The 461373-nt window shown below is 42.2% G+C and carries 534 protein-coding genes, 2 tRNA genes, 1 other RNA gene, 15 pseudogenes, 2 riboswitches and 4 other annotated features (2 of these 558 running past the window's edge); of the genes and pseudogenes, 442 read left to right on the top strand and 110 right to left on the bottom strand.

The annotated features are described in order from the left end of the window. From egsA to MHB62_RS14745, 8 genes are all read left to right on the top strand, one after another. On the top strand, positions 1-745 hold the 3' portion of the coding sequence (gene egsA, locus MHB62_RS14780) for a sn-glycerol-1-phosphate dehydrogenase (protein WP_015251502.1). The gene continues 440 nt to the left of window position 1, outside the view; 745 of the gene's 1185 nt are visible here — the last part of the coding sequence; its start codon lies off the left edge, out of view; its stop codon occupies positions 743-745. A 30-nt stretch (positions 746-775) separates the two neighbouring features. Further along, the gene (locus tag MHB62_RS14775; RefSeq protein ID WP_015251503.1) at positions 776-2077 is read left to right on the top strand and encodes an ABC transporter substrate-binding protein; all 1302 of its coding nucleotides are present in this window, start codon (positions 776-778) and stop codon (positions 2075-2077) included. Between the two features lie 35 nt (positions 2078-2112). Continuing rightward, positions 2113-3054 carry a carbohydrate ABC transporter permease gene (locus MHB62_RS14770; protein WP_003229507.1) on the top strand — a complete coding sequence of 314 codons (942 nt, stop codon included), beginning with the start codon at positions 2113-2115 and terminating at the stop codon, positions 3052-3054. Then, complete coding sequence (araQ, locus tag MHB62_RS14765) at positions 3055-3900, top strand: arabinose ABC transporter permease AraQ (protein WP_015251504.1); 846 nt, start codon at positions 3055-3057, stop codon at positions 3898-3900. An 18-nt stretch (positions 3901-3918) separates the two neighbouring features. Continuing rightward, positions 3919-5421, top strand: a complete 1503-nt coding sequence (gene abfA, locus MHB62_RS14760; RefSeq protein WP_004398747.1) for an alpha-L-arabinofuranosidase AbfA — start codon at positions 3919-3921, stop codon at positions 5419-5421. A 151-nt stretch (positions 5422-5572) separates the two neighbouring features. Then, positions 5573-7369: a carbon starvation protein CstA gene (cstA, locus tag MHB62_RS14755; RefSeq protein WP_014477607.1), complete on the top strand. Its 1797-nt coding sequence runs from the start codon at positions 5573-5575 to the stop codon at positions 7367-7369. After that, the gene (locus MHB62_RS14750) at positions 7312-7500 is read left to right on the top strand and encodes a hypothetical protein (protein WP_080287622.1); all 189 of its coding nucleotides are present in this window, start codon (positions 7312-7314) and stop codon (positions 7498-7500) included. The genes cstA and MHB62_RS14750 overlap by 58 nt, the downstream gene beginning before the upstream one ends. Continuing rightward, positions 7415-7783, top strand: coding sequence for a VOC family protein (locus MHB62_RS14745; RefSeq protein WP_250540598.1), 369 nt, complete (start codon positions 7415-7417; stop codon positions 7781-7783). The genes MHB62_RS14750 and MHB62_RS14745 overlap by 86 nt, the downstream gene beginning before the upstream one ends. Before the next feature lie 38 nt (positions 7784-7821). Here the strand turns inward: MHB62_RS14745 and MHB62_RS14740 are convergent, their stop codons facing one another. The 4 genes from MHB62_RS14740 to sspI all read right to left on the bottom strand — a co-directional run bounded on the left by MHB62_RS14740 (position 7822) and on the right by sspI (position 12058). Then, positions 7822-9156 (bottom strand): (Fe-S)-binding protein, encoded by a 1335-nt coding sequence (locus MHB62_RS14740; protein ID WP_032722326.1) that lies wholly within the window; start codon positions 9154-9156, stop codon positions 7822-7824. Continuing rightward, positions 9153-10565: a glycolate oxidase subunit GlcD gene (gene glcD, locus MHB62_RS14735; protein ID WP_032722325.1), complete on the bottom strand. Its 1413-nt coding sequence runs from the start codon at positions 10563-10565 to the stop codon at positions 9153-9155. Before glcD ends, MHB62_RS14740 begins: the two co-directional genes overlap by 4 nt. 102 nt (positions 10566-10667) lie before the next feature. Further along, a complete protein-coding gene (locus tag MHB62_RS14730) occupies positions 10668-11774 on the bottom strand; it encodes a CdaR family transcriptional regulator (RefSeq protein ID WP_032722324.1) in 1107 nt (368 codons plus the stop codon). Positions 11775-11842: 68 nt separating this feature from the next. After that, on the bottom strand, positions 11843-12058 hold the full coding sequence (gene sspI / locus MHB62_RS14725; protein ID WP_021480275.1) for a small acid-soluble spore protein SspI: 216 nt from the start codon (positions 12056-12058) through the stop codon (positions 11843-11845). Between the two features lie 118 nt (positions 12059-12176). Here sspI and MHB62_RS14720 point away from each other — a divergent pair, with 118 nt between their 5' ends. Next, positions 12177-12923: an RNA methyltransferase gene (locus MHB62_RS14720; protein ID WP_015714484.1), complete on the top strand. Its 747-nt coding sequence runs from the start codon at positions 12177-12179 to the stop codon at positions 12921-12923. A gap of 66 nt (positions 12924-12989) precedes the next feature. Here MHB62_RS14720 and MHB62_RS14715 read toward each other — a convergent pair whose 3' ends face one another. Then, positions 12990-13196: a hypothetical protein gene (locus tag MHB62_RS14715; protein WP_004398812.1), complete on the bottom strand. Its 207-nt coding sequence runs from the start codon at positions 13194-13196 to the stop codon at positions 12990-12992. Positions 13197-13277: 81 nt separating this feature from the next. On the opposite strand from MHB62_RS14715, the gene pheS reads away from it, so the two are divergent. Together pheS and pheT are read left to right on the top strand one after the other, a co-directional pair. Continuing rightward, complete coding sequence (gene pheS / locus MHB62_RS14710; RefSeq protein ID WP_003229529.1) at positions 13278-14312, top strand: phenylalanine--tRNA ligase subunit alpha; 1035 nt, start codon at positions 13278-13280, stop codon at positions 14310-14312. Between the two features lie 15 nt (positions 14313-14327). Further along, a complete protein-coding gene (pheT, locus tag MHB62_RS14705; RefSeq protein WP_032722323.1) occupies positions 14328-16742 on the top strand; it encodes a phenylalanine--tRNA ligase subunit beta in 2415 nt (804 codons plus the stop codon). A gap of 35 nt (positions 16743-16777) precedes the next feature. Here pheT and rnhC read toward each other — a convergent pair whose 3' ends face one another. Then, positions 16778-17716: a ribonuclease HIII gene (gene rnhC, locus MHB62_RS14700; RefSeq protein WP_029318209.1), complete on the bottom strand. Its 939-nt coding sequence runs from the start codon at positions 17714-17716 to the stop codon at positions 16778-16780. Positions 17717-17849: 133 nt separating this feature from the next. On the opposite strand from rnhC, the gene zapA reads away from it, so the two are divergent. The 14 genes from zapA (at position 17850) to MHB62_RS14630 (ending at position 34225) form a co-directional block, all read left to right on the top strand. Further along, a complete protein-coding gene (gene zapA, locus MHB62_RS14695) occupies positions 17850-18107 on the top strand; it encodes a cell division protein ZapA (protein ID WP_003229534.1) in 258 nt (85 codons plus the stop codon). A gap of 6 nt (positions 18108-18113) precedes the next feature. Next, the gene (locus MHB62_RS14690) at positions 18114-18647 is read left to right on the top strand and encodes a CvpA family protein (RefSeq protein WP_014477597.1); all 534 of its coding nucleotides are present in this window, start codon (positions 18114-18116) and stop codon (positions 18645-18647) included. A 73-nt stretch (positions 18648-18720) separates the two neighbouring features. After that, complete coding sequence (gene polX, locus MHB62_RS14685; protein ID WP_029318208.1) at positions 18721-20433, top strand: DNA polymerase/3'-5' exonuclease PolX; 1713 nt, start codon at positions 18721-18723, stop codon at positions 20431-20433. Positions 20434-20453: 20 nt separating this feature from the next. After that, positions 20454-22811, top strand: coding sequence for an endonuclease MutS2 (locus MHB62_RS14680; RefSeq protein WP_003229541.1), 2358 nt, complete (start codon positions 20454-20456; stop codon positions 22809-22811). Positions 22812-22825: 14 nt separating this feature from the next. After that, complete coding sequence (locus MHB62_RS14675) at positions 22826-23230, top strand: DUF350 domain-containing protein (RefSeq protein ID WP_003237674.1); 405 nt, start codon at positions 22826-22828, stop codon at positions 23228-23230. A 188-nt stretch (positions 23231-23418) separates the two neighbouring features. After that, positions 23419-25101, top strand: coding sequence for a long-chain-fatty-acid--CoA ligase LcfA (gene lcfA, locus MHB62_RS14670; protein WP_015251514.1), 1683 nt, complete (start codon positions 23419-23421; stop codon positions 25099-25101). A 104-nt stretch (positions 25102-25205) separates the two neighbouring features. Beyond that, positions 25206-25790, top strand: coding sequence for a fatty acid metabolism transcriptional regulator FadR (fadR, locus tag MHB62_RS14665; protein ID WP_003229547.1), 585 nt, complete (start codon positions 25206-25208; stop codon positions 25788-25790). 14 nt (positions 25791-25804) lie between these two features. Next, positions 25805-26581 (top strand): enoyl-CoA hydratase, encoded by a 777-nt coding sequence (locus tag MHB62_RS14660; protein WP_032722322.1) that lies wholly within the window; start codon positions 25805-25807, stop codon positions 26579-26581. Positions 26582-26595: 14 nt separating this feature from the next. Next, positions 26596-27369: an electron transfer flavoprotein subunit beta gene (gene etfB, locus MHB62_RS14655; protein ID WP_014480500.1), complete on the top strand. Its 774-nt coding sequence runs from the start codon at positions 26596-26598 to the stop codon at positions 27367-27369. Between the two features lie 35 nt (positions 27370-27404). Further along, positions 27405-28382 (top strand): electron transfer flavoprotein subunit alpha, encoded by a 978-nt coding sequence (etfA, locus tag MHB62_RS14650; RefSeq protein ID WP_003229553.1) that lies wholly within the window; start codon positions 27405-27407, stop codon positions 28380-28382. Between the two features lie 214 nt (positions 28383-28596). Continuing rightward, positions 28597-30084 carry an alpha-L-arabinofuranosidase AbfB gene (gene abfB / locus MHB62_RS14645; protein WP_015251517.1) on the top strand — a complete coding sequence of 496 codons (1488 nt, stop codon included), beginning with the start codon at positions 28597-28599 and terminating at the stop codon, positions 30082-30084. Between the two features lie 322 nt (positions 30085-30406). Continuing rightward, positions 30407-30721 carry a thioredoxin gene (gene trxA, locus MHB62_RS14640; protein WP_003222500.1) on the top strand — a complete coding sequence of 105 codons (315 nt, stop codon included), beginning with the start codon at positions 30407-30409 and terminating at the stop codon, positions 30719-30721. Between the two features lie 135 nt (positions 30722-30856). Beyond that, positions 30857-32629: an excinuclease ABC subunit UvrC gene (gene uvrC, locus MHB62_RS14635; protein ID WP_003229562.1), complete on the top strand. Its 1773-nt coding sequence runs from the start codon at positions 30857-30859 to the stop codon at positions 32627-32629. A gap of 64 nt (positions 32630-32693) precedes the next feature. Next, positions 32694-32873, top strand: a riboswitch (Lysine riboswitch). A gap of 125 nt (positions 32874-32998) precedes the next feature. After that, positions 32999-34225: an aspartate kinase gene (locus tag MHB62_RS14630; protein ID WP_003229564.1), complete on the top strand. Its 1227-nt coding sequence runs from the start codon at positions 32999-33001 to the stop codon at positions 34223-34225. Between the two features lie 43 nt (positions 34226-34268). On the opposite strand, the gene MHB62_RS14625 is transcribed toward MHB62_RS14630, so the two are convergent. Further along, positions 34269-34715: a YslB family protein gene (locus MHB62_RS14625; RefSeq protein ID WP_003222508.1), complete on the bottom strand. Its 447-nt coding sequence runs from the start codon at positions 34713-34715 to the stop codon at positions 34269-34271. Between the two features lie 292 nt (positions 34716-35007). Here MHB62_RS14625 and sdhC point away from each other — a divergent pair, with 292 nt between their 5' ends. The 5 genes from sdhC (at position 35008) to MHB62_RS14600 (ending at position 38976) form a co-directional block, all read left to right on the top strand. Continuing rightward, positions 35008-35616, top strand: coding sequence for a succinate dehydrogenase cytochrome B558 (gene sdhC, locus MHB62_RS14620; protein WP_003222512.1), 609 nt, complete (start codon positions 35008-35010; stop codon positions 35614-35616). A 33-nt stretch (positions 35617-35649) separates the two neighbouring features. Further along, entirely contained in the window at positions 35650-37410 is a 1761-nt protein-coding gene (sdhA, locus tag MHB62_RS14615; protein WP_003229567.1) for a succinate dehydrogenase flavoprotein subunit, read from the top strand. Positions 37411-37412: 2 nt separating this feature from the next. Further along, on the top strand, positions 37413-38174 hold the full coding sequence (sdhB, locus tag MHB62_RS14610) for a succinate dehydrogenase iron-sulfur subunit (RefSeq protein WP_003229569.1): 762 nt from the start codon (positions 37413-37415) through the stop codon (positions 38172-38174). A gap of 60 nt (positions 38175-38234) precedes the next feature. After that, a complete protein-coding gene (locus tag MHB62_RS14605) occupies positions 38235-38678 on the top strand; it encodes a thioesterase family protein (protein ID WP_003229571.1) in 444 nt (147 codons plus the stop codon). A 115-nt stretch (positions 38679-38793) separates the two neighbouring features. Further along, positions 38794-38976 carry a LuxR C-terminal-related transcriptional regulator gene (locus tag MHB62_RS14600; protein WP_268419228.1) on the top strand — a complete coding sequence of 61 codons (183 nt, stop codon included), beginning with the start codon at positions 38794-38796 and terminating at the stop codon, positions 38974-38976. Positions 38977-38987: 11 nt separating this feature from the next. Here the strand turns inward: MHB62_RS14600 and MHB62_RS14595 are convergent, their stop codons facing one another. The 3 genes from MHB62_RS14595 to MHB62_RS14585 form a co-directional block, all read right to left on the bottom strand. After that, positions 38988-39464, bottom strand: coding sequence for an ImmA/IrrE family metallo-endopeptidase (locus MHB62_RS14595; RefSeq protein WP_032722320.1), 477 nt, complete (start codon positions 39462-39464; stop codon positions 38988-38990). 138 nt (positions 39465-39602) lie between these two features. Then, positions 39603-40640: a hypothetical protein gene (locus MHB62_RS14590; protein ID WP_032722319.1), complete on the bottom strand. Its 1038-nt coding sequence runs from the start codon at positions 40638-40640 to the stop codon at positions 39603-39605. Positions 40641-40923: 283 nt separating this feature from the next. Beyond that, positions 40924-41313 carry a helix-turn-helix domain-containing protein gene (locus MHB62_RS14585; protein ID WP_064670935.1) on the bottom strand — a complete coding sequence of 130 codons (390 nt, stop codon included), beginning with the start codon at positions 41311-41313 and terminating at the stop codon, positions 40924-40926. Between the two features lie 191 nt (positions 41314-41504). Between MHB62_RS14585 and MHB62_RS14580 the strand changes: the two genes are divergently transcribed. From MHB62_RS14580 to MHB62_RS14275, 62 genes and pseudogenes are all read left to right on the top strand, one after another. Continuing rightward, positions 41505-41732: a helix-turn-helix transcriptional regulator gene (locus tag MHB62_RS14580; RefSeq protein ID WP_064670936.1), complete on the top strand. Its 228-nt coding sequence runs from the start codon at positions 41505-41507 to the stop codon at positions 41730-41732. A gap of 53 nt (positions 41733-41785) precedes the next feature. Further along, the gene (locus MHB62_RS14575) at positions 41786-41923 is read left to right on the top strand and encodes a hypothetical protein (protein WP_176465239.1); all 138 of its coding nucleotides are present in this window, start codon (positions 41786-41788) and stop codon (positions 41921-41923) included. Positions 41924-41969: 46 nt separating this feature from the next. Further along, positions 41970-42698 carry a Rha family transcriptional regulator gene (locus MHB62_RS14570; protein WP_041339346.1) on the top strand — a complete coding sequence of 243 codons (729 nt, stop codon included), beginning with the start codon at positions 41970-41972 and terminating at the stop codon, positions 42696-42698. 56 nt (positions 42699-42754) lie between these two features. Then, complete coding sequence (locus tag MHB62_RS14565; RefSeq protein ID WP_095252455.1) at positions 42755-43324, top strand: helix-turn-helix transcriptional regulator; 570 nt, start codon at positions 42755-42757, stop codon at positions 43322-43324. Further along, positions 43321-43578 (top strand): YqaH family protein, encoded by a 258-nt coding sequence (locus tag MHB62_RS14560; protein WP_095252454.1) that lies wholly within the window; start codon positions 43321-43323, stop codon positions 43576-43578. The genes MHB62_RS14565 and MHB62_RS14560 overlap by 4 nt, the downstream gene beginning before the upstream one ends. Before the next feature lie 129 nt (positions 43579-43707). Further along, entirely contained in the window at positions 43708-43908 is a 201-nt protein-coding gene (locus MHB62_RS14555) for a YqaI family protein (protein ID WP_095252453.1), read from the top strand. Positions 43909-44010: 102 nt separating this feature from the next. Continuing rightward, positions 44011-44202 (top strand): hypothetical protein, encoded by a 192-nt coding sequence (locus MHB62_RS14550; protein WP_041339356.1) that lies wholly within the window; start codon positions 44011-44013, stop codon positions 44200-44202. Beyond that, complete coding sequence (locus MHB62_RS14545) at positions 44199-45116, top strand: hypothetical protein (protein ID WP_041850207.1); 918 nt, start codon at positions 44199-44201, stop codon at positions 45114-45116. Before MHB62_RS14550 ends, MHB62_RS14545 begins: the two co-directional genes overlap by 4 nt. Next, positions 45076-45873, top strand: coding sequence for a PD-(D/E)XK nuclease-like domain-containing protein (locus tag MHB62_RS14540; RefSeq protein ID WP_284674913.1), 798 nt, complete (start codon positions 45076-45078; stop codon positions 45871-45873). Before MHB62_RS14545 ends, MHB62_RS14540 begins: the two co-directional genes overlap by 41 nt. Positions 45874-46068: 195 nt before the next feature. Further along, positions 46069-46761, top strand: a complete 693-nt coding sequence (locus MHB62_RS14535; RefSeq protein WP_041850208.1) for a DnaD domain protein — start codon at positions 46069-46071, stop codon at positions 46759-46761. Beyond that, positions 46646-47593, top strand: a complete 948-nt coding sequence (locus MHB62_RS14530) for an ATP-binding protein (protein ID WP_080332550.1) — start codon at positions 46646-46648, stop codon at positions 47591-47593. Before MHB62_RS14535 ends, MHB62_RS14530 begins: the two co-directional genes overlap by 116 nt. Continuing rightward, the gene (locus tag MHB62_RS14525) at positions 47590-47727 is read left to right on the top strand and encodes a hypothetical protein (protein WP_041850209.1); all 138 of its coding nucleotides are present in this window, start codon (positions 47590-47592) and stop codon (positions 47725-47727) included. Before MHB62_RS14530 ends, MHB62_RS14525 begins: the two co-directional genes overlap by 4 nt. 93 nt (positions 47728-47820) lie before the next feature. After that, entirely contained in the window at positions 47821-48243 is a 423-nt protein-coding gene (locus MHB62_RS14520; protein ID WP_208555914.1) for a YopX family protein, read from the top strand. Beyond that, positions 48240-48539: a hypothetical protein gene (locus tag MHB62_RS14515; RefSeq protein WP_208555913.1), complete on the top strand. Its 300-nt coding sequence runs from the start codon at positions 48240-48242 to the stop codon at positions 48537-48539. The genes MHB62_RS14520 and MHB62_RS14515 overlap by 4 nt, the downstream gene beginning before the upstream one ends. After that, a complete protein-coding gene (locus MHB62_RS14510) occupies positions 48526-48984 on the top strand; it encodes a DUF1064 domain-containing protein (protein ID WP_208555912.1) in 459 nt (152 codons plus the stop codon). The genes MHB62_RS14515 and MHB62_RS14510 overlap by 14 nt, the downstream gene beginning before the upstream one ends. 119 nt (positions 48985-49103) lie before the next feature. After that, the gene (locus MHB62_RS14505; RefSeq protein WP_017696655.1) at positions 49104-49271 is read left to right on the top strand and encodes a hypothetical protein; all 168 of its coding nucleotides are present in this window, start codon (positions 49104-49106) and stop codon (positions 49269-49271) included. 86 nt (positions 49272-49357) lie between these two features. Continuing rightward, positions 49358-49561, top strand: a complete 204-nt coding sequence (locus MHB62_RS14500; RefSeq protein WP_017696654.1) for an XtrA/YqaO family protein — start codon at positions 49358-49360, stop codon at positions 49559-49561. 35 nt (positions 49562-49596) lie between these two features. Then, complete coding sequence (locus tag MHB62_RS14495; protein ID WP_017696653.1) at positions 49597-49881, top strand: hypothetical protein; 285 nt, start codon at positions 49597-49599, stop codon at positions 49879-49881. Next, positions 49878-50282 carry a hypothetical protein gene (locus tag MHB62_RS14490; RefSeq protein ID WP_017696652.1) on the top strand — a complete coding sequence of 135 codons (405 nt, stop codon included), beginning with the start codon at positions 49878-49880 and terminating at the stop codon, positions 50280-50282. Before MHB62_RS14495 ends, MHB62_RS14490 begins: the two co-directional genes overlap by 4 nt. After that, positions 50282-50530 carry a hypothetical protein gene (locus MHB62_RS14485; protein ID WP_010330964.1) on the top strand — a complete coding sequence of 83 codons (249 nt, stop codon included), beginning with the start codon at positions 50282-50284 and terminating at the stop codon, positions 50528-50530. Before MHB62_RS14490 ends, MHB62_RS14485 begins: the two co-directional genes overlap by 1 nt. A 125-nt stretch (positions 50531-50655) precedes the next feature. Then, positions 50656-50787: a hypothetical protein gene (locus MHB62_RS14480; RefSeq protein ID WP_017696651.1), complete on the top strand. Its 132-nt coding sequence runs from the start codon at positions 50656-50658 to the stop codon at positions 50785-50787. After that, positions 50784-50859, top strand: a pseudogene (locus MHB62_RS14475) (hypothetical protein); the annotation flags it as partial. The gene MHB62_RS14480 and the pseudogene MHB62_RS14475, both read left to right, overlap by 4 nt. Next, positions 50844-51233, top strand: a complete 390-nt coding sequence (locus tag MHB62_RS14470) for a hypothetical protein (protein WP_396020690.1) — start codon at positions 50844-50846, stop codon at positions 51231-51233. The pseudogene MHB62_RS14475 and the gene MHB62_RS14470, both read left to right, overlap by 16 nt. Next, entirely contained in the window at positions 51230-51619 is a 390-nt protein-coding gene (locus MHB62_RS14465) for a YopX family protein (protein WP_208555910.1), read from the top strand. Before MHB62_RS14470 ends, MHB62_RS14465 begins: the two co-directional genes overlap by 4 nt. Next, a complete protein-coding gene (locus tag MHB62_RS14460; protein WP_017696649.1) occupies positions 51612-51803 on the top strand; it encodes a hypothetical protein in 192 nt (63 codons plus the stop codon). Before MHB62_RS14465 ends, MHB62_RS14460 begins: the two co-directional genes overlap by 8 nt. After that, the gene (locus MHB62_RS14455) at positions 51800-52051 is read left to right on the top strand and encodes a hypothetical protein (protein WP_041057153.1); all 252 of its coding nucleotides are present in this window, start codon (positions 51800-51802) and stop codon (positions 52049-52051) included. Before MHB62_RS14460 ends, MHB62_RS14455 begins: the two co-directional genes overlap by 4 nt. Before the next feature lie 2 nt (positions 52052-52053). Next, a complete protein-coding gene (locus MHB62_RS14450) occupies positions 52054-52236 on the top strand; it encodes a hypothetical protein (protein WP_017696647.1) in 183 nt (60 codons plus the stop codon). After that, positions 52236-52442: a hypothetical protein gene (locus MHB62_RS14445; protein WP_017696646.1), complete on the top strand. Its 207-nt coding sequence runs from the start codon at positions 52236-52238 to the stop codon at positions 52440-52442. Before MHB62_RS14450 ends, MHB62_RS14445 begins: the two co-directional genes overlap by 1 nt. 98 nt (positions 52443-52540) lie before the next feature. Then, positions 52541-52669: a hypothetical protein gene (locus MHB62_RS14440; RefSeq protein WP_015715375.1), complete on the top strand. Its 129-nt coding sequence runs from the start codon at positions 52541-52543 to the stop codon at positions 52667-52669. 13 nt (positions 52670-52682) lie between these two features. Further along, positions 52683-53198 carry a sigma-70 family RNA polymerase sigma factor gene (locus MHB62_RS14435; RefSeq protein WP_208555908.1) on the top strand — a complete coding sequence of 172 codons (516 nt, stop codon included), beginning with the start codon at positions 52683-52685 and terminating at the stop codon, positions 53196-53198. 126 nt (positions 53199-53324) lie between these two features. Next, positions 53325-53474, top strand: a complete 150-nt coding sequence (locus MHB62_RS14430) for a hypothetical protein (RefSeq protein WP_208555907.1) — start codon at positions 53325-53327, stop codon at positions 53472-53474. A gap of 255 nt (positions 53475-53729) precedes the next feature. Beyond that, entirely contained in the window at positions 53730-53942 is a 213-nt protein-coding gene (locus MHB62_RS14425; protein WP_044445062.1) for a transcriptional regulator, read from the top strand. 142 nt (positions 53943-54084) lie between these two features. Then, positions 54085-54942 carry a hypothetical protein gene (locus tag MHB62_RS14420; RefSeq protein ID WP_269767378.1) on the top strand — a complete coding sequence of 286 codons (858 nt, stop codon included), beginning with the start codon at positions 54085-54087 and terminating at the stop codon, positions 54940-54942. Between the two features lie 167 nt (positions 54943-55109). Continuing rightward, positions 55110-55844: a phage terminase small subunit gene (gene terS / locus MHB62_RS14415; protein ID WP_208555904.1), complete on the top strand. Its 735-nt coding sequence runs from the start codon at positions 55110-55112 to the stop codon at positions 55842-55844. Beyond that, entirely contained in the window at positions 55837-57075 is a 1239-nt protein-coding gene (locus MHB62_RS14410; protein WP_208555903.1) for a PBSX family phage terminase large subunit, read from the top strand. Before terS (MHB62_RS14415) ends, MHB62_RS14410 begins: the two co-directional genes overlap by 8 nt. An 11-nt stretch (positions 57076-57086) precedes the next feature. Continuing rightward, entirely contained in the window at positions 57087-58496 is a 1410-nt protein-coding gene (locus MHB62_RS14405) for a phage portal protein (RefSeq protein WP_172480873.1), read from the top strand. Continuing rightward, positions 58483-58722 (top strand): hypothetical protein, encoded by a 240-nt coding sequence (locus MHB62_RS14400; RefSeq protein WP_032722291.1) that lies wholly within the window; start codon positions 58483-58485, stop codon positions 58720-58722. The genes MHB62_RS14405 and MHB62_RS14400 overlap by 14 nt, the downstream gene beginning before the upstream one ends. A 97-nt stretch (positions 58723-58819) precedes the next feature. Next, positions 58820-59401 (top strand): DUF4355 domain-containing protein, encoded by a 582-nt coding sequence (locus MHB62_RS14395; RefSeq protein ID WP_172480875.1) that lies wholly within the window; start codon positions 58820-58822, stop codon positions 59399-59401. An 11-nt stretch (positions 59402-59412) separates the two neighbouring features. After that, positions 59413-60354 (top strand): phage major capsid protein, encoded by a 942-nt coding sequence (locus tag MHB62_RS14390; RefSeq protein WP_017696635.1) that lies wholly within the window; start codon positions 59413-59415, stop codon positions 60352-60354. Continuing rightward, entirely contained in the window at positions 60354-60512 is a 159-nt protein-coding gene (locus MHB62_RS14385) for a hypothetical protein (protein ID WP_017696634.1), read from the top strand. The genes MHB62_RS14390 and MHB62_RS14385 overlap by 1 nt, the downstream gene beginning before the upstream one ends. An 11-nt stretch (positions 60513-60523) precedes the next feature. Continuing rightward, positions 60524-61402 carry a phage minor head protein gene (locus MHB62_RS14380; RefSeq protein WP_017696633.1) on the top strand — a complete coding sequence of 293 codons (879 nt, stop codon included), beginning with the start codon at positions 60524-60526 and terminating at the stop codon, positions 61400-61402. Between the two features lie 14 nt (positions 61403-61416). Beyond that, positions 61417-61752 carry a phage head-tail connector protein gene (locus MHB62_RS14375; protein ID WP_017696632.1) on the top strand — a complete coding sequence of 112 codons (336 nt, stop codon included), beginning with the start codon at positions 61417-61419 and terminating at the stop codon, positions 61750-61752. Positions 61753-61756: 4 nt separating this feature from the next. Continuing rightward, entirely contained in the window at positions 61757-62260 is a 504-nt protein-coding gene (locus MHB62_RS14370; RefSeq protein ID WP_017696631.1) for a hypothetical protein, read from the top strand. Then, entirely contained in the window at positions 62260-62649 is a 390-nt protein-coding gene (locus MHB62_RS14365) for a hypothetical protein (protein WP_017696630.1), read from the top strand. Before MHB62_RS14370 ends, MHB62_RS14365 begins: the two co-directional genes overlap by 1 nt. Continuing rightward, entirely contained in the window at positions 62606-63076 is a 471-nt protein-coding gene (locus MHB62_RS14360) for an LIC_12616 family protein (protein ID WP_026113688.1), read from the top strand. Before MHB62_RS14365 ends, MHB62_RS14360 begins: the two co-directional genes overlap by 44 nt. A gap of 5 nt (positions 63077-63081) precedes the next feature. Continuing rightward, positions 63082-64113 carry a DUF3383 family protein gene (locus MHB62_RS14355; RefSeq protein WP_017696628.1) on the top strand — a complete coding sequence of 344 codons (1032 nt, stop codon included), beginning with the start codon at positions 63082-63084 and terminating at the stop codon, positions 64111-64113. 14 nt (positions 64114-64127) lie between these two features. Further along, positions 64128-64523: a phage structural protein gene (locus MHB62_RS14350; RefSeq protein WP_015715395.1), complete on the top strand. Its 396-nt coding sequence runs from the start codon at positions 64128-64130 to the stop codon at positions 64521-64523. 7 nt (positions 64524-64530) lie between these two features. Further along, positions 64531-64917: a hypothetical protein gene (locus tag MHB62_RS14345; RefSeq protein ID WP_175404999.1), complete on the top strand. Its 387-nt coding sequence runs from the start codon at positions 64531-64533 to the stop codon at positions 64915-64917. A 158-nt stretch (positions 64918-65075) separates the two neighbouring features. Further along, positions 65076-69734 (top strand): transglycosylase SLT domain-containing protein, encoded by a 4659-nt coding sequence (locus MHB62_RS14340; RefSeq protein ID WP_208555901.1) that lies wholly within the window; start codon positions 65076-65078, stop codon positions 69732-69734. Beyond that, complete coding sequence (locus MHB62_RS14335) at positions 69735-70289, top strand: LysM domain-containing protein (protein WP_032722281.1); 555 nt, start codon at positions 69735-69737, stop codon at positions 70287-70289. It begins immediately after the preceding gene. Positions 70290-70302: 13 nt separating this feature from the next. Further along, complete coding sequence (locus MHB62_RS14330; RefSeq protein ID WP_032722280.1) at positions 70303-70659, top strand: phage baseplate plug protein; 357 nt, start codon at positions 70303-70305, stop codon at positions 70657-70659. Next, a complete protein-coding gene (locus MHB62_RS14325; protein WP_017696622.1) occupies positions 70646-71611 on the top strand; it encodes a phage protein in 966 nt (321 codons plus the stop codon). Before MHB62_RS14330 ends, MHB62_RS14325 begins: the two co-directional genes overlap by 14 nt. Further along, positions 71611-71958, top strand: coding sequence for a Gp138 family membrane-puncturing spike protein (locus MHB62_RS14320; protein ID WP_041339442.1), 348 nt, complete (start codon positions 71611-71613; stop codon positions 71956-71958). Before MHB62_RS14325 ends, MHB62_RS14320 begins: the two co-directional genes overlap by 1 nt. Beyond that, on the top strand, positions 71955-72311 hold the full coding sequence (locus tag MHB62_RS14315) for a DUF2634 domain-containing protein (protein WP_208555900.1): 357 nt from the start codon (positions 71955-71957) through the stop codon (positions 72309-72311). The genes MHB62_RS14320 and MHB62_RS14315 overlap by 4 nt, the downstream gene beginning before the upstream one ends. Continuing rightward, positions 72295-73479, top strand: coding sequence for a baseplate J/gp47 family protein (locus tag MHB62_RS14310; RefSeq protein WP_225722074.1), 1185 nt, complete (start codon positions 72295-72297; stop codon positions 73477-73479). Before MHB62_RS14315 ends, MHB62_RS14310 begins: the two co-directional genes overlap by 17 nt. Then, a complete protein-coding gene (locus MHB62_RS14305) occupies positions 73476-74105 on the top strand; it encodes a hypothetical protein (protein ID WP_015715405.1) in 630 nt (209 codons plus the stop codon). The genes MHB62_RS14310 and MHB62_RS14305 overlap by 4 nt, the downstream gene beginning before the upstream one ends. Before the next feature lie 12 nt (positions 74106-74117). Next, the gene (locus MHB62_RS14300) at positions 74118-75728 is read left to right on the top strand and encodes a pyocin knob domain-containing protein (RefSeq protein WP_252188062.1); all 1611 of its coding nucleotides are present in this window, start codon (positions 74118-74120) and stop codon (positions 75726-75728) included. A 17-nt stretch (positions 75729-75745) separates the two neighbouring features. Continuing rightward, positions 75746-76207, top strand: a complete 462-nt coding sequence (locus MHB62_RS14295; protein WP_160245712.1) for an XkdW family protein — start codon at positions 75746-75748, stop codon at positions 76205-76207. Beyond that, positions 76197-76391 carry an XkdX family protein gene (locus MHB62_RS14290; protein ID WP_095252433.1) on the top strand — a complete coding sequence of 65 codons (195 nt, stop codon included), beginning with the start codon at positions 76197-76199 and terminating at the stop codon, positions 76389-76391. The genes MHB62_RS14295 and MHB62_RS14290 overlap by 11 nt, the downstream gene beginning before the upstream one ends. A gap of 114 nt (positions 76392-76505) precedes the next feature. Beyond that, positions 76506-76733: a hemolysin XhlA family protein gene (locus tag MHB62_RS14285; protein ID WP_372553816.1), complete on the top strand. Its 228-nt coding sequence runs from the start codon at positions 76506-76508 to the stop codon at positions 76731-76733. 15 nt (positions 76734-76748) lie between these two features. Next, a complete protein-coding gene (locus MHB62_RS14280) occupies positions 76749-77012 on the top strand; it encodes a phage holin (protein ID WP_041345414.1) in 264 nt (87 codons plus the stop codon). 53 nt (positions 77013-77065) lie between these two features. Further along, positions 77066-77887, top strand: coding sequence for an N-acetylmuramoyl-L-alanine amidase (locus tag MHB62_RS14275; protein ID WP_163136173.1), 822 nt, complete (start codon positions 77066-77068; stop codon positions 77885-77887). 31 nt (positions 77888-77918) lie between these two features. Here MHB62_RS14275 and MHB62_RS14270 read toward each other — a convergent pair whose 3' ends face one another. Together MHB62_RS14270 and MHB62_RS14265 are read right to left on the bottom strand one after the other, a co-directional pair. Continuing rightward, on the bottom strand, positions 77919-78779 hold the full coding sequence (locus tag MHB62_RS14270) for an Abi family protein (RefSeq protein ID WP_208555899.1): 861 nt from the start codon (positions 78777-78779) through the stop codon (positions 77919-77921). Between the two features lie 237 nt (positions 78780-79016). Then, complete coding sequence (locus MHB62_RS14265) at positions 79017-79355, bottom strand: YolD-like family protein (protein WP_208555898.1); 339 nt, start codon at positions 79353-79355, stop codon at positions 79017-79019. Positions 79356-79487: 132 nt separating this feature from the next. Here MHB62_RS14265 and MHB62_RS14260 point away from each other — a divergent pair, with 132 nt between their 5' ends. The 9 genes and pseudogenes from MHB62_RS14260 to MHB62_RS14220 all read left to right on the top strand — a co-directional run bounded on the left by MHB62_RS14260 (position 79488) and on the right by MHB62_RS14220 (position 86040). Continuing rightward, complete coding sequence (locus MHB62_RS14260; RefSeq protein WP_064670963.1) at positions 79488-81011, top strand: recombinase family protein; 1524 nt, start codon at positions 79488-79490, stop codon at positions 81009-81011. Between the two features lie 31 nt (positions 81012-81042). After that, positions 81043-81129, top strand: a pseudogene (gene gerE / locus MHB62_RS14255) (spore germination transcription factor GerE); the annotation flags it as partial. 243 nt (positions 81130-81372) lie between these two features. Then, a complete protein-coding gene (locus MHB62_RS14250) occupies positions 81373-81813 on the top strand; it encodes a MarR family winged helix-turn-helix transcriptional regulator (RefSeq protein ID WP_003229573.1) in 441 nt (146 codons plus the stop codon). A 7-nt stretch (positions 81814-81820) separates the two neighbouring features. Then, positions 81821-82639 carry a glutamate racemase gene (gene racE / locus MHB62_RS14245; protein WP_010886589.1) on the top strand — a complete coding sequence of 273 codons (819 nt, stop codon included), beginning with the start codon at positions 81821-81823 and terminating at the stop codon, positions 82637-82639. A 114-nt stretch (positions 82640-82753) separates the two neighbouring features. Beyond that, complete coding sequence (gene gerM, locus MHB62_RS14240; RefSeq protein WP_003229578.1) at positions 82754-83854, top strand: spore germination protein GerM; 1101 nt, start codon at positions 82754-82756, stop codon at positions 83852-83854. Between the two features lie 110 nt (positions 83855-83964). Beyond that, on the top strand, positions 83965-84702 hold the full coding sequence (gene rph, locus MHB62_RS14235; RefSeq protein WP_019712911.1) for a ribonuclease PH: 738 nt from the start codon (positions 83965-83967) through the stop codon (positions 84700-84702). A gap of 12 nt (positions 84703-84714) precedes the next feature. Continuing rightward, a complete protein-coding gene (locus MHB62_RS14230; protein WP_010886588.1) occupies positions 84715-85311 on the top strand; it encodes an XTP/dITP diphosphatase in 597 nt (198 codons plus the stop codon). A 15-nt stretch (positions 85312-85326) separates the two neighbouring features. Then, on the top strand, positions 85327-85836 hold the full coding sequence (locus MHB62_RS14225) for a metallophosphoesterase (RefSeq protein ID WP_003229585.1): 510 nt from the start codon (positions 85327-85329) through the stop codon (positions 85834-85836). 130 nt (positions 85837-85966) lie between these two features. Next, positions 85967-86040 (top strand) — tRNA-Arg (locus MHB62_RS14220). A gap of 63 nt (positions 86041-86103) precedes the next feature. Here the strand turns inward: MHB62_RS14220 and MHB62_RS14215 are convergent. The 3 genes from MHB62_RS14215 to cotQ all read right to left on the bottom strand — a co-directional run bounded on the left by MHB62_RS14215 (position 86104) and on the right by cotQ (position 88068). Next, complete coding sequence (locus tag MHB62_RS14215; RefSeq protein WP_003229586.1) at positions 86104-86925, bottom strand: YsnF/AvaK domain-containing protein; 822 nt, start codon at positions 86923-86925, stop codon at positions 86104-86106. A 183-nt stretch (positions 86926-87108) separates the two neighbouring features. Beyond that, complete coding sequence (locus MHB62_RS14210) at positions 87109-87564, bottom strand: GNAT family N-acetyltransferase (protein WP_004399128.1); 456 nt, start codon at positions 87562-87564, stop codon at positions 87109-87111. Positions 87565-87732: 168 nt separating this feature from the next. After that, positions 87733-88068 carry an inner spore coat protein CotQ gene (gene cotQ, locus MHB62_RS14205; RefSeq protein ID WP_004398743.1) on the bottom strand — a complete coding sequence of 112 codons (336 nt, stop codon included), beginning with the start codon at positions 88066-88068 and terminating at the stop codon, positions 87733-87735. A gap of 447 nt (positions 88069-88515) precedes the next feature. After that, positions 88516-88762 (top strand) — a binding site (T-box leader). A gap of 121 nt (positions 88763-88883) precedes the next feature. Between cotQ and ilvB the strand changes: the two genes are divergently transcribed. The 13 genes from ilvB to yihA all read left to right on the top strand — a co-directional run bounded on the left by ilvB (position 88884) and on the right by yihA (position 105974). Then, complete coding sequence (gene ilvB / locus MHB62_RS14200; RefSeq protein ID WP_004398643.1) at positions 88884-90608, top strand: acetolactate synthase large subunit; 1725 nt, start codon at positions 88884-88886, stop codon at positions 90606-90608. After that, on the top strand, positions 90605-91123 hold the full coding sequence (ilvN, locus tag MHB62_RS14195) for an acetolactate synthase small subunit (protein ID WP_004399096.1): 519 nt from the start codon (positions 90605-90607) through the stop codon (positions 91121-91123). The genes ilvB and ilvN overlap by 4 nt, the downstream gene beginning before the upstream one ends. Before the next feature lie 23 nt (positions 91124-91146). Beyond that, positions 91147-92175, top strand: coding sequence for a ketol-acid reductoisomerase (gene ilvC, locus MHB62_RS14190; RefSeq protein ID WP_003222549.1), 1029 nt, complete (start codon positions 91147-91149; stop codon positions 92173-92175). Continuing rightward, positions 92162-93718: a 2-isopropylmalate synthase gene (locus MHB62_RS14185; RefSeq protein WP_009967929.1), complete on the top strand. Its 1557-nt coding sequence runs from the start codon at positions 92162-92164 to the stop codon at positions 93716-93718. Before ilvC ends, MHB62_RS14185 begins: the two co-directional genes overlap by 14 nt. 20 nt (positions 93719-93738) lie before the next feature. Further along, complete coding sequence (gene leuB / locus MHB62_RS14180; RefSeq protein WP_004399139.1) at positions 93739-94836, top strand: 3-isopropylmalate dehydrogenase; 1098 nt, start codon at positions 93739-93741, stop codon at positions 94834-94836. Positions 94837-94885: 49 nt separating this feature from the next. Then, complete coding sequence (leuC, locus tag MHB62_RS14175) at positions 94886-96304, top strand: 3-isopropylmalate dehydratase large subunit (protein WP_003229604.1); 1419 nt, start codon at positions 94886-94888, stop codon at positions 96302-96304. 12 nt (positions 96305-96316) lie between these two features. Beyond that, entirely contained in the window at positions 96317-96916 is a 600-nt protein-coding gene (leuD, locus tag MHB62_RS14170; protein WP_003229606.1) for a 3-isopropylmalate dehydratase small subunit, read from the top strand. 118 nt (positions 96917-97034) lie between these two features. Then, the gene (ddcA, locus tag MHB62_RS14165) at positions 97035-98039 is read left to right on the top strand and encodes a DNA damage checkpoint antagonist DdcA (protein WP_003229609.1); all 1005 of its coding nucleotides are present in this window, start codon (positions 97035-97037) and stop codon (positions 98037-98039) included. A gap of 227 nt (positions 98040-98266) precedes the next feature. Beyond that, positions 98267-99541 carry a trigger factor gene (gene tig / locus MHB62_RS14160; RefSeq protein ID WP_003229611.1) on the top strand — a complete coding sequence of 425 codons (1275 nt, stop codon included), beginning with the start codon at positions 98267-98269 and terminating at the stop codon, positions 99539-99541. Between the two features lie 271 nt (positions 99542-99812). Continuing rightward, the gene (gene clpX, locus MHB62_RS14155) at positions 99813-101075 is read left to right on the top strand and encodes an ATP-dependent protease ATP-binding subunit ClpX (RefSeq protein ID WP_003229613.1); all 1263 of its coding nucleotides are present in this window, start codon (positions 99813-99815) and stop codon (positions 101073-101075) included. A 151-nt stretch (positions 101076-101226) separates the two neighbouring features. Beyond that, entirely contained in the window at positions 101227-102885 is a 1659-nt protein-coding gene (lonB, locus tag MHB62_RS14150; RefSeq protein WP_004398923.1) for an ATP-dependent protease LonB, read from the top strand. Between the two features lie 180 nt (positions 102886-103065). Then, entirely contained in the window at positions 103066-105390 is a 2325-nt protein-coding gene (lon, locus tag MHB62_RS14145; RefSeq protein WP_003229618.1) for an endopeptidase La, read from the top strand. Then, complete coding sequence (gene yihA, locus MHB62_RS14140; protein WP_003229621.1) at positions 105387-105974, top strand: ribosome biogenesis GTP-binding protein YihA/YsxC; 588 nt, start codon at positions 105387-105389, stop codon at positions 105972-105974. The genes lon and yihA overlap by 4 nt, the downstream gene beginning before the upstream one ends. Before the next feature lie 21 nt (positions 105975-105995). Here the strand turns inward: yihA and MHB62_RS14135 are convergent, their stop codons facing one another. Further along, positions 105996-106493, bottom strand: coding sequence for a hypothetical protein (locus MHB62_RS14135; protein WP_003229624.1), 498 nt, complete (start codon positions 106491-106493; stop codon positions 105996-105998). A gap of 229 nt (positions 106494-106722) precedes the next feature. Between MHB62_RS14135 and hemA the strand changes: the two genes are divergently transcribed. The 8 genes from hemA (at position 106723) to cotN (ending at position 115892) form a co-directional block, all read left to right on the top strand. Further along, positions 106723-108090 (top strand): glutamyl-tRNA reductase, encoded by a 1368-nt coding sequence (hemA, locus tag MHB62_RS14130; RefSeq protein WP_004399038.1) that lies wholly within the window; start codon positions 106723-106725, stop codon positions 108088-108090. 7 nt (positions 108091-108097) lie between these two features. Then, positions 108098-108928 (top strand): cytochrome c biogenesis protein, encoded by an 831-nt coding sequence (locus MHB62_RS14125; protein ID WP_003222575.1) that lies wholly within the window; start codon positions 108098-108100, stop codon positions 108926-108928. Positions 108929-108960: 32 nt separating this feature from the next. Beyond that, complete coding sequence (gene hemC / locus MHB62_RS14120; RefSeq protein ID WP_010886587.1) at positions 108961-109905, top strand: hydroxymethylbilane synthase; 945 nt, start codon at positions 108961-108963, stop codon at positions 109903-109905. Continuing rightward, complete coding sequence (gene hemD / locus MHB62_RS14115; RefSeq protein WP_003229629.1) at positions 109895-110683, top strand: uroporphyrinogen-III synthase; 789 nt, start codon at positions 109895-109897, stop codon at positions 110681-110683. The genes hemC and hemD overlap by 11 nt, the downstream gene beginning before the upstream one ends. Continuing rightward, positions 110680-111654 (top strand): porphobilinogen synthase, encoded by a 975-nt coding sequence (gene hemB / locus MHB62_RS14110; protein ID WP_003229631.1) that lies wholly within the window; start codon positions 110680-110682, stop codon positions 111652-111654. Before hemD ends, hemB begins: the two co-directional genes overlap by 4 nt. Positions 111655-111683: 29 nt before the next feature. Then, positions 111684-112976 carry a glutamate-1-semialdehyde 2,1-aminomutase gene (hemL, locus tag MHB62_RS14105; protein WP_003229633.1) on the top strand — a complete coding sequence of 431 codons (1293 nt, stop codon included), beginning with the start codon at positions 111684-111686 and terminating at the stop codon, positions 112974-112976. 130 nt (positions 112977-113106) lie between these two features. After that, on the top strand, positions 113107-114834 hold the full coding sequence (spoVID, locus tag MHB62_RS14100) for a spore coat morphogenetic protein SpoVID (protein ID WP_003246083.1): 1728 nt from the start codon (positions 113107-113109) through the stop codon (positions 114832-114834). 32 nt (positions 114835-114866) lie between these two features. Next, positions 114867-115892 carry a spore coat protein CotN gene (cotN, locus tag MHB62_RS14095; RefSeq protein WP_004399056.1) on the top strand — a complete coding sequence of 342 codons (1026 nt, stop codon included), beginning with the start codon at positions 114867-114869 and terminating at the stop codon, positions 115890-115892. An 18-nt stretch (positions 115893-115910) separates the two neighbouring features. Here cotN and MHB62_RS14090 read toward each other — a convergent pair whose 3' ends face one another. After that, positions 115911-116102 (bottom strand): hypothetical protein, encoded by a 192-nt coding sequence (locus MHB62_RS14090; protein ID WP_003222590.1) that lies wholly within the window; start codon positions 116100-116102, stop codon positions 115911-115913. Between the two features lie 165 nt (positions 116103-116267). Then, positions 116268-116490 (top strand) — a binding site (T-box leader). Positions 116491-116549: 59 nt separating this feature from the next. On the opposite strand from MHB62_RS14090, the gene valS reads away from it, so the two are divergent. The 16 genes from valS (at position 116550) to rpmA (ending at position 130977) form a co-directional block, all read left to right on the top strand. Continuing rightward, positions 116550-119192 (top strand): valine--tRNA ligase, encoded by a 2643-nt coding sequence (valS, locus tag MHB62_RS14085; protein ID WP_004398606.1) that lies wholly within the window; start codon positions 116550-116552, stop codon positions 119190-119192. Between the two features lie 59 nt (positions 119193-119251). Continuing rightward, on the top strand, positions 119252-120544 hold the full coding sequence (locus MHB62_RS14080) for a folylpolyglutamate synthase/dihydrofolate synthase family protein (RefSeq protein WP_003229640.1): 1293 nt from the start codon (positions 119252-119254) through the stop codon (positions 120542-120544). Between the two features lie 141 nt (positions 120545-120685). Beyond that, positions 120686-121432, top strand: coding sequence for an A24 family peptidase (locus tag MHB62_RS14075; protein WP_072592551.1), 747 nt, complete (start codon positions 120686-120688; stop codon positions 121430-121432). A 133-nt stretch (positions 121433-121565) separates the two neighbouring features. Further along, positions 121566-122564 carry a stage II sporulation protein SpoIIB gene (gene spoIIB, locus MHB62_RS14070; RefSeq protein ID WP_015714459.1) on the top strand — a complete coding sequence of 333 codons (999 nt, stop codon included), beginning with the start codon at positions 121566-121568 and terminating at the stop codon, positions 122562-122564. 152 nt (positions 122565-122716) lie between these two features. Next, positions 122717-123286 carry a Maf family nucleotide pyrophosphatase gene (locus tag MHB62_RS14065; RefSeq protein ID WP_004398496.1) on the top strand — a complete coding sequence of 190 codons (570 nt, stop codon included), beginning with the start codon at positions 122717-122719 and terminating at the stop codon, positions 123284-123286. A 36-nt stretch (positions 123287-123322) separates the two neighbouring features. Continuing rightward, on the top strand, positions 123323-124018 hold the full coding sequence (gene radC / locus MHB62_RS14060; protein WP_003246034.1) for a DNA repair protein RadC: 696 nt from the start codon (positions 123323-123325) through the stop codon (positions 124016-124018). Between the two features lie 91 nt (positions 124019-124109). Next, complete coding sequence (gene mreB / locus MHB62_RS14055; RefSeq protein WP_003229650.1) at positions 124110-125123, top strand: cell shape-determining protein MreB; 1014 nt, start codon at positions 124110-124112, stop codon at positions 125121-125123. 30 nt (positions 125124-125153) lie between these two features. Beyond that, positions 125154-126026, top strand: a complete 873-nt coding sequence (mreC, locus tag MHB62_RS14050; RefSeq protein WP_009967915.1) for a rod shape-determining protein MreC — start codon at positions 125154-125156, stop codon at positions 126024-126026. Beyond that, on the top strand, positions 126023-126541 hold the full coding sequence (gene mreD, locus MHB62_RS14045; RefSeq protein WP_004398811.1) for a rod shape-determining protein MreD: 519 nt from the start codon (positions 126023-126025) through the stop codon (positions 126539-126541). The genes mreC and mreD overlap by 4 nt, the downstream gene beginning before the upstream one ends. Before the next feature lie 52 nt (positions 126542-126593). Beyond that, positions 126594-127274: a septum site-determining protein MinC gene (gene minC, locus MHB62_RS14040; protein WP_004398901.1), complete on the top strand. Its 681-nt coding sequence runs from the start codon at positions 126594-126596 to the stop codon at positions 127272-127274. A gap of 1 nt (position 127275) precedes the next feature. Next, positions 127276-128082 (top strand): septum site-determining protein MinD, encoded by an 807-nt coding sequence (minD, locus tag MHB62_RS14035; RefSeq protein ID WP_014664846.1) that lies wholly within the window; start codon positions 127276-127278, stop codon positions 128080-128082. A gap of 148 nt (positions 128083-128230) precedes the next feature. Continuing rightward, on the top strand, positions 128231-129025 hold the full coding sequence (gene spoIVFA, locus MHB62_RS14030; RefSeq protein ID WP_004398684.1) for a stage IV sporulation protein SpoIVFA: 795 nt from the start codon (positions 128231-128233) through the stop codon (positions 129023-129025). Beyond that, positions 129018-129884 (top strand): stage IV sporulation intramembrane metalloprotease SpoIVFB, encoded by an 867-nt coding sequence (gene spoIVFB, locus MHB62_RS14025; RefSeq protein WP_004398649.1) that lies wholly within the window; start codon positions 129018-129020, stop codon positions 129882-129884. Before spoIVFA ends, spoIVFB begins: the two co-directional genes overlap by 8 nt. Positions 129885-129941: 57 nt before the next feature. Continuing rightward, positions 129942-130017: a sequence feature (ribosomal protein L21 leader region), on the top strand. 13 nt (positions 130018-130030) lie between these two features. Then, complete coding sequence (gene rplU / locus MHB62_RS14020) at positions 130031-130339, top strand: 50S ribosomal protein L21 (RefSeq protein ID WP_003229668.1); 309 nt, start codon at positions 130031-130033, stop codon at positions 130337-130339. A 2-nt stretch (positions 130340-130341) separates the two neighbouring features. Beyond that, on the top strand, positions 130342-130680 hold the full coding sequence (locus tag MHB62_RS14015; protein WP_003229669.1) for a ribosomal-processing cysteine protease Prp: 339 nt from the start codon (positions 130342-130344) through the stop codon (positions 130678-130680). A gap of 12 nt (positions 130681-130692) precedes the next feature. Further along, complete coding sequence (gene rpmA / locus MHB62_RS14010) at positions 130693-130977, top strand: 50S ribosomal protein L27 (protein ID WP_003222623.1); 285 nt, start codon at positions 130693-130695, stop codon at positions 130975-130977. 120 nt (positions 130978-131097) lie between these two features. On the opposite strand, the gene MHB62_RS14005 is transcribed toward rpmA, so the two are convergent. Further along, on the bottom strand, positions 131098-131220 hold the full coding sequence (locus tag MHB62_RS14005) for a hypothetical protein (protein ID WP_003229671.1): 123 nt from the start codon (positions 131218-131220) through the stop codon (positions 131098-131100). A 77-nt stretch (positions 131221-131297) separates the two neighbouring features. On the opposite strand from MHB62_RS14005, the gene spo0B reads away from it, so the two are divergent. From spo0B to pheA, 4 genes are read left to right on the top strand one after another with little or no spacing between them, the layout of a single operon-like run. Continuing rightward, positions 131298-131876, top strand: coding sequence for a sporulation initiation phosphotransferase Sop0B (gene spo0B, locus MHB62_RS14000; protein ID WP_004399131.1), 579 nt, complete (start codon positions 131298-131300; stop codon positions 131874-131876). A 33-nt stretch (positions 131877-131909) separates the two neighbouring features. Beyond that, positions 131910-133196, top strand: a complete 1287-nt coding sequence (gene obgE / locus MHB62_RS13995; RefSeq protein WP_032722266.1) for a GTPase ObgE — start codon at positions 131910-131912, stop codon at positions 133194-133196. A gap of 60 nt (positions 133197-133256) precedes the next feature. Next, a complete protein-coding gene (gene thrR, locus MHB62_RS13990) occupies positions 133257-133700 on the top strand; it encodes a transcriptional regulator ThrR (protein ID WP_003222630.1) in 444 nt (147 codons plus the stop codon). 16 nt (positions 133701-133716) lie between these two features. After that, positions 133717-134574: a prephenate dehydratase gene (gene pheA, locus MHB62_RS13985; protein ID WP_032722265.1), complete on the top strand. Its 858-nt coding sequence runs from the start codon at positions 133717-133719 to the stop codon at positions 134572-134574. Between the two features lie 23 nt (positions 134575-134597). Here pheA and MHB62_RS13980 read toward each other — a convergent pair whose 3' ends face one another. Further along, a complete protein-coding gene (locus MHB62_RS13980; RefSeq protein ID WP_004398582.1) occupies positions 134598-135140 on the bottom strand; it encodes a transcription repressor NadR in 543 nt (180 codons plus the stop codon). Beyond that, on the bottom strand, positions 135100-136287 hold the full coding sequence (gene nifS, locus MHB62_RS13975; RefSeq protein ID WP_029727121.1) for a cysteine desulfurase NifS: 1188 nt from the start codon (positions 136285-136287) through the stop codon (positions 135100-135102). The genes MHB62_RS13980 and nifS overlap by 41 nt, the downstream gene beginning before the upstream one ends. Before the next feature lie 102 nt (positions 136288-136389). On the opposite strand from nifS, the gene nadB reads away from it, so the two are divergent. The 6 genes from nadB (at position 136390) to MHB62_RS13945 (ending at position 142750) form a co-directional block, all read left to right on the top strand. Beyond that, the gene (gene nadB, locus MHB62_RS13970; RefSeq protein WP_032722264.1) at positions 136390-137985 is read left to right on the top strand and encodes an L-aspartate oxidase; all 1596 of its coding nucleotides are present in this window, start codon (positions 136390-136392) and stop codon (positions 137983-137985) included. Next, a complete protein-coding gene (gene nadC / locus MHB62_RS13965; protein WP_038429401.1) occupies positions 137939-138808 on the top strand; it encodes a carboxylating nicotinate-nucleotide diphosphorylase in 870 nt (289 codons plus the stop codon). Before nadB ends, nadC begins: the two co-directional genes overlap by 47 nt. Beyond that, positions 138795-139901 (top strand): quinolinate synthase NadA, encoded by a 1107-nt coding sequence (gene nadA / locus MHB62_RS13960; protein ID WP_032722262.1) that lies wholly within the window; start codon positions 138795-138797, stop codon positions 139899-139901. Before nadC ends, nadA begins: the two co-directional genes overlap by 14 nt. 116 nt (positions 139902-140017) lie before the next feature. Next, positions 140018-141181 carry a spore coat assembly protein SafA gene (gene safA / locus MHB62_RS13955; protein WP_032722261.1) on the top strand — a complete coding sequence of 388 codons (1164 nt, stop codon included), beginning with the start codon at positions 140018-140020 and terminating at the stop codon, positions 141179-141181. Between the two features lie 147 nt (positions 141182-141328). Then, positions 141329-141925 carry a spore germination protein SgpA gene (gene sgpA / locus MHB62_RS13950; RefSeq protein WP_003245996.1) on the top strand — a complete coding sequence of 199 codons (597 nt, stop codon included), beginning with the start codon at positions 141329-141331 and terminating at the stop codon, positions 141923-141925. 102 nt (positions 141926-142027) lie between these two features. Further along, the gene (locus MHB62_RS13945; protein WP_004398802.1) at positions 142028-142750 is read left to right on the top strand and encodes a YebC/PmpR family DNA-binding transcriptional regulator; all 723 of its coding nucleotides are present in this window, start codon (positions 142028-142030) and stop codon (positions 142748-142750) included. 40 nt (positions 142751-142790) lie between these two features. Here MHB62_RS13945 and MHB62_RS13940 read toward each other — a convergent pair whose 3' ends face one another. From MHB62_RS13940 to MHB62_RS13930, 3 genes are all read right to left on the bottom strand, one after another. Further along, on the bottom strand, positions 142791-144245 hold the full coding sequence (locus MHB62_RS13940) for a sodium:alanine symporter family protein (protein ID WP_004398698.1): 1455 nt from the start codon (positions 144243-144245) through the stop codon (positions 142791-142793). 163 nt (positions 144246-144408) lie between these two features. Further along, positions 144409-144549 (bottom strand): hypothetical protein, encoded by a 141-nt coding sequence (locus MHB62_RS13935; RefSeq protein ID WP_029727127.1) that lies wholly within the window; start codon positions 144547-144549, stop codon positions 144409-144411. 6 nt (positions 144550-144555) lie between these two features. After that, positions 144556-144924, bottom strand: coding sequence for a DUF5412 family protein (locus tag MHB62_RS13930; RefSeq protein ID WP_021480229.1), 369 nt, complete (start codon positions 144922-144924; stop codon positions 144556-144558). Positions 144925-145086: 162 nt separating this feature from the next. Between MHB62_RS13930 and MHB62_RS13925 the strand changes: the two genes are divergently transcribed. Further along, entirely contained in the window at positions 145087-145209 is a 123-nt protein-coding gene (locus tag MHB62_RS13925; RefSeq protein WP_003229707.1) for a hypothetical protein, read from the top strand. A 45-nt stretch (positions 145210-145254) separates the two neighbouring features. On the opposite strand, the gene MHB62_RS13920 is transcribed toward MHB62_RS13925, so the two are convergent. Further along, positions 145255-145902 carry a phosphotransferase gene (locus tag MHB62_RS13920; protein WP_404978338.1) on the bottom strand — a complete coding sequence of 216 codons (648 nt, stop codon included), beginning with the start codon at positions 145900-145902 and terminating at the stop codon, positions 145255-145257. A 237-nt stretch (positions 145903-146139) separates the two neighbouring features. On the opposite strand from MHB62_RS13920, the gene iolG reads away from it, so the two are divergent. The 9 genes from iolG (at position 146140) to yajC (ending at position 153588) form a co-directional block, all read left to right on the top strand. Continuing rightward, the gene (gene iolG / locus MHB62_RS13915) at positions 146140-147165 is read left to right on the top strand and encodes an inositol 2-dehydrogenase (RefSeq protein WP_015714446.1); all 1026 of its coding nucleotides are present in this window, start codon (positions 146140-146142) and stop codon (positions 147163-147165) included. A 70-nt stretch (positions 147166-147235) separates the two neighbouring features. Continuing rightward, a complete protein-coding gene (locus MHB62_RS13910; RefSeq protein ID WP_003246197.1) occupies positions 147236-148543 on the top strand; it encodes an MFS transporter in 1308 nt (435 codons plus the stop codon). A 47-nt stretch (positions 148544-148590) separates the two neighbouring features. Then, positions 148591-149103: a sporulation cell-cell signaling protein BofC gene (gene bofC / locus MHB62_RS13905; protein ID WP_003229715.1), complete on the top strand. Its 513-nt coding sequence runs from the start codon at positions 148591-148593 to the stop codon at positions 149101-149103. 138 nt (positions 149104-149241) lie between these two features. After that, positions 149242-149847: a Holliday junction branch migration protein RuvA gene (gene ruvA / locus MHB62_RS13900; RefSeq protein WP_003229717.1), complete on the top strand. Its 606-nt coding sequence runs from the start codon at positions 149242-149244 to the stop codon at positions 149845-149847. 10 nt (positions 149848-149857) lie between these two features. Next, a complete protein-coding gene (ruvB, locus tag MHB62_RS13895; RefSeq protein ID WP_003229718.1) occupies positions 149858-150862 on the top strand; it encodes a Holliday junction branch migration DNA helicase RuvB in 1005 nt (334 codons plus the stop codon). Continuing rightward, on the top strand, positions 150855-151055 hold the full coding sequence (locus MHB62_RS13890) for a DUF2905 domain-containing protein (protein WP_015714444.1): 201 nt from the start codon (positions 150855-150857) through the stop codon (positions 151053-151055). The genes ruvB and MHB62_RS13890 overlap by 8 nt, the downstream gene beginning before the upstream one ends. Positions 151056-151084: 29 nt before the next feature. After that, positions 151085-152113, top strand: a complete 1029-nt coding sequence (queA, locus tag MHB62_RS13885; protein WP_003229723.1) for a tRNA preQ1(34) S-adenosylmethionine ribosyltransferase-isomerase QueA — start codon at positions 151085-151087, stop codon at positions 152111-152113. 26 nt (positions 152114-152139) lie between these two features. Then, a complete protein-coding gene (gene tgt, locus MHB62_RS13880; RefSeq protein ID WP_003229725.1) occupies positions 152140-153285 on the top strand; it encodes a tRNA guanosine(34) transglycosylase Tgt in 1146 nt (381 codons plus the stop codon). 36 nt (positions 153286-153321) lie between these two features. Then, complete coding sequence (gene yajC, locus MHB62_RS13875) at positions 153322-153588, top strand: preprotein translocase subunit YajC (protein WP_004398708.1); 267 nt, start codon at positions 153322-153324, stop codon at positions 153586-153588. Positions 153589-153644: 56 nt separating this feature from the next. On the opposite strand, the gene MHB62_RS13870 is transcribed toward yajC, so the two are convergent. Further along, a complete protein-coding gene (locus tag MHB62_RS13870; protein ID WP_004398667.1) occupies positions 153645-154034 on the bottom strand; it encodes a TIGR04086 family membrane protein in 390 nt (129 codons plus the stop codon). A 197-nt stretch (positions 154035-154231) separates the two neighbouring features. On the opposite strand from MHB62_RS13870, the gene MHB62_RS13865 reads away from it, so the two are divergent. Beyond that, positions 154232-154888 (top strand): DUF421 domain-containing protein, encoded by a 657-nt coding sequence (locus MHB62_RS13865; protein WP_032722258.1) that lies wholly within the window; start codon positions 154232-154234, stop codon positions 154886-154888. A gap of 3 nt (positions 154889-154891) precedes the next feature. On the opposite strand, the gene spoVB is transcribed toward MHB62_RS13865, so the two are convergent. Beyond that, a complete protein-coding gene (spoVB, locus tag MHB62_RS13860; protein ID WP_032722257.1) occupies positions 154892-156448 on the bottom strand; it encodes a stage V sporulation protein B in 1557 nt (518 codons plus the stop codon). A 115-nt stretch (positions 156449-156563) separates the two neighbouring features. Here spoVB and comN point away from each other — a divergent pair, with 115 nt between their 5' ends. From comN to dtd, 8 genes are all read left to right on the top strand, one after another. Next, positions 156564-156860 carry a post-transcriptional regulator ComN gene (gene comN, locus MHB62_RS13855; protein WP_003229735.1) on the top strand — a complete coding sequence of 99 codons (297 nt, stop codon included), beginning with the start codon at positions 156564-156566 and terminating at the stop codon, positions 156858-156860. Between the two features lie 38 nt (positions 156861-156898). After that, positions 156899-159112, top strand: coding sequence for a protein translocase subunit SecDF (secDF, locus tag MHB62_RS13850; protein WP_015714442.1), 2214 nt, complete (start codon positions 156899-156901; stop codon positions 159110-159112). Positions 159113-159269: 157 nt separating this feature from the next. Then, a complete protein-coding gene (locus tag MHB62_RS13845) occupies positions 159270-159767 on the top strand; it encodes a cation:proton antiporter regulatory subunit (RefSeq protein WP_003229739.1) in 498 nt (165 codons plus the stop codon). Positions 159768-159842: 75 nt separating this feature from the next. Beyond that, complete coding sequence (locus MHB62_RS13840; RefSeq protein ID WP_003229740.1) at positions 159843-160166, top strand: lipopolysaccharide assembly LapA domain-containing protein; 324 nt, start codon at positions 159843-159845, stop codon at positions 160164-160166. Between the two features lie 66 nt (positions 160167-160232). Next, on the top strand, positions 160233-162593 hold the full coding sequence (gene recJ, locus MHB62_RS13835; protein WP_032722256.1) for a single-stranded-DNA-specific exonuclease RecJ: 2361 nt from the start codon (positions 160233-160235) through the stop codon (positions 162591-162593). A gap of 5 nt (positions 162594-162598) precedes the next feature. Then, positions 162599-163111 carry an adenine phosphoribosyltransferase gene (locus tag MHB62_RS13830; protein WP_003229745.1) on the top strand — a complete coding sequence of 171 codons (513 nt, stop codon included), beginning with the start codon at positions 162599-162601 and terminating at the stop codon, positions 163109-163111. 167 nt (positions 163112-163278) lie between these two features. Beyond that, complete coding sequence (gene relA / locus MHB62_RS13825) at positions 163279-165483, top strand: GTP diphosphokinase (protein ID WP_003229747.1); 2205 nt, start codon at positions 163279-163281, stop codon at positions 165481-165483. Between the two features lie 12 nt (positions 165484-165495). Then, on the top strand, positions 165496-165936 hold the full coding sequence (gene dtd, locus MHB62_RS13820; RefSeq protein ID WP_004398689.1) for a D-aminoacyl-tRNA deacylase: 441 nt from the start codon (positions 165496-165498) through the stop codon (positions 165934-165936). 26 nt (positions 165937-165962) lie between these two features. Here dtd and MHB62_RS13815 read toward each other — a convergent pair whose 3' ends face one another. Then, positions 165963-167519: an SH3 domain-containing protein gene (locus MHB62_RS13815; protein WP_032722255.1), complete on the bottom strand. Its 1557-nt coding sequence runs from the start codon at positions 167517-167519 to the stop codon at positions 165963-165965. A gap of 132 nt (positions 167520-167651) precedes the next feature. On the opposite strand from MHB62_RS13815, the gene MHB62_RS13810 reads away from it, so the two are divergent. From MHB62_RS13810 to MHB62_RS13790, 5 genes are all read left to right on the top strand, one after another. Further along, a complete protein-coding gene (locus MHB62_RS13810) occupies positions 167652-167822 on the top strand; it encodes a YrzK family protein (protein WP_004399157.1) in 171 nt (56 codons plus the stop codon). A 59-nt stretch (positions 167823-167881) separates the two neighbouring features. After that, positions 167882-168114 (top strand) — a binding site (T-box leader). A gap of 89 nt (positions 168115-168203) precedes the next feature. Beyond that, complete coding sequence (gene hisS / locus MHB62_RS13805; RefSeq protein WP_032722254.1) at positions 168204-169478, top strand: histidine--tRNA ligase; 1275 nt, start codon at positions 168204-168206, stop codon at positions 169476-169478. 13 nt (positions 169479-169491) lie between these two features. After that, positions 169492-171270: an aspartate--tRNA ligase gene (aspS, locus tag MHB62_RS13800; RefSeq protein WP_032722253.1), complete on the top strand. Its 1779-nt coding sequence runs from the start codon at positions 169492-169494 to the stop codon at positions 171268-171270. Between the two features lie 60 nt (positions 171271-171330). Continuing rightward, positions 171331-171523, top strand: a non-coding RNA gene (gene ssrS / locus MHB62_RS13795) — 6S RNA. A gap of 82 nt (positions 171524-171605) precedes the next feature. Then, entirely contained in the window at positions 171606-172370 is a 765-nt protein-coding gene (locus tag MHB62_RS13790; RefSeq protein WP_032722252.1) for a ThiF family adenylyltransferase, read from the top strand. A 41-nt stretch (positions 172371-172411) separates the two neighbouring features. Here MHB62_RS13790 and MHB62_RS13785 read toward each other — a convergent pair whose 3' ends face one another. After that, entirely contained in the window at positions 172412-173677 is a 1266-nt protein-coding gene (locus MHB62_RS13785; protein WP_015714437.1) for a replication-associated recombination protein A, read from the bottom strand. A gap of 202 nt (positions 173678-173879) precedes the next feature. On the opposite strand from MHB62_RS13785, the gene cymR reads away from it, so the two are divergent. The 8 genes from cymR (at position 173880) to MHB62_RS13745 (ending at position 180664) form a co-directional block, all read left to right on the top strand. Next, on the top strand, positions 173880-174296 hold the full coding sequence (gene cymR, locus MHB62_RS13780) for a cysteine metabolism transcriptional regulator CymR (protein ID WP_003225879.1): 417 nt from the start codon (positions 173880-173882) through the stop codon (positions 174294-174296). Positions 174297-174314: 18 nt separating this feature from the next. Next, entirely contained in the window at positions 174315-175454 is a 1140-nt protein-coding gene (locus MHB62_RS13775; RefSeq protein WP_032722251.1) for a cysteine desulfurase family protein, read from the top strand. 30 nt (positions 175455-175484) lie between these two features. Further along, positions 175485-176600, top strand: a complete 1116-nt coding sequence (gene mnmA, locus MHB62_RS13770) for a tRNA 2-thiouridine(34) synthase MnmA (RefSeq protein ID WP_004398509.1) — start codon at positions 175485-175487, stop codon at positions 176598-176600. 85 nt (positions 176601-176685) lie between these two features. Beyond that, positions 176686-177306: a tetratricopeptide repeat protein gene (locus MHB62_RS13765; protein WP_202926392.1), complete on the top strand. Its 621-nt coding sequence runs from the start codon at positions 176686-176688 to the stop codon at positions 177304-177306. Between the two features lie 24 nt (positions 177307-177330). Next, positions 177331-179727, top strand: a complete 2397-nt coding sequence (locus MHB62_RS13760; RefSeq protein WP_014477509.1) for an ATP-dependent RecD-like DNA helicase — start codon at positions 177331-177333, stop codon at positions 179725-179727. Positions 179728-179783: 56 nt separating this feature from the next. After that, positions 179784-180308, top strand: a complete 525-nt coding sequence (locus MHB62_RS13755) for a PRC-barrel domain-containing protein (protein ID WP_080287620.1) — start codon at positions 179784-179786, stop codon at positions 180306-180308. 11 nt (positions 180309-180319) lie between these two features. Beyond that, on the top strand, positions 180320-180511 hold the full coding sequence (locus MHB62_RS13750) for a hypothetical protein (protein WP_003225893.1): 192 nt from the start codon (positions 180320-180322) through the stop codon (positions 180509-180511). Positions 180512-180532: 21 nt separating this feature from the next. Continuing rightward, positions 180533-180664, top strand: a complete 132-nt coding sequence (locus tag MHB62_RS13745; protein WP_003229780.1) for a YrzQ family protein — start codon at positions 180533-180535, stop codon at positions 180662-180664. A gap of 34 nt (positions 180665-180698) precedes the next feature. Here MHB62_RS13745 and MHB62_RS13740 read toward each other — a convergent pair whose 3' ends face one another. From MHB62_RS13740 to MHB62_RS13725, 4 genes are read right to left on the bottom strand one after another with little or no spacing between them, the layout of a single operon-like run. Continuing rightward, positions 180699-181355, bottom strand: coding sequence for an amino acid ABC transporter permease (locus tag MHB62_RS13740; protein WP_003229784.1), 657 nt, complete (start codon positions 181353-181355; stop codon positions 180699-180701). Between the two features lie 16 nt (positions 181356-181371). After that, positions 181372-182022 carry an amino acid ABC transporter permease gene (locus tag MHB62_RS13735; protein WP_017696071.1) on the bottom strand — a complete coding sequence of 217 codons (651 nt, stop codon included), beginning with the start codon at positions 182020-182022 and terminating at the stop codon, positions 181372-181374. Positions 182023-182082: 60 nt separating this feature from the next. Next, positions 182083-182904 carry a glutamine ABC transporter substrate-binding protein GlnH gene (gene glnH, locus MHB62_RS13730; protein ID WP_032722249.1) on the bottom strand — a complete coding sequence of 274 codons (822 nt, stop codon included), beginning with the start codon at positions 182902-182904 and terminating at the stop codon, positions 182083-182085. Positions 182905-182925: 21 nt separating this feature from the next. Continuing rightward, positions 182926-183654: an amino acid ABC transporter ATP-binding protein gene (locus MHB62_RS13725; protein ID WP_032722248.1), complete on the bottom strand. Its 729-nt coding sequence runs from the start codon at positions 183652-183654 to the stop codon at positions 182926-182928. A gap of 156 nt (positions 183655-183810) precedes the next feature. Between MHB62_RS13725 and MHB62_RS13720 the strand changes: the two genes are divergently transcribed. The 13 genes from MHB62_RS13720 (at position 183811) to MHB62_RS13660 (ending at position 197093) form a co-directional block, all read left to right on the top strand. Beyond that, on the top strand, positions 183811-184872 hold the full coding sequence (locus MHB62_RS13720) for an AI-2E family transporter (protein ID WP_029727140.1): 1062 nt from the start codon (positions 183811-183813) through the stop codon (positions 184870-184872). Positions 184873-185202: 330 nt separating this feature from the next. Next, the gene (gene alaS / locus MHB62_RS13715) at positions 185203-187839 is read left to right on the top strand and encodes an alanine--tRNA ligase (protein ID WP_032722247.1); all 2637 of its coding nucleotides are present in this window, start codon (positions 185203-185205) and stop codon (positions 187837-187839) included. An 84-nt stretch (positions 187840-187923) separates the two neighbouring features. After that, positions 187924-188190, top strand: a complete 267-nt coding sequence (locus MHB62_RS13710; RefSeq protein ID WP_003225903.1) for an IreB family regulatory phosphoprotein — start codon at positions 187924-187926, stop codon at positions 188188-188190. A gap of 7 nt (positions 188191-188197) precedes the next feature. Beyond that, positions 188198-188614: a Holliday junction resolvase RuvX gene (gene ruvX / locus MHB62_RS13705; protein WP_003229795.1), complete on the top strand. Its 417-nt coding sequence runs from the start codon at positions 188198-188200 to the stop codon at positions 188612-188614. Between the two features lie 17 nt (positions 188615-188631). Next, positions 188632-188913 (top strand): DUF1292 domain-containing protein, encoded by a 282-nt coding sequence (locus MHB62_RS13700; RefSeq protein WP_003246199.1) that lies wholly within the window; start codon positions 188632-188634, stop codon positions 188911-188913. A gap of 130 nt (positions 188914-189043) precedes the next feature. Then, positions 189044-190126, top strand: coding sequence for an endolytic transglycosylase MltG (mltG, locus tag MHB62_RS13695; RefSeq protein ID WP_003229799.1), 1083 nt, complete (start codon positions 189044-189046; stop codon positions 190124-190126). Between the two features lie 151 nt (positions 190127-190277). After that, positions 190278-190931, top strand: a complete 654-nt coding sequence (locus tag MHB62_RS13690) for an O-methyltransferase (RefSeq protein WP_015251578.1) — start codon at positions 190278-190280, stop codon at positions 190929-190931. 5 nt (positions 190932-190936) lie between these two features. Next, a complete protein-coding gene (locus MHB62_RS13685; protein ID WP_004399094.1) occupies positions 190937-191866 on the top strand; it encodes a peptidase U32 family protein in 930 nt (309 codons plus the stop codon). 18 nt (positions 191867-191884) lie between these two features. Further along, complete coding sequence (locus MHB62_RS13680; protein WP_003229802.1) at positions 191885-193153, top strand: U32 family peptidase; 1269 nt, start codon at positions 191885-191887, stop codon at positions 193151-193153. Positions 193154-193159: 6 nt separating this feature from the next. Beyond that, complete coding sequence (gene udk, locus MHB62_RS13675; RefSeq protein WP_003225916.1) at positions 193160-193795, top strand: uridine kinase; 636 nt, start codon at positions 193160-193162, stop codon at positions 193793-193795. Between the two features lie 250 nt (positions 193796-194045). Beyond that, positions 194046-194519 (top strand): transcription elongation factor GreA, encoded by a 474-nt coding sequence (gene greA, locus MHB62_RS13670; RefSeq protein WP_004399078.1) that lies wholly within the window; start codon positions 194046-194048, stop codon positions 194517-194519. A 53-nt stretch (positions 194520-194572) separates the two neighbouring features. Next, positions 194573-196327, top strand: a complete 1755-nt coding sequence (locus tag MHB62_RS13665; RefSeq protein ID WP_032722246.1) for a penicillin-binding protein 2 — start codon at positions 194573-194575, stop codon at positions 196325-196327. A gap of 64 nt (positions 196328-196391) precedes the next feature. Further along, a complete protein-coding gene (locus MHB62_RS13660) occupies positions 196392-197093 on the top strand; it encodes a YrrS family protein (RefSeq protein ID WP_003246156.1) in 702 nt (233 codons plus the stop codon). Positions 197094-197129: 36 nt separating this feature from the next. On the opposite strand, the gene MHB62_RS13655 is transcribed toward MHB62_RS13660, so the two are convergent. Beyond that, positions 197130-197333: a YrzA family protein gene (locus MHB62_RS13655; RefSeq protein WP_014477495.1), complete on the bottom strand. Its 204-nt coding sequence runs from the start codon at positions 197331-197333 to the stop codon at positions 197130-197132. Positions 197334-197525: 192 nt separating this feature from the next. Here MHB62_RS13655 and MHB62_RS13650 point away from each other — a divergent pair, with 192 nt between their 5' ends. From MHB62_RS13650 to MHB62_RS13630, 5 genes are all read left to right on the top strand, one after another. Further along, on the top strand, positions 197526-198167 hold the full coding sequence (locus MHB62_RS13650; RefSeq protein ID WP_003229807.1) for a class I SAM-dependent methyltransferase: 642 nt from the start codon (positions 197526-197528) through the stop codon (positions 198165-198167). Positions 198168-198187: 20 nt separating this feature from the next. After that, positions 198188-198883: a 5'-methylthioadenosine/S-adenosylhomocysteine nucleosidase gene (mtnN, locus tag MHB62_RS13645; RefSeq protein WP_009967881.1), complete on the top strand. Its 696-nt coding sequence runs from the start codon at positions 198188-198190 to the stop codon at positions 198881-198883. A gap of 64 nt (positions 198884-198947) precedes the next feature. Beyond that, positions 198948-199871: an O-acetylserine dependent cystathionine beta-synthase gene (locus MHB62_RS13640; RefSeq protein ID WP_014477492.1), complete on the top strand. Its 924-nt coding sequence runs from the start codon at positions 198948-198950 to the stop codon at positions 199869-199871. 1 nt (position 199872) lies between these two features. Further along, entirely contained in the window at positions 199873-201012 is a 1140-nt protein-coding gene (locus tag MHB62_RS13635; protein WP_017696065.1) for a bifunctional cystathionine gamma-lyase/homocysteine desulfhydrase, read from the top strand. An 82-nt stretch (positions 201013-201094) separates the two neighbouring features. Continuing rightward, complete coding sequence (locus MHB62_RS13630; protein WP_003237358.1) at positions 201095-201325, top strand: YrhC family protein; 231 nt, start codon at positions 201095-201097, stop codon at positions 201323-201325. 35 nt (positions 201326-201360) lie between these two features. Here MHB62_RS13630 and MHB62_RS13625 read toward each other — a convergent pair whose 3' ends face one another. Further along, complete coding sequence (locus tag MHB62_RS13625) at positions 201361-201843, bottom strand: DUF1641 domain-containing protein (RefSeq protein WP_032722245.1); 483 nt, start codon at positions 201841-201843, stop codon at positions 201361-201363. 18 nt (positions 201844-201861) lie between these two features. Beyond that, complete coding sequence (gene fdhF, locus MHB62_RS13620) at positions 201862-204804, bottom strand: formate dehydrogenase subunit alpha (protein WP_010886582.1); 2943 nt, start codon at positions 204802-204804, stop codon at positions 201862-201864. Positions 204805-205119: 315 nt separating this feature from the next. On the opposite strand from fdhF, the gene MHB62_RS13615 reads away from it, so the two are divergent. The 7 genes from MHB62_RS13615 (at position 205120) to cypB (ending at position 212121) form a co-directional block, all read left to right on the top strand. Beyond that, a complete protein-coding gene (locus MHB62_RS13615; protein ID WP_003229814.1) occupies positions 205120-205488 on the top strand; it encodes a DUF2294 domain-containing protein in 369 nt (122 codons plus the stop codon). A gap of 261 nt (positions 205489-205749) precedes the next feature. Then, positions 205750-206550 carry a formate/nitrite transporter family protein gene (locus tag MHB62_RS13610; RefSeq protein WP_003229815.1) on the top strand — a complete coding sequence of 267 codons (801 nt, stop codon included), beginning with the start codon at positions 205750-205752 and terminating at the stop codon, positions 206548-206550. 389 nt (positions 206551-206939) lie between these two features. Next, positions 206940-207089, top strand: a complete 150-nt coding sequence (locus MHB62_RS13605; protein ID WP_004399102.1) for a YrzI family small protein — start codon at positions 206940-206942, stop codon at positions 207087-207089. A gap of 156 nt (positions 207090-207245) precedes the next feature. Beyond that, positions 207246-207404 (top strand): hypothetical protein, encoded by a 159-nt coding sequence (locus MHB62_RS13600; protein WP_003229817.1) that lies wholly within the window; start codon positions 207246-207248, stop codon positions 207402-207404. Positions 207405-207591: 187 nt separating this feature from the next. Then, a complete protein-coding gene (locus MHB62_RS13595; RefSeq protein WP_004398716.1) occupies positions 207592-208134 on the top strand; it encodes a class I SAM-dependent methyltransferase in 543 nt (180 codons plus the stop codon). Positions 208135-208356: 222 nt separating this feature from the next. After that, positions 208357-208941, top strand: a complete 585-nt coding sequence (fatR, locus tag MHB62_RS13590) for a transcriptional regulator FatR (RefSeq protein ID WP_009967878.1) — start codon at positions 208357-208359, stop codon at positions 208939-208941. Between the two features lie 15 nt (positions 208942-208956). Further along, complete coding sequence (gene cypB / locus MHB62_RS13585; protein ID WP_032722244.1) at positions 208957-212121, top strand: bifunctional cytochrome P450/NADPH--P450 reductase CypB; 3165 nt, start codon at positions 208957-208959, stop codon at positions 212119-212121. Between the two features lie 243 nt (positions 212122-212364). Here the strand turns inward: cypB and MHB62_RS13580 are convergent, their stop codons facing one another. From MHB62_RS13580 to MHB62_RS13560, 5 genes are all read right to left on the bottom strand, one after another. Next, positions 212365-212655 (bottom strand): YrhK family protein, encoded by a 291-nt coding sequence (locus tag MHB62_RS13580; RefSeq protein WP_032722242.1) that lies wholly within the window; start codon positions 212653-212655, stop codon positions 212365-212367. A 133-nt stretch (positions 212656-212788) separates the two neighbouring features. Further along, on the bottom strand, positions 212789-214693 hold the full coding sequence (gene oatA, locus MHB62_RS13575) for a peptidoglycan O-acetyltransferase OatA (RefSeq protein ID WP_032722240.1): 1905 nt from the start codon (positions 214691-214693) through the stop codon (positions 212789-212791). 110 nt (positions 214694-214803) lie between these two features. Then, a complete protein-coding gene (gene rsiV / locus MHB62_RS13570) occupies positions 214804-215661 on the bottom strand; it encodes an anti-sigma-V factor RsiV (protein ID WP_003229823.1) in 858 nt (285 codons plus the stop codon). Beyond that, positions 215661-216161 carry an RNA polymerase sigma factor SigV gene (gene sigV / locus MHB62_RS13565; RefSeq protein WP_015251591.1) on the bottom strand — a complete coding sequence of 167 codons (501 nt, stop codon included), beginning with the start codon at positions 216159-216161 and terminating at the stop codon, positions 215661-215663. Before sigV ends, rsiV begins: the two co-directional genes overlap by 1 nt. A 196-nt stretch (positions 216162-216357) precedes the next feature. Beyond that, complete coding sequence (locus tag MHB62_RS13560) at positions 216358-217185, bottom strand: TrmB family transcriptional regulator (RefSeq protein WP_029727150.1); 828 nt, start codon at positions 217183-217185, stop codon at positions 216358-216360. Positions 217186-217337: 152 nt separating this feature from the next. Here MHB62_RS13560 and MHB62_RS13555 point away from each other — a divergent pair, with 152 nt between their 5' ends. Next, on the top strand, positions 217338-217970 hold the full coding sequence (locus MHB62_RS13555) for a LysE family transporter (protein ID WP_032722238.1): 633 nt from the start codon (positions 217338-217340) through the stop codon (positions 217968-217970). A gap of 94 nt (positions 217971-218064) precedes the next feature. Here the strand turns inward: MHB62_RS13555 and MHB62_RS13550 are convergent, their stop codons facing one another. Together MHB62_RS13550 and MHB62_RS13545 are read right to left on the bottom strand one after the other, a co-directional pair. Next, positions 218065-219453: an amino acid permease gene (locus tag MHB62_RS13550; RefSeq protein ID WP_032722237.1), complete on the bottom strand. Its 1389-nt coding sequence runs from the start codon at positions 219451-219453 to the stop codon at positions 218065-218067. Positions 219454-219491: 38 nt separating this feature from the next. Continuing rightward, positions 219492-219631: pseudogene (locus tag MHB62_RS13545) on the bottom strand (hypothetical protein). Positions 219632-220187: 556 nt separating this feature from the next. Between MHB62_RS13545 and levR the strand changes: the two are divergent. The 7 genes from levR to sacC all read left to right on the top strand — a co-directional run bounded on the left by levR (position 220188) and on the right by sacC (position 227978). Next, positions 220188-222995, top strand: coding sequence for a transcriptional regulator LevR (gene levR / locus MHB62_RS13540; protein ID WP_032722236.1), 2808 nt, complete (start codon positions 220188-220190; stop codon positions 222993-222995). Between the two features lie 189 nt (positions 222996-223184). Then, the gene (levD, locus tag MHB62_RS13535) at positions 223185-223625 is read left to right on the top strand and encodes a PTS fructose transporter subunit IIA (RefSeq protein ID WP_014480391.1); all 441 of its coding nucleotides are present in this window, start codon (positions 223185-223187) and stop codon (positions 223623-223625) included. After that, positions 223625-224113, top strand: coding sequence for a PTS fructose transporter subunit IIB (levE, locus tag MHB62_RS13530; protein WP_004399158.1), 489 nt, complete (start codon positions 223625-223627; stop codon positions 224111-224113). Before levD ends, levE begins: the two co-directional genes overlap by 1 nt. 16 nt (positions 224114-224129) lie before the next feature. Further along, positions 224130-224939: a PTS fructose transporter subunit IIC gene (gene levF / locus MHB62_RS13525; protein WP_003229833.1), complete on the top strand. Its 810-nt coding sequence runs from the start codon at positions 224130-224132 to the stop codon at positions 224937-224939. Positions 224940-224960: 21 nt separating this feature from the next. Further along, positions 224961-225788, top strand: coding sequence for a PTS fructose transporter subunit IID (gene levG, locus MHB62_RS13520; RefSeq protein ID WP_003229834.1), 828 nt, complete (start codon positions 224961-224963; stop codon positions 225786-225788). A gap of 80 nt (positions 225789-225868) precedes the next feature. Continuing rightward, positions 225869-226036 carry a hypothetical protein gene (locus tag MHB62_RS13515; RefSeq protein ID WP_231940257.1) on the top strand — a complete coding sequence of 56 codons (168 nt, stop codon included), beginning with the start codon at positions 225869-225871 and terminating at the stop codon, positions 226034-226036. Further along, the gene (sacC, locus tag MHB62_RS13510) at positions 225975-227978 is read left to right on the top strand and encodes a levanase (protein ID WP_243737904.1); all 2004 of its coding nucleotides are present in this window, start codon (positions 225975-225977) and stop codon (positions 227976-227978) included. The genes MHB62_RS13515 and sacC overlap by 62 nt, the downstream gene beginning before the upstream one ends. 43 nt (positions 227979-228021) lie before the next feature. On the opposite strand, the gene yraA is transcribed toward sacC, so the two are convergent. From yraA to MHB62_RS13495, 3 genes are all read right to left on the bottom strand, one after another. Then, positions 228022-228531, bottom strand: a complete 510-nt coding sequence (gene yraA / locus MHB62_RS13505; RefSeq protein ID WP_003229836.1) for a cysteine protease YraA — start codon at positions 228529-228531, stop codon at positions 228022-228024. 132 nt (positions 228532-228663) lie between these two features. Then, positions 228664-229713, bottom strand: coding sequence for a formaldehyde dehydrogenase AdhA (adhA, locus tag MHB62_RS13500; protein ID WP_014480388.1), 1050 nt, complete (start codon positions 229711-229713; stop codon positions 228664-228666). A 130-nt stretch (positions 229714-229843) separates the two neighbouring features. Continuing rightward, complete coding sequence (locus tag MHB62_RS13495; RefSeq protein ID WP_014480387.1) at positions 229844-230038, bottom strand: carboxymuconolactone decarboxylase family protein; 195 nt, start codon at positions 230036-230038, stop codon at positions 229844-229846. 182 nt (positions 230039-230220) lie between these two features. On the opposite strand from MHB62_RS13495, the gene adhR reads away from it, so the two are divergent. Next, positions 230221-230643, top strand: a complete 423-nt coding sequence (gene adhR, locus MHB62_RS13490) for an aldehyde stress transcriptional regulator AdhR (protein WP_015714398.1) — start codon at positions 230221-230223, stop codon at positions 230641-230643. A gap of 255 nt (positions 230644-230898) precedes the next feature. On the opposite strand, the gene MHB62_RS13485 is transcribed toward adhR, so the two are convergent. From MHB62_RS13485 to MHB62_RS13465, 5 genes are read right to left on the bottom strand one after another with little or no spacing between them, the layout of a single operon-like run. Next, on the bottom strand, positions 230899-231198 hold the full coding sequence (locus MHB62_RS13485; RefSeq protein WP_003246006.1) for a spore coat protein: 300 nt from the start codon (positions 231196-231198) through the stop codon (positions 230899-230901). A gap of 15 nt (positions 231199-231213) precedes the next feature. Then, positions 231214-231411, bottom strand: a complete 198-nt coding sequence (locus MHB62_RS13480) for a hypothetical protein (RefSeq protein WP_014480384.1) — start codon at positions 231409-231411, stop codon at positions 231214-231216. Positions 231412-231429: 18 nt separating this feature from the next. After that, positions 231430-232566 (bottom strand): zinc-dependent alcohol dehydrogenase, encoded by a 1137-nt coding sequence (locus MHB62_RS13475; RefSeq protein ID WP_015714396.1) that lies wholly within the window; start codon positions 232564-232566, stop codon positions 231430-231432. An 18-nt stretch (positions 232567-232584) separates the two neighbouring features. After that, positions 232585-232953, bottom strand: coding sequence for a spore coat protein (locus MHB62_RS13470; protein ID WP_009967868.1), 369 nt, complete (start codon positions 232951-232953; stop codon positions 232585-232587). A gap of 17 nt (positions 232954-232970) precedes the next feature. Beyond that, a complete protein-coding gene (locus MHB62_RS13465; RefSeq protein ID WP_014477469.1) occupies positions 232971-233216 on the bottom strand; it encodes a hypothetical protein in 246 nt (81 codons plus the stop codon). Between the two features lie 273 nt (positions 233217-233489). On the opposite strand from MHB62_RS13465, the gene MHB62_RS13460 reads away from it, so the two are divergent. The 4 genes from MHB62_RS13460 (at position 233490) to MHB62_RS13445 (ending at position 235154) form a co-directional block, all read left to right on the top strand. After that, on the top strand, positions 233490-233876 hold the full coding sequence (locus tag MHB62_RS13460) for a VOC family protein (protein WP_015251599.1): 387 nt from the start codon (positions 233490-233492) through the stop codon (positions 233874-233876). A 144-nt stretch (positions 233877-234020) separates the two neighbouring features. Next, entirely contained in the window at positions 234021-234122 is a 102-nt protein-coding gene (locus tag MHB62_RS13455; RefSeq protein ID WP_121572432.1) for a hypothetical protein, read from the top strand. A gap of 263 nt (positions 234123-234385) precedes the next feature. Then, positions 234386-234745: an SH3 domain-containing protein gene (locus MHB62_RS13450; RefSeq protein ID WP_004399021.1), complete on the top strand. Its 360-nt coding sequence runs from the start codon at positions 234386-234388 to the stop codon at positions 234743-234745. Between the two features lie 52 nt (positions 234746-234797). Then, positions 234798-235154, top strand: coding sequence for an SH3 domain-containing protein (locus MHB62_RS13445; protein ID WP_004398671.1), 357 nt, complete (start codon positions 234798-234800; stop codon positions 235152-235154). Positions 235155-235561: 407 nt separating this feature from the next. Here the strand turns inward: MHB62_RS13445 and MHB62_RS13440 are convergent, their stop codons facing one another. Both MHB62_RS13440 and MHB62_RS13435 read right to left on the bottom strand, forming a co-directional pair. Continuing rightward, positions 235562-236377 (bottom strand): alpha/beta hydrolase, encoded by an 816-nt coding sequence (locus MHB62_RS13440; RefSeq protein ID WP_032722231.1) that lies wholly within the window; start codon positions 236375-236377, stop codon positions 235562-235564. Between the two features lie 136 nt (positions 236378-236513). After that, entirely contained in the window at positions 236514-236777 is a 264-nt protein-coding gene (locus tag MHB62_RS13435) for a CD3324 family protein (RefSeq protein ID WP_015714393.1), read from the bottom strand. Between the two features lie 442 nt (positions 236778-237219). Between MHB62_RS13435 and csn the strand changes: the two genes are divergently transcribed. Then, positions 237220-238035 (top strand): chitosanase, encoded by an 816-nt coding sequence (gene csn, locus MHB62_RS13430; protein ID WP_015714392.1) that lies wholly within the window; start codon positions 237220-237222, stop codon positions 238033-238035. Positions 238036-238316: 281 nt separating this feature from the next. Here the strand turns inward: csn and MHB62_RS13425 are convergent, their stop codons facing one another. Further along, positions 238317-239420: a 2-methylaconitate cis-trans isomerase PrpF family protein gene (locus MHB62_RS13425; protein WP_015714391.1), complete on the bottom strand. Its 1104-nt coding sequence runs from the start codon at positions 239418-239420 to the stop codon at positions 238317-238319. 142 nt (positions 239421-239562) lie between these two features. Between MHB62_RS13425 and MHB62_RS13420 the strand changes: the two genes are divergently transcribed. Then, positions 239563-240432, top strand: coding sequence for a LysR family transcriptional regulator (locus MHB62_RS13420; RefSeq protein WP_015714390.1), 870 nt, complete (start codon positions 239563-239565; stop codon positions 240430-240432). Positions 240433-240546: 114 nt separating this feature from the next. After that, positions 240547-241863: a citrate:proton symporter gene (locus MHB62_RS13415; RefSeq protein ID WP_015714389.1), complete on the top strand. Its 1317-nt coding sequence runs from the start codon at positions 240547-240549 to the stop codon at positions 241861-241863. 275 nt (positions 241864-242138) lie between these two features. Here MHB62_RS13415 and MHB62_RS13410 read toward each other — a convergent pair whose 3' ends face one another. After that, positions 242139-243119, bottom strand: a complete 981-nt coding sequence (locus MHB62_RS13410; RefSeq protein ID WP_015714388.1) for an aldo/keto reductase — start codon at positions 243117-243119, stop codon at positions 242139-242141. 135 nt (positions 243120-243254) lie between these two features. Here MHB62_RS13410 and sigZ point away from each other — a divergent pair, with 135 nt between their 5' ends. Together sigZ and MHB62_RS13400 are read left to right on the top strand one after the other, a co-directional pair. Continuing rightward, positions 243255-243785, top strand: a complete 531-nt coding sequence (gene sigZ, locus MHB62_RS13405; RefSeq protein WP_015714387.1) for an RNA polymerase sigma factor SigZ — start codon at positions 243255-243257, stop codon at positions 243783-243785. Between the two features lie 132 nt (positions 243786-243917). Further along, positions 243918-244673, top strand: a complete 756-nt coding sequence (locus MHB62_RS13400) for a metal-binding protein ZinT (protein ID WP_015714386.1) — start codon at positions 243918-243920, stop codon at positions 244671-244673. 64 nt (positions 244674-244737) lie between these two features. Here MHB62_RS13400 and MHB62_RS13395 read toward each other — a convergent pair whose 3' ends face one another. Both MHB62_RS13395 and MHB62_RS13390 read right to left on the bottom strand, forming a co-directional pair. Further along, positions 244738-244866, bottom strand: a complete 129-nt coding sequence (locus tag MHB62_RS13395; RefSeq protein WP_015714385.1) for a hypothetical protein — start codon at positions 244864-244866, stop codon at positions 244738-244740. A 52-nt stretch (positions 244867-244918) separates the two neighbouring features. Next, a pseudogene (locus MHB62_RS13390) lies at positions 244919-245210 on the bottom strand (phospholipid phosphatase); the annotation flags it as partial. Between the two features lie 370 nt (positions 245211-245580). Between MHB62_RS13390 and MHB62_RS13385 the strand changes: the two are divergent. From MHB62_RS13385 to MHB62_RS13350, 8 genes are all read left to right on the top strand, one after another. Continuing rightward, positions 245581-245949: an MmcQ/YjbR family DNA-binding protein gene (locus MHB62_RS13385; protein ID WP_015714383.1), complete on the top strand. Its 369-nt coding sequence runs from the start codon at positions 245581-245583 to the stop codon at positions 245947-245949. Between the two features lie 478 nt (positions 245950-246427). Further along, the gene (locus MHB62_RS13380) at positions 246428-247276 is read left to right on the top strand and encodes a MerR family transcriptional regulator (protein ID WP_015714382.1); all 849 of its coding nucleotides are present in this window, start codon (positions 246428-246430) and stop codon (positions 247274-247276) included. A 547-nt stretch (positions 247277-247823) separates the two neighbouring features. Further along, complete coding sequence (locus tag MHB62_RS13375; protein ID WP_015714381.1) at positions 247824-248393, top strand: flavin reductase family protein; 570 nt, start codon at positions 247824-247826, stop codon at positions 248391-248393. Positions 248394-248796: 403 nt separating this feature from the next. Next, positions 248797-249651, top strand: a complete 855-nt coding sequence (locus MHB62_RS13370) for a transketolase (protein WP_029727162.1) — start codon at positions 248797-248799, stop codon at positions 249649-249651. Next, complete coding sequence (locus MHB62_RS13365; protein WP_015714379.1) at positions 249648-250601, top strand: transketolase family protein; 954 nt, start codon at positions 249648-249650, stop codon at positions 250599-250601. Before MHB62_RS13370 ends, MHB62_RS13365 begins: the two co-directional genes overlap by 4 nt. A gap of 22 nt (positions 250602-250623) precedes the next feature. After that, complete coding sequence (locus MHB62_RS13360; protein WP_015714378.1) at positions 250624-251382, top strand: SDR family NAD(P)-dependent oxidoreductase; 759 nt, start codon at positions 250624-250626, stop codon at positions 251380-251382. Between the two features lie 168 nt (positions 251383-251550). Next, positions 251551-252891 (top strand): MFS transporter, encoded by a 1341-nt coding sequence (locus MHB62_RS13355; RefSeq protein ID WP_015714377.1) that lies wholly within the window; start codon positions 251551-251553, stop codon positions 252889-252891. A gap of 244 nt (positions 252892-253135) precedes the next feature. Continuing rightward, complete coding sequence (locus tag MHB62_RS13350; RefSeq protein WP_015714376.1) at positions 253136-253312, top strand: GapA-binding peptide SR1P; 177 nt, start codon at positions 253136-253138, stop codon at positions 253310-253312. A gap of 99 nt (positions 253313-253411) precedes the next feature. Here MHB62_RS13350 and MHB62_RS13345 read toward each other — a convergent pair whose 3' ends face one another. The 3 genes from MHB62_RS13345 to murI form a co-directional block, all read right to left on the bottom strand. Then, positions 253412-254113 carry a FadR/GntR family transcriptional regulator gene (locus MHB62_RS13345; RefSeq protein ID WP_015714375.1) on the bottom strand — a complete coding sequence of 234 codons (702 nt, stop codon included), beginning with the start codon at positions 254111-254113 and terminating at the stop codon, positions 253412-253414. 466 nt (positions 254114-254579) lie between these two features. After that, on the bottom strand, positions 254580-255287 hold the full coding sequence (locus MHB62_RS13340; protein WP_015483480.1) for a YrpD family protein: 708 nt from the start codon (positions 255285-255287) through the stop codon (positions 254580-254582). Positions 255288-255668: 381 nt separating this feature from the next. Beyond that, the gene (gene murI, locus MHB62_RS13335; RefSeq protein ID WP_015714374.1) at positions 255669-256466 is read right to left on the bottom strand and encodes a glutamate racemase; all 798 of its coding nucleotides are present in this window, start codon (positions 256464-256466) and stop codon (positions 255669-255671) included. A 156-nt stretch (positions 256467-256622) separates the two neighbouring features. Between murI and MHB62_RS13330 the strand changes: the two genes are divergently transcribed. Next, positions 256623-256784, top strand: a complete 162-nt coding sequence (locus MHB62_RS13330) for a hypothetical protein (protein ID WP_015714373.1) — start codon at positions 256623-256625, stop codon at positions 256782-256784. Positions 256785-256791: 7 nt separating this feature from the next. On the opposite strand, the gene MHB62_RS13325 is transcribed toward MHB62_RS13330, so the two are convergent. After that, positions 256792-257835: a nitronate monooxygenase gene (locus tag MHB62_RS13325; RefSeq protein ID WP_015714372.1), complete on the bottom strand. Its 1044-nt coding sequence runs from the start codon at positions 257833-257835 to the stop codon at positions 256792-256794. 392 nt (positions 257836-258227) lie between these two features. On the opposite strand from MHB62_RS13325, the gene aadK reads away from it, so the two are divergent. Beyond that, a complete protein-coding gene (gene aadK, locus MHB62_RS13320; RefSeq protein WP_032722230.1) occupies positions 258228-259082 on the top strand; it encodes an aminoglycoside 6-adenylyltransferase AadK in 855 nt (284 codons plus the stop codon). Between the two features lie 225 nt (positions 259083-259307). Further along, on the top strand, positions 259308-259811 hold the full coding sequence (locus tag MHB62_RS13315) for a DinB family protein (RefSeq protein ID WP_015251612.1): 504 nt from the start codon (positions 259308-259310) through the stop codon (positions 259809-259811). A gap of 229 nt (positions 259812-260040) precedes the next feature. On the opposite strand, the pseudogene MHB62_RS13310 reads toward MHB62_RS13315, so the two are convergent. Then, a pseudogene (locus MHB62_RS13310) lies at positions 260041-260166 on the bottom strand (TetR-like C-terminal domain-containing protein); the annotation flags it as partial. 455 nt (positions 260167-260621) lie between these two features. On the opposite strand from MHB62_RS13310, the gene MHB62_RS13305 reads away from it, so the two are divergent. The 10 genes and pseudogenes from MHB62_RS13305 (at position 260622) to MHB62_RS13260 (ending at position 267886) form a co-directional block, all read left to right on the top strand. Continuing rightward, entirely contained in the window at positions 260622-260993 is a 372-nt protein-coding gene (locus MHB62_RS13305; protein WP_080287627.1) for a DUF2568 domain-containing protein, read from the top strand. Between the two features lie 230 nt (positions 260994-261223). Beyond that, positions 261224-261790, top strand: a complete 567-nt coding sequence (locus MHB62_RS13300; protein WP_014480365.1) for a cysteine hydrolase family protein — start codon at positions 261224-261226, stop codon at positions 261788-261790. A 301-nt stretch (positions 261791-262091) separates the two neighbouring features. After that, positions 262092-262427 (top strand): GNAT family N-acetyltransferase, encoded by a 336-nt coding sequence (locus tag MHB62_RS13295; RefSeq protein WP_240304213.1) that lies wholly within the window; start codon positions 262092-262094, stop codon positions 262425-262427. Between the two features lie 51 nt (positions 262428-262478). Further along, the gene (locus MHB62_RS13290) at positions 262479-263711 is read left to right on the top strand and encodes a cytochrome P450 (RefSeq protein WP_032722227.1); all 1233 of its coding nucleotides are present in this window, start codon (positions 262479-262481) and stop codon (positions 263709-263711) included. A gap of 270 nt (positions 263712-263981) precedes the next feature. Beyond that, positions 263982-264217: pseudogene (locus MHB62_RS13285) on the top strand (barstar family protein). Positions 264218-264548: 331 nt separating this feature from the next. After that, a complete protein-coding gene (azlB, locus tag MHB62_RS13280; protein WP_015251617.1) occupies positions 264549-265022 on the top strand; it encodes an azlBCD operon transcriptional regulator AzlB in 474 nt (157 codons plus the stop codon). A 12-nt stretch (positions 265023-265034) separates the two neighbouring features. After that, the gene (gene azlC / locus MHB62_RS13275) at positions 265035-265799 is read left to right on the top strand and encodes an azaleucine resistance protein AzlC (RefSeq protein WP_015251618.1); all 765 of its coding nucleotides are present in this window, start codon (positions 265035-265037) and stop codon (positions 265797-265799) included. Further along, positions 265796-266128 (top strand): branched-chain amino acid transporter AzlD, encoded by a 333-nt coding sequence (azlD, locus tag MHB62_RS13270; protein WP_003245988.1) that lies wholly within the window; start codon positions 265796-265798, stop codon positions 266126-266128. The genes azlC and azlD overlap by 4 nt, the downstream gene beginning before the upstream one ends. 160 nt (positions 266129-266288) lie before the next feature. After that, a complete protein-coding gene (gene brnQ, locus MHB62_RS13265; RefSeq protein WP_032722226.1) occupies positions 266289-267611 on the top strand; it encodes a branched-chain amino acid transport system II carrier protein in 1323 nt (440 codons plus the stop codon). Beyond that, complete coding sequence (locus tag MHB62_RS13260; RefSeq protein WP_015251620.1) at positions 267569-267886, top strand: hypothetical protein; 318 nt, start codon at positions 267569-267571, stop codon at positions 267884-267886. Before brnQ ends, MHB62_RS13260 begins: the two co-directional genes overlap by 43 nt. Positions 267887-268043: 157 nt before the next feature. Here MHB62_RS13260 and gltR read toward each other — a convergent pair whose 3' ends face one another. After that, positions 268044-268934 carry a glutamate biosynthesis transcriptional regulator GltR gene (gene gltR / locus MHB62_RS13255; RefSeq protein WP_019712544.1) on the bottom strand — a complete coding sequence of 297 codons (891 nt, stop codon included), beginning with the start codon at positions 268932-268934 and terminating at the stop codon, positions 268044-268046. A gap of 332 nt (positions 268935-269266) precedes the next feature. Here gltR and MHB62_RS13250 point away from each other — a divergent pair, with 332 nt between their 5' ends. The 3 genes from MHB62_RS13250 to MHB62_RS13240 all read left to right on the top strand — a co-directional run bounded on the left by MHB62_RS13250 (position 269267) and on the right by MHB62_RS13240 (position 272016). Next, positions 269267-269656 carry a tautomerase family protein gene (locus MHB62_RS13250; protein ID WP_032722222.1) on the top strand — a complete coding sequence of 130 codons (390 nt, stop codon included), beginning with the start codon at positions 269267-269269 and terminating at the stop codon, positions 269654-269656. A 287-nt stretch (positions 269657-269943) separates the two neighbouring features. After that, positions 269944-270891, top strand: coding sequence for a CDF family zinc transporter CzcD (gene czcD / locus MHB62_RS13245; RefSeq protein WP_032722219.1), 948 nt, complete (start codon positions 269944-269946; stop codon positions 270889-270891). Between the two features lie 87 nt (positions 270892-270978). Next, positions 270979-272016 (top strand): NAD(P)/FAD-dependent oxidoreductase, encoded by a 1038-nt coding sequence (locus MHB62_RS13240; protein WP_032722216.1) that lies wholly within the window; start codon positions 270979-270981, stop codon positions 272014-272016. Positions 272017-272136: 120 nt separating this feature from the next. On the opposite strand, the gene czcR is transcribed toward MHB62_RS13240, so the two are convergent. Further along, complete coding sequence (gene czcR / locus MHB62_RS13235; RefSeq protein ID WP_032722214.1) at positions 272137-273003, bottom strand: LysR family transcriptional regulator CzcR; 867 nt, start codon at positions 273001-273003, stop codon at positions 272137-272139. 125 nt (positions 273004-273128) lie between these two features. Here czcR and MHB62_RS13230 point away from each other — a divergent pair, with 125 nt between their 5' ends. The 3 genes from MHB62_RS13230 (at position 273129) to MHB62_RS13220 (ending at position 275841) form a co-directional block, all read left to right on the top strand. Beyond that, the gene (locus tag MHB62_RS13230; protein ID WP_032722211.1) at positions 273129-274094 is read left to right on the top strand and encodes a DMT family transporter; all 966 of its coding nucleotides are present in this window, start codon (positions 273129-273131) and stop codon (positions 274092-274094) included. A gap of 17 nt (positions 274095-274111) precedes the next feature. Beyond that, entirely contained in the window at positions 274112-274255 is a 144-nt protein-coding gene (locus MHB62_RS13225; RefSeq protein ID WP_014477437.1) for a YrzO family protein, read from the top strand. 281 nt (positions 274256-274536) lie between these two features. Further along, a complete protein-coding gene (locus MHB62_RS13220) occupies positions 274537-275841 on the top strand; it encodes a hemolysin family protein (RefSeq protein ID WP_019712547.1) in 1305 nt (434 codons plus the stop codon). A 148-nt stretch (positions 275842-275989) separates the two neighbouring features. Here the strand turns inward: MHB62_RS13220 and bltD are convergent, their stop codons facing one another. Continuing rightward, positions 275990-276448 (bottom strand): spermine/spermidine acetyltransferase, encoded by a 459-nt coding sequence (gene bltD, locus MHB62_RS13215; protein WP_015714357.1) that lies wholly within the window; start codon positions 276446-276448, stop codon positions 275990-275992. Positions 276449-276616: 168 nt separating this feature from the next. Beyond that, entirely contained in the window at positions 276617-277819 is a 1203-nt protein-coding gene (gene blt / locus MHB62_RS13210; RefSeq protein WP_019712548.1) for a multidrug efflux MFS transporter Blt, read from the bottom strand. Positions 277820-277935: 116 nt separating this feature from the next. Here blt and bltR point away from each other — a divergent pair, with 116 nt between their 5' ends. The 15 genes and pseudogenes from bltR (at position 277936) to MHB62_RS13135 (ending at position 286625) form a co-directional block, all read left to right on the top strand. Then, positions 277936-278757 carry a multidrug efflux transcriptional regulator BltR gene (gene bltR, locus MHB62_RS13205; protein WP_014480349.1) on the top strand — a complete coding sequence of 274 codons (822 nt, stop codon included), beginning with the start codon at positions 277936-277938 and terminating at the stop codon, positions 278755-278757. An 81-nt stretch (positions 278758-278838) separates the two neighbouring features. Next, a pseudogene (locus tag MHB62_RS13200) lies at positions 278839-278949 on the top strand (N-acetylmuramoyl-L-alanine amidase); the annotation flags it as partial. Next, a complete protein-coding gene (locus tag MHB62_RS13195; RefSeq protein ID WP_032722385.1) occupies positions 278930-279073 on the top strand; it encodes a hypothetical protein in 144 nt (47 codons plus the stop codon). The pseudogene MHB62_RS13200 and the gene MHB62_RS13195, both read left to right, overlap by 20 nt. Before the next feature lie 225 nt (positions 279074-279298). After that, a complete protein-coding gene (locus MHB62_RS13190) occupies positions 279299-279859 on the top strand; it encodes a cupin domain-containing protein (protein ID WP_015251632.1) in 561 nt (186 codons plus the stop codon). Between the two features lie 383 nt (positions 279860-280242). Further along, positions 280243-280560, top strand: a complete 318-nt coding sequence (locus MHB62_RS13185; RefSeq protein WP_015251633.1) for a hypothetical protein — start codon at positions 280243-280245, stop codon at positions 280558-280560. 21 nt (positions 280561-280581) lie between these two features. Then, entirely contained in the window at positions 280582-280842 is a 261-nt protein-coding gene (locus MHB62_RS13180) for a metal-sensitive transcriptional regulator (protein ID WP_003237170.1), read from the top strand. A gap of 146 nt (positions 280843-280988) precedes the next feature. After that, the gene (locus MHB62_RS13175) at positions 280989-281471 is read left to right on the top strand and encodes a DsrE/DsrF/DrsH-like family protein (protein ID WP_015251635.1); all 483 of its coding nucleotides are present in this window, start codon (positions 280989-280991) and stop codon (positions 281469-281471) included. A 23-nt stretch (positions 281472-281494) separates the two neighbouring features. Continuing rightward, a pseudogene (locus MHB62_RS13170) lies at positions 281495-281591 on the top strand (rhodanese-like domain-containing protein); the annotation flags it as partial. A gap of 65 nt (positions 281592-281656) precedes the next feature. Beyond that, entirely contained in the window at positions 281657-282214 is a 558-nt protein-coding gene (locus MHB62_RS13165; RefSeq protein WP_032722205.1) for a sulfurtransferase TusA family protein, read from the top strand. A gap of 20 nt (positions 282215-282234) precedes the next feature. Further along, a pseudogene (locus tag MHB62_RS13160) lies at positions 282235-282533 on the top strand (DsrE/DsrF/DrsH-like family protein). A 32-nt stretch (positions 282534-282565) separates the two neighbouring features. Next, positions 282566-283700 (top strand): annotated as a pseudogene (locus tag MHB62_RS13155) (MBL fold metallo-hydrolase). A 33-nt stretch (positions 283701-283733) separates the two neighbouring features. Continuing rightward, positions 283734-283961 (top strand): sulfurtransferase TusA family protein, encoded by a 228-nt coding sequence (locus tag MHB62_RS13150; RefSeq protein ID WP_032722201.1) that lies wholly within the window; start codon positions 283734-283736, stop codon positions 283959-283961. A gap of 59 nt (positions 283962-284020) precedes the next feature. After that, positions 284021-284797 carry a sulfite exporter TauE/SafE family protein gene (locus MHB62_RS13145; protein WP_032722199.1) on the top strand — a complete coding sequence of 259 codons (777 nt, stop codon included), beginning with the start codon at positions 284021-284023 and terminating at the stop codon, positions 284795-284797. A 582-nt stretch (positions 284798-285379) separates the two neighbouring features. After that, entirely contained in the window at positions 285380-285856 is a 477-nt protein-coding gene (locus MHB62_RS13140) for an HXXEE domain-containing protein (protein ID WP_004398792.1), read from the top strand. A gap of 244 nt (positions 285857-286100) precedes the next feature. After that, positions 286101-286625 carry an NAD(P)H-dependent oxidoreductase gene (locus MHB62_RS13135; RefSeq protein WP_003246192.1) on the top strand — a complete coding sequence of 175 codons (525 nt, stop codon included), beginning with the start codon at positions 286101-286103 and terminating at the stop codon, positions 286623-286625. A 489-nt stretch (positions 286626-287114) separates the two neighbouring features. On the opposite strand, the gene MHB62_RS13130 is transcribed toward MHB62_RS13135, so the two are convergent. The 3 genes from MHB62_RS13130 to MHB62_RS13120 form a co-directional block, all read right to left on the bottom strand. Beyond that, positions 287115-287672: a GNAT family N-acetyltransferase gene (locus MHB62_RS13130; protein ID WP_019712552.1), complete on the bottom strand. Its 558-nt coding sequence runs from the start codon at positions 287670-287672 to the stop codon at positions 287115-287117. Between the two features lie 343 nt (positions 287673-288015). Continuing rightward, the gene (locus tag MHB62_RS13125) at positions 288016-288264 is read right to left on the bottom strand and encodes a hypothetical protein (RefSeq protein WP_119123070.1); all 249 of its coding nucleotides are present in this window, start codon (positions 288262-288264) and stop codon (positions 288016-288018) included. After that, a complete protein-coding gene (locus tag MHB62_RS13120) occupies positions 288183-289400 on the bottom strand; it encodes a DUF418 domain-containing protein (RefSeq protein ID WP_003229894.1) in 1218 nt (405 codons plus the stop codon). Before MHB62_RS13120 ends, MHB62_RS13125 begins: the two co-directional genes overlap by 82 nt. A gap of 267 nt (positions 289401-289667) precedes the next feature. Here MHB62_RS13120 and yrkP point away from each other — a divergent pair, with 267 nt between their 5' ends. From yrkP to MHB62_RS13095, 5 genes and pseudogenes are all read left to right on the top strand, one after another. After that, positions 289668-290363 carry a two-component response regulator YrkP gene (gene yrkP, locus MHB62_RS13115; protein WP_003229895.1) on the top strand — a complete coding sequence of 232 codons (696 nt, stop codon included), beginning with the start codon at positions 289668-289670 and terminating at the stop codon, positions 290361-290363. Beyond that, on the top strand, positions 290350-291648 hold the full coding sequence (gene yrkQ / locus MHB62_RS13110) for a two-component system sensor histidine kinase YrkQ (protein ID WP_019712554.1): 1299 nt from the start codon (positions 290350-290352) through the stop codon (positions 291646-291648). Before yrkP ends, yrkQ begins: the two co-directional genes overlap by 14 nt. A 45-nt stretch (positions 291649-291693) precedes the next feature. Then, complete coding sequence (gene psiE, locus MHB62_RS13105) at positions 291694-292110, top strand: phosphate-starvation-inducible protein PsiE (RefSeq protein WP_003246154.1); 417 nt, start codon at positions 291694-291696, stop codon at positions 292108-292110. A gap of 544 nt (positions 292111-292654) precedes the next feature. Beyond that, positions 292655-292819 (top strand): hypothetical protein, encoded by a 165-nt coding sequence (locus MHB62_RS13100; RefSeq protein WP_010886576.1) that lies wholly within the window; start codon positions 292655-292657, stop codon positions 292817-292819. Further along, positions 292762-292962 (top strand): annotated as a pseudogene (locus MHB62_RS13095) (recombinase family protein); the annotation flags it as partial. The gene MHB62_RS13100 and the pseudogene MHB62_RS13095, both read left to right, overlap by 58 nt. Here the strand turns inward: MHB62_RS13095 and MHB62_RS13090 are convergent. From MHB62_RS13090 to MHB62_RS13080, 3 genes and pseudogenes are all read right to left on the bottom strand, one after another. Further along, positions 292928-293044, bottom strand: a complete 117-nt coding sequence (locus tag MHB62_RS13090; RefSeq protein ID WP_003229898.1) for a hypothetical protein — start codon at positions 293042-293044, stop codon at positions 292928-292930. The pseudogene MHB62_RS13095 and the gene MHB62_RS13090 overlap by 35 nt on opposite strands. After that, positions 293044-293442, bottom strand: a pseudogene (locus MHB62_RS13085) (sigma-70 family RNA polymerase sigma factor); the annotation flags it as partial. The pseudogene MHB62_RS13085 and the gene MHB62_RS13090, both read right to left, overlap by 1 nt. Next, positions 293442-293960: an ImmA/IrrE family metallo-endopeptidase gene (locus MHB62_RS13080; RefSeq protein ID WP_015714342.1), complete on the bottom strand. Its 519-nt coding sequence runs from the start codon at positions 293958-293960 to the stop codon at positions 293442-293444. The gene MHB62_RS13080 and the pseudogene MHB62_RS13085, both read right to left, overlap by 1 nt. A 268-nt stretch (positions 293961-294228) precedes the next feature. Between MHB62_RS13080 and MHB62_RS13075 the strand changes: the two genes are divergently transcribed. Then, a complete protein-coding gene (locus MHB62_RS13075; RefSeq protein ID WP_004399117.1) occupies positions 294229-294765 on the top strand; it encodes an AAA family ATPase in 537 nt (178 codons plus the stop codon). A 355-nt stretch (positions 294766-295120) separates the two neighbouring features. Continuing rightward, positions 295121-295288, top strand: a complete 168-nt coding sequence (locus tag MHB62_RS13070; protein WP_003229900.1) for a hypothetical protein — start codon at positions 295121-295123, stop codon at positions 295286-295288. A 266-nt stretch (positions 295289-295554) separates the two neighbouring features. Here MHB62_RS13070 and sknR read toward each other — a convergent pair whose 3' ends face one another. Continuing rightward, positions 295555-295905, bottom strand: a complete 351-nt coding sequence (sknR, locus tag MHB62_RS13065) for a transcriptional regulator SknR (RefSeq protein WP_004398704.1) — start codon at positions 295903-295905, stop codon at positions 295555-295557. Positions 295906-296081: 176 nt separating this feature from the next. Here sknR and MHB62_RS13060 point away from each other — a divergent pair, with 176 nt between their 5' ends. The 13 genes from MHB62_RS13060 (at position 296082) to MHB62_RS13000 (ending at position 302153) form a co-directional block, all read left to right on the top strand. After that, entirely contained in the window at positions 296082-296312 is a 231-nt protein-coding gene (locus MHB62_RS13060) for a helix-turn-helix transcriptional regulator (protein WP_004398958.1), read from the top strand. A gap of 29 nt (positions 296313-296341) precedes the next feature. Continuing rightward, on the top strand, positions 296342-296482 hold the full coding sequence (locus tag MHB62_RS13055; protein ID WP_003229902.1) for a hypothetical protein: 141 nt from the start codon (positions 296342-296344) through the stop codon (positions 296480-296482). A gap of 73 nt (positions 296483-296555) precedes the next feature. After that, positions 296556-297125, top strand: coding sequence for a helix-turn-helix transcriptional regulator (locus MHB62_RS13050; RefSeq protein WP_004398626.1), 570 nt, complete (start codon positions 296556-296558; stop codon positions 297123-297125). Continuing rightward, positions 297122-297379 carry a YqaH family protein gene (locus tag MHB62_RS13045; protein WP_003245994.1) on the top strand — a complete coding sequence of 86 codons (258 nt, stop codon included), beginning with the start codon at positions 297122-297124 and terminating at the stop codon, positions 297377-297379. Before MHB62_RS13050 ends, MHB62_RS13045 begins: the two co-directional genes overlap by 4 nt. After that, positions 297376-297549: a hypothetical protein gene (locus tag MHB62_RS13040; protein WP_119123069.1), complete on the top strand. Its 174-nt coding sequence runs from the start codon at positions 297376-297378 to the stop codon at positions 297547-297549. Before MHB62_RS13045 ends, MHB62_RS13040 begins: the two co-directional genes overlap by 4 nt. Next, positions 297509-297703 carry a YqaI family protein gene (locus tag MHB62_RS13035; protein ID WP_003229905.1) on the top strand — a complete coding sequence of 65 codons (195 nt, stop codon included), beginning with the start codon at positions 297509-297511 and terminating at the stop codon, positions 297701-297703. The genes MHB62_RS13040 and MHB62_RS13035 overlap by 41 nt, the downstream gene beginning before the upstream one ends. 105 nt (positions 297704-297808) lie before the next feature. Continuing rightward, on the top strand, positions 297809-298768 hold the full coding sequence (locus tag MHB62_RS13030) for a YqaJ viral recombinase family protein (protein WP_004398673.1): 960 nt from the start codon (positions 297809-297811) through the stop codon (positions 298766-298768). Positions 298769-298770: 2 nt separating this feature from the next. After that, positions 298771-299625 (top strand): recombinase RecT, encoded by an 855-nt coding sequence (locus MHB62_RS13025; protein ID WP_003229907.1) that lies wholly within the window; start codon positions 298771-298773, stop codon positions 299623-299625. A gap of 75 nt (positions 299626-299700) precedes the next feature. Then, positions 299701-300378, top strand: coding sequence for a DnaD domain-containing protein (locus MHB62_RS13020; RefSeq protein ID WP_116362964.1), 678 nt, complete (start codon positions 299701-299703; stop codon positions 300376-300378). Further along, a complete protein-coding gene (locus MHB62_RS13015; RefSeq protein WP_075058863.1) occupies positions 300260-301201 on the top strand; it encodes an ATP-binding protein in 942 nt (313 codons plus the stop codon). The genes MHB62_RS13020 and MHB62_RS13015 overlap by 119 nt, the downstream gene beginning before the upstream one ends. Then, complete coding sequence (locus MHB62_RS13010; RefSeq protein ID WP_003229910.1) at positions 301192-301341, top strand: hypothetical protein; 150 nt, start codon at positions 301192-301194, stop codon at positions 301339-301341. The genes MHB62_RS13015 and MHB62_RS13010 overlap by 10 nt, the downstream gene beginning before the upstream one ends. 95 nt (positions 301342-301436) lie before the next feature. Further along, on the top strand, positions 301437-301865 hold the full coding sequence (locus MHB62_RS13005) for a RusA family crossover junction endodeoxyribonuclease (protein WP_009967809.1): 429 nt from the start codon (positions 301437-301439) through the stop codon (positions 301863-301865). An 81-nt stretch (positions 301866-301946) separates the two neighbouring features. Continuing rightward, positions 301947-302153 (top strand): XtrA/YqaO family protein, encoded by a 207-nt coding sequence (locus tag MHB62_RS13000; RefSeq protein WP_003229912.1) that lies wholly within the window; start codon positions 301947-301949, stop codon positions 302151-302153. A gap of 73 nt (positions 302154-302226) precedes the next feature. Here the strand turns inward: MHB62_RS13000 and MHB62_RS12995 are convergent, their stop codons facing one another. Beyond that, positions 302227-303156, bottom strand: coding sequence for a hypothetical protein (locus MHB62_RS12995; RefSeq protein ID WP_003229913.1), 930 nt, complete (start codon positions 303154-303156; stop codon positions 302227-302229). 197 nt (positions 303157-303353) lie between these two features. Between MHB62_RS12995 and MHB62_RS12990 the strand changes: the two genes are divergently transcribed. The 17 genes from MHB62_RS12990 to MHB62_RS12910 all read left to right on the top strand — a co-directional run bounded on the left by MHB62_RS12990 (position 303354) and on the right by MHB62_RS12910 (position 315656). After that, complete coding sequence (locus tag MHB62_RS12990) at positions 303354-303809, top strand: hypothetical protein (RefSeq protein ID WP_004398775.1); 456 nt, start codon at positions 303354-303356, stop codon at positions 303807-303809. Between the two features lie 143 nt (positions 303810-303952). Then, complete coding sequence (locus MHB62_RS12985) at positions 303953-304417, top strand: hypothetical protein (RefSeq protein WP_004398685.1); 465 nt, start codon at positions 303953-303955, stop codon at positions 304415-304417. A gap of 67 nt (positions 304418-304484) precedes the next feature. Further along, a complete protein-coding gene (gene terS, locus MHB62_RS12980; protein WP_048655095.1) occupies positions 304485-305204 on the top strand; it encodes a phage terminase small subunit in 720 nt (239 codons plus the stop codon). After that, on the top strand, positions 305197-306492 hold the full coding sequence (locus MHB62_RS12975; RefSeq protein ID WP_015714325.1) for a PBSX family phage terminase large subunit: 1296 nt from the start codon (positions 305197-305199) through the stop codon (positions 306490-306492). The genes terS (MHB62_RS12980) and MHB62_RS12975 overlap by 8 nt, the downstream gene beginning before the upstream one ends. 3 nt (positions 306493-306495) lie before the next feature. Continuing rightward, complete coding sequence (locus MHB62_RS12970; RefSeq protein WP_015714324.1) at positions 306496-308028, top strand: phage portal protein; 1533 nt, start codon at positions 306496-306498, stop codon at positions 308026-308028. Then, positions 308025-308942, top strand: a complete 918-nt coding sequence (locus MHB62_RS12965; RefSeq protein WP_004398748.1) for a phage head morphogenesis protein — start codon at positions 308025-308027, stop codon at positions 308940-308942. The genes MHB62_RS12970 and MHB62_RS12965 overlap by 4 nt, the downstream gene beginning before the upstream one ends. A gap of 40 nt (positions 308943-308982) precedes the next feature. After that, positions 308983-309636, top strand: a complete 654-nt coding sequence (locus MHB62_RS12960) for a hypothetical protein (RefSeq protein WP_003229920.1) — start codon at positions 308983-308985, stop codon at positions 309634-309636. Positions 309637-309668: 32 nt separating this feature from the next. Further along, entirely contained in the window at positions 309669-310637 is a 969-nt protein-coding gene (locus MHB62_RS12955) for an XkdF-like putative serine protease domain-containing protein (protein ID WP_003229921.1), read from the top strand. An 18-nt stretch (positions 310638-310655) separates the two neighbouring features. After that, positions 310656-311591, top strand: coding sequence for a phage major capsid protein (locus tag MHB62_RS12950; protein ID WP_003229922.1), 936 nt, complete (start codon positions 310656-310658; stop codon positions 311589-311591). 10 nt (positions 311592-311601) lie between these two features. Next, positions 311602-311913 (top strand): YqbF domain-containing protein, encoded by a 312-nt coding sequence (locus MHB62_RS12945; RefSeq protein WP_003229923.1) that lies wholly within the window; start codon positions 311602-311604, stop codon positions 311911-311913. Positions 311914-311916: 3 nt separating this feature from the next. Next, positions 311917-312312, top strand: a complete 396-nt coding sequence (locus MHB62_RS12940; protein WP_004398566.1) for a DUF3199 family protein — start codon at positions 311917-311919, stop codon at positions 312310-312312. Further along, a complete protein-coding gene (locus tag MHB62_RS12935) occupies positions 312309-312671 on the top strand; it encodes a YqbH/XkdH family protein (protein ID WP_003229925.1) in 363 nt (120 codons plus the stop codon). Before MHB62_RS12940 ends, MHB62_RS12935 begins: the two co-directional genes overlap by 4 nt. Then, positions 312668-313171 carry an HK97 gp10 family phage protein gene (locus MHB62_RS12930; protein WP_003246050.1) on the top strand — a complete coding sequence of 168 codons (504 nt, stop codon included), beginning with the start codon at positions 312668-312670 and terminating at the stop codon, positions 313169-313171. Before MHB62_RS12935 ends, MHB62_RS12930 begins: the two co-directional genes overlap by 4 nt. Positions 313172-313183: 12 nt before the next feature. Further along, complete coding sequence (locus MHB62_RS12925; protein ID WP_003229927.1) at positions 313184-313621, top strand: DUF6838 family protein; 438 nt, start codon at positions 313184-313186, stop codon at positions 313619-313621. Beyond that, positions 313618-313809: a hypothetical protein gene (locus tag MHB62_RS12920; RefSeq protein ID WP_010886574.1), complete on the top strand. Its 192-nt coding sequence runs from the start codon at positions 313618-313620 to the stop codon at positions 313807-313809. The genes MHB62_RS12925 and MHB62_RS12920 overlap by 4 nt, the downstream gene beginning before the upstream one ends. Continuing rightward, positions 313810-315210 carry a phage tail sheath family protein gene (locus MHB62_RS12915; RefSeq protein ID WP_003229929.1) on the top strand — a complete coding sequence of 467 codons (1401 nt, stop codon included), beginning with the start codon at positions 313810-313812 and terminating at the stop codon, positions 315208-315210. A gap of 2 nt (positions 315211-315212) precedes the next feature. Continuing rightward, a complete protein-coding gene (locus MHB62_RS12910) occupies positions 315213-315656 on the top strand; it encodes a phage tail tube protein (RefSeq protein ID WP_003229930.1) in 444 nt (147 codons plus the stop codon). A gap of 253 nt (positions 315657-315909) precedes the next feature. Here the strand turns inward: MHB62_RS12910 and bsrH are convergent, their stop codons facing one another. Continuing rightward, complete coding sequence (bsrH, locus tag MHB62_RS12905) at positions 315910-315999, bottom strand: type I toxin-antitoxin system toxin BsrH (RefSeq protein WP_075058862.1); 90 nt, start codon at positions 315997-315999, stop codon at positions 315910-315912. A gap of 371 nt (positions 316000-316370) precedes the next feature. Continuing rightward, complete coding sequence (gene txpA / locus MHB62_RS12900) at positions 316371-316550, bottom strand: type I toxin-antitoxin system toxin TxpA (protein ID WP_004398662.1); 180 nt, start codon at positions 316548-316550, stop codon at positions 316371-316373. Between the two features lie 145 nt (positions 316551-316695). Between txpA and MHB62_RS12895 the strand changes: the two genes are divergently transcribed. The 18 genes from MHB62_RS12895 to MHB62_RS12810 all read left to right on the top strand — a co-directional run bounded on the left by MHB62_RS12895 (position 316696) and on the right by MHB62_RS12810 (position 331244). Beyond that, positions 316696-317145 carry a phage tail assembly chaperone gene (locus MHB62_RS12895; protein WP_032722171.1) on the top strand — a complete coding sequence of 150 codons (450 nt, stop codon included), beginning with the start codon at positions 316696-316698 and terminating at the stop codon, positions 317143-317145. Positions 317146-317186: 41 nt separating this feature from the next. Then, positions 317187-317324 carry a hypothetical protein gene (locus MHB62_RS12890; RefSeq protein ID WP_021480099.1) on the top strand — a complete coding sequence of 46 codons (138 nt, stop codon included), beginning with the start codon at positions 317187-317189 and terminating at the stop codon, positions 317322-317324. Between the two features lie 2 nt (positions 317325-317326). Next, positions 317327-322084: a phage tail tape measure protein gene (locus tag MHB62_RS12885; RefSeq protein ID WP_032722170.1), complete on the top strand. Its 4758-nt coding sequence runs from the start codon at positions 317327-317329 to the stop codon at positions 322082-322084. Further along, positions 322077-322736 carry a LysM peptidoglycan-binding domain-containing protein gene (locus MHB62_RS12880; RefSeq protein WP_032722169.1) on the top strand — a complete coding sequence of 220 codons (660 nt, stop codon included), beginning with the start codon at positions 322077-322079 and terminating at the stop codon, positions 322734-322736. The genes MHB62_RS12885 and MHB62_RS12880 overlap by 8 nt, the downstream gene beginning before the upstream one ends. A gap of 12 nt (positions 322737-322748) precedes the next feature. After that, positions 322749-323729: a hypothetical protein gene (locus MHB62_RS12875; RefSeq protein WP_032722168.1), complete on the top strand. Its 981-nt coding sequence runs from the start codon at positions 322749-322751 to the stop codon at positions 323727-323729. Continuing rightward, on the top strand, positions 323726-323992 hold the full coding sequence (locus MHB62_RS12870; RefSeq protein ID WP_032722167.1) for a DUF2577 family protein: 267 nt from the start codon (positions 323726-323728) through the stop codon (positions 323990-323992). Before MHB62_RS12875 ends, MHB62_RS12870 begins: the two co-directional genes overlap by 4 nt. A gap of 12 nt (positions 323993-324004) precedes the next feature. Then, the gene (locus MHB62_RS12865; RefSeq protein ID WP_032722166.1) at positions 324005-324430 is read left to right on the top strand and encodes a DUF2634 domain-containing protein; all 426 of its coding nucleotides are present in this window, start codon (positions 324005-324007) and stop codon (positions 324428-324430) included. Further along, positions 324423-325469 (top strand): baseplate J/gp47 family protein, encoded by a 1047-nt coding sequence (locus MHB62_RS12860; protein ID WP_032722165.1) that lies wholly within the window; start codon positions 324423-324425, stop codon positions 325467-325469. Before MHB62_RS12865 ends, MHB62_RS12860 begins: the two co-directional genes overlap by 8 nt. Then, positions 325453-326031, top strand: a complete 579-nt coding sequence (locus tag MHB62_RS12855; RefSeq protein ID WP_032722164.1) for a YmfQ family protein — start codon at positions 325453-325455, stop codon at positions 326029-326031. Before MHB62_RS12860 ends, MHB62_RS12855 begins: the two co-directional genes overlap by 17 nt. After that, positions 326028-326300, top strand: a complete 273-nt coding sequence (locus MHB62_RS12850; RefSeq protein ID WP_032722163.1) for a hypothetical protein — start codon at positions 326028-326030, stop codon at positions 326298-326300. The genes MHB62_RS12855 and MHB62_RS12850 overlap by 4 nt, the downstream gene beginning before the upstream one ends. 3 nt (positions 326301-326303) lie before the next feature. Continuing rightward, positions 326304-327404, top strand: a complete 1101-nt coding sequence (locus MHB62_RS12845; protein ID WP_032722161.1) for a pyocin knob domain-containing protein — start codon at positions 326304-326306, stop codon at positions 327402-327404. Between the two features lie 9 nt (positions 327405-327413). Beyond that, the gene (locus tag MHB62_RS12840) at positions 327414-327749 is read left to right on the top strand and encodes an XkdW family protein (RefSeq protein WP_009967793.1); all 336 of its coding nucleotides are present in this window, start codon (positions 327414-327416) and stop codon (positions 327747-327749) included. Beyond that, positions 327746-327910 carry an XkdX family protein gene (locus MHB62_RS12835; protein WP_003229944.1) on the top strand — a complete coding sequence of 55 codons (165 nt, stop codon included), beginning with the start codon at positions 327746-327748 and terminating at the stop codon, positions 327908-327910. Before MHB62_RS12840 ends, MHB62_RS12835 begins: the two co-directional genes overlap by 4 nt. An 87-nt stretch (positions 327911-327997) precedes the next feature. Continuing rightward, positions 327998-328891: a hypothetical protein gene (locus MHB62_RS12830; RefSeq protein ID WP_032722160.1), complete on the top strand. Its 894-nt coding sequence runs from the start codon at positions 327998-328000 to the stop codon at positions 328889-328891. 45 nt (positions 328892-328936) lie between these two features. Beyond that, complete coding sequence (locus MHB62_RS12825) at positions 328937-329359, top strand: holin family protein (protein WP_017697460.1); 423 nt, start codon at positions 328937-328939, stop codon at positions 329357-329359. Between the two features lie 44 nt (positions 329360-329403). Next, the gene (gene cwlA, locus MHB62_RS12820) at positions 329404-330222 is read left to right on the top strand and encodes an N-acetylmuramoyl-L-alanine amidase CwlA (RefSeq protein WP_017697459.1); all 819 of its coding nucleotides are present in this window, start codon (positions 329404-329406) and stop codon (positions 330220-330222) included. A gap of 164 nt (positions 330223-330386) precedes the next feature. Continuing rightward, complete coding sequence (locus MHB62_RS12815; protein WP_004399085.1) at positions 330387-330866, top strand: hypothetical protein; 480 nt, start codon at positions 330387-330389, stop codon at positions 330864-330866. Between the two features lie 15 nt (positions 330867-330881). Further along, entirely contained in the window at positions 330882-331244 is a 363-nt protein-coding gene (locus MHB62_RS12810) for a hypothetical protein (protein WP_003229947.1), read from the top strand. Here the strand turns inward: MHB62_RS12810 and MHB62_RS12805 are convergent. The 6 genes from MHB62_RS12805 to rapE form a co-directional block, all read right to left on the bottom strand. Beyond that, the gene (locus MHB62_RS12805; protein ID WP_009967791.1) at positions 331241-331387 is read right to left on the bottom strand and encodes a hypothetical protein; all 147 of its coding nucleotides are present in this window, start codon (positions 331385-331387) and stop codon (positions 331241-331243) included. The genes MHB62_RS12810 and MHB62_RS12805 overlap by 4 nt on opposite strands. A gap of 117 nt (positions 331388-331504) precedes the next feature. Then, the gene (gene yqcF, locus MHB62_RS12800) at positions 331505-332083 is read right to left on the bottom strand and encodes a type VII secretion system immunity protein YqcF (RefSeq protein WP_009967790.1); all 579 of its coding nucleotides are present in this window, start codon (positions 332081-332083) and stop codon (positions 331505-331507) included. Positions 332084-332097: 14 nt separating this feature from the next. Continuing rightward, positions 332098-333693 (bottom strand): LXG family T7SS effector endonuclease toxin YqcG, encoded by a 1596-nt coding sequence (gene yqcG / locus MHB62_RS12795; protein ID WP_004399034.1) that lies wholly within the window; start codon positions 333691-333693, stop codon positions 332098-332100. A 369-nt stretch (positions 333694-334062) separates the two neighbouring features. Continuing rightward, on the bottom strand, positions 334063-334221 hold the full coding sequence (locus MHB62_RS12790) for a hypothetical protein (RefSeq protein WP_003245945.1): 159 nt from the start codon (positions 334219-334221) through the stop codon (positions 334063-334065). A 109-nt stretch (positions 334222-334330) separates the two neighbouring features. Next, on the bottom strand, positions 334331-334465 hold the full coding sequence (phrE, locus tag MHB62_RS12785; protein WP_004398770.1) for a phosphatase RapE inhibitor PhrE: 135 nt from the start codon (positions 334463-334465) through the stop codon (positions 334331-334333). Then, a complete protein-coding gene (gene rapE / locus MHB62_RS12780; RefSeq protein WP_004398842.1) occupies positions 334455-335582 on the bottom strand; it encodes a response regulator aspartate phosphatase RapE in 1128 nt (375 codons plus the stop codon). Before rapE ends, phrE begins: the two co-directional genes overlap by 11 nt. 442 nt (positions 335583-336024) lie before the next feature. Here rapE and MHB62_RS12775 point away from each other — a divergent pair, with 442 nt between their 5' ends. The 7 genes and pseudogenes from MHB62_RS12775 to spoIVCA all read left to right on the top strand — a co-directional run bounded on the left by MHB62_RS12775 (position 336025) and on the right by spoIVCA (position 341422). Continuing rightward, positions 336025-336789: a YqcI/YcgG family protein gene (locus MHB62_RS12775; protein ID WP_017696291.1), complete on the top strand. Its 765-nt coding sequence runs from the start codon at positions 336025-336027 to the stop codon at positions 336787-336789. Positions 336790-337160: 371 nt separating this feature from the next. Next, positions 337161-337478: an arsenical resistance operon transcriptional regulator ArsR gene (gene arsR / locus MHB62_RS12770; protein ID WP_029318103.1), complete on the top strand. Its 318-nt coding sequence runs from the start codon at positions 337161-337163 to the stop codon at positions 337476-337478. Positions 337479-337536: 58 nt separating this feature from the next. After that, a complete protein-coding gene (locus tag MHB62_RS12765) occupies positions 337537-337977 on the top strand; it encodes an ArsI/CadI family heavy metal resistance metalloenzyme (protein ID WP_032722151.1) in 441 nt (146 codons plus the stop codon). A 22-nt stretch (positions 337978-337999) separates the two neighbouring features. Then, positions 338000-339040, top strand: coding sequence for an arsenite efflux transporter Acr3 (gene acr3, locus MHB62_RS12760; RefSeq protein WP_032722149.1), 1041 nt, complete (start codon positions 338000-338002; stop codon positions 339038-339040). An 11-nt stretch (positions 339041-339051) separates the two neighbouring features. Beyond that, a complete protein-coding gene (locus MHB62_RS12755) occupies positions 339052-339471 on the top strand; it encodes a thioredoxin-dependent arsenate reductase (protein ID WP_004398596.1) in 420 nt (139 codons plus the stop codon). A 354-nt stretch (positions 339472-339825) separates the two neighbouring features. Then, positions 339826-340004, top strand: a pseudogene (locus MHB62_RS12750) (hypothetical protein). After that, complete coding sequence (gene spoIVCA, locus MHB62_RS12745) at positions 339962-341422, top strand: site-specific DNA recombinase SpoIVCA (RefSeq protein ID WP_223257626.1); 1461 nt, start codon at positions 339962-339964, stop codon at positions 341420-341422. The pseudogene MHB62_RS12750 and the gene spoIVCA overlap by 43 nt, the downstream one beginning before the upstream one ends. 27 nt (positions 341423-341449) lie before the next feature. Here the strand turns inward: spoIVCA and MHB62_RS12740 are convergent. Continuing rightward, a pseudogene (locus MHB62_RS12740) lies at positions 341450-341800 on the bottom strand (sigma-70 family RNA polymerase sigma factor); the annotation flags it as partial. Positions 341801-341995: 195 nt separating this feature from the next. Here MHB62_RS12740 and nucB point away from each other — a divergent pair. After that, positions 341996-342406, top strand: coding sequence for a sporulation-specific Dnase NucB (nucB, locus tag MHB62_RS12735; RefSeq protein WP_009967785.1), 411 nt, complete (start codon positions 341996-341998; stop codon positions 342404-342406). A 32-nt stretch (positions 342407-342438) separates the two neighbouring features. Here nucB and MHB62_RS12730 read toward each other — a convergent pair whose 3' ends face one another. Next, positions 342439-343161, bottom strand: coding sequence for a hypothetical protein (locus MHB62_RS12730; protein WP_010886572.1), 723 nt, complete (start codon positions 343159-343161; stop codon positions 342439-342441). Positions 343162-343412: 251 nt separating this feature from the next. Here MHB62_RS12730 and gnd point away from each other — a divergent pair. After that, positions 343413-344281, top strand: a pseudogene (gene gnd, locus MHB62_RS12725) (phosphogluconate dehydrogenase (NAD(+)-dependent, decarboxylating)). A gap of 18 nt (positions 344282-344299) precedes the next feature. On the opposite strand, the gene MHB62_RS12720 reads toward gnd, so the two are convergent. After that, positions 344300-344926 (bottom strand): TVP38/TMEM64 family protein, encoded by a 627-nt coding sequence (locus tag MHB62_RS12720; RefSeq protein ID WP_015714297.1) that lies wholly within the window; start codon positions 344924-344926, stop codon positions 344300-344302. Positions 344927-345112: 186 nt separating this feature from the next. On the opposite strand from MHB62_RS12720, the gene cwlH reads away from it, so the two are divergent. Both cwlH and MHB62_RS12710 read left to right on the top strand, forming a co-directional pair. Then, the gene (cwlH, locus tag MHB62_RS12715) at positions 345113-345865 is read left to right on the top strand and encodes an N-acetylmuramoyl-L-alanine amidase CwlH (protein ID WP_032722147.1); all 753 of its coding nucleotides are present in this window, start codon (positions 345113-345115) and stop codon (positions 345863-345865) included. A gap of 251 nt (positions 345866-346116) precedes the next feature. Then, positions 346117-346848 (top strand): SGNH/GDSL hydrolase family protein, encoded by a 732-nt coding sequence (locus tag MHB62_RS12710; RefSeq protein ID WP_032722145.1) that lies wholly within the window; start codon positions 346117-346119, stop codon positions 346846-346848. Between the two features lie 305 nt (positions 346849-347153). Here the strand turns inward: MHB62_RS12710 and MHB62_RS12705 are convergent, their stop codons facing one another. After that, positions 347154-347294 (bottom strand): sporulation histidine kinase inhibitor Sda, encoded by a 141-nt coding sequence (locus MHB62_RS12705; RefSeq protein WP_003226124.1) that lies wholly within the window; start codon positions 347292-347294, stop codon positions 347154-347156. 361 nt (positions 347295-347655) lie between these two features. Here MHB62_RS12705 and MHB62_RS12700 point away from each other — a divergent pair, with 361 nt between their 5' ends. Genes MHB62_RS12700 through MHB62_RS12665 form a run of 8 tightly spaced genes read left to right on the top strand, consistent with a single transcriptional unit; the run spans position 347656 to position 352667 of the window. Next, on the top strand, positions 347656-348174 hold the full coding sequence (locus tag MHB62_RS12700) for a YqeG family HAD IIIA-type phosphatase (RefSeq protein ID WP_003226126.1): 519 nt from the start codon (positions 347656-347658) through the stop codon (positions 348172-348174). Positions 348175-348177: 3 nt separating this feature from the next. Further along, positions 348178-349278 carry a ribosome biogenesis GTPase YqeH gene (gene yqeH / locus MHB62_RS12695; RefSeq protein ID WP_003229966.1) on the top strand — a complete coding sequence of 367 codons (1101 nt, stop codon included), beginning with the start codon at positions 348178-348180 and terminating at the stop codon, positions 349276-349278. A 17-nt stretch (positions 349279-349295) separates the two neighbouring features. Beyond that, on the top strand, positions 349296-350138 hold the full coding sequence (aroE, locus tag MHB62_RS12690) for a shikimate dehydrogenase (RefSeq protein WP_003229967.1): 843 nt from the start codon (positions 349296-349298) through the stop codon (positions 350136-350138). Next, positions 350132-350422 carry a ribosome assembly RNA-binding protein YhbY gene (gene yhbY / locus MHB62_RS12685; RefSeq protein WP_003226133.1) on the top strand — a complete coding sequence of 97 codons (291 nt, stop codon included), beginning with the start codon at positions 350132-350134 and terminating at the stop codon, positions 350420-350422. Before aroE ends, yhbY begins: the two co-directional genes overlap by 7 nt. 11 nt (positions 350423-350433) lie before the next feature. Beyond that, complete coding sequence (locus tag MHB62_RS12680) at positions 350434-351003, top strand: nicotinate-nucleotide adenylyltransferase (protein ID WP_004398676.1); 570 nt, start codon at positions 350434-350436, stop codon at positions 351001-351003. Continuing rightward, complete coding sequence (gene yqeK, locus MHB62_RS12675; protein ID WP_004399059.1) at positions 350993-351553, top strand: bis(5'-nucleosyl)-tetraphosphatase (symmetrical) YqeK; 561 nt, start codon at positions 350993-350995, stop codon at positions 351551-351553. Before MHB62_RS12680 ends, yqeK begins: the two co-directional genes overlap by 11 nt. Before the next feature lie 17 nt (positions 351554-351570). Then, positions 351571-351927 (top strand): ribosome silencing factor, encoded by a 357-nt coding sequence (gene rsfS / locus MHB62_RS12670; protein ID WP_014480315.1) that lies wholly within the window; start codon positions 351571-351573, stop codon positions 351925-351927. Further along, the gene (locus tag MHB62_RS12665; protein WP_003229973.1) at positions 351924-352667 is read left to right on the top strand and encodes a class I SAM-dependent methyltransferase; all 744 of its coding nucleotides are present in this window, start codon (positions 351924-351926) and stop codon (positions 352665-352667) included. The genes rsfS and MHB62_RS12665 overlap by 4 nt, the downstream gene beginning before the upstream one ends. A gap of 65 nt (positions 352668-352732) precedes the next feature. On the opposite strand, the gene comER is transcribed toward MHB62_RS12665, so the two are convergent. Continuing rightward, on the bottom strand, positions 352733-353554 hold the full coding sequence (gene comER, locus MHB62_RS12660) for a late competence protein ComER (protein WP_032722142.1): 822 nt from the start codon (positions 353552-353554) through the stop codon (positions 352733-352735). An 83-nt stretch (positions 353555-353637) separates the two neighbouring features. Here comER and comEA point away from each other — a divergent pair, with 83 nt between their 5' ends. The 3 genes from comEA to MHB62_RS12645 all read left to right on the top strand — a co-directional run bounded on the left by comEA (position 353638) and on the right by MHB62_RS12645 (position 357225). Beyond that, positions 353638-354255, top strand: coding sequence for a competence protein ComEA (gene comEA / locus MHB62_RS12655; protein ID WP_032722140.1), 618 nt, complete (start codon positions 353638-353640; stop codon positions 354253-354255). Between the two features lie 66 nt (positions 354256-354321). Continuing rightward, positions 354322-354891 carry a ComE operon protein 2 gene (locus MHB62_RS12650; protein ID WP_003229978.1) on the top strand — a complete coding sequence of 190 codons (570 nt, stop codon included), beginning with the start codon at positions 354322-354324 and terminating at the stop codon, positions 354889-354891. A gap of 3 nt (positions 354892-354894) precedes the next feature. After that, positions 354895-357225, top strand: a complete 2331-nt coding sequence (locus MHB62_RS12645; protein WP_160214965.1) for a DNA internalization-related competence protein ComEC/Rec2 — start codon at positions 354895-354897, stop codon at positions 357223-357225. A gap of 39 nt (positions 357226-357264) precedes the next feature. Here the strand turns inward: MHB62_RS12645 and MHB62_RS12640 are convergent, their stop codons facing one another. Beyond that, the gene (locus MHB62_RS12640) at positions 357265-357399 is read right to left on the bottom strand and encodes a YqzM family protein (RefSeq protein ID WP_003229983.1); all 135 of its coding nucleotides are present in this window, start codon (positions 357397-357399) and stop codon (positions 357265-357267) included. Positions 357400-357439: 40 nt separating this feature from the next. Between MHB62_RS12640 and MHB62_RS12635 the strand changes: the two genes are divergently transcribed. Next, entirely contained in the window at positions 357440-357589 is a 150-nt protein-coding gene (locus tag MHB62_RS12635) for a hypothetical protein (RefSeq protein WP_003229985.1), read from the top strand. Positions 357590-357628: 39 nt separating this feature from the next. Continuing rightward, the gene (holA, locus tag MHB62_RS12630; RefSeq protein WP_003229987.1) at positions 357629-358672 is read left to right on the top strand and encodes a DNA polymerase III subunit delta; all 1044 of its coding nucleotides are present in this window, start codon (positions 357629-357631) and stop codon (positions 358670-358672) included. A 14-nt stretch (positions 358673-358686) separates the two neighbouring features. On the opposite strand, the gene rpsT is transcribed toward holA, so the two are convergent. Continuing rightward, positions 358687-358953: a 30S ribosomal protein S20 gene (gene rpsT, locus MHB62_RS12625; protein ID WP_003229989.1), complete on the bottom strand. Its 267-nt coding sequence runs from the start codon at positions 358951-358953 to the stop codon at positions 358687-358689. Positions 358954-359156: 203 nt separating this feature from the next. Here rpsT and gpr point away from each other — a divergent pair, with 203 nt between their 5' ends. From gpr to mtaB, 12 genes are all read left to right on the top strand, one after another. After that, the gene (gpr, locus tag MHB62_RS12620; RefSeq protein ID WP_003229991.1) at positions 359157-360263 is read left to right on the top strand and encodes a GPR endopeptidase; all 1107 of its coding nucleotides are present in this window, start codon (positions 359157-359159) and stop codon (positions 360261-360263) included. 62 nt (positions 360264-360325) lie between these two features. Next, entirely contained in the window at positions 360326-361531 is a 1206-nt protein-coding gene (spoIIP, locus tag MHB62_RS12615) for a spore autolysin SpoIIP (RefSeq protein ID WP_003229993.1), read from the top strand. Positions 361532-361547: 16 nt separating this feature from the next. Continuing rightward, on the top strand, positions 361548-361886 hold the full coding sequence (locus MHB62_RS12610; RefSeq protein WP_004399162.1) for a YqxA family protein: 339 nt from the start codon (positions 361548-361550) through the stop codon (positions 361884-361886). Positions 361887-362019: 133 nt separating this feature from the next. Beyond that, positions 362020-363858: a translation elongation factor 4 gene (gene lepA, locus MHB62_RS12605; RefSeq protein ID WP_003229999.1), complete on the top strand. Its 1839-nt coding sequence runs from the start codon at positions 362020-362022 to the stop codon at positions 363856-363858. Between the two features lie 52 nt (positions 363859-363910). After that, positions 363911-365050, top strand: a complete 1140-nt coding sequence (gene hemW, locus MHB62_RS12600) for a radical SAM family heme chaperone HemW (protein ID WP_015714284.1) — start codon at positions 363911-363913, stop codon at positions 365048-365050. Between the two features lie 80 nt (positions 365051-365130). After that, complete coding sequence (gene hrcA / locus MHB62_RS12595; RefSeq protein ID WP_003246126.1) at positions 365131-366162, top strand: heat-inducible transcriptional repressor HrcA; 1032 nt, start codon at positions 365131-365133, stop codon at positions 366160-366162. Between the two features lie 71 nt (positions 366163-366233). After that, entirely contained in the window at positions 366234-366797 is a 564-nt protein-coding gene (gene grpE / locus MHB62_RS12590) for a nucleotide exchange factor GrpE (protein ID WP_003230005.1), read from the top strand. 23 nt (positions 366798-366820) lie between these two features. Beyond that, positions 366821-368656: a molecular chaperone DnaK gene (gene dnaK, locus MHB62_RS12585; RefSeq protein ID WP_004398786.1), complete on the top strand. Its 1836-nt coding sequence runs from the start codon at positions 366821-366823 to the stop codon at positions 368654-368656. Between the two features lie 199 nt (positions 368657-368855). Further along, positions 368856-369983, top strand: a complete 1128-nt coding sequence (dnaJ, locus tag MHB62_RS12580; protein WP_003230010.1) for a molecular chaperone DnaJ — start codon at positions 368856-368858, stop codon at positions 369981-369983. A gap of 24 nt (positions 369984-370007) precedes the next feature. Beyond that, positions 370008-370943: a 50S ribosomal protein L11 methyltransferase gene (gene prmA / locus MHB62_RS12575; protein WP_032722135.1), complete on the top strand. Its 936-nt coding sequence runs from the start codon at positions 370008-370010 to the stop codon at positions 370941-370943. A gap of 22 nt (positions 370944-370965) precedes the next feature. Continuing rightward, on the top strand, positions 370966-371736 hold the full coding sequence (locus MHB62_RS12570) for a 16S rRNA (uracil(1498)-N(3))-methyltransferase (protein ID WP_015384126.1): 771 nt from the start codon (positions 370966-370968) through the stop codon (positions 371734-371736). Beyond that, complete coding sequence (mtaB, locus tag MHB62_RS12565) at positions 371736-373091, top strand: tRNA (N(6)-L-threonylcarbamoyladenosine(37)-C(2))-methylthiotransferase MtaB (RefSeq protein ID WP_003230017.1); 1356 nt, start codon at positions 371736-371738, stop codon at positions 373089-373091. Before MHB62_RS12570 ends, mtaB begins: the two co-directional genes overlap by 1 nt. Before the next feature lie 35 nt (positions 373092-373126). Here the strand turns inward: mtaB and MHB62_RS12560 are convergent, their stop codons facing one another. Next, positions 373127-374050: a Na/Pi symporter gene (locus MHB62_RS12560; protein WP_015714282.1), complete on the bottom strand. Its 924-nt coding sequence runs from the start codon at positions 374048-374050 to the stop codon at positions 373127-373129. Between the two features lie 172 nt (positions 374051-374222). Here MHB62_RS12560 and rpsU point away from each other — a divergent pair, with 172 nt between their 5' ends. From rpsU to MHB62_RS12435, 25 genes are all read left to right on the top strand, one after another. Beyond that, positions 374223-374396 (top strand): 30S ribosomal protein S21, encoded by a 174-nt coding sequence (gene rpsU, locus MHB62_RS12555; protein WP_003152957.1) that lies wholly within the window; start codon positions 374223-374225, stop codon positions 374394-374396. 14 nt (positions 374397-374410) lie between these two features. Beyond that, entirely contained in the window at positions 374411-374857 is a 447-nt protein-coding gene (locus tag MHB62_RS12550; protein WP_003230022.1) for a GatB/YqeY domain-containing protein, read from the top strand. Between the two features lie 130 nt (positions 374858-374987). Further along, the gene (locus MHB62_RS12545) at positions 374988-376301 is read left to right on the top strand and encodes a nodulation protein NfeD (protein WP_032722133.1); all 1314 of its coding nucleotides are present in this window, start codon (positions 374988-374990) and stop codon (positions 376299-376301) included. 21 nt (positions 376302-376322) lie between these two features. Next, positions 376323-377318 (top strand): flotillin-like protein FloA, encoded by a 996-nt coding sequence (gene floA / locus MHB62_RS12540; protein ID WP_003230026.1) that lies wholly within the window; start codon positions 376323-376325, stop codon positions 377316-377318. A gap of 24 nt (positions 377319-377342) precedes the next feature. Then, on the top strand, positions 377343-377762 hold the full coding sequence (locus tag MHB62_RS12535; protein WP_032722132.1) for a hypothetical protein: 420 nt from the start codon (positions 377343-377345) through the stop codon (positions 377760-377762). Between the two features lie 56 nt (positions 377763-377818). After that, entirely contained in the window at positions 377819-378100 is a 282-nt protein-coding gene (gene yqfC / locus MHB62_RS12530; protein ID WP_003226191.1) for a sporulation protein YqfC, read from the top strand. 18 nt (positions 378101-378118) lie between these two features. Further along, positions 378119-379315 carry a sporulation protein YqfD gene (yqfD, locus tag MHB62_RS12525; RefSeq protein WP_003230033.1) on the top strand — a complete coding sequence of 399 codons (1197 nt, stop codon included), beginning with the start codon at positions 378119-378121 and terminating at the stop codon, positions 379313-379315. Continuing rightward, complete coding sequence (locus MHB62_RS12520) at positions 379312-380271, top strand: PhoH family protein (protein ID WP_014477373.1); 960 nt, start codon at positions 379312-379314, stop codon at positions 380269-380271. Before yqfD ends, MHB62_RS12520 begins: the two co-directional genes overlap by 4 nt. Before the next feature lie 78 nt (positions 380272-380349). Then, positions 380350-382485 carry a cyclic-di-AMP phosphodiesterase PgpH gene (pgpH, locus tag MHB62_RS12515; RefSeq protein WP_010886570.1) on the top strand — a complete coding sequence of 712 codons (2136 nt, stop codon included), beginning with the start codon at positions 380350-380352 and terminating at the stop codon, positions 382483-382485. Further along, the gene (gene ybeY, locus MHB62_RS12510; protein WP_032722131.1) at positions 382486-382959 is read left to right on the top strand and encodes an rRNA maturation RNase YbeY; all 474 of its coding nucleotides are present in this window, start codon (positions 382486-382488) and stop codon (positions 382957-382959) included. After that, entirely contained in the window at positions 382940-383311 is a 372-nt protein-coding gene (locus tag MHB62_RS12505) for a diacylglycerol kinase family protein (protein ID WP_015384119.1), read from the top strand. Before ybeY ends, MHB62_RS12505 begins: the two co-directional genes overlap by 20 nt. 118 nt (positions 383312-383429) lie before the next feature. Then, the gene (locus MHB62_RS12500; protein WP_032722130.1) at positions 383430-383840 is read left to right on the top strand and encodes a cytidine deaminase; all 411 of its coding nucleotides are present in this window, start codon (positions 383430-383432) and stop codon (positions 383838-383840) included. Next, positions 383821-384726, top strand: a complete 906-nt coding sequence (era, locus tag MHB62_RS12495; protein WP_003230051.1) for a GTPase Era — start codon at positions 383821-383823, stop codon at positions 384724-384726. The genes MHB62_RS12500 and era overlap by 20 nt, the downstream gene beginning before the upstream one ends. 147 nt (positions 384727-384873) lie before the next feature. After that, positions 384874-385017 (top strand): YqzL family protein, encoded by a 144-nt coding sequence (locus MHB62_RS12490; protein ID WP_003230053.1) that lies wholly within the window; start codon positions 384874-384876, stop codon positions 385015-385017. A gap of 36 nt (positions 385018-385053) precedes the next feature. Then, on the top strand, positions 385054-385821 hold the full coding sequence (recO, locus tag MHB62_RS12485) for a DNA repair protein RecO (RefSeq protein WP_014477369.1): 768 nt from the start codon (positions 385054-385056) through the stop codon (positions 385819-385821). Between the two features lie 296 nt (positions 385822-386117). Continuing rightward, entirely contained in the window at positions 386118-387005 is an 888-nt protein-coding gene (gene glyQ, locus MHB62_RS12480; protein WP_003226213.1) for a glycine--tRNA ligase subunit alpha, read from the top strand. After that, positions 386998-389037 carry a glycine--tRNA ligase subunit beta gene (glyS, locus tag MHB62_RS12475; RefSeq protein WP_032722129.1) on the top strand — a complete coding sequence of 680 codons (2040 nt, stop codon included), beginning with the start codon at positions 386998-387000 and terminating at the stop codon, positions 389035-389037. Before glyQ ends, glyS begins: the two co-directional genes overlap by 8 nt. Before the next feature lie 132 nt (positions 389038-389169). Beyond that, the gene (gene ccpN, locus MHB62_RS12470) at positions 389170-389808 is read left to right on the top strand and encodes a transcriptional regulator CcpN (protein ID WP_003237058.1); all 639 of its coding nucleotides are present in this window, start codon (positions 389170-389172) and stop codon (positions 389806-389808) included. 25 nt (positions 389809-389833) lie between these two features. Beyond that, positions 389834-390646 (top strand): pyruvate, water dikinase regulatory protein, encoded by an 813-nt coding sequence (locus MHB62_RS12465; protein WP_032722128.1) that lies wholly within the window; start codon positions 389834-389836, stop codon positions 390644-390646. Between the two features lie 253 nt (positions 390647-390899). Beyond that, positions 390900-391394 carry a YaiI/YqxD family protein gene (locus MHB62_RS12460; protein WP_003230065.1) on the top strand — a complete coding sequence of 165 codons (495 nt, stop codon included), beginning with the start codon at positions 390900-390902 and terminating at the stop codon, positions 391392-391394. A gap of 33 nt (positions 391395-391427) precedes the next feature. Beyond that, entirely contained in the window at positions 391428-393239 is a 1812-nt protein-coding gene (gene dnaG, locus MHB62_RS12455; RefSeq protein ID WP_014480290.1) for a DNA primase, read from the top strand. Between the two features lie 198 nt (positions 393240-393437). Continuing rightward, a complete protein-coding gene (rpoD, locus tag MHB62_RS12450) occupies positions 393438-394553 on the top strand; it encodes an RNA polymerase sigma factor RpoD (RefSeq protein ID WP_003226225.1) in 1116 nt (371 codons plus the stop codon). A gap of 328 nt (positions 394554-394881) precedes the next feature. Beyond that, positions 394882-395244, top strand: a complete 363-nt coding sequence (gene cccA, locus MHB62_RS12445) for a cytochrome c550 (RefSeq protein ID WP_003230068.1) — start codon at positions 394882-394884, stop codon at positions 395242-395244. Positions 395245-395500: 256 nt separating this feature from the next. Beyond that, positions 395501-396151 (top strand): tRNA (adenine(22)-N(1))-methyltransferase TrmK, encoded by a 651-nt coding sequence (gene trmK, locus MHB62_RS12440; RefSeq protein WP_032722127.1) that lies wholly within the window; start codon positions 395501-395503, stop codon positions 396149-396151. After that, positions 396144-397265, top strand: coding sequence for a Nif3-like dinuclear metal center hexameric protein (locus tag MHB62_RS12435; RefSeq protein ID WP_032722126.1), 1122 nt, complete (start codon positions 396144-396146; stop codon positions 397263-397265). The genes trmK and MHB62_RS12435 overlap by 8 nt, the downstream gene beginning before the upstream one ends. 22 nt (positions 397266-397287) lie before the next feature. Here MHB62_RS12435 and MHB62_RS12430 read toward each other — a convergent pair whose 3' ends face one another. Together MHB62_RS12430 and vrrA are read right to left on the bottom strand one after the other, a co-directional pair. Next, a complete protein-coding gene (locus MHB62_RS12430; RefSeq protein WP_003246170.1) occupies positions 397288-398232 on the bottom strand; it encodes a 4-hydroxy-3-methylbut-2-enyl diphosphate reductase in 945 nt (314 codons plus the stop codon). 122 nt (positions 398233-398354) lie between these two features. Further along, positions 398355-399098: a VrrA/YqfQ family protein gene (gene vrrA / locus MHB62_RS12425; protein ID WP_032677119.1), complete on the bottom strand. Its 744-nt coding sequence runs from the start codon at positions 399096-399098 to the stop codon at positions 398355-398357. Between the two features lie 168 nt (positions 399099-399266). On the opposite strand from vrrA, the gene cshB reads away from it, so the two are divergent. Both cshB and MHB62_RS12415 read left to right on the top strand, forming a co-directional pair. Then, complete coding sequence (gene cshB / locus MHB62_RS12420) at positions 399267-400583, top strand: DEAD-box ATP-dependent RNA helicase CshB (protein ID WP_032677120.1); 1317 nt, start codon at positions 399267-399269, stop codon at positions 400581-400583. Between the two features lie 9 nt (positions 400584-400592). Beyond that, positions 400593-401486: a deoxyribonuclease IV gene (locus MHB62_RS12415; RefSeq protein WP_009967756.1), complete on the top strand. Its 894-nt coding sequence runs from the start codon at positions 400593-400595 to the stop codon at positions 401484-401486. 26 nt (positions 401487-401512) lie between these two features. Here the strand turns inward: MHB62_RS12415 and MHB62_RS12410 are convergent, their stop codons facing one another. Further along, complete coding sequence (locus MHB62_RS12410; RefSeq protein WP_003230076.1) at positions 401513-401767, bottom strand: DUF2624 domain-containing protein; 255 nt, start codon at positions 401765-401767, stop codon at positions 401513-401515. 115 nt (positions 401768-401882) lie between these two features. Between MHB62_RS12410 and MHB62_RS12405 the strand changes: the two genes are divergently transcribed. Continuing rightward, positions 401883-402764, top strand: a complete 882-nt coding sequence (locus tag MHB62_RS12405; protein ID WP_003230077.1) for a YitT family protein — start codon at positions 401883-401885, stop codon at positions 402762-402764. A gap of 137 nt (positions 402765-402901) precedes the next feature. Continuing rightward, positions 402902-403339 (top strand): zinc uptake transcriptional repressor Zur, encoded by a 438-nt coding sequence (gene zur, locus MHB62_RS12400; protein WP_003230079.1) that lies wholly within the window; start codon positions 402902-402904, stop codon positions 403337-403339. A gap of 42 nt (positions 403340-403381) precedes the next feature. Here the strand turns inward: zur and MHB62_RS12395 are convergent, their stop codons facing one another. Continuing rightward, positions 403382-403963: a nucleotidase gene (locus MHB62_RS12395; RefSeq protein ID WP_003246215.1), complete on the bottom strand. Its 582-nt coding sequence runs from the start codon at positions 403961-403963 to the stop codon at positions 403382-403384. Between the two features lie 132 nt (positions 403964-404095). Here MHB62_RS12395 and MHB62_RS12390 point away from each other — a divergent pair, with 132 nt between their 5' ends. Further along, positions 404096-404485 (top strand): DUF308 domain-containing protein, encoded by a 390-nt coding sequence (locus MHB62_RS12390; protein ID WP_074794481.1) that lies wholly within the window; start codon positions 404096-404098, stop codon positions 404483-404485. A 25-nt stretch (positions 404486-404510) separates the two neighbouring features. Here MHB62_RS12390 and ispG read toward each other — a convergent pair whose 3' ends face one another. After that, complete coding sequence (gene ispG, locus MHB62_RS12385) at positions 404511-405644, bottom strand: flavodoxin-dependent (E)-4-hydroxy-3-methylbut-2-enyl-diphosphate synthase (RefSeq protein WP_010886567.1); 1134 nt, start codon at positions 405642-405644, stop codon at positions 404511-404513. Positions 405645-405766: 122 nt separating this feature from the next. Then, positions 405767-406066 (bottom strand): LysM domain-containing protein, encoded by a 300-nt coding sequence (locus MHB62_RS12380; protein ID WP_003230087.1) that lies wholly within the window; start codon positions 406064-406066, stop codon positions 405767-405769. 276 nt (positions 406067-406342) lie between these two features. On the opposite strand from MHB62_RS12380, the gene yqgA reads away from it, so the two are divergent. Further along, positions 406343-406771, top strand: a complete 429-nt coding sequence (gene yqgA / locus MHB62_RS12375; protein WP_009967754.1) for a cell wall-binding protein YqgA — start codon at positions 406343-406345, stop codon at positions 406769-406771. Between the two features lie 415 nt (positions 406772-407186). Here the strand turns inward: yqgA and MHB62_RS12370 are convergent, their stop codons facing one another. Then, positions 407187-407954: a DUF1189 domain-containing protein gene (locus MHB62_RS12370; RefSeq protein WP_003230089.1), complete on the bottom strand. Its 768-nt coding sequence runs from the start codon at positions 407952-407954 to the stop codon at positions 407187-407189. A gap of 109 nt (positions 407955-408063) precedes the next feature. Between MHB62_RS12370 and MHB62_RS12365 the strand changes: the two genes are divergently transcribed. The 9 genes from MHB62_RS12365 to pstB (MHB62_RS12325) all read left to right on the top strand — a co-directional run bounded on the left by MHB62_RS12365 (position 408064) and on the right by pstB (MHB62_RS12325) (position 417557). Further along, positions 408064-408546 (top strand): DUF456 domain-containing protein, encoded by a 483-nt coding sequence (locus tag MHB62_RS12365; RefSeq protein ID WP_004398518.1) that lies wholly within the window; start codon positions 408064-408066, stop codon positions 408544-408546. Positions 408547-408724: 178 nt separating this feature from the next. Continuing rightward, complete coding sequence (sodA, locus tag MHB62_RS12360) at positions 408725-409333, top strand: superoxide dismutase SodA (RefSeq protein WP_004398583.1); 609 nt, start codon at positions 408725-408727, stop codon at positions 409331-409333. Positions 409334-409439: 106 nt separating this feature from the next. Further along, positions 409440-410732 (top strand): MFS transporter, encoded by a 1293-nt coding sequence (locus tag MHB62_RS12355; protein WP_003230095.1) that lies wholly within the window; start codon positions 409440-409442, stop codon positions 410730-410732. Between the two features lie 113 nt (positions 410733-410845). Further along, positions 410846-412996, top strand: a complete 2151-nt coding sequence (gene pbpA, locus MHB62_RS12350) for a penicillin-binding protein 2A (protein WP_003230097.1) — start codon at positions 410846-410848, stop codon at positions 412994-412996. Positions 412997-413149: 153 nt separating this feature from the next. Continuing rightward, the gene (locus MHB62_RS12345) at positions 413150-414052 is read left to right on the top strand and encodes a phosphate ABC transporter substrate-binding protein (RefSeq protein ID WP_029726710.1); all 903 of its coding nucleotides are present in this window, start codon (positions 413150-413152) and stop codon (positions 414050-414052) included. A gap of 68 nt (positions 414053-414120) precedes the next feature. Further along, entirely contained in the window at positions 414121-415050 is a 930-nt protein-coding gene (gene pstC, locus MHB62_RS12340; RefSeq protein WP_015714268.1) for a phosphate ABC transporter permease subunit PstC, read from the top strand. Continuing rightward, positions 415050-415934: a phosphate ABC transporter permease PstA gene (gene pstA, locus MHB62_RS12335; RefSeq protein WP_003230103.1), complete on the top strand. Its 885-nt coding sequence runs from the start codon at positions 415050-415052 to the stop codon at positions 415932-415934. The genes pstC and pstA overlap by 1 nt, the downstream gene beginning before the upstream one ends. 20 nt (positions 415935-415954) lie before the next feature. Next, positions 415955-416764 (top strand): phosphate ABC transporter ATP-binding protein PstB, encoded by an 810-nt coding sequence (gene pstB / locus MHB62_RS12330; protein ID WP_009967747.1) that lies wholly within the window; start codon positions 415955-415957, stop codon positions 416762-416764. A 10-nt stretch (positions 416765-416774) separates the two neighbouring features. Beyond that, positions 416775-417557, top strand: coding sequence for a phosphate ABC transporter ATP-binding protein PstB (gene pstB, locus MHB62_RS12325; protein WP_004399074.1), 783 nt, complete (start codon positions 416775-416777; stop codon positions 417555-417557). A 28-nt stretch (positions 417558-417585) separates the two neighbouring features. On the opposite strand, the gene MHB62_RS12320 is transcribed toward pstB (MHB62_RS12325), so the two are convergent. Both MHB62_RS12320 and MHB62_RS12315 read right to left on the bottom strand, forming a co-directional pair. Beyond that, positions 417586-418050 carry an endolytic transglycosylase MltG gene (locus MHB62_RS12320; RefSeq protein ID WP_032722122.1) on the bottom strand — a complete coding sequence of 155 codons (465 nt, stop codon included), beginning with the start codon at positions 418048-418050 and terminating at the stop codon, positions 417586-417588. Next, on the bottom strand, positions 418047-418400 hold the full coding sequence (locus MHB62_RS12315) for a hypothetical protein (RefSeq protein ID WP_003245993.1): 354 nt from the start codon (positions 418398-418400) through the stop codon (positions 418047-418049). Before MHB62_RS12315 ends, MHB62_RS12320 begins: the two co-directional genes overlap by 4 nt. Positions 418401-418579: 179 nt before the next feature. On the opposite strand from MHB62_RS12315, the gene MHB62_RS12310 reads away from it, so the two are divergent. The 12 genes from MHB62_RS12310 (at position 418580) to MHB62_RS12255 (ending at position 428850) form a co-directional block, all read left to right on the top strand. Then, entirely contained in the window at positions 418580-419050 is a 471-nt protein-coding gene (locus MHB62_RS12310) for a hypothetical protein (protein ID WP_009967744.1), read from the top strand. Then, a complete protein-coding gene (locus tag MHB62_RS12305) occupies positions 419047-420126 on the top strand; it encodes a glycosyltransferase family 4 protein (protein ID WP_009967743.1) in 1080 nt (359 codons plus the stop codon). The genes MHB62_RS12310 and MHB62_RS12305 overlap by 4 nt, the downstream gene beginning before the upstream one ends. An 83-nt stretch (positions 420127-420209) precedes the next feature. After that, entirely contained in the window at positions 420210-420359 is a 150-nt protein-coding gene (gene rpmG, locus MHB62_RS12300) for a 50S ribosomal protein L33 (RefSeq protein WP_003153056.1), read from the top strand. An 84-nt stretch (positions 420360-420443) separates the two neighbouring features. After that, positions 420444-421007, top strand: a complete 564-nt coding sequence (locus tag MHB62_RS12295; RefSeq protein ID WP_003230122.1) for a 5-formyltetrahydrofolate cyclo-ligase — start codon at positions 420444-420446, stop codon at positions 421005-421007. Between the two features lie 66 nt (positions 421008-421073). Continuing rightward, positions 421074-421247, top strand: coding sequence for a hypothetical protein (locus tag MHB62_RS12290; RefSeq protein ID WP_003230126.1), 174 nt, complete (start codon positions 421074-421076; stop codon positions 421245-421247). Between the two features lie 89 nt (positions 421248-421336). Next, entirely contained in the window at positions 421337-422860 is a 1524-nt protein-coding gene (yqgP, locus tag MHB62_RS12285) for a rhomboid protease YqgP (RefSeq protein WP_003230128.1), read from the top strand. A 109-nt stretch (positions 422861-422969) separates the two neighbouring features. Further along, complete coding sequence (locus MHB62_RS12280) at positions 422970-423185, top strand: YqgQ family protein (protein ID WP_004399107.1); 216 nt, start codon at positions 422970-422972, stop codon at positions 423183-423185. Positions 423186-423195: 10 nt separating this feature from the next. Continuing rightward, a complete protein-coding gene (glcK, locus tag MHB62_RS12275; protein WP_003230132.1) occupies positions 423196-424161 on the top strand; it encodes a glucose kinase GlcK in 966 nt (321 codons plus the stop codon). Between the two features lie 116 nt (positions 424162-424277). Continuing rightward, positions 424278-426197: an LTA synthase family protein gene (locus MHB62_RS12270; RefSeq protein WP_032722121.1), complete on the top strand. Its 1920-nt coding sequence runs from the start codon at positions 424278-424280 to the stop codon at positions 426195-426197. An 82-nt stretch (positions 426198-426279) separates the two neighbouring features. Next, a complete protein-coding gene (locus MHB62_RS12265) occupies positions 426280-427410 on the top strand; it encodes a M14 family metallocarboxypeptidase (RefSeq protein WP_010886566.1) in 1131 nt (376 codons plus the stop codon). 61 nt (positions 427411-427471) lie between these two features. Then, positions 427472-428533: a lipoprotein gene (locus MHB62_RS12260; RefSeq protein ID WP_003230137.1), complete on the top strand. Its 1062-nt coding sequence runs from the start codon at positions 427472-427474 to the stop codon at positions 428531-428533. Between the two features lie 2 nt (positions 428534-428535). Further along, positions 428536-428850 (top strand): MTH1187 family thiamine-binding protein, encoded by a 315-nt coding sequence (locus tag MHB62_RS12255; protein WP_003230139.1) that lies wholly within the window; start codon positions 428536-428538, stop codon positions 428848-428850. Between the two features lie 31 nt (positions 428851-428881). Here the strand turns inward: MHB62_RS12255 and MHB62_RS12250 are convergent, their stop codons facing one another. After that, positions 428882-429055 (bottom strand): DUF2759 domain-containing protein, encoded by a 174-nt coding sequence (locus MHB62_RS12250; RefSeq protein ID WP_003230141.1) that lies wholly within the window; start codon positions 429053-429055, stop codon positions 428882-428884. A 156-nt stretch (positions 429056-429211) separates the two neighbouring features. On the opposite strand from MHB62_RS12250, the gene MHB62_RS12245 reads away from it, so the two are divergent. Continuing rightward, positions 429212-429847 carry an MBL fold metallo-hydrolase gene (locus MHB62_RS12245; protein WP_009967732.1) on the top strand — a complete coding sequence of 212 codons (636 nt, stop codon included), beginning with the start codon at positions 429212-429214 and terminating at the stop codon, positions 429845-429847. A 39-nt stretch (positions 429848-429886) separates the two neighbouring features. On the opposite strand, the gene MHB62_RS12240 is transcribed toward MHB62_RS12245, so the two are convergent. Beyond that, the gene (locus tag MHB62_RS12240) at positions 429887-430132 is read right to left on the bottom strand and encodes a DUF2626 domain-containing protein (RefSeq protein ID WP_003226300.1); all 246 of its coding nucleotides are present in this window, start codon (positions 430130-430132) and stop codon (positions 429887-429889) included. A gap of 231 nt (positions 430133-430363) precedes the next feature. Between MHB62_RS12240 and mgsR the strand changes: the two genes are divergently transcribed. After that, positions 430364-430744, top strand: a complete 381-nt coding sequence (gene mgsR / locus MHB62_RS12235) for a transcriptional regulator MgsR (RefSeq protein WP_003230147.1) — start codon at positions 430364-430366, stop codon at positions 430742-430744. Between the two features lie 66 nt (positions 430745-430810). On the opposite strand, the gene MHB62_RS12230 is transcribed toward mgsR, so the two are convergent. Then, positions 430811-430881: transfer RNA gene (locus MHB62_RS12230), tRNA-Gln, on the bottom strand. Positions 430882-430967: 86 nt separating this feature from the next. Here MHB62_RS12230 and rsbRD point away from each other — a divergent pair. Further along, positions 430968-431804: an RsbT co-antagonist protein RsbRD gene (rsbRD, locus tag MHB62_RS12225; protein ID WP_003230149.1), complete on the top strand. Its 837-nt coding sequence runs from the start codon at positions 430968-430970 to the stop codon at positions 431802-431804. A gap of 52 nt (positions 431805-431856) precedes the next feature. Here rsbRD and MHB62_RS12220 read toward each other — a convergent pair whose 3' ends face one another. Further along, complete coding sequence (locus MHB62_RS12220) at positions 431857-433185, bottom strand: hemolysin family protein (RefSeq protein ID WP_003230150.1); 1329 nt, start codon at positions 433183-433185, stop codon at positions 431857-431859. A 142-nt stretch (positions 433186-433327) separates the two neighbouring features. Here MHB62_RS12220 and corA point away from each other — a divergent pair, with 142 nt between their 5' ends. The 10 genes from corA (at position 433328) to MHB62_RS12170 (ending at position 438884) form a co-directional block, all read left to right on the top strand. Further along, a complete protein-coding gene (gene corA / locus MHB62_RS12215; RefSeq protein WP_004399136.1) occupies positions 433328-434281 on the top strand; it encodes a magnesium transporter CorA in 954 nt (317 codons plus the stop codon). 1 nt (position 434282) lies between these two features. Next, positions 434283-434480: a CBS domain-containing protein gene (locus MHB62_RS12210; protein WP_014480259.1), complete on the top strand. Its 198-nt coding sequence runs from the start codon at positions 434283-434285 to the stop codon at positions 434478-434480. A 212-nt stretch (positions 434481-434692) separates the two neighbouring features. Next, positions 434693-435763, top strand: coding sequence for a competence protein ComGA (gene comGA / locus MHB62_RS12205; RefSeq protein ID WP_004399124.1), 1071 nt, complete (start codon positions 434693-434695; stop codon positions 435761-435763). Beyond that, positions 435750-436787: a comG operon protein ComGB gene (gene comGB / locus MHB62_RS12200; RefSeq protein WP_029317912.1), complete on the top strand. Its 1038-nt coding sequence runs from the start codon at positions 435750-435752 to the stop codon at positions 436785-436787. The genes comGA and comGB overlap by 14 nt, the downstream gene beginning before the upstream one ends. Positions 436788-436800: 13 nt before the next feature. After that, positions 436801-437097, top strand: a complete 297-nt coding sequence (comGC, locus tag MHB62_RS12195) for a comG operon protein ComGC (protein ID WP_029726719.1) — start codon at positions 436801-436803, stop codon at positions 437095-437097. Beyond that, complete coding sequence (gene comGD / locus MHB62_RS12190; RefSeq protein ID WP_029726720.1) at positions 437087-437518, top strand: comG operon protein ComGD; 432 nt, start codon at positions 437087-437089, stop codon at positions 437516-437518. The genes comGC and comGD overlap by 11 nt, the downstream gene beginning before the upstream one ends. After that, positions 437502-437849, top strand: a complete 348-nt coding sequence (gene comGE / locus MHB62_RS12185; RefSeq protein ID WP_003230165.1) for a ComG operon protein 5 — start codon at positions 437502-437504, stop codon at positions 437847-437849. The genes comGD and comGE overlap by 17 nt, the downstream gene beginning before the upstream one ends. Before the next feature lie 25 nt (positions 437850-437874). Next, entirely contained in the window at positions 437875-438258 is a 384-nt protein-coding gene (gene comGF / locus MHB62_RS12180) for a ComG operon protein ComGF (protein WP_032722118.1), read from the top strand. After that, complete coding sequence (gene comGG, locus MHB62_RS12175; RefSeq protein ID WP_029726722.1) at positions 438259-438633, top strand: ComG operon protein ComGG; 375 nt, start codon at positions 438259-438261, stop codon at positions 438631-438633. It begins immediately after the preceding gene. Positions 438634-438704: 71 nt separating this feature from the next. After that, positions 438705-438884 (top strand): YqzE family protein, encoded by a 180-nt coding sequence (locus tag MHB62_RS12170; protein ID WP_029726723.1) that lies wholly within the window; start codon positions 438705-438707, stop codon positions 438882-438884. Between the two features lie 41 nt (positions 438885-438925). Here the strand turns inward: MHB62_RS12170 and MHB62_RS12165 are convergent, their stop codons facing one another. Then, positions 438926-439252 carry a YqzG/YhdC family protein gene (locus MHB62_RS12165; protein WP_003246051.1) on the bottom strand — a complete coding sequence of 109 codons (327 nt, stop codon included), beginning with the start codon at positions 439250-439252 and terminating at the stop codon, positions 438926-438928. A gap of 271 nt (positions 439253-439523) precedes the next feature. On the opposite strand from MHB62_RS12165, the gene tapA reads away from it, so the two are divergent. From tapA to tasA, 3 genes are all read left to right on the top strand, one after another. Then, positions 439524-440285 (top strand): amyloid fiber anchoring/assembly protein TapA, encoded by a 762-nt coding sequence (gene tapA, locus MHB62_RS12160; RefSeq protein ID WP_029726724.1) that lies wholly within the window; start codon positions 439524-439526, stop codon positions 440283-440285. Then, positions 440269-440841 (top strand): signal peptidase I SipW, encoded by a 573-nt coding sequence (gene sipW, locus MHB62_RS12155; RefSeq protein ID WP_072692741.1) that lies wholly within the window; start codon positions 440269-440271, stop codon positions 440839-440841. The genes tapA and sipW overlap by 17 nt, the downstream gene beginning before the upstream one ends. A 63-nt stretch (positions 440842-440904) precedes the next feature. Next, entirely contained in the window at positions 440905-441690 is a 786-nt protein-coding gene (gene tasA / locus MHB62_RS12150; RefSeq protein ID WP_014664586.1) for a biofilm matrix protein TasA, read from the top strand. Between the two features lie 92 nt (positions 441691-441782). On the opposite strand, the gene sinR is transcribed toward tasA, so the two are convergent. From sinR to MHB62_RS12130, 4 genes are all read right to left on the bottom strand, one after another. Next, on the bottom strand, positions 441783-442118 hold the full coding sequence (sinR, locus tag MHB62_RS12145; protein WP_003226345.1) for a transcriptional regulator SinR: 336 nt from the start codon (positions 442116-442118) through the stop codon (positions 441783-441785). Between the two features lie 33 nt (positions 442119-442151). Then, positions 442152-442325 carry an anti-repressor SinI gene (gene sinI, locus MHB62_RS12140; protein WP_003230187.1) on the bottom strand — a complete coding sequence of 58 codons (174 nt, stop codon included), beginning with the start codon at positions 442323-442325 and terminating at the stop codon, positions 442152-442154. Positions 442326-442507: 182 nt separating this feature from the next. Beyond that, positions 442508-443302 (bottom strand): YqhG family protein, encoded by a 795-nt coding sequence (locus MHB62_RS12135; RefSeq protein ID WP_015714249.1) that lies wholly within the window; start codon positions 443300-443302, stop codon positions 442508-442510. Between the two features lie 20 nt (positions 443303-443322). Next, positions 443323-444996, bottom strand: a complete 1674-nt coding sequence (locus MHB62_RS12130; protein ID WP_029726726.1) for a DEAD/DEAH box helicase — start codon at positions 444994-444996, stop codon at positions 443323-443325. A gap of 168 nt (positions 444997-445164) precedes the next feature. Beyond that, positions 445165-445266, top strand: a riboswitch (glycine riboswitch). A gap of 171 nt (positions 445267-445437) precedes the next feature. On the opposite strand from MHB62_RS12130, the gene gcvT reads away from it, so the two are divergent. From gcvT to gcvPB, 3 genes are read left to right on the top strand one after another with little or no spacing between them, the layout of a single operon-like run. Next, on the top strand, positions 445438-446526 hold the full coding sequence (gene gcvT, locus MHB62_RS12125; RefSeq protein WP_004398598.1) for a glycine cleavage system aminomethyltransferase GcvT: 1089 nt from the start codon (positions 445438-445440) through the stop codon (positions 446524-446526). A gap of 29 nt (positions 446527-446555) precedes the next feature. Next, positions 446556-447902 carry an aminomethyl-transferring glycine dehydrogenase subunit GcvPA gene (gcvPA, locus tag MHB62_RS12120; RefSeq protein WP_032722115.1) on the top strand — a complete coding sequence of 449 codons (1347 nt, stop codon included), beginning with the start codon at positions 446556-446558 and terminating at the stop codon, positions 447900-447902. After that, a complete protein-coding gene (gene gcvPB / locus MHB62_RS12115) occupies positions 447895-449361 on the top strand; it encodes an aminomethyl-transferring glycine dehydrogenase subunit GcvPB (RefSeq protein WP_032722113.1) in 1467 nt (488 codons plus the stop codon). The genes gcvPA and gcvPB overlap by 8 nt, the downstream gene beginning before the upstream one ends. Before the next feature lie 34 nt (positions 449362-449395). On the opposite strand, the gene MHB62_RS12110 is transcribed toward gcvPB, so the two are convergent. Next, the gene (locus tag MHB62_RS12110) at positions 449396-449776 is read right to left on the bottom strand and encodes a rhodanese-like domain-containing protein (protein WP_004398485.1); all 381 of its coding nucleotides are present in this window, start codon (positions 449774-449776) and stop codon (positions 449396-449398) included. A 190-nt stretch (positions 449777-449966) separates the two neighbouring features. Between MHB62_RS12110 and lipM the strand changes: the two genes are divergently transcribed. The 3 genes from lipM to MHB62_RS12095 all read left to right on the top strand — a co-directional run bounded on the left by lipM (position 449967) and on the right by MHB62_RS12095 (position 452332). Further along, entirely contained in the window at positions 449967-450803 is an 837-nt protein-coding gene (gene lipM / locus MHB62_RS12105; RefSeq protein WP_014664579.1) for an octanoyltransferase LipM, read from the top strand. Positions 450804-450902: 99 nt separating this feature from the next. Further along, a complete protein-coding gene (mntR, locus tag MHB62_RS12100; protein ID WP_003236923.1) occupies positions 450903-451331 on the top strand; it encodes a transcriptional regulator MntR in 429 nt (142 codons plus the stop codon). Positions 451332-451456: 125 nt separating this feature from the next. Continuing rightward, complete coding sequence (locus MHB62_RS12095; RefSeq protein ID WP_015251724.1) at positions 451457-452332, top strand: patatin-like phospholipase family protein; 876 nt, start codon at positions 451457-451459, stop codon at positions 452330-452332. Here the strand turns inward: MHB62_RS12095 and MHB62_RS12090 are convergent. Both MHB62_RS12090 and MHB62_RS12085 read right to left on the bottom strand, forming a co-directional pair. After that, positions 452329-452724: an SA1362 family protein gene (locus tag MHB62_RS12090; RefSeq protein WP_003226367.1), complete on the bottom strand. Its 396-nt coding sequence runs from the start codon at positions 452722-452724 to the stop codon at positions 452329-452331. The genes MHB62_RS12095 and MHB62_RS12090 overlap by 4 nt on opposite strands. Positions 452725-452763: 39 nt before the next feature. After that, positions 452764-453720, bottom strand: coding sequence for a DUF1385 domain-containing protein (locus tag MHB62_RS12085; RefSeq protein WP_015384077.1), 957 nt, complete (start codon positions 453718-453720; stop codon positions 452764-452766). Between the two features lie 226 nt (positions 453721-453946). On the opposite strand from MHB62_RS12085, the gene MHB62_RS12080 reads away from it, so the two are divergent. The 12 genes from MHB62_RS12080 to spoIIIAG all read left to right on the top strand — a co-directional run. Continuing rightward, positions 453947-454483, top strand: a complete 537-nt coding sequence (locus MHB62_RS12080) for a YqhR family membrane protein (protein ID WP_003230222.1) — start codon at positions 453947-453949, stop codon at positions 454481-454483. A gap of 86 nt (positions 454484-454569) precedes the next feature. Continuing rightward, positions 454570-455016, top strand: a complete 447-nt coding sequence (gene aroQ / locus MHB62_RS12075; protein WP_003230223.1) for a type II 3-dehydroquinate dehydratase — start codon at positions 454570-454572, stop codon at positions 455014-455016. Continuing rightward, entirely contained in the window at positions 455013-456074 is a 1062-nt protein-coding gene (gene papA, locus MHB62_RS12070; protein WP_032722105.1) for an aminopeptidase PapA, read from the top strand. The genes aroQ and papA overlap by 4 nt, the downstream gene beginning before the upstream one ends. A gap of 24 nt (positions 456075-456098) precedes the next feature. Continuing rightward, complete coding sequence (gene efp, locus MHB62_RS12065) at positions 456099-456656, top strand: elongation factor P (protein WP_003226377.1); 558 nt, start codon at positions 456099-456101, stop codon at positions 456654-456656. Between the two features lie 146 nt (positions 456657-456802). Next, positions 456803-457084 (top strand): YqhV family protein, encoded by a 282-nt coding sequence (locus MHB62_RS12060; protein WP_004398639.1) that lies wholly within the window; start codon positions 456803-456805, stop codon positions 457082-457084. A gap of 75 nt (positions 457085-457159) precedes the next feature. After that, positions 457160-458083: a stage III sporulation protein AA gene (gene spoIIIAA, locus MHB62_RS12055; RefSeq protein WP_032722103.1), complete on the top strand. Its 924-nt coding sequence runs from the start codon at positions 457160-457162 to the stop codon at positions 458081-458083. Continuing rightward, the gene (gene spoIIIAB, locus MHB62_RS12050) at positions 458077-458592 is read left to right on the top strand and encodes a stage III sporulation protein SpoIIIAB (RefSeq protein ID WP_032722102.1); all 516 of its coding nucleotides are present in this window, start codon (positions 458077-458079) and stop codon (positions 458590-458592) included. The genes spoIIIAA and spoIIIAB overlap by 7 nt, the downstream gene beginning before the upstream one ends. A 22-nt stretch (positions 458593-458614) precedes the next feature. Next, complete coding sequence (gene spoIIIAC, locus MHB62_RS12045) at positions 458615-458821, top strand: stage III sporulation protein AC (RefSeq protein WP_003153142.1); 207 nt, start codon at positions 458615-458617, stop codon at positions 458819-458821. Positions 458822-458827: 6 nt separating this feature from the next. Next, complete coding sequence (gene spoIIIAD, locus MHB62_RS12040; RefSeq protein ID WP_003230228.1) at positions 458828-459229, top strand: stage III sporulation protein AD; 402 nt, start codon at positions 458828-458830, stop codon at positions 459227-459229. 18 nt (positions 459230-459247) lie between these two features. Beyond that, a complete protein-coding gene (gene spoIIIAE / locus MHB62_RS12035) occupies positions 459248-460447 on the top strand; it encodes a stage III sporulation protein AE (RefSeq protein WP_017696428.1) in 1200 nt (399 codons plus the stop codon). A gap of 13 nt (positions 460448-460460) precedes the next feature. Beyond that, entirely contained in the window at positions 460461-461081 is a 621-nt protein-coding gene (gene spoIIIAF, locus MHB62_RS12030) for a stage III sporulation protein AF (protein ID WP_024573103.1), read from the top strand. Continuing rightward, positions 461074-461373, top strand: the beginning of a protein-coding gene (gene spoIIIAG, locus MHB62_RS12025; protein ID WP_014477307.1) for a stage III sporulation protein AG. It continues 390 nt past the right edge of the window; only the first 300 of its 690 coding nucleotides appear in the window; the start codon lies at positions 461074-461076; its stop codon lies beyond the right edge, outside the window. The genes spoIIIAF and spoIIIAG overlap by 8 nt, the downstream gene beginning before the upstream one ends.

Raw genomic sequence — 461373 nt, 5'->3', positions numbered from 1 at the left:
AGCCGGTGCGCCGATTATTTTATACGGCACGAAAACAACCATTCAAACGAAGGCCCCATCTGCGCTGTTCGCTGATCTGGATCTATTAAAAGCGGCACCGCAGTCAATGGTGGCGGCTGGCTTTGGTGACATGCTCGGTAAAATCACGTCTTTAGCAGATTGGGAAATATCCCGGCATCTTGCCGGTGAGCCTTATTCGCCTGCAGGAGCTAAGATCGTTCAGGAGGCGCTTGCTGCCTGCATTGAACACACAGAAGACATTGCGATGAAAACGGAAACTGGCATACGGGTTTTGATGGAGTCTTTACTTGTATCGGGGCTTGTCATGCTGGCATTAGATCATTCCCGCCCGGCATCAGGCGGAGAGCATCATATTTCACATTGGATTGAGATGGAATTAATGGAGAAAAAACGGCCGCAGATTCTTCATGGGGCAAAGGTGGGCTGTGCAGCTGTTTTATTAACTGACACATACAGAAAGCTCGCTAAGGATGAGGGATTGAACGAATTTTCACCGAGCCGGCGGCAAGCCATCCAATCGGCTTATCAAACTCTCCCGGAAGGAGAAGTGCTGGCTGATTGGCTGAGATCAGCCGGAGGCCCTGCGTATTTTGACGAAATCGGTGTCGGGCAGGATTCCGTCAAGAATGCCTTCAGACATGCGCACACCTTAAGAGACCGCTGCACCGGATTAAGAATCATTAATGAAAACAAAACGCTGATCAACCATGGTCTATATGAATAGCCCGCACCTCGAATGGAAGGGGTAACGCAGATGAAAAAAATGACTGTCTGTTTTCTTGTGCTCATGATGCTGCTGACATTACTCATTGCCGGGTGTTCAGCAGAAAAATCATCCGGCAAATCGGGTGAAACTGAGCTGACCTTTTGGACATTTAACGGGCTTCATGAGCAGTTCTATGTGGAAATGGTGAAGGAATGGAACAAAAAATATCCTGACCGCAAAATTAAGCTGAATACGGTCGTTTATCCATATGGACAAATGCACGATAACTTATCTATCTCCCTAATAGCGGGAGAAGGCGTTCCTGATATTGCAGATGTCGAATTGGCCCGTTTTTCAAACTTTTTGAAGGGCTCTGACATACCGCTTGCCGACTTGACTCCGCTGATTGAAAAGGACCGCGATAAATTCGTTGAGGCGCGGCTGACCCTGTACAGCAAAAACGGCAAGCTTTACGGACTCGATACGCATGTAGGAACAACGGTCATGTTTTATAACATGGATGTGATGAAAAAAGCCGGCGTCAATCCTGACGATATTAAAACATGGGATGATTACCATAAAGCCGGACAGAAAGTGCGCAAAGTGACCGGGAAGCCGATGGGAACGGTGGAAACAAATGATTCCGCAACGTTCTTATCTATGATTTCACAGCAAAACTCAGGCTATTTTGATAAAAACGGCAAGCTGATCCTCAATAATGACACCAACGTAAAAACACTTCAATATTTAAAAGACATGATCAATGATAAAACGATGATTCCTGCGCCGGGCGGCGGGCATCACAGTGAAGAATACTACGGCTTTATGAACCAAGGAGGAGCTGCTTCAGTCCTCATGCCGATTTGGTATATGGGAAGATTTATCGATTATATGCCTGATCTGAAAGGGAAGATTGCCATCAGACCGCTCCCGGCATGGAAAGAGGGGGGCGACCGCTCGGCAGGCTTGGGCGGTACGGCAACCGTTGTACCGAAGCAATCCAAGCATGTTGAGTTAGCAAAAGAGTTTTTGGCCTTTGCGAAGGGCTCTGAAGAAGGAAATAAAAAACTCTGGAGCGTACTCGGCTTTGACCCGCTTCGCTGGGATGTTTGGAGCTCCAAGGAATTGAAAGAGAAAAACAAATACACGGATTACTTCCAAAACGGAACAGGCATTTTTTCTGTGCTGCTCGATATCAAGGATGAAATCAATCCAATTTATTTACATGAGGATTTTGCCAAGGCTTCAGACCTTGTCAACAGAAGCGTATTGTTCGACGCGCTTAAATCTCAGCAAAAAACGCCTAAACAAGCCTTGGACAGAGCGGCAGGTGAACTGAAACAGAAATAGAATCCCATTCAAAAAGTGAAAGCGGGGAGGTTCTCATGAAACCTGTGAAAACAGGAACGGTTCATCCCGTTCCTTCAGCTGCGAAACAATCAGGCTGGCGAGATCTATTTTATTCAAAAAAAGCGGCGCCCTATCTGTTTACAGCGCCATTCGTTTTATCCTTTCTCGTATTTTTTCTATACCCCATCATTAGTGTCTTCATCATGAGCTTCCAAAGAATTTTGCCGGGAGAGGTGTCCTTTGTCGGATTGTCTAATTATACAGCGCTAAACAACCCGACGTTCTATACCGCCCTTTGGAATACGCTGGAATACACCTTTTGGACGCTGATCGTGCTGATTCCTGTCCCATTGCTTCTGGCCATATTCCTGAATTCAAAGCTGGTCAAATTTAGAAATATATTTAAATCAGCACTATTCATCCCGGCATTGACCTCCACCATTGTCGCGGGGATCATTTTTCGGCTGATCTTCGGAGAAATGGAAACGTCTCTGGCCAATTCCATCCTACTCAAACTCGGCTTTTCACCTCAGAACTGGATGAACAATGAACATACCGGCATGTTTTTGATGGTGCTGCTTGCTTCATGGAGATGGATGGGAATCAACATCCTTTACTTTTTAGCCGGTTTGCAAAATGTGCCGAAAGAGCTGTACGAAGCCGCTGATATAGACGGCGCGAATACAATGAAAAAATTTCTGCACATCACGCTGCCGTTTCTCAAGCCTGTAACCGTATATGTGCTGACCATCAGCATTATCGGCGGCTTCAGGATGTTTGAGGAAAGCTACGTCCTTTGGCAGAATAATTCCCCGGGTAATATTGGTCTGACGCTTGTCGGATATTTGTATCAGCAGGGACTTGCCTACAACGAAATGGGGTACGGAGCAGCCATCGGCATCGTGCTTTTGATTGTGATACTTGTTGTCAGCCTGATTTCATTAAAGCTGTCGGGCTCGTTTAAGGGGGAGGGATAAATGTTGCGGCACAGTCCTCAGTTTAGCGTTTACAGAATCGCACTAACCCTGTTTTTTATTATGCTGAGCCTATTGTATCTTTTTCCAATTTTCTGTTTGCTTTTAGGATCATTAAAGCCCTCATCTGAGCTTTTGCGTGTGGGGCTCAATCTCGACATTGATCCTAAAGTAATGAGTCTTGATAATTATACATTTCTGTTTAATGGCGGCAGCATTTATTTCAAATGGTTTTTTAACAGTCTTGTACTCGGACTTTTTACGACCGTGCTCACTCTGTTTTTTTCTTCTATGATCGGGTACGGGCTTGCGGTTTATGATTTTAAGGGCAGAAATATCATCTTTGTTCTTGTGTTGATTATCATGATGGTTCCGCTGGAAGTGATGATGCTTCCTTTGTTTAAGCTTACTGTCGGACTGCACTTGATCGATTCATATACAGGTGTCATATTGCCGTTTATCGTTTCACCTGTTGCCGTTTTCTTTTTCAGGCAATATGCTCTTGGCCTTCCAAGAGATCTGCTGGACTCTGCAAGGATGGACGGCTGTACGGAATTCGGCATCTTTTTCAGGATTATGGCACCGCTGATGAAACCGGCTTTCGGTGCGATGATTATCCTTCAGTCCTTAAACAGCTGGAACAACTTCTTGTGGCCGCTGATTGTGCTTCGGTCGAAAGAAATGTTTACGCTTCCAATAGGGCTGTCCAGCTTGCTGAGCCCTTATGGAAATAATTACGACATGCTTATATCCGGCTCAGTATTTGCGATTTTGCCGGTGATTATCATTTTCTTGTTTTTCCAAAAGTACTTTATCTCCGGCCTGACGGTAGGGGGAGTCAAAGGTTAATGAAGGAGGAAACGTGTGATGAAAAAAGCGCGAATGATTGTAGACAAAGAATATAAAATCGGTGAAGTAGATAAACGGATTTATGGCTCGTTTATCGAACACATGGGTCGTGCGGTATATGAAGGCATATACGAGCCTGATCACCCTGAAGCGGATGAAGATGGATTTAGAAAAGATGTCCAGTCGCTGATCAAAGAATTACAGGTTCCCATCATCCGCTATCCGGGCGGAAACTTTTTATCCGGATACAACTGGGAGGACGGTGTCGGACCAGTCGAAAACCGCCCGAGACGGCTTGACTTGGCATGGCAAACGACAGAAACCAATGAAGTGGGAACAAATGAATTTTTATCTTGGGCAAAAAAGGTGAACACTGAGGTCAATATGGCCGTCAACCTTGGCACAAGAGGCATAGATGCCGCCCGTAATCTCGTTGAATATTGCAACCATCCGAAAGGCTCTTACTGGAGTGATTTAAGAAGATCGCATGGCTATGAACAGCCGTATGGCATCAAAACATGGTGCTTAGGAAACGAAATGGATGGACCGTGGCAGATCGGCCACAAAACAGCTGATGAATACGGACGGCTTGCCGCAGAGACAGCAAAGGTCATGAAGTGGGTTGACCCATCAATTGAACTCGTTGCCTGCGGCAGCTCAAACAGCGGTATGCCGACCTTTATCGATTGGGAAGCGAAGGTGCTTGAGCATACGTATGAGCATGTCGACTATATCTCTCTTCACACTTACTACGGAAACCGGGATAACAATCTGCCAAACTACTTGGCACGTTCTATGGATTTGGATCATTTTATCAAATCAGTCGCTGCGACCTGTGACTATGTAAAAGCAAAAACACGCAGCAAGAAAACTATCAATCTCTCTCTGGATGAATGGAACGTCTGGTACCACTCAAATGAGGCTGATAAAAAAGTCGAGCCGTGGATCACTGCGCGTCCGATTTTAGAGGATATTTACAATTTTGAAGATGCCTTATTAGTCGGCTCTCTGCTCATTACGATGCTGCAGCACGCAGACCGTGTGAAAATTGCGTGTCTTGCACAGCTTGTTAATGTCATCGCGCCGATCATGACGGAAAAAGGCGGAGAAGCATGGAGACAGCCGATTTTCTATCCATACATGCATGCTTCTGTTTACGGAAGGGGCGAGTCACTGAAACCGCTTATTTCTTCTCCTAAGTACGATTGTTCTGATTTCACTGATGTGCCATATGTTGATGCTGCTGTTGTGTACTCTGAAGAGGAAGAAACACTCACTATTTTTGCGGTAAACAAGGCTGAGGATCAGATGGAGACGGAGATTTCGCTCAGAGGCTTTGAATCCTACCAAATCGCAGAGCACATCGTACTTGAGCATCAGGATATCAAAGCAACAAACCAGCATAACAGAAAAAATGTCGTTCCGCATTCCAACGGATCATCGTCTGTCAGCGAAAACGGCTTAACTGCTCATTTCACGCCGCTTTCCTGGAATGTGATCCGCCTGAAAAAACAGTCATAAGAATAGCAAAGCCGGAGATTTCTCTCCGGCTTGTCTTTCAACTGCCACGAGCCGGCCCATTCCAGCCGGCTTTTTGTATAGGAAAAAATGACCGCTTTTCACCATGAAATTATGATATATTTATGAAAAACAGAAAAGGGGATGGGAGAAAATGAATGCGGTTACAATTGTGATAGCATCAATGTGTATTTTGGCTATTGCCTATCGTTTATACGGAACATTTATGATGGTGAAGGTTCTCAAAGTGAATGATGACAAGCCAACACCTGCTCATGCGCTTGAGGATGGGAAAGACTATGTGCCTACAAATAAATGGGTTTCGTTCGGCCACCACTTTGCCGCGATCGCAGCGGCCGGGCCGCTGGTCGGACCAATTCTGGCGGCGCAGTTTGGCTATTTGCCGGGATTATTGTGGCTGTTAATCGGGGCGGTAATTGGGGGAGCCGTCCATGATATTGTGGTGTTGTTTGCATCGATGCGCAAAAACGGAAAATCGCTGTCGGAAGTGGCGAAGGATGAGCTTGGCCCTGTTGCAGGATTTTGTACAGGACTGTCCATGCTGTTTATCATCACGATCACAATGGCGGGCCTGTCGATGGTTGTCTTGCATGCGCTTGAACGTAATCCATGGGGAACATTTGCGGTGGGGATTACGATTCCGATTGCGATGGGTGTGGGCTTATTTTATAAGAAAACGGGAAATTTAAAGCTCGCTTCAACGGTCGGCTTTCTCTTTTTAATGGCAGGAGTCTTTATCGGTCCATGGGTACAGACTACCGCGCTCGGTGACTTTTTAACGCTAGATACGAAAACGCTTGCAATCGCGCTTCCTGTTTATGCGTTTTTTGCGGCTGCGCTTCCCGTTTGGCTGCTTCTGGCTCCGCGTGATTATTTAAGCAGCTTTATGAAAATCGGTGTTTTTATCGCTTTGATTGTTGGTGTGTTTGTCGTCAATCCGTCCATTCCGTTCCCTGCGTTTACAGAATTCGTAAAAGGCGGAGGGCCGGTGCTGGCAGGACCTGTCTGGCCGTTCATCTCAATAACCATCGCCTGCGGGGCGATCTCTGGGTTCCATGCCTTTGTCGGCTCAGGAACGACACCGAAAATGCTGAATAAATGGAGTGATATGAAGCCGGTTGCGTTTGGCGCAATGCTTGTTGAGTGTCTTGTCGGTATCATGGCGCTGATTGCAGCGACCGCTTTACAGCCTGCTGATTACTTTGCGATTAACAGCACGCCTGAGGTTTTCCGTACGCTTGGCATGAATGTCGTACATTTGCCTGAATTGAGCAGGGAAATCGGTTTGGACTTAGAAGGAAGAACAGGGGGAGCCGTCACACTTGCGGTGGGAATGACTTATATTTTTACCGGAATGCCGTTTTTCAGCCATTTGGCCTCATACTTTTTCCAATTTGTCATTATGTTTGAAGCGGTCTTTATTTTAACAGCGATTGACGCCGGCACACGCGTCGCCCGTTATTTGATCCAGGATTTCTTCGGGGAGGTGTATAAGCCGCTGAAGAAAACAGACTGGATTCCGGGCTCTGTATTTGCCAGCGCGCTTGCCTGTTTGATGTGGGGGTACTTGCTGTATTCAGGAGATATCGGTTCCATTTGGGCGCTGTTCGGCGTTTCTAATCAGCTGATGGCTTCAGTGGGGCTGATTATCGGAGCGACCATCGTGCTGAAAATCGCTGATAAACGCCGGTACATTCTGACTTGCCTTATCCCGCTTGCCTACTTATATGTCACTGTCAATTATGCGGGCTATTGGATGGTGCGCAATGTGTATCTCAATCCTGAAGCAGCAGGATATAGTGTATTGAATGGCGTATTATCTATCATCATGCTGGTGTTAGGCTTCATTATTATCGTGGCGGCTGTGAAAAAATGGGCGCAGATGTGGAAAGATCCGAGCTTAAGGATGGAAGCGTCTATACCGGGCTAGAAGAACTATTGAAAATGCTGAGGGGGGTTGGCAATGAATCTATCAATGAAATATCTTATTCTATACGTATCGGACAGCAAGCGGGCTATTCATTTTTACCGAGATATATTAGGACTGTCGATTCGTGCTGAACACGGAACGTATATCGAATTTGATACAGGGTCTACGATATTGGCGCTTAATACGCGGGAAAGCGCCAGAGACATCACGGCGCTGGACATTCCGGATACATCTGCTTCAAACACATTTGAAATTGGGTTTGTTACTGAAAATGTAGAAGCGGTCATCAAAAGGATGAGAGAACAAGGCGTATCGATTATCGGGGAGCCGAAAGTGAAACCATGGGGGCAGACGGTCGCCTATATCGCTGATCCGGATGGACATTATATCGAAATTTGCAGTCCGATGGAATAACGCACAAAAGCCCAAAACAGTGTCTGTTTTGGGCTTTCTCATGATGTTTTGTGCCCGGCTGCTTCCAATAGCAAATCAGCCAGGTGAACGGCTCTGACTTTACCGCTTAGTCCTTCGCGTTCAATGCCGAGCTTCATCTGCAGCAGGCAGCCGGGATTTGCTGTTACAATGAGGATCGCTTCGGTTGCTTTAACGGCAGCCATTTTGCTGTCCAGTATTCTCATAGACATTTCAGCTTCGACGATGTTGTAAATTCCCGCTGACCCGCAGCAGCTGTCTGCTTTCTCCATTTCTTTGAATTCCGCCCCTTTGATGCTTTTAAGAAGCTGGCGGGGCTCAAGCGACGTATGCATTACATTTCTTAGGTGGCATGAATCTTGGTAGGTAACGACTTGAGGCGTCTCGAGCGCTAAGTCCATTTGATGGAAATCGAGTTCAACCAAAACAGAAGAAAAATCCTTCAGCTTTTGAACAAAAGCGGCGGCCCGCTCCGACCATTCCGGGTCATCCTTCAGCAAATGATCATATTCGGTCAGAAAGGCTCCGCATCCTCCTGCGTTTGTAATGACTGCATCCACGTCTAATGCTTCGAAAGCAGCAATATTTTGTTTCGCGAGCTCTTTCCCTGTGTTTTTTTCACCGCTGTGTCCATGAAGCGCCCCGCAGCAAGCCTGTTCAGGCGGAATGACAATGTCGCAGCCTGCCAGCTGTAAAAGCTTCAATGTGGCGTTATTGGTCGGTAAAAACATTGTATCCATTAAGCAGCCCGAAAAAAAGGTGACCCGTTTTTTCATGGGGCCAATGGAAGGCAGGAAACGCGGGCGATGTTTCATGTCTTTGCTTTTTGGAATATCAGGAAGAACAGCTTCCATCGTCCGCAAATGCTCAGGCAGGACCCGAAGCATGCCTGATTTTCGCACAGCGGTTTGCAGTCCTGAACGCTGATACAAACCGATAAGGCTTACAGCTGAGCGCATGCGGTTTTGATGCGGAAACAGCTCGTGAAAAGCCGTCTTTCGCATGACACGTTCACCAAGAGAGTGTTTTTTATTTTGGTGGATAATATCTCTGGCTTCCTCAAGCAGCTGCCCGTATTTCACGCCAGACGGGCATACAGGCTCACAGGCGCGGCAGCCGAGGCAAAGTGACAGCGACCGTTCGACATCTTCATCCGGTTCAATCATACCGTCGGCTACGGCTTTCATTAAGGCGATGCGCCCACGCGGAGAGTGTGTTTCCTGAAATCCCGATTCGATATAGGTCGGACAGGAAGGAAGACAGAAGCCGCAGCGCATACAATTTAATAACTCTCCTTCATCCATACGCTCTTTAAATTCATTTTGGATCTGTTTCATTTCTTTTTCTGTTGTCATCTTTCCGCCACCACACGTTTTCTGGCATCTTTCGCAAACATTTTGCCGGGATTTAATATGTTCCGGGGGTCAAATGCCGCTTTCAACGCTTTCATCGCATCAATGCCTTCTTTTTTCAGCTTCATTTCCAAGTAAGGCGCTTTCATTTCCCCGACTCCGTGCTCTCCGGTTATCGTCCCGCCAAGTTCAATCGCTTTCTCAAAAATCTCGGCAAAAGCCTGTTCGACACGTTCCATTTCATCCTTATTTCTTATGTCTGTCGTGCATGTCGGGTGAAGGTTCCCGTCTCCCGCATGACCAAAGGTGCAGATGGAAATATCATATTTAGCAGCAATATCATTAATCGCTTTAACCATATTGGCGATTTCTGAGCGAGGAACGGTCGCATCCTCTAAAATCGTCGTCGGTTTGAGGCGGGCTAGGGCAGAAAGTGCAGAACGCCGGGCTTCAGTCAGGGCAAACGCTTCCTCCTCTGTTTGTGCGGTCTGAACGGAAACGGCGTCGCCTTTTTTGCAGATCGCCTCAATCTTTTCCATATCCCGTTCAACAGTTTCAAATGGCCCGTCTTGTTCAATTAACAGAACTGCTTTTGCGCTTGTCGGAAGTCCGATTTTGGCATAATCCTCAATCACCAAAAGTGTAGGCTGGTCGAGAAATTCAAGCGTGGCGGGTATAATTTTTGCGGCAATAATGTCCGATACCGTTTGAGCAGCGGCATCGATGTTTTCATAAAGAGCAAGCAACGTCTTCTTTGTTTCCGGCTTTGGAACAAGTTTGACGATGGCTTCGGTCACAATGCCGAGTGTTCCTTCTGAGCCGACAAAAAGACGTGTGAGATCGTATCCGGCCACATCCTTTGCGAGTTTTCCCCCGGTGCGGATGATGTCACCATTTGCGAGCACAACCTCCAGTCCAATAACATAGTCGCGGGTGACGCCGTATTTTAATCCGCGGAGCCCGCCGGAATTTTCATTGATGTTTCCGCCCATGGTTGATATTTTCATAGAACTCGGGTCAGGCGGATAAAACAAACCTTTGCTTTCAACCGCGCGGATCATATCCAGCGTAATGACGCCCGGCTGAACTGTGGCAGTTAAATTTTCTTCATCAATTTCAAGAATCTGGTTCATGTGCTTAAAGAGAAGCACAAGTCCGCCTTCAGTCGGGCACGTGCCGCCGCACAGGTTTGTCCCTGATCCTCTTGGAACGATCGGCACTCGATGTTCGCTGCAAATTGTTAAAATGCGTGATACTTCATCAGTATTCCTCGGAGCAATCACGGCATCAGGCATAGACTGATACTGAGGCGTCGCATCATATGAATAGACGAGACGGCCGGCATTCGAGTCATCAAAGTTTTCTGGTCCGGAGACCTGAATCAGCTGTTCCTTTACATCCTTGGTGATCATTTCACCCATCCCCCTGTCAAAAAACGCTTCCAATCTATTGTAAGAGAAAAAAAGCAAAGCCTTCCATGGAGAAACATACAAAAAATGAAACTGAAACTCTCTCTATTTTGTATCTTGATCTAAAAAATAGAGGGCGACGTACATCGTGACGATGTCCTCGGTACGGTCAAAACGTAAACCCGTCAGCTGTTCAGCCTTAGACAGACGATAACGCAATGTATTGATGTGTATATGCATGTCTTCAGCGGTTTGTTTCAAAGACAAATCGTGATGAAAGAAAGTCCGTATCGTATTCATAAGTTCCTGATGCTCTAGCGCCTCTCCTAATACTCTTTGCGGAAATTCGTTTCGGGTTCCCGGGCTGATCTCCGTCAGACACATATCAAGCTTCAGATCCTCTTCAAATATGGGCGTTTTTCGCTTAAGGCTGACAGCCAGCGCTTTTTCCGCTTGCTCGTATGAATCTGTCAGGCTGGAGCTTGCGACAGCCCTTCCGGCGCCAGCTGCTGCAAATTGGCTGTTTGCGGTATTGGCAAACGAACAAATGTGAAGGATCTTCCGTAAAAGCCGATCCCTTTGTTCATGCTGCGGCACTTCATGATTAATCAAAATCCGTTCATTTCCCCACCTGATGAACAAATCCGCAGGGTACGAGGATTTCCAGCTGCGTGCCATTTGTTCAATATCATGACGTGACCACTCATACCCCTGAATAAGAATCATTTGGCGCCGGGAAGAAAGGTCAACACCAAGAAGCTGAGCTTTCTCAAGAAAACTGGGAGACCACTCCTTTAATTGCAGCCAATCGATCATAAAGGACTCCAGCATTCTCTCACGCCACTGGGATTGCTCTAAGTGCCGCGATTCCTTAATGAACAGTTCTGTCATTTTTCGAAGCAGTTCTCCGAATGGCTGAATCTCTGCAGGCTCACCTGTCAGCCCGAAGACGGCAATCACATCATGGTCAAAAAATACAGGGAGGTTTATGCCTGCTTTCACTCCTTTTAACCTTGTTTCATCTTCTTTTGTAATAATCACGCTGCGTCTTTCTTTTGCGCAGATAAGCGCTCCCTCATGAAATTGTCCGACACGCTCATCGTTTGTGCCTGCCATAATAAGACCGTCCGTGTTTACAATAATGACTTCACGTTCGTACATTTTTTTAACTTCAGCAATAATTTTTTTCGCTAATAACGGCTGTAAAAACATGGCGTTCCCCCTCATCATGTTTTTATTATATAAGAAAAAAACCGGGCGCTGTCACCCGGTTTCATGTCTTATTCGGCGGGTTTTAATCCGCCTTCAAGCGTTTTCAGCATTTCGTTTTTCTCACTTTCGGATGCGTGCTGCCAAATGACTTCGAATAATACGCCGAGCCCTGGAAGCATTTTTTCTTCACCGCTTTGAATCGCATCTACGATTGTATGCTCAAGCTGCTCCTGATTATTGCCGGTGACATTGGAGATGACGGCATGACGTAAATTAAGATCCATGTAAAACGCTCCTTTTTCTAAAATGTAATACGTATATTCTAACCCTGCACCTGGTTTATTATGTGCTGTTCTTGCGATATAATAACATCATGTTAAAAAAAGGAGCGCCACATAGACAGTGAAACAAATAGAATCGGCAAAAAACCAAAAAGTGAAGGATTGGAAAAAGCTTCACACAAAAAAAGAACGAACAAAAACAAATACATTTCTGATAGAGGGAGAACACCTCGTTGAAGAGGCGTTGAAAAGCCCGGGCATTGTGAAAGAAATCCTTGTAAAGGATGAAACGAAGATTCCTTCAGATCTAGAGACTGGTATCCAGTGCTATATGCTGAGTGAAGATGCGTTTTCAGCTGTGACTGAAACCGAAACGCCGCAGCAGATTGCTGCTGTGTGCCATATGCCTGAAGAAAAGCTGGCAACGGCACGCAAGGTGCTGCTGATTGACGCTGTTCAAGATCCGGGAAACCTTGGCACAATGATTCGAACGGCTGATGCGGCCGGTTTGGATGCGGTTGTACTCGGTGACGGCACGGCGGACGCCTTTAACGGAAAAACACTGCGATCTGCTCAAGGATCTCACTTCCATATTCCTGTTGTGAGAAGAAACCTGCCTTCATATGTGGACGAATTGAAGGCAGAGGGCGTAAAAGTATACGGCACGGCGCTGCAAAACGGAGCGCCTTACCAGGAGATTCCTCAGTCTGAATCCTTTGCGCTCATTGTAGGAAATGAAGGTGCAGGGGTAGATGCTGCATTGCTGGAAAAAACGGATTTGAACCTGTACGTGCCGCTTTACGGACAGGCTGAATCACTAAACGTTGCGGTTGCGGCTGCCATCCTCGTGTATCACTTGCGAGGATAGTGTTGCGCCAAGCGTTGGATTTCTCTATAATAGAACATAATATTTCAAAAACCGTGACAGAGGACCTCAATTTCTGATCAACTGCTTTCCAGGGAGAAAATGCCGCTGACTGAGAGCATTTTTAACGCAGCCGGAAATTGGCTTCACCTCTTGAGTTGTCGCCGGGACCGCGTACACTGCGCGTAAAGGTGAACCGGAATCTGATTCCGTTATGTCAATGAAGCTGACGACAGCATCAGTCTGTCTGAAATAAGGGTGGTACCGCGGCCACAACTCGTCCCTTGTACAAGGGACGGGTTTTTTTTATTTTCCAAAGACATATGACGGTTTGTTTACATAAAAGGAGGATGCAAAATGGAAGAAAAGCTAAAACAGCTGGAACAAGAAGCTTTAGAACAAGTAGAAGCGGCAAGCTCATTGAAGGTTGTCAATGATATTCGGGTGCAATATCTCGGAAAAAAAGGGCCGATTACAGAAGTGCTGCGCGGAATGGGCAAGCTTTCTGCTGAGGAACGTCCAAAAATGGGGGCGCTCGCGAACGAAGTAAGGGAGCGTATTGCCAATGCGATTGCTGACAAAAACGAGAAGCTTGAAGAAGAGGAAATGAAACAGAAGCTTGCAGGACAGACAATTGACGTCACGCTGCCGGGGAACCCTGTTGCAGTCGGCGGCCGCCATCCGCTCACTGTTGTCATTGAAGAAATTGAAGATTTATTTATCGGTATGGGCTACACAGTCGAGGAAGGGCCAGAGGTTGAAACGGATTACTACAACTTCGAATCGCTCAATCTTCCGAAAGAACACCCTGCGCGCGATATGCAGGACAGCTTTTACATCACAGAGGAAACTTTGATGAGAACGCAAACTTCTCCTGTCCAAACACGGACGATGGAAAAGCATAAAGGCAAAGGTCCCGTTAAAATCATTTGCCCGGGTAAAGTATATCGCCGTGATAACGATGATGCGACGCACTCTCACCAATTTATGCAAATTGAAGGGCTTGTCGTTGACAAAAACATCAGCATGAGTGATTTAAAAGGAACGCTTGAACTCGTTGCGAAAAAAATGTTCGGGCAAGACCGTGAAATCAGACTCCGCCCAAGCTTCTTCCCGTTTACTGAGCCTTCAGTAGAAGTGGATGTGACATGCTTTAAATGCGGTGGAAACGGCTGCTCAGTATGTAAAGGAACAGGCTGGATCGAAATCCTCGGCGCCGGCATGGTTCACCCGAATGTGCTTAAAATGGCTGGCTTTGACCCGAAGGAATATCAGGGCTTCGCATTCGGAATGGGTGTTGAGCGCATCGCGATGCTGAAATACGGCATTGATGATATCCGCCACTTCTATACAAACGATGTCAGATTTATTTCGCAGTTTAAACAGGCGTAAGAGGAGGATGCAAGGATGTTTGTTTCTTATAAATGGTTAGAGGATTATGTTGATTTAAAAGGCATGGACCCGGCTGTTCTTGCTGAAAAAATTACAAGAGCCGGTATTGAGGTTGAAGGAATTGAATACAAAGGAGAAGGCATCAAAGGCGTTGTCATCGGCCATGTGCTGGAGCGCGAGCAGCACCCGAATGCTGATAAGCTGAATAAGTGCCTTGTGGATATTGGAGCTGAAGCCCCTGTACAAATCATTTGCGGCGCGCCGAATGTGGATAAGGGACAAAAAGTCGCAGTTGCAACAGTCGGAGCGGTGCTGCCGGGCAATTTCAAAATCAAAAAAGCCAAGCTTCGCGGTGAAGAATCAAACGGCATGATCTGTTCTTTACAGGAGCTTGGGATTGAAAGCAAACTTGTGGCGAAGGAGTATGCGGAAGGCATTTTCGTATTCCCGAATGACGCTGAAACAGGAAGCGATGCTTTAGCGGCTTTACAGCTTGACGATGCGATTCTTGAGCTTGGCTTAACACCAAACCGCGCGGATGCCATGAACATGCTTGGTGTTGCTTATGAGGTTGCGGCAATTTTAGACACTGAGGTAAAGCTTCCGCAAACGGATTACCCGGCTGTTTCAGAACAAGCGTCTGATTACATTGCTGTCAAAATCGAAGATCAAGAAGCGAACCCGCTGTATGCTGCAAAAATCATAAAAAATGTCACGATTGCTCCGTCACCGCTTTGGATGCAAACAAAGCTGATGAATGCAGGCATTCGTCCGCACAACAACGTTGTTGACATCACAAACTTTGTCCTGTTGGAATACGGACAGCCGCTTCACGCGTTTGATTATGACAGATTTGGCTCTAAGGAAGTCGTAGTAAGAAAAGCAGCTGAGAATGAAATGATCGTCACTCTTGATGATCAAGAACGTAAGCTGTCTGCCGATCACCTTGTCATTACAAACGGAACGAAAGCGCAGGCCGTTGCCGGTGTCATGGGAGGAGCAGAGTCAGAGGTTCAGGAAGATACGAAAACGATTTTGCTTGAGGCTGCTTATTTCAACGGGCAGACGGTTCGCAAGGCTTCCAAAGACCTTGGTTTGAGAAGTGAATCAAGCGTAAGATTTGAAAAAGGAATTGATCCGGCGCGCGTACGTCTTGCAGCAGAACGGGCTGCGCAGCTGATCCATCTGTATGCCGGCGGTGAGGTGCTTGCAGGAACAGTTGAGGAAGATCACCTGACAATCGAAGCAAATAACATTCACGTATCTGCTGACAGAGTGAGCAGCGTTCTAGGCATGACGGTCAGCAAGGAAGAACTGATCAGCATTTATAAACGTCTCGGTTTTACGGTCGGTGAAGCGGGTGAACTTCTCGTTGTGACTGTCCCATCACGCCGCGGCGACATTACAATAGAAGAGGATTTAATCGAAGAAGCGGCAAGACTGTACGGCTACGATAACATTCTGTCTACGCTTCCTGAGACAGCGGGAACTACAGGCGGATTAACGCCATATCAGGCAAAACGCCGTAAAGTCAGACGCTTCCTTGAAGGCGCAGGCTTATCACAAGCCATCACTTACTCACTGACAAACGAGAAGAAAGCGGCAGCGTTTGCGATTGAAAAATCACTGAATACTGTGCTTGCGCTTCCAATGAGTGAAGAAAGAAGCATTCTCAGACACAGTCTTGTTCCGAATCTGCTTGATTCTGTTTCTTACAACCTTGCGAGGCAGACTGACTCAGTTGCACTGTACGAAGTTGGCTCCGTTTTCCTGACGAAGGAAGAGGACACAAAACCTGTTGAAACAGAACGCGTAGCAGGAGCTGTTACCGGATTATGGCGCAAACAGCTATGGCAGGGAGAAAAGAAACCAGTTGATTTCTTTGTTGTCAAAGGAATTGTGGAAGGGCTGTTAGACAAACTCAACGTCCTAGAAAGCATTGAATTTGTACAGTCTGAACGCAAACAGCTGCATCCGGGCAGAACAGCGAACATTTTATTGAATGGTTCTCTGATCGGCTTCATCGGCCAAGTCCATCCTTCATTGGAAAAAGAACTGGATATAAAGGAAACATACGTATTTGAGCTCGATCTTCATGCGTTGCTCGCAGCAGAAACAGCACCTCTTGTTTACACGGCGATTCCGAAATATCCGTCTGTGACACGTGATATTGCTCTTGTAACAGATAAAACCGTCACAAGCGGACAGCTCGAGAGCGTCATTAAAGAGGCCGGGGGCAAGCTTCTGAAAGAGGTAACCGTATTTGACGTATACGAAGGAGAGCATATGGAGGAAGGCAAGAAGTCAGTCGCTTTCTCACTCCAGTATGTCAACCCTGAACAAACACTGACTGAAGAAGAAGTGACAAAGGCGCACAGCAAAGTGCTGAAAGCGTTAGAAGACACATATCAAGCTGTTTTAAGAGGCTGATAAAAAAGCTTGCAGAGAAATCTGCAAGCTTTTTTCTATGAACGTTTTTTATCAGCAAGGCGCTGCGCTTTTTGCGTATTGGCGAAATGGAGTTTTGTAAAGGTTCTGAGTGCAGATGCCCCTTTTTTGAGGATCAGCTTGGCGGCCGCTTCATCGACGTGAGGACCTGCCCCTTTTGGAAGCGTCATTCCTGCCTCGCGTGATAGTTTATCCATTTCCATTAAAAACGAATATCTTGCAATGATTGAAGCAGCGGCGACAGCCAGGTGAATACCTTCAGCTTTTGTGCTAAAATAGGTCCGGTCCTTCACAATGTCTCTGCCCTTTAAATGATTGAAGTAGACGCCTGGCTCAGCGAATTGGTCAATCAAAATGGCCTCAGGCTTTATTCCATCCATTTTCCTTAATAAATGGGTGATCGCCTGATTGTGCAGCAATGCTTTCATTTTCCCTTGGCTCATGCCTTTTTCCTGCATGCTGTTATACTTTTCATTTTTTAAAACCAGCAGGCTATATGGAATAGTTTTGATCAGGTTTCGGGCAATCTCGATGATTTGCGGATCTTTTAAATCTTTAGAATCCTTAACACCGAGTTCCTTCATTAAAGGAAGCATGGTTTTGTCGACGTACGCGCATACAACCGTCATTGGGCCAAAGTAATCTCCGGTTCCGACTTCGTCAGAACCGATAACAGACATTCCGGCGATATCTGCCGGAGGGGCATAGCGGGGATCAGCCGGCTTTTTGGCCATTTTCTTCTTTTCCGGCTCTGCTGTTCCCCAGCGCGCGGATTCTGCCGCTGCGTTTTTGCCTTGAAACAAGACCTTGCCGGATTGATATGCTGTAATGGTACAGCCGGGCGGTTTCGCCTGAAAAACGGCTCCCTGCGGAACAGAGGCTGTAAGCGAACCGCTGTACGTCATTTTCATTTGGTCAATAGCAGACAACGATACTTTTATCACTGAATGGGACACGTAATAATCTCCTTTTTTTACACTTTTCACTGTATATACCAGTGTATCATAACAGCGGGAGGCTCGTCTTTCCATTCATTTAATAAACGTGTTATGATAAGAACTAGGATTCTCGCGGAATGGAGGAGAAACGTTGTCTGACGGCAAAAAAACAAAAACAACCGTTGACATTTACGGCCAGCACTTCACGATTGTCGGTGAAGAAAGCAGAGCCCATATGAGGTATGTCGCCGGAATTGTTGATGATAAAATGAGAGAAATCAATGAAAAAAATCCATACCTTGATATAAATAAACTTGCAGTGCTGACAGCGGTAAATGTGGTGCACGATTATGTCAAATTACAAGAGAAATGTGAAAAACTGGAGCGTCAGCTTAAAGAAAAGGATTGAACAACTATGCTAGATATCATCATCTTAATCTTGCTCCTGATGGGGACTTTACTGGGGTTAAAACGCGGTTTTATCCTGCAGTTTATCCGCTTGACGAGCTTTATTTTATCAATTGCCTTTGCGGCTTTATTCTATAAAAACGTGGCACCGCATTTACATTGGATTCCCGCACCCGATTTTTCAGCGGGACAGCCGGCTCTTTCTTTTTTTACGGGGAATTTGGAAGCAGCGTACTATAATGCGATTGCGTTTATCGTTTTATTTATAATTGCTAAAATCTTACTGAGAATCATCGGCTCGTTCCTGAGTATTGTAGCCGGCATTCCGGTGATTAAACAAATCAACCAGATGCTGGGCGCCGTTCTCGGTTTTCTAGAAGTCTATTTATTTACATTTGTGCTGCTGTATGTCGCATCCGTTCTTCCGATAGATGCACTGCAGCAAATGATGGGGCAATCGTCTCTCGCAAATGTGATCATTAACCATACACCATACTTGTCAGGGCTCCTACAAGAGCTGTGGACACAGTACGGGGCATAAAAAAACTTCTCTTGTCCGGAGAAGTTTTTTTCAAGTATGATGGAAACATATGTGAACGTCTGGGGGTTATGATATGCATAAAAAAGATATTATCCGGCTGCTTGAAACCATTGCAGTCTATATGGAACTAAAAGGGGACAACCCGTTTAAAGTATCTGCCTTCCGAAAAGCAGCGGCAGCCTTGGAACAGGATGACCGCAGTTTATCAGAAATGGACGATATGATGTCGCTGTCCGGCATTGGAAAAGGAACGTACAGCGTCATTAAAGAGTATATAGATGAAGGAAAGTCAAGCACGCTCGAATCGCTGCAGAAAGAAGTGCCGGAAGGACTCGTGCCTTTATTGAAGCTGCCGGGGCTCGGCGGCAAAAAAATCGCAAAGCTGTATAAAGAGCTCGGCGTACATGATGCAGAATCTCTGAAGGAAGCCTGTGAACAGCAAAAGGTACAAGATCTTGCGGGCTTCGGCAAAAAATCGGAAGAAAAAATATTACAGGCGCTCGGGGAAGCCGGAAAACAGCCTGAACGGTTCCCGATCGGCTACGCCCTCCGGATCGCGCGGGAAATTGAAGAGCATCTTTCTCAATTTACGCATATCATCAAATTTTCTCGTGCCGGAAGTCTCCGCAGAGCGCGGGAAACGGTGAAGGATCTGGATTATATCATTGCTACAGATCATCCGGCTGAAGTAAGAGAGCAGCTTCTTGAGCTGCCAAACATCAAAAGCGTGATCGCAAGCGGAGATACGAAGGTGTCCGTCATCCTTTCCTTTGAATATGAAACAAGCGTCGATTTCCGTCTTGTGACGGAAGAGCAGTTTCCGACAACACTCCATCATTTTACGGGATCAAAGGATCACAATATTAAGATGCGCCAAATCGCCAAAGAACGCGGCGAGCGGATCAGTGAATACGGCGTTGAGACAGTTGAAACCGGAGAGATCAAAACATTTCCGAGTGAACGTGAATTTTATGCGCACTTCGGCCTGCCGCTGATTCCGCCGGAAATTCGTGAAAGCGGACAGGAAGTGGAAACCTACAGCGACAGCATTGAACTGATAGAGCTCGGGCAAATCAAAGGTGATCTCCACATGCACTCAACGTGGAGCGATGGCGCATTTTCGATCAGAGAGATGGCTGAAGCCTGCATCAAAAAAGGCTATCAATACATGGCGATCACCGATCACTCACAATATTTAAAGGTCGCCAACGGGCTTACTGCAGAAAGACTTAAGCAGCAGGCAAAAGAAATTGACGCGCTGAATGCAGAGTTTGAAAACTTCCGTATTTTGAAAGGCGTTGAGATGGATATCCTGCCTGACGGTACGCTCGATTATGATGACGATGTGCTTGCGGAAATGGATATCGTTATTGCATCGATTCATTCCAGTTTTAATCAGCCGGAACACGTGATTATGAAACGGCTTGAGACGGCACTGACAAACAAGCATGTTGACATTATCGCACACCCGACCGGGCGCCTTATCGGCAGACGGGCCGGTTACGAAATCGATATTGATCAGCTGATTGAGCTTGCGAGGAAAACAAATACGGCGCTTGAACTCAATGCCAACCCTGCGCGCCTTGATCTGCGCACAGAGCATTTAATGAAAGCAAACGAACAAGGGGTTACATTGGTGATTAATACTGATGCCCATAATATTGAGATGTTAGACGATATGAAAACTGGCGTTACTGCCGCGCGCAAAGGATGGACGGAAACGAAAAACGTTCTGAATGCCCGGTCGCTTAAAGACGTAGAGGCATTTCTGAAGCGCAACGATTAAGTAAGGAGGCTCACACAATCGTGCAGCAAAAAGTATTATCAGCTCTTGAATTTCATAAAGTGAAAGAACAGGTTATTGGGCATGCCGCTTCATCGCTCGGAAAAGAAATGCTTCTCGAGCTTAAGCCTTCTGCTTCTATAGACGAAATCAAAAAACAGCTGGATGAAGTAGACGAAGCTTCTGACATTATCCGGCTGAGAGGCCAAGCGCCATTTGGCGGCCTTGTAGATATCAGAGGAGCGTTAAGACGGGCGGAAATCGGCAGCGTTCTCAGTCCTTCTGAATTCACTGAAATCTCAGGCCTGCTTTATGCAGTTAAACAAATGAAACATTTTATCACGCAAATGGCTGAAGACGGTGTCGACATTCCGCTGATCCATCAGCATGCTGAACAGCTTATCACGCTGTCCGATTTAGAGCGGGACATTAATTCCTGCATTGATGATCACGGAGAAGTGCTTGATCATGCATCGGAAACATTAAGAGGAATCCGCACACAGCTCAGAACACTCGAATCAAGAGTCAGAGACCGGTTAGAGTCGATGCTGCGTTCCTCTTCCGCATCGAAAATGCTGTCTGATACGATTGTTACGATTCGGAATGACCGCTTTGTGATCCCGGTCAAACAGGAGTACAGATCCAGCTATGGAGGAATTGTGCACGACACCTCATCCTCTGGTGCGACACTATTCATTGAACCGCAGGCGATTGTAGATATGAACAATTCCCTTCAGCAGGCGAAAGTGAAAGAAAAGCAAGAAATTGAACGGATTTTGCGTGTGCTGACAGAGAAAACGGCAGAGTATACAGAGGAGCTATTTCTAGATTTGCAAGTGCTGCAGACGCTTGACTTTATTTTTGCAAAAGCTAGATATGCAAAAGCGGTTAAAGCGACAAAACCGATTATGAACGACACCGGCTTTATCCGTTTGAAAAAAGCCCGCCATCCATTGCTTCCGCCTGATCAGGTTGTTGCCAATGACATCGAGCTTGGCCGCGATTTTTCAACCATTGTCATCACAGGGCCAAACACCGGGGGGAAAACAGTCACCCTTAAAACGTTAGGCCTGCTAACCTTAATGGCGCAGTCAGGTCTTCATATCCCGGCAGATGAAGGGTCAGAAGCGGCAGTATTTGAGCACGTATTCGCTGATATCGGTGATGAACAGTCGATTGAGCAAAGTTTAAGTACGTTCTCATCCCATATGGTGAATATTGTCGGCATTTTAGAACAGGTCAATGAAAACAGCCTTGTGCTTTTCGATGAACTTGGTGCAGGGACAGATCCGCAGGAGGGGGCGGCCCTCGCCATGAGCATCTTGGATGACGTGCATCGCACCAATGCACGAGTGTTAGCTACGACGCATTATCCGGAATTGAAGGCGTACGGCTATAACAGAGAAGGCGTCATGAATGCCAGCGTTGAATTTGACATCGAAACGCTGTCACCGACCTATAAACTTTTAATTGGTGTGCCGGGTCGAAGCAATGCTTTCGAAATTTCAAAACGCCTCGGGCTCCCGGACCATATCATCGGGCAGGCGAAGTCAGAAATGACGGCCGAGCATAACGAAGTCGATACGATGATTGCGTCGCTGGAACAAAGCAAAAAACGTGCGGAAGAAGAGCTTTCTGAGACAGAATCAATCAGAAAAGAAGCGGAAAAACTGCATAAAGAGCTGCAGCAGCAAATCATCGAGCTTAACAGCAAAAAAGACAAAATGCTTGAAGAGGCAGAACAGCAGGCTGCTGAAAAAGTAAAAGCGGCAATGAAAGAAGCCGAGGACATTATTCATGAATTGCGCACCATAAAAGAAGAACACAAATCCTTCAAGGATCACGAGCTGATTAACGCGAAGAAACGGTTAGAAGGCGCTATGCCTGCTTTTGAAAAGTCCAAGAAACCGGAAAAGCCGAAAACGCAAAAACGCGACTTTAAGCCTGGCGACGAGGTGAAAGTCCTCACTTTCGGGCAAAAAGGAACATTGCTCGAAAAAACAGGCGGCAATGAATGGAACGTTCAAATCGGTATTTTAAAGATGAAAGTAAAAGAAAAAGATCTGGAGTTTATCAAATCAGCTCCGGAGCCAAAAAAAGAAAAAATGATTACAGCGGTCAAAGGAAAGGACTATCACGTATCGCTTGAACTTGATCTTCGCGGCGAACGCTATGAAAATGCCCTCAGCCGGGTTGAAAAATACTTGGATGATGCGGTGTTAGCCGGATATCCAAGAGTGTCAATCATCCACGGAAAAGGAACCGGCGCTTTAAGAAAAGGCGTACAGGATCTTCTGAAAAACCACCGCAGCGTCAAAAGTTCCCGTTTCGGTGAAGCAGGTGAGGGAGGATCAGGCGTTACGGTTGTTGAACTAAAATAAAAGGGAGTATGGCCATGAGTGATTTTTGGGAAAACGAGCTTGTGGAAATCGCGGCATATTACAGTGTCGCGGTTCTCTGCCTCGTCCTCTTTTTGACTGTGTTTGAGCTGGTGACGGCTTATAAAAACTGGGAAGAGATTCAAAAAGGAAATCTTGCGGTGGCAATGGCGACCGGCGGAAAAATTTTGGGAATCGCAAACGTATTTCAGCATTCCATCTCCCAGCACAATTCGCTGCTGCAAATGATCGGCTGGGGCGTTTACGGGTTTGTTATGCTTCTGATCAGCTACTTTATTTTTGAGTTTTTGACTCCGCGGTTTAAAATTGATCAGGAAATCGAAAATGATAACCGGGCTGTCGGCTTTATTTCATTTGTCATTTCTGTCGGGCTTTCTTTTGTGGTGGCAGCCGGAATATAAGGGGACGGAGAATAAATGGAAAAGCTTGCGAAAATACTGCTCGCCGCGGCGGGAATCTTTTTGTTAATTGGTCTTATATATCTGTTCATATTATGAGAAAAAGAAAGATTTACCTTTCTTTTTCTTTTTTTTGCCGTCCATCTGCTATAATGATAAGGTGGATCTCTAAAATCGAAAGGGGAGGTTTTATGCAGTCTCAAAAGCCGTGGCTTGCCGAGTATCCCAACGATATCCCGCATGAGCTTCCGTTGCCGAATAAAACCCTGCAATCCATCCTGACAGACTCCGCCGCACGATTTCCTGATAAAACCGCAATATCGTTTTATGGAAAAAAACTCACCTTTCATGACATTCTGACGGATGCTCTTAAACTTGCAGCTTTTTTGCAGTGCAATGGCCTGCAAAAAGGAGACAGAGTGGCTGTTATGCTGCCCAATTGCCCGCAAACAGTGATTTCTTATTATGGCGTCTTGTTTGCCGGTGGCATCGTGGTGCAGACGAATCCGCTTTATACCGAGCATGAGCTTGAATACCAGCTTAGAGATGCTCAGGTAAGTGTAATCATCACCTTAGATTTGCTTTTCCCGAAGGCAATAAAAATGAAAACGCTATCAATAGTTGACCAGATTTTGATAACCAGCGTAAAAGACTATTTGCCTTTTCCGAAAAATATTCTTTACCCGCTGACGCAAAAACAAAAAGTGCATATCGACTTTGACAAAACAGCTAACATTCACACGTTCGCTTCCAGTATGAAGCAGGAAAAAACTGAACTCCTGACAATCCCGAAGATCGATCCTGAGCATGATATCGCTGTCCTCCAGTATACCGGAGGAACAACCGGAGCTCCAAAAGGGGTCATGCTCACGCACCAAAATATTTTGGCAAATACTGAAATGTGCGCCGCTTGGATGTATGACGTGAAAGAAGGCGCTGAAAAAGTGCTGGGCATCGTTCCATTTTTTCATGTCTACGGACTGACGGCAGTCATGAACTATTCGATTAAACTAGGCTTCGAAATGATTCTTCTTCCTAAGTTTGATCCGCTCGAAACACTGAAAATCATCGACAAACACAAACCGACGCTCTTTCCTGGCGCACCGACAATTTACATTGGCCTTTTGCATCACCCTGAATTGCAGCATTATGATCTGTCATCCATTAAAAGCTGTCTTAGCGGATCAGCCGCGCTCCCCGTGGAGGTAAAGCAGAAATTTGAAAAGGTGACTGGCGGAAAGCTTGTGGAAGGCTATGGTTTGTCTGAGGCATCCCCAGTGACGCACGCCAACTTTATCTGGGGAAAAAACAAGCCGGGCAGTATCGGCTGTCCTTGGCCGAGTACGGACGCTGCGATCTATTCTGAAGAGACGGGTGAGCTTGCCGCTCCGTATGAGCATGGAGAAATCATTGTAAAAGGTCCGCAAGTCATGAAAGGATACTGGAATAAACCAGAGGAAACCGCCGCAGTGCTGAGAGATGGCTGGCTGTTCACCGGGGACATGGGCTATATGGATGAAGAAGGCTTTTTCTATATTGCTGACAGGAAGAAGGATATCATCATTGCCGGCGGTTACAATATTTACCCGCGTGAGGTAGAAGAAGCGCTTTATGAACATGAAGCCATCCAGGAAATTGTTGTCGCAGGCGTTCCCGATTCCTACAGGGGAGAAACAGTAAAAGCATTTGTCGTATTAAAGAAAGGCGCAAAAGCCGATACAGAAGAACTGGACGCTTTTGCGAGATCACGTCTAGCTCCCTATAAGGTGCCCAAAGCCTATGAGTTCAGAAAGGAGTTGCCGAAAACGGCGGTGGGAAAAATTTTAAGAAGGCGTTTACTTGAAGAAGAAACCGAAAATCATCATATCAAATAAAAAAAGAGAACGCCTATGAATAAACTTGACAAACCTGAAAATCCTTCTTATCATGAAATTATGAATGAATAGTCATTCATTTCTATAGGAAGGAACGATGAACATTGAAGCAAAAACGGCCAAAGTATATGCAGATTATTGATGCAGCAGTAGAAGTCATTGCAGAAAACGGCTACCACCAGTCACAGGTATCCAAAATTGCCAAACAAGCCGGGGTAGCGGACGGCACCATCTATCTCTATTTTAAAAACAAAGAAGATATTTTAATTTCTCTTTTCAAAGAAAAAATGGGTCAATTTATTGAGCGGATGGAAGAGGACATTAAAGAAAAAGCAACAGCGAAAGAGAAATTGGCGCTTGTGATTTCAAAGCATTTTTCCCTTTTAGCGGGTGACCATAATCTCGCCATTGTCACGCAGCTTGAGCTCCGCCAATCCAACTTGGAGCTGCGCCAAAAAATCAACGAAATATTAAAAGGCTACTTAAATATTTTGGATGGCATTTTGACGGAAGGTATACAATCAGGCGAAATAAAAGAAGGCCTCGATGTCCGCCTCGCCCGGCAGATGATTTTTGGAACGATTGACGAAACTGTGACAACTTGGGTGATGAATGACCAAAAGTACGATCTCGTTGCGCTTTCAAACAGCGTTTTAGAATTATTGGTATCCGGAATTCACAATAAGTAAAGGAGTTCTGTCCTATGAATGCAATTTCACTTGCGGTTGATCAATTTGTGGCAGTCTTGACGATTCACAATCCGCCGGCAAACGCGCTTTCAAGCCGGATATTAGAAGAGCTGTCTTCCTGTCTTGATCAATGTGAGACAGATGCAGGCGTACGAAGCATTATCATTCACGGCGAGGGAAGATTTTTCTCAGCCGGCGCTGATATTAAAGAATTTACATCGCTTAAAGGCAATGAGGATTCCTCATTGCTCGCTGAGCGCGGCCAGCAGTTAATGGAGAGAATCGAAAGTTTTCCAAAACCGATTATCGCAGCGATTCACGGCGATGCTCTCGGAGGCGGGCTGGAGCTTGCAATGGCCTGTCACATCAGAATCGCGGCAGAAGATGCTAAGCTGGGGCTCCCGGAGCTTAATCTCGGTATCATTCCAGGTTTTGCGGGGACACAGCGCCTTCCGAGATATGTCGGTACAGCCAAAGCACTGGAGCTCATCGGATCAGGAGAACCGATATCCGGAAAAGAAGCGCTTGATCTCGGACTTGTCTCAATTGGAGCGAAAGATGAGGCAGAAGTGATTGAAAAAGCAAAAGCACTTGCCGCTAAGTTTGCAGAGAAAAGCCCGCAAACGCTGGCATCTTTGCTTGAACTTCTTTATTCCAACAAGGTGTATTCCTATGAAGGCAGCTTAAAGCTTGAAGCAAAGCGATTTGGGGAAGCATTTGAGTCAGAGGACGCCAAGGAAGGCATCCAGGCATTTCTCGAAAAAAGAAAGCCTCAGTTCAAAGGCGAATAAAAGGGGATATGATCATGAATCTATTTGTACTGATGAAACGGACGTTTGACACAGAAGAAAAAATCGTCATTGAAACAGGAAAGATTCAGGATGACGGAGCGGAATGGATCATTAATCCATATGATGAGTACGCGATAGAAGAAGCCATCCAGCTGAAGGAAAAGCATGGCGGCACGATCACCGCTGTCACGGTCGGCGGTGAAGAAGCGGAGAAAGAATTGCGTACGGCGCTTGCCATGGGTTGTGACCAAGCTGTTTTAATCAACATAGAAGATGATCTTGAAGAACCCGACCAATATTCCATTTCTCAAGTTTTATACCACTATATGAAGGATCAGGAGTTTGATTTGATTCTCGGCGGAAATGTTGCCATTGACGGAGGATCAGGACAAGTGGCGCCTCGGCTTGCCGAGCTACTGGACATTCCGTGTATCACTACGATCACCAAACTCGAAATCAACGGCACTGATGCAGAAGCAGAAAGGGACGTCGAAGGGGATGTTGAAAAAATCAAAACGACGCTCCCATTGCTTGTCACAGCTCAGCAGGGCTTAAACGAGCCGCGCTATCCATCGCTTCCGGGAATTATGAAGGCTAAGAAAAAGCCGCTTGAAGAGCTTGAACTTGATGATCTTGATCTGGACGAAGAGGATGCTGAACCAAAGCTGAAAACCATTGAACGTTTTCTGCCGCCGAAAAAAGAAGCCGGGAAGCTTCTCCAAGGTGAGCCTGCTGAACAGGCAAAAGAGCTTGTTTCATTGCTCCGCAGCGAAGCTAAAGTCATTTAAAACTTGGACATTCAAAGAAACAGGGGGATGTTAGAATGGGAAAAAAAGTGATCGTGCTTGGAGAAATACGCGATGGGGAATTGCGAAATGTCACCTTTGAAGCAATAGCTGCAGGAAGAACCATTTCAGGAGATGGGGAAGTCATCGGTGTTCTCATCGGTGAAAATGTACAAAGCATTGCACAAGAGCTTATTCATTACGGAGCAGATAAAGTTCTTACCGCTGAGGACCCGAAGCTGAAAACATACACGGCAGACGGGTACAGCCAGGTCATGAGAGGTGTTATCGAGCAAGAAAATCCTGATTCAGTCATCTTCGGGCATACGGCAATGGGCAAGGATCTTTCACCGAAGCTTGCTGCGCGGCTGCAAACAGGCTTAATTTCTGATGCTATAGATGTAAGCGTTACCGGAGGAAATGTTGTGTTCACACGGCCGATTTACTCGGGGAAAGCTTTTGAACGTGTCATTTCAACCGATCCGATGATCTTTGCAACAATTCGCCCCAATAACATTCAAGCTTCAGAAAAAGACACCAGCAGGTCGGGAAGCATCGAAAGCATAAATGTCTCTCTTACTGACCTTCGCACCGTGATTCAAGAGGTCGTGAAAAAAACGGCGGACGGTGTTGATCTCTCCGAAGCGAAAATTATCGTTGCGGGCGGCCGAGGAGTCAAAAGCAAGGAGGGATTTCAGCCTCTGCAGGAGCTTGCAGAGGTGCTAGGGGCCGCAGTCGGGGCTTCTCGCGGGGCATGTGACGCTGATTATTGCGATTACGCTCTTCAAATCGGGCAGACGGGGAAAGTCGTCACTCCGGATTTGTACATTGCATGCGGCATTTCCGGTGCCATCCAGCATTTGGCCGGCATGTCAAACAGCAAGGTGATCGTCGCCATCAATAAAGATCCCGAAGCCGATATCTTTAAAATAGCGGATTACGGCATCGTCGGTGATTTATTTGAAGTTGTCCCGTTATTAACTGAGGAATTCAAACAGTTGAATATACACTCATAAAGGAAATCCCGGACTTTAAAAGTCCGGGTTTTTATATTTGTAAATACATACGCACAAATATAAATGAGATAGAAAATGTCGTTGACATGTACGAACATATATAATATGGTTACTTTAAAAGCGCTTACATTCATGCTGACTCCTCAGGCAAAAGACAGATCACATATTTGACTGTGGTGCTTTTCATATCCGTATGAAAGGAATGATCAGAGGCATGTCTGAACATCAAGCAGTGATTCAAACAGATATCGTAAAAGGAACCATTAACAAAAATATATACGGTCATTTTGCTGAGCATTTAGGAAGAGGGATTTATGAGGGGATCTGGGTCGGAACGGACTCAGATATCCCCAATATCAACGGGATACGAAAGGACGTGCTGGAGGCGCTCAAACAGCTGCACATTCCTGTCCTCAGGTGGCCGGGCGGGTGTTTTGCGGACGAATACCATTGGGCAAACGGTGTCGGTGACCGTAAGACAATGCTGAACACTCACTGGGGCGGTACAATTGAATCAAATGAATTCGGAACGCATGAATTTATGATGCTTTGCGAGCTGCTTGAATGTGAGCCATATATTTGCGGCAATGTCGGAAGCGGAACCGTTCAGGAAATGGCGGAGTGGATTGAGTATATGACATTTGAAGAAGGCACGCCGATGTCAGACTGGAGAAAACAAAATGGAAGAGAAGAGCCTTGGAATCTGAAATATTTCGGCGTGGGTAATGAAAATTGGGGCTGCGGCGGCAACATGCATCCCGAATACTACGCAGATCTGTACCGGCGTTTTCAGACTTATGTCCGCAATTACAGCGGGAATGAAATTTATAAAATTGCAGGCGGAGCAAATGTGGATGATTTTAATTGGACGGACGTGCTTATGAAAAAAGCCGCTGGCCTGATGGACGGGTTGAGTCTTCATTATTACACGATTCCGGGGGATTTCTGGAAGGGCAAAGGATCAGCCACAGAATTCACGGAAGATGAGTGGTTTATTACGATGAAAAAAGCCAAATACATCGATGAATTGATTCAAAAACACGGCACGATCATGGACCGGTACGATCCGGAGCAGCGGGTCGGGCTGATTATTGATGAATGGGGCACTTGGTTTGATCCCGAGCCAGGCACGAATCCCGGTTTCTTATATCAGCAAAACACCATTCGTGATGCACTGGTGGCGGCTTCTCATTTCCACATTTTCCATCAGCATTGCCGCCGGGTGCAAATGGCCAACATCGCCCAAACAGTAAACGTTCTACAAGCGATGATTTTGACTGAGGGCGAGCGGATGCTTTTGACACCGACGTACCATGTATTCAATATGTTTAAGGTGCACCAGGACGCTTCTCTTTTAGCAACAGAGACAATGTCTGCCGACTATGAATGGAAGGGTGAAACGCTTCCGCAAATCAGCATTTCAGCGTCGAAACAAGCTGAAGGTGATATCAATATCACTATTTGCAACATCGATCACCAAAACAAAGCGGAGGCGGAAATCGAGCTGAGAGGCCTACACAAGGCAGCGGACCATTCCGGAGTCATTCTTACGGCAGAAAAAATGAATGCGCATAACACGTTTGACGATCCTCATCATGTCAAACCGGAATCCTTCAGACAATACACGCTCAGCAAAAACAAACTGAAAGTAAAACTCCCGCCAATGTCAGTCGTCTTACTTACGCTGCGTGCTGATTCTTAATCGCGCAAGAGCGCCGGAGCTTCATGCCGGCGCTCTTTTTCAGGTTTTAAAACAGCTCCGGCAGGGCATGGTAAAGTACATGACAGTGAAGAGGAGATGTGATCTTATGCTTCGTACCATTTTAATGATTATTGGGGCAATTGTAGTGATCGGGGCCATTATCAGATTTGTGTTTTAAAAAAAGAGCATATCCCATTCAACCATATAAAAATGAGTAAACCGGCTGTGATCAGGAAAAAATAATTTGTAAGCATTAAAATAGCGTGAACGAATGGGAGATGCTATACTAAAAATCATCATTTCACATTGGAGGAATTCAATAATGGCTATCGTAAAAGCAACTGATCAATCTTTCTCAGCTGAAACAAGCGAAGGCGTCGTACTGGCAGACTTCTGGGCTCCTTGGTGCGGACCTTGTAAAATGATTGCACCTGTTCTTGAAGAATTGGATCAAGAAATGGGAGACAAACTGAAAATCGTAAAAATCGATGTAGACGAAAACCAAGAAACTGCCGGAAAATACGGCGTTATGAGCATCCCGACTCTTCTTGTGTTAAAAGACGGCGAAGTAGTTGAAACTTCAGTCGGCTTCAAACCAAAAGAAGCGCTTCAAGAGCTTGTAAACAAACATCTTTAATTTTCCGCTGCTTACATGCCAGAGCGATTCCGATTGAGGGATCGCTTTTTTTATTCGCCAATTGTGAACCATAGAGAAAAACAAACGTTCGTGTTAAACTGGAAATAAAGGATTAAACATAAGGAAGGGTAACATATGAACAAACAACTGAAAGAAAAACTCGCCCTCCTTCCTGATCAACCGGGTTGTTATCTCATGAAGGACCGGCAGCAGACTGTGATCTACGTAGGGAAAGCAAAAGTGCTGAAAAACAGAGTGCGCTCCTACTTCACCGGTTCTCACGACGCGAAAACCCAAAGGCTTGTGACGGAAATCGAGGATTTTGAATATATCGTGACGTCCTCCAATCTTGAAGCGCTTATTTTAGAAATGAATCTGATCAAAAAGCATGATCCGAAATACAACGTCATGCTCAAAGACGACAAAACCTATCCTTTCATAAAACTCACCCATGAACGCCACCCAAGGCTGATTGTCACACGCAATGTCAAAAAAGACAAAGGGCGCTATTTCGGGCCGTATCCGAATGTACAGGCAGCAAGGGAAACAAAAAAACTGCTCGACCGTCTGTATCCTCTCAGAAAATGCTCCAAGCTCCCGGACAGAGTGTGCCTTTACTATCATCTGGGCCAATGCCTCGCTCCGTGTGTAAAGGATATTTCCGAAGAGACGAACAGAGAGCTGGTTGAAAGCATTACACGTTTCTTAAGGGGCGGCTATAATGAGGTCAAAAAAGAGCTTGAAGAGAAAATGCATGAAGCTGCTGAGAATCTTGAGTTTGAACGAGCAAAAGAGCTTCGTGACCAAATGGCCCATATTGAATCAACGATGGAAAAACAAAAAATGACGATGAACGATCTAGTCGACCGTGATGTGTTCGCGTACGCGTACGATAAGGGCTGGATGTGCGTGCAGGTCTTTTTCATCCGCCAAGGAAAGCTCATTGAACGCGATGTCAGCATGTTCCCGCTTTATCAGGAAGCAGATGAAGAGTTCCTCACGTTCATCGGGCAGTTCTATTCAAAAAACAACCACTTCCTTCCGAAGGAGATTTTAGTTCCGGACAGCGTAGATCAATCTATGATCGAGCAGCTGCTGGAAACAAACGTTCACCAGCCGAAAAAAGGCCCGAAAAAAGAACTGCTCATGCTTGCCCATAAAAATGCGAAAATCGCATTGAAAGAAAAATTCTCTTTAATCGAACGGGACGAGGAGCGTTCAATCGGGGCAGTGCAGAAACTAGGTGAGGCATTAAATATTTATACGCCGCACAGAATTGAAGCGTTTGATAACTCAAATATACAGGGGACAAACCCGGTTTCCGCGATGATTGTGTTTATCGATGGCAAACCATACAAAAAGGAATACCGCAAATATAAAATCAAAACTGTTACAGGGCCGGATGATTACGGTTCTATGAGAGAGGTTGTCAGAAGACGCTATACGAGAGTGCTTCGTGAGAATCTGCCGCTGCCCGATCTGATCATCATTGACGGAGGAAAAGGGCAGATCAACGCAGCAAGGGATGTCATTGAAAATGAACTCGGCTTGGATATCCCGATCGCCGGTTTAGCGAAAGATGAAAAACACAGAACCTCAAATTTACTGATCGGTGATCCGCTGGAGGTGGTGTATCTGGAACGAAACAGCCAGGAATTTTACCTCCTGCAGCGCATTCAGGACGAGGTGCACCGTTTTGCAATCAGTTTTCACAGGCAAATCCGCGGAAAAAGCGCGTTTCAATCCGTTTTGGACGACATCCCGGGTATCGGAGAGAAAAGAAAGAAAATGCTGTTAAAGCATTTCGGTTCCGTTAAAAAAATGAAGGAAGCAAGCCTTGAGGACATCAAAAAAGCCGGTGTTCCCACAGCGGCGGCTCAGCTCCTTTACGACAAATTGCAAAAATAATGTTGTCCTTTTAAATAAGATCTGATAAAATGTGAACTAATTTCATAGTTAGATCGTGTTATATGGTGAAGATAGAGGTGCGAACTTCAAGAGTATGCCTTTGGAGAAAGATGGATTCTGTGAAAAAGGCTGAAAGGGGAGCGTCGCCGAAGCAAATAAAACCCCATCGGTATTATTTGCTGGCCGTGCATTGAATAAATGTAAGGCTGTCAAGAAATCATTTTCTTGGAGGGCTATCTCGTTGTTCATAATCATTTATGATGATTAATTGATAAGCAATGAGAGTATTCCTCTCATTGCTTTTTTTATTGTGGACAAAGCGCTCTTTCTCCTCACCCGCACGAACCAAAATGTAAAGGGTGGTAATACATGGGTCTTATTGTACAAAAATTCGGAGGCACTTCCGTCGGCTCAGTCGAAAAAATTCAAAATGCGGCAAACCGCGCAATTGCAGAAAAACAGAAAGGCCATCAAGTCGTTGTCGTCGTTTCAGCAATGGGAAAATCCACTGACGAATTGGTCAGCCTTGCAAAAGCTATTTCTGACCAGCCGAGCAAACGCGAAATGGATATGCTGCTGGCGACAGGCGAGCAGGTCACGATTTCACTCCTTTCAATGGCATTGCAGGAAAAAGGCTATGACGCTGTGTCTTATACTGGCTGGCAGGCGGGAATCCGTACGGAGGCCATTCACGGAAACGCCAGAATTACAGATATCGACACTTCGGTTTTAGCAGACCAGCTTGAAAAAGGAAAAATTGTCATTGTTGCAGGATTCCAAGGCATGACAGAGGATTGTGAAATTACGACATTGGGCCGGGGCGGTTCAGATACAACAGCAGTTGCTTTGGCTGCCGCTTTAAAAGCTGATAAATGTGACATATACACAGACGTGCCAGGCGTGTTTACAACCGATCCGCGCTATGTGAAATCAGCGAGAAAACTTGAGGGCATCTCATACGATGAAATGCTTGAACTTGCCAATTTAGGCGCCGGTGTTCTTCATCCGAGAGCAGTTGAGTTCGCGAAAAATTACCAAGTGCCGTTAGAAGTGCGTTCAAGTACAGAAACCGAAGCGGGAACATTAATTGAGGAGGAATCATCCATGGAACAGAATTTAATTGTCAGAGGCATTGCATTTGAAGATCAAATCACAAGAGTAACCATTTACGGGCTGACTAGCGGCCTGACAACTTTGTCTACTATTTTTACAACACTTGCCAAAAGAAACATAAACGTGGATATCATTATCCAAACGCAGGCCGAGGACAAGACTGGAATTTCCTTCTCTGTCAAAACAGAAGATGCAGACCAAACCGTTGCGGTGCTTGAAGAGTATAAAGACGCGCTGGAATTTGAGAAAATCGAGACAGAAAGCAAATTGGCTAAAGTATCTATTGTTGGATCCGGCATGGTCTCAAATCCCGGTGTAGCGGCTGAAATGTTTGCTGTACTGGCGCAAAAAAACATTTTAATCAAAATGGTCAGCACATCTGAAATCAAAGTGTCAACAGTCGTAAGCGAAAATGACATGGTGAAAGCAGTCGAGTCGCTTCACGATGCATTTGAGCTTTCAAAACACCCTTCAGCTGTGTAATGACAATCAAAAAGGCGGGACTATGCAGTCACCGCCTTTTTGATTACACTGGGTCTTTCATATCCCATTTCACAGTCAGAACCACTTTATCGGCTCTCTTTTTCACTTGTTCATATGATTCGGCAATCTGATCATTCATCAATTGAATTTGTTCAGCGATAAAACCAGCCTCCAGCTGAAAGCAAGGTTCTTTCTGATGTTTAAGCCGGTTGGAAATGATCGGCCCTTCAAGTTCAAATTCAAGCTCCTGTTTTTTAGCGCTTACGTTGGTGAGGGTTCCCCAGCCCGCTTCTTCAAAGAAGGCCGGAAATTCCTCCCATGATTCAAGAGGAAACTTACGGGCGAGATGTTTTCCTGCCCAATACATCATGGAAGAGTAATCTTGGCCAAGCATATCTGGGAGAACGATCTCTCGTATTAGTTCGTAGGCATAGGCGTTCATTTCAATTTCTTTTAGGTTGTCAATAGATGCTTCAAATTTAGACTTCATATCTGTCTCCCCTCTCTCCTGCGTATATTATAGCTCAAACAGGGGGGAGGATTACAGAATGATCCTGTAATTCTTATGAAAAATTAAGTAAGAAATATATATTGATAAAATAAAATTTTTCAATCAACTAACCAATTCGGAAAATTATAATTTATGTACGCGTTTTCTTGACGCCCTTTTGAGGGAGGAGTAAAATGAAATTGTCAATAAATCTTAATAAAGTGCTTACAATTGAAAGAAGTGGGGGAAGAGATTTAGCACATTTCGCACTTATCAAACAGGGGGTAAAGTAATGTCTGGGAACAGAGAGTTTTATTTTCGAAGATTGCATTCCTTGCTTGGCGTCATACCGGTCGGCATCTTTCTTATTCAGCATTTAGTCGTCAACCAGTTTGCCGCAAGGGGCGCTGAAGCATTCAATAGCGCTGCTCATTTTATGGATAGTCTGCCTTTCAGGTATGCCTTGGAAATTTTTATTATCTTCTTACCATTAATTTATCATGCAGTTTATGGTGTGTACATAGCGTTTACTGCGAAAAATAACGCAGGTCAATACAGCTACATGAGAAACTGGCTATTCGTCCTGCAGCGTGTAACCGGTATCATCACCCTCATTTTCGTCAGCTGGCACGTGTGGGAAACCCGCATTGCCGCACAAATGGGCGCTGAGGTCAATTTCGACATGATGGCGAATATTTTGAGCTCTCCGGCTATGCTTGGTTTTTACATTGTCGGTGTTTTATCAACAATTTTCCACTTCTCGAACGGTTTATGGTCTTTCGCTGTTACATGGGGCATCACGGTAACGCCTCGTTCTCAAAGAATTTCGACATACGTTACGCTGATTATTTTTGTTGCACTGTCATACGTAGGCTTAAAAGCGATTTTCGCATTTGTTTAAGAGTACTAGATTACTAGAGGGAGAGGGGCTATCATGAGTCAATCAAGCATTATCGTAGTCGGCGGGGGTCTTGCCGGCCTCATGGCGACAATTAAAGCAGCGGAATCAGGAATGGCGGTTAAGTTGTTTTCCATCGTTCCTGTCAAACGTTCTCATTCGGTTTGTGCGCAAGGCGGCATAAACGGAGCGGTCAATACAAAAGGGGAAGGTGACTCTCCGTGGGAACATTTTGATGACACGGTATACGGGGGAGACTTTCTTGCCAACCAGCCGCCGGTCAAGGCGATGTGTGAAGCGGCGCCTTCAATCATCCACTTATTAGACCGGATGGGCGTCATGTTTAACCGGACGCCTGAAGGCCTGCTTGATTTCCGCCGATTCGGGGGTACACAGCACCACAGAACTGCTTATGCTGGTGCGACGACGGGACAGCAGCTGCTTTACGCACTGGACGAGCAAGTGCGCAGATACGAAGTTGCGGGTCTGGTCACAAAATACGAAGGCTGGGAATTCCTTGGCGCTGTTTTAGATGATGACAGAACCTGCCGTGGAATTGTTGCACAAAACCTGACAAACATGCAAATTGAATCCTTCCGTTCAGACGCTGTCATTATGGCGACGGGCGGACCGGGAATCATCTTTGGAAAATCAACGAACTCCATGATTAATACAGGATCTGCTGCATCAATCGTTTATCAGCAGGGAGCGTATTATGCAAACGGAGAATTCATTCAAATCCACCCGACAGCCATACCGGGCGATGACAAATTAAGACTGATGAGTGAATCAGCGCGTGGTGAAGGCGGGCGCGTGTGGACATATAAAGACGGCAAACCATGGTATTTCCTGGAGGAAAAATATCCGGCATACGGAAACCTGGTGCCGCGTGATATTGCGACACGCGAAATATTTGATGTGTGTGTGAACCAGAAGCTCGGCATTAACGGTGAAAACATGGTATATCTCGATCTGTCTCATAAAGATCCGAAAGAGCTTGATATTAAGCTTGGCGGCATCATTGAGATTTATGAGAAATTCATGGGAGACGACCCGCGTAAGCTCCCAATGAAAATCTTCCCGGCGGTCCATTATTCTATGGGCGGTTTATGGGTAGATTACGATCAAATGACAAACATCCCTGGACTGTTTGCGGCTGGGGAATGTGATTATTCTATGCACGGCGGCAACCGCTTGGGAGCGAACTCCCTGCTGTCTGCGATTTACGGAGGTATGGTGGCCGGTCCGAATGCGGTGAAATATGTAAACGGCTTAGAATCTTCAGCGGAAGACATGTCTTCATCTTTATTCGACGCTCACGTTAAGAAAGAAGAAGAAAAATGGGCTGATATTATGAGTATGGACGGAACCGAAAATGCCTATGTTCTTCACAAAGAGCTCGGTGAGTGGATGACGGCGAACGTAACGGTTGTCCGCCATAATGACAAGCTTTTGAAAACGGATGACAAAATTCAGGAGTTAATGGAGCGCTTCAAAAAGATCAACATCAATGATACGACAAAATGGAGCAACCAGGGAGCGATGTTCACACGCCAGTTCTCAAACATGCTTCAGCTTGCTAGGGTGATTACCCTTGGCGCATACAACCGTAATGAAAGCCGAGGCGCCCATTATAAACCGGATTATCCTGAACGTAATGATGATGAATGGCTCAAAACAACAATGGCTAAACATGTAAGCCCGTATGAAGCGCCGGAATTTGAGTATCAGGATGTCGATGTATCACTGATAACGCCTCGGAAACGGGATTACTCGAAGAAGAAGGTGGCGAAATAATCATGAGTGAACAAAAAACCATACGATTTATTATCACACGTCAAGATACAGCCGACAGCACGCCTTACGATGAAGAATTTGAGATTCCATACCGCCCGAATCTGAACGTCATTTCCGCTCTGATGGAAATCCGCCGGAATCCGGTTAATGTCAAAGGTGAGAAGACAACCCCTGTCACATGGGATATGAACTGTCTTGAGGAAGTATGCGGCGCATGTTCAATGGTCATAAACGGAAAACCCCGCCAGTCTTGCACGGCGCTTATCGACCAGCTTGAACAGCCGATCCGTTTAAAACCAATGAAAACATTCCCAGTTGTTCGTGATTTGCAGGTTGATCGCAGCAGAATGTTTGATTCATTGAAAAAAGTAAAAGCGTGGATACCGATTGACGGTACGTACGATTTAGGACCGGGGCCGAGAATGCCGGAAAAACGCCGTCAATGGGCATATGAATTATCAAAATGCATGACATGCGGCGTCTGCCTCGAAGCTTGCCCGAATGTGAACAGCAAATCGAAGTTCATGGGGCCTGCACCGATGTCGCAAGTCCGCCTGTTTAACGCGCATCCGACAGGCGCCATGAATAAATCTGAACGATTAGAAGCATTAATGGATGAAGGCGGCCTTGCAGATTGCGGCAACTCGCAAAACTGTGTTCAATCCTGTCCGAAGGGGATTCCGCTTACCACTTCGATTGCAGCCTTGAATAGAGATACAAACTTACAAGCGTTCCGCAATTTCTTCGGAAGCGACAGAGTATAAGAAGAAAAAACCTCTTCCGCATGGGAGAGGTTTTTTTAAACAATAAGGAGATGAAAAAAGATGAAGCTTCCCGCTTATATTGATATGCCGTTTCAAGAATGGAAAACATCCTTTTCTTTTGTTAATGAGGTATCCGTAAGATTTTCCGAGACAGACATGTTTGGGCATATGAATAATGTAACCCCTTTTATATATTTTGAGGAGGCGCGGATTTCTTATTTTAAAAAGCTGAATATGATGAGTGAAAACAAACAGACCATGACAGTCGTGGCAAGCCAGCAATGCGATTATTTGCGCCAAGTCATGCCTTATGAAGAATTGCGCATCTATGTGAAAATAAGCGCAGTCGGCAGTTCATCTCTTACCTTGCACTATCTCGGAGAGAACCTCGAAGGCGAACCCTGCTTCACCGGGGCAGTCGTGATGGTTCAAGTCTCAAAGGAAAGCGGCAAGGCTGTCAGCTGGACGGATGAGGAGAAAGAAACGCTTCTTCATACACGATAAACTAATTATCTTGTAAACGTCACCTCCTGCGCCCTTCTTACATATGATATCTCGACTATATCAAAACCCATTCGTTTCTGATTCGCTCTCACCTTAGCAAGGAGGGTTACAATACTTGAAGGAGAAAGAATTTCAATCGAAGCCGCTGCTAACGAAAAGAGAAAGAGAAGTGTTCGAATTGCTCGTTCAAGATAAGACAACAAAGGAGATTGCAAGCGAGCTATTTATCAGTGAGAAAACCGTTCGAAACCATATTTCAAATGAGATGCATACCGGTCGCAAACTAAGAGCCCTTTAGAGGCTCTTTTTTTATATGATGAGTCGTTTTTTATTGAAGTACATATTGATGCGGGTCATCGCAAATGACTCTGGAACCTTGAAGGCATCGGCAATGACTTGAACTGCGTCGTATAGATTACGGGGGATGTCCATTGCTCGGAGCATGAAAGTAGGTATACAAAAGTGATAAGCAAAATAATTGGCCTGGTACTCTAAATAACGTTTCCACGAAGCGGGCATGATCTTATCATCGTTCATGTGTCTAAAATCATGGCAAACCTCATGAGCAAAATCCAGCCACTGTTCCTGTCGTGTCTTTCGTGAATCTAAAGAAATTGTATACATGCCGTTGAATCGCAGAGCAAAACTCGTTTCCGGATTGTAAACAATTAAGATGTCCAAGGCCTGAGCAATCCTATCAAAATTAATCTCATGTGGCTTTGTAATATTGATCTCCCTGTAAAGCTGTTCAATCCAATCTTCTAAATGGCTGTTAGTGTATCTCAAAGATGAAACCTCCCTTAAATAACCAAAGATGTGACTTTTATCATGAGCTTTATTGTATCTTATCACCTATTTTGTCGAAGGTGAACAAACATATGTTCCTTTTTTAGCGAAAAGAAAAGCCCCCTTTAGGGGCTCAATTTAATTTGAATCTTTTTTCTTAGCTTCTTCAAAACTCAAGATATCAAAATCTAGTCTTTTCTCGCTTCCTAAATCATCATAGGTTTTTGCATCACTTGGAGGAGAAATAATCATTTTCAAACTAGTGATATCTTTTGAATTATCTTTAAGTATCCACCATGCCTGGCCTTCTTTTTTAACTTTTCCTAAGAAGTCTCCGCCTACTTCACCCATTAATCCCATTTCAGATTCAAGCTGTTCTCCTGTATTTGTAACAATAACAGCTTGGTTAGGGTCAAACGTTACGTCCTTAGAAGAAGTGTTTTCGGCCTTCATATCGACAACAATAGCCCGAACCTTATCTTGATCATTAAAATAAAGTGATTTTGCATCATCATCTGGTTGAATTTCGAGAACGTCGACACTGTTAATATAAAGCTTCATGCTGCCCATCGTAACAGGTTTTATAGGAGTGTCTTTACCGTCAATTCCGACTTCGTCGTTATATCCAACGCCGATATCTTTAACGTGGCCCAGTCCTTCAATATCACCTTCGCCAGTTTTTTCAAACTGTTCTTTTAGTGCAGCATCTTGTTTAGCTTGCTCTTTTTCTTTATCAATTTTATCGACGTAAACGGCTTTCACTTTAGGAAGGGCACTTCCTTCAGCTCTGCCTTCATATGTACCATAAATTTTAACCGTATCGTTTAGTTTGAACTTATCAGCGCTTTTATTGCTTACTGTGTAAACTTCAGATCCATCGCTATTTTTACTTACAGTAAACTCAACATTTTTAGAAACTGTATCCCCATCATCATTGACGTTATCGGCATAAGTAACATCGCCTTCAATGACAATTTTTGTCCCTTTCTTAATGCCTGCGCTATTTACTTTTTCATAGGCATATGATTTTGCATCTTTTTTAAACTGGTCTTCAGCACTAAGTGAGCTTGTCTTGCTTGAAGAAGATTTTTCATTACTACTTGAAGAGTCAGAACTACATGCAGCTAAAGAAAAACTAAGAGTCAATGCTCCAATACCTAATAACCATTTTTTCAATTGTAATTTCCCCTTTTATAATGAAGTGCAATCTCTTTCTTTGTATCGTCTAAATAAAGGATTTTTTTACTTTTTCTCTCTAAAATCTGAGTGAAAAACCCTGAATGTTTTACCTCAAAATTTGCGGTTGAATGCAGAAATAACCTCACGGATCACCTCAAAAATTGAGGTTGAAATGGTTTCAACTGAATAGTTTACCTCAAATTTTGAGGCGAAGTGTTCAGCATTAATTAAACTAAACTAAACAATAATAATAAATAAAGATAAAGAGATCCTTATGTAACTATTTTTTGTTTCCGTTTTTTATATCTCCGGGTTGTCTACCTGATTTTAATTGCTCAGCAATAATTCTTTGAGCTGCCTCTAAAATTGAAGCTGTTATCTTTCCATCAGCAGCAGCTACCAGAGTATCAGGATCTTCAAGAATCTTTCTTGCTTGTTCGTTGAAGATTTCATTTTTCATATTCTCTGGCTCATCTCTTAGTAGGTAATCTATAGTCACTCCATAATAATCAGCTATCTTTATTAGAGTAGCGTGGTCCGGTTCGCGTTTCCCTTGTTCATAAGCACCGTAAGTGGAGCGTGCTATACCTAAAGCTTTAGCCACATCTTCTTGCTTCACATGAGGCCCTTGCTTTTTCCTCAATTCGACTAGCCTATGTTTAATCGCCATAATATCACCTACTAACTTTTAAAGGTAAATTCTAAATTCATTATAACTCTACATTTTGTGGAATTAAACGACATGCCACGAAATGAAGAAAATATTACGTGTTTTTTAATAAAAAGGTTTGACATTCTACATATCGTGGTTTAATATGTAGTCATAAGCCACGATATGTAGAACGAAAGGAGGCATCCTAATTGAAATACTGGCTCAGAAAAAAACGTGAAGATGCCAATTTAACGCAAGAACAACTTGCCATCAAAGTTGGCATTGCAAGATCAACTTATGGTGCCATTGAGACTGGCGAAAGGAATGTCAGACCTCATGTCGCAAAAAAGATCGCAAACATTTTAGATTTTGATTGGACTCTTTTTTTTGAAGAAGAATGCCACGAAATGAAGAATGGGGATCTTGAATCTGCTTAATTTCTTGGTTAGTCCAACCGTCCAACACGAATACACTGACGTGAGGTGATCACATGGCGAAACAAACTAAGAAAAAAACAAACATCAAGATGGGCAAAGAATATTACGGAACGATGGACAGAGAAGAGTGTTTCCGTAAAGCTCTTGAGCCGTACTTCACTTCTAAAAAAGAATTAAGGCTTCACGCTTAATTATCTGCTTCACCTTTTTTTGGTGGACAAGCAAGGAGGTAACAGCATGAATCAAATTGTTTTTATTGAAGGCAACCAAGCCGTAACAGACAGCCTAACAGTGGCTGAGGTATTCGGAAAACGACACGCCGATGTAATAAAAAGCATTGAAACACTGAATTGCTCTAAAGATTTTACTGAACGAAATTTTTCGTTGAGTGAATATGAAGATCCAACAGGACGATCATTGAAAAAATATCTGATCAAACGTGATGGACTCGCATTTTTGGTTTTTGGTTATACGGGTGCAAAAGCAGCAGTGTTCAAAGAAAAATACATTGCTGAATTTAACCGGATGGAAGCCGAGCTTCAAAAAATGACTCAACCGTCCTACATGATCGAAGATCCAGTCAGCCGGGCAAAGCGATGGATCAGCGAGCAGGAAGAACGGCAGCAACTTGAACAAGCATTGAAGATTCAGGAACCATTGGTCAACTTTGCACAGAGTTGCATGGCGGCCGAAAAATCATTGCTTGTGAGAGAACTGGCAAAGCTTGCTTCGAAAAACGGCATCATGATTGGTGAAAAGCGACTGTTTCAGAAGCTGCGCGAATGGAAGATGATCATGGCCAACAAGAATGAGCCATACCAGGAATACATCGAGCGAGGTTTCTTTGAGATCGCACAGGGGGTGCGCCAAGTAAACGGGACGCCGAAATCCTGGCTGACAATGCGCATCACTCCGAAGGGACAAGCCTTCATCATCAATAAGCTGAAAAAACAGCAAGCCAGCTAGTTCCTTCATTACTTAAATTTTACCAAATAATTCCCCGTGAAACAGGAGGCGAACATATGTCGAACAACCCGTATAAACTCGATAATTTACCAAAAATTATGAGAGAGGTTAGAAAGACAATGGGATTTACTCAATTTCAATTAGGGCAGTTACTTGGCGGCAAAGATCAACGGTATGTATCAGACGTTGAAAATGGCCTGACCACACTAACGCCTGAACTTTGCATCAAATGGTTTGAGATATGCGGCGCTTATGAGCACATTGACCTTGTACATTACTTGTTCCGGCTTCATCCGAAGGCAACAGCCCCAGTCGATCCGGCGTTGAACGTCAGCCCCAGTAAAGCCCTGATCAATTTTATGAAACAGACAAAGGAATCCCTTGAGGCTGCTGAAAATATCGCGCTCTGGTTGGCGAATGAACGCCCCGGCCGTATTGAGGCGCTACCGATGGCGGATCTTAAAGAGATTCTTGACCTTGGTCCAGCTGTAGACACTCTCTTTTATGCTTTATCTCGAAGTCATGGTCTGAAAATGCAGGAGCTTGCAGACAAATGGACGCGAAAAGCGTTAATGGATCAGGTTGCTATGTCAAAACAAGAGGAAAGGAAGGCAATGCTCGTATGAAACTCAACCAATTTTTGAAGTCAGATGAAGAAGTCGTAAAACGGAAATCAGATTCAGTTGAAAGTTTGGCTGAACTATTACTGGACTCTTTGGAAGAAGGCGACTACGAGGAAGCTTTAGATATCCTTGGCAGTATCAAAGCAAACATTGAGGATCTTAAACGGATTTCAAATAAGGGACGCTTATATGATGCAGCGATAAGGCTGAAACAGCGTGGGATTGATTTATCAGTGGTACGCAGGAGCTTAGGATGATGGTTCACTTTGTTCATAAACCAGCGACAGCGTTGGAGGTCCGAGCGTGGTGTGAAAGAATCCGAAATCATAGCGAACTGCACTTGATTTGGGATGAACGTACAGCAAATTACAGAAAGGAGAATATGAATGATCGAAAATCCAATGATCCTAAACAATTGGCACGACAAGCTGACTGAGCCAGAAACACCAAAGGATTTTTTCGGGGATGAAGTAACGCCTTTCGACGATTACGTGATAGATAGCACTGAGGGTGAGGTCATCTTGAGGGAAAACCTTGAGCGGTACCTAAAGGAGCATCTTGGTTTTGAATTTAAAAATGAGCAATAAAAAAGCCCACTCTGGCAAGTGGACTTAATTAAAGGCTATCTGAAAACTCATATAACTATATTCTACCAGATAGCCTCAAGAAAATCAATGGAGGTTTTATATATGGCTAAAGCAGTAAAAGTGGCATTCAGCGAGCGCGCGGAGGATCAGCAACGTTTAAGACAGGTCGGCGGTTCAATTGTATTCGCCAAAAATGGTAAAGCACAGTTTAGTTTCCCTTCAATGGATCACTATCGGGAATGGCAGCGGCTTGGAACAGAAGCATACAAAAGAAAGGTGGCAGAAGCACAATGAATGGATTATCACAGGTAGATTACTCAGATTACATGCCGGCCCCTCAGCAGGCATCCAGTGTGACTACAGAAGCCATGGTAAGCCGACAGGCGCAAGAAGTACAGGCTGCTATGGTAATTGCAAAGAAATTTCCGCGGGACGTATATGCGGCGTTTGATCGAATCAAAAAAGCATGCGAACGAAGATTGTTAGCTGAGAATGCGGTGTATGAATATCCCCGCGGTGGGACAAAGGTATCTGGTCCGTCAATCCGATTGGCTGAGGCATTGGCGCAGAATTGGGGCAACATTGATTACGGAATTATGGAGCTTGAGCAGAAAGCCGGAGAATCATCTGTCATGGCGTATGCTTGGGACCTCGAAACGAATACACGACAAACCAAAATATTCACTGTGAAGCATGAGAGAAAGGCAAAAGGTACAGTGACAAAGCTCAATGATGCAAGGGATATTTACGAAATGGTTGCCAATCAAGGAGCCCGTCGACTCCGTTCCTGCATACTTGGAGTGATTCCTGGCGATATCGTTGATGCTGCAGTTGATATGTGCCAGAAAACGTTAATAAACGGACATAAAGAACCATTGGAAGATCGGCTCAGAAATGCATTATCAACATTCAAGAAAGAATTTGGGATCACTAAAGAAATGATTGAGGAATACGTCGGAAGTAACGTTGATGCCTTTACAGAACAAGACTTTTTAAAGATTGGCCGCATTTATACATCTTTACGTGATGGTATGGCGAAGAAAGAAGATTACTTCAATACCAAGACGACAGGCCCAACTAAATCAAAGGCTGAGGAAGAATTCAAAAAGCAAAAAGAACAAGCTGACAAGCCTACTGATAGTAAAGAAAAGGCGGGTGATCCTGCTAATGCGGATACCGGCGCTAAACAAGGAGAACTATTATTCTAACGAGATTGATAGATACTACATGTCAAACTCTCAATATAAAAGCTTTCTTCAATGTGAGGCAGCAACAATGGCAAAGATAAACGGAGAATGGACGCCCCCAACATCGGAGGCCCTTCTCTTCGGTCAATACGTTCATGCCTGGCTTGAAGGTGAACAGGCTTTTGATGAATTCAAGATGAATACACCTTCGCTATTTACTCAAAAAGGTCAGCTGTACAAGCAGTATCAGTTAGCTGATCTGATGATTGAGGCAATTCAACAAGACGATCTCTGTATGTTCGTTCTTCAAGGTGACAAGGAAGTCATCGTAACTGCTGAATTGTTCGGTGTTCCGTGGAAAGGAAAGCTGGACGTATACAACCCAGCTGGCGGCCGTTTCTCCGATCTAAAAACTGCACGGTCTTTACGGGAGAAAGTTTGGGACCCCGAAATTGGATATTGTTCTTTTGTTGAGGCTTATGGCTATATCGCGCAAATGGCACTATATGCAGAGCTTGAAAGAAGAATGACAGGGCGAAATGAGTGGCTTGAGCCTCTGATAGTAGGAGTCTCTAAGGAAGATCCGCCCGATAAAGCTGTAATCAATATTGACGAGGCCAGAATGGAAGTTGAGCTTGAGGACATTGAGAAACGAATTGAACGTATTATTCAGGTTAAACACGGTGGAGAAAAGCCAAGACGATGCGAAAAATGCAAGTATTGTCGAGCAACCAATCAACTCAACAGCATCATACATTTTTCGGAGCTGGTTAGTTGATGGAAAGGACAGTGATCAAAGTTCCTATCCCTCATTGTTATGTCTGGCTTGTAAAGACGGTCCGACGAGATATGCGAAAAGACTTGTACACCCGATATGTTACTGACTATCTCAAGAGAAATGAACCTACTTTGAGATTAGTTGAAATAGACTTCAAAGCTTTGACAGCACTGTGCGAAAGGAAGTAGGTGAGCCATGAACTACCTGAAAGAAATGAACGGCTTCATGAATTGGTTAGAAACGAATCCGTTGTCTGCTACAACTCAAGCATTATGGTTTCATCTTTTGCACATCAACAACAAGGCAGGGTGGCGAGAGTGGTTCACCACTTCAAATACCACTCTGCAAGCAAAGATTGAGATTTCCGAAAATACGTTGATCAAACACCGAAAGATGCTGATTGATCTTAAAAGAATTGAATATAAGCCGCAGGGGAGAAAGGCAGGGCAATACAGGCTGATCTCATTTGAAACGCCTGTAACGGAGCAGGAACCATCTGAAAAGCCAGTTCCCGAACCGGCACCACAAGAAACGCAGGAGGTTGATCCAAAAATGAAAAACGCTTTTGAGCTATTCGAAAATAAGGTCGCTCGTTCTATCGGCTCCATTGAGGCGCAAAGAATCGGCTACATGGTGGATGATTACGGCGAAGAGAAGGTCATGGAAGCAATGAAGCAGGCTTTCAGAAATAAAGGCAGCAACGTTGGCCTGAACTACATTGAGGCGATCCTGTCAAACCCGTTCAGCCAAAAGAGAAAGGAGAAACAACAATATGGCAATAAACAAAGCAGTCAGCATAGACACAGCGTTCCAAGCAATGATGAAGGGTCTTCAAGCAAAATCGCGTTCCTGGGAAACAGAACAGGCCGGATCAGAAGAAAAGGTTGAGTATGAGTGTTCCGAGTGCAAGGATCGCGGCGTTGTGATCTATCGGGTTCACAAAGATACTGAGCTGCGGCTGAGAAAAGAACACAAGCCATTGGACAGCCTATCACTTGATGAAATGGTTCTTGAAGATGATTACCTTGCAGGAAAGGTTTGCACGCCGGATAAGGCTCGGGAATGGAAAACGACGTATTCCAAACAATGTGAGTGTGTGAAACAAAAGAAAATAGCGAAGCTCATGGCAGCCAGCGGCATTACAGAAAAGTTCGAAAAACTGCTGTTCGGCAACTTCAAATTAAACGGTAAGCCCCAAATGATCAAAGATGCCTATGAATGTGCGGTCGAATACTTCAAAGACTTTGAAAAGATCAAGGGAGAGCGTGCCAATAGCATTGCTCTGCTGGGACAGCCGGGCAGCGGTAAAACCCATCTGTTAACGGCCATCATGAACAATCTCATTAATAAGAAATCAACTCACTGCCTGTACTTCCCTTACGTTGAGGGCATGAGTGATCTGAAAAATGACTTTGACCAGCTGGAAACAAAGCTGGACGCCATGCGGAAAGTGGATGTGTTGTTCATTGATGACTTATTCAAGCCAGTAAGCGGGAAGCCCCGGGCAACTGAATGGCAAGTCGAACAAATCCAGTCAGTTGTGAATTATCGCTACCTGAACCATAAGCCTCTGCTGATCTCTTCTGAGCTCACAACGGACGAACTACTTGACGTTGACGAGGCGCTGGGCTCTCGGATTCACCAGATGTGCAAGTATTACACAGTGATCATTCAGGGCAACCGGATGGAATTAAACCATAGATTGGGTGATTGGGATTGAAGGAGAAAACGAACGGAATCAGCGGCATTTACATGTTCGGGCCTGCTGAACAAAAGGGCGGCAAGGACCTCACACCGGCTATCCGGGTGCTTGAGGAAAAGATTAGACAAATGGAGCTGATGCGCAGTGCTTAAAGCGGTGATCCTGCTGCCGGCCATCATACTAACGGCGCCAGCAAAAGAAAAGCTGATTCAGCAATGGGAAGAGAATGACGGGAGGTAAGGAAAATGAGAGAAATCAAGTTTCGGGCTTGGAATAAGGAAAAGTCAATTATGGTTTACGAGGACGAGGACAATAGCTCCGCGTATTGGGACGGCGTTTGTTTATCTGACATTGAAATGATCAATGCGAGATTGAAATATAGCAGCACATATATCTGGATGCAATACACCGGATTGAAGGACAGAAACGGGCGGGAGATTTACGAAGGGGATATTTTGCAAATTAGCAATAAAGAAAACAAAGATTATCACATGGAAGTCTTATGGACGGGTCAAGGGTTTGGTTACAAGATCATAAGAAATGAAACAAAACGTTCTGGATATATTGTTGGTCATCATTCAGAAAGAGGGTTGAATTTTTACAACGGGGCGTCAGAAGTTATCGGCAACATTTATGAAGATTCTCAGCTTTTGGAGGCGGCAGAATGAAAGTTTTAGAGAATCAGACGCTTTATCAGTGTGAACATTGTGGAAAACGGCTGATGACAAAGCACGGAGCAAGGCTTCACGAAAGAGAATATTGCCCAGTTGTCAAAGAGGAAGAACAGAAAAAACGTCAGGAATCCTGTGAGCATAAGCACATGGAAATGAGTTACTGCACTATGCCGGGAGAAGGTCATTTGCAAATACCTGACTATGAATGTTGTATTGACTGCGGCATGTCAGAAATGGAGATTGCGCAGCAAAAAAACAAGCTTCAGGAGGCATCGCATGCCAGCAAATAAGTACGGCGCCAGGAAAACACAGGTGGACGGCATAACGTTCGACAGCCGGGCCGAAGCCAAATACTATGAGCAACTGAAATGGCTCAAGGTGAGCAAGCAGATCAAAGATTTTAAGCTGCAACCACGGTTCCTGCTGCAAGAGGCATTCAAAAAGAACGGCAAAACTTTTCGGAAGATTGAATATATTGCAGACTTTGAGGTTCATAACTTGGACGGCAGCATCGAGATCATTGACATCAAAGGCGTGGAAACAAAGGAATTTGCCATCAAACGCAAGTTGTATGAGCGGCATTATGAAACGCCACTCAAGGTGCTGGCTCTGGATAAGTCACTTGGCTTCATCGAGCTGGACGAGCTGAAAAAACTCAAAAGAAAGGCGGGAAAGTCCACTGTTAAACGTGGTAATCGCAGACGATCGGCCGTTGTGGGTACAGGAAGAAGATAAGCTCATGGCCTGTATGACACGTTGCTCTCAGTTTAAGGCATGCGCCAGCCGAATGGGTTCTGATTGCAAGAAGCTCGGCGGCACGGAAATACCCAAAATCAATTCAGGAGGGAAATACCATGGAACAGCAAAGCATCAATCCTTACCTGCCAGGACCGGTTGAAGAATGGAAGATGACGCCGGAACAGCTGGCTGAATACTTGAAAAAACATCCGATCGTTTACCGGGAGGAATTGAAACCATCGCCAACATTCACAATGGCCGGATGGAAACCGGATCACTATTAAACACAAAAAAGCACCGAAGCGTATGCCCCGATGCTCTGATATGAACTGGTACTTCTATCATAGCACATGCACAGGGGGCGCGCTAGGTGAACAAACCACAGGAAATTAATTTAAGCAAAGATATAACAATCCAACAGGCAATCGAGCCGGGCAAAATACAGATTCTTATTTTAGATGGGAACGAGGGCACTGCACATGTCCTTGAAACCCCAGAACACGGAGAAACAATCATTCAAACAATTAAGGGCGGTCTGTCTCGTTTAGATTATAGGATCGGCCACAAATTCTAATAGCAGGGGCTTTCCCCTGCGGGGGAGGAACGGACATGAAAGAGAGAATTGAACGTTTAAAAAAACTGACATACATTCCACAGAAGGAAATTGCTTGGCTTATTGAGCAAGCTGAACTGGCTGTTAAGCAGCGGGAAATCATCGCGGAAAACAAACGCCAGGAGGAAGTAACGGTTCATCAGTTCCGGCAGGCTCAAAAGGACATTCAGCATCTAAGCGGCGATAGGAAGCGATACAAACAGGCATTGGAGAAGATCATTACTAATCTCAATTTTGCGATAACAGTTGCCCAAAATGAATTGGAGGGTGATGTGAAATGAAAATTACAGTAGACAAAAAAGTGAAGAAGTTCTATTTAGCCTTTAGTAATACACGTAAGCCAGAGGATAGCAAATGGAAGCCGGCGGTTGGCCATGAGATTCAAGTTGGAAAATATCGTTTCTGCGCTATTCCATCGTTTGATCATATTAACGTATCAGAGGTAACAACCGGACTACAAGTTCTTAAAATTCCGATGACCTCTAAAATCTATCAGATGACAATCGACAAAGAGGACACGTTGAAATTTTTCGAGAGCGTTGGTAAGGATTTAATCAAAATCATCAATAAGCACAGTACGGCTGTTTTTGATAAATGTCTCATGGAGCAAAGAAAGCACATGTTCAGCAGGCTTGGCGAAATGCCACCGGTTGAGGTTTATGACATGGAGGAGGATGCATAATGATCCCTTTACAAGTTGAGCTTCAGCGGGCAGTCAAAGCCACGAAGGACGAAGCGATGACAGTTGAGCAAGCGGCGGAATATTTGAAAGTGCATCCAGATTACATACCGGTGCTTGTGGCGAAGTCAGACGATCTGAAAATGATCGGTGATGAAACAATCATTGCAAAACGTGATAAGACAAATGGCTGGCTCATTGGGGCGATGGTTTTGGTTTTATTCTTTGCAATTGCAGTCGGCTGGGAATAGGGGGATGACATCATGATCGAATACAGCTGCCCTGAATGTGGTCACAACGAATTAGATATAAAAATCCGCCCAGATGCACGCTGCCCGAAATGCGGCTGCAGCATGGGCGTTGAGGAGGAAATAGCGTGAATGAAATCGATTATAACGATTGGAAAGCTATGATCAAAAAGCTGAACGAGGGTCAGCCGAGTGTTTTGGATTTGGTTAATGATCAAATTGAGTCCTATGAAAAGGAAAAGGAGAACGAAAACAAATGAACACAGCATACAGAGTTTGGGATGGAGAGCAGATGCATTATTGGGATGATCCGGGTATGAGTTTAGAGATTATAGGGACTCATTGGTTTTTACGGCATATGGACAGCAAAGGTCACAAAAATCTCATTGCAGAAAGTCACGAAGAAGGAACGGCTCTCATGTGGGGCACAGGGATAAGATTACCCGGTCAATTAATTGATCCGGAAAAATGTATTTACGCACCCGGAAAAATGATTTATGAAAGTGATCTGATACTTAGATTCGACTATAATCCCGATGTTTACATGAAAGATAAGTTCATCGGAGAAGTGAAAATGATTGAGGGGTCATGGTGCGTCGTTAATGACAAGGAGGAAATATCCGTCTTGTTATTTTCTGAAACTGCTGAGGACGCATTGTTAGGGAATATTCATGAAAACGTTACTGAGAAGGAGGGCGCACAATGAACACAGCATACAGAGTTTGGGACGGCGAGCAGATGCATTATTGGGATGATGAAGGGATAAGTTTGGGAATTATCGGTACTCAGTGGGTTTTGTGGCGTAATGATAGATATGGTTTCCAGAATTGCATTACAGGAAGTCATGAAGAAGGATCGGTATTAATGTGGGGAACAGGGTTGAAGGATAAGAACGAAAAAATGATTTATGAATACGACATCGACATGATAGATAATGAACCGATGATCGTTGTTTATATAGATGGTCGGTTCGGATTGAAATACCCCGAAAATCACACTTATTTTGATGATTGTATAGCTTGGGATGAATGCGACATCAGAGGCGATGTTTATCAAAATCCTGAGTTATTGGAGGTCGCGGAGAATGTATAAAAAAGCTGTGACGTCAGTCAAAGCCGGAACCCTAAAAGAAGCGTGTGAAAGGATACAAGCGGCGCATGATCTAGGATTCGTGGTAGAGGTTTTTCAATTTGAGAAGGCGAAACCGGATGGGGTTTTCACCCCTAACTTGTTTATGATTGATCTGTTTCTACCTGTGAAGGAGGGCGCGGAGTGAGAGAAATAAGAAAATGTTATATAAAGGTAGGGGAACATGCTTACGTCACAGGTAGCGATCTTGAGTATTTCACCGATGACATTATTGTCCATGATGCGGAAGTTTCCTTTAATCGCAACTCAATCATATCGGTACCGATGGACTTGGAGTTTTTCACACGAATAGAAGCAGAAGCGATAAAAGATTTTCTTGTAGGACGAGGGTTTACGGAAGTGGATATTATTAAGGTGGGTGACGATGGAGAATGAAAATGAAGGTATCGTTATCGCCTGAAGAAGTGAAACAAATAATCAAAAGCCATTTAGAAAAGAAATTCGGAAACGTTGGCAATGTAACGTTAGAAGTCAAACGAGAGTTGAGAGGGCATTATACAAACGAACATTATGAAACTATTTTCAAAGGTGCCAAATGCGAAGTGGAGGCTGCGGAGTGATGGGGAATAAGTTTTCAGATATTGAAATGCAGATGATGTTTGATGAAATGAAAAAAATCATGCCATTGCAAATGCAAATGGTTAGTGAGACTTCAAAATTAATATCATTGTACTATGTGGAATATAAAAAGAATCCAAATATTGAGCCTGTGGACGTGGTGCCACTTGCAGTAAAATCAGCATTGAACCAAATGGGATTCAATTAAAACTAAATAAGTCCAAGATGGAAAGCCTGCGGACACTGAACTTACAGCATAAGCGCTGTTTGTTTGGTGTCCGTTTTTTATTTGAGCGGAGGGATGACATGAAACAGGAAAAGAAAAAGCCTAATAAAAACGCGCAGGAGCGTTCTGAACGGTTTTGGCGGCAAATGATGGGGCAAGACAGGCAAACACTCAGAAGAGGCAAAGGCGGCGCTTTTAAGCGTAAATAAGAGGAGGATAAACATGCAGGATTTAATCATTGAATACAAAAGAGCGTTAAAAGAAGCGAGAAAGATGTACCGGGCATTCTCGGAAACACCAGAAATTGAAATGACAGCCGAACAAAAGAACGATAAGAAGATTATTGGCAGCATGATCAGCGATATTGAATTCACTCTCGAATGGCTGCAGAACGGGAGACAACCAGGAGCACACCGGGGAGCTGACAGAAGGGACGTTTATCAAAGAACGATTCTTGCTGATCCTCGTATCATTGATGCAATGCCAGAAGAATATGCGATCAATCAGGAGCCAGAAGGAGAGGTAAGCGATTGGGACAAAGAAAGAATTGCTGATGCCCTTTCTGTCCTTACTGAAAGAGAGAAGGACATTTTCATCATGCATACTGTACAAAACATGTCTTTCGAAGAGATCGCCCAGCTGCTGAAAATAAAAAAAGGAACGGTTCAAAAGAATATTGAACGTTCCCGATTGAAAATGAAAAATAGAGCAGAACACAGCCTATTCTGTTTAGCATGAATAGGTTGTTTTTTTGTCTAAAAACAATATTTTTTGGTAAAAAACCTAAATTTTATCTTTATTTATATTGACGGTGGTAAATATAATTGATATAATTAAAGTATCGAAAGGAGGTGTTGAAAGAGCATGGAAATGGTTGAGCTTATCCTTCGGGACTTGGCTTGGCTGGTTGCAATCCTTACAGGAATCACAACCATGATCAAGAATATCAAGGAAATGAAGGAAAGCAAAAACAAAAAACGACGTTCTCCCTCCAAGAAGAAACGTCGCACATAAGCACAGAGGGGATTATTCCCCTCGCCTTATTATAACATTTTACTGTTACAGTATAACAGTAAAATTCCATGCTCAATCATATGAAAAAATTAGTAGACGCGTCAACGGTAATATTCTTTGTTCTGTTCGTGACAGTGTTTGCAAACTTTGATTATGATCATCTTGGTACTTTGGATATCATTACAATGGTTTTGGCTCTTAGTTGGTTGGTAATCACTATTATAAATATCATCCTAAAATGGAGGAACACGCGGAATGACTAAGTTTGTTTTTGAAAGTATTGACGAGCTGAGAGAGTTCATGGACAAAGAAGTCATAACGACATCTGAAGCCATTGAGATTATCGGATGCAGCCGGCAGAACCTCAAGCAGCTGGTTGATTACAAAACATTGATTCCGATTAAAACAACAAATAGGGATCGTCTATTTTTGAGAAAAGACATTGAAGGCTATAAAAAGAAACGTTGATTGCACCCGCAGCTAAAGGGTGCTTTTTTTGTCTTACGACTGCCACCTATTTATGAAGGGTGCTTTCGTTCGACAAATTTTGCAAATTGTTCCCTTGTCACACTCCTTATCCGATAATGATGTTAAAGGGAGGTTGTGAATATTGACCAAATATAATGAGTTTGAAGAAACTGCAAAAGAAATGGATACTCTAGCTCTATCGGGTTTTTTTGGTGAAGATGTCCGTGAGTTAACCGCAAAACGGGACGAGATGGATATAAACGAATATTTATATCAGACCGTGAAACTTTGGATCGATGATAAAAAATCATATGGCAAGGATAATGTAAAAAGGTATATCGGTATTTTCTTAACTTTTTTTGGTGAAGCTTCTAAAATTGATGCGCAAGAAACAGTAGATATACTCAGTGTTTTTTATCACGGTACTAAAGATAATCCGGGTCTAGAATCATATTCTTCTTACAATGAATTTGCAATTTTATTCACTGACACAAAAAATAAACTAGACCAATTTAAAAATAATAATCTTAGTTATGTAGAAAAAAAAGGACTTGCTTCTGATATTGTGAATGTATATTCAAAAGGAATAGAGATGATTGGTAAGATTTTAACATACTGCATTGCCTTATATAAATTTTCTCAAAACAAAAAATACAATCTATATCAAATTCATAAAATGACTCTGCATAAAAAAATTGAAGAAGTTGAAGGGCATAGACATCTTAAAAGCATCACAACTATAATTAATCGATTTGTCAGAAACTCAGATGCGCATTTGAGTATAGTATTCAAACCTGACTTAAATAAGTTTGTATACAAAAAAACTTCAAACGGAAAGGTGGAAACAGAGTTTATTAACATTGATGAAGTTATTCTTCAATTATTCCCATCAGTTGGATGGGTAACAAAAGCATTTATATTTTCTAACAATCTTTTAGTGCTATTCCATAATGATAAAGCGAAATTTGATCAACTTGCAAAGGAAATAGATGCGATTTAATAAAGAAAAGCCTCCTTCGGGATGCTTTTTTTATATTCTCTGTAAACTGCTTCCGGTAAGTCTCAGGATAGACAATTGGCGGTTAACGGCTTGAGCACGGCGGTGGTTTAGAGGGAATATTTTTTCCAAAACAAACACGAATCAGAAGGGGGCGGCGGTGAATGTAGATGCCCGAAAAGCACATTCAGGCGTATAAGGATTACGTCAAAGGCATGAAATACAAGGACCTTGCCGAAAAGTATGGGGTGTCGGTGAACACCATCAAATCGTGGAAACAGCGGCATGGTTGGGAAAGAAAAAAGGGTGCACCCATTTCAAAAAGTGTGCACACAAAAAAAGGTGGACAGCCCGGCAACAAAAACGCAATAGGAAACAAAGGCGGTGCGGCTCCGGCGGGCAATCAAAACGCTGTGACTCACGGCTTTTTCTCTAAATTCCTGCCAGAAGAAACACTTGAGATCATGGAAGAGATTCAAGAGCGTTCGCCTGCTGACATGATATGGGATCAAATTCAGATTCAATATGCAGCCATTATCCGGGCGCAGCGCATTATGTTCGTGCAGGATAAAGATGATCTTGCGAAAGAGCTGAAAAAGGCGAAATACGTTTATCAACCTCAAGAGGACGAAGATGGCAACGAGTATTTTGAAAAGTCTATTGCTGAAGAAGAGCTTGAAATACAATTTGCTTGGGATCGTCATGCTACATTCCTGAATGCCCAATCACGGGCAATGGGAGAGCTAAGAGGCTTGATTAAACAGTTTGACCAGCTGGCTCACGAAGCAGACGAGCGGCGCCTTAAATTGGAGCAGATGCGCTTGAATATCGAGAAAACAAGAGCAGTTGTTAAAAATGGTGGCGCTGATATAAAAGTTGAGATTGTGAATGATTTAGATGATTAATACTGTTCGCGTGAGTTTAAAAGAGATTGTGGGCGGCGGCTATAAAACCTTCTGGAATTATGAAGGGCGTTATCGAGTGGTAAAGGGCGGCCGTGGTTCTAAAAAATCCACCACAACTGCACTGAACATTATTTACCGCATGATGCAATTCCCTCAAGCAAATACGCTTGTTGTGAGGAAAGTCTTCAAAGATCACAAAGATTCAACGTATGCGCAGCTTAAATGGGCTATTAGACGCCTTAAAGTTGAACACCTATGGGAATGGACTAAAAGCCCGTTAGAGATTCGATACAAGCCGACAGGACAGAAGATTTTGTTCCGTGGTCTAGATGATCCAATGAGTGTAACTTCAATCACAGTTGATGTAGGATTTCTCTGCTGGGCTTGGTTTGAGGAAGCATATCAGATATTAAACGAAGACGATTTTAACAAAGTTGATATGAGTATTCGGGGTGAATTGCCACCCGGATATTTTAAACAAATTACGCTGTCATTTAACCCGTGGAATGAAAAACACTGGTTGAAGCGGCGTTTTTTTGATGTCCAAGATAACAATATTCTGGCTCTCACTACGAATTACAAATGCAACGAATTTCTAGGTGATGATGACAGGCAGCTATTTGACTGGATGAAAAAGAACAATCTACGGCGTTATAAAATTGAAGGTTTGGGCGAATGGGGTATTGCGGAAGGTGCCATCTTTACTAACTGGCGTGAATTTGCCTTTGATCGTTTTGAAATAGCCAAGCGTGAAGGGGTCAAATCGGCTTTCGGTTTGGACTTTGGATTTACAACAGATCCTTCTGCCCTGGCTTGTTCGTTGGTGGATATTAAAAACCGTGAACTTTATATTTTCGATGAAATGTATAAGCCCGGGCTCTTAAATAACGAGATAGCAGAAACCATCACTGATATGGGTTACAGAAAAGAATTGATCATCGCTGATTCAGCCGAACAAAAAAGTATAGCAGAGCTCCGTAAATACGGCCTAAAGAAAATCAAGCCAGCTGAGAAGGGGCCTGACAGTATTAAAGCAGGCATCCAGTTCCTGCAGCAGTTCACCATCTTTATTCATCCGAAATGTTCGAATGCTGCAATGGAATTTAGTAACTATGTGTGGGACAAAAACAAAGACGGCAAGCTTATCAATAAGCCTATCGATGAATATAACCATTTCATTGATGCGCTCCGTTATAGCATGGAGCCAATCAAAAAGCGTGTGCGATTGTAGGAGGTGAAAACATGAACAAGTTTTTAAATTATCTTCGAAATAATGAGATAGACGGTCCAATCATTGAACAGATTATTGAAGAGCATAAGCCGATCAAAGATAAAGCCATAGCTCAGTATGAACGATATATGGCTAGTGTTGCCGGTGTGCCGATCTTACAGCGTGAGGCAGCTCAATTCGAGGATTTTGAAACAGGAAAGGTTCGGCGTATTGACCATCTGGTAAACAATCGCCTGAATAATGCTTTTGATGCTGAGATAGTGGATACAAAGGTTGGGTATATGTTCGGCCATCCGATCTCATACGAGACGGAGAAAGACGGGGAAAACAAAAATACGGCCTTGGCAGAGCAAATCAATAACTTTAACACCATAAATAACATTGCTGATGCTGATAGCGAATGGGGTAAGAAAGCAGCTATTTGTGGATATGGTGCTAGACTTGTGTATATCGCTCCTGACGGCTTGGTAAGAATTGCGAATGTAAATCCATGGGAAGTTGTCATTATTGCTGAGAATGACATCACAGAGCCTTCTTTCGCACTTAGATATTATAAGGTATTTGATTGGGTTAATAATCAAAGCATAGAGCGTGAAAAAGCCACTTTTTACGATGACAAGATGGCCTATTTTTTTGAAAAACAAAAAGGTGGCTGGACTTTATTAGAGAAGAAGCTCCACTTGTTTGATTATTGTCCTTTATTCGGGTTGCCTAACAATGATGAACAGATGGGCGACGTGGAAAAGGTAATTAAACTTATAGATGCATACGATCGCACACTTTCAGATGCATCAAACGAGATTGAACAGCTACGGCTAGCTTATTTGATTTTAAAGGGCGCTGGTATGGATGATGAAGACATCCAAGAACTGAAAAAGACCGGTGTGCTTGAAATGTTTGGGAAAGATGATGATGCCAAATTCCTGACAAAAGACATTAATGACACCATGATCGAAAACCATCTCAACAGGCTTGAAGAAAACATTCTTCGTTTTGCAAAGTCGGTCAATTTCTCTGATGAATCATTCGGCGGGAATGTGACAGGCGTTGCAATGAAATACAAGCTGATGGCCCTTGAAAATAAGTGCATCACGATGGAGAGGAAAACGACTGCTGCCCTTCGGTATCAGTACAAATTGCTTTGCTCAGCATGGGCGAAAAAAGGTCTTGTGTCAGCAGGTGATTATTTAAAGGTATGGTTCTCATTCAAGCGCAATCTGCCGTCAAATCTCTTGGAAGAGGCTCAGACATCCGGACAACTTAAAGGCCAGGTAAGCGAAGAGACACGCCTTTCAACACTCTCTATTGTCGATGATGTGCAATACGAGATTGAGAGAATGAAAGCTGAACAAGATGCTTATGATTTTGAGGATGAAAAGGACAATGATGACATTCGAGGTGTAAGTAATGACGTTCTTTGAAGTTGAGTACACGAGTGATGATTATTATGACTGTTATCCCCATAAGGTAGGAATCTACCCTACATTCGAAAAAGCTATGGAGAAAGCAATTGCGTTGTCAAATGGAGAGAATCCGCCTGCTGAAATAGATATATGGCAATGGGAATTAGCGAAAAATGAATACAATACAACGAGAAACTGGCATAAGAATCGACATGATGATGACTTCAAAGAGGTTGCAAAGTGATCATCTGTATTTGTCCTGAGCATGACTTTAAAAAGGCTTATTTTTCATGCACTCATAACAGGCGCGCACTGTAGAGGGCGAAGGAGGAAGAAACGTAATGCCAACTTTAGAAGAAGTGAAAAAATTTCTCGAAGAAAATAAAGACAATGAAGAAGTAAAAGCATTTGTAGGAGAACTTTCGGCCGTATCAGCAGATAAGGTGAAAGGGTTCCTTGAGACAGAAGAGGGAAAACGATTCATTCAGCCACGGCTGGACTCTTACTTCACAAAAGGTCTTGATACATGGAAGTCAAACAATCTTGAAAGTCTGATTGAAGAGGAGTTGCAAAAACGTAACCCTAGCAAGACACCAGAACAGATTGAATTGGAGAAATTAAGAAGCGAGATTGAACGAGAAAGAGCAGCACGTAATCGTGAAGCGCTAGTCAATAAAGCCTTGAATGTAGCTGATGAAAAGCAGTTGCCTAAAGGAGTTATTGACTATTTTATTGGCGAAGACGAGGAAACAACGCTTGCCAATCTCAGTAAGTTTGAAGAGACATTCAATGCAGCAGTTCAGAATGCCGTAGATATCAAGTTTAAAGAGAGCGGCACTAACTTCGAAAAAGGTGATCCAACACCAGCTGGCGGGGCGGTTGATATTGGGGCACTCGCTAACCAAGCAAATATCAGAAAATAAGGAGGGCTATTATGCCAACATTTAATCCCAAAACAGTATTACTACAAGATGCAGTAACTGGGAAAATCCCAGAAGAACAAGCAGAAATTGTGTTGAAAGAATTTATGCAGACATCTGCAATCACACAGCTTGCTAAATATGAACCGATGACAAAACCGGTAAAGACATTCACGTACTTAGCAGAAGGACCTGGCGCTTACTGGGTTGGTGAAGGTGAACGCATTCAAACAAGCAGCGCCAAATGGCTCACAGCAAAAATGACATCGAAGAAACTTGCGGTTATCATTCCAGTTTCAAAAGAATTCTTACGCTACACAGTTGCTGACTTCTTTACTCAAATGCAATCAGCTATTAGAGAAGCTTTTGCAATCAAGTTTGACCAAGCCGCACTGTTTGGGGTGGGATCGCCTTTTGAGACAGGTGTATCAATCATGGAAAGAGTCAACAAGTCCGGCCAAAAGATCACATCTGGTACTGGCGCGGGTTCAGGGGCAACTGTTTATGACGATCTCGCTGCAGTAATGGCGCTTGTAGAAGATGCAGACAAAGATCCTGATGCATTTACAACTATTAGACGTTTCCGTCAAAAGTTACGCGCTGCAAAAGATAATAACGGGCTGCCACTATTTAACCAAGTGACAGCAGATGCAACACCTCAAGCTCTTGGGTTGCCTATTGGGTTTGTTGACAGCAAATCATGGGATAAAACAAAAGCTGACCTTATTACAGGGGCTTGGGACTATGCGCGTTATGGTATTCTTCAGGACATTGAATATACCATTTCTCAGGATGCAACGTTGACAACAACTGTAGATGAAGCCGGCGAACCTCTAAACTTATTCGAGCGTGACATGTTCGCACTTCGAGCAACTATGGAAGTCGGATTCACTACTCTTGCAGAGGATGCCTTTGCAGCTTTAGTCCCTGCTGTTGATGGAGGTGCCACTGCCTAATGGTTAGGATCAAAAAAGGAAGAGACTCTTTGGAAGTGACTGAACGTGCTTTCGAGGTAGTTTATAAGGGGCTTGGCTATAAGCTGGACAAGGGCACAAGTAAAAAAGAAGCCGAGGACACACAAGAGTCTAACGCCAAAGAAACAGCCGAAGAGTAGGAGGGTAAGCGGTGGATAAAGAACAAACTGAAAAAGAGCTTTTGAAGCCGTTGAACCGTAAAACTAAGGAATTCTTACGGAAACTCAAGCGGCTTTTTCAGCGTGCTTCAAAAGATGTGCTGTCAAAGCTGACTGCGTTATTCGTCAAGCTTGATCAAATCGAAGAACCGACACTTGCTGATGCTAATCGACACGGTGATCTAAACCGTATAAAGCGGGAAATCACATCATTGATTAGTGATCTTTCAGCGAAAGTCAAAGCTATGATTATGGAATTCCTTGAAGAAACCTACGAATCATCTTACAGCTGGCTGATCCTTGGCGTTCTGGCTGCGATAGGGATAAAACTTGCGCGGCCTAAAGCAACAATGAAGCAGCTGAATTTGCCTGCTGAATGGGCTCCTAAAGACGTTCAGTGGGCTATTAAAAGTACACAAATGGACAAAGCCATTGAAACTGACCGCAAAAAGACAATACAGCAGATTAACAAGACAATCGAACGCGGTTTTATTGAGCGGAAACGCTTTGCTCAGGTTGCGAAGGAGCTGCAGACTGATGTCGGCCTGAGTTACAACCGATCAAAGCGCATAGCCAATACAGAAATGCATCGCACAAGGGAAAAAGCAACACTTGACGCTGCTAAAAAAGCTCAGTCGCGGGGCATCAACATGAAAAAAATCTGGCATAACGTTGGTGATGAAAGAGTTCGTGAGACAAAACATGCGGATCATGTCCATTTAGAAGGGCAGGAACGCATGGTCAATCAGTTGTTTGATCTTGGCATCAATAAAAATGGTATTCATGTAACAGCAGAAGCGCCGGGACAAAGCGGTGATCCATCCAATGATATTAATTGCCGATGTTTTGCGACATATGAACCGGTTCTTTGAAAGGAATGAGAAAAATGGACTTGGCAGAATTAAAAGTCAGGTTAGGGATTCCAGCTGAAGACACATCGCAGGATGCCAAACTGCAAATTGATCTGGAAGATGGTATTTCATATGCGATGGCATACTGCAACAATCTCTTTGTTGGTCCAGATAATACTGTGTCTCTTCCTCCAGCCGTAAAAAAGGGGATTGCCCTATTAATTAAGATTGACAGAGAAAGCCCGTCCGGTGTTCTATCTGAATCAATTGGGGGCATGAGTAGATCCTATGCGGCTGATGAAGAAAGGCTCAATCCTGTTCATGAGTTATTCCGACCCTACAGAAAAATACGCTTTAGGGCACTGAGGTGATCTAATGGCACGTAGAAACGTCCGGGTACGAGATAGCAACCGTATTCCAGAAGTCATAAGAAACCTCGGTTCCGTCGGTAAGGTGAAAGTTGGAATCCTGGACAGTGAACGGCAAATGATCGCGGCTGTTCACGAATTTGGCTGCCGTATTGCTGTAACTGATCGCATGCGGAACTACCTTGCTGCAAAAGGGCTGTACCTCAAGAAAGAAACTCAATATATCAACATTCCGGAGCGTTCTTTCATCCGTGCTGGATGGGACGAGAACGAGGAAGAGATCGTTCAAAAGGTAGAGGATCTGGTCAATAGAGCGTTAGAGAATGGCGATTCGATGAATGACATTATGGAAACAGTCGGCCTGCTTGCGAAAGGGCGGCTTCAAGTGTATGCCCGAGACTTGCGGAACCCGGCAAACCATCCATTTACAACCGAAAAGAAAGGCTCTTCAAATCCATTGGTTGATACCGGGGAAATGATTGGCTCTATGGATTATGAGGTTGAAAGCTGATGGGGAATCATTTCATATTTTCTGATCTGATTAAGCGGTACAGCGTTGATTTTACATTGCTTATTCCATCTGAAGAAGGCTCATACGATGATCTCGGCGAATGGGTGCCACCGAAACCGACGAAGTCAGACGAAAGAGGGGCAATAGTTCCTTTGCAGTCTCAATTGGTCTATCAATCTGGCGGCCGGCTTACATCTATGGACAGGCAGCTATTTATCAAGAATGAAATTCCTCTGAAAGCTCAGGTGATTTTTGATGGTGCCACCTTTGATGTTGAAGCGATGACGCCTTATGGGACGTATGCCGATTTCAACAGCTATATCTTAAAGGCGGTGATCAATTCAGATGGACTACAACAGCATAATACAAACAGTCTTGGGACTGATTAGAGAGAAAACAGGCCATGTTGTTATCGTTGCAAATGGTACAGGGAAACAACCTGTCTATCCTTTTTGCACGTATACCGTGACATCCCCGTATTTGCCCCAACATAGAGGCATTGAAGAACAGGGAGTGTTAACGGAAGACATCGAGCTTGTTTTCTCTTTTACATGGGTTTCAAACAGCCATATTGAGGCCATTTCCCTTGCTCAACAAACAGCGGCGTACTTCAAAACAGCTGAAGCGCGTCAAAAACTTCATGATAATGGGCTGGCGTGGGTCAGGAACGACGGTTTCGGTAATCGAGATACATTTATCACGATTGACACAGAACGCCGTCACGGCTTCGATACGCGCTTTAGAACGCGTGTGTCTCATGGAGAAGCAAATGCAGAGGTTTTCGACTCTGTACGAATTGAAAATACAGGAGGGTAATTCATATGCCACTTAGTGACGTTACAGTCAAAATTGACTTAGTGAAACCGTCCAGCCTTAAAGGATTGGGAACACCCCTGATTCTCGCAAAGGTAGACGGCCACAACACATATAAAGAATATGGCTCATTAGAAGCTATTAAGGCAGACTATCCGGAAACGACAGCAGCATACAAAAAGGCTGCGGCTATCTTTGCACAGGGTGACAATGCACCTTCAAAGGTTGCTATCGGTACTTATGGAGGCAGCACAGAAACACCAGAAGAAGGAGCTACTACACAAGGAACATTCTCTATTCGGAATGCGTTTGACGAGTATTTCGATAATGACTGGCACTTCCTGATCCTTGCTGATGCTACAGCGGATGAAAGACTGGAAGCTGCAAAAGCCATGGAAGAGAAGTCATATAAATTTGTAGTCTTACAGGTTACTGACCGTGAAGAAGTTGCTTCTTACAAAGGTAAGGACCGCACAATCGTTTTCTATCACCCCTTAAATGACGAGCATCCAGACGCCGGCCTTGTTGGTTCGGTTGCTTCTCATACAGTGGGATCAGTAACTTGGAAATTTAAAAATATCGTAGGTATCACGCCTCAAGATATTAAAGCGGACGAGCTGAAGAAACTGCACACAGAAGGGGCTATTGCTTATGTAACCAAAGCGGGCCACAACGAGACATCCGAAGGCATTACTGCATCCGGGGAATATATCGACGTGCTGCACGGCAAAGATTGGGTGAAATTGAATATTGAAACCTCTATTCAATCAGCATTCTCAAACAACGGTAAAATCCCGTTCTCGAATGCTGGTTTTTCATTACTGAGTGTACAGGTCACAAACGTTCTGCAAACAGCCTTTGCAAATGGCATCGTTGCCGAAGATGCAGACGGGCAGCCAGTGTATTCAATCAGCACTAAAACCCGTGATCAAATCACAGATGAAAACAGAAAAAATCGTGTATACGACGGCTTGTCCTTTACTTTTGAGCTGGCTGGCGCGGTTCATTCTGCTGAAATCACTGGTGAAATCTCAATTTAAGGAGGATCTAAACAATGGCAGCATACGTTTATGATGCAAATGAAGTCAACACGAACATTGACGGGAAAATCGTAACGGGTTATTCCGAGGGTACAATGGTTTCGTGTTCCAAAGATGAAGAAAAGTTCTCGACGAAAGTCAGTGCCAAGGGTGATGTCAGTGTTGCAACGAAAAACAATCCACTTGGAACAATCACACTGACTCTTTCCATGGGGTCGCCATTCGTGCCGTACCTAAACAAACTGGCAAATACAGCCCAAACTTTCCCGATCTGGGTTACTGGTGGACAGGAAAAAATCGGTGGAACAGAAGCGATGGTCAAAAAGCCTGCTGATGCTGAATTCAGTGACGAGATTGGAGATCGTGAGTTCGAGATTCAAGTCTTTGACTATACAGTATTGGAACAGTAATTAAGCTATGGCAAAAAAGAAGAAATCAAACGCAAAGAAGCAGTCCAATAGGGCTGCTTTTCAATATATGCAAACTAAACAAGCGGAGGGAAAACCTATGTCAAAATTCGGTAAACAAAAGAAAGTAACTATCCAAGGAACTGAGTACACTCTTCAACACCCGGGAACACGTCGTTCAATTGAATTTAACGATGAAGCTATCAATATCAATACAGGGATGTTTTCGTCTGCAAAACTGTATGAACTGTACATGAAAGAAGTAGTTGTTGAACCGAAAGTAAGCTATGACTATTTTGATAAAAAACCTGGTTTCCTTGAGCTGATGAAAGAGGTTCAAACCTTTCTTAGCGCCGAAACCGAAGCCGAAACAGTTCTACAAAAAGAAGGCGAGTGACAACTGGCCTATGTATCGGCTCGTGATGTCTGAGAAGTTTTCCTTCTCAGAGGTCGCGGCGATGGATCTCGACACGCTGCTGGAAGCAAACGCAGCCCTCGACATCCATATTGAGCAAGAAAACAAGAGGAACAAGAAGAAATGAGGGGGTATGAACGTTGTCAGACGCATTGAGAAGTACGCATATTGACGTTGAATTGAACGTTGATACCTCCCCTCTAGAAAGAGCAAATCAGCAAATAGATAGACTCGTTGACCATGTCGGCGATGCTGGCGGCAGTTTTTCACAGATGCGTACACGGATGGCTCAGGTTCAAAGACAACAGCGGAATTTTAGAGACATCCATATGAGTATGATCTTGGACAACTCATCGTTGCAAACTGCCAGCCAAACAATAGAACGGCTAGGACCTCAAATCGACTTAGTTACATCCCGTTTGAGCCAGTTGAATACCCAGGTACAAGAGACAAGCAGACTTATTCAAAGCCTTCCGTCTGAGGTCAATATCAATGTTGATCAAACGTCGATAACAAACGCCAATGAATCCATTGATCAACTCAGGCAGAATTTGAATAACGTCGATATGAGCCGTATCGGTACACCCGCAGCAAACGTTACGCAGCAGAACACGCAAAGCGTTCAGAATAACGTGGCGGCGGTAGCTGTTCCGGCCCCGGACTACCGGGGAATTCGGCAGTATAACCGTGAAATGAACTTTTTACGCGGTTCAACTCAAGGGCTGGAAGAAGACACAATCCGTATGCTGAATGAAATGCGGCAAGCATGGTATAACGAACACCATAATATGTCGGGTTTCCGGAATGAAATGATCCGGGCTCAGTATGGTTTCTTTCAGTTAGGGAACCAGATGGACAGCTGGTCTGGCACCAATCAGCAATTTATGGATGAAGTGTACAGGCTGGGACGTGCTCACAAGCAAGTCACAGACAACATGATGAAAAACAACAAAATGATGCGCATGAGCATGCTGCAGACCGTCGGAACACTAATGGCCCGGTCTACTCAATCTGAGAAGATCGCGGCCAATTATGACCGAATGGGAAACCCGTTATATCAAGTCAATAAAGCGGGGCTTGCCGTATCGAATACGCTTGAGAACATGGCAAAGCAGGGTACTGCTGCGCATTTGGCTTTGAAAATGCTCGGGCCTACTGCCAACATGAAAGAGCTTAACGATATGACAATGATGATCACTCAGGGTTATATGCGTTTTCAAATGGTGGCACTGGGCGCGGCTTTTACAAACTTTTTCATGTTCCAAGGGCTTCATAAAGCAGCAACACAAACAGTTCCCGGCTATTCAAAGGCATGGGAAGAGATGTGCAGTACACTACTGAAAGCCATTCAGCCAGCAATTGAAGTGTTTGCGGCGTTTGCGATGGCGATATACAAGGGCATTACGGCCGTTGCGAAGCTGATCATTCAGTTTAATGAGGCGCACCCTGTACTTTCGAAAATGATCCAAGGATTTATGCTTCTCATCCCTGTTTTAACCCTACTTTTATCGCCACTAGCGATAGGGGTAGGGTTAGTTAATGGGTTCCTTGGAGCTCTCAGCAGTTTGTGGATGTTCATTGGGCCAGTTGTAACCGGGCTGGCTGCTATGTCGGGCACGGTGTATGTCGTTGCGGGGGCCATCGTTCTTCTTGTAACCGGCATTTATTTGCTGTACAAGAATTTCGATAAGCTTCAGGAAAGATTCAAGCCAGCTACAGACGCGATGAAACGCTTTGCTAACATGGGGAAATCGGCGGTTGTCGGTGCATTCCATACAATGATCAAAGAAGCGGAGGGTCTGAAGCCTGCATTCATGAAAGGATTCAAGGACGCACAAAACGTGGCGATCACAGCCATTCATAAAATGCAGGCTGAATCCTTGAAATTATGGGATCGTCTCGGTGAATCGCATCCACAGTTAGTGGCTGGAATTGAGTCGGCCTATAAAACGGCTGTGAAAACCGTGTCAGGCTTCATTCATAATGCCGGAAAGACAGTCTCGGACTTCTTCGGTAAAGGACTGTCAGACGGTCTAAACGGCATTGTAAAAGGGTTCATGGAGCAGTTGAAAGTCGGTCTTTCCAGTTTTAAAGGAATGGTTTCTCTGGTTGCTCCGTTTGTCGCGGCGATCGGACTTGCATTCCTTGGAGTGTCAGGGCCAATCGGTGTGGCTGTTGGTGCTATTTTGAGTGTTGCTGGTGCCTTATATCGCATGCAACAAACAAACCAAAATGTAAGCCAGGCCTTAAAGACAGCATGGACATCGGTACAATCTGTTCTAACGACTGTTTTTCAGGCATTGCAGCCAATCATCAACACACTTCAACAGTCTTTCGGGCAATTGGTCACGCAATTGACACCACAGTTTCAACAGCTGGCCGGACAACTTCAGCAGGCTTTCGTTCAAATAGGTGGCACGCTTGTTTTGTTTGCTGCAGCTATCTCGCAAACGTTCCAGACAATCGGTCCGCAAATCATGCCACTGATTCAGCAATTGCTTTCAGCTTGGATGCAGTTGTCGGGTACTTTATGGACAAGTGTCTTGCAAATAGCAAGCAGCATCCTGCCGTTACTTGTTCAAGGCTTCCAGACGATTTTTCCGGTTATTCTAAGCGTAATTAATGCGGTGCTGCCAATCATTATTCAATTGATAGGCAGTTTCTCAGGAATCCTTGTTTCAATTGTGCAAAATGCCCTACCGATTTTGGTCCAGATGATTCAGCTTGCGTTCCCATTGATCCTGAGCATTGTACAACAAGCTCTTCCGATTGTTTTGCAATTGATTCAGCTTTTAGGTTCATCCATCGGACAAATTGCGGTTCAAGTGCTGCCGTTAATTTTATCAGCGGTGCAGCAAGTGTTCCCGATTATTAAACAGGTCATCATGGCTGTTCTTCCAATCGTGGCTCAATTGCTTACTGTAGCGGCAACAATCATTTTACAATTGGCGCAAGCGGCACTTCCTATTTTGATTCAAGTTGTGCAGCAGGTATTCCCGCAGATCATGCAAATCATACAAGCGGTACTTCCGATTGTTGTTTCTCTTTTGCAATTTCTGGCGAATATCATCACAACTGTGGTCATTCCGGCGATCCGTTTCATCCTAAATATCGTGACTGCTGTATTCCCGGTTGTGCTCTCAATAATTCAAGTTGCACTTAAAAATATCATTGCGATTATACAGGGTGCAATCGGCATTATTATGGGAATAGTGAAGGTTTTCAAAGGCTTATTCACTGGGAATTTCCGCATGATGTGGGACGGAGTGAAGCAAATTTTTTCTAGTGCTGTCGGCATGGTGAAAAAGCTTGTAAGCAATATGGGTTCAGCAATCACTGATAGATGGCTTTATATAAAAAATAAAGTCGCGTTATTGGCGCTTGATTTACGTCAAAAAGTTATGGATCGTTTCAATGATTTAGTCGAAGGGGCCAAGAAACTTCCGGGTAAGATCGGCGATGGAATTAAGAACATGGCTCATAAGGCTGTGTCTGGTGTGACTAGCTTAGCGAACAAACTTGCCGGAGCACTCGGAAAAGGCGTAAATGGTGTAATCGGCGGAGTGAACTGGGTCCTTGATAAGATCGGTTTGAAAGATAAGCATATCCCTAAATGGGAAGTGCCTAAATATGCGCACGGAACCGGCGGCCATCCGGGAGGCCCAGCGATACTGGGAGACGGTAAAGGGGCAAACGCTGGCCCTGAAATGTATCGGACACCTTCGGGACACGTAGGACTCAGCCCTGCAACAGATACACTGATGAACCTCCCGAAAGGCACTGAGGTGTTGTCTGCAAGACAGACAAGAGCTGCTTTAGCGGGAGTTCCGGCTTACGCAAAAGGCACAGAAGGAAATATATTCACAAAAGCATGGAATGGTGTAAAATCCGTTGCCGGCAAAGTGAAAGATGTTGCTCTTGATGTTTTTGATTACATCGGGCACCCATCTAAGCTTTTAACAAAAGTCTTAGAAAAAATGGGTGTCTCTGCACCTTCTATGGCTGGCTCGTTCGGTGATATCGCAAAAGGGGCTTTTAACTTTGTCAAAGATAAGGCCGTTGGTTTTGTTAAAGGCAAGATGTCCAGTTACGCTGAAAGCTTTTCAGGTGGCGGCTCAAAAGCCGTCAAAAAGTGGGTAGCTCAAGCGCTATCAATCAAGGGCCTTGGCTCTGAATATGCTGGCGCACTTGAAACCATTGCTATGAAAGAATCAGGCGGGAATCCTAATGTCGTGAACAATTGGGATTCGAATGCGAAAGCTGGCCATCCATCACAAGGGCTTATGCAGTTCATTCCAAGCACATTCAACGCTCACAAGGAACCGGGGCACGGAAATATTAAAAATCCAGTTGACCAGATCCTTGCTGCTATCAACTATTTGAACAGCAGATACGGCGGTATTTTAAAACACCCTGGGCTCGTTTCTATGGCTCATGGTGGGCCGTATAGAGGTTATGCGACAGGTGGAGTCATTAACAGCCCACAAGTCGCTGCGCTTGGTGAAAACGGCTTTAGGGAGTATGTCATCACAACTGAGCCACGATACAGAAACCAATCACTCGGAATGTATGCTGCACTCGGTCGGGAGCTTGGCGCGGATACTGGTTACACACCAGAAAAGACTGCTACAAGCTCAAACAGTTCATCTGTCAATATCACTTTTAACCCGTCGATCAACGTAAAAGTTGAGGGCGGCAGTGAAGGGGCAGAAACAAAGGTGAAAAAGGCTGTAACTGAAACATTTGACGAAGTTTTCGACATGCTGAAGTCGCTTTATCCACCAGAGGGGGCTTATTAATTGGCGAAGCTCGGAAAGATTAATCTCGTAAACGAAAAGGAATCTGATGGCGCGGATGTGGAGGTCACTTCATATCCCGTTGAAAAAGGGGTTCCGATCACGGACCATGTACAAAGAAAGCCAGAGACGACAACAGTCTCTGGCTATTTATTAGGCAAAACAGCAAATAGTGATTATGAATATCTGAAAAAGCAGGCTTATGCCGGCACTCTTTTGACTTATACCGGGCGTAAGGTTGCTAAAAATGTGATCATCACAAAGATAGATCGCGACACAGGCGATTACACAAACGGTTTTGCTATTTCAATTGAGTTGCAAGAAATCCGTATTGCAAAAAGCCCGTGGGTCAAAAAGAAAGTGAAAACAGCCGGGAAAAAGAAGAAAGCCAGCAAGAAGAAAACAAAAAAATCCGGCAAGTTATACCACAAGGTCAAGAAGGGTGACACTTATTGGGGCTGCGCTCGTAAATACGGCACCACAGTAAATGCTTTGCGTCGGTTGAATCCCTGGCCGGACCGAAGAATTCCGATAGGGGTCAAAATGAGGATTAGATGAAGGAGGGAAAGGCATGGCATCAAGAGATTACATTCCTTTTGACAAAGAGGACATACCACAGCAGTTTGAATTTGATTTAGCAGATGACACGTTCATTTTGCGTATCAATTACAACCAAACAGACGATAGTTTTTCACTTGATTTATATGATCAAGACATGGAACCAATCGTGCTGGGCGAAAAATTGATTTTGAACGTCCCTTTGTGGGAAGACATTGTAAACGAGAAACTGCCTGCGCCTTCCCTTATCCCTATGGATGAATCGAATACAGAAACACGGGTTACATACGAGAATTTTATGCAAACCGTGTTTCTTTATATTGATGATGTCTCGGACGATGCGGAGGGAGAAGACGATGGCGACGAATAAAATGCTGTTTGGGCGCGTCGTTAAGGTCACGATAGATAACGGCAGTTCACAAACCACTTTCGATTATAAAGACTTAGAGATTCATTTTGAGGTCCCGTTTGATGATGACTTTAAACCGAATGAAACAAAGGTTGAAATATACAACCTGAGCAAAGATTCAATCAGCAAAATTAAAAAAGGCAGCACTATCACTGTTCAAGCTGGTTATAAAGACGATTACGGTGTTTTAACTATCGGTAAAGTTACCAAGGTGCTGAATAATTGGGACGGTTTGAATAAGGTAACGGCCATCTATTCAAAAGATGGCGATGATTACACCCATATGAAAGTAACCACTGAAAACGCTGATCCTGCTGAAAAATACTATGTGAAAAAGCGGTACAAGCTCGCAAAACCAGTGGTGACTGTAAAAAAAGATAAGAACGGCCGGACATATAAAACGGTCCGAAATTATGGCACTCGGACAGAGGTCAGATACCGTAAGAGATACATGAAAATCACGTTCAAGGCTGGCACAACCTCAAGGCAAATTGTCGATAAGCTTCTGCGTGTGCTCGGTATAAAAGTGAAAAATATCATTCTGCCTAAAAATAAAGTTTATAAAAAAGGCTATCGTGTCACCGGATTGATTGAAAACAATCTTGAAGAGGTCATTCATGATGCTGGGGCAGTCATGTATTATCGGCGCGGCCGTCCTGTTATTCGGCCACTCAGTCAAGGGGATGACGAACGTTTCAAGCTCGAAGAGGCAACAGGACTTGTGGAAACGCCTGAACAATTTGAGGAAGATGATCTCAAAGGGTATAAGGTGAAGTGCCTATTGCAGCATCGTATCGCAGTTGCTTCAATCATAGAAATAAACAGCAAGACAGCGAAAGGAAAATATCGTGTGAAAGATGGCTCTCATTCCTTTGACGGTAAAGACTTTTTCACAGAATGTAGGGTGATTTAATGAGTAAAGCGACAAAGTTCTTTGACGGATTCGAACAGCGGATAAAACAATCAATCCATACAACGGCGCCAGCACGGGTTGTAAATTACAATGCTGAGAAACACACTGCCGATCTGAAATTGCTGTTTCAAACCAATGATGGTGAGTATCTACATGAATACCCTTTAATCGAGCATGCGCCTGTTTTGAAACACGTCGAAGCTGATATTAAAGTAGGGTCCTGCGTGTTTGTTTCGTTTGCTGAACGTTCACTGGATAACCTGGACGGCAATAAAACCTTTGATCCGGATTCGAGGCGCACACACAGTATAAACGATCCAGTTGTCATAGGAGTGTGGGAAGGATGAAAACTCTCAAGCTTAAAGACGGGGATCTTTGTTTTGAAAATGGTGAGTTACAAATGGTTGAGGGTGATGCTGAGCTGGCTCAATCAGTAGAAATGATCCTTAGAACAAGTTTAGGAGAGTTTGAGCTTGATGAACATGTCGGCCTTGATCGCAGCAACATTTTAAGAAAGCAGTTTGATCAAGAAGAGGCGCAATATGACATTATAAATGCCATTTCTCAAGAAAAGCGTATTGCCAGTGTGGAATCGGTGAACTTCTTAATGGATAAAGAGTCTCGCAGTCTTGCAGTGCATGTGAAAATGACAAAAGAGGATGAAGAAACAATTGAGATAGGGGGTGTTGATCTTGCTTGATGAAACGGGCTTTCAACGGCAAACCTATTCCGAGCTTGTTGATAGTATGGAGGACCGGGCTCGGGAACAATTCGGGGAGGATGTAAACACATCCAGTAAAACGCCATTAGGAATTATTATTCGTATCTTTGCTTGGTTTCTGGCCGGCTTGTGGGATATTGCAGAAAGGGTTTATAACAGCGGCTTTGTCAGTAAGTCTGAGGGCGTGCAGCTCGATCGTCTTGGCAGCAACTCGGGTATCACGCGGGAGCCAGCTGCGGAGTCAGTTGTGACTCTGTCCTTTACTGGAGAACCCGGCATCGTAATTGAAGAACAAACTCAGTTTACTACGGAATCAGGCATCTATTTTGAATTGATTGAAGATGTTGTAATTGAGGCTAATGGGACAGGCTCAGGGACGGCTGTCTCGCTTTCTAAGGGCGTTATAAACAATGTTGCGGCAAATACCATTACCGTGCAGGCAGAGCCCTCAGAGGGCGTGTATTCAGTTACAAATCCGGAACCATCGGCAGGCGGTGCCGACGAGGAAACAGATTCGGAATTCCGGGCACGAATAAAGAAATCAGTTGAGGGCAGTTCAGCATCTACAAACGGAGGTATTATTTCAGCCCTGCTAAGCGTGTCAGGCGTCAGATCGGCGAATATTGTTGCCAACAATACCATGCAGACCGATGCGGACGGCAACCCACCAAAAAGCATTCATGCTTATGTTCTGGGCGGTACAAAAGATGATGTTGCGCAAGCACTGTTTGACAGTGTTGCTGCAGGAATTGAAACGGTCGGGGAGCAAGTTGTCACCATAACTGACGCCAGCGGACTTGACCATGCCGTCAAATTTGATTTTGCAAGGGAAGTCAAAATATATCTGCAGCTGGATTTAAAAACAAATGCTTCCTTCCCTATTGATGGAGTAAGTCAGATCAAAAACAACCTCGTTTATAAAATCGGGGGAATTGATGCAAACGGCTCTTACTATACCGGCTCACAAATGGGCGATGATGTTATATTGTCGCAGTTGTTCAACGCGGTATATCAAGTAGATGGTGTCTCTGATGTAACAATCAGGATGGGAAAAGATGCGACAAACCTTTCACAGTCAAACATTGAAATTGAACCTAAAGAGGTTGCCCAGGTACATTTTGATGAAATCGTGGTGAATCACATATGATTAAAGACTTAATAGGAAAGCTGACCGATGCCTTTTTGAAAGATGAAAAGAGCAATATCGGAAAGCTTTTTTTAATTGTCGATGAACAGCTGACAGCACTTAAAAGCGCGCTAACCACAGCTGAGAACTGGCGGGATATTGATGCGGCAAAAGGAAAGGCTCTGGATCTACTTGGTGACAACGTGTCGCAGGATAGGGGCCGTGCCACTGATGAAATTTACCGTGTGCTTATTCGCGGCAAGGTTGCCAGAAATGTTTCAGATGGCACCACAAACCGGATCATTGAAGCTTTAGCCAAAACACTGAACTGCAAGCCAAGTGAAATACACATTGTCAGCAGCAAGGAAAATAATGAAGATGAACCGGCTGCCATTATCGTAAAAAAGGCACCCATTGAGGCTTTGAGCAAAGTTGGAATGAGTGCAACACAGTTTTCGAATATCGTTCAAAAAACAGTTGCTGCAGGCGTACGGGTGGCTTATGTAGATTTAAACGGCACCTTTCGTTTTTCGTCCTCTGCTAACTCTATAGAAACAAGTCAATATGGATTTTCAACAGACGGGACAGATGGGGGAACACTCGGCGGAATCTTTCAGCCTGAAGATGATTACCCTTTACCGATTTAAGGAGTGATGTTTATGCCTTTTACAAAAGAATTGCCTGAATGGGGGAACGCCGGGCAGCGGCCCCCGCAGTCCTCCATTGATGAAGGATACAAACCAATGGATCATCCCCCTGCGGATTGGTTCAACTGGTATCAGTATACGGCCTATCATGCACTAAAGGAATTGCAAGAGATCGGAGCAACGCAGGATGACGTTTCCATTGCTTTAAAAACAGCAAAAGCTTATACAGATGAATTTGCTGCGCGTAGGGATAACCCCAACCAAGTCACAAAGGCCCAAGTAGGTTTAGGAAACGTAGACAACGTGCAGCAAGCAACTAAAACAGAATTCAACGCACACAATACAGATTCCACACGCCATATCACGGCCACAGAGCGTTCAAATTGGAATGCGAAGGAAACGACTACAGGGGCGCAAAACAAAGCTGATACAGCCGAAAAAAATGCAAAAACGTATACTGATCAACACATTAATGATAAAAGCAACCCTCATGGGGTGACAAAAGATCAAGTCGGGCTCGGTAATGTTACCAATGACAAACAGGCAACCAAAACGGAGTTTGACGCACATAACTATAACCAGATTCGTCATATTTCTGATGCAGAGCGAACCAAGTGGAATGCGGCTCAGTTATCAAAATTAACACAAGACAATGGTTTGATGAAAAACTTGTCAGGCGTGGATTTCAATACTGTTATTGAAACAGGGTTTTATTATATGACTTCAGCTTCAACGGCACTGAATGCCCCTGTGAATAGCAATGGTTATTTATTGGTTTACAACTACGGCACTTATCCATATCAGGAATTCACAGCATATACCAGTGCAACAACCTCAATACCTGATAATCGGCGGAAATTCATAAGAAATAAGGTGAGTGGATCAGAAAACTGGACACCTTGGATGGAGATTGAATATTCCGCAGGAGCCCAAGCAAAGGTCAATACACATGAAAATAAAACAGACATTCATGTAACGAAAGAAGATAAGAACAAGTGGAATAATGGACAACTCTATCCACTGACAACCCAAACAGGTCAACGAATAAAAATAACTAAAGGACAAAACCTTTTTGATTATCCGACTGGCTTTTATTTTGGGGCAGGTGTTCTGAATCATCCAGGGGACGATGATGCTGCCTGGTACTATTACGATATTACAGATGTTCCAGCTGACCTTGCTCCACCTCAAGGGTTAAAAAAAATTGTAGCAACAAGATCCTATGATAACCGTACATGGATTGGAACAAAGCATAAAGAGGGAGAATTCACTGGGTGGCGAGAGGTTGTTACAGACTTAGATTTTATAGATACTCCGTGGTTAAATGTTCCTTACAAAAACGGAGCAACTTCAGGCGATAGACCACTACAGTATCGAAAAGTTGGGAACACTCTGCACCTCAATGGTCACGTACTTACTGAAAGAGAAATAGTTTTTGCTAGTATCCCGTCTTCTAGTGCCCCAAGTAAAGGAGTTGTCAAACTGGTTGCAACTAGCGGCACAACTGGTTACAGCAAGATTATTATATATGCAACTGGTGATATGAAATTAACAGGTGTAATGGCTAAGACTGAGTCAAATGTGAATGGATATTATATTGATTTAGCTGTTCCTCTAACCTAAAGAAAGGAGGGAGAAGTATGAAATTAATATACCCATATGGTGAGGATAAAATCTATTTAGGAAGGCCGGTTGAGTTACACCCCGATAGAGAGTCGGGAAGATATGTTATCCCGGCGAATGCTACTGATATTCCTCCAGAAATAAATGGAGAGGGTATGTGGCGGCCTTTATTCGATGAGGAAAAACAAACATGGGTTGAAACTGCTGATGAAGAATACAAAGAGCAGCTGAAACAAGGCAGTATTCCTGAAACCAATCCTATAGCAGAACAGCTGGCTACACTTGGGCAACAGCTGGCAGACGAAAAACTGGCAAGAAAACAGGCTGAGCTGGCTCAAAATGCTTTAGGCGTACAATTGACTGCGGAAGTGCTAGCAAGAAAAGAAGCAGAAAATTTGAATCAATCTTTAGGTGAGCAAGTTGCATCTTTAAAATTAGATGTTCTCTATTTAAAGGGAGGAATGACAAGTGAATCTTAATTTCTGGGTATTTGCGTTGTTCTACAAATGGGCCACAACAGCCATGGTAAAGCAGGCTATGGCATTTAACGATTGTTCCGTTGATGACTTGAAAGAAGGTGTTCAGGCACAATACATTACACATGACCAATACCAAGAAGTAACAGGTCAACCATACGAGGAAACGACAGGAGCCAGTCAATAAGGCTTTTTTATTTTGCCTCTAAGGAGGTGAAAAACGTGAAATAGATATAAGGGGGGCGTACTAATGTCAGAAGTGACGGAGGTACCAGATGTGCATGCATTACAAAAAGAGATAATGGAAATGAAGGCAGGCCAGAAAACGATTGAACAGCGTGTAAATGTTCTTGAACGCGTTTCTGATAGACAAGACCAGCAAATCATGACATTAAACGAAAAACTCAACAAGATCGAAGAGAATACAACTTGGATCAAACGCACAATAACTGGCGCTATCATTACAGCGATATGCACTGGCGTTATTGGCGGCGCAATCGCTATTTTTTATACTGTTTTGCAAAAATAAGGAGGAAAACACAATATGAAAAACTTTGACAAAGGCACGGTCATTCGGACGGTGCTTCTTTTGATTGCACTTATCAACCAAACAATGCTGATGCTTGGCAAATCACCTTTGGATATTACGGAGGATCAGGTGAATCAGCTTGCGGATGCGCTGTACACTGCGGGCTCTATAGCCTTTACTATTGGCACGACATTTACAGCATGGTTCAAAAACAACTATGTGACTGCAAAAGGCCATCAGCAAAAAGCTGTCCTGAAAAATCACAATCTAACCAAGTGAGCTGCCAGCTGGCGGCTCTTTCTAATTCAAAAACAGAATAGGAGAGATCATTTATGACAATCGCAGTGAAAAAGAACCTTGTATCGGAAGCAAAATACGCTTTAAAATGCCCTAATCACATGGACGCTGAATACATCACCATCCACAACACGTACAATGATGCATCAGCTGCTAATGAGGTCAGCTACATGATTGGAAACACCAGTTCAACGAGCTTTCACTTTGCCGTTGATGACAAAGAGGTAAGGCAGGGCATCCCAACAGATCGCAATGCATGGCACACAGGAGACGGCACAAACGGCACTGGGAACCGTAAGTCTATCGGTGTTGAAATCTGCTACAGCAAGTCAGGAGGGCCTAAATACAGGGCTGCTGAAAAGTTGGCTATCAAGTTTGTTGCTCAGTTGCTTAAAGAACGCGGATGGGGTATTGATCGAGTGCGGAAGCACCAAGATTGGAGCGGAAAGTATTGCCCTCACCGTATTTTAGACGAGGGACGCTGGAATGAGGTTAAAGCGGCTATTGATGCTGAATTAAAAGCACTTGGCGGCAAATCATCCAGCAAGAAAACAACTTCGTCCAAGGCAGTGAAAAAACCAAGCTCAAGCAAAAAGAAATCATCTTTCAATCTGCCTTCAGGCATTTTTAAAGTGAAAAGCCCATTAATGCACAGCGCTGCCGTTGAACAGATTCAAACAGCGTTGGCGGCATTGCATTTCTATCCGGATAAGAAAGCCAAAAACTTTGGTATCGATAGCTATTACGGACCAAAAACAGCTGATGCAGTAAGACGGTTCCAGCTGATGAATGGTTTAAATTCTGATGGCATTTACGGACCGAAAACGAAAACAAAACTTGAACAACTTCTAAAATAAATACAACTAACCCCCTTAAAAAATAAGGGGGTTAGTTTATATGATCTTGCCAGCCGTCATAAAAGCCCATATGTTCATATTTAACTACATCATCATATTCATCCACTAAAACATTGAAAGCATTAAAAAATCGTCTCCATTCAATTTCCGGCAACATATTTTTGAAGATATAAAAAAATGCAGCTAATTTATCTTTGTTTAAACTATTTTTTATCTTTGATGGTAATTTCACTCCACCGGCTGAAAATTTCTTATTGTAAACTCTTGAATAGTGCGCGCAAGTGTTCCTTAATATCGTTATTGATTGAAGATTTTGACTCAAGACACCAGGGTTAATTCCAAATACATTCTTAGCTATTACTTTTTGATCCTCTGTTTTCATATTTTTATAGAATTTAGAAAGCATACCCATTGTAAATAATTCTACAGCAACCCATAAAGGCAGTTGACTACCATATTGCTTTTTATGGTGCATCACAAAAAGTTCGCGACTCTTAGTTATTTTATCTTTGAGATAACTCATAAATTCTTGGTGGGCTTCTTCAAACTCAAAATTTTCGGAATTCTGATAACCTAAAGGTTCGTGAGTTTCTGAAAAATAATAAGCTAACTTTGCTCTAAAAGAAACTTCTATGTATTCAACTACTCCCAACAATATGCGTCTAAGTTTTTCATCAAACTCATACATGCGGACAGCTTGACCAAAAGAACTTCCTGGATAAAACTCATCGTTTTTTTTCATAAATAGCATATAGCCAGTTAGTCTATAATAATTAATTCTTTTTAATATAAGTAAGGCTTCATCCGCATCTTCAATATATAATCCGCGTTCTTTTAGTATTTCCAGCTGTTCTTCATGAGTTTTAAAAACTTTAGGTGCCTTTAGTTCCATTTTTTACCACCTTTAAATAAAAAAAAGTCTCACTGGGGTTCGCATTATTCCGGAGAATAAGAGGCGTGTGAGCTCTGTTAAGTACATATTACTACGTAATAAAAAATGCGTCAATAAGAATGCGCAAAAAATGTTTCAAAATCGAGAGGAAAATTGTTTCGTTTATGCAGTGTATTATTGTTTCAAAAAATGCTGTCGGTTTTGCACTAAAAAAGCAGTTGCTTTATTTGATCAATTTTATTTCTCACACGTGTTAATAGATAACAGCGAATCAAATCCAATAAAATTTGTGTCTCCTTTTAAATCCTTCACGTGCAGCCTCTGTTTCACTTCATCTATGTAATGAACATGTCCTGTGACTACTTCAATAAAACCGTCTCTGTATACACTGATGACCAGAACCGAGTTGAATTCCATCGCCTCGCAAATAACACGGGCCATTTCTTCCAGTTGGTATTCATCTAGGATGGGTTTTTCAATTTTTTGGACTTGTTTCTTCCTATTTAATAGCGCTGTCCTTTGCTCAGGCAAAATAAATTTTTGTTCCCATCTCTTATCGTAAATACCCTCGTTCATTCTGATCAACTCCTTGAACAAATTATACAAGAACAAATGTTCGAAAATCAACCGGAAAAGTATAGGAGGTTCGTAATCATTATGCTATAATCACACTAAAATGTACCAAATGCAAAATAATGGGGTGGTTTAGTGTTCTTCAAAGAGACAGAAACACAGGAGATCATCAAATATGAAGATTACCCTTATGCAGTTTACGCACGGGTTTCCTCAGAAAAAGATGAACAGGTGACATCAATAGCCAACCAAATTGATATTTGTCATCATTGGATTGAGAAAAATAATTACGAATGGAAAGATGAAGCAATCCAATTAGATGATGGGATAAGCGGGACAGTGCTGCTTGATCGAAAAGCAATGCAACTCATTTTAGATAAGGCGCAAAAAAGAAAGCTGAAGATGGTTGTTTTTAAATCAATCAGCCGGCTTGCACGTGATCTTAAAGATGCCCTTGAAATTCGAGAGGTTTTATTGGCTCACGGTGTAAGAGTTGTGACGCTTGAAGAGGGCTACGATAGCCTATATGAAGGCAAAAACTCAATGAAATTTGAAATGTTTTCAATGTTTGCAGCCCAATACCCTCAAACAATTTCAGTGGCAGCCAGTGGGGCACTAGCAGCAAAAGCCCGCCGTGGTGAACATTCCGGCCGTGTACCTTTTGGATTTAAGAAAGAAGGTAAATTCCTAGCTATCAATGAAGAAGAAGCAAAAGTCGTACGTTTTATTTTCGATCTTCATAATAATCATGGATATGGACATAAAAGGATCGTTCTCAAGCTTAACGAAGAATTGGCACTTGGAAACATTGTAAAGCCTCAAAAGACTGAGTTTTGGCAGCTGTCTACAGTACAAACGATTTTAAAGAATCCTATTTATTGTGGCGTGTTTATTGCCAATAGACATACTCAAGTCAAAATAGGGGGACGGAAAAAATTTATCCGCAACCCAAAAGAAAAATGGACTGTTTACAAAGACTGGTGTCCTAAGATCATATCAGAAGAAGAGTATGAGAAAGCTAATAACAAAGAACACAAGATGCGTAAAAAGCGTTTTAACCCTCGGAATGAGCTAAGAGGAATGATGAAATGTGGTGTGTGCGGTTGCAATATGGTTGTGCTGCCGTCGTACAAATACAATCAGAAACGTGAGAAGAAAGAGTTTAATTATTTGAAGTGTAGCGCCTACAGACGAGGTGGAACTGCTCTTTGTGTAAACCATGCTCCGATGCAATATAAGGACTTGCGGGCTTTTGTTATTAAAACACTGAAACAAAAGGGCAAGAAGTTAAAACTGGATGTAAAATCTGATTTTGAAGAGCAGAAGAAAAACCGGATCAAGCGAACGAAAATAGAAATTGAAAACGCAGAAAACAAGAAAAAACGTCTAATCGAATTGTACTTGGAAGATCAGTTGATCACTAAGGCGGAATTCCAGGCGAAGCGAAAAGAGCTTGAAGAACAAATTGAAAAACTGAACGATAAGCTGTTCATGCTTGAGCGTGAGGAAGAAGAAACAATCGACATATCAAATATAAAGAATGCATTCGCGCAGCTGGAAAGAACTGATCAGGATTTATTCGAAGCATTTTCAGCGCTTATTGATAAACTTGTAATATACGAGGATGGAACAGTCGATTTCCATTATAAATTCAAGTGATTATTATTGTTTTAGTTTGCGATAGATATGCATATCAAATGCCATGCAGAAATTGGGTGTGAAAGGGCGTTCGCAAGCCGTTGTTGAGCTTCTTAGAATGGGTGAGCTAGAGCTTTAATCCTTGCCGGTATTCCTTCTTTTGGAAGGAGCCGGTTATTGCTGTTTGTTTGGAACATTCGAAACCATATTTGGAATGCTGTGCAAAACGTAGGCAAGTCATAAATTAAATTTTATTTCTTGATGTTGTTTGACTAAAGTCCTCTATTTCTCTCCTGCGAGTCTTGCATTTTCTTCAAAAAAGAAGGAAAATAGACACGGAACGCTTTTGTGCGTAAGAGATCCTTGAGTGAGGGATGGACAAATGACATCAAAACCTTTGGAGCATGTTGCGGATATTGAAAAGTCACTCCGCCACATTGCCGCGATCATTAAGCAAAAAGGACGAGAAATCCTTAACCAATATGCGATTACGCCGCCGCAATTTGTCGGCTTGCAATGGCTTTATGAATTAGGAGATATGACAATCGGTGAATTATCGGGCAAAATGTATCTGGCATGCAGCACGACAACGGACTTAATCGACCGCATGCAAAAAAATGAGCTTGTTGAGCGGGTCAAGGACCCGGCGGACAGACGTGTTGTCAGGATACATCTGCTGCCTGAAGGAGAACGGATTATCCAAGAGGTCATTACAAAAAGACAGGAATATCTGCGTGATATGTTCGAATCGTTTACAGATGAAGAAATAGCCATCTTCGAAAAATCTTTGATGAAACTGCAGCATGAAATGAAGAGAAAATGAGGCGATTTTGTTGGAACAACCAATAGGAGTCATTGATTCCGGGGTTGGCGGTTTAACCGTTGCGAAGGAAATCATGAGACAGCTACCTAAAGAAAATATTATCTACGTCGGGGATACGAAACGGTGTCCTTACGGGCCGCGCCCTGAAGAAGAGGTGCTTCAATATACGTGGGAGCTGACGAATTATTTACTCGAAAACCACCACATCAAAATGCTCGTGATCGCCTGTAATACAGCAACAGCGATCGCTTTGGATGACATCCAGCGCAGCGTCGGTATACCGGTGGTCGGAGTCATCCAGCCTGGTGCGAGAGCAGCGATAAAAGTGACGGATAATCAGCATATCGGTGTCATCGGCACAGAGAATACGATTAAGAGCAATGCATACGAAGAAGCGCTTTTGGCATTAAACCCTGATTTGAAGGTTGAAAACCTTGCCTGCCCGCTGCTTGTGCCTTTTGTGGAAAGCGGGAAGTTTCTCGACAAAACAGCAGACGAGATTGTTAAAACCTCGCTGTATCCGTTAAAAGACACATCAATTGATTCGCTGATTTTAGGCTGCACCCATTACCCTATTTTAAAAGAAGCCATTCAAAGATATATGGGAGAGCACGTAAACATTATTTCGTCCGGCGATGAAACAGCCCGGGAAGTCAGCACAATTCTCTCTTATAAAGGGCTGCTGAACCAGTCTCCGATTGCCCCGGATCATCAGTTCCTGACAACAGGGGCGCGTGATCAGTTTGCAAAAATCGCAGACGATTGGTTTGGCCATGAAGTCGGGCATGTGGAATGTATCTCACTGCAAGAACCGATTAAAAGATAGTTTTCCCCGCAACGGTATGTTGCGGGTTTTTTTCTGTTTTGCCGGAATTCTTCGGTCTATTTCCTAAAGAGGCTCGTATACATAATAGTACAAACATCCTTAGGAGGGAAAAGTATGCTGAAAAAAGGACCTGCAGTCATTGGTGCCACTTGTCTCACCTCTGCCTTGCTTTTATCCGGATGCGGTTTGTTTCAATCTGATAAGGCAGCCGAGGAAATTGATCCGCCTCAAGACGTTACATTCGTGAACGATGAAGCGGGTGCCAATTCAAATACAACAGCAGCCAAAAAAACAGAAAGTGAAAAAAGCGATACCGCAAAAGCGGATCAAGCCTCATCTACTGTTATGAGGGAGCTTTATCTCATTGATAAAAACGGATATGTTGTTGCGCAAACGCTGCCTCTCCCTAAAAGTGAGAGCACGGCTAAGCAGGCGCTTGAATACCTCGTACAGGGCGGGCCTGTGTCTGAAATTCTTCCGAATGGCTTCAGAGCTGTATTGCCGGCTGACACCACCGTTAACGTTGACATCAAAAAAGATGGAACCGCGATAGCTGATTTCTCTAATGAGTTCAAAAATTATAAGAAAGAAGACGAACAGAAAATCGTTCAATCTGTGACGTGGACACTGACGCAATTTAGTTCGATAGATAAAGTGAAGCTGAGAATAAACGGGCATGAACTGAAGGAGATGCCTGTAGGAGGGACGCCGATCTCAGATGATTTAAGCCGCAAAGACGGCATTAATTTGGAAACAGCCGGTGTAAATGATCTCACTGCTACCCATCCGCTGACAGTCTACTACTTGGCGGAAAACGAAGACAGTGAATACTACGTGCCGGTGACCAAACGAATCGACAATTCGGAAAAAGACGACATCACGGCAGCCATCAATGAATTGGCTAAAGGGCCAAGCAAGGTGAGCGGGCTGTTAACAGACTTCAGTGAAGATGTAAAGCTGGTCAGCAAACCGAAAATCAAAGACGGGCGCGTGACGTTGGATTTCAATCAATCTATATTCGGCAGCGCCGATGAGAAGACGAAAATGATTTCTTCAGAAGTGCTGAACAGCATTGTGCTGACGTTAACGGAGCAGCCGGATGTAAAAAGCGTCTCTGTTAAAGTGAACGGAAAATCAGAGCTGGTAAATGAAAAAGGCGAAAAGCTCACAGAACCGGTCTCCAGACCATCTCAAGTGAATACGGGTAGTTTTTAAATTGGGATTTTTGATATACTAGAAAGAAAGAGGTTAGCGTTCCGGCTGCCTCTTTCTTTATTCAATTCCGGGACAAAAATGGTTTATGTACATACAATCGGAGGTAAAACATGAGACATGACGGAAGACAACACGATGAGCTGCGTCCAATCACATTCGATCTGGATTTTATTAGCCATCCGGAAGGTTCTGTTCTAATAACATCGGGAAATACTAAGGTAATCTGCAACGCGTCTGTTGAGGACCGCGTACCGCCGTTTTTGCGGGGCGGAGGGAAAGGCTGGATTACAGCAGAGTACAGCATGCTGCCGCGGGCAACAAACCAAAGAACAATCAGAGAATCTTCTAAGGGGAAAATTTCCGGCAGAACAATGGAGATCCAACGCCTGATCGGCCGCGCGCTTCGAGCTGTTGTAGATCTGGAAAAGCTCGGTGAACGGACGATTTGGATTGACTGTGATGTCATTCAAGCTGATGGAGGAACTAGAACAGCTTCCATTACAGGCGCATTTCTTGCTATGGCGATTGCGATTGGCAAGATGATCAAAGCAGGAACAATCAAGACAAATCCGATCACTGATTTTCTTGCTGCGATCTCTGTTGGAATTGATAAGGAACAGGGAATTTTGTTAGATTTAAATTATGAAGAAGATTCCTCTGCTGAAGTTGACATGAATGTCATCATGACAGGCAGCGGCCGTTTTGTGGAACTGCAGGGAACCGGGGAAGAGGCGACTTTTTCTAGAGAGGATCTGAACGGTCTTCTGGGTCTTGCGGAAAAAGGAATCCAAGAGCTGATTGACAAGCAAAAAGAAGTGCTGGGTGATTCTCTGCCAGAACTGAAATAAAGACAGAAAGGCTTGATCATCATGAAAGAAGCAATTATTGCGACACATAATCCGGGAAAAGTGAAGGAATTCAAAGAAATTCTTGAGCCAAGAGGCTATGATGTCAAATCTTTAGCTGAAATTGGATTCACAGAAGAAATTGAAGAAACAGGCCATACATTTGAAGAAAATGCCATTATGAAAGCGGAAGCTGTTGCCAAAGCAGTGAACAAAATGGTGATTGCGGATGACTCCGGACTATCCATCGATAATCTTGGCGGCAGACCCGGGGTTTATTCAGCCCGCTATGCAGGGGAACAGAAAGACGACCAGGCAAATATCGAAAAAGTGCTCAGCGAGCTGAAAGGTATCGAAAAAGAACAGCGCACCGCCCGTTTCCGCTGCGCACTGGCCGTGAGTATTCCCGGAGAGGAAACAAAAACAGTCGAAGGCCATGTTGAAGGGTATATTGCTGAAGAACCGAGAGGAGAATATGGCTTTGGCTATGACCCAATTTTTATCGTGAAAGATAAAGATAAGACGATGGCTGAACTGACAAGTGATGAAAAAAATAAAATCAGCCATAGGGCTGACGCGCTTAAAAAGCTGTCTAAGCTTTTGGAGGCATAAGGAGGAAGCTTGTACATGAACGTGCTGATTATCAGTGACAGCCATGGGCTTGAAGAAGAACTCCAAACCATTGCGAAACGGCATGAGGCAGAAGTTGATCTCATGATTCATTGCGGGGACTCTGAGCTTGAGACGAGGCATCCTGCATTGGAGCCTTATGCGGTTGTAAAAGGCAATTGCGATTTTGCCGGCGATTTTAAGGACGAGCTTCTTCTGACTGCCGGCTCAAGAAAAATACTAGTCACACACGGCCACCTTCACGGTATAAAACAGACCTTGTTAAACGTATACTATCGTGCAGAGGAGCTCGGGGCGGATGTTATCTGCTTCGGGCATTCGCACATCGCGGGAAGCGAAGTGCTGCGCGGAAAACTGATGATTAACCCAGGCAGCATCCGGCTTCCGAGGGTGCGCAGGACAGAAAGCTATGCTATACTGACATTAGAAAATGATGCTGCGACAGTCCGTTTTTACGACCAAGCAGGCAATGAAATTGAGGATCTGCAAAATCGAGTCACACTATGAAAATGTCATGAGGAAGAAAATTTTCTTCCTCATGAAAAAAATTCTAAAAAACCGTTGACTTATTATTGCATCCCATATATAATAAATCTTGTCGCTGATAGTTAAAGCGAAAAACAAAAAAACAAAACGTGTCCCAGTAGCTCAGCTGGATAGAGCAACGGCCTTCTAAGCCGTCGGTCGGGAGTTCGAATCTCTCCTGGGACGTACCAAAAGAAAAACCTCAAATCCATTTAGGATTTGAGGTTTTTTGTTGTCGGTCTATGATTTTCATTTGTTATTTAACGGATCATCATCCAAGCCGTCAACTTTTCCTTCTTTATTCAGACGAGGTTCTTCTTTTTTCACAGTTTCAGAAATATGTTCATTTTCTTCAACAGTGCGTTTGCCGACAACCACTTCATCAGTGACAACCGGTTTTTTAGTCACTTCCAGCTTTTCCTCAACGATTGGAACTCTGATCTCTTCCGAATCGTTGACGGGAGCAGCGTCCGTTTTATTTTCATCCACTGGACGGCGTTCGACATAAATTTCATCATGTCTCACCGGAATGTCCATATCTCTTTTTTCTGTTTTCACTTCTTTTCCTATTTCTACTTCGCCGGTTTGAACGTCTTCCTTATCGACCTTCAGCTGTTCTTCCCGGAGCGGCATCGTTTTTTCTTCTTTCGTTGTATAATCCAATTCATTTGTGCTTGAAAAGCCGCCTGAAAGGGCATTGCCGTTATCAATAGGAGCAATTACATCTGCATCTGTATCGACGGCTACCAGAAGTTTTCCGTCATCCAAATCTTCTTGATACTTGTCTATTTCATCAGTTTTAATATCCAAGTCGGATAATGCTTTGCTGTGTGTAGCAGTATCATCCATTGTGAAATAATCTTTCAGTTTATCGAAAAAAGATTCAGATTCGTCCTGATGTGCATCGATAGCTTGATTGACTTCTGTTCCTGTACGTGACTCCAAATAATCTGTATCTCGCCGGCTTGTCACAACAGAAATGTCATCAGAATCATAGCCTTTTGTGAGTAAGCCTTCAATCGCTGCGATGGTTTCCTGCGGAGTTTCATATACACCAACTATGCTTTTCATATCAATCTCCTCCTTTATGAATTTGCATGATATCGTTCATGTCGTTTGTAATTCCCGCTGTTCTTTGAATTAAACAAAATTGAAAACATTGGCGTGTATCATAAAGGTGAAAAATGTGTGAATATAAAAAAAGATAGATAAGACAGACCTTCCCCTGCACTTATCTATCCTTATAAAGCCGTCTCACAATTTCTTCGTCATAAACACACTGTTTGGATCTTCACCGTAGTCTGCAAACGGTTCACAATACTGGAAACCGAAGCTTTCATACAATTTTCTTGCCGGCTCAAATGAAGCCATTGAACCCGTTTCTAAGCTTAACCGCTCATAGCCTCGCTTCTCGGCTTCTTCAATGATGTGCTGGAGAACTTGTTTGGCAACGCCTTTTCTTAAATGTGATGCAGATGTTCGCATTGATTTGATTTCTCCATGCCGGGTGTCCAGTTCTTTTAGCGCTCCGCAGCCAGCTAGTTCATCACCTTCCCATGCGCTCCAAAATGTTATTTCAGGCCCTCTTAGTTTTTCTAGACCTAAGGCATGAATGCTTTCTGGCGGGGACATAAGCGTCATGCTATGTAAATGCTCATTCACCAGTGAAACCACCTGACGTCCAGTTAAATCGTCTATTTTTATATGCAATTTTATTCCTCCTCGAAAACTTACGGATTGTGCAGAATATCGTTCAATTCATCTTAATCATATTCCATCCTGTTTCCAAATATAAAGACAGAAAATGTGACTGTACTTGTGAAGTCGTTTTAAAACAATAAAAGGACCGCAATAGATGTTCGGCCCTTGTGGTATTCTTTAATATCTAAAGCCTCCGTGTACGCCTGGCGCCCCGCTGAATCCGCCGGCATGTATCGCTGGAGCACTTAAGCTGCCGCCATGGCCGCTAAAGCCTGCACCTGAAAATTGCTGTCCGTAAAATCCTGAAGCGTATGGGAATGAGGAGTACATTCCAGAGGGAGTGGTTAACGGGCTGTATGCCTGACTGAACGGCTGTCCGTATCCGTAGCCTCCAAATGGCTGCTGGCTTTGCTGGTAAAAGGGAGGGACAGCAGGATAGTACTGCTGCGGAAAGTTGGGGAAGCTTGGAAAGCCCGCAGGAAATCCTTGCATGTCTGCAAATGATTTATTCATCGTATCACCTTTTCTTTGCAAGATATCATTAATGTATGCCGAGGGAACAAGAGAAGTGCCTATCCGAAATTGAAATGGATTGCAAGATGATCTGTCAGACTCAATCCATATACGAACCATATCGTGTTATAAAATCTTCCATGTTTATATAAAATTAAATAATTCTGGTGTATTCTTGATAGATTAATAAAAAAATTATAAAAACTTTTAACATTTGCAATTCCTTTTGTACCAATAATGAAAGCGTATACAATATAGATTGATTAATCAAAATTGTCTAATAATTTTAAAAAATGCTGTTGACACTGCGTCCAAAGCGGCGTAATATGAGTTCAACAAAAGATAAATGCAAGCTTCACAAGCGAAAATCATCGCAGTATGATTCTAAAAAAATGAAAAACAAACGACCTTCTTGAACAGCTGGAAAGCCGTTCCGAAGGCTGAATATGAAAAGCGCAGATGAGGATAAGTAGCCTTGATAAAGTTTTCCACAGAGAACCGGGTTAGCTGAGAACCGGCGAAGCTTTACAAGGTGAACTCGCCTCAGAGTGCCAGTCTGAAATGACAGTAGGACTTGGCCGGGTGAACTTGATTCACTCGTTACTAAAGCGGATAGAAATATCCATGAGACGGCCGATTAACAGGCCGTAAACAAGGGTGGTACCGCGGAAAGAAAAGCCTTTTCGCCCCTTTTAGCTATCGCAGTTACTGCGCGGCTGATTGTGGGCGGAAGGGCTTTTTTTATTGAATAATCAGCTATCTAGCTAATGAAAAGATGATCTTTAAAGGATGAAAATCCAAAAGGAGGAACTAAAATGGGGACTAATGTACAGGTGGATTCAGCATCTGCCGAATGTACACAGACGATGAGCGGAGCATTAATGCTGATTGAATCATTAAAAAAAGAGAAAGTAGAAATGATCTTCGGTTATCCGGGCGGGGCTGTGCTTCCGATTTACGATAAGCTATACAATTCAGGGTTGGTACATATCCTTCCCCGTCACGAACAAGGAGCAATTCATGCAGCGGAGGGATACGCAAGGGTCTCCGGAAAACCGGGTGTCGTCATTGCCACGTCAGGGCCGGGAGCGACAAACCTTGTTACAGGCCTTGCTGATGCCATGATTGATTCATTGCCGTTAGTCGTCTTTACAGGGCAGGTAGCAACCTCTGTAATCGGGAGCGATGCATTTCAGGAAGCAGACATTTTAGGGATTACGATGCCAGTAACAAAACACAGCTACCAGGTTCGCCAGCCGGAAGATCTGCCGCGCATCATTAAAGAAGCGTTCCATATTGCAACAACTGGAAGACCCGGACCTGTATTGATTGATATTCCGAAAGATGTAGCAACAATTGAAGGAGAATTCAGCTACGATCATGAGATGAATCTCCCGGGATACCAGCCGACAACAGAGCCGAATTATTTGCAGATCCGCAAGCTTGTGGAAGCCGTGAGCAGTGCGAAAAAACCGGTGATCCTGGCGGGTGCGGGCGTACTGCACGGAAAAGCGTCAGAAGAATTAAAAAATTATGCTGAACAGCAGCAAATCCCTGTGGCACACACCCTTTTGGGGCTCGGAGGCTTCCCGGCTGACCATCCGCTTTTCCTAGGGATGGCGGGAATGCACGGTACTTATACAGCCAATATGGCCCTTCATGAATGTGATCTATTAATCAGTATCGGCGCCCGTTTTGATGACCGTGTCACAGGAAACCTGAAACACTTTGCCAGAAACGCAAAGATAGCCCACATCGATATTGATCCAGCTGAAATCGGAAAAATCATGAAAACACAGATTCCTGTAGTCGGAGACAGCAAAATTGTCCTGCAGGAGCTGATCAAACAAGACGGCAAACAAAGCGATTCAAGCGAATGGAAAAAACAGCTCGCAGAATGGAAAGAAGAGTATCCGCTCTGGTATGTAGATAATGAAGAAGAAGGTTTTAAACCTCAGAAATTGATTGAATATATTCATCAATTTACAAAAGGAGAGGCCATTGTCGCAACGGATGTAGGCCAGCATCAAATGTGGTCAGCGCAATTTTATCCGTTCCAAAAAGCAGATAAATGGGTCACGTCAGGCGGACTTGGAACGATGGGATTCGGTCTTCCGGCGGCGATCGGCGCACAGCTGGCCGAAAAAGATGCTACTGTTGTCGCGGTTGTCGGAGACGGCGGATTCCAAATGACGCTTCAAGAACTCGATGTTATTCGCGAATTAAATCTTCCGGTCAAGGTAGTGATTTTAAATAACGCTTGTCTCGGAATGGTCAGACAGTGGCAGGAAATTTTCTATGAAGAACGTTATTCAGAATCTAAATTCGCTTCTCAGCCTGACTTCGTCAAATTGTCCGAAGCATACGGCATTAAAGGCATCAGAATTTCATCAGAAGCGGAAGCAAAGGAAAAGCTGGAAGAGGCATTAACATCAAGAGAACCTGTTGTCATTGACGTGCGGGTTGCCAGCGAAGAAAAAGTATTCCCGATGGTGGCTCCGGGGAAAGGGCTGCATGAAATGGTGGGGGTGAAACCTTGAAAAGAATTATCACATTGACTGTGGTGAACCGCTCCGGGGTGTTAAACCGGATCACCGGTCTATTCACAAAAAGGCATTACAACATTGAAAGCATTACAGTTGGACACACAGAAACAGCCGGCGTTTCCAGAATCACCTTCGTCGTTCATGTTGAAGGTGAAAATGATGTTGAACAGTTAACGAAACAGCTCAACAAACAGATTGATGTGCTGAAAGTCACAGACATCACAAATCAATCGATTGTCCAGAGGGAGCTGGCCTTAATCAAGGTTGTCTCCGCACCTTCAACAAGAACAGAGATTAATGGAATCATAGAACCGTTTAGAGCCTCTGTCGTTGATGTCAGCAGAGACAGCATCGTTGTTCAGGTGACAGGTGAATCTAACAAAATTGAAGCGCTTATTGAGTTATTAAAACCTTATGGCATTAAAGAAATCGCGAGAACAGGTACAACGGCTTTTGCGAGGGGAACCCAGCAAAAGGCGTCATCCAATAAAACAATATCTATTGTATAAAACATAACAAGGGAGAGATTGAAATGGTAAAAGTATATTATAACGGTGATATCAAAGAGAACGTATTGGCTGGAAAAACAGTAGCGGTTATCGGGTACGGTTCGCAAGGCCACGCACATGCCCTGAACCTTAAAGAAAGCGGAGTAGACGTGATCGTCGGTGTTAGACAAGGAAAATCTTTCACTCAAGCCCAAGAAGACGGACATAAAGTATTTTCAGTAAAAGAAGCGGCAGCCCAAGCCGAAATCATCATGGTTCTGCTTCCGGATGAGCAGCAGCAAAAAGTATACGAAGCTGAAATCAAAGATGAATTGACAGCAGGAAAATCATTAGTATTCGCTCATGGATTTAACGTGCATTTCCATCAAATTGTTCCTCCGGCGGATGTAGATGTATTCTTAGTGGCCCCTAAAGGCCCGGGACACTTGGTAAGAAGAACATATGAGCAAGGAGCTGGCGTACCTGCATTGTTCGCAATCTATCAAGATGTGACTGGAGAAGCAAGAGACAAAGCCCTCGCTTATGCTAAAGGAATCGGCGGCGCAAGAGCGGGCGTATTAGAAACGACATTTAAAGAAGAAACAGAAACAGATTTGTTCGGTGAGCAAGCAGTTCTTTGCGGCGGATTAAGCGCGCTTGTCAAAGCCGGATTTGAAACCTTAACTGAAGCAGGTTATCAGCCTGAACTTGCATACTTCGAGTGTCTTCATGAGCTGAAATTAATCGTAGACCTTATGTACGAAGAAGGACTTGCAGGAATGAGATATTCAATCTCTGACACAGCACAGTGGGGAGATTTCGTATCAGGCCCTCGCGTTGTGGACGCTAAAGTAAAAGAATCTATGAAAGAAGTATTAAAAGATATCCAAAACGGTACATTCGCAAAAGAGTGGATCGTCGAAAACCAAGTAAACCGTCCTCGTTTCAACGCTATCAATGCAAGCGAGAACGAACATCAAATCGAAGTAGTGGGAAGAAAGCTTCGTGAAATGATGCCGTTTGTGAAACAAGGCAAGAAGAAGGAAGCGGTGGTCTCCGTTGCGCAAAATTAATTTTTTCGATACGACGCTTCGTGATGGTGAACAGTCCCCTGGAGTGAACTTGAATACACAGGAGAAACTTGCCATAGCTAAGCAGCTCGAAAGACTCGGGGCAGACATCATTGAAGCGGGATTTCCCGCTTCGTCCCGAGGTGACTTTTTAGCTGTTCAGGAAATCGCAAGAACCATTAAAAATTGTTCAGTAACTGGTCTGGCCCGTTGTGTAAAAGGTGATATTGATGCTGCTTGGGAAGCGTTAAAGGATGGCGCTCAACCAAGAATTCATGTATTTATCGCGACATCGGACATTCATTTGAAGCACAAGCTGAAAATGACACGTGAACAAGTCATTGAAAGAGCAGTTGGAATGGTGAAATACGCAAAAGAACGTTTTCCGATTGTGCAATGGTCAGCTGAAGATGCCTGCCGCACTGAACTGCCGTTTCTAGCAGAAATCGTCGAGAAAGTGATTGACGCAGGCGCCAGTGTTATCAATCTTCCGGACACTGTCGGCTACCTGGCCCCGGCGGAATACGGAAATATCTTTAAATATATGAAAGAAAACGTTCCGAACATTCACAAAGCAAAGCTTTCAGCCCACTGTCATGATGATTTGGGAATGGCAGTCGCAAACTCTCTTGCTGCGATTGAAAATGGCGCTGATCAAATCGAATGCGCTGTGAACGGGATCGGTGAAAGAGCCGGAAACGCGGCATTAGAGGAAATTGCCGTAGCCCTCCATACCAGAAAAGATTTCTACCAAGTCGAAACAGGTATTACGCTGAACGAGATTAAGAGAACAAGTGATTTAGTAAGCAAACTGACAGGCATGGCTGTCCCGCGCAACAAAGCGGTTGTTGGAGATAATGCATTTGCTCATGAATCAGGCATCCATCAGGACGGCTTTTTAAAGGAAAAATCGACTTATGAAATTATTTCACCGGAGCTTGTCGGCGTAACCGCAGATGCGCTTGTCCTAGGTAAACATTCCGGACGCCACGCATTTAAAGACCGGCTGACTGCTTTAGGATTCCAATTTGACAGTGAAGAGATTAATAAATTCTTTACGATGTTCAAAGAGTTGACTGAGAAGAAAAAAGAAATCACTGATGAGGATCTTGTTTCTCTTATTTTAGAAGAAAAAGTAACAGATCGCAAGATTGGGTATGAATTTCTTTCTCTGCAAGTACATTACGGAACAAGTCAGGTCCCTACGGCTACTCTATCTTTGAAAAATCAAGAAAACGCACAGCTTATTCAGGAAGCTGCAACTGGAGCTGGAAGCGTGGAAGCAATCTACAATACGCTTGAGCGCTGCATCGATAAGGATGTGGAGCTCTTAGACTACCGCATTCAGTCTAATAGAAAAGGCGAAGATGCATTTGCCCAGGTGTATGTAAGAGTTTTGGTGAACGGAAAAGAATCAGCAGGGCGGGGCATAGCGCAAGACGTATTAGAAGCATCAGCGAAAGCCTATTTGAACGCAGTAAACCGTCAATTGGTTTTCCAGTCGAATATGAGCGGATTGAAAAACCACACAGCTGTCGGATCATAAAAGAAAGGAGAACGGTTAACTTGAAGAAACGTATTGCTCTATTGCCCGGAGACGGGATCGGCCCTGAAGTATTAGAATCAGCGACAGACGTACTGAAAAGTGTTGCCGAACGCTTTAACCATGAATTTGAATTTGAATATGGCCTGATTGGAGGGGCGGCTATTGATGAACATCATAACCCCCTCCCGGAGGAAACCGTTGCTGCTTGTAAAAATGCAGACGCGATATTGCTTGGTGCTGTCGGCGGACCGAAATGGGATCAAAATCCTTCGGAACTGAGACCGGAAAAAGGGCTGCTCAGCATCAGAAAACAGCTTGATTTGTTTGCGAATTTGCGGCCTGTGAAGGTATTTGAAAGCCTTTCTGACGCTTCGCCTTTGAAAAAAGAATATATAGATAATGTTGATTTCGTTATCGTTCGTGAGCTCACAGGCGGCTTGTATTTCGGCCAGCCGAGCAAACGTTATGTAAACACTGAAGGTGAGCAGGAAGCAGTAGATACACTGTTTTATAAGCGAACGGAAATTGAACGAGTGATCAGAGAGGGCTTCAAAATGGCGGCAGCCAGAAAAGGCAAAGTGACCTCTGTAGATAAAGCGAATGTTCTTGAATCAAGCCGGCTGTGGCGTGAAGTGGCTGAGGACGTTGCACAAGAATTTCCTGATGTGAAGCTTGAGCACATGCTTGTGGATAACGCGGCCATGCAGCTAATTTATGCACCGAATCAATTTGATGTCGTGGTGACTGAAAATATGTTCGGTGATATTTTAAGCGATGAAGCGTCCATGCTTACAGGCTCGCTCGGAATGCTCCCGTCAGCCAGCCTATCAAGCTCTGGCCTTCATCTGTTTGAACCTGTTCATGGCTCCGCGCCTGATATTGCCGGTAAAGGGATGGCAAATCCGTTCGCAGCCATATTGTCAGCGGCAATGCTTTTGAGAACATCTTTCGGGCTTGAAGAGGAAGCGAAAGCTGTAGAAGATGCGGTAAACAAAGTCTTGGCTTCTGGAAAAAGAACAAGAGACTTGGCACGGAGTGAAGAGTTCAGCAGCACTCAGGCCATTACAGAGGAAGTTAAGGCAGCAATCATGAGTGAAAATACAATTTCTAATGTGTGACAGCTTACGTTAAGCGGTCTTAGCTCTAGGTAGAGGGAGGAAATAAAAGATGATGCCTCGAACAATCATCGAAAAGATTTGGGATCAGCATATTGTAAAACATGGTGAGGGAAAGCCGGATCTTCTCTATATTGATTTGCACCTCATTCATGAGGTGACGTCTCCTCAGGCATTTGAAGGCTTGAGACAAAAGGGAAGAAAGGTCAGAAGACCCCAAAACACATTTGCGACAATGGACCACAACATCCCGACTGTCAATCGTTTTGAGATAAAGGATGAAGTTGCGAAACGCCAGGTAACGGCGCTTGAAAGAAACTGTGAGGAATTTGGCGTGCGCCTTGCCGATCTTCACAGTGTGGATCAAGGGATTGTCCATGTCGTCGGACCTGAACTAGGCTTAACGCTTCCAGGGAAAACGATTGTGTGCGGTGACAGTCATACATCAACACATGGCGCTTTCGGCGCTCTTGCATTTGGAATCGGGACGAGTGAAGTTGAACATGTCCTTTCCACACAGACACTTTGGCAGCAGCGTCCAAAAACACTTGAAGTGCGCGTAGATGGAACGCTTCAAAAAGGGGTAACGGCAAAGGATGTCATCCTTGCTGTCATCGGCAAATACGGTGTGAAATTCGGCACAGGCTACGTCATTGAATACACTGGGGAAGTATTCAGAAATATGACGATGGATGAACGAATGACTGTTTGTAACATGTCAATTGAAGCAGGAGCAAGAGCAGGTTTGATTGCACCTGACGAGGTGACGTTTGAATATTGCAAAAATCGCAAGTACACGCCAAAAGGCGAAGAATTTGACAAGGCCGTAGAGGAATGGAAGGCGCTGCGCACAGACCCGGGCGCTGTTTACGATAAATCTATCGTCCTTGACGGCAACAAAATTTCCCCTATGGTGACATGGGGCATTAACCCGGGAATGGTTCTTCCTGTCGATTCTGAAGTTCCTGCGCCGGAAAGCTTTTCTGCAGAAGACGATAAAAAAGAAGCGATTCGTGCTTATGAATATATGGGATTGACTCCTCACCAAAAAATTGAAGACATTAAAGTGGAGCACGTATTTATCGGTTCCTGCACAAATTCCCGCATGACTGACCTTCGACAGGCTGCTGACATGATCAAAGGGAAGAAGGTAGCTGACAGCGTAAGGGCCATCGTCGTGCCCGGATCCCAAAGCGTGAAGCTTCAGGCTGAAAAAGAAGGGCTTGACCAGATTTTCTTGGAAGCTGGATTTGAATGGAGAGAGTCAGGCTGCAGCATGTGTTTGAGTATGAATAATGATGTTGTTCCTGAGGGAGAGCGCTGTGCATCAACCTCTAACCGCAACTTCGAGGGCAGACAAGGAAAAGGTGCAAGAACACATCTCGTCAGCCCGGCAATGGCTGCGATGGCTGCCATTCACGGACACTTCGTTGATGTCAGAAAGTTTTATCAGGAAAAAACAGTTGTGTAAGGAGTGCGCGAGATGGAACCTTTGAAATCACATACGGGGAAAGCAGCCGTATTAAATCGGATCAATGTGGATACAGACCAGATTATTCCTAAGCAATTTTTGAAGAGGATTGAAAGAACAGGCTACGGACGTTTTGCATTCTTTGACTGGAGATATGATGCGAATGGTGAACCGAACCCTGAATTTGAATTAAACCAGCCTGTTTATCAAGGAGCTTCCATTTTAATAGCAGGAGAAAACTTCGGCTGCGGGTCATCGCGTGAACACGCTCCGTGGGCACTTGATGATTATGGGTTTAAAATTATCATTGCGCCGTCATTCGCTGATATTTTCCATCAGAACTGCTTTAAAAACGGCATGCTTCCGATCCGCATGCCATATGACAATTGGAAACAGCTTGTCGGCCAGTATGAAAACCAGTCATTGCAAATGACTGTTGACCTTGAAAATCAGCTGATTCATGACAGTGAAGGCAATCAAATTTCATTTGAAGTTGATCCGCATTGGAAAGAGATGCTGATCAACGGATATGATGAAATTTCATTAACGCTGCTGCTGGAAGATGAAATCAAGCAATTTGAATCACAAAGAAGCTCTTGGCTTCAAGCCTGAAAAAGCGGCCGGTATTTGTCCGGCGGCTTTTTTTGCCTGGTGAAACCTTTCATTTCTTGTTTTTGTTCACAGGTGTTGATACACTTGAACAAAATAAATGCCTGAAAGGAATATAGGTATGACGCATGACAAGAAAAACGCAAAAATTATTCCTTTTCCTCATCTGAAAGACCGCCTTGTGGAAAAAGGGATGTCATCACTCAAGGAAAAAAAGTATCAAGAAGCGCTTGAACTGTTTTCAGAAGCGATGAAATATGATGATACTGAATCCGATCTTCACTTAGGGATGGCCATCTGCTTTTTAGAGCTGGGCGAGCTGGAAGAGGCAGAAAGCGTGTGCGAGAAGATGCTCAAAGAAGGTTATGGCCATTATTTTACGGTTTTGCAGGTGTACATGACCATCTTAATTCAGCTCAAAAAGTACGAAGAAGTCAAAAGCACCATTGAAGCCGTTTTGGAAGAAAATCAGCTGCCGGCAGAAAGTGCCGAGCAATTTTATAAGCTGCTGGATTTCAGCCGGAAAATGACCGATCCGGATCGTGAGGACGAGGCTTGGGCCGAAGAATATGAGGATACAATTGACACCGAGAAAGTGCTGGCAAGCCCTGAGGAGCAAATGAATCTCATTCATTCCTTAAAAGACCGTAACGTAGCAAAGTATACAGGATTGCTCAAAACAATCCTCCAAGACCCCTCAGCCCATCCGATTATCAAAACGATGATTGTCATGCTGTTGGCTGAGCATGAGTACAGTAAACCTGTACACATTAGTAAATTTGGCGAGTCGTTGACAATTGAACCGTCAGAGATTGTTCCGCCTGATGCCGCGCCGATTCTTCACCGTGTTCTCAGGGTGCTAGATGAGACACTTGGAAATGAAAATCCAACCTTATATGCAGCAGTAGAAGAATTGTGGAGAAGACATTTGTACGTTTTATATCCGTTCCAGCCGAAATTGCTGTCGGCTGACCTTTGGGCGGCTGCCCTTCATAAAGTCGGTTACGAGATGCACGGGATTGAAATTGAAAGCGAAGAACTTCATATGATGTATGAATTTACAGACAGAGAACTCGATGAAGCTTGCACAATGTTAAAAGATATTGAAGAAATTTCTTATTTGTAAATCGCGCCATATAGTTGAAAGCGCTATGTGTTATGTTATAATATAGTGGTTGTATTTGTGTATAACGGGTTATAAGAAATACGGTTGGACAGGCTTTGCAGTTCATTATTAACATCTATACATAATGATTCTGATCTTTGGCAGCTTTGTTTTTGTTGGACGAAGCCGAATGATTGCTTTAGAATGGAAGACCGACACAACCTGAATAGATTTTTGGAGGGAAACACATGTCTGTAAAATGGGAAAAACAAGAAGGCAACGAAGGCGTTTTAACGGTTGAAGTTGATGCTGAAACGTTTAAAACAGCACTTGATGATGCATTTAAAAAAGTAGTAAAACAAGTTTCAATTCCTGGATTCCGTAAAGGTAAAATTCCTCGCGGATTATTCGAACAGCGCTTTGGCGTAGAAGCTCTTTACCAAGATGCTTTGGATATTCTTCTTCCTGTAGAATACCCTAAAGCGGTTGAAGAAGCTGGAATCGAGCCTGTAGACCGTCCTGAAATCGATGTTGAAAAAATCGAAAAAGGCGAAAGCTTAATCTTCACTGCGAAAGTAACAGTAAAACCTGAAGTGAAGCTTGGCGAATACAAAGGCCTGGGCATTGAAAAAGACGACACAACTGTAACTGACGAAGATGTTCAAAACGAACTAAAAGCCCTTCAAGAGCGTCAAGCTGAGCTTGTTGTAAAAGAAGAAGGCGCCGTTGAAGAAGGAAACACAGTTGTTCTTGATTTCGAAGGATTCGTTGACGGCGAAGCTTTCGAAGGCGGAAAAGCTGAAAACTACTCTCTAGAAGTAGGTTCTGGTTCATTCATCCCTGGCTTCGAAGATCAATTAGTTGGCCTTGAAGCAGGTGCTGAGAAGGATGTTGAAGTGACATTCCCTGAGGAGTACCACGCTGAAGATCTTGCAGGCAAACCAGCTGTGTTTAAAGTGAAAATTCACGAAATCAAAGCGAAAGAGCTTCCTGAGCTTGACGATGAATTCGCAAAAGATATCGATGAAGAAGTGGAAACACTTGCTGAATTAACTGAAAAAACAAAGAAACGTTTAGAAGAAGCAAAAGAAAACGAAGCTGACGCTAAATTGCGTGAAGAGCTTGTTCTGAAAGCTTCTGAAAATGCTGAAATCGATGTGCCTCAAGCAATGGTCGACACTGAGCTTGACCGCATGCTGAAAGAATTCGAACAGCGTCTGCAAATGCAAGGCATGAACCTTGAGCTTTACACTCAATTCTCAGGCCAAGATGAAGCTGCGCTTAAAGAGCAAATGAAAGAAGATGCTGAAAAACGCGTAAAATCTAACCTGACTCTTGAGGCGATTGCGAAAGCGGAAAACCTTGAAGTATCAGATGAGGAAGTTGATGCTGAGCTTACAAAAATGGCTGAAGCATACAACATGCCTGTTGAAAATATTAAACAAGCCATCGGTTCTACTGACGCGATGAAAGAAGATTTAAAAGTTCGCAAAGCAATTGATTTTCTTGTAGAAAACCGTTAATATGGTGCATAATAATAGTACTAATAAAACAGGGCGCGAATCATTCGTGCCTTGTTTTGTACAATTATGAGTTATCTCTTTTTCTTGGGGCAATATAGTTAATGCAGGGCTGTTTTTTGTCATACATATAGAATGTGCAAGTCAGAAACACATTGTTACCGTCTTTTTGGAAAGTATGGTAAAATGCAATACATACTCGTTCGTTTCAAGAATCATTTTCTTTTGCTCTGCCGGTAAAAGAAAAAGTGAGACAAGATTAAGGGGTGAAAGAATGTTTAAATTTAACGAGGAAAAAGGACAATTAAAATGCTCGTTCTGTGGAAAAACACAAGATCAGGTTCGTAAGCTTGTAGCTGGACCTGGTGTATATATATGTGACGAATGTATCGAACTCTGCACTGAAATTGTAGAGGAAGAACTCGGAACAGAAGAAGAAGTAGAATTTAAAGACGTACCAAAGCCTCAGGAAATTCGCGAAATTTTGAATGAATATGTCATCGGCCAAGATCAAGCGAAGAAATCACTTGCTGTTGCTGTGTATAACCACTATAAGCGCATTAACTCCAACAGCAAAGTTGATGATGTTGAGCTTTCAAAAAGTAATATTTCATTAATCGGCCCTACGGGAAGCGGTAAAACCCTTCTGGCGCAAACATTGGCTCGCATTTTAAATGTGCCGTTTGCGATTGCGGACGCTACATCTTTGACTGAAGCTGGATACGTGGGTGAAGATGTAGAGAATATTCTCTTGAAGCTCATCCAAGCTGCTGATTATGATGTGGAAAAAGCCGAAAAAGGCATTATCTATATTGATGAAATCGATAAAGTGGCTAGAAAATCTGAAAACCCGTCTATCACACGTGATGTGTCAGGTGAGGGTGTACAGCAGGCATTGCTTAAAATTCTTGAGGGTACAGTGGCAAGCGTACCGCCTCAAGGTGGACGTAAGCATCCTCATCAAGAATTCATTCAAATTGACACAACAAATATTTTGTTCATTTGCGGCGGAGCTTTCGATGGTATCGAACAAATCATCAAACGCCGTTTAGGCCAAAAAGTGATTGGATTCGGTGCCGACAATAAAGCTGCTGATCTTGAGAAAGAAGATCTTCTTTCAAAAGTGCTTCCAGAAGATTTGCTCCGTTTCGGGTTAATTCCTGAATTTATCGGACGTCTTCCGGTTATTGCAAGCCTTGAAAAGCTTGACGAAGAAGCATTGGTTGCGATCTTAACAAAACCGAAAAACGCTCTTGTTAAGCAATTCAAGAAAATGCTTGAGCTTGACAACGTTGAGCTTGAGTTTGAAGAAGAAGCGCTTTCTGAAATTGCTAAAAAAGCAATTGAACGCAAGACTGGAGCACGCGGACTCCGTTCTATCATTGAAGGCATCATGCTTGATGTGATGTTTGAGCTGCCTTCTCGTGATGACATTGAAAAATGTGTAATCACCGGGGCAACTGTGACACACGGAGAGCCTCCTCGCCTCTTATTAAAAGACGGCACTGAGGTAAGCCAAGATAAAACATCTGCATAAAGATAAGCACAAACCTCCTGAGTGGTAACACTCAGGAGGTTTTTTTGCATGCAACTCTTCCGGAAAAACGTTTATTCCCGTCTTCTATGGGAGATACTAGCAATCAGAGGAATGAATTGGATACATAAATTGTTTTTCAGGAGGGACCACCATGAGTTGGACAGGGATCGCGTTATTTATTCAGCTGTTTTTTGGGATCATCATCGGTTTGTATTTTTGGAATTTGCTTAAAAATCAAAGGACACAAAAGGTCACGATAGATAAAGAATCAAAGAAGGAAATGGAGCAGCTTCGGAAAATGCGCGCTATCAGCTTGTCCGAGCCATTATCTGAGAAGGTCCGCCCCAAAAGCTTTAAAGATATCGTCGGACAGGAAGACGGCATTAAAGCATTAAAGGCGGCTTTATGCGGGCCAAATCCTCAGCATGTGATTGTCTATGGGCCACCGGGAGTTGGGAAAACGGCTGCTGCGCGGCTTGTGTTGGAAGAAGCAAAAAAACATAAACAATCACCGTTTAAAGAGCAGGCTGTCTTTGTGGAACTCGATGCGACAACAGCCCGTTTTGATGAAAGAGGAATTGCCGATCCGCTCATCGGCTCTGTCCATGACCCGATATACCAAGGGGCCGGAGCGATGGGACAGGCTGGGATTCCGCAGCCGAAGCAGGGAGCTGTCACCCATGCCCATGGCGGTGTGCTGTTTATTGATGAAATAGGGGAGCTGCATCCTATTCAAATGAATAAAATGCTGAAGGTGCTTGAGGACAGAAAAGTCTTTTTAGACAGTGCGTATTACAGTGAGGAAAATACACAAATTCCGAATCATATTCATGATATTTTTCAAAATGGGCTGCCGGCTGATTTTCGCTTGATTGGCGCGACCACGAGAATGCCAAACGAAATTCCGCCAGCTATCCGGTCCCGCTGTTTGGAGGTTTTTTTCCGCGAGCTTGAAAAGGACGAGCTGAAAACGGTTGCCAAAACAGCAGCGGATAAAATTGAAAAAAATATCTCCGAAGAAGGACTGGATCTTTTGACCAGCTACACGCGGAACGGGCGGGAAGCCGTCAATATGATTCAAATCGCAGCGGGGATGGCTGTAACGGAGAATCGAAAGGACATTACGATTGAGGATATTGAATGGGTCATTCACTCCAGTCAGCTTACTCCAAAGCACGAGCAAAAAATCGGTGTTGAACCACAGGTTGGCATTGTAAATGGGCTTGCAGTCTATGGGCCTAACAGCGGATCGCTTCTGGAAATCGAAGTAAGTGTAACCGCGGCTCAAGATAAAGGATCAATTAACATCACAGGAATAGCTGAAGAAGAAAGCATCGGCAGCCAATCAAAATCGATCAGGCGAAAAAGCATGGCGAAGGGTTCGGTTGAAAATGTATTAACCGTGCTCCGGACAATGGGAATGAAGCCTTCTGATTATGATATTCACATCAATTTCCCAGGAGGGATTCCGATTGATGGGCCGTCAGCAGGCATTGCGATGGCGGCGGGGATTTTCTCGGCGATACACAAAATTCCTATTGACAATACCGTTGCGATGACGGGCGAAATCAGCCTGAACGGTCTTGTGAAACCCATCGGAGGCGTCATTCCGAAAATAAAAGCGGCCAAGCAGTCCGGTGCGAAAAAGGTGATTATCCCATATGAAAATCAGCAGGCCATCTTAAAGCAGATTGACGGGATCGAGATTATTGCAGTGAAGACGTTCCAAGAAGTGCTTGATGAAATTTTGGTGAATCCGCCAACGGAACAAAAACCGTTTCATATCGAAATCAATAAAGAATCCGTTTAAACCCTATTTTGATAATAGGGTTTTTTTCATGAAGGACATCTTTTCCTTTTTCATATCAGAAAGAAAGGGTATACTACGAGGAGACTGTTTTATAGAAAATGGAACCATGCCGTTTATTGTACAAGGATGAAAAAGTTGTATTATAATGGTTCATACTAAAGTCACGGAGGTGTCAGTCACATGGCAGAAGAATTAAAACGCAGCATCCCGCTCCTCCCTTTAAGAGGTTTATTAGTGTACCCGACGATGGTTTTGCATTTAGATGTAGGACGTGACAAGTCGGTTCAGGCTCTTGAACAGGCAATGATGCATGATCATATGATATTTTTAGCCACTCAGCAGGATATTTCGATAGACGAACCTGGTGAAGACGAGATTTTCACTGTCGGCACCTATACAAAAATTAAGCAAATGCTGAAGCTTCCGAACGGTACGATTCGTGTGTTGGTGGAGGGCCTCAAGCGCGCCCATATCGTCAAATACAATGAACACGAGGATTACACGTCGGTTGACATTCAACTTATTCATGAAGATGATTCAAAAGATACAGAAGACGAAGCATTGATGCGGACTTTGCTAGACCACTTTGATCAGTACATAAAAATTTCTAAAAAAATCTCGGCCGAAACGTACGCTGCGGTTACTGATATCGAAGAGCCGGGGAGAATGGCAGACATCGTTGCTTCTCATCTGCCCCTTAAACTAAAGGATAAGCAGGATATTTTAGAAACGGCTGATGTCAAAGACAGGCTGAACAAGGTCATTGATTTTATTAATAATGAAAAAGAAGTGCTGGAGATTGAGAAAAAAATCGGCCAGCGCGTCAAACGTTCGATGGAGCGTACGCAGAAGGAATACTACTTGCGTGAACAAATGAAGGCGATCCAAAAAGAGCTTGGCGATAAAGAAGGCAAAACTGGCGAAGTTCAGACGCTGACGGAAAAAATCGAAGAAGCAGGCATGCCTGATCATGTGAAAGAAACAGCGCTTAAAGAATTGAACAGATATGAAAAAATTCCGTCAAGTTCTGCGGAAAGCTCTGTGATCCGCAACTATATCGACTGGCTGGTTGCTCTTCCGTGGACGGATGAAACAGATGATAAGCTTGATTTGAAAGAAGCAGGACGTCTCTTGGACGAAGAGCACCACGGGCTTGAAAAAGTAAAAGAACGTATTTTAGAATATTTGGCTGTCCAGAAGCTGACAAAATCCCTGAAAGGCCCGATTCTCTGTTTGGCAGGACCTCCAGGTGTCGGAAAAACGTCTTTAGCCAAATCAATTGCAAAAAGCTTGGGACGCAAATTCGTCAGAATCTCACTCGGAGGAGTTCGGGATGAATCAGAGATACGCGGACACAGACGGACCTATGTCGGAGCAATGCCTGGACGTATTATTCAAGGGATGAAAAAAGCGGGCAAGCTGAATCCGGTCTTCTTATTAGACGAAATTGACAAAATGTCATCTGATTTTAGAGGAGACCCATCATCCGCTATGCTTGAAGTGCTTGATCCAGAGCAAAACAGCAGCTTCAGTGATCACTATATTGAAGAAACCTTTGATTTATCCAAAGTGCTGTTTATCGCAACGGCGAACAATTTGGCCACAATCCCGGGCCCGCTCAGAGACAGAATGGAAATTATTAATATCGCAGGCTACACAGAAATAGAAAAACTTGAAATTGTAAAGGATCACTTGCTTCCAAAGCAAATCAAAGAACACGGGCTGAAGAAAAGCAATCTTCAGCTGCGTGATCAGGCGATTCTTGATATTATTCGTTACTATACGAGAGAAGCGGGTGTAAGAAGCCTTGAACGCCAGCTTGCCGCAATTTGCCGTAAAGCTGCAAAAGCCATTGTTGCTGAAGAGCGAAAACGAATTACGGTTACTGAGAAGAACCTTCAAGATTTTATCGGAAAACGCATTTTCAGATATGGACAAGCTGAAACAGAGGATCAAGTTGGTGTAGTGACAGGGCTTGCGTATACAACCGTTGGCGGAGATACGCTTTCGATTGAAGTATCGCTTTCACCGGGAAAAGGGAAATTAATCCTGACAGGAAAGCTCGGAGATGTTATGAGAGAGTCTGCTCAGGCTGCATTCAGCTATGTGCGATCCAAAACAGAAGAACTTGGCATTGAACCTGACTTTCATGAGAAGTATGATATTCATATACATGTACCAGAGGGTGCGGTGCCAAAAGATGGTCCGTCAGCCGGTATTACGATGGCAACAGCGCTTGTTTCTGCTTTAACGGGACGGGCGGTTTCGCGTGAAGTCGGCATGACTGGGGAAATCACGCTTCGCGGGCGCGTGCTGCCGATCGGCGGCTTAAAGGAAAAAGCGCTTGGCGCACATAGAGCGGGATTAACGACCATTATTGCGCCTAAAGATAATGAAAAAGATATAGAGGATATTCCGGAAAGCGTCAGGGAGGGGCTGACATTTATATTGGCGTCCCACTTAGACGAGGTTTTGGAACATGCCTTAGTAGGAGAGAAGAAATGAAAGTCACAAAGTCAGAAATCGTGATCAGTGCAGTAAAACCGGAACAGTACCCTGAAGGGGGGCTTCCGGAAATCGCATTGGCCGGAAGATCGAACGTAGGAAAATCGTCTTTTATCAATTCATTAATCAATCGCAAAAATCTTGCGAGAACGTCATCAAAGCCGGGAAAAACACAAACGCTTAATTTCTACATTATCAATGATGAGCTGCATTTTGTGGATGTGCCGGGCTACGGTTTTGCCAAAGTGTCAAAGTCTGAGCGTGAAGCATGGGGCAGAATGATTGAAACCTATATCACGACACGCGAGGAATTAAAAGCTGTGGTGCAGATCGTTGATTTGCGGCATGCGCCATCTAATGATGATGTACAGATGTATGAATTTTTAAAGTATTACGGCATTCCTGTTATTGTTATCGCTACAAAGGCGGATAAGATCCCGAAAGGTAAATGGGACAAACACGCGAAGGTTGTCCGACAAACATTAAATATTGATCCGGAAGACGAGCTGATCCTCTTTTCTTCAGAAACGAAAAAGGGAAAAGACGAAGCTTGGGGAGCGATCAAAAAAATGATAAACCGGTAGAGGATCCTCTACCGGTTTTATTTATCGTATAGATTTTTTTCGTTTTATCAATAATAACAATAAACTGATTCCAATAAAGACAAACGGCCAATACTCCTTCAGAAGCGCTGTTGGAATATGCGCAGACTCAAGCCATGCCATAATTTGTTTGAAAAAGTACAAAAACAGGGAAAAACAAATCATCGACACAGCTTCATATACATATTCTTTTTTTTGAACGGTTGAAACGAGAAGTGAGAAGCCGATCATAAAGAGGAGCATTTCAAAATCATCCGGCCACCATACCCATTTCGGCTTGGCAAAAAAGTGTAAACCGATCCCGAAGAGAAGCAAACCGATAAAAAAATGGGGTGTGACGGCTTCTTTTTTTCCTTGATATACAAAGGCTGCGCCTAACAGCATGAGGAGAACAGGCCATTGATCCTGCCCTGAAAACAGTTCGGCTTGGCCGCTTTCTAGCCATGCATATACAGAAGCGGCAAGCAGCAGACAAGGGAATAAAATTGATTTTTGTTTCATGCATATCACCTTCTTGTTTTTTAGAGCTGATGTGTAGTAAATTTCTGCTGTTTTTGGTATTGTCAATAGGAATGCTTCTTTTCCCTGAAGCTTTTTCTAATATAGCATAAGAATTTTAAAATCTGTTCACATTTTGTGAAAGAAACTATGTTATAATTATTATAAATAATGAGTTCTATGTTAGAATGATTATAAATTAAGATTGGGTGTTGGGGGTGTAATTAGAGCGATGCATATACTTGTTGTGGGAGTAGATTATAAATCCGCCCCTATTGAGATACGTGAAAAAGTAAGTTTTCAGCCGAATGAGCTGGCAGAAGCAATGGTGCAGCTGAAAGAAGAGAAAAGCATTCTTGAAAACATCATTGTCTCAACCTGCAACCGCACTGAAATTTATGCGGTAGTCGACCAGCTTCATACCGGCCGTTATTATATAAAAAAGTTTTTAGCTGATTGGTTTCAATTAAGCAAAGAAGAGCTGTCACCGTTCTTAACGTTTTATGAGAGCGATGCCGCTGTTGAGCATTTATTCCGTGTAGCCTGCGGACTTGATTCTATGGTGATTGGCGAAACGCAGATTCTCGGACAGGTACGCGACAGCTTTAAAACAGCTCAGCAAGAAAAAACGATCGGGACTATTTTTAATGAGCTGTTTAAGCAGGCAGTTACAGTGGGCAAACGGACTCACGCCGAAACAGACATTGGCTCAAATGCGGTGTCAGTAAGCTATGCTGCAGTTGAACTTGCCAAAAAAATCTTCGGAAATCTTTCAAGCAAGCACATATTGATTCTCGGTGCGGGAAAAATGGGCGAGCTTGCTGCGGAAAACCTGCACGGACAGGGAATCGGCAAGGTCACTGTCATTAACCGAACATACTTGAAAGCGAAGGAGCTTGCAGACCGTTTTTCAGGTGAAGCGAGAAGCTTGAATCAGCTTGAAAGCGCGCTTGCGGAGGCTGATATTTTAATCAGTTCAACCGGTGCAAGTGAATTTGTCGTGTCCAAAGAGATGATGGAAAACGCGAATAAGCTTCGCAAGGGACGTCCGCTGTTTATGGTCGACATTGCCGTGCCTAGAGATCTTGATCCGGCGCTGAATGATCTTGAAGGTGTTTTTCTTTATGATATCGACGATCTGGAAGGCATTGTAGAAGCGAACATGAAAGAGCGGAGAGAAACAGCTGAAAAAGTTGAACTGTTAATTGAAGAAACCATTGTGGAATTTAAACAATGGATGAATACACTTGGTGTTGTGCCTGTTATTTCTGCATTGCGCGAAAAGGCGCTTGCCATCCAGTCAGAAACGATGGACAGCATTGAGCGTAAGCTGCCTCACTTAAGCACAAGAGAGAAAAAACTGTTGAACAAACACACCAAAAGTATTATTAACCAAATGCTTCGTGATCCGATTTTAAAGGTGAAAGAGCTTGCGGCAGATGCTGATTCTGAAGAAAAGCTCGCGTTGTTTATGCAGATTTTTGATATTGAAGAAGCTGCGGGCCGTCAAATGATGAAAACCGTTGAAAGCAGCCAGAAGGTCCACTCTTTTAAGAAGGCTGAATCAAAAGCGGGCTTTAGCCCACTTGTAAGTGAGTGAAAGCTGAATGATTGATACTGCAATGGCAAGACTTAATGAGGGGACAATCGTCATTTACGCGTTAAGTGTACTCTTTTATTTTATAGATTTTCTTCAACACAACCGGAAGGCTGGAAAAATGGCCTTCTGGTTGCTTTCTATTGTCTGGACTCTGCAAACCGTGTATTTGGCCTATTTTATGTGGGTGACGGGGCGGTTTCCGGTATTAAATGTGACAGAGGCACTTTATTTTTATGCCTGGGTGCTTGTCACGCTGTCACTTGTACTGACAAAGCTTTTACGTGTTGACTTTATCGTGTTTTTTACAAATGTTATAGGATTTTCTATGATCGCCATTCACACATTTTCACCGACAGAGCAGCAGTCAGCTGCTTTTTCCGGGCAGCTTGTATCCGAGCTTTTGGTGATTCATATTACAATGGCGATTCTTTCATACGGCGCTTTTTCCCTTTCTTTCGTTTTTTCTGTGCTATATATGTTTCAATATCATCTGCTGAAAAAGAAAAAGTGGGGAAAATGGCTGTTGAGAATAGAAGATTTATCTAAGCTTGATTATATGGCGTATGTTTTAAATGTCATTGGGGTTCCGATGCTGCTGCTGAGTTTGATTCTCGGCGTCATTTGGGCGTATGTCTCACTAGAAACGCTGTATTGGTTTGACGCCAAAGTGCTTGGTTCGTTTGTCGTCCTGCTGCTGTACAGCTATTATCTTTATATCAGGCTGATTAAGGAGCTGCAAGGAAAGGTCGCTGCACTGTGGAATACGGCTTGTTTTCTGGTGCTGATGATCAATTATTTCCTGCTTGGAAGCCTGTCGCAATTCCATTGGTTCAGTTAAACGATGTCCCAAGCAGATTCGGGAGGAAAGAAATGATGAGAACGATTAAAGTAGGTTCCAGACGGAGCAAACTCGCTATGACTCAAACAAAATGGGTTATTCAAAAACTGAAGGAAATCAATCCTTCGTTTGCTTTTGAAATTAAAGAGATCGTGACAAAGGGCGACCGGATTGTCGATGTTACACTCTCAAAAGTGGGTGGAAAAGGGCTTTTTGTCAAAGAAATTGAACAGGCGCTTTTAAACGAAGAGATTGATATGGCAGTGCACAGCATGAAGGACATGCCTGCTGTTTTGCCTGAAGGCCTTGTGATCGGCTGTATTCCTGAACGGGAGGACCCGCGTGATGCCCTTATTTCAAAGAATCGCGTAAAGCTTTCAGAAATGAAGAAAGGTGCTGTCATTGGCACAAGCAGTTTAAGAAGAAGCGCGCAGCTTTTGATTGAGCGCCCTGACCTTACAATTAAATGGATTAGAGGTAATATAGATACAAGACTTCAAAAGCTGGAAACAGAGGATTATGACGCAATTATTTTAGCGGCTGCCGGCCTTTCCAGAATGGGTTGGAAGCAAGATGTCGTAACCGAATTCCTTGAGCCTGAGCGCTGTTTGCCTGCTGTGGGGCAGGGAGCCCTGGCGATTGAGTGCCGAGAATCGGATGAAGAGCTGTTGGCGTTGTTTTCTCAGTTTACAGATGAATATACAAAACGGACTGTCTTAGCGGAACGTGCTTTTTTAAACGCGATGGAGGGCGGCTGCCAGGTTCCGATCGCGGGCTACTCCGTGTTAAATGGACAGGATGAAATTGAAATGACAGGTCTTGTCGCTTCACCTGACGGCAAAATCATTTTTAAAGAAACCGTCACCGGAAACGATCCGGAGGAAGTAGGAAAGCGCTGTGCCGCTCTTATGGCTGACAAAGGAGCAAAAGATTTAATTGATCGTGTAAAACGGGAGCTTGACGAGGATGGAAAATGATTTTCCGTTGAAAGGAAAAACAGTGCTTGTCACCCGGAATAAGGCACAGGCAGCATCATTTCAGCAAAAAGTGGAGGCGCTTGGCGGTAAAGCGGTTTTAACCTCTTTGATTACGTTTCGCCGCGCTTTGCCGAATGATGTTGCGGAACAGGTAAGAGAGGATCTTGCCGCGCCAGGCTGGCTTGTTTTTACAAGTGTGAACGGGGCAGACTTCTTTTTTTCTTATCTGAAGGAAAATCAGCTTATTCTCCCTGCGCATAAAAAAATTGCAGCCGTCGGTGAAAAAACCGCGCGCCGTTTAAAAATGCATAACGTATCGGTTGATGTGATGCCACAGGAGTATATTGCTGAACAATTGGCTGACGCTCTTAAGCAGCATGCTGAACCGGGGGAGACCATTACCGTGATGAAAGGGAATTTGTCACGTGATGTGATAAAACAAGAGCTTGTCCCGCTCGGTTTTGAAGTAAAGGAATGGGTTCTCTACGAAACGATTCCGGATGAAGAAGGCATTGAGGCATTGAAAGACGCTGCGGGTCAATATTCCTTTGACTATGTAACATTTACGAGTTCATCAACCGTACATACGTTTATGCATGTCTTGGGAGAAGAATTAAAAAAGTGGAAGGCGAATGGGACGGCCTGTATCAGCATTGGGCCTTTAACAAATGATGCCCTTCTGACGTACGGCATCACATCGCATACGCCTGATACATTTACAATAGATGGCATGCTTGAGTTAATGTGCAGCATGTCAAGAGAGGAAGAGAGAATATGAGTCAATCATTTAATAGACACCGCCGCCTGCGGACATCAAAAGCAATGAGAGAAATGGTAAAGGAAACACGTTTGCATCCATCAGATTTTATATATCCGATTTTTGTCGTTGAAGGGCTGGAAGGCAAAAAAGCTGTTCCGTCAATGCCTGATGTTCACCATGTATCATTAGATTTATTGAAGGATGAAGTAGCGGAGCTGGTCAAACTGGGCATTCAATCTGTTATCGTGTTCGGCATCCCGGAAGAAAAAGATGATTGCGGAACACAAGCGTACCATGATCACGGAATTGTCCAAAAAGCCATCACAGAAATTAAAGAACACTTCCCTGAAATGGTTGTTGTCGCTGACACGTGCCTGTGCGAATATACAGACCACGGCCATTGCGGACTTGTCAAAGACGGAGTCATTCTCAATGATGAATCGCTGGAGCTTTTGGCGCAGACAGCTGTCAGCCAAGCGAAAGCAGGTGCGGATATCATTGCGCCATCAAACATGATGGACGGATTTGTTACAGTGATCAGAGAAGCACTTGATAAAGAAGGATTCGTCAATATTCCCATCATGTCTTACGCTGTTAAATATTCAAGTGAGTTTTACGGTCCGTTCCGTGATGCAGCAAACAGCACACCGCAATTCGGAGACCGCAAAACATATCAGATGGACCCTGCCAACCGTATGGAGGCACTCCGCGAAGCACAATCAGATGTTGAGGAAGGCGCGGACTTTTTGATTGTCAAACCTTCGCTTTCTTATATGGATATCATGCGTGACGTAAAAAATGAGTTTACTTTGCCGCTCGTCGCTTATAATGTAAGCGGAGAGTATTCAATGGTGAAGGCTGCAGCGCAGAACGGCTGGATCAAAGAAAAAGAAATTGTGTTGGAAATTTTGACAAGCATGAAGCGCGCGGGTGCCGACCTGATTATTACGTATCATGCGAAAGACGCAGCGAAATGGCTTGCGGAGTAATTTTATTCAGTTGACAGGAGTTGAGGCAGATGAGAAGCTATGAAAAATCAAAAACGGCTTTTAAAGAAGCGCAAAAACTCATGCCGGGCGGTGTGAACAGTCCCGTTCGCGCATTTAAATCGGTAGACATGGACCCGATTTTTATGGAGCGCGGAAAAGGCTCGAAAATCTTTGATATTGACGGGAATGAATATATTGACTACGTCTTGTCATGGGGGCCTTTAATTTTAGGGCATACAAATGACCGCGTCGTAGAAAGCCTCAAAAAAGTGGCTGAATACGGGACAAGCTTTGGTGCTCCGACTGAAGTAGAAAATGAACTGGCTAAGCTCGTCATTGATCGTGTGCCATCTGTAGAAATTGTACGAATGGTAAGCTCCGGAACAGAGGCTACAATGAGTGCCCTCCGTTTGGCAAGGGGCTATACGGGCCGCAACAAGATTTTAAAATTTGAGGGCTGCTACCACGGACACGGCGATTCTCTCTTGATTAAAGCTGGTTCAGGTGTTGCCACTCTCGGTCTGCCTGACAGCCCGGGGGTGCCTGAAGGCATTGCGAAAAACACCATCACCGTTCCGTACAATGATTTAGAAAGTGTAAAGCTTGCTTTCCAGCAATTCGGTGAAGACATTGCGGGAGTCATTGTAGAGCCAGTTGCCGGAAATATGGGTGTTGTTCCGCCGCAAGAAGGTTTCCTTCAGGGTCTGCGTGATATCACTGAGCAGTACGGCTCCCTGCTGATTTTTGATGAAGTGATGACTGGCTTCCGGGTCGATTATAACTGCGCTCAAGGCTACTTCGGCGTAACGCCTGATCTGACTTGTTTAGGAAAAGTAATCGGGGGCGGACTTCCTGTCGGCGCTTATGGCGGAAAGGCAGAAATCATGGAGCAGATCGCTCCAAGCGGTCCGATCTATCAAGCTGGTACATTGTCAGGCAACCCGCTTGCGATGACGGCTGGCTTAGAGACATTGAAACAGCTGACACCTGAATCCTACAAGAATTTCATCAAAAAAGGCGACAGACTGGAAGAAGGAATTTCAAAAGCCGCCGGGGCTCATGGCATTCCGCATACCTTTAACCGTGCAGGTTCGATGATCGGTTTCTTCTTTACAAACGAACCAGTCATCAATTATGAAACAGCGAAATCATCTGATTTGAAGCTGTTCGCAAGCTATTATAAAGGGATGGCAAATGAAGGGGTATTCCTTCCGCCATCACAATTCGAAGGTCTTTTCCTCTCAACGGCCCATACTGATGAAGATATTGAAAACACAATCCAGGCAGCTGAGAAAGTATTTGCTGAGATCAGCCGCAGATAAGAGTGAAAACCGGTATCAAGGACTCCTTGTGCCGGTTTTTTCGTGCTCTCCCACTCATATTTTCTCCAGTTCATACATACACCTTTAGTGACATCTAATTTTAAGGATTAGATGAAAGGAGGATATGAACTTGCCGCAAAATCATCGATTGCAATTTTCTGTAGAAGAATCGATCTGTTTCCAAAAAGGACAGGAAGTTTCTGAACTGCTTTCTATTTCATTAGATCCTGATATTAGGGTTCAGGAAGTAAATGATTATGTATCAATCATAGGATCGCTTGAACTTACAGGTGAGTACAACATAGATCAAAACAAACATACCGAAGAGATTTATACAGATAAGCGGTTTGTTGAACAAGTCAGAAAGAGAGAGGATGGAAGTGCGGAACTGACTCACTGTTTTCCTGTGGATATTACCATTCCGAAAAATAAAGTGAGCCATTTACAGGATGTCTTCGTCTTTATTGACGCATTTGACTATCAATTGACGGATTCGCGCATTTTAACAATTCAAGCTGATTTAGCGATCGAAGGGCTTTTGGACGATACGCAAGACAAAGAGCCGGAGATACCTTTATATGAAGCTCCTGCGGCATTCAGGGAGGAAGAGCTTTCAGAGCCGCCGGCACATAGTGTAGTAGAAGAACCGGGTGCATCATCGGCAGAGGAAGCAGTTCTTCAGCATGAACCGCCAGCCGAACCGCCAGAACTTTTTATCTCGAAAGCGGGGCTCCGTGAAGAACTGGAGACAGAAAAAGCAGAATCTGAGCCGCCTGAATCGGTTGCTTCAGAACCAGAGGCCAGAGAAGATGTGAAAGAGGAAGAAGAGTCAGAAGAGCTTGCTGTGCCGGAAACGGAGGTTCGTGCTGAATCGGAAACAGAAGAATCTGAGCCAGAACCTGATCCTTCAGAAATAGAGATTCAAGAGATCGTTAAAGCAAAAAAAGAAACGGCAGAGCCGGCAGCTGCAATAGCGGATGTTCGTGAAGAAGCAGACTCTCCAGCGGAGACTGAGCTTCGTGAACACGTTGGAGCAGAAGAATCGCCTGCTTTGGAAGCTGAGCTTCATTCAGAGACTGTGATTGCAAAGGAAAAAGAGGAAACAACAGTGTCTCCTAATCATGAATATGCGCTGCGCCAAGAGGCTCAAAATGAAGAAGCAGCTCAATCGGATCAGGCTGATCCTGCGCTTTGCCAAGAAGAGGCGGAACCGGATGAAGCTTTGGAGAGTGTATCAGAGGCCGCTCTCTCCATAGAAGATAGCAGAGAAACAGCTTCAGCTGTATATATGGAGAATGACAATGCCGATTTACATTTCCATTTCAATCAAAAAACAAGCTCGGAGGAGGCATCTCAAGAAGAATTGCCTGAACCGGCATACCGTACCTTCCTGCCTGAACAAGAAGAGGAGGATTCTTTTTATTCAGCGCCTAAGCTGCTGGAGGAGGAAGAACAAGAGGAAGAGAGCTTCGAAATTGAAGTGAGAAAAACACCATCAGCTGAAGAGCCTAAGGAAGAAACACCTTTTCAATCCTTCCAGCTGCCTGAATCTTCTGAGACTGAAAGGAAGGAAACGGATGCTGTTCCTAGGGTTGCTCCTGCTGCTGAAACGAAGGAACCTCAAACAAAGGAAAGTGATAATTCTCTTTATTTAACAAAACTCTTTACAAAAGAAGCGGATGAGTTTTCGAGAATGAAAATTTGTATTGTGCAGCAGGAAGATACGATCGAGCGTTTATGCGAACGGTATGAAATTACATCCCAGCAGCTGATCAGGATGAATTCTTTAGCCTTGGATGATGAATTAAAAGCAGGACAGATTCTCTATATTCCTCAATATAAAAATAGCCATGCGTAAACCGTAAGTGATCGGAAAATGTGGTGAATGAAATGGAAGATACCCAATCGGTTCTTCAGGAATACGGACTGACTGCTCAATTTATTGAGCCTGTCAGTCCTCTTGTTTGGAAAGTGTATACAGACTACGGCATATTTGCCCTGAAAAAATTGAAAGAAGGTCGCGGCAAGCATTTTACAGATCATATGGTGGCGATTGAGGAAAAAGGCTTTCGTTCATTCGTTCCCGTTTACAGAACAAATAGCGGTGAGTTTTTCTCAGCAGGCATACAATACGGAGATATCTACTATTTAATGCCTTGGCTCCAATTTGACCAAGAGGAAGAACGGGATCAAAAACATGCTTATTTATTTAGAGAAACAGCCCGTCTTCACGAGAGAACCGCGCAGGAACTAAAGGTTAGACGTGATGAGATTGAACGTTATTACGGGCAAACGAAAAAAAAGTGGGAACAAGATAAAATTTTCTATGAGCAGTTTGTGGATAGAGCGGAGAAGGAATGGTACCTTTCTCCCTTTGAACTCCAGGCCATAACCTATTTTTCTGAAACCATTTCCGCGGTGAACTTTGCGCTGGAACGGCTGGAGGACTGGTATGAGTCCGCAAAGGAAAAGGACGTTTCAAGGGTTGTAATGAACCACGGCAGCCTGTCTATACACCATTTTCTGTATAATGATGCCGGGACCGGATATTTTACAAACTTCGAAAGAGCATCTGTCGGTCCGCCGCAAAACGACCTGCTCGGCTTTTATACAAAAATGTTCAGAGGCTTTCCGAAAGCTTGTCCGGAATGCGTCGAATGGTTTTATGGATATACGAAATCATTCCCTTTGCGTGAAGCGGAAGTCAGCCTTTTTCTCAGCTATATGGCATATCCGGCAGCCATGTACAAGGTGCTGAACGGTTATCAAACTGGGAAAAGACAGCATGAAAAAGAGGAATGTACACAATTATTAAAGGCTTATTGGCAAATGAAAAACATAGAGCCGTTTGTGATGAAAATTCATCAGATTGAACAAGAGAAAAAATTTCAGGCTGAAAACGAGTCCACGTCTTAATGGCGCGGACTTGTTTGTTTATATCCATTCTAAATGAAGGGCGCAAGCTAAAAAGATTAGGATTGCGAGCAGCAAAACATCAAAGGTTGTCGGAAAGAAAATGGTTCTGATTCCTTGAAAAATCGTAATGGGAATAATCACTTGTGCGGATACAAGCCGAATTTGCCTTACCCATGGCGGCAGCGAATAAGAGCTGAAACGTTTCTTCACGGTGCATCCTCCTCTACGCATTTACAAGCATCATATGTAAACTTGGGCAATAGGTGCCTGCCCATCTGTATAGAAAGCGGTGTTTTTGGAAAAGATGATTGACGAATCAAAAACACTTTTACTATAATAAAGAACATAAATAATGTATACAATGAGCTGATAAATACACCTGCTTAGAACGGGAAGAGTACAAAAAAGGCGCATGCAGAGAGAGAAGCCGTTTGCTGAAAGGCTTCTTATGTTGTCTGATTGGAAGGTCGCCCGGGAGCATAATTTCTTGAAAGAAGAGTAGAGAAATTCGGGAAACACCCGTTATCCGTTATAAGTGCATGAACTGATTGAGTTCATGAAAAAAGGTGGTACCGCGAAAGAGCTTTTCGTCCTTTTACAGGGATGAAGAGCTCTTTTTTCGTTCTCAGCCATTTTTAAACATGCTGGAGGGTTATGATGGAAACGAATGAACAAACAATGCCGACGAAATATGATCCGGCAGCGGTTGAAAAAGACCGATATGATTTTTGGCTAAAAGGCAAATTTTTTGAAGCGGGCAGTGACCAGACAAAAGAGCCATACTCTGTTGTCATCCCGCCGCCAAACGTAACAGGGAGACTTCACCTTGGCCACGCATGGGACACAACGCTGCAAGACATTGTAACAAGAATGAAACGCATGCAGGGCTATGATGTGCTGTGGCTTCCTGGCATGGACCACGCCGGCATCGCGACACAGGCTAAAGTGGAGGCGAAACTTCGTGAAGAAGGCAAATCCCGCTACGATTTAGGCCGTGAAAAATTCCTCGAAGAAACGTGGAAGTGGAAGGAAGAATATGCTGACTTTATTCGCAGCCAGTGGGCGAAATTAGGTCTTGGCCTAGATTATTCCCGTGAACGTTTTACGCTGGATGAAGGCTTGAGCAAAGCGGTAAGGGAAGTATTCGTTAAGCTTTATGAAAAAGGCCTGATCTACAGAGGCGAATATATTATTAACTGGGACCCAGCGACAAAAACAGCCCTATCCGACATTGAGGTGATTTACAAGGATGTTCAAGGCGCATTCTATCATATGAGCTATCCGCTTGCTGACGGTTCAGGCTCAATTGAAATTGCGACGACACGTCCTGAAACAATGCTCGGTGATACAGCTGTTGCCGTTCACCCTGAAGACGAGCGCTATAAACACCTTATCGGAAAAACGGTGATCCTGCCGATTGTAAATCGTGAAATTCCGATTGTCGGTGATGACTATGTTGATATGGAATTTGGTTCAGGTGCCGTGAAAATTACGCCTGCTCATGATCCGAACGACTTCGAGCTTGGCAACCGCCACAATTTAGAACGCATCCTTGTCATGAATGAAGATGGCACGATGAATGAAAATGCGCTCCAATATCAAGGTATGGATCGTTTTGAATGCCGCAAAAAGCTCGTGAAAGATTTACAGGAGGCGGGAGTTCTCTTCAAGATCGAGGATCATATGCACTCTGTCGGCCATAGTGAACGAAGCGGGGCTGTTGTGGAGCCTTATCTTTCTACACAATGGTTTGTGCGCATGCAGCCGCTTGCTGATGCAGCGATTGAGCTGCAAAAAAAAGAAGAAAAGGTCAACTTTGTGCCTGACCGTTTCGAAAAAACGTATTTACACTGGATGGAAAATATCCGCGACTGGTGTATCTCCCGTCAATTGTGGTGGGGCCATCGTATTCCTGCCTGGTATCATAAAGAAACAGGCGAGCTATATGTCGGACTTGAAGCGCCGGAAGACAGCGAAAATTGGGAACAGGATACAGACGTACTGGATACATGGTTCAGTTCTGCGCTATGGCCTTTCTCCACAATGGGCTGGCCTGATGTAACGGCTGAAGACTTTAAACGCTACTATCCGACAGATGTTCTCGTGACAGGGTACGATATCATTTTCTTCTGGGTATCACGCATGATTTTCCAAGGCATTGAATTTACAGGCGAGCGCCCGTTCAAAGATGTTTTAATCCACGGCTTAATCCGTGACGAGCAAGGCCGGAAAATGAGTAAATCTCTTGGCAACGGTGTCGACCCGATGGATGTGATTGACAAGTACGGAGCCGATTCTCTGCGTTATTTCCTTGCGACTGGAAGCTCTCCTGGCCAGGATCTGCGCTTCAGCTATGAAAAAGTGGAATCGACCTGGAATTTTGCCAATAAAATTTGGAACGCCTCCCGTTTTGCATTAATGAATATGGATGGCATGACGTACGATGAGCTTGATCTGTCAGGTGAAAAGTCAGTCGCTGACAAGTGGATTTTAACGCGATTAAATGAAACGATCGAGCACGTGACCCAGCTTGCTGACCGATATGAATTTGGTGAAGTAGGACGCCATTTATATAACTTTATTTGGGATGATTTCTGTGATTGGTATATTGAAATGGCGAAGCTTCCGCTTTATGGAGAAGACGAAGCGGCTAAGAAAACTACCCGTTCCATCCTTGCTTACGTACTTGATCAAACGATGCGTCTGCTCCATCCGTTTATGCCATTCTTAACGGAGGAAATTTGGCAGCACCTTCCTCACCAAGGGGAATCGATTACAGTAAGTCAATGGCCTGCAGTAGTGCCGGAGCATACCGATACTGAAGCGGCAGCTGACATGAAGCTTCTTGTTGAGCTGATCCGTTCTGTGCGCAATATCCGCAGTGAAGTCAATACGCCAATGAGCAAGCAGGTTGAACTGTACATTAAAACAAGCACAGACGAAATAGCGTCCCGCCTCGAAGCGAACCGTTCATATGTTGAACGCTTTACGAATCCGAGCGTGCTTAAAATCGGCACCGATATTGAGGCTGTTGATAAGGCGATGACGGCCGTTGTCTCAGGAGCAGAGGTTATTCTTCCGCTTGAAGGCTTAATCAATATTGATGAAGAAATTGCCCGTCTGCAAAAAGAATTTGATAAACTGACAAAAGAAGTTGAGCGTGTCCAAAAGAAACTTGGAAATGAAGGATTTATGAAAAAAGCGCCTGCACACGTAATTGATGAAGAACGTGAAAAAGAAAAAGATTATGTGGCGAAGCGTGACGCTGTTCAAAAACGAATGGCTGAGCTGAAGGGTTAATGAAAAGCCGGGGCGGTTTCTAGAGAAACCGCCTTGTCTTATAAAAGAGGGGATTATCATTGTTTACTGCATATCAAGATGCGCGCAGCTGGATTCACGGGAGGCTGAAATTCGGGGTGAAGCCCGGACTTGGTCGAATGAAACAGCTGATGGCGCGGTTAGGACATCCTGAAAAAAAAATCCGAGCGTTCCACGTCGCAGGAACAAACGGTAAAGGATCAACTGTCGCTTTTATCCGTTCTATGCTGCAGGAAGCCGGATATACGGTTGGAACATTTACATCGCCTTATATTATTACGTTTAATGAACGGATCAGCGTAAACGGGATACCGATTTCTGATGAGGAATGGACAGCACTCGTCAATCAAATGAAACCGCACGTTGAAGCCCTTGATCAAACGGAATACGGACAGCCGACAGAATTTGAAATTATGACAGCTTGTGCATTTTTATATTTTGCAGAGTTTCATAAGGTCGATTTTGTTATTTTTGAAACAGGTCTGGGCGGTAGATTCGATTCTACTAATGTGGTTGAACCGCTCTTAACTGTGATTACAAGCATCGGACACGATCATATGAACATTTTGGGAAACACCATTGAAGAAATTGCAGGAGAAAAGGCCGGTATTATTAAAGAAGGTATTCCAATCGTTACAGCAGTTACCCAGCCGGAAGCGTTACAGGTCATCCGCCACGAAGCCGAACGGCATGCTGCGCCGTTCCAGTCATTGCATGATGCATGTGTTATTTTCAATGAAGAGGCTCTGCCTGCAGGAGAACAGTTTTCATTCAAAACGGAAGAGAAATGCTATGAAGATATTCGGACATCTCTGATTGGCACCCATCAAAGACAAAATGCTGCTTTGTCCATTTTGGCTGCGGAGTGGCTCAATAAGGAGAATATCGCCCATATCAGTGACGAAGCGTTAAGGAGCGGGCTTGTGAAGGCTGCTTGGCCGGGACGGTTAGAGCTTGTTCAGGAGCATCCTCCGGTATATTTAGACGGTGCGCATAACGAAGAAGGTGTTGAAAAGCTGGCGGAAACGATGAAGCAGCGTTTCGCCAATTCACGCATTTCTGTGGTGTTTAGCGCGTTAAAGGACAAACCGTATCAGAACATGATTAAAAGACTGGAAACCATTGCTCATGCGATTCATTTTGCTTCTTTTGATTTCCCGCGTGCTTCTCTTGCAAAAGATCTCTATGATGCAAGTGAAATCAGCAATAAAAGCTGGAGTGAAGATCCAGACGATGTGATCAAATTCATAGAAAGCAAAAAGGGCTCAAATGAAATTGTGCTGATTACCGGATCTCTTTACTTTATTTCTGACATTCGAAAAAGGTTGAAATAAAAGCATCCGGCTCCGGCAGAATCAAAAAAAAGATTCTGCCGTTTTTTTTTATGTGTAAAATTGAATATTCCCAATTGGAGCTCAGGATGTCCCTTTTGCTACAATCCATACCAGAACTCAATGAGTAAAGGTGTGTTGTCTATGCTATCCATTCTTTTTATCTTCGGACTTATCCTTGGTTCTTTTTACTATACGGCCGGGTGCCGTATCCCCTTACATCTATCTATTATTGCGCCCCGTTCATCATGCCCGTTTTGCCGGCGGACATTAACTCCTGCAGAATTAATTCCCATCCTGTCATTCCTATTTCAAAAAGGTAAATGTAAAAGCTGCGGGCATAGGATTTCTTTTATGTATCCCGCAGCAGAGCTTGTGACAGCGTGTTTATTTGCCGCCGCAGGAATACGCTTTGGCACGTCGCTGGAACTGTTTCCCGCTGTGGTGTTTATCTCTCTTCTCATTATTGTTGCAGTGACAGATATTCATTTTATGCTGATTCCAAATCGTATATTGATTTTCTTTCTTCCCTTTTTGGCGGCCGCGAGATTGATTTCTCCGCTTGATTCCTGGTATGCAGGCCTGTTAGGTGCGGCAGCCGGATTTCTATTTCTGGCTGTAATTGCCGCAATCACCCATGGGGGAGTAGGGGGAGGAGATATTAAATTATTTGCGGTGATTGGCTTTGTGCTTGGTGTGAAAATGCTGGCAGCTGCCTTTTTCTTTTCTGTTTTGATAGGTGCATTATATGGAGCGGCAGCCGTTCTGACTGGTAGACTCGCTAAAAGGCAGCCGCTTCCCTTTGCCCCCGCTATAGCCGCAGGGAGCATTTTAGCCTATTTATACGGTGACTCTATCATTTCTTTTTATATCAAAATGGCATTGGGCTGACTGCTGAAAAATTTGACGAACGTTTTTTGGACAAGGCGACAAAAGTCTTGTTCTTTTTTTCTTTGCCTGTGCTAAAGTGTGTAGCATGAAAAGCCGACAAGAACGGTCAAGCAAATGAAGGGAGGAAGCGGAATTGAAAAAAAGAAAGAATAAAAAAAACAGTAAAGCCGCAGAAAAAGCCCTCAAGGTGACGATTAATGGAAAAGAAGAGACGGTTTACGAACAAGAGACGCCTGAGACAGAGGCGGATAAAAGCATGACATTTTCAAATTGGGAGGAAAAAAGACAGGCAGAACAAGAGGTTGCGGCATCCCAGGAACATCCTGATGAAGATGAATTCAATTGGGATTCAGAGGAAGACAAGGTGTTTAAAGAGGACCCTAAAGTTGTTCCTCCTTATCAAAAGAAAAAAACAAAGTCTTATGCAAAAGGAAAGACCGGGACTGCCAAACCAGTAAAAAGAGTGGCTGCGACGATTGCCTTCGCGGCTGTCATTGGCACTGGATTAGGGCTATTCGCGTTAAGCATATCGGGGAATAAAGAAGCGTCAGCACCGGCCTCTTTAGAGGATTCTCTAGGCAGCCAAACGGCAAAAGCAGGGGATACTTCAACTGATAAACAAACTTCAGGCACAGAAAAACAAGCGGCGCAAACTGAAGGTACATATAAAACATACGCTGTACAAGCCGGAAAATTTTCAAATGAAAAGGGTGCCGAAACGTTAACAGAACAATTGACCGAAAAAGGATATTCCGCCGTGTCACTGTCAAAGGATGACGGGTATACGTATGTTATTGCAGGCTTAGCAAGTGAAAAGGATGTCTCACAGCAGTTAGGACAGGTTTTAATCGACAGTGATTTTGAAGCCTGGGGAGGCAAGGAGCTTTCCTTATCAATAGAGTCAGATATGACAGATTCTTTTAAGGAAACAGCGGAGCTTGCAGCAAAGGCGATTCTCGGCGAAGACATTACAAAAGCGAGTGTAGAGAAAATAGAAAAGTCGCTTGGTGAAACAAAAGCGTCAGAAACAGGAGAGAAAAAAGCGATTTTGCAGGCTTTAAAGGAATTAGAAGATCCAAGTGCTGAAGCCGGGTGGAAGGCTCAGCAGGAGCTGTTAGCCGTCGTAAAATAAGAGATAGTGCCCTGAGCCTTCGTCCTTTAGTGACAGGCTTTTTTTATTTTGTCATGAAAAAGTTATTTTTCTGAAATTGTGACAAGCCTCGTGATTTGGTAGGATAAACGAGTATCTTTTTTTCTTAAGCAAACCCTGAAAGGATGACGAACATGACAAAACCGCTAATACTTGCATCACAATCTCCGCGCAGGAAAGAACTCCTCGATCTTCTCCAGCTGCCCTACTCCATTATTGTCAGTGAAGTAGAAGAAAAATTAAATCGAAACTTTTCACCAGAAGAAAACGTCCAATGGTTGGCAAAACAAAAAGCTAAGGCTGTAGCTGATCTCCACCCGCATGCAATCGTTATCGGTGCTGATACAATGGTATGCCTTGACGGCGAATGCCTTGGCAAACCGCAGGATCAAGAAGAAGCTGCATCTATGCTGCGGAGGCTTTCAGGCCGAAGCCACTCAGTAATAACCGCGGTCAGCATTCAAGCTGAAAATCACAGCGAGACTTTTTATGATAAGACAGAAGTTGCGTTTTGGTCCCTCAGTGAAGAAGAGATTTGGACGTATATTGAAACAAAAGAGCCGATGGATAAAGCAGGTGCATACGGCATCCAAGGAAGAGGCGCGCTTTTTGTAAAGAAAATAGACGGAGATTACTATTCAGTCATGGGCCTTCCTATATCAAAAACAATGAGAGCTCTTCGCCATTTTGATATAAGGGCATGACGGTTCTATAAACGGGAAGGGAAAGAAAAGGAGTGCTTGGTCATACACGATCTGCCATTAAAACTCAAAGATTTCCCAATGAAAGAAAAGCCAAGAGAACGGCTCCTGAAAGTCGGAGCCGAGAACTTAGCGAATCATGAACTTTTGGCTATATTATTGCGGACAGGGACTAAACACGAATCTGTTTTGGACCTGTCAAACCGGCTGCTGCGCTCATTTGACGGGCTGCGCCTGCTCAAGGAAGCATCGGTTGAAGAGCTGTCAAGCATCCCGGGAATCGGTATGGTAAAAGCGATTCAAATACTGGCAGCAGTGGAGCTTGGAAGCCGGATTCATAAATTAGCCAACGAAGAACATTTCGTTATTCGCTCCCCGGAAGACGGCGCTAATCTTGTCATGGAGGATATGCGCTTTTTAACCCAGGAGCATTTTGTCTGTTTATACTTAAATACAAAAAATCAAGTCATCCATAAACGCACCGTATTTATCGGAAGCCTGAATTCATCTATTGTCCACCCGCGAGAGGTGTTTAAAGAAGCGTTTAAACGATCTGCCGCTTCCTTTATCTGTGTTCATAATCATCCTTCTGGAGATCCGACGCCTAGCAGGGAAGATATTGAAGTGACAAGACGGCTGTTTGAATGCGGAAACCTGATTGGCATCGAGCTGCTTGACCATTTGGTGATCGGGGATAAAAAATTTGTGAGTTTAAAGGAAAAAGGATATTTGTAACACTTTTTTTTTCGTCGAATTAAGCTATAATAGAGTTTATGAGTTTTTCCCTTTAGGGTATTTTTGCTTTAAGAAAGGAAGATACATACATATGTTTGGAATTGGTGCTAGAGACCTTGGTATAGATCTTGGAACTGCGAATACGCTTGTTTTTGTAAAAGGAAAAGGAATTGTTGTGAGAGAGCCGTCAGTTGTCGCTTTGCAGACGGATACGAAATCGATTGTCGCTGTCGGAAATGATGCGAAAAATATGATTGGACGGACACCGGGCAACGTGGTGGCTCTGCGCCCGATGAAAGACGGCGTTATCGCTGATTATGAAACAACGGCGACGATGATGAAATATTACATCAATCAGGCCATAAAAAATAAAGGCATGTTTGCCAGAAAACCATATGTAATGGTATGTGTCCCATCAGGCATTACAGCTGTTGAAGAACGCGCTGTTATCGATGCGACAAGACAGGCGGGAGCGCGTGACGCGTATCCGATTGAAGAGCCTTTTGCCGCAGCAATCGGAGCCAATCTGCCAGTTTGGGAACCGACTGGAAGCATGGTTGTTGATATCGGGGGCGGTACGACAGAAGTTGCGATTATTTCCCTCGGAGGCATCGTAACGTCTCAGTCAATCCGTGTAGCCGGTGATGAGATGGATGACGCGATTATCAACTACATCAGAAAAACGTACAATCTGATGATCGGTGACCGTACGGCTGAAGCGATTAAAATGGAAATCGGATCTGCAGAAGCTCCTGAAGAATCCGACAACATGGAAATCCGCGGCCGCGATTTGCTCACAGGTTTGCCGAAAACAATTGAAATTACAGGAAAAGAGATTTCTAACGCTCTACGCGACACTGTATCTACAATTGTCGAAGCAGTGAAGAGCACACTCGAAAAAACACCGCCTGAGCTTGCAGCAGATATCATGGACAGAGGTATAGTGTTAACCGGCGGCGGAGCGCTTTTGCGCAATTTGGACAAAGTCATCAGCGAAGAAACAAAAATGCCGGTCCTTATCGCCGAAGATCCGCTTGATTGTGTAGCGATCGGAACAGGGAAAGCACTGGAGCACATCCATCTTTTCAAAGGGAAAACTAGATAATCGGGAGTTCAATAGAAGAGGTGTAACACGATGCCGAATAAGCGGTTAATGCTATTACTTCTGTGTATTATCATATTGGTGGCTATGATTGGATTTTCGCTGAAGGGCGGCCGCAATACCACCTGGCCTGAGAAAGTGATCGGCGATACGACGGGAGTATTTCAAAATATTTTTCATACGCCTGCCGAATTTTTTGCAGGAATATTTGAGAACATCAATGATTTAAAAAACACATACAAAGAAAACGAGCGTCTAAGAGAAAAACTTGACGGACAGACACAATATGAAGCCAAGCTTCAAGAGCTTGAAGAAGAAAACAAATCCTTGCGTGACGAGCTTGGCCATGTCAAATCGATTAAAGATTACAAGCCGATTTTAGCAACGGTCATCGCCAGAAGCCCTGATAATTGGGCGAAACAGGTCACCATTAACAAGGGGACTCAGCAAAACGTAGCGAAAGATATGGCCGTTACAAACGAAAAAGGCGCATTAATCGGCAAGATCAAAAGCTCCGGACTTAACAATTTTACGTCTGCTGTTCAGCTTTTAAGCGATACTGACCGCAATAACAGAGTCGCGACAAAAATTTCCGGAAAAAAAGGCAGCAAAGGCTACGGCTTGATCGAAGGATATGACAAAGAGAAAAAACGTCTTAAGATGACAATTATTGAGCGTAAGGATAAACAAGACGTGAAAAAAGGCGATCTTATTGAAACATCAGGGACAGGCGGTGTTTTCCCAGAAGGGCTGACAATCGGTGAAGTGACTGATATCGAGTCAGATTCCTATGGATTAACGAAGGTTGCTTATGTAAAACCTGCGGCTGACCTTACAGATTTAAATAATGTGATCGTTGTTAACCGTGACGTGCCGACTGTCGATACAGAGGAGGAAGGATCGTGAAACGTTTCCTTCTCCCTTTCGTTATGATGCTTGTTTTTTCTGCGGAAAGCATTTTTACAGATTTGGTGCATTTTCCTTTCGTTACAGATGACCAAGTGCTCGCCCCGCGTTTTTTGATGCTTGTATTGATATTCATGTCGGCTTTTATCAACCAAAAACACGCGATGATTTACGGATTTATTTTTGGCTTTCTATATGACATGAACTATACAAGTCTATTAGGCGTTTACATGTTTGGTTTTGCAGGGCTATGCTATTTGGCTTCAAAAGCGTTTAAAGTGTTGCATACAAACGCATTTGTAGTGATATTGATAGCAGTTCTGGCTGTCTGTCTGCTCGAATTTTACGTATTCGGCATTCAGTCTTTGATTCATAAAGACATTATGACGTTTAACGGATTTGTGCTTGACCGGTTTATACCGACAATTTTATTAAATATTGCAGCAGCTCTTATTCTTGTTCTGCCATTTAGATTGTTTTTTATGAGTCTAAAGAAAGAATTGAGAGATGAGTAAAAAGGATTTTATCTTTTTTTGACGAAATGAGTATGTTGTTGAGGTGAATATTGTGAAGACCAAAAAGCAGCAATATGTAACAATAAAAGGAACAAAGAATGGACTAACATTGCATCTGGATGATGCGTGTTCTTTTGATGAGCTTCTCGATGGTCTTCAGAATATGCTGTCAATTGAACAATATACCGATGGAAAAGGCCAGAAAATCAGCGTTCATGTTAAGCTGGGAAATCGCTTTTTATATAAGGAGCAAGAGGAACAGCTAACCGAATTGATTGCGTCAAAGAAAGATTTGTTTGTTCATTCTATTGACAGTGAAGTCATTACTAAAAAAGAAGCACAGCAGATAAGAGAGGAAGCCGAAATTATTTCTGTTTCAAAAATTGTCCGTTCAGGCCAAGTGCTGCAGGTAAAAGGCGACTTGCTCCTGATCGGTGACGTGAATCCCGGCGGAACAGTCAGGGCCGGAGGGAACATTTTTGTTCTGGGCTCACTGAAAGGAATTGCGCATGCTGGATTCAATGGAAATAATCAAGCGGTCATCGCCGCCTCTGAAATGCTTCCGACACAATTAAGAATCAATCATGTGTTAAATCGCTCCCCAGACCACATTCAAAAAGGGAACGAAATGGAATGTGCTTATTTAGATACAGATGGAAATATGGTCATTGAACGCCTTCAACATTTGGCTCATTTAAGACCTGATCTAACAAGGCTTGAGGGAGGAATGTGAATTGGGTGAGGCTATCGTAATAACTTCGGGAAAAGGCGGAGTAGGTAAGACAACAACATCTGCGAACCTCGGTACCGCCTTAGCCATTTTAGGGAAGCGTGTATGCTTAGTAGATACTGATATAGGACTGCGCAACCTTGATGTTGTAATGGGTCTTGAAAATAGAATTATTTACGATCTGGTAGACGTTGTAGAGGGCAGATGCAAAATGCATCAGGCGCTCGTAAAAGACAAACGTTTCGATGATCTGCTCTATTTAATGCCCGCTGCTCAAACGAGCGATAAGACAGCTGTTGCTCCTGAACAAATTAAAAACATGGTCCAAGAGCTCAAACAGGAATTTGACTATGTCATCATAGACTGTCCTGCCGGAATCGAGCAAGGGTACAAAAATGCCGTTTCCGGAGCTGATAAAGCGATTGTGGTCACTACGCCTGAAATCTCAGCTGTTCGTGATGCTGACCGTATTATAGGGCTGCTGGAGCAAGAAGAAAATGTTGAATCGCCGCGGCTTGTTGTAAACAGAATCAGAAATCACCTGATGAAAAACGGTGACACGATGGATATCGACGAAATCGTACAGCATCTGTCGATCGATTTGCTCGGAATCGTGGCTGATGATGATGAAGTCATCAAAGCTTCCAACCATGGTGAACCGATTGCGATGGACCCGAAAAACCGCGCTTCTATTGCATATCGCAATATTGCCCGCCGCATCTTAGGTGAATCTGTTCCTTTACAGGTGCTTGAAGAGCAAAACAAAGGAATGATGGCTAAGATTAAGTCATTTTTCGGAGTAAGATCTTAATGTGATAGAATCAAAGAGAAGAATCTGACAAAGCATATGCTGTGTCAGGTTTTTTTGTTTTTGCCTGCTTTGTTCTTGACTAAACCGAATATTTGCCATGGACAAGACATATGATGTACAAACCCAACGAATGCAAAGGATGATGGCAATGAGTCACAGAGCAGATGAAATCAGAAAACGATTAGAGAAAAGAAGAAAGCAGCTTTCCGGCTCAAAACGTTTCTCTACTCAGACAGTTTCTGAAAAGCAGAAACCCCCGTCCTGGGTGATGGTAACGGATCAGGAAAAGCATGGAACACTTCCGGTCTACGAAGATAACATGCCAACATTCAACGGAAAACACCCATTGGTGAAAACAGATTCAATTATCCTGAAATGTCTTCTGTCGGCCTGCCTTGTTCTCGTTTCAGCTATAGCCTATAAAACAAACATTGGACCCGTCAGTCAGATTAAACCCGCCGTAGCCAAAACCTTTGAAACTGAATTTCAATTTGCTTCAGCAAGCCATTGGTTCGAAACCAAATTCGGAAATCCGCTTGCTTTCCTGGCTCCTGAACACAAAAATAAGGAACAGCAGATTGAAGTAGGCAAAGATCTGATCGCGCCTGCATCCGGGAAAGTACAGCAGGATTTTCAGGACAATGGGGAAGGAATTAAAGTCGAAACAAGCAGTGATAAGATTGATAGCGTAAAAGAAGGCTATGTGGTTGAAGTCAGCAAAGACAGCCAAACGGGACTGACGGTTAAGGTGCAGCATGCTGACAACACCTATAGTATCTATGGCGAGCTCAAAGATGTGGATGTTGCTTTATATGATTTTGTGGATAAAGGCAAAAAGCTCGGTTCGATTAAGCTTGATGATCATAATAAAGGGGTCTATTATTTTGCCATGAAAGACGGCGATAAATTTATTGATCCGATTCAGGTGATTTCATTTGAATAAATGGCTCGACCTTATCTTAAAGATCCATGTGCATCCTTTTCTTTGGATTATTGCGGCGCTGGGCTTGCTCACAGGCCATATGAAAGCATTATTATGTCTGCTCCTGATTGTATTGATTCATGAGCTGGGGCATGCTGCTCTGGCTGTGTTTTTTTCTTGGAGAATCAAGCGTGTTTTTTTGCTGCCGTTTGGCGGAACGGTCGAAGTGGAAGAGCACGGGAATCGGCCGTTAAAGGAAGAGTTTGCGGTCATTATTGCCGGACCTCTTCAGCACATCTGGCTTCAGTTTGCCGCCTGGATGCTTGCAGAAGTCTCAGTGATTCATCAGCATACCTTTGAACTCTTCACCTTTTATAATCTTTCTATCTTATTTGTCAATTTACTGCCGATCTGGCCGCTGGATGGAGGAAAACTGTTATTTTTGTTGTTTTCCAAACAGCTGCCTTTTCAAAAGGCTCACCGGCTTAATCTAAAAACGTCGCTCTGCTTCTGCCTGCTGCTCGGGTGCTGGGTTTTATTCGTGATTCCTCTGCAAATCAGCGCATGGGTTTTGTTTGTCTTTCTGGCTGTTTCCTTGTTTGAGGAATATCGGCAAAGGCACTATATCCATGTGAGATTTCTCCTGGAAAGGTATTACGGAAAAAACAGGGAGCTTGAGAAACTTCTGCCGCTGACAGTAAAGGCGGAGGATAAAGTCTATCATGTGATGGCCGAGTTCAAACGTGGCTGTAAGCATCCGATTATTATAGAAAAATCAGGCCAAAAGCTCAGCCAGCTTGACGAGAATGAAGTGCTGCACGCTTACTTTGCCGATAAGCGGACGAATTCTTCCATGGAGGAACTGCTTCTGCCCTACTAAAACTGATTGACAAACGCCTTGTATTTTGGTATATTTTTTAATGTTATGGATGTAGCACCATTGCTACAACCGCTCAGTACAGGTGTTAAGAGCTTTTACAGCCCCCTGGTATCTGGCGAGTCTTAGTCTAATAGGAGGTGCAGAGAATGTACGCAATCATTAAAACAGGCGGTAAACAAATCAAAGTTGAAGAAGGCCAAACTGTTTACATCGAAAAACTTGCTGCTGAAGCAGGTGAAACAGTTACTTTTGAAGACGTTTTGTTTGTTGGCGGAGACAACGTGAAAGTCGGCAACCCTACAGTTGAAGGCGCAACAGTAACGGCTAAAGTTGAAAAACAAGGCCGCGCGAAAAAAATCACTGTTTTCAGATACAAACCAAAGAAAAACGTTCATAAAAAACAAGGTCATCGTCAGCCTTACACTAAAGTGACGATCGAAAAAATCAACGCGTAAGCATGATTCAGGCAACAATCAGGAGGTCTCATGATAAAGGCATATTGTCTTTTGAAATGACGGGCCATGCGAATTTTGCTGAACATGGACAAGATCTTGTTTGTGCCGGAGTGACAGCCGTTGTGTTTGGAGCCGTTAACGCGGTCATTGTGCTCGCGGGCTTCGAGCCGCTTCTTGATATAGGGGAGGACGGGGGTTATTTTTATTTTGAATTCCCTGAATCTCTTGATCCAGAGGCACGCCAAAAAGCTCAGCTGCTGATTGAAGGCATGATTGTTTCGCTGGAGACAATCGAACGGGATTACAAAGACAACTTGCGTGTGACCACAAACATAATATAGGAGGTGAGCTACATGCTTAGATTAGATCTTCAGTTTTTCGCTTCTAAAAAAGGAGTAGGTTCTACAAAGAACGGACGTGACTCTGAGGCTAAACGTTTAGGTGCTAAACGTGCTGACGGTCAATTCGTAACAGGCGGTTCTATCCTTTACCGTCAACGCGGAACAAAAATTTACCCAGGTGAAAACGTGGGCCGCGGCGGAGATGACACTCTATTTGCGAAAATCGACGGAACTGTTAAATTCGAACGTTTCGGCCGTGACCGCAAAAAAGTGAGCGTATATCCTGTAGCTCAATAATGATTCAAAAAACTCCGGTCGATGATGACTGGAGTTTTTTTTGCAATATGCGGAGTAAACACCTAGAATGAAATGCAGAGTATGTGCGAGCAGACCCCGCCAAGAATGAGAATAAACATCTCAAACCCACTGGATATGTTCCCCAAGCAGTAATACATAAAATGTTCTGCCTGGCTGCAAATCAACCAAAGCCAGAAAAAAGGAACATGATATTTCTGGGAAAAACAATTGTTTTTCTAACAAAGCCTTCTCTGTTATAATTCATAATACACACTTATACAGACTCCTAAATAAGAAATTAAATGATTGGGAGTGCGAAAATGAAGGATGTTTCAAAAAATCAAGAAGAAAATATAAGCGACACGGCATTAACAAACGAACTGATTCATCTGCTTGGCCATTCCCGGCATGATTGGATGAATAAGCTGCAGCTGATTAAAGGAAACTTAAGCTTGCAGAAGTATGACCGTGTCTTTGAAATGATTGAAGAAATGGTTATAGACGCAAAGCACGAATCAAAGCTCTCAAACCTGAAAACACCGCATTTGGCGTTTGATTTTCTTACGTTTAATTGGAAAACCCATTATATGACGCTTGAATATGAAGTTCTCGGAGAAATTAAGGATTTGTCGGCTTATGATCAAAAGCTGGCGAAACTGATGAGAAAGCTGTTTCATCTGTTTGATCAAGCAGTCAGCAGAGAGAGTGAAAATCATTTAACGGTTTCGCTTCAAACGGATCATCCTGACAGACAGCTGATTCTGTACCTTGATTTTCACGGCGCCTTTGCCGATCCATCTGCTTTTGATGATATTCGGCAGAATGGATATGAGGACGTTGATATCATGCGTTTTGAAATCACGAGCCACGAATGTCTGATTGAAATTGGGTTGGACTAGCGGAGTTTTTAACGGTTTAGAACGGAGGACATTATGTTTGTAGATCAGGTCAAAGTATATGTAAAAGGCGGCGACGGCGGCAACGGTATGGTTGCGTTTCGCCGTGAAAAATATGTGCCGAAAGGCGGCCCTGCCGGCGGTGATGGAGGAAAGGGAGGAGACGTCGTTTTTGAAGTAGATGAAGGTCTCCGCACCCTGATGGATTTTAGATACAAAAAACACTTTAAAGCGATTCGCGGCGAGCATGGCATGTCCAAAAACCAGCACGGGCGAAATGCTGATGATATGGTCATTAAAGTTCCGCCGGGCACCGTTGTGACAGACGATGATACAAAACAGGTCATCGCTGATTTAACAGAGCACGGACAGCGGGCTGTCATTGCAAGAGGCGGAAGAGGAGGAAGAGGGAATAGCCGCTTTGCTACACCGGCTAATCCCGCGCCTCAGCTTTCAGAAAACGGCGAGCCAGGAAAAGAACGCTACATTGTTCTTGAATTAAAAGTGCTTGCAGATGTCGGACTTGTCGGGTTCCCGAGTGTGGGAAAATCTACTTTGCTGTCTGTTGTCTCATCTGCAAAACCGAAAATTGCGGACTATCACTTTACAACGCTTGTCCCGAATCTCGGCATGGTTGAAACGGATGACGGACGCAGCTTTGTCATGGCTGATTTGCCGGGGCTGATTGAAGGCGCACACCAAGGCGTCGGACTGGGCCACCAGTTTTTGCGCCATATTGAACGGACGAGGGTTATTGTTCACGTCATTGACATGTCAGGCTTAGAAGGCCGCGATCCGTATGAGGATTATCTTACGATTAACCAGGAGCTGAGCGAGTACAATCTGCGTCTCACCGAGCGTCCGCAAATTATCGTTGCAAATAAAATGGACATGCCGGAGGCTGCGGAAAATCTCGAAGCCTTTAAAGAAAAGTTGACGGATGATTATCCGGTATTCCCGATCAGTGCGGTGACAAGAGAAGGTCTGCGTGAGCTTCTGTTTGAGGTTGCCAATCGGCTTGAGAACACACCGGAATTCCCGCTATATGACGAGGAAGAGCTTACACAAAACCGTGTCATGTACACGATGGAAAATGAAGAAGTGCCATTTAACATTACACGCGATCCAGACGGTGTATTTGTGCTTTCAGGAGACAGCCTTGAGCGGTTATTCAAGATGACTGATTTCTCACGTGATGAATCGGTTAAACGGTTTGCAAGACAGATGCGCGGAATGGGTGTTGATGAAGCACTCAGAGAACGCGGAGCCAAGGATGGAGATATAATCAGGCTTCTGGAATTTGAATTTGAATTTATTGATTAATGAATGTTGGCTGAAAAGAGAGCCTGGTGTCAGGCTCTCTATTTTAAAGGGGGGATGCAAATGAAAGAGGAGACATTTTATCTTGTCCGTGAAGATGTATTGCCCGATGCAATGAGAAAAACATTGGAAGTCAAAAAGCTGCTTGATCGAAAAAAAGCAGATTCAGTAGCAGATGCCGTTCAAAAGGTCGATTTAAGCAGAAGTGCGTTTTATAAATACAGGGATGCTGTTTTTCCATTCTACACCATGGTAAAAGAACAAATTATCACACTTTTCTTTCATTTGGAGGATAGGTCAGGTGCGTTATCTCAGCTTCTTCAGGCGGTAGCTGATTCTGGAAGCAACGTTCTTTCCATTCACCAGACCATCCCGCTTCAAGGCAGAGCAAATGTGACACTGTCTATCAGTACGTCGGCAATGGAAGAAGACATTCATACATTAATGAATAAGCTCAGGAAGTTTGATTTTGTAGAAAAGGTTGAAATATTAGGTTCAGGTGCATAAGGGAGAGAAAATCGTCATGAAAGTCGGTTATTTAGGTCCAACAGCTACATTTACACATCTAGCAGTCAGTTCTTGTTTTCAAAACGGCGCCGAACATGTTGCTTACCGCACCATTCCGGAGTGTATAGATGCAGCCGTTGCAGGCGAAGTTGATTTTGCTTTTGTTCCTTTGGAAAATGCATTAGAAGGATCTGTTAATCTAACAATAGACTATTTAATACATGAACAGCCCTTGCCAATCGTGGGTGAAATGACGTTGCCGATTCATCAGCACTTGCTCGTCCATCCCTCTAGAGAGAATGCATGGAAAGAGCTCGACAAAATTTACTCACATTCACACGCGATTGCGCAATGCCATAAATTTCTTCATCGACATTTTCCTTCCGTTCCATATGAATACGCCAATTCTACCGGGGCGGCAGCAAAGTTTGTCAGTGACCATCCCGAGCTGAATATCGGGGTCATTGCCAATGATATGGCAGCTTCTACATACGAATTAAAAATCGTGAAACGGGATATACAGGATTATAGGGACAATCATACAAGATTTGTTATCCTGTCTCCTGATGAAAACATATCTTTTGAAGTGAATTCAAAATTGAGTTCTAGGCCCAAAACGACCTTAATGGTCATGCTGCCGCAGGATGATCAGTCCGGGGCGCTGCATAGAGTGCTGTCTGCATTTTCTTGGAGGAATTTAAACTTGTCAAAAATTGAGTCACGTCCGACTAAAACCGGATTAGGCCATTATTTCTTTATTATTGATATTGAGAAAGCGTTTGATGATGTATTGATTCCAGGGGCCATGCAGGAGCTTGAAGCGCTCGGCTGCAAAGTGAAGCTCCTGGGTGCATACCAGTCTTACCAATTATAAAAAAGCCCTCTAGAGGGCTTTTTTTAGTCTTTAATTAAAATGCCGGCTTCTTCGAGGGCTTGGCAAGCTTGATCGATGCGATGTTCATCAGGTGCTGTCAGTGTATGCAGGTGCACGCCGTCGGTCAGCTGTGATAAGTAGGCAGCATTCGTAGAATTGATTTTTTTAATGAAATGGCTAACTTCCTTCCGGGTGCCTACTTGGATGGCTGCAGTTAAATCTCCATACACGGGATGCTCGATTTTTACGTCTTTTACTGTAACGCCTTCGTCGACGATGAGCTGCAGTTCCTCTTCTGTCCGTTCAGGACCGTGCAGACATGCTATGATTCTTTCTGCCTGCTGGTGCTGCTGAGCGGCTGCATCCATGTATACATATCCTTGGCTTGTGGCGATAATCGGTACATTTTTCGCTTTCAAGAGCGATATATCCTGTACAATAACCTGTCTTGAAACGTTCGCTTTTTTTGCGAGTTCTCCTCCTGTCAGCGGTGATTTAGATTCCTTCAGCCACAGAAGAAGCTGGTCACGCCTGTTGGCGCCCATTAGCTTTAATTCTTCGGTCAATATCAAATTCTCCTTTCTTTTGTTCCCAAAGCACTGTAAACGTATGTAATAACTGTTCCAGCTGTTCAGCTGTTGTATGCCTGCCAAAAGAGATGCGGATAAATTGCAGAGCTTCTTGTTCGGTTTTTCTTAATGCTTTCATTGTTTCAGACGGACCGTGGTAACCTGCAGAACAAGCGCTGCCGGTTGAAATGCAAATATTACTCCGATTACATTCTAACATAACATATTGTCCTTCAAATGAGTGAAAAAAACACCCTATAATATGCGGAAGACATTCTGCTTGCGAAGTGTCTGCCGCAAGGGTTACAGGGAGAGACCGAATACGGATTTGGTCTAGAAAGTATGTTCTTAATGCCTCATTGCGGGATATCTGTTTTTCCATTTCGCTTACGATCAATTCTGCAGCGGCAGTGAAGGCACCGATCCCGGGAACATTTACGGTGCCGGCTCTGAATCCGTATTCGTGAGTAGTCAGAGGATAAACGGGTTTCCAAGGGACATCCGGACGGATATAGACCGCCCCTACTCCTTTTGGACCGTGGATTTTATGGCTGGACATTGAGAGTGCATCTACTCCCAGATTTTTTGTATTGATCGGGATCTTTCCAAACGTTTGAACAGCGTCGCAATGAAGAAGAATGCCCTTATTGTGCAGGTATGAAGACAGGCGGTGAATGGGCTGAATGATCCCGGTTTCAGAATTTGCATGCTGAATAGATACAAGGCCTGTTTCCGGCCGGATATGGGCTAGTAATATTTCCTCGGTAATAAGCCCGTATTCATTCGGTTCAATGACTGTTACATCATATCCCTGCTGTTCCAAAAAAGCAGCGCAATTATGAATGGACTGATGCTCCATGGCAGTCGTAATAAAATGTCTTTTCGTTTTTGGCAGGCCGTTTAGCAATGATTGAATGGCCAGAAAATTGGATTCAGTGCCGCCGCTTGTAAAATAGATGCCGCTTGCTTCTCCGCCAATGATGTTGGCGATTTTTTCACGGCAGTACTCCAGTATGTGCTTTGCTTTTCCTCCTGCATCATGCAGGCTGCTGGCATTTCCGTACATATCCATACTAAGCTTCTGATATACAGTAAGGGCTTCCTCACAAATAGGCGTTGTCGCTGCATAATCTAAATAAATCATCCGGTCTTCCTCCATCCGTTCTCCATAAAAAACTCTTGAGTTTATTTTATCCTTGTGTAAATATAGGTGTCAAGACAGGTGTAAACAACAGGAGGATGGCATATGTCTAAAAAGACGATTGCAGTCATCGGTTCAGGGGCGGCGGCACTTTCCTTAGCTGCAGCTTTCCCGCCCTCATACGAAGTGACTGTTATCACAAAAAAAAGCGTCAAAAACAGCAATTCTGTCTATGCACAAGGCGGGATTGCTGCGGCCTATGCAAAAGATGACTCGATTGAAGCCCATCTGGAGGATACGTTATACGCAGGGTGCGGCCATAATAATCTAGCTATTGCAGCAGACGTATTACATGATGGAAAAATGATGGTTCAAAGCCTATTGGAGCTTGGATTTCCATTCGACCGCAATGAACGAGGCGGTGTTTGTCTTGGAAGAGAAGGGGCCCACTCATACAACCGCATATTTCATGCAGGCGGAGACGCAACAGGCAGGCTGCTTATCGATTATTTGCTCAAACGGATCAACAGCAAAATCAAGTTAATCGAGAATGAAACGGCAGCAGATTTGCTTATAGAGGACGGACGATGTATCGGCGTCATGACAAAAGACAGCAAAGGGCGGCTCAAGGTAAGGCACGCAGACGAAGTTGTGCTGGCTGCCGGCGGCTGTGGAAACCTGTTTCTTCACCATACGAATGATCTCACTGTCACAGGTGACGGTCTTTCTCTGGCTTACCGGGCCGGGGCGGAATTAACGGATTTGGAGTTTACTCAGTTTCACCCGACACTGCTTGTGAAAAATGGTGTTTCCTACGGACTTGTTTCAGAAGCTGTCAGAGGGGAAGGCGGATGTTTAGTAGACGAAAACGGCCGCAGGATTATGGCTGAACGGCATCCTTTAGGTGACCTGGCTCCAAGAGATATTGTCTCACGGGTTATTCACGAAGAAATGGCAAAAGGAAATCGCGTTTATATAGACTTCAGTGCGATTTCTGATTTTGAAACGCGTTTCCCTACCATCACCGCTATTTGTGAAAAAGCAGGGGTTGATATCCACAGCGGAAAAATTCCTGTTGCTCCGGGAATGCATTTCTTAATGGGAGGTGTTTCAGTTAATCGCTGGGGAGAAACGACAGTGCCGGGGCTTTATGCGATTGGCGAGACAGCATGCTCCGGTTTACATGGAGCAAACCGGCTTGCAAGCAATTCTTTATTGGAAGCGCTGGTATTTGGAAAAAGGGCAGCAGAGCATATTATCCAAAAATCGGTTTATAACAGGCAATATCAATCAGGGCTAGAAACCAGTGTCGTCTACGAGGTGCCGGATATAGAGGTGTATGAACTGCAAAGCAAAATGACAAGCCACATGTCTATTCTGCGGGAACAAAGCAGTTTGATTGAGCTTAGCATCTGGCTTCATACGCTGCCTTTTCAGGAAGTAAATGTGAAGGATATCACAATTCGGCAGATGGAGCTTTCTCATCTATGGCAAACTGCAAAGCTGATGACGTTTTCTGCGCTTTTGCGGGAGGAAAGCAGAGGGGCTCACTTCCGAACCGATTTTCCTCATGCTGAGGTGAGCTGGCAAGGAAGACAAATTGTCCATACAAAAAAAGGAACGAAGATCAGAAAAAACGAGGGGATTTGGAACAATGAATCATTTACAGCTGAAAAAATTACTGAATCACTTTTTTCTTGAGGATATTGGGACAGGGGATCTTACATCACAGTCTATTTTTGGAGAACAGAGCTGTGAAGCGGAGATTGTTGCAAAGTCAGAGGGTATTTTTGCAGGAGCAGCGATCATAAAAGAAGGCTTTTCGTTATTGGACGAAAATGTTCAAATCATTTTAAACAAAAAAGATGGGGACATGTTGCATAAAGGTGAAGTGATTGCCGAGTTACACGGTCCCGCACCTGCGCTCCTTTCAGGAGAGCGGGTCGTATTAAATCTTATTCAGAGGCTGTCAGGAATTGCGACAATGACAAGAGAGGCTGTTCGGTGTCTGGATGATGAACAGATTAAAATTTGTGACACGAGAAAAACAACACCGGGGCTCAGAATGCTGGAGAAATATGCTGTCAGAGCCGGCGGCGGGTATAATCATCGATTCGGTTTGTATGACGGCATCATGATTAAAGATAATCATATCGCAGCATGCGGCTCTATTTTAGAGGCGTGCAAAAAAGCCCGTCAGGCCGCGGGGCACATGGTAAATATCGAGGTGGAAATTGAAACGGAGGAACAGCTGCGGGAAGCAATTGCAGCTGGAGCGGATGTTATTATGTTTGACAACTGTCCGCCTGATACGGTCCGTCATTTTGCAAAGCTCACACCGGATCATATAAAAACTGAAGCCTCCGGCGGGATTACGTTAGAATCTTTGCCTGCTTTTAAAGGGACGGGTGTGAATTATATTTCATTAGGATTTTTGACTCATTCCGTCAAAAGTTTAGATATCAGCATGGATGTTACGTTATCAAATGAATCTGTGGAGGAATGCCGTTATGTCAATTCTTGATGTGATCAAACAATCGAATGATATGATGCCCGAAAGTTATAAAGAACTATCGAGAAAGGATATGGAAACGCGCGTTGCCGCCATTAAGAAAAAGTTCGGCAGCAAGCTCTTTATACCAGGCCATCATTATCAAAAGGATGAAGTGATACAATTTGCTGACCAAACAGGCGACTCCCTGCAATTGGCCCAAGTAGCGGAAAAAAACAAAGAAGCGGATTATATCGTATTTTGCGGCGTTCACTTTATGGCAGAAACCGCCGATATGCTGACAAGCGAGCAGCAAACGGTCGTCCTGCCAGATATGAGAGCTGGATGTTCTATGGCTGACATGGCTGACATGCAGCAGACCAATAGGGCATGGAAGAAGCTTCAGCATATATTTGGAGATACGATCATACCTTTAACTTATGTGAACTCCACTGCGGAGATCAAGGCATTCGTCGGAAAGCATGGCGGAGCAACTGTGACTTCTTCGAATGCGAAAAAAGTGCTTGAATGGGCGTTTACACAGAAAAAAAGAATTTTATTTTTGCCTGATCAGCATTTAGGGAGAAATACGGCTTATGATCTGGGCATTGCGCTTGAAGATATGGCTGTGTGGGACCCGATGAAAGATGAATTAGTAGCTGAATCCGGGCATACGAATGTGAAAGTGATTTTGTGGAAAGGGCATTGCTCTGTTCACGAGAAATTCACCACTAAAAATATCCATGATATGAGAGAGCGAGACCCCGACATTCAGATCATTGTGCACCCGGAATGCTCACACGAAGTCGTGACACTAAGCGATGATAATGGATCAACGAAATATATTATCGACACAATCAATCAGGCTCCGACGGGAAGCAAGTGGGCAATCGGGACAGAAATGAATCTTGTTCAGCGGATCATTCACGAGCATCCAGATAAACAAATCGAATCACTCAACCCTGACATGTGCCCTTGCCTGACAATGAACCGAATTGATTTGCCGCATTTGTTGTGGTCGCTGGAACAAATTGAAAAAGGAGAACCTTCAGGCGTCATCAAGGTGCCAAAAGCCATTCAGGAAGATGCACTCCTTGCTCTGAATCGAATGCTTTCGATCACGTAGATCAGAAATATTTTCCCTTCCTTTACTCATAACTTCTTTTGTTCAGGCATATGTTGTGAAGAAACATATTGTAATCACAGCTGAACTGTTCACGTTTTGCATAGGAGGGGAAAACGTTGAAAATCCATATCGTTCAAAAAGGCGATTCGCTCTGGAAAATAGCTGAAAAGTACGGAGTCGATGTTGAGGAAGTGAAAAAACTCAATACACAGCTTAGCAATCCAGACTTAATCATGCCTGGAATGAAAATAAAAGTGCCGTCAGAAGGAGTCCCGGTCAGAAAAGAGCCAAAAGCGGGCAAAAGTCCTGCGGCCGGGAGTGTGAAGCAAGAACATCCATATGCGAAAGAGAAGCCTAAATCCGTTGTCGATGTAGAAGACACAAAGCCGAAAGAAAAGAAGTCCATGCCGTATGTCCCGCCGATGCCTAATTTGCAGGAAAATGTGTACCCTGAAGCTGATGTGAACGATTATTATGATATGAAACAGCTTTTCCAGCCTTGGTCGCCTCCTAAACCGGAGGAGCCGAAAAAACATCATGACGGAAATATGGATCATATGTATCATATGCAAGACCAATTTCCACAACAGGAGGCTATGAGTAATATGGAAAATGCAAATTATCCGAATATGCCTAATATGCCAAAGGCGCCAGAGGTAGGCGGTGTAGAAGAGGAAAACGTTCATCACACAGTTCCGAATATGCCGATGCCGGCTGTTCAGCCTTATTATCATTATCCGGCTCATTTCGTACCGTGTCCGGTGCCTGTTTCGCCAATTCTTCCAGGATCAGGATTATGCTATCCGTACTATCCGGCACAAGCTTATCCAATGCATCCGATGCATGGATACCAGCCAGGCTTTGTATCGCCTCAGTATGACCCGGGTTATGAAAACCAGCATCATGAAAACACCCATCACGGACATTACGGTTCATACGGTGCGCCGCAATACGCATCTCCGGCTTATGGATCTCCGTATGGACATATGCCGTATGGCCCTTATTACGGCACTCCCCAAGTAATGGGAGCATACCAGCCTGCTGCGGCTCATGGTTACATGCCATACAAAGATCATGACGACTGCGGCTGTGACGGTGATCATCAGCCATATTTCTCTGCGCCTGGCCATTCGGGAATGGGGGCTTATGGAAGCCCTAATATGCCATATGGCACAGCTAACCCAAATCCAAACCCATATTCGGCAGGAGTTTCTATGCCAATGACGAACCAGCCTTCTGTAAACCAAATGTTTGGCCGGCCGGAAGAAGAAAATGAGTGATCGTTCGGAACGATGTAAATCGTTCCTTTTTTTATTTTCAAGCTGATCACTGCCAAATGGAGAGAACTGACACGCTTAACATGCCCCCCATACGCACATGATAAAAGCGAGCAAACATGCTCAATTCGTCCACGGGGGGTTTTTCCATTGGGTAAAAAAATGACGATCGCTAGCCTGATTCTAATGACAGCCGGCTTAACAGCATGCGGAGCAAACGATAATGCTATGAATGATACGCGCAATAACGGCAATACCCGTCCAATCGGATATTATACAAATGAAAATGACGCCGATAGACAGGGAGACGGAATCGACCACGATGGTCCTGTTTCTGAATTAATGGAGGATCAGAACGACGGTAACCGAAACACCACGAATGTAAATAACCGTGACCGTGTTACTGCTGACGATCGTGTTCCTTTGGCAACTGACGGAACATATAACAACACGAATAACCGAAACATGAATCGGAATGCAGCGAACAACGGGTATGACAACCAAGAAAACAGAAGACTGGCTGCAAAAATTGCCAACCGTGTGAAACAAGTGAAAAACGTCAATGACACACAAGTTATGGTATCGGATGACCGAGTAGTTATCGCAGTCAAAAGCCACAGAGAGTTCACAAAGTCTGACAGAGATAATGTCGTAAAAGCAGCGCGCAACTATGCAAATGGCCGTGACGTCCAGGTATCAACAGATAAAGGGCTCTTCAGAAAACTTCATAAAATGAACAACCGCTAGGAAGGAAGGGCTGCCGGAAGTGATATTCGGCAGCCTTTTTCTTTGCATCAGCGAACATTTCCCATTAAAGTGTACATAGAAAATGTAAAAGAAGGTGAAAACATGGCAGGCCATTCCAAGTGGAAAAACATTCAAAAAAGAAAAAATGCACAGGATGCAAAGCGCGGGAAAATATTTATGAAGCTGGCAAAAGAAATCTATGTGGCAGCGAAAGAAGGCGGAGCGGATCCAGAAGCAAATTCAGCATTGCGTCTTGTCATCGAAAAAGCAAAAGGCGCCAATATGCCGAATGAAAATATAGATCGGGCCATTAAAAAAGCTGCGGGAGGCCAAGACGGAAGCAGCTATGAAGAAATCACCTATGAAGGCTACGGCCCTTCAGGGATTGCCGTCATGGTTGAATGCGTAACAGATAATAAAAACCGAACGGCGTCAAATGTGCGGACAGCCTTTAATAAAAATGGCGGAAGTCTGGGAGAAAGCGGATGTGTAGCCTTTTTATTTGAACGAAAGGGGTTCATTACGATAGACCGTACTGAACGGCAAATAGAAGAAGATGAGCTCATGCTTGATGTGCTTGAAGCAGGAGGAGAAGAGCTGCGAATTGAAGAAGACCTATATGAGGTTTTCACAGAGCCTGAGCATTTTGAAGAGGTGAAAACAGCCCTCGAATCGAAATATCTAATTTCTTCGGCGGAGGTGACCATGCTTCCCAATACCTATGCAGAAGCCGATGATCAGGCTGTTGAGAAGCTGGAAACATTAATAGACGTCCTTGAAGATGACGATGATGTTCAAGAAGTGTATACAAACTATCGTTCATAAAAAACCGGCACGAGGTCATATCGGGCCGGTTTTAGTATGTTCAGGAGACACGTTCACTTTCATGAGTGTATTCTTTCTCCCAGAAATCAGCGTTTTTGATACCCAGCGCTTTTGGATCAAAGATCGGGTCTAAGCCCTGCTTCTTTTGGCGCTCATAATCCTTTAAAGCAAGGAGCGCCGGCTTGGCAAGCAGCACAATGGCAATGACGTTCAGCCATACCATAATGCCAAGCCCTGCATCCCCTAATGCCCAAGCAAGTGAAGCTGTTTTCACAGTACCATAGAACGTGGCGGCTAAAATAATCAGTTTTAAGCCAAGCATCGCCCATTTGCTTTCTCTGCCTCGTGCTAAATAGGCGATATTTGTTTCTGCGATGTAGTAGTACGCCATAATTGTTGTAAAAGCGAAGAAGAATAAAGCGATGGCAACAAAGCCTGCACCGAATCCGGGAAGAACACTGTCAATTGCCGCTTGTGTGAAACCAGGTCCTGCTTCTACGCCTTTAAGCTGGTGAACGATAAAGGAACCATCTGCAGCCTGGGTATTGTACATGCCGGTAAACAAGATCATGAAAGCTGTAGCGGAACATACAAACAAGGTGTCAATATAAACAGAAAATGCCTGAACCAGTCCCTGCTTGACCGGATGAGAAACCTCTGCAGCAGCTGCCGGATGCGGGCCTGTTCCCTGGCCGGCTTCGTTTGAATAAATGCCACGTTTAACGCCCCAGGAAATCGCCATGCCGATCAAGCCGCCAAAAGCGGAATCCAATGCAAAGGCGCTTTTGAATATTAATGAGATCACAGCAGGCAATTCAGACACATTCATGACAATAATAATCAAAGACAGCAGGATATATCCAATGGCCATAAATGGAACAATCATTTGCGCCGCATTGGCAATTCGTTTGACGCCGCCAAAAATAATGAACCCTAATAATAAAACCAGACCACACCCTGTGACGAAAGGAGAGATGCCGAATGCATTTTGGATCCCAGCCGCAATGGAGTTGGACTGTACGCCCGGCATTAGAAAGGCCATTGCAATAAGGGCAGCAGCGGCAAATAAGACGGCAAACCACTTAATGCCTAAGCCTTTTTCTATATAATAAGCAGGGCCGCCCCGATATTGACCGTCTTGTTTTACTTTGTAAATTTGAGCAAGCGTTGATTCTACAAAGGCACTCGCCGCCCCGATAAAGGCAATTGCCCACATCCAGAACACTGCACCGGGTCCGCCGAATGCAATTGCTGTCGCCACTCCCGCGATGTTTCCAGTGCCCACACGGCCGGACAGCGCAATCGATAACGCTTGGAAAGATGAAACGCCGGCTTCAGAGCTCTTGCCTTTGAACATCTGAACAATCATTTCTTTTAAATGTCGGACTTGTAAAAAACGGGTCATAATTGAAAAGGCGAATCCAATTCCCAATAAAATATAAATGACGGGCGTACTCCATAAGACCGCATTCAAACTAGCAACAAAATCTGCCATCAAGCTTCCCCCTCACTTCAAATTCGAATACATGTATAAAAAGGATTTTGGTCTAATCGAACTATTTCTACAATCGATTTGTCACATTATATGACCTGTAATTATCAATAAGAAGAGGAAGGGAAAAAGAAAAAACGCGGCGTATCGACTACGCTGCGTTTTTCTACAGAGGCAAACTTATGGCAATTGTTATAAAATCCTTCAGCAACAAATAGCCTAGTTCAGTCAAACCGTATATAAAGGATAAAGCAATCACAAAATGATTGAAATGCTTGTCATCATTTGTTCCGTTCATCTTATTCATGTTTCATCACCTCACTGACGCCTGCGGCGGTTCTTCACGGATCCAATGATCATCTTTTCGCCAATCATATGTTTCATCAGTATCAAGATGTAAAGTCTGATTGCCGATTTTCACTGTATTGTGATTGACCCACGTCACTGCTGGGCGGCTGTCCGGGTAATTCCAGTAGATTGTTCTCTTGACAAGTGTTTTTTCATTTACAAGTTCACCTCTGGCTGCATCTAAGCTCAGGGTGTTTTCGGATACATAAGTGTTTAACGTATAGCTGCCGTCCGGCGATTCAACCGATTGGACGAGATTGCCTTTCGGAACGTTTTTTAGTGAAAATAACATCCAATAGATGGCGCCGCCGAAGAAGACCAGCAGGGCAAACATAATAAGCGGGATGTTGCTGCGTGTCTTAATGTGACTCTCTCCCTTTTTTTCTCTCATTTTACTATATATCGGATTCATATGATCTTTACATTTCTTTAAAATTACCTTAATAAAGCAATGATAAGATGAAATAAAGCCAATAAAGGGTGAGGGGAGACAGAAATGGAAAAAACGTATTGTCATTCCGGCGAGAAGGACCCAGAAGCGGTCTACTTAACTGTGAGAGGCTATCGAATTAAGCTGTCGCCTGAACAAATGAAACTGATTTCTGCCGTCAGAAAGTAAAAAATACATGACAAAGGCAGCCGCTTGTGCGGCTGCCTTTTTGATTTAAGAATATTTTCTTTTCCGCTGTGCGAAATGCTTTTGAAACCAATCTTTCTTATATAAAAATGCGATGATCTCCAGCCAAAAACCCGGAATCTTTTTGGGGAATATCGGTTTTTTGTAGAGTGCATGATATGCGGATTTTAAGTCGTCCCACTGCGTGCATGTTTTTGTCTGCTCAAATCTCGCAACATCAATCACCCGCACCGCCCCGGTTTCTGTCAATATCAGATTCCGCAAATGAATATCTGACGGGTTCAGTCCGGCTGCCCGGGCGTCAGAAAGCGCTTCTTCAACCTGCTGAATCATTTCATCACTGATTGCAATGCCTTTCTTCAGACAGTTATAAAAGGTTTCACCTTTAATATATTCCATGAGAATAAATGAATCACCAGTTTCGTAAATGTCAGGATAGAATGCGGACCCGGCTAATTTTTCATAGATCGCTGCTTCTTTGACTGCTGTCGCTTGATATTCCGGAAAAAATACTTTCAGCGCCATTTTTCGACCGCCTTCTGTTAAGGTAAACACATAGGCGCTTCTTCCCTTGCCGATTAGTGTTAATTCCTCGGATTTCTCTTTGACTTTATCAAATCTGCTGTTCTTGCGGTATATGACGGTATGGGCCAGTGCCTCTGCTTTTGTCAGCATTTCATTCACCTTCTTTGCTCTATTTTATGCAGCTGTTTATAGGAAAATCATAAACTGTTCAGGAAAAAGAGCCTAATTCTAGTGTATCTGGTCTTGAAGAAGAAGGCTACTTATAAGCATGAATTGTGATAAAAGAGACATAGAACGTTTAATTTCCATTCTTGAAAAGCGCTTACAAATGGGATAGTATTAATTTTAAATAAAGCGCTTTCGTGAATGATCAAGGGGGAAGAAGCCATGACAAAACAGATTGTGACAGGGATTATCGGTGCAGGCCGCATCGGCAAACTTCATGTTCAAAATATAAGCCGGATTCCTCACATGAAAATAAAAGCAGTCTCTGACATTCAGGCAAGCCGTATAAAAAGCTGGGCCGACAGTCATCAGATTGAATACATAACCTCTGATTATCGTGATTTATTACATGATCCTGATATTGATGCTATTTTTATTTGCTCTCCTACAGCCGTACATGCACAGATGATCAAAGAAGCAGCCGAGGCGAAAAAGCATATATTTTGTGAGAAGCCCGTTAGTTTCTCTCTGGACGAAACGAGTGAAGCGCTTGCGGCTGTCCGGAAACACGGTGTAACACTTCAAGTCGGATTTAACCGCCGCTTTGATCCTCATTTTAAGAAAATCAAAACAATTGTTGAAAATGGTGAAATCGGTACACCTCATTTATTAAAAATCACGTCCCGGGACCCAGAACCCCCGAATATAGATTATGTCCGTACGTCAGGCGGATTGTTTATGGATATGTCGATCCATGATTTTGATATGGCCAGATATATTATGAAAAGCGAAGTGACGGAAGTGTATGCCAAAGGGGCAGCTTTGGTGAATCCTTCTTTTGCGGAGCTGGGTGATATTGATACAGCTGTTATTACACTGACTTTTGAAAACGGTGCCATGGCTGTGATTGATAACAGCCGCCAAGCTGTGTACGGATATGACCAGCGGGTTGAGGTTTTCGGGACGAAAGGCTCTGCAGCGGCTGACAATAGCAGGCCGACAACGGTTGAGGTGTCAACAGCTGATTTTGTGATGAAGGATAAACCGCATTTCTTTTTCCTTGAACGCTATAAGGATTCATATGAGGAGGAGATTCTCCGTTTTGCAGAAGCGATCGGCACAAACCAGGAGACTCCCTGCACCGGCAATGACGGTTTACAGGCCGGAAGGATCGCCAGAGCAGCACAGCAATCGCTTGCTTTTGGCATGCCTGTCAGCATTGAGCACACTGAAAAAATCGCTTTTTAATCTAACAGGATTACAATTCAGCAAGCTTGGGTATATACTCCATTGATACTTTAAGTAGGCGGTGGAGAAAATGAATACAGTACATGCTAAAGGAAATGTTTTGAACAAAATCGGAATTCCTTCTCACATGGTTTGGGGTTATATTGGCGTTGTCATCTTTATGGTTGGAGACGGCCTCGAACAAGGCTGGCTGTCTCCTTTTCTCGTTGATCATGGTCTCAGTATGCAGCAATCCGCATCGTTATTTACCATGTACGGCATTGCTGTCACCATCTCAGCTTGGCTTTCAGGAACGTTTGTCCAAACTTGGGGGCCGAGAAAAACGATGACCGTCGGATTGCTTGCATTTATCCTCGGTTCGGCCGCTTTTATCGGCTGGGCGATTCCTCATATGTATTATCCGGCTCTCTTGGGCAGCTATGCTCTTAGAGGCTTGGGATATCCGCTGTTTGCATACTCTTTTCTCGTATGGGTGTCATACAGCACCTCTCAAAATATTCTCGGAAAAGCCGTCGGATGGTTTTGGTTTATGTTTACGTGCGGCCTTAACGTGCTCGGCCCGTTCTATTCCAGCTATGCAGTTCCGGCCTTTGGAGAAATCAATACGCTTTGGAGCGCTTTACTGTTTGTGGCGGCAGGCGGAATTCTTGCCTTATTTTTTAACAAAGATAAATTCACTCCGATACAAAAACAAGATCAGCCGAAATGGAAAGAATTGTCGAAGGCATTTACAATTATGTTTGAAAACCCTAAGGTAGGCATCGGCGGAGTGGTCAAGACGATTAATGCGATAGGACAATTTGGATTTGCCATCTTTCTTCCTACTTATTTAGCACGATACGGGTATTCGGTTTCGGAATGGCTGCAAATATGGGGGACGCTGTTTTTTGTGAATATTGTGTTTAATATCATTTTCGGTGCAGTCGGAGATAAACTTGGCTGGCGCAATACGGTCATGTGGTTTGGCGGTGTCGGATGCGGTATTTTTACGCTGGCGCTGTATTACACGCCTCAGCTGATCGGGCATCAGTATTGGGTGCTCATGATTATCGCCTGCTGCTACGGCGCGGCTTTAGCAGGGTACGTTCCATTAAGCGCGCTTTTGCCGACGCTTGCACCTGATAATAAAGGTGCTGCCATGTCAGTGTTGAATTTGGGATCTGGTTTATGTGCGTTTATCGCGCCGGGCATCGTGAGTCTTTTCATTGGGCCGCTCGGTGCAGGCGGCGTGATTTGGATCTTTGCGGCATTGTATTTTTTCAGTGCCTTTCTGACGCGATTCTTGACAATTTCTGAGCAAAGCACAGATGTGTATACGGAGGAACGGTTTGTCAGGGAAAATGTGCAGACAAATTTTGATAAAACGGTTAAGCAGTAGCCTCTTTGGTCAAACTAATCATAAACGTGTGCAAAGAGGTGTAGAGGGTGAAACGATTCAGCACGGCGTATCTTTTGCTGGGCATTCTTTGCTCAGCGGCAGTATTTTTAATAGGAGCTCCTTCCCGCGCACTTGGCGCGGAAGTGGAGCACTATGAGCCGCTGCAGGTGCATGTGCAGCTTGAAAAGGTGTATTTGGACGGCGATGTCAGCATTGAGCATAAGCATGAAAAAGTGTTTTCTATGGATGATTTTTGGGCAGCTTATGCCGGGTGGACGCTTGTGGAACAAAAAAAGGGATATGTGCTCTTCCGGAAGCAAATGGACGATATATCTCCGCTCAGCAAGGTCAACGGGTATATCGGTGTATCGGATAATGGAGTGATTTCCACTTTTCATGGGCGGCCTGAGCCAGCTTCCGAACCAATTCAGTCTTTTTTTCAAATTGATTTAGAAAGGCTGGAAAGCCATATGCAAAAAAATCTGCTGAAAGGCATTCCATTTCGGACAAAAGCGGAGTTTGAGGATGTCATCGAACATATGAAGACATACAGCGGGTAACGTCCGCTGATTGAAGACATGTATTCATGTCTTTTTTTTCGTGAAAGAATGAGAGAGAAGCGAACATATGTTAACTTTTCTATAAGACTTTGGCTGTTTTTATGGTACAATGAAGAACAGTCAAAGAGGTGAATTTGCGTGATTGAATTTGTTAAAGGGACGATTGATTATGTATCTCCCCAATATATTGTCATAGAGAACGGCGGCATCGGCTATCAGATTTTCACGCCGAATCCGTTTATATATAAGGAGAGAAGCCAGGAAACGATTTTTACATACCATCATATCAGAGAGGATGCTTTTTCGCTTTACGGTTTTTCAACAAGAGAGGAGAAGGCGCTCTTTACAAAGCTGTTAAACGTGACCGGAATTGGCCCGAAAGGAGCACTTGCCATCTTGGGCTCGGGTGATCCCGGAGCGGTCATCCAAGCAATTGAAAATGAGGATGAAGCTTTTTTGGTCAAGTTTCCTGGAGTAGGAAAGAAAACCGCACGCCAGATTATTCTAGATTTAAAAGGAAAGCTGGCAGATGTTGTGCCTGAAATGATTGAAAATCTGTTTAATCATGAAGAAAGGCTTGAAAAGCAAACAGCGGAAACGGCTCTTGAAGAAGCACTTGAAGCCCTCAGGGTTCTCGGATATGCTGAAAAAGAAATCAAAAAGGTGCTTCCTCACCTTAAAGAAGAAATTGGGCTGACAACAGACCAATATGTGAAAAAAGCATTACAAAAACTATTAAAGTAAGGTGATGTTCATGGATGAACGGCTCGTCTCAAGTGAAGCAGACAACCATGAATCAGTGATAGAGCAAAGCCTGAGGCCGCAAAATCTGGCACAGTATATCGGGCAGCATAAGGTAAAAGAAAATTTGCGCGTGTTTATAGATGCGGCGAAAATGAGACAGGAGACGCTGGATCATGTTCTTCTGTACGGGCCGCCCGGACTCGGAAAAACAACGCTTGCTTCGATTGTTGCTAATGAAATGGGAGTGGAATTGCGGACGACCTCAGGGCCTGCGATTGAAAGGCCTGGTGATTTGGCTGCTATATTAACGGCGCTGGAACCGGGAGATGTATTATTTATTGATGAAATACATAGGCTGCACAGATCGATCGAAGAGGTGCTTTATCCTGCAATGGAAGACTTTTGCCTGGACATTGTGATTGGCAAAGGCCCATCTGCCCGCTCGGTTCGGCTCGACCTTCCGCCTTTTACGCTGGTGGGAGCCACGACGAGAGTGGGGCTTTTGACGGCTCCTTTAAGAGACAGATTCGGCGTAATGTCTCGCCTTGAGTACTATACACAAGAAGAACTGGCGGATATTGTCACAAGAACCGCTGATGTATTCGAGGTTGAGATTGATAAACCGTCGGCTCTTGAAATTGCAAGAAGATCGAGAGGGACGCCCCGCGTGGCGAACCGCCTGCTGAGAAGGGTGCGCGATTTTGCCCAAGTGCTGGGTGACAGCAGGATTACGGAAGACATTTCTCAGAATGCGCTGGAGCGGCTTCAGGTTGACCGCCTCGGTTTGGATCATATTGATCATAAGCTGCTGATGGGCATGATCGAAAAATTCAACGGCGGCCCAGTAGGCCTTGATACGATTTCAGCTACCATCGGCGAGGAATCGCATACGATTGAAGACGTATATGAACCATATCTGCTGCAAATTGGATTTATACAAAGAACGCCGCGTGGAAGGATCGTGACACCGGCCGTTTATCATCATTTCCAAATGGAGGCTCCCCGATATGACTGAATTTCCTAAGATCATTATGATTCTTGGTGCTGTTTTGCTTATTATCGGAGCAGTTTTGCATTTTGTCGGCAAGATGCCGGGAGATATTTTTGTAAAAAAAGGAAATGTTGCGTTTTTCTTCCCGGTTGTCACTTGTATTATTATAAGTGTGGTATTATCAATTTTGCTTAATCTTTTTGGCAGAATGAAATAACAAAAGACTAGAATAAAGGTGAAATCATCATGAAAGTCGATTTATTTGATTTTGAACTACCAGAACGTTTAATTGCACAAGTACCGTTGGAGCAGCGTGATGCTTCAAGGCTGATGGTGCTCGATAAACATACAGGAGAGCTTACTGACAGCTCGTTTAAACACATTATCAGCTTCTTTAACGAAGGCGATTGTCTAGTCCTGAACAATACCCGGGTACTGCCTGCGCGGTTATTCGGCACAAAAGAGGATACCGGCGCGAAAGTGGAACTTCTTTTGTTGAAACAGGAAACCGGTGATAAATGGGAAACACTTGCCAAACCGGCGAAACGGGTGAAAAAAGGAACTGTTGTCACATTTGGAGACGGAAGATTGAAGGCAATCTGCACGGAAGAGCTTGAGCACGGCGGCAGAAAGATGGAATTTCAATATGACGGTATTTTCTACGAGGTGCTTGAATCCCTTGGAGAGATGCCGCTCCCTCCATATATCAAAGAACAGCTTGATGACAAAGAGCGCTACCAGACAGTGTATTCAAAAGAAATCGGCTCTGCTGCTGCGCCTACAGCTGGCCTTCACTTCACGGAAGAAATCTTACAGCAGCTGAAAGACAAAGGCGTGCAAATTGAGTTCATCACACTGCACGTAGGCCTTGGAACGTTTCGCCCTGTGAGTGCCGATGAAGTGGAAGAGCATAATATGCATGCAGAGTTTTATCAAATGTCAGAAGAAACGGCTGCAGCCTTAAACAAAGTAAGAGAAAATGGCGGTCGGATCATTTCTGTCGGCACGACCTCGACACGCACGCTTGAGACGATTGCCGGGGAACATGACGGGCAATTTAAAGCATCAAGCGGCTGGACATCTATTTTTATTTATCCGGGCTATGAATTTAAAGCCATTGACGGAATGATTACAAACTTCCATTTGCCGAAATCGTCATTGATTATGCTGGTCAGCGCGCTTGCTGGAAGAGAAAACATTCTGCGTGCCTATAACCATGCAGTGGAAGAGGAATACCGTTTCTTCAGCTTCGGAGACGCGATGCTGATTATATAATTTGAGAACAGGAGGCCTCATCAAAAGTGGCTGAACAACCAATACGCTATGAATTTATAAAAGAATGCAAACAAACAGGAGCGCGGCTGGGCAAAGTGCATACGCCTCACGGCTCCTTCGAAACGCCGGTTTTTATGCCGGTCGGCACACTGGCGACAGTCAAAACAATGTCGCCTGAAGAGCTGAAAGCAATGGATGCAGGCATCATTTTGAGCAACACTTATCATCTATGGCTTCGTCCGGGCCAAGACATTGTCAAAGAAGCGGGCGGGCTCCATAAATTTATGAACTGGGACCGCGCAATTTTAACAGATTCAGGCGGTTTTCAGGTCTTTTCTTTAAGCAAGTTTCGTAATATAGAGGAAGAGGGTGTCCATTTCCGCAATCATCTAAATGGAGACAAGCTGTTTTTATCTCCGGAAAAAGCGATGGAGATCCAAAACGCACTCGGCTCTGATATTATGATGGCGTTTGACGAATGCCCGCCATACCCGGCGGAGTACGACTACATGAAGAGGTCAGTTGAACGGACAAGCCGTTGGGCGGAACGCTGCCTGAATGCACACAATCGTCAGGATGAACAAGGGCTGTTTGGTATTGTACAAGGCGGAGAATATGAAGATCTGCGGACACAAAGTGCGAAGGACTTGATTTCGCTTGATTTTCCGGGATATGCTATAGGCGGATTGTCTGTAGGTGAACCGAAGGATGTCATGAACCGTGTACTCGAATTCACAACACCGCTCTTGCCGAAGGATAAACCGAGATATCTGATGGGAGTAGGTTCTCCGGACGCACTGATCGACGGAGCGATCCGCGGGGTCGATATGTTTGACTGTGTGCTGCCTACACGGATTGCAAGAAACGGCACAGTGTTTACTGCTGAAGGACGACTCAATATGAAAAATGCGAAATTTGAAAGAGACTTCCGTCCGATTGATGAAGAGTGTGATTGCTATACATGTAAAAACTACACTCGCGCGTACATTAGGCACTTGATTCGCTGCAATGAAACATTCGGCCTTCGATTAACAACTTACCATAACCTTCATTTTCTGTTACACTTAATGGAGCAGGTAAGACAGGCTATTCGCGAGGATCGTCTGGGTGATTTCAGAGAAGAGTTCTTTGAGCGTTACGGCTATAACAAGCCAAATGCGAAAAGCTTCTAAATAAACATAACAGGCTTATAGAAAGGGGTGAAAATGATGACTGGCACTTTAGGTACATTGGTTCCTATTATTTTAATGTTTGCGGTCCTTTACTTCTTGCTGATTCGTCCTCAGCAAAAGCAGCAAAAGGCTGTACGCCAAATGCAAGAGGAACTGAAAAAAGGCGATTCAGTAGTGACAATCGGGGGATTGCACGGTACTGTTGACTCTATCGACGAAAGCAAAGTCGTAATTAAGACTGGTGATAACACACGTCTTACGTTCGACCGCCGCGCGATCAGAGAAGTTTCTGCTGCTGAATAACAGCAGGAGCTATACATAGCAAACAAAAAAGAGCGGGCAAGTGAGCCCGCTCTTTTTTATGTGGAAGACCTGTTTCCCCTCATGTTCACGCCGAAAATCCCGCCCAGCATGCACACCCCTAAAAATCCCAGATGGAAGATCAGCTGTTCTGCTGTAAATGTCTTTCCGAATCCTAAATACTGAAACAATAAGATAATCAGAGAAAAACTTAAGGCGGTCAATGCGCCAATCATCCAGCCTCTTTCCTTGCCTTTCCCGCCTGAAATGAACCCGCCGATAAATAAAGAGAGAAATGAGATAGCGGTGATCAGCCAGTTAAATGATGATTCTTCCAGCGAGGTTGCGGTCAATAAAAGTGAAACCGCCAAACTTGTCAGGAGCATGGCTGAAAATATGGCGATTAAGCCGTAAAGAATGCCTTTTCCAACTTGTTTCGTTTCCTCCATGATTGTCTCCTCTCTGCCTGTATTAAAAGGCTTCTGTTCTTTTTGTTCAAAACCGTCAGACATGCTGATGGCTCGTCTTTGTAAAAATGTATTCCCTTATCCCATGAATTAGACGTAAAAGCTTTGTGAAATGCAATCGGTTTTTCTTACATAAATTGATCATTTTGTTGCAACCTATAATGAGTTGGAGGTGCATAATGGAAGAGCTTCTCACTATTGCGTTTCGCACAGTCGTATTGTATTTTGTGATATTGGTCATTTTTCGTTTCATGGGCAAACGGGAGATCGGAGAGCTTAGTATTTTAGATCTCGTTGTCTTTATCATGATGGCTGAAATTGCCGTTTTAGCCATAGAAAACGTAGACGATCATCTATTTCATACCATTTTGCCAATGCTTGTATTAATGATCATTCAAGTGACTTTGGCATACTTTTCTTTAAAAAACCGAAAAGTCCGCCAGCTTCTTGACGGTAAGCCGACCATAATTATCAAATATGGAAAAATTGACGAAGAAGCCATGAAATCACAGCGATATAATTTTGATGATTTAATGGTTCAGCTCAGAGAAAATAGCATCGACAGAGTAGCTGACGTATCATTTGCTATTTTAGAGCCGTCGGGCAAACTGACTATTGTTAAGAAAGAAAACAGCGGAGAGCATCGGCAGCTCGAAATGCCGCTCATTATAGACGGCTTCATTCAAACAGAAAACCTGTCCAGAATCAGTAAAGATAGAAAATGGCTGCTTGAAAGTTTGCAAAAACACGGATACACAAACCCTTCAGATATTTCATTTTGCTCGTTTACAGACGGAGAATTATTTATTGACGAAAAAGATGGGCACCGCACGTGACTATTATCGGACGATCAGACGTCCGATAATGGGAATGCGGCGAAGCTCATCTTTTTTAATTAAACGGAAAACGAGCAGGAGGATCATATAAATGGCGGCGCTCGCCGCAATCCATCCGGCTAGATTGACAGCCTCAGATGCTCCAAAGCTTATATAATGTTTGATGGCGGAGCTGATGAATCCGCAAATTACAATAACAGCGAAGCTGAGCGCGTACTCCTTGATTTTGATGCTGATCGGCAGCACTTTGCTTACGGTTGCTGCGTGCAATAGCGTGACGAGCACCATGCCTGTCACAATGGCTAATGCCGCGCCCATAATGCCGAGAGAAGGCCTTGTGGCAAGGACAAAAATAAGGCCTGTTTTGACAAGCGCTCCGATTAAGCTGTTCATCATCGCAGCTCCTGCCAAATTAAGCGCCTGCAGCACAGCTTGAAGCGGGCCTTGGAAATAATAAAGCAGAAAAAATGGGGCCATCACTTTTATAAATACAGCTGCGCCTGAAGAACCGTACATCACTCTCATCAGCTCATCCGCAAATACAAATAAAATAACAACTGAAATGCCTCCGCTGAGCAGACAGAGACGCATCGCCTGTTCCAAGCGGTATTCCACCACCTGCAATTTTTTCTGCTCCATTCCTTCACTGATCGCAGGAACAAGCGCGGTCGACAAAGAATATGTAATAAAGCTGGGCAGAGTCAGCAGCGTCATGGCAAAGCCGGTCAGTTCCCCGTATTGCTTTGTTGCGGCAACTGTTGCCACACCGGCGATGGCAAGGCTTTGAGCGACGACGATTGGCTCGAAAAACCAAGAGAGGTTTCCGATAAAGCGGCTCCCGGTTGTTGGAAGGGACACGCTCATTAATTGGGTAAAGGTTTGTTTTCCGTTTTTAATTGACTGGAAAAAATGCTTTCTGATTTTAATTGTCTTTTTATACTTAAAGCAAACGAATAAATAAAGAAGTGATGCCAGCTCCCCTGCCACTGAGGATAGCATTGCCCCCGCTGCAGCATATTCAATTCCGTAAGGGAGAAAAATCGTTGTGCAGACAGCCACGAGTGAAATGCGGACGACCTGTTCAAGGACTTGTGACATAGCAAGCGGGTTCATATTCTGTTTTCCTTGAAAGTATCCCCTCAGCACACTCGATATAGCAATAATCGGCACAACCGGCGTAATGGCCAAGAGCGGATACAGTGTTCGCTTATCTGTCAGCATCGTTTCAGCCATAACCGGGGCGAAAAACAGAAACAGCGGTGTAAAGATGAGGCTGAGCACTCCCGTGATGGTCAGAGACATGACTAAAATATTTTTCGTTTTTTGATGATCTCCGCGCGCACTGGCTTCAGCGACTAGCTTGCTGATCGCGACCGGCAGACCGAATTGAGTTAATGTAGTGGCCAAGAAGAAGGTAGGCGCCGCCATCATGTAAAGCCCGACTCCTTCTTCACCGATAAAACGGGCGATAACCACCCGGTTGACAAACCCGAGCATTCTTGTAACCATTCCTGCTGCGATAAGGATAAGAGTGCCCTTTAAAAACGTCTGTTTCGCCATTTTTACCCCCTGCCTTCTCAAACTACCTGGAATCATATACAATAAAGATATGCGTATATATCGTCCAAGCATGACAAGTCTTCTTGAAAAACAATAAAAAAGGAGCGTGGAATTCGTGGAGAAGCATCCAGCCGATCTATATAAAGACCACGTCAGGCCGTTTCTTTACAGCAAACTGGAAGAGTTTAAGATTCTCGGGTATGATGATGTTGAACTCGAAAGTTTGTGGTCATACTTAACAGATAAGAAGTGGAAAAAGAAAACGGAACTGAACATTTATGAACTGGCGAGTGATATTTTATCAGTGAAAATTGGCGAATTTATGAACTATGCAACTGTTGAGTCATTTAAAACGTCTAATTGGCTGGGCAGTGAAGAGGGCCAGGAAGCATTGGAAGAACTGCTGAGATAGCAGGTTGATTCGCACAGGTTTAAGGGAGGATATACATAATGAAAAAAGGACGCTTGATTGCGTTTTTCCTTTTCGTTCTATTGATCGGCACGGGCTTGGGCTACTTTACGAAGCCTGCCGCTAACAATATTACGTTAGGATTGGATTTGCAAGGCGGATTTGAGGTGCTGTATGATGTACAGCCTGTAAAAAAAGGTGACAAAATCACAAAAGACGTTCTGGTCAGCACTGTAGAGGCATTGAACCGCCGGGCCAATGTTCTCGGTGTCAGCGAACCGAACATCCAAATTGAAGGGAATAACCGGATTCGCGTTCAGCTCGCTGGTGTGACAAACCAAAACAGAGCGCGTGAAATTCTGGCGACTGAAGCCCAGCTTTCTTTCAGAGATACGAATGACAAAGAATTGCTGAATGGCTCTGACCTCGTCGAAAACGGAGCTAAACAAACGTATGACGCCAAAACAAATGAACCGATTGTCAGCATTAAACTGAAAGATGCTGATAAATTCGGCGAAGTGACCAAAAAGGTCATGAAAATGGCGCCAAACAACCAGCTTGTTATTTGGATGGATTACGAAAAAGGGGACTCCTTTAAAAAAGAGGTTCAAAAAGAGCACCCTAAATATGTATCCGCCCCAAATGTAAGTCAGGAATTAAACACAACTGACGTTACAATTGAAGGGCAATTTACGGTTCAAGAAGCAAAAGATTTAGCCAGTATTTTAAACGCAGGCGCACTTCCTGTGAAACTGACTGAAAAATATTCGACATCAGTAGGCGCACAATTCGGCCAGCAGGCTCTCCATGATACGGTGTTTGCCGGTATTGTCGGTATCGCAATTATTTTCTTATTTATGCTTTTCTATTACCGTCTGCCGGGATTAATCGCGGTGATTACGCTATCTGTTTATATCTACATTACACTCCAGATCTTTGACTGGATGAATGCCGTACTCACGCTTCCGGGAATTGCCGCTCTCATTTTAGGTGTCGGGATGGCTGTTGACGCCAACATTATTACCTATGAGCGGATTAAAGAAGAGCTCAAGCTAGGAAAGTCAGTCCGCTCTGCCTTCCGTTCAGGAAACAGACGGTCATTTGCGACGATTTTTGACGCGAATATTACAACCATTATTGCAGCGGTTGTGCTCTTTATCTTTGGGACAAGCTCTGTTAAAGGGTTTGCGACAATGCTGATCCTATCGATTTTGACAAGCTTTATCACTGCCGTTTTCTTATCGAGATTTCTCCTCGCTCTCCTTGTGGAAAGCAGATGGCTTGATCGGAAAAAAGGCTGGTTTGGTGTCAATAAGAAACATATCATGGATATTCAGGATACGGATGAAAATACAGAGCCGCATACGCCATTCCAAAAATGGGATTTCACGAGCAAACGCAAATACTTCTTTATTTTCTCCAGTGCGGTCACGGTTGCCGGGATTATTATCCTGCTTGTGTTCAGGCTGAATCTTGGCATTGACTTTGCAAGCGGTGCACGGATTGAAGTACAAAGCGACCATAAGCTGACGACAGAGCAAGTTGAAAAGGACTTTGAATCTCTTGGTATGGACCCTGATACTGTCGTTCTGTCAGGCGAAAAGAGCAATATCGGTGTTGCCCGTTTTGTCGGGGTGCCAGATAAAGAAACCATAGCAAAAGTAAAAACGTATTTTAAAGACAAATACGGGTCTGAGCCAAATGTCAGCACAGTTTCACCGACAGTCGGTAAGGAGCTGGCAAGAAATGCGCTGTACGCAGTTGCTATAGCTTCTATTGGCATCATTATTTACGTTTCAATCCGATTCGAATACAAAATGGCGATTGCTGCCATCGCCTCATTGCTATATGACGCATTCTTTATCGTCACGTTCTTCAGTATTACAAGGCTTGAGGTAGATGTTACGTTCATCGCGGCCATCTTGACGATAATCGGGTATTCCATTAACGATACAATCGTTACATTTGACAGGGTCCGCGAGCATATGAAAAAGCGTAAGCCGAAAACATTTGCCGATCTGAACCATATTGTAAACCTGAGCCTGCAGCAAACCTTTACACGTTCAATTAACACTGTATTAACCGTTGTGATTGTTGTTGTGACATTGCTGATCTTTGGAGCATCTTCTATTACTAACTTCTCAATTGCTTTATTGGTCGGGCTGTTAACAGGCGTTTATTCTTCTCTATACATTGCCGCACAAATTTGGCTTGCATGGAAAGGAAGAGAACTGAAAAAAGATTCGGCGCAATAAAAAATATCAGGCTGTCCTCTGCAGGGCAGCCTGTTTTTTGAAGTTTCATTGAACTTAAAATAGACATTTGCTATAATGACATACGCTTACATTTAAACATATATATGGTGTTAAAAGTGTTTATGGCTGGTTTTCAGATATGTAGGAGGGTTTATATATGAGGGTTCGCGAATCAGAGCTGCCGGGCATAGGACAAAAAGTTGAAATGATTACTAGAAACCGTGATAAAATTTCAATTATCATTCATCATGACGGACGGAGAGAGCTTTACTATTTTGACGAAAACGACCATGAGGAATGTGTTGCCTCCGTGCAGTTTGATGACGCTGAAGCAAGGCAAATGTCTGCAATTCTTGGCGGAATGGCATATAAACCGAAAGCATTAGAACAGGTCGAGTCAGCCCTTGATGATTTGATTATAGAGTGGTGTAAAGCAGAGGCGGGAGCGCCTGCCATTCATCAGACGATTGGTGATTTGAATGTGGGTCAGGAATATCATGTAACGGTCATTGCAATTGTTAAAAAGAATCAGGATAAACAACTGAATCCGAGCTCTGAAACAGTCATTGACGAAGGCGATACACTTGTGATTTCCGGTGAGGGAACCGGACTGAAGAGGCTGATCCGGGAAAAATTAACAGCAAAGGGAGCTTAACCTAGTGTTAAGCCATGTTTAAAACCAGTCTTGATGGGGAAAGTTACCTCAATAAGAAGTTTGGGGGAAAAGAGAATGAATAAACAATGGACCATTATTTTCGCACTTATTTTCACCTTAATTGTCGCTATTTTCGCAGTCATTAATGTTCGATCCGTAGAAGTTGATTACCTGTTTGGAAGATCAGAATGGCCGCTCATTCTTGTTATTTTGGGCTCAGTTTTAATGGGAGCGCTGATCGTATTTTCTGTCGGCATTTTTCAGGTAATGAAATTGAAGCGGGAAATAAAAACCTTGCGGAAAGAAAATAGAACAGCAATACATAAACAAGAGGATACTCATCTTGCTGATCAGACTGACACACAGGATGCATCAGCCATGATTGAGAAAAAAGACTAGTTTTCGAATATTATTTGAAACCCCTCAGCCTGCTCTAGTATAATAGGGTGGTTGAGGGGTGAATTTATGTTAGCGTCAAAAATGCGATGGGAAATCCAGCGACCAGATCAGGATAAGGTCAAATCACTCACAGAACAATTGCATATAACACCTCTTGTTGCGTCCCTGCTTGTAAAAAGAGGCTTTGATACGGCAGAAAGCGCTAGGCTGTTTTTACATACAAAGGATGCCGATTTTTATGATCCTTTTGAAATGAAAGGCATGAAAGAAGCGGCATATCGAATAAAACAGGCGATTTCACAACAAGAAAAGATTATGATATATGGCGATTATGACGCCGATGGGGTTACAAGTACGTCAGTGATGCTTCACACGCTGCAAAAACTGTCGGCTCAAGTTGATTTTTATATACCTGACCGTTTTAAAGAAGGATATGGACCTAATGAACAGGCGTTTCGTTCGATTAAAGAACGGGGCTTCTCTTTGATCATTACGGTTGATACAGGAATTGCCGCTGTGCATGAAGCGAAGGTGGCAAAGGAACTCGGACTAGATGTCATCATTACCGATCATCATGAACCGGGACCGGAGCTTCCGGATGTCCATGCGATCGTCCACCCGAAGCAGCCTGGCTGCACTTACCCGTTTAAGGAGCTTGCCGGGGTTGGAGTCGCGTTTAAGCTTGCCCACGCTTTATTGGGTGAACTTCCTGATGAACTGCTTGACCTGGCGGCTATCGGCACCATTGCCGATCTAGTCCCGCTGCATGACGAAAACAGATTAATTGCAACACTAGGACTTGAAAGGCTTCGACGGACAAATCGGCTCGGCTTAAAAGAGCTGATTAAGCTGTCAGGCGGAGACATCGGAGAAGCGAACGAAGAAACTGTCGGATTTCAGCTCGCACCAAGGCTGAATGCCGTTGGAAGAATCGAACAGGCGGATCCCGCTGTTCATTTGCTTATGTCAGAGGATTCGTTTGAAGCGGAAGAGCTTGCCGCAGAAATTGACCAGCTGAACAAAGAGCGCCAAAAAATGGTCAGCAAAATGACGGATGAAGCGATTGAAATGGTTGAACAGCAAGGGCTCGATCAAACTGCAATTGTCGTGGCCAAAGCCGGATGGAACCCGGGAGTCGTCGGGATTGTGGCTTCAAAGCTTGTGGACCGTTTCTACCGACCGGCCATTGTTCTTGGCATTGATGAAGAAAAGGGAATCGCTAAAGGTTCGGCCCGAAGCATCAGAGGATTTAATTTATTTGAGAGCCTTTCTGAATGCAGAGATATTCTTCCTCATTTCGGCGGCCATCCAATGGCTGCGGGGATGACGCTGAAAGCCGAAGATGTGCCGGATTTGCGAAGCAGGCTGAATGAAATAGCGGACAATACGCTTACGGAAGAGGATTTTATTCCCGTACAGGAAGTCGACCTTGTCTGCGGCGTCGAAGACATTACAGTTGAAAGCATCGCAGAAATGAACATGCTGTCTCCTTTTGGCATGCTGAACCCGAAACCGCACGTTCTCGTAGAAAACGCAGTATTGGAAGATGTCCGCAAGATAGGGGCAAATAAAACTCATGTCAAAATGACGATCAGAAACGAGTCGTCCCAGCTTGATTGCGTCGGTTTTAATAAAGGCGAGCTTGAAGAAGGCATCGTACCGGGTTCAAGAATTTCCATTGTCGGTGAGATGTCAATCAACGAATGGAACAATCGAAAAAAGCCGCAGCTTATGATAAAGGATGCCGCTGTTTCTGAATGGCAGCTGTTTGATTTAAGGGGAAAACGGACGTGGGAAGACACAGTTTCCGCCCTTCCATCTGCTAAACGGGCCATTGTCTCTTTCAAAGAAGACTCATCAACATTACTTCAAACTGAAGGCCTTCGCCGAGAAGTGCACGTCATCAGTTCTGAAGATCAAGCAAAGGCGTTTGACCTTGATGGTGCATATATTGTATTACTGGATCCGCCGCCTTCGCTGGACATGCTCGCACGTTTGCTGGAAGGCAAGGCGCCTGAGCGGATATATTTTATTTTTCTCAATCATGAGGACCACTTTTTATCAACTTTTCCCGCAAGAGACCACTTTAAATGGTATTATGCGTTCTTGCTGAAAAGAGGCGCTTTTGACGTGAAAAAACACGGTTCAGAGCTTGCAAAACATAAAGGCTGGTCCGTTGAAACAATCAATTTCATGACAAAGGTGTTTTTTGATCTCGGTTTTGTTAAAATAGAGAATGGTGTGCTGTCTGTTGTGAGCGGAGCAAAGAAACGCGACTTAACAGACTCACAAACATATCAGGCGAAACAGCAGCTGATGGAACTGGATCAAAAGCTGAATTATTCTTCTGCTGAAGAGCTGAAGGAATGGCTGAATAAGCTGATGAAACAAGATTCAGAGGCTTATGAAAGTACGAGGAGGACATAAAACAGATGGATTTAAAACAATACGTAACAATTGTACCGGATTACCCGAAAGAGGGCGTGCAATTTAAAGATATTACGACACTGATGGATAAAGGCGATGTATACCGCTATGCCACAGATCAAATTGTTGAATATGCGAAAGAAAAGCAAATTGATTTGGTCGTTGGCCCTGAAGCGCGCGGCTTTATTATCGGCTGTCCCGTTGCTTACGCGCTTGGCGTAGGTTTTGCGCCGGTCCGCAAAGAAGGCAAGTTGCCTCGTGAAGTTATCAAAGTGGATTATGGCTTGGAATATGGAAAAGACGTATTAACGATCCACAAAGATGCGATTAAGCCTGGTCAGCGTGTGCTTATTACAGATGACCTGCTTGCGACAGGCGGCACAATTGAAGCGACAATCAAACTTGTTGAAGAACTTGGCGGCGTTGTTGCTGGTATCGCTTTCTTAATCGAGCTTTCTTACCTTGACGGCAGAAATAAGCTCGAAGATTACGACATCTTAACATTGATGAAATACTAAGGATAACCGCATAACGAAAAAGCACTCCATGTCAGGGTGCTTTTTTCCTATTGTTTTGCATTTATTTTATATAATATTTGGCTATTTGAACTTCTGCTCTTTACATCTTTCGTTTTTTTCTTGATAATAAACTACAATACAGTTTACATTTTAAAAAAGGTGATTCCATGGCGAACGAACAAGTATTGACTGCCGAGCAAGTTATAGATAAAGCGCGCAGCTATCTATCTGATGAGCATATCGCATTTGTCGAAAAAGCATATCTGTACGCTGAAGATGCTCATCGCGAGCAATACCGCAAATCGGGCGAGCCATATATTATTCATCCGATTCAGGTTGCGGGGATTCTCGTTGATCTTGAAATGGACCCTTCCACAATCGCGGGCGGATTTTTGCACGATGTCGTGGAAGATACAGATGTGACGCTCGATGACCTGAAAGAAGCATTTTCCGAAGAAGTGGCAATGCTTGTAGACGGCGTAACGAAACTCGGCAAAATTAAATATAAATCTCAAGAGGAACAGCAGGCGGAAAATCATCGCAAAATGTTTGTCGCTATGGCTCAAGATATCAGGGTCATATTGATCAAGCTGGCGGATCGTCTTCACAATATGCGGACACTGAAACATCTGCCTCAGGAAAAACAGCGGAGAATCTCCAATGAAACGCTGGAAATTTTTGCTCCTTTGGCGCATCGTCTCGGGATTTCAAAAATTAAGTGGGAATTGGAAGATACGGCGCTCCGTTATTTGAACCCTCAGCAATATTACAGAATTGTCAACCTCATGAAGAAGAAACGTGCAGAACGTGAGCTTTATGTCGATGAGGTTGTCAATGAAGTGAAGAAACGTGTCGAAGAAGTAAATATCAAGGCTGACTTCTCGGGACGCCCGAAACATATTTACAGCATTTATCGAAAAATGGTGCTGCAAAATAAGCAATTCAATGAAATTTACGATTTGCTGGCTGTCCGTATTCTCGTGAATAGCATAAAGGATTGCTACGCGGTGCTTGGCATCATTCACACATGCTGGAAACCGATGCCCGGCAGATTCAAAGATTATATCGCAATGCCGAAGCCGAATATGTATCAATCGCTTCATACAACGGTTATTGGGCCTAAAGGCGATCCGCTTGAAGTGCAGATCCGCACCTTTGAAATGCATGAAATAGCGGAATACGGGGTTGCGGCTCACTGGGCTTATAAAGAAGGGAAAGCAGCCAATGAAGGTGCAACCTTTGAGAAAAAGCTTTCTTGGTTCCGTGAAATTTTAGAATTTCAAAATGAATCAACAGATGCAGAAGAATTTATGGAATCGCTCAAAATTGATTTGTTCTCTGACATGGTGTATGTCTTTACGCCAAAAGGAGATGTAATCGAGCTTCCGTCCGGTTCTGTTCCGATTGACTTTTCTTACCGGATTCACTCTGAAATCGGCAATAAAACAATCGGTGCCAAAGTAAACGGAAAAATGGTTACGCTTGACCATAAGCTTCGGACAGGTGATATCGTTGAAATTCTCACTTCTAAGCATTCCTACGGTCCGAGCCAGGATTGGGTAAAGCTTGCCCAAACATCCCAAGCGAAGCATAAGATCCGTCAATTCTTTAAGAAACAGCGGCGTGAAGAAAATGTCGAAAAAGGCCGTGAGCTGGTCGAAAAAGAAATTAAAAACTTGGATTTTGAATTGAAGGATGTTTTAACGCCGGAGAATATTCAAAAGGTTGCTGACAAATTTAATTTTTCAAATGAAGAGGATATGTACGCGGCGGTCGGTTACAACGGCATTACGGCTCTGCAGGTGGCGAACCGCCTAACAGAAAAAGAGAGAAAGCAGCGCGACCAGGAAGAACAGGAAAAGATCGTTCAGGAAGTTACTGGGGAACCTAAGCCGTACCCGCAAGGAAGAAAACGGGAAGCTGGCGTTCGTGTCAAGGGCATCGACAACCTCCTTGTCCGTTTATCAAAATGCTGCAATCCTGTGCCAGGTGATGATATTGTCGGCTTTATCACAAAAGGCAGAGGGGTTTCGGTCCATCGCGAAGACTGTCCGAATGTCAAAACGAATGAAGCCCAAGAGCGGCTGATCCCGGTAGAGTGGGAGCATGAGTCACAGGTTCAAAAGCGCAAGGAATACAATGTTGAGATAGAGATTCTTGGGTATGACCGCCGCGGATTGCTGAACGAGGTGCTGCAGGCAGTGAATGAAACGAAAACAAATATTTCATCTGTCTCTGGCAAATCGGATCGCAATAAAGTGGCAACCATTCATATGGCGATTTTTATTCAGAATATCAATCACTTGCACAAAGTCGTCGAGCGTATTAAACAGATTAGAGATATCTACTCTGTGCGCCGCGTCATGAACTAAAGGGGTTAGAAAATGAGATTAGTTGTTCAGCGAGTAACAGAAGCAAGCGTTACAGTGGACGAAGAGGTCGTCGGCCAAATTGGACAAGGCCTTATGGTGCTGGTCGGCATCACTCACGATGATACAGAAGATGATGCAGCTTATTTAGCCGATAAAGTTGTCAATCTCCGTATTTTCGATGACAGTGAAGGGAAAATGAATCTGTCTCTTGTAGATATAGGAGGAGAGATTTTATCCGTCTCACAGTTTACGCTTTATGGAGATACGAAAAAAGGGCGCCGGCCGAACTACATGAACGCGGCCAAACCTGATAAAGCTTTAGGTCTTTATGAAAAATGGAATGACCTGCTTCGTGAAAAAGGAATCAAAGTGGAGACCGGAACGTTTGGAGCAATGATGGATGTTCAGCTTACAAACTCCGGACCGGTCACGCTCATTATGGATTCAAAATAAAAAAAGCTGCCAAAAGGCAGCTTTTTTTATTGGAAGTATTTCTCTAATCCGCTTTCGATCCCATCTGTTACTTTTTCTTGGTATGAATTGCTATGTACAATGGCTTCTTCCTGCGGATGGCTTACATATCCCAGCTCATACAGCATTGCGGGCTGTCTGTTTTCCCGGAGCACATAATAATCTCCGAATAATACGCCGCGGTCTGGAATGGAAGAACGCTTCACCACTTCTGAGTGGACATCTGATGCGAGTTCCTGATCTTTGGCAGGACTGTAGTAATATGCTGTACTGCCTCTAGTAGAGGTATCCGCATAGCTGTCATAATGAATACTGATAAAGGCGTCAGCGTTGCGGTAGTGAGACGTAGAGACCCGTGACTGCAGGCTGACAAAGGTATCATCCTGGCGTGTCACATATACATCCGCTCCAGCCGATCTAAGTTTGCTGGCGAGCAGTTTTGCCGTTTTGATCGTCAGGTTTTTCTCGAATTTCCCCGAATATCCGATCGTTCCGCTGTCTTTTCCTCCATGTCCCGGGTCAACAATAATCGTTTTATTGTTTAGAGAGCCGTTTCCAGACGGGGAATCAGAGACTGGCGGTTCACCTGCTTCTTCTGCGCTTTTAGACGTTTGGACCACCCAATTGGCTACATAAGCAGTTTGCCCGTTATCAAGCTTTATTTCATACCAGCTTCCCTTTGAACCGGTAATGGTGTATGAATCTCCTTTGGCAGCACGCTCAACGATCGAAGCTGATGTTGACGCATCACTTCTTAGATTCGTTCCTCCGTACATGATATAGGCTTTTTTAGCGGAGGATGAACTGCCGGCATTTGCTGAATCATCAGCTGGAACAGAACTAGTCAAAATGTAATGGCTTGCAACCCAGCCTTTTAGCCCATTCACCTCAATGTGAGCCCAGCCATTTTTCTCGTTGAGAACCGTCAGTTTCGTTCCGCGATCAAGTTTTGTTATAATTGCCGCGTCATGTGAGGCGGAGGCTCTTACATTTAGCGAAGAAACACCGACTGTGCCCGTCGTTGACGCACCAGAATCCTCGGTTTGGTCACTCTCATCAGACGCTGAACTGCTGCCTCCTGATGTGACATATTCAGATGATACCCATCCGGTGGCACTTTGATAGGATATCTTGATCCAGCCCGAATCTTTATCAATGACAGATGCTTGGCTGCCTTGCGGGAATTTGCCGATGACTTCGTAGGAAGTGCCCGGGCCGCTTCTCATCCGCAGATCGGGGTCTGTTGATGTCACAGTGTCACTGCTTCCTGAGGAGCTTGTGCTGGCCTGGTCTTCCTTTGTAATAAGCCAGGAGACTACCCAGCCCTTTTCTCCGGAACCAAGCTGTATCTGCACCCAGTCTCCATCTTCCTTTAAAATCGGATAGCGTTCTCCCTTTTTTACTTCCGCTGTAATGCCGTAGCTAAGCCCAGGGCCGCTTCTGACGTTCATTTCATCTGTTGCGATGACCGCTTCTCCTTGAGCAGCTGTAACGGATGAAGAGGTCGGGAATAGCGCTGCGGTGAAAATAATACATACAATAAGGACAAAGTATTTCTTGTTCATTGTGTCCTCCTTTCTGATGATCATTAAAAAAGCATTCTTGTTTAATATCGTAAAGTCCTTTCTGATTTTTAAATAAAAATAAAATGATTTGTTTATACTAAGCGTAAATACAATCAAAAAGGTGTGCAAATCATGAAATATCATCCAAAAATGGGACGTGCATTTCACGACGGTGAAGCGAATCTGCATTACAGCGATCACGCAGATCCCGATACGACTGGTTATCTTACGGAAACAGCATCTGAATTTGGTCTTATGTCCAAAGAAGCAGCGCTGAGGAAAAACAACCGGAATAAAGCTTGACAGAGAACCCCAATCCCATTATTATAATAGAAATTGAGTACATAGCAAATGATGAAAGATTTGAACCAATAATGGAGAAGAGTAGGTCAGATTGCATGATTAGAGAGGAACCCGCCCCAGGCTGAAAGCGGATCCCATTGCGTCTTTCTCGAAACAACACTCCGGAGGTTTCCTGCTGAACGCGTGAATAACGCCATTAGGCAGTGAACGTGAACCTGCGTTAAAGGATCGAGCGGGAATATGAACGTATTCCAACTAGGGTGGCACCACGGGTATAACTCTCGTCCCTACTATCATGTATAGTAGGGGCGGGAGTTTTTTTCATTTTCATCATTAACGATCATTGGATATTTTAAAAGGAATACATAAGGAGGTCTACCTATGGGATATAACATTCCGAGAGGAACACAGGATATTCTGCCTGGAGAATCAGATCGCTGGCAGTTTGTTGAACAAATTATGAGAGACACTTGCCGCACTTATCAATATAAAGAAATCCGCACACCGATTTTTGAGCATACAGAACTGTTTGCCAGAGGCGTCGGGGAATCAACGGATATCGTACAAAAAGAAATGTATACCTTCGAGGACCGCAAAGGCAGAAGCCTGACGCTTCGTCCGGAGGGAACAGCTGCTGCGGTTCGCGCTTTTAATGAAAACAAGCTGTTCGCAAATCCTGTACAGCCGACAAAGCTTTATTATGTCGGGCCGATGTTCCGTTATGAACGTCCTCAGACGGGCCGTTACCGCCAGTTTTATCAGTTTGGAATTGAAGCGATTGGTTCGAAAGACCCTGCAATCGACGCTGAAGTAATGGCGCTTGCGATGAGTATTTATGAAAAAGCAGGTTTAGAAAACGTTAAGCTTGTCATAAACAGTCTCGGCGATCAAGATAGCCGCAAAAGCTACAGAGAAGCGCTTGTGAAACATTTCGAGCCTCGCATCGAAGAATTTTGTTCAGACTGCCAGTCCCGGCTGCACACGAACCCGCTTAGAATTTTGGACTGCAAAAAAGACCGAGATCATGAGCTGATGAAATCGGCACCTTCGATTTTGACATATTTAAATGAAGAATCAGCCGCTTATTTTGACAAAGTGAAACAATACTTAAATGATCTTGGCATTTCGTATGAAATCGATCCGAACCTTGTGAGAGGGCTGGATTATTACAACCACACCGCATTTGAAATTATGAGCAATGCGGAGGGCTTTGGCGCGATTACGACACTTGCCGGCGGCGGGCGCTACGACGGGCTTGTCGAACAGATCGGCGGACCAGAAGCACCGGGCATCGGATTTGCGATGAGCATCGAACGCTTGCTTGCCGCAATTGATGCTGAAAAAAGAGAGTTGCCTGTTGATAAGGGAATCGACTGCTATATCGTCACACTCGGCGAAAAAGCAAAGGATTATTCTGTTTCATTGGTGTACAAACTGAGAGAAGCAGGCATTTCCAGTGAAATCGATTATGAAAATAAGAAAATGAAAGGCCAGTTTAAAACAGCTGATCGCTTAAATGCCAGATTTATTGCGATTTTGGGTGAAGATGAGCTTGCCCAAAACAAAATCAATGTAAAGGATGCACAGACTGGCGAACAGATTGAAGTGGCACTTGATGAATTTATACATGTGATGAAGGCAAACCAAAAGGGATAAGGAGTGAAACGCATTGTTTGGAAGAACATATTATTGCGGTGATATAACTGAAAAAGCAATTGGCGAATCTGTAACGCTGAAAGGATGGGTCCAAAAAAGACGAGACCTCGGCGGATTGATTTTTATTGACTTGCGTGACCGTACGGGCATTGTTCAAGTCGTTTTTAACCCTGATGTGTCAAAAGAAGCGCTTGCTGTTGCGGAAGGCATCAGAAATGAATACGTGCTTGATATTCAAGGAAAAGTGGTGGCGCGTGAAGAGGGAACAGTTAATCCGAATTTGAAAACAGGCGCGATCGAAATACATGCTGATGGAGTGAACGTATTAAATGCTGCAAAGACACCTCCATTTGCGATTTCTGATCAAGCTGAAGAAGTGTCAGAGGACGTTCGTTTAAAACACCGTTACTTAGATTTGCGCAGACCGGCTATGTTCCAGACGATGCAGCTGCGCCATAACGTGACGAAAGCTGTTCGCAGCTTTTTAGATGAAAATGGGTTTCTTGATATTGAAACGCCGATTTTAACAGGAAGCACGCCTGAAGGCGCACGTGACTACCTGGTGCCGAGCCGTGTGCACGAAGGTGAGTTCTACGCGCTGCCGCAGTCCCCGCAGCTATTTAAACAGCTTCTGATGGTATCAGGCATTGAACGATATTATCAAATTGCCCGCTGTTTCCGCGATGAAGACTTGCGTGCGGACCGCCAGCCTGAGTTTACGCAAATTGATATTGAAATGTCCTTTATGAGCCAGGAAGACATTATGTCATTGGCTGAGGAGATGATGGCAAAGGTTATGCGTGAAACAAAAGGTGAGGAACTTAAGCTTCCTCTTCCTCGAATGACGTATGACGAAGCAATGAACAAGTACGGTTCTGATAAACCGGATACGCGTTTTGACATGCTTTTGACGGATGTGTCTGACATTGTAAAGGATACGGAATTTAAAGTGTTCTCATCAGCTGTAGCAAACGGCGGCGTGGTTAAAGCCATCAACGTAAAAGGCGGTGCCGGCGATTACTCCAGAAAAGACATCGACGCTCTTGGCTCTTTTGCTGCAAACTACGGGGCAAAAGGGCTTGCCTGGGTGAAGGTTGAGGCAGACGGAGTGAAAGGCCCGATCGCTAAATTCTTTGATGAAGAAAAGCAGTCTAAGCTGATTGAAGCACTTGATGCTGCTGAAGGTGATTTGCTGCTGTTCGGAGCGGATCAATTCGAAGTTGTGGCCGCATCACTCGGCGCCCTGCGCTTAAAGCTTGGGAAAGAGCGCGGGCTGATTGACGAAAAATTGTTCAATTTCTTATGGGTCATCGACTGGCCGCTATTAGAGCATGATCCGGAAGAAGGCCGTTTTTACGCAGCGCACCATCCGTTCACAATGCCTGTCCGCGAAGACCTTGAGCTGATTGAAACAGCGCCTGAAGACATGAAAGCACAAGCCTATGACCTCGTCTTAAATGGCTATGAGCTTGGCGGCGGTTCAATCCGTATTTTCGAAAAGGATATTCAGGAAAAAATGTTTGCGCTTCTCGGCTTCTCACCAGAAGAAGCGGCTGAACAGTTCGGATTCCTGCTGGAAGCATTTGAATACGGCGCTCCTCCGCACGGCGGAATCGCACTCGGCTTAGACCGTCTCGTTATGCTTCTCGCTGGACGTACGAACCTGAGAGATACGATTGCATTCCCGAAAACGGCAAGCGCAAGCTGCCTGATGACAGAAGCGCCAGGCGAAGTAAGCGACGCCCAGCTTGACGAGCTTCATCTTTCTATCAAGAAAAAAGTTAAGAACTGAATGTGCAGTTCGATTCTTGAAAATCAAAATCGTCTGTGATATGATTTTGACAAGTTAAATAAAGTCCTGATGTGTTAGTTGTACACCTAGTTTTGACCGAACATTTTTTTGATTTGGGAGCCCGCATTTTTAAATGGCGTACATGCCTCTTTTCATTCGGTAAAGAGGACTTACAAGATTTAAAAGAGGGCACCCACCTGCTGAGAGCGGGTTCAAAACAAAGGAAAGCTGCAACGGCACTATTGGGACTTTATTTTTTGTGCGCAGAAAAAACGGCTGCTCATGGATCAGCCATTTTATAGATGAAACCAGAATACGAATGTGGAGTGAGGTTCTTGTTACACCAGTTTTCACGCAATGAATTAGCTATCGGAAAAGAAGGCCTTGAAACGCTGAAAAACAGCACAGTTGCTGTGCTTGGAGTCGGGGGAGTCGGGTCGTTCGCGGCGGAAGCTCTCGCGCGGTCAGGCGTCGGCCGCATTCTGCTTGTCGACAAAGATGATGTCGACATTACAAATGTAAACCGTCAGCTTCACGCGCTGCTTTCAACTGTCGGACAGCCGAAAGTTGATTTAATGAAGGCGCGGATCGCAGACATTAACCCGGAGTGTGAAGTGATCGCGTTAAAAATGTTCTATACGGAGGAAACGTATGAGCAGTTTTTTGACTATGATCTTGACTATGTCATTGATGCGTCAGACACCATTTGTTATAAAATTCATTTAATGAAAGAATGTCTAAAACGGGATATTCCGCTCATCTCCAGCATGGGTGCTGCAAATAAAACGGATCCGACACGCTTCCAAATCGCTGATATCTCAAAAACGCACACTGATCCAATTGCGAAGGTCATCCGTACGAAATTACGCAAGGAGGGTATCAAAAAAGGCGTTCAAGTGATTTTCTCTGATGAAAGCCCGATTGTCATTCGGGAAGATGTCAGAAAAGAAGTGGGGAATGACGAAGCGAAAATACGTAAAGCAAAAATGCCGCCTTCCTCTAATGCTTTTGTGCCGTCAGTTGCAGGTTTGATTATGGGCGGACATGTTGTCATGGATCTTTTGAAAGACATTGAAATCAAACGTGTGAAGGATAAATAATGCATAAAAACAGCCTTGATGATCAAGGCTGTTTTTTTGTTTTATTTTCTTTTCATTAATTTATCGTACACCTGCTTTAAGGCAGATTCGAACTTTCCAGTCTGTTTCGGCTTATAGTATTGCTTATTTTTCAGAGGATCAGGGAGGTATTGTTGTTCGACCCAACCGTTGTCGTAATTGTGCGGGTATTTATAGTCGATTCCTCTTCCTAATTCCTGAGCTCCTTTATAATGCGCGTCTTTTAAATGCTTCGGGACATCCCCAATTTTTCCGGCTCTGATATCTGCCAGGGCCTCATCGATTGCCAGAATGGCAGAGTTTGATTTCGGTGAGAGGCAAAGCTCAATAACTGCGTTGGCCAGCGGGATTCGCGCTTCAGGAAACCCGACTCGCTCAGCGGTCTGAATAGCGTTCAGCACTCTAGGGCCGGCTTGCGGGCTTGCTAAACCGATATCTTCATAGGCGATAACAAGCAATCGTCTTGCGATGCTCTCCAGATCACCGGCTTCAATTAATCTAGCCAAATAGTGAAGAGCAGCGTTGGCATCAGAGCCGCGGATCGATTTTTGAAAAGCGGACAGTACATCATAATGCGCGTCACCATCTTTATCGTGAGAAAAGCTTTTTTTCTGCAAGCATTCTTCCGCGGTTTCTAATGTAATGTGAATTTCACCGTCTGCTGACTCCTTCGTTGACAACACGGCAAGCTCAAGCGCATTTAAAGCGGAGCGGACATCTCCTCCGCATCCGTGGGCAAAATGCTCCATCGCCTGATCATCAATGGATACAGAATAGGTGCCAAGGCCCCGATGCTCATCATGGAGCGCACGTTCCAGTGCCTGTTTAATCAGATCAGGTGTTAACGGTTCAAGCTCAAAAATCTGGGTCCGGCTTCTGATCGCCGGATTAATGGCATGATACGGGTTAGCCGTCGTTGCTCCGATCAAAATGATCATTCCGTTTTCTAAATAGGGTAATAGAAAATCCTGTTTTCCTTTATCCAGCCTGTGGACTTCATCCAGAATCAAAATCACTTGGCCGGACATCTTGGCTTCCTGAGCTACGATTTCCATATCTTTTTTATTGTTAATGACAGCATTCAGCTTTCGAAAAGCAATACTTGTTGAACCGGCGATTGCTGTTGCGATTGATGTTTTTCCAATTCCGGGCGGCCCGTACAAAATCATGGATGACAAATGTTTTGCCTGGACCATTCTGCCAATAATTTTATCTTCAGCCACCAGATGCTGCTGGCCGATAATATCCTCTATTTTTGTCGGACGCATCCGATATGCCAATGGCTTCATCTATCATCTCTCCTTACTTAATTACAGGGTAACGGAAAACCGTACATTAGAAAAGGGTAAAGGCCCCTTTCCTTCTGCCTCAATGAAAATTCGCTGAAGGTATGTTATAATAACAGTTGGTCTATAAGATAATAAACGGACGAAACATATAGAAATTACCATTATAAATGTGGAAAATCATGAAATAACAGAGGTGTTCATGTTGAAAATATCAACTAAGGGAAGATACGGGCTCACCATTATGATCGAGCTTGCAAAAAAGCACGGTGAAGGCCCGACTTCATTAAAAAGCATCGCACAGACGAATAATTTGTCCGAGCATTATTTGGAGCAGCTGGTATCGCCGCTCAGAAATGCCGGTTTAGTGAAAAGCATCAGAGGCGCATATGGCGGATATGTATTAGGCAGTGAGCCGGATGCCATTACTGCGGGAGATATTATCCGTGTGCTTGAGGGGCCGATCAGCCCTGTTGAAGTGCTGGAAGATGAGGAGCCTGCCAAGCGTGAGCTCTGGATTCGCATCCGGGATGCTGTAAAAGAGGTTTTAGACAGTACAACATTAGAGGATCTTGCCAGCTATACAGACGGAGAGCAAGAAGCTTATATGTTCTATATTTAGATCAGAGGTGTAAACATAATGGAACGGATTTATTTAGATCATGCCGCAACGTCTCCGATGGATGAGCGCGTGCTGGAAAAAATGATACCGCACTTCTCCGGCAGTTTCGGTAATCCCTCCAGTATTCATTCATTTGGCAGAGAATCTCGAAAATGGGTGGATGAAGCAAGAGCGCAGATCGCAGCAGAAATCGGAGCGGCAGAGCAGGAGATCATTTTTACAAGCGGGGGAACGGAAGCTGATAACTTGGCGATCATGGGAACCGCACTTGCAAGAAAAGATCTTGGCAGACATATCATCACAACAAAAATTGAGCATCACGCCGTGCTTCACACATGTGAAAAACTTGAGGAAGACGGATTTGACATAACGTATCTGGACGTTGACCAAAATGGAAGAGTCAGTGCAAAACAGGTGAAAGAAGCACTGCGTGATGATACAATCCTTGTGACAGTGATGTATGGAAATAATGAAGTTGGAACAGTGCAGCCGATCGAAGAAATCGGTGAGCTGTTAAAGGAACACAAAGCTTATTTTCATACCGATGCTGTTCAGGCATTCGGGTTGCTGCCAATTGATGTGAAAAACAGCCATATTGACCTTCTGTCTGTTTCCGGGCACAAGCTCAACGGGCCAAAAGGGACAGGCTTTTTATATGCTAGTAAAGATGTGAAGCTTTCACCGCTTTTATTCGGAGGAGAGCAAGAAAGAAAACGCCGTGCCGGAACGGAAAATGTTCCAGGCATTGTCGGGCTGAAAGAAGCGATCAAGCTGTCAAGTGAAGAACGTGACGAAAAAAACGAGAAGTATCAATCGTTTAAAGCAATCTTTGCCGACACGCTTAGAGATGCAGGTGTGGCATTCGAGGTCAACGGGGACAAAGAGCATAGTCTGCCGCATGTTCTGAATCTTTATTTCCCCGGTGTGTCAGTGGAAGCGCTGCTGGTTAATCTTGATATGGCTGGTGTCGCTGTCTCCAGCGGTTCAGCGTGCACGGCCGGTTCAGTCCTGCCGTCACATGTTCTGACTGCTATGTTCGGCGAAGAGAGTGACCGGCTGACGTCCTCTATTCGAATCAGCTTCGGCCTCGGCAATACGGCTGAGCAAGTGAAAACTGCTGCCAAACATGTGGCCGACGTTGTCAAACGGCTGACATAATAAGGCGGCGTAGTAATTGGAGTGAATGAAATGGAAAAACGGCCGGAGGATACAAGAGTCGTCGTCGGCATGTCCGGCGGAGTAGACTCATCTGTGGCGGCCCTGCTGTTAAAAGAACAGGGCTATGATGTAATCGGAATCTTTATGAAAAACTGGGATGATACGGACGAAAACGGTTTTTGCACGGCGACAGAGGATTATGAAGATGTGATCCGCGTCTGCAACCAAATCGGAATTCCGTATTATGCCGTAAACTTTGAAAAGCAATATTATGAGAAGGTATTTCAATACTTCCTTGATGAATATAAAGCAGGCAGAACACCAAACCCGGATGTATTGTGCAACAAAGAAATTAAATTCAAGGCCTTTTTGGAGCATGCATTGTCACTTGGCGCCGACTATTTAGCGACTGGCCACTATGCAAGAGTAGACAGAAGCGGCGGAAAAGTCAGAATGCTGCGCGGCATTGATGAAAACAAGGATCAAACGTACTTCCTGAATCAGCTGACAGAAGATACGCTGAGCAAAGTCATGTTCCCGATCGGCGAACTTCAAAAAAGCCGTGTGCGTGAAATTGCCAAAGAAGCAGAACTTGCAACAGCGACGAAAAAAGACAGTACAGGCATCTGCTTTATCGGCGAACGCAACTTCAAAACGTTTCTCAGCCAATATCTCCCTGCACAGCCGGGCGATATGATGACGATGGACGGCGAAGTAAAAGGCCGCCACGACGGGTTGATGTACTATACGATCGGACAGCGTCACGGCCTTGGCATCGGCGGAAGCGGCGAGCCGTGGTTTGCGGTAGGCAAAGATCTTGAAAAGAACATCCTCTACGTAGATCAAGGGTTCCATAACCCGCTTTTATATTCCGACAAAATCACAGCAACAAATATCAGCTGGGTACGTTCGGATATCATGAAGGGCGAAGAGATTTCCTGCACGGCTAAATTCCGTTACCGCCAAGAGGATCATAAAGTAACAGTGCGCATGACTGGCGAAGGTGAAGCGGAAGTCATCTTTGATGAACAAGTCCGCGCTGTAACGCCGGGACAAGCCGTTGTCTTCTATGACGGCGAAGAATGCCTTGGCGGCGGGACAATTGATGATGTGTACAAAGACGGAACAAAATTGTGGTACGTATAAAAGATGAAAAACCTCAACACTGAGTTGGGGTTTTTTAATGAAAGGAAGATGATCGGTGGATTATAATCAACTCGGTATAGAGGCGATGCAGGAAGGCGATTACGAGAAAGCGGCAGAGGCATTTACAAAAGCGATTGAAGAAAATAAAGAAGACGCGATTCCGTATATCAATTTTGCCAACCTGCTTTCATCCGTAAACGAGCTGGAACGTGCGCTTGCGTTTTATGATAAAGCGCTTGAATTAGACAATAGCGCAGCCACTGCTTATTATGGAGCAGGAAATGTCTATGTTGTAAAAGAAATGTACAAAGAAGCGAAAGACATGTTTGAAAAAGCGCTTCGTGCGGGGATGGAAAACGGCGACCTGTTTTACATGCTCGGAACGGTGCTTGTCAAGCTCGAACAGCCTAAGCTTGCACTGCCATATTTACAAAGAGCAGTCGAACTGAATGAAAACGATACGGAAGCGCGTTTTCAATTCGGGATGTGCTTAGCCAACGAGGGCATGCTGGACGAAGCGCTCAGCCAATTCGCAGCTGTGACAGAGCAAGACCCGGGGCATGCAGATGCATTTTATAATGCCGGTGTCGCTTATGCTTATAAAGAAAACCGAGAAAAAGCGCTGGAAATGCTGGACAAGGCAATCGATATCCAGCCAGATCATATGCTTGCGCTTCATGCTAAAAAACTGATTGATCCATCATAACAGGCACAGGAGGAGGGACAGCTCGTGCAGCAGCATCCGGATCAGCTTAAACTGGAGGAAGAGCCCTATTTAAAAGGGACAGTCAACACAGTCATCTATCATAATGACACCAATTTATATACGGTTCTGAAAGTGAAAGTCACAGAGACCTCCGAAGCCATTGAAGATAAAGCCGTATCCGTGACGGGCTACTTCCCTGCGCTTCAAGAAGAAGAGACCTACACGTTTTACGGAAAGATCGTAACCCATCCAAAATTCGGGCTCCAATTTCAGGCGGAGCATTTCAAAAAGGAGATTCCAACGACTAAGGAAGGCATCATTCAATATTTATCGAGTGATTTATTCGAGGGGATCGGCAAAAAAACAGCTGAAGAAATTGTGAAAAAGCTGGGCGACAGCGCCATTAATAAAATATTGGCTGATGCTTCAGTGCTTTATGATGTTCCCAGACTCTCAAAAAAGAAAGCAGACACGCTGGCTGGCGCATTGCAGCGGCATCAGGGACTGGAGCAAATCATGATTTCCTTGAATCAGTTTGGCTTTGGCCCGCAGCTGTCTATGAAAATCTATCAAGCCTATGAATCCGAGACGCTTGAAAAGATTCAGGAAAATCCTTATCAGCTTGTGAAGGATGTAGAAGGCATCGGGTTTGGAAAAGCGGATGAGCTGGGCAGCAGAATGGGTCTTTCGGGTAACCATCCTGAGCGGGTAAAAGCTGCTATTTTGTACACGCTTGAAACGACTTGTCTGTCAGAGGGGCACACGTACATAGAAACGGAACAGCTGATCATTGACACCCAATCTCTGTTAAACCAGTCAGCAAGGGAAGGGCAGCGCATCACAGAAATGGATGCCGCTAACGCAATTATTGCCCTTGGAGAAAATAAAGACATTGTCATAGAAGATGGACGCTGTTATTTTCCATCGCTGTTTTACGCAGAACAAAACGTTGCAAAGCGTGTGAAACATATCGCTAGCCAAACCGAATATGAGAACCAGTTTCCCGAATCAGAGTTTTTGCTCGCGTTGGGAGAACTGGAAGAACGGATGAACGTTCAGTATGCCCCCAGCCAGAAGGAAGCGATTCAAAAAGCCCTTTCCTCGCCGATGCTTCTTTTAACAGGCGGTCCGGGAACAGGGAAAACGACGGTAATCAGAGGGATTGTCGAGCTCTACGGAGAGCTTCACGGTGTGTCACTAGATCCGTCAGCTTATAAAAAGGATGAAGCTTTTCCGATTGTTTTGGCCGCTCCGACAGGGAGAGCAGCAAAACGGATGAGTGAATCAACGGGACTTCCTGCAGTCACGATACACAGGCTGCTTGGCTGGAACGGTGCTGAAGGCTTTACTCATACAGAGGATCAGCCGATCGAAGGGAAGCTGTTAATTATCGATGAAGCCAGTATGCTTGATATATGGCTGGCGAATCATTTGTTCAAGGCGATCCCTGATCATATACAAATCATCATTGTCGGAGACGAAGACCAGCTGCCTTCCGTCGGTCCGGGACAAGTGCTCAGAGACCTGCTGGCATCCCAGGTGATTCCGACTGTGAGACTGACAGACATCTATCGCCAGGCGGAGGGGTCATCAATCGTCGAGCTTGCCCACCAGATGAAAAATGGATTGCTGCCGAACAATTTGACTGCCCCGACAAAGGACCGTTCCTTTATTCGCTGCGGCGGCTCGCAAATCAAAGAAGTAGTTGAGAAGGTTGTCGCCAATGCATTGAAAAAAGGCTATACAGCAAAGGACATTCAGGTCCTCGCTCCGATGTACAGAGGAAAAGCCGGCATTAATGAATTGAATGTGATGCTGCAGGACATTTTAAATCCTCCTAAAGAAAAACGGAGAGAATTGAAGTTCGGGGATGTTGTCTACAGAACCGGAGATAAAATTTTGCAGCTTGTCAATCAGCCGGAAAACAATGTGTTCAACGGAGATATTGGCGAAATCACGTCGATATTTTATGCAAAGGAAAATACAGAAAAAGAAGACATGGCCGTCGTTTCTTTTGACGGCAATGAAATGACGTTTACGAAAAAAGATTTTAATCAATTTACCCATGCGTATTGCTGTTCTATTCATAAATCGCAGGGAAGTGAATTTCCGATTGTGGTTTTGCCTGTTGTGAAAGGCTATTATAGAATGCTCAGAAGAAACCTTCTTTATACCGCGATTACAAGAGCGAAGAAATTTCTCATTTTATGCGGGGAAGAGGAGGCGCTGGAGTGGGGCGTGAAAAATAATGATGCAACTGTCAGACAGACCTCCTTGAAAAACAGGCTGTCCGTACAGGTTGAGGAAATGGATGCCGAGCTTGAAGCTTTGCAAAAAGAGCTCCCGTTCAGCGTACACGACGCCAACATTGGCATGGAAGGCATTACACCATTCGATTTTATGAAAGAAGAACAGCAATAAAATGCTCCCGTGCAAGCGGGAGTTTTTTTCATTTGCAGTGGAATTGATTTCATCGTATGAGTCTAAGGCGCAAAGCAAAACCTAAGCCTGTTCAACAAAAGGTGGTTGATCACACTTTGAGAACATGCCATGAAATAGAAGGATTCCCAGTATACTCAGAACGAACTTCTAGTTATCTCGGGACAATTTCCGATATTTGTTTTTCTCTGAAAGGAGATTGTCTCGGGTTTATTCTTGCACAAAAACGCTTTTTGCATCATCATCATGCGCTATTACGGGCGTGTGATATCTCTTCCATTCTTGATGACCGCATATTGGCCTCGGTCAGTTCAGAACAGCTTTTGCCTCTTCCGAAATCATGCTTCACATACGAGCAGATGAAGTTGAAGCTTGTGAAATCGCAAGAGGGCGATATATTGGGGATGCTGGAAGATGTATACTTTTGTTTGGACAGGGGCATAATCGTAGCATATGAACTCTCGGACGGTTTCTTTTCTGACCTGGCGGGAAGCAAGCGCCAGATCCAAAGAGCGGATTCGCTTGTCGAGGTGCGGAAAGACGAGATCGTTCTGAACGGATAGAGGTGTGAGGTATGCTTATATGCCCGAATTGCAAAAGTAAGGATATCGGCAAAATCGGCGTGAACCAATATTATTGCTGGGGCTGTTTTATTGAACTGACAGTGGCGAAAGGGAAGATTGCAACTCATCAGGTGGAAGAAGACGGAACGTTAAGCAGCTTGGATGATTTGTTTTCTGAGGATGAACGCAGCATCAATTTTTAATCATGAAAGGAGATGCGCAGGATGAATCGGACAATGACTTCTCTTTTGGCAATGGGAGCCGGAGCTCTCGTGTACCGAATGGCGACTCAATCTGACATGCTGAATAATCGAAGCATGAAGCGGATGAGAAGAAGAATTACGAAAATGTTTTAATGCAAAAAGGATACTCTCCAAAGAGTATCCTTTTCTATGTTTGCCGGACCTCGAGGCGTCTTGCTGCGAGTGAAAGGCTGTAGTTGACTGCGAAATACATAAGGGCCGCAAGTAAAAAGATCGGGAAAAAATAACTGCCGTCTGCGCTTTGGCCGTTAATAATTTGCGCGTTGTGAATCAGTTCAGGCAGGGCGATCACAACAGCGAGCGATGTATCTTTTAATAAAGAAATAAACTGGCTTACGATGGGCGGAACCATGCGGCGAAGCGCTTGCGGCATAACGATAAAGAACAGGGTCTGTGTATAGCTCAGCCCGGAGGAGCGCGCCGCTTCAATTTGTCCTTTGTCAATTGATTTCAGTCCGCTTCGGATAATTTCAGATAGCATAGCGGATTCAAAAATCGTTAGTGCTGTAATTGCAGCAGCTGTAATTTCAAGCTTAATACCAATTTCCGGAAGGGCAAAAAACGTAAAGAAAATAATTAACAGCAAGGGGAGGTTTCTGATCGTTTCAACGAGAACCGCAATCAATTGAGAAAGAACGGGAACTTTCGCATAACGCAGGGTGCCTGCGATTAAACCGAAGAAAAAGCTCAGAATGATGGAGATGAAAGCAACGTACAAGGTGACGAGAAAGCCATCCCATAAAAACGCTAAATGCTCCTGTGAATAAGCACCGATGAAATCCAATGTAACTCACTCCTTATCAATAGCTTTTTTCCAGCCGTTTTTCCAGATAGTTAACACCGATGCTAAGCGGAATCGTCAGCACTAAGTAAAAAAGCGCCACAAAAATATAAACATCAAATACAACGAGTGTGCTCGACGAAACTAAATCGGCTTGGTACATAAGATCCAATCCGGCCACAACCCCAAGAATCGAAGAGTTTTTGACTAAGTTTAAAAATTGATTGCCTAAAGGCGGAATGACGATTTTGATTGCCTGCGGCAAAATGATATGGAGCATGGCTTGGCTGTAGGTAAAGCCTGACGAGCGTGCCGCTTCCATCTGCCCTTTTGAAACAGACTGGATTCCTGCTCTGATGGCTTCAGCGATAAACGCAGAGGTATAAATGGTGAGAGCAACCGTTCCCGCTTGAAAACCGTCAAGCCTCAGGCCTGCGTTTGGAAGTCCGAAATAGAAAACAAAGGTAATTAAAAGAAGAGGGATGTTGCGGATGAATTCTACATATGCGGTCCCGAGCCATTGCAGCGGCTTAAAGACTGTTATTCTCATAACCGCTACAGTAACGCCGAGGACAAAACTGCCGGCCAGCGCGATAACACTTGCGAGCAAGGTATGGTAAAAACCGTCCATATACATGCCGAAGTTATCGAAAAGAATTGACACATTCATCTGCCTATTCACTCCTTATCAAATCGGGATGAGCATCACCTGCTCATCCCGGGATGGTTGTTATTCAGCTGGGTCTTCTTTAATCCATTTTTTATAAATTTCATCGTATCTGCCATCCGACTTCATCTTTTTAAGTGAAGCGTTGATTTCTTTCGCGAGAGCCGATTGCCCTTTTTTCACGGCGATCCCGTAAGGCTCATCTGTAAAAGGCTTTCCTGTTAATTGATAATTTTTATTTTCATCAGCCATTCCATATAAAATCGCATTATCTGTGGTGAGAGCATCGCCTTGCCCCGATTTAAGGGCTGTAAAGGCTTCTGCGTAGTTTTCAAATTCTAAAACAGATGCTTCAGGCGCCTTTTCACGAATGTTTTGAGAGGAGGTGGAGCCTTTTACTGCAAGAACTTTTGAGCCTTTGCCAAGATTCTCGACACTCTTGATTTTGCTGCCTTTTTTCACGAGAAGCGATTGCCCGGCCTCGAAATAGACATCAGAAAAATCAACTTCCTTTTTTCGTTCTTCAGTGATCGTCATTGTGGCGACAATGGCGTCGATATCCCCGTTTTGCAGCATAGGAATCCTTGTTTTTGAGGTGACCTCTTTAAATTCAGCTTTTTTCTCATCACCTAAAATGTCTTTAGCGATTTGTTTGGCAATATCAATATCAAAACCCTCAATCTCACCTGAGCTTGGATTTTTAAGACCGAACAGTCGAGTGTCCGTTTTTACGCCGAAGACAATTTTGTCATTGTCTTTAATGGCGGCTAGCGTATCTTTTTTGCTCTCCTTTGAGGCTTCTCCGTTTGATCCCTTGCTGCCGCAAGCGGCAAGCAAGATGACAGCGAATAAAGAAATCAATGCTAAAGAAAAAATCTTTTTCATACAAGCTCCCCCATTTCTGGTTTAATGATTTAAAATACGGCTTAAGAATAAACGGGCCCGTTCTTCCTTTGGGTTCGCGTAAAACTCAGCCGGCACTGCTTCTTCTAAAATCTTTCCTTCGTCAATGAAGACAATCCGGTCGGCAACTTCTTTGGCAAACCCCATTTCGTGTGTCACGACAACCATTGTCATGCCTTCTTTGGCGAGTGTTTTCATGACATCTAGCACCTCACCGATCATTTCAGGATCAAGTGCTGATGTCGGCTCGTCAAACAGCATGACCTCCGGCTTCATCGCCAGTCCTCTTGCGATGGCAACACGCTGCTGCTGCCCGCCGGAAAGCTGGGAAGGATAGGCGTCAGCCTTGTCTGGGATGCCGACTTTTTCAAGATAGTACCGCGCCGTTTCCTTTGCTTGTTCAGATGATTGTCTAAGCACTTTTACCGGAGCCAGCATGATGTTCTGCAGCACTGTTTTATGCGGATATAAATGAAAGTGCTGAAACACCATCCCGATATTTTGCCGCACTTGATTGATATCAGTTTTTCTGTCGTTAATGGCGGTGCCGTTTACTGTAAGCACTCCCTCATTGATCGACTCAAGTCTGTTGATGCATCTGAGCAATGTGCTTTTACCGGAACCGGATGGGCCGATGATAACAACGACTTCACCTTTTTCGATTTGAAGATTAATTTGTTTTAACACGTGAAAATCTCCGTAATGCTTGTTTACATTTTGAAATGTGATCATCGCAATCCTCCTATCAGAAAATTTGACCAAAAAAGTAAATGATCAAACTTTTCTGAAAATTAAAAGTGAAAAAATGTCCATGACTTCTGACTGACTAAAGAAACATAAAGAATAATTCCGTGTAAACCTCAAAAGATATAGGTGAGGTGAAAGCAGATGCTCCAAAAACCGGTGCAGCTTTTGTTGTGGGTGGCTATTTGTTTGCTGGTTCTGTTAACAGTCTATGTCTTTTTTATGCTTGATATGTTATGGTCACCCTTTTGGCTCGTCATAAAAACGATCTTTATTCCCTTGATCATTTCTATTTTTATATCTTATTTATTGCTTCCGGTCACGGAATGGCTGCATGGCAAAGGATTGCCTAGGACTTTGAGCATCTTGGTCATTTATGTTCTTTTTTTTGGCGGGATTGGCTGGGCGTTGTATAAAGGGGTGCCTGTTTTAATCGTGCAGCTGACGGATTTATCAGAAAATATACCCATGTTTGCCGAAACGTATAACGGGCTTCTTCTTCATGTTCATAACCATACGGATGACTGGCCTGATGGTATGCATCACCGTATAGATAAAATGATCCGCCAGACGGAGGCGTTTTTTGCGGGAACGATCGAGGGTGCGATCAGCGGGATCCGCAATGTGCTTGATTACTTCTTAATTGCTGCAACAATCCCTTTTCTCGTGTTTTATATGGTGAAGGACATTGAGTTAATGAAAAAGACAGTATGGTACTTGACTCCGAAGTCGTGGAGAAAGCGGGGCAGCGCCTTTTTGCGGGATGTGGATGATTCGCTTGGCGATTATATCCGCGGCCAGCTTTTGGTCTGCTTGATTCTTGGTGTAATTGCAGGCATTTCGTTCTGGGTATTTGGGCTTCCGTATCCGCTGATACTTGGCCTTATCTCTGGAGTAACGAATGTCATCCCGTATTTTGGCCCTTTCATCGGAGCTGTTCCTGCGTTGTTAATTGCGATGACGATCTCAGTCAAGGCTGTTCTTGTTGTGGTGATTACGGTGTTTATTCTGCAGTTTATGGAAGGAAATATCCTCAGTCCGTTCATTGTCGGCAGAAGCCTTAAAATGCATCCGGTCGTTATCATGCTTGCGCTTCTTGCCGGAGGGGAGCTTGCGGGAATTGTCGGGATGATTCTGGCTGTTCCTGCGACGGCTGTTTTAAAAGTAATGGTGATCCATTTTTTGCGGATGAGGACGGAGCATTGACATCGGCGTGCCGCTTGTCTATAATTTCTCGTAGAATACATACGAATCTCGAGTGACGGATCTGAGTACGCCGAAGCCCTGTTAAAGAGAGAAGCTCCATAAGCTGAAAGGAGCTTTATCAGAAGATCGGAGGAAGCTAATCCTGAGTGCAGTTAATCACTGCCGCTTATCCTGCGTTACAGGGTTAAAGGTGACGGGCGAATGAATGCCCGTAATCAGGGTGGTACCGCGAGACAGCTCTCGTCCCTGTGTAAACGTTGGTTTGCATAGGGGGAGGGCTTTTTTGCTGTCACTGAAGAGAATTTCGATTTTTATAGAGGAGGAAATACAATGAAACACTTAACTTCTGCGGAAGTGCGTCAAATGTTTTTGGATTTCTTTAAAGAAAAAGGACATGCGGTAGAGCCAAGCGCGTCATTAGTGCCTCATGAGGATCCTTCACTGCTTTGGATCAACAGCGGTGTTGCGACGCTGAAAAAATATTTTGACGGCCGTGTCGTGCCGGAAAATCCAAGAATCGTAAACGCTCAAAAAGCGATCAGAACAAACGATATAGAAAATGTAGGTAAAACTGCGCGCCATCACACTTTCTTTGAAATGCTCGGAAACTTTTCCATCGGCGATTATTTCAAAGAAGAAGCCATTACATGGGCTTGGGAGTTTTTAACGAGCGACAAGTGGATTGGCTTCGACAAAGAGCTTCTCTCTGTTACGGTTCATCCTGAAGATGAAGAGGCATATGAGTTTTGGGCGAAAAAAATCGGTATTCCTGAAGAAAGAATTATCCGTCTGGAAGGGAACTTCTGGGATATCGGTGAAGGGCCGAGCGGACCGAATACGGAAATCTTTTACGACCGCGGTGAAGCATATGGTAATGATCCGGAAGATCCGGAGCTTTACCCAGGCGGGGAAAACGACCGTTACCTGGAAGTATGGAACCTAGTGTTCTCAGAGTTCAACCATAACCCTGACGGCACGTACACACCGCTTCCAAAGAAAAACATTGATACAGGCATGGGTCTTGAAAGAATGGTATCTGTCATCCAGAATGTTCCGACAAACTTTGACACCGATTTGTTTATTCCAATCATCAAAGCAACAGAATCGATTTCTGGTGAAACATATGGCAAAGACAATGTGAAAGACACTGCGTTTAAAGTGATTGCTGACCATATCAGAACGGTTGCCTTTGCTGTCAGTGACGGTGCGCTGCCGTCAAATGAAGGCCGCGGCTATGTATTAAGACGCTTATTACGCCGTGCCGTGCGTTATGCCAAAACGATCAACATCCATCGTCCGTTCATGTTTGATTTAGTGCCGGTTGTCGCAGAAATCATGGCTGATTTCTATCCTGAAGTGAAAGAGAAAGCGGATTTCATCGCAAAAGTCATTAAAACCGAGGAAGAACGCTTCCATGAGACCCTTAATGAAGGGCTTGCGATCCTGTCAGAAATGATCAAAAAAGAAAAAGACAAGGGCAGCAGCGTTATCTCAGGTGCTGATGTGTTTAAACTGTATGATACGTATGGATTCCCGGTTGAATTGACTGAAGAATACGCAGAAGACGAGAACATGACGGTTGACCATGAGGGCTTTGAGGAGGAAATGAACCAGCAGCGTGAACGGGCAAGAAACGCCCGCCAGGATGTCGGCAGCATGCAGGTGCAGGGCGGCGCACTGCGCGACGTGACAGATGAAAGCACATTTGTCGGCTACTCTCAAACCAAAGCTGATGCCAATATCATTGTGCTTCTTCAGGATGGCCAATTAATCGAAGAGGTTCATGAAGGAGAAAGCGTTCAAATCATTCTTGATGAAACACCGTTCTATGCAGAAAGCGGCGGCCAAATCGGCGATAAAGGCTATCTCCGAAACGAGCAGGCAGTTGTAAGAATTAAAGATGTTCAAAAAGCGCCGAACGGCCAGCATGTGCATGAAGGTGTTGTGGAGAGCGGTACTGTTCAAAAAGGCCTGCATGTTACGGCTGAAGTTGAAGACCATATGAGAAGCGGCGTCATTAAAAACCACACGGCAACGCATTTATTGCATCAGGCTCTAAAAGATGTTCTTGGAACTCATGTCAATCAGGCGGGCTCTCTTGTAACGGAAAACCGTCTTCGTTTTGACTTCTCGCACTTTGGCCAAGTGACAAAAGAAGAGCTCGAACAAATTGAAAGAATCGTAAACGAAAAGATCTGGGCGAGCATCCCGGTCAGCATTGATTTGAAACCGATCGCTGAAGCAAAAGAAATGGGTGCGATGGCACTGTTCGGCGAGAAATATGGCGATATTGTCCGTGTCGTTCAAGTTGGAGATTACAGCTTAGAGCTGTGCGGCGGCTGCCATGTCAGAAATACAGCAGAAATCGGCTTGTTTAAAATCGTTTCTGAATCCGGAATCGGCGCAGGCACAAGACGGATTGAAGCTGTAACGGGACAAGGCGCTTACGTCGAAATGAACAGCCAGATTTCTGTATTGAAGCAGACCGCTGACGAGCTGAAAACAAATATCAAAGAAGTGCCGAAACGGGTCGCGGCTCTGCAGGCTGAACTGAAGGAAGCACAAAGAGAAAATGAATCTCTTCTTGCAAAACTAGGCAACGTGGAAGCAGGAGCAATCCTGTCGAAAGTAAAAGAAGTTGACGGCGTAAACGTGCTTGCGGCAAAAGTAAATGCAAAAGACATGAATCATCTCCGCACTATGGTCGATGAACTCAAAGCAAAGCTTGGCTCTGCGGTGATCGTGCTTGGTGCGGTACAAAACGATAAAGTTAATATCTCTGCCGGAGTCACAAAGGACCTCATTGAGAAAGGACTTCACGCCGGCAAGCTGGTTAAACAAGCTGCGGAAGTTTGCGGCGGAGGCGGCGGAGGCCGTCCGGACATGGCGCAGGCAGGCGGTAAACAGCCGGAAAAATTAGAAGAAGCTTTGGCTTCTGTAGAAGATTGGGTGAAATCCGTTTTATAATTCGCCCATGTAGTGTAGAATGATGGTAAGATTAGGACCCCAGGCTGAACTTTGCCTGCGAATTTGGGAAAGAGGTGCAAAACGGTGAGCTCGTTTGATAAAACGATGAAATTTAATTTCTCCGATGATTCTGCTGAGACTAACGTAAATGAGGTGCTGATTACAGTGTATGACGCGCTTCAGGAAAAGGGCTACAATCCAATCAACCAGATTGTCGGATACTTGCTGTCAGGTGATCCCGCTTATATTCCTAGGCATCGTGACGCTCGCAATTTAATTCGCAAACTTGAAAGAGACGAATTAATCGAGGAATTGGTAAAGTCTTATTTAGAACAGCATAAAGAGGCGTAAATAAAGAATGAGAATATTAGGACTCGATTTAGGAACCAAAACACTCGGTGTAGCTCTGAGCGATGAAATGGGCTGGACTGCTCAAGGCATTGAGACCATAAAGATAAATGAAGCAGAAGGCGATTATGGTTTATCCCGTTTATCTGAACTGATAAAGGACTATACTATAGATAAAATCGTGCTCGGCTTTCCTAAGAACATGAACGGAACAGTCGGCCCGAGAGGCGAAGCCAGCCAAACATTTGCGAAAGTGCTTGAAACAACGTACAATGTTCCTGTTGTGCTGTGGGACGAGCGTCTTACCACAATGGCGGCTGAAAAAATGCTGATTGCAGCTGACGTCAGCAGGCAAAAACGAAAAAAAGTCATTGATAAAATGGCGGCTGTTATGATTTTACAAGGATATCTTGACAGCTTAAATTAAAGCCAGAGGTGAAGAAAATGGAACACGGCGAAAAAAATATTACAATTGTTGACGATCAAGGAAATGAACAGCTTTGTGAAGTGCTGTTTACATTTGAAAACGAAGAGTTTGGCAAGTCTTATGTCTTGTACTATCCAATCGAATCAAAAGATGACGAAGAAGTAGAAATTCTTGCTTCCAGCTTCACGCCAAACGAAGACGGTGAAAACGGTGAGCTATTCCCGATTGAAACTGACGAAGAATGGGATATGATCGAAGAAACACTAAACACATTCTTAGCGGACGAAGACGAAGAGTAAAACATCGCGCCAAATCAAAGCCGGAGCTATACTGCTCCGGCTTTTTTCTGCTTTATGCAGGCCTCTTTTTGTAATAAATTGCCGAAATACAATGAATCATGTAGTATAAGAGCTGATGGGAGGAGACCTAATGTATATCAATCAGCAAAAAAAATCGTTTTTTAATAAAAAAAGAATTATACTGTCTTCCATTGTTGTGCTGTTTCTCATCATTGGCGGGGCATTTTTATATGGGAAATCATTGCTTGAACCTGTTGAAAAAGACAGTAAAACGACAGTTAATATTAACATTCCGAGCGGTTCGTCTGTTTCAGCCATCGCATCGATATTAAAGAAAAATGATGTCATAAAAAGCGAGAAGGCGTTTCAGTACTATGTGAAATATAAAGGTGCTTCCGGGTTTCAGGCCGGATTCTACCATCTGAATAAAGGTATGGATTTAGATGCCATTATTCAGAAGCTGACAAGCGGGGCTACAGGTTACGCTTTTCAAATCACAGTGACTGAGGGAGCACAGCTGACCCAAATCGCGGCTGCTATTGCTGATGAAACAAAATACTCTAAAAAACAAGTCATAGCGAAGCTGGACGATGAAACATTTATCAATCAGCTGAAGAAAGAATTCCCGGACACTGTGACAAATGATGTTTTCAATAAAAACATTAAGCACCCGCTTGAAGGGTACCTATTCCCGGCTACATACCCTTTTAACGATCCGGACACATCACTTGAAGACATTATCAAGGCAATGATTAAGCAGACAAATTCTTATGTGGAAACATATAAATCAGAAATGAAGAAAAACAAAGTTTCTGTGCATAAGCTGCTGACAATGGCTTCTTTGATAGAAGAAGAAGCGACTGAAAAAGCCGACCGCCATAAAATTGCGAGCGTCTTTTATAACCGCCTGAAAAAGAAAATGCCGCTCCAAACAGATCCGACCGTCCTGTACGCGGCAGGCAAGCATAAAGATCGGGTTCTTTATAAGGATCTGGAAATCGATTCACCATACAATACGTATAAAAACACAGGGCTGACGCCAGGGCCGATTGCCAATGCCGGCATGTCGTCATGGGAAGCGGCGCTGCATCCGGATAAAACGGACTATCTGTATTTCTTGGCCAAATCAAATGGTGAGGTCGTATTTACAAAAACGCTAAAAGAGCATAATAAAGCAAAAGAAAAATACATTTCCTCAAAAAATGAGAAATAAAAGGAGAGCAAAAAGCTCTCCTTTTGTTCGCTTTCCGCAAGGTTTTATGATAAAATATATCGGGTTGTTTACCGATGTATCATGATGTATTCAGAGAGTGTCCTGTGCATAAGACTGGGGCACTCCTTTTTAGAACGGGAGGCTGTTTGTAGTGACTGACCGGTATGAACAAATAAATGACTATATAGAAGCATTATTAAAGCCTCGGCCGGATAACGTGAAGAAGCTTGAAGCATATGCAGAAGAACATCATGTCCCGATTATGGAAAAAGCGGGCATGGAGGTGCTGCTTCAAATTTTGTCTGTGAAACAGCCGAAAAAAATACTAGAAATCGGAACGGCCATTGGTTATTCAGCCATTCGAATGGCGCTGGAGCTGCCGTCTGCTGAAATATATACAATTGAACGCAATGAGAAACGGCATGAAGAAGCGGTAAACAATATCAAGGAATTTCAGCTTGATGACCGGATTCATGTTTTTTACGGAGATGCGCTTGAATTAGCCGACGCCGTTCATGTAACCGCGCCTTACGATGTCATTTTTATTGACGCTGCAAAAGGTCAGTATCAAAACTTTTTTCATTTATATGAACCGATGCTTTCACCGGACGGGGTGGTTATAACAGACAACGTGCTGTTTAAAGGTCTGGTGGCAGAGGATTACAGCAAAATAGAACCGAAGAGAAGGCGCAGGCTTGTAGCAAAAATTGATGAATATAATCATTGGCTGATGAATCATCCGGATTATCAAACTGCGATTATTCCTGTCGGGGACGGACTTGCGATTAGTAAAAAGAAGAGGTGAACGTCATGAAAAAACCAGAGCTCTTAGTGACGCCGACAAGTACAGCGGACATTTTGCCGCTCATACAGGCTGGGGCAACTGCGTTTTTAGTTGGGGAACAGAGATACGGCTTGAGATTAGCCGGAGAATTTTCTCGTGAAGATGTAACAAAAGCCGTAGAGATTGCTCACAAAGAAGGGGCAAAAGTATACGTTGCTGTAAATGCAATTTTCCATAATGATAAAGTGGGTGAGCTTGGCGAATATCTGGCTTTCTTAGCAGAAGCCGGTGTCGATGCAGCGGTATTCGGCGATCCTGCCGTGCTGATGGCTGCCCGTGAATCTGCGCCTGATCTGAAGCTTCATTGGAGCACAGAAACGACAGGCACCAACTATTATACATGCAACTACTGGGGACGCAAGGGTGCGGCGCGTTCTGTGCTTGCCAGAGAATTAAACATGGACAGCATTGTTGAGATTAAAGAAAATGCTGAAGTCGAAATTGAAATCCAGGTGCATGGAATGACGTGCATGTTCCAATCGAAGCGTTCTTTGATTGGAAACTATTTTGAATATCAGGGCAAAGTCATGGACATTGAAAGAAAGAAAAAAGAATCAGGCATGTTTTTACACGATAAAGAACGCGATAATAAATATCCGATTTTCGAAGATGAAAACGGCACTCACATCATGAGCCCGAACGATGTGTGCATCATTGATGAGCTCGAGGAATTGATAGATGCCGGAATTGATTCTTTCAAAATCGATGGTGTTTTGAAAATGCCTGAATACCTAATAGAAGTCACCAAAATGTACAGAGAAGCAATTGATTTGTGCGTGGAAAACCGTGACGAATACGAAGCGAAAAAAGAAGACTGGATCGAACGCATTGAAAGCATCCAGCCAGTAAACAGAAAAATTGATACCGGATTCTTCTTCAAGGAAACGGTTTATTAATCAAAAGGAGGTTAAGCTATGACTGCCGTAAATGATAAAATATCCACAATCGTTAATGGAAAGCGTGTGATTACGAAAAAGCCGGAGCTTCTCGCACCTGCGGGTAATCTTGAAAAGCTGAAAATCGCTGTTCATTACGGAGCGGACGCGGTCTTTATCGGGGGACAGGAATACGGGCTGCGCTCGAATGCCGATAACTTTACGATCGAAGAAATTGCAGAAGGCGTTGAATTCGCAAAGAAATATGGCGCGAAGATCTACGTAACAACGAATATTTTCGCTCATAATGAAAACATGGACGGGCTTGAAGACTATTTAAAAGCGCTTGGAGACGCCAACGTTGCCGGTATTATTGTGGCAGATCCGCTTATTATTGAAACATGCCGCAGAGTGGCGCCGAATGTTGAGGTTCACTTGAGCACACAGCAGTCTCTTTCAAACTGGAAGGCTGTCCAGTTCTGGAAGGAAGAAGGTCTCGACCGCGTCGTGCTGGCACGTGAAACTAGCGCTCTTGAAATCAGAGAAATGAAAGAAAAGGTAGATATCGAAATCGAATCCTTCATTCATGGCGCAATGTGTATTGCATATTCCGGCCGCTGCGTGCTGAGCAATCACATGACAGCGCGGGATTCCAACCGCGGAGGCTGCTGCCAGTCATGCCGCTGGGATTATGATCTCTACCAAACAGACGGTGCCAACGCCGTTGCTTTGTATGGTGAAGAAGATGCACCTTTTGCGATGAGCCCGAAAGATTTGAAGCTGATTGAATCCATTCCGAAAATGATTGAAATGGGGATCGACAGCTTAAAGATTGAAGGCCGCATGAAATCCATTCACTATGTAGCAACTGTTGTCAGCGTATACCGCAAAGTAATCGATGCTTATTGCGCTGATCCAGAAAACTTTGTGATTCAAAAAGAATGGCTTGAAGAGCTTGATAAGTGCGCCAACAGGGACACTGCGACAGCTTTCTTTGAAGGAACGCCAGGCTATGAAGAGCAAATGTTCGGCGAACACGCCAAGAAAACGACATATGATTTTGTCGGCTTAGTGCTGAATTATGATGAAGATACACAAATGGTCACGCTTCAGCAGCGCAATTTCTTCAAAAAAGGCGACGAAGTGGAATTTTTCGGTCCAGAAATCGAAAACTTTACACATACGATTGAAACCATTTGGGACGAAGACGGAAATGAGCTAGATGCTGCCCGCCATCCCCTGCAAATTGTCAAATTCAAACTAGACAAAAAGATTTATCCGAGCAACATGATGAGAAAGGGGAAGTAACAGCCCATGGGTAAGAATCCAGTAGTCATTGGAATCGCAGGAGGTTCCGGTTCAGGAAAAACGAGTGTCACACGGTCCATTTATGAACAGTTTAAAGGACACTCAATTTTAATGATCCAGCAGGACCTTTATTATAAAGACCAAAGCCATCTTCCGTTTGAAGAAAGGCTGAACACAAACTATGATCATCCGCTTGCGTTTGATAATGACTATTTAATCGAGCATATTCAGGATCTATTGAATTATCGCCCGATTGAAAAGCCGATTTATGACTATAAGCTTCACACACGTTCAGAAGAAACGGTTCACGTAGAGCCAAAGGATGTTATTATCCTTGAAGGCATTCTTGTTCTTGAAGACAAAAGGCTTCGTGATCTGATGGATATCAAGCTTTATGTTGATACGGACGCTGACTTGCGTATCATCAGACGGATTATGAGAGATATTAATGAGCGCGGACGCTCTATTGATTCTGTCATTGAACAATATGTGTCAGTGGTCCGTCCGATGCATAACCAATTCGTCGAGCCGACGAAACGATACGCTGATATTATTATCCCGGAAGGCGGTCAGAATCACGTCGCAATTGATCTGATGGTCACAAAAATTCAAACCATTCTTGAACAAAACGCGATTTTGTAATACCATAGCATAGACATAAATAACTCTGACCATATTATGTATAGGCAGGAAGGGAATGTGCGAATTCCCTTCTTTCCCTGTTTATAAACGCGAAATATTTGCAGAACGACACGATTCAGTTTAAGATAAACAGTACCTATATGGGAGAGAAGAACGAGGACTGCCCTGTGTTCTCATTCTTGTATTTTTTAGTTTATGCTCTCATACATAATCGAAGATGTTGAGGGACAACCAGAAGGAGTGAAGGGACATGGCACAAGAGAAAGTTTTTCCTATGACTGCAGAAGGAAAACAAAAACTTGAACAAGAATTAGAATATTTGAAAACGGTTAAACGAAAAGAAGTAGTAGAGCGAATCAAAATTGCGAGAAGCTTCGGAGACCTTTCCGAGAACTCTGAATACGATTCAGCGAAAGAAGAGCAGGCATTTGTAGAGGGCCGCGTGACGACTCTTGAAAATATGATTCGCAATGCGAAAATCATTGAAGATGACGGCGGCTCTAACGTTGTCGGTTTGGGTAAAACCGTCACTTTCGTCGAACTGCCTGACGGTGATGAAGAATCATATACGATCGTCGGAAGCGCAGAAGCTGACCCGTTTGAAGGGAAAATCTCAAACGATTCACCGATCGCAAAAAGCCTCTTGGGCAAAAAAGTAGATGAAGAAGTCACAGTACAAACACCGGGCGGAGAAATGCTCGTGAAAATTGTGAAAATTTCATAATATCTGTTTAGCAGCGAAACACCTCGTCCACAATGTGGGTGAGGTGTTTTTTTATGAAGATATCGAAACGAATGAAGCTGGCAGTCATCGCTTTTTTGATTGTATTTTTTCTGCTTCTGCTGAGGCTTGCAGAAATCCAGCTGTTTTTCACAGAATCATTTTCTAAAAAGAAAATTAATTTGATTCAAGAAAGTGTGAAACAGCGGACGGAGGAAGTGCTCATTTCAGATGGAAGAGGCTCTTTTTTAGATCGAAACGGGCGGGCGCTGACAGGACAAAGCGAGCCTGCGGTTGTTTTGTTCCCTTTTCTGCTGACGCAGGATTGGCCGATCAAAAAAGTTGCGGACATCCTCGGCATGTCTGAAGATGATTTGCGCCAGACACTAGGTCAGGCAAAAAAACCGGTCATTTTGCAGCAAAAGAAAATCAAAACACTTTCAAAACAATCTATCACAAAAATCAATTCTTTGAAATATCCCGGCATTTACGGCGTATATATGGAGAATGAAGACAAGCCCAGCCTTGCTTCACATACGATAGGGAGCACGAACCAAGATCCGGCGCTGCTTCGCAAGAAATATCCTGACAAGGAGAGCCTTCCGATTACAACAGAAATCGGAACAACCGGTTTAGAACGGACATTTGACGAGTTTTTGCTTCCGGAACAAGACACAAAGCTTTTATATCATGTGGACGGAAAAGGAAACCCTTTGTTTGGCATGGACGTCAAATATACAGCTGAAGCCAATACATTTTATCCGCTCCAGATCAAAACAACGATCGATCAAAGCATTCAAAAAGCGATGGAGGAGGTATTGGATGAACAGGGGCTGAAAAAGGGAGGAGCTGTGCTGCTGGACATCGAAAATAGCAGTGTTCTGGGAATTGTAAGCAAACCAGATGCAGACGTGTCCCGGCAAAACACACTTCAAAATTATATGCTGACGCCAATCTATCCCGGATCAGTTTTTAAAACAGTCATTGCCGCAGCTGCAATCGAAAATAATATGGTGAAGCCTAGTCAAACCTTTAATTGCAATTTAAACCTGTACGGGGAACCGGGGGACGACAAAGGCACCTTGTCTTTTGATGAAAGTTTTGCCCAAAGCTGTAATTACACATTTACGAGTCTTGCACAACAATTAATGAAAAAAGACAGCTCGGTTATTGAAGATATGTCCGAGAAGCTGGCTCTCACTGATCGGGCAGGCTGGGAGGGAAAACTGTACCACGAAACCGATTTCCGCCAGCTGTATAACGAAAAAAGCGGCGTGATTTGGGGGGATGAAAAAGACAAATCAGTCAAAAAAGCCATTGCGCAAACAGCAATCGGGCAGAAAAATGTAAAGGTAACGCCGCTGGAGGTAGCCAATATGATGGCGACAATCGCCCGCGGCGGAGAAAAACGGCAGGTGAAAATTGCCGAACAAATTGAGTATAAGAACGGCACAACGCTCGTTACGTTTAAAGATCAGAAGCTCAAAGGGGAAACGATAGACAAATATACGTCACAGCAGCTTCAAAAAATACTGCGGCGGGTAGTAGAATCTCCTTCCGGAACGGGCAGAAGGTTTCAAGATCTTCCGTATACTGTAGCAGGGAAGTCGGGCACAGCCCAGACAGGCAAGCTTTCAAAAGAGAAGGAAACGCTCTACGAAAAATGGTTTGCCGGATATTTTCCCGCGGATAAGCCGAAATACGCTCTAGTTGTTTTACACATGGATACACCGGGAGATAAGGCTCTGACAAATTCGGTGTTTTATGATATTGTTAAAAAAGTACACGAAATTGAAATCAATCAGAAATAGAACAACTTCTCAGCACATGTTAAAATATATGCTGAGCCAAGAGGGATAAAGGAGTGCAGAATTATTGAGCAATAATCAATCTCGTTATGAAAATCGTGATAAACGCAGAAAAGCCAATTTAGTGCTTAACATTTTAATCGCAATCGTATCCATACTTATTGTCGTAGTAGCAGCGAATCTCTTCATTAACAGTCCTTCTAGCAAAGATGTCAGCAAGGATTCTGAAACGGCGCAAAAACAGGAATCTCCGGCTTCAGGAAAGACGGAAAAGAAATCGGATGAGGATATAAAAGACAGCAAGAAAGATACATCTGACAGCGAAAAGGATTCTGAGAAGTCTTCTGACTCTGATTCCAAAAAAGATGATTCTTCTTCTAAAAAAGATGACTCTGATTCAGATTCAAGCTCAGATTCAGCCGGTGACGGGCTTAAAGATGCAAAAGTAACAGAAGGCGGCTCATCGAGCGATGTGGAAAAAACGTATGAAAATCCTGACTGGAAAGCAGTCGGAACTGAGCAGACTGGCGAGCATGCCGCTACTTATGATTCAAGCTCACAAGACTGGGCTGAGATGCTGAAAGCCATTTCGTACGCAACTGGTGTCTCAACAGATAACATGACGGTGCTCTGGCTTGGAAATAACGGCAGCCCTCAGGATGCCAAAGGCAAGATTTTGGACAAGGCGACTGGGAATAAATATCAAGTCACGATTACATGGGTCGATGAAAAAGGCTGGAAGCCGACAAAAGTAGAAAAGCTAAAATAAACAAAAGCAGCCGGGTTAAAACCGGCTGCTTTTGTTTTAGGCTTCAGCTGCGAAATGAACCACCGCGCTGTACAATATTCTTCCTTCTGCTACAGCAGTTTGGTGTGAAACAGATTTCACCCGGAGCATGATGGCTTTATTGTTTTCAATTTGTGTATTGATTTTCTTTTCAAGCTCCTGCAATGAAGCCGCTTCAAAAAATTCCACTTTGTCTTTAATCAGATCTAATTGAAAGTTCATGTCTTGACCCTCCAGCTTTCACAAGTCATATGAAGTATAAGCTTTTTTGCGGTCAATGCGCAATATGAGATGGCATAAAATACACAAAGTGTTTTAGTACCTGCTTTTCAGAAGATGTGGTATTATAGGAACTGTTCCATCATTAATCCATAGTATACTTATAGGAATTATTAAATATGGAGTGTGACAAATATGGGCCGTGAATTTATCCCTCTCTTTGAAGATTGGGCAGCAACTTATGATCAAACAGTACAAGGTTTAGATATTCAGTATAAAGAAGCGTTCAGAGGCTACGATCATATCCTTGATGCCATCGTCAGAAAATCTGGAACGCATGTGTTAGAATTTGGCCCGGGGACCGGGAATTTGACAGCTAAGCTGCTCGATGCAGGCAAAACTGTATTTGGAATCGAACCTTCTCCAGCAATGCGTAAACTGGCTTCTGACAAGCTCTCAGGCAGGACGGAAATCGTTGATGGAGACTTCCTGACATTCCCTGAGCCGCCATTTCAGGCTGATACGATTGTCAGTTCATATGCTTTTCATCATTTGACTGACGAAGAAAAGCGGGCTGCCATAAAGCAATATGGCAAATACCTTCACTTGCATGATAAAATAGTGTTTGCCGATACCGTCTTTGAAAATGCGCAAGCGTATCAACAGGCTATCGATAAAGCCCGTTCTCAAGGCTTTTATCAGCTTGCAAATGATTTAGAGACAGAGCATTATCCTACATTGGATGCGTTGAAAGAAATGTTTACAGCTGAAGGTTTTGCAGTCCGATTCACTCAGCAAAACGACTTCGTGTGGATAATGGAGGCGATCAAACGGTAAAGTGAAGGGAATGTGAATAGATGAGACTAGCAGTCATCGGAGCAATGGAAGAGGAAGTTACCATCTTAAGAAACAAACTTGAAAATGCAAAAACAGAAACGATCGCACACTGTGAATTTACAACAGGCGAATATGAAGGAACTGAAGTGATTCTTTTAAAATCAGGAATTGGAAAAGTAAATGCTGCTATCAGCACGACGCTTCTGCTTGACCGTTACAAGCCTGATTATGTCATTAACACAGGCTCAGCCGGCGGATTTCATCATACATTGAATGTAGGGGATGTCGTCATTTCCACTGACGTTCGCCACCATGATGTAGACGTAACGGCTTTTGACTATGAATACGGCCAAGTGCCGGGTCTTCCGGCTGCTTATGCGGCGGATGAAAAGCTGATCAGCATCACTGAAGAAGCGGTATCTGAACTCGACGGCATTCAGGTTGCAAAAGGAACGATTGCAACAGGCGATTCTTTCATGAACGATCCGAAGCGGGTTGAAGAGGTGCGTGCGAGATTTTCTGATCTGTACGCGGTTGAAATGGAGGCTGCGGCAGTGGCTCAAGTATGCCATCAATTTAAAACGCCGTTTGTCGTCATCAGAGCGTTATCAGATATCGCAGGCAAAGAATCACATGTTTCATTTGACCAATTTTTAGAGCAGGCGGCTGTTCATTCAACAGAGCTTGTGTTAAAGGTGATCAAACGAATTCATTAAAACGGGGAGAACGTTCTCCTCCGTTTTTCTCTAAAAACAACCTCTATTAAGGAGGAGGACATATATGACAGTGATTACGGACATTACCGAGCTGATTGGGAATACACCGCTTCTCCGCTTGAAGAACTTTGATGTTCCAGAAGGAGTCGCGGTGTATGCCAAGCTTGAAATGATGAATCCAGGGGGAAGCATCAAAGACAGACTGGGAGATATGCTGATTCGTGACGCGCTCGATTCAGGCAAAGTGAAACCCGGCGGAGTGATTATAGAAGCTACGGCAGGCAATACAGGGATCGGCCTTGCGTTAAGTGCCAGAAAATATGGGCTGAAAGCGATTTTCTGTGTCCCTGAACATTTCAGCAGAGAGAAACAGCAAATTATGCAAGCGCTTGGCGCATCAATCATTCATACACCGCGTCAAGACGGAATGCAGGGAGCCATTCAAAAAGCCATTCAGCTGGAGACTGAAATTGAAAATTCTTATTGCGTTTTGCAATTTAAAAACCGAGTAAATCCATCGACTTACTATAAGACGCTTGGACCTGAAATGTGGGAAGCGCTTGACGGGAATATTCATACATTTGTCGCAGGGGCAGGATCAGGGGGCACATTCGCAGGGACAGCTTCCTTCTTAAAAGAAAAAAATCCAGCAGTCAAAACGGTGATTGTTGAACCGGAGGGCTCGATTTTAAACGGAGGAGAGCCCCACGCTCATAAAACAGAGGGCATCGGCATGGAGTTTATCCCCGATTATATGGATAAGAGCCATTTTGACGAGATCTACACCGTAACAGATGAGAATGCGTTTAGACTTGTGAAAGAAGCGGCAGAAAAAGAAGGCCTGCTGATCGGAAGCTCTTCAGGTGCAGCGCTTTATGCAGCGTTGGAGGAAGCGAAAAAAGCATCGGCGGGAACTAACATTGTCACAGTATTTCCTGACAGCAGCGATCGATATATCAGCAAACAAATATACGAAGGAGGCATCTGATATGAAGAAAAAAACATTGATGATACATGGCGGAATCACAGGTGATGAGAAAACAGGCGCAGTTTCCGTGCCGATTTATCAAGTAAGCACGTACAAGCAGCCGAAAGCAGGGCAGCATACAGGCTACGAGTATTCAAGAACGGCCAATCCGACTCGAACCGCTCTCGAAGCACTAGTGACAGAACTGGAAAGCGGGGAAGCAGGCTATGCGTTCAGCTCAGGAATGGCTGCCATTACAGCGGTTATGATGCTGTTTAACAGCGGAGATCATGTCGTGTTGACTGATGATGTGTACGGTGGAACATATCGCGTGATGACAAAGGTGCTTAACCGTCTTGGCATTGAATCAACATTTGTTGATACGAGCAGCAGGGAAGAAGTTGAAAAAGCGATTCGCCCTAATACAAAAGCCATTTATATTGAAACTCCGACAAACCCGTTGCTCAAAATCACCGACCTGACGCTCATGGCTGATATCGCAAAAAAAGCGGGTGTTCTGCTTATCGTAGACAATACCTTTAATACTCCTTATTTTCAACAGCCGCTTACTTTAGGCGCTGATATCGTACTGCACAGTGCGACAAAATATCTTGGCGGACACAGTGATGTCGTCGGAGGTTTAGTTGTGACAGCTTCGAAAGAGCTTGGAGAAGAGCTGCATTTTGTGCAAAACTCCACAGGCGGCGTGCTCGGCCCTCAAGATTCCTGGCTGTTAATGAGAGGAATCAAAACGTTGGGACTCAGAATGGAAGCGATCGATCAAAATGCGCGGAAAATCGCAAGCTTTCTTGAGAATCACCCTGCTGTCCAAACGTTATATTACCCTGGTTCTTCAAATCATCCCGGACATGAGCTTGCAAAAACGCAAGGATCGGGCTTCGGCGGCATGATCTCCTTTGATATTGGCAGTGAAGAACGGGTTGATGCGTTTTTAGGAAATCTGAAACTGTTTACCATTGCTGAAAGCCTAGGGGCGGTTGAAAGCTTAATTTCTGTTCCTGCAAGAATGACACATGCCTCTATTCCGAGAGAACGCCGGCTTGAGCTCGGCATTACGGACGGCTTGATCAGAATTTCTGTAGGAATTGAAGATGCGGAAGACTTGTTGGAAGATATCGGCCAAGCGCTTGAAAATATATAACAAATGGATAGAATTACTTTCTCTGTAAGCCGCCGGATTATATTATAATAGTCGTATACTATGAATCTGGCAGGTGATTCTTTTGAACAAAAATAGAATGAAATCTTTAAAAGAAGACTACAAGCATTTTGCTTTTACATTGCTTGCAGTCAGCACTTTTTTATATATAGGCGCAGTTCTCCCTGATCAAGGTTTAACATTAGGCCAGAAATCGACGATGTTTTTAGCGGATTGCGTATTTTTAGCCGGTGCCTTCTTTTGCGCTGACCGTTCACTTATTTACAAGAAGCGTTTGGAAGAAGCCGACGAATAAAAAAACAGCCATCATCAAGAGATGGCTGTTTTTTGTTATTTTTCTCGAAGTTCTTTTCCCATGCCTTTTAAAAACTGAAGACCGAAGCCGACGGCTCTGTTGATGTCAGGATCGTTCATTGCTTTTAACAGGTCGAGAATCCCGACTTTCTTGTCTTCTTTTAAAAAGCTTTGTGCCTGTTCAGTCCCAGCCATTACGCTTTCTAAAAGCTTTGCTGTAAACTCAGGATCGGCTTTTGTCAATGCGCCTCCGGCGGCCATCATCGTGTTGATGAGGTTGGTGACAGGCTCGCGGGAAACTTGGCCAAGCACAATCTTGGCAATGTCTTCCTTCGCTCTGAGCATGCTTGTTGCCGCATCAAAAATTCCAAGATCATTGAGTTCATTCATTAACGTCATCGTTTTAGAGACGGCGTCCTCATTTTCCGCCAGCAGCTCTTTCAGTTCTTCTATTTTTTCAAGCTTAATTTGCTCAGCTGTTTTTGTTTCTTTTTTGATCGTCGTAATCGGAGTGGCCATTCGTTTTCCTCCTATCGTTTAATCAGTCAGATGTACATAGCCAGGGCGGTTCCATTTTCTTTCTGCTTCGACTCCGTTTTGCGGATGCCGTTTTTTGTTGCGCGGATTTGTTTTTGGAAGCGGCGCTGTTTCACAGCCGCCAAGCACTTCCATGCGGACCTTTGTCTGTTTATAAGCAGGCGTGTTCGTCCGTTTATCAGCTGCAGGGCCCGTCAAGAAGTTAATCGCTGACTCCTTGTCTGTCGAGTTCATTGGCAAATAGAGTTCATTTTTCCGTACCCGGTCTGTGATCAGCGCGTTCAATTTGACTGCTCCGAACGGAGAAACGAGCCGTACAAGCGAACCGTCACAAACACCTCGCTCTTGTGCAAGCTCAGGTGAGATCTCAACGAATACATTCGGCACTTTCGCTTGGATGCCTTTCGATTTATTTGTCATGTTTCCTTCGTGGAAATGCTCCAGCATCCGGCCGTTATTGATATGAAGGTCATATTCCTCCGGAAATGCCGCTGGCTCGGTCCAATCAGAAAGGGCAAAGCGGGCTTTTTTGTCAGGGAAATTAAATCCGTCTTCATACAGAAGCGGTGTGCTTTCACCTGTGAAGCTGCCCCATAGGAAGCTGTTCCAGCCTTCAAGCACCTCATAGCTTGCTTTGGCAAACAGAGGAGAAAGACTCGCCATTTCAGAGAAAATGTCACTTGGATGGCTGTAATTCCAATTCGCTCCTAAACGGTTTGCCACCTCTTGAATAATCCACCAGTCCGGTTTTGCGTCACCAAGCGTCGGAAGCGCCTGATACAATCGCTGGACACGGCGTTCTGTGTTGGTAAATGTTCCGTCTTTTTCAAGTGAAGGAGTGGCCGGCAAGACGACATCAGCATATTGAGCTGTTCTTGACAGGAAGATGTCCTGTACCACGAAGAAATCAAGGCTTGATAAAATATCATGCACATGGTTCGCGTTTGAATCGACCAGTGCCATATCCTCACCGACAAGATACATAGCTTTCATTTTTCCTTCTTCAATGGCATGAAGCATTTGAATATTATCTAAACCAGGCTTTCCATCAATCTCGACACCATATGCCTCTTCAAATTTAGCGCGTGCTTTGTCATCTGTAATATGCTGATATCCCGGCAGCCAGCCAGGCAATGTTCCCATATCACATGCGCCTTGCACGTTATTGTGTCCGCGCAGAGGATAAGCGCCGGCACCTGGACGGCGATAGTTGCCCGTAGCGAGAAGCAGGTTTGAAATGGCTGCTGATGTATCAGAACCGCCTGTATTTTGTGTGACACCCATTCCCCAAAGGACACAAGTGCCGTCAGCATCACGAATCATTTCAGCAATTTGAATGATGTTTTCTTTTGAAAGGCCTGTGATGCGTTCTGCATAATCAAGCGTATACGTTTTAAGGGTTTCTTTATAATCTTCAAAGTAATTGACGTTCTCATCAATAAACGCCTGATCGTGCCAGCCTTGGTCGATCATATATTTCGTAACAGCCATCAGCCAAACTTGGTCTGTGCCTTGTTTAGGGCTGATGAACAGATCAGATCGCTCAGCCATCTCATTTTTACGCAGGTCAGCAACAATCAGTTTTTGACCGTGGAGCTTGTGTGCCCGTTTGACGCGTGTTGCGAGCACTGGGTGTCCTTCCGCCGGATTGGCACCGACAATGATGACCAGGCCTGCTTTGGCAATATCTTTAATCGTGCCGGCGTCACCGCCCATGCCGACAGTGCGGAACAATCCGTCTGTAGCAGGAGACTGGCAGTAGCGTGAGCAGTTATCGACGTTGTTTGTTTCAAATACCTGACGCGCTAGTTTTTGAATGACGTAGTTTTCTTCATTCGTAATTTTAGAAGAAGAAATAAACCCTACAGAGCCTTTACCGTACTGCTCTTTAATTGATCCTAATCTGCTTGCGACAAGATCGAGGGCTTCTTCCCAAGAAGATTCCACAAAGGCTCCGTTTTTACGGATTAAAGGCTTTGTGATCCGCTCTTTTGAATTGACAAAATCCCAGCCGAATTTCCCTTTGACACATGTGGAAATTGCGTTAACCGGAGCATCAGAAACAGGCTGGATCTTTAAAATATCCCGTCCTTTTGTCCATACTTCAAATGAACATCCGACACCGCAGAACGTACATACAGTTTTCGTTTTTTTCGTTCTCGTTTCACGCATTGCCGCTTCGACTTCAGAAATGGCAAAAATGCTGCCATACCCCGGTTCAACATTTTTCACGAGATCAATCATCGGTTCCATGACGTCCTCTTTAATGCCTGTCATAAAACCAGCCTGCCCGAGCATTGATTTTTCCATCAGTGCATTACATGGACATACTGTTACACACTGACCGCAGCTGACACAGGAAGATTCATTGATCGGAACTCCCTCATCCCAAATGACGCGAGGGCGTTCGCGTTCCCAGTCGATTGAGAGTGTTTCATTTACCTGAAGGTTTTGACAGACCTCAACACACTGGCCGCAGGCAATACATTGGTTTGGATCATAGCGGTAAAAAGGATGAGACATATCAACCGCGCAAGAAGGATCTTCTTTTGGCGTGTATGGGTATTTTTGATGCTCGATCCCCATCATTTCCGCTGTATTATGCAGCGTACAGTTTCCATTGTTGTTATCGCAAACTGTACAATACAGCAAATGATTTTCAAGAAGGCGGTCCATCGCTTCGGTTTGCGCTTCTTTCACTCGATTTCCTGAAAGATCAATAGACATCCCGTTTTCTGCAACCGTCGCGCATGAACGAACCAGCTTGCCGTTTGCCTCTACTATGCAAGTATCACAAGTTTGAATCGGGTCAACCTCTGGTACGTGGCAAATCTGCGGATACTCAATTCCGTTTTCATTTAAAATATCTAAAATTGTGGCCCCTGCTCGTGCTTGAATTTCTGTTCCGTCTACACGGACACTGATCGACTTAACGTCCATCATATTCATATTCCCCTCCATCTTTCTTTCAAGAAGTCAAAAAAAGCCATGTATAGATACACCTGCCCTTAATTCTAAGAAGGTGTAAACACACATGGCGGAATAGTTCACTAGCAAGTCTTACTAACAGACCAATCCTTGATTTTTATAAAACGATAGACTCATAACAAGATCCTATTACAAATCCATCAACACTGCTTTTATTATAATGTGATATTTATTATAATACAATATGGCAGGAAAATTTTAACCAAGTGAAATGTCCTGAGGGGAACCGGGAAAAGCCTTTATAAGGCAATATCGGAAGGGGTAATCAGCATGTCTAAAAAAATTCATGAATTCAATGATATTATTCGAAAACTTCGCAAAGAATTGTTCGGAAAAGGGCCTGAGCGAATTCATACTGTATTTGTAGAAAACATGGCAGTTTCAACACTATATGGAAATCTGAGTGCAAGCGAGCAGTTTATCGCCCGCACGCCTGAAGGAAGAGAGATGGTACATGCGGCCCGGACAAGCCTAATTCAAGACCTTTATTCCAAACAAACACCGGAAGGAATGGAGGAACTCATGGGAGCTAAGCTAGTCCATTTGTTTTCTGATATTAAAATTGAGGAAAACATCGCTGTATCTGTATTTGTTTTTGACCGAAAAATAGATGAGCAAAAAGAAGTTCTGCAAAGCTAGTATATTTGTTATTGACACAAATTTGTCACATTTGATATGATGTTGCTACAGTTATAGAAGGCTAAAGCAATGGAATGTATGCACGAACTGTATATATTCTCTTTCAATATCTTCATACTGCTTGATATTGTTGTATGGGTATGCATACAAGTTAGGCAGCATTCAAACGCCTGGTTTGACACAGGTTATTTGAGTGCTGCCTTTTTTATTGCCTTTCTTGCATAACTGTGAGAAAAGAAGAAGTAATGGAGGCGTTTAATTATGGCTTTTCGAAAACCGGATGAAATAGCGGAAGCAGCAATTGAAGCAGGGATGAAAAAAATAAAGCTCCCGCTGCCGTCACTGCTTGTGCTGGGGTTTTTAGGCGGTGCATTTATTGCGCTTGGGTATTTGCTTGATATCAGGGTAATCGGCGATCTTCCGAAAGAATGGGGGAGCCTGTCCAGTTTGATTGGTGCAGCAGTATTTCCAGTCGGCCTGATCCTTGTCGTACTCGCTGGCGCTGAACTGATCACAGGCAATATGATGTCAGTTGCGATGGCGTTATTTTCGAGAAAAATATCAGTAAAAGAGTTAGCGATTAACTGGGGAATCGTCACAATTATGAACTTAATCGGCGCATTGTTTGTTGCTTACTTTTTCGGGCATTTGGTTGGATTGACTGAAACAGGTCCTTATTTAGAAAAAACGATTGCCGTTGCCCAAGGAAAGCTTGATATGAGCTTTGGCAAGGTTCTCATTTCCGCCATCGGCTGTAACTGGCTTGTATGTCTTGCAGTGTGGCTTTCTTTCGGCGCCCAAGACGCAGCAGGAAAAATCCTTGGCATCTGGTTCCCAATCATGGCTTTTGTGGCTATCGGATTTCAGCACGTTGTCGCCAACATGTTTGTGATTCCTGCTGCCATTTTTGCAGGCTCATTCACGTGGGGGCAGTTCATCGGAAACATCATTCCGGCTTTTATCGGTAATGTCATCGGCGGAGCTGTATTTGTCGGTCTCATTTATTTTATTGCATATCATAAGAAAGACCGTTCCAGAAAAGAAATGAAGCAGGTGTCATGACCAACGGGCAAATCCATTCGATGATTTGCACAATTTCCGTCCATTTTTAGAAAAAGATGTTTACAAAATGGAATTTGGTGGATATACTTACAAAGTAAGAAAAAAAGCAAAGGAGGCTGAACCAAAATGACAATGAGACAACGACGTCAACCTGTACGTGATACACATGTAAAAGTTCATGGTTTATTCAGCCTGTGGAAGAGTTCGTGTCCTTCCTTAACCGATGCTTATCGCACGCATTAAATTCGGAATAGTCGGACATACGCAACTCCCCGCAGGCAGTAGAGGCATTGGTGTCTTCTTTGTCTGCGGTTTTTATTTGCCCGCGGCAGAAGGGGTGTGCCGCGGGTTATTTCGCTTGATGCGGACTTTGAAAGGGGGTGAGCGATATGACGATTAACCTATTCTTTTTAACGTTAACGATAAAAAAAAGGTTTAAAAGCCTGGAAGAATTCGAACGAGAACAGCAGATTGAGCAGATTTATGATGAAATGAAAGAGTCTCAGTTAAAGCATCTTTATTTAACAAACTGGCGCTAAAAGCAACGAAAAAAACTGAAGGGGGAATGGCATATGCTTAGAATGGAATTATTGATGCATTATACAATGGAGAAGGACCAAGTTTAGCGATACGACTGTCAAGAAAATGCCTGCCTGCATACAATAAATCAACGTTACTGTGAGGCAGGTGATGGCATGATGAACGATTATCAAAAAAGGCTGCCGTCGATTGGCCATGGTTATGCGTCCATGCCGCATTCCTTCAAACATGGTTATGGAAATCCATTCCGACAGCAGAGGCTGATGGCAATGCAGCAGCAAAGGCTGTATGTATTCCCTTATCATTGGCATTAGAAAGAGGGCAGAAAACATTTTGTTTTCTGCTTTTTTTGCGGAAAAAAATGAAAAAGTTTAGTTCTATTGAAACATTTTTCAATACATTGCCGTCTAGTTGGTACCTTCCTTCACTTTTAGAATGAAGATGATGTTTATTTTTTGAATATAATAAATAAACATAGGAAACCAAAAGCAGGTGTTTAAAATGCTAGAAAATAGACTCTATAAACGATCGGATTTTTGGAAATTATTTTCTCGGAAATATAAGCTAACCAAAACAATTGAGCATATGATGATTGACTCTATAGATATACAAGAAAATGACAGAATTTTAGAAATTGGAATTGGAAACGGCACTGTCTTTAAAAGCATAACCAAGAAACTAAAAAAGGGTAGCCTAAAAAGCATTGATCCTTCAAAACGAAAGGTAAGACAGATATCACGTGCGAATCGAAAGAACATGGGGAACGGGGAGGTTTTTCATGGCTATCCAGAGGACATTCCCTTTGATGACCGTACCTTTAATAAAGTCTTTTCTTTACATACGGTTCAAAGCTGCACCGATATTAGGCTTGCATTAAGAGAAATTTACAGGGTGCTTCAAATTGACGGCCGGTTTTATATCAGTATTGACACAAATACCGGTGAAAAAGAGAAAACGTATATTCAACTGCTGAAAGACCAGCATTTCAGGGATCTTTCTGTTATCAGGCGTGCTTCCTGTCTATGTATTGTGGCTGTTAAATAAAAAATTTCTCGGGAAATATATCCAAGATCCTCGCATTAGGATTTGGGTATATTTTCTTAATTTTTTATTTTTTGCATATACTTTATATTAAAAAAAGTTTTTTTCATATAAACTTATAACAGAAGAAAGAACAAAGAGGTGATATCAGACAGGGCAGACATTCTTTGTGAACAAAAGGAATGAATATTCATTCCGTAAACGAATCGGAGGTTGTCAGATTACATGATATCCGCATCCAGCAGTAAATACGACATGATTATGAAAGCGTCAGTCTCACTTTTTACGGAAAGGGGTTTTGACGCTACCACTATTCCTATGATAGCTGAACGTGCTCATGTAGGGACAGGAACGATCTATCGTTATTTTGACAGCAAAGAAACACTCGTTAACGTACTGTTTCAAGAAAGCATCCAGCGATTTACGGAAAAACTGAAGCAAGACGTTTCAGAATTGCCTGTCAGAGAAGGCTTTCACCACGTATTTTGCTGTCTCGTTCAGTTTACGAAAGAGAGCGACTATGCGCTTTTTTTTCTTGAAACCAAAAAAGACGCTCATTACTTAAATCATACAAGCAAAAAAATGATAGAAAATCTGACTCAAATGCTTGATGACTATTTTAATAAGGGAAAAGCGGAAGGCGTGATTCGCAGCCTGCCCTCTAATGTGTTAATTGCGATTGTATTAGGGGCGTTTCTCAAGATATATCAGCTCGTTCAAACAGGTGATATAGAGATGGACACTGATTTAATTACTGAATTGGAACAATGCTGCTGGGACGCCATTAAGCTTCATTCATCACAAAAATAGGAAAGGGAGATGTTAATGAAACAGGCAAGCGCAATACCTCAGCCCAAAACATACGGACCTTTAAAAAATCTTCCGCATCTGGAAAAAGAACAGCTTTCTCAATCCTTATGGCGGATAGCTGATGAATTGGGACCGATTTTCCGTTTTGATTTTCCGGGAGTATCCAGTGTTTTTGTCTCGGGCCACAATCTTGTGGCTGAAGTGTGTGATGAAAAACGCTTTGACAAGAACCTTGGCAAAGGCTTGCAAAAGGTGCGTGAGTTCGGGGGAGATGGCTTATTTACAAGCTGGACGCACGAACCGAACTGGCAAAAAGCCCACCGCATTTTGCTGCCGAGTTTTAGTCAAAAAGCGATGAAAGGCTATCATTCTATGATGCTGGATATCGCAACCCAGCTGATTCAAAAGTGGAGCCGGTTAAACCCTAATGAAGAAATTGATGTAGCGGACGATATGACACGTCTGACGCTTGATACGATTGGGTTATGCGGGTTTAACTATCGATTCAACAGCTTTTACCGTGATTCACAGCATCCGTTTATCACCAGTATGCTCCGTGCCTTAAAAGAGGCGATGAATCAATCGAAAAGACTGGGCCTGCAAGATAAAATGATGGTGAAAACGAAGCTGCAGTTCCAAAAGGATATAGAAGTCATGAACTCCCTGGTTGATAGAATGATAGCGGAGCGAAAGGCGAATCCGGATGAAAACATTAAGGATCTCTTGTCTCTCATGCTTTATGCCAAAGATCCAGTAACGGGTGAAACGCTGGATGACGAAAACATTCGATACCAAATCATCACATTTTTAATTGCTGGACATGAGACAACAAGCGGGTTGCTATCCTTTGCGATTTATTGTCTGCTTACACATCCGGAAAAACTGAAAAAAGCTCAGGAGGAAGCGGATCGCGTGTTAACGGATGACACGCCTGAATATAAACAAATCCAGCAGCTCAAATACATTCGGATGGTTTTAAATGAAACCCTCAGACTGTATCCAACAGCTCCGGCTTTTTCTCTATATGCGAAGGAGGATACTGTTCTAGGCGGGGAATATCCGATCAGCAAAGGGCAGCCAGTCACTGTTTTAATTCCAAAACTGCACCGGGATCAAAACGCTTGGGGACCGGAGGCGGAAGATTTCCGTCCGGAACGGTTTGAGGATCCTTCAAGTATCCCTCACCATGCGTATAAGCCGTTTGGAAACGGACAGCGCGCTTGTATTGGCATGCAGTTTGCTCTTCAAGAAGCGACAATGGTTCTCGGTCTTGTATTAAAGCATTTTGAATTGATAAACCATACTGGCTACGAACTGAAAATCAAAGAAGCATTAACGATCAAGCCGGATGATTTTAAAATTACTGTGAAAGCGCGAAAAACAGCGGCAATCAATGTACAGAGAAAAGAACAGGCAGACATCAAAGCAGAAACAAAGCCAAAAGAAACCAAACCTAAACACGGCACACCTTTACTCGTTCTTTACGGTTCAAACCTTGGGACAGCTGAGGGAATAGCCGGTGAACTGGCTGCTCAAGGCCGCCAGATGGGCTTTACAGCTGAAACGGCTCCGCTTGATGATTATATCGGCAAGCTCCCTGAAGAAGGGGCAGTCGTCATTGTAACGGCTTCTTATAATGGGGCGCCGCCTGATAATGCTGCCGGCTTTGTAGAGTGGCTGAAAGAACTTGAGGAAGGCCAATTGAAAGGTGTTTCCTATGCGGTATTCGGCTGCGGAAACCGGAGCTGGGCCAGCACGTATCAGCGGATTCCCCGCCTGATTGATGACATGATGAAAGCAAAGGGGGCATCGCGTTTAACAGAGATTGGGGAAGGTGACGCCGCCGATGATTTTGAAAGCCACCGCGAGTCTTGGGAAAACCGCTTCTGGAAGGAAACAATGGACGCATTTGACATTAACGAAATAGCCCAGAAAGAAGACAGGCCTTCATTATCGATTACTTTTCTCAGTGAAGCGACGGAAACGCCGGTTGCTAAAGCATATGGCGCCTTTGAAGGGATTGTGTTAGAGAATCGAGAACTCCAGACAGCTGACAGCACGCGTTCAACCCGCCATATTGAATTGGAAATTCCGGCTGGTAAAACATATAAAGAAGGCGATCATATCGGAATCCTGCCGAAGAACAGCAGGGAGCTTGTTCAGCGGGTTCTCAGCCGATTCGGTTTGCAGTCCAATCATGTGATAAAAGTAAGCGGAAGCGCTCATATGTCTCATCTGCCGATGGATCGGCCGATCAAAGTTGCGGATTTATTGTCGTCCTATGTAGAGCTGCAGGAACCGGCATCAAGGCTTCAGCTTCGGGAGCTGGCCTCTTATACAGTCTGTCCGCCGCATCAAAAAGAGCTGGAACAGCTCGTTTTAGATGATGGCATTTACAAAGAGCAGGTACTTGCAAGACGTCTTACCATGCTTGATTTTTTAGAGGATTATCCTGCTTGCGAAATGCCGTTTGAACGGTTTTTAGCACTTTTGCCATCACTAAAACCGAGATACTATTCCATTTCAAGCTCACCGAAAGTTCATGCAAATATCGTGAGCATGACGGTAGGAGTTGTGAAAGCCTCAGCATGGAGCGGCCGAGGTGAATACCGGGGTGTCGCCTCTAATTATTTAGCAGAATTGAATACAGATGATGCAGCAGCCTGTTTCATTCGTACCCCGCAGTCCGGATTCCAGATGCCGGATGAGCCTGAAACGCCTATGATTATGGTCGGGCCGGGCACAGGAATTGCGCCATTCAGGGGCTTTATTCAGGCAAGATCGGTTTTGAAGAAGGAAGGAAGCACCCTTGGTGAAGCACTTTTATACTTCGGCTGCCGCCGCCCGGACCATGACGACCTTTACAGAGAAGAGCTGGATCAAGCGGAACAGGACGGTTTGGTCACAATCCGCCGATGCTACTCGCGCGTCGAAAACGAACCAAAAGGATATGTCCAGCACTTGCTCAAGCAAGATACGCAGAAATTGATGACACTCATTGAAAAAGGGGCTCATATTTACGTATGCGGTGATGGATCGCAAATGGCTCCTGATGTAGAGAAAACTTTGCGCTTGGCGTATGAAGCTGAAAAAGGAGCAAGTCAGGAAGAATCAGCTGAATGGCTGCAAAAGCTGCAAGATCAAAAACGTTATGTAAAAGACGTTTGGACAGGAATGTAAAATATAAAATCCCGCCAATCTGATTGGCGGGATTGCTTTGCATATGAGAAAACCGGCACGATAATGAAATCTACTGAAAAGGATGTTATAGGGAGTATCGCGCCGGCCTTATTATTCATATCGGCATGCAGAGGCAAAAGTTTAGTTCTTTTTACCTTATTTTCAAAAATAAATAGTCTGAAAGTTTTGTTTTTGATTTTCAACTCAGGCTTTTGGCATTTTGTTCTTTCTTATTCCTTAAGATCAGTCATCTGTTGAAGATTGATGCTTGAATTGCTGTTCCACATGCTTACGGTAATGAAAGTCATGAATCAGCCGAATGGTCGGCCTGATTAACAGCAGCAAACTTCCGATCGCAAACAGCCATATCCCTGCCGACATTAACCGGTCATAGAAAAAGAAAAAACTTCCAACGAGAAACATAGCACCGATGATAAAATCGTTTAATGTATAAAGAACCTTATATCGTTTTTTGAAAAAAAGCTCATATCGTTTCAACTCTTTTTGGATGTCATGTTCTTCATTTCCTTTCATTATCATCCCTCCATTCAATTTTGGCTTACCCTTACGTAAACGGCATGTAAACATAAGGGCTGCCTTGCTGAAAGAAGACATAATCAACGATCAGAAACTAAAGTAAAAAAGTGATCCGTATAGGATCTCTTTTTTACGATTTCATCGCCTGAACAATAAGAGCAGTCAAAGCTTTTGCCCCTTTAGGAACCAAGTGAACACCATCAGGGGTAAAATATTCCGGATGCTGAAGGGCTTCTGTATGCCAGTCAACTAACGTAACATTTTGATGTGCGCTTGCCTGGTGCTGTAAAGATTCATTAACCTTGCTTTCCCATTGGCGGGGAACCCGTGTATTGACAAGATAGATATGGGCTTTTGAGAAAGATTGAAGCAGTTGTTCGATTTGGCTGTTTGTAAAGTAGCCATTGGTTCCAAGCTCAATGATGACAGCCTTGTTCGGCTGATTAAAAGACTTGTACTCCCTTGCGAGTTCCAAAGCTTGAGACATTTGTCTTCCTACCTTTCCATCAATCGTCACATTTGAAAATGACTGACGCAGGTGTGAAGAAATATCAAGCATGACGGAATCTCCTATAGCTAAAACTTCTTTCGCAGTGTCTGCTGGTTTTTTCTGCTGTTGGGATTGCGTGTCTTTCTTTTTATGAGTCTCTTGCCCACTATCTTTGTTTTCCTTTTGATCCTGATTGGAATCTGTTGTCTTTTGTTCAGGATTGTGTTTTTTATCTGCTGCAGCGTTCTTTTTATCCCCAGAAGCCTGGCTGGTGTCAGCATTTGTTTCTTGTGAGCTATGGGTCCATTTGGTAGGGTGCTTTTGCTCGCCGGCTAGCCCTGACAGCCCGCCTGCAAAAATAAGTATAGCGAAAATGATGAAACCAATTGACATTTTGCTGATGACAGATGTCGTTTTCCATTCCTTGATTCTATGTATAAAAACACGGCGGAAAAATGACCTAAATCCCTGTGTCCGTATCGGCTTCTCAATAAAATGGTAGGAAAGCTCGGCAAGTATACATGTCACAATGATCTTTAGCACGATATGCCAAAAAACAGGGTTTCCGATTTCTTGAACTGGCGTGCTTAACACAATAACAGGGTAGTGCCAAAGATAAATTCCGTAAGACCTCGTTCCAAGCCACCGAAGCGGCCTCCATGAAAGCAGATTGCCTAAAAAGCTGCTCGGATGGCAAACACATGCAATAAGGATTGCGGCAGTCACGCTAATGAATAGCATTCCGCCTCTGTAAAGAAAAGGCTCGTATTCATCTGTGAAATAGACACACAACACTAAAATACAAAATGCCAAAAATTCAGTGGCGTGCAAAGTGTGCTTCAGTTTGCTTGGCAGCCTGTTGGAAGACAGCCTTTTCATCGGCCATACCAAAGCCAAGGCACATCCGATGAGAAGTTCAAACGAACGAGTGTCTGTGCCATAGTAAACGCGGCTCGGATCTCCGCCAGGTTCATACAGTACGCTCATCATCACGGCTGAACAAAGCACAAGCAATGATATCACCGCAGCCAATCTGGCGCGGCTTTTCATTATGTACATTCCAACAACTAAAAACATCGGCCATATGATATAAAATTGTTCTTCAATCGCCAGCGACCAAAGGTTTTTTAGAGGTGATGGGGAACCGAAACTATCAAAATATGATAGCTTGTGAAAAATAAACCACCAATTGCTCATATAAAAGAGAGAAGAGATCGCATCTCCACGTACAGTGTGCAATAGTTCTCGATCAAACAATACGACCCACACAACAGTGGAAAAGATCATAAGGTAAGCCGCTGGCATAAGCCGCCGAATGCGGCGCACCCAAAAATCCCGAAAATCAAGATTGATATCATTTCCATATGCCGGTAATAGAATAGATGTAATCAAATATCCGGATAAAACAAAAAAGATATCAACTCCGATAAAACCACCGTTAGCCCAATTGAAATTTAGGTGATAAGCGATAACTGACAGGACGGCGAAAGCCCGAAGGCCATCAAGTCCAGGAATGTATCGATGATGCTGTGTCTTGTGATACATGGGTATTCCTCCAATAGTATGCAAATATTCTCGTTGTTTTTGGTAGCGAGGTTACGACCTCGAATAGAGAAGAGAGAAAACATCCATAATCTTAGATGGATGTTTTTATTTTATCGAATATAACGTTCTCCCACGAGCAAGTTTGAAATGACGCCGGTTGGAATTGTAAACTCTGTAACGCCCATATAGCCGGGGGCGACTTCATATTCGTCAAATGAGATCACAAGTTTATGGTCTTCAGTAATGTAAAACGTCTGATCAGGAAGAATCGTTTTGAACGGTTCTGCATCTTCGTCAGTGAGCCAATATATTTTATTTGGATCTTCCTTCATTTGCTGTTTCATTTGTTCTTTGATGTTTTGACTGATGACTTTGATATAGCGCTCATCTTTGAATAAGCTTTTTAATGTAAGTAAAATATCATTCTTTTTGTCAATTGTAATATAACGGCTTTGTGTGTAGGAAGATGCTTGTGTTGTTTCAATATTGCGCCGGATAGAGAGTAAATCTGGCGTGTCTGTGACCGTCTCGTAATCACTGTAGATGCTGAGATGCCCTTTTTTGTTTTTGGATGTGGACTGTATAAACTCTTTATACAGCTGCTGGCTTTCTTTCAAGTATTTCTGGTTAATGCTGTTTTCAAGCTCTTTATTAGAAAGCCCGGACAAAGCAGGTGTTTTGACATCAATGCTTGATTGGTCTTTTTCCTCTTTGATTTCAATAAAGGTGATCGCTTTGACGATTTTGCCGATGACAGGGATCTTGGACATAGCCTGAGCGGCGTCCGGGTTGATATTAACAAGCGCAGTGAATAAAATAGCTGCAGCGATTGCTGCTGATGTCGGCCACATGACGATTCTTTTCTTTTTTGGTTCTTGCTGAAGGGCTTTTTCAACAATGATATCCAATTCTTTAGGAATCTGAACATTTTTATATTCTTCTCTTAATTGCTGTAATCTCTTATCCATTAAGAAAGATCCTCCTTCGTCAATTGAATGCGCATCAGCTTCAATGCTCTGTATAGGCGCGTTTTGACGGTATTCGTGTTTTCTCCTGTAATTTCCGCAATTTCTTCTAATTTGAGGTCTTCAAAAAAACGTAAAATAATAATGGTTTTATAGCGGTACGGCAATTCGTCAAGCGCTTCATGGAGATCAGTATCCTTGTAATGGTCTTCCTTTCCTTTGCTTAAAAATTCTATCGTTTCGTCGTCCATCACTCTTATCTTTTTTTGTTTGCGCAAAAAATCAATGGCTGTCCGCACTAAAATTTTATAAAACCAGCTTTTTATCGTCCCAGGGTTCCTGACCGTTTCAACTGAGCTCAGCGCTTTTTTTATAGATTCCTGAACAATATCTAATGCGTCATCTTGATTTTTCACATAACTGAAAGCCAACCTGTAGAAATCTTGCTTATGGTCAGTTATGCATGTGACAAGCAACGCTTTTGTTGTTTGTTTTTTCTTCATTGCAATAAAGGGCTCCTTTTTGAATATACGTATATCGTAGGCTGTTACCTAGGATAGACGCGGCAGGCTGAAAAATAGTTTGCGCAGAATCACATTTTTTTAAAAGAGAGAAGTAAATCAGCATGGGGGGTTTATGCATAAAAAAACAAGGCTTGTTTTGTACAAGCCTTGTTTTTGGGGTAAGAGATGCCAAACATTATTCCAAATAATGTTTTTTGAAATCTGAGTGAATAGAAAATTTACGGCGCAACTGGATGAGATTTTTCCCGAAGCTCTCTTCTAATAGCTCTCTATGCTTTTTCAGAATTTCCATGAGGTACAGATCATGAATGATCACTTCAGTAATAGGCATGACTAAACCTACATGCATCGTCCATGCAGCACGGCTGTCATTGCCAAGTGAGACAATGCCCGCTACTACTTCTGAATCATCTCCGCTATAGACAAGCCACCGTCCGTCATACTCTTCTGTAATTTCACTGCTCATATCATGAAGGTAAACATTGGAAAAATCAGATACGATGTCTCCGTACGCAATAATGGTGACAATAACGCCTTGTTCTGCCGCCTGTTTTAGCTCTGATTCTATCTCCTCAAAATCCTCTTTCCATATTTCTAAGAGGATTCTTTTTTTGGCGGATAAGATACAAGCCTTCACCTTTTCAAGAATTTCACTGCGGCCGGTGATATTCCAGATGTTTTCCCGGTCATTAGCAGTCTGCTCGAACTTTTCAAAATATTTCTCAGCCTGATCAAAATGCTCTTCCGCTTTGAGTCGGCGGTTTTTAATCAGTTCTTTTGCGGGGACAGGAACATACTGAGGCGTATTTCCATGACTGACAAAAACATCTCCCCTTATGACAAGGCTTTCCAAGACTTCATAAATTTTAGAACGGGGAACTCCGGATTTTTTGGCAACGGCATAGCCTGTTAAAGGTGATTCTTGCAATAATGCCAAATACGCTTTCGATTCATATTCTGTAAAATTGAGGTTTTTTAAAATGTCTAACATATTTTCTTTCATATATCCTCCAATATAAAGAGCAATCGCTGCCTTAGTAATCGCTATTTTAACAAACCATATTGATTTATTCCAAACGCATTGATACACTTTTATAAGTAGTTACTTTTGTAGTCACTATATGATTGAGGGGATTTTTAAAGGGGGAGAGAACAATGCACAGCTTACTCGCATACATACCGATCGCTGCCATGATGGTTATCATACCGGGGGCAGATACGATGCTTGTGATGAAAAATACGCTTAGGTATGGTCCGAAAGCCGGCCGTTATAACATTCTCGGATTGGCGACAGGACTTTCCTTTTGGACGGTGATTGCCATTTTAGGATTATCAGTGGTAATCGCAAAGTCAGTGATTCTTTTCACAACGATCAAATATTTGGGAGCGGCATACTTAATTTATTTAGGTGTAAAAAGTTTTTTTGCTAAAAGTATGTTTTCGTTAGATGACATGCAATCCCAAGCAAAAAATATGGCAAGTTCTCCGAAACGTTATTATAAAACTTCCTTTATGCAGGGATCACTCAGTAACATTCTCAATCCTAAAACTGTTTTGGTGTATGTTACAATCATGCCCCAATTTATCAATTTGAACGGAAATATAAACCAGCAGCTTATCATTTTAGCTTCAATCCTAACCTTATTAGCGGTGTTGTGGTTTCTGTTTCTTGTTTATATTATTGATTATGCAAAAAAATGGATGAAAAACTCGAAGTTCCAGAAAGTGTTTCAAAAAATTACCGGAATAATGTTAGTAGGTTTCGGCATCAAAACTGGTTTGAGTTAACACTTAAATGAAGTGAATGAAATTTGAATTCAAAGTTTAATTTAGTGTTTGGCCCTATAAAAAAGACAAGGGAGTGAGTATCCCTTGTCTTTTTTTATTTCATCTTATGTCCTCTGCGGGTTTGCACCTTATACAAAATAATCAATAAAACAAACCAGACCGGGGTGACAAACAAAGCAATACGTGTATCATTCGCCAGTGCCAATATGACAAGAATGAACGCGAGAAATGCAAGTGTTAAATAGTTGGATAATGGGTAAAAAGGCATTTTAAATTTGTTTGCTTTCGCTTCATGCTGCCTTGTTTTTCGAAATTTCAAATGGCAAATCACCGTGATGCCCCAAATAAAAATGAAGCATATTGTAGAAACACTTGTAATCAGTGTGAAGACTTGCTCAGGCATTAAATAATTCAGACTAACGCCAATCAGAATGGCGACGGATGAAAAGAACAGCGCATTGCTTGGCACGTTAGAAGAAGTTAATTTCTTTAATAGTCCAGGTGCGTGATGATCCTTTGCAAGTGAATAGACCATTCGGCTTGTGCTGAATAAAGCGCTATTTGCAGCTGAGGCGGCTGATGTTAATACAACAAAATTGATCAAACTGGCAGCCACAACGATGCCTACTGCAGAGAAGACCTGAACAAATGGGCTTTCGTTTGGATTCAACACATTCCAAGGATAGATACACATAATCACGAAAAGTGCGCCAACATAAAAAAGTAAAATCCGGACAGGGATTTGATTGATGGCTTTAGGGATCACTTTTTGGGGATTTTCTGTTTCACCTGCTGTCAGGCCAACCAGTTCAATACCCACGAAAGCGAAGACGACCATTTGGAAAGATAGGATAAACCCATGCCATCCATTTGGGAACATGCCGCCGTGTCTCCAAAGGTTGGTGAGGCTGGCAGGGCCGGAAGCTGCCGAAAAACCTTTCGCAATCAGGAAAATGCCAGTTACGATCAGAGCCAGTATGGCAATGACTTTGATCAATGCAAACCAAAATTCTAATTCTCCGAAAAGTTTAACGGTGGCAAGGTTCATGATCAGCAGGATAATAAGCGCAAGAAGACCCGGCAGCCATTGAGGCACATCGGGAAGCCAATATTGCGTATAAATGCCGACCGCCGTTAAATCAGCCATCGCGAGGGAAATCCAACAGAACCAGTAGGTCCACCCAGTGATAAATGCTGCCATGTTTCCTAAATAGTCCCTTACAAAATCAACAAAAGAGTGGTATCCCGCATTTGATAAGAGCAGTTCTCCGAGCGAACGCATAATGAAAAAGCAAAATACGCCGGTGATCAAGTAAGCAAATAAAATGGATGGTCCTGCAAAATGGATGGATTTACCTGAACCTAAAAATAAACCTGTACCGATTGCACCTCCAATCGCCATTAATTGTATATGCCTGTTTTTAAGGCCTCTAGACAATTTCTGTTGCTGGCCAAAATTGTCTTTGCTAGAATTGCCTATCAATTTTATTTTCCTCCAGTAATAAAAAGATGAGTAAAGTTTTATCGGATATTATAACATTTAAAAGAATAGATACTTTTATTTTTAAATTTTAAAACTATTTTAAGTGCTGTTACATGTCTTGTGGCTCTATTTTTACTCGTGATTCTACCTGAATAGCAGAGTAAAACAGGAAAGTCATTTGGACAATCTGACAGGCTAGTTTTAATCGGTAACGATTTGTATAATTGCATACCCACTATGTTTGAGGCCTGCAGGGGGGATCAAATCGAGAGAATCGGAGATAAAGTTTTTAAGCTTACAGATTCCTTAACCTCCAATGTGGATTGCAAAAATGACGAAGTTTTGCAAATTGTAATACTGTGGCGGTCACATAGAGTGCCGGTCTTTTTAGTTGTGAACGAACTTAAGGGGTTATATTTGGGTAATTTGTCATGATCTATAAGATTCATTTTTTGTCATTGATGATTTTGACATCATTACATTCCCCGAGAATGATAAACTGTTTACTGATTATTACTTTTGAAGGGGACTGGCCCTCCAGAACTGAGCATCTATCATACTAATATGAGATGCAAATGATTCAACATGTAAACATATACGCATAAAAGCCAGCTTTGTCAATCTGCTATAGAGACCTTTTTAAACGTGTATCAGCAGATAATCTCAACGCGGACTATAAAGTTTCGAAATATTCTTGTTAATGGCTTATCTAATAAGGACAAAGGATGATAGACGTGAGAAGAATAGATAAAATATACCATCAGCTCAAGCATAATTTTCAAGATTCAACCTTAGATCATCTTTTAAAAATACAAGGGAATTCAGCAAAGGAGATTGCCGAGCAGCTGAAGATGGAGCGGTCCAATGTCAGCTTTGAATTGAACAATCTCGTCCGGTCCAAAAAGGTCATCAAAATTAAAACGTTTCCTGTAAGATACATCCCAGTCGAGATAGCAGAAAAATTATTCAACAAGAAATGGGATACAGAGATGATGGAAGTGAAAGACCTTCAGGCGTTTTCCGGAAATTCAAAGCAAAATCATCAACACATTTCCACGAATCCCCTAGAGCTTATGATAGGGGCAAAAGGGAGTTTGAAGAAAGCGATCTCCCAGGCAAAAGCAGCTGTCTTTTATCCGCCGAACGGTCTGCATATGCTCCTCCTAGGGCCGACTGGTTCCGGTAAATCCCTTTTTGCGAACCGAATTTACCAGTTTGCCATTTACTCTGACATATTGAAGGCCGGCGCACCATTTATTACATTTAACTGTGCAGACTACTACAACAACCCTCAATTATTGCTTTCTCAATTATTCGGACACAAAAAAGGTTCATTTACAGGTGCTGCCGAGGATAAGGCGGGTTTAGTCGAACAGGCCAATGGGGGCATTCTTTTTATGGATGAAATCCACCGCCTCCCTCCCGAGGGACAAGAAATGCTGTTTTATTTTATTGACAGCGGTTCTTATAACAGGCTTGGAGAATCTGAACATAAACGAACATCGAACGTATTGTTTATTTGTGCGACTACAGAAAATTCGAGTTCTGCACTATTGAAAACGTTTTTGCGAAGAATCCCAATGACCATTCATATTCCTTCGCTTGAAGAACGATCGCTTAAAGAAAGAGTGGATCTGACGACGTTTTTATTAGGGAAAGAAGCAGAGCGAATTAAGAAGAATCTGAGTGTGCATATCGATGTCTATAATGCGCTTATTCATTCCGCCAAATTTGGGAATGTCGGACAGCTGAAATCAAATGTTCAGTTAGTTTGCGCACACGGATTTTTGCATAACCTTGACAGAAATGAAGTTATTGAACTGACTGTTCGCGATCTGCCTGATGAAATCAAGCAAGAATGGATGTCCAGCAGCAAAAACATGCAAAGAAGCAAAGCCATTTCTGAATATGTCAATATTACAACGATTATCTCTCCGATTGTAGAAGATGAAACAACAAAAATTGACGAAGACCTCTCATTTAACTTATATCATTTGATTGAGGAAAAAGTGAAAACGCTTATGAAAGAAGGTTTATCCAAAAAGGATATTAACCAGTACATCTTGACTGATGTCCATTTGCATGTCAGACGTTTTTTTCATCATCAAGCTTTTCAAAAAGACAGCCTGCTGACATTCGTTGAAGATGACGTGATTCAAATGACAAAACAGTTAAAAGAAATAGCTGAACATGAGCTGGATTGCACATTTGACCGTAAGTTTATTTATTTCTTGAGTATGCATATTGACGCATTTTTAAAGCGAGGAAAGCAAATTGATGTTTTGAATACACAGGAGACGGATGAAATTCGTGATACTCATGTGAAAGAATATCGGGTGGCGATGATTTTTAAGGATAAAATTCAGGAATATTTTAAAGTGGCTATTCCCGAAATAGAAGTCATCTACTTAACGATGTTAATCCATTCCATCAAATCATTAAAGGAGAACAAAAGAGTCGGTATCATCGTGGCTGCGCATGGAAACAGCACGGCGAGTTCGATGGTTGAAGTTGCGACAGAACTGCTAGGGAGTACGCCGATTGCAGCAGTTGACATGCCGCTTACTGTTTCACCTTCGGACATTCTTGAATGCGTAGCAGAAAAAATGAAACAGGTTGATGAAGGCGAAGGTGTTTTAATGCTGGTAGATATGGGGTCGCTTGCAATGCTGGAAAGCAGGCTGGAGGAAAAGACAGGCATTTCTATTAAAACGATCAGCAATGTTACGACTTCAATGGTGCTGGATGCTGTCAGAAAGGTCAACTATTTGAATTTAAATTTGCAAGCGATCTATCAATCGGTCACGAAGGATTTTATCGAGTTGTGGGAGCGTCAGCCAGCGGCATCCGGCAAAAAGAAGGCATTGGTATCCATCTGCACGACGGGCAGCGGAACGGCCAAAAAGCTGGAAGACATTCTAACCACGATCGTAAACAAGGCCTCCGATACCCCGATTCACATATTGACCGTATCATCGATTAAGCTGGCCAACAGCATAAAAGAAATCGAAAAAGAGTATGAAATCCTTGCGACAGTCGGAACGAAAGACCCTAAAATCAATGCTCCGCATGTATCTTTAGAAGTGTTAATTGAAGGGGAGGGAGAGAAGCTGATTCAACAGGCCATTACAAAAGGAAGCATCCCCTTGAGCAATGGATTGAACGAAGCAAATATTATTGTCAGGGAGCTTTGCGAGGATAGCCTGAAAAAATACCTTGTCTTCTTGAATCCCCACCATGTGATCGAAATGTTATTGGAGTGGCTGCAAACCGTTCAAGATGAGCTGGGGGTCATTTTCAATAATGCGGTTTTGATCAAAGTCATTATGCACACGGCTTTCGCCTTTGAAAGGGTAATTAAGCAGAATCCGATCGCTTTCTCAGAGGAAGAAGAGATCAATGATCAGCTGAAGGAAATGGTGTACGTGACAGAGCGAACATTAGCCCCTTATGAAGAAAAGCTCGGACTTCGCATAAGTGATGATGAAAAATTATTTATAGCCGCCATATTTGCTGAAGAAGTGCATGGCCAGCTGTTTTAAAAACAGTTTTTTCATATGAACCTGTATTAAATGGAACACCATTTTAATACAGGTTTATTTTTTTCGTTTTAAGTGTTTCAACAACAAATTGCTATTGGCTGAAATAACAATGAAAACGCTTAACCCACCTGTGTTGGCACGATCCTTGCATTATATTTGGATGTACAAAACAGGAAAGGAGCAATAGATATGATTTCAGTTATTATCAGCGGTCATGGAGATTTTCCCATAGCATTAAAAGAATCTTCAGGGATGATATTCGGTGAAGAAAATAACCTGATTGCAGTGCCGTTTTTTAAAGGGGAAGGAATACAAACGCTGCAAGAAAAATATCATCAGGCGCTCAAGGATATCCCGGAAGAACATGAAGTGCTTTTTTTAGTCGATATTTTTGGAGGGACGCCATATAACGCGGCAGCTTCCTTTATTGCTGAGGATCAAAGAATGGATATGGCAGCCGGCGTAAACCTGCCGATTCTGCTGGAGGTATTAAGCCAGAGAGAACATCTGGCTCTCAAAGATTTGCTGAACAACTTAAAAGCAATGAGTCAGCAAAGCTTTCAAGTGTGCAGTGAACATTTAGAAAAAGTAAAAACAGCCAATCAAGATACAAGAGAGGATGAATTATGATGAACATTGTGTTAGCAAGAATTGATGACCGCTTTATTCACGGCCAAATCCTGACAAGGTGGATAAAAGTCCATGCAGCCGACCGAATCATCGTTGTCTCCGACGATATTGCTCAGGACGAAATGAGAAAAACGCTGATCCTTTCTGTTGCGCCTTCAAATGTAAAGGCGAGTGCCGTCTCGGTTTCTAAAATGGCAAAAGCATTTCATAGTCCGCGCTACGAAGGGGTAACGGCAATGCTCTTGTTTGAAAATCCGTCTGATATTGTATCTCTTATAGAAGCAGGTGTACCGATCAAAACCGTAAACGTCGGGGGAATGCGTTTTGAAAATCATCGCAGGCAAATCACAAAATCAGTCAGTGTCACAGAACAAGATATAAAGGCATTTGAAACATTAAGTGACAAGGGCGTGAAACTGGAATTGAGGCAGCTGCCTTCAGATGCCAGTGAGGATTTTGTACAGATTTTACGGAACGTAACAAAATAATCAAGGGGATGAGAATATGTCTTCATTACAAATTATTTTGTTGTTAATCATTGCAGCAATCACCGGAATCGCAAGTGTATTGGATGAAGGGCAGACACACCGTCCGCTTGTGGCCTGTACGTTGGTTGGCTTGGTGCTCGGGGACTTAAAAACGGGAATTATTCTTGGAGGCACACTGGAGCTGATGGCGCTCGGCTGGATGAACGTCGGGCTTGCCATGGCACCTGATACAGCGATCGCCTCTGTCATCTCAACCATTTTAGTTATTACCGCTGATCAAGGAATTGGCGAAGGGATTGCTGTCGCTGTTGCTTTAGCAGCTGCGGGTCAGGCGCTGACGATTTTTGTTCGGACGATCACTGTCTTTTTCATCCACCGCGCTGATCAATATGCGAAAGCGGGAAATATAAAAGGAATTGAAATTATGCATATTACCGCGATGGTGTTTCAAGCTTTGCGCGTCATGATTCCTACATTGATTGTTGCTTTAATTAGTGTCAGCGCTGTTCAGGCGTTCCTGGGAAATATTCCTGATGTCATTACAAAAGGACTGCAAATAGGCGGAGGCATTATTGTGGTTGTCGGGTATGCCATGGTGATCAATATGATGAATATTCCTTATTTAAAGCCATTTTTCTATATTGGTTTCTTATTAGCGGCGTTTACCGATTTTAACTTAGTGGGATTTGGAGCCCTTGGTCTCTGTCTGGCGCTTTTATACCAGCAGGTGATGCAAAAACAAAGCGCTCACGGAGCAGTCGCGGCCGCATCAGACAGTGGCAGTGTTGCTGTTTATGATGACGATGATGATGATCTTGATGCCTAAACGATGAGGGGGGAAGAAAAAATGGAGAAAGAAAAACGATTAACGAAGAAAGAAATTTTCAGCATGTTTATTCGTTCAAATTTTTTACTCGGTTCCTTTAACTTCGAACGTGTGCAGGCAATGGGATATTGTTATGTCATGATACCGGCGATCAAAAAATTGTACGGTCCCGGAGCGAAAAGAAACGAAGCCTTGCAGCGGCATTTGGAATGGTTTAATACACATCCGTGGCTGACAGCGCCTATATTTGGTGTGACGGCAGCCATGGAAGAAGAAATGGCGAACAATAAAGGAATTGACGGAAAAGCGATAAGCGGAATGAAAATTGGTTTGATGGGACCAATAGCGGGCGTAGGCGACCCAATTTTCTGGGGAACGATTCGTCCTGTCTTAGCTGCGCTAGGAGCCTCCCTTGCTTTAGGAGGAAACATTGCCGGCCCTTTGCTATTCTTTTTCTTGCTGAATGCCATAAGATTAAGCACAAAATATTACGGATTAAAGTATGGCTATGTGAAAGGAATGGAGATTCTTCAGGATTTAGCGGGGAATCGCATTCAAAAGCTTACAGAGGGCGCTTCGATTCTCGGGTTATTTGTTATGGGGGCTCTCGTGTCCAAATGGACCACCATCAACATTCCAATCGTTGTATCCAGGATTAAGGATGAAAGCGGAAAAGTAGATGTTCAAACTGTACAAAACGTGTTAGACAGCATTATGCCGGGTGCGCTGCCTCTCGGATTAACGTTATTGGTGGCATGGATGCTTCGCAAAGGGGTGAATCCACTTCTCATTATTTGCGGCATCTTTGTCATCGGGATTCTCGGGTATTGGGCTGGATTCTTAGCATAAGGTGTGTGAAGGAAAGAGAGAGAAACTGCAGCAGTCTTTTCATATATAAATCATTCGGATAACAGTGTAACAGAGGAGAATTGCCAGAAACGGACCAGCTTGCGCAGCAGTCTCTCTTGAAAGTGTTCAAACATGAAGAGAGGAGCGAAGGAACAAATGAAAAAGAGACTGATTCAAGTCATAATCATGTTCACCCTGCTGTTGACTATGGCATTTTCGGCAGATGCAGCCGATTCAAGCTACTATGATGAGGATTACCGTCCTCAATACCACTTCACACCGGAGGCAAACTGGATGAATGACCCAAACGGAATGGTATATTATGCCGGGGAATATCACTTGTTCTATCAATACCATCCATACGGGCTTCAGTGGGGGCCCATGCATTGGGGGCATGCCGTCAGCAAAGATTTGGTTACATGGGAACACCTTCCTGTTGCGCTTTATCCGGATGAAAAAGGCACGATCTTTTCTGGAAGCGCAGTTGTAGATAAAAATAACACAAGCGGTTTTCAAACAGGCAAAGAGAAGCCGCTTGTGGCCATTTATACACAGGATCGGGAAGGCCATCAAGTGCAAAGTATTGCCTATAGCAACGACAAAGGAAGAACATGGACGAAATACGCTGGCAACCCTGTCATTCCAAACCCGGGTAAAAAAGATTTTCGCGATCCAAAAGTCTTTTGGTATGAGAAAGAAAAAAAGTGGGTGATGGTGCTTGCGGCCGGTGACCGAATCCTCATTTATACATCAAAAAATCTGAAGCAGTGGACGTATGCAAGTGAATTTGGACAGGATCAAGGAAGCCACGGGGGAGTATGGGAATGCCCGGATTTATTTGAGCTTCCGGTAGACGGCAATCCGAATCGAAAAAAATGGGTCATGCAGGTCAGTGTCGGAAACGGAGCGGTCTCGGGAGGATCAGGCATGCAATATTTTGTAGGGGACTTTGATGGAACTCATTTTAAAAATGAAAACCCGCCAAACAAAGTTCTCTGGACGGATTACGGCAGAGACTTTTATGCGGCTGTATCCTGGTCTGATATTCCATCCACAGACAGCCGCCGGCTATGGTTAGGGTGGATGAGCAATTGGCAATATGCGAATGATGTTCCGACATCCCCATGGAGAAGTGCAACGTCCATTCCAAGAGAGTTAAAATTGAAAGCGTTTACCGAAGGGGTTAGAGTGGTCCAAACACCGGTGAAAGAGCTGGAAACCATTCGCGGAACCTCTAAGAAGTGGAAGAATCTGACCATATCGCCTGCAAGTCATAATGTGTTAGCGGGGCAATCTGGAGATGCCTATGAAATAAATGCAGAATTTAAAGTAAGCTCTGGTTCAGCTGCTGAATTTGGTTTTAAGGTCCGAACAGGTGAAAATCAATTTACGAAGGTCGGTTATGACCGAAGGAACGCCAAATTGTTCGTTGACCGGAGCGAGTCGGGCAACAATACCTTTAATCCGGCCTTTAACACCGGAAAAGAAACAGCCCCATTGAAGCCGGTAAATGGGAAGGTTAAGATGCGCATTTTTGTTGACCGCTCCTCGGTTGAAGTATTTGGGAATGACGGAAAGCAGGTCATAACGGATATTATTCTCCCAGACCGATCAAGCAAAGGGCTTGAATTATATGCTGCAAAGGGCGGTGTAAAGGTAAAATCTTTAACGATACACCCTTTGAAAAAGGTATGGGGAACGTCACCTTTTATGTCCAATTTGACTGGATGGACGACTGTAAATGGCACATGGGCAGACACAATTGAGGGGAAACAAGGGAGGTCGGACGGCGATTCCTTTATCTTGTCTTCAGCATCCGGGTCAGACTTCACTTATGAATCTGATATCACCATTAAGGATGGAAACGGAAGAGGGGCAGGAGCACTTATGTTTCGCTCTGACAAAGATGCCAAAAACGGTTACCTTGCCAATGTGGATGCGAAGCATGATCTAGTGAAATTCTTTAAATTTGAGAACGGTGCTGCTTCTGTCATTGCTGAATACAAAACACCGATAGACGTTAATAAAAAGTATCATCTGAAAACAGAGGCCGAGGGCGATCGCTTTAAAATCTATTTAGATGATCGTCTTGTGATTGATGCACATGATTCCGCATTTTCAGAAGGCCAATTTGGCTTGAATGTGTGGGACGCGACTGCTGTCTTTCAGAATGTAACGAAGGAGTCTTAATTTTAAAAAAGGCACAGACCTGAACAGTCTGTGCCTTCTCGTTTTATTTTAACAAATTTAATGATTCGCGGTTAAATGCTTCCAAATCATCAGGTGTTCTGCTTGTGACAATGTTATGGCTGACGACTACTTCTGCATCTTTGTAGTTTGCACCGGCATTGATTAAATCTTTGCGGATGCTGCGGTAGCCTGTGATATCTTTGCCTTTTAGAAGATCCGTATCAATCAGTACTTGCGGGCCGTGGCAAATTGCGAAAACAGGTTTTTTGTTTTCGACAAATGCTTTTGCGAATTCACCCGGACGGTCATCTGCACGAAGCAAATCCGGAGAGAATCCTCCAGGAATTAGAAGTGCATCAAAGTCACTTGCATCCACATCAGAGATGGCTTTGTCAATCTTTACTTTCTCGCCATGTTTACCGGTGACTTCTTTGCCGGCTTCCAAATCGATAGCCACAACACTGTAGCCAGCTTCTTCGTATGCTTTTACCGGACTTGTATATTCGATGTCTTCGAATTGGTCTGTAACAAGAACTGCAATTTTTTTGCTCATAAAAAACCCTCCTAATAACTCTCTATTCATAGAATAACAGGAAGATTGACCGGCCTTCAAAATATTTGCTTAAAGAGATCGCTTTTCGTGAGTTTCAATAAAAGCGGGTCAGCCCATATAAGGACTAACCTATTACAATGTGGAAATATCAATCACAAATCGATAACGGACATCGCTTCGAAGGATACGTTCGTATGCTTCGTCCACTTGGTCAGCTCCGATGACTTCGATTTTAGGTTCGATGCCATGCTCAGCTGCGAAATCCAGCATCTCTTGAGTTTCTTGAATTCCGCCGACTAGAGAACCTGCAATGCTGCGGCGCCCCATGATTAGGGAAAACACACTGTATGTGTCCGGCTTGGCAGGAGCTCCAACGTTTACAAGTGTCCCGTCTATACGAAGCATTGATAAATAGGCATCTACATCGAGATTTGCCGATACCGTATTTAAGATCACGTCAAAACGCCCGGCCAATGCAGTGAATGTAGCTGGGTCACTTGTTGCAAAGTAATGATTTGCACCGAGTTCCAGAGCTTCCTCTTTCTTATTCATGGAACGGCTCAGAACGGTTACCTCTGCACCCATCGCATGTGCAAATTGAATCGCCAAATGTCCAAGGCCACCCACGCCTACAATCGCAACTTTTTTACCAGGGCCAACATTCCAGTGTTTCAGCGGGGAATACGTGGTGATACCTGCACACAACAGCGGACTGGCAACATCCATTTCCAAACGATCTGGTATGCGAACAACAAATCTGTCAGTGACAACGATTTTTTGGCTGTACCCGCCATAAGTGGGGTTTCCGTCGTAGTCTACTGAGTTATACGTTTGAACAACACCCTTCGTGCAGAATTGTTCCTCTCCGTTGAGACAGTATTCGCATTCTCCGCAAGAGTCAACAAAACAGCCGACACCAACGCGGTCTCCGACAGCAAACTTGGTGACTTCTGCTCCAACGGCTGTTACGACACCGGCTATTTCATGTCCAGGCACCATTGGGAAGATGCCACCGCCCCATTCATCAAAAGCACTATGAATGTCTGAATGGCAAATACCGCTGAATTTAATATCGATTAAGACATCGTGCGGCCGTAATCCTCTTCGCTCAATCGTCGTTTGTTCAAATTTGGCTTTTGCATGTGACACGCTTAATACACGGGTTTGATGTTGATTACACATACGAACCTATCCTTTCTTCATCATAAGTGTTGTAAATAAAAACATGCACTTATTTATGTTTTATGGTGTCTTCAACATAACGATAAACCTTAAAGTCTGCTTTAAGGCAAGGGTTTTTTTTAAAAACCATTTAAAATGAACCTGATTTATAAGCTGAGAAACAGTCAGCAATTAATGCAGAAACTGTAATCATGCTGCGATCCCGGGATGAAAGTTCTTCTTCTCTTGCCCAAATGTCACCGAATAGAACATCATCATGAAGTTCAGCAAACTTTGGCGCAAATTCTCCTAATTGTTCTCTTCCGGCAGTGTGTTTATTTGCCATTCAACAATCCCTCCAACTACACTGTTTTTAGTGCATGGAGAAGTATAGAGTTTAAAGTGTGCTTTAAGGCAAGTCCCGAATATATAAACCCAGATTCAGCAGCTAACCACTTGTTTTGAGCTTGACTTAAAGTTAACTTTAAGTGTTACCTTCACAACATACAGGATAGAGAGGTGAAGATCATGAATATTGCTCAGGTGGCAAAGCAGTTTGGCCTGACAGCCGCAACACTCCGATATTACGAACGTGTAGGATTAATCCCGCCTGTAAAACGAAAAAACAGCGGCATTCGCGACTATGATGAAGAAGATATCAAATGGATTGAATTCATTAAATGCATGCGAAATGCGGGACTATCGATAGAAGCGCTAATTGAATATACAACATTATTTACCGAAGGTGACCGTACAGTAGAAGCTCGAAAAAATATCCTGGCTGACGAACGACAGCGGCTGATAGAGAAGCGGAAAGAAATTGAGAAAACAATTAAAAGATTAGACACAAAAATTAAAGATTATGATGGGAAATTGCGCGAAAACGAGGCAAAGCTCAAAAGCAGGCCTAAAACGGAAAGTCTTCACGGATCAGTGGAGCAAAGAAGGTAGCATTCTTTGCGTGTGAAGAGGGCAGGTCAAAAACGAAGGATTTTGTTTCTGGCCTGTTTTCTCCATCAAGAAATCGCATAAAAAGAGGTGGTTACGAATTCTTATTTGATTGGAGAATTTGCAAACATTATCGGAGATCAGATGGGGAAAAGCGGGTTAAGCCCGAAAAAAACAGTGCTCATGGCGATTCAACTTGAAGCTGAGGAACAGTTGTGGCCAATCAATACTGTTCCTCAGCAAATCAGTCATTGTATGTTAAAGGGTTGGCAATTGAATGGCTGTATCAATATTTTTTAAATTCAGCTTGACTTGTTCGTCTGGGTTCCAAGGATGGTACCAGCCTTTTTCCATCATATAGCTTGAGAGTTGTTCGTGCATATCGAGTGCTTCTTCCAAATGGCGGATAAGGACTTCTTTTACTTCAGGTGTTCCGGCTTCAGTGGCTGCCATCGCATAATTTCTGACTCCGTTTTTTGCTGAAATTAATAAGTCCATAGCAATGATTTGGTCTGTTAGAACATTCATGCCAGTCAGATATTCTATGATAGGATTCATGATTTATTCATCTCCTCATTCGTGCTTTGCATTAGATAAAATAGAGGCAAATTCCTGCAACTGGCGTGTGGTGATATCAACATCTTGCTGCATGATTTCTTTCAGCTTCGGATCAGATACCAGTGCTTTCATTGTTTTAGATTTCGTCAAACAAAGTGTCTTAAATGCAGTCATTTCCTGAACCTCAAGCACTTCGTGTAAGGCGTATTCCATTTCTGTAACCTCCGTTTTTTAAGGCTTTAACACAACTTTGATACAATCATCCATTTTTGAATCAAAAATGTCATAGCCATGCTTGGCTTCACTAAGCGGCAGGACATGGCTGACAACATCTCCCGGGTCAATTTTTCCCGTTGATACTAGTTCAAACATGTACGGCATATAGTGGATCACAGGAGCCTGTCCAGAGCGTATATTGATGTTTCGCTGCATAATATCTCCTAGCGGAAAACCGTTATATCTGCCTCCGTACACACCTGTAATTTGTATGGTTCCTCCTTTGCGAACAGCTTGAGAGGCAATGACCAATGCACTCATTGTTCCGCCATGAAGCTTTAATCCGCTGGCAAGGAACTCGAGATCGCTCATTTTACCATCCATCCCAACAGCGTCAATGACTACATCCGCTCCGCCTTTCGTGATTTCCTTTAAATAATTCCCTGTATTCTCATGGTCTTCAAAATTAACGATTTCTACTTTGTTTGTACGTTTCGCATGCTGTAAGCGATAGTTTACATAGTCAACTGCTATGACGCGTTTTGCGCCTTTTAGCCAACAAAACTTTTGAGCAAACAGGCCGACTGGTCCGCAGCCGAGAACGATAACTGTATCGCCTTTTTTTACGCCGGCATTATCCACACTCCAAAAGCCGGTGGTCATGGCATCGGCAATCACGCTTAATTTCTCATCGGGTTCCTCACAAGATTCAGGGATTTTAAAATGGGTGAAATTCGCAAACGGCACTCTTAAATATTCAGCTTGCCCGCCTGGATAACCGCCAGTTTGCCCTGAATAGCCGAAATAAGCACCCATTTCCCCATTGTCATTAGACTGATCACATTGGCTTTCCAGCTGGTTTTTACAAAAAAAACATTCCCCGCATGCTATATTAAAGGGAATAATTACCCGATCTCCCTTTTTTAGTTTAGTCACACCAGAACCAACTTCTTCGACGATTCCCATCGGTTCATGGCCGATGACATAGTCTTCTTGCATATTCGGAATGAATCCATGGATTAAATGTAAATCTGATCCGCAAATGGCTGTACTGGTGACTTTGATAATCATGTCATCTGATTTTTCAATCTTTGGATCGGGAACATCTTTGACAACAACATTTTTAATGCCTTGATACGTTACTGCCTTCATGCTGTAAAACCTCCAGTGTTAGTGTTCATCAGGTGTCCGGTCAAACATCCCTTTACGATTTGTTTCATCAGGAAAGAGGTTCATATTGCCGACCATGATCGTGTTTTTTGCAGAGAGCTGATCCAGCTTATACTGTTCGCTCAGCTCATATGGGTGGAACCATTTTTTGCTGATCATCAGTTCCGTAATCTCTTGGTGCATTGCAATTCCTTGCATCAGCTGTTTCCGCAGCAAGGCTCTTACATCTGGTGAAGCGGTTTCTGTCAAAGCTACAGCAGTATTCCTTACGCCTTCCTTAGCTCGTATAAGAAAATCCATCGCGAATGTAGTGTCTGCTAGTTCAGGCACATTCAGCGAATTAATGGGGTCTAAATGATCATTATTCAAAGAGGCTTACCTTCCTTTCAATTGATGATTGGCGTTGGGCGGCTTTGAGGGACAGGGGCCTGAAATGAGGCACGCTCATAAACCGCCTGTAATTCAGTAAGGTCTTGAATGGATTGCTGCACATCTTTTTGCATCAAGTCCTTCAGTTCTTGGTCAAACACAAGCCCTTGCATTAACTTTGATTTCGCTATACAAAGTGTTTTAAAGTTCACGATTTCATGTAAGTCAACAGCCTCGTGAGCTGCCAATGTTTGATGATCCATATTGATGTAACCTCCTTTATCAACGTTACATTTCCCGAAATGAAGTTGAAGCATACAGAAAATACACTCGGTATCATTTTTTGTTTTAAGAATCGCTGTTTTTGCTCGTTAGCGTACATTTCTTATGACATGGAATAAACTGCACTTAAATCTGAAATAAAGGTGAAGTAGGAAATTTATTTATGGAAACTTGACATAGTGCTGTCAGGTTTCCTTTTGTATCATTAAATTGGATGACCAGTAAAAAGTATGGTTTTATAGGAGGCACTCGATATGAAGCTGTTACAAATTAGACTGTTGGTGAATGATTTTAAGAAAAGCGTCGAGTTTTACAAAGATTCATTAGGACTTCCAATAAGTTGGTTAGAGAATGAAATGGAATATGCACTCTTTGATAATGGGGAAACGAAAATAGAGCTTTTATCTCGAGAAACGATGGCTGAAATCGTTGGAGAGGAAAAAAAATCGTTGGAAGGAGAAGCTCAATCAAAATTTTTGCTTCAGTTTAAGGTAGAAGATGTTGATAAAACATATGACGATTTACACGAAAAAGGAGTTAAATGTGTGAATAAACCGCATGATCGCAAGGAATGGAGTGCCCGAGTTGCTCACTTCAGAGATCCAGATCATAATCTGATTGAAATATATAAAATGTTATGATTTTTCGACTCGCAAAATCATAGAATATAACGTTTGATAACGTACCTAATCATTTTTATACGCCCTGGTAAAAGAAAGCAAAGTCATAATAGGTTGCGGACACTGAACTTGCAGCATTTACGCTGATTTGTTTGGTGTCCGTTTTTGATTGGTGAAAAAGGTGGAGTATCTATGAATCGAGAAGAAGCGTGGATACAAGGCAGAAGTACACTGATTGAGTTAATTGGTGGACACGAAACCGCTTGATCCATGTCCTTTTTCCTGATTGTCAATCGTGATTACCGACTGGACAAATGCCAAATGTAACACACCATCAATATCAAGCCTGACTACCATTTATTTTGTATCCTTAATTGTCGAAAACATAGGAATAATTCCACTTTTGAAAGATCTAGTTTATGGTACATTGATAAATATATGGGAGGGGAGGGGGCATGGTATCTGAAAGTAAATCCTTAACTGGATGTAAGAAAGTCAAACGTACGGCATTTATAAGGGGAGGGTATAAGGTGAATAAGCTAAAGAGGCTAAGTATGCTAACGGTGATGATTGCATCTGTGTTCATTTTTTCTAGCCATGCACTTGCAGCTCAGTATTATACGGTTTCAACAAGCAGCGGTGCGCCTGTCAATATGCGCAGCGGCCCAGGTACAAGTTGGGGAATTGTAACGACTATTCCGAGCGGAACCCGCATCCCGATCTATTGCTACAAAACCGGTACAACTGTAACTGGAAAGTATGGAACGAGTAATATTTGGAATTACACAGAGCGGACGCTTGCCAGCGGGGAGATCGTTCCTGGATTTGTCTCTGATACATATATGTATACAGGCTCAGACGGTCCGGTTGTTCCTAAATGCAGCTGGTAGCATATGTTCTATCGTTTCTTAAAATGAAGGAATTGAAGAAAGAGGGATGACATTGACTAAACTGAAAATGCTGAGTATGTTAACCGTGATGATTGCATCTTTATTCATTTTTTCCAGTCAGGCACTTGCCGTGCAGTACTTTACTGTCTCAACAAGCAGCGGTGCGCCTGTCAATATGCGCAGCGGTCCTGGTACAAATTATCCTATTATGCTTTCCATTCCGAGCGGCTCCCGTGTTCCTTATTATTGTTACGCTTATGGAACGACTGTTACAGGGAAGTATGGAACGAGTAATATCTGGGACCAAATCCAGTGGAAAGATTCCCGGGGTGTCGTGAATATTGGATATGTGTCTGACACATATGTGTACACAGGTTCAGACGGCCCTGTCGGTTACAAATGCAATTAGCTAAATACTCCGTACAATAGAATCTCTTCTTAAGGGCCTATCTAGGACGAACCATACCAACAACAATAGTTGGTATGGTTTTTGCTGCGATGAAGTCTTCCATACCTGCATTTGTGGTGATTTTCCAAAGAGATTCATGATGTTAGACACTGGTTGTTGTTGAGGACAAAATAACGAGCCGCTTTAGAGTTGTATCTAATGGTATAAAATACGGAATTAAGATAGGAAATAATCAATAGGAGAACGTAATGTACAAACCTATTTTTCGATGAAATCCCTAATATCACTTTGGTTAAACATCTCACATTGCGTTCTCGTTAGTGAAAAGTTCTTTTTACGCTTCGTGAAATCTTCTCCAATTCCATAGTTAGTTTTACCTGTCCTATTTTGAAAATTTTAATCAATCCTTAACACGTATGTTTCTTTTCTTTTTCTAACATGTCGTGTAACCTCTCAGAAAATTCTTTATGGTATATTGTGTACCCCGTATGATTTCCGGGGAATTCAACCAATTCTGTTTTCAATTGTTCCGCTAGGGCGTTCGCGCAACGATAAGGAAAAAGCTCCCGAGAAGCACTTCCGCCAGCTGGGAGTACCTTCATCGGTGAAGATGTAAACACAGTTTTTAATGCTTCGAAATCTAATGTATAGTTGAGAATTCCTTGAATTTCATACTCAGTGAAATACGTTGAATTGCCGAGAAGCCGCTTTGTCAGCACAGCCTTTGATTGTTCGTCTGTCTCTAATCTTGACATTAACTTAATGACTTCACTTCGATGATTTTTCTTAAGGTCTTCCATAAATTGCTCGGCTTGTTTCAGCTCATTTCCATGCAGAAGCTGCAATAAGATTGGTTCGTGTGGGATCATGACATGTACTTGTTCGGGATGGCGTATGCACAGATCAAGCCCGATAACAGCCCCGGAGTTGCTTCCAAATACGTATGCCGGCTTATTGGTGATTTTGGCTAGAAGACTGTGAGCATCGTCACTGTGTGTTTCCACACGGTAATCCTCAATCTGATTGGCGAGATTGCTGCGGGAATGGCCGCGGCGATCATAAGTAACAACCGTGTACCTGTTAGCCAGATGATTGGCAATATGATGGAACTTGTCGGCATCACCGCCTCCGCCGTGGACTAAAAGAATGATTGGACCTGCGCCACGCACTTTATAGTGGATGTTCGCGCCGGGTACTTGCAACGTTCCATTGTTTATCGTCATTTGTAGGACCTTCCTTTCTTCTCATCTCCTTTAACTTTACACAATTGGCCAAAATGTTCATATGCAGGAAATAACTAAGAAACAAACTCGCCATAAAAAAAGCACTGATTATATTTCATCAGTGCTTCCGTTTTGTTTATTTAGAGTAGACAATTTTTTTTATTGTTTCAATAGAGAGGTGATATTCATCAGATAAATTATGAATGGTTTTTCCGTTTTTAAATGCTTTTTTAATAGAAGCGTTTCTGTCATCGATCAGCTTTCTTGTTCCTGAACACGCACCCCATTTTTGATGAGAGGATTCAGTTTTAGGGATATATAATGTTTTTCCTTGAACATACTTTTGAATTTCCGATATCAGCTTTTCAGGTAAAATAGCGGTTGCTTTTACATATGTCATTTCTGCCAGCTCCTTATTTTTTATGTTAAATAAGGTGCAAAGCCACTATATCAGAAAAGCTTACTAGGGCGATCTTTTAGAAAGTCTACCCCATGCAAAGTATCGCCTTCCCAATAATAGGCTTTGCATGGGACGTTGCGGAATCTGGCATTCTCATCTTGCTTGCCATTTACATCACCTCCCTAACGATTTTCGATGATCACTTCCATTATAAAATAGAGTAAAGCCTTATGGCATCTTGTTAATGAAAGTTGAAGCAGTATGAAAATCAAGGGACCTTCCCAGTGAGAGGGGCTAAGGCTGATTGGCAATGAAAAGAGTAAGATTCAAGCTATATTACTTTAGATTCAAAATATTGACGAATTGATGTATTTTCAACAATAGGGCAGTCTCTTCATGTATACTGAGTCTGTATTTACAATATTTAGAAAGGGGAAGTGCAATGAAAATCAGTATGCAAAAAGCAGCGATCTCATTACTTGTTTTCACCATGTTTTTTACCCTGATGATGAGCGAAACGGTTTTTGCGGCGGGACTGAATAAAGATCAAAAGCGCCGGGCGGAACAGCTGACAAGTATCTTTGAAAACGGCACAACGGAGATCCAATATGGATATGTAGAGCGATTGGATGACGGGCGAGGCTATACATGCGGACGGGCAGGCTTTACAACGGCTACCGGGGATGCATTGGAAGTAGTGGAAGTATACACAAAGGCAGTTCCGAATAACAAACTGAAAAAGTATCTGCCTGAATTGCGCCGTCTGGCCAAGGAAGAAAGCGATGATACAAGCAATCTCAAGGGATTCGCTTCTGCCTGGAAGTCGCTTGCAAATGATAAGGAATTTCGCGCCGCTCAAGACAAAGTAAATGACCGTTTGTATTATCAGCCTGCCATGAAACGATCGGATAATGCCGGACTAAAAACAGCATTGGCAAGAGCTGTGATGTACGATACGGTTATTCAGCATGGCGATGGTGATGACCCTGACTCTTTTTATGCCTTGATTAAACGTACGAACAAAAAAGCGGGCGGATCACCTAAAGACGGAATAGACGAGAAGAAGTGGTTAAATAAATTCTTGGACGTACGCTATGACGATCTGATGAATCCGGCCAATCATGACACCCGTGACGAATGGAGAGAATCAGTTGCCCGTGTGGACGTGCTTCGATCTATCGCCAAGGAGAACAATTACAATTTAAACGGACCGATTCATGTTCGTTCAAACGAGTACGGTAATTTCGTAATCAAATAAGCAGTAAGGAAAAGAAACCGCTGCGGATTGAACTCAATCTAAAAGATACCAATGATGTATGTTGGTATCTTTTTATTTGCAGTAAAAAGTATTCAATTCTCTATAATGATTAGGTCAGGCTTGAGGCAGATACCTTAAAGGACATTGGCGATTTCATGTAAAACAATAACAATATAGAGGCTTTTTTTAAAGCCATGCCGGATTACAATGGATCTGTGCAAGAAGGCGCCTTCAATCCATCTATTAACGATGGAAAGGGGGAGGCTTTTTGCACAGTCCATCTACATCATTTGATAGTCTCCATGCGTATAAACTGTTCCGTCCATAATACGTCGTGCGGTACGGACGATCTTTATACCAGTGGGCTCCACCATTGTTTCAATAATACCAGAAGAATGAGCTAGCCGAACCTTTGTAGAGTGGTTTTTTGCTATTCTTGCAGGGATTGCACCTTCCACTGAAAGGGCTCTTGTTGTACATATCGCTCCAGTGACAGCCAGTGCTTGATGTGGCTTTTGCATGGACATCATCCTGATGTGTAAGTCCATCTCAACGTTTGAATGCCAAGCACCTGTACTATCCTTATATTTCTCTGGTTTTGATACTATAGCCAGTTTGGGGACAGCCGGTGATAACTTTGTAGCTGAAAATCGACTGGCAAAGCCGCATTTCTCTGCCGCAATGGATCTTAATTCTTCAAATTGAGCCAACTGTAGATCAGTAAATTCTTCTGCAAGTTCCGTTCCATCCAGGCCGATACTGCTCGCTTCCACAAAAACTAATGGATTTGCATAGTCGATAATAGACACCTCTATTTGGCCTTGACTTGTATCTAAAAACTCCGAACTATTTCCAGTAGGCAATAAATGACCGGTAACTGAACCAGCGGCATCATGAAAGTTTAAATAGATTGGAGATCCAGATCCAGGCACTCCAGATATCGTAACATCTCCGTCATATTTGACCTGACCGTCTTCCACTTGCACTTCCGCAATGATCATTTTATTCGTATTGGTATTCAGGATCCTTACCGCAGTCATTGGTTCTGTCGCTTTTACAAGTCCTTCTTCGATAGCAAATGGCCCAACAGCAGCGGAGATATTTCCGCAGTTCCCCTTAAAGTCCACTTTTTCTTCTGAAATGCTGACTTGACCGAAAGTATAGTGAACATCAATATCCGAGGTATGTGCTTTCTTGATTATCGCCACTTTGCTAGTAAGAGAATTGCCGCCACCCAAACCATCTATTTGTCTTTTATCAGGACTTCCCATGATATCAAGCAAAAAGGGCTCCCATTCGTTTTTATTGTTAGGCATGGCTGATTCATGGAAAAAAATTCCTTTGCTTGTTCCGCCTCTCATGATTGTTACATTCGTCTTGACCATCGTCATCATCCTCATCTGAAAGGTAGTGTTTTATGTTTTTCAGTGTAGAAGGTAAAAAAATAAAAATAAAATATAAGTTTTCTTAATATTCAATAAAAAAACTTTTATAATTGTCAAAAAAGGACTAGAAAGGAAGATGAAAATGGATGAGAAAGATTGGATTTTATTGAAAATTCTTCGCGAAGAACAAAGTGTAACAAAAACAGCAGAACGATTATTTACATCACAGCCTTCCATCACTTATCGGTTGAATAAGATTGAGGAGATTTTCGGAATTGAATTATTCACCAAAAGGCATAAAGGAATTACCTTTACTGCGGAAGGAGAACACTTGGTTGCTTATGCAAGAAGAATGCTACAGGAACTTCAAGATACCAAAGATCATATTTCTAATCTAAGCAAAGAGGTGCAAGGACATCTAAGGCTGGGGGTATCAAGCAATTTCGCTCAATATAAGCTCCCTAAGTTATTAAGGGAATTTTCCACTATGTATCCTAATGTCCAATATAGTGTACAAACAGGCTGGAGCACAGATGTCATGAAATTATTAGATGCTGGTATTGTACAAGTCGGTATACTGAGAGGAAGCCATCGCTGGAAAGGGGTGGAGGAACGGCTGACACGGGAAAAATTACATATCATCTCAAAAAAACCAATAACGATAGAGCAGCTTCCTTTTTTACCTTTTATCAAATATAAAACGGATGCTTCTTTAAAAACGATTATAGAAGATTGGATGCATACGAATCTAAAACAAGCCCCCATTATTGCAATGGAAGTGGATCGACAAGAGACTTGCAAAGAGATGGTAAAGCATGGTCTTGGTTACTCCATAGCACCAGAAATTTGCCTGCAGGAATCTGATCATTTGTACACAATGGAACTGTATAATGCTAAGGGTAAGCCTCTAATGAGAGATACTTGGCTAATGTACGATCAAAAATCATTAGGAATCAAACTCGTTAAAGCATTCATTGATTTTTTAAAGGGTGAACAAATGGTAACCATTTAAAGTTATGATAGAATTTTTTTTGGAATACAGTAAAAAAATATTTATTTAACTTATTACACCGTATAAGATATGTTAATCAAAAGTCATTTGAAAGCGTATTCTTGGAGGTGTAATATGCTTACTATTTTAGGTTTTTCGATGGTAACTGTTTTTACAATATTAATAATGACAAAGAAAGTCTCGCCAATTGTTGCCTTGACCATCACTCCCATTGTTTTTGCTCTTATTGGAGGTTTTGGTAAGGATATTGGCGACATGATTTTAGAAGGAATTCAAACAGTTGCAAGTTCAGCGGCATTGCTATTGTTTGCTATTCTTTTTTTCGGAATTTTAATTGATGCAGGTTTATTTGATCCGCTAATAGAAAAAATTTTATCTATAGTAAAGGGAGACCCTGTGAAAATAGCGATAGGGTCTGCCGTCTTGGCAATGCTTATCGCTTTAGATGGGGACGGTACAACAACCTATATGATAACAGTCTCAGCAATGTTACCTTTGTATAAAAGAATTGGTATGAATCCCATGGTTATGGCGACATTAGCAATGCTGTCGTTGAGTATCGTTAGCGGAATGACTCCATGGGGCGGACCAGCTACAAGAGCGATTTCAGTGCTGGGTTTGGATCCTTCAGATTTTTTTGTGCCATTACTTCCGACCATGCTTGGAGGTATTGCTTGTGTGATATTTCTGGCTTTTCTAATGGGAAGGAAAGAGAGGAATCGAATAGGCATCGTTCAATTAGAGCCTAGACATATAACAAAGGACAGCTCTCAATCTTATATGGCTGCTAGTTTGGAGAGCGAGCAATTGAAAAGGCCACGCTTAATATATCTTAATTTATTCCTCGTTATAAGTATCATGGTGTTTATTGTGCTTGGAACTAAGCATCCGTCAGTTTTATTTTTAATTGGTTTTGTTCTTGCCCTTACTATAAATTATCCGAATGTAAAAATGCAGAAGGAGCGAATCGCCGAGCATTCTGGTAATGCCATAACTGTAGTATTATTGGTATTTTCAGCAGGAGTATTTGCTGGTATATTATCCGGGACAAAGATGGTGGATGCCATAGCAGGATCATTAATATCCGTTATTCCCTCATCAATGGGAGGGTTTTTCCCCGTTATTGTAGCACTCACTAGTATTCCGTTTACTTTTGTTTTATCAAATGATGCATATTACTTTGGTATGGTACCTATCTTTGCAGAAGCTGCCTCAGCATATGGTATAGAACCAGTAGAAATTGCGAGGGCTTCTATAATGGGGCAGCCGGTTCATCTGATGAGTCCATTAGTTGCGTCAACACTACTGTTAGTAAGCATGCTTAAAATGGACTTGGGGTCATTTCAAAGGTTTGCCGTTAAGTGGGCTGTAATTACATCATTAGTTATTACGTTGTTAGCAATCATTACAGGGGCTATTACTATTTTGTAAAGAAACAATAATAATATTTAGACTGCCAATGAATCATTAGTTTGATTGATTTAAATACAGCTGAAAGGGGTCCCAAGCTGATTAAGCCAGTTGTCTTTCCAGTTACTCTATTGTTTAGGGTTCTTTTTTAGAAGCGGCAGCATTTTTGTCGATGTTTAGCCAGCATTTTCAACATGATGTGGAAAAGACAAGAGACAAACAAGCTCTTGTCTTTCCTAATATGATAGTTCAGTATAAATATTTAAGAAAAATGTCAGTATTGAGTAATGAATGTATCACCAGGCGTATGCCTCAGGTGTCTCTCCTCCAGGTCCGGGAAAGATATCATTTAACATGCGGAGAATCTCCTTATCCAGACTGATTTCAACGGCTTTTATCGTATCACGCAGCTGCTCAACCGTTCGGGGTCCGATGATCGGCGCAGTTAAAACTGGATTTGCCAGCACCCATGCCAAAGCCACATTTGCTTCTTTTTCTCCTAGTTCTTTGCATAAATCTGAAAATTTCTCGAGTTGCAAACGATGTTTTTCAATTAAATCTGCTCTTTTTGCTGTACGAGTTCCGGCATTGCTTTTCAATGCCTTCCCGCCAAGAAGCCCTCCTGCAAGGGGACTCCACGCCACTACTCCTAAACCAAGATCCCGTGCAGCCGGCAGCACTTCCATCTCAGCTGTTCGTTCTAATAAACTATACTTATGCTGTTCAGTGACAAGTCCCATGAATCGCCGTTTTTCAGCTTCAGCTTGCGCTTTAACTAAATGCCAGCCTGCAAAATTACTGGATCCAATATAGTCTACTTTGCCGGAGCGAACCTGACTCTCAAAAGCTTCCCATATCTCATCCCACGGTGTCCGCCTATCGATATGATGCATTTGGTACAATTCGATATGATCTGTCTGAAGCCGCTTCAGTGATCCTTCCAGGTGACGTCTGATTTTGTATAGAGACACGCCCCTCATATCATTTGGCCCGTCATTCGGATCAGAAATCGGTTCATATACTTTTGTCGCCAGAACAACTTTCTCGCGGCGCTGTCCTCCTTGTGCAAACCATTTTCCAATGATGCTCTCTGTCAATCCTGCGTTTTTGCCCCAGCCGTAAATATTGGCAGTATCAAAAAATTGGATGCCGTTATCAAGCGCTTCATCCATGATACGGAACGCAGTCTTTTCGTCTGTATCAACTCCAAAATTCATCGTGCCTAAACATAAACGGCTCACCCGCAATCCTGTTCTCCCTAAATAGGTATACTCCACAACAAACCTCTCCTTTATCATTATTTTTTGCAACAGCTGCAATACAATTGATTCAACAATTGTTTCGCTCTTTGTTACGATTAAAAAGACGAAGCAAATGTAAAGCAGACGCAAAATTATAGGAGGTTTTTTCAAATGAATATAGAGGATCTATGGGATCAATTTCATCAGCCGTTAAAAACATATATTTCACAAAGGGTTAACGATCAATCTATCGTTGATGACCTCTTGCAAATCGTATTTATGAAAATACAAGTGCATCTCCCAAATCTGATCGATGAACAAAAGATCGACAGCTGGATTTATCGGATCACTAGAAATACGATTATTGATTTTTACCGTACAAAAAAAACAAGCGAAATATTGCCTGATGATCTACATTTTAATAACCGTGCAGAGGAAGAAAATTTCACCAAGGAAGCAGCTGTGTGTATTCGATCGACCATCAAACGGTTGCCTGAAAAGTATCGAGAGGCGCTCGAGTTAACTGAATTTCAGGGGTTATCACAGAAAGAGTTGAGTGAAAAGCTCGGCATTTCTTACTCAGGAGCAAAATCAAGGGTACAACGCGGACGGGGAAAATTAAAACAGCTGCTTGAGGGGTGCTGTCATATTGAAGCGGATCGATATGGAAATATCGTAGACTTTCGTATTTTAAAGGAATAACTGATGAACAAAGTCAGTTATTCCTTTAAAATAGTCCATCCGCATGAAGAGCATTTTCCCTTTGATGTTTGCAAGAGATGTATGTATAATATAAATCGTAATGTTTTCGATTTAATAAAAAGGAGTGTTGGAATGAACATTTTATTTTCAAAGCGGCTAGGCATATTAACGATTGGTTCATTACTCGTATTGGCAGGATGTCAGACTTCCGGTTCTTCTGCAGGTGAGTCTAATCAAACAACATCATCCTCAGCAGTTGAAGAAGACTCTTCCAAAACGCAAGAGCAAACATCTGACAGTCATACACAAGAACATTCTCACGATCATAGTCATGCGCATGATGAAGAAACAGAAAAAATATATGAAGGCTATTTTAAAAACAGCCAAGTAAAGGATCGCTTACTTTCTGATTGGGAAGGAGATTGGCAATCTGTATATCCATACCTGCAAGATGGTACTCTTGACGAAGTGTTTTCATATAAATCAGAACACGAAGGCGGCAAGACAGCTGAAGAATATAAAGAGTATTATAAAAAAGGCTATCAAACAGATGTTGACCGTATTGTAATTCAGAAAGATACTGTAACGTTCTTCAAAAATGGAAAAGAATATTCTGGTAAGTATACGTATGACGGATACGAAATTCTAACCTATGATGCGGGCAATAGAGGGGTAAGATACATATTCAAACTAGCTAAAAAAGCAGAAGGGCTGCCTCAGTATATTCAGTTTAGTGATCATAGTATTTACCCGACTAAAGCTAGTCATTACCATCTCTATTGGGGGGACGACCGTGAAGCTTTACTTGATGAAGTCAAAAACTGGCCTACCTACTACCTGTCAAAAATGGATGGACACGATATTGCCCATGAGATGATGGCTCATTAAATGATGATTACTCTATGAAGTATGGTGTTCTTTTATCATAAAGCTGTTCTGCAACAGCCATTTATCAATGTGGAAAATGGCGCCTGTCCTTTATAGAGGTGAAATGCTTAAATGCTCCTGTGTTAGCTGCTGACTCTTCGCCAGCAGCTTTTTGTCTGTTTTCTCTCTCCGCCAGCGGTAACTTCTTTTTCATTGACTCCTAAAAAATAAACAAAACATTAATAAAACAACGTTATTGCATTAACAAAGTGAAAATATCCCTTAGCCGGGTTCGTTGAAGAATAGGGTCCGCGTAACGTATTGACCAAACTCACGATGCTGCCGAGACTGGAGCTCGTGCTGCCGGAATTGGTTCCTTTATCATTATATTTTTTTATCGTGGCATTTGCCGGGACCCTGTTAATCGTTGTCGTCGCCCCCGCCTTCATTCGATATACATTGGTAAGTGGACCAAGACCGTCAATTACACTGTAGCCTGATTTCTGCGATATCAAAATATGCGGCATTTTCCTCTCTGAAAGTACGGCGTTCTGCAATGAATGTTGGCATCCAACAAGGGGCAATTGATCAGTTGGGGGAGCCACTTCATAAAGAATATGTTTCAAGCTGGTGCTTATTGCTGCCAGCTTGTTTATGTTTATCGGTTGATGATGCCGGTAAACAGGCTAGCGGATTGCCGAAGAAAGGCAGGGGTACCAACGAAAGCCTCTGTTTGTCCAATGCGCCCGAATAGCTAAAGTAGCTTTCAGAAAAAAGCAACTGAATTTTTAATTTACTGCCCGATCTGCAAATTGTTAATCATAGTTCTTTTATTCACATATTCATTATTGTTAAATAAAGTAGAGGAAATCAATTGCTAAAGAAAAAACTTTAGGCAGTTATTTATATGTAGAAGGAGAGGCAAGCAATGAAAAATAGAGAGGAAGCAATTGATTATTGTTTGAGCTTTAAAAATGTATATGAAGATTACCCGTTTCGTGATAAAAATTGGACGTTAATGCGACACATAGAAAACAGAAAGGTGTTTGCGTGGATATTTAAAAAAAATGATTATATTTGGATCAATTTGAAGTGTGAACCCGGTTTTCTCGATTTTTGGAGACAGAAATACACTTCGGTCGTTCCAGCATTTCATCTCAATAAAGAGCATTGGAATTCTATCATTCTTGACGGAACTGTCTCAGATAAAGACATATACGATATGATAACACAAAGCTACATGTTAACTAAAACCAAGTATGCGACAGGCCCGAGGGAGAGGGGATGTAATATGTAAAGCCTTGAAGTGCTATAAGAGCCTTGCGTCTTGATATGGAATCTATAAGGTGAGCATTGGAAAGGAAAAAAGCTTAATCTTTTTAAGGATTAAGCTTTTTAAAAAGTTCAATTATATGTAACGACCTGACCCATTTACATCATCTATGCCTGTCAGTCTTGAATGACTTGCCTCATAAACTCAGCCACGACTACAGTGGATACTTTAAACATCTTCTGACAGACACTCCCCCTCCTTTTTCCAACTATTTTAAAGTTGCGTAACAAATCATAAACCCTGTTGTGACGATAGGGTCAATACTTTTCCTGCTTAACATGCAATTGTTATGAAACTGGAAAGATCATTTCTTGGCGGATCTTTTTAAGAAAACGAAAAAGAAGATAACAGATTGCTCTCAAGATTGCTCAGTTAAGATTTTGAAGGTAACCGTGTATAGTGAAGAAAGAATTCTTAGAGCTAAGACGAAAGGATGAGATGGATGAAGGAATATTTTACAATTGGCGAAACAGCCCGTCTAAATAACATCTCAATTCAAACATTGCGCTATTATGATAGGATCGGAATTTTCAAGCCTTATTATACAGATCAGGATAATGGTTATCGGTATTATCATGTCAAACAGTTCTTTTATTTAGATGTTATCAAGTATCTAAAATATATTAGGACACCTCTAGAAGAAATTAAGCGTTTCAGCTCATATACTTGCACCCCAGAAGATATGCAATACTTTCTTGAGGAGAAAGAAAGCGTTATTGTGCAAGAAATGGAAAAGCTCGAACGTGCTCGTCAATTACTTCATAGGAGACGAAAACAGCTTAATGAACAATTAGAAATATGCAGTAAAAAAGATGAAGGTTTCGTTTATTTTCGGTATATAGATAAACAAACAATATTAAAAGTAGAGACGCCTCAAGTTAATCCTCATAATCAATCCGATTTGTATTACAGAAAGCTGGCTGACGTTGTCGAAAAAATAGGGGATGTAATAGATAACTATTATGGATTCATTTATGATTTCAAGCCCTATAAGGATTCTCGTGAAATTTATTGCAATAGTATTTATACGACTGTTTGCAGTGGGAAAAAAATAGACATAGGAGAAAAAAACATGAGGTTAGATACGATCCCATCTGGTGAATATGTATGTATTGCATTTAATTGGTCTGCAAAAAATTATGATGAGTATTATCAAAAGCTTTATCAATATATTGAATCTCACGGCATCCAAACGGATGGAAAAGTATATCAAGTTTCTCTTCCAATCGACTATAACTCATTAAGAGAAGAAAACTTCCTTACAGAATTAAGAGTGCTAAAAAATAACTAACCCTTGACCCTATAGCTGCTATAGGGTTTATGATTTGTTCATCATATTCATTCATGAAAGGAAGGATGTATAAAATGACAAATAAAGAAGGTATGCGCTTCGGTTACTCATGCCGCAATGGCAAGGCGGTAACAACCCTTACGTACTCGGAGCACATTTATTAAACTGACTTGCTCCCAAAACGAATGGCCCATTTGAAGAAGTACTTGTCGATTTAGATGCGGATCTTGAAAAAGAGCAGGGGATTATTGGAAGGAGTTTTTGATTAAAGCAAGCTCGGTCTGCCAAAAGTTTAATTCAAAAGCACAGCCCTGATCGTGTTATTGTTTTTGGCGGGGCGTGCGGTGTAGAGCTTGCTCCTTTGCATACTTAATCGAAAAATACGATGGAGATACTGCTTTATTATCGGTTGATTGACATCTGACACCTCAGTCCCTGACCACCATCTCATGTACTTCTAATTTGCTGGGTTAGCTTTTATCATTGTTGTTTTGCTGCATCTCAAATTTTAATAAAAATTAAATCTAAAACAAAAGGAGCGATGAAGATGAGAGCACCGATAGATGAACCAATTTGGTACGCCTACCCTGGAATGGTAGCTGTAGTTACGGCTCAATATGAAGGTGAAAAAAACGCAATGTCTTCTGGGTGGCATACGTACATTGGATCTTCTCCAGGAATGTATGGGATATCCGTAAACAAAGAGACATATACTTACAAATTGATTGAGAAAAGTGGTATTTTCGGTGTGAATTTTCTTCCAGGGAGATGTTCGGGATTAATTCAAGCATTAGGCACCCGTAGTGGTAGAGATATAAATAAGTTTGAAGCATTTCATATTCAATACGAAAAAGGGCTAAAAGCCGAGGTGCCGATTTTAACTGATGCTTATTTTGCTTATGAGTGTAAAGTACACAGTGTTTCCACGTTGGGCGATCAAGAGTGGATTGTGGGAGAAGTTTTACAGAGATATCAAGATAAAGAGCTTTTCCTGAAAAATGGAATGCCAGATTTAGAAAAACTGGATATTCCGCTTCATATTGGAGGGGCCAACTATCGAATATTAAATAGTCAAGCAGAGGAGCGTCAACATGTTTTTTATCCCAAAACTGATTGAAACATTCAGGTTTCTCCGCATAGAGTAGAGGAAACCAATCAATGAATGTATTTCCGCGGACTCCGCTGGAAATCTATTGACTTATACGAAGTAAAAAAGAGACTCAAAGACCGCAACGCTTCTCTTTAAGAAGGCTTTGCGGTCTTTTTATATTTATAAGGCTCAATTCATTTTACCCTGAAAAGGTATTTAAATTTCCATTTGCAGACTATCTGTTGTAGTAACTAGAGGGCATTTATGGATCTGAAAATGAGTCTAGTCTAGCATATAAGCTTCAATTGGTTTAATTTAAAATTTTCAAAAAACGGTAGACAAACGCTGTTAAGAATTGTATAGTGTTCTCATAAGTCACTTGTATTACAAGTTAACAAGTGACTAAGAATATAAGTTTACATTTTAAACAATGACTGAGGTGATCGGAGTGAAAAAAGCAAGTTTGGCAGAACTGCAAGCGAAAGCCATTGAGCTTAGGAAAACAGCGGTAACGATGATTTACGAAGCCCAGTCCGGGCATCCAGGAGGTTCATTATCCGCTGCTGATATCATCACAGCCCTTTATTTTAAAGAAATGAATATAGATCCTAAAAATCCCAAGTGGGAAGACCGGGATCGTTTTGTCTTATCGAAAGGCCATGTGGCACCTATTCAATACGCTGCCTTAGCGCTGCGAGGATTTGTCCCGTATGAAAGCGTATACAAATTAAGGCGGTACGGCTCGCCTTTCCAAGGCCATCCTGATATGAAGAAATGCCCGGGAATCGACATTTCAACTGGTTCATTGGGCCAAGGGCTTTCCTGTGCCGTGGGTATGGCGCTTGCAGGCAAACGGGACGGCAAAGACTACCGGGTATTCGCTATGGTAGGCGACGGAGAATGCCAAGAAGGACAAATTTGGGAAGCGGTTCAAACCGCAGTAAAATACAGCCTTGATAACTTAATTGTTTTTGTCGACAATAACCGCCTGCAAATTGATGGCTATTGTGATGAAGTAATGCCGCTGCAAGACATCGAGAAAAAGTTTGAAGTGTTTGGTTTTGAAACAAAGCGAATTGACGGACATTCGATGAAAGAGATTGTAGAGATATTAGACAAAGTGACAAAAACGAAAAATGGAAAGCCGAAATGCATTGTAGCAGACACGATTAAAGGCAAAGGCGTTTCTTACATGGAAAATATCTGCTCATGGCACGGAGTAGCGCCAAATGAGAAAGAATACGAACAAGCATTAGAGGAACTGGCAGGGGGTTTAAGATCATGAGCCAAACCGAAAAAGCATTAATCACGAAAAAAGCGACACGGGAAGCTTTTGGTGATGAAATCGTTCAATTGGGAAAAGAAAATAAAAATATTTACGTAATCGATATCGATATCGGCAAGTCATGCAAAACAGGAGAATTCATAAAACAGCTCCCTCATCAGCATGTGAACGTTGGGATTGCGGAACAGAACGGTGCCGGCCTGGCAGCAGGTTTGGCGACAACAGGTAAAATCCCATTTGTAAGCACCTATGCTGTCTTCGGTTCGCTGCGTATGGCGGAACAAATTCGCCAAGAAGTTTGCTATCCAAATTTGAATGTAAAGATCGCCTGCTCACACGGCGGATTAACACCTGGAAATGATGGCGGAAGCCACCAGGCGATTGAGGATATGGGCGTATTAAGATCATTCCCAAATATGACTGTGATCATGGGTGCTGACTACCACTCAACTAGAAAACTGATCAGGCAGGCAGCGAATATGTACGGTCCAATGTACCTGCGTTTTACCCGAGACGCGGTGCCGGTTATTTACGACGAAAATGAAGAATTTATCATTGGAAAAGCCAAGCAATTAAAGCACGGAAAAGATATCGCAATCATTGCAAATGGCGATACAGTATATCTTGCTTTAGAAGCGGTCAAACAGCTGGAAGAGCAAGGGATTTATGCAACTCTTTTAGACATGCATACGATCAAGCCTTTAGATAGAGAAGCCGTGGTAGAGTGTTTGGATCTCGGCAATATCGTGACTGTGGAGGATCACAACATCCTGAACGGGCTGGGAAGTGCTGTATGTGAAGTAGCAGCCGAAGAAGGGCGGGGCAGAGTCAAACGAATCGGAGTGCAGGACCGATTTGGAGAATCGGCTCCTTATGAGAAGCTGCTGGAAATCAACGGCATTACCATCGAAAATATTATAAAAACGGCTAAAGATATGCTTAGAATATAAAACATGAAAGTGGGAGTACGCCATGTTTACATTAAATAATCAGGTAGCTATAGTGACAGGAAGCGGTTCTAAAAAAGGAATCGGCAGAACCATTGCATTAACTCTTGCCAAACAGGGAGCTTCAATTGTAGTAGCAGATATGAATCAGACAGGTATTCAGGATACAGTAGAAGCTATCACAGAAAGCGGAGGGAGAGCGGTTGGTGTAGAAGTTAATGTAACGAATAAAGAATCAGTTGACCATATGATAGCCAAAACACTTGAAGCGTTCGGCCGCATTGATATTTTAGTGAATAACGCAGGAATTTCTCAAAAAGTAACGGTACAGGATATGACATTGGAAGATATGACAAGGGTATTTAACGTCAATATGTTTGGGTTGTTCTTGTGCACACAAGCAGTTCTAGAAACAATGAAAAAGCAGCAATATGGACGTATTATCAACCTGTCTTCTGTATCTGCAAAAAGGGGCGGCGGCGTTTTTGGCGGTGCCCATTACTCCGCTTCCAAAGCAGCCGTATTAGGCTTTTCTAAAAACCTTGCCCGTGAAGTAGGGAAGGATGGTATAACTGTGAATTGCGTAGCGCCAGGCCTTGTAAATACTGACATTTGGAAATCACTTTCTGAAGAAGATGCGAAAAAAGTCATTGATAATATCCCCGTGGGTCGCCCGGGTGAAACAAAAGAAATTGCCGCCGCAATTACGTTTTTGGCTGCTAAAGAAGCAGCCTACATCACAGGGGAAGAAATTGATATTAATGGCGGTTCACATATGGACTAATGGATCTATGCAGAGCTGGTATGTTTAACATGCCTGACCCTCTCTATTAAAGACCAAACAAAACGAAAGAAAAAATGTAAGCGTTTAACAAAAGGGGGCTTTTGTTTCTGAAGACAATATGATTCTTTTATCTTTGGAGGACAACACTAGGGTTAAGGGGGAATCTTCTTGGACCAATTAGCATTAGAGCGTTCAACCACTCGTAAAGTAACAATTCGGTTAATTCCATTTTTATTCTTATGTTTTATTATCGCGATTTTAGACCGAGTTAATATCGGCTTTGCAGCTCTCCAGATGAATGAAGATCTAGGGTTTTCAAATGCTGTATTTGGACTGGGAGCCGGGATCTTCTTCCTTGGTTATTTCATATTAGAAGTTCCGGGTAGTGCTATCATGACAAAAATCGGAGCCAGAAAATGGATCAGTCGGATTATGATCACTTGGGCCATCATCGCGATATTAATGGCTTTTGTACAAGAACCATGGCAGTTTTATACTGCACGTTTTTTATTAGGTGCAGCAGAAGCTAGTTTTTATCCATGTATGGTCTTTTATTTGAGTGGTTTTTATCAAACGAAACACCATGCTAAAGCAATTGCTGGATTTATGCTGGCCATTCCCGGGGCGAATGCATTGGGTTCTCCGCTTTCTACATTTCTCTTAGGAATTGAGTGGCTTGATATATCTGGATGGCAGTGGCTGTTTATTTTAGAAGCGATTCCTGCGCTTATTCTTGGTGTAATTGCATTTTTTTACCTGGATGACAAAATTGAAGATGTGAAATGGCTGGATAAAGATGAAAAGCAGTGGCTTATTAACGTAACAACAAAAGAAAGGATGGAAAAAGAACAGGTAAAGCACTATACATTTACTCAAGCCTTAAAAGATCGGGACGTGTTAATACTATCGATTGGTTATTTTTGCTGGATGATTGGATATTACGGCATTAACATGTTCTTGCCGACGATCTCACAAGGATTATCTGAAACGATTTCTCTAAGCACGCAGGGGATGGGCTGGCTGTTAGGGTTTATGTATTTCTGTGCTATGGTGGTTATGATTTTCGTTGGAAATCATTCTGACAAGAAAAACGAAAGGCTCTGGCATGTAGCTGTTTGTTTAACTGTAAGTGCTGTTGCAATGGTCATTAGCAGCTATGTAGCAAATTCAAGTGTTATATTAGCATTTGTATTTTTAACAATTGCGTTATGCGGCGCTTTTGGTGCCTATTCTCCGTTTTGGGCAATTCCGCCTTCTTTCTTAACAGGAGCAGCAGCGGGTGGTGCGATAGCATTAATTAATAGTATCGGAAATCTTGGCGGATTTTTCGGTCCATACATTGTCGGTTATATTAAAGATATGACAGGTTCTTTTAATATCAGTATAATTTTCTTAGGCCTAAGCATGATCCTTGCTTCTTTTATTCTTGTATTTCTAGTGAAACAGTCTGGAAAAGCGCTTAAAGTAAAAAATGCCACATATAAATCCAGCATTGAAAAATCTGGTTGAAAAAGATTTCATTAAGAGTACTGGGTAATATTCATAACAACAGTCATTTTTAGGGATATAGAAAATTCTAAATCTTGCAAAATATATGTGTCCATAAAAATTCGGGGCTTAATCAGCGAAAGGGATGATCCAGGAATGAATACTGTCATTCGGGCTGTGGTCACAGTTGCGAAGCACTATCACTACGTGCAGACGTTGTGGGGAAGCGGCCATCAAGACTTGATTTGATGAGGGCATTTATGAAATGAAAATGATTGGAGGCAATAAAACCATGGTACAGAAATCGAAAGTGCAACAAGATACGATTGTATGCCAGGTGTGTGAAAAAGTGATCGATACAGCTGATAGTTCTGAAGGTGTTAAAGTGTTATATGGTATTTGTCAAAGATGTTTAGGATCAGGAGACCAAAAAGCAAAATAGGCAGGAAAAGGCGTATAGAAATGGAGGTCGGCTTGTAGCCACTATACGCCCGATTTTTTATTTCTTCCTTTATAAACAGGGGGCTTCTTATAACAGAGTTTAGCTTTTCCAATATCGATCATATAAGTTCTGCATGTGGGCAGTCATTCGTTCAACAGCTTCTTTTTCGTTACGGTCTTCAATCGCTTTAATAATCAGTTTGTGTTCCTGGAAATTCACTTCCCGGTATTCTGAACGAGTAACGGTTCGGTCACGGATAAATCGCCACATTTCCTGCTGCTTCATAGCATTCGTGATAGCGGACATGAAGGTAATAAATAAATCATTATGTGATGCTTTTGCAATCCCCATATGCAATTGTTCGTCAGTTTCAGGAACGTATACACCAGAAAGCGTTTCTTCTTCCATTTTTTTTATTGTCTTCCTAAGCTCCCGAATATCTTCGTCAGTCGCTCTCAAAGCCGCAAATTTTATAATTAAAGGCTCAATGTTCATTCTTGCTTCCACAATATCTTCCGGAGATGCTGACTCCATGGAAGCAGAAATCCCATTGGTTATTGTGGTATTCTTAACAAACACCCCTTCTCCCTGGCGAGAATAAATGACACCATTCATTTCCAAGGCACTCAAAGCCTGCCTAACCGGCGCGCGGCTGACACCAAACTGTTCGCATAGTTCCCTTTCTGAAGGCAGTTTATCTCCTACTTTAAAAGAACCTAACTGAATTTCCGAAAGGATCTGATTATAAATTTGTATGTATAATTTTTTATTGGAAACAGGATTGAATTTAATAAAAATCATTCCTTTCAATTGTCATACAAGTATATATATTATATACCTTTCAGATTTGAAGGGCAAAATAATTATTCCTCAATACGTTCATGTAATCGGGAACTAAAAAACCTCTGTGCTTACTAATACTGCTGAAATCAGAGGGGAATGAAAGCAAAAGAAGATTTATTAGAAGAGATGCCAATCCAATGACTTTTATCCTTAAGAGAGCGGTATGCCTAGTAGACAACTTTAAAAAACAGAGGAATAGAATGTAAATGAGAACCTTAATTTTTCCGCACTTATCACATAGTTTGTAGCTGAAAAGAAGGAGAACACAGAAAAGTGATTCGTTTTAAAAAGAACCGCTTACGTTGAAGCGGTTTTGCCGTACAATCCGTTAGCTGTCTTGGCTGCCAGGCGGGCTGCTCCTATCACCTTACAATGAAATGAAAAAGGGGCTTTTAAAGCCCCCTTTAAGTGTGTTTAACATGTTTTAATTTTTCACAACGGATAAACTGACACTGTTGCCTGAGACTGTTACTTTAGCGAAGTCTTGTGTATCAATTACAGGTGTTATTGCTTTGTTGTCGATGGTGATGTTTGTAAAAGATGTTGAAAAATTTGATTTGATAGATTGGCGTGAACCTGTTGTAGCAACTGTAGCAAGCGCTTTCCATTTGGAGATGGAGCCGACATTTGTTTTGCTGATTTCTGAAATGAGACGGCCGTTGTATCCCGCATTGTTCGTGCCCCAGTATGTAGCGCGGGTATTGCCGTTAAGATTTTTGTAGATGGTAAGTTGTACGGTGCTGCCGGGACGGAAGCCTTTCGTATTCGTGAATTGGCTTCCTCCTTCGAGGTACTGAACCTGATCCTGTCCTTTTGAACCGACTTTCATATATGGTTTCCATACGTTATATTTATCACTGTACTGAAACCCGATATCGGATTCTGTGCCCCCGCTAAAGCCAGAGTAGATGTAGGCTGTCCCATTTGAAACCTGAATGGAGCTAGGAAGCTGGATTTTCGTAACAAAAATGGCACCAGTGCTGTTCAAGTAAGCCCTTCCGCCGATTCCATCAGTTAGCTGTGATGCAGCTTCTGCGGTTTTTGGACTAATAATACCCGGCACATCTACTGCACATGTGCCAAAAAGCACAGTTGCCGTAAGCGCACCCGCGAGCAGTCCTTTTTTCATCATCATTATTTCCCCCTATCATTATAATTAGAAAACGCTATCATCTTGTATTATAAAACATTATGAAAATAATTCCATAATCAACATGAAAATAGACACAGAATTTACACATTATGACTTTGTGTATCTGGCAAACGGTCGATTTCTAATCTCGAAAAATGTCCTGTGAAGTGTAAATGTTACGATAACTTTTCAATCGAGACTTGTGTTTTATTGAAATAGAAAAGCTATAAGAGATGGGGGAGAAATAAGAGGGGAAAGAGCGAAAACACTGTAATCAGATATGTGTGTATAACTCAATTGTTTGTTAGAAAAAAAGTGGGCTTTTTAAGCCCGCTTCTTAGTTCATGTTTCTCTTCAGGAGATTGTCTTTTTCATTTACATTCAATGTCCAACATGACTCCTTTGAGTTTCATCTAATATTTCAAACAATCTTTTGTACTTTGATATGACTACTTGGTCCACAATTTTATGGCCAGAATTGAAAAAGGTGATTGAGCCCGATCCTTTACCAAGCTGGTTACGATCTGCAAGAACTTTTTTCAACTGTTTTGCAGTACCGACACTGCCTGAAATCATATCAACTTTTATCCCAAACAGTTTTTCAAAACTGTTTTTGAAAAACGGAAAATGAGTGCATCCTAACACAATCGTTCCATATTGTTTCAGATCAAAAGAAGATAGTTCGTTCTTTAGATATTTAATGATTTTGTCTTCACTAAAATCAAAGTTCTCAGCAAATTCAACTAGTCCTGGAAGAGCTAAGCAATCAACAAGGTCATGGTGATCAATTTCTTTAACTAGATTATGAAATTTCTCTTCTTTAAGCGTCAAATTAGTAGCAACTACCAGAACTCTTTTTCTTTCCTCTGTACATTTATTTATAGCAGGCTTTACAGCGGGTTCGATTCCGATTATCGGAAAGTCGAAGTTTCTCCGAAGATCCTCTATCGCAATGCTAGTAGCTGTATTACACGCAATAACAAGAGCTTTGATATTTTGACTGGCCAGAAATTCAGCTGCATTGAAAATATATTCTTTAACTTTACCCTTTGATTTTTCACCGTATGGAACGTTTAACGTATCTGCATAAAAAATGTAATCTTCATAAGGAAGAACTTTTATGGCCTCATACAATACAGTCATGCCACCAATTCCTGAATCAAAAAATCCTATTTTCATCACTTCTCACGCTTTCTGTCTCATTCTTTTTTTATCATATGACTTTATATCATCTGAATCAAACGAAAAAGAACCATTTTACTATTCGAATTTAATATGGGAGTTATCGATTTTTCGAATAGGCAGCAAAACTTGAGAAGGGGAGATAAGATCGAAATGTTGGTGATGTATTGTGGTGAAATCATCAAGATCGCACCGTATCAATGGGATGATTTTAGCTTTGAAAATGTAGAGTATTTAGATTTCCAGAGTCAGGGGATGAAATTACGAAAAAAAAGCAAACTGCCTGTCGAAGTTTGCTTTTTGCTCTATCAATGAGGTGCGCCTATATTTTTATATCCTCTTGGCAAAGCTGATTTAAAAGCTGCTTAACCGAAATTTCCTCAGTCAATGACCGTATCCCTTGACCTGCCCATAAAGACATCTGATCATGGTTATTTTGAAGTGAAGCCTTCTGTCTCATTGCCTTCGTTAGTGTATTTTGATAAGGGTACGGAAGGGTTTGTGTCTCAAACTGTTCTTTTTCTTCCATCCATTTATTTACGATTCCTCTGGCCTCTTTACCTGAAAATAATGTCGTAAGCTTTGTATCTGCTTCGTTTGCTTCTAGTATTTTCTGTTTATGTACTGGATGTGCGTTACTCTCGTGACAAATTAAAAAGGCAGAACCGATTTGAACGCCTTGGGCTCCAAGGGTTAAAGCTGCTTTTACTCCTCTGTGGTCTATCATTCCCCCAGCAGCTATGACAGGTACGCTCAGTGCATCTGCTGCTTGTGGAATCAGAGCCATTAAACCTACGGCAGATTCACCTTTGGAAGGTAAGAATGCTCCGCGATGTCCACCGGCTTCACTTCCTTGAAGGACTACTATATCCATTCCCCGTTCTTCCATTAACAATGCTTCTTCTACTGTTGAAGCGGTTCCTATTAAACAGCATCCAGCGGTTTTTAGCTCCTTTACTGCGTCTTCAGGCGGCAGATCAAAAGTGAATGAGCAAGCCTTAACCTTATATTTTAAAATTAGATCAATTTTTTGATAGAAGTCATCCCACTCTTCTTGTACAGATGTGAATTGATTTACTTGATTAGCTAACGGTATGTTTTCTTTCCACTTTTTAACCTGATCTTCTGGTGGCATTTCTAGACCAAGCGGAACAAACACATTAATTTGAAAAGGAGCGTCTGTCAGCTCAAACATTTCTTTTATCTGTTGTTCTAGCAGGTCTGGCGTAAGATACCCCGATGCTAAGCTGCCAAGAGCACCTTGATTCGAAACTGCAGATGCAAGTCGGGGCTTTGTAATACCGCCGGCCATTGGAGCTTGAATAATCGGTTTTGTTAAGGAAAACTTCTTCATAAATTCATTCATACCGAATCCCCCCGTTAAGACATGATTTTTGAAAAAGTGTCATTTTTAAGTTTACTCAAAAACTCGTATTCGCTTAAATATATTGTTTTCCTTCTTTTTGTCAATCTCTCATACCAGTTAACATGTCGATAAAGCAGGGGAGATTAAAGTGTGTCAAAGAGTGTCGTCCCATGGCGGCTCTACAAAAAACTGAATATTCATGTAGTCCTTCATAGTTGATATCTGATTTTGAGATGTCTTGCATCTTAATTTTGAATGATATATAGAAGGACTTCATGTAAAATAAAGCTTAGAAGAATACATCACATTCAAGAGTAAAAAAATCTATAAGACGTACAGATCAATATTCGGTTTTACAGTTAGATATTAAGGCTGAAACGGAGGAACATGCGATGCGAAGTGAGCAGGAAATGATGGACATTTTTTTGGACTTTGCTTTGAACGATGAGAGAATCCGATTGGTCACTTTGGAAGGGTCGCGTACAAACAGAAATATCCCTCCTGACAACTTCCAAGATTATGACATCTCGTATTTTGTAACTGATGTAGATTCTTTTAAAGAAAATGATCAGTGGCTCGAAATCTTTGGGAAGCGCATTATGATGCAAAAACCAGAAGATATGGAGCTTTTTCCTCCCGAATTAGGTAATTGGTTTTCATACATTATTCTTTTTGAGGATGGCAACAAATTAGATCTAACCCTTATTCCAATTCGTGAAGCAGAAGACTATTTTGCTAATAACGATGGTTTGGTTAAGGTATTGCTTGATAAGGATTCGTTCATCAACTATAAAGTGACCCCAAATGATCACCAATACTGGATGAAAAAGCCGACTGCAAGGGAATTTGATGATTGCTGTAATGAGTTCTGGATGGTTTCGACTTACGTAGTAAAAGGATTAGCAAGAAATGAAATCCTTTTTGCCATTGACCATTTAAATGAAATTGTACGTCCTAATTTATTGAGAATGATGGCCTGGCATATCGCATCTCAGAAAGGGTATTCATTTAGTATGGGGAAGAACTATAAATTTATGAAACGGTACCTTTCAAATAAAGAATGGGAGGAACTCATGTCTACATATTCTGTGAATGGGTATCAGGAAATGTGGAAGTCTTTATTTACTTGCTATGCATTATTTAGAAAGTATTCAAAAGCTGTATCAGAAAGTCTTGCATATAAGTATCCTGATTACGATGAAGGCATCACTAAGTATACGGAAGGTATTTATTACTCAGTAAAGTAATAAGAATATAGGATTGTTTTCATATGATATTTGATTCTCGCTGACAATGGAGACCAAGGAGTCACCATGTTTGTAAAAAGATGCGTAAATCGTTATGTTTAAGAATGTCTACGCATTTTACTATGATTATTCTTGTCCAAAATTTTTGTTCTTTTTAACGAAACGAGGCATTATAATTAACCTATAGGCACATTAAAAAATAATAGAATGTAAAGGAGGATTTTTGTGTTCCAAACCTTAGACCATTTTTTGAAATCTTGGGAGTTCGAAGCAGATGCTACACAGAAACTATTAAATAGTCTGACTGATGAATCACTTAAACAAGAAATAACTTCACAAAATTGGACTCTAGGCCGTATTGCTTGGCATACTGTTGCTGCCATTCGCATCATTACCTCAAACACAGACTTAACGTTCCATGCCCCAGCTGAAGATTATCCTGTTCCAACTTCGGCTCAGTTTATAGCTGACAGCTATCATCAAGCCAGTAATGCATTTGTACAGGCATTAAAAACCCAATGGACTGACCATACACTTCAAGAACGTATCAACTTTATCGGACAACAATTGCCTAACGGTTCACTTTTGATGTTTTTAATTCAACATCAAAATCACCATCGGGGACAAATGACTGTTCTTATGAGACAAGCAGGGTTAACTGTTCCAGGTATTTATGGTCCAGCAAAAGAAGAATGGGCAAAATTTGGTTTGGAAGCCCCGAAAATGTAATCAACCTTTTTATAAAAAAGTTACGCTATGACAACATATAAGAAGATGTTTTGATCTATCTTTTTTCAAAACATGTTCTTTTTTTGTTCGTTTACCAATGATAAGAACATATTCGAATCATTTTTATTCCAAACCACTTCAAATGACAACGTTCTTCCGCTTTATTGTTGGCCTATTCCCAACGATGTAAGTATAATTTTTAATGCTGTCAAATCTTCGATACACATATCTATAGATTCCTCTCTAACAAAACCCCCGCTTTTTCTGCCATCACTCGAGGTGGGGAAGGCATTTCATTTTTCAACCACCATTCGACTACTCCTACGTATGCATTTGCAACAAATTCAGCAGCGATCGATGGTTCAGAAATTCCAATGAAACATTCAGGTGTTGCTCAATTTTTGAATAAAAGCAGCTGCGCCAAAAGGAAGCCTATTGGAAGAGTCTAGCTGAGTTGGAACGTCTTCTCAAAAGGGAAGGCAATTTATTTACTGTAATTCATACAATGAGTAAAGCCTCCCAGGTATAATCTTTACTTCGTTCGACAAATTCTGCAAATTGTAGACAACTTCCTGATTATTTGGATAATTAACTGGATAGGAGGGGAAAAGTTGTCATATTTCATTATACTTATCATCGGTCTATTAATCGGAGCATTGGTAACAGCAGCAGTCGGTATCATCTCTTCAAAAGTAGAGGTAATCTCGACGAAACTACAATAGAATCTAAAGAGGAAGAACAGAAAAGTTTTTATACGCTGAAATAAAGCAGAGAAGAGCATCTCCTGCGGGGGTGTTTTTTATAGAGGAGTTGGAAAAACTGAATCAGACTAATTTACTTTTAAGATTCACCCTTGAAATGGCTGCACTAATCTCCTTAGGGGTGTTTGCTTGGATAAGCTTTAATGGTTATTTTAAATATGTTTTAACTTTGGTTTTGCCTTTTGCAGTTATGATTGTCTGGTCTGTATTTGCAGTACCTAATGATCCTAGTCGAAGTGGACAAACTGTAATAGCTGTAAACGGGGTAACAAGGTTAGTTATTGAATTATTGATCTTTGCAATGGCTGTTGCAGCGTTTTATTTTAGTCATTTAAAACTAGTTGGTATTGTCTTTTTATGTCTAATAATACTCCACTACATCTTTTCAGCTGAGCGTATCAAATGGCTTCTAAATCAATAGTTTTTCATTTCGGCACTCGTTATTAGAGTGCTTTTTATCATTCTCTGCAGAGCCAGTGATTCTCAGATTAGATTATTGAAGGTTAACGGCTTGGGCACAGTTGCAGTTTAGAACGCATTTTTCAATAAAGAAGGCGCTCATTCGAAATTCATCATTAAACAATTGTACAAAAGTAAAATTTGTATTTAGAATGTAGTAATAAATAGAAATTCTACATAGGAGGGTATCTTGTGGAAGAAAAGAAAAAAGCTTTAATCATTGTGGATGTACAAAAAGCCTTCGATGATAAAAAATGGGGGGAACGGAATAACGTAAAGGCGGAAGAAAATATTAGTAAAATACTAAAATTATGGAGAGAAAAAGGATGGACAGTCATATACATACAACACACTTCTGATAAACCTCATTCTTTATTCCATCCAAAGAATGAAGGGTTTGCGATAAAGGAAATAGTTAAGCCTATGGATGAAGAAGTCATTATAACCAAGACAGTAAATAGCAGCTTTATTGGTACGAATTTAGAAGAATTCTTAAAATTAAATGAAATAACCACTGTAGTCATAACTGGTTTAACCACGCCTCACTGCGTATCAACCACCACAAGAATGAGTGGTAATTTAGGGTTTGATACATACCTGATTTCAGATGCAACAGCAGCCTTCGGAATGAGAGACCAAAATGATACATATTATGATGCGGCGACTATTCATAATATATCTCTAGCTACATTGCATGATGAATTTGCCACAATATTGACAACTGATCAATTAATAAATGATTTTATAAAAACTCACTGATGAAAAACGTTTTGGCACAGTAAGCGGCAGGCGCCTTTCCGATAGGAAGGGCGCTTTAATTCGATTTCCTGCTTTATTTGCTCAAAGGAGATGTATCAACGTTTCTTTATCGACAAGCAAGGGCAGATGAATGAAGCAAAGTGGCAAGGCTATTCCATGAATCTTTCAATCAATATCCTTTTATGGATTTACTCGTCAAACGCTAAAAAAAGATCATTCATTTATTTTTGAAATGCATAAAGTACTAACAAGAGCATATTTTAAAAAGCATTTCTTTTTTGTTGGCATTCAGCATGGTGAAATGGTTGTTGTCGCTCTATTAAAACATCGTGATAAACCCGACATTAACTTGATCGATTATATAGCAGCAGGTGGAATAACATTAATCAAAATGGGGGGATTTTCAGTATTGAACATGTTGACGGTGACTAATGAGGCTAAAAAATCTTACAATTCCTTAAAAGAGCCGGCATGGTATTTAGAAGTATTAGGAGTTTCGCCATTTTATCAGGGAAAGAGTTTAGGCAGCAAAATGATTAATGACTGTCTCATATCTTTTATTTCAAAATGCGGGGACGGCATTTTGGCCCTTATCATGAATACTGATCTCAATGGATCATTTTACAAATCGTCCTGATTTTATATTTAAAGATTATCATAACCTTTCATAAAGATGGAGGTCGAATGAATGTCTTCAAAAGAAAAAAAGAGTGTAACCATTTTGACGGAAAGTCAATTGTCTTCGAGAGCATTTAAAGATGAAGCGTATGAATTTTATAAAGAATTGCGAAAATCACAGCCTCTCTACCCATTATCTTTAGGAGCTCTGGGGAAAGGCTGGCTCATATCGAGATATGATGATGCAATACATTTATTAAAGAATGAAAAATTAAAGAAAAACTATGAAAATGTATTTACCGCAAAAGAAAAACGTCCTGCTCTATTGAAGAATGAAGAGTCTTTAACAAAACATATGCTTAATTCAGATCCCCCTGATCATAACCGCTTGCGAACTCTTGTTCAAAAAGCATTTACGCATCGGATGATTTTGCATTTGGAAGACAAAATCCAGCATATCGCAGATTCTTTATTGGATAAAGTGCAGCCCAACAAATTCATGAACCTAGTAGACGATTATGCGTTTCCATTGCCGATTATCGTGATAAGTGAAATGCTCGGCATTCCCTTGGAAGATCGTCAAAAATTCAGAGTGTGGTCGCAAGCAATTATTGATTTTTCAGATGCCCCTGAAAGACTTCAGGAGAATGACCATTTGTTAGGGGAATTTGTTGAATATCTGGAATCCTTAGTTCACAAAAAAAGGAGAGAACCTGCAGGAGATTTAATCAGTGCATTAATTCAAGCGGAAAGTGAAGGCACACAATTAAGTACAGAAGAATTGTACTCGATGATTATGCTGCTTATCGTTGCAGGTCATGAAACAACCGTAAACTTAATCACCAATATGACATATGCTCTGATGTGTCACGGTGATCAATTTGAAAAGCTCCGCCAGCAGCCAGACTTGATGAATTCAGCCATAGAAGAAGCATTGCGGTTTCACAGCCCTGTTGAGCTAACGACAATTCGCTGGACGGCTGAACCGTTTATACTGCATGGGCAGGAGATTAAACGGAAAGATGTGATCATCATTTCTTTAGCATCAGCAAACCGTGATGAAAAGATATTTCCAAATGCCGACATATTTGATATTGAAAGAAAGAACAACCGCCATATTGCTTTTGGCCATGGCAATCATTTTTGTCTTGGTGCACAGCTAGCCCGCTTAGAAGCAAAGATTGCGATTTCCACCTTATTACGCCGCTGTCCAAATATACAGTTAAAAGGCGAAAAGAAACAAATGAAATGGAAAGGGAATTTTCTGATGAGAGCACTCGAAGAACTGCCGATTAGTTTTTAATTTTTTGGGGATATGTGATTTTCAAACATATCTTGTTTTACTCCTCAATTAGATTAAACGATAGTAAAAGCTGTAACATAAAAATTTGATATGATAGCTTTTCAAAACAAAGTTTAGCATTATTTATGCCTACCGGGCATGAAGATGTCTTGCAAACACCAATAGTTTCATCCTATCGGTGTTTTTTATTTGTTTTCAGCCTCATTTGGACAAACAGCTGTTACATAGTAAACGTTTGTTAAGATAAAATAATGGAGGGCATAGTTTCTAATGAGAAAAATAATGATAGATGGAAAAGACTTTGAAAATATAGAAGTTTTACATGATGTTTTAAAAGATAAATCTTTATGGGATTGCCTGACAGGGTGGGTGGATTTGCCGCTCACTTTAGTCTTGAAAAATTTTGAGTTCATACATTTTTAGGTTCATACGCTGACGATGTATTAGAAGTTTTACAAGAGGCTCAAGAGGAACTAAAGGACGAATTTAAAATAATAATAGAGTAGACTTTCTGTTTTGCGAATTTTAACAATTTTCGTTCGCGGAAAAAGGCAATGGGCACCGCAAATTCAATTTTCGGTGAGACCGCAATAACTTTTTGGCTTCTGATAAGTTTCTTATGATGTTGGTATCAAGTCACACAAGTACATAACTCTCCCATGACTTCTTTCTGATGTAAGTTAATTTCATTATGAGTTAATCACGGGGATAATTTTATTCTGTGAATAATATTTTAAAGGGATTTAAATTTAAATAATATTTGATTATCGAATAAAAATTCGTTATTATTTAAATTGGATGAAATATAATTCTGTTAAGGGTATTGGGGGTTGTGAAATGGGTATTATGCTTGACGAAACTGATAAGGCCATCTTAAGAGAATTGCAGGAAGATGCTTCAATATCAAATTTAAATTTATCTAAGAAAATTGGGCTTTCACCATCAGCTTGCCTTGCAAGAACAAAGAACCTAGTAGAAGCAGGTATAATTAAAAAGTTTACGACTATTGTTGATGAGAAAAAACTTGGAATCGAAGTCACAGCACTAGCTCTCATCAACTTATCACCCTTAAATAGGGAGACAATTCATTCATTTTTAGAGGATATAAACAAATTCCCACAGGTTCAAGAATGCTACACACTTACAGGAAGCCATGACTATATGCTTAAGATTGTGGCGAAGGACATGGAGAGTTATCGGAATTTTATCATTGATTCATTAATGCAGAATCCTGCTATTAGTGGAGTTGACACAAGCATAGTCATGAGTACAGAAAAAAGAACTGTCAGTGTGCCAATTGATGAAATGTAGGAGGTTGTTGATTTGAATAAAAATAAAGAATCGTTACATTTAAGCTCTCCTGCTATAAACACTCATATGAATAAGAGAAGTCAAATATGGGCTGCATTTCGTTCTGCATTCCCATATACCATTCCGATTTTTGCGGGGTTTTTATTTTTGGGGATAGCTTATGGAATCTTTATGCATTCTTTGGGATTTAGCGCAATCTATCCAATCATCATGAGTTTTATGATATTTGCGGGCTCAATGGAGTTTGTTGCAGCGAATTTTTTACTTGGTGCGTTCAACCCTATGAATGCTCTTTTTTTGACGTTAATGGTCAATGCCCGGCATTTGTTTTATGGAATTTCCATGTTGGATAAGTACAGGGGGACTGGAAAGAAAAAGCTTTATCTGATTTTCGGAATGTGCGATGAGTCATTTTCTATCAATTATACCGCTAATGTTCCGGCGAATGTTGACAAGGGCTGGTTTATGTTTTTTGTGACACTGCTTAATCATTTATATTGGGTCGCGGGGGCAGCGATAGGAGGTATTTTTGGGTCGTACGTGAAGTTTAATACCGAAGGGCTTGATTTTGTGATGACTGCTCTGTTTATTGTGATATTCATAGAACAATGGATGAAAGAGAAAAAGCATTACAGTGCTCTCTCAGGACTTGGACTTTCAGTAGCCTGTCTTATCCTTTTTGGCGGAAACCAATTTATTATTCCTGCTATGCTCGCCATTTTAGGGGTACTGACTGTTCTGAGAAAACCATTGGAGAAAGCTGAGGTTTCCGTATGACGATGACTATGACGCAGCAAATGATCACCATTGCAATGGTCGTGCTAGGAACAATGCTGACACGGTTCCTTCCATTCATGATTTTCCCGTCTGGCAAACCGACACCGAAATATGTACAGTATCTTGGTAAAGTGCTGCCATCAGCGGTAATCGGGCTTTTGGTCATTTATTGTTTAAAAGATGTGAGTCTGCTTTCTGGAAGTCATGGCATTCCTGAATTAGTTGGAGCAGCTGCAGTTGTACTGCTTCACTTGTGGAAGAAAAATATGCTTCTTTCCATAGCGGGGGGAACCGTTGTTTATATGGTTTTGGTGCAATTGGTTTTTTAACCGATATCGGAAACTATCAAATCATGCTTTTATTAAACTTGATAAAAATATATAAAACTGACACAAGCTTATTTTGGAATCAACACTGTGCCAGTGCAAATAGCATCTGTAATGTTTCCTGGCTATTCAAGAAGTGTCTACTTTAATCGGAGGATATATAATGTCAAAAAAAGTGTCTGCTTCCTATATCATCATTATAGGATTAATGCTATTTGCATTGTTTTTTGGAGCAGGAAACCTCATTTTTCCGCCTATGCTTGGTCAAATGGCTGGAAAAAATGTATGGATCGCTAATGCAGGTTTCTTAGTGACCGGAGTTGGATTGCCATTACTGGCTATAACAGCATTTGTTTTTTCGGGTAAACAAAACTTACAGTCGTTAGCCAGCCGTGTTCACCCGGTGTTTGGCATTGTATTTACGACGATTCTCTATTTGGCAATCGGGCCTTTTTTCGCTATCCCGAGATCAGGAAACGTATCGTTTGAAATTGGGGTAAAACCTTTTTTATCAAATGATGCAAGCCCTGTCTCATTGATCATATTTACAATATTATTTTTCGCATTGGCATGCTTGTTATCACTCAATCCTTCAAAAATCATTGATATAGTTGGTAAATTTTTGACGCCAATTAAGCTGACATTTATCGGATTGCTTGTAGTGGTAGCTCTTATTCGCCCAATTGGAACCATTCAAGCACCATCAAAAGGGTACACATCACAAGCGTTTTTTAAAGGATTTCAGGAAGGATACCTCACTCTGGATGCCCTTGTAGCATTTGTTTTTGGAATTATCATCGTGAATGCATTGAAAGAACAAGGAGCTTCTACCAAAAAACAGCTGATGGGTGTTTGTGCAAAAGCAGCCGCGATTGCAGCTGTACTCTTAGCAGTTATGTATACAGCTCTTTCCTATATGGGGGCTTCCAGCGTTGAAGAACTAGGGATTTTAGAAAATGGAGCAGAGGTTTTGGCTAAGGTTTCATCCTATTATTTTGGTTCTTATGGTTCAATCTTATTGGGCTTAATGATTACAGTGGCGTGTCTGACGACAAGTGTCGGACTGATCACTGCGTGTTCTTCATTTTTTCATGAACTATTCCCGAACATTTCTTATAAAAAAATTGCTGTCGTTTTATCAGTGTTTAGTACGCTTGTCGCAAATATAGGATTAACCCAGCTTATTAAGGTGTCAATGCCTGTCTTACTGACGATGTATCCTATCGCGATTTCCTTAATATTTTTAACGTTTTTGCATTCTGTATTTAAAGGGAAGACAGAAGTGTATCAAGGCAGTTTATTATTCGCATTCATCATCAGCTTATTTGACGGTTTGAAGGAGGCGGGAATAAAAATTGAAGTTGTGAATCATATTTTCACTCAGATTCTTCCTATGTATAACATAGGGCTGGGGTGGCTCATTCCAGCTATTACAGGGGGAATATGCGGCTATATACTGAGTATATTCCGAACAAAAACAAGTTGATCAATCAACAGCAATATCACTCAGATCTGCAGGATCTCCTCCATCAGTGGATACTTCAACTGTTACAATTGGATGTTCTGCCCCTGTCCAACCGAAAATATCAATCTTTCCGTTGTCACCCGAAATCTGTAGGTGAATATTTAATAGTTGTGAGAGCGATTGACTCTTTAGGAAATAGTCAGCCTTTAACTTCAAGACGCAACCAAGTGTCTAGGGCAATGATCTTCGTTCAAAATTCTTTGAATGAGGAAAATCTACATTCTAATATCGACTAGGTTTCACAATTCAGAGTGCAAAATCACGAAGAAAAAGCAAACTACATACCGAAGTTTGCTTTTTTGCTCTATACAAACAATGAGATGCGCCTATATTTTTATATCAGACAACTGATCAGAGGTATTTTGAGGCGAAGCCTGCCTTCCATCCATTTATTTACGATTGATCTGGCCTCTTTACCTGAAAATGATCCCTCATATGCGTTAAAAAAGCAGATAAAGCAGGGGTAATTAAAGTGTCTTTCCGCCTTATAAACATGGTTGATACGAAAGAATATTTGTCAGAGATAGTGTGGCTGCGAATGCGGCCTTCTTTTTCATGCGAAGCAATGATTGAACGAGGCAGCAGTGAAATCCCCAAGCCGGCGCTTACACAGCCAATGATCGCTTCAAGTATGCCAAATTCCATTAATTTTATAGGTAATAAACCTTCTTCTTGGAGGATATGATTGAGCTTTGCTCTGTAAGAGCATCCTTTACGGAATACAAGCATTGTTTGTGTTTGAACATCCTGAATGGAAGAAATCACAGGGTGTGAAGCGCTTGTAACAAGAACCATCTCTTCATCCAATACCTTTTCTTGAACTAAATCAGGGTGTTCAATAGGCCCTGAAATAAAAGCGCCGTTTAACTCATAATGTAAAACTGCTTGTATTTGTTGTTCCGTAGGGCCGGTTACTAGGTTCAAATCAACATTTGGATAGAGGTTATTATAATGTGCAAGGAGTTGAGGAAGCCAAACTGCAGCTGTTGTTTCCATTGATCCTATACGCAGTGGCCCAGAAGGCGCGGATGATTCGCCCATGGCTGCTCTAGCTTCTTCAATAGTATGTAGAATTTTCTCTGAGTAAGAAACAAGAATTTGCCCTGGGGGAGTAAGTGTGATTCCTCGACTATGGCGATAGAATAATTTTGTCTGTAAATCGTTTTCTAGTTGTTGTATCTTATTCGTTACGTTCGATTGTGCATAATTTAAAGTCTGAGCAGCTTTGGAAATACTGCCTTCACGAGCAGTAGTGAGAAAAACCTGTAACAACTGAATATTCATCTAGTCCTCCATAGTTAATATCTGATTTTGAGATGTCTTCCATCTTAATTTTGAATTATATATGATAGCAGAGCTTCATGTAAACTAAAGCTTAGAAGAATAAATGATTTCTAAAGTAAGTGATAAGGCTATTTCAAAAAATGGTTAATTTACTCGAAGTTGATTCTGTATATTGCCTATGGAAATACACATCATAACATAGGCTTGACTAACACCAGAATGAAGGGGTTATTGGGAAATTACTTTATTCTAAATGTAGCAGCTGCTTGGAAATAGCTGACACATTAACGAATGAAATTAAAAAGACTGTTGTAGTAGAAGGAGGGGATTTTATGCCATTACTTCGTTTTGACTTAATAGAAGGGCGAGATCAATCAAGTTTGAAAAAACTTTTAGATGTCGCTCACAATGTTATAGTAGAGGCTTTTGATGTGCCTCAACAAGACCGTTATCAAATTGTTCATGAACATCCAGAAAATCATATGATTATTGAGGATACTGGGTTAGGATTTAACCGAACTAAAAATCTTGTTGTTCTTTCAGTTACAAGTAAATCCCGACCGGAAGAGAAGAAACAAAAATTTTACAGGCTGTTAGCTGAAAGACTGGAATCTGAGTGTGGTATCGCATCAACTGATTTAATTGTATCTATTGTTGAAAATGATAATGCTGACTGGAGTTTTGGACTTGGTGAGGCCCAATTTTTAACAGGTAAATTGTAGTTGAATACTACCCTCAAATGCTTGATTGAAGAAAAGGATAGAGAAACTAGGGTAGCGGAGCAAACCATGTGTTTGCTCCGCTTTTTTATGTTTATAAGAGAATAATTAAAGAGGTATTGTTGATTTCTATAAAAAATATTTTGACATTTCAGTAAAGAGCAGATATATTTATATATGAACACATGCTCATATATAAATATTATTTGCATCATGTTAGAATGCTTCATAACAGATTTGAAATAATAAATACATATGTATTAAAAACTTTAGGTAAGGAGGAGTTTTTTATGGGTCACAATCATAGTCACAATCATAATGAAGGAGCAAATAAAAAGGTTTTATTGATCTCTTTTATCATGATTACAGGTTATATGATAATAGAAGCTATAGGTGGATTTTTAACAAATAGTCTGGCGCTTTTATCTGATGCAGGCCATATGCTGAGTGATTCAATTTCATTAATGGTTGCCCTGATTGCTTTTACATTAGCTGAAAAAAAGGCAAATCACAATAAGACATTCGGCTATAAACGATTTGAGATTCTTGCAGCTGTGATAAACGGTGCTGCCTTAATTCTTATTTCTCTTTATATCATTTATGAAGCAATCGAACGCTTCTCTAATCCACCAAAAGTAGCAACAACCGGCATGCTTACAATTAGTATCATCGGGTTAGTTGTGAATCTATTGGTCGCTTGGATTATGATGAGTGGCGGAGATACAAAGAATAATCTGAATATAAGAGGAGCTTATTTACATGTAATAAGCGATATGCTCGGCTCTGTAGGTGCCATTTTAGCTGCCATACTTATCATCTTCTTTGGATGGGGCTGGGCAGATCCATTGGCTAGTATCATTGTGGCTATTCTTGTTCTAAGAAGCGGTTACAATGTGACTAAAGATTCCATTCACATCTTAATGGAAGGAACTCCAGAAAATATCGATGTCTCTGATATCATTCGTACAATTGAAGGGATAGAGGGAATTCAAAACATTCATGATTTACACATATGGTCTATCACAAGCGGATTGAATGCTCTTTCTTGCCACGCAGTTGTTGACGATCAACTGACCATTTCAGAAAGTGAAAATATTTTACGCGAAATTGAACATGAACTTGAGCATAAAGGCATTACGCACGTAACCATTCAAATGGAAACCGAAGCGCATAATCACGACAATGCGATCCTTTGTCAGCCCAAAATGGAGAAGCAGCGTGACCACCATCACCATTAAATTTTTTATCTAACTTTATAGTGAGGAGATCAACTAGGATTTTGCAGATTCTGTCTACTGACAATTTGAAATTGGCGGGGTGATAATGTGTACGACACTATAGTAATCGGGGCTGGTCAAGCAGGGATCTCAATAGGATATTATCTTAAGCAGTCCGATCAAAAGTTTATCATTTTGGATAAAAGTCATGAGGTGGGGGAGAGCTGGAAAGATCGGTATGACTCATTAGTTTTATTTACTTCTCGAATGTATAGCTCTTTGCCTGGAATGCATCTTGAAGGAGAAAAACATGGATTTCCTTCAAAAAATGAAATTGTTGCTTATCTAAAGAAGTATGTTAAAAAATTTGAAATTCCAATCCAATTACGGACAGAAGTAATAAGTGTCCTAAAAATAAAGAATTATTTCTTAATAAAAACAAATCGGGAAGAATATCAAACGAAGAATCTTGTCATTGCTACAGGGCCTTTTCATACCCCTAATATTCCATCAATATCAAAGGATTTATCCGATAATATTAATCAACTACACTCATCACAATATAAGAATTCAAAACAATTGGCATATGGAAATGTACTAGTAGTTGGTGGTGGGAATAGTGGTGCTCAAATAGCTGTTGAATTATCCAAAGAAAGAGTTACATATTTAGCCTGTAGTAATAAACTAGTTTATTTCCCTTTAATGATCGGAAAAAGAAGCATCTTTTGGTGGTTTGATAAATTAGGAGTTTTACATGCAAGTCATACATCAGTAGTAGGCAAATTCATTCAAAAGAAAGGTGATCCAGTATTTGGGCATGAATTAAAACATGCAATAAAACAGAAGGAGATCATCTTAAAAAAAAGAGTCATTGCCGCAAAGCAAAATGAAATCATTTTTAAAGATTCATCTACATTAGAAGTAAACAATATTATTTGGGCTACTGGTTTCAGGAATCCCTTATGTTGGATAAATATAAAAGGTGTTTTGGATCAAGAAGGTCGAATCATACATCATAGAGGTGTTTCACCTGTAGAAGGATTATACTTTATAGGTTTGCCTTGGCAGCATAAGCGAGGTTCAGCATTGCTTCAAGGCGTAGGAAATGATGCTGAATACATTGTAAAACAAATGAACGGTGAATAAACGAAGCAGAGCAGTAACTCACATGTTTACTGCTCTATTTTTTGCGTGAATAAGGGTAGCGAAGTGGAGATGCGCTTTCTCTTTTATTTAAGAAGTTAACATAGAAAGAGAAAAAGCACTTTAAGACATACTCATATTTTTATGTTCAACAATGGTCTTAAGGAGGCTGCGCATTGAATTTGTCAGGTACGCATCTTTATGGCGTATAAAGATTGTTGAGATACAGCTGTCTTTCTCAGGTAATGGGTGACAATAAACCTTACCTTGTGCAGCAAGATGCATAACAGCAGATTCCGGTACCACTGTTATACCGAGTCCAAGTGCAACACTATTTAAGATTGTCTCCAGGATGTTAAATTCCATCATTCTGTTTGGGAGCACACCTTCATCTTTGAGCCATTGTTCAAGCCTAGACCGATACCCGCACCCCTGATTAAAAACAAGAATCGGAGTCGTTGAAAAATCCTCTATATTAAACGTTTTGTTACTGGTTACAAGAGTAAGTCTTTCAGTATAAACATCATACTGTTCCAGAATAGAATGTTTCAAAGGGCCTGAAATAAAAGCTCCGTCTAATTCGTGATTCATGACCTTTTTAATAAGTCCCTCTGTTAGACCAGCCTGCAATGATAAATCCACATTAGGATACTTTTTATAATAGGAAGCTATAATGGTCGGCAGTATCCTCACTGTTTCCACTGTACCGATTTTTAATATTCCAGACGGTATATCAGTATCTAGAAAGACTTGCTCCAGTTCTTCAACATCTTTCAAAATTTTGTTAACGTATTCAATCATTTTTCGGCCCTCTGGACTTAGTGAAACCCCTTTTTTATGGCGATTGAAAAGAGGTGTTTTGAGCTCATTCTCTAATTGCTTAATCCGCGCAGTTACATTAGATTGTACATAATTTAACTCTTTTGCAGCACCGGTAATACTCTTGTGATGGGCTACGCATTTGAAAATTTGTAAGTCTCGCAGTTCCATGAAGATCCCCCCTTCATTAAAGTATCATTATCAATGATGTTTTTCATCACTTTTGTTCATTTTACTTGATGCTTACTTCTTTTTATAATTCTCATTGTAATTTTAAAGAAAAGGAGGGGAATTCAATGAAAAAAAGTCAATTATTCATTGGTGCCCTTACATGTTTAGTAGCAAGTATGTCTTGGGGCGCGATGTTTCCAGTTGCAGATCATGCATTAGAATTTATTGATCCGTTTTATTTTTCATTTATTCGCTACGGTGTGGTAACGATTATGTTAGTGATTTTATTATTGGTGAGAGAAGGAAAAAAATCATTTCATTTAGAGGGTAAAGCAAAATGGATCATTTTATTTGGGGTGATGGCGTTTACTGTATACAATGTTCTTATTTTTTTAGGTCAAAGGTTGATGGGGAAGTCTGGAATTATGACAGCATCCATTGCCGAGGCACTCATGCCAATGCTTTCAATTGTTATTCTATGGGGATATAAACATGTGAAACCTAAAAAATACACAATGATCAGTATATTGATTGCCTTTTTGGGGGCTTCGATGGTCATAACCAAAGGTAATATAAGTTTCTTTTTTTTATTGGGGGATCATCTATTCTCGCTACTCTTTATATTCATTGGTGTTTTAGGGTGGGTTGTCTACACAATGGGGGGACAGATATTCCGAGAGTGGTCCACACTTCGTTATTCAACTTTGACATGTTTATTCGGCACAGCTATAACAGGAATCATGACAGCTATACTTACCGCGCAAGGTTACGTGTCGGTACCGAGTATTAAAGTGATTGCAGCAATTAAGTATGATTTTTTATTTATGATTACTTTACCAGGTATCATAGCCCTCCTTAGTTGGAACTATGGCATTAAAATCCTATCATCCATTAACGGGATTTTATTTATTAACTTTGTCCCCATTACTACATTGTTAATCATGGTGATCAAAGGATATAACATAACTGCATTTGATATAGTAGGAACACTGTTTGTCATTATTGGACTCATTTTAAATAACATATATCAGCGTAAGGAAGATTATAAGCAGGTATTACAAAAAGAAAAAACAAATTTGACTATCACTTAGACGGTGGGGGATTTAAAATGTTTGAAGGTTTATTGTTTTTCATTTCAGCTGGAATTGTCTGTGAACTTGCTGCAATTAATAGAAATGGCCGCAAAAATATAAAGCAACAGGCGGAATTGATTCAAATTTTAAAAGAAAACCTTAATAAAGACATTAAATAAATCAAGACGGTTGGATATTATTGAAACACACCAGAAAATTCAGGTGTGTTTTTATTTTGCTTTCTATTTTAAGTCTTAAAACGTCACCAATCGCTAGTTGAATACTACGGGAACCACTCTCCATACGGAAAAAGATGATTATTTACATCATTCAGAGTTGATTTTAGGTTCTTTTGAACTTATAATGTTATATATGCTGTTTTTTGTTTATTCAGAAAAAACGGGTTATAAAAATAAATATTTATATCGGAGGTGTACGCCTTACTAGGTAAGGCAAATCATTGACAACCATTAACCTTATAATCTTTACTATTTTAATTGTCTTAACAGCATTTTTTGTTGCGACTGAATTTGCGATAGTAAAGATCAGGTCATCAAAAATTGACCAACTCATATTAGAGGGAAAAAAAGGTGCCGTATCAGCCAAAAAGGTCATTACTCATTTGGACGAATATTTGTCAGCTTGTCAATTAGGGATCACGGTTACAGCGTTGGGAATTGGCTGGGTTGGAGAATCGACTTTTGAAGTGATTTTGCACCCCTTATTTGCTCATTTTCATGTAAGTGAAACAGTCTCACATGTATTGATCTTAGTGATTGCTTTTGTGATGGCGACTTTTTTGCACGTTGTAGTTGGAGAACTTGCTCCTAAAACACTCGCTATCCAAAAAGCGGAAACCATCACTCTTTTGACTGCAAAGCCAATTATTTGGTTTTACCGCATCCTGTTCCCTTTTATATGGTTTTTAAATGGTTCAGCCCGGTTTATAGTAGGACTCTTCGGTTTGAAACCTGCATCAGAACATGAACTTGCTCATTCTGAAGAAGAACTGCGCATCTTACTGTCTGAAAGCTATAAGAGCGGTGAAATCAATCAAAATGAGTTGAAATATGTAAATAATATTTTTGAATTTGATGAAAGAATCGCCAAAGAAATTATGATTCCGAGAAGAGAGATCGTAGCGATTTCTAGTGAGGATTCTTATGAAACTATTGTTAAGACCATTAAGACAGAGAGTTATACAAGGTACCCAGTCCTAAATGGAGATAAAGATTCAATCATTGGTTTTATCAATGCTAAAGAATTCTTGTCAGCTTATATTGACACAGACCAGAAGATAAAAGAGGATTTCAAGTTAGAAAATCATATCAACCCTGTTATCCATGTTATTGAATCCGTTCCAATTCATGATTTATTGGTAAAAATGCAAAAAGAGCGAACACATATCGCTATTCTTGTGGATGAATATGGCGGAACTTCAGGTTTAGTCACTGCTGAAGATATTCTTGAAGAAATTGTCGGGGAAATCAGAGATGAATTTGATAAAGATGAAGTGCCTAATATTAGAAAAGTAAATGATAATCACTATATCTTAGATTCGAAAGTGCTCATTGAAGATGTAAATGATTTATTGGGAACGACGTTAGCAAGTGACGAAGTGGATACAATAGGCGGCTGGTTTATGACTCAACAAATAGACGCTGCAGTTGGGTCCGTTATAGAAGCCGATGGGTATATTTTTAAAGTGTACAAAACAGTTGGCCGGCATATTAATTATTTAGAAATTGTCTGGAAAAAAGAATAACATCTGGATAAAACACATGAGATTTTGACTAATAAGATGCTTAAAGCCTGAGATGAAATTTTCATCCAGGCTTTTTTAACTTGCAGTTTAAGTAGGTAATCATTATCGAAGTTCAAACGTTTCTCAGCAAACAAGGAGGCTTGGATATCTATAGCTCTTTTACCATTACCTTCTCACCATTAAAGTCGAGTTCACCATTAAATTGAAAACCAAACCTTTGATAAAGGCGTATAGCATGAATATTATTTTCAAATATACTTAAATAAATTCTTTTGCATTTATATAGCTCAGCAAGGTGCTGAATGAGGGCTTTAAGCATTTTCTTCCCTAATCCTTTTCCCTGATAGCGTTCGTCAATAAAAAATCGGTCAAGCCAGACTCGTCCGTTTTTATTATCTTCATCATACTCGGGAAACAATCCATACATTGCAAAACCGACTAGATCTCCTTCATAGTAAAGCCCGACAGGTTTATAATAGTGACATTCGTTTGCATCCTCTAAACATATTTTTGTAGATTCAATATATGATAATTGATTCTGGCTGACATGTAGATCAAGAATTGCAGCACGATTATCATCAGTTACTCCTTTTATTTTTATACTCATACTACATTCTCCTTTTTTCTTATCCCGGTATCCTGATATTGCTAAAACTCAGCTTAAACTATATTCACGTCAAGCAACATGTAGCCTATCATATTAAGTACCTTTTCTTATTGTGCCTAACCAGGGGCATTCCCTGCATCCAAATGACTTGACTTTATAGAAAATGAATTAATTCAAAGCTGCAGCATCATTCTTTTTTTCTTTCCAAACCATTGTAAGACCAAGGCCGACAATCATAACGAAACCTGCAAAAAGGAAAGGATAATGAATGTTAAGATCAAATAGTATACCGCCTAGAGCAGGTCCAAATATATTTCCCAGGCTGGTGTATGTGGAGTTCATGCCTGCTACGAAACCCTGCTGGTTACTGGCCATATTGGATAAATGAGCGGTTAAGGCCGGACGTAGCAAATCGAACGCCAGAAAAATAAAACAAGTTACAAGCAAAACAGTTAAAAATCCTGACATAACAGTAGACACGAAAGCCAAGATCGCACCGGTTATTAAGCACAGCTGAATCATTCTTTTCTCTCCAAGTTTGTTGACCAATTTCCCGAATAGTAAAACTTGAATAACTACCGCAACAATGGAGCTAATCGTAATAATGGCTGCAATATCTTTTGGTGTGAAGCCAAATTTATGATTAGAAAACAAGCTGAATACCGTTTCATAAGCTGATAAACCAAAAGCCATTACAAAGACGATAATAAATGCAATGAAATAGACAGGGTGAATGGATCTCTTCAAGTCTTTAATGAAATTTGATTCCTTTGTATGAGATGAGAGTTGATGGCGTTCTTCTATCGACAATGACTCTTTTAGTATAAAAACGGAAGTGACAGCTGCTATTAACGCGATGGCGGAGGCGAAGAAAAACGGCATGCGGATGCCAAAGCCGGCAATAAATCCTCCCGCACCAGGTCCAATAATAAAGCCGGTGCTAATTGCAGCAGAAACATACCCCATAGCCTTTGACCTTTCCTTTAGGGTTGTAATATCAGCTACATATGCTGTTACCGCGGGCATGATAAAAGCCGCACTTACACCACCCAATATCCTCGAGAAATAAAATATTGAAACATGGGTCCCTAATCCGAAAATCAACTCAGATAAACTGAATATAAGCAACCCGAGAATAATCATTTTTTTTCTCCCGAAACGGTCAACCCACCTACCTGCAAAAGGTGAAGTAATTAACTGAGAAATGGCAAAAGCCGCAACAAGATAACCCATTGTGCTGCCGGATAAATGCATGATTTTCATAAAAGAAGGCATAACTGGAATGATTAAACCGATACCAAGAAATGCTACGAAGATGTTGCTTAATAGTATAATGAATATCGTTTTTTGCTCATTTATTGATTTTTTCATCTGAATTCCCCTTTTACTCAATTGAACCCTTTTTACCTATCCTTTTCGCTTGAAGCTTTTTTCAAGTACAATCAAATCATAAGGTATATGGTTACCGTATAGTCAAGGAGGTTTTTATGAGCGAAGATGTTAAGAAGTATTTCACAACAGGGGAGTTTTCGAAGCTCTGCCGTGTAAAAAAACAAACCTTATTTCATTATGATGAGATTGGTCTTTTCTCGCCGGAAATAAAAAAAGAAAATGGGTATAGATATTATTCCTATCATCAATTTGAGATTTTTCAAGTCATCAGTCTATTTAAAGAGCTTGGGGTTCCATTAAAAGAAATAAAGTGTCTAATAAAAGGAAAAACACCAGACAAGATCCTGCATGTTCTAAAAGAAAAGTCTATTGAGATTGATAAAAAAATAAATGAGCTTAAGCAGTTGCAAACGATCTTACAAACAAAAGTGACGCTTACAGAACAAGCACTTGAGACTGATTTTTCCTCAATTTCTTTTGAATATTTAAATGAAGAAACATTCATGTTAAGCCGAAAAACATTAAACTTACCAGAACGAAAATATGTGGCAGCCATTTCAGAACTCATTCATGAAGTTCAGCAATATGAATTAGATGAAGGATATCCGATAGGCGGAATCTTTGCACGGGAACAAATCTTAGAAAAAGACTTCTACAATTACAGTTACTTTTATATAAAAGTAAAAGATGGGGCAGAGAACATAAATTATCATGTACGGCCAAAAGGCCTGTATGCAGTTGGATATGAAATAGGCGGAAATACTGAAGAGGCGTACCGGAGAATCATTGAGTTCATTGAAAGAAATGGAATGCAAATAGGGGAAAATGCATATGAGGAATATATGCTGGATGAGATGGTAGTTGACGGGTATGAAAATACATATGCAAAAATCCTCCTTCAAGTTAAAGAGGTGTAAGATTACGAAATTTTCATATGAAAAATTGCTTCTATTGTGTGCCCAAAAAGAATATAAACTGGTTTACTAAAAGCGAGCCCACATACAGGTGACGGTACAAACGGCACTGGGAACCGCAAGTCTATCGGCGTTGAAATATGCTATAACGATTCAGGAGGCGCTAAATACTACGCTGCTGAAAAGCTGGCCATCAAGGCGCATCCAAAGAGATAAATCTAAAAGAGCTGGGATAGGGGGGACAAACAACAGAATTCCGTATACTCTGTTGTTGTGCTATGTAAATGTTCAAAAGCCATTTAGGATCGTCGACCTTTGATAATCCATCATATAAAGGTGTCATTCGATGTCTTGTTAACAAAGGCTAGTGAAATTCAACATCCAGAAAACGATTACAAGGTCGGTGATAAATTATTCATCCATGAATCAAACGGTGATCGAACATTCATTTTTGTGTTTAATATGAGTTTTCTTGATTTAGCACACTCCCTTAATAAATGCATAGGATACTATCACAAAAATTTATAATTGCGGGGATCAAAAAATGTACTATAACCCTTTTTCGCCTCAATGTTATTATTATGTGACTGTGCCGATGTATAATGACGGAAGATCTGTTTATTGGACTATTCCAAATGAGATGGAGAACGTACACAGAGGTGCCGATTTGCGCTCTTCATATGAAGATAGAAACCTTCTTTTGAAGGATTATGGACCAAAACCATTTGTTGTAAATATCAATAGAGCCACAAAACAAAACAATACGTTCCGTACTGCTTTATGGACAGGAAAGCATTTTCAAGTGACTTTGATGAGTCTTGGTATTGGAGAAGACATTGGTTTGGAAATCCATCCTAACGTTGACCAGTTCTTACGGATTGAGCAGGGGCGTGGGATCGTCAAAATGGGAAAGAGTAAAGATCATTTGAACTTTCAAAGAAATGTATATGATGATTCTGCCATTGTTGTCCCTGCCGGCACTTGGCACAACGTAATTAATACAGGAAATACGCCATTAAAACTTTACTCCATTTATGCTCCTCCTAACCATCCATTTGGTACAGTTCATGAAACCAAAGCAGATGCAGTGGCTGCGGAAGATTAGCACAGATATTCTGCAGAATTCTAGAATAATTAAAGTCACATTCAGCATGAAACATGGGGAACCAGTACCATGCTAATGAAACCCCATTTAATATCCAAGCAGCGTGTCTTGTGCTAATTTTAAGTAATTGATAAATAAAGCCGATTTAAAATTAAATCGGCTTATTGCTTTATTCGAGTTCCTTTTAGCAGAATTGGCATTATCGAATGTAAGTATTTTTTCAATCCGCGGATATCGAAATGAATCTATCAGCTCAAAGAAAGTAACTTTCACACTTGACTATATACCTATGGGGGTATATTATTGTTTTGTGAATAACAAAGAGTTAATAAGGTGGTGTAAGTAGTATCAATTATTTAGTTATTGCATTCCTGCTTATTTTTGTGATTATCATTGCAACGTATAGACGTTATTATCCTATAACCGGAATCTCTTGTATCCATAAAGATAAATTAAAGGCTATGGACATCACAATATTAGATATTCGCCATTATAACGATGTACCCAATTTTTCGGATAATATTATTTTAAACATCCCATATGCGTATCTAAAACGTTTTTATTTAGAGATTCCACGTGATAAAATACACATAATAGCTCGTGACCAGGTGGAATTAAATTTAGGAGTGCGTTTTCTAAAGCGCAAAGGTATCCATGTAAACAGTTATGAACTGGCAACATGTAAATGTAAAAATAAATGAAAGAAAGGATTTCATTGATATATGGAGTATGATCAAAAGATTAAAAACCGCTTACGACGGATTGAAGGACAAATTAAAGGTGTATTGACTATGATGGAACAAGGAAAAGATTGTAGAGAGGTTGTGACCCAATTAGCAGCTTCCCGTAATGCGATCGATCGAGCGATGGGTTTAATTGTGAGCACAAACCTTGAACATTGTGTTCGTGAAAGTTTAGAAAAAGGCGAAGACACACAAAATTTAGTAAAAGAAGCAGTCGACTTATTGGTAAAGAGCCGATAAAAATTCATCAACCTAAGGTTGACGAATTTTTATATGCGTTATATTATACCCCCTATGGTATTTAAAGAGTTGAATAAAAGCATCTTTCGAAAAAAAAATTTTTGACTTTAATATACCCACAGGGGTAATTAGTTGGGGGAATAAACATGACAGAACAAACAAAACGCACAACAATTGTTTTATTTAGCGGGGATTATGATAAGGCAATGGCAGCCTATATTATTGCAAATGGTGCAGCTGCCTACGATCATGAAGTGACGATCTTCCATACTTTTTGGGGATTAAACGCTTTACGTAAAGAAGAGCTGATTCCAGTGAAAAAAGGATTTCTTGAAAAAATGTTTGGAAAGATGATGCCTCGTGGTGCTGATAAGATGGGTTTATCTAAAATGAACTTTGCAGGTATGGGCCCTAAAATGATTAAAAATGTGATGAAAAAGCATAATGCACTTCCTTTGCCTCAGTTGATTGAGATGGCTCAAGAACAGGGGGTAAAGCTCGTAGCTTGTACGATGACAATGGATCTTCTTGGTTTACAGGAAAAAGAACTATTAGATGATATTGACTATGCTGGTGTAGCAGCTTATTTGGCAGATGCTGAGGAAGGCAGTGTCAACTTATTTATCTAATGCTACTCATTTACTCATTGCTAAGCGGAATGAGAAGTTTAAAGGCAAGTAAAAATATTGAAGAAACAAGGATTTAAAAACATCACAAATATAAAAGGGGGCATGAATACATGGTATTAACTTCTAGTGAGAAACTTTTTGTATATTTATATACCCCCACCCCTATATGAAAAAAGGAGGAAAAAATGATGAAAGCAACTATTGTACTAGACGCTAAAGGTTTGGCGTGTCCAATGCCTATCGTAAAAACGAAGAAGAGAATGAAGGATTTAAAAGCTGGTGAAGTATTGGAAATTCAAGCAACAGATAAAGGTTCCACAGCAGATCTGGAAGCATGGGCAAAAAGTACAGGCCATGAATATCTAGGTACTGAAGCAGAGGGAGAAATACTTCGTCATTTTCTTCGAAAAGGAGGAGAGCATTCATCAGAAAATGCATCTTCAATTCCTGAGATTTCATTAGAAGCTTTCAAACAGAAAGTGGATAGTGACGAGTCTCTTAACATTTTAGATGTACGAGAGATAGAGGAGTATGAAAAAGCTCATATCCCTGGAGTTGTGCATATCCCTCTTGGTGAAGTGGAAAAGCGCTCTAACGAATTAAACGAAAATGATGAAATTTATATTATCTGCCATTCGGGAAGAAGAAGTGAAATGGCGGCCCGCACTATGAAAAAACAAGGTTTTAAAAAGGTTATTAATGTTGTTCCCGGTATGCGGGATTGGACAGGTAAAACAGAATAAATAAAAAGGATGATGAACAGATAAGTACAAGAGTAGCGATTATTGCGGCAAATGGCGGTCTGTTTGATGCTTATAAAGTCTGTAATATTGCGACAAGGAAAAGAACATGTCGCAGAAGGTTGTAAGAAAGCAAATGTGCCTTCTATTCCTGAATTGATTGAAATGGCACAAGAAATGGGAGTTACATTTATTGGTTGTCATATGACGATGGACGTTATGGGTTTAACAAAAGATGATTTTATAGAAGGAAATCGAAGTAGGCGGGGCTGTTACCTTTTTAGATTTTGCTAAAGATGCAGATGTATCTTTAACATTTTAAGTTCTGCTTAATAAGATTTGATAGGGGAGGAAATGAAACATGGCCGTTCAAGCACTTACCGCAAAAGAAGTCACACAAAAAATCTTTAACAAAGAACCTTTATTTATTTTGGATGTGCGTAATGAAAATGATTTTAACGATTGGAAGATTGAAGGACATGACTTTGACCATTTAAATATACCGTATTTCGATCTTTTAGATGGCGTAGAAGATATCTTGGAGAAAATTCCTTCTGATAAAGAAGTGCTGGTCGTTTGTGCAAAAGAAGGTTCATCCGTCATGGTATCCGAAATGCTATCTGAAGCAGGTCATTCTGTATCCTATCTTAAGGGTGGAATGAAAGCATGGAGCGAACATTTAGAGCCGGTAAAAGTCGGGGATTTAAAAGATGGCGGTGAGATGTATCAGTTTGTTCGAATCGGTAAAGGCTGCCTGTCATACATGGTCATTTCCAATGGTGAAGCAGCAATTATTGATGCGACACGTATGGTAGATTTCTTTATGGATTTTGCGAAGGAGAAGAGTGCAACGATTACTCACGTATTTGATACACATCTTCACGCGGACCATATTTCAGGCGGCAGAGTCATTGCTGAAAAAACAAAAGCAACCTACTGGTTATCGCCTAAAGATGCTGAAGAAGTGGTATTCGATTATCAGCCGTTGGAAGAAGGAAACGACATGATCATTGGAAATACAACGATTAAAATTCAACCGATTTATTCTCCGGGGCACACGATTGGATCCACTTCTTTCATTGTCGATGATCTGTATCTTCTTTCAGGTGATATTTTGTTTATTGATTCAATTGGCAGACCAGACTTAGCCGGTATGGCAGAAGATTGGGTAGGAGATTTAAGAAAAACGCTTTATAGCCGTTACAAAGCGTTATCAAAGGATTTAATTGTATTACCAGCACACTTTACGATCATTGACGAGCTAAATGAGGATGGAAGTGTTGGTAAAAAACTAAGTACATTATTTAGCGAGAACCATGGTTTGAACATTGCGGATGAAACAGAATTTAGACACCTAGTAACAGATCATTTGCCTCCGCAACCAAATGCATACCAAGAGATTCGAGAAACAAACATGGGGAAAATCAGCCCAGATGAAGAAAAACAGCGTGAAATGGAGATTGGTCCAAACCGCTGTGCAATACGGTAACACAAGTTTCTATTAAAAAGAGGAGAGATGAACATGAAATCAGATAAAGTATTAGACGCAAAAGGCCTGGCATGCCCAATGCCAATCGTCAGGACAAAAAAAGCGATGAATGAACTGGAATCAGGTCAAATATTAGAAGTGCATGCAACAGATAAGGGAGCTAAAAGTGATCTTGCAGCTTGGTCTAAATCAGGCGGGCATGACCTTTTAGAGCAAACTGATGAAGGTGATGTATTTAAATTCTGGATTAAAAAAGGCTAATAATGTGAAAGGGTATCGAATAAAAAGATACCCTTTTCCTTTGAAAGGAGGAAACCAAAGTGGAAATTGCCTTTATCACAACTCTTTTCATTATAGGGTTTATTGGTGCCTTTATTTCCGGAATGATTGGTATTGGCGGAGCAGTTATTAATTATCCAATGCTATTGTACATTCCTTCTTTAGTGGGAGTGATGTCATTAACTGCCCATGAAGTTTCAGGGATAGGGGCTATTCAAGTTTTCTTTGCGACACTCGGCGGTGTTTGGGCTTATCGTAAGAGTGGTCTTCTAAATAAAGCATTAATTATTTACATGGGAAGCAGCATCCTTTTAGGGAGTGTATTGGGGAGTTACTTTTCTCATTACATATCTGAAAAAGGAATTAACTTTATATACGGAATTCTGGCTATTTTAGCAGTTATTTTAATGTTGATACCTAAAAAAGGACAAGAACATAGCGAAGACAAAGAAGTGATATTTAATAAATGGTTGGCTTCGTCCCTAGCGTTAATCATAGGTGGTGTATCAGGTATTTTAGGAGCTGGCGGCGCCTTTATCCTAGTCCCCATTATGTTATCGATTTTAAATATTCCTGTTAGAATCACAGTCGCTTCATCTCTTGCGATTACATTTCTTTCATCTATTGGCGCAACAGTTGGAAAAGTAATCACGGGCCAGGTTCTTTTTGTACCAGCTCTGGTTCTTATGATTGCTAGTTTAATTGCATCTCCTATTGGTGCATCAGTTGGGCAAAAAGTAAATACAAAATTCCTGCAATGGGTTTTAGCGCAATTAATAGGTGCGACAGCTATTAAAATTTGGTTAGAGCTCCTTTGATATGAGCCAGCGGGTAAAATGAAAGATTAAAAGATTCATCACTCGTTGGTTTCTTATTAATGTTATGACACTTGGCCGCGTTCAATAAATGTTTCAAGTGTTTGATGAAATTCATTTGGATAATGGTGACTTGGACAAGTCTTGACTATAGTACCATGAAATGCATTTGACTTAGTGGTGTCCAGTGTTGTTTTGCATTAAGACAGCATTCATAAAATAAAAGAGACCATAACTTAATCTTTGATCACCTTTTTTAAAACATTTTAATCCTGATTGGTTTAAGGGGTATGGTATGTGATGGGTATAATGAGTCAATATAAATTATGTCTATTTTGTGCCCAAAATAAATAGAGGGACTCGAACTAAAAAAGAGGATGCCAAACTATATAGGTATCTTTGTTTGCTTTAGAGTTATTATATTTGAATATGACATGCCACGTAACAACACGTTATTGCACATATAATTAAGAAGCAACTACTAAGGCAGATTCTTCTCTCTTTTAACACCATATCCAATCAGCCTCAAATGTAATATAATGTTGCCAAACCATATTGGTTGTGGCACCGAGGAGGAAATGATAGGTGGTTTATTTCGTAGCATTTTTTTGTTTTGCTATTACACTTCATAATATTGAGGAAGCTATTTGGTTACCTGAGTGGTCACAACAATCTTCAAAGTTTCAAAAGCCAGTAACTTCAAATGAATTTCATTTTGCTGTCATTGTTATAACTATGTTGGCTTATTTATCTGCATTTGGTTTTTTATATATGCCAGAATCAGATATTGCAAAATGGATTTTCATTGGCTTTCTAGGTTCTATGGTTATCAACGCTATTTTTCCACATCTTATCGCAACTGTTGTAATGAAAAAGTATGCACCTGGACTTCTTACGGGCTTATTGCTTAACATTCCAGTAAACTCATTAGTTATTTATCAAATGTTTTTAAAGAATTTGATTGTATGGAAGGAGTTAATAATATCTACGTTGGTTGTAGGAATTATTTTATTAGCACTTATTCCATTATTATTTAAAGTTGGTGATAAAGTATCTCCTTAATGAGTTTAAATTGGTAAGGATTGAGGGGAAAGGTGGAAATTTTCTAAATAATGGATTATTCTGTTATATCGGATTTCTACAAAACAATGTCTTAAGTCATCATTGATTTTGGTGCCCAATTAGTTGCCCTGAATTCATGAAAAAGGATAAAATAGGTGTAAATAAAGTTGCTATTTTAAAATTAGAATCAATTCATTATCGTAAAAAATAATAACTAATTGGCAAAGAAAGGATAATCAGTCTAATGAAAACATTAGTTATCGTTATACATCCTAATTTGGAAACGTCTGTTGTCAACAAAACCTGGATGAATCGTTTAAAGCAAGAGAAAGACATTACGGTTCATGACCTGTACGGTGAATACCCTAATTTTATCATTGATGTAGAAAAAGAGCAGCAGCTCCTGTTAGATCATGAGCGTATCGTTTTTCAGTTCCCAATGTATTGGTACAGCAGTCCCGCGTTACTCAAACAATGGGAAGATGATGTGTTAACACATGGCTGGGCTTATGGAACTGGAGGAACTAAATTGCATGGAAAAGAACTACTCTTAGCTATCTCCTTAGGCGCACAGGAATCTGATTATCAAGCAGGCGGAGAATATAATATCACGATCAGCGAGCTTATCAGACCGTTTCAAGTCACTGCTAACTATATAGGAATGCGTTTTCTTCCTGCGTTTACACAATATGGGACACTTCATCTTTCAAAAGAAGATGTTAAGAACAGTGCGGAGAGATTGGTTGACTATCTTAAAGCCGAGCATTAATCCGGTATTCGCGAGGGAAGCTGAAACAAATGATGTGTTATGAAATAAGGGTTTGTGACAGATTTTCATAAACTTAATTTCAAAGTTACATCAAATACTTAATTCAGGGGGGGCATAGTGCGAGGGCTTAAAATTAATTAAAGCAGGGCAATGAGTACGGATTTCTTAATGAAATGTAGAGTTCCTTGGCCTCTAATAGGTACCCGATTTGTGTCCAGAATTCTGAAAAATGATGAAAATAAGTATAAATAAAATAAACATATGCTTTGAATAAAAGCTTTTGTAACTCATGATATGTTTTTACTATGTTGAGGGACTAGTGGGCGTGGTATATGTCAGAAAAGAAACCGATGATTAAAAGGTGTTTTGACCCCTGTTTATGAGACAGGGATCAAAACACCTTTTAAACATCATTATTACCTTCCTCTGATAATGAAATATAAAAAAGTTACCAGCAACTCTCTGCGGCATCTCGCCGTGTTCAATTGTTTAGTCCTTTTTTTTCATAATCTTTACAAATCTGAAAAAGTCATCATCATTCAGTAGGGGCTTGTCATTTTCACGTCCATTGCGATGCATATGCGGATCAGAGTGATGTTCATTGTAGAACTCTACGATATGAAATCCACACTTATTCACATAGAAGTTGATATTTCGCTTTTCGAAATAAGGTGTCACGGTTTCCCAAAGCACAGTATCCGGATACTGTGCTTCAATGGCTTTCCAAGCAGAAAGACCAATCCCTTGGCTGTGATATTCTGGAGATACATAGAATAAATTTAGCGAATTATGATTTGTTTGGCTGTTGATACGTACTACTGCACCACCGACATTCTTACCATCCTGAAGAATATGATATACCACTGCTCCGGGAGCATTGAAAGACTCCTGAACATCATTGTCCGATGGAATCGGCCCATCTTCGCAATCACCGAACGTTTCAATCACGGCGATCGCAAAGGCTTCTTGTAATTTTTTTTGGAATTCTGGCAGATCAGATTCCTTTGCTAGTTCCAGAATAACTTTTGGTTCATTTTTAGTTTTCATGATTGTTCACTCCCTCAGTTGCTAAAATATAGAGTTCAGTCGTTCAGTAAAACATTCGAGCTGCTCTGCGAGGCCTTTTCACAAAAAAGTGATTCCATCGCTCTTTCTTCCGCGGTAAATTTGGCGTTAAAATACTTCAAAAGCTTTCTCCTGTCTTTTTGTATGATTCTTTTTCTTTGTTTCATTGGAAAACAAGCTGCATGTAACCCTAATTTACTATTGTTCACTACCGTATTAAGTGTTGTATGCGGGATTTGTCATCATTCTCGAATTTTTCCTGCGAAAGTTACAAAAATAGTCGAATGAGGCGCCTTTGACTATGAACATGCGTAAAAGATTCAATTTAGATTCGATCATGAGCAATGCACATTGAGTAAACTCTGGTGGATTTATTAGCCCAAAGAAGCCTAAATGATATAAAAATAACTAGTCCATATATCAAATCTGTCCGTTTAATGCCCGCTTCATTCAACAACACTAATTTGAAGTCATGCAATCTGTGCAAGGGGGTTATTTCTGAATAGATTTTTCCGAATGCAGCGGAGTTGCTTTGGGACTCCCGTTTACTTTGCCGTACGTCAGCTTGCGCCATACTAATTCCATCGGACCGTACCTAAACCGTTTCAACCACAATGTACTAAAGCTCATAAGAACGAAGTACACGGCCAGACTGAACATGAACGTGCCGGCGGATTGAATATGATCCGCAAGCCCGAATCCGTACCTGAGGAACAGAACTGTTCCAATGATAGAGTGAAGCAGATAACAGGTCAATGACATCCGTCCGACTTTGGTGAATATCATCATAGGGCCTCGCAGCTGAGGAAGGTATAGAAACAGCATTGCAAAAGTGCTCATATAAAACATACTTCCGGTTAAGCCGCCATTTTGACCCAAGACAGAGGAAATGTCCTTCCACAGCATATTCTCAGAAAGATTAAACATGTCTAGTAATATACTGCTTTGTGTTATTAGAAAAGCGATTGTGCTAATGATCCAGATACGCTTCCATATAGGCTTTTTCGCTTCCATGTCTTTGAAAAATTCCATCTTAACAAAGTACACGCCCAGCAGAAACATGAGAAACATGGAATAGATCATAGAGAAAGAGCCGGCAGCCATCGTGACCATATCTGTCCACCGAGTGCTGATGGATTCCATGTAGGTAAGGCTGCTGTGGCTAAACAAAGTAAACTCTGAAAAATTCGGGTTTTTTGACCCTGCAGTATTGATGACATTGTACAACATTGTGAAAACAGGAGTCAGGAATTGAAACACGATAAGTGCGATAATCCATCTAAGCACCGTTTTGGCCGTGCGTTTATAGAAGGCGAGTAACAGGAAGCCACTTACGGCGTAAAAGGCCAATATGTCACCGACCCAAACAAATGTGATGTGCAAAATGCCAAATCCCAACAGGATAGATAACCTGCGGGCAAACAGCTTGTTGGGACTCTCTACCTTCTGCGCGGCTCGATCCATAAAGATCATAAACCCGACTCCGAACAGGAAGGAGAATAACGTAACGAATTTCCCTTCGGCAAACCAGGAAACCAGCTTATGCAGTACGTCATCGGAGGCCATTTCGAATCCCTTTACTGAATCTACGATCAGAAAATAATTGACAATAATAATGCCAAGCAAGGCAAATCCTCGTACGATGTCCAGAAAATGAACCCGTTCCCGCAGACTCACCGGTTGCCCGCGTCCTTCTTTTTGTACAATCATATCAATACTCCTTTCCCATTTATCACGGCAATGTGTAGTGCGGATCTGAAAAACTTGAGCCTTACAATGGATAAATATAAAGACCGAATCTTAACAATTTATGAAGAGTCATCATTTTTTTTAGAAAATGTGACAAATTTGTGGCGAGCATCAGCTTTCATAAATTGTTAAGATTTACGTAGTATCTTATAACGTACTTATTACTATGAACGATATATAGTAAGGACACACGAGAAATAACAACAAGAATCATGAGGTGAGAGAGACATGGCCTATCGAATATTAGTCGTAGAGGATGATGAGGATATTGGTGATCTTTTGGAGGAATCCCTTACACGTGCAGGTTACGAGGTGCTAAGAGCCAAGGATGGAAAGCGAGCATTGCAACTTGTGAATGACTCGCTTGATTTGGTTATTTTGGATATTATGATGCCAGGCATTTCGGGAATTGAAACATGTCAGCACATCAGGAAATCCTCTAACGTCCCGATTCTGTTTCTGACGGCCAGATCGAGTACACTCGATAAAACTGAGGGATTACTCGCCGGCGGCGATGATTATATGACTAAACCATTCTCGGAAGAGGAACTTCACGCTAGAGTGATTGCTCAATTACGCAGATATACTATCTATCAGGAAAAGAAGGAACAGGAAGAAACATTTCTTATCGGGGGCAAACTAAGAGTGAGCGAAGAATTTAATGAGGTGTGGAAAGAGGAGAAGCAAATCAAGTTGTCAGATCTGGAGTATCGTATCCTGAAACTTCTGATGAACAAACGCAACAAAATATTTTCTGCCCAAAATATATATGAGAGTGTGTGGGGACAGCCTTACTTTTACTGTTCCAACAATACGGTGATGGTGCATATACGGAAGCTGCGCTCCAAAATTGAGGATGATCCGGCACGTCCGGTTTATATAAAAACTGAATGGGGAAGAGGATATCGATTTGGCGCATCTTAAATTTACGCTAACCAAAAAACTGGCTTTGCTGATAATGGTTGCTGCGATTGTGAGTGGTGTGATCTTTCTGACGTTGCAAAAGATCACAGATGATCTGATCGAGGGATATCTGAGTTCGGAAGAGTATTATCACGAGGAGTCAGCAAGATACATTCAAAAATTCAGCAAGTACGTTTCAGAAAATGAGTTGTCTACATCAGATAGAAAAGCGTTTGGCGAGTGGGTCAAAAAAGAAAATTACATTAACCTCACCATATTCAAGGATCAGGAGCTGCAATATGATTCTATTTATTCCGAATCGGATTATGGAAAGGAAAAGCTGACTCAGTACGCTCAAAATCATTCACATCCTGTCAAGTTTAGCGATGGTGAAGGACGAGTCATTATCGACGGCTTCTACTCTTCCCGATATTATGATCTGGCCTTTGCATTGGATTTGCTCGGGGCAACCCTCATCTTTTTAATCATTGTTCTCTTCGGAATTCGCCAAAGTCTTCGCTACCTTAAAACGATTCATCAAGAGATTCATATTCTTGAAGGGGGCGAACTGGACTACGAGATGACGATAAAAGGGCATGATGAATTAGCGATGATTGCAAAGAGCATTGAGGATCTGCGGAAAGCTTTCCTGGATAAACTTAAAGCTATCGAGGAATTGCAAGCTGAGAGCCGCAGCCTGGTTACCGAAATGTCGCACGATATGCGCACACCGCTGACGTCGCTGATCATGAATCTGGAGTTTGCCAAAAAAGAGGGAGGCGAAGCGGGTGCCAGCAAAGATCGGTATGTAGCCAATGCTTATGGTAAAGCACTGCAATTAAAAAGCTTGTCTGACAATCTGTTTGCGTATTTCCTGCTGGACAAGGAATATGAGGCCGATCTGGAGACCGTTGCAGTGAAAGAAGTGATCTACGATCTAATATCAGATCAGATTGCTATCCTTCATCAGGAGCATTTTCGGGTCCATATTTCAGGCGAGCTGCCGGAAACCTATATTAACGTGAATTTGGAGGAGCTTGGTCGTGTATTTGATAATGTGATGTCAAACTTATTGAAATACGCAGATCCGGAAGAAAAAATCAGCATCACGTTTGTATCGGATCAAGAGATATTTGAGATCCATGTTAGCAATACGATTAAACTTGCAGATATAACACCGGAAAGCAACGGACTCGGTGAAAGAAGCATTGCGCGAATGATGTCCCGCATGCAGGGACAGTTTCACAGTATACAAAAGAATTCTAAGTACTACATTGTGCTACGATTTTGGAACACCAAGATGTAGGCTGAGAATAAAAACCACGAATATATTGAAATAGGAGACAACATGATGAGATTTTCTAACAAATTCAAAAAGGTGCCTTACCTGTTACAAGCGCTTCTCAACGTCTGTCTGTTCTTTCTGGCGTTAGCCTTAAGCGCACTTCTGATCAGCGAGACTTGGTACATTGTGCTATTCGTATACAAGTCACTGTTCAACAAAGTGGACAGCTATTATGAGATGCTTGGAGAACTGCTTATATTCTTCATGTACTTTGAGTTCATTGCTTTGATTATCAAATACTTCAAATCAGACTTTCATTTTCCGCTTCGCTACTTCATTTATATTGGCATCACAGCTGTCATTCGTTTGATTATCATCGATCATGATCAGGCGATCTCAACGTTCTGGTGGGCGATGGCCATTCTTGCAATGATTTGTGGATTCTTTATTGCCAATAGACGAAATTCTGTTGTTGAACATTAATAAATTAGTTCGCATTATGCCGATACGCCGCCGAAATGTCCTAATTGTGAAAGGGAACTGGTACAGATTTTTATAACTCTATCTGTTTAATGTCAGCTCAGAAATCTGTAGTGGATCAAATTGAATCGTGGTTGTAAGTGGATATCCGAATGTATTTATTGGCTACTTTAACAGACATGTCCCGATGAAATAGCATTAACTGTTTGGAGATGAAAATCGCTTCTTTATTTTACAAGGAAGAGGTTAAAATTCTTAATAAATAAGATGAAAAAGTTAGGTTGGACGTTTATTGGGTTTTTGTAACCATTTTTTACCATAATTGATATAAACGTATAGAAATGATAACAAATTAATATATAGTGTGTAATGAAAATAAGCTTTCATAACCAATGAGCTAGATTTACTATATTGAGGGCCTAGTGATATAGAAAACAGATCGATGGTACAAACCATCGGTTTTTTTATTTGTTTTCATACTCATTGAAAATCACCTCATTAGGACAAACAGGTATTACGCAGCATTACCCAAGGGGTGATGTATTTTATGAAGGTAATAATCATCGAGGGACTGCAAACTGACAAATGCATGAACGATTGCTATCATTATTTAATAAAACTTTATAGGCAGGAGATCCAGGGTGATAGCAATATATCGTGGAACAAGCGATCAAGGGATCGAGCATCGACAGCCAGATCGAGGCCTGTATAAAGAAAGCAGGGACTAAAGATGTACTGAAGTATACCGATCTAAGGATTTTCTCAGGAGAGCTTTTAGAACGTCCGGCTTTGAATGCCTGCGGGAGGATTATAAGTCAAGTTATTTGTTACGATCCTGCCTGTCTTTCTCGGAGAGCTTATCAGCGATGAAAAAAATGATTTTCATAACTCTTTCAAATAGAGAAAGCCGGAGTATGAGATCCGGCTTCTTCTGCATTATTTCCCCTTCGCCTTCTTCCGCTTTTCCTTCTCTGCCCGATAAAACTCATGAAACATCTTCATCAGCGCCCGCTTTTCAATCCGCGATACATAGCTGCGTGAGATACCGAGTTCTTTGGCAATCTCTCGCTGCGTTTTTTCCTTCTTCAAATCAAGTCCAAACCGCCCGACAATCACTTCCTTCTCACGGTCATCTAAAATGTCAATGTATTGTTTCACTTTTTCAAGCTCCATATTGAGCTGGATCGTATCTATCACGTCTTCGTTTTCTGATTTCAAAACGTCAATCAGGCTTATTTCATTCCCTTCCTTATCCTGCCCGATCGGATCGTGAAGGGAGACGTCTTTTTTTGTTTTTTTCAATGCGCGCAAATGCATGAGGATTTCATTATTAATTACAAAAGGGGGGTGCACAGATTTCCCGTAACTGTTTGATTAAATAAAGGTTGAGTCAGCTTCCTGTAATAAATGCTCAAACGTTTCTTCGCAAACGAAGGGGATACCTTAAATAACCAAGCTATATTTTCAATTGCATGTGATTGTATGTACGAAAGATTAATATTACGCAACATGAAAGTTGGAATGCAAAAGTGATATGTAAAATAATTGGACTGCCACTCTAAATAATCTGTCCAAGTTGCAGGCATTGTTTTTTTATCGCCTTCATGTCTATATATATGGCAAAATTCATGAGCGAAATCATACCATTGTTCAGTTCGGCTTTTTCGGCTGTCCAAGCATATATTATAAATCCCGCTGTGTTTAAGTGCGAAGCTTGTAACAGGTTTAAACGAAAGCCTGATATCTAAAGCCTCGGCAATCCGTTCAAAATTAATTTGTTCTGGTTCTGTAATATCAATCTTCTTGTATAAGTTTTCAATCCAATCCTCTAAATGACTGTTTGTATACCTCAAGATGAAAAACCTCCTTAAAGACGACAATCTAAAAATTGGATTCGTTTAAATATTATATGGAAATCAAGACTTTTTTCATAGGAAAATGCGTCTAAGGAGATGGAATATGAATCCGTTTAATAATGACTGTTTTCGTAAGTATTATGATTTTAACACGCATCTGGATTTCCCTCGAAAAGTAAAGGTCTTTTAGGGATTTATGTCAAAATAATAGTAAGTACGTTATGCAACAAACAGGGAGTTTGGTTGCTTAATAAGGAGGGGAAGTATGAAAAAAAATATTCACATATTGGGAGCCTCTGGTGTCGGAACTTCAACATTGGGTGCTGCATTATCAAAGCGTTTGCCTCATACGCATCTTGATACTGATAATTACTATTGGTTAGACAAATTCACTAAAAAAAGAGAAATTCCTGAAAGAAGAAAGTTGCTTGAAAAAGACTTAACAATCAATGAAAAATGGATTCTTTCTGGTGCAGTGTGTGGCTGGGGCGATAATCTAAAAAGTTATTTTGACCTTGTCGTCTTCTTATGGATTCCACAAGATATACGGCTTGAGAGACTAAGGCACAGGGAATTTCAGCGTTATGGAAACGAAGTGTTAGCCGGTGGCAGTAAATATGAACAATCAAAAACATTTTTAGAGTGGGCTTCTTTATATGATAATGCTGGAATGGAAGTTAGAAGTAGAGCTTTGCATGAACATTGGATGGCAGATTTATCTTGTCCAGTGTTAAAGATTGAAGACGACTGCTCAGTCAATGAAAGAGTTGACCGTGTCTTGGATTATCTGAGTTCTAATTAAACTAACGGATAGCAATAGCTGCATCAGAAAATAAATCCAAAAATCAAAGACAGTTCCAGTATGGCATTTAATGAGCTGTTTTTTTAATACCGCTATCAATTTGCCTACTATTTTTGGTAGCATCCCCACAACAGAGAAGAGATTGTTCTTCATAAGGAAGTTTTTGGATCAGTTGCAGGAAATGGAACCTCAACGATTAGATACATCCTAAAACCTGTCCAGCTAGTGCTTATGTTGGTTACCATTGAGTGAAAAGCACTTGCCGATCCTTTTTTGTTGGTGTAATCATTAGTGAATTATTACAATTGCAAATGATAGGGGCAAGGGAATAAATGGACTTCAAAGGAGTTTAATCATGAAAAATAATGATAAGAAGAAAGAGGTTCAAAGAAAATACAGAGAAGAGATTAAAAAAAAGAAACAAAAGAATGAAGATAATAAAAATTTTATTAAAGAAACAATTATTGTTGTTACGATAATTGTATTGTTTATTTTTTTCACATACACTTTGCAAGGTTTTTAACAAGAAGCCCTCTTTTCCCATTTCGATACTCTGCAATTTCCCTCACAATAAACGCTCAATTTTTTTACATGAGAATATAAAAGAAACATAAATGAAAATATAAATGAGAAAAACAACAAAAACCCTTGTCACGTAAGGGTTTGTAAAGGATTCAAAATCACTTTTTAAATGAGGGTATGAATGAAATATAAATGAGAATCTAAATCTTATTAGTAAACAGAATTAAACATAATAAACAGAAATAAATAATAATAAACTAACTGCGTTTATTTATCTGATTTCCGTCTTTCTTTTAATTGCTCCGTTATAATCTCCAAAGCAGCCTGTAAGATCTCATCTGTTACCTCACCGTCTTTTGCTGCAAGGAATGTTTCAGGATCGTTTAACACTTTTTTTGCTTCATCCTGAAATACTTTTTCATTGCTTTCTCCTTTAAGAAGATAATCCAAAGAAACATCAAGTATGTTTGAAATATTAATTAAGGTTTTATAGTCAGGCTCACGACTACCTAGTTCATAGGCGGTGTAGGCAGGCCGAGTAATTCCAAGTTTATCAGCCATATTTTGTTGGGTTAGTTTCTTTTGTTTTCTGCACTTTTTCAAGTTCTCGGAGAACATATTAATCACCTGACTTTTGTTTTTATTCTATATCTCATTGTAACGTAACAAAGGGTTACATATAAGTTTTGGTAACAAAACGATACTTTTTTTATGAAAATGTGTTGACAATGTAACGAATCGATACTATTATCTAAGTAACGAAACGTTACATTTTCTGATTAAGGGGGTGAAAAATGATGAGAAAATGGCTTAAGAAAAACCGCTTAGAAAAAGGGTTTACTCAAGAAGAAGTTGCCAAAGCTGCACAGATTGGTAGAGCATACTACACCATGATAGAAAATGGTACTAGGAAGCCTAGTGTTATTGTCTCAAAAAAAATAGGAGAGAAATTAGGCTTTGACTGGACTATTTTTTTTGAGGATGTATGTAACGAAACGAAACATAATTCTAAGGATTCAGCATGATTAGAATTCACAAAGGAGGCCTTTTAATTATGAAAGTCATCTTGAAAAAAGGACCACTGTTTGAACAGGCAGAGGCCAAAGCCTACAAATACCTCAGTGGCATACTTGTTCAGCGTATGAATGAACACCAAGAGAAGCTTGCGCAAAAAAATAAAAAGGAATCAGCCTAAGTCATTTATAAACAGCATGGTCTTTCAACTTCAATTTTAAAACTAAAAACCTAATATAACAGGAGGCAAACATATGGAGAACAACCCATACAATATGCGTAATTTACCGCAGATTATGCGTAGTGCCCGTAAGGCTGCAGGTCTTTCACAATACCAAATCGGCAAGTTAATCGGAGGTAAGGATCAAAGGTATGTTTCAGATGTTGAAAATGGACTTGCCAAGCTTACTCCAGAGTTATGTATTAAATGGTTTGAGAAGTGCGCTGCCTATGAACATATTGATCTTGTACATTACTTATTCAAACTTCATCCTACAGCCGCTGCTCCTATTGATCCGGCACTCAATGAATGTGCAAGTAATGCGGTGATTAATATGGTTCACCAATTGGAGGAAGCACTGCAAGCAACCAAACATTTAGCCCGTTGGCTCACGGATAACCGACCAGGTAAAACAGAGGAGCTGCCGATGGCCGATATTAAGCAGATTTTTGATTTGATTGCGGCTAACAAAACATTGATTTATTCACTTGTTCGTACTCACGGGTTGAAAATGCAGGAACTTGCAGATAGATGGACGCGGAAAGCTCTAGTTGATCAAGTTGCTATGGCAAAACAAGAAGGAAGGCAGGCGGTTTCAGTATGAATACTAATCATTTCTTGAAGGCAGATGTTCCTATCGCAAAAAGAAAAATCGAATCAGCAGAAGAGCTATCAATCATGCTGTCAGAGGCATTACGTGATGGTGATTATGAAGAAGCGATTAGTCTTGCTGGAAGCATCAAGGTTCTTACTGAGGATATTAGCCGGCTTGCAAACAAAGGACGCCTTTATGAAACGGCATTGAAAATGCAACAGCAAGGTATCAACTTAACTGTAGTGAGCAGGTGTATAGGATGATGGTTCATTTTGTTCATAAACCGGCAACTGCTCTGGAAGTTCGTAAATGGTGTGTGATGATTCGTAACAATAGTGAATTCCATCTGTTATGGGATAGACGTGCAGACAAATTCAGAGAGGAGAATAAGAATGGTCGAAAATCCAATGGTCATAAACAACTGGCACGATAAGCTGACTGAAACGGATGTACAAATAGATTTTTACGGTGATGAAGTAACACCAGTTGATGATTATGTAATTGATGGCGGCGAAATCATTCTCAGAGAGAACTTGGAAAGGTATCTAAGGGAGCAACTTGGTTTTGAATTTAAAAACGCGCAATAAAAAAGCCCACTCGGCAAAGTGGACTTCTTTAAAGGCTATCTAAAAAAACTCATGTGCAAATATTTTATCAGATAGCCTCAATAAAAACAATGGGGGTTAGGTGGAATGACAAGCAAACGGGCTGAGGTTCTTGCTAAGAATTCTGAAATGAGCCGTGATGAATGGCTTATTGAAAGAAGAAAAGGAATTGGCGGCTCAGATGCATCCATTATCTTGGGGCTGAACAAGTGGAAGACACCTTTTGAATTATGGTTAGACAAAACAGGACAGGTCCCTGTTAGTGAATCGCAAAGTGAAGCTGCTTACTTTGGATCATTGCTAGAAGATATTGTTGCAAAAGAATTTGAGATACGTAGTGGCAAGAAGGTTAGACGTAAAAAAGCAATACTCAGACATCCAGAATATAATTTCATTTTGGCTAATGTTGATCGAATGATCGTTGGTGAAAAAGCGATCCTTGAATGTAAAACAACATCAGCCTACAACTTAAAAGAATGGGAGGACGAAGAAATCCCCGAGAGCTATATCGTTCAGGTCCAGCATTATCTGGGTGTGCTTGGACCTGAATATCGGAAAGCTTATTTTGCTGTGCTGATTGGCGGGAACAAATTTGTCTGGAAAGAGATTGAGCGAGACGACGAGTTAATTGACATGATCTTTAAAGCAGAGATTGAGTTCTGGAATGACAAGGTCTTAGGTGGACAAGCTCCTGCTTTAGATGGTTCAAGTGCTGCGGAGGAATACCTCAAAAAACGATATGCCGAAACGGAAAATAACAAAGCTATTGATTTAACTGCGGCTAATCGAGAACGTATTCAACAATACTTGCTTATTAAAGAACAGATCTCAGAGCTTCAAAGCCAGGCAAAAGAATTAGAGAACCAAATCAAACATGAAATGAAGGATGCAGAGTATGGGTTTATCGGTAACTATCAAGCTTGCTGGAAGCCTGTTGTCTCAAATCGAATTGACACGAAAAAGCTCAAAGACCAGTTTCCGGATGTATACGAGAAAGTTAAAAAGGAAACTCATTTCAGACGTTTTGGAATCAAGGAGGTTAGCTGATTATGGCTACTAATCAATCAATTAAAAACAACATCCAAAAGAAACAAAAAAACGTACCTGTGCAACAACAAGGAGCAACAATGAAAGGGCTACTTTCCTCACCATCTGTTATTAAACGATTTGAGGAAGTGTTAGGGAAGAGGGCTACACAGTTTACTGCTTCTATCTTAAGCCTTTATAACAGCGAGCAGATGCTACAGAAAACAGATCCTATGAGCGTCATATCCTCAGCAATGGTGGCAGCTACACTCGATTTACCTATAGATAAAAACTTAGGGTATGCCTGGATTGTTCCTTACGGAGGTAAGGCTCAATTTCAGCTTGGATACAAAGGATATATCCAGCTAGCCTTACGAACAGGCCAATATAAATCCATCAATTGCATACCGATTCATGAAGGCGAATTGCAGAAGTGGAATCCGTTGACTGAGGAGATCGAGATTGATTTTGAAAAACGAGAATCAGACGCGGTAATTGGTTATGCAGCTTATTTTGAGTTGATAAATGGCTTCCGAAAAACAGTGTACTGGACAAAGGCACAAGTAGAGAAGCACAAAAAGAAATTCAGTAAGTCTGATTTTGGATGGAAAAATGACTGGGATGCGATGGCTCTTAAGACTGTATTAAAAGCAGTTTTGAGCAAGTGGGGGATTCTCTCTGTTGAAATGCAAAAAGCAGTTATTGAGGAAGATGAAACAAGGGAACGGATTGACATTACCAATGAGGCAGACAGTTCAGAAATTATCGATTCCGAGCCTTCAAACAAAGATGAAACGGAAAAACCAAGCGCCCAAGAAACCGATCCTTTTGACGGCAAGCCTGTAGATATAAAAGACGATGAACTTCCGTTTGATTGAGCCGGCATCTCTGACATAACTGCACTCTGTGAAAGGAAGTAGGTGATTGACTTGGACATAAAAGCAATGGGGTATGTGGTCATACCCCGACTACCATTCAAAGAGTTTAGGGATGAAAAAATTTATGATCACTTGTTCAAAAGAGCTGAATACAGGCCAAATCAAGAGCTAGAACTTGGGCAGACCATTATCAAAGTTGTGGAACTAGCAAAAGATTTTAACTGGTCAGCTGCACAGATCAAATACTCACTAGACCGAATGGAGAAACAGGGATATATCAAATTGCACCGTCTTCCACAAAAAAGAGGGTTCATCGTCACCATACTTCATTATGCAGACTACATACAACTAGGAAATTACATGAAGAACAAAGCTTTGGAACCAGCTCAGATTGAACATCAGGAGGTCGATGACAAAATGAAAAATGCCTTTGAGCTATATGAAAACAAAGTTGCTCGGTCAGTCGGCCCGATGGAGGCACAGCGGATCGGCTACATGGTCGACGATTATGGTGAGGAAAAAGTGATGGAGGCTATCAAGACAGCGTTTCAATTAAAGGGGAAAGCTGCAAGTTTGTCATATGTTCAAGCCATCTTATCAAATCCATTCACTCAAAAGAGAAAGGAGAAACAATATGGCTATAAACAAAGCAGTCAGTATAGACACCGCATTTCAAACGATCATGCAGGAACTTCGGGAAAGGTCAGCCCGCTTTTTGGGAACAAAACAGGCCGTATCAGAAGAAAAGGCTGAATTTGATTGTCCTTATTGTAAGGATCGTGGAATTGTCGTTTATCGAGTCCATAAGGACACTTCTTGGCATTTAGATGAACAGTTAGACCTTATGGTTCCGGACGATATGGTGTCGGAAGATGATTTTCTGTTAGGTAAGGTTTGTACGCCGGATAAAGCTAGCGAATGGAAAGATACTTATTCAAAACAGTGTGAATGTGTAAGACGAAAGAAAATTGCCAGACTCATGGCAGCTAGTGGCATTACAGAAGAGTTTGAAAAGCTTCTCTTTGGTAACTTCATAACGGACGGTAAGCCAGACATGATCAAGGACGCTTATGAGTGTGCAGTGGAATACTATAAAGATTTTCAAAAGATCAAAGGAGAAAGGCAAAACAGTATCGCATTACTTGGACAGCCAGGTAGCGGTAAAACTCATTTGCTCACGGCGATTATGAATAATCTGATCAAGAAAAAATCAGTACACTGCATGTATTTCCCTTATGTAGAGGGCATGGGTGATTTGAAAGCTAACTTTGATAACTTAGAAGCAAAACTCGATGCCATGAGAAAGGTCGAAGTTCTATTCATTGATGATTTATTTAAACCAATAAACGGTCAACCAAGGGCAACAGACTGGCAGGTTGAACAAATCCAGTCAGTCTTGAACTACCGGTATTTAAATCACAAACCTTTGCTGATTTCTTCGGAGTTAACAATCGATGAGATTTTGGATATAGACGAGGCTCTTGGTTCACGAATTCACCAGATGTGCCGTGATTACATAGTGATTATTAGAGGCGATCGAATGCAATTAAATCATAGGTTAGGTGATTGGGAATGAAAAAGAAAACGAATATAAAAGCAACTGGTGGACTTTATATATTTGGCCCTTCAAATCGAAATGAAGGTAAAGATCTTACACCAACAATCCGTTTACTTGAGGAAAAAATAAAGCAAATGGAGCGGATGCTGAGTGCTTAAAGCAGTCGTGTCTCTGCTGATAATTTTACTTTCTGCACCGAGAATAGAAAAAGAAATTAAGTTATGGGAACAGCTTGACGGGAGGTAAAGAACAGTTGGATTGCATTAAGTTCACTGTTTATGGTGAGCCAGTCGCACAAGGAAGGCCGCGTGGATCAATACGAAATGGGAAGGTGCATATGCGTGATCCAGCGAAATCAAAGTATTTCAAACAGTATGTGGCATTGGTTGCGTCTCAGCATCGACCAGAAACAATTATTACTGGTCCTGTCTCAATGGATGTCAAAGTGTACAGACCAATGCCTAAGTCAGTTTCAAACTCAAAAAAGAAGAAAGAGAAAGCTGAAAAGGGCCTTCTGCGGCCGACTACAAAGCCCGACGTTGATAATTATGTAAAGGGCGTGAAAGATGCTTTGAATCATCTGATATACAAAGATGATAGTCAGGTTGTGGATTTGAAAGTCAGTAAGTTTTATAGCGAAGAGCCAAGGGTGGAAGTCATGATAAGAGAGGTTTCTGCCTAAAAATAAAAAACACCGAAGCGCTTAGCCTCAGTGTTCTTGATATGAACTGGTACTTCTATCATAACATAGGGGGCGCTTTGAGTGTACAATCCAAGAGAAATAAACATCAAAAAAGACTTCACTATTCAGCAGAAAATTGACCCAGGAAAAGTTCAGATCATTGTTTTAGATGGGAATCAGGGAACTGCACATGTTTTAGATGCTCCGGAGCACGGCAAAACAGTGATTCAAACTGTAAAGGGCAGCTTTGCAAGGGTTGATCATGAGATAGGGTTTAAGGTGAAATGAGAAGAAGATATAATACTTTATAAAAAGGTAAACAAGAAGGAGGATATCTCCTCCTTCGGCTTGGATGTGCAGGTTATTCCTGTTCAGGTAAATTGTCAGCTAATGTTTCTAATAATTGTTGAGGCTCTTCTAAATTCTTTTGGGGTTCAGGAAAGGCTTCAACTGTTTCAGAAGGTGCATCTAAAGATGGGTGGAATTGGGTACCTTCATGGAGTAATTCTGCAAAGATTTTAACCGATTGTTTTATATGTCCTATTGATTCTGTTGAATAATTTGCTCCTTCAGTAACATTTTTTATTTCGGCATCTGTTATTGTGTCAATACCCTTTTCAATTCCATCTAGCAAAGCTTTGGAAGTTTCGACTTGTAGCTTTAATTGCTCATTTTGAAGAGCTAGCTTTTCGATGTTTGCCTTAGTAATGAGTAATTCTTGAGATCGCTTTGAAATGTTTATAGCTGCATCTATAAGTTGTCCAACAAATATTACTGCAGCTGAACTGTTTACTAAGATGTCAATCCACATTGAACCTGTGTCAAAACCCTGTAATTTATAATGTCCATTAATTTCCTCAAGGGTAATACCATTCTGAAATGCATTATTTAATTTTTTGATGAATTTTTCTAGTTCTTCTAATGAGTTGTATTGAGGGAGTTTTACGCTAATTACGTTCTCATTTTGATCAGAAACTGACTGATCAATTAAAATTCCAAAACCACGTAATTTTTCTTTTACAATTTTTATATGATTAGTAATTTGATTAGCGATGTGATTATCCACTTCAATCTTATCTTCAGGTACACGTGAATAATATATACTTCCTAGATCTTTAAATCTCTCAATATCATCATCTAAAAAACCAAGTTTAGACAACTCGTTAATTGCATCTAAAGACTTTTGTAAATTAAGAACAGTCTTTCTGTTGCTGTGCGGTACGTGCGAAACACTAACTCCAATTTGTTTATTATAATTGTCGAGTAAATTTTTTATTTCTCTAACTCTCATATAACAACCTCCACTACTTTATAATAAAATTTTACCATATTTAAGGAGGGAGTTGAATTTTTTTCCTTAGGTAATGTGAATTCATTAAAGCATAAAATATCCAGTTAGTCCAAGACGGAAAGCCTGCGGACACTGAACTTACAGTATTACGCTGTATGTTTGGTGTCCGTTTTTATTTTGAAAAGGAGGATACTTTCATGAATCGAAAAGAAATTGAAAATCTAATCAATAGCTATCACTGGATGGTGAAAGAGGTTCGTCGATTGCAAAGGGTACTCTATGGTTCAGTAATTCCCATGAAGAATTGGGGTGTTGCTCAATATGGATTAGAAGCTACTATGCCAAAAGGAAGTCCTGGGAAGAGTCAGGCTGAGCTAAGGCAAATGGATATGAGAGAGGAACGTCTTTTCAAACGTCTTAAGTATTATGAAGAGCGAGTATATGCAGTTGAATTAGGGGCTGAAAAGATCCATGGTGAGCAGCATAAAGTCATTTATGATTGCATGATGGAGGGTATGAGCTACCGCGCAATAAGTCTTCACCTTGGCATTTCAAGGGAAACTGTACGCAAAATGAAAGATGAGTTCATCAGCCAATTATGCCAAGATTGCCACTTTGAGCGTTTGTTGAATCTGAAAAAATCTGTAGTGTAAAATGGGAGGCAGGTCGGCGCGGCGAATTATTCCTGCGTCACCACTAAATTTAGGTTTTATACAACAGTTTCGTTCGACAAATTTTGCGAATAGTACCTGTATCGCTCTCTTTTGCCGATAATTAGTAAAAGGAGGGGATGAAATTGATTCAAATAGATTTTGGTACAGTCATTACTAGTGCTATAACAGCAGTTTTTTTTACAGGTGGAACTAATTATGTTTTACAAAAGAAGAATAGAAAAGGAAATGAAATTTTCACAAAAGGCTATATACTAATTGATGAGATTTATAATATTAACAATAAAAGAATTGAAACCGCTGCTGCCTTTGTACCGTTCTATAATCACCCAGAAGGATACTTAGAAAAATTACATACTGATTATTTTAAAGAGCTATCGGCATTTGAACTGATTGTTAAGAAATTTTCAATACTCTTTGATAAAGAACTGAATATCAAGTTACAGGAATATATAAATTATTTAAGAGAAGTTGAAGTGGCATTAAGAGGTTTTATGAACGATGATCCAATAATTGAGGTGAACTTCAATCAAGAATATATTGAGCGGTTGATTGATGAAATAACTAATTTAATAAAAAAACATATTTAAGCTTCTTTTGAGGAGCTTTTTTATTTTCAAAACAACTCAATCTAAAAGGAGGCGGCAGTGAATGTAGATGGTTGATAAGCACATACAGGCGTATAAGGATTACGCCAAAGGTATGAAATACAAGGACCTTGCCGAGAAATATGGGGTATCTGTGAACACCATTAAATCGTGGAAACAACGCCATGGTTGGCAAAGAAAAAAGGGTGCACCCTTAAAAAAAGGTGTGCACACAAAAAAAGTAGGTGCACCACTCGGTAACAAAAATGCTTTAGGGAATAAGGGTGGTGCACCAAATGGAAATCAAAACGCTGTGATACATGGATTCTTCTCAAAGTTCCTGCCAAAAGAAACACTAACCATCATGGAAGAGATTCAGGAGCGCTCACCTGTCGATATGATATGGGACCAAATACAGATCCAATATGCCGCGATTATTAGAGCGCAAAAGATCATGTTCGTTTCTGATAAGGAAGAAATGATTAAAGAATTGAAAAAGAAAAAGTCTGTCCTATCTGAGACAAACGAAGTTGAAGAGGAAGAGTATGAATTCCAATTTTCTTGGGATCGTCATGCAACGTTCTTAAATGCTCAATCTCGGGCAATGGCGGAGCTCAGGAATCTAATTAAACAGTTTGATGAATTAGCTCATGCAGAAGACGAACGACGCCTTAAATTGGAGCATATGTGTTTAAATATCAACAAGAAAAAATTAGAGATTGAAGAACTTACAGAAGAAGATAAACCTTTTGAAATCACCATTGTGAACAAAGGTGATGACAGTGATTAAACAAGTAAATCCACATTTTAAAGAATTTCTCTTTGACTGGAATCAAAAGTTTCAGTTTCTTGTTGGTGGTTATGGATCATCCAAAAGTTATCATGTTGCTTTGAAGATTATTCTGAAATTGCTTAAAGAAAAACGGACTGCTCTTGTTATCAGAGAAGTGTACGACACACATAGGGACTCCACATTTTCTCTTTTTGATGAACTTGTAAGTGATCTGAAATTAGATCATATCGTTAGGTGTGTATCTTCTCCTATGCAGATTCGATTTTCAAATGGCAGTCGCATCATCTTTAAAGGGATGGATAAGCCAGCCAAACTGAAATCAATCAATAATATTTCGCTTATTTGGATTGAGGAATGTTCAGAAGTGAAGTATGAGGGATTCAAGGAGCTGTTAGGACGTCTTCGTCACCCGACATTGCCGCTTCACATGATACTTTCAACAAATCCAGTTGGAGAAGATAATTGGACTTTTAAACATTTCTTTAAAGATGATCGAGAGAAACGATTTGTACTGGATGATAAGGAGCTTTATGAAAAGCGGATAATCGTTAGCAACGACACCTATTATCATCACTCAACGGCGGATGATAATCTTTTTCTGCCAGAAAGCTATGTCCAGCAACTTGAAGAATTGAAGGAATATGACCCTGACCTTTACCGAATTGCGCGGAAAGGTCATTTTGGCGTGAATGGAATTCGGGTACTACCGCAGTTTGAAGAATGGCCTCATGAAGAGGTTTTGAAGGCTATTGCTGATATTAACCGCCCTCTTAAACGAGTTGGCATGGACTTTGGTTTTGTTGAGTCGTATAACGCCGTCGTTAGGGTTGCTGTTGATCCTGAAAAGAAATACCTCTATATCTACTGGGAGTATTACAAAAATGGATTGACTGACGATAAGACAGCCGAAGAACTCAAGGAATTTGTAGAGACTAAAGAGTTAATCAAATCGGATTCAGCAGAGCCCAAAACAATACGTTTCTTTCAGCAACACGGTTTCAATATGGTGGGTGCCCGTAAGTACCAAGGATCACGTCTCCAATACACAAAGAAGATCAAACGGTTCAAGAAGATCATTTGCTCTGACAGTTGCGAGAACACGATTTATGAACTTAAACCGCTCACTTATGCTACTGATAAGCTGGGGAACATCATAGAAGATGAGTTCACCATAGACCCGCATACACTGTCAGCTATTTGGTACGCTCTCGATGATTATGAGGTAACCGATTTGAAAGAAGAATCTAAAGGTAGACCGCAAAGATCAAGACCAGGAAGGAGGTAAAGCATGTCAAAACAATCTGTTAAAGCACGAGTGATCAAAGCTTCTCCACCTACTGAATCAACGAAACAAATTTATGAAGATGAATTTGCGGACAGCTATGACAGCAATATTTTGCCGCCTCCGTATAACCTTAAAGAATTAAAGATGATTGCTGAGTATTCAACGATATTGCAGCAATGTGTTGATGCCTACAGGACAAATATTGTGGGTTTTGGTTTTGATTTTGAGTATTCGTTTGATGTCAATTCTCCAGATGTGACAAATGAAGAAAAAACAGAAGCTGAAAGTGAATGGACTAAGCTTGAAGAGTTCGTTAAATATCTTCACTTTGATGAGTCAGCAGAGACTTTACTCGGCTTTGTTATTGAAGACCGAGAAAAGACAGGAAATGGCTTTATCGAAGTGATTCGAAACGGTGAAAATAAGCCAGCTGGTATTGAATATATGGACGTTCAAAATGTTCGGGTTTGCAAACTGTCTGAACCAATCGAAGTTGATTTTACATACTTCGAACAAGGACAAATGAAATCAATCAAAAGAGAAAAACGATTTCGTAAGTATGTTCAGATGATTGACGGCCGTATGGTTTACTTTAAAGAGTATGGGGACCCACGCACTTTAAATCTGGAGTCAGGTCAATATGATGAGCAGACTCCATTCGAGAAACAAGCTAATGAAGTAGTTCATTTCAAGATAGGAAGCGGTACTTATGGTAAGCCCAGATGGATTGGCCATATTGTTAATTTGTATGGTGCTCGTAAAGCTGAAGAGCTGAACTTCATGTACTTCAAGCAAGGTAGACATATTCCCGCAGCCATTACAATTGAAAATGGTATGTTGTCAGAGGACTCATATACACAATTGCAGGATTATATGAATGGTCTTGAAGGAGTGGAGAACGCACATAAGTTTCTTTTACTTGAAGCGGAAGGCATAGCGAAGGGGAAAAACATTCATGGTGATGAAGAGATTGCTCCAGTAAAAGTTGATATTAAATCACTTGCTGAAATCCTTCAAGAAGATGCTTTGTTTCTTGAATATGACCAAAAGAGCCGAGATAAAATTAGATCGGCTTTTCGTTTGCCTCCACTTTATACTGGTGAAGCTCAAGATTACAACAGAGCGACTGCAGATACAGCAAGAAAGATTACTGAGGAACAGGTCTTTCAGCCTGAACGAAAGTTGATCACAGGTAAACTGAATGCTTTATTTCTAAATGATCTTGAAATTCATAAGGTTCGTCTTATGTTGAAAGGGCCAGACTTTAGAGATCCTTTAGAAATTGCTAAGGTTCTAACACCGTTTATAACAGCAGGTGCAGTTTCTCCGAATGATCTACGTGATTTGGCTGGCCGAGTACTCGGTAAGACACTTGAAGAATGGCCAGAAGAAGAATACAACAGGCCGCTTGGTAAAACTAACGAGTCGTCCGCTTCCGATTCTTTGGCTGCGCTGTTTAAATCTAAGAACGGTACTCCTGATATGATCGGGTTATTAAAAGATATGCGGGATGTTCTGGAGGATTTGAAGAGATGAACAAAACGGATAAGCTATTGGAGAGTTTAAATGTCTTTATTCAAAAAGCCGAGGAAAATCAGTATAAGCAATTGGGGGAGATGGTACCTGACTTTCCTGGCAAATCTAATATCCCCAAATATGTGGAGGAATATGAAAAAGGCATTGCCAGATTGCTCAGACGCCAGCATAAGAAGTTTTTAGATGGTCTCAAAGGTTTTGTAAGCAAAGACTCAGAAGAGACGTTAAAAGCCCTTCTAGTGTTTTTTACTCAGAACCTATTCGCGGAGGATGACTTCGAGGAAGAATTTCAGGAACTGACTGAGGGATTCCTGCAACAGACTATTGAAGAAATGGCTGAAGTAATCATGGATTCAATAGATCCAGAGGTGCCTTTTAAAGTCTTATCCAATCGTACGATTAATTGGATTAAGGATTGGTCAAAGAAGCTGGCTGAGATCATGAAGTTAAACACACATGAAGTGGTGGAGGACGTGCTAACTAATGCTATCGAGAACGGTTCATCAATCCAGGACATTGAGTTGACTCTCAAAGACATGCCACAATTTGATAGGGAGCGGGCGCGTACCACAGCCATCACAGAAGTGCTTGCCGCTTCCTCTGCCGCGCAGCATGAATCATATGCACAATCGCCGGCAGTAAAGAAAAAGAAATGGCGGCACAGCGGAGGGAAGAAGAACAATCCTCGTGAAAATCACATTGATCTTGACGGTACAGTCATTGGAGTAGATGAAGAATTTCAGATACCGGGCAGTAGCGAAACCTGCATGTTTCCGAGGGATCCTAAACTATCAACAAGGGAGCGGGTTAACTGCCATTGTGTTCTATCGCCTGTGGTAGATAGTAAGATTTTAGGCTTATCACCCGAAGAAAAAGAAGAGATTCAAAGAGAAGTCTTAGCAAACATGGAATAAAATAGTATAATGTCCTCATTACATATTAGGTGGGGAAAATATGAATTGGATGGAGTTTATCTCTTCAATAGTCAAATCAATCATTTGGCCGGTAGCAATAATTATCTTGGTTTTTAAATTAAAACAACCGGTTTCAAATTTGATCAGTACCTTGGCGAAAATTAAATATAAGGATTGGGAATTTGAATTCACTATTGACCAAAAATTAGATAAGATTAGTTTCCAATTGAATAAAGAGAATCAATATGGAACTGATGATCAAAATCTAAAAGATTCATTAAATTTAGAAAGTAATTCTGAAATCACTGAGGAAACACATTCCCATTATAATGAGAAGACAAGCATTAAAGGGGATAATGACTTACTACTAAAAATGGAAATGATTCGTTTATATGGAGCAGTGAAAAATCTTTATGAAAAAGTATCAGAAAAAGATGATGCGGCAGATAAATCTCAAGGTATAGGCATGTTATACATGGTTGATTATTTGAAACGCCATAAAATTCTTAATGATTCATTTGCGGAAAGCTTACTTGATATAATGAATATAGTTCATGACTTAGAGAAAAGTCATATTTCACAAAGCTACATTATGAATAAATTTTTCTGGAATGTAGATAAGAGTGTAAAAAGGTTAATGGAGATAACAAGCAATTATGTTGCTGAGAATACAGCTGGTGAGACTTCTAATTAGAAGTCTTTTCTTATTTTAAGGAGGTGAATAACATGCCAAGAGAATTGGTGAACGCAAAAATCACACATGTTTCTTATGTGGATAAGGCTGCTAATCAAAAGCAGTTCTTTATTGTGAAATCAGAAAAACAACCTGATTTTCAAAAGGAAGTCAGAATCCTTGCGAAAGAGGCAGACGAGCAAAAACTTGTTTACGGTATCGTGTATGAACCTGATACAGTGGACGCCCACGGAGATTTCATGACAGCTGCAGAAATCGAAAAGGCCGCTCATGGATTCCTGAAAGATGCTCGTCAAATCGACAAGCAACATGACTTTCAGGGTGGTGTTGGTGAGGTGGTTGAGTCCTATGTCGCACCGGCAGACTTTGAAATGAATGGGGAAACCATTAAAAAGGGATCATGGGTCCTTGTCACAAAGGCTTCTGAGGAAGTATGGGAGCAAATCAAAAAAGGCGAAATTACCGGTTATTCAATGGCAGGAACTGCTGAGACGATTGAAAAACAAGAAAAGCCCGTTTCTCAAGAGAAAACAGATGAGAAAGGGCTATTTAATTTGCTCAAAAACTTTTTTGTTGGAAAACAACAGCAATCATATGAAGAGCCAGTTGCAAAGGCGGGCAGAAAATTTTCCGCTTCAAACCTGCAAGAAATTAAGAATGCTCATGCTGCCCTTGGTAATTTACTGAGTCAGGTAGAAACAAAAGAGGGGGAAGAAGAAATGACTTCGGAGGAAGTAACTAAATCCATTCAAGAAGCATTAGAGCCAATTAAGAAGCGGCTCGAGACATTAGAAAAAGAGGAAGAGCTTAATAAGAAAGATAAAGAAAAAGAAGAAGAGACTGAAAAAGAGGGCGAGAAGTTGAAAAAGGCAATTTCAGAAGCTGTTCAACCGCTCGCTGATCGTATTGAAGCAATCGAAAAAAGTCGCGGAACATCTAAGCAAACTGAAGAATCGGGTTCCGAACAAGTTCAAAAATCAATCTGGTCAGGGTTGTTTTAATGGATAAGGAGGATACGAATGAGAAATCAAGAGGTTATTAATAAAGCAGAAATGACGCTTTCTACTTTAGAGAGCGGCGGGATTATGAATCCTACTCAGGCTTCAACTTTTATTCGAATGGTACAAGATACGCCAACCATTTTAAGAGATGCGCGAGTTATTCAAATGGACCATGACACACAGAAAATCGAGAAGATCGGTTTTGGTCAGCGTATTTTAAGGGCAGCCCAAGAGGGAGTTGCGCTAACTAAAGATCAAAAGTCAGTTCCATCAACTAGCACAGTTAACTTAAGCACAAAAGAAGTAATTGCTGAAGTTAACATTACCTATGACACACTTGAAAACAACATCGAAAAAGATGGCCTTCAGAATACAATCATGCAAATGATAGCTGAGCGTGCTGCGGTTGATATTGAAGAGTTGCTTGTAAATGGGGATACATCTTCCTCCGACTCATATCTTGCACAATTAGATGGCATCAGAAAACAAGCTACATCTCATATTGTCGATGCTGCAGGTGAGGAACTGACACGTCAAACATTTAAACGAGGATACAAAGCTGTACCTCCTAAATATTTGCGAATTCCGCAGGAGTTCCGTTTCTATACATCGCCTGGTATTGAGGTCGAATGGAAAGATCGTGTAGCTGATCGTCAAACAAATTTAGGGGATGCAGCTGTTCAAGGTGGCCTTTCATCTGCTTTTGGTGTTCCAATCAAAGGTATTGCAAATTTACAGCCTTATACGATTGGAGAGGGAGATACTGCAGCCGATGTTTCTGATATCATCCTAACTCATCCGAAGAATATTATTCTCGGATTCTCTCGTAACATTCGGATTGAAGTAGATAAGGACATCCGTCGCCGTATGTTTATCATTGTTTTGACAGCGAAATTGGATAGTGTTTTTGAAGAAGAGGACGCCGTAGCCAAGATCGTGAAAGTGAAGGAGTAGGTGGTCTGGTGTGTTTACTGCAAAGCTTATTAAAGGCAAAACATACAATGTGATGGGAATAACCTTTCGAGCAGGTGTCAGTCAAACAGTACCGAAAAAGCTCTATGAGTATTTAAATGAAAATCCATATTTTATACTAACCCAAGAGCTTAATAATCAAAAGGATGATCCGATAAATTATACTGAATCGGAATTGAAAGGTATGAATAAAGCAGAGCATGAATCCATTATTTCTAATCTTGGTCGCAATCCGTCTGACTTCAAAAACGCAGATGAAAGAATTGCCTACATCCTTAAGCAAATAGATAACAAAGGGGAGTGACCTATGCTGTTAATCACTCCCGATGAATTAAAGAGTTATTCAGTTTTTGAGTCTGTAAAGACCAGACCTGACGAGTTGTTAAAACAGGATATCCTTGAGGCAACTGCCGATATCATTCTTAAAGTTGGACATGATTTTTCAGATGCAGAGTATATCCCTTTGCCTGAAACGGTTCGACTGGCTCTATTAAAGTTGTCTCAGTTTTATGCTCTTATAAATGGCGACGAGTCAATTATTAAAGGATATACAACTGAAAAAATTGGTGACTATTCTTATACTCTAGGGGATGGCAGTTCTCTTCAAAAACCTGATGTGTATGCATTAATAAAAGATTATGTGAAACCGGCTGACCCTGATTTAGAAGGGATTGAAGCGAAAGTGCGGATGAGATCAATATGAGTTATCAATCCTTATTGACTCACAGATGTGACATTTACCATCTGCAGGAGAAAAAAGAAAATAGAAAGCAAAAATTCGGGGTGCCGGTTGAAGATGTTCAACCGGTTTTTTCGTACCCTGATGAGCCGGACATAGAAAATCAGCCGTGTTATTTTACAGAGAAGAGTCAGTCCATTATCCAACAGGAGTCAAATGTATCTATTTATCAATCTTTCCTTGTGCATTTCCCTGCTACTGCTGATATTCGAGTAAATGACAGGGCGGTTTGGGATGGTACTGCTTATAAATTACAGAAGCCCCGCAAAATCAGGAATCATCATTGGGAAGTGACGGCAGTACGGGAGGTTGAATACTTATGAAAATTCGGGGTCTCGATCAGTTCATACAATCATTAGACCGGGCTTCTCGTGGGGGACTGAAGAGGAAATATGAGCAGTGGCTTGAATCAATGGGTTTTGAGTTCTTAGATATCATCCAAGATGAGATCATTAGGACGAAGACCGTGGACACTCGCCGCTTGCTCAATTCCTTTCAGAAAGGTGACCAGGATAATATCTTTTCAATGACAGAAGGCAGCTTAAAGTTGGATGTTGGAACAAATCTGGATTACGCCTCATACGTCAATGACGGGCACTTTACTATCGATCCGTCTAAAAATCAGGATAGACGATGGGTTCCAGGTCGGTGGAAAGGCGACCGTTTCGAATATGACCCTGCTGAAAAAAATTCCGGCATGCTGCTGAAGTTCCGATGGGTAGACGGTTCGGGGTTTTGGGATAACGCCATGGCCATTTTTCAGTTGATGTTTGAGAGAAGCCTTGAGCGGAAGCTGCAGCAATGGATTTATGAAGAATTTTAAGGCGGTGCTGCCATGAATCAAGAAGTAGGTTCAATTATGGGCTATCTATACAAACTGTATCCTGTTCAAGTGTATGAAGAAGAAATACCGCAGGACTTTGCTGTTCCGTCTCTTTACTTTCCACCGGCTTCCACGGTCGATGGGGTGGACACAGTATCCACGTTTCAGAAAGCATATGTTTTAAACGTAAAACTCTTTCACGAAAACGTACAGAAGGCTCATAACGAAGCGGAACGAATTGCGGATACACTTAGAAGCAGAAGAGGCATAATTCCGCTTATACAAGAATCTGGCGAGGATACTGGGGATTTTATTCGCCTATCTCGAATAGAAACGCGGGTATCAGACGATTATGCGACCATTGTCTTAAACTGGACGAGCCGCTATTGGTATGAGCGGGAAGATCAGCGTTCAATAGATGGTTTTAAATTTAAAAGTGGGGTGAAATGATGGCCACTAAAAAAGAGAAAGCAGAAAATGCTTTTTATATTAAGGATTTGCGAGAGCACAGTCGAGAGCTCTTTGGGGTAAAACCCGAGGTGTTTGACGGTGCTCTTTTTCATGTTCATAAAATGAGTATTACAAAATCGGAAGCGAAGAAGTTGATTTCTCAGTTTCTTCAAAAGGAGGTCAAATAGATGAACGGCGGAACTTTCACACCTGGCAAGGAAAAAGAGCGTGCCGGTATTTACTTTAACTTCAAAACGACCGCGGAGAACCGTGTTTCTGCCGGAGAACGTGGAACAGTGGCGCTGCCGATAGCGTCCAGCTGGGGTGAGGTTAAGAAATTCATTTCTATCTCTTCAATCGAGGACTTGAATAAAAAAGTGGGGTTGAACATTGATGATCCTTCGCTGTTGCTTTTACGTGAGGCGATGAAGAAGGCGAATACAGTCTTGCTTTATCGCCTAACGGAAGGTCTTCGTGCTTCAGCAGACATTAGCGAAGGTGTAAAGGCTACTGCTCTTTATGGCGGCACTAAAGGTAATGACATCATTATTAGTATTACGGAGAACGTTATTGACTCTTCGAAAGTTGATGTCACTACCTACCTTGATCAATCTGAAGTGGATAAACAAACAGTGTCTAAAGCTGAAGAACTTAAACCGAATAAATATGTCACGTTTACGGGGAAAGGAGATTTAACAGTTACTATTCCGTTAACCGGTACGGCCCCTGAAGATGTTAGCGGTGCTCTCCCTGCAACTTCCGGAATCCGCTTGTCAGGCGGAACAGACAAAACACCGACAAATGCCGATTATACAGCTTTCTTGGAAGCGGCTGAAACGGAATACTTTGACACAATCGCTTTACCTGTAGAGGATAACGAGCAATTAAAAGCAACGTTTGTTGCGTTTATCAAACGGCTGAGAGACAACCAAGGGCAAAAGGTTCAAGGTGTTCTTTCAAATTACAAGGGAGACCATGAGGGTATTATCAATGTAACAGGTGGTGTCCTACTTGAGGATGGAACGGAGATCACTCCTGAAAAAGCTACAGCTTGGGTTGCCGGTGCAAGTGCGGGGGCTACATTTAATCAATCACTTACATTTGTAGAATACGAGGGAGCTGTAGATGTCCTTAACCGAATTGACAACGACGAAATCGTTGAACGATTGTCAAATGGGGAATTCTTGTTTACTTATGATTCTCGTGATAAATCAGTATCGGTTGAAAAGGACATTAATTCACTCACAAGCCTAACAGCAGAGAAAAATAAGATGTTCCAGAAAAACAAAATTGTCCGTGTACTTGATGCAATCAATAATGACCTGACATCACAATTGAAAGCATTGATCAAGTCTCGAAAAGCGAGCGGCAGTGATGTTCCCGCTACAAATGACGGACTGCAGTTTGTAAAAACGCTAATTACTCAATACTTGAGTGTTCTTCAAGATAACGAGGGCATTACTGATTTTGATTCAGAGAATGACATTACAATTGCTCTGAATAATGATCGTGACGGCTTCCTGATTGATCTTGCAGTTCAACCGGTGGATGCAGCTGAAAAATTCTACTTTAATGTTGAGGTGAAATAGGAATGGCATTAAAAGCGCAAAACACCATTTCAGGTAAAGAGGGCAGGTTGTTTCTTGATGGAGAAGAAATGGCCCATATCAAAACGTTTGAAGCCAATGTAGAGAAAAACAAATCCGAGGTCAATATCATGGGTCGTCGGATGACGGGGCACAAAACGACCGGAGCAAATGGAACGGGAACAGCCACTTTTTATAAAGTGACTTCTCAATTTGTTCTTATTATGATGGACTATGTGAAAAAGGGAAGTGATCCTTATTTCACCTTACAAGCTGTTCTAGATGACGCCTCTTCAGGTCGTGGGACTGAACGAGTCACCTTGTACGATGTGAACTTTGATTCTGCGAAAATCGCTGGGCTTGATGTTGATTCTGAAGCATTGGAAGAAGAAGTGCCGTTTACCTTTGAGGATTTTGATGTGCCTGAACAGTTAAAATCCACATTCTAATCACTTTCACGAAAAATCGCCGACTTTAACGAAGATATTTACGAAAAAATGTGGTAAGATTACTTTAGAAGTAATTCAACCGTACCAAATGGAAACATGTATTTCTTTCAAAAGAAATGCATAAAATAAAAGAGACCCGGTTGCCGCCGGGTCAGTATAAATGTTGGCCCATCAAGAGGGCTGGCTTAACAACTTCATGAAAGTATTTAGGATAGACTTTACCCTTTTACTTTGCCGAGCTCAAGGGGTGGGTCTATTTCTTCTTTATATAAGTCAACAGGGCAATTATAAATGACCCGAAAGCAAGCATAAGCATTAATGCTTGAAATGTTGACACGTGCATCACCCCCTTTCATGAGGGAGTGAGCCAGACCGCCCTTGAGATGTTGAAAGCCAATATTCATTTATACTAAACCATATTGTACCATAACACTTTCATAATCCGAGGGTTTTTAATAAAAGAAAAAGGGTTAAGGCTTCTATGATCAGGTCATTTTGAACTCATAGATAAAAAAAGTAACAAATAAAAGATACAAATAATTATATAATCAATATATATTCATGTTATAATGGTGCCAAGCAAAAGTATTGCAACTACTGGCGTAAGCTTATAGTTGGTACCACATTACCACTTGTTAATGTGTGTTACTTTCATGAGAAATGCTAAAATATAAAAGCCAGAGTGTGGCAGCACTCTAGCTTTTAAAAAAGAAACTACCCTTTAATAGGAGGGTCCTCGTGTAGACACTTTTCCTTTACAGTAATGTAAATAGGATGAGTGTCTTTTTTTCTAAGCATGAATAATAATGTTAAAAGAGATATTACCCATGTCATAATCCCGCCTATTAAATTGGCAAAGCCGATCATGACCATTAGAGATTCATAGGTCGACATAATTTCACCTCCTTTCATATTCGGAGGATAAGCTAAGGTAGCTTCAAGAATCTATTATACATGAATTATATGGAAAGCACATTCAAAAAGTATGAATGTGCTTTTTTTCTTGTCCAAAACTAAAAAGTAAAAGGAGCTAATAAACATGAGTGAAAAACAAAATGAAAAAGTTTACGATCTTTCATTCTTTATGCCAGGACAAACAATTGAAGCGGAAGAAGTAAAAGTACCGATTTCTAAACGATTTGTAGACAAAGAGGGCAATGTTGTTCCATTCATTTTCAAAGCGATCACGACTGAACGAATTGACGAACTTGAGAAAGAGAATACGACTTACAAGAATGTAAAAGGCCGCGGCCGTGTGAAGGAATTGGACAGCCAACGCTTTTATGCTCGTATTGCGGTTGAAACGACTGTTTACCCGAACTTTAAAGCTAAGGAACTACGTGAGGCTTACAAAACAGAAGATCCAGTGGAAGTCGCCAAACGTGTTCTTTCAGTCGGCGGTGAGTATGCGAACTGGCTAAACAAAGCAATTGAAATCAATGGATTTGATGATGATCTCGAAGACCTTGAAGAAGCGGCAAAAAACTAGTAAAGGACGGGGACAAAGAGGCTGTATATCTTTATTACGCGATGCATGAACTCAAATACGCCCCGTCAGAATTAAGAGAACTATATGAGGCTCCGAAAGAATTCAAGGCGCTCTTATATGGGTTAATCGGTTATAAGCTTGAGCTGTTAGAAAAAGAAGCGAAGAAGGGAGGTAATTAACTATGGCTAAACTAACAGCCACGTTTGAATTACATGATAAGATTTCCCGCAAGCTTCGAATGATACAAGGCAATGCTGAAAGACTTAAGAGGGCCGCTAATGGCCCTCTTATTTTTGATGCTGAAGATCGGACTGAGAAAGTTATGCGGAGAATTGACCGATCAGCCAACCGTTTGACCGGTCGGGCTCGATCGCTTGAAGTGGATTTAGATGATCGAGCTTCGAATGGCTTACATTCTATACGTCAGCAAGCTGAGGATCTTACCGAGGGCAGCCATGAGGTGACAGTTTCCGTAAATGATCAAGCTACACCACGTTTTCGTTTGATCCGTGGAGGTCTCTCTGATTTGAATCGCTCGCACGCTGAGCCAACTGTTTCAGTTCGTGATCATGCTTCAAACCAATTAGATGAGATCCGTCGTCATGTGTCCGATGTAGACGGCGAACATGCTGAGCCAACTGTTTCTATTAAGGATAGAGCTTCAGCGGCTCTGGATGCAATTGAAGCGAAAATAGACAGCTTGAAGGATGCTACCATTACTCTGGCAGTTGCAGGCGGTTTTTCTGCAGGTTCAATTATGGGTTCTGGTAAGAGTACAATGTCTCAGGATGCTTACGTGTCAGCAACTTCAAACGTTAATAAGAAAGATGTTGCAAGAATGACGGATCAGATCTATTTCAACAATAAAGCGGGCAGTTCTCGGGAAGAAGTCAGTTTATCTCTAAGAAACTTATCGCAACAGACAGGGGCGTCTAAAAAAGCTCTTGCTGAATTGACTGAGTCGTCAAGTAAGATTGCCCAGCTTATGAATGCTGATCAAGCTGAGGTAGATCGTGCTTTCAGTTCAATGTATAACAACTTGAAATTGTCTGGAAAACAAAGCGGAGACTTAATTGCTTATGTATATCGGAATGCCGGTGACCAAGCTGACGATTTATTGGATACGATGAATGAATACAGTTCCACCTTTAAAGACTTGAAGCTCACAGGCGGCCAGATTGCAAACGCCATGATAAAAGGAACAAAGGGTGGCGCCAGAAACTTCGATAACCTAGCCGATAGTATGCGTGAGTTTAACATCCGCCGAACCGAAATGTCTGATAGCCAAGTGGACGCATTTAAAACGCTGTTCGGAGCCAAGGAAACTAAGAAAATGTTCAAGGGCTTCAAAGATGGTTCAATAAGCGGAGAGGAAAGTTTATTTAGGGTGGCAAAAGCACTTTCTAAAGTGAAAGACAAAACAAAGCGGGCTGCTATTGCGACTGAGCTTATTGGAACACAATATGAAGACCTCAAGCAACCGATTTTAGATATGGCTGAGGGTATTGGTACAAGTGCCAAAACAAGCGGTGAATTAGAACGAAGCTTTACGAAACTTCGGGATAATAATCCGATGACACCGGTTAATGATGCCATGAGAGATTTTGAAAGCATATCTAAGGATATGGGAACTTCTCTGCTAACTGGATTAGGGCCAGCCTTTGATAAAATCAGCTCGTTCATTAACAGTAAAGAAGGTCAGGAAAAGCTTAAAGAGATCAAAAAAGATATTGCTGATCTTGGTAAGGAGATAGGTGATAAGTTAAACGTAGCCATTGAGTGGAGCGTCAACCATTGGGATGATTTGAAAACAGCGATTAAAGTTGTGATCCCCTCTTTAATTGGATTGATTGGTTATTTGAAAATACTTCGTCCGCTGTTAAAAGGCATAGGTACTGTCGGAAGTGATGCAGCAGGCGTAATCCGAAAATTAATTCCAAAACGTACTCCTAAAGCTGGTACTAATACGCAAAGTGAAAGGAGGAATAGAAACAGTAATCGTAATGCTAGCACAAGGGGCAGAGAATCCAAAACTGCCACAGGTCCAACGAGTTTACCTCGAAGCGGCAGCTTGACATATTGCTGTTGTAGCGATGGAGGTAAAAATGATCGCATTCGTAGAAGACGAGGGAAAAGAGTTTTAGGTCGACGCGGTAATCCAAACCGAATGAACCCTTCTGATAGTTCAATTGCTGTGTCATCTGAACGGTTGGAGAGAAGGCGTTCCGGTAGAACTGTAGGTACTAATCCAACTAGAGATTCAAGATCAGCAATAATCACTACGAGATCGGAGCTATACTCAGCTGGTAGAGCTGCAGGCGGTACATCGAAGTTCGGGAAAGTCTTAAGTCCTCTGAAAAGTGTTGGCAAGTTTGCAAAGGGAGTCCCTCTATTAGGAACAGCGTTAGCGGCAACCGATTTAATTGGGATGAATAAAGATAATGTTGGTGAAAAAATTGGATCAGCTGGCGGTGGCCTTGCTGGAGCGGCTACAGGAGCAGCTATTGGCAGTGTTATTCCAGGAGTGGGAACAGCTATTGGTGGATTAGTTGGTGGTATAGCAGGCACCATGGGCGGCTCAAGTTTAGGTAAAGCGTTTGATGGTTCAGAAGTAAAGAAGAAACTAAACAGTACATTATTTGATCAAAAATGGTGGTCTGAAAAATGGTCAGGCATTAAGAGTAATGCGAAGACTTCCATCAATGGGTTAAGTGATACATGGTCTAATGTAAAAGAAAAGGTGAAGTCCACTTTATTTAATAGTGAATGGTGGTCTGAAAAGTGGTCTGGCGTTAAAAGCTGGGCACAAAACAAATGGAATAGTGCATCATCTGTTTGGGAGTCCGTAAAGGGAAAAATAAAATCCACTTTGTTTAGTGAGAAGTGGTGGTCAGGTAAATGGGAAGGCGTAAAAAGTTGGGCTCAAAGTAAGTGGGACAGCGCGTCTTCTGTTTGGCAATCAGTTAAAGGAAAGCTGAAATCCACTCTATTTAGCGAGAAGTGGTGGTCAGGAAAATGGGAAAGTGTAAAAAGCTGGTCCAAAAATAAATGGGACAATGCTAAATCAATATGGAAAAGTGTTAAGAGTTCCATCTCAGAAACCCTTTTTAGTAAGAAGTGGTGGTCTGAAAAGTGGCAAAGTGTAAAGGAATTGGGAAGCAGTATTTTGGGCGGAGTAAAAGAAGTCGGTGGGAAAGTAGCTTCAAGTGCGAAAAAAACTGCTGGTAAAGCGTGGGGATATGTGAAGAGTGGCGTAAATTATTTATTTGGTACGGGAAAAGAAAAGCCAAAGAAACATGCTACTGGTGGTTACATTACGAAGCCAACAATATCTTGGATTGGTGAAGCAGGTAAAGAGTTTGTTATTCCCGTTGAGAATAATAAAGGTCGCGGCAAAATGCTCCTTTCTCAAGCTGCTTCGAAATTAGGGATGAGTGTAGTTGATGATATAGCGTCTGCTTCATCTGCAGGAGGTGAACCAGCAACTTCCCCGCTAATCCGTAGAGCGGCGGTGACTGCTTCTGTATCTCCTATAATTGACACATCCAGTCTTGATGAACAAGCGACTTCATTTGGTCAACAGTTCACTAAAGGCTTTGATCAAGGAATTGGAGATAATGTTGTTTCTATGGAATCTTGGAAACAGAAAAACGTTGGACAGCCAATGAACAATTTAATCTCTTATTCTCCGAATTACGGAAAGCAAGTGGTCAATGGATATGCTAAAGGTCAGAACAGCACTTCGACCGGTACAGATGGCTTCTTGCAGACGAAGGTTAAAACGCCATTTCAGAACACTGTTAATAAATCTTCATCATGGGGAAGCGGAACGGTCAAAGGTTTTGCTTCTGGACAAAATAGTTCACAAACTGGTACTGATCAATACGTCAGCACTCATATTAACAAGCCGTTTATCCGATCTAAAGAATCATCAAACGGATGGGGAAGCAGTATGATCAGTAATTTTGTTTCAGGCATGACTTCTAAGGCAAGTGAAGTCCATGAGGCTGCCAAGGAACTGGCGAAAAAAGTTGAGAAGGCATTTCGTGAAGAGCTTGATATTCACTCACCTTCCCGTGTCATGATGAGTCTCGGTCGCTTTGCCTCTATAGGTATTGTAAAAGGTCTGGATTCTGTCGATGTGAAAAAGTTTGCTGAAAAACAAGCAGGCTCACTAGCTGCTGCTTATTCCGGAATGGGAGCAGTAAGCGGAAATGTGAAGCAATGGCTTATGGCTGCTATCATGGCTACAAAGACGCCGGTGAGCTGGCTCCCAGGGCTGATGACAATTGCTCAGCATGAGTCAGGCGGTAATCCGAAGGCAATCAACTTATGGGATAGTAATGCGAAAGCAGGACATCCATCTCAGGGGCTCATGCAGACAATCCCAAGTACCTTCAACGCACACAAATTGCCAGGCATGAATAACATTCTTAACCCGATTCACAACGCTGCTGCTGCGATTGGCTATATCAAAAGCAGATATGGATCAATTAATAATGTACCAGGCATTAGAAGCATGAGGCACGGAGGTCCATATGTTGGCTACGCTAACGGCGGACTTATTACCAAAGAGCAGATTGCACGTGTCGGTGAAGGAAACAAACGGGAATGGATCATTCCGGAGGAGCGAGGCATCCGTGGACGTTATTTATTAGCCCAAGCAGCTAAGGCACTCGGAATGGAAGTCACAGACCCATCTCAAAAAGGCCAAACTGAACTATCTTCCGGTCAAGTAACAGCAGCCACAACAGGCAGTCATCAAACAACTGTTACAGCATCAGGAGGTAAAGAGGTTATTATTCAATTTAATGGCGATCAGCATTTTCACAATGACCAAGATATGAACAGCCTTGTAGCTAAGATTAAGCAGGCTCTTGTCGATGAGCTTGAACAGGATATCAACATTGGAACGAAGGGAGTCGTTGCTTTTGACTAAATCCATATATGAATTCTGGATTTCACAAGGGAAGGATAAGCTACGGCTTCCTGTCCTTCCTGAACAAATTGATATTTCAAACACAATTCAAAATGAATCAGTAAAAGTGGCTAGTTTTGGGGAGATCACTTTTATTGATAAACCGGGAGCGAAAGAAATTTCGTTCTCTTCTTTTTTTCCAAAGAAACATAGCCCGCTTGCTGAGTATAAGGGATTTCCTTCTCCTGAAAATGCTATTGCAAAGATCGAGAAATGGGTGAAAGCTAAAAAGCCGGTTCAATTCTTAATTACTGGAACGAAAATTAATTTAACTTGCAGTATCGAGGTTTTTTCATATAGCGAGGGCCAAAAAGATATAGGTGATCGTGATTATGAAATAAAGCTGAAGGAATACAAAACTGCTTCGCCGCGGAAGATCAAGCAGAAGAAAAAGACGAAGAAGAAACGACCATCTAAATCAGCTCCTAAAACATACACCGTTAAGAAAGGCGATACACTGTGGGACCTTGCCGGTAAATTTTATGGAGACAGCACAAAGTGGCGCAAAATCTGGAACGTCAATAAAAAGGCTATGATCAAACGAAGTAAACGTAATATCAGGCAGCCAGGACACTGGATCTTTCCTGGGCAAAAATTAAAGATACCGCAGTAAGCAGGTGATGACATGATAGAACTTTTCGTCATTAAAGAAACGGAATGGCTTGAGCTGGTAACAGAAAGTGTTTCTCTTGAGGGACAACGGTATCAGGCTCCGCGATCAATCACAGCAAAGATCATAACGAAACAAGGAACCCATTCATATTACAGCGTATCAGAAGGAGATACGGTTCTGTTTAAGTGGAAAGGGAAAGAGCTGTTTCGAGGTATTGTGTTTTCTCGCAATCCGGAAGAACATGGGCTGACCTTTACGGCTTATGACATGCTGCAATATCTGGTTAAGAACAAAGATGTTTATGTGTTCTCCAATAAGCGTGCAGACGAGATTATTAAGCGCCTGGCAAGAGATTTTCAAATTCCAACGACATCCATTGCAAATACGGGTTACACCATTAAATCATTAGTGTTTAAAGATGATACGAGCCTTTATGACATGATTCTGAAAGCTTTGAAACAAACGAAAAGCCAAACCGGAAGGAATTATCAATTATATTCTGCGAAGGGGAAGCTTGGCCTTCGCGCTTGGCCTGATCCGTCAGAAGTATGGGTACTGGAAACGGGTGTGAACATTACTGGTTATCAATACAGCACTTCCATTAATGACACAGTCACAAGAGTAAAGCTGCGGCGTCAGAAAGACAATAAAACATACACGGCCACCGCAAGCGACAGCGCAGGCATAAACAAATACGGCGTCCTTCAGTATGTTGAAACAGTATCAGATAACATTAACCAAGCACAGTTGCAGCAGCGTGCGAAAGTTAAACAGGCACAGAAGAAAGGCGTCAAAAAAGAACTCAAAAGTATTCAAGCAATTGGGATTCCAGATCTTCAGAGTGGTTTGCCCGTCTATATTTCAATTCCGGAAGTCGGGGTTAAGAAAACATACTGGATTGAAACAGATAAACACGAATTTAAAGGATCGACACACACGATGACCATTGATGTGGTTGAGAAAAATTCTATCCCTGATGGTGTTTCCTCATGAGATTAAGTGAAGCAATCAAACATTTGGCTGTCGGTGCAGTTGATTCTGAGTCACCAGTGGATATTATGCCGGCTGAAGTGGTTTCCGTTTCTCCTGTTGAAATAAGGCTTAATGAAAATGACAAATTAATAATACCTGCTGATTTGATTATTGTTCCAAAGCGGCTGCGGCCCGGTGAAGAAGAAGCGTTGAATACTGGTGAGCGTGTGATGATTGTCTCCTTAAAAGGCGGGCAATCATTTTTTATTCTCGACAAAATATAGGAGGTGTTTGGAATGGCTTTGTCTCCGGAAATCGAGTTTGAGGATATAGAAGATGACAGCGAAGTCATAGAAACCTCGCAAACCTACAAAATAGATTTTGAAAATGGCCGTATCACAAATGAAATGATTACTGGCCTTGAAGCAATCAGGCAGTTTGTATATTTATCTCTTCATACTGAGCGATACGCCTATTCTGTTTTCAGCCATGACATTGGAAATGAGCTTCAAGACATCTTGGCGGATAATGAAACAACAGACGCATATAAGAAAATGGAGATTCCGCGGCTAATAGAGGAAGCGCTGATCTATGACGATCGTGTTTCCTCTGTATCAGATTTTGAAATAGAAAAACAAGGTGATTCGTTCCATGTTTCCTTTACAGTCGAAACGGACGAGGGAAAATTGGAGATCGAGGAGGTGCTTGGTGAAGATGTTTGAAGATCAAACTTTTGAAGAAATTATGGACCGGATGCTGAACAGAATTTCAGCGGACATTGATACAAGGGAAGGAAGCGTGATTTATAACGCGTTAGCTCCTGCAGCTGCAGAATTGGCCAAGTCTTATATTTGGCTCGATACGGTGCTGGAACTTGTCTTCTCGGACACAGCACAAGGAGAATTTTTAGATCGTCGGGCTACTGAAGCCGGCATCGAGCGAACGGCTGCCACGAAAGCAGTCCGGGCAGCGGAGTTTACTGAAGGAGTAACCATTCCAGTGGGTTCCCGCTTTTTTGTAGATAACCTGTATTTCCAATACACAGCTGACGGGACGTTGGAATGTGAAACAGCGGGGGAAGCGGGGAACGCAAATATTTCCGGCCAGAATCTATTGTCATTAGACACCATACCAGGACTCCAAAAAGCGATCGTGAAAGAGATTCTAATCCCTGGTCGAGAAGAGGAGGATGATGACAGTTTAAGAGCTAGATATTTTACCCGCGTGCGTCGGGAAGCTGTCAGTGCCAATAAAGCTCACTATAAACAATGGGCTGAAGAAGTAGACGGAGTAGGGAAGGTAAAGGTCTTTCCGCTTTGGAACGGGGACGGTACAGTCAAAATTGTCGTGACCAATGCTAACTTGGAACCTGCTTCCGATATTTTAATATCAAAGGTGAAAAACTATATTGATCCTGAACCCGGACAAGGTGAGGGACAAGCGCCAATAGGTGCCTTTGTCACAGTGGAGAGTGCGATATGGAAAGAGGTTGAGATTTCAGCCGAGGTATTTCCCGAGGTCAATAGCTCTATCGATCAGGTAAAGCAAGAAATTGAATCAGGTGTTTTAAATCTTTTTAAAAAGATTGCCTTTGAAGATAACGTCATCCGTTTATCGCAGATTAATAATATCGTCTACAATTCACCTTCAGTAAGTGATTACGCAGATATTAAAATCAACGGCGTGACCGAAAATTTGGTTCTGAGTGACGTGGAAATCCCTAAATTGGGGCAGGTGAACATCATTGAGCAAACTCGATGAAATGACTGCTTACCTGCCGCCGTTCCTTACCAAATTGAAAGAAATGGCGGAACTTCTTCAGGCAGAAGCTCCGGAATTTGAAAAGCAAAATAATAGCATCTTTGATCTGACAGATCAGTTGTTTGTTACTACGGCAACCTGGGGGCTTGAACGATGGGAAAAGATTTTGAACGTACCGCGGGAATCAGGTGACCCCGATGAGATCCGCCGATTGCGTCTAATCTCTAAAATGTCCAATATACCGCCGGCAACATATAAGGCCATTGAACAGGCATTGAACCGGTTCCTGAAAAATCCGTCTGCTCAGGTCAGGCTGCTTCAAGGACAGTACCGTTTTAATGTTGATATTGATATAGATGATATGCAGCATATGAGCGAGCTCATAGAAACATTGGAGAATATGAAGCCAGCTCATTTGGCATATACCTTGCGAGCTGCTGTGAATGAGCCACTCAAGATAAAAGATACTGTCATTTTGAATAACAGAAGGTATCGAAAAGCAAGTGAGCTAAAGGTAGGTTATTCCGTCACGCTCAATAATAACGAGGTGGTCCTTGCATGATTACGCAGGTTTATAGAGAGCGTACAGCTGCAGATTTGAAAAATAGGATATCGAAAGTGCTACTGAATGGGAGTGAAACAGAAATTGTGGAACTCACCATTCACGGTGCGGTTGTCACGGTACTTACTCAACGAGAGGAAGATATCAAACATATTAAGAGTGTGCAGATCCTTGATGAACAAAACAACGTAATTACGGAAAGAACAACAGATTTAGACGTCAGTAATAATAGAACGCTAGATTTTAGGATTACTTTCGAGGTGGTGTAGCAAATGGCTTATGATGCAAAAACAGATTGGCTCCCGGACGATCCGATTAATGAAGATGATGTGAACCGTTGGGAGAAAGGCATTCAAGATGCGCATAAAGATTTAGCTGTACATAAAAATGACATGAACAACCCTCACAATACAACAAAGGCGCAAATCGGGCTAGGGAACGTTGATAATGTACAGCAAGCTTCGAAAAAAGAATTTGAAGAGCATCGTAATGATTTACAACGGCACATTACACCAGTGGAACGGGAGAATTGGAATGCAAAAGAAACAATTGTCGGAGCTCAGGAAAAAGCGGATAAGGCTTTATCGGATGCAAAATATTACGTGGATACCAACTATAAAAATAACAATCTGACGTTAATTACTGGAGACAATGCTATTCAAGATGCAAGAACAGGAGGGGAAGAATATCCTTTAGGACTGACCTTAATGGACATTGGGCAGGGAAATACTACAGGCTACCCCTTGGGTTATGGCATTGTCAAAAATGAAAAATATAATAATTACCGTTTCACTCAATACTTTTACGGAACAGGGAATGAGTCTGGGACTTACTATGACAGTACAGGAGTTTGGATTAGACACTGGTGGAGTGGTTCAGGCTGGACTCCGTGGCAAAAGATATCAGGTTTTGCTCATGCGAATATTGGAACTACAGGTGTTCAGTATTTAAAAAAGATTGATCACACTAAAATTGCATTTAACAGGGTCATCAAGGATAGCCATAATGCTTTTGATACTAAAAACAATCGATTTATTTCTCCGAACGATGGAATGTACTTAATCGGGGCAAGTATATATACCTTAAATTATACATCTTATATAAACTTTCATTTGAAGGTTTACCTAAATGGAAAAGCATATAAAACACTGCACCATGTAAGAGGAGACTTTCAGGAAAAGGATAATGGGATGAATCTTGGTTTAAACGGCAATGCGACTGTACCCATGAATAAAGGAGATTACGTTGAAATCTGGTGCTACTGTAATTACGGAGGAGACGAAACACTGAAAAGGGCAGTAGATGATAAAAATGGTGTATTTAACTTTTTTGATATACAAGAACTTGGAGGCCGAAACTATCCAAGATTTTAGGAGGTAACGATGAATATAGGTGAAGCTATTCTTTTTAAATACCCAACAGCTGATCCCACAAAGGATTTTATTGTCCAGAATAATGGTGATGGAACTCCCTCATATATAGCAGAGTGGAATATTAGGGCACCTATACCCACGGAAGCAGAGTTAAAAACTTGGTGGGAAGAGCTTCAGAGTACATCTGCATATGAACCACCAGTTCAAGTGGATCTACTTGCAAGAGAGTTGTCACAGGAAAAACTGGCTCGTAAACAGCTTGAAGAATTAAACCAAACTTTGGGAAGCGAGCTTTCAAAAATAAAGTTGCAACTGCTTACTCTACAAGGAGGGCAAGGTTCATGAATTATTGGGTGCTGGCTTTGCATTATAACTGGGCTTCTTCTGAAATGGTGAAACAGGCAATTCATCTCAAAGATTGTTCGCCCGAAGATTTACAGGAAGGAATAGAGAAAAAACTCATTACAGCTGAACAGTATAAAGAGATCACAGGAGAAGCCATTTAGGGCTTTTTTATTTTTCCTTAAAGGAGGTGGTTCCGTTGTAAACCCATGCTCACCACTAATGATCTACAATAGCAAGGAGGATTTATAATGGCATCATATAGTTTTCAATTTTCAACAGATGCAACTGGTAAGCCGGGGGCAGCCAAGCCATACAGAGAAGGAAACAGAGATTTTGTTGTGCCGGTAGCTTCAATCTCCGGTAATTCAGAGCTGCTGACGAACGCAGTTTTAAAAGCCACTGAAGTCTACACGCAATATGGACAAGATCGATTAGGTCAGGTTTTAATTTCAAAAGTAAAAGGTCACGCTTATTCTGATCGTGAAGGAACCTTATTCATCGAAGAAAGTAATGATATGAATACATGGACCACTGTCTCTTCATTGGTAGTTAAAGCAAATACGCTTGGCGAGACTGAATGGATTCATTTAACTAAACGCTATTTCCGTTTCAGATACGCAAATGGTAACCTGCAGCAATCTGAATTTTTACTATACCAGTCACTGGGCGCAGGTGAAGAGGATATAAACATTAACCACACTGTTCCTATTACAGCAGTTGCTCCGTTGTCAGTCCAGTTAGATAAAAACGGTTTAACTAATGATGGTCGTTTAAAAGTTCAAACTGAAGGCTTGAACCTTAGCTCATTAGACACTCAAGCAAAAACAATAGATGTTGTTTTTCATGATAAAACAGAAACAATCGGGGAAGGTACTTCGTTAACTGTTGGATCATTTAAAACGTTGCTCATTGAGGTTTATGGAACGGCTGAGACAAGTGAGTTGAAGTTCTGGGGTAAATCCTTATCGGGAACAAAAAGAGCCCTTAGAGGTCAGAAAGTGGATGACGGAACATTTGCCACTAGCACAAAAGGGAAATCAGAAGCTTGGTCATTTAACATTACTGGCTTTAAAGAAATTGTTATGGAGCTTACAGCTTTAACAAATGGAAACTTTTCAGTTCGAGGGACGGCCGTCTCATAAGATCCGGCTGTCCTTTTTTATTTGCCTCGGAGGAGGTGATTAGAAATGGAGGAGACAAGTTTGTTTATCAATTTTGAAACATTAGATTTAGCAAGAGTATATTTATTTGGTGGGGTGAAGTATCTTGATTTACTTCTAGTTCTTAGCATAATAGACGTTTTAACAGGAGTAATTAAGGCATGGAAATTCAAGAAACTGCGAAGCCGGAGCGCATGGTTTGGCTATGTCCGCAAGCTACTCAATTTCTTTGCGGTCATTTTGGCAAACGTGATTGATACAGTACTCAATTTGAACGGTGTCTTAACCTTTGGTACCGTTCTTTTTTATATCGCTAATGAAGGTTTGTCAATAACTGAAAACTTAGCACAAATCGGTGTTAAAATCCCTTCAACGATAACAGCTCGATTACAAACAATTGAGAACGAAAAAGAACAGAGTAAGAATAGTGCAGACAAAGCTGCTGGCTAAGCCAGTGGCTTTTTTTATTATACAGACAGAAGGAGAGAGGATATATGGCCATTAAAGTTGTAAAGAATCTAGTCTCTAAATCAAAGTATGGATTGAAATGTCCTAATCCAATGAAAGCTGAATATATTACTATTCATAACACTGCGAACGATGCTTCAGCAGCTAATGAGATTTCTTACATGAAGAATAACTCTAGCTCAACGAGTTTTCACTTTGCAGTAGACGATAAACAAGTCATTCAAGGAATTCCAACAAATCGTAACGCTTGGCATACAGGAGATGGAACAAACGGTACAGGGAATCGTAAGTCGATTGGTGTCGAAATTTGTTATAGCAAGTCAGGAGGGGCACGATATAAGGCAGCGGAAAAGCTTGCTATTAAGTTTGTGGCGCAGCTACTTAAAGAACGCGGATGGGGCATTGATCGTGTCCGTAAGCACCAAGACTGGAACGGTAAGTATTGCCCGCACCGCATTTTGTCAGAGGGTAGATGGAATCAAGTTAAGGCTGCCATTGAAAAAGAATTAAAGGCGCTAGGTGGGAAAACAAACTCAAGCAAAGCAAGTGTAGCTAAAAAGAAAACAACAAACACAAGCAGCAAAAAAACGTCATATGCGCTACCATCCGGTATTTTTAAAGTGAAGAGCCCAATGATGAGAGGGGAAAAGGTAACACAAATTCAAAAAGCACTGGCTGCACTATACTTTTACCCGGATAAAGGAGCAAAAAACAACGGCATTGACGGCGTGTATGGTCCGAAAACAGCAGATGCAATTAGACGATTCCAGTCTATGTACGGGCTTACTCAAGACGGTATTTACGGACCAAAAACGAAAGCGAAACTTGAAGCTCTCTTGAAGTAAATAAATAGTCTCCTTGAGTATCTTTCTCAAGGAGATACTTATGTTTATTTTGTTACAGATAGTTCAAAATTATTCTAATATTTGAGTAAAAAGTATTATTTTTCTAGTCTGAACATAATGTTATCATTTACATGTAAATAATTTAAAAGAAAGGGATTGATTTCATGTTTAAGAAATTACTTTTAGCAACATCTGCATTAACATTCTCTTTATCATTAGTTCTTCCGTTGGATGGACATGCCAAAGCTCAAGAGGTAACATTACAGGCACAGCAGGAAGTCACTTATCAAACTCCCGTTAAACTATCCGAATTACCAACTAATACAACTGAACAATCTGGTGAATTTCACACAAATGGTATTAAAAAATGGATTGCTAAAGAAGCAATGAAGGCAACAGCCAGTGCGCTTCGACATGGTGGGAGAATTGTTGGTGAGGTAGTCGATGAGTTAGGTGGATCAGCAGGAAAAACATTCGCAAAACATACTGATGATGTAGCAGATGCTTTGGACGAGTTAGTTAAACGAGGTGACGTTGTGGAGGACGCAATTATTGACACGGTTTCCTCATATCTAATTGATGCTGGTGTAAAATCTTCTACAGCTAGAACTATTGCAAGTGTATTTACTTTCTTAGCTTTTTAATTGAGGTGATTTGAATTGGTAACAGTAGAAGAAAGGCTTGACAACCTAGAAAAAAAAGTCGAGAAGCAGGCTTTTCAACTAAGGTTAGTCCAACAATTAGCAGCTGATTATGATCGGTTTGGCTTATTTGATCAAGTTTTGGCCTATGATTTAAGTGAAAAACAGTATCAAGAATTAAGAGAGTTAACGAGCCAGTACACTGATAAGATTAAAAATGGCGAAGAGGTCTCTCTTCATAACTTTACTGAAGAATTTAAAAGAATTTTGAAAGATATTGAAAAAGAAGTGGATTTCGAAAAGTTTATTTCTCTCTGGTTAAAGGGACCAGAAGAAGGTTTTGGATTTTCTAAAGCTTTACATAACCATTTCTTTAATTAAAGATAAGGACCAGCCACATAATAAGCTGGTCTTTCTTTATTTTCCCTCAAGTTCGAACTCCTATGAACAGAATACCAGGTATCTATCCTTCCAAATATATTGTTATTAGCTTGAGGGTTTGTGTGTTTTTCTTCATTAATCATAGAATTCTCCTTACCTCAGTCATTTTCTTCTATTATTTGCAGCTGATTTCAAATTAAATAAAATAAGCCCTTCTCATTGAGAGGGGCTTATAAAGTGACTCTTCTTTATTAAAGTCATTAAACAACAGATTCTCTCTTTATATCAAAAATATCAATCTGTTTTGATTCCAGAAGATCTTGTAAATAATCTGAGCCGTGTTTTTCAGCTACTTGCAATTCTCCTTCGGATATAGGTAAAGCCATTAGCCAAGTAACATTTTTGTTACTAAATTCAAGTAGTTCTAAATCTTCCTCCCATAAAAATGGGGGAACGAACATAATATGTTTCATGTCGGTTTCCTGATCATACATACTAATCACATTTTTAAAAATAACACCTGGTGCACAAGTGAAATTTGAGTTGATTATATTAAAGGCACAAGTTGATAAAACATTAGCATATATGTCTGAAGCTGACTCCATTGCAGCTACGATTTCTATCCGCAACGGAGTGCCATTCACCTCATAATTAATAGAATGATCCGACAAACCTAGAGTTGAATATGACGTGATACCTTCCTGAGGCTGGTCACTAACCGATAAAATATCTATGCTGCTATTCTTGTTATCATCCCAATATTTCGTAACCTTCGGTTTCCCCCCAAAAGCTCCTAAAACTGTTCTAGCAATTACTTTATTTTCTTGTGTTACGCCCATTAGACAATCTCTCCTTAATCTCCAAAGTAATCATCCGTCATATCTTCCCCTTTATGACTCCTATTGGAGGAAGGTAATTCGGGTTGATAGTGGTCTGGATTATTATGTTCATCTAAAAATTGCTTTCGACTAATATTTCTTTCCATCGCACTTTGTTGATGTTTTCTAAATTCATAACCTGGTTTATGACCCATATCCCATGGTTCATCTTTTTTCATTACTTGTTTTGTTAACGGGTCTTTAACAGATCCGGTTGAATCCTTAGCATTTTCCCAAACCTTATCTCTAACGCCTTTACGGAAATAAGTTGGTCTTTTGTACGTTTTAGGAACTTTAGGTTTTTTGCTGGTGTTAGTCGATGCTTCGCTAACTCGAGAACTTGATTTTGCATTAAGCTTTTTGTTAATTCCGCGAGCTCCGAAAGGAACCAACATTGCCATTGCACCACTAAGGCTCTGTTCTTGCCTCTCTTTGGAGACTTTATTCCCGAACATATCGCGTCCTGTTATAGCTTCACTAAAACCATTTGCAGAAGCAAGTCCATAAAGTCCTTTGCTGGAGTTTTGAAGGGCATGGAATGTCTTAGGTGTTTTATATACATCGAGAGCTTTGTCTGCTCTATACAATGCTTTACTTGTTGAATAAACAGCTTTTCCACCTTTAGCTAATTTACCTGCCCATCCTACGATAGGGATGTATCCTGCCGCAGCCATTGCACCGGCAGCGACCCGTTGTCCAGCAGTTAGCTTTTCGCCGGTAACAGGATCAACCCCATCAGCGGCTCTTTTATAATCATAATATCCAGAGACCTCTCCTGTAAAATTACAAACAGCATCCCAAGACTTTTCATACCATGGTCTGTTCGCCAGTTCTTCTTGTTCTTTTGCAATTCTTCTTTGTTCCGCCTGTTGGTCCTTAAAAGAGATGTAGTCTGTTGATTGTTTCTTTACATCCTCAGTCATCTTGTGAATCTCACTGTCTCTATAAGCCTTCGCATTATAGTGAATAGGAGAGGCGCTTTTGCCTTTTGCTGTCGCATTCATTAAAGCTTGATAATCAGCTTGAATCATTTGTTCATTTGCTTCTGATAGTCCGTATTCTGATGTTAAGTTTTGGTCAACTTCATCCATTTTCTCAATGGCTTCTTTTCGTTTCTTTTCGGCAGACGAAAGTTCATTTTTAAAAGTTTCTGTCGAGAACAGATCCAAAGGCAGTATATCGTTGATATCATTTAATATATCTTTCATGGCTTTTTTCTGTTCAGACATAATGGATTTTGATTTGGTGTAGGCGTTAGCAAGCTCATGCGCTAAAAAGGTTTCTTCTATGTAGGCATCTGATAAGTTGGCATCTTCTAAAAAACCAGGAATACTCGTTAAGAAAGAAATTTTCATCTCAATTAAATCAATCCATTGGTCAGCAATGCCAGCTTGATCTTCATAAAATGATTTAATGTTATTAGCGCCTTTGCCTGAAAACTCGCTATCATCTAAATCTGCAACAGCTTTGAACGCTTTCTTTAATTTGACCATTTTACTTTTTAAATCTTTGTATTCCTGTGCTCGCTTTTCAGCCTCGGTGAGCAAGGTTTTGGCTTCAAATACTTTCATGATCATATCCTTTCATTTAATCGTCATAACAAAATATTACCATGGAAGAATGATGAAACTAACTGTTATGTGGATCAAATGGTGGAAATGAATCATTCGATCTGTGTCATTTTACCTATTTGTTAATCCTTTCAATGAAAGGGGACTTTCCAATTGTAACATCGCCATCATGAAAAAATTCGATAACGTAGCCAGATTCACTAAACATAAAAGTATCCGATCCAACGGCAGTTACATCATCAATTACGTTTAATGCATGCTCAAGACTGGTTTTTAATGCTGGCTGTTCTCCGTAACCCCAAAGAATAATAATGTTCCTATCTTTAAAATGGTGTTTAGCTAGCCAATCGTAAATCTCTTCCTCGTAATCTATAGATTGATGACAACAAACTTCTTCCCACTTGATTCGTCCCCAAGATGTAAGGGAAAACTGTTTGAAAGCAGTTCATAATATTTTGCCGTTAATTCTTCTGATAAGATTTCTTTGTTTTTCCCTAGAGCTTCTAAGCATTCATCAAATAAGTCCAAAATGTTCACCTCAAAAGCTTTAAGTATGATAGATTTTTTCAGTATTAGAAATAAGAAAAAGCCGTTATGAAACGGCTAAAGGGAATCAGAACTAATGTTGTTTATCGAATTAAACAAGGAATTCATGAGTAGGTGCGAGAGTTACATTCCGGGATGCTTCCTTCATTTCGCCATTATACATAGATCCGAAAAAGGCAAGTCCAATTAAAACGGCGGATAAACTGATAAACAATTTAGATTTCATACATGCATTCCCCTTTCGATATTTGCTTTTGAGCATATACCATCTTCTTGAAACAGATGATACTATCCTCTATTTTTCCATTATAATCGAAAAGGTTGCCTCCTAACAATGCCAGCTCTTCCAGATAAGGGTATCCTTTGCCGTTCTCTAAACGAGAAAAAATGTTGAGAAGTTTAGGTGTATCGCCATTTCTTATATAAAGAACGTCTAATGCTTCAAATAAGTTCATAAATAGTTCGTCTTTAAAATCTACAGCACTTCTGATTCCTTTGCGGAAGCAATCCATTGCTTGTTCTTTTTTGCCTTGTTTAAAATAAATCAACGCTAGGTCATGATAAGCTTGCGGAAGTACGTCAGAGTTAATTTTTCTGTATTGAACCAAGGCTTGTTCGATGTAACGAGCAGCCTTATTTAAGTTGTCCATTTTGTGATAGCAATTGCCGAGATTGAAAAACGCAGTGGCATAGATATGAGTATTTTTACTTTTAAGCAGCTCGGCACCTTTTAAAGCTTCTTGAAGGTGGGGGAGAGCTTTTTCATGATTTTCAAGGTCATCGTAGTTACCGGCAATGACAAAATGGCACTGAATACGACGAACAGAGTAAAGCTCGTGTTTCTTATAAATGTTGTATGAAAGCTCAGCGTAATGCATCGAAATGTGTGTCATTTTCATATGATAATAGACTTCAGACAGTTTAAAATAAAACTCAGCTTTTTCAATCTTGTCGGAGATTGTAGGAATTTTGCGTTCAGCTTTTTTGTAATATGTAATGGCTCTTGTGTATTCACCGTTTCTAAACTCATACATCCCGCGGAAGAAGTTATAATAATATGCCCGCATATTGTCTAATTTTTTCTTATGGCCCTCAATTTTATTTAAATATTCTGAAAGTTCCATTCGGTTTTCATCAGATGGCAGCGTGTATTCCAACATAATTTTATGGCGAAAGGCCATTAGTTGATAATAAATAAGCAAGTCTTGATCTTCTTCCATAACCTCTATATCACGTTCTATTTCAGCTTTTAACATTTCAGCATCAGTTACGTTGAATTTTTGAATATGCCTATGCCATTCATTAATCTTCATTCCCACTTCAGCTGATGTGATTGATATCAAGATATTCACCCTTCCCTTAACTCTACTAGTACTGTAAATATTAACAAGTTTTCGTTCGCAGAAAAAGGAAATAGGGCACCGCAATTTAAATTTTCGGTGAGACCGCAATAACTTTTTGCTTTAGAGAGTTATGAAATTCCCTCCTGGGAGTACCATGACTTGGCATCAAAAAACAGGGAATTTCGGTCATTCTTGTGATAGTTTAAAATTGAAAACATCCAGAAAGTCCAGCGTTAGTCGTTTTGAGGGCTGAGTGTGCATGTACAGCTAAACGCAGAACTGATTCTGGATTTTTCTTGATAAGAAAATTACTTACCTACCCACTAAAACTTAACCAATTAATTAATTAATATTCATTTGGATATATGAAAAAGTAATTAGACATTCACCGCCTTCTTGCTCCCGCAATACATTATGATAAATGCCTTTGGAGGTGGATTTTTTGACTGAGTTATATGCCAAAAGTGATCTTGAAAAAATTAAAGAAACGTTACCTGATTGGCAAATGAAGTCGTTTAACTACTTAACGGAAAAAATAGGCGATAAAGAAAATAAATTTCCTTGTATACCGGGAAGGGTAGCATTTTTAAGCGACCAGCTGCGGATTGCTTTTGTCGGTGATCCTAGGAATCCTAGAACTGCGAAGGAATTAGCGCCGTTGCTTACTCGGTATGGAACTATTTCACGAGAGACAGGAAAGTATGCATCATTAACTATAATATTTCATACACCAGAAGACTTGCTTAGTGATTACAAAATTGAGGATTACGAATCGTTGTTTTGGCAGTTTCTAAATTCATTGAGCATGGAAGATCCAGCTGATTGGCCAGATTATATACCAGAAAATCCAGAGCACTTTCAATGGGAATACTGTTTTAATGGAGAACCATATTTTGTTCTGTGTGCTACACCAGCTCACAGCAAAAGAAAAAGCAGAAGTTTTCCTTATTTTATGTTGACGTTTCAGCCTAGATGGGTTTTTGAGGATCTAAATGATACTACTGCATTTGGACGAAATATGAGTAAGCAAATTCGAAAAAGGCTTGAGGCATATGATGAAGTACCTATCCATCCGCATTTAGGATGGTATGGAAAAAAAGACAATCTGGAGTGGAAACAGTACTTCTTGCGAGATGATGAAAATCAAGTGTCACAATGCCCTTTTATGAAAATGAAGAACTTATTCAAAAAGAAAAGGTCTGATTAAATTGTTTAAAACCTTATGTGGAAGGATGGATTGAATGGCTTATATCTTCACATAAGGTTTTAATTGATGATAAATCTGTGTGCTCTGACTAAATACGTATTATCTCGAATTATTATCGATTCTACATATTCACAAAAATTATTTAATGTTTTTTTCTTGAAATTAGAAATTAGCGTTTATGATCTCCGTTGCTGTAGTAGCAAAGTAGCGATGGAGGAAATAATAAAAATGGAAAACCTCTATCTGGTTACACAAGCTTTTAGCGGGTTTTACAATTAATCAAAATAAATTGATTTATTTGCTTGCATTAATTTAAAAATCATGAGTATAATAAATACATCAAAAAAAATTGATTAAAGAAGGCGATATGAATGGATGAGACGAAATCAGAACTGCTACGGAAATATGAACAAAAATTTAAGGCTCTTGCTGATCAGAAACGATTAGAGATCATGTATGAACTTTGTCAAAGGGGAAAAACCTGTGTTTGTGATCTGACTGAGATTTTTGAGGTGACGCAATCTAAACTTTCTTATCATCTAAAAATTTTATTGGATGCCAACTTAATAACGAAAGAGACAAAGGGAACATGGAGTTATTATGATCTAAATGATGAGGAAGTAAATGGTTTATTATCAGAAGAGCTTTGTTGTGTATTTAGAAAAAAAGGTGAAGGAGATTGTTGCTAAAAAAAATTTAGGCATTAAATCAATTTTTTTTGATTAATAGATAAGAGGGGGAATTAAAATGAAATATGTTCATGTAGGGATTAACGTTGTCAACTTAGAGAATTCGATCAGTTTTTATGAAAAAGTTTTTGGAGTAAAGGCTGTAAAAGTAAAAACAGACTATGCAAAGTTTTTATTAGAGACTCCTGGACTGAACTTCACTTTAAATGTCGCAGATGAGGTGAAGGGAAATCAAGTGAATCATTTTGGATTCCAAGTAGATAGTTTGGAAGAAGTTTTGAAACACAAGGAAAGGCTTGAAAAAGAAGGGTTTTTTGCACGTGAGGAAATGGATACGACTTGTTGTTATGCAGTCCAAGATAAATTTTGGATTACTGATCCAGATGGAAACGAGTGGGAATTTTTCTATACCAAATCGAATAGCGAGATTCAAAAACAAGATTCTTCCTCTTGTTGTGTAGCACCACCAAGTGATAGTACAACGAACTCTTGCTGTTAGTAAAAAAGGTGAGGATAAAGTAATGAAACGTTTATCTTTTTTAGACCGTTATTTAACCATCTGGATTTTTCTTGCGATGGCATTGGGGATAGGATTAGGTTTTATATTTCCGAGTTTTGTTGGTAGATTAAACAAATTCCAAGTAGGAACTACATCTATCCCTTTAGCTATTGGATTAGTATTAATGATGTATCCACCACTAGCAAAGGTTCGATATGAAGAAATTGGACGGGTATTTAAAGATATTAAAGTGTTAATTTTATCTTTAGTGCAAAACTGGATCATCGGACCGACTCTCATGTTTATTTTGGCTATCATCTTTTTGCCAGATAAACCGGAGTATATGATTGGGCTTATTATGATTGGATTAGCTCGCTGTATTGCGATGGTTATTGTTTGGAATGACTTATCAAAAGGTGATACGGAATACGCGGCAGGATTAGTTGCCTTCAACTCAATTTTCCAAATGCTTTTTTTCTCAGTTTATGCTTACATTTTTGTAACAGTTATTCCGCAATGGTTAGGGATGGAAGGAGCAGTAGTGAATATTACGATGGCAGAAGTCGCAAAATCAGTATTCATTTACCTTGGAGTTCCTTTTATTGCAGGAATGGTGACACGTTATATTTTTGTAAAAGTGAAGGGCAAAGAATGGTATGAAAAAGTGTTCATTCCTAAGATTAGTCCAATTACGTTAATTGCTTTGCTATTTACAATTATCGTCATGTTTTCCTTAAAAGGTGATGTAATTGTTAGCTTGCCGTTAGATGTTGTCCGAGTTGCGATTCCATTATTGATTTACTTTGTTTTAATGTTCTTTGTTTCCTTCTTTTTAGGGAAGAAAATCGGGGCAAACTATGCTGTAACTACTACTTTAGCTTTTACAGCAGGAAGCAATAACTTTGAATTAGCGATTGCTGTAGCTGTTGGTGTATTTGGAATTCATTCGGGTGCAGCATTTGCCGCCGTAATTGGTCCGCTTGTAGAAGTGCCAGTCATGATAGCACTTGTTAAGGTTGCTTTATGGTTTCAACGAAAATACTTTGGAAGTCACTCGATGTAGAGGTGGAATATATGGAGAATAAAATCATTTACTTTTTATGTACAGGGAACTCTTGCCGGAGCCAAATGGCTGAAGGATGGGCTAAACAATATTTAGGTGATGAGTGGAAAGTGTATAGCGCGGGGATAGAAGCACATGGATTAAATCCGAATGCTGTTAAAGCGATGAAGGAAGTTGGTATAGATATCTCTAATCAAACGTCAGATATAATCGATTCTGATATTCTGAACAATGCTGATTTAGTTGTTACGCTTTGTGGAGATGCTGCTGATAAATGCCCGATGACGCCTCCACATGTAAAACGTGAGCATTGGGGTTTTGATGATCCGGCAAGAGCACAAGGGACAGAAGAAGAAAAATGGGCGTTTTTCCAAAGAGTTCGTGATGAAATAGGGAATAGGTTGAAGGAATTTGCTGAAACAGGGAAATAAATAAACTCTTTTGTTAAAGGATGCATATTTATATGTGTCCTTTTTTTATTAATGTCTAGCTATACGAACTTGACACCAGTGAAATGTCATTAACTATCTAACAATGAAAAACACTACTCCATTGTACTCTCAAATAATAATAAATCATTGAAAACTATAATAAGCGAATGTTGAGGCATAGAAAATAAAATCTTTTCTATTGAGGACCTAAAGGAGTGTAGAAAAGTCACAACAACTTTTTTTAAATTTTTTGCATATTCATTGAAACGTTTAATAACACTATAGTTTAATTTAAAATCTCCTCATTTGGACAAACAGCTGTTACATAGCATTACCCAAGGGGTGATGCATTTTATGAAAGTGATAATCATCGAGGGACCGCAAGCTGACAAATGCATTAACGATTGCTATCATTATTTAATAAAACTTTATAGGAAGGAGATTCAGGGTGATAGCAATATATGTAAGGGTATCGACCGAGGAACAAGCGATCAAGGGATCGAGCATCGACAGCCAAATCGAGGCCTGTATAAAGAAAGCAGGGACTAAAGATGTGCTGAAGTATGCAGATGAAGGATTTTCAGGAGAGCTTTTAGAACGTCCGGCTTTGAATCGCTTGAGGGAGGATGCAAGCAAGGGACTTATAAGTCAAGTCATTTGTTACGATCCTGACCGTCTTTCTCGGAAATTAATGAATCAGCTAATCATTGATGACGAATTGCGAAAGCGAAACATACCTTTGATTTTTGTAAATGGTGAATACGCCAATTCTCCAGAAGGTCAATTGTTTTTCGCAATGCGCGGGGCAATCTCAGAATTTGAAAAAGCCAAAATCAAAGAACGGACATCAAGCGGCCGACTTCAAAAAATGAAAAAAGGCATGATCATTAAAGATTCTAAACTATATGGCTATAAATTTGTTAAAGAGAAAAGAACTCTTGAGATATTAGAAGAGGAAGCAAAAATCATTCGGATGATTTTTAACTATTTCACCGATCATAAAAGCCCTTTTTTCGGCAGAGTAAATGGTATTGCTCTACATTTAACTCAGATGGGGGTTAAAACAAAAAAAGGCGCCAAAGTATGGCACAGGCAGGTTGTTCGGCAAATATTAATGAACTCTTCCTATAAGGGTGAACATAGACAGTATAAATATGATACAGAGGGTTCCTATGTTTCAAAGCAGGCAGGGAACAAATCTATAATTAAAATAAGGCCTGAAGAAGAACAAATCACTGTGACAATTCCAGCAATTGTTCCAGCTGAACAATGGGATTATGCTCAAGAACTCTTAGGTCAAAGTAAAAGAAAACACTTGAGTATCAGCCCTCACAATTACTTGTTATCGGGTTTGGTTAGATGCGGAAAATGCGGAAATACCATGACAGGGAAGAAAAGAAAATCACATGGTAAAGACTACTATGTATATACTTGCCGGAAAAATTATTCTGGCGCAAAGGACCGCGGCTGCGGAAAAGAAATGTCTGAGAATAAATTGAACCGGCATGTATGGGGTGAAATTTTTAAATTCATCACAAATCCTCAAAAGTATGTTTCTTTTAAAGAGGCTGAACAATCAAATCACCTGTCTGATGAATTAGAACTTATTGAAAAAGAGATAGAGAAAACAAAAAAAGGCCGCAAGCGTCTTTTAACGCTAATCAGCCTAAGCGATGACGATGATTTAGACATAGATGAAATCAAAGCACAAATTATTGAACTGCAAAAAAAGCAAAATCAGCTTACTGAAAAGTGTAACGAAATCCAGTCAAAAATGAAAGTCCTAGATGATACGAGCTCAAGTGAAAATGCTCTAAAAAGAGCCATCGACTATTTTCAATCAATCGGTGCAGATAACTTAACTCTTGAAGATAAAAAAACAATTGTTAACTTTATCGTGAAAGAAGTTACCATTGTGGATTCTGACACCATATATATTGAAACGTATTAAAGAGGGGTGTATGCACCCCCCTTTTGTAATTACAATCTCATTTTCAATACACCTCGCAGCATACGTCGCCAGCTTTGTCCCTTTACCAGCGGAATAGCTTTCAATTCCTTTTATCAGCCCGATCGTTCCGATGGAGATTAAGTCCTCTGCATCCTCACCTGTATTTTCAAATTTTTTCACAATATGGGCGACCAAGCGAAGATTATGCTCAATCAGCATGTTTCTGGCATGTTCATCCCCTTTAGCCATGAGCTCTAAGTATTTTTTTTCCTCGCTGCTTGAGAGCGGTTGTGGAAAGGCATTGTTTTTCACGTAAGATACTAAAAAGACAAGCTCTTTAACAACAAAGCCGAGCGCTGCGAAAACACCTGTCACCATCGTCACCTCCACAAAAGTATGTAGGCAAAAGCCTATATGTAAATGTATGTGACCGGGAGGCTGTCTGTGTCTGTACCGGGAAATTTCTCGCGGGGGAGTCCGGCTTTTGTAAGCAGCATACTAACTTCAAATGTTAAAAATAATCTTTATCAAGCGCCCATACATTGAAATGAACAAAGGTATGGGGGGATGGGAATGAAAAAATGGATGGCAGGCCTGTTTCTTGCTGCAGCAGTTCTTCTTTGTTTAATGGTTCCGCAGCAGATCCAAGGCGCATCTTCGTATGACAAAGTGTTATATTTTCCGCTGTCTCGTTATCCGGAAACCGGCAGTCATATTAGGGATGCGATTGCAGAGGGACATCCAGATATTTGTACCATTGATAGAGATGGAGCAGACAAAAGGCGGGAGGAATCTTTAAAGGGAATCCCGACGAAGCCGGGCTATGACCGGGATGAGTGGCCGATGGCTGTCTGCGAGGAAGGCGGCGCAGGGGCTGATGTCCGATATGTGACGCCTTCTGATAATCGCGGCGCCGGCTCGTGGGTAGGGAATCAAATGAGCAGCTATCCTGACGGCACCAGAGTGCTGTTTATTGTGCAGTAATAAAGAAGAGGCTCTTTCTTGAGCCTCTGTTGTTACAATCCTTCGCCGAGCTGAATTTTCGGGGGATAGGTTTCTGCTTTTCGCCAATATTGGCGTGTGCCTTCGTCCCGTACAACGATGCCCAGCTGTGCCAGTTCGAGACGGAATTCTTCAATATCGTCTTTTTCTTCGTCCTGCAGCGCTTTGTGACGAGCTTTTAATAAGGCATGGGCGCCTTGCGATAGGTCTGGTGCATCAGGAATCCATCGGCGAAATTGATCTTTAAACGGATCACCATCTGTTGCCCATTCGTAATGATGCTGTCTAAAGGCCTTCTCAACGTTTACTGGTTTTTCATCAATTTCTTCCCGTACCAATTCATATCCGGCTGTTCCCAGGAGGACAAGCCGTTTGTGATCCATAAATACAAGAGCGATGTCATCGGAATGAATTGTTTGCACTTTTTTTCCTTTGATGAATTCCACTGTGTGATCTGTAATTTTGACAGACAGCAGCATTGCAATAACAGAATGAGCGAACCAAATCCCCGCACACATACCGAGAAGAGCAGTGATAAATGAAGCTGTAGATCCCTGAAAAGAGGTAATGAGCCGAAGTGGTCCTTCAAGAGGGATCCAGGGGAGGGATAATGCCCATTTCGCAATCTGCGGAATAAAATACCCGATTGCAAAACCGATGATTGCAAGTGCAGCGTATAAAAAGAATACAGCGGTTTTCGTAACTCCGATAAGAGTATGAGATTGATTCTGCAACATGTCACCTTCTTTTTACTAAAAAAATCGAATACCTTCCCATATTTTAACTTAAACTGATGGTAAATCAAGGATAAAGTGATAATTATGGATATAAAGAGATTCAGTAATAGAACTGGCAGGCACAGTCAGTCATGAAAAATAAAATTTACATGCGCAGACGATGTAAGCCCCATTTGTTTTCTGCGTATCACAATACAATCCAAAGGGAACATAAAGAGTAAAGGCTTTTTAGACAATCAGGAGGAACAGATATGAAAATTGGATTAATCGGCTTAGGGAAAATGGGCATAAACATAGGAAAGCAATTCATTGACCGCAATCATCAAGCGGTTGGATATGATGTAAATCAAGCGGCTGTTGATGAACTGAAAGCATACGGGGCTGAGGGGACAACGAATCTTAAAGAGTTCATTTCTTTATTAGACCCGCCGCGTATCCTATGGGTTATGGTACCGCATGGCATTGTCGATGCTGTTTTGCGTGATGTATCACCTTTATTAAGTAAAGGCGATATGATTATCGAAGCTGGAAACTCTCATTATAAAGAATCAATTCGCCGCTACAATCAAATGAAAGAAGCGGGTATCCATTATCTCGATGCCGGAACGTCGGGCGGAATGGAAGGCGCACGGCATGGAGCCTGTTTTATGGTGGGGGGCGATCATGAAGCATGGGAGATTGTGGAACCGCTTTTTCGTGATACTGCCGTCGAAAATGGTTATCTATACGCTGGTGAAGCGGGAAGCGGACATTTTTTAAAAATGATCCATAATGGAATTGAGTATGGAATGATGGCCGCGATTGGTGAAGGATTCGAAGTGCTTGAAAACAGCCAATTTGATTTTGACTACGAGAAGGTTGCCAGAGTGTGGAATCATGGTTCTGTCATTCGTTCTTGGCTTATGGGACTGACTGAGCGAGCTTTCGCTAAGGATGCGAAACTGGATCAGGTCAAGGAAAATGGACGGTGGAAACCGCGCTTGATCTGCAGACGGCAACGCCGGTCATCGCCATGTCACTAATGATGAGATACCGTTCTTTAACAGACGATACGTTTACAGGAAAGGTGGTTGCTGCGCTTCGAAATGAATTTGGAGGCCATGCGACAGAAAAAAAGTAAGGGGGCCAACAAGCCTCCTTATTTTTTTGGCACCTTCAGAAGATGAGGGAACTTTTTATAAATGACCACCATGATGATCAGAATATATGTACCGTAAATGCTGATAGACAATAATTTATTGCTGGTGAAATTGGCACCTGCAATAGTGACAACAATAATATTGGGGATTTTCCCTATTAAAGAAGCAAAGAAAAAAACATGCCAGCGAACCTGGCTCAGACCGCAGATCACATTCATTATAAGGGAAGGTATGACAGGTATCAGCCTTCCTAATAAAACAGCGGTAAAAGCGTTTTTGTTGAAGGAAGCCTCGTAGCTTTGTATGGCAGGATAGGCCTGAACTTTTTTTCTGGCCCAATCTCTAAAACTGTACCTGGCGAGAAAAAACAGCAATATTGTACCAAGCATTGAGCCGGTCAGTGTAATCCAAATTCCATTTGCAGTCCCGAACACTGCGCCATTTAAAGCAGCAATCAAAGCAAACGGCACTATTGGGAAAAAAACATCGGCAGCAATCAGCAGCATACTAAATAAAACGGAAAACATCCCTCCTGTTTTGATTGCATCAAGCCAAGCTTCTTTCTGAAAAAAACCGACTGCAATGATAGCGATAATCACAAGTATACCTATTACTTTTTTTAACATGTCTATGGTCACTCCCAACTTAGGTGATGTCAGGAGCCAAAACCTCCGTCATCTAAATTAGTATAACTGGTGCCATTTCAGCTGTTCAACTGAAAACCAGGTTAAGAACACAATTCTTTTTTACCTCATAAAAAAGGCTGTCCATCTCTCTGTTTTCTGCATTCTTATTAATAGGGAGGGATAGAAATGGTAACCATAAAAAAGGATTTTATACCGGTATCAAATGATAATCGTCCTGGCTATGCGATGACGCCTGCTTATATTACGGTGCATAATACAGCGAATACAGCAAAAGGCGCTGATGCGAAAATGCACGCCAATTTTGTGAAAAACCCGAGCACATCCGAAAGCTGGCATTTTACAGTTGACGATTCAGTCATTTATCAGCATCTCCCGATAGATGAAAACGGCTGGCATGCGGGAGACGGTACAAACGGGACAGGAAACCGCAAATCGATCGGGATTGAAATCTGCGAAAATGCTGATGGCGATTTTGAAAAAGCAACATCAAATGCCCAGTGGCTGATCAGAAAGCTGATGAAGGAAAACAATATTCCGTTACATCGTGTTGTTCCCCACAAAAAATGGTCTGGGAAAGAATGTCCGCGGAAACTCTTGAACCACTGGAACTCTTTTATAAACGGAATTTCTTCCTCGGATACACCTCCAAAAGAACCTTCACCATCATATCCTCTGCCGTCTGGGGTTATAAAGCTCACTTCGCCTTATCGAAAGGGCACAAACATTCTCCAGCTGCAAAAGGCTTTAGCTGCACTTCACTTTTACCCTGATAAGGGAGCCAAAAACAATGGCATAGATGGAGTTTACGGACCGAAAACAGCGAATGCTGTCAAGCGTTTTCAGCTCATGAACGGATTAACTGCAGACGGGATTTATGGGCCAAAAACAAAGGCCAAGCTTAAATCGAAGTTAAAGTAAATGCAGGATTTAACGGATAACCTGTTTCCAGTGCGGATTCAGGTTATTTTCTTTTCTTTGGTTTGTGTGTTTTTCAGATTGGAAAGAAGGGAATTTTAAAAAATCATCAGCTGCGCCGCAATGAAAGCAGAATGATATTCACTGAGGGGGACACGTTAACTATAGGAAAAAACAGTGATAGCGAAAAACTCTTCATTGAACGAAGAGAAACAGAGGTATAACATTAAGGTGAGGCTTTTGGGGGTGTAAAGATGAAACATTTTATCATCCTTTTCCTTCTGCTGTTTGTTACAGCAGGATGCGAGGGAAGGGGATACGAAGACGTTGTAGCATTTGGTGACAGCAATACGCGTGGCTCTAATTGGGATTATCGCGATTATCCAAAAGCACAGCAGTGGGTCAATATATTAAAAACAGCTGAGCGCGGTAACCTTGATATACTCAATGCGGGAATCGGCGGACAGACGACAGAGGATGCCCGTCTCCGATTTCAGACAGATGTGCTGGATCAAAAACCGAAGTATTTGTTTATTATGTTCGGCACCAATGACGCTGCCATACTGACTGAGGGGAAACCGAGAGTGTCGAAGCAGCGTTTTAGAGAAAATCTGGTTTATTTTATTGAAGAAAGCAGAAAACACGGGATCAAGCCAATCTTAATGACGTGTATCCCAATTATAGAAGGTAATGGGAAGCATCATTTTTTTTACTATTCCAGATATCAAGCAGCTGCTTTTGAACCAAAAGGCGGAGCAAGGAAATGGCACAACTCATATAACGATATTACAAGAGATGTGTCGAAGCGCCTGGATGTCCCTCTTGTAGATAACTGGAAGCATTTTATAGAAGCAGACGGCGGAAAAGCAACTGATGAAGCGCTTATCCAATCTGGTCTTATAGATCCTTCTGGAAATCATATGACACCTAAAGGGGCAAGGATCGTATATGAAGGAATACAAGATGGGCAGATCCTGCAGCGTTGAGCCGGACAACCGCCTAGTCCGATTTATTTCTCCTACATAGGCTGTTATAAAACCTTATTAAGGAGGCGCTTCACATGTATGGCGCAGGCAGAGCATATGGATACGCTTTTATTGTTGTTTTAGTTGTTGTTCTCCTTGTTGTGGGCGGCATATACTGGTTAGCATAATAACCGGCCCTTTAAAACACCTCTTTTTAGGGGTGTTTTTTGCTGAAAATAGTAGTAAAGCGCGCAGCCAAAGTGATATAATATCAGTCATCTGAGTAAAAAAAGGAAATACGCCCGGAAAAAATAGACAAATTCCTATTAAGAAGATACGGAAATAATATGTCCGAGCGATCTTCTTTTTATTTCGTTTTCAATTAACTCGATAAAGTCACGGTTTAAATTCATTTCGGTGGCTTTGAAATAAGATTCTATTAGTAATTCATCAGACAGTTTTCTCATGCTAGGAACCCAATTAATGGGAGAGGCACCTCCTTAAAAGTTGGAATCATTCATGATTTTAACGCATACAATGATAAGTTGCGTTCATCTGAGGTTGAAGTTATCTTTAATCTACCATGAAATGCATATAAGAACAATCGTTCTGTTATCCACACCAAAAAGTGGATAACTTGTGAGTATCGTGTTTATAATTTGTCTAAAGAGTGATGTAATAAGAGTGGATAGTGTGTGTAAATTTATCCACACCTGGTGAAGAAACCCAATTTTTGTCGAAATTTTTTTGCTCAGTTTTTCTTTAGGCGCAAGTTCGATTTTTTTCGACAATCATTTTGAAAGAAAGAAAAAGGGAAGGGTGCGGGTTTTGTTAAAAAAGTTTTTTTTACCTGACGAGTTTGTAAAAAATATTTTTCATATTACACCTGAGAAATTAAAGGAACGAAATGTAAAAGGGATTATTACTGACCTGGATAATACGCTTGTTGAATGGGACAGGCCGAACGCGACGCCGCGATTGATCGAGTGGTTTGAAGAAATGAAGGAACACGGCATTAAAGTGACAATTGTCTCTAATAATAACGAAAGAAGAGTGAAACTTTTCTCAGAACCGCTTGGAATCCCATTCATCTATAAAGCAAGAAAACCGATGGGTAAAGCCTTTAATAGAGCGGTGCGTAATATGGAGCTAAAAAAAGAGGACTGCGTTGTCATTGGAGACCAGCTGCTGACCGATGTACTCGGGGGAAACCGAAACGGCTACCATACGATTTTGGTCGTGCCAGTCGCTTCCTCTGACGGATTCATTACGCGCTTTAACCGCCAGGTCGAACGCAGAATACTGAGTGCTCTCAAACGAAAAGGGCACATTCAGTGGGAGGAGTAAGAAATGGAAAAGGTTGTTTGTATCGGGTGCGGAGTTACGATCCAAACCGAGGACAAAACAGGTTTGGGGTACGCGCCGCCTGCATCGCTTACGAAAGAAAATGTGATTTGCCAGCGTTGCTTCAGACTGAAAAACTATAATGAAATACAAGATGTCTCCTTAACTGATGATGATTTTTTGAACATTCTTCACGGTATTGGAGAAACGGACTCTCTTGTCGTAAAAATTGTTGATATTTTTGATTTTAACGGCAGCTGGATTAATGGGCTGCAGCGCTTGGTGGGGGGAAACCCTATCTTATTAGTTGGCAATAAAGCGGATATTTTGCCTAAGTCACTGAAAAGAGAGCGTCTGATCCAATGGATGAAGCGTGAAGCGAAAGAGCTTGGCTTAAAACCGGTTGACGTATTTTTGGTCAGTGCGGGACGCGGCCAGGGAATAAGAGAAGTAATTGACGCGATTGAGCATTACCGCAACGGAAAAGACGTCTATGTTGTTGGATGTACAAATGTAGGAAAGTCAACCTTTATTAACCGGATTATTAAAGAAGTGTCAGGTGAAGAAGATATTATTACAACATCCCAATTTCCTGGCACAACCCTTGATGCGATTGAAATCCCGCTGGATGACGGTTCATCGCTTTATGATACACCGGGAATTATCAACAACCATCAAATGGCGCATTATGTCAATAAAAAGGATCTGAAAATATTATCTCCTAAAAAGGAGCTGAAGCCTCGCACATTCCAGCTTAATGATCAGCAAACACTGTATTTTGGCGGACTTGCAAGGTTTGATTATGTGTCTGGGGAAAGATCTCCTTTTATTTGCTATATGCCGAATGAGCTGATGATTCATAGAACAAAACTTGAAAATGCAGACGCACTTTATGAAAAGCATGCAGGGGAATTGCTCACACCTCCGGGTAAAGATGAAATGGATGAGTTTCCTGAATTGGTTGCCCATACGTTTACGATAAAAGACAAAAAGACAGATATCGTTTTCTCTGGGTTAGGCTGGGTTACTGTCCATGATGCCGATAAAAAGGTAACTGCATATGCGCCAAAAGGCGTTCATGTATTTGTTCGGCGTTCATTAATTTAAGAAAAGGGGAGAGGAGTATGAAAAAGCTGTACGGGGTTATCGGAAATCCTATTGGCCATTCTATGTCACCTGATATTCATAACGCATCATTGAAAGACCTCGGGCTTGACGGACATTATCATGCCTTCAAGGTAGAAGAGAATGATCTGGAGGATGCGGTAAAAGGAATAAGAGCTCTAGGCGTACAAGGAATCAATGTGACTGTTCCGCACAAGGTTTCCATTATGGATTATTTGGATCATATTGATGAGAGTGCAAAAGTGCTCGGTGCCGTAAACACGGTCAGAAGAGAGGGAGATAAGCTTGTCGGATACAATACCGATGGGGAAGGCTTCGTGAAGTCATTAATGAAGGTATTAGACAAGCCCATCTCTGAACTGTCATTCTTAATGATCGGCGCTGGCGGAGCGGCGAGAGCCATTTTTACAACAATTGTCCGAAATACCCCGAAAAAATTTGACATTTGCAACCGGACGTTAGAAAAAGCAAAGCGGCTTACAGAAGCTACTCCCTCGTTTCACAATAAAGAAGTATTAAGCATAAAAGAAGCAGAAGAACGTCTTGAGCAGTATGATGTTATCATCCATACAACGTCTGTGGGCATGTATCCGAACGTGGACGATGTGCCGCTTTCATTACAGCGTGCCGCGAGCAGTGCTGTCGTATGTGATATCGTGTATAATCCAATACAGACGGCCCTTTTAAAAGAAGCAAGCCAAAAAGGTTTGAAAACACTCGACGGTGTGGGCATGTTTGTTGAACAGGCAGCATTGTCTTTCCAATTGTGGACTGGACAAGAGCCTAATATTGAAAAAATGAGATCCATTGTAATAGGAAAATTAGGAGGAACAGAATGTTAACAGGTAAACAAAAACGTTTTTTGCGTTCAAAAGCGCATCATTTAACGCCGATTTTTCAAGTAGGTAAAGGCGGAGTAAACGACAACATGATTAAACAAATTGCTGAGGCGCTTGAAGCGAGAGAGCTGATTAAAGTCAGCGTGCTTCAGAATTGCGAAGAGGATAAAAACGATGTAGCGGAAGCTCTTGTAAAAGGAAGCCGCTCTCAATTGGTGCAGACAATCGGCAATACGATTGTGTTATATAAGGAATCAAAGGAAAATAAACAAATCGAGCTTCCTTAAAGGTGGTTGAAATGAAGAAAATCGGAATTTTCGGAGGCACGTTTGACCCTCCGCATAATGGTCACCTCTTAATGGCTAATGAGGTGCTGTACCAGGCGGGGCTTGATGAAATTTGGTTTATGCCTAATCAAATTCCGCCGCATAAACAGAACGAAGACTATACCGACAGCTTTCATCGCGTGGAAATGCTAAAGCTTGCAATTCAATCTAATCCGTCCTTTAAGCTGGAGCTTGTTGAAATGGAAAGAGAAGGGCCATCATATACCTTTGATACCGTTTCTTTACTGAAGCAGCGTTATCCAAATGATCAGCTGTTCTTTATTATCGGCGCTGATATGATTGAATATTTGCCGAAATGGTATAAGCTGGACGAGCTGCTGAACCTCATTCAATTTATTGGAGTAAAGCGCCCCGGTTTTCATGTTGAAACCCCTTATCCGCTTCTCTTTGCAGACGTTCCGGAATTTGAGGTATCATCAACTATGATAAGGGAACGGTTTAAAAGCAAGAAGCCCACTGACTACTTAATCCCTGATAAAGTGAAGAAGTATGTAGAGGAGAATGGTTTATATGAATCGTGAGGAGGCACTTGCATGCGTGAAGCAGCAATTGACCGAACACCGATATATCCATACGGTTGGCGTGATGAACACGGCGATCGAACTTGCGGAGCGTTTTGGAGCCGATTCTAAAAAAGCGGAAATAGCGGCAATCTTTCATGATTACGCCAAATTCCGCCCGAAAGAAGAAATGAAACAAATTATTGCGCGTGAAAAAATGCCTGCGCATTTATTGGATCATAATCCGGAGCTCTGGCACGCTCCGGTCGGCGCTTATTTGGTCCAAAGAGAGGCAGGGGTTCAAGATGAAGACATTCTTGACGCCATTAGGTATCATACCTCAGGCCGCCCCGGCATGACACTTTTAGAAAAAGTCATTTACGTTGCCGATTACATTGAGCCAAACCGGGCATTTCCCGGTGTCGATGAGGTGCGTAAGCTTGCTGAGACAGATTTGAATCAAGCGCTGATTCAGTCCATTAAAAATACAATGGTTTTTCTTATGAAAAAAAATCAACCGGTTTTTCCAGACACATTTTTAACGTATAACTGGCTTGTGTCTGGCAGCTGAACAGGAGGAATTTGTGAATGAACCAAAAGTCCATTTTAAAGATCGCAGCTGCGGCTTGCGATGATAAACGGGCAGAGGATATTTTAGCACTGGATATGGAAGGTATTTCTCTGGTTGCTGATTATTTTCTGATCTGCCACGGAAATTCAGATAAACAGGTACAGGCGATTGCCCGTGAAATCAAGGATCAAGCTGATGAAAACGGCATTCAAGTCAAAAAGATGGAAGGCTTTGATGAAGCAAGATGGGTTCTCGTTGATCTAGGCGATGTAATTGTCCATGTCTTCCACAAGGATGAAAGAAGCTACTACAACCTTGAAAAGCTGTGGGGAGACGCTCCACTCGCAGATCTTGATCTTGGAATGAATCAATGATTTATCAAGGCTTTGCAAGCGTGTATGACGAGTTAATGTCACACGCGCCTTACGATCAATGGACAAAATGGATTGAAGCATCTCTCCCGGAAAAAGGCCGTATTCTCGATCTGGCATGCGGCACGGGGGAAATCTCCATCCGGCTTGCCGAAAAAGGCTTCGAGGTTACAGGCATCGATCTCAGCGAAGAGATGCTTTCTTTCGCCCAGCAAAAGGTATCGAGTAGCCAGCCTATTTTATTTCTTCAGCAGGATATGAGAGAGATTACCGGCTTTGACGGTCAATTTGACGCTGTTGTGATATGCTGTGACTCATTAAATTATTTAAAAACAAAAAATGATGTGATCGAAACCTTTAAAAGTGTTTTTCGGGTATTAAAGCCTGAAGGCATTCTGCTGTTTGATGTTCATTCATCTTTTAAAATTGCGGAAGTCTTTCCGGATAGCACATTTGCTGACCAGGACGAAGATATCAGCTATATTTGGCAGAGCTTTGCCGGAAGTGACGAGCTTTCTGTCATTCATGATATGTCGTTTTTTGTGTGGAACGGAGAAGCGTATGATCGTTTTGATGAGACACACGAGCAAAGAACGTTCCCGGTGGAAGAATACGAAGAAATGCTTAAGAACTGCGGCTTTCAGCTCCATCGCGTGACAGCTGATTTTACGGATACCGAGCCATCAGCACAATCAGAACGCCTCTTTTTCAAGGCGCAGAAATCAAAAACCATCGTTTCCTAAAACGATGGTTTTTTAAAATGCTTTTTTATGCTTTTGCAGTACAGACGAACGTTTGACATACTCGTCTACACATGAAACTGCTTTTTCACTGCGGAAATATCCTCCTCGTACTTCATATGAGTATTTTGAAATACCCGGTGAAACATATCCTGCACACCGCTTTCCAGCGCTTTAATGCCTTCTCCCGTTACACCGCCTTTAACGCAAACCTTTTCCTGTAATGCAGGCAGGGTATACAATTCGGTTTCTAACAGTTTTCCCATTCCGACAAGCATTTCCTTACACATCAAAATCGCGTCCTGTTTAGACACTGATGTTTCCGAAACAGCTGCATCTATAAACCGCTGAATCAGATAGCTCATAAAAGCGGGGCCGCAGCTTACGATGTCTGATGCAACCCTCGTGATGTCACTTTCAATTTGCAGCGGATGAGAGATATGCTGCATCAGCTCATTGATTTTCGCTTTTGCAGATTCGCCGCAGCTTGTGCCGAAAGTGACGAGAGAAACACCTGCCAGCGCTCTGTTCGTAATACTTGGGATCACTCGCGCCACTTGACACGGCACATATTGTTCGAGCTGTTCGGTTTGAACGGGGCTTGTAATTGAAATGAGAATATGATCTTTTCTTAAATAAGGTAACGCTATTGCCAGTAAAGGATATATATCAAGCGGCTTAACACAAATAAAAATCATCTCGTTCTCAGAAACGAGCTTTTCGAGACTTTCGGTAACGTTTATGCTGTTGTAGCGGTTTTTTATGTGCAACGCTTTTTCAATTGTGCGGTTTGTGATTGTTATGTTTGAGGGATCGGCCGCTTTTGATTCAATAAATGATTCGATAAGGATCGTACCCATATTTCCTGTGCCGATAAAGCCTATCTTCAATGGTTTCCCCTCCTTTGAGCTATTATCCTCTAAACCATATGTGTTATGAAAATAAAATATGACGAAAGCGGGGAACATGCACGATGAATTGGTTGAATCAGCATAAGAAAGCAATTATTTTAGCGGCTTCTGCGGCTGTTTTCACAGCGATTATGATCTTTCTGGCCACAGGGAAAAATAAAGAGCCGGTGAAGCAAGCTGTACCAACAGAGACAGAAAATACAGTGGTAAAGCAGGAAGCAAACAACGACGAGTCAAATGAAACAATTGTGATAGACATCAAAGGTGCTGTTCGGCATCCTGGCGTTTATGAATTGCGAACAGGGGACAGAGTATCTCAGGCAATTGAGAAAGCGGGCGGGACCAGTGAACAAGCAGACGAAGCGCAAGTAAATTTGGCGGAGATTCTGCAGGACGGGACAGTGGTGTACATCCCGAAAAAGGGAGAGGAAACAGCAGTGCAGCAAGGTGGCGGAGGGTCTGTCCAAAGCGATGGAGGGAAGGGAGCGCTGGTGAATATCAATACAGCAACCTTAGAGGAGTTACAAGGCATCTCAGGGGTGGGGCCATCCAAAGCTGAAGCTATTATTGCATACCGGGAAGAAAACGGGCGTTTCCCAACAATTGAAGATATCACTAAGGTTTCAGGAATAGGTGAAAAGTCATTTGAGAAAATAAAGTCTTCCATTACAGTAAAGTGATTTGACGGTCATGCATTATGATAGGTAAACTAAAGGTCAGGCAACACAACATTTGGAGGGAACAACGTGGAACGAATTTCATGGAATCAATACTTTATGGCTCAAAGCCATTTATTGGCGCTGCGCAGCACATGTCCGAGATTATCTGTCGGCGCTACTATAGTCAGAGACAAACGCATGATAGCAGGAGGCTACAATGGGTCAATCGCGGGCGGCGTACATTGTGCAGATGAAGGATGCTTAATGATAGATGATCATTGCGCAAGAACCATTCACGCTGAAATGAATGCGATTCTTCAATGCTCTAAGTTTGGGGTGCCGACTGATGGAGCCGAGATTTATGTGACGCATTATCCGTGCATTCAATGCTGCAAATCTATTATTCAAGCTGGTATCAAAACGGTTTATTATGCTGAGGATTACAAAACACATCCGTATGCGCAGGAATTATTTGAACAGGCGGGTGTAACTGTTGAACAGGTTGAACTCGATGAAATGATCGTTGATCTGAAAAACAGAGAAAAGCTTTCATTTGTAGCGGGTCTTATAGGGAAATTGGCCGATGCCGGTTTAGCGGAGGAAGAATTGAAAAAGATACATGAACAGGCGAATACACTTTTCACGAGCTACGTGTGATGAATGCGTAATTCGCGCTTATTATTGCCTATGGCGGCAGCTTCGGCAACGGCTGGAATTACTGCCGCCGCTTATTTCCACGCTATTTTTCTTTTCATCCTCTTTCTCCTCATCATTTTAATCAAAACGAGGCACGCTTTTCTTATTATTGTTTGTTTCTTCTCTTTTATATTGTTTTTTGTACTGTATGCAGTCACAGATTCTCAGAATGTCTCTTCCTATCGGCAGGGAACCTATCAATTCAAGGCAGTGATTGACACTATTCCCAAAATTGACGGCGACCGTATGTCTATGATGGTTGAGACACCTGATAAGGAAAAATGGGCTGCTGCGTATCGCATTCAGTCTGCTGGTGAAAAAGAACAGCTGTTATACATAGAACCAGGAGTGTCATGTGAGTTAACTGGTACATTGGAAGAACCGAATCACGCAACTGTGCCGGGTGCATTTGATTATAACGAGTATCTTTATCGGCAGCATATTCATTGGAACTACTCTGTCACGTCTATTCAAAACTGCAGCGAACCTGAAAATTTTAAGTACAAGGTGCTCAGCTTGAGAAAACATATCATATCATTCACAAACAGCCTTTTGCCTCCTGATTCGGCAGGGATTGTACAGGCACTTACAGTTGGTGACAGATTTTATGTGGAGGATGAAGTGCTTACCGCGTATCAAAAGCTTGGTGTTGTCCATCTCTTGGCAATATCAGGACTCCACGTGGGGATTTTGACAACAGGTTTGTTTTATATCATGATTCGCCTTGGTATAACTAGAGAAAAGGCGTCAATTCTGTTGCTGTTATTTCTGCCGCTCTATGTGATGTTGACCGGCGCTGCTCCTTCAGTGCTACGCGCCGCTCTCATGTCGGGTGTTTACTTAGCTGGAAGCCTTGTCAAATGGCGTGTCCACTCTGCAACTGCAATTTGTCTTTCATACATCGTCCTTCTGCTCTTCAATCCTTATCATCTCTTTGAAGCCGGTTTTCAGCTATCGTTCGCCGTCAGTTTTTCTTTAATTCTATCCTCTTCTATTTTTCATCAGGTTAAAACCTCCTTGGGGCAGCTGACAATTGTATCACTCATCGCTCAGCTGGGCTCGCTTCCGATTCTCCTGTATCATTTTCATCAGTTTTCTATCATCAGCGTACCGATGAATATGTTGATGGTACCATTTTATACCTTCTGTATTTTGCCGGGAGCTGTAGCAGGTGTTCTTCTATTAAGTCTTTTCGCTTCGTTTGGGAGATTGTTTTTCAGCTGGTTTGATTTATTGATAAGCTGGACCAATAGGCTAATCACAAACATTGCAGATGTTGATGTGTTCACGATTATGATCGCACATCCTGCACCTGTTTTGCTTTTTTTATTCACGGTTGCGATCATCCTATTGCTTATGGCGATTGAAAAACGCTCCTTGTCGCAGTTGATGGTAACCGGAGGCATTTGCTGCACGGTGCTGTTTCTGCTCTTTATATATCCGTGTCTTAGTTCCGAAGGAGAAGTGGATATGATAGATATTGGACAGGGTGACAGCATGTTTGTAGGTGCTCCGCATCAGCGGGGTCGTGTCTTAATTGATACCGGCGGCACTTTGTCTTACTCGTCAGAGCCTTGGCGCGAAAAACAGCATCCGTTTTCACTGGGGGAAAAGGTGCTGATTCCGTTTTTAACTGCTAAGGGAATCAAACAGCTTGACGCTTTAATCCTGACGCACGCTGACCAAGATCATATCGGAGAGGCGGAGACTCTGCTGAAGCATCATAAAGTAAAGCGCCTCGTGATTCCGAAAGGGTTCGTTTCTGAACCTAAAGATGAGAAAGTGCTGCAGACAGCCAGAAAAGAGGGAGTGACAATTGAAGAGGTGAAGCGAGGCGATGTATTGCAAATAAAGGATTTGCAGTTCCATGTACTGTCACCTGAAACACCTGATCCGGCAAGCAAAAATAATTCCTCTCTCGTTCTGTGGATGGAGACGGGCGTTCTGAGCTGGATTTTGACGGGTGATCTGGAGAAAGAAGGGGAACAGGAGGTGATGGACGTGTTTCCAAATATTAAAGCAGATGTCTTAAAGGTGGGGCACCATGGGAGCAAAGGCTCTACCGGTGAAGACTTCATCCAACAGCTTCAGCCGAAAACGGCCATTATCTCAGCCGGGAAAAACAATCGGTACCATCATCCTCATCAAAAAGTTCTGCAACTATTACAGAGACATTCTATCCGCGTGCTGCGAACAGATCAAAACGGAACGATCCAATATAGATACAAAAACAGAGTTGGAACCTTTTCTGTCTATCCTCCATATGATACATCAGATATAACAGAGACGAACTAAAAAAGACTGCCGAGAAATCAGCAGCCCGGGCAGTCGCTGTTATGAACCAACTAGGTGAATAACCGTTGCCATGACAAACAAGAAGGCGAAAAATCCGAAGGACACAACAAAACCAACAGCTGAATCTACAGCATCATTTCGTTTGCTTTGAACGTTTTTTTCAAAATCATTCAACTTTATCCCTCCTGACTGACTTAAGTATAATGGAATTGTTTTGAAAAATCTAGAAGCTAAGGTAACGTTTTCTGTTCTGGTGATTATCGCCTTTTTACAAGCTGTCCCGGGGGCTTGCGAACAGGCGTTTAATATAAATGGGGAAGCAGCAGTCAGGCTTCCTCTTTACTATTTTGCAAACTCAATTTAGGATAGAAGGGGATGATGAAAGAGAGGAAGTCGTACAACAATGGTATTTGATGTGTGGAAAAGCCTGAAAAAAGGAGAGGTCCATCCGGTTTATTGTTTATACGGAAAAGAGACATATCTGCTGCAAGAAACCGTCAGCAGGATCAGACAGACGGTCGTTGATCAGGAGACAAAGGATTTCAATCTGTCCGTTTTTGATCTGGAAGAGGACCCGCTGGATCAAGCGATTGCAGATGCTGAAACGTTTCCGTTTATGGGGGAGCGGCGTCTTGTCATTGTGAAAAATCCATATTTTTTAACAGGTGAAAAGAAAAAAGAAAAAATTGAGCACAACGTCAGTGCGCTTGAATCATATATACAATCACCTGCGCCTTACACAGTCTTTGTCCTGCTTGCTCCGTATGAAAAGCTTGATGAGCGAAAAAAGCTGACGAAAGCGTTAAAGAAGCACGCGTTTATGATGGAGGCGAAGGAATTAAATGCAAAGGAAACGACAGACTTTACTGTCAACCTTGCAAAAACAGAGCAGAAAACAATCGGCACGGAAGCGGCGGAGCATTTGGTTCTGCTTGTGAACGGTCATCTGTCATCGATTTTTCAGGAGATTCAAAAGCTCTGCACGTTTATTGGAGATCGTGAAGAAATTACGCTGGATGATGTAAAAATGCTTGTTGCTAGAAGCCTTGAACAAAATATTTTTGAGCTGATCAATAAAATCGTCAACCGAAAACGAACAGAGAGTCTGCAAATTTTTTATGATTTGCTAAAACAAAATGAAGAACCGATCAAAATTATGGCGCTTATTTCGAATCAGTTCCGGCTGATTCTGCAGACGAAGTACTTCGCGGAACAGGGATACGGACAAAAACAAATCGCTTCTAATCTAAAAGTTCACCCATTTCGGGTAAAGCTGGCGATGGATCAAGCAAGGCTTTTTTCAGAGGAGGAGCTCCGTTTAATTATTGAACAGCTTGCCGTCATGGACTATGAGATGAAAACCGGGAAAAAGGACAAGCAGCTCCTGCTCGAACTGTTCCTTTTACAGCTGTTAAAAAGAAATGAAAAAAACGATCCCCATTATTGAGGATCGTTTTTATATTATGCAGAAAGTCCGTTCACTTTTTTCGCTAGTCTTGATTTGTATCGAGCTGCGGTATTTTTGTGTACAAGACCTGTTTTCACTGCTTTATCAATACGTTTAGCTGCTTCAGTAAGAGCAGTTTTCGCTTTGTCAGCTTCGTTGTTGGCAACAGAAGCTTCAACTTGTTTGATTGCAGTACGCATAGCAGATTTGATTGTCGCGTTATGAACGCGGCGTTCGTTGTTTGTTTTTGTACGTTTAATCGCTGATTTAATGTTTGGCATGTGTTTCACCTCCTAAGATACAACCTGTAGCACAGTGTCTTAAGGTTAAATCTTCTTCACAATAGAACAAATTGTATTCTATCAAACACACCTTTAGATTGCAATATAAATGTAAAGTATTTTTCATTGAAGGTTCTCTTTTTAGCATGATTTATTCAGCAAATGGCAACAATATAGGTACTTAATGTGAAGGAGGCCCCTGTATGAAAAAGAGTGAGCTGGATGTGAATCAGTATTTGATACGGACCGATTTGGCAGTGGAAACGAAGGAAGCAATGGCCAATCAGCAGGCTGTGCCGACAAAAGAAATTAAAGGCTTTATTGAAAAAGAGCGTGATCACGGCGGCATTAAAATCCGCACAGTTGATGTTACAAAGGAAGGCGCAGAGCTTTCGGGAAAAAAAGAAGGGCGCTATTTAACGCTTGAAGCACAGGGAATCAGGGAGAATGATTCGGAAATGCAGGAGAAGGTCTCTGCTGTCTTTGCGGAGGAATTCTCAGCTTTTCTTGAAAACCTTAATATCTCAAAAGATGCGAGCTGTTTGATCGTTGGGCTCGGCAACTGGAACGTGACACCTGATGCGCTTGGACCGATGGCAGTAGAAAATCTGTTGGTAACAAGGCACTTGTTTAAGCTTCAGCCGGAAAACGTACAGGAGGGTTACAGGCCTGTCAGTGCTTTTGCACCGGGTGTAATGGGGATAACAGGAATCGAAACAAGTGACATTATTAAAGGTGTGATTGAGCAATCGAAGCCTGATTTTGTCATCGCCATTGATGCGTTGGCGGCGCGGGCGGTGGAAAGGGTCAACACAACCATTCAAATATCGGATACAGGCATTCACCCGGGGTCTGGAGTGGGGAATAAACGAAAAGATTTAAGCAAAGACACGCTTGGTGTTCCGGTGATTGCTATCGGTGTTCCGACAGTAGTTGATGCCGTGACAATTGCCAGCGACACGGTGGACTACATATTAAAACATTTTGGCAGAGAAATGAAGGATAACAGGCCATCAAGATCGCTTGTTCCGGCAGGCATGACGTTTGGGAAAAAGAAAGTGCTCACTGAAGACGATCTTCCCGATCAAAAGCAGCGCCAATCGTTCCTAGGTATTGTCGGAACCCTTCAAGAAGATGAAAAACGGCAGCTCATTCACGAGGTGCTTTCGCCTTTAGGGCACAACTTAATGGTTACACCGAAGGAAGTCGATTCATTTATCGACGATATGGCAAATGTTTTAGCGAACGGATTAAACACAGCGCTTCATGAAAAAGTGTCACAAGAAAACAAAGGCTCCTACAATCACTAAACAGTTCTACTTCCTCTAGCTTGTTCATAGAGTAATTACTAGACAAGCGCTGGAGGGATTCAATGAGAAATAAACGCAGAAACAGACAGATTGTTGTTGCGGTAAATGGAGGGAAAGCGGTAAAAGCCATCTTTCTATTTATCGTAAGCCTTATCGTGATTTTTGTTCTATCCGGTGTGCTGACGTCTCTCCGGCCGGAACTTAGGCCGTCGTCTGACTCTTTTTATGGGATTGCTGAAGAATTGCCGGGTGACGTATTTGCACATTTGCTGCAGATGGAAAACCATTATTTCGCTTCTGACCTCTCTCAAACAGACAGCTCATTTCATCTTTCTCGTCTTTCTTTAAAGCTGGCGACGAGCATTAACCTCGAAGATCCGCGGAGCTTTCTCGGTCGGGAGCTGCCAGGATTTGCACAATTTGATACCGAGATTTTGTTAGCTGGACAAGGAACGGATTATACGAATATGCCTGCGGAATCGCCGCCGCCGTCTAAGGTGATGGAGGAAGAAAGAGAAGCGAATTTGGCAGAGATTGAAAAACAGCAAACGCAATCAGATAATGCGCAAAAAGATCCGCCGAAACAAACAACAGGTGATAAAAAGGTCGTGTTTATCTATCACACGCACAATACGGAATCATATCTCCCTCTATTAAAAGGCGAGACCGATCCTGACATGGCGCGCCATTCTAAAGCCAATGTCACGCTTGTAGGAGATATGTTCGGACAAGCGCTTGAATCCCAGGGAATCGGAGCCACAGTGAATAAAACCGATATACAGTCAAAATTGAATAAAAAAGGCTTAAACTATGCCAGGTCCTATGATGAATCAAGGCCGGTCGTGAAAGACGCCCTCGCTTCAAACAAAAATCTGCAATATATCATTGACATCCACAGAGACTCTCGGCGCAAAAAAGACACAACCGCAACGATTAAAGGGAAAAGCTATGCCAGGGTAGCCTTTGTCGTCGGGAAAAAAAGCAAAAACTTCGAAGAAAACTATAAAATTGCGAGTGAGCTTCATAAACTGATGGAGAAAAAATACCCCGGACTTAGCACAGGTGTCTTTTCCAAAGGCTCGCCAGGCGATAATGGTGTTTACAATCAGGATTTAACCGATAGAGCGCTTTTGCTCGAGTTTGGCGGAGTGGATAATAATCTCGAAGAGCTGCAGCGTGCGGCTAACGCGGCCGCGGACGTATTCAGCGAAATGTACTGGGATGCTGAAAAGGTCAACGCAGCGAGCGGGGAGACGAAAAAACAATAAGAAATAGGTGGTTGATTTGATTGCATACTTTGGAAAGTGCTTACTGCTTGTCACGATCATGTTTTTAGGCGTTCTGTTCGGCATGCAGCAGGCAAACCACGGGATGCTGAGTATGAAAGGCTATCATGACCCTTCACTGAAGGGGGCGTTTACGCTCACCGACGGAAAAGATAATGAAAAAGAAGCCTCAATCCTAGGAGAAACAGTCACGGCAAAAGATTTAGTAGAAAAACAAAAAGAGCTGGAAAAGGTGGAGACATTCAATATGTTTTCAAAAGCCGGAAAAGCGCTTTCGGACACCGTAACCAATACTGCCCAGTCAATGTATGAATGGATACGGGATATGAATCAATAAGTACGTGAAAGAGAAAAGCAACCCAGATATGATAGGGAACTTTTCTCTTTCTTGTTTTACATTGAATCTTTACAATCCTATTGATATAATCTAAGCTAGTGTATTTTGCGTTTAATAGTAGGAGTGATAGATTGTGACAGATAAAGAAAAGCGTTTAGAGAGGCAATCGAGAATACGGAATTTCTCTATCATTGCCCATATTGACCACGGAAAATCGACCTTAGCGGATCGTATTTTAGAAAAAACGTCGGCAATCACTCAACGAGAAATGAAAGAACAATTGCTCGATTCTATGGATCTTGAACGTGAGCGGGGCATAACCATTAAATTAAACTCTGTTCAGCTTAAATATAAAGCAAAAGACGGAGAAGAATATATCTTTCATCTAATCGATACGCCGGGACACGTCGACTTCACATATGAAGTATCCCGAAGCCTTGCTGCCTGTGAGGGAGCGATTCTTGTCGTAGATGCAGCCCAGGGGATTGAAGCGCAGACGCTCGCCAATGTCTACTTAGCGCTTGACAACGATCTTGAAATCCTTCCGGTCATCAATAAAATCGACCTTCCGAGCGCCGAGCCTGAACGTGTGCGCCAAGAGGTAGAAGACGTTATCGGCCTTGATGCATCAGAAGCCGTGCTTGCTTCAGCAAAAGCCGGTATTGGGATTGAGGAGATTTTAGAACAAATCGTAGAAAAGGTGCCAGCTCCGACCGGAGATCCGGAGGCGCCGCTCAAAGCGCTGATCTTCGACTCGCTTTATGACGCCTACCGCGGTGTCGTGGCTTATATCAGAGTCGTTGAAGGAACGGTAAAGCCGGGACAAAAAATCAAAATGATGGCAACCGGCAAAGAATTCGAAGTAACAGAGGTGGGCGTGTTCACGCCGAAAGCAACTCCGACAAATGAACTGACGGTCGGTGATGTAGGCTTCCTGACTGCCTCAATCAAAAATGTTGGTGACACACGTGTCGGTGATACAATAACGAGCGCTGCCAATCCTGCAGAAGAAGCGCTGCCGGGATACCGCAAGCTAAACCCGATGGTGTACTGTGGTTTGTATCCGATTGATACAGCGAAGTATAATGATTTAAGGGAAGCTCTTGAAAAGCTTGAGCTGAATGATTCCTCCCTTCAATATGAAGCGGAAACTTCGCAAGCGCTTGGATTCGGGTTCCGCTGCGGATTTTTAGGCATGCTTCACATGGAGATCATTCAGGAGCGAATTGAGCGTGAGTTCAACATCGACCTGATTACGACAGCGCCAAGCGTTATCTATGACGTGTATATGACAGACGGCGAAAAGGTCGTTGTCGACAACCCGTCCAACATGCCGGATCCTCAAAAGATCGAAAGGGTTGAGGAGCCATACGTAAAAGCGACGATGATGGTGCCGAATGACTATGTCGGCGCTGTAATGGAGCTTTGCCAAGGAAAACGCGGCAATTTCATTGATATGCAGTATTTAGACGCAAACCGTGTCAGCATCATTTATGATATGCCATTAGCGGAAATCGTATATGAGTTTTTTGATCAGCTGAAATCAAGCACTAAAGGCTATGCGTCCTTTGATTATGAACTGATCGGCTACAAACCGTCCAAGCTTGTGAAAATGGACATTATGCTGAATGGTGAAAAAATCGATGCCCTTTCCTTTATCGTGCATCGTGATTACGCATATGAACGGGGAAAAGTGATCGTTGAAAAACTGAAAGAACTCATTCCGCGCCAGCAGTTTGAAGTTCCGGTACAAGCCGCAATCGGCCAGAAAATCGTGGCCCGCTCCACCATAAAAGCAATGCGTAAAAACGTATTGGCTAAATGTTACGGAGGGGACATCTCGCGTAAACGGAAACTTCTTGAAAAACAAAAAGAAGGAAAGCGCCGTATGAAGCAGGTCGGCTCAGTTGAAGTGCCGCAAGAAGCATTTATGGCAGTTCTGAAAATGGACGACAGTCCGAAAAAACAATAGAAGCCGCCGCAGTCTTGTACTGCGGCTTCTTTCTGTAAAGAAGGTGAATCCGTTGAAATCAGCTTATATCCATATCCCATTTTGTGAGCATATTTGCCACTACTGCGATTTCAATAAATATTTTATTCAAAGTCAGCCAGTCGACGAGTATTTAAACGCACTCGAACAGGAAATGATAAATACAATAGCAAAAACCGGGCAGCCTGATCTCAAAACAATCTTTATCGGAGGAGGCACGCCGACCTCCCTGTCTGAGGAACAGCTTAAAAAGCTGATGGATATGATCAACCGCGTGCTAAAGCCCTCAAGCGACTTATCGGAATTTGCGGTTGAAGCGAATCCGGACGATTTGTCCGCAGAGAAATTAAAAATATTAAAAGAAGCAGGCGTAAATCGCCTTAGCTTTGGTGTGCAAACGTTCGAAGACGATCTGTTAGAAAAAATCGGCCGAGTGCACAAGCAAAAAGATGTATTCACCTCTTTTGAAAGAGCGCGGGAAATCGGTTTTGAGAATATCAGTCTTGATCTCATGTTCGGGCTTCCGGGGCAAACCCTCAAGCATCTGGAACATTCTATAAACACTGCTTTATCATTGGATGCCGAGCATTATTCCGTTTACTCCCTTATTGTAGAACCGAAAACGGTATTTTATAATTTGATGCAAAAAGGGCGGCTTCATCTTCCGCCGCAGGAGCAGGAAGCTGAAATGTATGAAATGGTGATGAGCCAGATGGAAGCTCACGGCATCCATCAATATGAAATCAGCAACTTTGCTAAGGCAGGCATGGAATCTAAGCACAATCTAACGTATTGGAGCAACGAACAATATTTCGGTTTCGGAGCTGGCGCTCACGGATATATCGGCGGCACACGAACAGTGAACGTCGGACCTGTTAAGCATTACATTGACCTGATAGCTGAAAAGGGTTTTCCGTACAGAGATACACATGAAGTGACAACAGAAGAACAGATTGAGGAAGAAATGTTTTTAGGTTTGAGAAAAACAGCCGGTGTCAGCAAAAAACGATTCGCAGAAAAATACGGCCGTTCCCTGGATGGACTTTTCCCAAGCGTGTTAAAAGACCTCGCTGAAAAAGGGCTGATTCACAATTCGGAGTCTGCCGTTTATTTGACTCATCAAGGGAAATTATTAGGCAATGAAGTTTTTGGCGCTTTTTTGGGTGAGTTATAATTGACATTTTTCTTGTGGTTTGATACTTTTGTTATAGAATTAGCACTCGCTTATTGAGAGTGCTAACAGAGGTGATGATGATGTTAACAAATCGTCAGCTGCTGATCCTTCAGGTTATAATCAACGATTTTATTAAATCGGCACAGCCGGTGGGATCAAGAACTCTTTCGAAAAAAGATGAAATCACATTTAGCTCTGCAACAATAAGAAACGAGATGGCTGACTTGGAGGAATTGGGCTTTATTGAAAAAACCCATTCATCCTCAGGACGTGTTCCGTCAGAAAAAGGGTATCGGTACTATGTTGACCATTTGCTGTCACCCGTCAAACTGACGAAAAGCGACCTGGACCAAATCCACTCGATCTTCAAAGAGAAAATTTTCGAGCTGGAGAAGACAGTTCAAAAATCAGCGCAAATTTTGTCCGATCTGACGAATTACACATCCATCGTACTCGGGCCGAAGCTGAGTGAGAATTACCTTAAACAGATTCAAATCATTCCGATTCAGCCTGATATGGCGGTAGCGATTCTCGTTACCAATACGGGGCATGTGGAAAACAAAACGATTAACTTTCCGACCAAAATGGATCTGTCTGATATTGAAAAACTGGTAAATATACTGAACGACCGTTTAAGCGGCGTTCCAATGGATGAACTGAATGAGCGCATATTTAAAGAAGTTGTCATGTACCTAAGACAGCACATTAAAAACTATGACAATATACTCGACGCGCTTCGTTCAACCTTTCATTCCACAAATCACGTTGAAAAGTTGTTTTTTGGCGGGAAAATCAATATGCTGAACCAGCCTGAGTTCCATGATATCACCCGAGTTCGGTCGCTGCTTTCATTAATTGAGAAAGAACAGGATGTTTTAAAGCTGGTTCAATCCCCGCACACGGGAATTTCGATTAAAATCGGAAAAGAAAACGACTATGAAGAGATGGAAAATTGCAGTCTGATTACGGCTTCTTATTCCGTAGACCAGAAGCAGATCGGCTCAATTGCGATCATCGGCCCGACCCGCATGAATTATTCCAGGGTTGTCAGCCTGCTTCAGCATGTGACTTCGGACTTGTCAAAAGCATTAACAAGTCTGTATGATGAATAAGGGAATTTTGGCAAATTTTATCGAAGGGCAGCACCTGTCCTTCTCCTTACACTTTGAGGGAGGTGAACACAATGTCAGAAGAAAAACAAACCGTTGAACAAAACGAAACAGAAGAGCAAGAAATCATTGAAGAACAAGCTGCCGCTGATGAACAGCAGGAAGAAACAAATGAAAGCGAACTTCTTCAAAACCAAATTAACGAATTGCAAGGTTTGCTTGAGGAAAAAGAAAACAAACTTTTGCGTGTTCAAGCAGACTTTGAAAACTATAAACGACGCAGCCGTTTAGAGATGGAAGCGTCCCAAAAATACCGTTCTCAAAATATCGTGACTGATTTACTGCCGGCTCTTGACAGCTTTGAACGAGCGCTTCAGGTTGAAGCCGACAATGAACAGACGAAAAGTTTGCTCCAGGGAATGGAAATGGTCCACCGTCAGCTCGTAGAAGCCTTGAAAAAAGAAGGCGTCGAAGCCATCGAAGCTGTAGGGCAGGAATTTGATCCTAATCTGCACCAAGCTGTTATGCAGGCTGAAGACGAAAACTACGGCTCCAACATTGTTGTTGAGGAAATGCAAAAAGGCTATAAGCTGAAGGATCGCGTCATTCGCCCTTCCATGGTCAAAGTGAATCAATAATTACATAGCAGGAGGTTATTCAAGTGAGTAAAGTTATCGGAATCGACTTAGGAACAACAAACTCATGTGTGGCAGTGCTTGAAGGCGGCGAGCCTAAAGTTATCGCTAACGCTGAAGGAAACCGCACAACGCCATCAGTTGTTGCATTTAAAAACGGCGAACGTCAAGTAGGGGAAGTGGCTAAACGCCAATCTATTACAAACCCTAACACAATTATGTCTATCAAACGTCATATGGGTACTGATTATAAAGTTGAAATTGAAGGAAAGGATTACACTCCACAAGAAGTGTCTGCTATCATCCTTCAACACCTTAAATCATACGCTGAAAGCTATCTTGGCGAAACAGTATCAAAAGCAGTTATCACAGTTCCAGCATACTTTAACGATGCTGAGCGTCAAGCTACAAAAGACGCTGGTAAAATTGCCGGTCTTGAAGTAGAACGTATCATCAACGAGCCGACTGCAGCAGCGCTTGCATACGGACTTGATAAAACAGATGAAGATCAAACGATCCTAGTATACGACCTTGGCGGCGGTACATTCGACGTTTCCATCCTTGAGCTTGGCGACGGTGTATTCGAAGTTCGTTCAACTGCCGGCGACAACCGTCTGGGCGGGGACGATTTTGACCAAGTTATCATCGATCATCTTGTGTCTGAATTCAAAAAAGAAAACGGCATTGATTTGTCAAAAGACAAAATGGCGCTTCAGCGTTTGAAAGACGCAGCTGAAAAAGCGAAAAAAGATCTTTCCGGCGTATCTTCTACGCAAATTTCTTTACCGTTTATCACAGCTGGAGAAGCAGGACCGCTTCACCTTGAACTTACATTAACTCGCGCTAAATTCGAAGAGCTTTCTTCTCATTTAGTAGAGCGCACAATGGGTCCTGTCCGTCAAGCGCTTCAAGATGCAGGACTTTCTGCAAGCGAAATCGACAAAGTCATCCTTGTCGGCGGATCAACTCGTATCCCTGCCGTACAAGAAGCAATCAAAAAAGAAACTGGAAAAGAAGCGCATAAAGGCGTAAACCCGGATGAAGTTGTAGCGCTTGGTGCTGCGATTCAGGGCGGCGTTATCACAGGTGACGTAAAAGATGTTGTTCTTCTTGACGTTACACCGCTTTCTCTCGGTATCGAAACAATGGGCGGCGTGTTTACAAAACTGATCGACCGCAACACGACGATCCCAACAAGCAAATCTCAAGTGTTCTCAACTGCTGCTGATAACCAAACAGCTGTTGATATCCATGTTCTTCAAGGTGAGCGCCCAATGTCTGCCGACAACAAAACACTCGGCCGCTTCCAGCTTACTGATATCCCGCCAGCACCGCGCGGCGTGCCTCAAATCGAAGTTTCTTTCGATATTGACAAAAACGGTATCGTAAACGTAAGAGCAAAAGACTTAGGCACAGGAAAAGAACAAAACATTACAATTAAATCTTCTTCAGGTCTTTCTGATGAAGAGATCGAACGCATGGTAAAAGAAGCGGAAGAAAATGCTGACGCTGATGCGAAGAAAAAAGAAGAAATCGAAGTCCGCAACGAAGCAGATCAGCTTGTTTTCCAAACTGAGAAAACATTAAAAGATCTTGAAGGCAAAGTAGACGAAGAACAAGTGAAAAAAGCCAACGATGCCAAAGATGCTTTAAAAGCAGCGATTGAGAAAAACGAATTTGAAGAGATCAAAGCGAAAAAAGATGAGCTTCAAACAATCGTTCAAGAGCTTTCTATGAAGCTTTATGAAGAAGCTGCTAAAGCACAGCAAGCTCAAGGCGGAGCAAACGCTGAAGGCAAAGCGGATGACAACGTTGTCGACGCTGAATACGAAGAAGTAAACGACGACCAAAACAAAAAATAAGTTCTTTTTAGTATCAGCCCCGCTTCCGGAGCTGACCGAAAAGAACACATTTCATAATCTGATTCAATGATTAGAAAGTCAAAGTCAGGCATCTCTTGGCTTTGACTTTTTTTCTTGCCCGGGATAAAAGGAATTGAAAAATCATAATTCAAAATGATACAATCTAATTTATGTGAGAAATTCGGGAGAGTGAAGCGAGATGAGTAAGCGTGATTACTATGAAGTGCTGGGAGTAAGTAAGAGCGCTTCAAAGGATGAAATTAAAAAAGCTTATCGGAAGCTGTCAAAAAAATATCATCCTGATATTAACAAAGAAGCCGGATCAGATGAAAAATTTAAAGAGGTAAAAGAAGCATACGAAACGCTGTCAGATGACCAAAAACGTGCGCATTACGATCAATTTGGTCACACTGATCCTAACCAAGGCTTCGGCGGCGGAGGTTTTGGCGGCGGCGATTTCGGCGGTTTTGGTTTCGATGATATTTTCTCAAGTATATTCGGCGGAGGCACAAGACGAAGAGATCCCAACGCTCCGCGCCAGGGTGCTGATTTACAGTATACGATGACCCTGTCGTTTGAGGATGCGGCTTTCGGTAAAGAAACAACCATCGAAATTCCCCGCGAGGAAACGTGCGAAACATGTAAAGGCTCTGGTGCGAAACCTGGAACAAATCCAGAAACATGCTCCCACTGCGGAGGCTCCGGCCAGTTAAACGTGGAGCAAAATACACCGTTTGGAAAAGTCGTTAACAGACGGGTCTGCCACCACTGTGAAGGTACAGGCAAAATAATTAAAAACAAATGTGCGGACTGCGGCGGCAAAGGAAAAATCAAAAAACGCAAGAAAATCAATGTGACAATTCCAGCCGGTGTAGATGACGGGCAGCAGCTTCGTCTCTCGGGACAGGGTGAACCAGGAATAAACGGCGGCCCTGCTGGGGATTTATTTGTCGTGTTCCATGTACGCGCACACGAGTTCTTCGAGCGTGACGGCGATGATATTTACTGTGAAATGCCGTTAACGTTTGCTCAGGCTGCTCTTGGAGATGAGGTAGAAGTGCCGACGCTGCATGGAAAAGTGAAATTGAAAATTCCGGCCGGTACACAAACAGGAACGAAATTTAGATTAAGAGGCAAAGGCGTTCAAAATGTCAGAGGCTATGGACAGGGTGACCAGCATATCGTCGTCCGCGTCGTTACGCCGACAAATCTGACAGATAAACAAAAAGACATTATCCGCGAATTTGCCGAAGTCAGCGGAAACCTGCCTGACGAACAGGAAATGAGTTTCTTTGACAAGGTAAAACGCGCGTTTAAAGGCGATTAATTATTGGATGAGGAGTTGGTAGTTTTGAAATGGTCCGAATTAAGCATTCACACAACACATGAAGCGGTCGAACCTATCTCAAATATATTGCATGAAGCTGGTGCAAGTGGGGTTGTGATAGAGGACCCGCTTGATTTAATTAAAGAACGTGAGAATGTGTACGGGGAAATCTACCAGCTCGACCCCAATGATTACCCAGATGAGGGTGTCATTGTCAAAGCATATCTGTCGGTTAATAGTTTTCTGGGCGAAACTGTAGACGGCATCAAAGAAACGATTAATAATCTCCTTCTTTACAATATTGATTTGGGCAGAAACCACATCACTATTTCTGAAGTAAATGAAGAAGAGTGGGCGACTGCCTGGAAAAAGTATTATCATCCTGTGAAAATTTCTGAAAAGTTTACAATTGTGCCGACGTGGGAGGAATATACGCCGGTCCATACTGATGAACTGATTATTGAAATGGACCCGGGAATGGCTTTCGGCACAGGGACACATCCGACAACCGTACTCTGCATTCAGGCGCTTGAACGCTTTGTGCAAAAGGGTGATAAGGTGATTGATGTGGGCACTGGTTCGGGAATTTTAAGTATTGCGGCTGCAATGCTTGAGGCTGAATCGGTTCATGCCTACGATCTTGATCCCGTGGCTGTAGAAAGTGCACGCCTCAATCTCAAGCTGAACAAAGTCAGCGATATTGCTCAAGTGAAGCAAAACAATTTGTTAGACGGGATTGAAGGGGAACATGATGTGATTGTGGCCAATATTTTGGCTGAAGTCATTCTTCGCTTTACTTCACAAGCGTACAGCCTGTTAAAAGAAGGCGGCCACTTTATTACGTCAGGAATCATCGGTCATAAAAAACAAGAAGTAAAAGAAGCACTGGAACAAGCTGGCTTTACCATTGTAGAAATCCTTTCAATGGAAGATTGGGTCAGTATTATTGCGAAAAAATAACAGTTAGTAGGTGTCACAGCGTATGCAACGATATTTTATCGAGCTCACGAAGCAGCAAATAGAGGAAGCGCCGGCTTTTTCGATTACCGGCGAAGATGTTCATCATATTGTGAACGTGATGAGAATGAATGAGGGAGATCAGATTATCTGCTGCTCTCAAGACGGCTTCGAGGCAAAATGTGAACTTCAATCTGTTTCCAAAGATAAAGTGTCCTGCCTTGTGATAGAATGGACGAATGAAAACAGAGAGCTTCCGATAAAGGTCTATATTGCGAGCGGCCTTCCGAAAGGAGATAAGCTTGAATGGATTATCCAAAAGGGGACTGAGCTCGGAGCTCATGCCTTTATTCCTTTCCAAGCCGCGCGTTCTGTTGTCAAGCTGGATGACAAAAAGGCAAAGAAAAAGCGGGAAAGATGGACGAAAATTGCGAAGGAAGCGGCTGAACAATCGTACCGTAACGAAGTGCCGCGAGTGATGGATGTCCATTCTTTTCAGCAGCTTCTTCAAAGGATGCAGGATTTCGATAAATGTGTCGTTGCATACGAGGAGTCATCGAAGCAAGGGGAAATAAGCGCATTCAGCGCGATTGTAAGCAGCCTTCCGAAAGGATCATCTCTATTGATCGTATTTGGTCCCGAAGGCGGTTTAACAGAAGCGGAGGTTGAACGGCTCACAGAGCAAGACGGTGTGACGTGCGGCCTTGGACCGAGAATTTTAAGGACAGAAACCGCTCCGCTATACGCGTTGAGCGCGATTTCTTATCAAACAGAGTTATTAAGAGGTGATCAGTAATGGCAACTGTTGCTTTCCATACGCTTGGCTGTAAAGTCAACCATTATGAAACAGAAGCAATCTGGCAGCTTTTCAAAGAAGCGGGCTATGAAAGAAGAGACTTTGAACAAACAGCTGATGTATATGTCATTAATACATGTACGGTTACAAATACGGGAGATAAAAAAAGCCGCCAAGTGATCAGACGCGCCATTCGTCAAAATCCTGACGGTGTCATCTGTGTCACAGGCTGCTACGCGCAAACCTCACCTGCTGAGATTATGGCGATCCCCGGTGTCGACATTGTAGTCGGAACACAGGACCGTGAAAAAATGCTTGGCTACATTGACCAATACCGAGAAGAACGCCAGCCGATTAATGGCGTCAGCAACATCATGAAAGCAAGAGTCTATGAAGAGCTAGATGTGCCTGCTTTCACGGACCGCACAAGAGCGTCATTGAAAATACAGGAGGGCTGCAATAATTTCTGCACATTCTGTATCATTCCGTGGGCGCGCGGCCTGCTCCGCTCCCGCGACCCTGAAGAAGTCATTAAACAAGCGCAGCAGCTTGTCGATGCCGGATATAAGGAAATTGTTCTTACGGGTATTCATACAGGCGGCTACGGCGAAGATATGAAAGATTACAACTTCGCGAAGCTTTTGAGCGAATTAGACACCCGTGTGGAAGGCGTGAAACGGATCAGAATTTCTTCAATCGAAGCCAGCCAAATCACTGACGAAGTGATCGAGGTCTTAGACCGCTCAGATAAGATAGTGAATCATCTGCATATTCCTATCCAATCCGGATCAAACACAGTGCTTAAACGGATGAGACGCAAATATACAATGGAATTCTTTGCAGACCGTTTAAATAAATTGAAAAAAGCACTGCCAGGCTTAGCTGTTACTTCTGATGTCATCGTCGGGTTCCCTGGAGAAACAGAAGAAGAATTTATGGAAACCTATAACTTTATTAAAGAACATAAATTCTCTGAGCTGCATGTTTTCCCTTACAGTAAACGTACAGGAACACCAGCTGCACGAATGGAAGACCAAGTGGATGAAAACGTGAAAAACGAACGTGTGCACCGCCTGATTGCTCTTTCTGACCAGCTTGCAAAAGAATACGCTTCTCAGTATGAAAATGAAGTGCTTGAGATTATCCCTGAGGAAGCGTTTAAGGAAACAGAAGAAGAAAATATGTTTGTTGGTTACACAGACAATTATATGAAGGTTGTTTTCAAAGGTACGGAAGATATGATCGGCAAAATCGTAAAAGTCAAAATCCTAAAAGCAGGTTATCCTTACAACGAAGGACAGTTTGTCCGTGTGGTTGAGGATGAAATAACTGAACACATGCGTTTGTCTTCTTAACCTAAAAAATCGGTGCATTAAAATGTACCGGTTTTTTATTTAGCCGGGATAAGAAGGTGAATCAATCGGTAAAACAAGTTTGTTAGCGGAAGAAATAAAAGAGCTGTTACTACATTAAATAAAAGACTGAAATGAGCAATCCTTTGGGCGGGATCGGGTGATAACTGCTCTACAAAGCCGGTCGCTGCGGTCAGAAAAGGCAATACTAGAGCCACCCCTAGCACGTTAAATACCACATGCGCATACGCTGTCTGTTTCGCCGCATATCCCCCGGATACAGCAGCCATGACAGCTGTAATGCATGTCCCGATATTGGATCCGAGTACGACGCTCATCGCCTGTGTCAGTCCGATAATCCCTTCATTCATAAAACTCATCAAAATGCCGATACAGACAGAACTGGAGTGAATGATGGCAGTTAACACCATCCCGATGAGCAAAGCGGACCAGTTTGAATCGTTAACATGGTATAGAACGTCGGCTCCCGTTTTCAGCTTTGTCAGCGGCCCGGCAAGATGGCTGAATCCGCTGATGCAAAAGAAGATGATTCCCAGTCCAAGGAAGCTTGTTCCCAGCTGTTTCAAAGGATACCTGCCAGTCAGAAAAAACAATAAACCTCCTATTAAAAGAACCCAAATCAAAATATCCATTTTGATAGCAATAAATTCAGTTGTAAAAGTAGAGCCAACATTCGTCCCCAGAATCATCGGTATCGTCCGCTTAAAAGAAAGAACGCCCGCACTTACAAAGCCGATGACAATGACCATAAAAGCTGAACTGCTCTGAAGTATTCCCGTAAATACAATGCTGATAAGAAACGCTTTTAACGGATGGTCCGTAAATAAAAGCAAACGTTCTTCAATTTTTGAGTACGCCATAGAAATTAAGCCTTTTCGAAGCATGTTCATGCCTGCGAGAAAGAATAATATAAGAGCAGTAAAGCTAATCAGAATTAACATCCTATTCACCAACCCCTTTCTATCATTATATAGACAGGCAGTCGCACTCATGACGGAAAAGTGAACTCACTTAGTTGACCTGACTGATGGCTTATATTATAATGTCAAAGTACATGTTTATATGTGTAACTTAAAGGTAGTCGATTGGTGTATTCGGAGGGAGGGAAAGAGAATGTCAAAAACGGTCGTTAGAAAAAACGAATCGCTTGAAGATGCTCTTCGTCGCTTCAAACGCAGTGTATCAAAGACAGGTACTTTGCAAGAAGCAAGAAAGCGTGAATTTTATGAAAAACCTAGCGTAAAGCGCAAGAAAAAGTCTGAAGCTGCTAGAAAACGCAAATTCTAAAAGAGGGTGGATTTATGAGTCTTCTTGAGCGTCTCAACCAGGATATGAAGCTGTATATGAAAAACCGTGAGAAAGACAAACTGACTGTCGTTCGAATGGTTAAGGCTTCACTTCAAAATGAAGCAATTAAGCTTAAGAAAGACAGTTTGACCGAGGATGAGGAACTCACTGTCCTTTCTCGTGAACTTAAGCAACGTAAAGACTCCCTCCAGGAATTTTCAAACGCTAATCGTTTAGATTTAGTAGATAAAGTTCAAAAAGAGCTGGACATTTTAGAAGTTTATTTACCTGAGCAGCTGTCAGAAGAAGAGCTGCGTACAATCGTAAATGAAACCATCGCGGAGGTCGGTGCGAGCTCAAAAGCGGACATGGGCAAAGTGATGGGGGCAATTATGCCTAAAGTAAAAGGTAAAGCTGACGGAAGTTTAATTAATAAGCTTGTGAGCAGTCAACTGTCTTAAATGGCAAAGAAAAGGACATCTTTCTAAGAGAGATGTCTTTTTTTATACATAAAAAAATGAAACCTTTGATACATTTGTTACGTATGAAGAGAAGGCACTTATTATAAAAGGAAGGAGGGATACACCGCCCTTGCTTCAAATCAAAGGATTCCGTGCTGCTCTTTTGAGTATATTTTTACTTTCTTTATTAGGCGTACAACTGAACGCAAAAGCAGAAAAACAAACTGTTTATGTGATTCCGGTTGAAAAAAATGTCGAACAGGGTCTCGCCTCGTTTTTGTCCCGTTCGTTACAAGACGCAAAGGATGCACATGCAGACCATATTATTCTTGATATCAATACCCCGGGGGGATTTGTCAAATCTGCTATTGATATGGCCGATTTGATAACCGAAAGCGAGATCCCCGTAACTGCATATGTCAACAAACGCGCGTTGTCTGCTGGTGCATATATTGCACTGCAAGCAGATCACATTTATATGGCGCCTGGCGGAAAAATGGGAGCCGCCGCGATTGTTGATGGCCAAGGCAATGCCGCTGACCAAAAAGCTCAATCACTTTGGCTGGCAGAGATGGAAGATGCCGCAGTGAAAAATAACCGCGATCCAAAATATGCGCTCGCAATGGCTGACCCGGATATAGATGCTAAGGAAGTCGGCGCGCCTAAAGGAGATCTGCTGACACTTAACGCAGACAAGGCAATTGAGATAGGCTATTCAGAAGGCACTGCTGACAATTTATCCACGCTCGTAAAGAAGCTTGGGTTCGAAAAAGCGCAGATCAGCTACGCAAAGGAGAGCTTTGCGGAAAAGACGGCAAGATGGCTGACGAATCCGGTCATTGTCCCTATTCTGCTGACAATCGCATTTTTAGGTCTGACGGTGGAGCTTTTTTCCCCGGGTGTCGGCCTCCCTGGAACGGCTGGACTCATTGCGTTATTGCTGTTCTTTTACGGGCATCTTGCAGCCGGCCTTGCCGGGTATGAGACGGTTCTCCTCTTTATAGCAGGGGTGATCCTCATCCTGCTTGAGATTTTTCTTCCCGGAGGAATCATTGGATTACTGGGCTTGGGAGCGATTATTGCGAGCCTGTTTTTAGCCGCGGGGAGCTTCACTGTCATGGCGGTTTCTCTCTTGATCGCCTCAGCTGTTTCGATTACAGCTTTTATTTTACTGACAAGGGTGTTGGGAAAGCGTATGAAATTCTTTAAGAAATTGATATTAAATGATTCTACAAACACGGAGAGCGGCTACGTTTCAAATCAAACGCGCACGGACTTAATGGGAAAAGTGGGTATAACCTTTACACCGCTGCGTCCTTCCGGTACCGTGATTATTGATGATGAACGCCTTGACGTTGTTTCGGAGGGATCGTTTACAGAAAAAGATAAAAAAGTAAAAGTGATTAAAGTAGAAGGCTCACGCATTGTCGTGAGAGAAATTTAAATAGAAACGAGGAGAAGTTATATGGATCCGTCAACACTTATGATTCTGGCAATTGTCGCAGTAGCGATCATTGTTTTGGCAGTATTTTTTACATTTGTGCCTGTAATGCTTTGGATTTCAGCTTTGGCAGCCGGAGTGAAAATCAGCATTTTCACTCTAGTTGGGATGAGGCTTCGCCGCGTCATTCCGAATCGGGTTGTTAACCCGCTGATTAAAGCGCATAAAGCGGGACTTAATGTTGGAACAAACCAGCTTGAAAGCCACTATCTGGCTGGAGGTAATGTTGACAGAGTCGTCAACGCGCTTATCGCCGCTCAGCGAGCTAACATTGAACTCACATTCGAGCGCTGTGCTGCCATTGATCTTGCAGGCCGGGACGTGTTGGAAGCTGTTCAAATGAGCGTTAATCCTAAGGTGATTGAAACACCGTTCATAGCCGGTGTCGCAATGGACGGGATTGAAGTCAAAGCGAAAGCGAGAATCACAGTAAGAGCGAATATAGAGCGCCTCGTCGGGGGAGCAGGAGAAGAAACCATTGTAGCTCGTGTAGGTGAGGGGATCGTTTCTACAATCGGTTCATCTGATAATCATAAAAAAGTGCTTGAAAACCCTGACATGATTTCTCAGACAGTCCTTGGAAAAGGATTGGACTCAGGAACTGCGTTTGAAATTCTCTCAATTGATATTGCAGATGTAGATATCGGCAAAAACATCGGTGCAATTTTACAAACCGATCAGGCTGAGGCTGATAAAAACATCGCGCAGGCAAAAGCGGAAGAACGACGTGCGATGGCTGTCGCTCAAGAACAGGAAATGCGTGCCCGCGTAGAAGAAATGCGCGCGAAAGTGGTAGAAGCCGAGGCGGAAGTGCCGCTTGCGATGGCAGAAGCTTTGCGTGAAGGGAATATTGGCGTCATGGATTACATGAATATCAAGAACATCGATGCTGACACAGAAATGCGTGATTCATTCGGCAAGCTGACGAAAGACCCTTCGGATGAAGACCGCAAATCATAATCTCTCTAAGAAGGGAGAACGCTGATGGAAGATTTACTGACCAATCCGCTTATTATTGCAGCGATCATCGGAATCATTTCTGCGATTTTCGGCAAAAAGAGCAAAGAAGAAAAGCAAAACAGCCAAAAAAGTAAAAAACCTCAACACATGCAATCTGCTTCTCCTCAAAAAAAGCAGTCAAAAGAAGATGCCCCTGCACCTATCCCTAACCGTATGGAACAGGCAAGACGGGAAGCGGAAGAAAGACGCAGGGAAACAGCAAGAAACCTGAAAGGGCTGGAACGAGATCTTGCTGCTGCCAAACAAAAAACAGTATACACAAAACAAAAAATGCTTCAGGTGAATAAAGACACCGTCGTACAGGGGATCGTTCTAGGAGAGGTGTTCGGACCTCCACGGGCGAAAAAACCTCACCGTACGATGCGCCCGGCCCGTAAAAATTAAAGTGTTAGAACCTCCTTTCAAATCATACATATGAGATGAAAGGGGGTTCTTTTTGTATGGGGCAAAGAAAGAATCGTATGAAAGCTTGGCTGACAAGAGCATTGGAAATTCCCCCGGACGTTATGATGGATCTGCCGAGGATTACAATGGTTGGCAGACTTCATATCTACATAGAAAACCACAGAGGCCTTTTGCTTTTCAGTGAGAATGAAGTGCGGCTGATGCTGAAGCAGGGCCAGTGCATCATATCTGGTAAAAATTTTGTCATCAAGGCGATTCTTCCGGAAGAGATACTTTTGGAGGGTACGATTGATGTCGTTCGATATGTTGAGTCATAAAGCCGAGGGGGAAATGTTGTGAAAAATAAATGGCTGTCTTTTTTTTCGGGTAAGGTCCAGCTTGAATTGACGGGAAGAGGGATTGAGCGGCTCCTTAATGAATGCACAAGACAGGGGATTCCGGTCTTTCATGTCAAAAAAAAGAAAGAAGCCGTATCGTTATATATACAGCTTCAGGATGTACATGCCTTTCGGCGGGTAAGAAGTAAATTTAAATGTAAAGCCCGATTTATCAATCGGAAGGGATTTCCCTTCCTGTTGCTGAAATCAAAGCTGAATATAGGGTTTACGATCGGTTTTGCGATTTTTTTCATTCTTTTGTTTTTGCTGTCCAATATGGTGTGGAAAATTGATGTGACAGGCGCTAAGCCTGAAACAGAACATCAAATGAGGCAGCATCTTAATGAAATCGGCGTCAAAAAGGGCCGTCTGCAGTTTTTAATGATGTCGCCCGAAAAAATACAGAAATCATTAACCAATGGAATAGACAATATCACTTGGGTCGGAGTTGATCTGAAGGGGACGACCATTCATATGAAAGTTGTGGAGAAAAATGAGCCCGAAAAAGAAAAATATGTTAGCCCGCGCAACATTGTCGCCAAAAAGAAAGCAACCATTACGAGAATGTTTGTGCAAAAAGGACAGCCCATGGCCGCCATACACGATCATGTTGAAAAGGGACAGCTGCTTGTTTCGGGACTGATCGGCAGCGAAGACCATCAGCAGGAAGTCGCCTCAAAAGCAGAAATTTACGGAGAAACCTGGTATAGATCAGAAGTGACAGTCCCGCTTGAAACATTATTTAACGTCTATACGGGCAAAGTAAGGACAAAGCACAAGCTTTCTTTTGGTTCTTTGGCAATCCCGATCTGGGGGATGACGTTTAAAAAAGAGGAATTGAAGCATCCAAAAACAGAACAAGAAAAGCATTCGCTTCATTTTCTCGGATTTAAGCTCCCTGTATCCTATGTCAAAGAGCAAACGAGAGAAAGTGAAGAGGCTTTGCGAAAATATACGAAAGAAGAAGCAGTTCAAGAAGGCATTAAATTGGGTAAACAGGATGTAGAGGATAAAATAGGCGAAAACGGCGAGGTGAAAAGTGAAAAAGTTTTGCACCAGACTGTTGAGAATGGTAAAGTAAAGTTGATTATTCTCTACCAAGTTATAGAAGATATCGTTCAAACCACACCTATTGTCAGGGAGACTGAAGAATGACAGAACATTTACTTGCGATGAATCAAAAACTGAAAAACCCGGACGAGGCGCTTTCACTCTTCGGGAACCAAGATTCTTTTTTGAAATTGATGGAGAAAGATCTGAATGTAAATATCATTACGCGCGGCGAGACGATTTATGTTTCAGGCGATGATGAATCGTTTCAGATTGCAGACAGGCTGCTGGGATCGCTCCTCGCTTTAATTCGCAAGGGGATAGAGATCTCTGAACGTGATGTGATTTACGCCATCAAAATGGCAAAGAAGAATGAACTTGAATACTTTGAAAGCATGTATGAAGAAGAAATTACAAAAAACGCAAAAGGCAAATCAATCCGTGTAAAAACAATGGGACAGCGGGAATACGTGGCCGCTATGAAGCGGAATGACCTTGTATTCGGCATTGGTCCGGCGGGAACCGGGAAAACGTACCTGGCTGTCGTAAAAGCAGTCCATGCTTTAAAAAACGGACATATCAAAAAAATCATTTTAACAAGACCTGCCGTGGAAGCTGGTGAAAGCCTTGGTTTTCTCCCAGGTGACCTAAAAGAAAAAGTAGATCCTTATTTGCGCCCGCTGTATGACGCTCTCCATGATGTGCTTGGGGCAGATCATACAGAACGTCTGATGGAAAGAGGCATCATTGAAATTGCTCCGCTCGCATATATGAGGGGACGGACGCTCGATGATGCTTATGTTATACTTGATGAAGCACAGAATACCACGCCTGCTCAAATGAAAATGTTTTTGACGAGACTGGGTTTTGGCTCTAAAATGATCATTACAGGTGACGTTAGCCAAATTGATCTGCCGAAAGGCGTCAAATCGGGACTTGCAGTAGCGAAGGAGATGCTGAAAGGAATAGACGGCATTTCTATGATTGAGCTAGACCAGACAGACGTGGTCAGACATCCGCTTGTTGCGAAAATTATTGAAGCATACGATAAGCAAAATTAATGCTGAATGACCCGATCGCGCGTTATCGGGTCATTTTTATGATTGCTTATGGGCTTGATGTTTCAAGAGGAGGTTCTTGTGTTGAAAAAGAAGGCTAAGACCAAAAGCAGCTCAAAAAAATGGAGCAGTTTTAAAAATGCCCGCTCCATGCATGTACTGCTGTATCTTCTGCTGGCTGCCATTATGTTTGCTTTGCTCTTTGTACATGTTAAGCCGGAAACACTTGATTTAGACCTGTTTTCAGTCAGCGACAAGACCATTTACGCTCCGGCAACCGTAGAAGATCAAAAAGCCACAGAGGAAAAAAAGCAAGCCGCTGAGGACGCGGTTGAAGATCAATATACATTAAAAAAAGAATATACAGACAATCGGATTGACCTTGTGTCATCAATATTCGACAGTATTAGTGAAGTGAAAAAATCATCGGAAGAAGGCAGTAAATCACCATCGGAAAAATCAATGGTCAAATCTGTAAAGGACAAATTGACATCAGATGTGAATGATTCTATATCGGAGGATTCCATCAAGACATTGCTGAAAGCAGACAGTGAAGACTTTTCTTTTGTCAGAGATACGGTCATTACCGCGGTAAATACGGTCATGAGCAGTGAAATCCCTTCGGATAAACTATCTGATGCAAAGGATAAGGTAGAAAAAGAGCTAAAGAGCAATTCTATTCCGTCTAAATACTTGGGAGCCGCGACAGAAATCGGGCGTTTTGCTATTATTCCGAATTACGTCTTCGATCCGAAAGCAACAGAGGCAAAACGGCAGGAAGCCTCAGATAATGTCCAGCAGGTTCAAATCAAACAGGGGCAAGTGCTCGTGGAAGAAAATGACCTCATTGATCGGGAAGTGTACAGGAAACTTGAGCTGACCGGGTTATTAAATAACTCAAATCTCTTTAAACCGATCAGCGGGCTATTGATTATGATCGGACTTTTCATTGCAACACTTGTATATTATTTTGAAAAACAGAAACAAAATCTGAAGTTTAAAAACCAATCCATTCTGTTATTCTCCATAATCACAACACTTTTGCTTGTGATCATGGAGGTTGTCAGTTTGTTTCAGAAGATGGAGTATAATAATATCGGCTATCTGGTCCCCATTGCGGCCGGCGCCATCTTAATCAAACTGCTGATGAATGAACGCATTGCCATTTTGGGAAGTATCATTCTTGCGATTTGCGGAAGTATGATGTTTAATCAGGGTGTGACAGGAACATTCAATTATGTCATAGGGATTTATTATTTGATCAGCGGCATTTCAGGTGTATTATTTTTAGGAAAGCACAATGCCAGATCAAAGATTTTGCAGACCGGGCTTTTCGTAGCGTTTATCAATATGGTTGTCGTTCTTTCTTTATTATTGATCCAAAACACTGCACTGTCGGGTCTTGAAATCGGAACATTAATGCTGATGGGGGTTGTGTCAGGATTTGCTTCGTCTGTACTGATCATCGGCTTGATGCCGTTTTTTGAGACAGGCTTCGGCATTTTATCCACAATGAGGCTGCTTGAGCTGTCTAATCCTAACCATCCGCTTTTGCGCAAAATACTGACAGAAACACCAGGTACATATCATCACAGTGTAATGGTTGCCAATTTATCAGAGGCAGCCTGTGAAGCGGTTGGGGCTAATGGTTTGCTTGCAAGAGTCGGCGCATATTATCACGATCTCGGAAAAACAAAGCGCCCGCAATATTTTATTGAAAACCAAATGAATATTGACAATCCGCATGACAAGCTGTCACCTCAGTTGAGTAAAAATATTATTATCTCGCATACGACAGACGGTGCGAATATGCTGAGAAGCTATAAATTTCCGAAAGAGCTTGTCGATATTGCTGAGCAGCATCATGGAACCTCGCTTTTAAAGTTTTTTTACTATAAAGCGAAGGAAAAAGGCGACCAGATTACAGAGGAAGAGTTCCGTTATCCGGGGCCGAAGCCGCAGTCAAAGGAAGCCGCAATTATATCAGTGGCCGACAGTGTTGAAGCGGCCGTCAGATCCATGCACAATCCAAATCCTGAACGAATTGAAAAGCTTGTCCGGGGTATTATATCCGATAAGCTTCAGGACGGACAGTTTAGTGAATGCGATTTGACATTTAAAGAGTTGGATACAATCGCAAAAACGCTCTGTGCAACATTAAAAGGAATTTTCCACTCCCGGATTGAATATCCGGAGGCTACTAAGAAGGTGAAATAGATGAGTTTACTGATTGATATCGTTGATGAAACGGGAAGCGTCTCTGAAGAGATGCTCGAAGAAGTAGAAAATCTGCTTCAATTTGCTGCTGAGCGTGAAGGCGTTCAAGACCAGGCTGAAGTTTCTGTCACGATTGTTTCCAATGATGACATACATCAGATTAACAAAGAATACCGGGGAAAGGATGCTCCGACAGATGTCATCTCATTTGCTCTTGAAGAAGAGGGGGAAGGCGAGATCGAAATCGTGGGCGCCGAAATGCCTCCGGTTTTAGGTGATATTATCATCAGTGCCGATCGCACAAGAGAGCAGGCAGAGGAGTATAATCATTCTTTTAAAAGAGAGCTCGGATTTCTAGCTGTACACGGATTTCTGCACCTTTTAGGATATGACCATATGACGAAAGAGGAAGAAGAGGAGATGTTTACTAAGCAAAAGGAATTGCTGGACGCTTATGGACTCAAAAGATCATAGAAACGAGCTGAAGCGATTCTTCAAAAGCTTCGTGCATGCAGGCCGGGGCATCTGGGAAACAGCGCGGACGGAGCGGAATTTCCAATTTCATGCCGCAGCCGCCTGCGCTGTTCTCATTTGCGGCTTCCTTGTAGAGCTCAGCATGATTGAGTGGATGATTATATTCCTTTTGATAGGCGGTATGTTTTCGCTTGAGCTTTTAAATACAGCCATTGAACATACGGTTGATTTAATAACTGACAAACATCACCCTCTTGCTAAAGCGGCCAAGGACGCTGCCGCCGGGGCTGTTTGCGTTTTTGCCGTGATTTCGTGTATCATTGGTTTACTTATTTTTTTGCCAAAGCTGTAATGGCTGAAAATTCTTACATTTATTTTACATTTTTAGAAATGGGCGTGAAAAAAAGCGCGCGATTATGTAAAATATAAAGTGATAGCGGTACCATTATAGGTAAGAGAGGAATGTACACATGAACAGACAAGAATTAATAACAGAAGCTTTAAAAGCGCGTGATATGGCATATGCGCCGTATTCCAAATTCCAAGTAGGAGCCGCTCTTCTTACCAAGGATGGAAAAGTGTACAGAGGCTGCAACATTGAGAACGCGGCATACAGCATGTGCAATTGCGCCGAGCGTACCGCTTTATTTAAAGCTGTTTCTGAAGGGGAAACAGAGTTTCAGATGCTGGCCGTTGCGGCTGACACCCCTGGACCGGTATCTCCGTGCGGAGCCTGCCGCCAGGTGATTTCTGAGCTTTGCACAAAAGACGTTATTGTCGTACTGACTAATTTACAAGGACAAATAAAAGAAATGACTGTGGAAGAATTATTGCCAGGCGCATTTTCATCGGAGGATTTACATGACGAACGAAAGCTTTAAATCAGGATTTGTATCCATTATTGGAAGACCAAACGTAGGAAAATCTACATTTTTGAACAGAGTCATTGGACAAAAAATCGCGATCATGAGCGATAAGCCCCAAACGACGAGAAACAAGGTGCAAGGAGTACTGACGACAGGCACATCACAAACCATTTTTATTGACACACCAGGGATTCATAAACCTAAGCATAAGCTTGGGGACTTTATGATGAAAGTGGCGCAAAATACATTAAAAGAAGTCGATTTGATCTTGTTTATGATCAATGCTGAGGAAGGCTACGGGAAGGGCGACGAATTCATCATTGAGAAATTGCAGACGATGTCTACGCCTGTATTCTTAATCGTAAACAAAATCGATAAAATTCATCCCGACCAATTGCTTCTGCTAATTGACGAATACCGCAAACGTTATCCTTTTAAGGAAATTGTTCCGATTTCTGCTTTAGAAGGAAATAACATCGAAACCTTGCTCGCTCAGATTGAAGCGTATTTGCCGGAAGGGCCGCAATTCTATCCGAGTGACCAGGTAACTGACCACCCTGAGCGATTTATCATTTCTGAATTAATCAGGGAAAAGGTGCTGCATTTGACGAGAGAAGAAATCCCGCACAGCATTGCGGTGGCCATCGAATCCATCAAAGGGCAGGACAACGGTTCTGTGCACGTAGCGGCAACGATTGTGGTCGAGCGGGATTCCCAGAAAGGCATCGTGATCGGTAAAAAAGGAAGCCTTCTAAAAGAGGTTGGAAAAAGAGCGAGAGCGGATATTGAAGCACTGTTGGGCTCCCGTGTCTACCTTGAATTGTGGGTGAAAGTGCAGAAAGACTGGCGTAATAAAATGTCCCAGCTTCGCGATTTTGGCTTTAAAGAGGACGAATATTAATCTCTAGCTGTGTGTGTCATTATCTCACAGGAACAGGGATACATTAGCAAATTTTGTTTAACATGAAATGGAGGACATCTGGTCAAGATAAAGGTAAGAATTTGGAGTTTAGGTAAGCTAGTTTAACTACAGAAAGGTGGGTTTCTTGTGTTGAATTTTACCTGGAACGTATTTTCTCAAACAGGAAATGTTGATACGTATCTTCTTTTTAAAGAACTGGAAAAAGAGAACATGGAAAGACCCGAAGAACTAGAAGATGAGCTAGCCCGATTTGATTATCCAATTTTATAAACCTCTTGGCCGCTCCTGCTTGAGGAAGGTGCGGAAATGCTGACAAAATGTGAAGGAATCGTTCTTCGCACAAATGATTACGGAGAGACGAATAAAATCGTAACTTTACTGACAAGAGAACACGGAAAAATAGGTGTTATGGCACGAGGCGCCAAAAAACCGAACAGCCGTTTATCAGCAGTCAGCCAGCCCTTTTTGTATGGTTCTTTCTTAATGCAAAAAACATCGGGCCTCGGAACGCTTCAGCAGGGGGAAATGATCCTCAGCATGAGAGGCATCAGGGAAGACTTGTTTTTAACAGCATATGCTGCCTATATTGCTGAGTTAGTCGACAGAGGCACAGAAGAAAAAAAGCCAAATCCTTATTTATTTGAATTCATATTAGAGTCATTAAAACAGCTGAATGAAGGAACAGATCCGGATGTTATCACCTTCATTGTTCAAATGAAGATGCTCGGTGTCATGGGCCTGTATCCTGAGCTAAATCATTGTGTACATTGTAAAAGCCAAGACGGAACCTTTCATTTCTCTGTTCGTGATAATGGTTTTATATGCCACCGCTGTTTTGAAAAAGATCCTTACAGGATACCGATCAAACCGCAAACGGCAAGGCTGTTAAGACTCTTTTACTATTTTGATCTGTCGAGGCTCGGCAATGTGTCCTTAAAAGAGGAAACAAAAGCTGAATTAAAGCAAGTGATTGATTTATATTACGAAGAATATTCGGGATTGTATTTAAAATCAAAGCGCTTTTTAGATCAAATGGAAAGCATGAAACATCTTATGGGTGAAAACAAAAGTTGACTTTTGGTCCATCTTTTTATATGATCATTTATTATAAAATATGTTGCAGTGAGAGAAAGAAGTACTTGCGTTTACCTCATGAAAGCGACCTTAGGGCGGTGTAAGCTAAGGATGAGCACGCAACGAAAGGCATTCTTGAGCAATTTTAAAAAAGAGGCTGGGATTTTGTTCTCAGCAACTAGGGTGGAACCGCGGGAGAACTCTCGTCCCTATGTTTGCGGCTGGCAAGCATAGAGACGGGAGTTTTTTGGTTGCTGCCGCAGTCAACTTATGAAAGAAAAGTGGAGGTGCTTGAAATGAATATTCAAGACATGATTCTAACCTTGCAAAAGCATTGGTCCAGTCAGGGCTGTGTGCTTATGCAGGCTTACGATGTAGAAAAAGGAGCCGGCACGATGAGCCCGTATACATTTTTGCGCAGTATCGGTCCTGAGCCGTGGAAAGTGGCTTATGTAGAGCCTTCCAGACGTCCGGCAGACGGCCGCTACGGGGAGAACCCGAACAGACTGTATCAGCATCATCAGTTCCAGGTCATTATTAAACCGTCACCTGATAACATTCAAGAGCTGTATTTGGATTCCTTGCGTGCTCTTGGAATTGATCCGCTTGAGCACGATATTCGCTTTGTTGAAGACAACTGGGAGAATCCGTCTTTAGGCTGCGCGGGTCTAGGCTGGGAAGTTTGGCTTGACGGAATGGAAATAACACAATTTACGTATTTCCAGCAGGTCGGGGGATTAGAGTGTAAACCCGTTTCTGTAGAGATTACGTATGGAATTGAGCGTCTCGCGTCTTATATCCAGGATAAAGAAAACGTGTTTGACTTGGAATGGACGTCAGGGTTTACAGTAAAAGATTTATTCATGATGGCTGAATATGAGCATTCTGTTTATACGTTTGAAACATCAGACGTCGATATGCTGTTCCAATTGTTCAGCACATATGAAAAAGAAGCGATCAAGCAAATGGACAACGGACTTGTTCATCCAGCATATGACTATGTGCTGAAATGCTCGCACACTTTCAACCTGCTTGATGCCAAAGGTGCGATCTCTGTTACCGAGCGGACGGGCTATATCGCAAGAGTGCGGAATTTAGCTAGAAAAGTAGCAAAAACCTACTATGAGGAACGAGAAAAACTAGGGTTCCCAATGCTTAAAGGGGAGGGTTCTTCTCATGAGTAAACAGGATTTACTTTTAGAGATCGGATTAGAGGAAATGCCGGCGCGCTTTTTGAATGAAAGCATGGTTCAGCTTGGCGACAAGCTGACAGGCTGGCTTAAAGAAAAAAATATTACTCACGGTGAAGTGAAACTCTTCAATACACCGAGACGTCTTGCTGTGTTCGTTAAGGATGTCGCAGAAAAGCAGGATGATATAAAAGAAGAAGCAAAAGGGCCTGCGAAAAAAATTGCCCTTGATGCGGACGGGAACTGGACAAAAGCGGCAATCGGCTTTTCAAAAGGCCAAGGCGCAAATGTGGAAGACCTGTACATCAAAGAAGTAAAAGGCATAGAGTATGTATTCGTGCAAAAATTCCAAGCCGGCCAAGAAACGAAGTCGCTTCTGCCAGAATTGAGCGGTTTAATTACAAGCTTGCATTTCCCGAAAAACATGCGCTGGGGAAATGAAGATTTGCGTTATATCCGACCGATCAAATGGATTGTCGCATTATTTGGACAGGATGTCATTCCATTTTCGATCACAAACGTTGAGTCTGGACGGACAACACAGGGACACCGTTTCCTCGGACATGAAGTGTCAATTGAATCACCTTCAGCTTATGAAGAGCAGCTGAAAGAACAGCATGTTATTGCTGATCCTAGCGTCCGAAAGCAAATGATTCAATCTCAGCTGGAAACAATGGCTGCTGAAAACAATTGGAGCATTCCAGTTGACGAAGACCTTCTTGATGAAGTGAATCATTTAGTAGAATACCCGACAGCTCTTTACGGTTCATTTGAATCCGAGTTTCTGTCAATTCCTGAAGAAGTGCTTGTCACAACAATGAAAGAGCATCAGCGCTACTTCCCTGTCAAAGACAAAAACGGTGACCTGCTGCCTCACTTTATCACAGTCCGAAACGGCAACAGCCACGCGATTGAAAATGTGGCCCGAGGCAATGAAAAAGTGCTGCGCGCACGTTTATCTGATGCTTCATTCTTCTACAAGGAAGATCAGAAACTAAACATTGATGCAAATGTGAAGAAACTTGAAAATATCGTTTTCCATGAAGAGCTTGGTTCTCTTGCTGATAAGGTTAGGAGAGTCACATCAATCGCAGAGAAACTTGCCGTTCGTCTTCAGGCTGATGAAGATACATTAAAACATGTGAAGCGGGCTGCTGAAATTTCTAAATTCGACCTTGTGACGCATATGATATATGAATTCCCTGAACTTCAAGGAATTATGGGCGAAAAGTATGCGAGAATGCTTGGCGAAGATGAAGCTGTGGCTGCGGCAGTTAATGAACATTATATGCCTAGATCAGCGGGCGGAGAAACGCCTTCTACTTTCACCGGAGCTGTTGTAGCAATGGCGGATAAGCTTGACACAATCGCTTCATTCTTCTCTATCGGCGTAATTCCGACCGGTTCCCAGGACCCTTACGGACTGCGCCGCCAAGCAAGCGGTATTGTTGCGATTCTTCTTGACCGCAACTGGGGAATTTCATTTGAAGAGCTGCTTACTTTCGTTCAAACCGATAAAGAAAATGAACTGCTGGATTTCTTCACTCAGCGCTTGAAATATGTCTTGAATGCTGAACAAATCAGACATGATGTCATTGACGCCGTGCTGGAAAGCTCTGAGCTTGAGCCGTACTCTGCGCTGCATAAAGCACAAGTACTGGAGCAAAAGCTTGGTGCACCTGGCTTTAAGGAAACAGCCGAAGCGTTAGGCCGAGTGATCTCTATCAGCAAAAAAGGAGTCCGCGGAGACATTCAGCCTGATCTGTTTGAAAATGAATACGAAGCAAAACTGTTTGATGCCTACCAAACAGCGAAGCAAAATCTGCAGGAAAACTTCAGCAAAAAAGATTATGAGGCGGCGCTTGCTTCACTTGCAGCCTTAAAAGAACCGATCGATGCTTACTTCGATCATACAATGGTTATAGCGGATAATGAGTCATTAAAGGCAAATCGTTTAGCGCAAATGGTAAGCTTGGCGGATGAGATCAAGTCCTTTGCGAATATGAATGCCCTTATTGTAAAATAAAGAGAGAAAAGGCGGTTGCTGTGTGATCGGTAATCGTCTTTTCCCCATATATAAGTTTTTTGTTTGATTACAAGATATTTACGTTATAATATGGATTATTATTTCTTTACATAGCTATGAAGTGAAAAGGTGGTGAGTACGATCGAACTAAATAAACGGCAAGAACATATTTTGCAGATTGTAAAAGAAAACGGGCCGATTACAGGGGAGCATATTGCAGAAAAGCTGAACCTAACCAGGGCGACATTGCGCCCGGATTTAGCCATACTCACCATGTCAGGATTCCTCGAGGCGCGCCCGAGAGTCGGTTATTTCTATACGGGAAAAACCGGCACACAGCTTTTGGCGGATAAACTCAAAAAGCTTCAGGTGAAAGACTTTCAATCTATCCCCGTAGTGATTCACGAAAACGTTTCTGTGTACGATGCGATTTGCACCATGTTTTTAGAAGATGTAGGTACTCTGTTTGTGGTGGACCGCGATGCTGTTTTAGTCGGGGTGCTTTCACGAAAAGACTTGCTCAGAGCGAGCATTGGCCAGCAGGAGCTTACATCGGTCCCTGTTCACATCATCATGACAAGGATGCCGAACATTACGGTGTGCAGACGCGAGGATTATGTGATGGACATTGCAAAGCACTTAATAGAAAAACAAATTGATGCACTGCCTGTCATCAAAGACACCGATAAAGGCTTTGAAGTGATCGGCAGAGTGACAAAAACAAATATGACCAAAATACTTGTCAGTTTATCTGAAAATGAAATCCTATAAGATTGCAAACTAACGGGGGGATAATATGAATAACCGCATCATCTATGTTGTATCGGATTCCGTCGGTGAAACGGCTGAATTGGTAGTAAAAGCAGCACTCAGCCAATTTAACGGATCGGCGGATGATACTCATGTAAGAAGAATTCCTTATGTTGAAGATATAGGCACTATCAATGAAGTGATTTCACTTGCAAAGGCAGACTGCGGCATTATCTGTTTTACACTCGTGGTGCCGGAAATCAGAGAATATTTGATAGCCGAAGCGGAAAAAGCAAATGTTTTATATTATGATATTATCGGCCCGTTGATTGATAAAATGGAAACAGCCTACGGTTTAACAGCGAAATACGAACCGGGGCGGGTGCGCCAGCTTGATGAAGATTATTTCAAAAAAGTGGAGGCCATCGAGTTTGCAGTTAAATACGATGATGGACGTGATCCAAGAGGGATTTTAAAAGCTGATATCGTTTTGATCGGCGTGTCAAGAACGTCTAAAACACCGCTGTCTCAATATCTCGCACACAAACGCCTGAAGGTTGCCAATGTTCCGATTGTACCGGAGGTTGATCCGCCGGAAGAACTCTTTAACGTTGATCCGAAAAAATGCATCGGTTTAAAGATTAGCCCTGATAAACTGAATCATATCAGAAAAGAACGTTTAAAATCACTCGGGCTTAATGATAAAGCGATTTATGCAAATATCAACAGAATCAAAGAGGAACTCGAGTATTTCGAAAAGATTGTGGATCGGATCGGCTGCCAGGTTGTTGATGTTTCAAATAAAGCGGTTGAGGAAACAGCAAATATTATCCATCATCTCAAAACAAAAAACATATAACTCAGGACGCTCTATCCTGGGTTTTTGGCTGTGCCAAAAGGGAATAATGAAAAACAATAGCATCTTTGTGAAGTTTGTATTATAATAAAAAATTGTGATAAAATGATTAATTTTAGGTTTAAGGATCGTGTGATACGAATAAACTATTATGGGTAAGATGTCAAGAATTTCTCCCGGAAATTTTTCGACAAATTCATATACATCCACAATAATAAAGGATGTGCGATTTTGCTTGCTTTTATGCAGGAGTTTAATGGAGGGATGGAGAATTACTCTTCTTAATGAACAAGAAAAGACGATTTTTGTCGATGCTGATGCTTGTCCGGTAAAAGATGAAATTTTACAAACAGCATCCGAGTATGAAGTTCAAGTTCTTTTTGTCGCTTCATTTGAACATTATCAGCTTTCCAGAAGCAATGAAGAAAAATGGAAGTATGTTGATCCTCATAAAGAAGCTGCTGATTTATATATCGCAAATCACGTGAAACCGGGAGATATTGTTGTGACGCAGGACATCGGATTAGCATCTCTGCTGTTGAACAGAAATGTCTCTGTTATGTCGGAAAGAGGTCGTCTTTACAAGGAAGACACGATTGATTTTGCCCTAGAGGGCCGTCATTTTTCCGGCAAACAAAGAAGAAAAGGCGTATATGCCAAAGGGCCTAAAAAATTGAATAAAGAAGATCGAGAACGATTTATTACACTGCTGCAAAAAATCCTGTCGAACGATGAAGGGATTTTGCACTAAAGCATCGAATAATGTACGACGGAGTGTTATAAGATGGGAAATCGGATACCAGATGAAATTGTGGATCAGGTGCAAAAGTCGGCAGATATCGTTGAAGTCATAGGTGATTATGTTCAATTAAAGAAGCAAGGCCGAAACTACTTTGGACTCTGTCCTTTTCATGGAGAAAGCACACCTTCGTTTTCCGTATCGCCCGACAAACAGATTTTTCATTGCTTTGGCTGCGGAGCGGGCGGCAATGTTTTCTCTTTTTTAAGGCAGATGGAAGGCTATTCTTTTGCCGAGTCGGTTTCTCACCTTGCTGACAAATACCAAATTGATTTTCCAGATGATATAACAGTCCATTCCGGAGCCCGGCCAGAGTCTTCTGGAGAACAAAAAATGGCTGAGGCACATGAGCTCCTGAAGAAATTTTACCATCATTTGTTAATAAATACAAAAGAAGGTCAAGAGGCACTGGATTATCTGCTTTCTAGGGGCTTTACGAAAGAGCTGATTGATGAATTTCAGATTGGCTATGCTCTTGATTCTTGGGACTTTATCACGAAATTCCTTGTAAAGAGGGGATTTAGTGAGGCGCAAATGGAAAAAGCGGGTCTCCTGATCAGACGCGAAGACGGAAGCGGATATTTCGACCGCTTCAGAAACCGTGTCATGTTTCCGATCCATGATCATCACGGGGCTGTTGTTGCTTTCTCAGGCAGGGCTCTTGGCAGCCAGCAGCCTAAGTATATGAACAGTCCTGAAACCCCGCTCTTTCATAAAAGCAAACTGCTTTACAATTTTTATAAGGCCCGCCTTCATATCAGAAAGCAGGAAAGAGCAGTCTTATTTGAAGGGTTTGCTGATGTCATATCGGCCGTAAGCTCGGGTGTAAAAGAAAGCATAGCCACGATGGGAACGTCTCTTACAGATGATCATGTCAAGATCCTGAGAAGAAACGTCGAAGAAATCATTCTTTGCTATGACTCTGATAAAGCCGGTTATGAAGCCACCTTAAAAGCTTCGGAGCTTCTGCAAAAAAAAGGCTGCAAAGTCAGAGTTGCAATGATTCCTGACGGATTGGACCCTGATGATTACATCAAAAAATTCGGCGGGGAAAAATTTAAAAATGACATTATTGACGCCAGTGTCACCGTAATGGCGTTCAAAATGCAATATTTCCGAAAAGGAAAGAACCTGTCCGATGAAGGCGACCGACTAGCTTACATTAAAGACGTACTGAAAGAAATCAGCACGCTTTCAGGGTCTCTAGAGCAGGAAGTCTATGTAAAGCAGCTTGCTTCAGAGTTTTCGCTTTCACAGGAGTCTTTAACTGAGCAGCTGTCTGTTTTCAGCAAGCAAAACAAACCTGCTGACAATAGCGGTGAAACAAAAACGCGGCGAGCGCATCTGACGACAAAAGCAAGGCAAAAACGTTTGCGTCCGGCGTATGAAAATGCAGAAAGGCTGTTACTCGCTCACATGCTTCGAGATCGGAGCGTCATCAAAAAAGTGATTGACCGGGTAGGGTTTCAATTTAATATTGATGAGCACCGGGCATTAGCCGCCTATCTTTATGCTTTTTATGAAGAGGGAGCCGAGCTGACGCCTCAGCATCTGATGGCCAGGGTGACGGATGATCATATAAGCCAGCTCTTGTCTGATATATTAATGCTTCAGGTTAATCAAGAGCTTAGCGAAGCCGAGTTATCAGATTATGTAAAAAAAGTGTTGAATCAAAGAAATTGGTCAATGATAAAAGAAAAAGAGGCGGAAAGAGCCGAAGCCGAAAGGCAAAAAGATTTTTTAAGAGCTGCTTCTCTGGCTCAAGAAATCGTTACATTGAACCGATCTTTAAAATAACTGGAGAACTGATGAGGAGCATGTATTGGCAATGATTCCTTGCGGAGGAGCAAATAGATCGCTTAACCTCATCATGAATTGTCATTTCATTATTCGCACATTGTTAAAGGCAGTTCACATAGAAAACGCCTGAATGGACCGAATAAGAATCATACCGCTTATAGAATTCGTTGCAAGCTTTGGAAGGAGGGATCCATAATGGCTGATAAACAAACCCACGAGACAGAATTAACATTCGACCAAGTAAAAGAGCAATTAACAGAGTCTGGTAAAAAACGTGGCGTTTTGACATATGAAGAAATTGCTGAGCGTATGTCCAGCTTTGAAATTGAATCAGACCAAATGGATGAGTATTATGAATTTTTAGGTGAACAAGGTGTTGAATTAATTAGTGAGAATGAAGAAACAGAAGATCCTAATATTCAGCAGCTTGCCAAAGCCGAAGAAGAATTTGACCTTAATGACCTAAGTGTACCGCCTGGCGTTAAAATCAATGACCCAGTTCGTATGTATTTAAAGGAAATCGGTCGGGTTAACCTTCTTTCTGCAAAAGAAGAAATCGCCTACGCTCAAAAGATTGAAGAAGGTGACGAAGAATCTAAACGCAGATTGGCTGAAGCGAACCTGCGGCTTGTTGTCAGTATCGCAAAACGGTATGTCGGACGCGGTATGCTGTTCCTTGATCTGATCCAGGAAGGAAACATGGGCCTGATGAAAGCCGTTGAAAAATTTGATTATCGCAAAGGTTATAAATTCAGTACGTATGCTACGTGGTGGATCAGACAGGCGATTACACGCGCCATTGCCGATCAGGCGAGAACGATCCGGATTCCCGTTCATATGGTTGAAACCATTAATAAATTAATCCGTGTGCAGCGTCAATTACTGCAAGACTTAGGCAGAGAACCAACACCTGAAGAAATTGCGGAAGATATGGATTTAACGCCTGAAAAAGTACGCGAAATCTTAAAGATTGCTCAAGAGCCGGTATCTCTGGAAACACCGATCGGTGAAGAGGATGACTCGCACCTTGGTGATTTCATTGAAGACCAAGAAGCAACTTCACCTTCTGACCACGCCGCATACGAGCTATTGAAAGAGCAGCTGGAAGATGTGCTTGATACGTTAACTGATCGTGAAGAAAATGTATTGCGTCTTCGATTCGGTCTTGATGACGGCCGTACAAGAACATTAGAAGAGGTCGGCAAAGTATTTGGAGTAACGAGAGAGCGTATTCGACAAATCGAAGCCAAAGCGTTGCGGAAACTAAGACATCCTAGCAGAAGTAAACGTTTGAAAGATTTCCTTGAATAAGATGGAACGGGTCTTGAAGATCCGTTCTTCTTTTTTAAAAAAGATATATGGATAATATGCCTTTATTTTACTGAAAAATGATGTCATTTGCAAATGAACATTGTGGTGAAAAATTTCAAAATCTAATTCCATATTTTCTATTGTAAGCGTATACAATACATTATACAATAGAATAAAAAGGATATTAGAGATTTAGGCATGTTTCAATTCAATTTTGTATAAAGTGTGAATAAAAAACTTTTGTATAGCAATCCATTTACTTTTTGTAAAAATAAGTTAGAATTAGAAGTGTTTACATAGGGGGAAGGATCAAAAAGGGGGAAGGGAAATGAAATGGAACCCGCTTATTCCATTTTTGCTGATCGCTGTTTTAGGAATTGGTCTAACTTTCTTTTTATCAGTAAAAGGACTTGATGACTCTCGGGAGATTGCAAGCGGAGGAGAAAGCAAATCTGCTGAAAAGAAAGATGCAAACGCTTCACCAGAAGAAATTTACAAGGCAAACTGCATCGCATGCCACGGTGAAAATTATGAAGGTGTTTCGGGTCCGAGCTTAAAAGGTGTAGGGGATAAGAAAGATGTCGCTGAAATTAAAACAAAGATCGAAAAAGGCGGTAATGGAATGCCTTCCGGTCTTGTTCCTGCCGATAAGCTGGATGATATGGCAGAGTGGGTGTCAAAAATTAAATAAAAGAACTATTTTTCTCTTTATACATTCACAGGCCGCCGAGATGTTTTCGACAGCCTTTTATTTTTGACTGCCGCGTGCAGACCCGCATCAAAAGAAATAATTTCAAAATCATTTGCTTCAGCTTGGATTCCGGGCTGATTTTTTATATGATAGTAAAGGAAAAAATGATTGAGAAAAGTTGTGATGACAAGTGAACGAATTAAAATTATCTAAACGATTGCAAACAGTAGCGGAGTACATACCGAATGGAGCGGTGATGGCCGATATCGGCTCTGACCACGCCTACCTTCCTTGTTATGCGGTGCTGAATCATAAAGCCAGCGGGGCGATTGCCGGAGAAATAACAGACGGCCCATTTTTGTCTGCAAAGCGGCAGGTTGAAAAATCAGGCTTAAACTCGCACATTTCTGTAAGGCAGGGAGACGGACTGGAAGTGATTAAAAAAGGTGAAGCTGATGCCATTACGATTGCCGGAATGGGCGGATCTTTGATCGCTCACATTTTAGAAGCGGGCAAAGACAAATTAACGGGGAAGGAACGGCTCATTTTACAGCCGAATATTCATGCTGTTCATATCAGGGAGTGGCTTTATAAAGAAAGATATGCGCTGATAGATGAGGTAATCCTTGAAGAGGACGGAAAGTGCTATGAGGTGCTGGTGGCAGAAGCGGGAGACAGGGATGCGGCTTATGACGGTATTTCTTTATCAGCCGGGATGCTCGTCGGCCCTTTCTTGGCAAAAGAAAAAAATGCTGTCTTTTTGAAAAAGTGGACACAAGAGCTTCAGCACACTCAAAGCATTTATGAACAGATCAGCCAAGCGGCGGATACAGAGCAAAACAAACAAAAATTAAAGGAGCTCGCTGATCGAATGGAGCTGTTAAAGGAGGTAATCGATCATGGCTAAAAGTGTAAATGGGCAGCAGATCATCCAGCTGTTTGAACAATTTTCCCCGAAAGCCTATGCGGTTGAAGGAGATAAAATCGGCCTGCAAATCGGCACCTTAAACAAACCAATTAAAAATGTGATGGTTACACTTGATGTGTTAGAGAGCGTTATCGATGAAGCGATTGAAAAAGAGGTTGACTTGATTATTGCACACCATCCTCCTATTTTCCGGCCGCTAAAGCATATTTCAACAGATCAGCCTGCCGGAAGGTTAATTGAAAAGTGTTTGAAGCATGATATTGCTGTTTATGCAGCTCATACAAATTTAGACGTTGCGGACGGCGGCGTGAATGATTTGCTTGCTGAAGCATTAGAGCTGAGTGAGACGGAAGTGCTGGCACCTACTTATACGGATCCTCTGAAAAAGCTGGCAGTTTACGTGCCGAAGGAATATGAAGAGCAGGTCAGAGCCGCGCTCGGAAATGCGGGGGCCGGCCATATCGGTGAATACAGCCATTGCGCGTTTTCATCTGAAGGAATCGGCAGCTTTAAGCCATTAGAGGGAGCTAAGCCTTTTATCGGTGAAGTGGGAGAGCTTGAGCTTGTTCATGAAGTAAGGCTTGAGACTGTATTTCCTAAAAGCGTCGAAAAGGCTGTTATCAATGCAATGATAAAAAGCCATCCATATGAAGAAGTCGCTTACGATATCTATCCTGTCGAACAGACTCCCGCCGAAAAAGGGCTCGGCCGTGTCGGAACCCTTAAAAATGAGATGACGCTCAAGGAATTCGCTTTATTTGTGAAAGACAAGCTTGACGTCAATGGTGTCAGAATGGTTGGGGATGCTGACAGCATGGTGAAAAAAGTAGCTGTTCTTGGTGGAGATGGAAACAAGTATATTCATCATGCAAAACGAAAGGGAGCCGATGTTTACGTCACAGGAGATTTATACTTCCATGTGGCCCATGATGCGATGATGCTTGGCCTAAATGTGGTTGATCCGGGCCATTACGCGGAAAAAATCATGAAAGAAGGCGTCACGAGAAAACTGACATCAATGTGTAATGATAAAAAGTTTGACGTGAATATCATTGTTTCTGAAACAGATACAAATCCATTTATATTTCTATAAAAAAACTGAGGCTTTTACAGCCTCAGTTTTTTGCTTTTACTTTTGGAAGTATTTTTTTGAGCGGTATATTATGTTCAGTTGTCCAAGTTGATGGATCTTCGTGATCAAACTGCTCTAAAAAGCGAATGACTTCTTTTGTGATCGGCGTCGGTGTTGAAGCTCCCGCTGTAACTGCAACGGTATTAACGCCTTTCAGCCATTCGAGCTTCAATTCGCTTAAGTCGCCGATCCGGTATGCTTTTGTCCCGGCTATTTCCTCTGACACTTGAGCAAGCCTATTTGAATTGTTGCTTTTCGGGTCTCCGACAACGATTGTTAAGTCCGCTTTTTTTGCCTGCTCTGATACAGCTTCCTGCCGCACTTGAGTAGCGAGGCAAATCTCTTGGTGATATTCGACATGAGGATATTTTTCTTTGACAAGCTCCATAATGTCGTGAACATCCCATTGAGACATTGTTGTTTGATTCGTCACGATTAACTTCTCAGATTGGATATCAAGGTTCTTTACATCTTCTTCTGTTTCAACTAAGTGAACGATCTCCGGCGCTACGCCAACGGCTCCCTCAGGCTCTGGATGCCCTTTTTTGCCGATATAGATCACGTGATATCCTTTTTCTTTCATCTCTAAGATTAGATTATGAGTTTTTGTCACATCCGGACATGTAGCATCAATTGCGACTAACCCTTTTTCTTCTGCGATTCTTCTGACTTCGGGAGAAACACCGTGCGCAGTGAAAATGACAGTTCCTTTGTCAACCTGCTTTAAGATGTCCAGACGGTTAGAGCCGTCCAATGTAAAAATCCCTTCCTCTTCAAACGCATCAGTGACGTGTTTATTATGAACAATCATCCCGAGTATATAGATGGGTCTTGGCAAGCTTTTATCTAGTGACGCATTTTTGGCAATGACCATAGCATCAACAACACCATAGCAATAGCCACGCGGTGAAATTTTAATTACGTCCATTTTCGGTTGTCCTCCAATACTGAAGTGAGTAAAGGCAATATAAAAAGCCGTAATCAAACGGCTCTATTCTTGCATTCTTCTGATCTCATTATAGCCAATCTCACTTCAGATATCAAAGAATGTTAAATATATAATCTCGGTTTTGAACTGCCTGATGTTCTTTTCGGAGCAGGAGAGGCAGCTTCCTTTTTCTTCGGGGCAGATGTTTTTGATTCTTGTTCTTTATTGTCAGTTGTTTTAGATTTTTTTGGGAGAGAAGAACTTTTTGGTTTTGATTTTTTGTTCCCATCTGAGGTTTTTGTTTCAGTCTCTTTTTCTTTTTCTGATGATTCTTCTGAAACGGATTGTTTTTCACTTTCCTCATTGGTCTCTGTCTCAGTATCATCACTTTTACTTAATTGGCTGTACAGCTTCATCATTGCTGGCAGATTGCGGACTAATGGGCCGTACTGCTGGATCATAGGGGTGACTTGCTGCGCCATGCCGAGTACTTTTTGCACATTTCCAAGCATACTGGATAATGATGCAGGATTGGCGATATTTTGAATGCCTTGCAGGCCAGCACCTCCGCTCGCTGCGGCACCTGCTCCTGGAACTCCGGGAACTCCGGCGCTGCCAGCGCCTCCTCCGCCGGGTAGGAACCTTGACAGCATTCCTTTTAAGCCTCCGCCTGAACCTGCACTATTTCTCGCTCCGGCATTTGCCTGAGGAAGAAATTGTCCGGCTTGCTGAAAACCTTGCTGCTGTGCTCCAAATGAAGGTCCTCGCATATTAGGCGGTCTTCTGCCCATCATTCGCTGATTTGGCATGGGGCGGGGCGGTCCGGGCTGTGGGTAATTTCTCATTGGCTGCTGCGGTGAAAACATACTTGTACCTCCTTTCAGCTCTCTCTGCTATTAGAATATGCATGGGCTGCGGTATTTGCTTTACATAACTGAATAAAACAAACGCCTTGCAAACGTGGTGTTTTTAAGCAAAATCGGGTATAATGTGATGATGGACACATAATGTGCCGCTTTAAGGAGCTGGGAAAAATGAAAGAAACGAAATTTGAACTTTATGAATTGAAACCATTTATTATAGATGCAGTACACCGCCTTGGTTTTTACGAACCGACTGATATCCAGAAAAGGCTGATCCCTGCAGTGCTAAAAAAAGAAAGCGTCATCGGCCAGTCTCAGACGGGTACTGGAAAGACTCACGCTTATTTACTGCCTTTATTAAACAAAATCGATCCTGCTAAGGATGTCGTTCAGGTAGTCATTACGGCTCCGACAAGAGAGCTAGCCAACCAGATTTATCAGGAAGCGCTTAAAATCACGCAGGGTGAGGAAGGAAGTCAGATTCGCTCGAAATGTTTTATCGGAGGCACTGATAAACAAAAATCAATTGATAAATTGAAAATACAGCCGCATCTTGTTGTCGGTACACCCGGACGGATTGCTGACTTAATCAAAGAACAGGCGTTAAGTGTTCATAAAGCTGAATCTCTTGTTATTGATGAAGCGGATTTAATGCTGGACATGGGATTCCTTGCAGATGTAGATTACATCGGTTCCCGCATGCCTGAGGATCTGCAAATGCTTGTGTTCTCAGCGACCATACCGGAAAAGCTGAAACCATTCTTGAAGAAATACATGGAAAATCCGAAATACGCCCATGTGGAGCCAAAACAGGTGACTGCTGCGAAAATCGAGCATATCCTCATTCCTTCGAAACATCGTGACAAGGACAAGCTCCTTTTTGACATCATGTCGCATCTGAATCCATACCTGGGGATTGTGTTTGCCAACACGAAAAATACGGCTGACCATATTGCCCAGTATCTGACTGGCAAAGGCATGAAAATCGGCTTGCTGCACGGCGGATTAACACCACGTGAGCGGAAAAAAGTCATGAAGCAGATCAATGATTTGGAATTCACATATATCATTGCAACTGACCTTGCCGCAAGAGGTATTGATATTAAAGGTGTCAGCCATGTTATCAACTATGAGCTGCCGGATGATCTCGATTTCTATGTTCACCGTGTGGGCAGAACGGCTCGTGCCGGCTCATCAGGACAAGCGATGACCATTTATGAGCTTACTGATGAGGATGCATTAGTAAGACTTGAAAAAATGGGCATCGAATTTGAGTACTTAGAGCTTGAAAAGGGCGAATGGAAAAAAGGCGATGACCGTCAGCGCCGCAAAAAACGTAAAAAAACGCCGAATGAAGCGGATGAAATTGCTCATCGTCTCGTGAAAAAGCCGAAGAAGGTTAAGCCTGGGTATAAAAAGAAAATGAGCTATGAGATGGAGAAAATCAAGAAAAAACAGAGAAGAAACCAATCTAACAAAAGAAAGTAGGGGAACCTGTTGCTGAGAATAGGCTCACACGTCTCTATGAGCGGAAAACATATGCTTCTGGCTGCAAGCCAGGAAGCAGTCTCTTATGGGGCGAATACGTTTATGATCTATACAGGCGCACCGCAAAATACGCGCCGAAAGAAAATTGAAGACTTAAATATAGAAGCAGGCCGGGCACATATGCAAGAAAACGGCATTGACGAGATTATCGTACACGCGCCTTATATTATTAATATTGGCAACACGACAAATCCGTCCACTTTTGAGCTGGGTGTTGATTTTCTTCGTTCAGAAATTGAACGGACAGCGGCCATCGGAGCGAAGCAAATTGTCCTTCATCCTGGCGCTCACGTAGGGGCAGGAGCTGAAGCGGGCATCAAAAAAATTATTGAAGGCTTAAATGAAGTGATTGATCCGAATCAAAATGTCCAGATTGCATTAGAAACAATGGCTGGAAAAGGATCAGAATGCGGCAGAAGCTTTGAGGAGCTTGCGCAGATTATCGAAGGCGTTACACACAATGAGCAGCTGTCAGTGTGCTTTGACACGTGCCATACACATGATGCCGGGTATAACATTGTCGAAGACTTTGACGGAGTGCTAAATGAGTTCGATAAAATCATTGGCATTGACCGTATTAAAGTGCTTCATATCAATGACAGCAAAAATGTCAAAGGTGCGAGAAAAGACCGCCATGAAAATATTGGCTTTGGTGAAATAGGTTTTGACGCACTGCAATATGTTGTTCACCATGAGCAGTTAAAAGACATTCCAAAAATTCTTGAAACACCATACGTCGGTGAAGATAAAAAGAACAAAAAACCGCCATACCGTTTTGAGATTGAAATGCTGAAAGAAAAACAATTTGATGATACATTGCTTGAAAAGATTTTACAGCAATAAAAAATGGGGGATAACACCCCCATTTTTTAGCTTGTAAATTGTTTGAATAGTTCATTAACTGTTTGAGCTGTTTCTTTCGATGTAATCGTCTCTACTTGTTTCAGCAGCCGCATTCGTTCACTCTCATTAAAGATGTTTACATTTTTCCCGTATAACAGGTTCGCTACTTCAACGGCCTGCGATCTTGTTAAGCTGATTCCGTATTGTTTTGAGTACTTCAGCAAATCATCAGCAGTAGCCTGATTAAGCCGCTGCAAAATAATTCTTTGAAATAAAATCATCGGTCATTCCACCTCCAGACTTAATGTATGGGCAAATCAGTAAAATGTGTCAGTGTTTAATGGTAAAATAGATTTATAATGTATTTAAAATAGTTATTGCAGGAAAGGAGATTTTATGACCCCAACAAAACAACATAAGAAAGAAACATTTACCCATTTTATTTTCAGGGTCTTTATGATTCTGGTAGGAGCTGCATCTGCGGCTGTAAGTATTGAATTATTTTTAATCCCCAATGATTTTATTGATGGCGGGATTATCGGTGTATCACTTATTTTAGACCACCTCTTTATGTCAAACCCCTTTCTGAATTTCGCTTTTTTCGTTGTCATATTAAATATTCCTTTTATGATCTTCGGATATAAATATATCGGTAAGACCTTTCTAGTCTCTACGTTTATAGGGATTGTCGGGCTTGCCGTTATTGAATCCTCACTTCACCATGTAGAAGCCATTACAACCCAGCCTATTTTGGCTACTGTGTTCGGAGGTCTTTTACTCGGCTTTGGCGTCGGGCTTGTTATTCGAAACGGAGGTTCAATGGATGGTACAGAAATTCTCGGTATTTTGCTGACCAAAAAACTCCCGTTTTCAGTAGGTGAGTTCGTTATGTTCATCAATGTGTTCATTTTCATTTGGGCAGTTTTTGTGTTCGGTCCTGAGCAAGCGATGTACTCATTCATGACTTATTATATTGCGATGAAAACGATTGATGCCGTGATCCAAGGGCTTGATGAAACAAAAGCTGTCATTATTGTGTCTGAGCAGTATGATGAGATTTCCGACGCGATTTTGCACCGTCTTGGTCGGGGCACAACGAAGCTGAAGGGGAAAGGCGGGTATACGGACGAAGAAAAAGACGTAATTTACGCGGTTGTCACAAGGCTGGAAGTGACAAAGCTCAAATCGATCGTGTTTGAAGTTGATCAAAATGCATTCATAACAATTATGAATACTCATGAAACGAGAGGCGGAAAATTCAAAAACGCAATCCACTAGGCTTTCATTTACTTTTATTCATTTTATGGGTATAATTTTATCTGCAGTAAAGAAAATGGCTTGCTGGACAGACAGCTGCCATTTTCTTTTTCATACATGTAATACGTTCTTAAGCAAAGCGAAAAGGGGGACCCTTCATGAACGTACAAGAAGCGCTGAACCTACTAAAAGAAAACGGATATAAATATACAAACAAACGGGAGGATATGCTGCAGCTTTTTGCTGATTCAGACAGATATCTTACCGCTAAAAACGTACTGTCTGCACTGAATGATGATTATCCAGGCTTAAGCTTTGATACAATCTACAGAAATCTTTCTTTATATGAAGAACTTGGGATTTTGGAAACAACTGAGCTGTCCGGTGAAAAGCTCTTCCGATTTAAGTGTTCATTCACCCATCACCACCATCATTTTATTTGTCTTGCCTGCGGCAAAACAAAGGAAATTGAATCATGTCCGATGGACAAGCTTTGTGATGATTTGGATGGCTATCAGGTCAGCGGACATAAATTTGAGATTTACGGCACATGCCCTGATTGTACAGCGGAAAACCAAGACAACACTACTGCGTAAAATGCGTATATATGAAAAAGGGGCCCGGTTTGGGCTCCTTTTTCAGTTATTGACGCGTATTAAGTGATGCTTGTTGTTGTTCATCCATTGAACGGCTTCTAGCCAGTTGTTTACTCTGATGATGTTTGAATCAATCGGAAGCTGATTATAAGGGGAATTGAACAAAATCACCGGTATCCCGGCTTCTTTCGCAATCATCATGGCGTTACCGTGATGATCCTCAAAAAACAGGTCGATGTTATGATTCTTGACCGCTTCAACTTTGTGATGACCGCCAACGAGTTCGATGTGGTCATAATGAATGTTTTGTCTGTCAAACCATTCATAGGTAATATCAGTTAAATGAGTCCGTCTCGCTGTAATATAAATAAGCTTGTGCTCCTCTTTGAGAAGATCAAGTGACTGTTTCGCATGCTGTGCAAGCAATGCTTCCTTATATATGATCGCTTCATTTTGATTCATCCAATCCCAAAATTCTTCCTGGGTAATGTTTAACAGCTTTGTTAAATCATAATCCGTCATATCGTTTAATGAAATGGAAAGATTAAACGAACGGTTCAAATAAGGGACGAATGTATCCTGAGCCGTGATTGTGCCGTCAATATCTATTCCTAAGCGTAACATGCCCACACTCCTTCAGTTTCATCCCTTCAAGTGTAACATAAACAATTGACATTAACAGAAAAGTTTAGCAAACATGAATCAGGCAAAATGGATCAAACTATAAAAGCTCCTTTAATAAAACAGAAGGGGGAATTGAAGGTGGCAAACGATTACGAAAAGCGTGATAACAACAGTTACTATGTTGATCATGGATCTGAAGGGACAAATATTAACCGCGACAATGACGGTTTTTTTGAGGAAACAGCTGCTGAAATCGCAGAGCCTTATCGTGCTGCTGACCGCAGCAATGACCAAGACAATGATCGCAGCGGCGGCAATGTCAATGAAGGACGGGGAATAGGATATATCGCTTTAGCCTTGTCCATCATTTCATTGTTTGTACTGCCTGTTTTATTGGGAGCTGCTGGTATTATTGTCGGCTATATCGCAAGAAGAAGAGGTGCTCAAGGCCTTGGCGCCTGGGCAATGGGTATCGGTGTCGTTTCATTAGTGCTTGGAATATTTATTATTCCATTTTTCTAACACAAAAAAGCTTGACGGGTTCCCGTCAAGCTTTTTGTGTTTCTTCTTTTAATTTTGCTTTTTCAGCTTCAAGTTTTGCGTAGTGTTCCTCAGCAAGAATGTCAATTTCTTTTTTGAGTTCTTCTACCATCGTTTCCTCTGGAACCTTACGGACAATTTTCCCTTTCCGGAACAGCAGCCCTTCACCGCGTGCGCCGGCGATTCCGATATCAGCTTCTCTCGCTTCACCAGGTCCGTTTACAGCGCAGCCGAGAACAGCAACTTTAATCGGCGCTTTTATCTTAGAAATATACTCTTCCACTTCATTGGCAATGCTGATTAGATCAATCTCAATACGGCCGCAAGTCGGGCATGAGATGAGCGTGGCAGCATTGGAGGCTAAGCCGAAAGATTTCAGAAGCTCCCTTGCTACTTTTACCTCTTCTACAGGGTCTGCGCTTAGTGAAATGCGCATGGTGTTCCCGATGCCTTTGCTTAAAATGGCGCCGAGTCCTGCTGCGCTCTTTACTGTGCCGGCAAACAGTGTTCCTGACTCGGTGATCCCGAGGTGAAGCGGGTAGTCAAACGCTTTCGCTGCTTTTTCATAAGCCTCGATTGCAAGGTTCACGTCAGAGGCCTTCATGCTGACAATAATATCGTGAAAATCAAGATCCTCAAGAATTTTAATGTGATGAAGTGCGCTTTCTACCATTCCATCGGCAGTCGGATAACCGTATTTTTCTAAAATCCGTTTTTCCAATGAACCGGCGTTTACTCCGATTCTGATCGGAATGCCTTTGTCTTTGGCCGCTTTAACAACCGCTTCAACTTTTTCGCGCCGGCCGATATTGCCGGGGTTGATTCGGATTTTATCTGCGCCGCCTTCAATGGCTTTCAACGCAAGTTTATAATCGAAATGTATGTCAACAACGAGAGGAATGGAAATGCGCTTTTTAATATCCGCAATGGCGTTTGCCGCCCGTTCATCCGGACATGCTACCCGAACGATTTGGCATCCGGCTTCAGCCAAACGGTTAATTTCCGCAACCGTTGCTTCTACATCATGTGTTTTTGTTGTTGTCATGCTTTGGATGACAACTTCATTGTTGCCGCCTATTGTTAAAGGTCCCACTTTGACGGGACGCGTTTTTGTACGATGTGTGATTTCACTCACTTGCAATCGCTCCTTAATTGTAGTTGCCGCTTCTAGATATAACAATTCTAGTATGGTTTATGTGAATTTATTTTACAAATTACATTGTAACAGTGTCTTCGCCGAACTGACAAGAAATTAACGTTAAATTAAGGGTAGACCGGGAATTTATACGCTGTTCCGGCTTGAATGGCGTTAGCTTTCACATTTGGATTCAGTGCTTCAAAATCCTTTACAATGTCATCCGGAGAACCTGCTGATCCGACTATCGACATAACCGTATCACCCGGCTTTACCTTCACCGTTTTATAAGCCGGTTCTTGTACAGCCGTTTTTGCTGATGCTTCATAGACAGGGAGGTCCTGAATGGGTATGGTTCCAATTTTAAGGTCATAAAAAAGAATAAAAAGTATAAAAACAATGCTGCATACTAAGGTGAGACGCTTCATCGCTTTTCCTCCCGCATACGAAATTTTATACCATAGTATGCTTGTCCATTTCGATTCATGACAAAAGAAAAGAGACTGCGAATGCTCGGTTTTTATACAGGCGCTTTTTTGACAGGATTTCTTCGACTAAACATTAACTTCAGATAGAAAATAGAAAATAGTGCAAAATTAGATCAAAAAGAGGCTTTTATAATATAAAACTCGTATTCCATTATTTACAATGAACAATGGATCTGTTAGGATAATTATGTAATAGTTTAAAGGAGGATCTACAAAATGAAGCAAGGAAAATTTTCTGTGTTTTTAATTTTGCTACTAATGTTAACTTTGGTAGTTGCACCTAAAGAAAAAGCAGAGGCTGCAAGCAGTGGTTGGCAACCGGTAAGTGGTATTTCTGGTTGTAAAATAAGAGTTATTACAGATGCTTATACATATACTAAGAGTGCAACATCTATTGATGCTTACGCCGAAACAAATGGAAAATGCGGTAAACTAAATTATAAGAGCTTTGGTGTATCTATAGTTGAGGGTGGGGACATTGGCCCGCAATATTCAGGGTACTTTTCAAGTAGAACTCCAACCAAAAAGTTTTACTTCAGTAAATTACCAAAACCGACAGGAACACCTTGGGCAGTAGGTTTATCAGTATATAAGGGGAAAGCTAAGGGAGCTGCATTTGTATACATAAACCCACAAAAAAGATAACAGTTCAATAATGAGAATAGAAGGAAAGAAGATAATTCTAACTTGTTGATGATTTAATTCTGAAAGCTAGGTGCCCTATTGGTACCTGGCTTTTTAAATAGCAACTATCTTATGTAAATATGTTGTGAAAGGATGCAAAATATTTTGCCATATGATTTTAACTAGTCTATTAGTTAAAATTTAACATTATTCTTATTTTGTTAAAAACATATGTCAAATGCTGTTAAGAACTTCTTTCATGTTACATCTTACTACTTCTGATATTATTGTCCAGAGCTTGTTCTTGAGTAATTGTAGAGCTTTTTTTATAAATGTATCTGTTTAAGCTCTATACATTTTATTAAATATCCCTTAAGTAAAAAGTTAATGCAAATGCTTTCACACTCTCTACTTAAAGGATAAAAATAAATATAATTTAACTTTTATTAATTACTTTTTTGGACGGAATCTCTTTTAAAACGAGAAACAGGATGACAAAATTGACAAACCAGTTCAGCAAAAATTCACTTGGTACGGTTGCTTCTAGTGCCCGCATGATTGTAAAGAATACAGTTGAAAGTGTGATGGAATAAGCAGAAAGCTTCCAGAGCTGATGATAGGATAAATGTTTTTTCTGCGAATTCTTAATGATTAACCCGATAAGCGCTAAAAACGATACTTCAATAAATTTTCCCGCTGCTGTTACGAGAAAAATAAGAGCTGAGAGAACAGTTACAATCATCGCTTTATTTTGGTTTAAACCTGCAATGACATCTTTTTTCTGTAACTCTGACGGCATCATTGAGTAAGACATTTCTTGGGCTTGTCCGTCAATGGCCAAAACAAATTTGTTCTGAAGGATGCCGATTGCGTTTTGCTTTGCTTCAATTTGTTCAGTGCCATAGGAGTCTGTCGGATCGAACACGATAACGAAACCATTTGCCTGAGATTCCGTGGCTTTTTTCTCATCCGTTTGAAGTTTGCCGTTTGAAATTGTGAAATCAGGGAAATCTTTGTTTAAAACAGTTTTAAAGCCGTTCATTGATTTTACGGTCCCTGTACTTACATAATAAGCGGTAGGGATTGCAAACAGGACAGAGAGCAAAAATACATAAAGAATCGCTTTTCCGATTCCTTGAAATCTTGTTTTTGCAATATCACGGGGAGAGTATGTACTTTTAATGAAAAGCTGAAACACATTCACTATCTTCACTTCCTAGCTAAACTAATATATGTTGCTTATTGTATCGTTGCATGCGTGTGAATACAAGGAAGACATGAAGAAGACAGAGTAAAATGGGAGGATGGAAGCTATGGATATGTTGTATTGGCTGTTGATTGCAGCGGTTTTTATCATTGCCTTTATCGGGCTGGTGTATCCTGTTATTCCTAGCGTAGTATTTATTGTTGCCGGATTTGTATTGTACGGATTTTTATTTTCATTCAGTCCGTATTCTTATATGTTCTGGCTTGTTGAGGCAGTTTTTGCCGCAGTATTATTCGCAGCAGATTACGTGTCGAATCTGCTTGGAGTAAAAAGGTTCGGAGGAAGCAAAGCTGCCATATGGGGAAGCACGATCGGTTTATTAATCGGGCCTTTTGTCATTCCGGTTGCAGGGATCATATTGGGGCCGTTTATCGGGGCTGTTTGCGCAGAACTTATCGTCCATCAGAAGGACTTAAAGTCAGCGTTTAAAATTGGCCTCGGCTCACTCATTGGTTTTTTAACAGGGGTTATTGCAAAGGGCATCATACAGCTTTTGATGATCGGTTACTTTTTATGGACGGTCCTATAAGAAATGCTGGCGGCAGGTTTAATGGGGCAGATTATCGGTTAAAGTGAAATATGTCCGCTGAAATGAGCCAAATCGTGAGCTTTTTCATTGATTACAAAGCATTCTTTTGTTACATTGAATGAAGAAAGGCTCGCTGTGAAGCGGCATTTCAGTACATATATACTAAGGAGGAATTATCATGGCTTACGAACTTCCAGAATTACCTTATGCGTACGATGCTTTAGAACCGCATATCGACAAGGAAACTATGACTATTCACCATACGAAACACCACAACACATACGTGACAAATTTAAACAAAGCGGTTGAAGGAAACACTGCTCTTGCCAACAAATCAGTTGAAGAGCTTGTTGCAGATCTTGATTCTGTTCCTGAAAACATCCGCACTGCAGTCCGCAACAACGGCGGCGGACACGCGAACCACAAATTATTCTGGACACTTTTATCTCCAAACGGCGGAGGCGAACCGACTGGCGCGCTTGCTGAAGAGATCAACAGTGTATTTGGAAGCTTTGACAAATTCAAAGAGCAATTCGCAGCAGCAGCAGCTGGACGCTTCGGTTCTGGCTGGGCATGGCTTGTTGTGAACAACGGGAAACTTGAAATCACAAGCACGCCAAATCAAGATTCTCCGCTTTCAGAAGGCAAAACGCCTATCTTAGGTCTTGACGTTTGGGAGCATGCTTACTACCTTAACTATCAAAACCGCCGTCCTGATTACATTTCAGCTTTCTGGAATGTTGTAAACTGGGACGAAGTGGCTCGTCTATACAGCGAAGCAAAATAATGGCAAAAACAAGGTCCTCATTATGGGACCTTGTTTTTTTATGTCTTCTTTTTACATATCTCGGTTTGAGTGAGACAGACTAAGGGATAGTAAAGGGGAGTCAGTAATGAGCAAACTAAAAAAAGTGATAGGCGATGTAGACGTAAACAAAGGGTTACTCTTTCTGCTGACCATTGGCGGGCTTTACTCGCTGGGAATTGCACTGTCCAATACATTTGTTAATGTGTATCTTTGGAAGCAGTCAGGGAAATTTATTGATTTGGCGATATATAATTTATCCATTGTGACAATGCAGCCGATAACCTTTTATTTGGCTGGACGGTTAGCCAAAAAAATAGACAGGGTATTCATTTTAAGGTTCGGCGTCATTTTTTTAGCTGCCTTTTATTTAAGTGTGCTTTTAGCCGGAGAAACGGCGGCCAGCCGCCTCGTGCTAATCGGCGCGGTGCTCGGAGTTGGCTATGGCTTTTATTGGCTAGCGTTTAACGTGCTGACCTTTGAAATAACAGAGCCGGATACACGAGACTTTTTCAACGGGTTTATGGGCATTCTGTCTTCCTCAGCAGGAATGATCGGCCCGATTGTAGCCGGATTCGTGATCTCAAGGCTTGAAAATAATACGGGTTATACAGTGATTTTCAGTCTCTCCCTCAGTTTATTTGCCCTGGCTGTCGTGATGAGCTTTTTCTTAAAACGGAGAGAATCAAAGGGCCGTTTTATGCTGAGCAAAGTATTTGGAGAGCGCCATAGCAATATGAATTGGCGGAGAATCACGAATGCGCATTTTTTTCAGGGTTTGAGAGAAGGGATTTTTGTCTTTTTAATCAGTGTGTTTGTATTTATTGAGACAAACAGCGAACTTGCTCTCGGCACATTCGGTCTTGTCAATTCAGCTGTTTCCTTCTTTGCCTACTACTTTGCATCCAGGCTGATTAAGAAAAAGGCGAGAAAAAAATCGATTTTGCTGGGCGGACTTATTTTGTATGGCGCGCTGTTTTTGATTCTGTTCCATATGAGCTTTTCGACATTATTAACGTACGGCGTTTTTATTGCCATCGGCTATCCTCTGTTGCTTGTGCCATATGTATCACTTACATATGATGTGATAGGGCGGGCGAGGCATGCAAGAAAAGCAAGAATTGAATATATCGTGCTTAGAGAAATGTTCTTGAACGCCGGCAGAATTGTTTCCATTTTGTGCTTTCTCCTGATTGTGGCTCTTCTGAAAGAGGATGTGGGAATTCCTTTGTCACTTGCGATATTGGGTATAGGACATCCTTTGATTTATTACTTTGTCAAGGATATCCGTTTTAAGGAGAAAGAAGGGGAAAATGAAACCATGGAAGAAGACGGCCAAAAACGGGTAACAGAACCGACCCTGTTAAAAGGCGAGAGATAATTTTTTTGCCAAAAAGGGGTTATCTGTAGAAAAAAGTCGAAAAAACCTTTAAAATGAAAACTGGCACTCTTACTTGAGTGTCTTTTCTTTCTGTAAATAGAAAAGGTGATGTTATGAGGAGAAATAAACAAAAAAAGCAAAATCATAAAGAGAAAAAGAAGTCGCTTCCGATCCGGCTGAATATTTTATTTTTAGCTGCCTTTGTTATATTTACCTGGATTATTGTGGAACTGGGCATCAAGCAGATCGTGCAAGGCGATGATTACAAAAACCAAGCGAATAAGCAGGAACAAAGTGAAGTCAGCTCAGCGGTACCGCGCGGGAAAATTTATGATCGAAACTTTAATGCCATTGTGACAAATAAGGCTTTAAATGCAATCACGTACACGAGATCTAAATCGACCACGCAAGAACAGCGCTTAAAGATCGCAAAAAAGCTGTCTGGCATGATCAAAGTCGATACAAAAAAAGTAACAGAACGGGATAAAAAAGATTATTGGATTTTGACTAGACCGAAAGAAGCGAAAAAGCTGATTAGCTCTAAAGAAAGACAGCAGGTTGAAGAGAAAAAATTATCCGATGACGATTTATACCAGCTTCAGCTAAAACGGATTACTGATAAGCAGCTGAATGAATTGACGGATAAAGATATGCAGATCCTTGCTATCAAAAGGCGTATGGATTCAGGCTATGCTTTGACCCCTCAATATATTAAAAATGAGGATGTATCAGCGAAGGAAATGGCAGTGGTAAGTGAACATTTAGACGAACTGCCTGGAGTTGATGTCACGTCCGATTGGGAACGTGAATATCCATATAAAAACCTTCTTCGCTCAGTGCTCGGGAGTGTTTCCAGCTCTGATGAAGGATTGCCGTCCAACTTGCTCGACCATTATCTATCGCTTGGCTACAGCCGAAATGACAGGGTCGGAAAAAGCTATCTGGAATACCAATATGAAAGCCTTCTGCAGGGCCAAAAAGCAAAAGTCGAAAATATCACAGATTCAAAAGGCAATGTCACGGGAACAAAAACGGTATCTGAAGGCAAAGCCGGGAAAGATCTTGTACTAACAATTGATATTGATTTGCAAAAATCAGTGGAAAAAATTATTGAGAAAAAACTTAAAGCTGCTAAAGCAAGACCTAGTACCGAATTGTTGGATCGTGCATTCGTTGTCATGATGGACCCTAGAAACGGCGAAGTGCTGACAATGGCAGGGAAGCAGATTAAACGAGAAAATGGAGCCTATAAGTTTGATGATTATGCATTAGGAGCCATGACTTCATCCTACGCTATGGGATCAGCTGTAAAAGGTGCAACCGTTTTGACCGGTCTTCAAACTGGAGCGATTAATTTGAATACTGTATTTAAGGATGAACCATTGTATATCGGCCAGGATAAAAGAGGGAAAAAATCTTGGCAAAACTTAGGGCCGGTTGGTATTCAAACTGCATTAGAGAAGTCATCAAACGTTTTTATGTTTAAAACAGCAATTGCAGTTGGTAAAGGTGAATATAAACCTCACCAAGCATTGCCTTTGGATACTTCTGCATTTGATACCTTCAGAAATTATTTCAGTCAATTTGGATTAGGAGTAAAAACAGGAATTGATCTACCAAATGAAATGACGGGATATAAAGGTACAAGCAGATTATCTGGTTTCTTGCTTGATTTCGCCATTGGACAGTATGATACTTATACACCGCTGGAATTGGCTCAATATGTCTCCACCATAGCAAATGGTGGCTACCGCATGAAGCCTCAGCTTGTAAAGGAAGTCAGAGATTCAAATGCGAAAAAAGGGATCGGCGCAGTCGTTGATTCTGTTCAGCCTGAAGTATTGAATAAAGTCGATATGAAGAGTAGCTATATTGAAGAGGTCCAAGCCGGTTTTAGACGGGTTGCCACTAAAGGGACAGCTGCAGGTCAACTGGCTTCAGCATCGTATAAACCAGCTGCAAAAACAGGAACAGCCCAATCATTTTACGACGGACCGGATAAATCAAAAACAGGAACAGACACTTATAATACGACGCTTGTGGCTTATGCACCAGCTGACAATCCTGAGATTGCTATTTCTGTCGTAGTTCCTTGGACTTACATTGATTACAATCAAAGATACTCAATTACAAACGAAATCGGCAGGGAAGTAATGGATAAATATTTTGAGCTGAAATCGAAGCAGGACAAAGAAGGTACTCAGCAAAAGAATAAAGACAAAATTGAAGAAAATGCAGAAAACACAACGTCTTCTGATAACTAAAAAAAACGCTCACATGATGTGGGCGTTTTTTTTATACAAAAAAACGCACTGATTTACAAAACCTTAACATTCGGTTCAAACCCTTTTTACATAGAACCTTTACTCTATACGTGTAGGACAAATTACACATTATACGCAGGGGGAATTCAGGAAATGAAAAAAAACAAATTGGTGCTTATGCTTCTGATGGCTGCTTTTATGATGATTGCAGCTGCATGCGGAAATGCAGGAGAAAGTAAAAAATCGAATAGCGATTCTGCAAAAGGAGAAGAAAAGGCATCAGGTTCTTTAACCATTTCTGGTTCATCGGCCATGCAGCCACTAGTACTTGCAGCCGCGGAAAAATTTATGGAAGAAAACCCTGATGCTGATATACAGGTACAAGCTGGCGGTTCTGGAACAGGGCTTTCTCAAGTCTCTGAAGGAGCTGTTCAGATCGGGAATTCAGACGTTTTTGCTGAAGAAAAAGAAGGCATCGATGCAAAAGCGCTTGTCGATCATCAAGTCGCTGTAGTTGGTATGGCAGCAGCTGTAAACCCTGATGCTGGTGTGAAGGATATTTCAAAAGATGAATTGAAAAAAATCTTCACTGGCAAAATTAAAAACTGGAAAGAGCTCGGCGGCAAAGACCAAAAGATTACACTTGTAAACCGTCCTGATTCTTCCGGCACACGTGCTACATTTGTGAAATATGCGCTTGACGGAGCGGAGCCTGCAGAAGGCATTACTGAAGATTCCTCCAACACGGTGAAAAAAATCATTGCTGATACTCCGGGAGCGATTGGATATCTTGCATTCTCATATTTAACAGATGACAAAGTAACTCCTCTATCTATTGACGGTGTTAAACCTGAAGCGAAAAATGTAGCAACTGGCGAGTATCCGATCTGGGCTTATCAGCATTCTTATACAAAAGGTGAAGCGACAGGTTTAGCTAAAGAATTTCTTGATTATCTAAAGAGTGAAGACATTCAAAAAAGCATTGTTACTGACCAAGGCTACATTCCGGTTACTGATATGAAAGTGACACGCGATGCCAACGGGAAGCAAAGCTGATCTTAATAAAAAGAGGAGTGCGGGGACAACCGTTTCTCCTCTTAACACATTCATAGGAGTGTAAAACAATGATAAACAATAGAGAAAATATGTCTGTGAGCGAGCGTTTAATCAGCTCAAGGCAAAATCGGCAATTGGATGAAGTTCGGGGAAGAATGATTGTGACAGCATGTGCGCTGATTATGATTGCGGCATCTGTTGCGATCACCATTTTCCTCGGCGTGAAGGGGCTGCAATCTTTTCTTGTAAATGGTGTAAGCCCAATTGAATTCTTAACGAGCTTAAATTGGAATCCTACAGATACTGATCCGAAATACGGAGTGCTGCCATTTATTTTTGGCTCATTTGCAGTAACGATTCTTTCTGCTCTAATCGCTGCGCCGCTTGGCATTGCAGGTGCGATTTTTATGACAGAGATTGCCCCGAATTGGGGAAAGAAAGTGTTGCAGCCGGTGATTGAGCTTTTAGTCGGTATTCCATCTGTTGTTTATGGATTCATAGGTCTTACAGTATTGGTGCCGTTTATCGCCCAGTTCAAATCGAGCGGAACAGGGCACAGTTTATTGGCGGGAACGATTGTCCTTTCCGTCATGATTCTGCCGACGATCACATCGATTTCTGCTGATGCAATGGCTTCTCTTCCGAAGAGTTTACGAGAGGGTTCTTACGCGCTTGGTGCGACAAGATGGCAGACGATCAGAAAAGTACTTGTGCCTGCAGCTTTTCCAACATTGATGACAGCTGTTGTGTTAGGCATGGCTCGGGCGTTCGGCGAAGCTTTGGCTGTTCAGATGGTCATTGGAAATACAAGAGTATTGCCGGAAAGCCTGTTTGACACTGCGGGAACGCTGACAACGATCATCACGCTGAATATGGGCCACACCACATACGGAAGCGTTGAAAACAATACGCTGTGGTCAATGGGGCTTGTGCTTCTGGTGATGTCATTCTTGTTCATCCTGCTTATTCGCTACTTGTCATCTAGGAGGAAAGTGTAATGAACCGCAAAATAACAGATAAACTGGCGACCGGAATGTTTGGTTTGTGTGCAGCCATTATCGCTGCCATTTTAGTAGGTTTGTTTTCCTATATTATTATAAACGGTGTTTCTCAGCTCAGTTTTCAATTTATTACAACAAAATCGAGCGCCATTGCAGCTGGAGGAGGCATACGAGATCAGCTGTTTAACTCCTTTTATATTTTGTTTATTACAATGCTGATTACAATCCCGCTCGGTGTGGGCGGCGGAGTCTTCATGGCTGAATACGCGCCTAATAACAAAGTAACTGACTTCATCAGAACATGTATAGAGGTGCTTTCATCTCTTCCGTCTATTGTCATTGGGATGTTTGGATTATTGATGTTTGTCAACTTAACAGGCTGGGGATATACGATCATAGGCGGAGCGCTTGCGTTAACTGTTTTTAACCTTCCTGTCATGGTGCGTGTGACAGAAGACGCGATCCGTTCAGTCCCTAAAGATCTGAAGGAAGCCTCTCTCGCTTTAGGTGTATCACGCTGGCATACCGTAAAAACAGTTTTAATTCCAAGTGCGATTCCTTCTATCATCACAGGAGCAATTTTAGCGTCAGGAAGGGTGTTCGGGGAAGCGGCCGCATTATTATTTACGGCAGGCCTGACAACACCGCGTCTTAATTTTACGGAGTGGAACCCGTTTTCGGAAACATCACCGCTTAATATTTTCAGGCCCGCTGAAACACTTGCGGTCCACATTTGGAACGTCAATACACAAGGAATGATTCCGGATGCTGAAGCGATTGCCAACGGTGGTTCTGCCGTGCTGGTGATTTCTGTTCTTGTGTTTAATCTCGCGGCGAGATGGCTTGGCACGATGATCTACAAAAAGCTTACGGCAAATTAGAACGGAAAGAGGCGAAAAACATGTCTGAACAAATGGTAAAAGAAAAACCTGAGCGAGCTGTTATTGTTCCGAAGCAGAATCACGTGCTTGAGGTCAAAGATCTGTCCATTTATTACGGAAATAAACAAGCCGTTCATCATGTAAACATGGATATTGAAAAAAATGCGGTGACTGCTTTAATTGGGCCGTCGGGATGCGGAAAATCTACTTTTTTGAGAAATATTAACCGAATGAACGATTTAATTCCATCTGCAAGAGCGGAAGGTGAAATCCTTTATGAAGGATTAAATATATTGGGCGGCAATATTAACGTTGTCAGCTTGAGAAGAGAAATCGGAATGGTTTTTCAAAAACCAAATCCATTTCCGAAATCGATCTATGCGAATATCACACATGCATTGAAATATGCCGGAGAGCGGAATAAAGCTGTTTTAGATGAAATTGTGGAAGAAAGTTTAACAAAAGCGGCCCTCTGGGATGAGGTGAAGGATCGTTTACATTCATCCGCACTCTCGTTATCCGGCGGCCAGCAGCAGCGTTTATGCATCGCGAGAACGCTTGCGATGAAGCCGGCTGTTCTTCTGCTTGATGAACCAGCTTCAGCGCTTGATCCGATTTCAAATGCAAAAATAGAGGAATTAATTACAGGATTGAAAAGAGAATACTCAATTATTATTGTCACGCACAATATGCAGCAGGCTCTGCGGGTTTCTGACCGGACGGCATTCTTTTTAAACGGCGAGCTTGTAGAATACGGACAGACCGAACAGATTTTCACGAGTCCGAAAAAGCAAAAGACAGAGGATTATATTAACGGGAAATTCGGATAGGAGGGCGGCAATGAGTATTGCTACCGAAGCTGTAATGAAACAGGAAGTATATCAAGTCAATGGAATGAACTTATGGTATGGGCAGCATCATGCTTTAAAAAATATCAATTTGAGCATTTATGAAAATGAGGTTACGGCGATTATCGGACCATCCGGATGCGGGAAATCGACCTTTATCAAGACATTGAATTTAATGATTCAAATGACGCCGAATGTAAAGCTTGCAGGTGAGCTGAACTATAATGGCAGCAACATTTTAAAGGATAAAGTGGACATCGTGGATTTGCGAAAAAATATCGGCATGGTATTCCAAAAAGGGAATCCGTTTCCGCAATCTATTTTTGATAATGTGGCTTACGGACCGAGAGTCCACGGCACCAAAAATAAGAAGAAGCTTCAGGAAATTGTGGAAAAGTCATTAAAAGACGTGGCGTTATGGGATGAGGTGAAGGATCGATTGCATACGTCCGCTCTTTCGCTGTCAGGGGGCCAGCAGCAGCGTCTTTGCATCGCCAGAGCACTTGCGACCAATCCTGATATTTTGCTGATGGATGAACCGACATCTGCACTAGATCCAATCTCAACGAGAAAAATTGAAGAACTCATTCTAGAGCTGAAAGATAAATATACAATTGTCATTGTCACGCATAACATGCAGCAGGCAGCAAGGGTTTCTGATCAAACCGCCTTTTTCTACATGGGCGAGCTTGTTGAATGCGACAATACGAATAAAATGTTCTCTAACCCGAAGGACCAAAGAACGCTCGATTACATTTCAGGAAAGTTTGGATGAAAAAAACAGGCTGAGTCAGCCTGTTTTTTTATCGTGTTAACGTTTTTACGATCTTTTTGAAACTCATGTCTGATTTTACTTTAAACTCGCCGGCACGAATTTCTTTGTGATAGCCGGCATCAATGACATAGTCATTAAAGTCTTGAGCCGAAGAGATAATGCCCTCTTTTTCAAGAATAGCAGATACATCCGCCGTGCTCATGCCGTCTTTAATGGTGAGCTTGTAGGTTTTGACTTTGTCTGATTTCGTGTCTGAGCCGCTGTCATTGTTTAAGAATTTCTCTTTTGAATCGAGAAGTTTTTGATATTCATCACGGTTGACAGAAACCAATTTTTTAGAATCAAGATAATTGTTCACGTCTTGTTCGGTTACTGTTTTATTATCTTTTACAGCAGCGGCCTGGTCTTCGTCAGTCAGATAAAAAACAGCTGCAAGAACGGCTGTCGCTAAAATGATGCCGCCAGCAAATGCCTGAATGCCCCGTTTTGTCATACGAGCACCTTCTCATTATCTTTGATAATCGTATTCACGTCTTCCACTGATACATGTTCAGCTTTAGCAATCGCTTCAGCTGACATACCGTTATTATATTTAGAAAGTATTTGTTTAGCGATTTTTTGATTGATGTCGTTCTGCTTTGATTTGCGAATGACAAGGTTTGTTTCCAGTAATTCTTCCTCAAGCACTGTCATTTTCTTTTTGAGCTTGTAAATTTCCTGCATCGCAGAAAGCTGCAGTGTTTCGAGCTCCTGTTCTACATCTTTCATCGGGTCTCTTTGAGAATATGAGAATGCAATTAGCGCTATACTGACGATAAACAACGCAATAATAGCAATTTCCACGTTTCATCACCTTCTATTCTTTTTTTATCCTTCTTTTTTATACCATAAAACCAATAGTTTCTAAAGGAATTCGCGAAAAAAACGAGATTTTGTCGAGAAATCTTTCTTCGCTTCTTCTTCATGTAATGGTTTAATAGGAACACGAAGTGAACGATTGGAAAGGAGAATGTTAGGAGTCCATGGATAAACACCCATTTCCCTATAATATACGACATAAGCTTTCCTTTTTTAGGGACACATTCGACATAATCATTCAAAACGCTCACACCTTGACCGTAAGCTGGGAAATCTCAGAAGAAACAATGCGGCTGGCTGAAGCGGTCCTTTTCGAAAAAACGCAGGATATGATAAAAGAATTGCGCATTGTCATCAAAAGAAAAGACATTGAAGCTGTCAGGACAAAACGCACAACGTATGATAAAGGAGAATGGACGATTAGACAGGCGGCTGGTGATGCTGTATATCGGGCTGAATACAGAATTGTGAATTCAATGAATGTCTCTCTCAAGCTTGCCGGTACAGACGACATCTATCTTGATGAAAATGGGATTCGTCATATAAACAGTTTTCAGATTGAAGAAGCGCACACCAGGTGGGAGGCGCAATTTTCTGCATACACCTGTTATGGGAGAGGGGAAAAAGAACGGTGAACATTCTCATGCTTTCACCCGAACATCCCGATGAGCCGAAAAGCGGGCTCGGTGTCCATTTAAACCGCCTCATTTCCTATTTAAACCCTCATATCAACATTACGGTTTTTACTCCGAGCGGGCAGCTGTTTTCGTATGCGAAGTTTGAAGATTACATAGCTGATGCTAACTTTACAATGGTTCGCCATGTGTTATCACACAATAAACGCTTTGATCTGATTCATGCCCATGATGACACAACTGCCCCTGCCGCCCAGTATTTGAAACAACGGCTTGGCCTTCCGCTTGCTGCGACAATCCACGGTCTTGAAAGCGAAAGGAAGAAGGTGTGCCGAGAAGCCCCACACCCATACAGGCTCATGACCGAACGGCTCCTTATAGAATCCGCTGATGCATTGATCGTATTAAGCACATTTATGAAGCGGTCTCTTGATAAGGCGGCACATAAGAAAATAACCGTTATCCCAAGCCCTGCATCTATGGAGGAAGAGAAGGGGAAAATCCCGAGAAGCATGAATAGAAGATTCCTCTTTTCATATGGAAGGTTTGTTCCGGAAAAAGGATTATCGCAGCTGTTAAAGGTGTTTGCCATCTTGAAGCAGCGTCAGCCTGACCTCTATCTAGTGCTGGCTGGGGAGGGGCCGTCTCTGTCCTGCTATGAGAAATTGGCTGCGGCATATAACCTGAAGGATCGCGTCATGTTTCTGCCGTTTCTAAATAGGAAAGATATCAGAACGTTACTGTCTCACTGTGAAATGGCTGTTTTCCCTAGTTCTTATGAACCGTTTGGGCTTGCCGCGCAAGAAAGCATGGAACAAGGTGTGCTGACTGTCGTTTCTCAGTCAGGTGGTTTTTGTGATTATGCGGTTCATGACAAAACGGCAATCATCGCTGATTTTACGCTCGTACAGGAAGCTGCTGATCTGCTGGACAGTTTTTTAAAAGACCGGGAAAAAGCCCGCCGGATAAAAGAAGCTGGCAGACAACAAGTGTTCAAGCTCCACCACCCCCGACTCATTATGTCATCATATTTGCAGCTTTATGAGCGTATCTTCAATAATTCAGCAATTCATTGAAAAACAGCCTAGCATTCCGTCCATTATAGTGGTATTATATATAAGTCTGAATAAGTAAATGATTTTAGTTTGGAGGGAAAATAATGCGCGTTAATATTACTTTGGCTTGCACTGAATGTGGTGAGCGTAACTATATTTCTAAAAAGAACAAACGCAACAATCCAGACCGCGTTGAATTTAAAAAATATTGCCCACGTGATAAAAAATCTACGTTACACCGTGAAACAAAATAACAGCTTTGCTGTTTGAGGTGTAAGAAAAAAGCCAGAGCTTTGAAAAAGGTTCTGGCTTTTTTTCTATTCCGAGGGGGATGAGAGATGAAATCACAATTAAGAAAAAAGACGCTGGAGGCACTGTCTGCTTTATCAAATGAAGATATTCTTCAAAAAACGGAACGTATGTATAAGTACTTGTTTTCTCTGCCGGAGTGGCAAAATGCCGGCACCATTGCCGTCACTATTTCCAGAGGATTAGAGATACCGACGCGTCCTGTCATTGAGCAGGCTTGGGAAGAAGGGAAACAAGTTTGCATCCCAAAATGCCATCCGGACACGAAGAAAATGCAATTTCGCACATATCAGACTGATGATCAGCTCGAAACCGTGTACGCCGGACTGCTCGAGCCGGTAATTGAAAAAACAAAAGAAGTAAACCCATCACAAATTGACTTGATGATCGTTCCGGGTGTTTGTTTTGATGTTAACGGGTTTAGGGTCGGCTTTGGAGGCGGCTATTATGATCGCTATTTAAGTGAATATGAAGGGAAGACAGTCTCTTTGCTTTTGGAGTGCCAGTTGTTTGCGCACGTACCCCGTCTGCCGCATGACATCCCGGTACATAAGCTGATAACAGAGGATCGGATTATTTCTTGTTTTTCATAACTTTCCTGTCCCTTATTCGAGAATAAATAAGGTAGAATAACAAACCCTATTGGCAGGAGGGATATCATGAAAAAACTTTTGATATATGCCATTTTCGCGGTTTCTGCCGTCATGTTTTATCAAAATCGCTACCGTCTTATGAATACTGTACTCAGCCAGCCAGGAATCAGGCGGTCTTTTATCCATTTGTTTTTAAGAATTCCATTTATCCGCAATAAGTTTATACAGCAAGCTTTCTAAAATCCCGTGAAAAACGGGATTTTTTGCTTTCAGTAGGCGTTTCGGAGCGCCAGCTGTTATAATGAAAAAAAACTATTGGAGCGGTAAACATGTTTTTGCTGGAGTATACATATTGGAAAATTGCGGCGCACCTGGTGAATAGCGGGTATGGCGTCATACAAGCCGGTGAGTCAGATGAAATATGGCTGGAAGCGCCGGACAAGTCCTCTCATGATCTAGTTCGTCTTTATAAGCACGATCTTGATTTCCGTCAAGAAATGGTTAGAGACATCGAAGAGCAGGCCGAACGAGTAGAACGAGTCAGACATCAATTGGGCAGACGAAGGATGAAGCTGCTGAACGTGTTTTTTTCAACGGAAGCCCCAGTTGATGACTGGGAAGAGATTGCAAAAAAAACTTTTGAGAAGGGAACTGTGTCAGTTGAGCCGGCGATCGTTAGAGGAACGATGCTTCGAGATGATCTTCAAGCGGTTTTTCCATCATTTCGTACAGAAGATTGTTCAGAGGAACACGCTTCGTTTGAAAACGCGCAAATGGCGCGAGAACGCTTCCTTTCGCTAGTGCTGAAACAAGAAGAACAGAGAAAAACTGAAGCGGCGGTTTTTCAAAACGGAAAACCGACTTTTACATATTTATTTATTGCGCTTCAGATCCTGATGTTTTTCTTGCTCGAAATAAACGGAGGCAGCACTAATACGGAGACACTGGTGGCTTTTGGAGCAAAAGAAAACAGCCTGATTGCACAAGGAGAATGGTGGCGGCTTCTGACACCGATCGTGCTTCACATCGGCATAGCGCATTTAGCTTTTAATACGCTGGCTTTATGGTCGGTTGGTACAGCGGTTGAGCGGATGTATGGATCGGGGAGATTTTTGCTGATTTATCTGGCTGCTGGCATTACGGGTTCGATTGCGAGTTTTGTGTTCAGCCCGTATCCTTCGGCAGGGGCATCAGGAGCCATATTCGGATGCTTAGGTGCATTACTGTATGTTGCTTTGTCTAATCGAAAAATGTTTTTAAGAACTATAGGAACCAATATTATTGTCATTATTATCATCAATCTGGGCTTTGGTTTTGCGGTTTCGAATATTGATAATTCAGGACATATCGGCGGCTTGATTGGCGGCTTTTTCGCTGCAGCAGCACTGGGGTTGCCTAAAGCCGGAGCCTTTGGAAAAAGATTGTTGTCAGCGGTTTTGCTGATTGCTTTGGCTGTTGGATTTTTATATTACGGATTGCATTCGCCTTCACACCAGGAGTCAGCGCTGATTCAGCAGGCAAGCGAGCTGTATCAGGAAGGAAAGTATGAAGAAGTAACAGAATTGCTGAACGGAGAAGCAGCGCAAAAAGATGCCTCTGCCGATCTTTTGAAAATTCTTGCTGTTTCTGATATTCAAATCGGCGAATATGATCAGGCGGTTTCCCTTTTGGAACGAGCAGTGAAAAAAGAACCTAAAGACCATGCTTCCTATTACAATTTAGCGTTATTGTATGCGGAAAAAAATGAGCTTGCACAAGCAGAAAAGGCCATCCAGACGGCTGTGAAACTGAAGCCGAAGGAGCAGCGCTACAAGGAGCTGCAGCGGCAAATTGAAAACAATAAAGAATCATAGAGGTGGAATATGGAAAGGAAGCTGGCTTTTTTGTCAGCGTTTTCTTCTTGACTGACCGCTTCCTTATGAATACGCTTATGATAGTTAAGTTCAAGAAATGGTGAGGAAAATGAATACATTTTATGATGTGCAGCAGCTGTTAAAAACGTTTGGCCACATTGTTTATTTTGGAGACAGAGAGCTTGAAATTGAGTTTATGCTGGATGAATTAAAGGAATTATACATGAACCACATGATTGAAAAGGAGCAGTGGGCCAGAGCGGCAGCTGTCCTTCGAAAAGAATTGGAACAAACAAAAAACGGAAGAGATTTTTATAAAGGCTAAGGTGATAAAAATGGACGAGATATGGTTTGCGGGCATTGACCTGGGAGGAACGACGATTAAACTCGCTTTTATTAATCAATATGGCGAAATTCAGCATAAGTGGGAAGTTCCGACAGATAAAACCGGCGACACGATTACTGTCACAATTGCAAAAACAATCGACAGCAAGCTGGATGAGCTGCAAAAACCGAAGCACATCATCAAATACATCGGAATGGGTGCACCAGGCCCTGTAGATATGGCGGCAGGAGTGGTTTATGAAACAGTAAATCTAGGGTGGAAAAATTATGCTTTGAAAAACCATCTGGAGACAGAAACCGGCATCCCAGCTGTTATAGAAAATGACGCGAATATTGCTGCGCTCGGGGAAATGTGGAAGGGAGCGGGTGATGGCGCAAAAGACGTCATTCTCGTGACGCTTGGCACAGGAGTTGGCGGCGGCATCATTGCAAATGGTGAAATTGTACATGGTATAAATGGCGCCGGCGGAGAAATCGGCCATATTTGCAGCATCCCTGAAGGCGGAGCGCCCTGCAACTGCGGCAAAACGGGCTGTATCGAAACAATTGCGTCAGCAACCGGAATTGTAAGAATTGCAAAAGAAAAAATAGCAAATGCTAAAAAGACGACACGTTTAAAAGCAACCGAACAATTGTCAGCGCGGGATGTGTTTGAAGCGGCGGGTGAAAATGATGAAATTGCCCTTGAGGTGGTTGATTATGTAGCCAAGCATCTTGGTTTGGTGCTCGGAAATTTGGCAAGCTCGCTTAATCCATCCAAAATCGTTCTTGGCGGCGGCGTATCGAGAGCCGGAGAACTGCTGAGATCAAAAGTCGAGAAAACATTCCGCAAATGCGCGTTTCCGCGGGCAGCCCAAGCTGCTGATATTTCAATCGCAGCACTTGGAAATGATGCCGGCGTTATCGGAGGCGCTTGGATCGCTAAAAATGAATGGCTGAAACATCAAAATTGTTAAAATTGTGTAAATGAAATTGATTTTTTGTTGTGCTCAGGTTAAGATTTAATTTGATGTGTTAATGAGAATGTTGGGAATAGACTGATTTTTTTGAGCGTGCTGCATAGGAGGTTGAAATGCGAAAAACGTTTTTTTCGAAGATTTCATTTATGCTGATTGCCATTTTATTGATGTGGCTGAAAACGTATGCTGTTTACAAAACCAGTTTTCATATTAAAATCGACAACAATCTAACACAGGAATTTATTCTGTTTATCAACCCATTGAGTTTTTTGTTGCTTATTTTTGGCCTCAGCCTGTTTTTAAAAGGCAAAAACAGAAATCGCTACATTATCGCGATGAGCTGTCTTGTCACGTTTGTATTGCTGGCAAATATGGTTTTTTACCGTTTTTACAATGATTTCTTAACAATCCCTGTTCTTTTTCAAACGAGCAATATGGGTGATCTCGGAAGCAGCATCGGAACACTTCTTGAGCCGACAGACCTCCTATTAGCTGTAGATATTGCGGTTTTAATATGGCTTCACATCCGGCAAAAAGCTTTTCAATCGGACATTCCCTCAACGAAAAATGAACGGGCGGCTTATTTTTTGTTCGTTGCTTCTGTTTATTTCTTCAACCTGGGCTTGTCTGAGGCGGAAAGACCTCAGCTATTGACACGCTCATTTGACAGAGAAATGCTTGTTAAAAACATTAGCCTGTTTAATTTTCATATTTACGATGGCGTTCTTCAGTCAAAGCAATCCGCACAGAGAGCGTTGGCAGACAGCAACAGCCTGACGGAGATTGAAAACTACGTAACCGCTAATGCGAAGGATGCCAACAAACGCTTATTCGGCGCTGCAAAAGGAAGGAACGTCATTCTCGTATCCTTAGAGTCGACGCAAAGCTTCGTGATTAATGAAAAATTGAATGGAGAAGAAATCACGCCTTTTCTGAATGACTTTATAAAACAGAGCTACAACTTTAATAATGTTTACCACCAAACAGGCCAGGGGAAAACCTCGGATTCTGAATTTATCGTGGACAATTCACTGTATCCGCTTGGACGAGGTGCCGTATTTTTTACGAATGCGGGCAATCAATATATGGCCGCTCCTGAAATTTTGAAAAACAGCGGATACTATTCAGCGGTGCTCCACGCTAATAATAAGAGCTTTTGGAATCGTGATTTAATGTACGACTCATTTGGATATGATTCGTTTTTTGATATTAACTCGTATGATGTAACTGACGAAAATTCAGTCGGCTGGGGACTTAAGGATAAAGAATTTTTTGAGCAGTCCTCAGAGCTGATGAAAAATCTGCCTCAGCCGTTTTACTCGAGGCTGATTACACTGACGAACCACTTCCCGTTTGATCTTGATGAAGAGGATCAATTGATTGATGAATATGATTCAAACAGCCAGACGCTAAATAAATATTTTCCGACAGTGCGTTATCAGGATGAGGCGCTGAAACGGTTTATCGAAAAGCTGAAGGAAGACGGGTTATACGACAACTCTGTTATTGTATTATATGGTGACCATTATGGTATATCAGAAAACCATAATGAAGCGATGGGGCAGTTTTTAGGAAAAGAAATAACCCCATTTGAAGAGGTACAGCTCCAAAAAGTGCCGCTGGTCATTCATATTCCGGGTATTACTGATAAAAAGCCGCAAACCATTGAAACAGTAGGCGGGCAGATTGATATCAGGCCGACGCTGATGAATCTTTTAGGGATTGATACGAAAGATCAAATTCAATTCGGCAACGATCTGCTTTCAGACGAAAAACTGGACTTCACGGTGCTCCGGGACGGGAGCTTTATCACAGATCAGGTTGTTTATACAGACGGTGCGTGTTATGACAAAGAGACGGGAAAACCGTTAGAAGAGACAAAACAATGTGAAGCATTTGCTGATAAAGCAAAACAGGAGCTATCACTTTCTGATGAAATCATTTATGGGGATTTGTTGCGATTTTATGACCAGAAAAGGCTGGACAATTCGTCAAAGCGGAAAGAAAAACAAATGCTTGATCAGGCATCATAATCACAATGTCTCCCGCATCGAAGTGAGCGGGAGGCTTTCTTTTTTTAAATACGCTGTCATATAGTAACAAAAAAGGGGGATGATGATGGCGTTTATTACGGTGAAACCTGAGATCAAGAACAATTTGGCCAATGTGGCGAAAGAACTGAAGATAGACGAGGAATTGCTTAAAAGTGCAAATCGCTCCGCACAAAAACATCAATTGTATTGCCCTGGTTATGTGATAGAGGAGCATAGCGGCAAAGAGCTTCAAACCATTCAGGACATAAAGCGCTTTTTACAGCCTCGGCAGCTGAAACTTTCAGATAGCTGGATTGAGCAAGAGAAAATCTATGATGATTCAGCTGTTGAAAAGGAAATAAAGAAGATTATTGATGTTTTTCCGTTTGTCTCATGCCGGGAAATTGGCCGTTCTGTACTCGGCAGGCCTATCTGGGAGCTGAAGGCTGGTGGGGAGCATGCCGTAAAAAAGGTCCATATGAACGCGTCATTTCATGCGAATGAGTGGATTACAACGTCTGTCCTGCTAAAATGGTTTAAGGAATACTGTATGTCATTATGCTGCAATTCGCCTTTCTTTGGCTTTTCTCCCATAAAGCTGTTTAACAGCACATCCTTATCCCTCGTTCCTCTTGTCAATCCGGATGGCGTTGATCTTGTTTTAAACGGATCAGAAGTCATGGGAGCCAGAAGAGATGAACTCGAAAGGCTAAATGAACATCGTCCAAATTTTAATGAATGGAAGGCGAATATAAACGGGGTTGATTTAAATAAACAATTTCCATCATTATGGGAAATTGAAAAATACCGAAAACCGACAGCACCCAGCTACCGCGATTTTCCGGGAATCTCTCCGCTTACGGAGCCGGAATCTATTGCGATGTACCGGCTGATCACGGAGAATCCGCCTGACAGACTGCTGGCTCTTCATACTCAAGGAGAAGAAATTTATTGGGGCTATAAAGGCCTTGAGCCTGAGGAATCTGCTGCCGTCATAAAGGAGTTTGAGGAGTTAAGCGGGAACATTTATAAGGGAGTAAGGGATATAGACAGCTATGCTGGATTTCGTGATTGGTTTATTCACCATTATTTTAAGGAAGGGTATACGGTGGAACTTGGAAAAGGCCAAAATCCTTTGCCGTTTCAGCAGTTTTCACACATATATAACGCCACAAGCGGTATCTTGTGGAGGGCGTTATTTTTTCATGAGTAACTGAAACTTTTTCTTTTTTCTGCCGAAGCAAATATGAGAGAATAAAGATGATCGGAGGGGAATGCTGATGAGATCAGTTTGTTTTATTCTGCTGGCGGTATTGCTGTTTAGTTTATCGGCATGCGAACCATCTCATCAGCAGCAAAAACAGGCATCGGCGGCAAAAGATGAGAAAAAAGACATCATACCGCTTTCCGCGGAAAAAGCGGATGGGGCGGAAGGCTGGCTGAATAACAGCACAATATTATATACTGCGTCTAATCCGACGAAAACAGAGCTTTTTGCGTACCGCATCTTTACAGGCAAAGCGAAAAAGCTCTATCAAACGGATGGTCAAATCGTTGATGTTCAAATCAATGCGAGGGAGCAGATGATTCTGCTGCAAATCACACATAGCCAAAAGACGGCAGTGGTTTTGCTTAATGCAGAAGGAGAGACGCTTTACGAAAAAGATTACGAAACGTATGAGCTTGAAGCTGCTTGGAATCAGTATGATCCTTATCAAATGATGGTGACGGAATTCAATGAAAACTGGGATTTCCATACATATCAGGTGAATGCTAAAAAAGACGAATCTTTCTTAAGCCCAGTACAGGTTCCGTTCATTCATTGGACATCCAAAAATACATTTGATTATGTAAAAGAGGGTAGAGACGATAAAACAGGGCCTTTATATACGTTCGATACAGCTTCTAAGACGGAACAGAAGCTTGAGGATAACGTTCTATTCTTCGATTCTTTCCATCAAATGAGTTTTACTGTCAAATCAGCTTCCGGAGGAAAAGGGACGTATCAGTTTAAAACGCCGCAATCAACATCACCTGTTACAGCGAAATGGCCGCTCCAAGCGAAATATACAAGTTTGGCTCCAATGGAGTATGACTATGATGAAGCAGGAGGCCTGTTTTATACATTCAAACAAAGCGGCGATGCATATAAGCTCGCAGCAATCAATGTAGCATCGGGAGAGACAAAAGATCTTGTGTCTCTGCGGGAAATGGAGCCGATTCAAATATCTCCGAACGGGAAATATGCGTTATACGGCTTTCATTTTGAGCAAATTATTTTATTGAAATCACATGAAACGAAGCAACTCATCATTGATCAAAAGGAGATGGAATAACGATGGCTATCGCAGATGTAACCATTATCCCAATCGGTACGGAAACACCCAGTGTCAGTGCTTACGTAGCCGATGTGCAAAAGATATTAGAAGGATATCAAGCAGAAGGGAAAATCAAATATCAGCTGACACCGATGAATACGCTGATCGAGGGAGAACTCAGTGACCTTTTTGCAGTTATTCAGGCAATTCACGAAGCGCCATTTCAAAAAGGATTGCACAGAGTGGCAACGAATATCCGTATCGATGACAGGCGTGACAAAAAAACGACGCTTGAGAGCAAAATAGAAAGTGTCAATAAACATTTACAGCCATAAAAATAAACCTGTATCCGATCGGATACAGGTTTTAATGTGCGGTTGGATACCCGCTGTTTATTACGGTCATCACGGTAAACCATCCAAAGACAAATAAGGTGGCACCGGCTAATAAAAACCCGAGTATATTTTTATTTCTAACAGAACGCAAGACTCCCCATAAAGCGAAAAGAGCGACAAGGCCGAAAATCACGACAAGTAACATAACACAGCCCCCTTTACATTGAAAAACCTGCAATTCTTTCCAGTTTTATTCTACCTGTTTTTTATAGGTTTGTCGATAGCGTTTTCATTGCGATTGTTTGAATCTTTTTTCAAAAACCCTCATAATAAGAGCATAAAAAAGAAAGAGGTGATAATAGTGAAATGGAGACGAATGCCAGTAGGGCCGATTCAAGCGAACGCATATTTTCTCATCAGTGATGATCAATGTCTGATTTTTGATCCGGGCGGCGAGGGACATAAAATCAATCAATACATAAAAGAAAAAGGGCTGACGCCTTTAGCCATTTTGCTTACACATGCCCATTTTGACCATATTGGGGCGCTTGATGAAGTGAGAGAAAAATGGGATATCCCTGTTTACCTGCATCAAAATGAAAAAAATTGGCTTGCGGACGCTTCTTTAAACGGCTCCGGCATGCTGCGAGGGATAGAAGTCACAGCTAAGCCTGCAGATCATCTAATTGAAGGCGACGGTGAGTTGAATATCGGGCCGTTTCATTTGGAAACATTATTTACGCCGGGACATTCACCAGGCAGTGTGTCTTACTACGTGAAAGATGCAGACTTGGTCATTTCCGGAGATGTCTTGTTCCAAGGCGGTATAGGACGTACGGATTTAATAGGCGGCAATCAAGAGACGCTGCTGACGTCCATTCATGAAAAACTGCTTACGCTTCCGGAACACACGCTGGTGTTAAGCGGCCATGGACCTGAAACAGACGTACTGACTGAGCAGGATCAAAATCCGTTTTTAAATGGGTTTTCATTGTAAAAAAAGAGACAAACCGATAAGGTTTGTCTCTTTCTGCATTTAATGGCCTCCGCCGCCGGGCACCATAATAAAAATTGAGTAATATGTAAAGCCGGCGAAGAAAATTGTTAAATAAGCGCCAAAAATATAAATATACATGCGTTCGGTTAAGTTCAAATACGATAGAAACACAAATAAGATCGTCTGTCCAAAAAATAAAAGGGAAGCATCTTTCATATCACCTAAATAAAACATGACTGCAAAAATTCCCGTCCAAAATCCTAACACCCGGAACATGCGATTCATTTTTATCCCCTCCCGAGAGTCCCTCTGACTGTTATTATAATAGATCACACCTAGAAATGTAAACATTTTCATTATTAATATACAAATGGAATTTGTCCCTTTGATTGTGTTTTCTATTGTATGAATGTTTTTTAAAAAATAATCCGAAAAAAGTTCTGTAAATGGTTTAAATGAAAAATGATCCGGGTAGTTATTCTACAAAGAGATGGTTAACTGAGGAGGAAAAAACGAATGGAACAACAATTAACTTTTTACTCATATCCAAGCTGCACGTCATGCCGAAAAACAAAACATTGGCTTAAAGCACATCAAATTGAATTTAACGAACGGCACTTATTCAGAGAAACCCCGACAAGAGAAGAATTAAAGTACATTTTATCGTTAACGACAGAAGGAATTGATGAAATTTTGGCGACAAGAAGCCAGACTTTCAAAAATTTAAATTTAAACATTGAAGAAATGACGGTAAATGAGGTGCTGGAACTTTTAATCGAGAAGCCGAAGCTTTTGCGACGCCCGATTCTAGTAGACAACAAAAAGCTGGTGATTGGTTATAACCCGGGAGAACTGTTGAAGTTATCGAAGAAGAAAACGGTTCATCAATCTGCATGATGAAAAACCGAAGATCCGCTGATTTATTCGAATCAGCTTGTCTTCGGTTTTTCACCTGTTCAGAAACTGGGCTAGCTGGATTCGAACCAACGATCACGGAGTCAAAGTCCATTGCCTTACCGCTTGGCTATAGCCCATTGAATCTAAACATAGTATGTGTAAAGGCAGACGCGTTATACATATATAGCGTACATTTTTCAAAAACAGGAGGTAGCTCATTAAGATGATAGCTCTTGATCAGCACTTAACAGAGCACAAAGAAGATATCACGCAACAATGGCTGAAAGTTTGTACATCAACAGGCAGCTGGCTGTATTCAGCGAAAGATCAGCAAAAACTAGAACAAAAGTTAAAAGACCAGCATGAATTATTGGTGACCATCGTAGCAAAATCCCTTAGAAAAGAAGACGTAGAGGATGAGCTCAACCGGTGGTCTCTTCAATGCGCCAGAGACCGTGCCGTTCATGAAGTGACGGTTACACAAAGTGTCGGCCAGTTTAACACTTTCAGGCACATCATGTTTGAATGGATTCATAAATTCAGCGAAGCTTCTTCTCAAGACATCAGCATTCAGGAATTTTATGAGTGGAGCCGGATCTTGAATCAAAACATTGATGAGATCATCGAAGTGTTTACGGAAGAATATCACCAGGTGACCATGATACAATTAAACGCGCAAAAAGAAATGATTAATGAATTGAGTGCGCCGATTATGCCGATTACTGATGGAATTGGGATTCTTCCGCTTGTCGGTGAAATTGATACGCACAGAGCGAGGACGATTTTGGAGTCTGTGCTGGAGCAGTGCTCAGCGTTAAAGCTCTCGTATTTATTTTTAGATATTTCGGGCGTTCCTATCGTTGATACCATGGTAGCCTATCAAATTTTTAAAGTGATTGACAGCACCAAATTGCTCGGCATTGAGACGATTATTTCAGGAATCAGGCCGGAAATTGCCCAAACTGTCGTGAAGCTGGGTCTGGATTTTTCGAATGTGAAAACCGAGCAAAGTCTTGCTAAAGCCCTGGCCAATAAAGGGTTTAAAATAAAAGAGTGTTGATGCCTTTGCCATGTTTATCTTGAAAGATAGCAGCTGAACAGCCTTTCACGGGCTATTCAGCTTTTTTTACTTCTATAAATAAAATGTGATGGCTGTTGATGTCTTTTACCTTAAAAGAGTAGCCATCATATTCTATGGTACTTTCAGGCTCAGCGTCTATGTTTTGTGTCAAAAACCAGCCGCCCAAGGTGTCTACTTCAGCGTCTGATAAATCAGTTCCAAGCAGGCTGTTAACATCGCTGATTAATAATTTTGCATTTAACAAGTAATGATCCTTTCCAAGTTCGCGGATATGAGGCACTTCATCCGCATCAAATTCATCACGGATTTCTCCTACAATTTCCTCGATAATATCTTCGACAGTGACCAAACCGGACGTCCCGCCATATTCATCGATGAGGATCGCCATATGAGTGCGTTCCTTTTGCATTTTCAGCAGTAGTTTATAAATAGGAATCGTCTCAATGACATGGATAACGGGCTGTACGAAAGGTTCAATTTGATGCTTCTTGATTGAAAAATCTTTCGTCAGCATGGAAAACAGCACTTCTTTCATATTAATCACGCCAATGACGTTATCTTTATCCTCTCTTACAACCGGGTACCGTGTATATTTTGTTTGCTTGACTGTTTCCTGAAGATTTGAAATGGAGTCTTCATCTAGTGACAAACTAACCATTTCATTTCGCGGCACCATAATTTCCTTTGCCATTCGTTTATCAAAGGTGAAGATATTATTCATGTACTTTAATTCACTTTTTCTGATCTCGCCGCTTTTATAGCTTTCAGCCAATAGGACCCGAAGTTCTTCCTCTGTATAAGCCAGCTCGTGCTCTGATGCCGGCTTTAGTCCAAACACTCCTGTAATCAATCGGGCAGAGTGGTTCAACAGCCAAATGAATGGAAACATGATCTTATAAAACCAAATAAGCGGTTTAGCGAACAACAAGGTAATGCTTTCTGCTTTTTGAATGGCGAAACTCTTTGGAGCCAGCTCCCCGATAACGACATTTAAATACGTAACCGCTAAAAATGCGATGACGAGTGAAAGCAGGTGGGTAAGCGATTCATTTAAGCCTGCTTTATGAAAAAGCGGTCGAAGCAGAGTTTGCACAGTCGGTTCCCCAAGCCATCCCAGTCCTAAGGCTGCGACTGTGATGCCCAGCTGACAGGCTGATAAATATTCATCAAGGTGAGTGATGACATGCTTTGCCGCTTTAGCACCTTTCTTTCCTTTTGCGACAAGCTGATCAATTTTGGATCGCCGCACTTTTACGATTGAAAATTCTACGGCAACAAAAAATCCTGTTAACAAAATGAGAATAGCGACTGCTAGTAAATTGACAAATTCCAAAACAACTGCCTTCTCCAAGGAAGGCATGCACCTCCCTTTTCCGATGTCTTTCTACATTCCATACCACCTGAAAATGCTCATAAAACATGTGTTGAAGCGGCAGACTGGTTTAGTGACGCGGTTATTGGGCAATTAAAGAATAAAGAACAAAAGTTTGGAGGAGCTTGACATGAAGGCACATACGGGAAAGGATTGGTTTTGGTACCAAATGGGGCCTCAAGAAAGAAGTAAGGCAAGGGATCTAATCCATTTTTCTCACTGGCCTCAGTGTGAAAAGTGGTTTGAAAATAACCATCACGTTAATTTTTTACGAGTAGATACAACTGAAACGGAAAATGAAGCGGTATTTGGGTCGATTGTTTATGATCAGGGGCTTGGTGAAGAAAAAGACCATACTGTTTTTCACTTTTATATCACCAGACAATATTTTTTTACAATCAACTTTGATTTTTCAATTTTGAGAGAGATTAAAGGAAAAGAAGTTGTCCGGCAAATGGAAAGAGCGGACAATGCGATAGAGGGGTTTTTAATTCTTCTCGGCGAACTAATGAATGCGTATTTAATCGGTGTTGATGAATTTGAAGTAAAGCTGAGAAAGCTCAGATGGCAAATTAAAGACGACAATAGCAAAAGCATTTTAAACCGCGTCCATCTCCTGCGCCATGAACTGATGATTTGGAAAAATTTGATATTAAGCGCTAAAAAAATTGAAATGGCGTTGAAAGAAACCTTTTTACCTCAAAATGAAGGGAAAAAGGATTATCAGCGGACACAACTGAAGATTGACAGGGGATTTACATACATCAGCGAATTTGAAGGGGAGCTTAACAATCTGCTGCATTCAGAGGAAGTCATTACCTCACATAGGGGGAATGAAATTGTAAAAGCGCTGACCATTTTCACGACGCTTTTTACGCCGATTACAGCTCTGGGGGCCTTATGGGGGATGAACTTTTCAGTGATGCCGGAACTGAATTGGAAATACGGATATCTCTTTTCTCTCTTATTGATTGTCACATCTACAGTTCTGATCTATCTCTATTTGAGGAAAAAAGGCTGGACGGGAGATATGCTGCAGGAGCGGAAGAAGAAAAAGAAACCTCGAAAAAGGCGGACTCTATAGGATGTTTCATATTTTGTACAGCGTGCCCCGTTTTTTCACCAGTCATATCAGGGTGACCGGATACGATGTCAAGGCGCTTATGGCAGAGCATCAAATCCGCCGTTTACCGATTCTTGAATATGGCCAAATTGCCGGTATTGTTGCATTAGGCGACCTTTCCGTTGAGAAAGATACTGGTCAAAAAGCGAAAACAGCATAATGAAAATGGAATCTAGCAGGCATGGTGACCATGTCTGCTTTTTTATTTATAGGGAAAATTATAATGACAGGGGTACATTCAGTTGAAAAATTTTTTTCTTGCCAGAAAGAATTGGTTTTTCAGCATATAACATCTCACAAAATCACGTTTTCCTTGTTTGATTACCCTTTCTTCTTTTTCTACAATATGCGTTGAAAGGAGAGGGAATCAAATTGGATTCAATAGAAAAGGTAAGCAAAAACTTGATTGAAGAGGCATATCTAACAAAGGCTTCTGATATTCACATTGTGCCGAGGGAGCGGGACGCTATCATTCATTTTCGGGTCGATCATGCCTTGCTGAAAAAAAGGGACATGAAAAAAGAAGAGTGCGTAAGGCTGATTTCACATTTTAAATTTCTTTCAGCAATGGATATAGGTGAAAGGCGAAAGCCGCAAAACGGTTCGCTTACGTTAAAGCTGAAAGAGGGAAATGTTCATTTAAGAATGTCAACGCTGCCCACAATTAATGAAGAAAGCCTCGTGATCAGAGTGATGCCCCAATACAATATCCCTTCGATTGATAAATTGTCGCTATTTCCGAAGACAGGAGCCACATTACTCTCGTTTTTAAAACATTCCCATGGCATGCTCATTTTTACCGGGCCAACTGGTTCAGGGAAGACTACCACACTATACTCTCTCGTTCAATATGCAAAAAAACACTTTAATCGAAATATTGTCACATTAGAGGACCCTGTTGAAACAAGGGACGAAGATGTTCTTCAGGTTCAGGTGAATGAAAAAGCCGGTGTAACTTATTCCGCAGGTCTGAAAGCAATTTTGCGCCATGACCCCGATATGATTATTTTAGGTGAGATCAGAGACGCGGAAACAGCTGAAATTGCGGTGCGGGCAGCGATGACGGGACATCTGGTACTAACGAGCCTTCATACGAGAGACGCAAAGGGCGCAATTTACAGACTGCTTGAATTCGGTATCAATATGAATGAAATTGAACAGACTGTCATTGCAATAGCGGCTCAGCGCTTGGTTGATTTGGCTTGCCCGTTTTGTGAAAACGGATGTTCATCAGTGTATTGTCGCCAGTCACGAAATACCAGGAGAGCTAGCGTTTATGAGCTTCTTTACGGGAAAAATCTTCAGCAATGTATCCAGGAGGCAAAAGGAAATCATGCAAATTACCAATATCAAACGCTTCGTCAAATTATCAGGAAAGGAATTGCGCTCGGCTATTTAACAACAAACAACTATGACCGGTGGGTTTATCATGAAAAAGATTAGAAAAGTCTGGTCGTTAAAGGATCAAGCGAGGTTATTAAAGAGGCTCGGTGAAATGACTGCGGGCGGATATACGCTTCTGGATGGATTACGCCTGATGGAACTTCAGATGAATAAGAGGCAGGCGGCTGACTTGACTGGTTCGGTCACTTGTTTGAGGGAAGGGGCTCCGTTTTATCAAGTACTAAAGAGTTTGTCATTTCATAAGGAAGCCGTAGGTATTTGTTATTTTGCTGAAACACATGGTGAACTGCCTGCTTCCATGATCCAGAGCGGAGAGCTGCTGGAACGAAAAATTGCACAGGCAGACCAGCTGAAAAGAGTGCTGCGCTATCCGCTTTTCCTCATCTTTACGGTCGCTGTCATGTTTTATATGTTACAGTCCATCATCATTCCTCAGTTTTCCGGTATCTATCAATCGATGAATATGGAAACCTCACGTTCAACCGATATGCTTTTTGCTTTTTTTCAGCATATTGATCTTGTGATCATTTTGCTTGTTCTTTTTACAGCAGGTATCGGGATTTATTATTGGCTTGTGTTTAAGAAAAAATCACCTGCCCGGCAAATGCTGATTTGTATCAGGATTCCTTTGGTTGGAAAGCTTGTCAAGCTGTTTAACAGCTACTTTTTTTCTTTGCAGCTAAGCAGCCTTTTAAAATCAGGCCTCTCAATTTATGACAGCCTTAATGCATTTAAACATCAAACGTTTCTCCCTTTCTACCGCTGCGAGGCTGAACAATTGATTGAACGGCTAAAAGCCGGTGAGTCAATTGAATCCGCTATTTGTGGAAGCCCTTTTTATGAAACTGATTTATCGAAAGTCATATCTCACGGCCAGCTGAGCGGCCGATTGGATCGGGAGCTTTTCACATACAGCCAATTCATATTACAGCGGCTGGAACACAAAGCGCAAAAATGGACAGGCATCCTTCAGCCAATGATTTATGGATTTGTTGCAGCGATGATCTTACTTGTGTATTTATCTATGCTTGTGCCTATGTATCAGATGATGAATCAAATGTGAAAGGAAGAGGCTAATGAATGAGAAAGGATTTACACTTGTTGAAATGTTAATCGTGCTCTTTATTATTTCGATTTTGCTTTTAATTACGATACCGAACGTCACGAAACATAACCAAACCATTCAAAAAAAGGGCTGTGAAGGCTTACAAAACATGGTTAAGGCACAAATGACTGCATTTGAGCTTGATCATGAAGGACAAACTCCGAGCCTTGCCGATTTACAGTCAGAGGGCTATGTGAAAAACGATGCTGTCTGTCCAAATGGTAAGCGCATTATCATCACCGGCGGAGAAGTTAAGGTTGAACATTAAATTAAACGAGGAGGAGGGGTTTACCCTTTTAGAAAGTTTGCTTGTGTTAAGCCTTGCCTCTATCCTCCTGGTGGCCGTCTTCACTACACTTCCTCCTGCTTATGACAATACAGCTGTCCGACAGGCAGCAAGGCAGCTGAAAAATGATATTATGCTCACACAGCAGGTTGCTATTTCCCGTCAACAAAGAACAAAAATTTTCTTTCATAAAAAAGAATATCAATTAGTCATTGGTGATACGGTCATTGAACGTCCGTATGCAAGGGGACTTTCTATAGAACTGCTGACATTAAAAGACCGTTTGGAATTTAATGAGAAAGGGCACCCGAATGCAGGCGGAAAAATACGAGTAAATGGCCATGCCGTATATGATATAACAGTTTATCTAGGGAGCGGGAGAGTCAATGTGGAGAGAAAATAAAGGTTTTTCTACAATAGAAACAATGTCTGCGCTAAGCCTGTGGCTGTTTGTGCTGCTGACAGTCGTCCCCTTGTGGGACAAGCTGATGGCTGATGAAAAAATGGCGGAATCACGAGAAATTGGCTATCAGATGATGAATGAGAGCATTAGCAAATATGTCATGAGTGGTGAAGGAGCCGCGTCAAAAACGATTACAAAGAACAATCATATCTATGCAATGAAGTGGGAGGAGGAGGGCGAATATCAAAACGTATGTATCAAAGCCGCAGCTTATAAAGAAAAATCATTTTGCCTCAGCATTTTGCAGACAGAATGGCTACACGCTTCTTAACGTATTATTTTCGCTCTCAGTCTTTTTGCTCATATCAGGATCGTTAGCTGCGATTATCCATCTGTTTTTGTCTCGACAGCAGGAACATGACGGTTTCACACAGCAAGAATGGATGATTTCGATAGAACAGATGATGAATGAATGCAAGGAGTCACAGGCAGTTAAGACAGCCGAGCATGGGAGCGTGTTAATCTGCACCAATCTTTCCGGGCAGGACATCCGTTTCGAAATTTATCATTCAATGATAAGAAAAAGAGTGGATGGTAAAGGGCATGTTCCGATTTTAGATCATATTACTGCCATGAAAGCTGATTTTGAAAATTGTGTTGTTTTGCTGAAAATTGAGAGTGAGGACCAAAAAGTGTATCAAACTGCTTTTCCAGTCTATTCGTATTTAGGAGGGGGGTGAATGTATTGTACAAGAGGGTTTATTTACCCAGCTGTTCTTTTTGTGTCAGCGCTTGTGCTGTTAATCGTGAACTTTGCTGCTGCTCAATATATTTCACGCTGCATGTTTGAGAAGGAAACAAAAGAGTTATACATAGGAGAGAATTTGCTTCAAAATGGGGTGCTTCTTTCGGTCCGGCATGTTCTAGAGGAACGGAAAGGCCAGGAGGGTACGGAGCAATTTCCATATGGACGGGTTTCTTATTACATTCATGATACATCGATAAAAGAACAAAAAGAAATCAACTTAAGAGTGTCAACGGAGTCGGGAACAGAAAGAACTGCACAGATCGTGTTTGATCAAAAACAGAAAAAACTGCTGAGATGGACAGAATAAAACAGTGTAAAGGGTATAAAAAAAGTCATGTGAGACAACACTTCATAATAATTGAATGATGAGGTGATCACGTGAAAACGAATGATTATGTTAAATATATGACGCAGCAATTTGTCAAATATATAGATACTCCGAGAGATGAGCGAAAAGAACGAAAAGAGGTGCGGAAAGAAACAAAAACGCCTGTTTCCCAGCAGTTGTTCGGTATTTTACCCTATGGCTTCAGACTTTGGCTGAAACGGAAAAAATAACCGCAAATAAACGAATAAGGTCCTTCAAAAAATGGAGGACCTTATTGATATTCTTCTAATATGGCGATTTTATTGACCTTTTGGCTATAAGGATCAAATGAAATCGTCACAAAAACGCCGAATTCTTTTGACCCTTCCCTCAGAGTTAAATGGTATTGCTTCACTGCTTCATCTTTTCTTTTACGGTCCCATACTTTTTGTTTGAACAGTACCTGTGCAAGCGGGTACCTTTTTTTTGCTTCTTTTACAGCAATCTCTTCCCATTTGGACATGTGGCGGGCGGTTACAAGAGGTGTTTCTTCTGCGTGAGCGGCTGTGGTGCCAAAGACGAGAAGAGATAGACAAATCACACATTGTTTGATCATCATGCTGTCACCCTTTCTTTGTTTATTATTACCAAATAATAATGGGATATGCATTTAAATTCTCACATAACAATCCCAAAAATTTCAAAAAAATTGAAAAAATGAGCAATACTGAGCAAGACTTTGTAATATGATGAAAACATTCTTTTAAACGAACGAAATGAGCGATTTCGGTGTTTTTAAATCTATAAATCGTTGATTATACTCTATTTATGAGGTTCTTTAAAGAGAACGATTGTCATATCAAGTTACAGTGTTTTACAGGAGGTAAGATATGTTTCGATTGTTTCACAATCAGCAAAAGGCGAAGACGAAACTGAAAGTTCTGCTTATCTTTCAGCTTTCAGTCATTTTCAGTCTGACTGCCGCAATATGCTTACAATTTTCCGATGATACAAGCGCTGCTTTTCATGATATTGAAACATTTGATGTCTCACTTCAAACGTGTAAAGACTTTCAGCATACAGATAAAAACTGCCATTATGATAAACGCTGGGATCAAAGTGATTTGCACATATCAGATCAAACGGATACGAAAGGCACTGTATGCTCACCTTTCGCCTTATTTGCTGTGCTCGAAAATACAGGTGAGAAACTTAAGAAATCAAAGTGGAAGTGGGAGCTTCATAAGCTTGAAAATGCCCGCAAACCGTTAAAGGATGGGAACGTGATCGAAAAAGGATTTGTCTCCAATCAAATCGGCGATTCACTTTATAAAATTGAGACCAAGAAAAAAATGAAACCCGGCATTTATGCATTTAAAGTATATAAACCGGCAGGCTACCCGGCAAACGGCAGTACATTTGAGTGGTCGGAGCCTATGACGCTTGCAAAATGCGATGAAAAACCGACAGTCCCTAAAAAAGAAACAAAGTCGGACGTCAAAAAGGAGAATGAAACAACACAAAAGGATATACAGGAAAAAACAATGAAAGAAGAAACATCTCAAGAAGCTGTAACCAAAGAAAATGAAACTCAATCAGACCAGAAGGAAAGCGGGGAAGAGGATGAAAAAAGCAATGAAGCTGATCAGTAATATTTTATACGTGATCATCTTTACTCTTATTATTGTGCTGACACTTGTCGTGATTTCAACACGTTCATCCGGGGGAGAGCCGGCGGTGTTTGGGTATACGCTGAAATCAGTTCTGTCAGGTTCGATGGAGCCGGAGTTCAATACAGGTTCCTTAATATTGGTCAAAGAAATCACTGATGTGAAAGAGCTCCAAAAAGGTGACGTTATTACATTTATGCAGGATGCAAATACGGCGGTCACCCACAGAATTGTTGACATAACAAAGCAAGGAGACCATTTGTTATTTAAAACACAAGGTGATAATAATGCAGCAGCTGATTCAGCGCCTGTATCGGACGAAAATGTTCGCGCGCAATACACAGGTTTTCAGCTTCCATATGCCGGCTATATGCTTCATTTTGCCAGTCAGCCGATTGGAACGGCTGTATTATTGATTGTTCCCGGCGTGATGCTGTTAGTGTACGCTTTTGTGACGATCAGCAGCGCCATTAGAGAAATTGAAAGAAAGACAAAAGCCTTGGAAACAGATACAAAGGACAGCACCATGTCTACTTAACTTCAGTTGTAAACCTGGCAACAGGTTTCGATATAAAATCATTCAATAAAAGGGGAGTTTACCATGGGTATGAAAAAGAAATTGAGTTTAGGAGTTGCTTCTGCAGCACTAGGATTAGCTTTAGTTGGAGGAGGAACATGGGCAGCATTTAACGACATTAAATCAAAGGATGCTACTTTTGCATCAGGTACGCTTGATTTATCTGCTAAAGAGAATTCAGCGAGTGTGAACTTATCAAATCTAAAGCCGGGAGATAAGTTGACAAAGGATTTCCAATTTGAAAATAACGGATCACTTGCGATCAAAGAAGTTTTAATGGCGCTTAATTATGGAGATTTTAAAGCAAACGGCGGCAGCAATACATCTCCAGAAGATTTCCTCAGCCAGTTTGAAGTGACATTGTTGACAGTTGGAAAAGAGGGCGGCAATGGTTACCCGAAAAACATTATTTTAGATGATGCGAACCTTAAAGACTTGTATTTGATGTCTGCTAAAAATGATGCAGCGGCTGCTGAAAAAATCAAAAAACAAATAGACCCTAAATTCTTACATGCAAGCGGTAAAGTCAATGTAGCAACAATTGACGGTAAAACCGCTCCTGAATATGATGGTGTTCCAAAAACACCAACTGACTTCGATCAGGTTCAAATGGAAATCCAATTCAAAGATGATAAAACAAAAGATGAAAACGGGCTTATGGTTCAAAATAAATATCAAGGCAACTCCATTAAGCTTCAATTCTCGTTCGAAGCTACACAGTGGAACGGCTTGACAATCAAAAAGGACCATACTGATAAAGACGGTTATGTGAAAGAAAATGAAAAAGCGCACAGCGAGGATAAAAATTAATAACAGCCATAAAAAGAGACGGCCCAGTATTCATATACTGGGCCGTCTCGATGGTTATTGACAAAAGAGGAGTTAGTGCCTCTGCTCAGGCACTACTCCTCTTTTTGTGATTTTCTCCATTTTTGATAATCTAAAAATTCACGAAATTGTTTTTTCGATACCCCGGATGTCATCGCATCGCGAACCAATTTCTCCCATTCACTATCTAATTGACCATCGTATTCGGTTTCATGTTTCTCATCGAGCAAAGTATGAACCGAGACGTCCAGAACAGCGGAGACTTTTTCGAGAAATTGAATGGAGGGGTTCGTTTGTAGATTTCGTTCTATTGAGCTTAAATAAGACTTCGCTACCCCAGCTTTTTCAGCTAGTTCTGATAGTGAGTAGCCTTTTTCTTTACGGTATTGTTTAATACGCTGGCCAATCAATGTCATCACCTTCCTTGTGATATTATAGCACATTCAGAAAGGATTTACGGTATGACTTCTGGCTGCCGGACCAGGATGAGCAGACTTTTTGTTTAAAAGTAAATATTTTCGTATTTCTTCCGGGCTGATATTTGCCTCTTTGGCTTCCACCATTAATTCAACCCATTCTTGATCCAATTCAAAGTGCTCTTGTTTTGCATTCTTCATGCAGTTTCTCCTCCTAAAATACTTGTTTATGTATTTCAGCCAGTCCGGCCATGACTTATTGTATGCTTCATTAGTCTCTGGAAGTCATTTGCCATTAAATCACCAGAATTTTTTTCCAATATACCTTTATTATAATCGTATTTTCTCAAAAAAAACGAGAATGATGTCGAATGGTAAAAAAGTTAGCTTGAAATATTATTTTGCAGATAAAACAATCCGCCATTTTCAATTTCAACTGATATCTTTGGTTGATACAAGGTTTTCAGCGCCTGTTTTTCTAGATGGTATTCTTCTGGTTTTTCTTCTATATGCTCGTAAAACTTATCAAGCAATGTCATATCATTCTTCCACCTGTTAACCGCCTGTTCCGCCCAGTCGGACGGCTCCTGCATAGCGGATTTGGAAATATAGTTTTCCATACGCTTAAGTCCGCTTTCTGGTTTGATCATAGGTGAAATGGTGAAGCAATAGTCACATATTTGAGACGTCAGTGAAAACTGGGTCAGCTTGCTTTGAAAATCTTCAATTATCGTTCCAGAGACTAGGTGAAGACCTAGTGACAATAACTTATCCTTTTTCATGTCGGACTGGTATGAAATCGTGACATTTATACCAAGCCAAGGCTGAAGTGGGACTTTAGCTCCGGCTGATTCAATTTTCTCATACATTCTGGTAAATCTCCCATTTTGTTTAACAGCTTTAAATATTTGAAAAAGACGCGGGGCCCCAAAATATATAAATTCACCATCTAGGTCTTTTGGCGCATTTTCTTTATCTGTAATAAAAGTGATTTTCATTGGATTCGGATCACCGCCTGTCTTCTCGCGCCAATGCCAGTAGAAAGGGCGGTTCATGATTTGTTTGTCCATTTCAACTGTAAGCTGCACTGTCATATAGCCTAAGCCTTGATCGATGATTTGGCAGCTGTTTGCTTGAAAAAAACGCAGCAGAAAATCGTGAACCTCTTGCTGTCTCACTAATAAAACCTCCTTACAGGCTAAGATCCTCTTTTTTCAGCAGGCTGCTGTTTTTTATAAGACAAAAATGAGGTTAAGTTATCCATTTTTATTTTCATTTCTTCTTCTGTTGCTGAGTGATACAAAATGTCATGCAGATGCTCTTCAAAATTGTTCACTTGAATTTTCGTTAAAATATCATCAAGTTCACCGACCACTTTTTCAAACAAATGAATTTTTTCATATAAAAGCTTTAGAATATGCTCTTCCACCGTATGTTTTGTCGCCATGTTATAAATATGCACGTCACGCTCCTGCCCGAGTCTGTGAATTCTTCCGATTCTTTGCTCAAGTCGCATCGGATTCCATGGCAGGTCATAGTTGATCATGTGATTGCAAAATTGCAGGTTAATTCCCTCACCGCCTGCTTCAGTTGCAATAAGGACTTGGATTTTTCCGCGGAAAAGATCCTTCATCCAGTCTTTTTTTCCACGTTTAAATCCGCCTCTAAACGGCACAGAACTGATGCCGTTTTGCTGAAGAAACCACTGCAAATAAATCTGGGTTGCCCGGTATTCTGTAAAAATGATGACCTTATCGTCAATCTTTTTGATTAAATCAACGACTTGAAGCGCTTTAGAGTTTTGTGTCACTTGATTGATGCGATCTATTAAAACTGAAATCGTATCCTCATCAATGGCAGGTGCTTGTTTCTCTTTTTGATCAAGCATCTTTTTCAGCGTCATATATACCGCTTCTCTGCTCGAACAGCATTCTCTTTGCAAGGTCATAATCGAGAACATGCTGGCTGGTTTATTGATACTGTCCTTCAAGCGAGAAATTTCATCATAAAGCGCCTGCTCTGATGGAGAAAATTGAATCGGCACTGTTTCAACATGGCGCTGTTTCCAATTCAGCCCTGTATCATGCCGCCTGTTACGGATCATGACTTTATTCACAAGATCTTTTAAATGTTCATGCGCTTCTAAACTGGATTTCTTCTTGGCGAACTCCTCCTGAAAGTGATTCTGACTGCCTAAATGGCCGGGTTTTAATAAGGACACCAAATTGAAAATCTCTTCGATACGGTTCTGGATTGGCGTCGCGGTAAGAAGCAGGCAATATTTTTTTACGAGATTCCGGACAAATTCATAGTTCTTCGTTTTGCTATTTTTCAGTTTGTGTGCCTCATCAATAATGACAAGATCATATGGGATAGACAGAACGATTTCTCGATGGGGCGAGCGCTTCGCGGTGTCTATTGATGAGACGACAATATCGCATTGCTCCCACACATAGCTTTTCTTTTGTTCAACAGCCGGAATCAAAAATTTTTCCTGAAGCTCTTTGACCCACTGTGACACAAGGGAAGCGGGCACAAGGATCAAAATTTTTTTTGCTAATCCGCGAATCATATATTCTTTTAAAATTAAACCGGCTTCCACCGTTTTCCCGAGACCAACCTCATCTGCTAAAATCGCTTTCCCGTTCATTTTTTCAACCACTTTTTGCGCCACTTCAAGCTGGTGGGGGAGCGGCGTAAAGGAAGGCAGATATAAAGGAGCCCGTAAGCCTTCAAAATCTGGAATTGCTAATGTTTTCTGGATTTCTGCAGAGAGCTTGTACAGTTCCCAGTTTGCCCAAGGGCCATCGTTTTTCAGTCTTTCAGCAAATTCTTCAGGCCATTTTGCATCGTAGATCATTTCTGTATTCATTGCTTTGAAACCGCCTTTCTAATTCTTCGATTCTTAAGATGAACAATATAAGAAAAATCTGCCCAAATTGCTGTTGCCCAGCATATAGTGATGATGGTAGGATATGAGTATGTATTTGATGTAAGATATTGCTATAGTATGTCCATAACAGCATGAAAATATGAGCGAATGACAGCAAGGGGAGAGACCTGACCGAAAACCTCGGGATACAGGCGCCGAAGGAGCAAACTGCGGAGTGAATCTCTCAGGCAAAAGAACTCTTGCTCGACGCAACTCTGGAGAGTGTTTGTGCGGATGCGCAAACCACCAAAGGGGACGTCTTTGCGTATGCAAAGTAAACTTTCAGGTGCCAGGACAGAGAACCTTCATTTTACATGAGGTGTTTCTCTGTCCTTTTTTGTATGTTTTTTAGCTGCGCCGTTGATAAAGGGGAGGAATTAGATGCTGAAAAGAACGCCGTTATTTGACCTGTATAAGGAATATGGAGGAAAAACGATTGATTTCGGAGGCTGGGAGCTTCCTGTTCAATTTTCTTCTATAAAAAAAGAACACGAGGCTGTCCGAACTGCAGCCGGTTTGTTTGATGTATCTCATATGGGAGAAGTCGAAGTGTCAGGGAACGACAGTCTGTCTTTTTTGCAAAGATTGATGACAAATGATGTTTCCGCGTTAACGCCAGGCCGTGCTCAATATACAGCGATGTGTTACCCGGATGGCGGAACCGTCGATGATTTGCTTATCTATCAAAAAGGAGAGAACCGCTATCTGCTTGTCATTAATGCTTCTAATATAGATAAAGACTTGGCTTGGATGAAAGAACATGCAGCAGGTGATGTGCAGATTGACAATCAGTCAGATCAAATCGCGCTCTTGGCTGTACAGGGACCGAAAGCAGAAGCGATCTTAAAAAATCTGACAGATGCGGATGTGTCTGCATTAAAGCCGTTTGCGTTTATTGATGAAGCCGATATCAGCGGCCGCAAAGCACTTATTTCACGCACTGGCTATACGGGAGAAGACGGGTATGAAATTTACTGCCGCAGTGATGATGCTATGCATATTTGGAAAAAAATCATCGATGCAGGGGATGCATACGGATTGATTCCATGCGGTCTCGGTGCACGTGATACACTCCGGTTTGAAGCGAAGCTCCCGCTCTACGGTCAGGAGCTGACCCGGGATATTACACCGATTGAAGCAGGTATAGGCTTTGCTGTAAAGCACAAAAAGGAGTCTGACTTTTTCGGTAAGTCAGTATTGAGTGAACAAAAAGAAAACGGAGCGAAGCGCAAACTTGTCGGTCTCGAAATGATTGAAAAAGGGATACCGCGGCACGGATATGAGGTTTTCCAAAATGGCAAGTCTGTCGGAAAGGTGACAACCGGCACGCAGTCACCGACATTAGGGAAAAACGTCGGTCTTGCCTTAATTGATTCGGAAACGAGTGAGATCGGGACTGTTGTAGATGTAGAGATTCGCAAAAAATTAGTGAAAGCAAAGGTTGTCAAAACACCATTTTATAAACGCTAATATTTTTTCTTGGAGAGAGGAGACAACACATGAAGCACCGTTATTTGCCCGCAACAGAAAAGGATAAACAGGAGATGCTTGCTACTATCGGCGTAAGCAGCATCGATGATTTATTTGCTGATATACCGGAAAACGTCAAATATAAAAAAGAGTATCAAATCAAAAAAGCGAAATCAGAGACAGAATTAACAAGAGAACTGACAAAGCTGGCCTCTAAAAATTGTGATACCGTACAATACGCTTCTTTCTTAGGAGCGGGTGTATATGACCACTATCAGCCTGTCATTGTGGATCATGTCATTTCGCGCTCTGAGTTTTATACCGCATATACGCCTTATCAGCCAGAGATTTCACAAGGAGAGCTCCAGGCTATTTTTGAATTCCAAACGATGATCTGTGAACTGACAGGCATGGATATCGCCAACTCCTCGATGTATGACGGCGGAACAGCCTTGGCAGAAGCAGCAATGCTTGCTTCAGGCCACACGAAAAAGAAAAAAATTGTTGTGTCAAAAACCGTGCATCCTGAATCGCGAGAGGTGCTGAAAACGTACGCAAAAGGTCAGTATATTGATGTTGTTGAAGTACCCGCTGCGGATGGCGTTACGGATCTTGATGCATTGCGCCAAACCGTTTGCGAGAACACAGCCGCAGTGATCGTTCAGTACCCGAATTTTTTCGGCAGGATCGAGCCGCTAAAGGATATTGAGCCTATCGCTCATCAAGGGAAATCCATGTTTATTGTTTCAGCTAACCCGCTGGCGCTAGGTCTTCTCACTCCGCCGGGCAAGTTTCAGTCTGATATCGTCGTCGGTGATGCGCAGCCTTTCGGCATTCCTTCAGCATACGGCGGCCCGCATTGCGGCTTTTTTGCCGTTACTAAAAAATTAATGAGAAAGGTGCCGGGCCGTCTCGTCGGACAAACGGAAGACGAAAACGGAAAAAGAGGCTTTGTGCTTACCCTGCAAGCCAGGGAGCAGCATATCCGCCGGGATAAAGCAACATCAAATATATGCTCGAACCAAGCTTTAAATGCGCTGGCAGCATCAGTGGCCATGACTGCTCTCGGAAAAAACGGCGTAAAAGATATAGCCCGCCAAAATCTCTTAAAAGCCAACTATGCAAAGCAAGAAGCAAAAAAAGCAGGCCTTACCGTTATGTTTGATGGGCCGATGTTTAATGAATTTGTCATCAAACTGGATGAGCCGGTGAGAGCTGTGAACAAGCGTTTGCTGGCAAAAGGCATGATTGGCGGATATGATCTTGGGTTGACGTATCCGGAGCTGGACTGCCATATGCTGATTGCTGTAACGGAGCTGAGAACAAAAGAAGAAATTGACGCACTCATTCAGGAATTGGGGGATCGCCATGAGTAATCAGGACCAGGCACTTATTTTTGAACTTTCAAGAGAAGGCCGAATCGGCTACAGTCTGCCGGAGCTCGATGTACCGGAAATCGAATTGGAGGACCTCTTGTCAGACACCTATATTCGTGACGAAGACGCAGCGCTGCCGGAGGTTTCAGAGCTGGACATCATGCGCCATTATACAGCGCTGTCCAAACGCAATCACGGGGTGGATTCCGGTTTTTATCCTCTCGGTTCTTGCACGATGAAATACAATCCGAAAATCAATGAAAAAATCGCGCGTATACCTGGTTTTGCTGCGATTCATCCCCTTCAGGATGAAGACACGGTGCAAGGCGCATTAGAGCTTTTATATGATTTAAGCAAGCACCTTGAAGAAATAACGGGAATGGATGAGGTTACGCTTCAGCCTGCTGCCGGAGCGCACGGCGAATGGACGGGGCTGATGATGATCCGTGCCTATCATGAAGCTCGCGGGGATTTCAAGCGGACGAAGGTCATTGTCCCTGATTCCGCGCATGGGACGAATCCTGCATCAGCGACAGTAGCAGGCTTTGAAACCGTTACGGTGAAATCGAATGAAAAAGGGCTTGTTGATTTAGAGGATTTAAAAAGAGCAGTGAATGAAGAAACTGCAGCGCTTATGCTGACGAATCCGAACACGCTCGGCTTGTTTGAGGAGCAGATTACAGAGATGGCGGAAATTGTACACCAAGCGGGGGGGAAACTGTATTATGACGGCGCTAATTTAAATGCCGTTTTAAGCAAGGCGAGACCTGGTGATATGGGATTTGACGTGGTGCACCTCAACCTGCATAAAACATTCACAGGCCCTCATGGCGGCGGAGGCCCGGGCTCAGGCCCTGTCGGCGTAAAACAAGATCTGATTCCTTATTTGCCAAAGCCAGTTTTAGTCAAAAAAGAAGGGCGCTTTACGTTTGATTATGACCGCCCTCATGCGATCGGCCGTGTGAAGCCGTATTACGGCAACTTTGGCATTAATGTGAGAGCGTATACGTATATTCGCTCCATGGGGCCTGACGGATTAAAGGCTGTTACTGAGAACGCAGTGTTAAACGCCAATTATATGATGAGAAAACTCGCGCCTTATTACGATCTTCCGTTTGACCGCCATTGCAAGCATGAATTTGTATTATCAGGGAAGCGGCAGAAAAAGCTGGGAGTGCGTACGCTTGATATTGCAAAACGGCTGCTTGATTTCGGCTATCATCCGCCGACGATTTATTTCCCGCTTAATGTTGAAGAATGCATCATGATCGAGCCGACAGAGACCGAATCAAAGGAAACACTGGACGCGTTTATTGATGCTATGATTCAAATCGCAAAAGAAGCGGAGGAGAATCCGGAACTTGTTCAGGAGGCCCCGCATACAACGATTGTAAAAAGAATGGATGAAACAAAAGCGGCGAGACACCCGGTGCTCAGATACGAGGCGGTAGAAAGATAAATAAAAACAGCTGTCTACCAGACAGCTGTTTGCTTTATTTCTTCGCTTTAATCTTTCCGCCCCATTTTTTAAAGCCGCCTTTTAGGTTGTAAATCTCAGTGCAGCCGTTTTTGCGCAGGGTTTGTGCCGCGCGTCCGCTGCGGACACTGTTTTGGCAGTACAGGTAAACAGGCTTGTCCGTACGGATCTCATTTTTTCTCTGTTTCAGCTGGGAAAGCGGGATGTTGCGGGCGCCTAAAATATGTCCGCCCTCAAACTCATTTGGCTCACGAACATCAATAAGCTGCGCTTTGCGGTAACCCGCGCGGAATTCTTCTTCGGTAAGTGTTTTCATAATTCGCTGCTGATAGACATATGAAGCAATCATATAGATGATAAATGCAGCAAAAATAATCAAAACGATCATATTAGACAATGTGATTCTACTCCTTTAGCATATAAAATCAAAACCCTGCTTCATAAAACAAGGTCATAGAGCCGTTTTCGACAAATACTATTATAGTAAAGCACAGCGTGATTGTCATCTATAATGGAACTAAAATATTTTTCATTTTCCCGACAGTTTGATAAACTGATTCTATTAAAACGGTAAGGAAGGTCTTAAAATGCAAAAAGAAACTTGGCGGTTTATAGACTCAGGCAATGCAAGTCCTGCATTCAATATGGCGCTTGATGAAGCGCTTTTATATTGGCACAGCGAAAAGAAAATCCCCCCGGTTATCCGTTTTTACGGCTGGAATCCGGCGACACTTTCTGTAGGGTATTTTCAAAATATTAAAAAGGAAATCAATTTTGAAGCAGTACATAAATATAATCTCGGATTCGTCAGACGCCCGACCGGCGGGAGAGGTGTGCTGCACGATCAGGAACTGACATACAGCGTAATTGTTTCGGAAGAGCACCCCGAGATGCCGGCAACTGTTACTGAGGCTTACCGGGTTATTTCAGAAGGCATACTTCAAGGCTTTAGAAATCTCGGTCTGGACGCTTACTTTGCCATCCCGAGAACTGAAAAAGAAAAAGAAAGCTTAAAAAATCCGCGGTCATCTGTTTGTTTTGACGCGCCTTCGTGGTATGAACTAGTGGTTGAGGGGCGCAAGGTGGCGGGAAGCGCGCAAACGAGACAAAAAGGCGTGATTCTTCAGCATGGCTCCATTCTGCTTGATTTGGATGAGGATAAGCTGTTCGATCTGTTCTTATATCCGAGTGAAAGAGTAAGAGAACGGATGCAGCGCAATTTCAAAAATAAAGCGGTTGCCATTAATGAACTCACTGAAAAGCGGGTGACGATGGATGAGGCTCGTAAAGCCTTTAAAGAAGGATTTGAAACAGGTCTTAACATTCATTTGGAGCCATATGAACTTTCTCAGGAAGAGCTTGATTTTGTTCATCACTTGGCTGAAACAAAGTACGCTTCAGATGAATGGAATTATAAGCGGTAAACAGGGCTTTTGACCCGCGGAGCATCCTTGTTTTTTCAAGTTCATTAGTGTAAACTTGTAATGGTTTATAAAGTTAAGGTGCTTTTTGGGAGGGTTTCGATGACAACACCAAGTATGGAAGATTATATTGAACAGATTTATATGCTGATTGAAGAAAAAGGATATGCACGAGTTTCCGATATCGCGGAAGCATTGGCAGTCCATCCCTCCTCTGTAACAAAAATGGTTCAAAAACTAGATAAAGACGAATATTTAATTTATGAAAAATATCGCGGTCTCGTGTTAACGTCTAAAGGGAAAAAAATAGGCAAACGGCTGGTATACAGACATGAATTGCTTGAGCAGTTTTTAAGAATCATTGGTGTTGATGAAGAGAAAATATATAACGATGTCGAAGGAATCGAACATCATTTAAGCTGGAACAGTATTGATCGCATCGGGGATCTTGTTCAATATTTTGAAGAAGATGATGCCCGTAAAAAAGATCTGAAATCAATCCAAAAGAAAACAGAACATCATAATCAGTAAAAAGGCGGTCTCGAAGGAGGCCGTCTTTTTTGATACGCTGACGCCACCCGTCATTAGTTGGTCTATTTCTGCGCGTGTTTTCTTAAAATGGTAATAAACGATCGGATGGAGGGGGAGGGAATGAGATGTATATTGACGGTGTGTTTTCCGGCGGAGGAGTAAAAGGCATTGCGCTTGCAGGCGCTTATGAAGCGCTTGAGGAAAAAGGCTTCCGCTTTAAAAGGGTTGCGGGTACAAGCGCGGGCGCCATTATTGCCGCTTTCATTGCGTCAGGTTACACCAGTAAGGAAATCCACGCTTTAATTGAAGAAGTGGACGGAGAGAAATTGCTGGATCAAAGGTACTCTTTTCTCCCCTTAAAAATGCTCCAGTGGGTGTCCATCTACTGGCGTCTTGGATTATACAAAGGCGATACGATAGAAAAATGGATTGCTGATCTGTTAAGAGCGAAAGGCATAAGGGTTTTCGGCGATTTACAGAAAGGGTCTCTGCGCCTTATTGCTTCTGATCTGACAAACGGCACCATGATTGTTTTGCCGGACGATTTGGCCCGTTACGGGTTAAATCCCGATATGTTCCCGGTTGCCAGAGCGGTCAGAATGAGCTGCAGCATTCCGTATTTTTTTGAACCGATAAAATTAAAAACGGACACAGGCACCGCCACGGTTGTCGACGGAGGTGTGTTAAGCAATTTCCCCATCTGGCTGTTTTCAAAGGAAAGAAAGCGCCCTGTGATCGGTGTCACGCTTGCGCCGCGTGAAAGAGAGCGTCCGAAAAAAAATATCCGCAACGCTTTTGAACTGTTCGGCGCCCTGTTTGAAACGATGAAGGATGCCCATGACGCAAGGCACATTGCATCACGCTATGAACAAAATATCATTTTTCTCCCGGTTGATGGCGTAATGGCAACTGATTTTCATTTAACACAACAAAAAAAACTAGCCCTGATTGAGCTAGGTAAAAGACGGACAGAGCTGTTTTTAAAGCAGTGGACCTATTAAAAAAGCGCCCTGTTTTTCTTTTTATTTTTTTTCCCTTCTATAACAGTCAGCTGAGTCTGGCTTTTTTTCTTGAGAATCATCGGCTTAGGCTTGCTGGCGCTCGGAACGCTTCGCAGGTGGCTGACACGTCCCTTATGTCCGGCGCGGTGTTTTGCTTTTTGTTCTTTCATCCGGCGCCGCGATTGTTTCGCCGCTTTTTTGAAGGCTGCTCCCTCGCTGCCCGCATTTCGATTCATTACATATTTCACAATAAAATAAATAATGATACCTGCCACGATGACGGTTACCGCCATTTTTGCCATTTCTCCGGGATTGGTTACCAGCACATAGAGGAAACCGAACGCTCCCAGCGCAATTAATACAGCAATAATAGGTTGTACACGATGATTCATAACTGTCCACCTCCGAAAGTAATAGCAGGGCAACGGATTTTAGATGACGTTGTGAGAAGGCTTCTGATTTTGCTCAGACAATGCTTCGAGTCTGAGAAGTTCGTTAAAGCTTTCGATGGCAACTTCAACCTGTTCATCCTTAGGTTCCTTTGTGGTTAACAGCTGAAGCCACAGTCCCGGGTACCCAAGTAATTTCAGACCGGGAATGTCACGCACTTTGTTGGTCAGCTGCAGAACTTCAAAGGATATACCAAGCACGACCGGTATCAGTGCGACACGATCTATAACACGCAGCCAAAGCGGATCTGTCGGAACGAGTAAATAAACAAACATGCCGACAATAATCGTAAATAAAATAAAGCTTGATCCGCAGCGGTAATGAAGCCGAGATTGGTTTTGGACGTTCTCCACAGTAATTGGCAAATTCTGTTCATAACAGTTTATGACTTTATGTTCGGCTCCATGATATTGAAACACTCTTTTAATAAGCGGTGTCATGGACAAAAAATAGATGTAACCGAGCAGCAAAATCAACTTAAACAGGCTTTCAACCGCGATTTGCGCCGTGTCCGAGGAAAAAATCGGCCTTGTCAATTCAGCTAAGAAAACTGGAACCAATGTAAATACGAATTTACTGAACAAAAATGATAGGACGCCTATAACTGCGAGGCTGAGATACATAGACAGCCCGGAGGATTTTTTTTCTTCCTGCTCAAGTGTCTCGTCTTCAGATGGATCGAGCCCGTAACGTTCGCTTGAAAAATTCAAATGCTTTGTGCCGTTTGCACTCGCTTCGATAATGGCCGCGATCCCCCGTAAAAACGGGATCTTTTTCACGATGTTCAGTTTCGGGTTGTGTTTGCGTGGAAGCTTAAAAAAGTCAATGCTTCCATCCGTTCTTCTGATGGCTGTAACGTAATGATGCTTTCCGCCAAACATAACGCCTTCCACAACAGCCTGCCCGCCGTAAGCGGGCGGAACTTTATGTTTTGACATATTATCAACCTGCCTATTTCTTTAGGATTGCTAACCATTTCCTTTCACTCTATTGTACAGGAAACAGCGCTAAACCTCTAGATTGACAGGCTGAAAAAATTGCCATAGCCTTGCTTTTTCTACATGCATTATACCCGTTATTTTCAAATTTTACTCGCAGCTGTCAAAAAGTGTGAGCTTTTTTATTGACATTTCTTTTTTTGGGCACACTTTAACTGGAGGTGCCATGATGACAAGCGAAAAAGATACAGAACAAAATGAAGAATTGAATGAGAAGCAAAAGCCGCCTGTTTCAATGGCCGGCAGGGTGGCGGCAACAGGTTTTTGCGGAGGCGTACTTTGGAGTTTCGTTGCTTATATCGCATATTTGTTTCATTTTTCCGAAATTAGCCCGAATATGATATTGCAGCCGTTTGTGCTCGGAGAGTGGAAAAAACATGGGCTGGGAACGGTAATCAGCATCATTTTGATTGGAGTAATTTCAATTGGCGCAGCATTTCTTTATTTTCTTCTATTGAAACGTTTAAAAACAATGTGGCCGGGTATTTTATACGGCTTGGTGCTTTGGCTGCTCGTGTTTTTTGTTTTTAATCCGATTTTTCCAGATGTGCGCACGGTGACCGAACTGACATCAGATACAATTATTACGACCATTTGCATTTATTTGCTTTACGGGCTGTTTGTCGGGTATTCTATTTCATTTGAATACAATGAGCTGAATTCGGAAAAGCTTGCACGTGCGCTGGGAATGCATAGAGAATAGTGTATAATCCTTTTCCAGTATGATAAAATGTTCACGAGAAGTGAACATTTTTTACATGAGAAACCCTCGCAAAAAGGAGAGATTATGTGCCTCATTTTTTGATTTTGAACGGACCGAATGTTAACCGGCTTGGGAGTCGTGAGCCTGAAGTATTCGGCCGCCAGACACTGACCGATATTGAAACAGATCTTTTTCAGTTTGCTGAAGCCTTACATATCCAGCTCACTTTCTTCCAGTCTAATCACGAAGGTGATTTGATAGATGCGATACATGAGGCTGAGGAGCAATACAGCGGGATTGTTCTGAACCCCGGCGCCCTGAGTCATTACAGCTATGCGATCAGGGATGCTGTTTCAAGCATCAGTCTTCCTGTGGTAGAGGTGCATTTATCAAACTTATACGCCAGGGAAGAATTCAGGCATCAGTCGGTTATCGCTCCTGTTGCGAAAGGGCAGATTGTCGGTCTTGGAGCTGAAGGCTACAAGCTTGCTGTTCGCTACTTATTAAGCCAGCAAGGGGGAGAATCAAGATGAAGCTAGAGAAATTAAGAAACCTGTTTGGACAGCTGGGAATTGACGGCATGCTGATTACAAGCAACACGAATGTACGCTATATGACAGGGTTTACAGGTTCGGCGGGTTTGGCTGTTATATCGGGTGACAAAGCAGCGTTTATTACGGATTTTCGTTATACTGAGCAGGCGAAGGTTCAGGTAAAGGGTTTTGAGATCATTGAACATGTCGGCAGCTTGATTCAGACCACTGCCGACACTGTTGAATCGTTTGGCATCAAGCGTCTCGGCTTTGAACAGAACAGCATGACATATGGCACTTACGCTTCATACAGCGCCGTTATCAGTGATGCCGAATTAGTGCCTGTGGCTGAATCTGTGGAAAAGTTGCGCTTGATTAAGTCTAGTGAAGAGATTAAGATATTAGAGGAAGCTGCGAAGATTGCAGATGATGCCTTCAGACATATCTTGACGTTTATGAAACCCGGCATTTCTGAAATCGCTGTTGCCAATGAGCTGGAGTTTTATATGAGAAGCCAGGGAGCAGACAGCTCTTCTTTTGATATGATTGTCGCCTCAGGCCTTCGTTCAAGCCTTCCGCACGGTGTGGCCAGTGACAAACTGATTGAAAGCGGAGACCTTGTTACGCTTGATTTTGGCGCTTATTATAAAGGATATTGTTCTGATATTACCCGGACGGTCGCTGTAGGTCAGCCCAGTGATCAATTGAAGGAGATCTATCAGGTTGTATTTGATGCTCAGGCGCTTGGCGTCGCACATATTAAGCCGGGAATGACAGGAAAAGAGGCTGACGCCCTCACAAGGGATCATATTGCTGCAAAAGGCTACGGTGACTATTTCGGCCATTCAACCGGGCACGGGCTCGGCATGGAAGTTCATGAATCGCCGGGATTATCCGTCAGATCTTCAGCTATCCTTGAACCGGGTATGGTGGTCACAGTGGAGCCGGGCATTTACATACCAGAAACAGGCGGTGTCCGCATTGAAGATGACATCGTGATTACAGAAAACGGCAACCGGACAATCACCCATTCCCCAAAAGAACTTATTATTTTGTGATTGGAATATAGGAGGACATTAAACATGATTTCAGTTAACGATTTCCGTACAGGATTAACAATTGAAGTAGATGGCGGCATTTGGCGCGTCGTTGACTTCCAGCACGTAAAACCTGGAAAAGGTGCGGCATTTGTCCGCTCTAAACTCCGCAACCTTCGCACTGGCGCCATTCAGGAAAAAACATTCCGCGCTGGTGAAAAAGTAGCGAAAGCGCAAATCGAAACCAAAACAATGCAATATCTATATGCAAACGGAGATCAGCACGTATTTATGGATACTTCTTCTTATGAGCAGCTTGAACTGAGCGCAACTCAAATCGAAGAAGAATTAAAATACCTGCTAGAAAACATGTCTGTGCATATCATGATGTACCAGGATGAAACACTTGGTATCGAACTTCCAAACACAGTTGAGCTGAAAGTTGTTGAAACTGAACCTGGTATTAAAGGTGATACAGCGTCAGGCGGTACAAAACCTGCGAAAACTGAAACCGGGCTTGTTGTAAACGTGCCGTTCTTTGTGAATGAAGGCGACACACTTGTTGTCAATACATCAGACGGTTCTTACGTTTCAAGAGCATAGAAAGAAAAAAAGAAGTCTGTTCCCAAATGGGAGCAGGCTTTTTTTTTGTGCCCAAAAACAGAATCTTTCTTTTATACGAAAATGACAAGACTACTTCAGCAAGCTAGAGCATATCATATAAAAAAATGGGAGGTTGGGAGAGTGCTATGAAATTTTTACTTGGAAATATCAATTCTACTGTTTTAACAATGGCGGGATTACGAGTTTTATCCTCTATGATTGAGCTGACGGCAGCAATTGTCATGCTTGTGACCAACGATGTCCGGAAGGCGGTTGTGGTTAACAGCATTCTCGCTATTGTCGGTCCGTTGATTTTTATCATTACGATGACTGTCGGAATCTACCAAATTGCCGGGCAGCTTTCGTATGCAAAGCTGATTCTGATTTTTACGGGTGTTGTTTTGATTTTGGCGGGTGTTCATAAATAAAGAGAGGCTTGTCATAAAGTCTGCCTCACATCATACATTTTAAAGAAGCCAATCGGTAGAAAGGAGGAGGCTCTGTTGAATGAAATCGCTGAGGTTCTCCCCGAATCCATGAAAAACGCCCTTTCTGAAATACCGGAACAACAATGGCTGGAAATCGAAGAAGTCAGAATTCGGATCAACCGCCCTGTTGAATTGATTCGAAGAGGACAACCTGTTTATTTGTCCTATGCGGGCACGGCCGAGGATGCCCATCTGATCCTGAGCCGGCTTAGCAACTATAGTATGTATACTCTTGAAGAAGAGCTGAAGAAAGGGTATGTCACGATCAGAGGCGGCCACAGAGTCGGACTGGCGGGCAGAGTCATTACGGAAAACGGAGGTGTGAAAGGCCTCCGTGACATCGCATCTTTTAATATACGAATTGCCCGGCAAAAGCTGGGGATTGCGGAGCCGCTGCTTCCATACTTATATCAAGACAGCTGGCTGAATACGCTGATTATCGGACCGCCCCAAACCGGCAAAACAACACTTCTCCGGGACCTTGCGAGGCTCTCAAGCACCGGCAAAAAACCCATGCTGCCCGTAAAGACAGGAATCGTCGATGAACGGTCAGAAATTGCCGGATGTCTTCGCGGCATTCCGCAGCATCAATTTGGTCAGAGAATTGACGTGTTAGACGCCTGTCCAAAAGCTGAAGGGCTGATGATGATGATTCGATCCATGAGCCCTGAGGTGATGATTGTCGATGAAATCGGGCGTATGGAAGATACAGATGCACTTCTGGAGGCACTGCATGCTGGTGTTTCAGTAATCGTATCGGCGCATGGCTGGAGCATATCCGACCTGATGAAGCGGCCTTCATTGAAGCGTTTGTGGGAAGAAAGAGTCTTTGACCGCTATTTGGAATTATCAAGAGCAAAAGGGCCGGGCACAGTGAGCCAAATTTATGACAAAGACGGAAATGTGCTGTCTAGGACGACGGGCGTGAAAACATGCTGAAGCTGCTGGGCGCTGTATTCATTGTGGTAGCGACAACATGGACAGGTTTTGAGATGGCGAAGATTTATACAGAACGGCCGCGGCAAATCCGCCAGCTGCGTGCGGCGCTTCAATCCCTCGAGGCTGAAATCATGTACGGCCATACACCGCTTCATACTGCTTCACAGCAGATTGCCAAACAGCTCACACAGCCTGTTTCAGCTCTTTTTTCCGCATTCAGTGATCAGCTGGACAAGGGAAGTGATTCCGCGAAAACGGCGTGGGAGCAAAGCTTAAAGAAGGTATGGGACACCCTGTCTTTGAAAAAAAGCGAATACGAAGTGCTGAAGCAGTTTGGCGAGACGCTCGGGATTCATGATCGAATCTCTCAGCAAAAGCACATCAAGCTGGCGCTGACACATTTGGAAGCCTCTGAAGCGGATGCTGAGCAGGCGCAAGCGAAAAATGAAAAGATGATAAAAAGTTTGGGCTTTTTAGCGGGCTTGTTACTCATTCTTCTATTGATGTAAACGTGAGGGGAGCAAAAATAAAATGGGAGTAGACGTGAATGTCATATTTCAAATCGCCGGAGTGGGGATCGTGGTCGCTTTTTTACACACGATATTGGATCAGATGGGCAAGAAAGAATACGCTCAGTGGGTGACGCTGTTAGGTTTTATCTATATTTTATTTATGGTCGCCACGATTGTAGATGACCTATTTAAAAAGATAAAAGCTGTGTTTTTATTCCAAGGATAGGGGGGCTTGCAGATTGACATTGTTCAAATTGTAGGTTTAGGGCTGATCGCCACCTTCCTTTCTTTAATCGTAAAAGAACAAAAGCCGACTTTTGCGTTTTTAATCGTCGTTTTTGCCGGATGTGCCATTTTTCTTTATTTAGTAGACCAAATCTACGACATTATTCGAATGATAGAAAAAATTGCGATTAATGCAAATGTCAACATGGTCTATGTTGAAACCATTTTAAAGATTATCGGAATCGCCTATATTGCTGAATTCGGGGCACAGCTCACAAAAGATGCCGGCCAAGGGGCCATCGCCTCGAAAATAGAATTGGCGGGAAAAATTTTAATTCTCGTTATGGCTGTGCCTATTTTAACCGTCATTATCGAAACGATTCTCGGACTTATACCTTCTATGTCATAACCGAAAGGAGGCGGTAGATTGAAGCGCTTTCAATGGGTTTTGCTTTTGGCCGTGCTGATCATAGCAGGCCGTGCAGAAATTGTACAAGCAGCTGGTAATGCAGAAAAAACGGAAGACCATGCTGAAACAGCTGAGCAATTAGCGGAAAGGACAGCAGCCTCGCTTGAAACAGATAAGATCGGGGAATTTTGGAATGACATTATGACAGAATACGGCGGACTGCTGCCGGAAAGCCAAAAAGGCAGCTTAATGGAGTTTATCAATGGCGATAAATCATTCTCACCGCAAGAATGGCTGAAAGCTCTCTTTTCTTATTTGTTTCATGAAGTGCTTGCCAACGGAAAGCTGCTGGGCACATTGATTTTGCTCACGATTTTTTGCGTCATTCTGCAGCTTCTGCAAAATGCTTTTCAGCAAAGCACCGTCAGTAAGGTCGCTTACTCAATTGTGTACATGGTGCTGATTATCCTTGCGCTTAATAGCTTTCATGTGGCAATTAACTATGCAACTGAGGCGATTCAAACGATGACCAGCTTTATCCTTGCGCTCATTCCGCTCCTCTTGGCGCTTTTGGCTTCCTCAGGCGGAGCTGTATCTGCTGCCTTCTTTCATCCTGTTATCCTCTTCCTGATGAACACGAGCGGTCTCTTGATTCAGAATATCGTCATGCCGCTGATTTTCTTATCAGCGATTCTGAGCATTGTCAGCACCATGACCGAACAATACAAAGTAACACAGCTGGCCAACCTGCTCAGAAATATCGCCATCGGAGCGCTGGCTGTTTTTCTTACCATCTTTCTCGGCGTCATCTCTGTTCAGGGAGCCTCAGCTGCAGTGACAGACGGCATTACGCTCAGGACGGCTAAATTTATAACCGGAAATTTTATTCCTGTGCTTGGCCGAATGTTTACAGACGCAACAGATACAGTAATCAGCGCCTCTTTACTGCTGAAAAATACGGTAGGGATTCTCGGTGTCGCTATTTTGATCTGTATCGCGGCATTTCCGGCAATCAAAGTGCTTTCCCTCGCTTTTATTTATAAGCTGGCAGCCGCGATTCTTCAGCCGCTTGGAGGCGGACCCGTCATCACCTGCCTCGACGTCATCAGCAAAAGCGTCATTTATATTTTTGCAGCTCTCGCTATTGTGTCTCTCATGTTTTTTTTAAGCCTTACTGTCATAATCACAGCCGGAAACCTCACGATGATGATGAAATGAAGGAGGCAGGCGAATGAGTTTTTTAACGGAATGGCTTACCACTATCGTGTTGTTTATCCTATTTGCAATTGTGATTGATATGCTGCTGCCGAGCTCCAGCATGCAAAAGTACGCAAAAATGGTAGTCAGCCTGCTCTTGATTGTCGTCATGCTTACGCCGATTTTTAAACTTTTCAAGACAGACCCCGAAATCATCTTTGAATATCTCACAAAAAACGGGCAGTCAGAGTCTGCCGACATAAAAAATCAAATCAATTCAAAAAAAATAGAAATACAAGCTTCCCAGCGCGCATATATTCTAGAAGAAATGGCTGTCCAACTAAAAAAGAAAGCGGAGGAGAGATTCAGTCATGATGAATATAAAGTAGGCCGCATCAAACTCACGGCAGGAGAAAAGGTAGATTCAGAAGAGGATATTAAAACAATCAGCGTGTATATGGCCCCGTCTTCTGAAAAAACGGTCCAAACGGTCGCGCCGGTCCACATTGATACAGATCATGCATACGTAACGAAAGAAGCAGCCGAACAAAAAGAAGCCAAACAGATACAAACGCGGCTCGCGGACATTTGGGAAATCGGAAGTGAGAAAATTACGGTTCATATGGAAGGCGGGGAGAGTGTCGGCAATGAATAAAAACGGATTATGGAATGTATTGAAAAAGCAGTTTCTTCCGGGACAAACGAAGGACGGCGAAAAGCCGAAGCTGACCAAATATCATTACTTTCTATTCGTTTTTGTTCTCGGAGTTTCCTTTATGCTTGTCAGCCAGCTGTTTTCTTCACCTGAGAAAACAGAAAACGCCAAAACGATAACGGCCGTATCATCGCAACATTCCGCAGACAGCAAAGAGAAAACAGCCGAAGTGTTTAAAGCCTCAAAATCTGATAAACCTAAAGACTCGATCGATGACTATGAAAAAGAGTAC

Source organism: Bacillus sp. FSL K6-0255 (assembly GCF_045040725.1).
GTDB classification, from domain to species: domain Bacteria; phylum Bacillota; class Bacilli; order Bacillales; family Bacillaceae; genus Bacillus; species Bacillus subtilis.
The sequence above is the reverse complement of the archived record's forward strand: the minus strand, read 5'-3'. Positions and strand labels throughout refer to the sequence as shown.

Bases quoted from the DNA above. Each gene is read 5' to 3' on its own strand.
- MHB62_RS14775 (WP_015251503.1), top strand. From the start codon at position 776: ATGAAAAAAATGACTGTCTGTTTTCTTGTGCTCATGATGCTGCTGACA.
- MHB62_RS14770 (WP_003229507.1), top strand. From the start codon at position 2,113: ATGAAACCTGTGAAAACAGGAACGGTTCATCCCGTTCCTTCAGCTGCG.
- araQ (WP_015251504.1), top strand. From the start codon at position 3,055: ATGTTGCGGCACAGTCCTCAGTTTAGCGTTTACAGAATCGCACTAACC.
- abfA (WP_004398747.1), top strand. From the start codon at position 3,919: ATGAAAAAAGCGCGAATGATTGTAGACAAAGAATATAAAATCGGTGAA.
- cstA (WP_014477607.1), top strand. From the start codon at position 5,573: ATGAATGCGGTTACAATTGTGATAGCATCAATGTGTATTTTGGCTATT.
- MHB62_RS14750 (WP_080287622.1), top strand. From the start codon at position 7,312: ATGGGCGCAGATGTGGAAAGATCCGAGCTTAAGGATGGAAGCGTCTAT.
- MHB62_RS14745 (WP_250540598.1), top strand. From the start codon at position 7,415: ATGAAATATCTTATTCTATACGTATCGGACAGCAAGCGGGCTATTCAT.
- MHB62_RS14740 (WP_032722326.1), bottom strand. From the start codon at position 9,156: ATGACAACAGAAAAAGAAATGAAACAGATCCAAAATGAATTTAAAGAG.
- glcD (WP_032722325.1), bottom strand. From the start codon at position 10,565: ATGATCACCAAGGATGTAAAGGAACAGCTGATTCAGGTCTCCGGACCA.
- MHB62_RS14730 (WP_032722324.1), bottom strand. From the start codon at position 11,774: ATGTTTTTACAGCCGTTATTAGCGAAAAAAATTATTGCTGAAGTTAAA.
- sspI (WP_021480275.1), bottom strand. From the start codon at position 12,058: ATGGATCTTAATTTACGTCATGCCGTCATCTCCAATGTCACCGGCAAT.
- pheS (WP_003229529.1), top strand. From the start codon at position 13,278: ATGGAAGAAAAGCTAAAACAGCTGGAACAAGAAGCTTTAGAACAAGTA.
- pheT (WP_032722323.1), top strand. From the start codon at position 14,328: ATGTTTGTTTCTTATAAATGGTTAGAGGATTATGTTGATTTAAAAGGC.
- MHB62_RS14690 (WP_014477597.1), top strand. From the start codon at position 18,114: ATGCTAGATATCATCATCTTAATCTTGCTCCTGATGGGGACTTTACTG.
- polX (WP_029318208.1), top strand. From the start codon at position 18,721: ATGCATAAAAAAGATATTATCCGGCTGCTTGAAACCATTGCAGTCTAT.
- MHB62_RS14675 (WP_003237674.1), top strand. From the start codon at position 22,826: ATGAGTGATTTTTGGGAAAACGAGCTTGTGGAAATCGCGGCATATTAC.
- lcfA (WP_015251514.1), top strand. From the start codon at position 23,419: ATGCAGTCTCAAAAGCCGTGGCTTGCCGAGTATCCCAACGATATCCCG.
- MHB62_RS14660 (WP_032722322.1), top strand. From the start codon at position 25,805: ATGAATGCAATTTCACTTGCGGTTGATCAATTTGTGGCAGTCTTGACG.
- etfB (WP_014480500.1), top strand. From the start codon at position 26,596: ATGAATCTATTTGTACTGATGAAACGGACGTTTGACACAGAAGAAAAA.
- etfA (WP_003229553.1), top strand. From the start codon at position 27,405: ATGGGAAAAAAAGTGATCGTGCTTGGAGAAATACGCGATGGGGAATTG.
- abfB (WP_015251517.1), top strand. From the start codon at position 28,597: ATGTCTGAACATCAAGCAGTGATTCAAACAGATATCGTAAAAGGAACC.
- trxA (WP_003222500.1), top strand. From the start codon at position 30,407: ATGGCTATCGTAAAAGCAACTGATCAATCTTTCTCAGCTGAAACAAGC.
- uvrC (WP_003229562.1), top strand. From the start codon at position 30,857: ATGAACAAACAACTGAAAGAAAAACTCGCCCTCCTTCCTGATCAACCG.
- MHB62_RS14630 (WP_003229564.1), top strand. From the start codon at position 32,999: ATGGGTCTTATTGTACAAAAATTCGGAGGCACTTCCGTCGGCTCAGTC.
- MHB62_RS14625 (WP_003222508.1), bottom strand. From the start codon at position 34,715: ATGAAGTCTAAATTTGAAGCATCTATTGACAACCTAAAAGAAATTGAA.
- sdhC (WP_003222512.1), top strand. From the start codon at position 35,008: ATGTCTGGGAACAGAGAGTTTTATTTTCGAAGATTGCATTCCTTGCTT.
- sdhA (WP_003229567.1), top strand. From the start codon at position 35,650: ATGAGTCAATCAAGCATTATCGTAGTCGGCGGGGGTCTTGCCGGCCTC.
- sdhB (WP_003229569.1), top strand. From the start codon at position 37,413: ATGAGTGAACAAAAAACCATACGATTTATTATCACACGTCAAGATACA.
- MHB62_RS14605 (WP_003229571.1), top strand. From the start codon at position 38,235: ATGAAGCTTCCCGCTTATATTGATATGCCGTTTCAAGAATGGAAAACA.
- MHB62_RS14585 (WP_064670935.1), bottom strand. From the start codon at position 41,313: ATGGCGATTAAACATAGGCTAGTCGAATTGAGGAAAAAGCAAGGGCCT.
- MHB62_RS14575 (WP_176465239.1), top strand. From the start codon at position 41,786: ATGGCGAAACAAACTAAGAAAAAAACAAACATCAAGATGGGCAAAGAA.
- MHB62_RS14570 (WP_041339346.1), top strand. From the start codon at position 41,970: ATGAATCAAATTGTTTTTATTGAAGGCAACCAAGCCGTAACAGACAGC.
- MHB62_RS14565 (WP_095252455.1), top strand. From the start codon at position 42,755: ATGTCGAACAACCCGTATAAACTCGATAATTTACCAAAAATTATGAGA.
- MHB62_RS14560 (WP_095252454.1), top strand. From the start codon at position 43,321: ATGAAACTCAACCAATTTTTGAAGTCAGATGAAGAAGTCGTAAAACGG.
- MHB62_RS14555 (WP_095252453.1), top strand. From the start codon at position 43,708: ATGATCGAAAATCCAATGATCCTAAACAATTGGCACGACAAGCTGACT.
- MHB62_RS14550 (WP_041339356.1), top strand. From the start codon at position 44,011: ATGGCTAAAGCAGTAAAAGTGGCATTCAGCGAGCGCGCGGAGGATCAG.
- MHB62_RS14545 (WP_041850207.1), top strand. From the start codon at position 44,199: ATGAATGGATTATCACAGGTAGATTACTCAGATTACATGCCGGCCCCT.
- MHB62_RS14540 (WP_284674913.1), top strand. From the start codon at position 45,076: ATGCGGATACCGGCGCTAAACAAGGAGAACTATTATTCTAACGAGATT.
- MHB62_RS14535 (WP_041850208.1), top strand. From the start codon at position 46,069: ATGAACTACCTGAAAGAAATGAACGGCTTCATGAATTGGTTAGAAACG.
- MHB62_RS14530 (WP_080332550.1), top strand. From the start codon at position 46,646: ATGGCAATAAACAAAGCAGTCAGCATAGACACAGCGTTCCAAGCAATG.
- MHB62_RS14520 (WP_208555914.1), top strand. From the start codon at position 47,821: ATGAGAGAAATCAAGTTTCGGGCTTGGAATAAGGAAAAGTCAATTATG.
- MHB62_RS14515 (WP_208555913.1), top strand. From the start codon at position 48,240: ATGAAAGTTTTAGAGAATCAGACGCTTTATCAGTGTGAACATTGTGGA.
- MHB62_RS14510 (WP_208555912.1), top strand. From the start codon at position 48,526: ATGCCAGCAAATAAGTACGGCGCCAGGAAAACACAGGTGGACGGCATA.
- MHB62_RS14505 (WP_017696655.1), top strand. From the start codon at position 49,104: ATGGAACAGCAAAGCATCAATCCTTACCTGCCAGGACCGGTTGAAGAA.
- MHB62_RS14495 (WP_017696653.1), top strand. From the start codon at position 49,597: ATGAAAGAGAGAATTGAACGTTTAAAAAAACTGACATACATTCCACAG.
- MHB62_RS14490 (WP_017696652.1), top strand. From the start codon at position 49,878: ATGAAAATTACAGTAGACAAAAAAGTGAAGAAGTTCTATTTAGCCTTT.
- MHB62_RS14485 (WP_010330964.1), top strand. From the start codon at position 50,282: ATGATCCCTTTACAAGTTGAGCTTCAGCGGGCAGTCAAAGCCACGAAG.
- MHB62_RS14470 (WP_396020690.1), top strand. From the start codon at position 50,844: ATGAGTTTAGAGATTATAGGGACTCATTGGTTTTTACGGCATATGGAC.
- MHB62_RS14465 (WP_208555910.1), top strand. From the start codon at position 51,230: ATGAACACAGCATACAGAGTTTGGGACGGCGAGCAGATGCATTATTGG.
- MHB62_RS14460 (WP_017696649.1), top strand. From the start codon at position 51,612: ATGTATAAAAAAGCTGTGACGTCAGTCAAAGCCGGAACCCTAAAAGAA.
- MHB62_RS14450 (WP_017696647.1), top strand. From the start codon at position 52,054: ATGAAGGTATCGTTATCGCCTGAAGAAGTGAAACAAATAATCAAAAGC.
- MHB62_RS14445 (WP_017696646.1), top strand. From the start codon at position 52,236: ATGGGGAATAAGTTTTCAGATATTGAAATGCAGATGATGTTTGATGAA.
- MHB62_RS14440 (WP_015715375.1), top strand. From the start codon at position 52,541: ATGAAACAGGAAAAGAAAAAGCCTAATAAAAACGCGCAGGAGCGTTCT.
- MHB62_RS14435 (WP_208555908.1), top strand. From the start codon at position 52,683: ATGCAGGATTTAATCATTGAATACAAAAGAGCGTTAAAAGAAGCGAGA.
- MHB62_RS14430 (WP_208555907.1), top strand. From the start codon at position 53,325: ATGGAAATGGTTGAGCTTATCCTTCGGGACTTGGCTTGGCTGGTTGCA.
- MHB62_RS14425 (WP_044445062.1), top strand. From the start codon at position 53,730: ATGACTAAGTTTGTTTTTGAAAGTATTGACGAGCTGAGAGAGTTCATG.
- terS (WP_208555904.1), top strand. From the start codon at position 55,110: ATGCCCGAAAAGCACATTCAGGCGTATAAGGATTACGTCAAAGGCATG.
- MHB62_RS14410 (WP_208555903.1), top strand. From the start codon at position 55,837: ATGATTAATACTGTTCGCGTGAGTTTAAAAGAGATTGTGGGCGGCGGC.
- MHB62_RS14405 (WP_172480873.1), top strand. From the start codon at position 57,087: ATGAACAAGTTTTTAAATTATCTTCGAAATAATGAGATAGACGGTCCA.
- MHB62_RS14400 (WP_032722291.1), top strand. From the start codon at position 58,483: ATGACGTTCTTTGAAGTTGAGTACACGAGTGATGATTATTATGACTGT.
- MHB62_RS14395 (WP_172480875.1), top strand. From the start codon at position 58,820: ATGCCAACTTTAGAAGAAGTGAAAAAATTTCTCGAAGAAAATAAAGAC.
- MHB62_RS14390 (WP_017696635.1), top strand. From the start codon at position 59,413: ATGCCAACATTTAATCCCAAAACAGTATTACTACAAGATGCAGTAACT.
- MHB62_RS14385 (WP_017696634.1), top strand. From the start codon at position 60,354: ATGGTTAGGATCAAAAAAGGAAGAGACTCTTTGGAAGTGACTGAACGT.
- MHB62_RS14375 (WP_017696632.1), top strand. From the start codon at position 61,417: ATGGACTTGGCAGAATTAAAAGTCAGGTTAGGGATTCCAGCTGAAGAC.
- MHB62_RS14370 (WP_017696631.1), top strand. From the start codon at position 61,757: ATGGCACGTAGAAACGTCCGGGTACGAGATAGCAACCGTATTCCAGAA.
- MHB62_RS14365 (WP_017696630.1), top strand. From the start codon at position 62,260: ATGGGGAATCATTTCATATTTTCTGATCTGATTAAGCGGTACAGCGTT.
- MHB62_RS14360 (WP_026113688.1), top strand. From the start codon at position 62,606: ATGGACTACAACAGCATAATACAAACAGTCTTGGGACTGATTAGAGAG.
- MHB62_RS14355 (WP_017696628.1), top strand. From the start codon at position 63,082: ATGCCACTTAGTGACGTTACAGTCAAAATTGACTTAGTGAAACCGTCC.
- MHB62_RS14350 (WP_015715395.1), top strand. From the start codon at position 64,128: ATGGCAGCATACGTTTATGATGCAAATGAAGTCAACACGAACATTGAC.
- MHB62_RS14345 (WP_175404999.1), top strand. From the start codon at position 64,531: ATGGCAAAAAAGAAGAAATCAAACGCAAAGAAGCAGTCCAATAGGGCT.
- MHB62_RS14330 (WP_032722280.1), top strand. From the start codon at position 70,303: ATGGCATCAAGAGATTACATTCCTTTTGACAAAGAGGACATACCACAG.
- MHB62_RS14325 (WP_017696622.1), top strand. From the start codon at position 70,646: ATGGCGACGAATAAAATGCTGTTTGGGCGCGTCGTTAAGGTCACGATA.
- MHB62_RS14320 (WP_041339442.1), top strand. From the start codon at position 71,611: ATGAGTAAAGCGACAAAGTTCTTTGACGGATTCGAACAGCGGATAAAA.
- MHB62_RS14315 (WP_208555900.1), top strand. From the start codon at position 71,955: ATGAAAACTCTCAAGCTTAAAGACGGGGATCTTTGTTTTGAAAATGGT.
- MHB62_RS14305 (WP_015715405.1), top strand. From the start codon at position 73,476: ATGATTAAAGACTTAATAGGAAAGCTGACCGATGCCTTTTTGAAAGAT.
- MHB62_RS14300 (WP_252188062.1), top strand. From the start codon at position 74,118: ATGCCTTTTACAAAAGAATTGCCTGAATGGGGGAACGCCGGGCAGCGG.
- MHB62_RS14295 (WP_160245712.1), top strand. From the start codon at position 75,746: ATGAAATTAATATACCCATATGGTGAGGATAAAATCTATTTAGGAAGG.
- MHB62_RS14285 (WP_372553816.1), top strand. From the start codon at position 76,506: ATGGAAATGAAGGCAGGCCAGAAAACGATTGAACAGCGTGTAAATGTT.
- MHB62_RS14280 (WP_041345414.1), top strand. From the start codon at position 76,749: ATGAAAAACTTTGACAAAGGCACGGTCATTCGGACGGTGCTTCTTTTG.
- MHB62_RS14275 (WP_163136173.1), top strand. From the start codon at position 77,066: ATGACAATCGCAGTGAAAAAGAACCTTGTATCGGAAGCAAAATACGCT.
- MHB62_RS14270 (WP_208555899.1), bottom strand. From the start codon at position 78,779: ATGGAACTAAAGGCACCTAAAGTTTTTAAAACTCATGAAGAACAGCTG.
- MHB62_RS14265 (WP_208555898.1), bottom strand. From the start codon at position 79,355: ATGAACGAGGGTATTTACGATAAGAGATGGGAACAAAAATTTATTTTG.
- MHB62_RS14250 (WP_003229573.1), top strand. From the start codon at position 81,373: ATGACATCAAAACCTTTGGAGCATGTTGCGGATATTGAAAAGTCACTC.
- gerM (WP_003229578.1), top strand. From the start codon at position 82,754: ATGCTGAAAAAAGGACCTGCAGTCATTGGTGCCACTTGTCTCACCTCT.
- rph (WP_019712911.1), top strand. From the start codon at position 83,965: ATGAGACATGACGGAAGACAACACGATGAGCTGCGTCCAATCACATTC.
- MHB62_RS14225 (WP_003229585.1), top strand. From the start codon at position 85,327: ATGAACGTGCTGATTATCAGTGACAGCCATGGGCTTGAAGAAGAACTC.
- MHB62_RS14215 (WP_003229586.1), bottom strand. From the start codon at position 86,925: ATGAAAAGCATAGTTGGTGTATATGAAACTCCGCAGGAAACCATCGCA.
- cotQ (WP_004398743.1), bottom strand. From the start codon at position 88,068: ATGAATAAATCATTTGCAGACATGCAAGGATTTCCTGCGGGCTTTCCA.
- ilvB (WP_004398643.1), top strand. From the start codon at position 88,884: ATGGGGACTAATGTACAGGTGGATTCAGCATCTGCCGAATGTACACAG.
- ilvC (WP_003222549.1), top strand. From the start codon at position 91,147: ATGGTAAAAGTATATTATAACGGTGATATCAAAGAGAACGTATTGGCT.
- leuC (WP_003229604.1), top strand. From the start codon at position 94,886: ATGATGCCTCGAACAATCATCGAAAAGATTTGGGATCAGCATATTGTA.
- leuD (WP_003229606.1), top strand. From the start codon at position 96,317: ATGGAACCTTTGAAATCACATACGGGGAAAGCAGCCGTATTAAATCGG.
- ddcA (WP_003229609.1), top strand. From the start codon at position 97,035: ATGACGCATGACAAGAAAAACGCAAAAATTATTCCTTTTCCTCATCTG.
- tig (WP_003229611.1), top strand. From the start codon at position 98,267: ATGTCTGTAAAATGGGAAAAACAAGAAGGCAACGAAGGCGTTTTAACG.
- clpX (WP_003229613.1), top strand. From the start codon at position 99,813: ATGTTTAAATTTAACGAGGAAAAAGGACAATTAAAATGCTCGTTCTGT.
- lonB (WP_004398923.1), top strand. From the start codon at position 101,227: ATGAGTTGGACAGGGATCGCGTTATTTATTCAGCTGTTTTTTGGGATC.
- lon (WP_003229618.1), top strand. From the start codon at position 103,066: ATGGCAGAAGAATTAAAACGCAGCATCCCGCTCCTCCCTTTAAGAGGT.
- yihA (WP_003229621.1), top strand. From the start codon at position 105,387: ATGAAAGTCACAAAGTCAGAAATCGTGATCAGTGCAGTAAAACCGGAA.
- MHB62_RS14135 (WP_003229624.1), bottom strand. From the start codon at position 106,493: ATGAAACAAAAATCAATTTTATTCCCTTGTCTGCTGCTTGCCGCTTCT.
- hemA (WP_004399038.1), top strand. From the start codon at position 106,723: ATGCATATACTTGTTGTGGGAGTAGATTATAAATCCGCCCCTATTGAG.
- MHB62_RS14125 (WP_003222575.1), top strand. From the start codon at position 108,098: ATGATTGATACTGCAATGGCAAGACTTAATGAGGGGACAATCGTCATT.
- hemC (WP_010886587.1), top strand. From the start codon at position 108,961: ATGATGAGAACGATTAAAGTAGGTTCCAGACGGAGCAAACTCGCTATG.
- hemD (WP_003229629.1), top strand. From the start codon at position 109,895: ATGGAAAATGATTTTCCGTTGAAAGGAAAAACAGTGCTTGTCACCCGG.
- hemB (WP_003229631.1), top strand. From the start codon at position 110,680: ATGAGTCAATCATTTAATAGACACCGCCGCCTGCGGACATCAAAAGCA.
- hemL (WP_003229633.1), top strand. From the start codon at position 111,684: ATGAGAAGCTATGAAAAATCAAAAACGGCTTTTAAAGAAGCGCAAAAA.
- cotN (WP_004399056.1), top strand. From the start codon at position 114,867: ATGGAAGATACCCAATCGGTTCTTCAGGAATACGGACTGACTGCTCAA.
- valS (WP_004398606.1), top strand. From the start codon at position 116,550: ATGGAAACGAATGAACAAACAATGCCGACGAAATATGATCCGGCAGCG.
- MHB62_RS14075 (WP_072592551.1), top strand. From the start codon at position 120,686: ATGCTATCCATTCTTTTTATCTTCGGACTTATCCTTGGTTCTTTTTAC.
- MHB62_RS14065 (WP_004398496.1), top strand. From the start codon at position 122,717: ATGACAAAACCGCTAATACTTGCATCACAATCTCCGCGCAGGAAAGAA.
- mreB (WP_003229650.1), top strand. From the start codon at position 124,110: ATGTTTGGAATTGGTGCTAGAGACCTTGGTATAGATCTTGGAACTGCG.
- mreC (WP_009967915.1), top strand. From the start codon at position 125,154: ATGCCGAATAAGCGGTTAATGCTATTACTTCTGTGTATTATCATATTG.
- spoIVFA (WP_004398684.1), top strand. From the start codon at position 128,231: ATGAGTCACAGAGCAGATGAAATCAGAAAACGATTAGAGAAAAGAAGA.
- rplU (WP_003229668.1), top strand. From the start codon at position 130,031: ATGTACGCAATCATTAAAACAGGCGGTAAACAAATCAAAGTTGAAGAA.
- MHB62_RS14015 (WP_003229669.1), top strand. From the start codon at position 130,342: ATGATTCAGGCAACAATCAGGAGGTCTCATGATAAAGGCATATTGTCT.
- rpmA (WP_003222623.1), top strand. From the start codon at position 130,693: ATGCTTAGATTAGATCTTCAGTTTTTCGCTTCTAAAAAAGGAGTAGGT.
- spo0B (WP_004399131.1), top strand. From the start codon at position 131,298: ATGAAGGATGTTTCAAAAAATCAAGAAGAAAATATAAGCGACACGGCA.
- obgE (WP_032722266.1), top strand. From the start codon at position 131,910: ATGTTTGTAGATCAGGTCAAAGTATATGTAAAAGGCGGCGACGGCGGC.
- thrR (WP_003222630.1), top strand. From the start codon at position 133,257: ATGAAAGAGGAGACATTTTATCTTGTCCGTGAAGATGTATTGCCCGAT.
- pheA (WP_032722265.1), top strand. From the start codon at position 133,717: ATGAAAGTCGGTTATTTAGGTCCAACAGCTACATTTACACATCTAGCA.
- nifS (WP_029727121.1), bottom strand. From the start codon at position 136,287: ATGATTTATTTAGATTATGCAGCGACAACGCCTATTTGTGAGGAAGCC.
- nadB (WP_032722264.1), top strand. From the start codon at position 136,390: ATGTCTAAAAAGACGATTGCAGTCATCGGTTCAGGGGCGGCGGCACTT.
- nadC (WP_038429401.1), top strand. From the start codon at position 137,939: ATGAATCATTTACAGCTGAAAAAATTACTGAATCACTTTTTTCTTGAG.
- nadA (WP_032722262.1), top strand. From the start codon at position 138,795: ATGTCAATTCTTGATGTGATCAAACAATCGAATGATATGATGCCCGAA.
- MHB62_RS13945 (WP_004398802.1), top strand. From the start codon at position 142,028: ATGGCAGGCCATTCCAAGTGGAAAAACATTCAAAAAAGAAAAAATGCA.
- MHB62_RS13940 (WP_004398698.1), bottom strand. From the start codon at position 144,245: ATGGCAGATTTTGTTGCTAGTTTGAATGCGGTCTTATGGAGTACGCCC.
- MHB62_RS13935 (WP_029727127.1), bottom strand. From the start codon at position 144,549: ATGAATAAGATGAACGGAACAAATGATGACAAGCATTTCAATCATTTT.
- MHB62_RS13930 (WP_021480229.1), bottom strand. From the start codon at position 144,924: ATGTTTGCCCTGCTGGTCTTCTTCGGCGGCGCCATCTATTGGATGTTA.
- MHB62_RS13925 (WP_003229707.1), top strand. From the start codon at position 145,087: ATGGAAAAAACGTATTGTCATTCCGGCGAGAAGGACCCAGAAGCGGTC.
- MHB62_RS13920 (WP_404978338.1), bottom strand. From the start codon at position 145,902: ATGCTGACAAAAGCAGAGGCACTGGCCCATACCGTCATATACCGCAAG.
- iolG (WP_015714446.1), top strand. From the start codon at position 146,140: ATGACAAAACAGATTGTGACAGGGATTATCGGTGCAGGCCGCATCGGC.
- MHB62_RS13910 (WP_003246197.1), top strand. From the start codon at position 147,236: ATGAATACAGTACATGCTAAAGGAAATGTTTTGAACAAAATCGGAATT.
- ruvB (WP_003229718.1), top strand. From the start codon at position 149,858: ATGGATGAACGGCTCGTCTCAAGTGAAGCAGACAACCATGAATCAGTG.
- MHB62_RS13890 (WP_015714444.1), top strand. From the start codon at position 150,855: ATGACTGAATTTCCTAAGATCATTATGATTCTTGGTGCTGTTTTGCTT.
- queA (WP_003229723.1), top strand. From the start codon at position 151,085: ATGAAAGTCGATTTATTTGATTTTGAACTACCAGAACGTTTAATTGCA.
- yajC (WP_004398708.1), top strand. From the start codon at position 153,322: ATGACTGGCACTTTAGGTACATTGGTTCCTATTATTTTAATGTTTGCG.
- MHB62_RS13870 (WP_004398667.1), bottom strand. From the start codon at position 154,034: ATGGAGGAAACGAAACAAGTTGGAAAAGGCATTCTTTACGGCTTAATC.
- MHB62_RS13865 (WP_032722258.1), top strand. From the start codon at position 154,232: ATGGAAGAGCTTCTCACTATTGCGTTTCGCACAGTCGTATTGTATTTT.
- spoVB (WP_032722257.1), bottom strand. From the start codon at position 156,448: ATGGCGAAACAGACGTTTTTAAAGGGCACTCTTATCCTTATCGCAGCA.
- secDF (WP_015714442.1), top strand. From the start codon at position 156,899: ATGAAAAAAGGACGCTTGATTGCGTTTTTCCTTTTCGTTCTATTGATC.
- MHB62_RS13845 (WP_003229739.1), top strand. From the start codon at position 159,270: ATGAGGGTTCGCGAATCAGAGCTGCCGGGCATAGGACAAAAAGTTGAA.
- MHB62_RS13840 (WP_003229740.1), top strand. From the start codon at position 159,843: ATGAATAAACAATGGACCATTATTTTCGCACTTATTTTCACCTTAATT.
- recJ (WP_032722256.1), top strand. From the start codon at position 160,233: ATGTTAGCGTCAAAAATGCGATGGGAAATCCAGCGACCAGATCAGGAT.
- MHB62_RS13830 (WP_003229745.1), top strand. From the start codon at position 162,599: ATGGATTTAAAACAATACGTAACAATTGTACCGGATTACCCGAAAGAG.
- relA (WP_003229747.1), top strand. From the start codon at position 163,279: ATGGCGAACGAACAAGTATTGACTGCCGAGCAAGTTATAGATAAAGCG.
- dtd (WP_004398689.1), top strand. From the start codon at position 165,496: ATGAGATTAGTTGTTCAGCGAGTAACAGAAGCAAGCGTTACAGTGGAC.
- MHB62_RS13815 (WP_032722255.1), bottom strand. From the start codon at position 167,519: ATGAACAAGAAATACTTTGTCCTTATTGTATGTATTATTTTCACCGCA.
- MHB62_RS13810 (WP_004399157.1), top strand. From the start codon at position 167,652: ATGAAATATCATCCAAAAATGGGACGTGCATTTCACGACGGTGAAGCG.
- hisS (WP_032722254.1), top strand. From the start codon at position 168,204: ATGGGATATAACATTCCGAGAGGAACACAGGATATTCTGCCTGGAGAA.
- MHB62_RS13785 (WP_015714437.1), bottom strand. From the start codon at position 173,677: ATGAAGCCATTGGCATATCGGATGCGTCCGACAAAAATAGAGGATATT.
- MHB62_RS13775 (WP_032722251.1), top strand. From the start codon at position 174,315: ATGGAACGGATTTATTTAGATCATGCCGCAACGTCTCCGATGGATGAG.
- mnmA (WP_004398509.1), top strand. From the start codon at position 175,485: ATGGAAAAACGGCCGGAGGATACAAGAGTCGTCGTCGGCATGTCCGGC.
- MHB62_RS13765 (WP_202926392.1), top strand. From the start codon at position 176,686: ATGCAGGAAGGCGATTACGAGAAAGCGGCAGAGGCATTTACAAAAGCG.
- MHB62_RS13755 (WP_080287620.1), top strand. From the start codon at position 179,784: ATGAGTCTAAGGCGCAAAGCAAAACCTAAGCCTGTTCAACAAAAGGTG.
- MHB62_RS13750 (WP_003225893.1), top strand. From the start codon at position 180,320: ATGCTTATATGCCCGAATTGCAAAAGTAAGGATATCGGCAAAATCGGC.
- MHB62_RS13745 (WP_003229780.1), top strand. From the start codon at position 180,533: ATGAATCGGACAATGACTTCTCTTTTGGCAATGGGAGCCGGAGCTCTC.
- MHB62_RS13735 (WP_017696071.1), bottom strand. From the start codon at position 182,022: ATGAATGTGTCAATTCTTTTCGATAACTTCGGCATGTATATGGACGGT.
- glnH (WP_032722249.1), bottom strand. From the start codon at position 182,904: ATGAAAAAGATTTTTTCTTTAGCATTGATTTCTTTATTCGCTGTCATC.
- MHB62_RS13725 (WP_032722248.1), bottom strand. From the start codon at position 183,654: ATGATCACATTTCAAAATGTAAACAAGCATTACGGAGATTTTCACGTG.
- MHB62_RS13720 (WP_029727140.1), top strand. From the start codon at position 183,811: ATGCTCCAAAAACCGGTGCAGCTTTTGTTGTGGGTGGCTATTTGTTTG.
- alaS (WP_032722247.1), top strand. From the start codon at position 185,203: ATGAAACACTTAACTTCTGCGGAAGTGCGTCAAATGTTTTTGGATTTC.
- ruvX (WP_003229795.1), top strand. From the start codon at position 188,198: ATGAGAATATTAGGACTCGATTTAGGAACCAAAACACTCGGTGTAGCT.
- MHB62_RS13700 (WP_003246199.1), top strand. From the start codon at position 188,632: ATGGAACACGGCGAAAAAAATATTACAATTGTTGACGATCAAGGAAAT.
- mltG (WP_003229799.1), top strand. From the start codon at position 189,044: ATGTATATCAATCAGCAAAAAAAATCGTTTTTTAATAAAAAAAGAATT.
- MHB62_RS13685 (WP_004399094.1), top strand. From the start codon at position 190,937: ATGAAAAAACCAGAGCTCTTAGTGACGCCGACAAGTACAGCGGACATT.
- MHB62_RS13680 (WP_003229802.1), top strand. From the start codon at position 191,885: ATGACTGCCGTAAATGATAAAATATCCACAATCGTTAATGGAAAGCGT.
- udk (WP_003225916.1), top strand. From the start codon at position 193,160: ATGGGTAAGAATCCAGTAGTCATTGGAATCGCAGGAGGTTCCGGTTCA.
- greA (WP_004399078.1), top strand. From the start codon at position 194,046: ATGGCACAAGAGAAAGTTTTTCCTATGACTGCAGAAGGAAAACAAAAA.
- MHB62_RS13665 (WP_032722246.1), top strand. From the start codon at position 194,573: ATGAAGATATCGAAACGAATGAAGCTGGCAGTCATCGCTTTTTTGATT.
- MHB62_RS13655 (WP_014477495.1), bottom strand. From the start codon at position 197,333: ATGAACTTTCAATTAGATCTGATTAAAGACAAAGTGGAATTTTTTGAA.
- MHB62_RS13650 (WP_003229807.1), top strand. From the start codon at position 197,526: ATGGGCCGTGAATTTATCCCTCTCTTTGAAGATTGGGCAGCAACTTAT.
- mtnN (WP_009967881.1), top strand. From the start codon at position 198,188: ATGAGACTAGCAGTCATCGGAGCAATGGAAGAGGAAGTTACCATCTTA.
- MHB62_RS13640 (WP_014477492.1), top strand. From the start codon at position 198,948: ATGACAGTGATTACGGACATTACCGAGCTGATTGGGAATACACCGCTT.
- MHB62_RS13635 (WP_017696065.1), top strand. From the start codon at position 199,873: ATGAAGAAAAAAACATTGATGATACATGGCGGAATCACAGGTGATGAG.
- MHB62_RS13625 (WP_032722245.1), bottom strand. From the start codon at position 201,843: ATGGCCACTCCGATTACGACGATCAAAAAAGAAACAAAAACAGCTGAG.
- fdhF (WP_010886582.1), bottom strand. From the start codon at position 204,804: ATGATGGACGTTAAGTCGATCAGTGTCCGTGTAGACGGAACAGAAATT.
- MHB62_RS13615 (WP_003229814.1), top strand. From the start codon at position 205,120: ATGTCTAAAAAAATTCATGAATTCAATGATATTATTCGAAAACTTCGC.
- MHB62_RS13610 (WP_003229815.1), top strand. From the start codon at position 205,750: ATGGCTTTTCGAAAACCGGATGAAATAGCGGAAGCAGCAATTGAAGCA.
- MHB62_RS13605 (WP_004399102.1), top strand. From the start codon at position 206,940: ATGACGATTAACCTATTCTTTTTAACGTTAACGATAAAAAAAAGGTTT.
- MHB62_RS13600 (WP_003229817.1), top strand. From the start codon at position 207,246: ATGATGAACGATTATCAAAAAAGGCTGCCGTCGATTGGCCATGGTTAT.
- MHB62_RS13595 (WP_004398716.1), top strand. From the start codon at position 207,592: ATGCTAGAAAATAGACTCTATAAACGATCGGATTTTTGGAAATTATTT.
- fatR (WP_009967878.1), top strand. From the start codon at position 208,357: ATGATATCCGCATCCAGCAGTAAATACGACATGATTATGAAAGCGTCA.
- cypB (WP_032722244.1), top strand. From the start codon at position 208,957: ATGAAACAGGCAAGCGCAATACCTCAGCCCAAAACATACGGACCTTTA.
- MHB62_RS13580 (WP_032722242.1), bottom strand. From the start codon at position 212,655: ATGAAAGGAAATGAAGAACATGACATCCAAAAAGAGTTGAAACGATAT.
- oatA (WP_032722240.1), bottom strand. From the start codon at position 214,693: ATGTATCACAAGACACAGCATCATCGATACATTCCTGGACTTGATGGC.
- rsiV (WP_003229823.1), bottom strand. From the start codon at position 215,661: ATGGATAAGAGATTACAGCAATTAAGAGAAGAATATAAAAATGTTCAG.
- sigV (WP_015251591.1), bottom strand. From the start codon at position 216,161: ATGAAGAAAAAACAAACAACAAAAGCGTTGCTTGTCACATGCATAACT.
- MHB62_RS13560 (WP_029727150.1), bottom strand. From the start codon at position 217,185: ATGAAAGAAAATATGTTAGACATTTTAAAAAACCTCAATTTTACAGAA.
- MHB62_RS13555 (WP_032722238.1), top strand. From the start codon at position 217,338: ATGCACAGCTTACTCGCATACATACCGATCGCTGCCATGATGGTTATC.
- levD (WP_014480391.1), top strand. From the start codon at position 223,185: ATGATTTCAGTTATTATCAGCGGTCATGGAGATTTTCCCATAGCATTA.
- levE (WP_004399158.1), top strand. From the start codon at position 223,625: ATGAACATTGTGTTAGCAAGAATTGATGACCGCTTTATTCACGGCCAA.
- levF (WP_003229833.1), top strand. From the start codon at position 224,130: ATGTCTTCATTACAAATTATTTTGTTGTTAATCATTGCAGCAATCACC.
- levG (WP_003229834.1), top strand. From the start codon at position 224,961: ATGGAGAAAGAAAAACGATTAACGAAGAAAGAAATTTTCAGCATGTTT.
- sacC (WP_243737904.1), top strand. From the start codon at position 225,975: ATGTTCACCCTGCTGTTGACTATGGCATTTTCGGCAGATGCAGCCGAT.
- yraA (WP_003229836.1), bottom strand. From the start codon at position 228,531: ATGAGCAAAAAAATTGCAGTTCTTGTTACAGACCAATTCGAAGACATC.
- adhA (WP_014480388.1), bottom strand. From the start codon at position 229,713: ATGTGTAATCAACATCAAACCCGTGTATTAAGCGTGTCACATGCAAAA.
- MHB62_RS13495 (WP_014480387.1), bottom strand. From the start codon at position 230,038: ATGGCAAATAAACACACTGCCGGAAGAGAACAATTAGGAGAATTTGCG.
- adhR (WP_015714398.1), top strand. From the start codon at position 230,221: ATGAATATTGCTCAGGTGGCAAAGCAGTTTGGCCTGACAGCCGCAACA.
- MHB62_RS13485 (WP_003246006.1), bottom strand. From the start codon at position 231,198: ATGAATCCTATCATAGAATATCTGACTGGCATGAATGTTCTAACAGAC.
- MHB62_RS13480 (WP_014480384.1), bottom strand. From the start codon at position 231,411: ATGGAATACGCCTTACACGAAGTGCTTGAGGTTCAGGAAATGACTGCA.
- MHB62_RS13475 (WP_015714396.1), bottom strand. From the start codon at position 232,566: ATGAAGGCAGTAACGTATCAAGGCATTAAAAATGTTGTTGTCAAAGAT.
- MHB62_RS13465 (WP_014477469.1), bottom strand. From the start codon at position 233,216: ATGGATCATCAAACATTGGCAGCTCACGAGGCTGTTGACTTACATGAA.
- MHB62_RS13460 (WP_015251599.1), top strand. From the start codon at position 233,490: ATGAAGCTGTTACAAATTAGACTGTTGGTGAATGATTTTAAGAAAAGC.
- MHB62_RS13440 (WP_032722231.1), bottom strand. From the start codon at position 236,377: ATGACGATAAACAATGGAACGTTGCAAGTACCCGGCGCGAACATCCAC.
- MHB62_RS13435 (WP_015714393.1), bottom strand. From the start codon at position 236,777: ATGACATATGTAAAAGCAACCGCTATTTTACCTGAAAAGCTGATATCG.
- csn (WP_015714392.1), top strand. From the start codon at position 237,220: ATGAAAATCAGTATGCAAAAAGCAGCGATCTCATTACTTGTTTTCACC.
- MHB62_RS13425 (WP_015714391.1), bottom strand. From the start codon at position 239,420: ATGGTCAAGACGAATGTAACAATCATGAGAGGCGGAACAAGCAAAGGA.
- MHB62_RS13420 (WP_015714390.1), top strand. From the start codon at position 239,563: ATGGATGAGAAAGATTGGATTTTATTGAAAATTCTTCGCGAAGAACAA.
- MHB62_RS13415 (WP_015714389.1), top strand. From the start codon at position 240,547: ATGCTTACTATTTTAGGTTTTTCGATGGTAACTGTTTTTACAATATTA.
- sigZ (WP_015714387.1), top strand. From the start codon at position 243,255: ATGAATATAGAGGATCTATGGGATCAATTTCATCAGCCGTTAAAAACA.
- MHB62_RS13400 (WP_015714386.1), top strand. From the start codon at position 243,918: ATGAACATTTTATTTTCAAAGCGGCTAGGCATATTAACGATTGGTTCA.
- MHB62_RS13395 (WP_015714385.1), bottom strand. From the start codon at position 244,866: ATGAAAAAGAAGTTACCGCTGGCGGAGAGAGAAAACAGACAAAAAGCT.
- MHB62_RS13385 (WP_015714383.1), top strand. From the start codon at position 245,581: ATGAAAAATAGAGAGGAAGCAATTGATTATTGTTTGAGCTTTAAAAAT.
- MHB62_RS13380 (WP_015714382.1), top strand. From the start codon at position 246,428: ATGAAGGAATATTTTACAATTGGCGAAACAGCCCGTCTAAATAACATC.
- MHB62_RS13375 (WP_015714381.1), top strand. From the start codon at position 247,824: ATGAGAGCACCGATAGATGAACCAATTTGGTACGCCTACCCTGGAATG.
- MHB62_RS13370 (WP_029727162.1), top strand. From the start codon at position 248,797: ATGACTGAGGTGATCGGAGTGAAAAAAGCAAGTTTGGCAGAACTGCAA.
- MHB62_RS13365 (WP_015714379.1), top strand. From the start codon at position 249,648: ATGAGCCAAACCGAAAAAGCATTAATCACGAAAAAAGCGACACGGGAA.
- MHB62_RS13360 (WP_015714378.1), top strand. From the start codon at position 250,624: ATGTTTACATTAAATAATCAGGTAGCTATAGTGACAGGAAGCGGTTCT.
- MHB62_RS13350 (WP_015714376.1), top strand. From the start codon at position 253,136: ATGAAAATGATTGGAGGCAATAAAACCATGGTACAGAAATCGAAAGTG.
- MHB62_RS13345 (WP_015714375.1), bottom strand. From the start codon at position 254,113: ATGATTTTTATTAAATTCAATCCTGTTTCCAATAAAAAATTATACATA.
- MHB62_RS13340 (WP_015483480.1), bottom strand. From the start codon at position 255,287: ATGATGAAAAAAGGACTGCTCGCGGGTGCGCTTACGGCAACTGTGCTT.
- murI (WP_015714374.1), bottom strand. From the start codon at position 256,466: ATGAAAATAGGATTTTTTGATTCAGGAATTGGTGGCATGACTGTATTG.
- MHB62_RS13330 (WP_015714373.1), top strand. From the start codon at position 256,623: ATGTTGGTGATGTATTGTGGTGAAATCATCAAGATCGCACCGTATCAA.
- MHB62_RS13325 (WP_015714372.1), bottom strand. From the start codon at position 257,835: ATGAATGAATTTATGAAGAAGTTTTCCTTAACAAAACCGATTATTCAA.
- aadK (WP_032722230.1), top strand. From the start codon at position 258,228: ATGCGAAGTGAGCAGGAAATGATGGACATTTTTTTGGACTTTGCTTTG.
- MHB62_RS13295 (WP_240304213.1), top strand. From the start codon at position 262,092: ATGGTTGTTGTCGCTCTATTAAAACATCGTGATAAACCCGACATTAAC.
- MHB62_RS13290 (WP_032722227.1), top strand. From the start codon at position 262,479: ATGTCTTCAAAAGAAAAAAAGAGTGTAACCATTTTGACGGAAAGTCAA.
- azlB (WP_015251617.1), top strand. From the start codon at position 264,549: ATGGGTATTATGCTTGACGAAACTGATAAGGCCATCTTAAGAGAATTG.
- azlD (WP_003245988.1), top strand. From the start codon at position 265,796: ATGACGATGACTATGACGCAGCAAATGATCACCATTGCAATGGTCGTG.
- brnQ (WP_032722226.1), top strand. From the start codon at position 266,289: ATGTCAAAAAAAGTGTCTGCTTCCTATATCATCATTATAGGATTAATG.
- MHB62_RS13260 (WP_015251620.1), top strand. From the start codon at position 267,569: ATGCGGCTATATACTGAGTATATTCCGAACAAAAACAAGTTGATCAAT.
- gltR (WP_019712544.1), bottom strand. From the start codon at position 268,934: ATGAATATTCAGTTGTTACAGGTTTTTCTCACTACTGCTCGTGAAGGC.
- MHB62_RS13250 (WP_032722222.1), top strand. From the start codon at position 269,267: ATGCCATTACTTCGTTTTGACTTAATAGAAGGGCGAGATCAATCAAGT.
- czcD (WP_032722219.1), top strand. From the start codon at position 269,944: ATGGGTCACAATCATAGTCACAATCATAATGAAGGAGCAAATAAAAAG.
- czcR (WP_032722214.1), bottom strand. From the start codon at position 273,003: ATGGAACTGCGAGACTTACAAATTTTCAAATGCGTAGCCCATCACAAG.
- MHB62_RS13230 (WP_032722211.1), top strand. From the start codon at position 273,129: ATGAAAAAAAGTCAATTATTCATTGGTGCCCTTACATGTTTAGTAGCA.
- MHB62_RS13225 (WP_014477437.1), top strand. From the start codon at position 274,112: ATGTTTGAAGGTTTATTGTTTTTCATTTCAGCTGGAATTGTCTGTGAA.
- bltD (WP_015714357.1), bottom strand. From the start codon at position 276,448: ATGAGTATAAAAATAAAAGGAGTAACTGATGATAATCGTGCTGCAATT.
- blt (WP_019712548.1), bottom strand. From the start codon at position 277,819: ATGAAAAAATCAATAAATGAGCAAAAAACGATATTCATTATACTATTA.
- bltR (WP_014480349.1), top strand. From the start codon at position 277,936: ATGAGCGAAGATGTTAAGAAGTATTTCACAACAGGGGAGTTTTCGAAG.
- MHB62_RS13190 (WP_015251632.1), top strand. From the start codon at position 279,299: ATGTACTATAACCCTTTTTCGCCTCAATGTTATTATTATGTGACTGTG.
- MHB62_RS13180 (WP_003237170.1), top strand. From the start codon at position 280,582: ATGGAGTATGATCAAAAGATTAAAAACCGCTTACGACGGATTGAAGGA.
- MHB62_RS13175 (WP_015251635.1), top strand. From the start codon at position 280,989: ATGACAGAACAAACAAAACGCACAACAATTGTTTTATTTAGCGGGGAT.
- MHB62_RS13165 (WP_032722205.1), top strand. From the start codon at position 281,657: ATGATGAAAGCAACTATTGTACTAGACGCTAAAGGTTTGGCGTGTCCA.
- MHB62_RS13150 (WP_032722201.1), top strand. From the start codon at position 283,734: ATGAAATCAGATAAAGTATTAGACGCAAAAGGCCTGGCATGCCCAATG.
- MHB62_RS13135 (WP_003246192.1), top strand. From the start codon at position 286,101: ATGAAAACATTAGTTATCGTTATACATCCTAATTTGGAAACGTCTGTT.
- MHB62_RS13130 (WP_019712552.1), bottom strand. From the start codon at position 287,672: ATGAAAACTAAAAATGAACCAAAAGTTATTCTGGAACTAGCAAAGGAA.
- MHB62_RS13125 (WP_119123070.1), bottom strand. From the start codon at position 288,264: ATGGCGCAAGCTGACGTACGGCAAAGTAAACGGGAGTCCCAAAGCAAC.
- MHB62_RS13120 (WP_003229894.1), bottom strand. From the start codon at position 289,400: ATGATTGTACAAAAAGAAGGACGCGGGCAACCGGTGAGTCTGCGGGAA.
- yrkP (WP_003229895.1), top strand. From the start codon at position 289,668: ATGGCCTATCGAATATTAGTCGTAGAGGATGATGAGGATATTGGTGAT.
- psiE (WP_003246154.1), top strand. From the start codon at position 291,694: ATGAGATTTTCTAACAAATTCAAAAAGGTGCCTTACCTGTTACAAGCG.
- MHB62_RS13100 (WP_010886576.1), top strand. From the start codon at position 292,655: ATGAAGGTAATAATCATCGAGGGACTGCAAACTGACAAATGCATGAAC.
- MHB62_RS13090 (WP_003229898.1), bottom strand. From the start codon at position 293,044: ATGCAGAAGAAGCCGGATCTCATACTCCGGCTTTCTCTATTTGAAAGA.
- MHB62_RS13075 (WP_004399117.1), top strand. From the start codon at position 294,229: ATGAAAAAAAATATTCACATATTGGGAGCCTCTGGTGTCGGAACTTCA.
- MHB62_RS13070 (WP_003229900.1), top strand. From the start codon at position 295,121: ATGAAAAATAATGATAAGAAGAAAGAGGTTCAAAGAAAATACAGAGAA.
- sknR (WP_004398704.1), bottom strand. From the start codon at position 295,905: ATGTTCTCCGAGAACTTGAAAAAGTGCAGAAAACAAAAGAAACTAACC.
- MHB62_RS13060 (WP_004398958.1), top strand. From the start codon at position 296,082: ATGATGAGAAAATGGCTTAAGAAAAACCGCTTAGAAAAAGGGTTTACT.
- MHB62_RS13055 (WP_003229902.1), top strand. From the start codon at position 296,342: ATGAAAGTCATCTTGAAAAAAGGACCACTGTTTGAACAGGCAGAGGCC.
- MHB62_RS13050 (WP_004398626.1), top strand. From the start codon at position 296,556: ATGGAGAACAACCCATACAATATGCGTAATTTACCGCAGATTATGCGT.
- MHB62_RS13045 (WP_003245994.1), top strand. From the start codon at position 297,122: ATGAATACTAATCATTTCTTGAAGGCAGATGTTCCTATCGCAAAAAGA.
- MHB62_RS13040 (WP_119123069.1), top strand. From the start codon at position 297,376: ATGATGGTTCATTTTGTTCATAAACCGGCAACTGCTCTGGAAGTTCGT.
- MHB62_RS13035 (WP_003229905.1), top strand. From the start codon at position 297,509: ATGGTCGAAAATCCAATGGTCATAAACAACTGGCACGATAAGCTGACT.
- MHB62_RS13030 (WP_004398673.1), top strand. From the start codon at position 297,809: ATGACAAGCAAACGGGCTGAGGTTCTTGCTAAGAATTCTGAAATGAGC.
- MHB62_RS13025 (WP_003229907.1), top strand. From the start codon at position 298,771: ATGGCTACTAATCAATCAATTAAAAACAACATCCAAAAGAAACAAAAA.
- MHB62_RS13015 (WP_075058863.1), top strand. From the start codon at position 300,260: ATGGCTATAAACAAAGCAGTCAGTATAGACACCGCATTTCAAACGATC.
- MHB62_RS12995 (WP_003229913.1), bottom strand. From the start codon at position 303,156: ATGAGAGTTAGAGAAATAAAAAATTTACTCGACAATTATAATAAACAA.
- MHB62_RS12990 (WP_004398775.1), top strand. From the start codon at position 303,354: ATGAATCGAAAAGAAATTGAAAATCTAATCAATAGCTATCACTGGATG.
- terS (WP_048655095.1), top strand. From the start codon at position 304,485: ATGGTTGATAAGCACATACAGGCGTATAAGGATTACGCCAAAGGTATG.
- MHB62_RS12970 (WP_015714324.1), top strand. From the start codon at position 306,496: ATGTCAAAACAATCTGTTAAAGCACGAGTGATCAAAGCTTCTCCACCT.
- MHB62_RS12965 (WP_004398748.1), top strand. From the start codon at position 308,025: ATGAACAAAACGGATAAGCTATTGGAGAGTTTAAATGTCTTTATTCAA.
- MHB62_RS12960 (WP_003229920.1), top strand. From the start codon at position 308,983: ATGAATTGGATGGAGTTTATCTCTTCAATAGTCAAATCAATCATTTGG.
- MHB62_RS12955 (WP_003229921.1), top strand. From the start codon at position 309,669: ATGCCAAGAGAATTGGTGAACGCAAAAATCACACATGTTTCTTATGTG.
- MHB62_RS12950 (WP_003229922.1), top strand. From the start codon at position 310,656: ATGAGAAATCAAGAGGTTATTAATAAAGCAGAAATGACGCTTTCTACT.
- MHB62_RS12940 (WP_004398566.1), top strand. From the start codon at position 311,917: ATGCTGTTAATCACTCCCGATGAATTAAAGAGTTATTCAGTTTTTGAG.
- MHB62_RS12935 (WP_003229925.1), top strand. From the start codon at position 312,309: ATGAGTTATCAATCCTTATTGACTCACAGATGTGACATTTACCATCTG.
- MHB62_RS12930 (WP_003246050.1), top strand. From the start codon at position 312,668: ATGAAAATTCGGGGTCTCGATCAGTTCATACAATCATTAGACCGGGCT.
- MHB62_RS12925 (WP_003229927.1), top strand. From the start codon at position 313,184: ATGAATCAAGAAGTAGGTTCAATTATGGGCTATCTATACAAACTGTAT.
- MHB62_RS12920 (WP_010886574.1), top strand. From the start codon at position 313,618: ATGATGGCCACTAAAAAAGAGAAAGCAGAAAATGCTTTTTATATTAAG.
- MHB62_RS12915 (WP_003229929.1), top strand. From the start codon at position 313,810: ATGAACGGCGGAACTTTCACACCTGGCAAGGAAAAAGAGCGTGCCGGT.
- MHB62_RS12910 (WP_003229930.1), top strand. From the start codon at position 315,213: ATGGCATTAAAAGCGCAAAACACCATTTCAGGTAAAGAGGGCAGGTTG.
- bsrH (WP_075058862.1), bottom strand. From the start codon at position 315,999: ATGCACGTGTCAACATTTCAAGCATTAATGCTTATGCTTGCTTTCGGG.
- txpA (WP_004398662.1), bottom strand. From the start codon at position 316,550: ATGTCGACCTATGAATCTCTAATGGTCATGATCGGCTTTGCCAATTTA.
- MHB62_RS12895 (WP_032722171.1), top strand. From the start codon at position 316,696: ATGAGTGAAAAACAAAATGAAAAAGTTTACGATCTTTCATTCTTTATG.
- MHB62_RS12890 (WP_021480099.1), top strand. From the start codon at position 317,187: ATGCATGAACTCAAATACGCCCCGTCAGAATTAAGAGAACTATATGAG.
- MHB62_RS12885 (WP_032722170.1), top strand. From the start codon at position 317,327: ATGGCTAAACTAACAGCCACGTTTGAATTACATGATAAGATTTCCCGC.
- MHB62_RS12875 (WP_032722168.1), top strand. From the start codon at position 322,749: ATGATAGAACTTTTCGTCATTAAAGAAACGGAATGGCTTGAGCTGGTA.
- MHB62_RS12870 (WP_032722167.1), top strand. From the start codon at position 323,726: ATGAGATTAAGTGAAGCAATCAAACATTTGGCTGTCGGTGCAGTTGAT.
- MHB62_RS12865 (WP_032722166.1), top strand. From the start codon at position 324,005: ATGGCTTTGTCTCCGGAAATCGAGTTTGAGGATATAGAAGATGACAGC.
- MHB62_RS12860 (WP_032722165.1), top strand. From the start codon at position 324,423: ATGTTTGAAGATCAAACTTTTGAAGAAATTATGGACCGGATGCTGAAC.
- MHB62_RS12850 (WP_032722163.1), top strand. From the start codon at position 326,028: ATGATTACGCAGGTTTATAGAGAGCGTACAGCTGCAGATTTGAAAAAT.
- MHB62_RS12845 (WP_032722161.1), top strand. From the start codon at position 326,304: ATGGCTTATGATGCAAAAACAGATTGGCTCCCGGACGATCCGATTAAT.
- MHB62_RS12840 (WP_009967793.1), top strand. From the start codon at position 327,414: ATGAATATAGGTGAAGCTATTCTTTTTAAATACCCAACAGCTGATCCC.
- MHB62_RS12835 (WP_003229944.1), top strand. From the start codon at position 327,746: ATGAATTATTGGGTGCTGGCTTTGCATTATAACTGGGCTTCTTCTGAA.
- MHB62_RS12830 (WP_032722160.1), top strand. From the start codon at position 327,998: ATGGCATCATATAGTTTTCAATTTTCAACAGATGCAACTGGTAAGCCG.
- MHB62_RS12825 (WP_017697460.1), top strand. From the start codon at position 328,937: ATGGAGGAGACAAGTTTGTTTATCAATTTTGAAACATTAGATTTAGCA.
- cwlA (WP_017697459.1), top strand. From the start codon at position 329,404: ATGGCCATTAAAGTTGTAAAGAATCTAGTCTCTAAATCAAAGTATGGA.
- MHB62_RS12815 (WP_004399085.1), top strand. From the start codon at position 330,387: ATGTTTAAGAAATTACTTTTAGCAACATCTGCATTAACATTCTCTTTA.
- MHB62_RS12805 (WP_009967791.1), bottom strand. From the start codon at position 331,387: ATGATTAATGAAGAAAAACACACAAACCCTCAAGCTAATAACAATATA.
- yqcF (WP_009967790.1), bottom strand. From the start codon at position 332,083: ATGGGCGTAACACAAGAAAATAAAGTAATTGCTAGAACAGTTTTAGGA.
- yqcG (WP_004399034.1), bottom strand. From the start codon at position 333,693: ATGAAAGTATTTGAAGCCAAAACCTTGCTCACCGAGGCTGAAAAGCGA.
- phrE (WP_004398770.1), bottom strand. From the start codon at position 334,465: ATGAAATCTAAATTGTTTATCAGTTTATCCGCCGTTTTAATTGGACTT.
- arsR (WP_029318103.1), top strand. From the start codon at position 337,161: ATGGATGAGACGAAATCAGAACTGCTACGGAAATATGAACAAAAATTT.
- MHB62_RS12765 (WP_032722151.1), top strand. From the start codon at position 337,537: ATGAAATATGTTCATGTAGGGATTAACGTTGTCAACTTAGAGAATTCG.
- acr3 (WP_032722149.1), top strand. From the start codon at position 338,000: ATGAAACGTTTATCTTTTTTAGACCGTTATTTAACCATCTGGATTTTT.
- MHB62_RS12755 (WP_004398596.1), top strand. From the start codon at position 339,052: ATGGAGAATAAAATCATTTACTTTTTATGTACAGGGAACTCTTGCCGG.
- nucB (WP_009967785.1), top strand. From the start codon at position 341,996: ATGAAAAAATGGATGGCAGGCCTGTTTCTTGCTGCAGCAGTTCTTCTT.
- MHB62_RS12730 (WP_010886572.1), bottom strand. From the start codon at position 343,161: ATGTTGCAGAATCAATCTCATACTCTTATCGGAGTTACGAAAACCGCT.
- MHB62_RS12720 (WP_015714297.1), bottom strand. From the start codon at position 344,926: ATGTTAAAAAAAGTAATAGGTATACTTGTGATTATCGCTATCATTGCA.
- cwlH (WP_032722147.1), top strand. From the start codon at position 345,113: ATGGTAACCATAAAAAAGGATTTTATACCGGTATCAAATGATAATCGT.
- MHB62_RS12710 (WP_032722145.1), top strand. From the start codon at position 346,117: ATGAAACATTTTATCATCCTTTTCCTTCTGCTGTTTGTTACAGCAGGA.
- MHB62_RS12705 (WP_003226124.1), bottom strand. From the start codon at position 347,294: ATGAGAAAACTGTCTGATGAATTACTAATAGAATCTTATTTCAAAGCC.
- yqeH (WP_003229966.1), top strand. From the start codon at position 348,178: ATGGAAAAGGTTGTTTGTATCGGGTGCGGAGTTACGATCCAAACCGAG.
- aroE (WP_003229967.1), top strand. From the start codon at position 349,296: ATGAAAAAGCTGTACGGGGTTATCGGAAATCCTATTGGCCATTCTATG.
- yhbY (WP_003226133.1), top strand. From the start codon at position 350,132: ATGTTAACAGGTAAACAAAAACGTTTTTTGCGTTCAAAAGCGCATCAT.
- MHB62_RS12680 (WP_004398676.1), top strand. From the start codon at position 350,434: ATGAAGAAAATCGGAATTTTCGGAGGCACGTTTGACCCTCCGCATAAT.
- yqeK (WP_004399059.1), top strand. From the start codon at position 350,993: ATGAATCGTGAGGAGGCACTTGCATGCGTGAAGCAGCAATTGACCGAA.
- rsfS (WP_014480315.1), top strand. From the start codon at position 351,571: ATGAACCAAAAGTCCATTTTAAAGATCGCAGCTGCGGCTTGCGATGAT.
- MHB62_RS12665 (WP_003229973.1), top strand. From the start codon at position 351,924: ATGATTTATCAAGGCTTTGCAAGCGTGTATGACGAGTTAATGTCACAC.
- comEA (WP_032722140.1), top strand. From the start codon at position 353,638: ATGAATTGGTTGAATCAGCATAAGAAAGCAATTATTTTAGCGGCTTCT.
- MHB62_RS12645 (WP_160214965.1), top strand. From the start codon at position 354,895: ATGCGTAATTCGCGCTTATTATTGCCTATGGCGGCAGCTTCGGCAACG.
- holA (WP_003229987.1), top strand. From the start codon at position 357,629: ATGGTATTTGATGTGTGGAAAAGCCTGAAAAAAGGAGAGGTCCATCCG.
- rpsT (WP_003229989.1), bottom strand. From the start codon at position 358,953: ATGCCAAACATTAAATCAGCGATTAAACGTACAAAAACAAACAACGAA.
- gpr (WP_003229991.1), top strand. From the start codon at position 359,157: ATGAAAAAGAGTGAGCTGGATGTGAATCAGTATTTGATACGGACCGAT.
- spoIIP (WP_003229993.1), top strand. From the start codon at position 360,326: ATGAGAAATAAACGCAGAAACAGACAGATTGTTGTTGCGGTAAATGGA.
- hrcA (WP_003246126.1), top strand. From the start codon at position 365,131: ATGTTAACAAATCGTCAGCTGCTGATCCTTCAGGTTATAATCAACGAT.
- grpE (WP_003230005.1), top strand. From the start codon at position 366,234: ATGTCAGAAGAAAAACAAACCGTTGAACAAAACGAAACAGAAGAGCAA.
- dnaJ (WP_003230010.1), top strand. From the start codon at position 368,856: ATGAGTAAGCGTGATTACTATGAAGTGCTGGGAGTAAGTAAGAGCGCT.
- MHB62_RS12570 (WP_015384126.1), top strand. From the start codon at position 370,966: ATGCAACGATATTTTATCGAGCTCACGAAGCAGCAAATAGAGGAAGCG.
- mtaB (WP_003230017.1), top strand. From the start codon at position 371,736: ATGGCAACTGTTGCTTTCCATACGCTTGGCTGTAAAGTCAACCATTAT.
- MHB62_RS12560 (WP_015714282.1), bottom strand. From the start codon at position 374,050: ATGTTAATTCTGATTAGCTTTACTGCTCTTATATTATTCTTTCTCGCA.
- rpsU (WP_003152957.1), top strand. From the start codon at position 374,223: ATGTCAAAAACGGTCGTTAGAAAAAACGAATCGCTTGAAGATGCTCTT.
- MHB62_RS12550 (WP_003230022.1), top strand. From the start codon at position 374,411: ATGAGTCTTCTTGAGCGTCTCAACCAGGATATGAAGCTGTATATGAAA.
- floA (WP_003230026.1), top strand. From the start codon at position 376,323: ATGGATCCGTCAACACTTATGATTCTGGCAATTGTCGCAGTAGCGATC.
- MHB62_RS12535 (WP_032722132.1), top strand. From the start codon at position 377,343: ATGGAAGATTTACTGACCAATCCGCTTATTATTGCAGCGATCATCGGA.
- yqfC (WP_003226191.1), top strand. From the start codon at position 377,819: ATGGGGCAAAGAAAGAATCGTATGAAAGCTTGGCTGACAAGAGCATTG.
- MHB62_RS12520 (WP_014477373.1), top strand. From the start codon at position 379,312: ATGACAGAACATTTACTTGCGATGAATCAAAAACTGAAAAACCCGGAC.
- ybeY (WP_032722131.1), top strand. From the start codon at position 382,486: ATGAGTTTACTGATTGATATCGTTGATGAAACGGGAAGCGTCTCTGAA.
- MHB62_RS12505 (WP_015384119.1), top strand. From the start codon at position 382,940: ATGGACTCAAAAGATCATAGAAACGAGCTGAAGCGATTCTTCAAAAGC.
- MHB62_RS12500 (WP_032722130.1), top strand. From the start codon at position 383,430: ATGAACAGACAAGAATTAATAACAGAAGCTTTAAAAGCGCGTGATATG.
- era (WP_003230051.1), top strand. From the start codon at position 383,821: ATGACGAACGAAAGCTTTAAATCAGGATTTGTATCCATTATTGGAAGA.
- recO (WP_014477369.1), top strand. From the start codon at position 385,054: ATGCTGACAAAATGTGAAGGAATCGTTCTTCGCACAAATGATTACGGA.
- glyQ (WP_003226213.1), top strand. From the start codon at position 386,118: ATGAATATTCAAGACATGATTCTAACCTTGCAAAAGCATTGGTCCAGT.
- glyS (WP_032722129.1), top strand. From the start codon at position 386,998: ATGAGTAAACAGGATTTACTTTTAGAGATCGGATTAGAGGAAATGCCG.
- MHB62_RS12465 (WP_032722128.1), top strand. From the start codon at position 389,834: ATGAATAACCGCATCATCTATGTTGTATCGGATTCCGTCGGTGAAACG.
- MHB62_RS12460 (WP_003230065.1), top strand. From the start codon at position 390,900: ATGGAGGGATGGAGAATTACTCTTCTTAATGAACAAGAAAAGACGATT.
- dnaG (WP_014480290.1), top strand. From the start codon at position 391,428: ATGGGAAATCGGATACCAGATGAAATTGTGGATCAGGTGCAAAAGTCG.
- rpoD (WP_003226225.1), top strand. From the start codon at position 393,438: ATGGCTGATAAACAAACCCACGAGACAGAATTAACATTCGACCAAGTA.
- cccA (WP_003230068.1), top strand. From the start codon at position 394,882: ATGAAATGGAACCCGCTTATTCCATTTTTGCTGATCGCTGTTTTAGGA.
- trmK (WP_032722127.1), top strand. From the start codon at position 395,501: ATGGCCGATATCGGCTCTGACCACGCCTACCTTCCTTGTTATGCGGTG.
- MHB62_RS12435 (WP_032722126.1), top strand. From the start codon at position 396,144: ATGGCTAAAAGTGTAAATGGGCAGCAGATCATCCAGCTGTTTGAACAA.
- MHB62_RS12430 (WP_003246170.1), bottom strand. From the start codon at position 398,232: ATGGACGTAATTAAAATTTCACCGCGTGGCTATTGCTATGGTGTTGTT.
- vrrA (WP_032677119.1), bottom strand. From the start codon at position 399,098: ATGTTTTCACCGCAGCAGCCAATGAGAAATTACCCACAGCCCGGACCG.
- cshB (WP_032677120.1), top strand. From the start codon at position 399,267: ATGAAAGAAACGAAATTTGAACTTTATGAATTGAAACCATTTATTATA.
- MHB62_RS12410 (WP_003230076.1), bottom strand. From the start codon at position 401,767: ATGATTTTATTTCAAAGAATTATTTTGCAGCGGCTTAATCAGGCTACT.
- MHB62_RS12405 (WP_003230077.1), top strand. From the start codon at position 401,883: ATGACCCCAACAAAACAACATAAGAAAGAAACATTTACCCATTTTATT.
- zur (WP_003230079.1), top strand. From the start codon at position 402,902: ATGAACGTACAAGAAGCGCTGAACCTACTAAAAGAAAACGGATATAAA.
- MHB62_RS12395 (WP_003246215.1), bottom strand. From the start codon at position 403,963: ATGTTACGCTTAGGAATAGATATTGACGGCACAATCACGGCTCAGGAT.
- MHB62_RS12380 (WP_003230087.1), bottom strand. From the start codon at position 406,066: ATGAAGCGTCTCACCTTAGTATGCAGCATTGTTTTTATACTTTTTATT.
- yqgA (WP_009967754.1), top strand. From the start codon at position 406,343: ATGAAGCAAGGAAAATTTTCTGTGTTTTTAATTTTGCTACTAATGTTA.
- MHB62_RS12365 (WP_004398518.1), top strand. From the start codon at position 408,064: ATGGATATGTTGTATTGGCTGTTGATTGCAGCGGTTTTTATCATTGCC.
- sodA (WP_004398583.1), top strand. From the start codon at position 408,725: ATGGCTTACGAACTTCCAGAATTACCTTATGCGTACGATGCTTTAGAA.
- MHB62_RS12355 (WP_003230095.1), top strand. From the start codon at position 409,440: ATGAGCAAACTAAAAAAAGTGATAGGCGATGTAGACGTAAACAAAGGG.
- pbpA (WP_003230097.1), top strand. From the start codon at position 410,846: ATGAGGAGAAATAAACAAAAAAAGCAAAATCATAAAGAGAAAAAGAAG.
- MHB62_RS12345 (WP_029726710.1), top strand. From the start codon at position 413,150: ATGAAAAAAAACAAATTGGTGCTTATGCTTCTGATGGCTGCTTTTATG.
- pstC (WP_015714268.1), top strand. From the start codon at position 414,121: ATGATAAACAATAGAGAAAATATGTCTGTGAGCGAGCGTTTAATCAGC.
- pstA (WP_003230103.1), top strand. From the start codon at position 415,050: ATGAACCGCAAAATAACAGATAAACTGGCGACCGGAATGTTTGGTTTG.
- pstB (WP_009967747.1), top strand. From the start codon at position 415,955: ATGTCTGAACAAATGGTAAAAGAAAAACCTGAGCGAGCTGTTATTGTT.
- pstB (WP_004399074.1), top strand. From the start codon at position 416,775: ATGAGTATTGCTACCGAAGCTGTAATGAAACAGGAAGTATATCAAGTC.
- MHB62_RS12320 (WP_032722122.1), bottom strand. From the start codon at position 418,050: ATGACAAAACGGGGCATTCAGGCATTTGCTGGCGGCATCATTTTAGCG.
- MHB62_RS12310 (WP_009967744.1), top strand. From the start codon at position 418,580: ATGGATAAACACCCATTTCCCTATAATATACGACATAAGCTTTCCTTT.
- rpmG (WP_003153056.1), top strand. From the start codon at position 420,210: ATGCGCGTTAATATTACTTTGGCTTGCACTGAATGTGGTGAGCGTAAC.
- MHB62_RS12295 (WP_003230122.1), top strand. From the start codon at position 420,444: ATGAAATCACAATTAAGAAAAAAGACGCTGGAGGCACTGTCTGCTTTA.
- MHB62_RS12290 (WP_003230126.1), top strand. From the start codon at position 421,074: ATGAAAAAACTTTTGATATATGCCATTTTCGCGGTTTCTGCCGTCATG.
- yqgP (WP_003230128.1), top strand. From the start codon at position 421,337: ATGTTTTTGCTGGAGTATACATATTGGAAAATTGCGGCGCACCTGGTG.
- MHB62_RS12280 (WP_004399107.1), top strand. From the start codon at position 422,970: ATGAATACATTTTATGATGTGCAGCAGCTGTTAAAAACGTTTGGCCAC.
- glcK (WP_003230132.1), top strand. From the start codon at position 423,196: ATGGACGAGATATGGTTTGCGGGCATTGACCTGGGAGGAACGACGATT.
- MHB62_RS12270 (WP_032722121.1), top strand. From the start codon at position 424,278: ATGCGAAAAACGTTTTTTTCGAAGATTTCATTTATGCTGATTGCCATT.
- MHB62_RS12265 (WP_010886566.1), top strand. From the start codon at position 426,280: ATGATGGCGTTTATTACGGTGAAACCTGAGATCAAGAACAATTTGGCC.
- MHB62_RS12260 (WP_003230137.1), top strand. From the start codon at position 427,472: ATGCTGATGAGATCAGTTTGTTTTATTCTGCTGGCGGTATTGCTGTTT.
- MHB62_RS12255 (WP_003230139.1), top strand. From the start codon at position 428,536: ATGGCTATCGCAGATGTAACCATTATCCCAATCGGTACGGAAACACCC.
- MHB62_RS12250 (WP_003230141.1), bottom strand. From the start codon at position 429,055: ATGTTACTTGTCGTGATTTTCGGCCTTGTCGCTCTTTTCGCTTTATGG.
- MHB62_RS12240 (WP_003226300.1), bottom strand. From the start codon at position 430,132: ATGAATCGCATGTTCCGGGTGTTAGGATTTTGGACGGGAATTTTTGCA.
- mgsR (WP_003230147.1), top strand. From the start codon at position 430,364: ATGGAACAACAATTAACTTTTTACTCATATCCAAGCTGCACGTCATGC.
- rsbRD (WP_003230149.1), top strand. From the start codon at position 430,968: ATGATAGCTCTTGATCAGCACTTAACAGAGCACAAAGAAGATATCACG.
- MHB62_RS12220 (WP_003230150.1), bottom strand. From the start codon at position 433,185: ATGCCTTCCTTGGAGAAGGCAGTTGTTTTGGAATTTGTCAATTTACTA.
- corA (WP_004399136.1), top strand. From the start codon at position 433,328: ATGAAGGCACATACGGGAAAGGATTGGTTTTGGTACCAAATGGGGCCT.
- MHB62_RS12210 (WP_014480259.1), top strand. From the start codon at position 434,283: ATGTTTCATATTTTGTACAGCGTGCCCCGTTTTTTCACCAGTCATATC.
- comGB (WP_029317912.1), top strand. From the start codon at position 435,750: ATGAAAAAGATTAGAAAAGTCTGGTCGTTAAAGGATCAAGCGAGGTTA.
- comGC (WP_029726719.1), top strand. From the start codon at position 436,801: ATGAATGAGAAAGGATTTACACTTGTTGAAATGTTAATCGTGCTCTTT.
- comGE (WP_003230165.1), top strand. From the start codon at position 437,502: ATGTGGAGAGAAAATAAAGGTTTTTCTACAATAGAAACAATGTCTGCG.
- comGG (WP_029726722.1), top strand. From the start codon at position 438,259: ATGTATTGTACAAGAGGGTTTATTTACCCAGCTGTTCTTTTTGTGTCA.
- MHB62_RS12165 (WP_003246051.1), bottom strand. From the start codon at position 439,252: ATGATGATCAAACAATGTGTGATTTGTCTATCTCTTCTCGTCTTTGGC.
- tapA (WP_029726724.1), top strand. From the start codon at position 439,524: ATGTTTCGATTGTTTCACAATCAGCAAAAGGCGAAGACGAAACTGAAA.
- sipW (WP_072692741.1), top strand. From the start codon at position 440,269: ATGAAGCTGATCAGTAATATTTTATACGTGATCATCTTTACTCTTATT.
- tasA (WP_014664586.1), top strand. From the start codon at position 440,905: ATGGGTATGAAAAAGAAATTGAGTTTAGGAGTTGCTTCTGCAGCACTA.
- sinI (WP_003230187.1), bottom strand. From the start codon at position 442,325: ATGAAGAATGCAAAACAAGAGCACTTTGAATTGGATCAAGAATGGGTT.
- MHB62_RS12130 (WP_029726726.1), bottom strand. From the start codon at position 444,996: ATGAATACAGAAATGATCTACGATGCAAAATGGCCTGAAGAATTTGCT.
- gcvT (WP_004398598.1), top strand. From the start codon at position 445,438: ATGCTGAAAAGAACGCCGTTATTTGACCTGTATAAGGAATATGGAGGA.
- gcvPA (WP_032722115.1), top strand. From the start codon at position 446,556: ATGAAGCACCGTTATTTGCCCGCAACAGAAAAGGATAAACAGGAGATG.
- gcvPB (WP_032722113.1), top strand. From the start codon at position 447,895: ATGAGTAATCAGGACCAGGCACTTATTTTTGAACTTTCAAGAGAAGGC.
- lipM (WP_014664579.1), top strand. From the start codon at position 449,967: ATGCAAAAAGAAACTTGGCGGTTTATAGACTCAGGCAATGCAAGTCCT.
- mntR (WP_003236923.1), top strand. From the start codon at position 450,903: ATGACAACACCAAGTATGGAAGATTATATTGAACAGATTTATATGCTG.
- MHB62_RS12095 (WP_015251724.1), top strand. From the start codon at position 451,457: ATGTATATTGACGGTGTGTTTTCCGGCGGAGGAGTAAAAGGCATTGCG.
- MHB62_RS12090 (WP_003226367.1), bottom strand. From the start codon at position 452,724: ATGAATCATCGTGTACAACCTATTATTGCTGTATTAATTGCGCTGGGA.
- MHB62_RS12085 (WP_015384077.1), bottom strand. From the start codon at position 453,720: ATGTCAAAACATAAAGTTCCGCCCGCTTACGGCGGGCAGGCTGTTGTG.
- MHB62_RS12080 (WP_003230222.1), top strand. From the start codon at position 453,947: ATGATGACAAGCGAAAAAGATACAGAACAAAATGAAGAATTGAATGAG.
- papA (WP_032722105.1), top strand. From the start codon at position 455,013: ATGAAGCTAGAGAAATTAAGAAACCTGTTTGGACAGCTGGGAATTGAC.
- efp (WP_003226377.1), top strand. From the start codon at position 456,099: ATGATTTCAGTTAACGATTTCCGTACAGGATTAACAATTGAAGTAGAT.
- MHB62_RS12060 (WP_004398639.1), top strand. From the start codon at position 456,803: ATGAAATTTTTACTTGGAAATATCAATTCTACTGTTTTAACAATGGCG.
- spoIIIAB (WP_032722102.1), top strand. From the start codon at position 458,077: ATGCTGAAGCTGCTGGGCGCTGTATTCATTGTGGTAGCGACAACATGG.
- spoIIIAC (WP_003153142.1), top strand. From the start codon at position 458,615: ATGGGAGTAGACGTGAATGTCATATTTCAAATCGCCGGAGTGGGGATC.
- spoIIIAF (WP_024573103.1), top strand. From the start codon at position 460,461: ATGAGTTTTTTAACGGAATGGCTTACCACTATCGTGTTGTTTATCCTA.